The organism is Microbacterium sp. T2.11-28 (assembly GCF_950097975.1).
In the GTDB taxonomy this organism is placed as follows: domain Bacteria; phylum Actinomycetota; class Actinomycetes; order Actinomycetales; family Microbacteriaceae; genus Microbacterium.
Map to the genome: position 1 here is coordinate 1 of NZ_CATNHF010000001.1, position 449943 is coordinate 449943.

At 70.8% G+C, this 449943-nt stretch carries 433 protein-coding genes, 16 tRNA genes, 2 other RNA genes and 1 pseudogene; 148 read left to right on the top strand and 304 right to left on the bottom strand.

Annotation, left to right across the window (positions count from 1 at the left end; all coding sequences use genetic code 11):
* From QQZ13_RS00005 to lnt, 7 genes are all read left to right on the top strand, one after another.
* A partial coding sequence (locus QQZ13_RS00005; protein ID WP_284527045.1) for an FKBP-type peptidyl-prolyl cis-trans isomerase occupies positions 1-866 on the top strand: 866 nt, incomplete at its 5' end.
* A 41-nt stretch (positions 867-907) separates the two neighbouring features.
* Positions 908-1906: a YafY family protein gene (locus QQZ13_RS00010; RefSeq protein ID WP_284527046.1), complete on the top strand. Its 999-nt coding sequence runs from the start codon at positions 908-910 to the stop codon at positions 1904-1906.
* The gene (locus tag QQZ13_RS00015) at positions 1903-2862 is read left to right on the top strand and encodes a YafY family protein (RefSeq protein WP_284527048.1); all 960 of its coding nucleotides are present in this window, start codon (positions 1903-1905) and stop codon (positions 2860-2862) included. Before QQZ13_RS00010 ends, QQZ13_RS00015 begins: the two co-directional genes overlap by 4 nt.
* Before the next feature lie 57 nt (positions 2863-2919).
* Positions 2920-3180 (top strand): twin-arginine translocase TatA/TatE family subunit, encoded by a 261-nt coding sequence (locus QQZ13_RS00020; protein ID WP_284527050.1) that lies wholly within the window; start codon positions 2920-2922, stop codon positions 3178-3180.
* Positions 3181-3243: 63 nt separating this feature from the next.
* Positions 3244-3993, top strand: coding sequence for a twin-arginine translocase subunit TatC (gene tatC / locus QQZ13_RS00025; RefSeq protein ID WP_284527995.1), 750 nt, complete (start codon positions 3244-3246; stop codon positions 3991-3993).
* Entirely contained in the window at positions 3990-6428 is a 2439-nt protein-coding gene (locus QQZ13_RS00030; RefSeq protein ID WP_284527052.1) for an RNA helicase, read from the top strand. Before tatC ends, QQZ13_RS00030 begins: the two co-directional genes overlap by 4 nt.
* Before the next feature lie 50 nt (positions 6429-6478).
* Positions 6479-8071, top strand: a complete 1593-nt coding sequence (gene lnt, locus QQZ13_RS00035) for an apolipoprotein N-acyltransferase (RefSeq protein WP_284527054.1) — start codon at positions 6479-6481, stop codon at positions 8069-8071.
* Positions 8072-8080: 9 nt separating this feature from the next.
* Here the strand turns inward: lnt and QQZ13_RS00040 are convergent, their stop codons facing one another.
* From QQZ13_RS00040 to QQZ13_RS00055, 4 genes are all read right to left on the bottom strand, one after another.
* A complete protein-coding gene (locus tag QQZ13_RS00040) occupies positions 8081-8458 on the bottom strand; it encodes an RNA polymerase-binding protein RbpA (RefSeq protein ID WP_284527056.1) in 378 nt (125 codons plus the stop codon).
* Between the two features lie 127 nt (positions 8459-8585).
* Complete coding sequence (locus tag QQZ13_RS00045; protein ID WP_284527057.1) at positions 8586-9320, bottom strand: glycerophosphodiester phosphodiesterase family protein; 735 nt, start codon at positions 9318-9320, stop codon at positions 8586-8588.
* Positions 9321-9367: 47 nt separating this feature from the next.
* Positions 9368-10432, bottom strand: a complete 1065-nt coding sequence (locus QQZ13_RS00050; RefSeq protein ID WP_284527059.1) for an SPFH domain-containing protein — start codon at positions 10430-10432, stop codon at positions 9368-9370.
* Between the two features lie 37 nt (positions 10433-10469).
* Entirely contained in the window at positions 10470-10946 is a 477-nt protein-coding gene (locus QQZ13_RS00055; protein ID WP_284527061.1) for an NfeD family protein, read from the bottom strand.
* A 79-nt stretch (positions 10947-11025) separates the two neighbouring features.
* Between QQZ13_RS00055 and QQZ13_RS00060 the strand changes: the two genes are divergently transcribed.
* Positions 11026-11790, top strand: a complete 765-nt coding sequence (locus QQZ13_RS00060) for an SDR family oxidoreductase (RefSeq protein WP_284527062.1) — start codon at positions 11026-11028, stop codon at positions 11788-11790.
* Position 11791: 1 nt separating this feature from the next.
* Positions 11792-13789: a S9 family peptidase gene (locus QQZ13_RS00065; RefSeq protein WP_284527063.1), complete on the top strand. Its 1998-nt coding sequence runs from the start codon at positions 11792-11794 to the stop codon at positions 13787-13789.
* Positions 13790-13868: 79 nt separating this feature from the next.
* Here the strand turns inward: QQZ13_RS00065 and QQZ13_RS00070 are convergent, their stop codons facing one another.
* The 5 genes from QQZ13_RS00070 to QQZ13_RS00090 form a co-directional block, all read right to left on the bottom strand.
* Positions 13869-14423 (bottom strand): HdeD family acid-resistance protein, encoded by a 555-nt coding sequence (locus tag QQZ13_RS00070; RefSeq protein WP_284527064.1) that lies wholly within the window; start codon positions 14421-14423, stop codon positions 13869-13871.
* A gap of 103 nt (positions 14424-14526) precedes the next feature.
* Entirely contained in the window at positions 14527-15453 is a 927-nt protein-coding gene (locus tag QQZ13_RS00075) for an AEC family transporter (protein WP_284527066.1), read from the bottom strand.
* Between the two features lie 136 nt (positions 15454-15589).
* Positions 15590-17425, bottom strand: a complete 1836-nt coding sequence (locus QQZ13_RS00080) for a hypothetical protein (RefSeq protein ID WP_284527067.1) — start codon at positions 17423-17425, stop codon at positions 15590-15592.
* 706 nt (positions 17426-18131) lie between these two features.
* On the bottom strand, positions 18132-18971 hold the full coding sequence (locus QQZ13_RS00085; RefSeq protein WP_284527069.1) for a DUF5677 domain-containing protein: 840 nt from the start codon (positions 18969-18971) through the stop codon (positions 18132-18134).
* Complete coding sequence (locus QQZ13_RS00090; protein WP_284527070.1) at positions 18968-19561, bottom strand: hypothetical protein; 594 nt, start codon at positions 19559-19561, stop codon at positions 18968-18970. The genes QQZ13_RS00085 and QQZ13_RS00090 overlap by 4 nt, the downstream gene beginning before the upstream one ends.
* A 542-nt stretch (positions 19562-20103) precedes the next feature.
* Here QQZ13_RS00090 and QQZ13_RS00095 point away from each other — a divergent pair.
* Positions 20104-20304 (top strand): hypothetical protein, encoded by a 201-nt coding sequence (locus tag QQZ13_RS00095; protein ID WP_284527071.1) that lies wholly within the window; start codon positions 20104-20106, stop codon positions 20302-20304.
* 392 nt (positions 20305-20696) lie between these two features.
* A complete protein-coding gene (locus QQZ13_RS00100; protein WP_284527072.1) occupies positions 20697-21503 on the top strand; it encodes a hypothetical protein in 807 nt (268 codons plus the stop codon).
* A gap of 158 nt (positions 21504-21661) precedes the next feature.
* Here QQZ13_RS00100 and QQZ13_RS00105 read toward each other — a convergent pair whose 3' ends face one another.
* From QQZ13_RS00105 to QQZ13_RS00125, 4 genes are all read right to left on the bottom strand, one after another.
* Positions 21662-22786, bottom strand: a complete 1125-nt coding sequence (locus tag QQZ13_RS00105) for a ScyD/ScyE family protein (protein WP_284527073.1) — start codon at positions 22784-22786, stop codon at positions 21662-21664.
* A 212-nt stretch (positions 22787-22998) separates the two neighbouring features.
* Positions 22999-24018 carry a CueP family metal-binding protein gene (locus QQZ13_RS16295; RefSeq protein WP_342395254.1) on the bottom strand — a complete coding sequence of 340 codons (1020 nt, stop codon included), beginning with the start codon at positions 24016-24018 and terminating at the stop codon, positions 22999-23001.
* Positions 24019-24087: 69 nt separating this feature from the next.
* Entirely contained in the window at positions 24088-24471 is a 384-nt protein-coding gene (locus QQZ13_RS00120) for a hypothetical protein (RefSeq protein ID WP_284527074.1), read from the bottom strand.
* 10 nt (positions 24472-24481) lie between these two features.
* Positions 24482-26593, bottom strand: a complete 2112-nt coding sequence (locus tag QQZ13_RS00125) for a heavy metal translocating P-type ATPase (RefSeq protein WP_284527076.1) — start codon at positions 26591-26593, stop codon at positions 24482-24484.
* A gap of 130 nt (positions 26594-26723) precedes the next feature.
* On the opposite strand from QQZ13_RS00125, the gene QQZ13_RS00130 reads away from it, so the two are divergent.
* Positions 26724-27551 carry a TrmH family RNA methyltransferase gene (locus QQZ13_RS00130; RefSeq protein WP_284527078.1) on the top strand — a complete coding sequence of 276 codons (828 nt, stop codon included), beginning with the start codon at positions 26724-26726 and terminating at the stop codon, positions 27549-27551.
* A 5-nt stretch (positions 27552-27556) separates the two neighbouring features.
* Here the strand turns inward: QQZ13_RS00130 and QQZ13_RS00135 are convergent, their stop codons facing one another.
* From QQZ13_RS00135 to QQZ13_RS00145, 3 genes are read right to left on the bottom strand one after another with little or no spacing between them, the layout of a single operon-like run.
* A complete protein-coding gene (locus tag QQZ13_RS00135) occupies positions 27557-28252 on the bottom strand; it encodes a hypothetical protein (protein ID WP_284527079.1) in 696 nt (231 codons plus the stop codon).
* Positions 28249-29151, bottom strand: a complete 903-nt coding sequence (locus tag QQZ13_RS00140) for an SRPBCC family protein (RefSeq protein WP_284527080.1) — start codon at positions 29149-29151, stop codon at positions 28249-28251. Before QQZ13_RS00140 ends, QQZ13_RS00135 begins: the two co-directional genes overlap by 4 nt.
* Positions 29148-29543 carry a helix-turn-helix transcriptional regulator gene (locus QQZ13_RS00145; protein ID WP_284527081.1) on the bottom strand — a complete coding sequence of 132 codons (396 nt, stop codon included), beginning with the start codon at positions 29541-29543 and terminating at the stop codon, positions 29148-29150. The genes QQZ13_RS00140 and QQZ13_RS00145 overlap by 4 nt, the downstream gene beginning before the upstream one ends.
* Before the next feature lie 61 nt (positions 29544-29604).
* Between QQZ13_RS00145 and QQZ13_RS00150 the strand changes: the two genes are divergently transcribed.
* Positions 29605-30261, top strand: coding sequence for a DUF2087 domain-containing protein (locus QQZ13_RS00150; protein WP_284527083.1), 657 nt, complete (start codon positions 29605-29607; stop codon positions 30259-30261).
* A 4-nt stretch (positions 30262-30265) separates the two neighbouring features.
* Here QQZ13_RS00150 and QQZ13_RS00155 read toward each other — a convergent pair whose 3' ends face one another.
* The 3 genes from QQZ13_RS00155 to QQZ13_RS00165 form a co-directional block, all read right to left on the bottom strand.
* Positions 30266-31504: an RNA polymerase sigma factor gene (locus tag QQZ13_RS00155; protein WP_284527084.1), complete on the bottom strand. Its 1239-nt coding sequence runs from the start codon at positions 31502-31504 to the stop codon at positions 30266-30268.
* Entirely contained in the window at positions 31504-31926 is a 423-nt protein-coding gene (locus QQZ13_RS00160; RefSeq protein WP_284527085.1) for a YciI family protein, read from the bottom strand. Before QQZ13_RS00160 ends, QQZ13_RS00155 begins: the two co-directional genes overlap by 1 nt.
* 100 nt (positions 31927-32026) lie before the next feature.
* Positions 32027-32770: an SUMF1/EgtB/PvdO family nonheme iron enzyme gene (locus tag QQZ13_RS00165; protein ID WP_284527086.1), complete on the bottom strand. Its 744-nt coding sequence runs from the start codon at positions 32768-32770 to the stop codon at positions 32027-32029.
* A gap of 33 nt (positions 32771-32803) precedes the next feature.
* Between QQZ13_RS00165 and QQZ13_RS00170 the strand changes: the two genes are divergently transcribed.
* Positions 32804-34138: a nitrate/nitrite transporter gene (locus QQZ13_RS00170; protein WP_284527087.1), complete on the top strand. Its 1335-nt coding sequence runs from the start codon at positions 32804-32806 to the stop codon at positions 34136-34138.
* An 8-nt stretch (positions 34139-34146) separates the two neighbouring features.
* Here QQZ13_RS00170 and QQZ13_RS00175 read toward each other — a convergent pair whose 3' ends face one another.
* From QQZ13_RS00175 to polA, 6 genes are all read right to left on the bottom strand, one after another.
* Positions 34147-34404 carry a DUF6458 family protein gene (locus tag QQZ13_RS00175; protein ID WP_284527088.1) on the bottom strand — a complete coding sequence of 86 codons (258 nt, stop codon included), beginning with the start codon at positions 34402-34404 and terminating at the stop codon, positions 34147-34149.
* 88 nt (positions 34405-34492) lie between these two features.
* Positions 34493-35251, bottom strand: coding sequence for an SGNH/GDSL hydrolase family protein (locus QQZ13_RS00180; RefSeq protein ID WP_284527090.1), 759 nt, complete (start codon positions 35249-35251; stop codon positions 34493-34495).
* 35 nt (positions 35252-35286) lie between these two features.
* Positions 35287-36684 carry an MFS transporter gene (locus QQZ13_RS00185; protein WP_284527092.1) on the bottom strand — a complete coding sequence of 466 codons (1398 nt, stop codon included), beginning with the start codon at positions 36682-36684 and terminating at the stop codon, positions 35287-35289.
* Positions 36685-36718: 34 nt separating this feature from the next.
* Positions 36719-37750: an LLM class flavin-dependent oxidoreductase gene (locus QQZ13_RS00190; protein WP_284527094.1), complete on the bottom strand. Its 1032-nt coding sequence runs from the start codon at positions 37748-37750 to the stop codon at positions 36719-36721.
* 137 nt (positions 37751-37887) lie between these two features.
* A complete protein-coding gene (locus QQZ13_RS00195) occupies positions 37888-39579 on the bottom strand; it encodes a DUF885 domain-containing protein (protein ID WP_284527096.1) in 1692 nt (563 codons plus the stop codon).
* Positions 39580-39610: 31 nt separating this feature from the next.
* A complete protein-coding gene (gene polA / locus QQZ13_RS00200) occupies positions 39611-42250 on the bottom strand; it encodes a DNA polymerase I (RefSeq protein WP_284527098.1) in 2640 nt (879 codons plus the stop codon).
* A 57-nt stretch (positions 42251-42307) separates the two neighbouring features.
* Here polA and QQZ13_RS00205 point away from each other — a divergent pair, with 57 nt between their 5' ends.
* Entirely contained in the window at positions 42308-42745 is a 438-nt protein-coding gene (locus QQZ13_RS00205) for a hotdog fold thioesterase (RefSeq protein ID WP_284527100.1), read from the top strand.
* 26 nt (positions 42746-42771) lie between these two features.
* Here the strand turns inward: QQZ13_RS00205 and QQZ13_RS00210 are convergent, their stop codons facing one another.
* On the bottom strand, positions 42772-43392 hold the full coding sequence (locus tag QQZ13_RS00210) for an ANTAR domain-containing response regulator (RefSeq protein ID WP_284527101.1): 621 nt from the start codon (positions 43390-43392) through the stop codon (positions 42772-42774).
* 58 nt (positions 43393-43450) lie between these two features.
* Between QQZ13_RS00210 and QQZ13_RS00215 the strand changes: the two genes are divergently transcribed.
* Together QQZ13_RS00215 and QQZ13_RS00220 are read left to right on the top strand one after the other, a co-directional pair.
* Positions 43451-43533 (top strand) — tRNA-Leu (locus tag QQZ13_RS00215).
* Between the two features lie 114 nt (positions 43534-43647).
* The gene (locus QQZ13_RS00220; RefSeq protein ID WP_284527102.1) at positions 43648-43971 is read left to right on the top strand and encodes a hypothetical protein; all 324 of its coding nucleotides are present in this window, start codon (positions 43648-43650) and stop codon (positions 43969-43971) included.
* 59 nt (positions 43972-44030) lie between these two features.
* Here the strand turns inward: QQZ13_RS00220 and pyk are convergent, their stop codons facing one another.
* From pyk to QQZ13_RS00385, 33 genes are all read right to left on the bottom strand, one after another.
* Positions 44031-45479 carry a pyruvate kinase gene (gene pyk / locus QQZ13_RS00225; protein ID WP_284527103.1) on the bottom strand — a complete coding sequence of 483 codons (1449 nt, stop codon included), beginning with the start codon at positions 45477-45479 and terminating at the stop codon, positions 44031-44033.
* Between the two features lie 46 nt (positions 45480-45525).
* The gene (locus QQZ13_RS00230) at positions 45526-46995 is read right to left on the bottom strand and encodes a glutamate synthase subunit beta (RefSeq protein ID WP_284527104.1); all 1470 of its coding nucleotides are present in this window, start codon (positions 46993-46995) and stop codon (positions 45526-45528) included.
* Positions 46988-51577, bottom strand: a complete 4590-nt coding sequence (gltB, locus tag QQZ13_RS00235; RefSeq protein ID WP_284527105.1) for a glutamate synthase large subunit — start codon at positions 51575-51577, stop codon at positions 46988-46990. The genes QQZ13_RS00230 and gltB overlap by 8 nt, the downstream gene beginning before the upstream one ends.
* Positions 51578-51661: 84 nt before the next feature.
* Entirely contained in the window at positions 51662-52630 is a 969-nt protein-coding gene (gene lgt / locus QQZ13_RS00240) for a prolipoprotein diacylglyceryl transferase (RefSeq protein ID WP_284527106.1), read from the bottom strand.
* 39 nt (positions 52631-52669) lie between these two features.
* Positions 52670-53452: a tryptophan synthase subunit alpha gene (gene trpA / locus QQZ13_RS00245; RefSeq protein ID WP_284527107.1), complete on the bottom strand. Its 783-nt coding sequence runs from the start codon at positions 53450-53452 to the stop codon at positions 52670-52672.
* Positions 53449-54708 carry a tryptophan synthase subunit beta gene (gene trpB, locus QQZ13_RS00250; protein ID WP_284527109.1) on the bottom strand — a complete coding sequence of 420 codons (1260 nt, stop codon included), beginning with the start codon at positions 54706-54708 and terminating at the stop codon, positions 53449-53451. Before trpB ends, trpA begins: the two co-directional genes overlap by 4 nt.
* Positions 54705-55514, bottom strand: coding sequence for an indole-3-glycerol phosphate synthase TrpC (trpC, locus tag QQZ13_RS00255; RefSeq protein WP_284527110.1), 810 nt, complete (start codon positions 55512-55514; stop codon positions 54705-54707). Before trpC ends, trpB begins: the two co-directional genes overlap by 4 nt.
* A gap of 1 nt (position 55515) precedes the next feature.
* Entirely contained in the window at positions 55516-55746 is a 231-nt protein-coding gene (locus tag QQZ13_RS00260; protein ID WP_284527112.1) for a DUF6704 family protein, read from the bottom strand.
* An 89-nt stretch (positions 55747-55835) separates the two neighbouring features.
* Positions 55836-56471 carry a Trp biosynthesis-associated membrane protein gene (locus tag QQZ13_RS00265; protein ID WP_284527114.1) on the bottom strand — a complete coding sequence of 212 codons (636 nt, stop codon included), beginning with the start codon at positions 56469-56471 and terminating at the stop codon, positions 55836-55838.
* Positions 56468-56833, bottom strand: a complete 366-nt coding sequence (gene hisI, locus QQZ13_RS00270; RefSeq protein WP_284527115.1) for a phosphoribosyl-AMP cyclohydrolase — start codon at positions 56831-56833, stop codon at positions 56468-56470. Before hisI ends, QQZ13_RS00265 begins: the two co-directional genes overlap by 4 nt.
* Entirely contained in the window at positions 56830-57594 is a 765-nt protein-coding gene (hisF, locus tag QQZ13_RS00275; protein WP_284527116.1) for an imidazole glycerol phosphate synthase subunit HisF, read from the bottom strand. Before hisF ends, hisI begins: the two co-directional genes overlap by 4 nt.
* Positions 57594-58436, bottom strand: a complete 843-nt coding sequence (gene hisG, locus QQZ13_RS00280) for an ATP phosphoribosyltransferase (protein WP_284527117.1) — start codon at positions 58434-58436, stop codon at positions 57594-57596. The genes hisF and hisG overlap by 1 nt, the downstream gene beginning before the upstream one ends.
* Positions 58437-58524: 88 nt before the next feature.
* Positions 58525-58788: a phosphoribosyl-ATP diphosphatase gene (locus tag QQZ13_RS00285; protein WP_284527119.1), complete on the bottom strand. Its 264-nt coding sequence runs from the start codon at positions 58786-58788 to the stop codon at positions 58525-58527.
* A 55-nt stretch (positions 58789-58843) separates the two neighbouring features.
* Entirely contained in the window at positions 58844-59515 is a 672-nt protein-coding gene (gene rpe, locus QQZ13_RS00290; protein ID WP_284527121.1) for a ribulose-phosphate 3-epimerase, read from the bottom strand.
* A 46-nt stretch (positions 59516-59561) separates the two neighbouring features.
* Positions 59562-60917, bottom strand: coding sequence for an RsmB/NOP family class I SAM-dependent RNA methyltransferase (locus QQZ13_RS00295; protein ID WP_284527122.1), 1356 nt, complete (start codon positions 60915-60917; stop codon positions 59562-59564).
* Positions 60914-61882 (bottom strand): methionyl-tRNA formyltransferase, encoded by a 969-nt coding sequence (fmt, locus tag QQZ13_RS00300; protein WP_284527124.1) that lies wholly within the window; start codon positions 61880-61882, stop codon positions 60914-60916. Before fmt ends, QQZ13_RS00295 begins: the two co-directional genes overlap by 4 nt.
* 26 nt (positions 61883-61908) lie before the next feature.
* Positions 61909-63891 (bottom strand): primosomal protein N', encoded by a 1983-nt coding sequence (locus tag QQZ13_RS00305; RefSeq protein WP_284527126.1) that lies wholly within the window; start codon positions 63889-63891, stop codon positions 61909-61911.
* 6 nt (positions 63892-63897) lie between these two features.
* Entirely contained in the window at positions 63898-65091 is a 1194-nt protein-coding gene (gene metK / locus QQZ13_RS00310; RefSeq protein ID WP_284527128.1) for a methionine adenosyltransferase, read from the bottom strand.
* A gap of 105 nt (positions 65092-65196) precedes the next feature.
* Positions 65197-65451, bottom strand: a complete 255-nt coding sequence (rpoZ, locus tag QQZ13_RS00315) for a DNA-directed RNA polymerase subunit omega (RefSeq protein ID WP_144807791.1) — start codon at positions 65449-65451, stop codon at positions 65197-65199.
* A gap of 113 nt (positions 65452-65564) precedes the next feature.
* Entirely contained in the window at positions 65565-66461 is an 897-nt protein-coding gene (gene gmk, locus QQZ13_RS00320) for a guanylate kinase (RefSeq protein ID WP_284527130.1), read from the bottom strand.
* Positions 66454-67323, bottom strand: coding sequence for an orotidine-5'-phosphate decarboxylase (gene pyrF, locus QQZ13_RS00325; protein WP_284527132.1), 870 nt, complete (start codon positions 67321-67323; stop codon positions 66454-66456). Before pyrF ends, gmk begins: the two co-directional genes overlap by 8 nt.
* Positions 67320-70607 (bottom strand): carbamoyl-phosphate synthase large subunit, encoded by a 3288-nt coding sequence (gene carB, locus QQZ13_RS00330; RefSeq protein ID WP_284527133.1) that lies wholly within the window; start codon positions 70605-70607, stop codon positions 67320-67322. Before carB ends, pyrF begins: the two co-directional genes overlap by 4 nt.
* On the bottom strand, positions 70607-71770 hold the full coding sequence (gene carA, locus QQZ13_RS00335; protein WP_284527134.1) for a glutamine-hydrolyzing carbamoyl-phosphate synthase small subunit: 1164 nt from the start codon (positions 71768-71770) through the stop codon (positions 70607-70609). The genes carB and carA overlap by 1 nt, the downstream gene beginning before the upstream one ends.
* Complete coding sequence (locus QQZ13_RS00340) at positions 71767-72297, bottom strand: hypothetical protein (RefSeq protein ID WP_284527135.1); 531 nt, start codon at positions 72295-72297, stop codon at positions 71767-71769. Before QQZ13_RS00340 ends, carA begins: the two co-directional genes overlap by 4 nt.
* Complete coding sequence (locus tag QQZ13_RS00345) at positions 72294-73625, bottom strand: dihydroorotase (RefSeq protein ID WP_284527137.1); 1332 nt, start codon at positions 73623-73625, stop codon at positions 72294-72296. Before QQZ13_RS00345 ends, QQZ13_RS00340 begins: the two co-directional genes overlap by 4 nt.
* Positions 73622-74593 carry an aspartate carbamoyltransferase catalytic subunit gene (locus QQZ13_RS00350; RefSeq protein ID WP_284527138.1) on the bottom strand — a complete coding sequence of 324 codons (972 nt, stop codon included), beginning with the start codon at positions 74591-74593 and terminating at the stop codon, positions 73622-73624. Before QQZ13_RS00350 ends, QQZ13_RS00345 begins: the two co-directional genes overlap by 4 nt.
* On the bottom strand, positions 74590-75120 hold the full coding sequence (pyrR, locus tag QQZ13_RS00355; RefSeq protein WP_284527140.1) for a bifunctional pyr operon transcriptional regulator/uracil phosphoribosyltransferase PyrR: 531 nt from the start codon (positions 75118-75120) through the stop codon (positions 74590-74592). The genes QQZ13_RS00350 and pyrR overlap by 4 nt, the downstream gene beginning before the upstream one ends.
* A 60-nt stretch (positions 75121-75180) precedes the next feature.
* Entirely contained in the window at positions 75181-75594 is a 414-nt protein-coding gene (locus QQZ13_RS00360; RefSeq protein WP_284527142.1) for a hypothetical protein, read from the bottom strand.
* 26 nt (positions 75595-75620) lie between these two features.
* Positions 75621-77198, bottom strand: a complete 1578-nt coding sequence (locus QQZ13_RS00365) for a Rieske 2Fe-2S domain-containing protein (RefSeq protein ID WP_284527143.1) — start codon at positions 77196-77198, stop codon at positions 75621-75623.
* Positions 77199-77278: 80 nt separating this feature from the next.
* Positions 77279-80209 (bottom strand): DEAD/DEAH box helicase, encoded by a 2931-nt coding sequence (locus QQZ13_RS00370; protein WP_284527145.1) that lies wholly within the window; start codon positions 80207-80209, stop codon positions 77279-77281.
* A gap of 37 nt (positions 80210-80246) precedes the next feature.
* Positions 80247-80657: a transcription antitermination factor NusB gene (gene nusB, locus QQZ13_RS00375; protein WP_284527147.1), complete on the bottom strand. Its 411-nt coding sequence runs from the start codon at positions 80655-80657 to the stop codon at positions 80247-80249.
* A gap of 1 nt (position 80658) precedes the next feature.
* The gene (gene efp / locus QQZ13_RS00380; RefSeq protein WP_284527148.1) at positions 80659-81219 is read right to left on the bottom strand and encodes an elongation factor P; all 561 of its coding nucleotides are present in this window, start codon (positions 81217-81219) and stop codon (positions 80659-80661) included.
* Between the two features lie 102 nt (positions 81220-81321).
* Entirely contained in the window at positions 81322-81780 is a 459-nt protein-coding gene (locus tag QQZ13_RS00385; RefSeq protein ID WP_284527149.1) for a type II 3-dehydroquinate dehydratase, read from the bottom strand.
* A 62-nt stretch (positions 81781-81842) separates the two neighbouring features.
* On the opposite strand from QQZ13_RS00385, the gene QQZ13_RS00390 reads away from it, so the two are divergent.
* The gene (locus QQZ13_RS00390) at positions 81843-82229 is read left to right on the top strand and encodes a VOC family protein (protein ID WP_284527151.1); all 387 of its coding nucleotides are present in this window, start codon (positions 81843-81845) and stop codon (positions 82227-82229) included.
* 3 nt (positions 82230-82232) lie between these two features.
* Here QQZ13_RS00390 and QQZ13_RS00395 read toward each other — a convergent pair whose 3' ends face one another.
* From QQZ13_RS00395 to QQZ13_RS00455, 13 genes are all read right to left on the bottom strand, one after another.
* Positions 82233-82793: a GNAT family N-acetyltransferase gene (locus QQZ13_RS00395; RefSeq protein ID WP_284527153.1), complete on the bottom strand. Its 561-nt coding sequence runs from the start codon at positions 82791-82793 to the stop codon at positions 82233-82235.
* Between the two features lie 13 nt (positions 82794-82806).
* Entirely contained in the window at positions 82807-83895 is a 1089-nt protein-coding gene (gene aroB, locus QQZ13_RS00400; RefSeq protein ID WP_284527155.1) for a 3-dehydroquinate synthase, read from the bottom strand.
* Positions 83892-84455: a shikimate kinase gene (locus QQZ13_RS00405; protein ID WP_284527156.1), complete on the bottom strand. Its 564-nt coding sequence runs from the start codon at positions 84453-84455 to the stop codon at positions 83892-83894. Before QQZ13_RS00405 ends, aroB begins: the two co-directional genes overlap by 4 nt.
* Entirely contained in the window at positions 84452-85663 is a 1212-nt protein-coding gene (aroC, locus tag QQZ13_RS00410; protein ID WP_284527159.1) for a chorismate synthase, read from the bottom strand. Before aroC ends, QQZ13_RS00405 begins: the two co-directional genes overlap by 4 nt.
* A 4-nt stretch (positions 85664-85667) precedes the next feature.
* Positions 85668-86498 carry a shikimate dehydrogenase gene (locus QQZ13_RS00415; protein WP_284527162.1) on the bottom strand — a complete coding sequence of 277 codons (831 nt, stop codon included), beginning with the start codon at positions 86496-86498 and terminating at the stop codon, positions 85668-85670.
* Positions 86499-86501: 3 nt separating this feature from the next.
* Complete coding sequence (mltG, locus tag QQZ13_RS00420; RefSeq protein WP_284527163.1) at positions 86502-88028, bottom strand: endolytic transglycosylase MltG; 1527 nt, start codon at positions 88026-88028, stop codon at positions 86502-86504.
* Complete coding sequence (gene ruvX / locus QQZ13_RS00425; protein WP_284527164.1) at positions 88028-88498, bottom strand: Holliday junction resolvase RuvX; 471 nt, start codon at positions 88496-88498, stop codon at positions 88028-88030. The genes mltG and ruvX overlap by 1 nt, the downstream gene beginning before the upstream one ends.
* The gene (gene alaS / locus QQZ13_RS00430) at positions 88495-91161 is read right to left on the bottom strand and encodes an alanine--tRNA ligase (RefSeq protein ID WP_284527165.1); all 2667 of its coding nucleotides are present in this window, start codon (positions 91159-91161) and stop codon (positions 88495-88497) included. Before alaS ends, ruvX begins: the two co-directional genes overlap by 4 nt.
* 61 nt (positions 91162-91222) lie before the next feature.
* Positions 91223-91519: an ATPase gene (locus QQZ13_RS00435; protein WP_284527166.1), complete on the bottom strand. Its 297-nt coding sequence runs from the start codon at positions 91517-91519 to the stop codon at positions 91223-91225.
* A 132-nt stretch (positions 91520-91651) separates the two neighbouring features.
* Positions 91652-92281: a 30S ribosomal protein S4 gene (gene rpsD, locus QQZ13_RS00440; RefSeq protein ID WP_144807814.1), complete on the bottom strand. Its 630-nt coding sequence runs from the start codon at positions 92279-92281 to the stop codon at positions 91652-91654.
* Positions 92282-92435: 154 nt separating this feature from the next.
* On the bottom strand, positions 92436-93278 hold the full coding sequence (locus QQZ13_RS00445; RefSeq protein ID WP_284527167.1) for a tetratricopeptide repeat protein: 843 nt from the start codon (positions 93276-93278) through the stop codon (positions 92436-92438).
* On the bottom strand, positions 93275-93880 hold the full coding sequence (locus tag QQZ13_RS00450; protein ID WP_284527168.1) for an NUDIX hydrolase: 606 nt from the start codon (positions 93878-93880) through the stop codon (positions 93275-93277). The genes QQZ13_RS00445 and QQZ13_RS00450 overlap by 4 nt, the downstream gene beginning before the upstream one ends.
* A complete protein-coding gene (locus QQZ13_RS00455; protein ID WP_284527169.1) occupies positions 93877-95214 on the bottom strand; it encodes a replication-associated recombination protein A in 1338 nt (445 codons plus the stop codon). The genes QQZ13_RS00450 and QQZ13_RS00455 overlap by 4 nt, the downstream gene beginning before the upstream one ends.
* A 107-nt stretch (positions 95215-95321) precedes the next feature.
* Between QQZ13_RS00455 and QQZ13_RS00460 the strand changes: the two genes are divergently transcribed.
* The 3 genes from QQZ13_RS00460 (at position 95322) to QQZ13_RS00470 (ending at position 97999) form a co-directional block, all read left to right on the top strand.
* Positions 95322-95651: a dioxygenase gene (locus QQZ13_RS00460; RefSeq protein WP_284527170.1), complete on the top strand. Its 330-nt coding sequence runs from the start codon at positions 95322-95324 to the stop codon at positions 95649-95651.
* 495 nt (positions 95652-96146) lie between these two features.
* Entirely contained in the window at positions 96147-97328 is a 1182-nt protein-coding gene (locus QQZ13_RS00465) for a DUF349 domain-containing protein (RefSeq protein ID WP_284527998.1), read from the top strand.
* 98 nt (positions 97329-97426) lie between these two features.
* Positions 97427-97999, top strand: a complete 573-nt coding sequence (locus tag QQZ13_RS00470; protein ID WP_284527171.1) for an SAM-dependent methyltransferase — start codon at positions 97427-97429, stop codon at positions 97997-97999.
* Here the strand turns inward: QQZ13_RS00470 and QQZ13_RS00475 are convergent.
* The 8 genes from QQZ13_RS00475 to QQZ13_RS00510 form a co-directional block, all read right to left on the bottom strand.
* Positions 97986-100262, bottom strand: a complete 2277-nt coding sequence (locus QQZ13_RS00475) for a bifunctional (p)ppGpp synthetase/guanosine-3',5'-bis(diphosphate) 3'-pyrophosphohydrolase (RefSeq protein ID WP_284527172.1) — start codon at positions 100260-100262, stop codon at positions 97986-97988. The genes QQZ13_RS00470 and QQZ13_RS00475 overlap by 14 nt on opposite strands.
* A 55-nt stretch (positions 100263-100317) precedes the next feature.
* On the bottom strand, positions 100318-101307 hold the full coding sequence (gene secF, locus QQZ13_RS00480; protein WP_284527173.1) for a protein translocase subunit SecF: 990 nt from the start codon (positions 101305-101307) through the stop codon (positions 100318-100320).
* On the bottom strand, positions 101307-103037 hold the full coding sequence (gene secD, locus QQZ13_RS00485; protein WP_284527174.1) for a protein translocase subunit SecD: 1731 nt from the start codon (positions 103035-103037) through the stop codon (positions 101307-101309). Before secD ends, secF begins: the two co-directional genes overlap by 1 nt.
* 33 nt (positions 103038-103070) lie before the next feature.
* Positions 103071-103526: a preprotein translocase subunit YajC gene (yajC, locus tag QQZ13_RS00490; protein ID WP_284527175.1), complete on the bottom strand. Its 456-nt coding sequence runs from the start codon at positions 103524-103526 to the stop codon at positions 103071-103073.
* Positions 103527-103601: 75 nt separating this feature from the next.
* Complete coding sequence (ruvB, locus tag QQZ13_RS00495) at positions 103602-104651, bottom strand: Holliday junction branch migration DNA helicase RuvB (RefSeq protein ID WP_284527176.1); 1050 nt, start codon at positions 104649-104651, stop codon at positions 103602-103604.
* Positions 104644-105261: a Holliday junction branch migration protein RuvA gene (gene ruvA / locus QQZ13_RS00500; protein WP_284527177.1), complete on the bottom strand. Its 618-nt coding sequence runs from the start codon at positions 105259-105261 to the stop codon at positions 104644-104646. The genes ruvB and ruvA overlap by 8 nt, the downstream gene beginning before the upstream one ends.
* Positions 105262-105309: 48 nt before the next feature.
* Positions 105310-105870 carry a crossover junction endodeoxyribonuclease RuvC gene (ruvC, locus tag QQZ13_RS00505; protein ID WP_284527178.1) on the bottom strand — a complete coding sequence of 187 codons (561 nt, stop codon included), beginning with the start codon at positions 105868-105870 and terminating at the stop codon, positions 105310-105312.
* Positions 105871-105938: 68 nt separating this feature from the next.
* Positions 105939-106697, bottom strand: a complete 759-nt coding sequence (locus QQZ13_RS00510) for a YebC/PmpR family DNA-binding transcriptional regulator (protein WP_284527179.1) — start codon at positions 106695-106697, stop codon at positions 105939-105941.
* A 99-nt stretch (positions 106698-106796) separates the two neighbouring features.
* Between QQZ13_RS00510 and QQZ13_RS00515 the strand changes: the two genes are divergently transcribed.
* Positions 106797-108173 carry an aminotransferase class V-fold PLP-dependent enzyme gene (locus QQZ13_RS00515; RefSeq protein WP_284527180.1) on the top strand — a complete coding sequence of 459 codons (1377 nt, stop codon included), beginning with the start codon at positions 106797-106799 and terminating at the stop codon, positions 108171-108173.
* Positions 108174-108189: 16 nt separating this feature from the next.
* Here the strand turns inward: QQZ13_RS00515 and pdxT are convergent, their stop codons facing one another.
* Positions 108190-108825 (bottom strand): pyridoxal 5'-phosphate synthase glutaminase subunit PdxT, encoded by a 636-nt coding sequence (pdxT, locus tag QQZ13_RS00520; RefSeq protein WP_284527181.1) that lies wholly within the window; start codon positions 108823-108825, stop codon positions 108190-108192.
* Positions 108815-109699, bottom strand: coding sequence for a pyridoxal 5'-phosphate synthase lyase subunit PdxS (pdxS, locus tag QQZ13_RS00525; protein ID WP_284527182.1), 885 nt, complete (start codon positions 109697-109699; stop codon positions 108815-108817). The genes pdxT and pdxS overlap by 11 nt, the downstream gene beginning before the upstream one ends.
* Before the next feature lie 79 nt (positions 109700-109778).
* Here pdxS and QQZ13_RS00530 point away from each other — a divergent pair, with 79 nt between their 5' ends.
* Together QQZ13_RS00530 and pdxY are read left to right on the top strand one after the other, a co-directional pair.
* On the top strand, positions 109779-111113 hold the full coding sequence (locus tag QQZ13_RS00530) for an aminotransferase class I/II-fold pyridoxal phosphate-dependent enzyme (protein WP_284527999.1): 1335 nt from the start codon (positions 109779-109781) through the stop codon (positions 111111-111113).
* 6 nt (positions 111114-111119) lie between these two features.
* Entirely contained in the window at positions 111120-111986 is an 867-nt protein-coding gene (gene pdxY / locus QQZ13_RS00535; protein WP_284527183.1) for a pyridoxal kinase PdxY, read from the top strand.
* Positions 111987-112026: 40 nt separating this feature from the next.
* Here pdxY and QQZ13_RS00540 read toward each other — a convergent pair whose 3' ends face one another.
* Positions 112027-112566 carry an HIT domain-containing protein gene (locus QQZ13_RS00540; RefSeq protein ID WP_284527184.1) on the bottom strand — a complete coding sequence of 180 codons (540 nt, stop codon included), beginning with the start codon at positions 112564-112566 and terminating at the stop codon, positions 112027-112029.
* Positions 112563-114572: a threonine--tRNA ligase gene (gene thrS, locus QQZ13_RS00545; protein WP_284527185.1), complete on the bottom strand. Its 2010-nt coding sequence runs from the start codon at positions 114570-114572 to the stop codon at positions 112563-112565. The genes QQZ13_RS00540 and thrS overlap by 4 nt, the downstream gene beginning before the upstream one ends.
* Positions 114573-114809: 237 nt before the next feature.
* Between thrS and QQZ13_RS00550 the strand changes: the two genes are divergently transcribed.
* Entirely contained in the window at positions 114810-115973 is a 1164-nt protein-coding gene (locus tag QQZ13_RS00550) for an SLC13 family permease (protein ID WP_284528000.1), read from the top strand.
* Positions 115974-115981: 8 nt separating this feature from the next.
* Here QQZ13_RS00550 and QQZ13_RS00555 read toward each other — a convergent pair whose 3' ends face one another.
* From QQZ13_RS00555 to QQZ13_RS00575, 5 genes are all read right to left on the bottom strand, one after another.
* Positions 115982-116641, bottom strand: coding sequence for a DNA alkylation repair protein (locus QQZ13_RS00555; protein WP_284527186.1), 660 nt, complete (start codon positions 116639-116641; stop codon positions 115982-115984).
* Between the two features lie 4 nt (positions 116642-116645).
* On the bottom strand, positions 116646-117152 hold the full coding sequence (locus tag QQZ13_RS00560; RefSeq protein WP_284527187.1) for a glycine cleavage system protein R: 507 nt from the start codon (positions 117150-117152) through the stop codon (positions 116646-116648).
* Positions 117153-117235: 83 nt separating this feature from the next.
* A tRNA-Val gene (locus QQZ13_RS00565) sits at positions 117236-117310 on the bottom strand.
* A gap of 26 nt (positions 117311-117336) precedes the next feature.
* Positions 117337-117407 (bottom strand) — tRNA-Cys (locus QQZ13_RS00570).
* Between the two features lie 55 nt (positions 117408-117462).
* Positions 117463-117535: transfer RNA gene (locus QQZ13_RS00575), tRNA-Gly, on the bottom strand.
* 148 nt (positions 117536-117683) lie between these two features.
* Here QQZ13_RS00575 and QQZ13_RS00580 point away from each other — a divergent pair.
* Positions 117684-117756: transfer RNA gene (locus QQZ13_RS00580), tRNA-Val, on the top strand.
* Between the two features lie 51 nt (positions 117757-117807).
* On the opposite strand, the gene QQZ13_RS00585 is transcribed toward QQZ13_RS00580, so the two are convergent.
* From QQZ13_RS00585 to QQZ13_RS00605, 5 genes are all read right to left on the bottom strand, one after another.
* On the bottom strand, positions 117808-118320 hold the full coding sequence (locus tag QQZ13_RS00585; protein ID WP_284527188.1) for a type II toxin-antitoxin system PemK/MazF family toxin: 513 nt from the start codon (positions 118318-118320) through the stop codon (positions 117808-117810).
* Positions 118320-118877, bottom strand: coding sequence for a type II toxin-antitoxin system PemK/MazF family toxin (locus tag QQZ13_RS00590; RefSeq protein ID WP_284527189.1), 558 nt, complete (start codon positions 118875-118877; stop codon positions 118320-118322). Before QQZ13_RS00590 ends, QQZ13_RS00585 begins: the two co-directional genes overlap by 1 nt.
* A 73-nt stretch (positions 118878-118950) precedes the next feature.
* Positions 118951-120219 carry an ammonium transporter gene (locus QQZ13_RS00595; protein ID WP_284527190.1) on the bottom strand — a complete coding sequence of 423 codons (1269 nt, stop codon included), beginning with the start codon at positions 120217-120219 and terminating at the stop codon, positions 118951-118953.
* Between the two features lie 165 nt (positions 120220-120384).
* Positions 120385-121410 carry a cell division protein ZapE gene (zapE, locus tag QQZ13_RS00600; protein ID WP_284527191.1) on the bottom strand — a complete coding sequence of 342 codons (1026 nt, stop codon included), beginning with the start codon at positions 121408-121410 and terminating at the stop codon, positions 120385-120387.
* Between the two features lie 40 nt (positions 121411-121450).
* Positions 121451-122650: a S9 family peptidase gene (locus QQZ13_RS00605; RefSeq protein WP_284527192.1), complete on the bottom strand. Its 1200-nt coding sequence runs from the start codon at positions 122648-122650 to the stop codon at positions 121451-121453.
* Between the two features lie 25 nt (positions 122651-122675).
* Here QQZ13_RS00605 and QQZ13_RS00610 point away from each other — a divergent pair, with 25 nt between their 5' ends.
* The 4 genes from QQZ13_RS00610 to QQZ13_RS00625 all read left to right on the top strand — a co-directional run bounded on the left by QQZ13_RS00610 (position 122676) and on the right by QQZ13_RS00625 (position 127877).
* Positions 122676-123263 (top strand): DUF3000 domain-containing protein, encoded by a 588-nt coding sequence (locus QQZ13_RS00610; protein ID WP_284527193.1) that lies wholly within the window; start codon positions 122676-122678, stop codon positions 123261-123263.
* Entirely contained in the window at positions 123250-124452 is a 1203-nt protein-coding gene (locus QQZ13_RS00615) for an HRDC domain-containing protein (protein ID WP_284527194.1), read from the top strand. The genes QQZ13_RS00610 and QQZ13_RS00615 overlap by 14 nt, the downstream gene beginning before the upstream one ends.
* Positions 124453-124525: 73 nt before the next feature.
* A complete protein-coding gene (locus QQZ13_RS00620) occupies positions 124526-125728 on the top strand; it encodes a thiolase family protein (protein ID WP_284527195.1) in 1203 nt (400 codons plus the stop codon).
* Between the two features lie 4 nt (positions 125729-125732).
* Positions 125733-127877: a 3-hydroxyacyl-CoA dehydrogenase NAD-binding domain-containing protein gene (locus QQZ13_RS00625; protein ID WP_284527196.1), complete on the top strand. Its 2145-nt coding sequence runs from the start codon at positions 125733-125735 to the stop codon at positions 127875-127877.
* Between the two features lie 6 nt (positions 127878-127883).
* On the opposite strand, the gene pepN (QQZ13_RS00630) is transcribed toward QQZ13_RS00625, so the two are convergent.
* From pepN (QQZ13_RS00630) to dut, 6 genes are all read right to left on the bottom strand, one after another.
* On the bottom strand, positions 127884-130415 hold the full coding sequence (pepN, locus tag QQZ13_RS00630; RefSeq protein ID WP_284527197.1) for an aminopeptidase N: 2532 nt from the start codon (positions 130413-130415) through the stop codon (positions 127884-127886).
* A gap of 22 nt (positions 130416-130437) precedes the next feature.
* Positions 130438-132396 carry a 1-deoxy-D-xylulose-5-phosphate synthase gene (dxs, locus tag QQZ13_RS00635; RefSeq protein WP_284527198.1) on the bottom strand — a complete coding sequence of 653 codons (1959 nt, stop codon included), beginning with the start codon at positions 132394-132396 and terminating at the stop codon, positions 130438-130440.
* Positions 132397-132479: 83 nt separating this feature from the next.
* On the bottom strand, positions 132480-135314 hold the full coding sequence (locus QQZ13_RS00640; protein WP_284527199.1) for an aconitate hydratase: 2835 nt from the start codon (positions 135312-135314) through the stop codon (positions 132480-132482).
* Positions 135315-135469: 155 nt separating this feature from the next.
* Positions 135470-136261 (bottom strand): DUF3159 domain-containing protein, encoded by a 792-nt coding sequence (locus tag QQZ13_RS00645; protein WP_284527200.1) that lies wholly within the window; start codon positions 136259-136261, stop codon positions 135470-135472.
* Positions 136258-136842, bottom strand: coding sequence for a DUF3710 domain-containing protein (locus tag QQZ13_RS00650; protein ID WP_284527201.1), 585 nt, complete (start codon positions 136840-136842; stop codon positions 136258-136260). The genes QQZ13_RS00645 and QQZ13_RS00650 overlap by 4 nt, the downstream gene beginning before the upstream one ends.
* Positions 136839-137288: a dUTP diphosphatase gene (gene dut / locus QQZ13_RS00655; protein WP_284527202.1), complete on the bottom strand. Its 450-nt coding sequence runs from the start codon at positions 137286-137288 to the stop codon at positions 136839-136841. Before dut ends, QQZ13_RS00650 begins: the two co-directional genes overlap by 4 nt.
* Before the next feature lie 3 nt (positions 137289-137291).
* On the opposite strand from dut, the gene QQZ13_RS00660 reads away from it, so the two are divergent.
* Positions 137292-137777, top strand: a complete 486-nt coding sequence (locus tag QQZ13_RS00660) for a DUF3093 domain-containing protein (RefSeq protein WP_284527203.1) — start codon at positions 137292-137294, stop codon at positions 137775-137777.
* A gap of 52 nt (positions 137778-137829) precedes the next feature.
* On the opposite strand, the gene QQZ13_RS00665 is transcribed toward QQZ13_RS00660, so the two are convergent.
* Positions 137830-138123: a DUF4193 domain-containing protein gene (locus QQZ13_RS00665; protein ID WP_284527204.1), complete on the bottom strand. Its 294-nt coding sequence runs from the start codon at positions 138121-138123 to the stop codon at positions 137830-137832.
* A 217-nt stretch (positions 138124-138340) separates the two neighbouring features.
* On the opposite strand from QQZ13_RS00665, the gene sepH reads away from it, so the two are divergent.
* Positions 138341-139384 (top strand): septation protein SepH, encoded by a 1044-nt coding sequence (gene sepH / locus QQZ13_RS00670; RefSeq protein WP_284527205.1) that lies wholly within the window; start codon positions 138341-138343, stop codon positions 139382-139384.
* Between the two features lie 11 nt (positions 139385-139395).
* Here sepH and QQZ13_RS00675 read toward each other — a convergent pair whose 3' ends face one another.
* Complete coding sequence (locus QQZ13_RS00675) at positions 139396-140529, bottom strand: alkaline phosphatase family protein (protein ID WP_284527206.1); 1134 nt, start codon at positions 140527-140529, stop codon at positions 139396-139398.
* Positions 140530-140606: 77 nt separating this feature from the next.
* Between QQZ13_RS00675 and QQZ13_RS00680 the strand changes: the two genes are divergently transcribed.
* Positions 140607-143069: a DNA topoisomerase (ATP-hydrolyzing) subunit A gene (locus tag QQZ13_RS00680; RefSeq protein WP_284527207.1), complete on the top strand. Its 2463-nt coding sequence runs from the start codon at positions 140607-140609 to the stop codon at positions 143067-143069.
* A 5-nt stretch (positions 143070-143074) separates the two neighbouring features.
* On the opposite strand, the gene QQZ13_RS00685 is transcribed toward QQZ13_RS00680, so the two are convergent.
* Positions 143075-145168, bottom strand: coding sequence for a type IIA DNA topoisomerase subunit B (locus tag QQZ13_RS00685; RefSeq protein WP_284528001.1), 2094 nt, complete (start codon positions 145166-145168; stop codon positions 143075-143077).
* A gap of 190 nt (positions 145169-145358) precedes the next feature.
* Here QQZ13_RS00685 and QQZ13_RS00690 point away from each other — a divergent pair, with 190 nt between their 5' ends.
* Entirely contained in the window at positions 145359-145571 is a 213-nt protein-coding gene (locus QQZ13_RS00690) for a hypothetical protein (RefSeq protein ID WP_284527208.1), read from the top strand.
* 44 nt (positions 145572-145615) lie between these two features.
* Here QQZ13_RS00690 and QQZ13_RS00695 read toward each other — a convergent pair whose 3' ends face one another.
* The 5 genes from QQZ13_RS00695 to QQZ13_RS00715 all read right to left on the bottom strand — a co-directional run bounded on the left by QQZ13_RS00695 (position 145616) and on the right by QQZ13_RS00715 (position 150866).
* Positions 145616-146638 carry a sugar-transfer associated ATP-grasp domain-containing protein gene (locus tag QQZ13_RS00695; RefSeq protein WP_284527209.1) on the bottom strand — a complete coding sequence of 341 codons (1023 nt, stop codon included), beginning with the start codon at positions 146636-146638 and terminating at the stop codon, positions 145616-145618.
* Between the two features lie 23 nt (positions 146639-146661).
* Entirely contained in the window at positions 146662-147684 is a 1023-nt protein-coding gene (locus tag QQZ13_RS00700) for a sugar-transfer associated ATP-grasp domain-containing protein (protein WP_284527210.1), read from the bottom strand.
* A gap of 1 nt (position 147685) precedes the next feature.
* Entirely contained in the window at positions 147686-148393 is a 708-nt protein-coding gene (locus tag QQZ13_RS00705; RefSeq protein WP_284527211.1) for a coenzyme F420-0:L-glutamate ligase, read from the bottom strand.
* On the bottom strand, positions 148390-149727 hold the full coding sequence (locus QQZ13_RS00710) for an RNA polymerase sigma factor (RefSeq protein WP_284527212.1): 1338 nt from the start codon (positions 149725-149727) through the stop codon (positions 148390-148392). Before QQZ13_RS00710 ends, QQZ13_RS00705 begins: the two co-directional genes overlap by 4 nt.
* 212 nt (positions 149728-149939) lie before the next feature.
* Positions 149940-150866 (bottom strand): proteasome assembly chaperone family protein, encoded by a 927-nt coding sequence (locus QQZ13_RS00715; RefSeq protein ID WP_284527213.1) that lies wholly within the window; start codon positions 150864-150866, stop codon positions 149940-149942.
* 127 nt (positions 150867-150993) lie between these two features.
* Between QQZ13_RS00715 and QQZ13_RS00720 the strand changes: the two genes are divergently transcribed.
* The 3 genes from QQZ13_RS00720 (at position 150994) to sucB (ending at position 155685) form a co-directional block, all read left to right on the top strand.
* Positions 150994-152460: a leucyl aminopeptidase gene (locus tag QQZ13_RS00720; protein ID WP_284527214.1), complete on the top strand. Its 1467-nt coding sequence runs from the start codon at positions 150994-150996 to the stop codon at positions 152458-152460.
* Positions 152457-153827, top strand: coding sequence for a dihydrolipoyl dehydrogenase (gene lpdA, locus QQZ13_RS00725; protein WP_284527215.1), 1371 nt, complete (start codon positions 152457-152459; stop codon positions 153825-153827). Before QQZ13_RS00720 ends, lpdA begins: the two co-directional genes overlap by 4 nt.
* A 61-nt stretch (positions 153828-153888) precedes the next feature.
* Positions 153889-155685, top strand: coding sequence for a 2-oxoglutarate dehydrogenase, E2 component, dihydrolipoamide succinyltransferase (sucB, locus tag QQZ13_RS00730; RefSeq protein WP_284527216.1), 1797 nt, complete (start codon positions 153889-153891; stop codon positions 155683-155685).
* 10 nt (positions 155686-155695) lie between these two features.
* On the opposite strand, the gene QQZ13_RS00735 is transcribed toward sucB, so the two are convergent.
* A complete protein-coding gene (locus QQZ13_RS00735; protein ID WP_284527217.1) occupies positions 155696-157111 on the bottom strand; it encodes a hypothetical protein in 1416 nt (471 codons plus the stop codon).
* 116 nt (positions 157112-157227) lie between these two features.
* On the opposite strand from QQZ13_RS00735, the gene QQZ13_RS00740 reads away from it, so the two are divergent.
* On the top strand, positions 157228-157938 hold the full coding sequence (locus QQZ13_RS00740; protein ID WP_284527218.1) for a DUF4191 family protein: 711 nt from the start codon (positions 157228-157230) through the stop codon (positions 157936-157938).
* A 19-nt stretch (positions 157939-157957) separates the two neighbouring features.
* Here the strand turns inward: QQZ13_RS00740 and QQZ13_RS00745 are convergent, their stop codons facing one another.
* The gene (locus QQZ13_RS00745) at positions 157958-158344 is read right to left on the bottom strand and encodes an RDD family protein (protein WP_284528002.1); all 387 of its coding nucleotides are present in this window, start codon (positions 158342-158344) and stop codon (positions 157958-157960) included.
* Positions 158345-158518: 174 nt separating this feature from the next.
* Between QQZ13_RS00745 and glnA (QQZ13_RS00750) the strand changes: the two genes are divergently transcribed.
* Entirely contained in the window at positions 158519-159943 is a 1425-nt protein-coding gene (gene glnA, locus QQZ13_RS00750) for a type I glutamate--ammonia ligase (protein ID WP_284527219.1), read from the top strand.
* A gap of 358 nt (positions 159944-160301) precedes the next feature.
* On the opposite strand, the gene QQZ13_RS00755 is transcribed toward glnA (QQZ13_RS00750), so the two are convergent.
* On the bottom strand, positions 160302-161342 hold the full coding sequence (locus QQZ13_RS00755; RefSeq protein WP_284527220.1) for a site-specific integrase: 1041 nt from the start codon (positions 161340-161342) through the stop codon (positions 160302-160304).
* Positions 161317-161958: a helix-turn-helix transcriptional regulator gene (locus QQZ13_RS00760; protein ID WP_284527221.1), complete on the bottom strand. Its 642-nt coding sequence runs from the start codon at positions 161956-161958 to the stop codon at positions 161317-161319. Before QQZ13_RS00760 ends, QQZ13_RS00755 begins: the two co-directional genes overlap by 26 nt.
* A gap of 97 nt (positions 161959-162055) precedes the next feature.
* On the opposite strand from QQZ13_RS00760, the gene QQZ13_RS00765 reads away from it, so the two are divergent.
* From QQZ13_RS00765 to QQZ13_RS00870, 22 genes are all read left to right on the top strand, one after another.
* Entirely contained in the window at positions 162056-162238 is a 183-nt protein-coding gene (locus tag QQZ13_RS00765; protein WP_284527222.1) for a helix-turn-helix domain-containing protein, read from the top strand.
* Positions 162238-162477, top strand: coding sequence for a hypothetical protein (locus QQZ13_RS00770; protein WP_284527223.1), 240 nt, complete (start codon positions 162238-162240; stop codon positions 162475-162477). The genes QQZ13_RS00765 and QQZ13_RS00770 overlap by 1 nt, the downstream gene beginning before the upstream one ends.
* A gap of 304 nt (positions 162478-162781) precedes the next feature.
* Positions 162782-163114, top strand: a complete 333-nt coding sequence (locus QQZ13_RS00775) for a hypothetical protein (RefSeq protein ID WP_284527224.1) — start codon at positions 162782-162784, stop codon at positions 163112-163114.
* A gap of 49 nt (positions 163115-163163) precedes the next feature.
* Positions 163164-163430: a hypothetical protein gene (locus QQZ13_RS00780; RefSeq protein WP_284527225.1), complete on the top strand. Its 267-nt coding sequence runs from the start codon at positions 163164-163166 to the stop codon at positions 163428-163430.
* A 44-nt stretch (positions 163431-163474) separates the two neighbouring features.
* The gene (locus tag QQZ13_RS00785) at positions 163475-164014 is read left to right on the top strand and encodes a hypothetical protein (RefSeq protein ID WP_284527226.1); all 540 of its coding nucleotides are present in this window, start codon (positions 163475-163477) and stop codon (positions 164012-164014) included.
* Positions 164011-164310: a hypothetical protein gene (locus QQZ13_RS00790; protein WP_284527227.1), complete on the top strand. Its 300-nt coding sequence runs from the start codon at positions 164011-164013 to the stop codon at positions 164308-164310. The genes QQZ13_RS00785 and QQZ13_RS00790 overlap by 4 nt, the downstream gene beginning before the upstream one ends.
* A complete protein-coding gene (locus tag QQZ13_RS00795) occupies positions 164307-164606 on the top strand; it encodes a hypothetical protein (RefSeq protein ID WP_284527228.1) in 300 nt (99 codons plus the stop codon). The genes QQZ13_RS00790 and QQZ13_RS00795 overlap by 4 nt, the downstream gene beginning before the upstream one ends.
* Positions 164597-164776 (top strand): hypothetical protein, encoded by a 180-nt coding sequence (locus tag QQZ13_RS00800; protein ID WP_284527229.1) that lies wholly within the window; start codon positions 164597-164599, stop codon positions 164774-164776. Before QQZ13_RS00795 ends, QQZ13_RS00800 begins: the two co-directional genes overlap by 10 nt.
* The gene (locus QQZ13_RS00805) at positions 164773-166326 is read left to right on the top strand and encodes a hypothetical protein (RefSeq protein ID WP_284527230.1); all 1554 of its coding nucleotides are present in this window, start codon (positions 164773-164775) and stop codon (positions 166324-166326) included. Before QQZ13_RS00800 ends, QQZ13_RS00805 begins: the two co-directional genes overlap by 4 nt.
* Positions 166327-166379: 53 nt before the next feature.
* Positions 166380-167423, top strand: coding sequence for a hypothetical protein (locus QQZ13_RS00810; RefSeq protein WP_284527231.1), 1044 nt, complete (start codon positions 166380-166382; stop codon positions 167421-167423).
* A gap of 3 nt (positions 167424-167426) precedes the next feature.
* Positions 167427-169184 carry a hypothetical protein gene (locus QQZ13_RS00815; protein ID WP_284527232.1) on the top strand — a complete coding sequence of 586 codons (1758 nt, stop codon included), beginning with the start codon at positions 167427-167429 and terminating at the stop codon, positions 169182-169184.
* Between the two features lie 2 nt (positions 169185-169186).
* Complete coding sequence (locus tag QQZ13_RS00820; RefSeq protein ID WP_284527233.1) at positions 169187-169624, top strand: hypothetical protein; 438 nt, start codon at positions 169187-169189, stop codon at positions 169622-169624.
* Complete coding sequence (locus tag QQZ13_RS00825) at positions 169614-170030, top strand: hypothetical protein (protein WP_284527234.1); 417 nt, start codon at positions 169614-169616, stop codon at positions 170028-170030. The genes QQZ13_RS00820 and QQZ13_RS00825 overlap by 11 nt, the downstream gene beginning before the upstream one ends.
* Complete coding sequence (locus QQZ13_RS00830) at positions 170023-170421, top strand: hypothetical protein (RefSeq protein WP_284527235.1); 399 nt, start codon at positions 170023-170025, stop codon at positions 170419-170421. Before QQZ13_RS00825 ends, QQZ13_RS00830 begins: the two co-directional genes overlap by 8 nt.
* Positions 170422-170424: 3 nt before the next feature.
* A complete protein-coding gene (locus QQZ13_RS00835) occupies positions 170425-170946 on the top strand; it encodes a hypothetical protein (RefSeq protein WP_284527236.1) in 522 nt (173 codons plus the stop codon).
* Complete coding sequence (locus tag QQZ13_RS00840; RefSeq protein ID WP_284527237.1) at positions 170947-172296, top strand: hypothetical protein; 1350 nt, start codon at positions 170947-170949, stop codon at positions 172294-172296.
* Complete coding sequence (locus tag QQZ13_RS00845; protein ID WP_284527238.1) at positions 172293-172649, top strand: hypothetical protein; 357 nt, start codon at positions 172293-172295, stop codon at positions 172647-172649. Before QQZ13_RS00840 ends, QQZ13_RS00845 begins: the two co-directional genes overlap by 4 nt.
* The gene (locus QQZ13_RS00850; RefSeq protein ID WP_284527239.1) at positions 172646-174898 is read left to right on the top strand and encodes a hypothetical protein; all 2253 of its coding nucleotides are present in this window, start codon (positions 172646-172648) and stop codon (positions 174896-174898) included. Before QQZ13_RS00845 ends, QQZ13_RS00850 begins: the two co-directional genes overlap by 4 nt.
* Position 174899: 1 nt before the next feature.
* The gene (locus QQZ13_RS00855; protein WP_284527240.1) at positions 174900-175745 is read left to right on the top strand and encodes a tail fiber domain-containing protein; all 846 of its coding nucleotides are present in this window, start codon (positions 174900-174902) and stop codon (positions 175743-175745) included.
* Between the two features lie 2 nt (positions 175746-175747).
* Entirely contained in the window at positions 175748-176191 is a 444-nt protein-coding gene (locus QQZ13_RS00860) for a hypothetical protein (protein ID WP_284527241.1), read from the top strand.
* Positions 176191-176484, top strand: coding sequence for a hypothetical protein (locus tag QQZ13_RS00865; protein WP_284527242.1), 294 nt, complete (start codon positions 176191-176193; stop codon positions 176482-176484). Before QQZ13_RS00860 ends, QQZ13_RS00865 begins: the two co-directional genes overlap by 1 nt.
* A 12-nt stretch (positions 176485-176496) precedes the next feature.
* Positions 176497-176685, top strand: coding sequence for a hypothetical protein (locus QQZ13_RS00870; protein WP_284527243.1), 189 nt, complete (start codon positions 176497-176499; stop codon positions 176683-176685).
* Between the two features lie 7 nt (positions 176686-176692).
* Here QQZ13_RS00870 and QQZ13_RS00875 read toward each other — a convergent pair whose 3' ends face one another.
* From QQZ13_RS00875 to QQZ13_RS00900, 6 genes are all read right to left on the bottom strand, one after another.
* Entirely contained in the window at positions 176693-176905 is a 213-nt protein-coding gene (locus QQZ13_RS00875; RefSeq protein WP_284527244.1) for a hypothetical protein, read from the bottom strand.
* Between the two features lie 2 nt (positions 176906-176907).
* A complete protein-coding gene (locus QQZ13_RS00880; protein ID WP_284527245.1) occupies positions 176908-177138 on the bottom strand; it encodes a hypothetical protein in 231 nt (76 codons plus the stop codon).
* A gap of 43 nt (positions 177139-177181) precedes the next feature.
* Positions 177182-177712, bottom strand: a complete 531-nt coding sequence (locus tag QQZ13_RS00885) for a hypothetical protein (RefSeq protein WP_284527246.1) — start codon at positions 177710-177712, stop codon at positions 177182-177184.
* A 234-nt stretch (positions 177713-177946) separates the two neighbouring features.
* Positions 177947-180946 carry a bifunctional [glutamine synthetase] adenylyltransferase/[glutamine synthetase]-adenylyl-L-tyrosine phosphorylase gene (locus QQZ13_RS00890; RefSeq protein WP_284527247.1) on the bottom strand — a complete coding sequence of 1000 codons (3000 nt, stop codon included), beginning with the start codon at positions 180944-180946 and terminating at the stop codon, positions 177947-177949.
* Positions 180947-180952: 6 nt separating this feature from the next.
* Positions 180953-182290 (bottom strand): type I glutamate--ammonia ligase, encoded by a 1338-nt coding sequence (gene glnA / locus QQZ13_RS00895; RefSeq protein ID WP_284527248.1) that lies wholly within the window; start codon positions 182288-182290, stop codon positions 180953-180955.
* 30 nt (positions 182291-182320) lie between these two features.
* Positions 182321-182563 (bottom strand): SPOR domain-containing protein, encoded by a 243-nt coding sequence (locus QQZ13_RS00900; protein ID WP_284527249.1) that lies wholly within the window; start codon positions 182561-182563, stop codon positions 182321-182323.
* A 74-nt stretch (positions 182564-182637) separates the two neighbouring features.
* Here QQZ13_RS00900 and ppgK point away from each other — a divergent pair, with 74 nt between their 5' ends.
* Positions 182638-183399 carry a polyphosphate--glucose phosphotransferase gene (gene ppgK, locus QQZ13_RS00905; protein WP_284527250.1) on the top strand — a complete coding sequence of 254 codons (762 nt, stop codon included), beginning with the start codon at positions 182638-182640 and terminating at the stop codon, positions 183397-183399.
* 23 nt (positions 183400-183422) lie between these two features.
* On the opposite strand, the gene rnpB is transcribed toward ppgK, so the two are convergent.
* Positions 183423-183783, bottom strand: an RNA gene (gene rnpB, locus QQZ13_RS00910) — RNase P RNA component class A.
* A gap of 102 nt (positions 183784-183885) precedes the next feature.
* On the opposite strand from rnpB, the gene QQZ13_RS00915 reads away from it, so the two are divergent.
* Positions 183886-184554 (top strand): LPXTG cell wall anchor domain-containing protein, encoded by a 669-nt coding sequence (locus tag QQZ13_RS00915; RefSeq protein WP_284527251.1) that lies wholly within the window; start codon positions 183886-183888, stop codon positions 184552-184554.
* Positions 184555-184557: 3 nt separating this feature from the next.
* Positions 184558-186345 carry a DUF4012 domain-containing protein gene (locus QQZ13_RS00920; protein ID WP_284527252.1) on the top strand — a complete coding sequence of 596 codons (1788 nt, stop codon included), beginning with the start codon at positions 184558-184560 and terminating at the stop codon, positions 186343-186345.
* 12 nt (positions 186346-186357) lie between these two features.
* Here QQZ13_RS00920 and QQZ13_RS00925 read toward each other — a convergent pair whose 3' ends face one another.
* Both QQZ13_RS00925 and QQZ13_RS00930 read right to left on the bottom strand, forming a co-directional pair.
* On the bottom strand, positions 186358-188082 hold the full coding sequence (locus QQZ13_RS00925; RefSeq protein WP_284527253.1) for a bifunctional 3'-5' exonuclease/DNA polymerase: 1725 nt from the start codon (positions 188080-188082) through the stop codon (positions 186358-186360).
* Positions 188083-188104: 22 nt separating this feature from the next.
* Positions 188105-188836: a zinc ribbon domain-containing protein gene (locus QQZ13_RS00930; RefSeq protein WP_284527254.1), complete on the bottom strand. Its 732-nt coding sequence runs from the start codon at positions 188834-188836 to the stop codon at positions 188105-188107.
* A 126-nt stretch (positions 188837-188962) separates the two neighbouring features.
* On the opposite strand from QQZ13_RS00930, the gene QQZ13_RS00935 reads away from it, so the two are divergent.
* Complete coding sequence (locus QQZ13_RS00935) at positions 188963-190465, top strand: amino acid permease (RefSeq protein WP_284527255.1); 1503 nt, start codon at positions 188963-188965, stop codon at positions 190463-190465.
* 95 nt (positions 190466-190560) lie between these two features.
* Here QQZ13_RS00935 and QQZ13_RS00940 read toward each other — a convergent pair.
* Positions 190561-190633 (bottom strand) — tRNA-Val (locus tag QQZ13_RS00940).
* 138 nt (positions 190634-190771) lie between these two features.
* Between QQZ13_RS00940 and aceE the strand changes: the two genes are divergently transcribed.
* From aceE to QQZ13_RS00970, 6 genes are all read left to right on the top strand, one after another.
* Entirely contained in the window at positions 190772-193501 is a 2730-nt protein-coding gene (gene aceE, locus QQZ13_RS00945; protein ID WP_284527256.1) for a pyruvate dehydrogenase (acetyl-transferring), homodimeric type, read from the top strand.
* An 8-nt stretch (positions 193502-193509) separates the two neighbouring features.
* Positions 193510-194724 carry a CdaR family transcriptional regulator gene (locus tag QQZ13_RS00950; RefSeq protein WP_284527257.1) on the top strand — a complete coding sequence of 405 codons (1215 nt, stop codon included), beginning with the start codon at positions 193510-193512 and terminating at the stop codon, positions 194722-194724.
* Positions 194725-194815: 91 nt separating this feature from the next.
* Positions 194816-195736 (top strand): ACP S-malonyltransferase, encoded by a 921-nt coding sequence (locus QQZ13_RS00955; protein ID WP_284527258.1) that lies wholly within the window; start codon positions 194816-194818, stop codon positions 195734-195736.
* Entirely contained in the window at positions 195733-196734 is a 1002-nt protein-coding gene (locus tag QQZ13_RS00960) for a beta-ketoacyl-ACP synthase III (RefSeq protein ID WP_284527259.1), read from the top strand. Before QQZ13_RS00955 ends, QQZ13_RS00960 begins: the two co-directional genes overlap by 4 nt.
* A 73-nt stretch (positions 196735-196807) precedes the next feature.
* Complete coding sequence (locus tag QQZ13_RS00965) at positions 196808-197056, top strand: acyl carrier protein (protein WP_121058750.1); 249 nt, start codon at positions 196808-196810, stop codon at positions 197054-197056.
* A 69-nt stretch (positions 197057-197125) separates the two neighbouring features.
* Positions 197126-198364 carry a beta-ketoacyl synthase gene (locus tag QQZ13_RS00970; RefSeq protein ID WP_284527260.1) on the top strand — a complete coding sequence of 413 codons (1239 nt, stop codon included), beginning with the start codon at positions 197126-197128 and terminating at the stop codon, positions 198362-198364.
* A gap of 187 nt (positions 198365-198551) precedes the next feature.
* Here the strand turns inward: QQZ13_RS00970 and QQZ13_RS00975 are convergent, their stop codons facing one another.
* Positions 198552-199055 (bottom strand): DUF3145 domain-containing protein, encoded by a 504-nt coding sequence (locus QQZ13_RS00975; RefSeq protein ID WP_284527261.1) that lies wholly within the window; start codon positions 199053-199055, stop codon positions 198552-198554.
* A 527-nt stretch (positions 199056-199582) separates the two neighbouring features.
* Between QQZ13_RS00975 and QQZ13_RS00980 the strand changes: the two genes are divergently transcribed.
* Together QQZ13_RS00980 and QQZ13_RS00985 are read left to right on the top strand one after the other, a co-directional pair.
* A complete protein-coding gene (locus QQZ13_RS00980) occupies positions 199583-200011 on the top strand; it encodes a hypothetical protein (RefSeq protein WP_284527262.1) in 429 nt (142 codons plus the stop codon).
* A 287-nt stretch (positions 200012-200298) separates the two neighbouring features.
* Positions 200299-200916 carry a hypothetical protein gene (locus tag QQZ13_RS00985; protein WP_284527263.1) on the top strand — a complete coding sequence of 206 codons (618 nt, stop codon included), beginning with the start codon at positions 200299-200301 and terminating at the stop codon, positions 200914-200916.
* Positions 200917-200933: 17 nt separating this feature from the next.
* Here the strand turns inward: QQZ13_RS00985 and QQZ13_RS00990 are convergent.
* Together QQZ13_RS00990 and QQZ13_RS00995 are read right to left on the bottom strand one after the other, a co-directional pair.
* Positions 200934-201010 (bottom strand) — tRNA-Ile (locus QQZ13_RS00990).
* 31 nt (positions 201011-201041) lie between these two features.
* On the bottom strand, positions 201042-202133 hold the full coding sequence (locus QQZ13_RS00995; RefSeq protein WP_284527264.1) for a DMT family transporter: 1092 nt from the start codon (positions 202131-202133) through the stop codon (positions 201042-201044).
* Positions 202134-202175: 42 nt separating this feature from the next.
* On the opposite strand from QQZ13_RS00995, the gene def reads away from it, so the two are divergent.
* Positions 202176-202742: a peptide deformylase gene (def, locus tag QQZ13_RS01000; RefSeq protein WP_284527265.1), complete on the top strand. Its 567-nt coding sequence runs from the start codon at positions 202176-202178 to the stop codon at positions 202740-202742.
* A 54-nt stretch (positions 202743-202796) separates the two neighbouring features.
* On the opposite strand, the gene QQZ13_RS01005 is transcribed toward def, so the two are convergent.
* The 5 genes from QQZ13_RS01005 to dusB all read right to left on the bottom strand — a co-directional run bounded on the left by QQZ13_RS01005 (position 202797) and on the right by dusB (position 208156).
* Positions 202797-202869: transfer RNA gene (locus QQZ13_RS01005), tRNA-Asn, on the bottom strand.
* A 62-nt stretch (positions 202870-202931) separates the two neighbouring features.
* On the bottom strand, positions 202932-203702 hold the full coding sequence (locus tag QQZ13_RS01010) for an ATP-binding cassette domain-containing protein (RefSeq protein ID WP_284527266.1): 771 nt from the start codon (positions 203700-203702) through the stop codon (positions 202932-202934).
* A 56-nt stretch (positions 203703-203758) separates the two neighbouring features.
* Complete coding sequence (gene dnaG, locus QQZ13_RS01015) at positions 203759-205615, bottom strand: DNA primase (protein WP_284527267.1); 1857 nt, start codon at positions 205613-205615, stop codon at positions 203759-203761.
* Entirely contained in the window at positions 205615-207000 is a 1386-nt protein-coding gene (locus tag QQZ13_RS01020; RefSeq protein WP_284527268.1) for a deoxyguanosinetriphosphate triphosphohydrolase, read from the bottom strand. Before QQZ13_RS01020 ends, dnaG begins: the two co-directional genes overlap by 1 nt.
* Positions 206990-208156 carry a tRNA dihydrouridine synthase DusB gene (gene dusB, locus QQZ13_RS01025; RefSeq protein ID WP_284527269.1) on the bottom strand — a complete coding sequence of 389 codons (1167 nt, stop codon included), beginning with the start codon at positions 208154-208156 and terminating at the stop codon, positions 206990-206992. The genes QQZ13_RS01020 and dusB overlap by 11 nt, the downstream gene beginning before the upstream one ends.
* A gap of 63 nt (positions 208157-208219) precedes the next feature.
* Between dusB and QQZ13_RS01030 the strand changes: the two genes are divergently transcribed.
* A complete protein-coding gene (locus QQZ13_RS01030) occupies positions 208220-208723 on the top strand; it encodes a glutathione peroxidase (RefSeq protein WP_284527270.1) in 504 nt (167 codons plus the stop codon).
* A 9-nt stretch (positions 208724-208732) separates the two neighbouring features.
* Here QQZ13_RS01030 and QQZ13_RS01035 read toward each other — a convergent pair whose 3' ends face one another.
* The 3 genes from QQZ13_RS01035 to recO are packed head-to-tail and all read right to left on the bottom strand — an operon-like array spanning position 208733 to position 210983.
* Positions 208733-209401, bottom strand: a complete 669-nt coding sequence (locus tag QQZ13_RS01035; protein ID WP_284527271.1) for a DsbA family protein — start codon at positions 209399-209401, stop codon at positions 208733-208735.
* A gap of 29 nt (positions 209402-209430) precedes the next feature.
* A complete protein-coding gene (locus tag QQZ13_RS01040; RefSeq protein ID WP_284527272.1) occupies positions 209431-210258 on the bottom strand; it encodes an isoprenyl transferase in 828 nt (275 codons plus the stop codon).
* The gene (gene recO / locus QQZ13_RS01045; protein WP_284528004.1) at positions 210255-210983 is read right to left on the bottom strand and encodes a DNA repair protein RecO; all 729 of its coding nucleotides are present in this window, start codon (positions 210981-210983) and stop codon (positions 210255-210257) included. Before recO ends, QQZ13_RS01040 begins: the two co-directional genes overlap by 4 nt.
* 70 nt (positions 210984-211053) lie before the next feature.
* Between recO and QQZ13_RS01050 the strand changes: the two genes are divergently transcribed.
* On the top strand, positions 211054-211740 hold the full coding sequence (locus QQZ13_RS01050; RefSeq protein WP_284527273.1) for a trimeric intracellular cation channel family protein: 687 nt from the start codon (positions 211054-211056) through the stop codon (positions 211738-211740).
* Positions 211741-212013: 273 nt separating this feature from the next.
* Here QQZ13_RS01050 and leuA read toward each other — a convergent pair whose 3' ends face one another.
* Positions 212014-213780: a 2-isopropylmalate synthase gene (leuA, locus tag QQZ13_RS01055; RefSeq protein WP_284527274.1), complete on the bottom strand. Its 1767-nt coding sequence runs from the start codon at positions 213778-213780 to the stop codon at positions 212014-212016.
* A gap of 191 nt (positions 213781-213971) precedes the next feature.
* Between leuA and QQZ13_RS01060 the strand changes: the two genes are divergently transcribed.
* Positions 213972-214607, top strand: a complete 636-nt coding sequence (locus tag QQZ13_RS01060; protein WP_284527275.1) for a hypothetical protein — start codon at positions 213972-213974, stop codon at positions 214605-214607.
* Positions 214608-214691: 84 nt separating this feature from the next.
* Here the strand turns inward: QQZ13_RS01060 and QQZ13_RS01065 are convergent, their stop codons facing one another.
* The 12 genes from QQZ13_RS01065 to lepA form a co-directional block, all read right to left on the bottom strand.
* Positions 214692-215630 (bottom strand): NADP-dependent oxidoreductase, encoded by a 939-nt coding sequence (locus tag QQZ13_RS01065; protein WP_284527276.1) that lies wholly within the window; start codon positions 215628-215630, stop codon positions 214692-214694.
* The gene (gene era, locus QQZ13_RS01070) at positions 215630-216565 is read right to left on the bottom strand and encodes a GTPase Era (protein ID WP_284527277.1); all 936 of its coding nucleotides are present in this window, start codon (positions 216563-216565) and stop codon (positions 215630-215632) included. The genes QQZ13_RS01065 and era overlap by 1 nt, the downstream gene beginning before the upstream one ends.
* Positions 216562-217878 (bottom strand): hemolysin family protein, encoded by a 1317-nt coding sequence (locus tag QQZ13_RS01075; protein WP_284527278.1) that lies wholly within the window; start codon positions 217876-217878, stop codon positions 216562-216564. Before QQZ13_RS01075 ends, era begins: the two co-directional genes overlap by 4 nt.
* The gene (ybeY, locus tag QQZ13_RS01080) at positions 217875-218342 is read right to left on the bottom strand and encodes an rRNA maturation RNase YbeY (protein WP_284527279.1); all 468 of its coding nucleotides are present in this window, start codon (positions 218340-218342) and stop codon (positions 217875-217877) included. Before ybeY ends, QQZ13_RS01075 begins: the two co-directional genes overlap by 4 nt.
* Positions 218339-219382 (bottom strand): PhoH family protein, encoded by a 1044-nt coding sequence (locus QQZ13_RS01085; protein ID WP_284528005.1) that lies wholly within the window; start codon positions 219380-219382, stop codon positions 218339-218341. The genes ybeY and QQZ13_RS01085 overlap by 4 nt, the downstream gene beginning before the upstream one ends.
* 46 nt (positions 219383-219428) lie before the next feature.
* Positions 219429-219776 (bottom strand): HIT domain-containing protein, encoded by a 348-nt coding sequence (locus QQZ13_RS01090; protein WP_284527280.1) that lies wholly within the window; start codon positions 219774-219776, stop codon positions 219429-219431.
* A 42-nt stretch (positions 219777-219818) separates the two neighbouring features.
* Entirely contained in the window at positions 219819-220547 is a 729-nt protein-coding gene (locus tag QQZ13_RS01095; RefSeq protein ID WP_284527281.1) for a 16S rRNA (uracil(1498)-N(3))-methyltransferase, read from the bottom strand.
* A gap of 4 nt (positions 220548-220551) precedes the next feature.
* Positions 220552-221664, bottom strand: coding sequence for a molecular chaperone DnaJ (gene dnaJ / locus QQZ13_RS01100; protein ID WP_284527282.1), 1113 nt, complete (start codon positions 221662-221664; stop codon positions 220552-220554).
* A gap of 41 nt (positions 221665-221705) precedes the next feature.
* On the bottom strand, positions 221706-222743 hold the full coding sequence (hrcA, locus tag QQZ13_RS01105) for a heat-inducible transcriptional repressor HrcA (protein WP_284527284.1): 1038 nt from the start codon (positions 222741-222743) through the stop codon (positions 221706-221708).
* A gap of 62 nt (positions 222744-222805) precedes the next feature.
* Positions 222806-224023, bottom strand: coding sequence for a radical SAM family heme chaperone HemW (gene hemW, locus QQZ13_RS01110; RefSeq protein ID WP_284527286.1), 1218 nt, complete (start codon positions 224021-224023; stop codon positions 222806-222808).
* The gene (locus tag QQZ13_RS01115) at positions 224023-224673 is read right to left on the bottom strand and encodes a DUF1990 family protein (protein WP_284527287.1); all 651 of its coding nucleotides are present in this window, start codon (positions 224671-224673) and stop codon (positions 224023-224025) included. The genes hemW and QQZ13_RS01115 overlap by 1 nt, the downstream gene beginning before the upstream one ends.
* Before the next feature lie 10 nt (positions 224674-224683).
* Positions 224684-226534, bottom strand: coding sequence for a translation elongation factor 4 (gene lepA / locus QQZ13_RS01120; protein WP_284527288.1), 1851 nt, complete (start codon positions 226532-226534; stop codon positions 224684-224686).
* 320 nt (positions 226535-226854) lie between these two features.
* Between lepA and QQZ13_RS01125 the strand changes: the two genes are divergently transcribed.
* Together QQZ13_RS01125 and QQZ13_RS01130 are read left to right on the top strand one after the other, a co-directional pair.
* The gene (locus tag QQZ13_RS01125; protein ID WP_284527290.1) at positions 226855-231567 is read left to right on the top strand and encodes an ExeM/NucH family extracellular endonuclease; all 4713 of its coding nucleotides are present in this window, start codon (positions 226855-226857) and stop codon (positions 231565-231567) included.
* Positions 231568-231638: 71 nt separating this feature from the next.
* Positions 231639-232364: an alpha/beta fold hydrolase gene (locus QQZ13_RS01130; RefSeq protein WP_284527292.1), complete on the top strand. Its 726-nt coding sequence runs from the start codon at positions 231639-231641 to the stop codon at positions 232362-232364.
* On the opposite strand, the gene QQZ13_RS01135 is transcribed toward QQZ13_RS01130, so the two are convergent.
* Both QQZ13_RS01135 and QQZ13_RS01140 read right to left on the bottom strand, forming a co-directional pair.
* On the bottom strand, positions 232353-233594 hold the full coding sequence (locus tag QQZ13_RS01135; RefSeq protein WP_284527293.1) for an MFS transporter: 1242 nt from the start codon (positions 233592-233594) through the stop codon (positions 232353-232355). The two genes, QQZ13_RS01130 and QQZ13_RS01135, sit on opposite strands and share 12 nt — an antisense overlap.
* Entirely contained in the window at positions 233591-234958 is a 1368-nt protein-coding gene (locus tag QQZ13_RS01140; protein ID WP_284527294.1) for a GH1 family beta-glucosidase, read from the bottom strand. The genes QQZ13_RS01135 and QQZ13_RS01140 overlap by 4 nt, the downstream gene beginning before the upstream one ends.
* A gap of 270 nt (positions 234959-235228) precedes the next feature.
* Here QQZ13_RS01140 and rpsT point away from each other — a divergent pair, with 270 nt between their 5' ends.
* The gene (rpsT, locus tag QQZ13_RS01145; protein ID WP_144807907.1) at positions 235229-235489 is read left to right on the top strand and encodes a 30S ribosomal protein S20; all 261 of its coding nucleotides are present in this window, start codon (positions 235229-235231) and stop codon (positions 235487-235489) included.
* Positions 235490-235567: 78 nt separating this feature from the next.
* On the opposite strand, the gene holA is transcribed toward rpsT, so the two are convergent.
* The 6 genes from holA to pabB all read right to left on the bottom strand — a co-directional run bounded on the left by holA (position 235568) and on the right by pabB (position 243897).
* Positions 235568-236596, bottom strand: a complete 1029-nt coding sequence (holA, locus tag QQZ13_RS01150) for a DNA polymerase III subunit delta (protein WP_284527295.1) — start codon at positions 236594-236596, stop codon at positions 235568-235570.
* A gap of 9 nt (positions 236597-236605) precedes the next feature.
* Complete coding sequence (locus QQZ13_RS01155) at positions 236606-238924, bottom strand: ComEC/Rec2 family competence protein (RefSeq protein WP_284527296.1); 2319 nt, start codon at positions 238922-238924, stop codon at positions 236606-236608.
* Positions 238921-239520 (bottom strand): helix-hairpin-helix domain-containing protein, encoded by a 600-nt coding sequence (locus QQZ13_RS01160; protein WP_284527297.1) that lies wholly within the window; start codon positions 239518-239520, stop codon positions 238921-238923. Before QQZ13_RS01160 ends, QQZ13_RS01155 begins: the two co-directional genes overlap by 4 nt.
* Positions 239521-239619: 99 nt before the next feature.
* The gene (locus QQZ13_RS01165; protein ID WP_284527298.1) at positions 239620-239868 is read right to left on the bottom strand and encodes a hypothetical protein; all 249 of its coding nucleotides are present in this window, start codon (positions 239866-239868) and stop codon (positions 239620-239622) included.
* Positions 239869-239940: 72 nt separating this feature from the next.
* A complete protein-coding gene (gene leuS, locus QQZ13_RS01170) occupies positions 239941-242526 on the bottom strand; it encodes a leucine--tRNA ligase (protein ID WP_284527299.1) in 2586 nt (861 codons plus the stop codon).
* Positions 242527-242592: 66 nt separating this feature from the next.
* Complete coding sequence (pabB, locus tag QQZ13_RS01175) at positions 242593-243897, bottom strand: aminodeoxychorismate synthase component I (RefSeq protein ID WP_284527300.1); 1305 nt, start codon at positions 243895-243897, stop codon at positions 242593-242595.
* Between the two features lie 40 nt (positions 243898-243937).
* On the opposite strand from pabB, the gene QQZ13_RS01180 reads away from it, so the two are divergent.
* Genes QQZ13_RS01180 through QQZ13_RS01190 form a run of 3 tightly spaced genes read left to right on the top strand, consistent with a single transcriptional unit; the run spans position 243938 to position 246430 of the window.
* A complete protein-coding gene (locus tag QQZ13_RS01180) occupies positions 243938-244621 on the top strand; it encodes a DedA family protein (RefSeq protein ID WP_284527301.1) in 684 nt (227 codons plus the stop codon).
* A gap of 4 nt (positions 244622-244625) precedes the next feature.
* The gene (locus tag QQZ13_RS01185) at positions 244626-245660 is read left to right on the top strand and encodes an App1 family protein (protein WP_284527302.1); all 1035 of its coding nucleotides are present in this window, start codon (positions 244626-244628) and stop codon (positions 245658-245660) included.
* Positions 245661-245710: 50 nt separating this feature from the next.
* Entirely contained in the window at positions 245711-246430 is a 720-nt protein-coding gene (locus tag QQZ13_RS01190; protein ID WP_284527303.1) for an SOS response-associated peptidase, read from the top strand.
* 55 nt (positions 246431-246485) lie between these two features.
* Here QQZ13_RS01190 and nagE read toward each other — a convergent pair whose 3' ends face one another.
* The 11 genes from nagE to rplU form a co-directional block, all read right to left on the bottom strand.
* Positions 246486-248411, bottom strand: coding sequence for an N-acetylglucosamine-specific PTS transporter subunit IIBC (gene nagE, locus QQZ13_RS01195; protein ID WP_284527304.1), 1926 nt, complete (start codon positions 248409-248411; stop codon positions 246486-246488).
* Between the two features lie 182 nt (positions 248412-248593).
* Positions 248594-248666 (bottom strand) — tRNA-Ala (locus QQZ13_RS01200).
* A gap of 63 nt (positions 248667-248729) precedes the next feature.
* Positions 248730-249107: a ribosome silencing factor gene (gene rsfS / locus QQZ13_RS01205; RefSeq protein ID WP_284527305.1), complete on the bottom strand. Its 378-nt coding sequence runs from the start codon at positions 249105-249107 to the stop codon at positions 248730-248732.
* On the bottom strand, positions 249107-250207 hold the full coding sequence (locus tag QQZ13_RS01210) for a hypothetical protein (protein WP_284527306.1): 1101 nt from the start codon (positions 250205-250207) through the stop codon (positions 249107-249109). The genes rsfS and QQZ13_RS01210 overlap by 1 nt, the downstream gene beginning before the upstream one ends.
* Entirely contained in the window at positions 250204-250803 is a 600-nt protein-coding gene (nadD, locus tag QQZ13_RS01215; protein ID WP_284527307.1) for a nicotinate-nucleotide adenylyltransferase, read from the bottom strand. The genes QQZ13_RS01210 and nadD overlap by 4 nt, the downstream gene beginning before the upstream one ends.
* Positions 250804-250809: 6 nt before the next feature.
* Positions 250810-251037 (bottom strand): hypothetical protein, encoded by a 228-nt coding sequence (locus QQZ13_RS01220; RefSeq protein WP_284527308.1) that lies wholly within the window; start codon positions 251035-251037, stop codon positions 250810-250812.
* A 43-nt stretch (positions 251038-251080) separates the two neighbouring features.
* The gene (locus QQZ13_RS01225) at positions 251081-252340 is read right to left on the bottom strand and encodes a glutamate-5-semialdehyde dehydrogenase (RefSeq protein ID WP_284527309.1); all 1260 of its coding nucleotides are present in this window, start codon (positions 252338-252340) and stop codon (positions 251081-251083) included.
* Between the two features lie 59 nt (positions 252341-252399).
* A complete protein-coding gene (gene proB, locus QQZ13_RS01230; protein WP_284527310.1) occupies positions 252400-253227 on the bottom strand; it encodes a glutamate 5-kinase in 828 nt (275 codons plus the stop codon).
* Complete coding sequence (obgE, locus tag QQZ13_RS01235; RefSeq protein ID WP_284527311.1) at positions 253221-254723, bottom strand: GTPase ObgE; 1503 nt, start codon at positions 254721-254723, stop codon at positions 253221-253223. The genes proB and obgE overlap by 7 nt, the downstream gene beginning before the upstream one ends.
* 102 nt (positions 254724-254825) lie before the next feature.
* On the bottom strand, positions 254826-255083 hold the full coding sequence (gene rpmA, locus QQZ13_RS01240) for a 50S ribosomal protein L27 (protein ID WP_284527312.1): 258 nt from the start codon (positions 255081-255083) through the stop codon (positions 254826-254828).
* A gap of 18 nt (positions 255084-255101) precedes the next feature.
* Positions 255102-255410 (bottom strand): 50S ribosomal protein L21, encoded by a 309-nt coding sequence (rplU, locus tag QQZ13_RS01245; RefSeq protein WP_174236301.1) that lies wholly within the window; start codon positions 255408-255410, stop codon positions 255102-255104.
* Positions 255411-255618: 208 nt separating this feature from the next.
* On the opposite strand from rplU, the gene QQZ13_RS01250 reads away from it, so the two are divergent.
* On the top strand, positions 255619-255894 hold the full coding sequence (locus QQZ13_RS01250) for a DUF4031 domain-containing protein (RefSeq protein WP_284527313.1): 276 nt from the start codon (positions 255619-255621) through the stop codon (positions 255892-255894).
* 18 nt (positions 255895-255912) lie between these two features.
* On the opposite strand, the gene QQZ13_RS01255 is transcribed toward QQZ13_RS01250, so the two are convergent.
* Positions 255913-258315 (bottom strand): Rne/Rng family ribonuclease, encoded by a 2403-nt coding sequence (locus QQZ13_RS01255; protein ID WP_284527314.1) that lies wholly within the window; start codon positions 258313-258315, stop codon positions 255913-255915.
* 291 nt (positions 258316-258606) lie between these two features.
* Between QQZ13_RS01255 and QQZ13_RS01260 the strand changes: the two genes are divergently transcribed.
* Positions 258607-259206 carry a vitamin K epoxide reductase family protein gene (locus QQZ13_RS01260; protein ID WP_284527315.1) on the top strand — a complete coding sequence of 200 codons (600 nt, stop codon included), beginning with the start codon at positions 258607-258609 and terminating at the stop codon, positions 259204-259206.
* Positions 259207-259219: 13 nt separating this feature from the next.
* Here QQZ13_RS01260 and ndk read toward each other — a convergent pair whose 3' ends face one another.
* From ndk to ileS, 4 genes are read right to left on the bottom strand one after another with little or no spacing between them, the layout of a single operon-like run.
* Positions 259220-259633: a nucleoside-diphosphate kinase gene (ndk, locus tag QQZ13_RS01265; RefSeq protein WP_284527316.1), complete on the bottom strand. Its 414-nt coding sequence runs from the start codon at positions 259631-259633 to the stop codon at positions 259220-259222.
* 1 nt (position 259634) lies between these two features.
* On the bottom strand, positions 259635-260021 hold the full coding sequence (locus QQZ13_RS01270; protein ID WP_284527317.1) for a DUF4233 domain-containing protein: 387 nt from the start codon (positions 260019-260021) through the stop codon (positions 259635-259637).
* Positions 260018-261370 (bottom strand): folylpolyglutamate synthase/dihydrofolate synthase family protein, encoded by a 1353-nt coding sequence (locus QQZ13_RS01275; RefSeq protein ID WP_284527318.1) that lies wholly within the window; start codon positions 261368-261370, stop codon positions 260018-260020. The genes QQZ13_RS01270 and QQZ13_RS01275 overlap by 4 nt, the downstream gene beginning before the upstream one ends.
* Positions 261367-264783 carry an isoleucine--tRNA ligase gene (gene ileS, locus QQZ13_RS01280; protein ID WP_284527319.1) on the bottom strand — a complete coding sequence of 1139 codons (3417 nt, stop codon included), beginning with the start codon at positions 264781-264783 and terminating at the stop codon, positions 261367-261369. Before ileS ends, QQZ13_RS01275 begins: the two co-directional genes overlap by 4 nt.
* 240 nt (positions 264784-265023) lie before the next feature.
* Here ileS and QQZ13_RS01285 point away from each other — a divergent pair, with 240 nt between their 5' ends.
* From QQZ13_RS01285 to QQZ13_RS01295, 3 genes are all read left to right on the top strand, one after another.
* Positions 265024-265680 carry a pentapeptide repeat-containing protein gene (locus QQZ13_RS01285; RefSeq protein WP_284527320.1) on the top strand — a complete coding sequence of 219 codons (657 nt, stop codon included), beginning with the start codon at positions 265024-265026 and terminating at the stop codon, positions 265678-265680.
* A 123-nt stretch (positions 265681-265803) separates the two neighbouring features.
* Entirely contained in the window at positions 265804-268377 is a 2574-nt protein-coding gene (gene valS, locus QQZ13_RS01290) for a valine--tRNA ligase (RefSeq protein ID WP_284527321.1), read from the top strand.
* Positions 268377-268625, top strand: a complete 249-nt coding sequence (locus tag QQZ13_RS01295; protein ID WP_284528006.1) for a hypothetical protein — start codon at positions 268377-268379, stop codon at positions 268623-268625. Before valS ends, QQZ13_RS01295 begins: the two co-directional genes overlap by 1 nt.
* 11 nt (positions 268626-268636) lie before the next feature.
* Here the strand turns inward: QQZ13_RS01295 and QQZ13_RS01300 are convergent, their stop codons facing one another.
* The 3 genes from QQZ13_RS01300 to QQZ13_RS01310 are packed head-to-tail and all read right to left on the bottom strand — an operon-like array spanning position 268637 to position 270817.
* Positions 268637-269974, bottom strand: coding sequence for an MFS transporter (locus QQZ13_RS01300; RefSeq protein ID WP_284527322.1), 1338 nt, complete (start codon positions 269972-269974; stop codon positions 268637-268639).
* The gene (locus tag QQZ13_RS01305; protein ID WP_284527323.1) at positions 269971-270201 is read right to left on the bottom strand and encodes a hypothetical protein; all 231 of its coding nucleotides are present in this window, start codon (positions 270199-270201) and stop codon (positions 269971-269973) included. The genes QQZ13_RS01300 and QQZ13_RS01305 overlap by 4 nt, the downstream gene beginning before the upstream one ends.
* A 1-nt stretch (position 270202) precedes the next feature.
* Positions 270203-270817, bottom strand: coding sequence for a helix-turn-helix domain-containing protein (locus QQZ13_RS01310; RefSeq protein ID WP_284527324.1), 615 nt, complete (start codon positions 270815-270817; stop codon positions 270203-270205).
* Positions 270818-270908: 91 nt separating this feature from the next.
* Between QQZ13_RS01310 and QQZ13_RS01315 the strand changes: the two genes are divergently transcribed.
* Positions 270909-272963, top strand: a complete 2055-nt coding sequence (locus tag QQZ13_RS01315; protein WP_284527325.1) for a M3 family metallopeptidase — start codon at positions 270909-270911, stop codon at positions 272961-272963.
* Here the strand turns inward: QQZ13_RS01315 and QQZ13_RS01320 are convergent.
* The 7 genes from QQZ13_RS01320 to QQZ13_RS01350 form a co-directional block, all read right to left on the bottom strand.
* Entirely contained in the window at positions 272960-273511 is a 552-nt protein-coding gene (locus tag QQZ13_RS01320) for a dihydrofolate reductase family protein (RefSeq protein WP_284527326.1), read from the bottom strand. The two genes, QQZ13_RS01315 and QQZ13_RS01320, sit on opposite strands and share 4 nt — an antisense overlap.
* 58 nt (positions 273512-273569) lie before the next feature.
* Positions 273570-274418: a hypothetical protein gene (locus QQZ13_RS01325; RefSeq protein WP_284527327.1), complete on the bottom strand. Its 849-nt coding sequence runs from the start codon at positions 274416-274418 to the stop codon at positions 273570-273572.
* Between the two features lie 4 nt (positions 274419-274422).
* Complete coding sequence (gene clpX / locus QQZ13_RS01330) at positions 274423-275691, bottom strand: ATP-dependent Clp protease ATP-binding subunit ClpX (RefSeq protein WP_284527328.1); 1269 nt, start codon at positions 275689-275691, stop codon at positions 274423-274425.
* A 240-nt stretch (positions 275692-275931) separates the two neighbouring features.
* A complete protein-coding gene (locus QQZ13_RS01335) occupies positions 275932-276609 on the bottom strand; it encodes an ATP-dependent Clp protease proteolytic subunit (protein WP_284527329.1) in 678 nt (225 codons plus the stop codon).
* Positions 276610-276627: 18 nt separating this feature from the next.
* On the bottom strand, positions 276628-277212 hold the full coding sequence (locus tag QQZ13_RS01340; RefSeq protein ID WP_284527330.1) for an ATP-dependent Clp protease proteolytic subunit: 585 nt from the start codon (positions 277210-277212) through the stop codon (positions 276628-276630).
* Positions 277213-277378: 166 nt separating this feature from the next.
* On the bottom strand, positions 277379-278854 hold the full coding sequence (tig, locus tag QQZ13_RS01345; RefSeq protein WP_284527331.1) for a trigger factor: 1476 nt from the start codon (positions 278852-278854) through the stop codon (positions 277379-277381).
* A gap of 69 nt (positions 278855-278923) precedes the next feature.
* Positions 278924-279000 (bottom strand) — tRNA-Pro (locus QQZ13_RS01350).
* Between the two features lie 93 nt (positions 279001-279093).
* On the opposite strand from QQZ13_RS01350, the gene QQZ13_RS01355 reads away from it, so the two are divergent.
* A tRNA-Gly gene (locus tag QQZ13_RS01355) sits at positions 279094-279167 on the top strand.
* A 14-nt stretch (positions 279168-279181) separates the two neighbouring features.
* On the opposite strand, the gene QQZ13_RS01360 is transcribed toward QQZ13_RS01355, so the two are convergent.
* Positions 279182-279718 carry a gamma carbonic anhydrase family protein gene (locus tag QQZ13_RS01360; RefSeq protein ID WP_284527332.1) on the bottom strand — a complete coding sequence of 179 codons (537 nt, stop codon included), beginning with the start codon at positions 279716-279718 and terminating at the stop codon, positions 279182-279184.
* A 148-nt stretch (positions 279719-279866) separates the two neighbouring features.
* Here QQZ13_RS01360 and QQZ13_RS01365 point away from each other — a divergent pair, with 148 nt between their 5' ends.
* Positions 279867-280349, top strand: coding sequence for a Dps family protein (locus QQZ13_RS01365; protein ID WP_284527333.1), 483 nt, complete (start codon positions 279867-279869; stop codon positions 280347-280349).
* 68 nt (positions 280350-280417) lie between these two features.
* Here the strand turns inward: QQZ13_RS01365 and QQZ13_RS01370 are convergent, their stop codons facing one another.
* From QQZ13_RS01370 to QQZ13_RS01385, 4 genes are read right to left on the bottom strand one after another with little or no spacing between them, the layout of a single operon-like run.
* Positions 280418-281914, bottom strand: a complete 1497-nt coding sequence (locus QQZ13_RS01370) for an amidohydrolase (RefSeq protein ID WP_284527334.1) — start codon at positions 281912-281914, stop codon at positions 280418-280420.
* A complete protein-coding gene (locus tag QQZ13_RS01375; protein ID WP_284527335.1) occupies positions 281911-282561 on the bottom strand; it encodes an FMN-binding negative transcriptional regulator in 651 nt (216 codons plus the stop codon). The genes QQZ13_RS01370 and QQZ13_RS01375 overlap by 4 nt, the downstream gene beginning before the upstream one ends.
* A 15-nt stretch (positions 282562-282576) precedes the next feature.
* Positions 282577-283572 carry an Fpg/Nei family DNA glycosylase gene (locus QQZ13_RS01380; protein ID WP_284527336.1) on the bottom strand — a complete coding sequence of 332 codons (996 nt, stop codon included), beginning with the start codon at positions 283570-283572 and terminating at the stop codon, positions 282577-282579.
* Positions 283572-284060 carry a ribose-5-phosphate isomerase gene (locus QQZ13_RS01385; protein ID WP_284527337.1) on the bottom strand — a complete coding sequence of 163 codons (489 nt, stop codon included), beginning with the start codon at positions 284058-284060 and terminating at the stop codon, positions 283572-283574. The genes QQZ13_RS01380 and QQZ13_RS01385 overlap by 1 nt, the downstream gene beginning before the upstream one ends.
* A gap of 55 nt (positions 284061-284115) precedes the next feature.
* On the opposite strand from QQZ13_RS01385, the gene QQZ13_RS01390 reads away from it, so the two are divergent.
* The 10 genes and pseudogenes from QQZ13_RS01390 to QQZ13_RS01435 all read left to right on the top strand — a co-directional run bounded on the left by QQZ13_RS01390 (position 284116) and on the right by QQZ13_RS01435 (position 295956).
* A complete protein-coding gene (locus QQZ13_RS01390; RefSeq protein ID WP_284527338.1) occupies positions 284116-284487 on the top strand; it encodes a helix-turn-helix transcriptional regulator in 372 nt (123 codons plus the stop codon).
* Positions 284484-286171 (top strand): annotated as a pseudogene (locus QQZ13_RS01395) (SulP family inorganic anion transporter). Before QQZ13_RS01390 ends, QQZ13_RS01395 begins: the two are co-directional and overlap by 4 nt.
* Before the next feature lie 71 nt (positions 286172-286242).
* On the top strand, positions 286243-288783 hold the full coding sequence (pepN, locus tag QQZ13_RS01400) for an aminopeptidase N (protein WP_284527339.1): 2541 nt from the start codon (positions 286243-286245) through the stop codon (positions 288781-288783).
* 108 nt (positions 288784-288891) lie between these two features.
* Positions 288892-289824 carry an ABC transporter ATP-binding protein gene (locus tag QQZ13_RS01405; protein ID WP_284527340.1) on the top strand — a complete coding sequence of 311 codons (933 nt, stop codon included), beginning with the start codon at positions 288892-288894 and terminating at the stop codon, positions 289822-289824.
* Entirely contained in the window at positions 289821-290642 is an 822-nt protein-coding gene (locus tag QQZ13_RS01410; protein WP_284527341.1) for an ABC transporter permease, read from the top strand. Before QQZ13_RS01405 ends, QQZ13_RS01410 begins: the two co-directional genes overlap by 4 nt.
* Positions 290643-290652: 10 nt before the next feature.
* Positions 290653-292005, top strand: coding sequence for a sensor histidine kinase (locus QQZ13_RS01415; protein ID WP_284527342.1), 1353 nt, complete (start codon positions 290653-290655; stop codon positions 292003-292005).
* Positions 292002-292673 (top strand): response regulator transcription factor, encoded by a 672-nt coding sequence (locus QQZ13_RS01420; protein WP_284527343.1) that lies wholly within the window; start codon positions 292002-292004, stop codon positions 292671-292673. Before QQZ13_RS01415 ends, QQZ13_RS01420 begins: the two co-directional genes overlap by 4 nt.
* A 42-nt stretch (positions 292674-292715) precedes the next feature.
* A complete protein-coding gene (locus tag QQZ13_RS01425) occupies positions 292716-293807 on the top strand; it encodes a mechanosensitive ion channel family protein (protein ID WP_284527344.1) in 1092 nt (363 codons plus the stop codon).
* Complete coding sequence (locus QQZ13_RS01430; protein WP_284527345.1) at positions 293804-294274, top strand: globin; 471 nt, start codon at positions 293804-293806, stop codon at positions 294272-294274. Before QQZ13_RS01425 ends, QQZ13_RS01430 begins: the two co-directional genes overlap by 4 nt.
* On the top strand, positions 294271-295956 hold the full coding sequence (locus QQZ13_RS01435; RefSeq protein ID WP_284527346.1) for an FAD-binding dehydrogenase: 1686 nt from the start codon (positions 294271-294273) through the stop codon (positions 295954-295956). The genes QQZ13_RS01430 and QQZ13_RS01435 overlap by 4 nt, the downstream gene beginning before the upstream one ends.
* Positions 295957-296057: 101 nt before the next feature.
* Here QQZ13_RS01435 and QQZ13_RS01440 read toward each other — a convergent pair whose 3' ends face one another.
* Positions 296058-296729 (bottom strand): hypothetical protein, encoded by a 672-nt coding sequence (locus QQZ13_RS01440; protein WP_284527347.1) that lies wholly within the window; start codon positions 296727-296729, stop codon positions 296058-296060.
* 82 nt (positions 296730-296811) lie between these two features.
* On the opposite strand from QQZ13_RS01440, the gene QQZ13_RS01445 reads away from it, so the two are divergent.
* Entirely contained in the window at positions 296812-297657 is an 846-nt protein-coding gene (locus QQZ13_RS01445; protein WP_284528007.1) for an acyl-CoA thioesterase II, read from the top strand.
* Between the two features lie 15 nt (positions 297658-297672).
* Here the strand turns inward: QQZ13_RS01445 and QQZ13_RS01450 are convergent, their stop codons facing one another.
* Genes QQZ13_RS01450 through QQZ13_RS01465 form a run of 4 tightly spaced genes read right to left on the bottom strand, consistent with a single transcriptional unit; the run spans position 297673 to position 300907 of the window.
* Positions 297673-298152, bottom strand: coding sequence for a thioesterase family protein (locus QQZ13_RS01450; RefSeq protein ID WP_284527348.1), 480 nt, complete (start codon positions 298150-298152; stop codon positions 297673-297675).
* Positions 298145-299824, bottom strand: a complete 1680-nt coding sequence (ettA, locus tag QQZ13_RS01455) for an energy-dependent translational throttle protein EttA (protein WP_284527349.1) — start codon at positions 299822-299824, stop codon at positions 298145-298147. Before ettA ends, QQZ13_RS01450 begins: the two co-directional genes overlap by 8 nt.
* Positions 299825-299848: 24 nt before the next feature.
* The gene (locus QQZ13_RS01460; RefSeq protein WP_284527350.1) at positions 299849-300364 is read right to left on the bottom strand and encodes a hypothetical protein; all 516 of its coding nucleotides are present in this window, start codon (positions 300362-300364) and stop codon (positions 299849-299851) included.
* A 39-nt stretch (positions 300365-300403) separates the two neighbouring features.
* Positions 300404-300907 (bottom strand): single-stranded DNA-binding protein, encoded by a 504-nt coding sequence (locus tag QQZ13_RS01465; RefSeq protein WP_284527351.1) that lies wholly within the window; start codon positions 300905-300907, stop codon positions 300404-300406.
* A 173-nt stretch (positions 300908-301080) separates the two neighbouring features.
* Here QQZ13_RS01465 and QQZ13_RS01470 point away from each other — a divergent pair, with 173 nt between their 5' ends.
* Positions 301081-301350 carry a hypothetical protein gene (locus QQZ13_RS01470; protein WP_284527352.1) on the top strand — a complete coding sequence of 90 codons (270 nt, stop codon included), beginning with the start codon at positions 301081-301083 and terminating at the stop codon, positions 301348-301350.
* On the opposite strand, the gene QQZ13_RS01475 is transcribed toward QQZ13_RS01470, so the two are convergent.
* Positions 301351-302772 carry a PLP-dependent aminotransferase family protein gene (locus QQZ13_RS01475; RefSeq protein ID WP_284527353.1) on the bottom strand — a complete coding sequence of 474 codons (1422 nt, stop codon included), beginning with the start codon at positions 302770-302772 and terminating at the stop codon, positions 301351-301353. It lies immediately after the preceding gene.
* A gap of 62 nt (positions 302773-302834) precedes the next feature.
* Between QQZ13_RS01475 and QQZ13_RS01480 the strand changes: the two genes are divergently transcribed.
* On the top strand, positions 302835-303449 hold the full coding sequence (locus tag QQZ13_RS01480) for a YitT family protein (RefSeq protein WP_284527354.1): 615 nt from the start codon (positions 302835-302837) through the stop codon (positions 303447-303449).
* A 15-nt stretch (positions 303450-303464) separates the two neighbouring features.
* Here the strand turns inward: QQZ13_RS01480 and QQZ13_RS01485 are convergent, their stop codons facing one another.
* Positions 303465-303677: a methyltransferase gene (locus tag QQZ13_RS01485; RefSeq protein WP_284527355.1), complete on the bottom strand. Its 213-nt coding sequence runs from the start codon at positions 303675-303677 to the stop codon at positions 303465-303467.
* 130 nt (positions 303678-303807) lie between these two features.
* Between QQZ13_RS01485 and QQZ13_RS01490 the strand changes: the two genes are divergently transcribed.
* From QQZ13_RS01490 to QQZ13_RS01515, 6 genes are all read left to right on the top strand, one after another.
* Positions 303808-303880, top strand: a tRNA-Arg gene (locus QQZ13_RS01490).
* A gap of 56 nt (positions 303881-303936) precedes the next feature.
* Positions 303937-304560, top strand: coding sequence for an oligoribonuclease (gene orn, locus QQZ13_RS01495; protein WP_284527356.1), 624 nt, complete (start codon positions 303937-303939; stop codon positions 304558-304560).
* 34 nt (positions 304561-304594) lie between these two features.
* Positions 304595-304670, top strand: a tRNA-His gene (locus QQZ13_RS01500).
* A gap of 25 nt (positions 304671-304695) precedes the next feature.
* On the top strand, positions 304696-305046 hold the full coding sequence (locus QQZ13_RS01505; RefSeq protein ID WP_284527357.1) for a metallopeptidase family protein: 351 nt from the start codon (positions 304696-304698) through the stop codon (positions 305044-305046).
* Positions 305043-305327, top strand: coding sequence for an ATP-dependent Clp protease adapter ClpS (clpS, locus tag QQZ13_RS01510; RefSeq protein WP_284527358.1), 285 nt, complete (start codon positions 305043-305045; stop codon positions 305325-305327). Before QQZ13_RS01505 ends, clpS begins: the two co-directional genes overlap by 4 nt.
* Positions 305324-305812: a DUF2017 family protein gene (locus QQZ13_RS01515; RefSeq protein WP_284527359.1), complete on the top strand. Its 489-nt coding sequence runs from the start codon at positions 305324-305326 to the stop codon at positions 305810-305812. The genes clpS and QQZ13_RS01515 overlap by 4 nt, the downstream gene beginning before the upstream one ends.
* A gap of 24 nt (positions 305813-305836) precedes the next feature.
* Here QQZ13_RS01515 and QQZ13_RS01520 read toward each other — a convergent pair whose 3' ends face one another.
* From QQZ13_RS01520 to gatC, 6 genes are read right to left on the bottom strand one after another with little or no spacing between them, the layout of a single operon-like run.
* Entirely contained in the window at positions 305837-306394 is a 558-nt protein-coding gene (locus QQZ13_RS01520) for a hypothetical protein (protein ID WP_284527360.1), read from the bottom strand.
* The gene (locus QQZ13_RS01525; protein ID WP_284527361.1) at positions 306378-306698 is read right to left on the bottom strand and encodes a hypothetical protein; all 321 of its coding nucleotides are present in this window, start codon (positions 306696-306698) and stop codon (positions 306378-306380) included. Before QQZ13_RS01525 ends, QQZ13_RS01520 begins: the two co-directional genes overlap by 17 nt.
* A 56-nt stretch (positions 306699-306754) precedes the next feature.
* Positions 306755-308014: a DNA polymerase IV gene (locus QQZ13_RS01530; RefSeq protein ID WP_284527362.1), complete on the bottom strand. Its 1260-nt coding sequence runs from the start codon at positions 308012-308014 to the stop codon at positions 306755-306757.
* 34 nt (positions 308015-308048) lie between these two features.
* A complete protein-coding gene (gene gatB / locus QQZ13_RS01535; RefSeq protein ID WP_284527363.1) occupies positions 308049-309578 on the bottom strand; it encodes an Asp-tRNA(Asn)/Glu-tRNA(Gln) amidotransferase subunit GatB in 1530 nt (509 codons plus the stop codon).
* Positions 309578-311101: an Asp-tRNA(Asn)/Glu-tRNA(Gln) amidotransferase subunit GatA gene (gene gatA, locus QQZ13_RS01540; RefSeq protein WP_284527364.1), complete on the bottom strand. Its 1524-nt coding sequence runs from the start codon at positions 311099-311101 to the stop codon at positions 309578-309580. The genes gatB and gatA overlap by 1 nt, the downstream gene beginning before the upstream one ends.
* Positions 311098-311397 (bottom strand): Asp-tRNA(Asn)/Glu-tRNA(Gln) amidotransferase subunit GatC, encoded by a 300-nt coding sequence (gatC, locus tag QQZ13_RS01545; RefSeq protein ID WP_284527365.1) that lies wholly within the window; start codon positions 311395-311397, stop codon positions 311098-311100. Before gatC ends, gatA begins: the two co-directional genes overlap by 4 nt.
* Before the next feature lie 95 nt (positions 311398-311492).
* Here gatC and QQZ13_RS01550 point away from each other — a divergent pair, with 95 nt between their 5' ends.
* A complete protein-coding gene (locus QQZ13_RS01550; protein ID WP_284527366.1) occupies positions 311493-313205 on the top strand; it encodes a long-chain-fatty-acid--CoA ligase in 1713 nt (570 codons plus the stop codon).
* A 16-nt stretch (positions 313206-313221) separates the two neighbouring features.
* Here QQZ13_RS01550 and ligA read toward each other — a convergent pair whose 3' ends face one another.
* From ligA to QQZ13_RS01565, 3 genes are read right to left on the bottom strand one after another with little or no spacing between them, the layout of a single operon-like run.
* Positions 313222-315540: an NAD-dependent DNA ligase LigA gene (gene ligA / locus QQZ13_RS01555; protein WP_284527367.1), complete on the bottom strand. Its 2319-nt coding sequence runs from the start codon at positions 315538-315540 to the stop codon at positions 313222-313224.
* Positions 315541-315589: 49 nt separating this feature from the next.
* Complete coding sequence (gene mnmA / locus QQZ13_RS01560) at positions 315590-316687, bottom strand: tRNA 2-thiouridine(34) synthase MnmA (RefSeq protein WP_284527368.1); 1098 nt, start codon at positions 316685-316687, stop codon at positions 315590-315592.
* 42 nt (positions 316688-316729) lie between these two features.
* A complete protein-coding gene (locus QQZ13_RS01565; protein ID WP_284527369.1) occupies positions 316730-317899 on the bottom strand; it encodes a cysteine desulfurase family protein in 1170 nt (389 codons plus the stop codon).
* Positions 317900-317965: 66 nt separating this feature from the next.
* Here QQZ13_RS01565 and glgX point away from each other — a divergent pair, with 66 nt between their 5' ends.
* The 3 genes from glgX (at position 317966) to glgB (ending at position 324324) form a co-directional block, all read left to right on the top strand.
* A complete protein-coding gene (gene glgX, locus QQZ13_RS01570) occupies positions 317966-320056 on the top strand; it encodes a glycogen debranching protein GlgX (protein ID WP_284527370.1) in 2091 nt (696 codons plus the stop codon).
* A gap of 168 nt (positions 320057-320224) precedes the next feature.
* Entirely contained in the window at positions 320225-322192 is a 1968-nt protein-coding gene (locus tag QQZ13_RS01575) for a maltotransferase domain-containing protein (RefSeq protein WP_284528008.1), read from the top strand.
* Positions 322189-324324, top strand: a complete 2136-nt coding sequence (gene glgB, locus QQZ13_RS01580) for a 1,4-alpha-glucan branching protein GlgB (protein ID WP_284527371.1) — start codon at positions 322189-322191, stop codon at positions 324322-324324. Before QQZ13_RS01575 ends, glgB begins: the two co-directional genes overlap by 4 nt.
* 27 nt (positions 324325-324351) lie before the next feature.
* Here glgB and QQZ13_RS01585 read toward each other — a convergent pair whose 3' ends face one another.
* Positions 324352-325293 (bottom strand): tetratricopeptide repeat protein, encoded by a 942-nt coding sequence (locus QQZ13_RS01585; protein ID WP_284527372.1) that lies wholly within the window; start codon positions 325291-325293, stop codon positions 324352-324354.
* Positions 325290-327077 (bottom strand): glycosyl transferase, encoded by a 1788-nt coding sequence (locus QQZ13_RS01590; RefSeq protein WP_284527373.1) that lies wholly within the window; start codon positions 327075-327077, stop codon positions 325290-325292. Before QQZ13_RS01590 ends, QQZ13_RS01585 begins: the two co-directional genes overlap by 4 nt.
* Before the next feature lie 172 nt (positions 327078-327249).
* Here QQZ13_RS01590 and QQZ13_RS01595 point away from each other — a divergent pair, with 172 nt between their 5' ends.
* Positions 327250-328329, top strand: coding sequence for an AI-2E family transporter (locus QQZ13_RS01595; protein WP_284527374.1), 1080 nt, complete (start codon positions 327250-327252; stop codon positions 328327-328329).
* An 18-nt stretch (positions 328330-328347) separates the two neighbouring features.
* Here QQZ13_RS01595 and QQZ13_RS01600 read toward each other — a convergent pair whose 3' ends face one another.
* The 9 genes from QQZ13_RS01600 to rpsB form a co-directional block, all read right to left on the bottom strand.
* Positions 328348-329061, bottom strand: coding sequence for an alpha/beta hydrolase (locus QQZ13_RS01600; protein ID WP_284527375.1), 714 nt, complete (start codon positions 329059-329061; stop codon positions 328348-328350).
* 1 nt (position 329062) lies between these two features.
* Positions 329063-329353: a hypothetical protein gene (locus tag QQZ13_RS01605; protein WP_284527376.1), complete on the bottom strand. Its 291-nt coding sequence runs from the start codon at positions 329351-329353 to the stop codon at positions 329063-329065.
* A 4-nt stretch (positions 329354-329357) separates the two neighbouring features.
* Positions 329358-330095, bottom strand: coding sequence for a lytic transglycosylase domain-containing protein (locus tag QQZ13_RS01610; protein ID WP_284527377.1), 738 nt, complete (start codon positions 330093-330095; stop codon positions 329358-329360).
* Positions 330096-330155: 60 nt separating this feature from the next.
* Entirely contained in the window at positions 330156-330716 is a 561-nt protein-coding gene (locus tag QQZ13_RS01615; RefSeq protein WP_284527378.1) for a DivIVA domain-containing protein, read from the bottom strand.
* Positions 330713-331738, bottom strand: a complete 1026-nt coding sequence (locus QQZ13_RS01620) for a phosphatidate cytidylyltransferase (protein ID WP_284527379.1) — start codon at positions 331736-331738, stop codon at positions 330713-330715. The genes QQZ13_RS01615 and QQZ13_RS01620 overlap by 4 nt, the downstream gene beginning before the upstream one ends.
* 7 nt (positions 331739-331745) lie before the next feature.
* Complete coding sequence (gene frr / locus QQZ13_RS01625) at positions 331746-332300, bottom strand: ribosome recycling factor (RefSeq protein ID WP_284527380.1); 555 nt, start codon at positions 332298-332300, stop codon at positions 331746-331748.
* A gap of 55 nt (positions 332301-332355) precedes the next feature.
* Complete coding sequence (gene pyrH / locus QQZ13_RS01630; protein ID WP_284527381.1) at positions 332356-333075, bottom strand: UMP kinase; 720 nt, start codon at positions 333073-333075, stop codon at positions 332356-332358.
* An 86-nt stretch (positions 333076-333161) separates the two neighbouring features.
* Positions 333162-333989: a translation elongation factor Ts gene (tsf, locus tag QQZ13_RS01635; protein ID WP_284527382.1), complete on the bottom strand. Its 828-nt coding sequence runs from the start codon at positions 333987-333989 to the stop codon at positions 333162-333164.
* Positions 333990-334086: 97 nt separating this feature from the next.
* The gene (gene rpsB / locus QQZ13_RS01640; RefSeq protein WP_284527383.1) at positions 334087-334995 is read right to left on the bottom strand and encodes a 30S ribosomal protein S2; all 909 of its coding nucleotides are present in this window, start codon (positions 334993-334995) and stop codon (positions 334087-334089) included.
* 266 nt (positions 334996-335261) lie between these two features.
* Between rpsB and QQZ13_RS01645 the strand changes: the two genes are divergently transcribed.
* Positions 335262-335816 carry a murein hydrolase activator EnvC gene (locus tag QQZ13_RS01645; protein ID WP_284527384.1) on the top strand — a complete coding sequence of 185 codons (555 nt, stop codon included), beginning with the start codon at positions 335262-335264 and terminating at the stop codon, positions 335814-335816.
* Positions 335817-335845: 29 nt separating this feature from the next.
* Here the strand turns inward: QQZ13_RS01645 and QQZ13_RS01650 are convergent, their stop codons facing one another.
* The 10 genes from QQZ13_RS01650 to QQZ13_RS01695 form a co-directional block, all read right to left on the bottom strand.
* The gene (locus QQZ13_RS01650; protein ID WP_284527385.1) at positions 335846-336427 is read right to left on the bottom strand and encodes a hypothetical protein; all 582 of its coding nucleotides are present in this window, start codon (positions 336425-336427) and stop codon (positions 335846-335848) included.
* 31 nt (positions 336428-336458) lie between these two features.
* The gene (locus QQZ13_RS01655; RefSeq protein ID WP_284527386.1) at positions 336459-337373 is read right to left on the bottom strand and encodes a tyrosine recombinase XerC; all 915 of its coding nucleotides are present in this window, start codon (positions 337371-337373) and stop codon (positions 336459-336461) included.
* Between the two features lie 41 nt (positions 337374-337414).
* Entirely contained in the window at positions 337415-338596 is a 1182-nt protein-coding gene (dprA, locus tag QQZ13_RS01660) for a DNA-processing protein DprA (protein ID WP_284527387.1), read from the bottom strand.
* Positions 338593-340137 carry a YifB family Mg chelatase-like AAA ATPase gene (locus QQZ13_RS01665; protein WP_284527388.1) on the bottom strand — a complete coding sequence of 515 codons (1545 nt, stop codon included), beginning with the start codon at positions 340135-340137 and terminating at the stop codon, positions 338593-338595. The genes dprA and QQZ13_RS01665 overlap by 4 nt, the downstream gene beginning before the upstream one ends.
* Positions 340134-340496, bottom strand: coding sequence for a YraN family protein (locus QQZ13_RS01670; protein WP_284527389.1), 363 nt, complete (start codon positions 340494-340496; stop codon positions 340134-340136). The genes QQZ13_RS01665 and QQZ13_RS01670 overlap by 4 nt, the downstream gene beginning before the upstream one ends.
* Positions 340497-340602: 106 nt before the next feature.
* Positions 340603-340926, bottom strand: a complete 324-nt coding sequence (locus QQZ13_RS01675; protein WP_144807996.1) for a DUF2469 family protein — start codon at positions 340924-340926, stop codon at positions 340603-340605.
* 38 nt (positions 340927-340964) lie between these two features.
* The gene (locus tag QQZ13_RS01680; protein ID WP_284527390.1) at positions 340965-341624 is read right to left on the bottom strand and encodes a ribonuclease HII; all 660 of its coding nucleotides are present in this window, start codon (positions 341622-341624) and stop codon (positions 340965-340967) included.
* Entirely contained in the window at positions 341621-342373 is a 753-nt protein-coding gene (lepB, locus tag QQZ13_RS01685; protein WP_284527391.1) for a signal peptidase I, read from the bottom strand. Before lepB ends, QQZ13_RS01680 begins: the two co-directional genes overlap by 4 nt.
* Before the next feature lie 167 nt (positions 342374-342540).
* Positions 342541-342888 carry a 50S ribosomal protein L19 gene (gene rplS / locus QQZ13_RS01690; protein WP_284527392.1) on the bottom strand — a complete coding sequence of 116 codons (348 nt, stop codon included), beginning with the start codon at positions 342886-342888 and terminating at the stop codon, positions 342541-342543.
* Between the two features lie 162 nt (positions 342889-343050).
* A complete protein-coding gene (locus QQZ13_RS01695) occupies positions 343051-343542 on the bottom strand; it encodes an MFS transporter permease (protein WP_284527393.1) in 492 nt (163 codons plus the stop codon).
* 53 nt (positions 343543-343595) lie between these two features.
* On the opposite strand from QQZ13_RS01695, the gene map reads away from it, so the two are divergent.
* Positions 343596-344378: a type I methionyl aminopeptidase gene (map, locus tag QQZ13_RS01700; RefSeq protein ID WP_284527394.1), complete on the top strand. Its 783-nt coding sequence runs from the start codon at positions 343596-343598 to the stop codon at positions 344376-344378.
* Between the two features lie 10 nt (positions 344379-344388).
* Positions 344389-345480 (top strand): alpha/beta hydrolase, encoded by a 1092-nt coding sequence (locus QQZ13_RS01705; RefSeq protein ID WP_284527395.1) that lies wholly within the window; start codon positions 344389-344391, stop codon positions 345478-345480.
* Between the two features lie 18 nt (positions 345481-345498).
* On the opposite strand, the gene trmD is transcribed toward QQZ13_RS01705, so the two are convergent.
* Genes trmD through rpsP form a run of 4 tightly spaced genes read right to left on the bottom strand, consistent with a single transcriptional unit; the run spans position 345499 to position 347481 of the window.
* On the bottom strand, positions 345499-346194 hold the full coding sequence (trmD, locus tag QQZ13_RS01710; RefSeq protein ID WP_284527396.1) for a tRNA (guanosine(37)-N1)-methyltransferase TrmD: 696 nt from the start codon (positions 346192-346194) through the stop codon (positions 345499-345501).
* Position 346195: 1 nt separating this feature from the next.
* The gene (gene rimM, locus QQZ13_RS01715; protein WP_284527397.1) at positions 346196-346813 is read right to left on the bottom strand and encodes a ribosome maturation factor RimM; all 618 of its coding nucleotides are present in this window, start codon (positions 346811-346813) and stop codon (positions 346196-346198) included.
* Position 346814: 1 nt separating this feature from the next.
* Entirely contained in the window at positions 346815-347045 is a 231-nt protein-coding gene (locus QQZ13_RS01720) for an RNA-binding protein (RefSeq protein ID WP_284527398.1), read from the bottom strand.
* A gap of 4 nt (positions 347046-347049) precedes the next feature.
* A complete protein-coding gene (gene rpsP, locus QQZ13_RS01725; protein ID WP_284527399.1) occupies positions 347050-347481 on the bottom strand; it encodes a 30S ribosomal protein S16 in 432 nt (143 codons plus the stop codon).
* A gap of 183 nt (positions 347482-347664) precedes the next feature.
* Here rpsP and QQZ13_RS01730 point away from each other — a divergent pair, with 183 nt between their 5' ends.
* A complete protein-coding gene (locus tag QQZ13_RS01730; RefSeq protein ID WP_284527400.1) occupies positions 347665-348828 on the top strand; it encodes a glutamate--cysteine ligase in 1164 nt (387 codons plus the stop codon).
* Here QQZ13_RS01730 and QQZ13_RS01735 read toward each other — a convergent pair.
* The 4 genes from QQZ13_RS01735 to QQZ13_RS01750 form a co-directional block, all read right to left on the bottom strand.
* Positions 348822-350525, bottom strand: coding sequence for a glycosyltransferase (locus QQZ13_RS01735; protein WP_284527401.1), 1704 nt, complete (start codon positions 350523-350525; stop codon positions 348822-348824). The genes QQZ13_RS01730 and QQZ13_RS01735 overlap by 7 nt on opposite strands.
* Positions 350525-351700 (bottom strand): hypothetical protein, encoded by a 1176-nt coding sequence (locus QQZ13_RS01740; RefSeq protein WP_284527402.1) that lies wholly within the window; start codon positions 351698-351700, stop codon positions 350525-350527. Before QQZ13_RS01740 ends, QQZ13_RS01735 begins: the two co-directional genes overlap by 1 nt.
* Before the next feature lie 99 nt (positions 351701-351799).
* A complete protein-coding gene (gene ffh / locus QQZ13_RS01745) occupies positions 351800-353350 on the bottom strand; it encodes a signal recognition particle protein (protein WP_284527403.1) in 1551 nt (516 codons plus the stop codon).
* A gap of 87 nt (positions 353351-353437) precedes the next feature.
* On the bottom strand, positions 353438-354388 hold the full coding sequence (locus tag QQZ13_RS01750) for a TetR family transcriptional regulator (protein ID WP_284527404.1): 951 nt from the start codon (positions 354386-354388) through the stop codon (positions 353438-353440).
* On the opposite strand from QQZ13_RS01750, the gene lipB reads away from it, so the two are divergent.
* A complete protein-coding gene (gene lipB, locus QQZ13_RS01755; RefSeq protein ID WP_284527405.1) occupies positions 354285-355088 on the top strand; it encodes a lipoyl(octanoyl) transferase LipB in 804 nt (267 codons plus the stop codon). The two genes, QQZ13_RS01750 and lipB, sit on opposite strands and share 104 nt — an antisense overlap.
* Positions 355085-356104, top strand: a complete 1020-nt coding sequence (gene lipA, locus QQZ13_RS01760; protein ID WP_284527406.1) for a lipoyl synthase — start codon at positions 355085-355087, stop codon at positions 356102-356104. Before lipB ends, lipA begins: the two co-directional genes overlap by 4 nt.
* Here lipA and QQZ13_RS01765 read toward each other — a convergent pair.
* The 4 genes from QQZ13_RS01765 to smc all read right to left on the bottom strand — a co-directional run bounded on the left by QQZ13_RS01765 (position 356101) and on the right by smc (position 361516).
* Positions 356101-356487, bottom strand: coding sequence for an MmcQ/YjbR family DNA-binding protein (locus tag QQZ13_RS01765; protein WP_284527407.1), 387 nt, complete (start codon positions 356485-356487; stop codon positions 356101-356103). The genes lipA and QQZ13_RS01765 overlap by 4 nt on opposite strands.
* Before the next feature lie 6 nt (positions 356488-356493).
* Positions 356494-356994 (bottom strand): DUF2004 domain-containing protein, encoded by a 501-nt coding sequence (locus QQZ13_RS01770; RefSeq protein WP_284527408.1) that lies wholly within the window; start codon positions 356992-356994, stop codon positions 356494-356496.
* Between the two features lie 59 nt (positions 356995-357053).
* Entirely contained in the window at positions 357054-357926 is an 873-nt protein-coding gene (gene ftsY / locus QQZ13_RS01775; RefSeq protein ID WP_284527409.1) for a signal recognition particle-docking protein FtsY, read from the bottom strand.
* Between the two features lie 89 nt (positions 357927-358015).
* Positions 358016-361516, bottom strand: a complete 3501-nt coding sequence (gene smc, locus QQZ13_RS01780; protein ID WP_284527410.1) for a chromosome segregation protein SMC — start codon at positions 361514-361516, stop codon at positions 358016-358018.
* Between the two features lie 376 nt (positions 361517-361892).
* On the opposite strand from smc, the gene QQZ13_RS01785 reads away from it, so the two are divergent.
* The 3 genes from QQZ13_RS01785 to QQZ13_RS01795 all read left to right on the top strand — a co-directional run bounded on the left by QQZ13_RS01785 (position 361893) and on the right by QQZ13_RS01795 (position 364409).
* Complete coding sequence (locus QQZ13_RS01785; protein ID WP_284527411.1) at positions 361893-362153, top strand: hypothetical protein; 261 nt, start codon at positions 361893-361895, stop codon at positions 362151-362153.
* 91 nt (positions 362154-362244) lie between these two features.
* A complete protein-coding gene (locus QQZ13_RS01790) occupies positions 362245-363330 on the top strand; it encodes a GNAT family N-acetyltransferase (protein ID WP_284527412.1) in 1086 nt (361 codons plus the stop codon).
* Positions 363327-364409 (top strand): GNAT family N-acetyltransferase, encoded by a 1083-nt coding sequence (locus QQZ13_RS01795; protein WP_284527413.1) that lies wholly within the window; start codon positions 363327-363329, stop codon positions 364407-364409. Before QQZ13_RS01790 ends, QQZ13_RS01795 begins: the two co-directional genes overlap by 4 nt.
* 9 nt (positions 364410-364418) lie before the next feature.
* Here QQZ13_RS01795 and mutM read toward each other — a convergent pair whose 3' ends face one another.
* The 6 genes from mutM to QQZ13_RS01825 are packed head-to-tail and all read right to left on the bottom strand — an operon-like array spanning position 364419 to position 369494.
* Positions 364419-365333: a bifunctional DNA-formamidopyrimidine glycosylase/DNA-(apurinic or apyrimidinic site) lyase gene (gene mutM, locus QQZ13_RS01800; protein ID WP_284527414.1), complete on the bottom strand. Its 915-nt coding sequence runs from the start codon at positions 365331-365333 to the stop codon at positions 364419-364421.
* Positions 365326-366018, bottom strand: coding sequence for a ribonuclease III (gene rnc / locus QQZ13_RS01805; protein ID WP_284527415.1), 693 nt, complete (start codon positions 366016-366018; stop codon positions 365326-365328). Before rnc ends, mutM begins: the two co-directional genes overlap by 8 nt.
* 14 nt (positions 366019-366032) lie before the next feature.
* The gene (gene rpmF / locus QQZ13_RS01810) at positions 366033-366242 is read right to left on the bottom strand and encodes a 50S ribosomal protein L32 (protein WP_050721097.1); all 210 of its coding nucleotides are present in this window, start codon (positions 366240-366242) and stop codon (positions 366033-366035) included.
* A 2-nt stretch (positions 366243-366244) separates the two neighbouring features.
* Positions 366245-366808: a DUF177 domain-containing protein gene (locus QQZ13_RS01815; RefSeq protein WP_284527416.1), complete on the bottom strand. Its 564-nt coding sequence runs from the start codon at positions 366806-366808 to the stop codon at positions 366245-366247.
* Between the two features lie 9 nt (positions 366809-366817).
* The gene (coaD, locus tag QQZ13_RS01820; protein ID WP_284527417.1) at positions 366818-367315 is read right to left on the bottom strand and encodes a pantetheine-phosphate adenylyltransferase; all 498 of its coding nucleotides are present in this window, start codon (positions 367313-367315) and stop codon (positions 366818-366820) included.
* Between the two features lie 19 nt (positions 367316-367334).
* Complete coding sequence (locus QQZ13_RS01825; protein WP_284527418.1) at positions 367335-369494, bottom strand: ATP-dependent DNA helicase RecG; 2160 nt, start codon at positions 369492-369494, stop codon at positions 367335-367337.
* Between the two features lie 61 nt (positions 369495-369555).
* Here QQZ13_RS01825 and QQZ13_RS01830 point away from each other — a divergent pair, with 61 nt between their 5' ends.
* Together QQZ13_RS01830 and rsmD are read left to right on the top strand one after the other, a co-directional pair.
* A complete protein-coding gene (locus QQZ13_RS01830; protein WP_284527419.1) occupies positions 369556-370140 on the top strand; it encodes a 1-acyl-sn-glycerol-3-phosphate acyltransferase in 585 nt (194 codons plus the stop codon).
* Positions 370137-370718 carry a 16S rRNA (guanine(966)-N(2))-methyltransferase RsmD gene (gene rsmD, locus QQZ13_RS01835; protein ID WP_284527420.1) on the top strand — a complete coding sequence of 194 codons (582 nt, stop codon included), beginning with the start codon at positions 370137-370139 and terminating at the stop codon, positions 370716-370718. Before QQZ13_RS01830 ends, rsmD begins: the two co-directional genes overlap by 4 nt.
* Before the next feature lie 24 nt (positions 370719-370742).
* On the opposite strand, the gene thiL is transcribed toward rsmD, so the two are convergent.
* Positions 370743-371726 carry a thiamine-phosphate kinase gene (gene thiL / locus QQZ13_RS01840; RefSeq protein WP_284527421.1) on the bottom strand — a complete coding sequence of 328 codons (984 nt, stop codon included), beginning with the start codon at positions 371724-371726 and terminating at the stop codon, positions 370743-370745.
* Positions 371727-371748: 22 nt separating this feature from the next.
* Here thiL and QQZ13_RS01845 point away from each other — a divergent pair, with 22 nt between their 5' ends.
* Positions 371749-372228: a DUF3515 family protein gene (locus tag QQZ13_RS01845; protein WP_284527422.1), complete on the top strand. Its 480-nt coding sequence runs from the start codon at positions 371749-371751 to the stop codon at positions 372226-372228.
* A gap of 3 nt (positions 372229-372231) precedes the next feature.
* Here the strand turns inward: QQZ13_RS01845 and QQZ13_RS01850 are convergent, their stop codons facing one another.
* From QQZ13_RS01850 to QQZ13_RS01880, 7 genes are all read right to left on the bottom strand, one after another.
* Positions 372232-373317 carry a D-alanine--D-alanine ligase family protein gene (locus tag QQZ13_RS01850; RefSeq protein WP_284527423.1) on the bottom strand — a complete coding sequence of 362 codons (1086 nt, stop codon included), beginning with the start codon at positions 373315-373317 and terminating at the stop codon, positions 372232-372234.
* Positions 373217-374353, bottom strand: a complete 1137-nt coding sequence (locus QQZ13_RS01855; RefSeq protein ID WP_284527424.1) for an NAD(P)H-dependent glycerol-3-phosphate dehydrogenase — start codon at positions 374351-374353, stop codon at positions 373217-373219. The genes QQZ13_RS01850 and QQZ13_RS01855 overlap by 101 nt, the downstream gene beginning before the upstream one ends.
* Positions 374343-375101 (bottom strand): 1-acyl-sn-glycerol-3-phosphate acyltransferase, encoded by a 759-nt coding sequence (locus QQZ13_RS01860; protein ID WP_284527425.1) that lies wholly within the window; start codon positions 375099-375101, stop codon positions 374343-374345. Before QQZ13_RS01860 ends, QQZ13_RS01855 begins: the two co-directional genes overlap by 11 nt.
* A 6-nt stretch (positions 375102-375107) precedes the next feature.
* Complete coding sequence (murA, locus tag QQZ13_RS01865; protein WP_284527426.1) at positions 375108-376481, bottom strand: UDP-N-acetylglucosamine 1-carboxyvinyltransferase; 1374 nt, start codon at positions 376479-376481, stop codon at positions 375108-375110.
* Between the two features lie 66 nt (positions 376482-376547).
* Positions 376548-377144 (bottom strand): 3-isopropylmalate dehydratase small subunit, encoded by a 597-nt coding sequence (gene leuD / locus QQZ13_RS01870; RefSeq protein ID WP_284527427.1) that lies wholly within the window; start codon positions 377142-377144, stop codon positions 376548-376550.
* Complete coding sequence (gene leuC / locus QQZ13_RS01875; protein WP_284527428.1) at positions 377144-378604, bottom strand: 3-isopropylmalate dehydratase large subunit; 1461 nt, start codon at positions 378602-378604, stop codon at positions 377144-377146. Before leuC ends, leuD begins: the two co-directional genes overlap by 1 nt.
* Positions 378605-378730: 126 nt before the next feature.
* Positions 378731-379852, bottom strand: coding sequence for a TerC family protein (locus tag QQZ13_RS01880; RefSeq protein ID WP_284527429.1), 1122 nt, complete (start codon positions 379850-379852; stop codon positions 378731-378733).
* Between the two features lie 218 nt (positions 379853-380070).
* Here QQZ13_RS01880 and QQZ13_RS01885 point away from each other — a divergent pair, with 218 nt between their 5' ends.
* Both QQZ13_RS01885 and QQZ13_RS01890 read left to right on the top strand, forming a co-directional pair.
* Positions 380071-380631: an RNA polymerase sigma factor gene (locus tag QQZ13_RS01885; protein ID WP_284527430.1), complete on the top strand. Its 561-nt coding sequence runs from the start codon at positions 380071-380073 to the stop codon at positions 380629-380631.
* Positions 380628-381791 carry a DUF4349 domain-containing protein gene (locus tag QQZ13_RS01890; RefSeq protein ID WP_284527431.1) on the top strand — a complete coding sequence of 388 codons (1164 nt, stop codon included), beginning with the start codon at positions 380628-380630 and terminating at the stop codon, positions 381789-381791. Before QQZ13_RS01885 ends, QQZ13_RS01890 begins: the two co-directional genes overlap by 4 nt.
* Positions 381792-381843: 52 nt before the next feature.
* Here the strand turns inward: QQZ13_RS01890 and QQZ13_RS01895 are convergent.
* Positions 381844-381919: transfer RNA gene (locus QQZ13_RS01895), tRNA-Glu, on the bottom strand.
* Between the two features lie 144 nt (positions 381920-382063).
* On the opposite strand from QQZ13_RS01895, the gene QQZ13_RS01900 reads away from it, so the two are divergent.
* Positions 382064-382702, top strand: a complete 639-nt coding sequence (locus tag QQZ13_RS01900; RefSeq protein ID WP_284527432.1) for an MBL fold metallo-hydrolase — start codon at positions 382064-382066, stop codon at positions 382700-382702.
* 67 nt (positions 382703-382769) lie between these two features.
* On the opposite strand, the gene QQZ13_RS01905 is transcribed toward QQZ13_RS01900, so the two are convergent.
* Genes QQZ13_RS01905 through QQZ13_RS01920 form a run of 4 tightly spaced genes read right to left on the bottom strand, consistent with a single transcriptional unit; the run spans position 382770 to position 386853 of the window.
* A complete protein-coding gene (locus QQZ13_RS01905; RefSeq protein WP_284527433.1) occupies positions 382770-383039 on the bottom strand; it encodes an HPr family phosphocarrier protein in 270 nt (89 codons plus the stop codon).
* A 31-nt stretch (positions 383040-383070) separates the two neighbouring features.
* Positions 383071-385098 carry a fructose-specific PTS transporter subunit EIIC gene (locus QQZ13_RS01910; protein WP_284527434.1) on the bottom strand — a complete coding sequence of 676 codons (2028 nt, stop codon included), beginning with the start codon at positions 385096-385098 and terminating at the stop codon, positions 383071-383073.
* Positions 385099-385123: 25 nt separating this feature from the next.
* Entirely contained in the window at positions 385124-386074 is a 951-nt protein-coding gene (locus QQZ13_RS01915; RefSeq protein WP_284527435.1) for a 1-phosphofructokinase family hexose kinase, read from the bottom strand.
* Positions 386071-386853 carry a DeoR/GlpR family DNA-binding transcription regulator gene (locus QQZ13_RS01920; protein ID WP_284527436.1) on the bottom strand — a complete coding sequence of 261 codons (783 nt, stop codon included), beginning with the start codon at positions 386851-386853 and terminating at the stop codon, positions 386071-386073. Before QQZ13_RS01920 ends, QQZ13_RS01915 begins: the two co-directional genes overlap by 4 nt.
* Positions 386854-387200: 347 nt before the next feature.
* On the opposite strand from QQZ13_RS01920, the gene QQZ13_RS01925 reads away from it, so the two are divergent.
* Positions 387201-389042: a hypothetical protein gene (locus QQZ13_RS01925; protein ID WP_284527437.1), complete on the top strand. Its 1842-nt coding sequence runs from the start codon at positions 387201-387203 to the stop codon at positions 389040-389042.
* Between the two features lie 76 nt (positions 389043-389118).
* On the opposite strand, the gene QQZ13_RS01930 is transcribed toward QQZ13_RS01925, so the two are convergent.
* Positions 389119-389892, bottom strand: coding sequence for a hypothetical protein (locus tag QQZ13_RS01930; RefSeq protein WP_284527438.1), 774 nt, complete (start codon positions 389890-389892; stop codon positions 389119-389121).
* A gap of 123 nt (positions 389893-390015) precedes the next feature.
* Here QQZ13_RS01930 and QQZ13_RS01935 point away from each other — a divergent pair, with 123 nt between their 5' ends.
* On the top strand, positions 390016-392028 hold the full coding sequence (locus QQZ13_RS01935) for a DUF262 domain-containing protein (RefSeq protein WP_284527439.1): 2013 nt from the start codon (positions 390016-390018) through the stop codon (positions 392026-392028).
* A gap of 80 nt (positions 392029-392108) precedes the next feature.
* Here QQZ13_RS01935 and QQZ13_RS01940 read toward each other — a convergent pair.
* From QQZ13_RS01940 to QQZ13_RS01950, 3 genes are all read right to left on the bottom strand, one after another.
* Positions 392109-392180 (bottom strand) — tRNA-Gln (locus QQZ13_RS01940).
* A 106-nt stretch (positions 392181-392286) separates the two neighbouring features.
* Positions 392287-393801 carry a glutamate--tRNA ligase gene (gltX, locus tag QQZ13_RS01945; RefSeq protein ID WP_284527440.1) on the bottom strand — a complete coding sequence of 505 codons (1515 nt, stop codon included), beginning with the start codon at positions 393799-393801 and terminating at the stop codon, positions 392287-392289.
* A gap of 10 nt (positions 393802-393811) precedes the next feature.
* Positions 393812-394819 (bottom strand): LysR family transcriptional regulator, encoded by a 1008-nt coding sequence (locus tag QQZ13_RS01950; RefSeq protein WP_284527441.1) that lies wholly within the window; start codon positions 394817-394819, stop codon positions 393812-393814.
* A gap of 81 nt (positions 394820-394900) precedes the next feature.
* Here QQZ13_RS01950 and QQZ13_RS01955 point away from each other — a divergent pair, with 81 nt between their 5' ends.
* Positions 394901-395971, top strand: coding sequence for an aminotransferase class V-fold PLP-dependent enzyme (locus tag QQZ13_RS01955; protein WP_284527442.1), 1071 nt, complete (start codon positions 394901-394903; stop codon positions 395969-395971).
* A gap of 7 nt (positions 395972-395978) precedes the next feature.
* Here QQZ13_RS01955 and QQZ13_RS01960 read toward each other — a convergent pair whose 3' ends face one another.
* From QQZ13_RS01960 to QQZ13_RS01980, 5 genes are read right to left on the bottom strand one after another with little or no spacing between them, the layout of a single operon-like run.
* Entirely contained in the window at positions 395979-397223 is a 1245-nt protein-coding gene (locus QQZ13_RS01960) for an MFS transporter (RefSeq protein WP_284527443.1), read from the bottom strand.
* Entirely contained in the window at positions 397216-397983 is a 768-nt protein-coding gene (locus tag QQZ13_RS01965; protein ID WP_284527444.1) for a fumarylacetoacetate hydrolase family protein, read from the bottom strand. The genes QQZ13_RS01960 and QQZ13_RS01965 overlap by 8 nt, the downstream gene beginning before the upstream one ends.
* On the bottom strand, positions 397980-399095 hold the full coding sequence (locus QQZ13_RS01970) for a branched-chain amino acid aminotransferase (RefSeq protein ID WP_284527445.1): 1116 nt from the start codon (positions 399093-399095) through the stop codon (positions 397980-397982). Before QQZ13_RS01970 ends, QQZ13_RS01965 begins: the two co-directional genes overlap by 4 nt.
* 52 nt (positions 399096-399147) lie before the next feature.
* Positions 399148-400215, bottom strand: coding sequence for a 3-isopropylmalate dehydrogenase (locus tag QQZ13_RS01975; RefSeq protein ID WP_284527446.1), 1068 nt, complete (start codon positions 400213-400215; stop codon positions 399148-399150).
* Between the two features lie 37 nt (positions 400216-400252).
* Positions 400253-401800 (bottom strand): MFS transporter, encoded by a 1548-nt coding sequence (locus QQZ13_RS01980; protein WP_284527447.1) that lies wholly within the window; start codon positions 401798-401800, stop codon positions 400253-400255.
* A gap of 64 nt (positions 401801-401864) precedes the next feature.
* Here QQZ13_RS01980 and QQZ13_RS01985 point away from each other — a divergent pair, with 64 nt between their 5' ends.
* Positions 401865-402410 carry a TetR/AcrR family transcriptional regulator gene (locus QQZ13_RS01985; protein WP_284527448.1) on the top strand — a complete coding sequence of 182 codons (546 nt, stop codon included), beginning with the start codon at positions 401865-401867 and terminating at the stop codon, positions 402408-402410.
* 39 nt (positions 402411-402449) lie between these two features.
* Here QQZ13_RS01985 and serA read toward each other — a convergent pair whose 3' ends face one another.
* From serA to QQZ13_RS02035, 10 genes are all read right to left on the bottom strand, one after another.
* On the bottom strand, positions 402450-404054 hold the full coding sequence (gene serA / locus QQZ13_RS01990) for a phosphoglycerate dehydrogenase (RefSeq protein ID WP_284527449.1): 1605 nt from the start codon (positions 404052-404054) through the stop codon (positions 402450-402452).
* Between the two features lie 123 nt (positions 404055-404177).
* Positions 404178-404492, bottom strand: a complete 315-nt coding sequence (locus QQZ13_RS01995) for a bacitracin resistance protein (RefSeq protein ID WP_284527450.1) — start codon at positions 404490-404492, stop codon at positions 404178-404180.
* A gap of 29 nt (positions 404493-404521) precedes the next feature.
* Positions 404522-405028, bottom strand: a complete 507-nt coding sequence (locus QQZ13_RS02000) for a DNA polymerase III subunit gamma/tau (protein ID WP_284527451.1) — start codon at positions 405026-405028, stop codon at positions 404522-404524.
* Positions 405025-405783 carry a copper homeostasis protein CutC gene (locus tag QQZ13_RS02005; protein ID WP_284527452.1) on the bottom strand — a complete coding sequence of 253 codons (759 nt, stop codon included), beginning with the start codon at positions 405781-405783 and terminating at the stop codon, positions 405025-405027. Before QQZ13_RS02005 ends, QQZ13_RS02000 begins: the two co-directional genes overlap by 4 nt.
* A 127-nt stretch (positions 405784-405910) precedes the next feature.
* Entirely contained in the window at positions 405911-406936 is a 1026-nt protein-coding gene (ilvC, locus tag QQZ13_RS02010; protein ID WP_284527453.1) for a ketol-acid reductoisomerase, read from the bottom strand.
* 84 nt (positions 406937-407020) lie between these two features.
* Positions 407021-407530 carry an acetolactate synthase small subunit gene (gene ilvN, locus QQZ13_RS02015; protein WP_284527454.1) on the bottom strand — a complete coding sequence of 170 codons (510 nt, stop codon included), beginning with the start codon at positions 407528-407530 and terminating at the stop codon, positions 407021-407023.
* A 1-nt stretch (position 407531) separates the two neighbouring features.
* Positions 407532-409334 (bottom strand): acetolactate synthase large subunit, encoded by a 1803-nt coding sequence (locus QQZ13_RS02020; protein ID WP_284527455.1) that lies wholly within the window; start codon positions 409332-409334, stop codon positions 407532-407534.
* A gap of 42 nt (positions 409335-409376) precedes the next feature.
* The gene (gene ilvD, locus QQZ13_RS02025; RefSeq protein WP_284527456.1) at positions 409377-411083 is read right to left on the bottom strand and encodes a dihydroxy-acid dehydratase; all 1707 of its coding nucleotides are present in this window, start codon (positions 411081-411083) and stop codon (positions 409377-409379) included.
* Between the two features lie 9 nt (positions 411084-411092).
* Complete coding sequence (gene otsB / locus QQZ13_RS02030; RefSeq protein ID WP_284527457.1) at positions 411093-411863, bottom strand: trehalose-phosphatase; 771 nt, start codon at positions 411861-411863, stop codon at positions 411093-411095.
* The gene (locus QQZ13_RS02035) at positions 411860-413269 is read right to left on the bottom strand and encodes a trehalose-6-phosphate synthase (protein ID WP_284527458.1); all 1410 of its coding nucleotides are present in this window, start codon (positions 413267-413269) and stop codon (positions 411860-411862) included. Before QQZ13_RS02035 ends, otsB begins: the two co-directional genes overlap by 4 nt.
* Positions 413270-413356: 87 nt before the next feature.
* Here QQZ13_RS02035 and QQZ13_RS02040 point away from each other — a divergent pair, with 87 nt between their 5' ends.
* Positions 413357-413614 (top strand): hypothetical protein, encoded by a 258-nt coding sequence (locus QQZ13_RS02040; RefSeq protein WP_284527459.1) that lies wholly within the window; start codon positions 413357-413359, stop codon positions 413612-413614.
* Positions 413615-413843: 229 nt separating this feature from the next.
* On the opposite strand, the gene QQZ13_RS02045 is transcribed toward QQZ13_RS02040, so the two are convergent.
* Genes QQZ13_RS02045 through QQZ13_RS02055 form a run of 3 tightly spaced genes read right to left on the bottom strand, consistent with a single transcriptional unit; the run spans position 413844 to position 416465 of the window.
* Complete coding sequence (locus tag QQZ13_RS02045; protein ID WP_284527460.1) at positions 413844-415028, bottom strand: acetyl-CoA C-acetyltransferase; 1185 nt, start codon at positions 415026-415028, stop codon at positions 413844-413846.
* On the bottom strand, positions 415025-415678 hold the full coding sequence (locus tag QQZ13_RS02050) for a CoA transferase subunit B (protein ID WP_284527461.1): 654 nt from the start codon (positions 415676-415678) through the stop codon (positions 415025-415027). The genes QQZ13_RS02045 and QQZ13_RS02050 overlap by 4 nt, the downstream gene beginning before the upstream one ends.
* Position 415679: 1 nt before the next feature.
* Positions 415680-416465 (bottom strand): CoA transferase subunit A, encoded by a 786-nt coding sequence (locus tag QQZ13_RS02055; protein WP_284527462.1) that lies wholly within the window; start codon positions 416463-416465, stop codon positions 415680-415682.
* Positions 416466-416566: 101 nt separating this feature from the next.
* On the opposite strand from QQZ13_RS02055, the gene QQZ13_RS02060 reads away from it, so the two are divergent.
* Complete coding sequence (locus tag QQZ13_RS02060) at positions 416567-417385, top strand: IclR family transcriptional regulator (protein WP_284527463.1); 819 nt, start codon at positions 416567-416569, stop codon at positions 417383-417385.
* 12 nt (positions 417386-417397) lie between these two features.
* On the opposite strand, the gene QQZ13_RS02065 is transcribed toward QQZ13_RS02060, so the two are convergent.
* Positions 417398-418150 carry a 3-hydroxybutyrate dehydrogenase gene (locus QQZ13_RS02065; protein WP_284527464.1) on the bottom strand — a complete coding sequence of 251 codons (753 nt, stop codon included), beginning with the start codon at positions 418148-418150 and terminating at the stop codon, positions 417398-417400.
* A gap of 100 nt (positions 418151-418250) precedes the next feature.
* On the opposite strand from QQZ13_RS02065, the gene QQZ13_RS02070 reads away from it, so the two are divergent.
* Together QQZ13_RS02070 and QQZ13_RS02075 are read left to right on the top strand one after the other, a co-directional pair.
* Positions 418251-418682 (top strand): MarR family winged helix-turn-helix transcriptional regulator, encoded by a 432-nt coding sequence (locus QQZ13_RS02070; protein WP_284527465.1) that lies wholly within the window; start codon positions 418251-418253, stop codon positions 418680-418682.
* Positions 418679-419908 (top strand): MFS transporter, encoded by a 1230-nt coding sequence (locus QQZ13_RS02075; RefSeq protein WP_284527466.1) that lies wholly within the window; start codon positions 418679-418681, stop codon positions 419906-419908. Before QQZ13_RS02070 ends, QQZ13_RS02075 begins: the two co-directional genes overlap by 4 nt.
* 71 nt (positions 419909-419979) lie before the next feature.
* Here QQZ13_RS02075 and QQZ13_RS02080 read toward each other — a convergent pair.
* Positions 419980-420055 (bottom strand) — tRNA-Lys (locus QQZ13_RS02080).
* 95 nt (positions 420056-420150) lie between these two features.
* Between QQZ13_RS02080 and QQZ13_RS02085 the strand changes: the two genes are divergently transcribed.
* From QQZ13_RS02085 to QQZ13_RS02095, 3 genes are all read left to right on the top strand, one after another.
* The gene (locus QQZ13_RS02085; RefSeq protein ID WP_284527467.1) at positions 420151-420981 is read left to right on the top strand and encodes an inositol monophosphatase family protein; all 831 of its coding nucleotides are present in this window, start codon (positions 420151-420153) and stop codon (positions 420979-420981) included.
* Between the two features lie 17 nt (positions 420982-420998).
* Positions 420999-421601, top strand: a complete 603-nt coding sequence (locus QQZ13_RS02090) for a hypothetical protein (RefSeq protein WP_284527468.1) — start codon at positions 420999-421001, stop codon at positions 421599-421601.
* Between the two features lie 146 nt (positions 421602-421747).
* Positions 421748-423076, top strand: a complete 1329-nt coding sequence (locus QQZ13_RS02095) for an NAD(P)/FAD-dependent oxidoreductase (RefSeq protein ID WP_284527469.1) — start codon at positions 421748-421750, stop codon at positions 423074-423076.
* Positions 423077-423101: 25 nt separating this feature from the next.
* Here QQZ13_RS02095 and QQZ13_RS02100 read toward each other — a convergent pair whose 3' ends face one another.
* Both QQZ13_RS02100 and ssrA read right to left on the bottom strand, forming a co-directional pair.
* On the bottom strand, positions 423102-424124 hold the full coding sequence (locus QQZ13_RS02100; protein WP_284527470.1) for a hypothetical protein: 1023 nt from the start codon (positions 424122-424124) through the stop codon (positions 423102-423104).
* A gap of 109 nt (positions 424125-424233) precedes the next feature.
* Positions 424234-424607: a transfer-messenger RNA gene (ssrA, locus tag QQZ13_RS02105) on the bottom strand.
* Between the two features lie 140 nt (positions 424608-424747).
* Between ssrA and QQZ13_RS02110 the strand changes: the two genes are divergently transcribed.
* The gene (locus QQZ13_RS02110; RefSeq protein WP_284527471.1) at positions 424748-425407 is read left to right on the top strand and encodes an SIMPL domain-containing protein; all 660 of its coding nucleotides are present in this window, start codon (positions 424748-424750) and stop codon (positions 425405-425407) included.
* 18 nt (positions 425408-425425) lie between these two features.
* On the opposite strand, the gene smpB is transcribed toward QQZ13_RS02110, so the two are convergent.
* From smpB to prfB, 8 genes are all read right to left on the bottom strand, one after another.
* Positions 425426-425902, bottom strand: coding sequence for an SsrA-binding protein SmpB (gene smpB / locus QQZ13_RS02115; protein WP_284527472.1), 477 nt, complete (start codon positions 425900-425902; stop codon positions 425426-425428).
* 61 nt (positions 425903-425963) lie between these two features.
* Positions 425964-426878 carry a permease-like cell division protein FtsX gene (gene ftsX / locus QQZ13_RS02120; RefSeq protein WP_284527473.1) on the bottom strand — a complete coding sequence of 305 codons (915 nt, stop codon included), beginning with the start codon at positions 426876-426878 and terminating at the stop codon, positions 425964-425966.
* Positions 426875-427924 (bottom strand): cell division ATP-binding protein FtsE, encoded by a 1050-nt coding sequence (gene ftsE, locus QQZ13_RS02125; RefSeq protein WP_284527474.1) that lies wholly within the window; start codon positions 427922-427924, stop codon positions 426875-426877. The genes ftsX and ftsE overlap by 4 nt, the downstream gene beginning before the upstream one ends.
* Before the next feature lie 57 nt (positions 427925-427981).
* Positions 427982-428767 (bottom strand): anti-sigma factor, encoded by a 786-nt coding sequence (locus tag QQZ13_RS02130; protein WP_284527475.1) that lies wholly within the window; start codon positions 428765-428767, stop codon positions 427982-427984.
* Complete coding sequence (locus QQZ13_RS02135; RefSeq protein ID WP_284527476.1) at positions 428754-429338, bottom strand: RNA polymerase sigma factor; 585 nt, start codon at positions 429336-429338, stop codon at positions 428754-428756. The genes QQZ13_RS02130 and QQZ13_RS02135 overlap by 14 nt, the downstream gene beginning before the upstream one ends.
* Positions 429339-429343: 5 nt before the next feature.
* A complete protein-coding gene (locus QQZ13_RS02140; protein ID WP_284527477.1) occupies positions 429344-429976 on the bottom strand; it encodes a class F sortase in 633 nt (210 codons plus the stop codon).
* A 20-nt stretch (positions 429977-429996) separates the two neighbouring features.
* Positions 429997-430821, bottom strand: coding sequence for a DUF4397 domain-containing protein (locus QQZ13_RS02145; RefSeq protein ID WP_284527478.1), 825 nt, complete (start codon positions 430819-430821; stop codon positions 429997-429999).
* Positions 430822-430937: 116 nt separating this feature from the next.
* The gene (gene prfB, locus QQZ13_RS02150; RefSeq protein WP_284527479.1) at positions 430938-432047 is read right to left on the bottom strand and encodes a peptide chain release factor 2; all 1110 of its coding nucleotides are present in this window, start codon (positions 432045-432047) and stop codon (positions 430938-430940) included.
* A gap of 94 nt (positions 432048-432141) precedes the next feature.
* On the opposite strand from prfB, the gene QQZ13_RS02155 reads away from it, so the two are divergent.
* Positions 432142-433389: an MFS transporter gene (locus QQZ13_RS02155; RefSeq protein WP_284528009.1), complete on the top strand. Its 1248-nt coding sequence runs from the start codon at positions 432142-432144 to the stop codon at positions 433387-433389.
* Positions 433390-433399: 10 nt separating this feature from the next.
* Here the strand turns inward: QQZ13_RS02155 and QQZ13_RS02160 are convergent, their stop codons facing one another.
* From QQZ13_RS02160 to QQZ13_RS02175, 4 genes are read right to left on the bottom strand one after another with little or no spacing between them, the layout of a single operon-like run.
* Positions 433400-433852, bottom strand: coding sequence for a pilus assembly protein TadG-related protein (locus tag QQZ13_RS02160; RefSeq protein WP_342395255.1), 453 nt, complete (start codon positions 433850-433852; stop codon positions 433400-433402).
* Positions 433849-434298 (bottom strand): TadE family protein, encoded by a 450-nt coding sequence (locus QQZ13_RS02165; protein ID WP_284527480.1) that lies wholly within the window; start codon positions 434296-434298, stop codon positions 433849-433851. The genes QQZ13_RS02160 and QQZ13_RS02165 overlap by 4 nt, the downstream gene beginning before the upstream one ends.
* Positions 434273-434662 carry a TadE/TadG family type IV pilus assembly protein gene (locus QQZ13_RS02170; RefSeq protein ID WP_284527481.1) on the bottom strand — a complete coding sequence of 130 codons (390 nt, stop codon included), beginning with the start codon at positions 434660-434662 and terminating at the stop codon, positions 434273-434275. Before QQZ13_RS02170 ends, QQZ13_RS02165 begins: the two co-directional genes overlap by 26 nt.
* A gap of 7 nt (positions 434663-434669) precedes the next feature.
* Positions 434670-434792, bottom strand: a complete 123-nt coding sequence (locus tag QQZ13_RS02175; protein WP_284528039.1) for a hypothetical protein — start codon at positions 434790-434792, stop codon at positions 434670-434672.
* Between the two features lie 12 nt (positions 434793-434804).
* On the opposite strand from QQZ13_RS02175, the gene QQZ13_RS02180 reads away from it, so the two are divergent.
* The 5 genes from QQZ13_RS02180 (at position 434805) to QQZ13_RS02200 (ending at position 439765) form a co-directional block, all read left to right on the top strand.
* Positions 434805-436331: a recombinase family protein gene (locus QQZ13_RS02180; RefSeq protein ID WP_284527482.1), complete on the top strand. Its 1527-nt coding sequence runs from the start codon at positions 434805-434807 to the stop codon at positions 436329-436331.
* A 51-nt stretch (positions 436332-436382) separates the two neighbouring features.
* Entirely contained in the window at positions 436383-436775 is a 393-nt protein-coding gene (locus QQZ13_RS02185; RefSeq protein ID WP_284527483.1) for a hypothetical protein, read from the top strand.
* Positions 436776-436880: 105 nt separating this feature from the next.
* Complete coding sequence (locus QQZ13_RS02190) at positions 436881-437189, top strand: hypothetical protein (RefSeq protein WP_284527484.1); 309 nt, start codon at positions 436881-436883, stop codon at positions 437187-437189.
* Between the two features lie 62 nt (positions 437190-437251).
* A complete protein-coding gene (locus tag QQZ13_RS02195; protein WP_284527485.1) occupies positions 437252-438850 on the top strand; it encodes an N-6 DNA methylase in 1599 nt (532 codons plus the stop codon).
* Between the two features lie 3 nt (positions 438851-438853).
* Complete coding sequence (locus QQZ13_RS02200) at positions 438854-439765, top strand: XamI family restriction endonuclease (RefSeq protein WP_284527486.1); 912 nt, start codon at positions 438854-438856, stop codon at positions 439763-439765.
* A gap of 158 nt (positions 439766-439923) precedes the next feature.
* Here QQZ13_RS02200 and QQZ13_RS02205 read toward each other — a convergent pair whose 3' ends face one another.
* From QQZ13_RS02205 to QQZ13_RS02265, 13 genes are all read right to left on the bottom strand, one after another.
* Entirely contained in the window at positions 439924-440523 is a 600-nt protein-coding gene (locus QQZ13_RS02205) for a recombinase family protein (protein WP_284527487.1), read from the bottom strand.
* Between the two features lie 419 nt (positions 440524-440942).
* Complete coding sequence (locus QQZ13_RS02210; RefSeq protein ID WP_284527488.1) at positions 440943-441329, bottom strand: hypothetical protein; 387 nt, start codon at positions 441327-441329, stop codon at positions 440943-440945.
* Positions 441326-441721: a hypothetical protein gene (locus QQZ13_RS02215; protein ID WP_284527489.1), complete on the bottom strand. Its 396-nt coding sequence runs from the start codon at positions 441719-441721 to the stop codon at positions 441326-441328. Before QQZ13_RS02215 ends, QQZ13_RS02210 begins: the two co-directional genes overlap by 4 nt.
* Before the next feature lie 4 nt (positions 441722-441725).
* The gene (locus tag QQZ13_RS02220; RefSeq protein WP_284527490.1) at positions 441726-442325 is read right to left on the bottom strand and encodes a hypothetical protein; all 600 of its coding nucleotides are present in this window, start codon (positions 442323-442325) and stop codon (positions 441726-441728) included.
* Positions 442309-442917, bottom strand: a complete 609-nt coding sequence (locus QQZ13_RS02225; RefSeq protein WP_284527491.1) for a hypothetical protein — start codon at positions 442915-442917, stop codon at positions 442309-442311. The genes QQZ13_RS02220 and QQZ13_RS02225 overlap by 17 nt, the downstream gene beginning before the upstream one ends.
* Before the next feature lie 94 nt (positions 442918-443011).
* Entirely contained in the window at positions 443012-443668 is a 657-nt protein-coding gene (locus tag QQZ13_RS02230) for a hypothetical protein (RefSeq protein ID WP_284527492.1), read from the bottom strand.
* Positions 443669-444354: 686 nt separating this feature from the next.
* On the bottom strand, positions 444355-445266 hold the full coding sequence (locus tag QQZ13_RS02235) for a type II secretion system F family protein (protein ID WP_284527493.1): 912 nt from the start codon (positions 445264-445266) through the stop codon (positions 444355-444357).
* Positions 445263-446120, bottom strand: a complete 858-nt coding sequence (locus QQZ13_RS02240; protein ID WP_284527494.1) for a type II secretion system F family protein — start codon at positions 446118-446120, stop codon at positions 445263-445265. The genes QQZ13_RS02235 and QQZ13_RS02240 overlap by 4 nt, the downstream gene beginning before the upstream one ends.
* Positions 446117-447277 (bottom strand): CpaF family protein, encoded by a 1161-nt coding sequence (locus QQZ13_RS02245; protein ID WP_284527495.1) that lies wholly within the window; start codon positions 447275-447277, stop codon positions 446117-446119. Before QQZ13_RS02245 ends, QQZ13_RS02240 begins: the two co-directional genes overlap by 4 nt.
* A 133-nt stretch (positions 447278-447410) precedes the next feature.
* Positions 447411-447746 (bottom strand): hypothetical protein, encoded by a 336-nt coding sequence (locus QQZ13_RS02250; protein ID WP_284527496.1) that lies wholly within the window; start codon positions 447744-447746, stop codon positions 447411-447413.
* Positions 447747-448001: 255 nt separating this feature from the next.
* On the bottom strand, positions 448002-448568 hold the full coding sequence (locus tag QQZ13_RS02255; RefSeq protein ID WP_284527497.1) for a hypothetical protein: 567 nt from the start codon (positions 448566-448568) through the stop codon (positions 448002-448004).
* 332 nt (positions 448569-448900) lie between these two features.
* On the bottom strand, positions 448901-449584 hold the full coding sequence (locus QQZ13_RS02260; RefSeq protein WP_284527498.1) for a hypothetical protein: 684 nt from the start codon (positions 449582-449584) through the stop codon (positions 448901-448903).
* Between the two features lie 10 nt (positions 449585-449594).
* Positions 449595-449849 (bottom strand): hypothetical protein, encoded by a 255-nt coding sequence (locus QQZ13_RS02265; RefSeq protein ID WP_284527499.1) that lies wholly within the window; start codon positions 449847-449849, stop codon positions 449595-449597.
* Positions 449850-449943 lie beyond the last annotated feature (94 nt).

The following is a 449943-nucleotide window of genomic DNA, read 5'->3' on the forward strand; positions in this document are numbered from 1 at the left end:
CCTGCGAGCGTCCCGATGCGTCGTCCCCGGCGCTCGACCTCATCGGCGTCTCGGGCGCCTCGGGCTCCCCCGCCCTCACCCTGAAGGATCCCGTCTTCGTCGAGGAGACCTCGTTCGAGGACGTCACCGTGGGCGAGGGCCCCGCCGTCACCTCCGACGCCCAGGACGTCGTGTTCTCGGTGGCGATCGCCAACGGCGCATCGGGGGAGACCCTGATCTCGTCCGGCACCGACGTCCGCCCGCTGTCCGGCTGGGTCGAGCACTACGCGGGCCTCGCGGACATGATGCGCTGCGCCACCGAGGGCTCCCGCGTCGTCGGCGCGATCCCGTTCGACCAGGTCTCGGAGGAGGCGGCGAGCAGCATGGGCCTCACCGAGGGCCAGTCGCTGGCGGTCGTGCTCGACCTCCAGAAGGTCTACCTCCCCGCGGCCGACGGCGTCCCGCAGTACAACGACCGCCCCGGCATGCCGTCGGTCGTCCTCGCGCCCTCGGGCGCGCCCGGCATCATCGTGCCCGACGCGGCACCGCCGACCGAGCTGGCCGTCGAGGTGCTCAAGCGCGGCGAGGGTCCCGCGGTGACCGCCGACGACAGCATCCGCATCCACTACACGGGCGTGACCTGGGCAGATCGCGAGGTGTTCGACTCGACCTGGGAGAACGGCGCCTCGGCGGCCGTCACGCTCGACGGCGTGGTCCCGGGCTTCGCGCAGGCTCTCGAGGGCGCCACCGTCGGGTCGCAGCTGCTCGTGGTGATCCCGCCGGACCTCGGCTACGGCAGCGAGGGCACCGGCTCGATCCCCGGCGACTCCACGCTGGTGTTCGTGATCGACGTCCTCGGCATCGACGCGCCCGCCCCGACGGAGTAGGCGACGCCGGCCAGGGCCGCGGCCGTCCTAGGATGAGTCGCGTGGCCACCGAATCGACGCGCATCGCTCCCGAGGAGCGGCTCGTCAACCTCGTCGTGGCGCTCCTGGCGACAGACCAGGGGCTGACGAAGGACACGATCCTCACCTCGGTGTCGGGCTATCGCGAGCAGAGCGAGGCCGGAGCGGGCAAGGACGCGCTCGAGAAGATGTTCGAGCGCGACAAGGAGAACCTGCGCGGTCTCGGCGTCCCGATCGAGACCATCGGCGACTTCGCCGATCCCGACGACCTGCGCGAGGCGCGCTACCGCATCCCCACGAGCGAGTACGAGCTTCCCGTCGACATCGACTTCACCCCGGCGGAGCTGGCCGTGCTCAATCTCGCCGGCGGGGTGTGGAGCGAGAGCTCCATGTCCGCGCAGGCGCGCAGCGGACTGCGCAAGATCCGCGCCCTCGGCAACGAGGTCGACGCGCCCATCATCGGCTACTCGCCGCGGATCAATCTCCGCGAGCCCGCCTTCGCGCCGCTCCAGCGCGCGATCGAGCAGGCGCGCGAAGTGGAGTTCGACTATCTGAAGGCCGGCGACGACACCCCCGGGCGTCGACGCGTCCGACCGCTGGCGCTGCTCGAGTACGAGGGACGCTGGCACGTCTACGGCTTCGACCGCGATCAGAACGCCGAGCGCACCTTCCTGCTCTCGCGCGTGGCCTCGCCCGTCCAGGTGACCAAGCGTGCGTTCGACCCGTCGCTGCGCGACGGTGCGGGGGAGAAGGCGCTGAGCGGCCTGCACGCCGTCGCGGCGCGGCAGCAGGCGCTGCTCGAGGTGGCGCCGGGCACCGAGGCGGCCCTGCGGCTGAGCCGACGCGCCAGCGTCGCCGAGCAGGGCATCCGGGTGCCCTACGTCGACGTCCACGTCTTCGCCGACGAGCTGGCCTCGTACGGTCCCGAGGTGCGCGTCGTCGAGCCCGGCGACCTGCGCGACGAGGTCATCCGACGCCTCGAGCGCACGCTGGCCACCCACACGGACGGGGGCCTGCGATGAGCGACAAGCCACTGCTCGCCACCGATCGCGCCGCGCTGATCCTGCAGCTCGTGCCCTATCTGATCGGCAAGGGCGAAGTGTCGCTGGCCGAGGCCGCGGACGAGTTCGACGTGTCCGAGGCGCAGATGCGCGGGATGGTCGAGAAGCTCACCGTCATCGGCCTGCCCGGCGACGGCGGGTTCTGGCAGATGGCGAACGACCTCTTCGACATCGACTGGGACCTCCTCGACGAGCACGGGGTGATCTCGATCACGAACACGGTCGGCCTCGAGCGGACGCCGCGGCTGACCGCCCGCGAGGCGGCGGCGCTGCTGGCGGGCCTCCAGCTGGCGGCGACCCTCCCGGGTGTCGGCGACAGCGGGCTCGTGCAGGGTCTCCTCGCCAAGCTCGCCCGCGGCGCGTCGGGCGTGCCCGCCGAGGTGATCGTGGCTCCCGAAGCGGTCGACGACGTGCGGGTCGCCGTCGCCGCCGCCCTGCGCGACGGCGTCGCCGTCTCGTTCACCTACAAGGCGCCCGACGCCCCCGTGACCACCCGCACCGTCGACCCCGTCAAGGTGCACATCGCGTCGGGCCAGTGGTACCTGCAGGGCTGGTGCCATCTCCGGCAGGCGATGCGCACCTTCCACCTCGACCGCGTGTCCGACGTGCGTCCCACCGACATCCCGATCACCCACGGCGGCGAGCACGTCCCGGACCTGTTCGAGCCGAGCGAGACGGATGCCGTCGCCGATCTCCGCATCCGCGCCGCCGTGATCCCGCTGCTGGCCGATTACCTGGACCGATCCACCGTCGCGGGCACGGGAGACGTGCGGACCGCGCAGATCCGGGTCGCCGACGAACGCAGCCTCAAGCGCGTCGCGGCCCGTCACGCCGGCGACGTCGAGGTCGAGGGTCCCGAGGGTGCCCGGCGCGCGGTCGCCGCCTGGGCGGAGGCGGGACTCGACCAGTACCGGTGAGCGTCCCCGCAGGCGCGGCGGGTTAGACTTTCCCACAAGCTCTGACGAGGGGATGCCATGTCCAACCTGTTCGCTGGTCCGCACCTGTGGATCCTGCTCATCGTCATCCTGCTGCTGTTCGGCGCCGCCAAGCTTCCCGCGCTGGCCAAGAGCATGGGTCAGTCCGCTCGGATCTTCCGCGGCGAGATGAAGGCCATGAAGGCCGACGACGCGACCACCACGTCCACTGCCGCCGACCTCCCCGCCGGGGAGGCGACCACGCCGGCCCCGGCCGACCCGGCCGCAGGCACGGGCAGCGCGGACGCACCCAAGCCGTAACCGCACGTGGCCACGGTCCAGCGCGCCGCCGCCGCCGAAGATGCGCCGCGCCGTGACCGGCGCATGTCTCTCGCCGCGCATCTCACCGAGCTCCGCCGACGCTTCATCATCGCCCTCGTCGCCCTCGTGGTGGCGGGGATCGTGGCGTTCTTCCTGACCGACTTCATCATCTGGGCGATGACCGAGCCGATCCGCATGGTCGCCGAGCAGCGCGGGATGGAGGACAAGGTCGGTCTGATGTACCAGACCGTCACGGGCCCCTTCGACATGCGCCTGCGCATCGCGTTCGCGGTGGGCTTCCTCCTGTCTGCGCCGGTGTGGATCTGGCAGGTGTGGGCGTTCCTGATGCCGGGTCTCACGCGCAAGGAGATCCGCTACACGGTCGGGTTCGTGTCGGCCGCCATCCCGCTCTTCTTCGCGGGCGTGTACGTGGGCTGGTGGGTGATGCCCCACATCGTGGAGATCATGGCCACCTTCACCCCCGAGGGCGCTGCGAACTGGTTCGACAGCAAGTACTACTACGACTTCGTCTTCAAGCTCCTGCTGGTCGTGGGAGTCTCCTTCGTCGTTCCGGTCTTCCTTGTCGCACTGAACCTCGCGGGCGTCATGACGGGACGCGCGATCATCAAGGGCTGGCGCGTCGCGGTGATCGTCGCCGTCGTCTTCGCCGGTCTCGCCACGCCCGCCGCAGACGTCGTCAGCATGCTCCTGCTGGCCGGCATCCTCATCGTGCTGTTCTTCGCCGCGGCCGGGCTCTCGATGCTCTTCGACAGGCGACGCGCCAAGCGCGCGGTGCTGGACGGGCTGCAGTGACCGATCCCGCCGGGCGATTCGCCCGCGCCGAGGCGGCGCGCTCCCATCCGCTGACGACCGCGTTCGCCGATGCGCAGCGGTTCGACCTCGATCCGTTCCAGATCGCCGGCTGTCACGCGCTCGAAGCGGGACGCAGCGTGCTGGTCGCCGCCCCCACCGGGGCCGGCAAGACGATCGTCGGCGAGTTCGCGGTGCACCTGGCCATGCAGGAGCCGGGGGAGAAGGCGTTCTACACGACGCCCATGAAGGCACTGTCCAACCAGAAGTTCCGCGAGCTGCAGGACGTGTACGGCGAGAGCGAGGTGGGACTGCTCACCGGCGACACGAACATCAACGGGTCGGCGCGCATCGTCGTGATGACCACCGAGGTGCTGCGCAACATGCTCTACGCCGACTCGCCGGCGCTGCGGGGTCTGCGCTACGTCGTGATGGATGAGGTCCACTACCTCGCCGACCGCTTCCGCGGCGCGGTGTGGGAGGAGGTCATCATCCACCTGCCGCCGCAGGTGCGGCTGGTGTCGCTGTCGGCGACCGTGTCCAACGCGGAGGAGTTCGGCGACTGGCTCGACACGGTGCGCGGCGACACGGAGGTGATCGTGTCCGAGACGCGGCCGGTGCCGCTCGAGCAGCACGTCCTCGTCCGCGGCGACCTGCTGCCGCTGTTCGACGACCGCGCCGGAATCGCGACCGCGCAGGTCAACCAGGAGCTCATGCGGATCCGCTCCGTCAAGGGGTCGAACTTCGACAACAACCGCCGCGTGCAGGAGTTCCGCTCCTCCGGCGGCTACGAGGCCGGGCACCGCCGACCGCACAAGGGGGGACGCCGGCCCGTCCGCTCCGCCAACGTCCAGCGCATCGAGCGCATCGACCGGCCCGACGTCGTCGAGCTGCTCGGCCGGGCGAATCTCCTGCCGGCGATCTTCTTCATCTTCAGCCGGGCGGGGTGCGACGGCGCGGTCCAGCAGGTGCGTCGCTCCGGCGTGCGGCTGACCAGCCGCGAGGAGCGCGACGAGATCCGCCAGATCGTGGACGAGCGCACGCGGACGATGCAGGACGAGGACCTGGCCGTCCTGGGATTCTGGGAGTGGCGGGAGAACCTCGAGCGCGGGGTCGCCGCGCATCACGCGGGACTGCTCCCGGCGTTCAAGGAGATCGTCGAGGAGCTCTTCCAGCGCAAGCTCGTCAAGGCCGTCTTCGCCACCGAGACGCTGGCGCTCGGGATCAACATGCCGGCCCGCACCGTCGTGCTCGAGAAGCTCGAGAAGTTCAACGGCGAGGCGCGCGTCGCGATCACCGCCGGCGAGTACACGCAGCTCACCGGCCGTGCGGGACGCCGCGGCATCGACGTCGAGGGGCACGCCGTCATCCAGTGGACCGAGGGCCTGGATCCGCAGGCGGTCGCCGCCCTCGCGTCGCGGCGCACCTATCCGCTGAACTCCAGCTTCCGGCCCACGTACAACATGGCCGTCAACCTCATCGACCAGTTCGGCCGGCCGCGGGCGCGGGAGATCCTCGAGTCCTCGTTCGCGCAGTTCCAGGCGGACAGATCCGTCGTCGGGCTGGCACGTCAGGTCAAGGACGCCGAGGAGTCGCTCGCCGGCTACACGAAGGCGATGGCGTGCGATCGGGGCGACTTCCCGGAGTACGCGCAGATGCGGCGTGAGCTCAGCGATCTCGAGAAGCTCAACCGCGCCGACCGCACCGCTCCGGCCAAGACGCGGCAGCAGCGGCAGAACCAGATCCAGTCGCTGCGCCGCCGACTGCAGCGGCATCCGTGCCACTCGTGCCCCGACCGGGAGAAGCACGCCCGCTGGGGCGAGCGGTACGCGAAGCTCAGCCGGCAGATCGACAAGCTCCGTCATCAGATCGAGACCCGCACCGGCACGGTGGCGCGCATCTTCGACCGCGTCGTCGATGTGCTCGCCGCCCTCGACTACGTCGTGGTGGATGCCGACGGCACCAGCCGGCTCACCGACGCGGGCGCGACGATGCGGCGGATCTACGGCGAGCGCGATCTGCTGGTCGCCGAGTCGCTCCGGCGCGGCCTGTGGACCGGGCTGGACGCGCCCGGGCTCGCGGCCCTCGCCTGCTGCCTCGTGTACGAGCCCCGCCGTGACGACGCCGGCGACCGCGCGCTGCCCCGTGGGGCCTTCCGCGCCGCACTGAGCGACACACAGGAGCTCTGGGCGGTGCTGGACGACCTGGAGCGCGACCACCGGCTGCCCGGCTCGGAGCCGCCCTCTGCGGGGCTCGCACAGGCGATGCACTCGTGGGCGCGCGGGGTCGCCCTCGATCGCGTGCTCGTCGAGGCGGACCTCGCCGCGGGCGACTTCGTGCGCTGGACCAAGCAGACGATCGACCTGCTCGACCAGCTCTCGATGGTCGCCGACCCGCCGGTGGCGACCACGGCGCGGAAGGCGCTGGACGCTGAGTGACGCGGCTTCGTCGCGTACTCGACGGTCTGAGCCTCGCTTAGGCTCGTTCCGTGGCTTCTCCCGTGCCCGACTCCGCCCGTCCCCTCCTGCCGCTGTGGAGCGCGATCCTCGTCGCGATCGGCGGCGGCGTGGTGCTGGATCTCGCCTTCCCGGACATCGGCTGGTGGCCGCTGGCTTTCGTGGGCGTCGCGGCATCCCTCGTCTCGCTGATCGGGCGCTCGGCCTGGGGAGCGGTCGCGGTGGGGGCGGCGTTCGCAGCGAGCTTCTACCTCGTGCACATCGTCTGGATCAGCCGGTACCTCGGCCCGGTGCCCTGGTTCGCCCTGGCGGGCGTGGAGACCGTGCTCAGCGCTGTGGGCGCCGTGGCACTCGCCTGGGCCTACCGGTGGCTGCCCCGGCTCGCCCCGGGGCGTCCTCTCGTGCGGCTCCTGGCGCTCCCGGCTCTGGTCGCGGGACTGTGGTCGGCCCGTGAACTGTGGCTCGGGAGCTGGCCGTACACGGGCTTCCCCTGGGGCCGCCTCGGCATGAGCCAGGCCGAGAGCCCGCTCGCGCACGTCGCGTCGTGGACGGGGGTCACGGGGCTCGGCTTCCTCATGGTCTTCCTCACCGCAGCCGTGATCGAGCTCGTCCGAAGCGGCGCGTGGCGCCGGCCGCTGCGCGTCGTCCCGGCCGTCGTCGTCGCCGTCGTGCTCCTCGCGACCCCGCTGTTCCCCACGAGCGACGCCGGCACGATGCGAGTCGGCGCGGTGCAGGGCAACGGTCCCGCCGGATACTTCGACGAGCGCGAGCCCTACGCGGTGCTGCAGGCGCAGCTCGATGCGACGGCGGCGCTGGCCGGTGAGGACCTGGACGTGCTGCTGTGGCCGGAGGGCGGGATCGACGCCGATCCGACGGCCAACGACTCGGTGGCGCGCGTGCTCGACGGTCTGTCGGCGTCCTTCGACGCACCGCTCATCGTCAACGCCGCGACCCAGCGTGGCGAGGACACGTTCAACACCTCGATGCTGTGGGAGGCGGGTGCGGACAACCCGGTCGCCTTCCACGACAAGAGCAACCCCGTGCCGATGGGGGAGTACGTGCCCGACCGGTGGTTCTACGAGATGCTCGCCCCCGACCTGGTCGGACTCATCCAGCGCGAGTACACGCCCGGCACCAACGCCCCGTTCTTCGACGTCGGCGGCATCGGCGTGGGATTGGCCATCTGCTTCGACGTCATCTACGACGACGTCATCTGGGAGGGAGCGCGCGACGGAGCGCAGGTCTACATGTTCCAGACGAACAACGCCGACTTCCGCGACACCGACGAGAACCTCCAGCAGCTGTCGTTCGCCCGCATGCGCGCGATCGAGACCGGCCGCTCGGTGGTCAATCTGTCGACGGTGGGCACCAGTCAGGTGATCGCACCCGATGGCACGACGATCGACGCCCTGCCGGCGGGGACGGCGGGCGCGCTGCTGACCGATGTGCCGCTGCGGAGCGGTCTGACGCCCGCGGTCGTCCTCGGCGGGGCCGTGCAGACGCTCCTGGGGTGGGGGAGCCTGGCCGCCCTACTGGTCGCCGGCCTCCTGGTGCGGCTGCGGCGGCGCACGACGACGACGCCGGCCCCCGAAGGAGCCGGCGTCGTCGAGGGTCAGCGGGGCTGACTCAGAGCGTCACGCGGTGAGGCGCGTGGTCTCGTCCGTGCCGCCGCGGCGCGCGCGCACCAGAGCGAGGCGCTCTTCGAGCAGCTCCTCGAGCTCGGGGATGGTGCGGCGCTCCATGAGCATGTCCCAGTGGGTGCGTGCGACCTTGTCGCCGGAGTGGTCGATCTCGACGACCGTGTCGCCGACACGGAGTACGGCCTCGCCGCCGCACGTGCGGCACTCCCAGGCCTCGGGGGCCTCCGCGTCGGCCGCGAAGGTCATGACGGTCTCTCGTGAGCACTGCGTGCACACGTAGGTGAAGTTCGCGCGCTCGTGGAAAACGACGCCATCCTCGCTCTGTAGGCTGGATGCGCCGATCCGCATGCCGCGCAGGCTGCGATCTGCCATTGTGTGGTCCTCTCGTCTTCGTCAGGTATAACGTCCTCACCTGTGCGCATCATCCGAACGGGAGGGTGCGAGGGGGCTTTCACAGGCGATGCCCAGGCTGCTCGGGGCCGCCGGTCGTGTCGTCGGGTTATGCGCGCGCGGACACGACCCGCAGCGCGACGTCCGCCCGGTCGGTGACCAGTCCGTCCACGCCCAGATCGAGCAGGCGCGTCATGTCCTCGGCGGCGTTCACGGTCCACACGTGCACCTCCGCGCCCGCGCGGTGGACGGCGTCCACGAAGCGGCGGCTGACGATGCGCACGCGCCCCTGCCGCTCGGGCACCTGCAGCGCATCGATCCCCGCCAGTGCCCGCCGCACGAGCAGGGGAGAGCGCGAGGCCACCGCCGCCAGGACCCGCGCGATGGTCGCGCTCCCCGCCGACGTGGCGGGATCGCCGCCCGCCGCGCGTGCAGCGGCGAGGGCCTCGGTGCGCCGGCGATCGGAGAAGCTCGTCACCAGCACCCGGTCGGCCTCGCGCGCGATCGCGCGCCCCATCGGCGCTGCGGCCGCCGGTGCCTTGACGTCCAGATTGAAGCGCAGCGTGGGGAACGCATCCAGGGCTCCGCGAAGGCTCAGCAGTCCGCCCCTGGTCTCCATGACCTGCTCCAGCTCGGCGAGCGTCACCGCGGCGACCGGCCGGGCGTCGCCGGCCACCCGGGAGAGGTCGTCGTCGTGGAACAGGACGACGTGGCCGTCGGCGGTGAGATGGCAGTCGGACTCCACGTAGACGGTGCCCAGCGCGTGCGCCGCCGCGAAGGCCGCCGCGGTGTTCTCGGCGACCCCCTCGGCCGCCGTCGGGACGAAGCCGCGGTGCGCGAGCACCCGGGGTGCACCGGATGCCGTGAACCACGGGTGCGTCTGCGCGCTGATCAGGACTCCGCGGCCGGGAGGCCGCCCGTCGGCGTCGAGTTGCGCGCCTCGGTGGCGATGTCGTCCGCGGCGGAGGCGGCCTCGCGTGCGGCGGCCGCGGCCTCGTCGGCGGCGGCTCCGGCAGGACCGGCCGAACGGGGAGCCTCGGTGCGCGGCGACGGAGCCGTCGCGCGTCCCCCGAACGCGTCGCCGATGCCCTTGAGAGCCTCCGTCAGCTCGCTCGGAATCACCCACAGCTTGCTCGACGGGCTCTCGGCGATCTTCGGCAGCGTCTGCAGGTACTGGTAGGCGAGGAGCTTCTCGTCCGGCTGGCCGACGTGGATGGCGTGGAACACCATCTGGATGGCCTCGGCCTCACCCTGGGCGCGCAGCACGGCGGCCTGCTTCTCGCCCTCTGCCCGGAGGATATCGGCCTGACGCCGCCCCTCGGCCTCGAGGATCTGCGACTGCTTGGATCCCTCGGCCGTGAGGATCGTCGCGCGTCGCTCGCGCTCGGCGCGCATCTGCTTCTCCATCGAGTCCTGGATGGAGTGGGGCGGGTCGATGGCCTTGAGCTCGACGCGCGAGACGCGCAGACCCCACTTGCCCGTCGCCTCGTCCAGCACGACGCGCAGCTGGCCGTTGATCTCGTCGCGACTGGTGAGCGCCTCTTCGAGGTTCAGTCCGCCGACGACGTTGCGCAGCGTCGTCGTGGTCAGCTGCTCGACGGCGCCGAGGTAGTTGGCGATCTCGTAGGTGGCGGCGCGCGCATCTGTCACCTGGAAGTACACGACCGTGTCGATGGAGACGACGAGGTTGTCCTCGGTGATCACCGGCTGCGGCGGGAAGGAGACGACCTGCTCGCGCATGTCGACCAGCGGTCGCAGGCGGTCGATGAAGGGCACGAGGAGGTTCAGGCCGGGGGACAGGGTGCGCTGATAGCGCCCGAGTCGCTCGACGATGCCCGCGTAGGCCTGCGGGATGATGCGGATGGACCGGAAGAGCACCACGATCACGAAGATCGCGACGACCACCAGCAGGACGATGATGAAGATCTGTCCGATGAATGCGCCGATGTCGGGCATCGAGGGCTCCTTTGCTCGGTGTCGTTTCGTGTCGGGTTCAGTCGGTCGTCGCAGGCTGCGGCGGAGGCGCGACCTCGACGGTCGCGCCTCGCACGGCGGTCACCACCACGCGCGAGCCGGCGTCGAGGCCGGGATCGGGCCCGACCAGGCGCGCCGTCCAGGTCTCGCCGTTGTCGAGCTTGACCGACCCGGCGCCCTCGACGAACGGCGCCATCACGCGTCCTCCCAGGCCGTAGAGCGCGTCGACGTTGGTCGGATGCAGAACGCTGCTGCGATGGAGGGCCTTCAGCAGCAGGGGGCGGATGGTGAACAGGAGGAGTGCGGCGATGGCCGCAGCGGCCAGCACCTGCGCCCACCAGGGACCGCCGATGAGGTTCACCCCGAGTCCGCCGATGAGGGTGCCCGCGCCGAGCATCAGGAACGTGAACTCCAGCGTGAGCAGCTCGATGATGACGAAGATCAGAGCCAGGACGAGCCAGACGATCCAGAGATACTGCGTGAGATCGGGCAGCACGGCCGGGCTCCTTCCGTGGGGCGCTTCCTCGAACCCTAACACCCCGCTGCGGAGGGGGTCGATTGATAGGCTCGGCGTCATGTCTCACCCCATCCCCGCCGGCACCCTGGCCGGCCGCACCGCCCTCGTGACCGGCTCCTCGCGGGGCATCGGCGCCGACACCGTGCGCTACTTCGCGCAGGCCGGTGCGAACGTGGTCATCAACTTCCGCAACAAGGCGCCCCGCGCCGAGAAGCTCGCATCCGAGCTGCGCGAGCTCGGCGTCGAGGTCCTCGTCGTGGGCGCCGACCTCACCGACGCCGACTCGGTGCGGGAGATGTTCGCGGCGGTGCAGGAGCGCTTCGGCTCGCTCGACCTCCTCGTGCTCAATGCCTCCGGAGGGATGGAGGGCGGCATGGCCGAGGACTACGCGATGACGCTCAACAGGGACGCCCAGGTCGGCGTCCTCGACGCGGCGCTGCCGCTGCTGGGCGACGGCTCGCGCGTGGTGTTCGTCACGAGCCACCAGGCGCACTTCATCCGCACCACGCCGACGATGCCGGAGTACGAGGTCGTGGCGCTGTCCAAGCGCGCCGGAGAGGATGCTCTGCGCGAGCGCATCCCGGAACTCGCCGAGCAGGGCATCGGGTTCGTCGTCGTGTCGGGCGACATGATCGAGGGCACCATCACCGCCACGCTCCTCGAGCGCGCGAACCCCGGCGCCATCGAGTCGCGCCGCGAGTCGGCCGGCAAGCTCTACAACGTGTCCGAGTTCGCCGCCGAGGTGGCCCTCGCCGCGGTCGAGCCGATCCCCGCGGACAACACGCGGCTCATCGGCGACGTGAGCTCCTTCGGCGGCGAGTGACGTGCGCGCACACGACATCGACACCCTGGTCTCCGTCGGACGACCCGCCCTGGCCCCCGACGGCTCGTTCGCGGTGTTCGCGACGTCCCGGCCGGACCTCGTGGCCAACCGCAACGTCGGCCAGCTCTGGCGCGTGGAGCTTCCCGGCGGCTCGCCGAGGCGGCTGACCCGGGGCGTCGCCGACGCGGGCCCGCAGCTGTCGCCGGACGGGAAGGTCGTCGCCTTCCTCCGCGCCGACGCGAAGGGCAAGACCCAGATCCACGTGCTGCCTGCGGGCGGGGGAGAGCCGGTGCAGGCCACGGATGCCCCTGCCGGAGTGTCGTCCTACGCGTGGTCGCCCGATGGCGCCCGCTTCGCCTACACCGCCCGGGTGCCCGAGGCGGGCCGCTACGGCAGCGTCGAGGGCCTCGAGGCTTCGGCAGAATCGCCCCGTCGCATCACGGGGGTGCGCTGGCACGCGAACGGCCTGGGCTACCTCGCCGACCGCCCGTCGCACCTCTTCGTCATCGACGCGCCGGCGGTCGACGCCGAGCCGTTCTACGAGCCCGCTCCCGCCGTGCGGGGCGCCGAGGAGGAGGCGCCCGCCAAGAAGCTGGTCGCGGCGTCGGCGACTCAGCTCACGACCGGCGAGGACTCCTACCAGGGCGCCGTGTTCACGGGCGACGGCAGCGAGATCCTGACGGTGCCCGACCGGATCGAGAGCGAGCGCCGCGATCTGCGCGGCCCTCTCGTCGCCGTCCGGGTCGACGGCGCGGGGGAGCGGGAAGTGCTCGGCATCGAGCACAACCTGGCCTTCGACGACATCCTCGTCGCGCCCGACGGCACGATCGCCGTGATCGCGGCCGACATGGGCGAGAGCGGGATCGACTTCATCGCCCCGGGCGACGCCCTCTGGCTGGTCGACGATGGTGCGCCGCGGCGTCTCACCGACCCCGACTCGATCGACCTCGGCGAGGTCGGGTCGCACATCACGGCGCTGGGCGACGACTTCCTCGTGCAGAACCGCACCCGCGGCCGCGTGGAGCTGCTGCGGGTGACGCGCGCCGGCGAGGTCACGACGGTCCTCGACGGCGATGTGGAGGTCGCCGGGCATGCCGCCGCACGCATCGACGACGGCGTCGGAGAGCGGATCGTGGCCGCCGTCGCCGCGCCGGACTCGTTCGGCGAGCTCGTGGTCGTCGGAGACGGACCGGTCACCGATTTCGGGGCGACGTTGCGCACCGTCGGCGTGACGCGTCCGGTGGAGCGCGAATTCCCCGGTCGGGACGGCTATCCGGTGCACGGGTGGATCGCCGTTCCCGACGGCGAAGGCCCGTTCCCGGTCATCCTCCAGATCCACGGCGGACCCTATGCCTCGTATGGCATACACGCGTTCGACGAAACGCAGGTTCTCGTCGACGCAGGGTACGCCGTCGTCTACTCCAACCCGCGGGGGAGTGCCGGATACGGCCGCGCCCACGGTCGCAGCATCCGCGGGCGGATGGGCACGGTCGACTTCGACGACGTCATCGATTTCCTCGACTCCGCCGTCGCCGAGGACGCACGTCTCGACAGCGCCCGGGTGGGCATCATGGGCGGCTCCTACGGCGGCTACCTCACCGCCTGGGTGATCGCCCACGATCACCGGTTCGCCGGCGCCATCGTCGAGCGCGGGTTCCTCGACCCCGCGACGTTCCAGGGCACGAGCGACATCGGCTCGTTCTTCGGCGACGAGTACGTGGGCACGGGGGCTGACGCGATCGCGGCACAGAGTCCCATGGCCGTCGTCTCCCGCGTGTCCACGCCCACCCTGGTGATGCACTCGGAGCTGGACTTCCGCTGCCCGTTGGAGCAGGCGACCCGCTACTACACGGCGCTCAAGCGCCAGGGCACCGAGGCGGAGATGCTCGTCTTCCCCGGGGAGGATCACGAGCTGACCCGCTCGGGCCAGCCCCGCCACCGCATCGAGCGCTTCTCCGCCGTTCTCGACTGGTGGCAGCGCCACCTGCCGGCCTCCTGAGTCTGCGCACCACGCAGGCGCAGGCTGACGACGAAGGCCCCGGGGGAGCGTCCCCGGGGCCTTCGTCGTTCGCAGCGGACTACTGCTTCCCGAACGTGAACGCGCGGACGATCTGGATGATGCCCAGGACCACGGCCGAGATGCCCAGGATGAGCCACAGCACCAGCGCACCCCACAGCGGGGAGAAGAGCAGGGTGATGCCCGCGAGGATGCTGACGGCGGCGAAGAAGATCGTCCAGCCCTTGGATGCGGCATCACCGAGGGTCGACAGCGAGACGATGCCCTCCATGATCCAGGTGACGCCGACGAGGATGCCGACGAAGGTCGCGAACCAGACGGCCGTGACAGCGAGGTTCGAGAAGGCGACGATGCCGGCGATCACGAACAGGACGCCGAGGACGATGTGGCCGATGCGCGACCACCCGCCCTTGGTCTTGGAGAAGATGCCGAGGCCTGCGTAGACGAGGCCGACGGCGATCGCGTAGATGGCGAAGATGGCGGTGACGACCACCGCGGTCTTCCCCGGCCACACGAGCACGAGGATGCCGAGGATGAGCAGCAGGACGCCGCTCAGGCCGAGAGCGGTCCGGACGCCGTTGACTGCGGCCTTCTCGACGGGGATGTCGGTGGACATGGTGGAGTGCCCCTTTCTGGGAGTTCCCTGAGTGGAACAGCGCCAGGATAGTCCCGTTGGGGGTGCTCTGTGTGGATGCGCGCGGAACCGGTTTCACAAGTCGTCACGTGGGGGAGAGGACGAGCGTGATGGTCAGCAGCACCGGGACGCAGCCGACAGTGGTGAGGAACACCGTGTCGCGGGCGATGGTCTCGCCGATGTCGAACCGCTGGGCGTAGTTGAACACGTTCTGCGCAGTCGGGAGCGCTGCCAGCACGGTGACGACCAGCACGTCGGCCGGCGCGAGTCCGAACGCGAACGTCGCCACGGACCAGGCGATGGCCGGCATGACGAGAAGCTTCAACGCCGTGGCGAGCAAGACGTCGCGACGGCGGCCTCGCGCACCGAGGACGCGCTGACCGTGGAGGGAGATCCCGTACGAGATGAGCATGACCGGCACGCAGGCGTTGGCGAGGAGGACCGCGGGCTCGAGGACGACGGGCGGGAGCTCGATCCCGGAGACGGAGACGAGCACGCCGAGCACCGAGCCGACGACGACCGGATTGGTGACCGTGCGCCGGAGGATCGGGAACACGCGTCGCTGACCGGTGGAGATCGCCTCGAAGATCGCCATCGTGATCGGCGTGAAGACGATGAGCTGGAGGAGGATGACCGGTGCGGGGTATGCCGCGCTTCCGAGCAGATACAGCGACAGCGGGATGCCGATGTTGTTCGAGTTGACCTGCCCGGCCGACAGCGTTCCGATGAGCGTCTCACCGACGCTCCGGCGCCACCAGAAACGCGCGATGAGACCGTAGACGGCGAAGATCACCACCGCCGCGATCGCCGACACCGGGAGCAGCGCCGAGAACAGGGTGTGCACGTCGGACTGGGCGAGCACGACGAACAGCAGGAACGGCGACAGCACGAAGAAGACGAGCCGTCCCAGCACGTGGCGGGCGTGCGGACCCAGCAGGTCGATGCGGCCCAGGATCCACCCCACGAGGATCGCGACACCGACGACGACGAATCCGGTGAGCACATCCAGCATTCCTCGAGCCTAGGGCGCCGGACAGGCAACGCGAGGCGGCAGACTCGCCGATAATGCACATTATGTCAGTTTGGATGACGGGCGGCTATCGCTCGGGCCGCCGAGGATGCAGCCTTGACTGCGGGAACCAATCTGCCTATCTCGGTTCGATGGTCGGACTCTGATTGCTCCTGAGGTTCCAGATCGGGCGTGATTGCAGGTCAGCAAGTTCGTGCTGCTCGAGGCGTTCCAGCGCGACGGCGAGTTCGTCCGGGTCCTCAAGCAGAATGGCGAGACAGGCGAGGATCATTCGGCCGTTGGGCGGCTTGGTGGCTATGACTTCCTGACGGAGGGTGATGGCCGCACGGCGCTCGTCGGGCGTGAACGCTCGTCGACGGCGAATGATCTGTAGTCGATTCACATCATGCACCGTGGATGGGTTGATTTGCCAGACCCAGTCGTTGAGCTCTTGAGCGGCCTGCAGGAGTAGACCGCGACGACGTTCGTCCGCCGTGTCAGCAGCCGCGAGCATCTTGAGGACGTTTCGGTGCCCAAGTTCACCCAGCACGGGTGTGTCACCCTCTCGCTTGTACGCTTCGACAATCCCTTCGAGACGAAGGTTCATCGCGCTAGCGAAATCCTCCGCTCCGAGGCCGTCGTATGCGGTCGCGGAGATCTCCTCGATTCCATGCTCGTTCACCCACACGACGGCGAACAGAGACCGATTTGCCGGGTCGAAGGGGTTGAAGAAGCGTTTGTGCTCGTCGTCGCTGCCGGGTGCCACGATCAGGATGATCCTTGAACCGTTGAGCGTCAGATCTAGTCTTCCCACGCCTTCGATCGCAACGTTGACCTCGCGTCCACCCACGAGCGCGTCGTGTAGCTGAACGAGGTCGTCGCCGCCCTTCCCAATCACGTCCTCGTAGACAACGTTGCCGGGGTCGATCGCCAGGGCGATTAGCGACTCCATCACGAGCGAAAGGTTGCGATGAAGTTCCCGGGCTCGCGCCCACTCCCCCTTAAGCTTCGGGGTCGGATCAGGTGGTAGATGGGTGGCGAAGCGTCCATTTATGAGCACGGGCGCACCACTCACCGCAGCGAGGAAGAAGGACAGTGCCTTGTGTGCGTCAACGACGCTCCCCTGGGTATCCAGGACGAGGGTCTGATCGCCCCCGCCGGCCATGCTCCATCGCTGCTTCACGGTGAGAGCCGGCGACAACCAAAGTTCACCCGACTCTTCGCCCGTCTGCCTCACAACGGCGCTCTCGTACAACACGTCGCTGCATGAGACTTGCATGGCGACATTCCGGGGCAGATAGCTCCCGGGGTAGATCGTGAGATCTATGTCAACCGGCACCCAGTATCCCTGCGCTTGCTCCACCTCGACGTAAAAGTGGTCCTCCAGTTGCCGCAGCTGAACAGGCTTCGTGAGGTCGAGCGGGTTCAGGGGCGTCACACGAACCTTGCCCATGTCTTGGGTGGTGAGATCAATACGCGGTGCGTACGCTTGAGCTCTTTCTCTGACTGCGAACCCCACGACGTCCTCGAGCCGCTTGGGTGAGTCCAGCCGCTCCATTCGGACGGATATTGTCTTCTGAGCCGAGCTCATTTTGGCTAGTAGCTGCTGGGCCTTGTGGGGGCCGATGATGACGAAGTACATCGTCACGGGCTGCCTAGCCTTGGGCATTGAACCCACGAAATAGAGTCCGCCACCTTCCCGCTGGAAGAATGCGATGACGTCGCGGTGGACGCCGTACTTGAAGGTGCCTGACTTCTTCGCTTTTGCTTGGGCGGTCGATCCCTTGATTTGCACGGGGACTCGATGCTGAGGGCCGCCCTTTCGGCGATGGTCGAGGTACAGATCAATGGCGCCATCGGTGAGCGGCATCTTGTCTCCTGTGCTGAAGCGATCTTCAAGACGCTCACATCGGTCGACGATGCCGCCTAGCTCTCTGACTGCAGCCTTCTCGATCTTCTCCTGAGACGCTTCCACGGGCGGAGCATATACCTCAGTTGACGCCCCTTCGGCTCCTTCCGAACTCTCTCGGTGAGCATTGGGAACTGGCCCGTTGTCGACGATCCACTCGCCCGCGGCCTAACTAGCGGGCTCGTCGGGTCTGGGCCGGCCGGCGAAGTCTCACCTAAAGGCGCGGATCAGTTCCACGAACTCCGTTGGCGGTGCCCAGCTCGTGAGAAGTGATACGACCATCACCAGAGCGAAGAATCCGACGACTACAGCTATGCAGATTCCCGAAACCACAGCCACGACGGCTGCCGCGGGGCCGCTGAACTTGGTTTTCCCCACCGCGATGTTCACACGCGATGGGCTCTCTAGTCGGCTTCGTTTGATATTCTTGTTCTTGCTCAATTCGGTACTTCCTTGTCTTGGGAGCCGTCGATCAATCCCCTGGATTCAGCCTCCGGGGGATTTTTCGTTGGTCGCACGTTGCGCTCAACGGCCCGAGTCGCGTCGACTTAAGTGCGTACTTGCTGTGAATTCTGGTAGAAGGTTGCAAGGTGCGCTCAAATCGACTATGATTCTCTACTTCCATTCTACCAGATGGGGAGAACGCCCATCGGAGACAGCGAACAGGCACGTGCGTACGCGCAGGTCAAGCACTTGGCTCCTGTCACCAAACGCAGTGGTGGGCAGGCCGAGACCCGTCACACCGCATGGCTCGGCTGACTGTCGCTGCCGTTCAGTTGATCCCTTGCGCTCGCTCCTGGCGGCGTCGTTGAGCGTGTCGCCGGCGGTAGTGGTCGCTCAGTTTCAGGTCGGACTGGATCTTTAGCTCTCTCGCGATCCGACGGAGCTCGTCCCGATGGCCCTGGTCCCTCGTGACATAGGAGAAAGTCCTGGCGCTCCAGACCATTGCGCATGCCGTAAAGAAGAGCAGCGGACCTGCACCGCCGAACGCTATGTCGGGCTCCTCGCGCCACGCTGGCATCGTGTCGTCGCTGGGGGCCCGGGCAAAGTAGAGGTCGGCTATCCCCACGGAGGCGTGTGAGTGCGCTGACAGTATCCGGTAGTAGATGTACGCGTCTTCACCACCGGGGGCGAGGTCTAGGCAGATGTCGTGAAACTGCCGGGCGCTGTCCAGGGAGCCTGTGAGGCCGGTGCTATCGGCATCGGCGATCTGTGATGCGCCCTCCCGGAAGGTCGCGGATGCGGCTTTCAGAGAGTTCGTCTTGAGAGCGGCCCGTTGACGAGAGTGCTCCAGAAGGAAAGCGCGGATCCCGTGGTCCTCCTCACTCTGCGCGAGCCACGCCGCTGTGAGCGCATTCTCGTAAGCCATGCGAACGAGAGGGATCGCTGTGTTGATCTGACCCGCGTCGATAAGGAGAGCAATCGCCGACGCGGTCTCGTGGACGTGCCGCGTGAGACCGACAATCGCGGTCAAGCGGGCGACGTCGTGACCTTCGAAGCGCTTACCGCGTCGGGCTGCCGGCTGATGCAGCGGCTGGGCTACCCCGTGTGCCTGCCAGAGATCGAGAAGCTGGTCGGTCAGGTCACGTAGCTCGTCGGCATCTACGGTCATCGACTCAGGTCCACAGCGGGGACATCCCGTTGCCAGTCAATCTCCGCCCGGATCTTCTCCCCCAGCAACTCCATGACCGGCCCCGCGACCGCGGCGAACTCGGTTAGGACGGCCAGAGCAGCTTGCTCAAGCGCGTCACCTTCGAGCCCCTTGAGTCGTTGGGGCAGCAATGAAGTCTGAAGGTCCGCGTGCCGCGAGAGCTCCAGTACGGACGAGCGAAGATCCCCGTCGAGCACACGGCTGACCAGTCTATGGATGTCCATTGAGTTTCTGACCAGGTCCGCGTCGAGGGAATCCTCCAGTTGGGTGTAGTTCTGCTCGCGAGCCTGCATGTGATCAAAGTGGATCGACTTTCCCGTCAGCCGCAGCATCAGCTGAACGGCGTCTTGCAGTTCGAGCAGCGTGCTGAGCTGGAGCGTGTGCCTATCCTCGAGGGCTCGCTCTCGACGTTCCTCTGCTCGAGTCAGCTCAGCCACAGCAGCGACGCGAAGATCGCGGCGTGCATCATTGAGACCCGCGAGTGTGTAGCCGAGGAGAGACGCGACGAGCGTCGTAATCGCGATGATGATCTGCGGCCAGAGCTGATCCATGCCTTCATCGTGCATCCGAGAAGGAGATCGCGGAGCATGGCACGCCCGTGCGCGGTCACGGGCGTCGTCGCTGGACCGCGCTGGCCCAAGCCCAGTTGCGGAGAGTTCGGCCGTCTCGCAGCTGGAATTCGACGCAGACGGCGCGGTCGTTCCCGGCGACAGCGACGCCTCTGACTCGTATCGCTGACTCAGGGAATCGGACCCACGCGGTGACAGGCACCGGCCGGGGGGCGTCGGGTGAGGTGGCGGGGTCGGTGCCGATCTCGTCGGCGGTGAGGGAGACGGGGAGGGGTCGCACCAGGACCTCGTTCCCGGCTTCCGGTGTGAGGTCGGTCGTGTCGCCAGGTGACCTATGCGTGGAGCGATTGCCTCAGCGGTACACCGAGCACCGCTCCCCCGAGAGCCCAGTCAGCTCAGCTACGAGCTATGGGCCAAGCGATCAGAGCAGTCCCGAGTCGCGAGCATCCCTGACGACAACTCGACCAGCAGAGAGAATCAGTTCCCCCGCCGAGGCAGCACGAGCGAAGCTCAAGGACCGCATCGTGCAGCTCGAGGAAGAGCAGCGGCAGCTCACGGCTCAGTACAAGCGTGACGTGCGGGTGGTGGACGCGGCCTCGGCCGAGCAGCGCGCCTGTGATGCGCAACCGGCCGCAGTGCGCGTCGCTGACGATCAGGCCCGTGCGCAGCACGCGCGCGGGACCGTGGGTATATCGCCGGCGCTCCGCTCGACGCTCGATCGGTAGCTGGTTGGCGCTAGTGCGGACCGACTTCCGGGCGCATGACGCGCGTTCATCGACGTGGTGCCGTAGCGCTCAGTCACCAACCTCCCGACCGACACCTCCCCCATCGCCGCACGTCGACCGTTGCGTTCCACGCTGTCAGTCGGACCGTTACCGTTTTGGTTCTTCCTCTTGCAGACGCCGGGGCCTACTTTCTGGCTATGGAGGAGCGGTAAATGCCCAACCTCACACGAAGCCGCGTCCTCACGACTCTCACCGTGCTTGCACTGACCGCACTTATGGCGGGCTGCTCGAGCCCTGGTGCTCTGCCGAACAACGCGGGCGCGAAGGAGCTAGGGCGGGCGTTCAGCGTGTGCCCCGGGGGTGCCGGGGAGGGTGCGTTCGCGCTGGAGACGGTGGCCGCGACAACGGAGTGGGTTGCCGTGGCGGCGCTCGACACTGACCAGCGCCCGGCGGAGGGAGAAGACAAGACGACCGACGTGAAGGTGCGCACCGTCGACGGCGGGGAGGAGAAGGTCCGGCTCCACTCCTCGTTCTGGCCCGGGATCGAGTGGGCCTTCGCCCACAACGCGACCGTCTGGCTGGCGATGGCCGACCCCGAGCTGTGGATCCCGAACACTGTCGACTACGTCATGATCGTGACCGAGGCCCGGCAGGTCTTCTTCCCGGGCGACTGCCTCGACGAAGTGCTCCGCGTGCCGCTCCGGGAGGCGCTCGGAACCGAGGCCAACGCGGTGCTGGCGGGTCTGCCGGAGGTCGCTCCCGGCGAGGCACGAGCGTATCTGGGGATCGAGAAGCCCGCGGAACCGGAACCCGACCCCGATAGGACCATCCTCAACCCCGACGACGTCGACGCATCGGTCTTGGACCCGCTCACCCCGATCGGCGTGAACATCACCACCGCGGGGGCCATCGGAGATGGCATCACGTTCACCATCTGCACCCGCATCCCCGCCGGGTGGAACGACTGCATCATGGCGGACGAACGCGCGACCGAAGGGTGGAACATCAGCGCGTACGTCGACGACACGGGTGAGCTCGAGTTCTGGCTGCTCGACGCGGACGCGAACGTATCCAAGCCCATCGGAAAGCTCGGCCAGGTCTCCACCGGCGGCAAGGGCATAAAGGTCCTCGTCGACACGTCAGGCGTCACCGCCGACGGCACGATCCGAAGCCAGGACCTCGTCCAGCTCGTCGAGTAGTCGCCCGCGCGCCGAGGACGGGGCACCCGTCTGGTGCCCGCTGGGACGACAGCGACTGACGCCTCCGCCGGCGTCTCGCCCGCGCTCCCCTGCGGACTCCGAGGTGAGGGGCGCTGCACGGCGCGCAGACACGCCGTGCAGCGCCTCTAATGACGCGGTCAGTGGCGGAACGACCACTTGTGCCATGCGCCCTTGACGATCTCCACGATCGTGCCCGGCACCTGCGGTGCGGACGGATCGAGCGCGATCGTCGTCCCCGCCCACAGCGATCCGTCGCGACCGGACTCGACCGCGACGACGTTGGCCAGATCGAGGTAGTGCGACTTCTTGCCGTGCGTCACCTTCGTGATCTTCCCGGCGAAGTACTCGGCGACATAGATCTCCCCGCGCTTTCCGAGCGCGAGGTTGGTCGCTCCCGCGAAGCCGTCGGCGAGCCTGGTGATCTTGCCGGTCCACGGGTTGAGCTTCCACAGCGCGCCGCGCGCGCCGAATGCCGGGGTCTCCGGTCCCCCGGGCAGCGTCGTGATGTACAGCATCCCGCCCGGTCCCACCTCGACATCCGTGGGCACGGCCTCGAACCGGTACGTGACGCCGATGACGCAGTCGGGCAGCCCGACGGCCGCCGCCATCTCTGCCGTGATCGTCGCCGGCTGTGCGGGAAGGACGGCGAGCGTGCGGATACCGCCGCGCTTGTCGACGGACAGCAGGGCGTTCGCCCCGGCGTCGGCGACGACCCACCGCTTGCCCCACTGCGCGACAGAGTACGCGTGAGAGTCGACGACGCCCGTGTAGCTGACGGGGAACCCCGCCGCCGTGAGCGCGTCGGCGACGCACGGACTCGGATCGGCCACTCCGTAGGCGGTGTCGCCGTCGGGGTTCTGAGCCGTCTCGTACGCGAGCGTGTCGGCGTACACCTTGGAGCCGCGCGGCCCCCACAGGTTGAGCCCGCTCTCGGTGATCGCGCCCTGCCCGCCTTCGGTGGTCGTGAACGCGAGGGTCTTCCCGTCGCGTGAGAGCTCGACGCCGGCGGCGCCGGGTGCGCTGCTCGCGACCGGCTTCAGCGCACCGTCCCTCGACAGTGTGCCGACGACGTTCGCGAACCCGTCCGCCACGTAGACCCGCTTCCCGGCGAGGTCGATGTTGAACGGGGCGACGACCTCCGTGGACCGGACCTCCGGGTCCGGAGCCGGCCGATGCTTCTGGCCGGCTGACGCCATGGCTGGCGTGGCGAGGACGAGCCCGAGCGCGGCAATGCCGGCCACGAGCATGCGAGTACTTCTCATGACACCTCCGAATCCGGCCCGGCGGCGTCGCCGGGCTATGGGCTCCGGGCGGAAGCGGCTCCCCTCAGCTGCCGTCCGGCGTCGAACACGAGCCGTGCCACGACGACGTGTCGGCGACGCGGGGCGACCCGGCGCTCATGATGGTCCTCCCCCCGCGGCGCGTCAAGAGGGGTGGTCGCGGGGCGAACGCGTCCGTCCGCCCCGCGCACCGTCTACGACAGCCGGAGGTCGGTGAGGCAGGTCGGGTCGTCCGCTCCTGTGGACACGTCCGCCACCACGGACATGCCGTCGTACTCGACGGTCAGCGTCCCCTCGGTGCCCCGCGGCAGCCACAGGCCGATGAACCCGTTGTCGTTGCTCGTGAGCACCTCGTCCACGATCACGGCGCCGCCCGCATCCGTGAGGGTGACGGCCATCTCCGTGTTCCGCAGCTCCCCCACGCACGTCGTGAGACTGTGGAAGTAGCACTCATGGGTCTGGTCGACGTACGGCGCGAACGAGAGGTAGAAGTCCTCCCCCAGCGGAACGGACCGCTCCTGCCCGTCGGCGCTGGTGAAGAGGACCTCACCCGGGCGGACGGAGGCGATCAGATCCGCGGATCGTCCGTCGAGCGGGGTCTTCTCCAGCCGATCGATCGCCTCCTCGACTGTCAGTCCCCCGAGTCCGTAGCTCGCCAGCGGATCGAGGAGCTCGCGCATGGTCGCGATCTCCTCGGTCTGTGCGTCGACGATCGCCTCGGCCATCTCGAGGGCGGCGGGGAACCGCCCCTCCTCCAGCTCGGTCTGCGCCATGTCGATCGCGCCTTCGTGGTGGACGATCATCTGCTCGAGATACAGCCGGGAGATCTCGTCCTGGCCGGCCGCCTCCAGCTCGTCCATGTCCGACTCCGACATCATGCCGTCGCCGTGGTCCATGTCGTGCATGAGGTCGGACGAGGGATCGGCTCCCCAGTCCTCCAGCCAGCCGCGGAGCGTCTCGATCTCGGGGCCCTGCGCGTCCTTGATCTGCTGGGCGAGCATCGCTACCTCGGGGTCGACCTCGCCCGCGGCGAGGACGAGGTCGCTCATCTCGATGGCCTGTTCGTGGTGCGGGATCATCATGGTGGCGAACATCACGTCCGCGTCGTTGTGTGCGGCGTCGGCCGCAGGGGTGTCGGCGCCCGCGCACCCGGCGAGGAGCAGAAGTGCGGTGAGGGCGGATGAGGTGGTCAGAAGCGCGCGCGTCGTGCGCATGAGGTGTCTCCAAAAGTCGATCGGTCGATGGGTGTGAGTGGGCCGGGGCGGCAGAGCGCCCGCGGAGACTCACGTCCGACTGATGGAGAGCTCGACGAGGTCGGGCGCCGCGGGGCTCGCGACCGCACGTGGGGGGATCGCCCGGAGAAGCAGCACGTCGGCTGTCGGCAGGGCCCAGGCGCACGCCACGGGCGGGAGAGGCGATCCGAGGGCGGGAAGCACGGTCATCCCGCAGCCGGCGCCCATCCCGGCGTGCGGGACGGGCGCTTCGTCGGCGCACCCCGGGCAGTCGTGGATCGTCACGACCGGCGCGTCGTGGTGCGCGTGATCGGCTGCCGCCACCGGCGTGGCGTGCATCGCCGCGAAGCCTGTGACGATGAGCAGCATGAGCACCCAGCGCCACACACCCGCCCCGGTGGTCGGGGCGGGTGAGGCGGTGGGTGCCGTGATCATGTGATGGCGCTCAGGAGTCGAGCACGGCGCGCGTGCCGGCTTCGGGGCTGAGATCGATGCGCCGGAGCAGCTGAGCGTTCAGCGCGACCACGACGGTGGACAGCGACATCAGGATCGCCCCCACGGACATGGGGAGGACGAAGCCGAACGGCGCGAGGACGCCCGCGGCGAGCGGGACGGAGATGAGGTTGTAGCCCGCGGCCCACCACAGGTTCTGCGTCATCTTGCGGTAGGCGGCGCGCGAGAGCTGGATGACCGAGAGCACCGACCGAGGGTCGGAACTGGCGAGGATGACACCGGCGGAGGCGATCGCGACGTCGGTGCCCGCGCCGATCGCGATCCCGACGTCCGCCTGCGCGAGCGCCGGCGCATCGTTCACCCCGTCGCCGACCATCGCCACCTTGCGACCCTCCCGCTGGAGCTCGGCGATCGCGCCGGACTTCTCCTCCGGCCGGACCTCCGCGAAGACGCGGTCGATGCCGAGCTCCTGACCGACGGCGTGGGCCACCGAGTGCGCGTCGCCGGTGATCATCACCACCTGCACACCGAGCCGGTGGAGGGCCGCCACGGCGTCCCGGGACTCCGGGCGCACTTCGTCGGCGAGCTTGAGGCCGCCGACGACCTTCCCCTCGCGGGTGACGTGGAGGATGATGGCGCCGTCCGCGCGCCACGCGTCGGCCTGGTCGACCTCTCGGCCGCCGACCTCGTCGAGCAGCCGGGGGCCGCCCACGCGGATCTCCGCGCCGTTCACGGAGGCGGTGACGCCGATCGACGGCGACGAGGAGAAGCCGCTCGCGGGGGGCACGTCGAGTCCCTTCCGCTGAGCCGCGCGCACGATCGCCTTCGCGAGGGGATGCTCGCTGTCCCTCTCGGCGGCGGCCGCCAGCGCGAGCACGGTGTCCGCATCGAGCTCGCCGGACGTTCGCACCGCGACCACGGTTGGCTCCCCCGTGGTCAGCGTGCCGGTCTTGTCGAAGAGCACGGTGTCGACGGTGCGCATGCTCTCGAGCGCCAGCCTGTCCTTCACCAGCACGCCGCCCCGGGCCGCGCGCTCGGTCGCGATCGACACGACGAGGGGGATGGCGAGGCCGAGCGCGTGCGGGCACGCGATGACCAGCACGGTGATCGTGCGGACGACCGCCTCATCGGGCAATCCGAGCACGCTCCAGGCGATGGCGGTGAGCGCGGCCGCGATCAGCGCGAACCAGAACAGGAGCGCGGCGGCGCGATCGGCGATGCGCTGCGCGCGGCTGGAGGAGTTCTGCGCATCGGCGACCAGTCGCTGGATGCCGGCGAGCGTCGTCTGGTCCCCCGTGGCGGTGACCTCGACCCGCAGTCCCGAGTCGGTCGCCACGGTGCCCGCGGTCACCCGGTCGCCGGCGCCTCGGGCGACCGGCCGCGACTCGCCGGTGATCATCGACTCGTCCAGGTGCGCGCGTCCGTCGACGATGCGACCGTCCGCGGGGATGCTCCCTCCGGGACGGACGACGACCACATCGCCCACGCGCAGATCGCCGGGGGCCACGGGGACGAGTGCGTCGCCCTCGACCCGCTCGGCCTCGTCGGGCAGTAGCGCCGCAAGCGTATCGAGGGCGGAGCGGGTCTGGGCCAGCGATCGCATCTCGATCCAGTGCCCGAGGAGCATGATCACGATCAGCAGCGCCAGCTCCCACCAGAACTCGAGCTCGTGATGGAGGACGCCCAGCGATGCCCCCCACGACGCGACGAAGGCCACGGTGATCGCCAGCCCGATGAGCAGCATCATGCCGGGCCGGCGCGACCGCGCCTCGCTGACCGCGCCGGTGAGGAACGGCGACCCGCCCCACACGTACATGACCGTCCCGAGCACTGGCGCGACCCAGCGGGCCCACCCGGGCACCTCGTACCCGAAGATCATCGCGAACATCGGCGACAGCAGAACGACGGGCACGGCGAGGATGAGGTTGATCCAGAACAGCCGGCGGAACCTGCCGACGTGGTCGCCGTGTCCGGCGTGGTCGCCGTGTCCGGCGTGGTCGCCGTGTCCCGCGTGGTCTGCGTGTGCGGCGTGGTCGCCGTGGTCGCCGTGGTCTGAGTGTCCCGCGTGATCCGGCTCGGCGTGGTGGTCGTGTGTCGTCGACATCATGATTCCCTTCGGGAGCGTCTGCTTCCCCGAGCAGAACCATAATACCCCCCGGGGGTATTCCCCACCAGGGGTCGCCGGGAGATCTCCCCCGGCGTCTCCGCTGGCGTCGCGGGATTAGAGTGGCGGGATGTCGCCTCAGCGGATCACCACGCGCAACTCCCGGTTCCAGGTGTGGCAGGCGCTGCTCGGCAACCGCTCCAAGAGGCACAAGCTGGGCGCCTTCGTCGTTCAGGGAGTGCGCCCGCTGAGCCTGGCCGTGTCGCGCGGGTGGACCATCGAGGCGCTGCTGTACGACCCGGATCGGCGCGCCTCGGCGTGGGCTGCCGACGTGCTCGCGACGGCACCGGGCGAGCGCTTCGCCCTCTCCCCCGAGCTCCTCGGCGAGCTCGGCGAGAAGGACGACGACGTCCCCGAACTCGTCGCGATCGTGGCGATCCCCGATGACGATCTCGCACGGGTGCCGGTGGCCGACGACTTCCTGGGTGTGCTGTTCGACCGCCCCAGCAGCCCCGGGAACCTCGGCTCGATCATCCGGTCCGCCGATGCGTTCGGCGCGGCGGGCGTGGTGGTGACAGGCCACGCCGCCGACCCGTACGACCCGGCGGCGGTCCGGGCGAGCACGGGCTCGCTCTTCGGGATCCCGACGGTGCGGGTACCCTCACCCCGCGAGGTGCTCGCGTGGGTCGAGGCGCCGCGAGCAGCCGGCATCCCGCTGCAGCTGGTCGCCACCGACGAGGATGGCGACGCCGATGTGTTCGACATCGACCTGACGGCGCCCACGCTCCTGCTGATCGGGAACGAGACCGCCGGCCTGAGCGCGGCGTGGCGCGAGGCGGCCGACCGCACGGTGCGCATCCCGATCACGGGGTCGGCGAGCTCGCTCAACGCCGCGAACGCCGCGAGCATCGTCCTGTACGAAGCGGCTCGCCAGCGCCTGGCCCGCGCCGCCGGCTGAGCGGCTCATCCGAGCCGGAACATGCGGATGTGCCGGTGTCCGTGGCGGAACGACCGCGTCGCGGCGGGGAGCGGGCGCAGGTCGTCGCGGGCGGTGGTGCTGAACACCACTACCGCGCCGCGCGGAAGGACGCCGCCGAGCGTCTCGAGCGCGCGGCGCGCCGGGGCCTCCGACGCCGACGCCCAGCCGGTCTGCTGTCCGTACGGCAGATCGGTGAGGACGACGTCGATGCCGTCGAGGTCGAGGGCGGCCAGCGACGCGGCGTCCGTGACGTCCGCGGGGGCGACCTCGACGCGGAGGCCGTTCGAGCGACCGGGAATCGCCAGGAGCCGGTCCGCGGACGCCAGGCGGCGAGGATCGGCTTCCCGCTCGGCGAGTTCCCGGCGGCGCGCGACGAGCCCCGTCGCCGAGGCGAGTGCGAGGTTCCTCTCGGCGAGCTGCAGGGCATCGTGGTCGACATCGGTCGCCAGCACGCGGGTCAGAGACGAGGGGCGCAGCAGCGCCACCGTGGCGACCATGCCCCCCGCGCCGCACAGCGGATCCCACAGTCCCACGCGGTCCTTGCCCGTCATGGCCTGCGCCCGGGCGAACAGCTCCAGCGCGAGGCGCGACGGGAACCCCGGATGGCCCGGGGCCGAGTGGAGCACCACGCCGCCGCCGACATCCTCGTAGGACGCGTCGGGGGCGTGCTCGAACTTCACGCTGCTCCCCCGTCGTCGACCGCACGGCGCAGCGCGCCGAAGACGAACTCCCATCCCTGCCGGTAGCTCTCCGCGGGGGCGTCGTCGCTCCACGGTCCGGTGTGGCGCAGCCTGACCCGGCAGCCGCCTCCGACGCGGAGCAGCTCCAGGTCGCACGCCTCGTCGACGCTCTGGCCGTCGGCGTCGGACCAGCGCCAGGTGAAGGCGAGGTGCGAGGGGGCCTCCACGGCGAGGTACCGGCCTTCGACGACGATGCCGGCGCCGGGCGCGGCGAAGCGGTAGGAGCCCCCGGGCCGCACGTCGGCAGCGATCTCGACGTCGTCCCAGTGGTTCCACCACCAGCGGCGGAGTCCCGAGGCGGACGCGAAAGCAGGCCACACCTCTTCGGGGGTGCGCGGAAGGTCGATCTCGATCTCCAGCGGCCGCGCGGTCATGCCGGCCCAGGCGCTCGTCGCGGGCGCTGGCTGCTCGCCGCCGAACAGCGCGACCAGGGCCCCGAGATGCTGTTCCCAGCCTCCCCCGTAGTCCGCGGCGTGGTCGGGTTCGCCCAGTCGGTGCTCGAGGGTGAGGAACGTCCCCCCGCCGTCGGCGCGGAGTGTCACCGCGACGACACTCGGCTCCTCGGTGTCCCACTCCCAGTCGAGGAGGAGAGTCTCGGGCGGGACGCAGCTCCTCACCCGCGCCTCGGCAGGACTGTCGGGGGCGTCCGCGACACGGACGGTGACACGATCGGGGTCGAGGGCGTCCCGCTCGACCGCTCCCAGCCAGCGGGTCAGCCGGACGGGATCGGTGAGGGCGTCCCACACGTCGCGAGGCGGCGCGGCGTAGCGGCGGGCCAGGGTGACGACGGGGCGCTCCCGGCTCCCCGTCAGGCTGCGGGAGAACGGCTCCAGGGTCATCGCGGGCCTCCAGGTGCGTGTTCCGGACGGGCGAGAGGGGCACCGGGGTCGCCACCGTGGTCGCCGGGGGCGGCCTCGTGGCGCCCGCGGTGCAGTTCGGTCTCGAGGGCGTCGAGTCGCTGCGTCCAGCGCGCACGCTGGCGCTCCACCCACGCGGCGGCGTCGTCGAGGGCCTCGGCGCGCAGTGCGTACAGGCGCCGGGCGCCGTCCGGGCGCACCGTGGCGAAGCCGCCCTCCCGCAGTACCCGCAGCTGATTGGAGACCGCCGGCTGGGAGATGCCGAATTCACCGCGGATCACCTCGGTGATCTCCCCCGACGCGCACTCCCCCTCGGCGAGGAGCTCGACGATCCGCCGGCGGACCGGGTCGCCCAGCAGGTCGAAAGCGTTCATCACTCACTTATATCAGCACATAGTGATGCATGCAAGCAGCGAGAGGCGGAACAATGGGCGGATGGGTCGCTCGCGCATCCGGATCGAACTCGTCCCCGACGGCGAGGACTCCGCCGACGCGCGGGCCTGGCGCCTCGAGACGGACGGGCGCGACGTCGGCCGCCTGCGGGCGGCCCGGGCAGACGGCGACGTGAGCATCCACGTCGAGGTCGCTCCGGACGCGCGGCGGCGCGGGGTGGCCCGCGTCGCGGTCGGCCGGGTGCTCGGGATGGCGCCGTGGGGTGCGGAGGTCCGCTACGTCGCCGTCCTCGCTCCGGACGACCTCGCCGGCGCCGCGCTCGCTCGAGCCCTCGGCTTCCGCGAGACCGATGTCCCGCAGGGCGCCGCCGCAGACGACGCGGACGACCGAGCCGGGCGCCGGCTCTGGGTGCGGTCGGCGCCGCGGCCGCGCGCCGCCGCCGATGACATCGCACGGTTCCTCGACGCGTCGGGAAGGATCGACCGTTACCCCCTGCGCGCGGCCGACCGAGGGGAGCTCCTGCAGTGGGTGGCCGCGCGGGCGCTCCCGGCCGGTGTCGTGCTCGCCGAGAGGCGCGTCAACGAGCTGCTGGCCCCGTACGCCCCCGGTGAGGATGTCGCGGCCCTGCGCCGGCATCTCGTCGACCACGGCCTCGTGGACCGGACGGCATCCGGATCGGAGTACGTCCGCACGGTGTGAGCGGTCAGCCGAGTGCGGCGGCCTTCGATTCCAGCACCCGCCGCTGCGCCTCGTTGGAGGTCGCCTCGGCCGCACGGACGAACTCGGCACGCGCCTCCTCTCGCCGTCCCAGTCGCGCCAGCAGCTCGCCCCGCACGCCCGGAAGAAGCGGCGACCCGTTCAGCCTTCCGCCCGACGCGATCTCATCGACGATCCGCAGGGCGGTCGCCGGACCGGTCGCCATCGACACCGCGACCGCGCGATTGAGCTCGACGACCGGGCTCGGGGCGATCCGCCCGAGCGCCTCGTAGAGCACGACGATCCCGTCCCAGTCGGTGTCGTCGATGTGCGCGGCGACGCTGTGGCACTCGGCGATGGCCGCCTGCAGCGCATACGACCCTCGCGCGCGCCCGGATGCCGCCGCGTCGGCGCGACGGAGTGCCGCGCGCCCCCGGGCGATCTGAGCCCGGTCCCACCGTGACCGGTCCTGGTCGGCGAGCAGCACCGGTTCGCCCGCCGCGTCCTCGCGAGACGCGAAGCGCGAGCGCTGGAACTCCATCAGCGCCACGAGGGCGTGCGGCTCGGGCTCGCGGGGAAGCAGTCCGCTGAGCACGCGGCCCAGCCGCAGGGCCTCGTCGGCGAGGTCGGGCCGCATCCACCTCGCGCCGGTGGTCGCCGCGTAGCCCTCCGTGAAGATGAGGTAGACGACGCCCAGGACCCCCGACAGCCGATCGCGCCACTCGGACGGATCGGGCGTCTCGAACGGGACCCGTGCCGCGGCGAGGGTCTTCTTCGCCCGCGTGATGCGCGCCTGCACGGTGGCGACGGGCACGAGGAGCATCCGCGCCACCTCGGTCGTCGTCAGCCCGCCGACGATCCGCAGGGTGAGGGCCACCTGCGATTCCCGCGACAGGGACGGATGGCACGCGGTGAAGACGAGCCGGAGGAGGTCGTCGTCGATCGGCTCCCACGCGTCCTCCCCCGCTTCGCTCAGGTCGTGCGCGAGGAGGCGGTGGCGTTCGTCGAGTCGTTCGCGACGCCGCCACGCGTCGATCGCCCGTCGCTTCGCGGTCGCCGTGAGCCAGGCCCCGGTGTTCGCGGGGATCCCGTGCGCCGGCCACGACACGAGGGCCTCTGCCAGCGCCTCCTGCGCGACGTCCTCCGCCTGGCCGAGATCCCCCGTCATCTTCGCGAGTGACGCGACGATGCGGGGGCCCTCGATCCGCCAGACGGCCTCGATCGCGCGGTGGGCGTCGAGCGACATCAGACCGTGCCGAGCTGTTCGCGCCAGCCGGCCTCCTTCTGGACGTACTCGTTGTCGGCGAAGTCCGCGAAGTCGGACTCATCCGTGATGCGGCGCACCTCGAGGGTGTTCCCCGGGCCGAGCGGGCAGCGCTTGGCCCACTCGACGGCCTCCTCCGCGGTCGCCGTCTCGAGGATCCAGAAGCCGTTGAACAGCTCGTGCACCTCGCCGTAGGGGCCGTCGGTGACCAGCGGCGGCTCGTCGGCGGAGAACGTCACGAGATAGCCGGCCTCCGGCGCGAGACCGTCGCCCCCCGCCAGCACACCGGCCTTGATGAGCGACTCGTTGTAGGCGCCCATCGCGTTGATCACCGCCTCGAAGTCCATCTCCTTCGACGCCTCGAGGGCCTCGGCGGTGGTCCGCATGATCAGCATGTGCTTCATCTGTTCGTCTCCTTCGTCGGGGGCGCTGTCTGCACCCTCCCACTATGACGTCGAACGGCGAACGGCGAAATCGACATCGCCGATGACGACGTCCCCGACCTCACCGCAGCGGCGTCCACCCCGACGGAAGGGGACCCGCGGGATCGCCGCGCTCGCGGTCGGCTTCCGCAGACCACCCCTGCGCCGCGCCGGGGCGGCCGACAGGCCCGCGGGCGAGCCGGACACCCACATCGTCGTGCTGCATGCGCGGCGCTCCGCCGCGCCTGGTCCCCGCGCGCACACTCCATGCGTCATCGGCGAACCCGCCGCCCCGGAACACGCGGTACTCGCCGTAGCGCGCGGGATCGAGGAGATCCCAGCACCACTCCCACACGTTCCCGAGCGTGTCGAACAGGCCGTGGAGGTTGGGAAGCTTCCCGCCCACCTCCTGCGGGGAGCTCACCCCGTCGGCGCTCGTCCAGGCGATCTCGGCGAGCGGCCCGTAGTGCGGCCCGGTGGATCCGGCGCGGCACGCGAACTCCCACTCCGCCTCGGTCGGCAGCCGGAAGCCGTCGGCGTCGACATGCCAGGCGACCTCCTCGCCGTCGAACGTGTAGGCGGGGTCCAGGCCCTCCCATTCGGACGCCGCGTTGCACAGCCTCACGGCGCGCAGCCACGAGACATCGGTCGCGGGGCGGCGCGGGTGGACCGCCGTCTCCCCCAGGAGCTCCGCGAGCTGCTCCTGCGTGACGGCGAACACCCCGATCTCGAACGGCTCGAGCTCCACCGTACGCCGCAGCCGACGACGGGCGTCGTGGAGCTCGACGCGACCCGCCGGGAGCGGGGCCATCTCGATGTCGGTCACCGGGGAACTCTAGCGCTCGCTAACGTGGATCACGTGACCGCCGCCTCCCCCTCCGCAGCCGGCTCGGGGGCCCGGGCGGGGGCGCGGGCCTGGATCATCTGGACGGTCGGCGTCGCCGCGTACGTCCTCGCCATCACCAACCGCACGTCGCTGGCGGCGGTCGGCGTCGACGCGGCCGAGCGGTTCCAGGCCGACGCCGCCACGCTCTCCCTGTTCGCCGTGGTCCAGCTGGCGATGTACGGCGGCATGCAGATCCCCGTCGGAGTGCTCCTGGACAAGTACGGCGCCCGGCCGGTGATGACGATCGGCATGGTGCTGATGGCCGTCGGGCAGCTCACCATGGCGCTTTCGCCGAGCGTCGGCGTCGCCATCCTCGCGCGCGTGCTGCTGGGCGCCGGCGATGCGGCCGTCTTCCCGGGCGTTCTGCGGCTCATCGCGCTGTGGTTCCCCGCGCAGCGCGCGCCGGTCATGGTGCAGCTGACCGGCATCGTCGGTCAGGGCGGCCAGCTCGTCGCTCTGATCCCGCTCGCCGCCCTCCTCCACGCCACGTCGTGGACGATCGCCTTCGGGAGCATCGCGGGGCTGGGCGTGCTGTTCGCCGTGCTGGTGGCCCTCCTCATCCGCAACCGACCGCCCGACCTGGGCGCCGACGTGTCCGTCGACACCGACACGGGCGCGATCCGCGTCGTGACCTCGTCGGTCGACACCGGTGTGGGGATCCGGGCGGCGTGGGCGCACCCCGGGACCCGCCTCGCGTTCTGGTCCCACTTCACGTCGCCCTTCGCGGGAACGGCGTTCATCCTGCTGTGGGGCATGCCGTTCCTCACGGCGGGCGAGGGCCTCAGCAAGCCGGCCGCATCGGCGATCGTGTCGACCTATGTGGTCGTCGGGATGGTCGTGGGGCCTGTGATGGGCGACCTGTCACGGCGCATCCCGCATCTGCGCTCGCGAGTGCTCGTGCTGCCCTCGATCGGCGTGCAGCTCGTGGCCTGGGTCGCGGTGATCGCGTGGCCGGGCCCGGCACCGCTGTGGCTGCTCTACGCGCTCGCCGTGGCGCTGGCCATGGGCGGTCCCGCGTCGATGATCGCGTTCGACCATGCGCGCACGCACAACCCGGCGCACCGGCTGAGCACGGCGACGGGGGTCACCAACGCCGGGGGGTTCCTGGCGGCGCTGCTGGCGATCCTGATGATCGGGCTCGCCCTCGACCTGCAGGGCGCGGGAACGCCGGCGACCTACACGCTCGACGCGTTCCGGCTGGCCTTCCTGACCCAGGTGCCGCTCTGGGTGATCGGATCGGCGTTCATCGTCGTCGAGCGGCGGCGCACCCGGATCCATATCGGTATGGACCCGCCGCGCCGCCGCTGACGATCGATTCAGACGACGGGGTCTCCCGACGTGCTCGACTCGGTGCGGGTGACGCGCTCGCCGGCGACGGGGTCGACGGTGCGGGTCACGGACTCGGTGGAACGGCGGCGGACCATGAGGACGATTCCGATGAGGAAGACGAGGAAACCCGCTCCCATCAGTATGTAGCCGATCATGTCGAGGTTGACGAATTCGACGTCCACGTTCACGGCGAAGACGAGAATCGCGCCGATGACGAAGAGGGCGATGCCTGCTCCGATACTCATGTGACACTCCATTCGGGTCGGTGTGAGCCCATCATGGCGGCGCGCCCGCCCGTCGCGGCAGGGGCTTGCACGTGCGCCCGGAGAGGCGCTATGCGGGGACGACCTCCGACCAGGCGGCGAATTTGGGGTCGCGGCCGTCGCCCGACGACGTCCCGGTCAGGCGGCGCCGCACCCACGGCCCCAGGTGATCGCGCATGTACTCCCCCCGCGCGAGGCGCACGGCCTCCGGGAGCAGCGGCTGCGACCACCATCCCTCGGGCACCTGCTCGCCGAGGGCGTCCAGCACGCGGGCGGCCACGCGGTGGTGGCCACGGCTGTTCATGTGCAGTCGATCCTCCGACCAGTACGAGGGGTCCGACAGCTCGGCATCCGGCCAGTTGAGGGCGCGGACGACATCGTCGCGCTCCCTCAGCCGCTGCACGACGGCCGCCGACATCAGATCGCCACGTCGCTGGATCACGCGGCTGAGGGGAAGCTGGCCCGACGGGTTCGCGCCGGACAGGAGGATGAGCGTCACGCCCTCCTCGTCGCAGCGTCGCAGCACGTGACTGAAGGCGTCGGCGATGTGGGAGATCGAGGTGCGCGGTCGCAGCATGTCGTTGCCGCCGCCGTTGAACGAGAGGTGGGTGGGTCCGAGCGCAAGAGCGCGCTCCAGCTGCTCGCGGACGATCGGCCACACGAGCTTCCCGCGGATCGCCAGGTTGGCATAGGAGATCGGCTCGCCGCGCGATGCCGCCCAGCCCTGGGCGACGAGGTCTGCCCAGCCGCGCACGGTGCCGTCGGGAAGCTCGTCGCCGACGCCTTCGGTGAACGAGTCGCCGATCGCGACGAAGCGCACGGATGCCATGCTCTCCAGCATACGGACCCGTCGAGGGCGGTCGGTCAGCGGTCGTCGAGCGCCACTCCGCGCGCTTCGCGCAGACCCCAGACCGCAGCCGCGGCGACGGCGAAGAAGACGGCGAACACCACGAACAGCAGCGGCGCCCCGCCGAGCGCGAGCAGCGGAGGCACGCTCAAGGGGGCCACGATCGAGGCGATCCGACCCACGCCCGCCGCCCAGCCTGCGCCCGTGGCCCGCAGCGACGTGGGATACACCTCGGGGGTCACGGCATACAGCGCGCCCCACGCGCCGAGCGTGAAGAACGAGAGCGCCATGCCCGCACCGATGACCGCCGCCTCCCCCGTCGCCGTGCCGAAGAGGACGGCGGCTGCGACCGACCCCGCGAGGAACACCGAGAGCGTGACGCGGCGCCCCCACACCTCGATGAGCCACGCCGCCACCGCGTATCCGGGCAGCTGGGCGAGCGTGATGATCAGCGTGAACCCGAAGGACTTCACGAGGTCGTAGCCCTGGGCGAACAGGATCGTCGGGATCCAGATGAACGCCCCGTAGTAGGCGAAGTTGAGGCAGAACCAGACGACCCACAGGCACGCGGTCCGCAGGCGGAACTCCGCTGCCCACAGCGCGGCGAGGCGCTCGCGGGTGGTCGCCGCTGTCGGCGCGACCCCCGATGCCGCCCCCGATGCCGCCGCCGGTGCCGACGCGGTGGTCGTGCGCGTCGGTGCGGCGCCGGTCCCCTCGAACCGCGACACGACGGCATCCGCCTCCACGTGACGCCCCTGGCGGGCGAGCCAGCGTGCCGACTCCGGCAGGCCCCACCGCACGACCAGGGCGTACACGGCCGGGATCGCCCCGATGGCGAAGGCCCACCGCCAGCCGTCGTCGCCCAGCGGGATGACGAAATAGCCGATGAGGGCGGCAGCCGTCCAGCCCACCGCCCAGAACGCCTCGAGCAGGACGATCAACCGGCCGCGCATGCGGGTCGGCGCGAACTCGCTGACGTAGGTGCTCGCGACGGGCAGTTCCGCTCCGAGGCCGAGACCCACGAGGAATCGCAGGACGAGCAGCACCGCGAGCCCGCCGACGAGGGCGCTCGCCCCCGTGGCGACGCCGTAGACCAAGAGGGTGATCGCGAACACCGACCGCCGGCCGAGCCGGTCGGCCAGCAGCCCTCCGACGCTGGCGCCGACCGCCATGCCGGCGAAGCCCGCCGAGGCGATCCACGAGGCCTCCGTGCCGGTGAGATCCCACTGCACGACGAGGGCCGTGATGACGAAGGAGACGAGCCCCACGTCCATCGCGTCCAGCGCCCAGCCGAGCCCGGACCCCGTCAGCACGCGCAGATGCGCGCGTCGGAAGGACAGTCCGTCCAGCCGGGTGGCGACGTCGGCCGGGGTGCCGCGGGTGACGAGAGTGCCGGGTTCGGCGGAATCGGTCATACCGAGAATGCTACGGATGCCGGAGCGGCCGTGGTCACTCCGCGAGCAGTTCGGCCACGCGCGGCGCCACCTGCGTGCCGTAGAGCTCGATCGAGTGCATCATGCGCGCGTGCGAGAGCGTGCCGTTGGAGTACTTGAGATCGAACCGGTCGGCGCCGAGCGTGCGCACGGTGTCGGCGATCTTCTGCGCCACCCGCTCCGGCGAGCCGGCGTACACCGAGCCCTCCGGACCCACGTCGTGCTGGAACTGCAGACGGCTGTAGGGCGGCCAGCCCCGCTCCGCGCCGATGGCGTTGCGGTTGGCCTCCATCGCGGGGTAGAGCTCCTCCCAGGCCTGTTCGTCGGTGTCGGCGATGTGCCCCGGCGAGTGGATCCCGATGGGGAGGCGGTCTCGCCCGAAGGAGTCCAGCGAGCGGTGGAAGAGGTCGACGTAAGGACGGAACCGGCCGGGGGCGCCGCCGATGATCGCGAGCATGAGGCCGTACCCGTACCGTGCCGTGCGCACCACCGACTCGGGCGAGCCTCCGACGCCGACCCAGGCGGTGAGGCCGCCCTCGGTCTTGGGGAAGACGTCCGCCTCGTGCAGCGGGGCGCGGGTGGTGCCCTGCCAGGTGACCGGCTTCTCTGCCATGAGCTCGGCGAACAGCTCCAGCTTCTCCTCGAACAGGACCTCGTAGTCCTTCAGGTCGTAGCCGAACAGCGGGAACGACTCGATGAAGGAGCCCCGTCCCAGGATCACCTCGGCGCGGCCGCGGGAGACGGCGTCAAGGGTCGCGAACCGCTCGTAGACGCGCACGGGGTCGTCGCTGGACAGGACGGTCACCGCCGTGCCCAGACGGATGTCGCTCGTGCGGGCCGCAGCGGCGGCGAGGACGATCTCCGGGCTGGACACCGCGAACTCGTGCCGGTGGTGCTCCCCCACGCCGAAGAAGTGCAGTCCCACCTGATCCGCGAGGACCGCCTGGTCGACGGTGTCGCGGATCGCCTGCGCGTCGGACACGCGCTCGCCGTCCTCACCGTGTGTGACGTCGCCGAATGTGTCGAGTCCGAGATGCACCGTGCTCATCGCTGTCGTCCTTCTGCCGTGATCTGTATGCCGGTGAATGGAACGACGCCGGATCCGCGAGCATTCCCGCGGATCCGGCGCCGTTGCGGTCTGACACGGTGAGCCCGAGGGCCCTTCGGCTCGTCAGCCCTGTGTTCTCACGCCTGGGCGAGCGCCATCCGGAGCGTGTCCAGGCCCACACCGCCCAGGCGCAGCGCCCGCATGTGGAAGCGCTTGATGTCGAACGCGTCGCCCTCGCGCTCGGCGACGTCGTCGCGGATCTGCTCCCAGATGCGCTGCCCGACCTTGTACGACGGCGCCTGTCCCGGCCAGCCCAGGTAGCGATTGACCTCGAACTGGATGAACTCGTCCGACATGTTGACGTTGCGGCGCATGAACTCCAGCGCGAAGTCCGCGTCCCAGTTCCCCGCCCCGTCCGGACGGGGCTTCTCGAGGTGCACGCCGATGTCGAGCACGACACGCGCCGCGCGCATGCGCTGACCGTCGAGCATGCCGAGCCGGTCGGCGGGGTCGTCCAGGTAGCCCAGCTGCTCCATGAGGCGCTCGGCGTAGAGGGCCCAGCCCTCGGCGTGGCCGCTGGAACCGGCGAGCAGGCGGCGCCACGAGTTGAGCTCCGAGCGGTTGTAGACCGCCTGGGCGATCTGCAGGTGGTGCCCCGGAACGCCCTCGTGGTACACCGTGGTCAGCTCGCGCCAGGTGTCGAACGAGGTCACACCCTCGGGCACGGACCACCACATGCGTCCCGGGCGCGAGAAGTCGTCGGTGGGCCCGGTGTAGTAGATGCCGCCCTCGTTGGTGGGGGCGATCATGCACTGCAGGTGGGTGATGGGCTCGGGGATGTCGAAGTGCGTCTTGCCGAGCTCCGCCACGGCGCGGTCGCTCGTCTCCTGCATCCACTTCTGCAGCGCGTCGGTGCCGTGGAGCTTGCGCGACTCGTCGCCCTCGAGGAAGGCGACGGCCTCCTCGACACTGGCGCCGGCCTTGATCTCCCGTGCGATCGACTCCTGCTCGGCGACCATGCGCGCGAGCTCCTCCAGGCCCCATTCGTAGGTCTCGTCGAGGTCGATGACGGCGCCGAGGAAGCGGCGGGAGTGGAGGGCGTACAGCTCGCGGCCGACCGCGTCCTTCTCGGACGCCTCGGGGGCGAGCTCGGTCGCGAGGAACGACGCGAGCTCGTCGTACGAGACGCGCGCCGCGTTGGCGTTGTCGGTGAGGTCGCGCGCCAGCGACGCCGGGAGGTTGCCCTCGGCGGGCGCGGCTTCGCCGGCGAAGGTCGCGAAGAAGCCGTTGTCGGCGGTGTAGCGGGCGATCTGCGTGACGACCTCGGTCACCTGGCGACGCGCGGGGACGACGCCCTCGGCGATCCCGGCGCGAAGGGTCTCGATGTAGCCGTGGATCGCGGCGGGCACGGCGCCCAGTCGGGCCGAGACGACCGACCAGTCCTCGACGGTGTCGGTGGGCATGAGGTCGAACGTGCTCCGGATCTCCTGCGCCGGCGAGGCGATCACGTTCACGTCGCGCAGATGCGCCTTCGCCTCGTGGAGGTCGATCATGAGCTGCAGGTCGCCGGCCAGGTCGGCCTTGGTGACGACGTCGACCTGGTCCACCGGCTCGGCGGACTGCAGAGCGGCCAGCGTCGCCCGCGCGGCCTCGTAGCCGCGCTCCGCTCCGGCGGGAGACAGGTCGTCCAGCCGGTCGTTGTACTCGAACCGGCCGATGTAGGTCGCGAGGCCGGGCGAGAGCTCGGCGGCGGTGTCGACCCAGGCGTCGGCGATCGCGTCGATCGGGGTGGGGGTGCGCTCTTCTGAAGCGCGCTGTGCGTCAGTCATCCTCCGAGCCTAGCCCGGTGACGACAGGAACTCAGTGGCCCGCCGTGTCCCAATCGCCGCCGCGTCCGATCTGCACGTCCAGCGGTACCGAGAGGTCTGCGGCGTCGCCCATGCGCGTGCGGACGATCTCCTCCACCGCATCCCACTCCCCTGCGGCGACCTCCACGACGAGCTCGTCGTGGATCTGAAGGAGCACCCGCGACGCGAGGCCTTCGGTCACGAACTGATCGTGGATCCGGAAGAGCGCGATCTTCATGATGTCCGCCGCGCTGCCCTGGATCGGCGCGTTCAGCGCGGCGCGCTCGGCGTTCTCGCGCAGCACGCGGTTGGGACTGTAGAGGTCGGGGAAGGGCCGGCGGCGGCCGAAGATCGTCTCGGTGTACCCGTCGATGCGTGCCTGGGCGACCGAGGACCGCAGGTAGTCGCGCACGGCCCCGAACCGCGCGAAGTACTCGGTCATCAGCTGCTTCGCCTCGGACTGATCGATGCGCAGCTGCTTGGACAGGCCGAACGCGCTCAGGCCGTACACGAGCCCGTACGACATCGCCTTGACCTTGGTGCGCATCGCCGGCGTGACCTCGGACGGGTCGACGCCGAAGACGCGGGCGCCCACGAAGCGGTGCAGATCCTCGCCGGAGTTGAAGGCCTCGATCAGACCCGGATCTCCCGAGAGGTGCGCCATGATGCGCATCTCGATCTGCGAGTAGTCCGCCGTGAGCAGCGTGTCGTAGTCGGCGCCCACCTGGAACGCCGCGCGGATGCGGCGGGACTCCTCGGTGCGGATGGGGATGTTCTGCAGGTTCGGGTCGGTCGAGGAGAGCCGGCCGGTCTGGCTCCCGGTCTGCACGTAGGTGGTGTGGATGCGTCCGTCCGCGCCGATCGCGGCGTCGAGGGACTCGATGATCTGCCGGAGCTTGGTCGCCTCGCGGTGCTGCAGGAGGAGGTCGAGGAACGGGTGCGGGTGGGACTCCTGCAGGTCGGCGAGGACGGCGGCGTCGGTCGAGTAGCCCGTCTTCGTCTTCCGCGTCTTCGGGAGCTGCAGCTGCTCGAACAGCACCTCCTGCAGCTGCTTGGGGGAACCGAGGTTCACCTCGCGGTCGATCTCCGCGTACGCCAGCTGCGCGACGCTGTCGGCCCGGGCGCCGAGGTCGGCGGAGAATCCTGCCAGCTGTTCGTGCGAGACGGCCACGCCCGCCAGCTCCATGTCGGCCAGGGCGTCGAGGGTCGGAAGCTCGATCTCGGCGAGCACCTTCTGCACGCTGTCCGGCATCTCCGCCATCACGGCCTCGGCGACCCGCAGCACGTACCACGAGAGCTGCCCGGGCGTCGCGCCCTCGGTCTCGGGGACGAGCTGCGTCGGATCGGCCTCGGGGAGCTTCTCGTCGAGATAGCGCCCGACGAGGTCGGCCAGGTTCTTGTCGGGGAAGCTCGGGCGCAGGAGCCAGCCGGCCAGCACCGGATCGACGGCGAGGCCGCCCAGACGCACGCCGACGCGGCGCAGCGCCTTCACCTGCGCCTTGGCGTCGGAGACGACCTTCGGTGCGTCGCTCTCGAGCCAGGGGCGCAGTGCATCGGCGACGCCGTCGCTCCAGTCGGCCTCGACCGCTCCGTCGAGGGTCGCGAGACCGATCCGCTGCGGGAGGCCGCCCGAGAGCGCGACCGTGAGCCCGATCGTCCGGTCCGCTGCCTGCTCGCCGAGCCACGCGGTCAGGCCCGCGGCGTCGGTGTCGGGCGGCACGGGAGCCGCCACGGCGGGCGCCTCGTGCGTCGGCTCGGACGCGTCGCCCATCGCCTCGAAGACGCGCGGCAGGAGCGTGCGGAACTCCAGGCGCGCGAAGATGTCGCGCACCTGCTCCGCGTCGATCGGCCGGACCGCGAGATCGGCCGGTCCGACGCCCAGGTCGACGTCGCGCAGGAGGGTGTTGAGCGAGCGGTTGCGGCGCACGTCGTCGAGGTGGTCGCGCAGGTTGCCGCCGACCACTCCCTTGATCTCGTCCGCCCGCTCCAGCAGCGCGTCGAGCGAGCCGAACTGGGACAGCCACTTCACGGCGGTCTTCTCCCCCACCTTCGGCACGCCGGGCAGGTTGTCGCTGGTCTCGCCCACCAGGGCGGCGATGTCGGGGTAGTTCGCGGGCGGCAGGCCGTACTTCTCGACCACGGCCTCGGGCGTGTACCGCTTGAGCTGCGAGACGCCCTGGACGCTCGGATACAGCAGTGTGACGTCGTCGGTGACCAGCTGGATCGTGTCGCGATCGCCGGAGCAGACGAGCACGTCGTAGCCCTGCGCGGCTCCCTCCGTGGCGAGGGTCGCGAGGATGTCGTCGGCCTCGATGCCCTCGTGGGTGAGCACCGTGACGTTCATCGCGGCCAGGCACTCCTGCAGCAGAGGGATCTGTCCCTTGAACTCCGCCGGGGACTCGGAGCGGTTCGCCTTGTACTCGGTGTACTGCTCGGTGCGGAACGAGTGCCGCGACGTGTCGAACGCGACGGCGAGATGGGTGGGCTTCTCCGCCTTGACGAGGTTGACGAACATCGACAGGAAGCCGTAGATCCCGTTGGTGTGCTGGCCGTCCTTGGTCGAGAAGTTGTCGACCGGCAGCGCGAAGAACGCTCGGTAGGCCAGCGAGTGGCCGTCGACGACGAGGAGGGTAGGCTTTCCGGAGTCCGTCACCCTGCAAGCCTAGACGCGGGTGGGGACACCCCGAACGGTCCCCTGCGAAGGTGAGAGATGACCACCGACTCCTCCCCCGCCGTCTCCGACGGACTCGACTGGGCCACCCGCCGCGGCATGGGCGCCCTCGCCGAGAAGATGGGCATGCAGTTCGTCGAGTTCTCGATCGACCGCTGCGTCGCGACCATGCCGGTCGAGGGCAACACGCAGCCGGTCGGACTCATGCACGGCGGCGCATACGTCGTGCTCGGCGAGTCGCTCGGGTCGATGGCCGCCAACCTCCACGCGGGCCCGGGCAGGCTCGCCGTCGGCGTGGACATCAACGCCACCCACACGCGTTCGGCGACGTCGGGCGTGGTGACCGGGGTGTGCACGCCCGTGCATCTCGGCCGGAGCATCACCGTGCACGAGATCGTCGTCTCGGACAATCAGGGTCGGCGCTGCTCGACCATCCGCATCACGAACATGATCCGCGACCTCGACGCATCGCGCTGAACGGACGGTGCGGACCGCGGCGGGGGTCAGCCCTTCTTCGGCGAGAGCTGCTCGATGATCGCCTTGGCGACGTCCTGCATCGTCAGGCGGCGATCCATGGACGCCTTCTGGATCCAGCGGAAGGCCTCGGGCTCGCTCAGGCCCATCTTCTCGTTGAGGAGGCCCTTCGCGCGATCGACGAGCTTGCGGGTCTCGAAGCGCTCGACCATGTCGGCGACCTCGGCCTCGAGGGTGATGATCTGCTCGTAGCGGGCCAGGGCGATCTCGATCGCCGGCAGCAGGTCGTTCGGCGTGAAGGGCTTCACCACGTACGCCAGGGCGCCGGCCTCGCTCGCGCGCTCGACCAGCTCCTTCTGGCTGAACGCCGTCAGCAGGACGACCGGGGCGATGTGGGCCTTGCCGAGCTTCTCGGCCGCGCTGATGCCGTCGAGGACGGGCATCTTCACGTCCATGATGACCAGGTCGGGGCGCAGCTCGGTGGCCAGCTGGACCGCCGTCTCGCCGTCGCCGGCTTCGCCGACCACGTCGAACCCGTTGTCGCGGAGGATCTCGACGATGTCGAGGCGGATCAGCGACTCGTCCTCGGCGACGACGACGCGTCGGGGGGCGGGTGCCGTGGCGGCTGCGCTCAGTTCCTGCTCTGTCACCTGTCCATCCTAGAGCCAGGAGCGGCGATGCTTCTGCGGTATCGTCGTTTCGACGTGCGCCGGTGTGGCGGAATGGCAGACGCGACCGACTCAAACTCGGTTGCCCGCAAGGGCGTGTGGGTTCGACTCCCACCACCGGCACTGGATGCGCACCACCGCGTCATACGAGGCCGGTTGCGACGTCTCCTCAGGGGAACCAGGAGGCGCAGTGCACGAGACGACGGATCCGATCGACGCGGGATCGGCGGAGAGCCGATGATCCCCGGGCGGGAGGTGGTGCGGTTCTTCACGCATCTCACGGAGTCGGTCATGGTCGTCGGCGTCGTCGTCGGCCTGGTGAGCGCGGTGCTCGCGTGCGCGGCGATGGCGCTCGGGCGACCCGCCTTCGCACCGTTCGCGACCTGGTCGGTGGCCCTCCTGGCCGCCGGCACCGGTCTGGCGATCGGCGCCTGGGCTCCGGTGCTCGGCGTCGGCGCCGCGGGGTTCGCCGCGCTGGTGGCGGGGATGCGCCTGCAGCGGTGGCTGCTCCCCTCGGTCGAGTCCGTCCAGGTCGCGGTCCCGCGCGTGAGCGCCGACTGACGAGACGCGAAACGACGGGGAGCGGATGCCGTGGCATCCGCTCCCCGTCGTTGGTCGACCTACTTCTCGGACTGGTAGATCGGCGCCTTGCCGTGGACGGCGTCGCCGATCCGGTGCACCCGGATGTCGTTGGTCGAGCCGATGATCCCGGGAGGCGAGCCGGAGATCACGACGACCTTGTCGCCCTCGGCGGCGAGCTTGTTCTCGAGGAAGAACTCGTCGACCTGGAGGAACATGAGGTCGGTGTGGGCGACGTGCTCGACCAGGGTCGAGCGCACGCCCCACGTGAGGGCCATGCGACGGCGGATCGCGGGGTCGACGGCGAACGCCATCATCGGGATCGCGGGACGCAGGCGCGACATGCGGCGCGCGGTGTCGCCGGACTCGGTGAAGATGCAGATGTACTTCGCCTCGACGAACTCCGCGACCTCGTTGGCGGCCAGCGTGATGATGCCGCCCTGGGTGCGCGGCTTGGCCGTGAACGGCCGGATCCGCTCCAGGCCGTGCTCCTCGGTGGACTCCACGATGCGCGCCATGGTCTCCACGACGACGACCGGGTACTTGCCGACGCTCGTCTCGCCCGAGAGCATGACGGCGTCCGCGCCGTCGAGGACGGCGTTGGCGACGTCGCTCGTCTCCGCGCGCGTGGGCACGGGGTTCTCGACCATGGACTCCAGCATCTGCGTCGCCACGATGACCGGCTTCGCCATGCGGCGGCAGAGCTCGACCGCGCGCTTCTGCACGATCGGGACGGCCTCCAGGGGCAGCTCCACGCCGAGGTCGCCGCGGGCGACCATGATGCCGTCGAAGGCGTCGATGATCTCCTCGAGGTTGTCGACGGCCTGCGGCTTCTCGATCTTGGCGATGACGGGGACCTTGCGGCCCTCCTCCGCCATGATCTCGTGCACGCGCGTGACGTCGGCGGCGTTGCGCACGAACGACAGCGCGATGATGTCGGCACCGGCCTGGAGGCCCCAGCGCAGATCGGACTCGTCCTTCTCCGACAGCGCGGGCACGCTCACGGCGACGCCGGGGAGGTTGATGCCCTTGTTGTTGGAGACGGGACCGGCCACGATCACCTTCGTGGTGACGACGGGGCCGTCGACGCTCTCGACCTGGACGCGCACCTTGCCGTCGTCGATCAGGAGGAAGTCGCCGGGCTTCACGTCGCCGGGGAGGCCCTTGAAGGTCGTCGAGACGAGCTCCTTGGTGCCGGGCACGTCCTCGGCCGTGATCTTGAAGGTGTCGCCGACGGCGAGGTCGTGCGGGCCGTCGGTGAACTTGCCGAGGCGGATCTTGGGTCCCTGCAGGTCGACGAGGATGGCGACGGGGCGACCCGAGTCGTCAGCGGCCTTGCGGACGTTGGCGAAACGGACCTCGTGCTCCGCGTACGATCCGTGGCTGAGGTTCATGCGGGTCACATCGACACCGGCGTCGATGATCGCGCGGATCATCTCGTACGACTCGGTGGCGGGACCCAGGGTTGCGACGATCTTCGCGCGTCTCACTGACTGATTCTCCGGTCTGTGTTCGGTTTTCGGGGATGATTCCAGCCTACGCGGGCTGAAGGCCGATGGCGACGTCGGTGGGTCGCACCGGCGACGGCAGGGTCGTCCGGCCCATGAGGTACTCGTCCACCGCCGCGGCGGCGGCGCGGCCCTCGGCGATCGCCCACACGATGAGCGACTGCCCGCGGCCCGCGTCACCCGCGACGAAGACGCCCGGGGTGGTCGACTGGTAGTCGTCGCCGCGCTCGACGTTGCCGCGGCCCGTGAACACGGTACCCAGCTGGTCCTCGATGGCGCTGCGCTCCGGGCCGGTGAAACCCATGGCGATGAGCACGAGGTCCGCGGGGATCTCGCGCTCGGTGCCGCTCTTGGGCACGCGGCGTCCGTCGGCGGTGTACTCCGTCTCGGCCAGGCGCAGCGCGCGCACCTCGCCGGCCTCGTTCGCGAGGAACTCGACGGTCGACGCGAGGTAGGCCCGCTCACCGCCCTCCTCGTGCGCCGAGGAGACCTCGAACACCGTCGGCATCATGGGCCACGGCTGGTGGTCGGGGCGGGCGGCGGGCGGCTGCTTGCCGATCGCCAGGTTGGTGACGCTGAGCGCCCCCTGCCGATGAGCGGTGCCGATGCAGTCGGCGCCGGTGTCGCCGCCGCCGATCACGATCACGTGCTTGCCCTCGGCGTGGATCTGGTGGGGCACCTGGTCGCCGGCCACCGCCTTGTTGGACTCCACGAGGTACTCCATGGCGAAGTGCACCCCGGCGAGGTCGCGGCCGGGGATCGACAGGTCGCGCGGAAGCGTCGATCCCGTCGCGATGACCACCGCGTCGTAGCGCGCCCGGAGGTCGGCCCACGAGATGTCGCGCCCGATCTCCACGCCCGCCCGGAAGCGCGTGCCCTCGTCCTGCATCTGGCGCAGGCGCGACTCGAGGTGGCGCTTCTCCATCTTGAAGTCCGGGATGCCGTAGCGCAGCAGCCCGCCGATGCGGTCGTCGCGCTCGTAGACGGCGACGGTGTGTCCGGCGCGGGTGAGCTGCTGGGCGGCGGCGAGCCCCGCAGGACCGGAGCCGACAACGGCGACGGTCTTGCCGGTCAGCCGGCCCGGAGGCTCCGCCTCCACCCATCCGTTGGCGAACGCCTCGTCGATCGTGCTGACCTCGATCTGCTTGATCGTGACGGCGGGCTGGTTGATGCCGAGCACGCACGAGCTCTCACACGGCGCCGGGCACAGCCGCCCGGTGAACTCCGGGAAGTTGTTGGTCGCGTGGAGCCGTTCGATGGCCGCGCGGCCCTCGCCGCGCCACATGAGGTCGTTCCACTCCGGGATGAGGTTGCCCAGCGGGCAGCCCTGGTGGCAGAACGGCACGCCGCAGTCCATGCACCGGCCGGCCTGACGGCGCAGGACGGCGGAGTCGCCCGGCTCGTAGACCTCCTTCCAGTCCATGATGCGGACGGGAACGGGCCGGCGCGGCGGGAGCTCGCGCTCGGTGTTCTTCAGGAATCCCTTGGGGTCAGCCACCGGTCACCTCCAGGATGCGGGTCCAGACGACGTCGCCGTCGGGGTCCAGCCCCTCGGCGGCCGCCTCCTGGCGGGTCTGCAGCACCGCGGCGTAGTCGCGCGGCAGGACGCGGACGAAGTTCGCGGCCTCGGCCTCGAAGTCGTCCAGGAGGGCCGACGCCAGGGTCGAGCCCGTCTCGGCGACGTGCTGCTCGAGCAGGTCGCGGAGCATCTCGGCGTCGCCGGCGCCGAGCTCCAGAAGCTCCAGCTCGCCGCTGGCGAGGGCTTCGCGGTTCACGAGCGACCGGTCGAGCCGGTAGACGTAGGCGGTGCCGCCCGACATCCCCGCGCCGAGGTTGCGCCCGGTCGCGCCGAGGATGACGGCGAGGCCGCCGGTCATGTACTCGAGGGCGTGGTCGCCGACACCCTCGACGACGGCGGTCGCGCCGGAGTTGCGCACCAGGAACCGCTCCCCCACGACGCCGCGGAGGAACATGGTGCCCTGCGTGGCGCCATAGCCGATGACGTTGCCGGCGATGACGTTCTGCGACGCGTCGAACACGGCGTTGCGGGGCGGCCGCACGACGACCTGGCCGCCCGAGAGGCCCTTGCCGACGTAGTCGTTCGAGTCTCCCTCGAGGCGCAGCGTGATGCCCGCGGGGAGGAAGGCGCCGAAGGACTGACCCGCCGAACCCGTGAGGTTGACCTCGATGGAGCCCGACGGCAGGCCGTTCGCGCCGTGGGCGAGCGTCACGCGGTTGCCGAGCATGGTGCCGACGGCGCGTTCCGTGTTGCGGATCGGGAGATCGATCGAGACGTGCCCGCCGTGGGCGATCACGTCCTGGGCGCGCTCGATGAGCGCGACGTCGAAGTGCTTGTCGAGCTCGTGGTCCTGCGTGCGCATGGCGCGGCGCGGGGTGCTCTCCGAGAAGGCGGGTCCGTGCAGGATCGGCGTCAGGTCCAGGCCGTTGGCCTTCCAGTGGTCCACCGCGCCGTTGACGTCGAGCAGGTCGTTGCGGCCGATGGCCTCGTCGAGGCTCCGGAAGCCCAGCTCCGCGAGGTACTCGCGCACCTCCTCGGCGATGAACTCCATGAAGTTCACGACGAATTCGGGCTTGCCCGAGAAGCGGCTGCGCAGCACCGGGTTCTGCGTCGCCACGCCGACGGGACAGGTGTCGAGGTGGCAGACGCGCATCATGATGCAGCCCTCCACCACGAGCGCCGTCGTCGCGAAGCCGAACTCCTCGGCGCCCAGCAGGGCGGCGATGATGACGTCGCGACCGGTCTTGAGCTGCCCGTCGGCCTGCACGACCACGCGGTCGCGCATGTCATTGAGCATGAGCGTCTGCTGCGTCTCGGCCAGGCCGAGCTCCCACGGCGTGCCCGCGTGCTTGAGGGAGTTCAGCGGGCTCGCACCGGTGCCGCCGTCGTGTCCGGACACGAGGATGACGTCGGCCAGGGCCTTGGCCGTCCCCGCCGCGACCGCGCCGATGCCCGACTGGCTCACCAGCTTGACGTGCACGCGGGCCGCCGGGTTGGCGCGCTTGAGGTCGAAGATCAGCTGCTTGAGGTCCTCGATCGAGTAGATGTCGTGGTGCGGCGGCGGCGAGATGAGGCCGACGCCGGGGGTCCCGCCGCGGGTGCGCGCGATCCACGGATACACCTTGCCCGGGGGCAGCTGACCGCCCTCGCCGGGCTTGGCGCCCTGGGCGAGCTTGATCTGGATGTCCTCGGCGTGGGTCAGGTACATGCTCGTGACGCCGAAGCGCCCCGATGCCACCTGCTTGATCGCGCTGCGACGCTCGGGGTCGAGCAGCCGGTCGATGTCCTCGCCGCCCTCGCCGGTGTTCGACTTCGCCCCGATGCTGTTCATCGCGATGGCGAGCGTCTCGTGGGCCTCCTTCGAGATGGAGCCGTAGCTCATCGCGCCCGTCGAGAACCGCTTGACGATAGACGAGACCGGCTCGACCTCGTCGATCGGCACGGCGGGACGCTGACCGGACTTGAGGCGGAACAGACCGCGCAGGGTCTTCAGCTCGGCAGCCTGGTCGTCGACCAGCTTGGTGTACTGGCGGAAGACGTCGTAGCGACGCGTGCGCGTGGAGTGCTGGAGGCGGAAGACGGTGTCGGGGTTGAACAGGTGCGGCGCACCGTCGCGACGCCACTGGTACTCGCCGCCGGTCCACAGGCGCTCGTGAGCGCGCGCGGCACCGTCCTCGGGGTAGGCGTAGTCATGACGCGCCTGGTTCTCGGCCGCGATCTCCGCGATCCCGATGCCGCCGAGCTTGGTCTCGGTGCCGGTGAAGTAGCGGTCGACGAACTCCTGCGACAGGCCGACGGCCTCGAACACCTGGGCGCCGGCGTACGAGGACACCGTGGAGATGCCCATCTTCGACATGATCTTCAGCACGCCCTTGCCGAGCGCGTAGATCAGGTTCTTGACGGCCTTCTCGGGGGTGACGCCGGAGATGTAGCCCGCGCGCACGAGGTACTCGACGGTCTCCATCGCCAGGTACGGGTTGACGGCGGAGGCTCCGTAGCCGATGAGGGTCGCGACGTGGTGCACCTCGCGCACGTCGCCGGCCTCCACGACCAGACCGACCTTCATGCGGTTCTCGCGGCGGATGAGGTGGTGATGCACCGCCGACAGCGCCAGCAGCGACGGGATCGGCACGAGGTCCTTGTTGGAGTCGCGGTCGCTGAGGATGATGAACTCGGCACCGCCGGCGATCGCCGCGTCGACCTCGTCGCACATCGCCGCCAGGCGCGCCTCGAGGGCGTCGGGACCGTGCTCGAGGTGATACAGCCCGCGGATCGTCGCCGAGCGGCGTCCGGGCAGCGCCTTGTCGATGTTCTGCAGCTTCGCCAGCTCGTCGTTGTCGATGACGGGGAAGTCGAGGGTGACGGTGCGCGTGTGCTCCGGACCCCAGTCCAGCAGGTTCCGCTCGGGACCGAGACCCAGCGAGAGCGAGGTCACGACCTCTTCGCGGATGGAGTCCAGCGGCGGGTTGGTGACCTGCGCGAACTGCTGCGTGAAGTAGTCGAACAGCAGGCGCGGGCGCTTGCTGAGCACCGCGATCGGCGCGTCGGAGCCCATTGCGCCGAGGGGCTCGGCACCGGTCTGTCCCATGGGCGTGAGAAGGATCCGCACCTCCTCCTCGGTGTACCCGAAGGTCCGCTGGCGGCGGGTGATCGAGGCGATCGGGTGGACGATGTGCTCGCGCTCGGGCAGGTCCTTGAGGCGCACGCGACCGGCGTCGAGCCATTCCTGCCACGGCTCGAGGTGGGCCAGCTGCTGCTTGACCTCCTCGTCCTCGATGATCCGCCGCTCCGCGGTGTCGACGACGAACATGCGGCCAGGACGCAGGCGGCCGCGGCGCTTGATCCGCTCGGGCTCGAAGTCGAGCACGCCGGTCTCGCTGCCGATGACGACCAGGCCGTCGGTGGTCTCGGTCCAGCGTCCGGGGCGCAGGCCGTTGCGGTCGAGGGTCGCGCCGACCAGCGTGCCGTCGGTGAAGATCAGCGCGGCCGGGCCGTCCCAGGGCTCCATCTGCATCGAGTGGTACTCGTAGAAGGCGCGCAGCGTCGGGTCGATGTCGGCCTGCTTCTCGTAGGCCTCGGGAACCATCATCATGATGGCGTGCGGCAGGCTGCGGCCGGTGAGGGTCAGCAGCTCGAGGACCTCGTCGAACGAGGCCGAGTCGCTGGCGCCGTCGGTGCAGATCGGCAGGAGCGGGCGGATGTCGCCGAGCAGCTGGGACTCCAGCTGGGACTGGCGCGCACGCATCCAGTTGCGGTTCGCCCCGACCGTGTTGATCTCGCCGTTGTGGGCGAGCATCCGCAGCGGCTGGGCCAGCGGCCACGACGGGAAGGTGTTCGTCGAGTAGCGCGAGTGCACGACGGCCAGCTCGCTCCGGAAGCGCTCGTCCTGGAGGTCGGGGTAGAACGGCTCGAGCTGGAGGGTCGTGACCATGCCCTTGTAGCCGAGCGTGCGGCTGGACAGCGAGACGAAGTAGGCGCCCAGCTCGTGCTGCGCACGCTTGCGCAGCCGGTAGGCGCGACGGTCGAGCGCGATGCCCGACAGTGCCGCCGCGTCGCCCACGGCGGGCCGCGAGACGAAGAGCTGCTCGAACGCGGGTCGGGCGTCGAAGGCGAGCTTTCCCAGGTTGTCGTCGGCCGTGGGCACCTCGCGCCAGCCGAGGACGACGAGGCCCTCGCTCGCCGCGAGCTCGTCGATCCGCGACTTGAGCGCCGTGCGCTCCTCCTCCTCGCGAGGGAGGAAGGCCATCCCGGCCGCGTACTCTCCGACGGGCGGGAGGTCGAACCCGACCACGGCGCGGAGGAAGTCGTCGGGCATCTGCGTGAGGATGCCCGCGCCGTCGCCGGTGCCCGCGTCGGAGCCGATCGCGCCCCGGTGCTCGAGGTTGCGCAGCGCCGTGAGGGCGAGCTCGACGATGTCGTGGCCGGCCTCGCCGCGCAGGGTCGCCACCATGGCCAGGCCGCAGGCGTCCTTCTCGAAGGCAGGGTTGTACATGCCCTGCTTCGCCGGGAATCCGCTCATGGCGCGGGTCGTGGTGTCTTCATGACGCGGGCTCGATGGCATCCCTGACCGTCCTCACTTGATGCTCAACTGGGACGACGTCGGCCCTGTGCTGCTGATGGCGCATCGTCGATGCGCTCGGGAGTGCTATTTCGGGGTGACGGAGCTTGTGGCTGTGCCCTCGAGAGCTTCGGACGCGGGGGGTGCGCTCACGTCCACGAAGTCATCGGTGTCCTGCGATTGTACAGCCCCATCGGCCGACCATTCGCGGCCCGCCACGTAGGGCGACGGCTCGAAGCCCGGATGACGTCGTGTCTGCACGGCGAAGATCACGAGCCCGACGACCACGCCGAGGATCGCGGCCCACACGTTGGTGCGCAGCCCCAGGAAGACCTCGCTCGGATCGATGCGGATCGACTCCCACACGATGCGGCCGGCCGAGTACCAGATCAGGTAGAGCGCGAACAGGCGTCCCCACTGCAGGCGGAAGCGCTTGCCGGCCCACAGCAGGACGAGCACGCCGAGCAGGTTCCAGATCACCTCGTAGAGGAAGGTGGGGTGGAACAGGGTGCCCTCGGGCAGACCCGCCGGCCACGCCGGATTCGGGTAGTCGATCTCCAGGCCCCACGGGAGGTCGGTGGGAAGTCCGAACAGCTCCTGGTTGAACCAGTTGCCGAAGCGGCCGAGCGCCTGGGCGAGCAGGAGCCCGGGCGCCAGGGCGTCGGCGAAGCTCCAGAAGCGGATGCCGGTCCAGCGGCACCCGAGCCAGGCGCCGACCGCACCGCCGATGAGGGCGCCGTAGATGGCGATGCCGCCCTCCCAGATGCGGAAGATGGCCCAGAGGTCCTTGCCGTCGCCGAAGTAGAAGCCCGGGTGGGTGACCACGTGGAAGATGCGCGCCGCGATGATCGCCAGCGGCACCGCGAGCAGGGCGATGTCGACCACCACCCACGGCTCGGCGCCGCGCTTGGTCAGGCGGTGGTTGGTCATGAGCGTGGCCACGACGATGCCCGCGAGGATGCACAGGGCGTAGAAGTGGATCGTCAGAGGACCGACCGCGAACGAGCTGATTCCCGGGCTCGGGATGCTGGCGAGGACGGAGGCGGGTGAAAGCACGAAGGGCAGTCTACTTCGCCCGCGTCCTTCCTTTTCCCGTTACCGTGCCGTGCCGGCGGTGAGCGCCCGGGCTTCGGCGGCCAGGCCCGCCACGCCGCCGTCGCGCAGGGCGCGCACCAGCGCGGTGCCGACGATCGCGCCGTCCGCGTACTCCAGCACGCCGCGGACCTGATCGGCCGTGGAGATCCCGATGCCCACGCACGCGTGCGCGGCCCCGTGCGATCGCAGCCGCGACACCAGGGTGCGCGCCGCGGCATCCAGCTCCGCCCGCTCCCCCGTGATGCCCATCGTGGAGACGGTGTAGACGAAGCCGGTGGAATGGCGCACGATGAGCGCGAGCCGCTCGTCGGTGGAGGTGGGGGCGGCGAGGAACACGCGATCCAGGCCGGTGCGCTCGGACGCGGCGATCCACTCGGCGGCCGCGTCGGGGGTGATGTCGGGCGTGATGAGTCCCGCTCCCCCCGCGGCCAGGAGGTCGTCGGCGTAGCGGTCGACGCCGTACTGCATCACGGGGTTCCAGTAGGTCATCACGAGCACCGGGATGTCGACGCGCGCAGTGATCTCGCGGACCGCGGTGAAGGTGTCCCGCAGGCGGAACCCGGCGGCCAGCGCCGTCTGGGTCGCCTCCTGGATCACGGTCCCGTCCATCACGGGGTCGGAGTACGGCGGGCCCAGCTCGAGCACGTCGGCCCCGCTCTCGGCGAGGGTGACGGCGGCGTCGATGCTGGTCTGCAGGTCGGGGAAGCCGAGGGGCAGGTAGCCGACGAAGGCACCGCGCCCGGCATCGTGGGCGGCGTCGAGGGCGGCGGCGACGCGGCTCACAGCTCGATCCCCTCGCCCTTGGCGCTCTCCGGAGCGGGCCCAGCCTCCACCGGGTCGGCGCCCTCGTCGTAGAGCCCGAACCACTTCGCCGCGGTGTCCATGTCCTTGTCGCCGCGCCCCGACAGGCTGACGGCGATGACGGCGTCCGGACCGAGCTCGCGTCCGAGCCGCAGTGCGCCTGCCAGAGCGTGGGCGGACTCGATCGCGGGGATGATGCCCTCGGTGCGCGACAGCAGACGCAGCGCGTCCATCGCCTCGGTGTCGGTCGCGGGGATGTACTCCGCGCGTCCGATGTCCGCCAGCCAGGCGTGCTCGGGGCCGACACCGGGATAGTCCAGTCCCGCCGAGATCGAGTGGGACTCGATGGTCTGGCCGTCCTCGTCCTGCAGCACGTAGGTCCGCGCACCGTGCAGGACGCCCGGGCGGCCGCGCTCGATGGACGCGGCGTGACGGGCGGTGTCCACGCCGTCGCCCGCCGCCTCGACGCCGTACAGCTTCACGCCCTCGTCGTCGAGGAACGCGTCGAACATCCCGATGGCGTTGGAGCCGCCGCCCACGCACGCGATCACGACGTCGGGGAGCGCTCCGGTCTCGTCGAGCAGCTGCTGGCGCGCCTCCTCGCTGATGATCTTCTGGAAGTCGCGCACCATCGCCGGGAACGGGTGCGGTCCGGCGGCCGTGCCGAAGATGTAGTTCGTGTGCTCGACCGAGGCCACCCAGTCGCGGTACGCGTCGTTGATCGCGTCCTTGAGGGTGCGCGAGCCCGTGGTCACGGGGATCACCTCGGCGCCGAGCAGACGCATGCGCGCCACGTTGAGGGCCTGACGCTGCGTGTCGACCTCGCCCATGTAGATCGTGCAGTCGAAGCCGAAAAGCGCCGCCGCCGTCGCGGTCGCCACGCCGTGCTGGCCGGCGCCCGTCTCGGCGATCACGCGGGTCTTGCCCAGGCGCCGGGTGAGCAGCGCCTGCCCGAGGACGTTGTTGATCTTGTGCGAGCCGGTGTGATTGAGATCCTCGCGCTTGAGGAAGATGCGCGCACCGCCGGCGTGCTCCGCGAAGCGCGGCACCTCCGTCAGCGGCGACGGGCGACCCGCGTAGGAGCGCAGCAGCCGGCGGAACTCGGCGTCGAACTCCGGATCCGCCTTGGCCGCGTCGTACTCCGCGGTCAGCTCGTCGATCGCCGCGATCAGGGACTCGGGCATGAAGCGTCCGCCGAAGTCGCCGAAGAACGGTCCGTGCGTGTCACGCAGGCTCATGTCGAGGTGCTCCGCTCGCTCGATGCATCGTTCGCGCCCGCTTCCAGGAACGCGTGCAGGGTGGTGACGGGGTCGCTGGTGACCAGCGCCTCGCCGATGAGGACCACGTCGGCGCCCGCGGCACGGTAATGGGCGACGTCGTCGGGGGTGAGGACCGCCGACTCGGCGATCTTGATCGCATCCCGCGGCAGGTCGTCGTGGAGTCGTCCGAACAGGTCGCGGTCGAGCTCGAAGGTGGAGAGGTCGCGGGCGTTCACGCCGATGAGCGCGGCGCCGAGGTCGGCCGCGCGGAGCACCTCGTCCCGCGAGTGCGTCTCGACCAGCGGGGTCATCCCGAGCTCGAGGACGAGAGCGTGCAGCTCCTGCAGCAGAGGCTGCTCGAGCGCGGCGACGATGAGGAGCACGAGGTCGGCGCCGGACGCGCGGGCCTCGAGCACCTGATACGGGGTCGCGATGAAGTCCTTGCGCAGCACGGGCAGCTCCACCCGGGCGCGGACGGCCTCGAGGTCGGCGAGGCTCCCATTGAACCGGCGGCCCTCGGTGAGCACGGAGATGGCGGATGCCCCGCCCTGCTCGTAGCGCGCGGCCTGCAGTGCCGGATTGGGGATCTCGGCGAGATGGCCGCGCGAGGGGCTGGCGCGCTTGACCTCCGCGATGATCTTGACGCGGTCGGCAGGCGCCAGCGCGCTCAGCGCATCGCGCGCGGGCTCCTGGGCGAGGGCGGCGCGCTCGACGTCGGCCAGCGGCCGTCCCGCGGCGCGTGCCTCGGCATCCTCCACCGCGCCGGCCGTGAGGTCGGCGAGCACGTCAGTGCTGCTTCGACGTGTACTTGGACCCGTTCACGCCGTAGCCGGCCCTCGCGAGAGCCCAGCCCGTGAGGGCGCCCACGATCGTGAGGCCGACGCAGATCCACACGAGGACCGGCATCTCGAGGAAGAAGAACAGGGTGCCCAGCGCGATCGCGACGAGCATGATCACGACCGCCGTCCAGGCGGCCGGGGAGTGTCCGTGGCCGGGGTCGTCGACGGAATTGCTCATGGTTCTCCTTCGCGTGCGGGTCGCTGCGACCAGTCTAGCGGGCGGTCCCCAGGGGTCCGGTACGGCGCGGGAGCCGGTGGGGCGCGGTGTCAGGCGGTCGGATCGTCGCCGCGGGACAGGTCGTCCCACGAGTCGATGGCATCGTGCGGGCGCGACGCGGCAGGGCGGTCGGAGCTCCCCGCTCGGCCGGCGCGCGCACCCGCACGGGCCGGTGCCTCGGCACCGTCGGTCCGGTAGCGACGGCCCGCCCCCGGCCAGCGGTGGGCCGTCAGGACGGTCGTCGCTCCCCCGGCCGCGATCGCGAGCGAGGCGACCACGGTGACGACGGGCCACGGCGTGATCGCGATGTGGTCGATGAGCGCGCGCACCGTGGTCTCCCCCGCCAGACCGGTGGCCTCGGTGACCGACGCGGCGACGGCGTCGACGGGGCGCTCCAGGGCCACGCGCAGTGCGCCGAAGCCGAGGACTCCCCCGATCGCGACGGCGAGCACCCCGAAGACGTGGCGCAGGACGGGGCCGATGATCGACAGCGCCAGCCCCAGGGCGAGTGCTGCGAGGCTGAGCGGCGCCAGCAGCGCCAGCGCCGAGGCGCCGGGCACCGGGAGCGGCGCCGTCGTCGCCCCCCGGAGGGACACGTCGAGCCAGGTCTGCGTGGACGCGATCAGCGCGAGCGCGCCGCCGCCGAGCACGGTCAGGACGCTGAGTGAGCGGAGGCGACGGGTCATGCGTCGCCGATCGCGGGGTGCAGGTCGTCGGCGTCGAAGCACGTCCGGTCGCCGGTGTGGCACGCCGCGCCGACCTGGTCGACCGCGATGAGGAGGGTGTCCCCGTCGCAGTCGAGCCGCGCGCCCTTGACGAGCTGGATGTGGCCCGAGGTGTCGCCCTTGCGCCAGTACTCCTGGCGTGAGCGCGACCAGAAGGTCACCCGGCCGGTGGTCAGCGTGCGCCGCAGCGCCTCGTCGTCCATCCAGCCGAGCATGAGGACCTCGCGGGTGTCGTACTGCTGGATGATGGCCGGCACGAGGCCGTCGGCCGTGAAGGCGACGCGGTCCAGCACTGTCGCGATGTCGAGCGGAGCATCGGTCATGCGCGCACCTCGATCCCCTCGGCGCGCAGCGCGCCCTTGACGTCGCCGATCGTGAGCTGACCGGAGTGGAACACCGACGCCGCGAGGACGGCATCGGCGCCGGCCTCGATCGCCGGGGCGAAATGCTCGGCCGCCCCCGCACCGCCGGAGGCGATGACCGGGACGGAGGACAGCTCCCGCATGAGTGCGACGAGCTCGAGGTCGAAGCCGTCCTTCGTGCCGTCGGCGTCGATCGAGTTGACGAGCAGCTCGCCGGCGCCCCGGTCGATCGCCTCCCGCGCCCAGGCCAGGGCATCCAGCGTCGTGAGGGTGCGGCCGCCGTGGGTGGTCACGACGAACCCGGATTCGGTGCCGGGAGCGCGCTTGACGTCGAGGGACAGCACGAGCACCTGCGCGCCGAAGCGGTCGGCGATCTCGTCGACCAGCTGCGGGCGGGCGATGGCCGCCGAGTTCACGCCCACCTTGTCGGCGCCGACGCCGAGCAGGCGCGCGACGTCGTCAGCGGATCTGACCCCGCCGCCGACGGTGAGGGGGATGAAGACCTCCTCCGCCGTCCGGCGGACCACGTCGTAGGTCGTGGACCGGTCGTCCACCGTGGCGGTGACGTCGAGGAAGGTGAGCTCGTCGGCGCCCTGGTCGAAGTACCGGCGCGCGAGTTCGACCGGGTCGCCCATCTCGCGGAGGTTCTCGAAGTTGACGCCCTTGACGACTCTGCCGTCCTTGACGTCCAGGCAGGGGATGACGCGGCGGGCCAGCGACATCAGAGCCTCGCGTTGTGGATGGCGGTCACGAGGATCGCGCGCGCGCCGATCGCGTACAGCGCGTCCATGACCTGGTTGACGGTCTTGCGCGGGCTCATCACCCGCACCGCCACCCAGGCGGGGTCGCGCAGCGGGGAGATGGTCGGCGACTCGATGCCGGGGGCGATGGCGACGGCCGCGTCGACGAGGTCGGCGGGCAGGTCGTAGTCGATCAGCACATACTGGCGGGCCACCATCACGCCGCGCAGCCGCCGCAGCAGGATGTCGGTGCCCTCCGCCTCGACCGGCGCGCCGATCAGCACCGCCTCGGACTCCAGGAGCACCGGGCCGAAGATCTCCAGGCCGGCCTGCTTGAGCGTCGTCCCCGTGGACACGACGTCCGCCACCGCGTCGGCGACGCCCAGCTCGACGGCCGACTCGACGGCCCCGTCGAGCGGGACCAGGTCGACGGCCACGCCGTGCTCGTCGAGGTACGCGTCCACGAGCCCCGGATACGCCGTCGCCACCCGCACCCCGTCGAGGTCGCTCAGCTCGTGGAAGCGACCGGGAGGGCCGGCGAAGCGGAAGGTGGAGCCGCCGAAGCCGAGCTTCTCGATCTCGCGTGCCCCCGGCATGCGCGCGTCGAGCAGGAGGTCGCGGCCGGTGATGCCCACGTGGAGTGCGCCGGAGCCCACGTAGGTGGCGATGTCCTTCGGGCGCAGGTAGAAGAACTCGACCTCGTTGACGGGGTCGATGACGTGGAGGTCCTTGGGATCGCGTCGGCCGGTGTACCCGGCTTCGGTGAGCATGTCGGTCGCGGTCTCGGCCAGCGATCCCTTGTTCGGCACGGCGATTCGCAGCATGGTGCAGGACTTTCGGTGTCTCGTAGCTCTCGGTCTCTCGGAGCTCTCAGTGTCTCGGAACGTGTCGTCGTTCAGGGCGGAGGCGAGCTCAGAGATGTCGGTAGACGTCCTCGGGGGCGAGGCCCTTCGCGAGCATGAGCACCTGCAGGTGGTAGAGCAGCTGCGAAATCTCCTCGGCCGTCTCGACGTCGGACTGGTACTCGGCGGCCATCCACACCTCGGCGGCCTCCTCGACGATCTTCTTCCCGATCGCGTGCACGCCGGCGTCGAGCTGCGCGACGGTGCCCGAGCCCTCGGGACGCGTCGCGGCGATCTCGGTGAGCTCGGCGAACAGGGCGTCGAAGGTCTTCACCCCTCCAGGCTACCGGTCCCGGCCGGGCGCCGGTGCGTGGCGGGATCCGGCGGCGTCAGTGCCGGTGCGCCGCCGCGACCCCGCGGAGCGCGGCGATCGCCTGACCCGGGTCGTCGGCGCCGAACACCGCCGACCCCGCCACGAAGGTGTCGGCTCCCGCCTCGGCCGCCTGCGCGATCGTCGACTCCGCGATCCCGCCGTCGACCTGGAGCCAGACCTGGGAGCCGCGGCGTCGTGCCTCGTCGCTCAGCCGGGCCAGCTTGGGCATCTGGTCCGCCATGAAGGACTGGCCGCCGAAACCCGGCTCGACCGTCATGACGAGGATCTGATCGAACTCGTCGAGCACGTCGAACAGCCCGTCGACCGGCGTCGCCGGCTTCACGGCGACGCCGGCGCGCGCGCCGATCTGCCGCAGCCGCCGCGCCAGCGCGACCGGGTCGGATGCCGCCTCCAGGTGGAAGGTGACCGACGCCGCGCCGATCTCGGCGTACCCGGGCGCCCACCGGTCGGGGTCGGTGATCATGAGGTGCACGTCCAGCGGGACCGGGCTGGTCGCCTGGATGCGCTCCACCATCTGCGGTCCGAAGGTGAGGTTGGGCACGAAGTGGTTGTCCATGACGTCGACGTGCACGAAGTCGGCCGTCGCGATGCGGGCGAGCTCGGCCTGCATGTTCACGAAATCGGCGGCGAGGATGCTGGGGTTGATGCGGAGGTCGTCGCCGGTCACGGGACCACCCTAATCCGGTCTCGGACCCCGCGTCGTCGCGACGGGCTCAGCGGCGCCGCAGCAGCGAGATCGACATCGCATCCGTGCCGTGGCGGTGGGGCCACAGCTGCGCGCGCCCCGAACCGTCCGCCGGCGCGGCCAGGTCGATCGGTCCGCGGGACACGGACGCCACGACCGACCGCGCGTCGAGCTCCTCGAGGGAATCGCCCGCCGATCGCCGCACGTCGGCGACGATCGCCGCGGTCTCGGCCAGGTGCGGTGAGCAGGTGACGTACGCGACGACGCCGCCGGGCGCCAGGGCATCGACGGCGGCGCGCAGCAGGTCGCCCTGCAGCGCGGCGAGGTCGGGGACGTCGGCCGCCGTCTTGCGCCACCGCGCCTCGGGCCGGCGGCGGAGTGCGCCGAGGCCGGTGCACGGCGCGTCCACGAGGATGCGGTCGTACCGGCCGCGCCCGGCCCGCGTGCGGCCGTCCTCTTCGGACACGGGGACCGGGAGCGGCACGCCCGCGACGGAGTCGCGCACCAGCCCCGCGCGCGCCGGCGAGACCTCGTTGGCCTCGAGCAGCGCGCCTCGCGCGAGAGCCTCCGCGGCGAGCACGGCGGTCTTCCCCCCGGGCCCCGCGCACAGATCCAGCCAGCGCTCTCCGGGGCGCGGCGGGGCGGCGCGGGTCAGGGCGAGCGCCGCCAGCTGCGAGCCCTCGTCCTGCACGCGGATGCGTCCGCCCGCCTGCTCGACGACCGGCGCGGGGTCTCCCCCGCCCAGCCGGAAGCCGATCGGCGAGTAGACGGTCGGGGTGCGCCCGTCCGGGATCTCGGCGAGCCCGGGAAGGGCGGCCATCGTGACGCCCGGGGCGACGTTGTCGGCCTCGAGCAGCGCGGTCAGCTCGTCGGCGCGCCCCTCCGCTGCCAGCGCTCGCCGGAAGGCGCGGATGACCCACACCGGGTGGGCGTGGCGCAGCGCGAGGCGCTCGTCATCCGAGCGGGCCGTCTCGTCGAGCCGGGCGTACCACTGCTCCCCCGAGCGCTCCGACACACGCCGCAGCACGGCGTTCGCGAACTTGGAGGGCCCCGGGCCGGCCGCCGCGCGGACCTGCCGCACGGTCTCGTTGACGGCGGCGTGCGACGGGATCCGCATCGACACGAGCTGGTGGACGCCCAGGCGCAGCGCGTCGAGCACAGCCGGGTCGATGCGATCCACCTCGCGCTTCGCGGCCTCCGCGATGATGGCGTCGTAGGTGCCCTCCCGCCGTAGTGTGCCGTAGGCGAGCTCGGTCGCGAGTGCCGCATCGGCCCCGCTCAGGCCGGCGCGTGCGATCTCGCGCGGGAGCAGCAGGTTGGCGTAGGCGTCCGATTCGTGGACGGCGCGGAGGGTGTCGTAGGCGACCCAGCGGGAGGAGCTCACGGGGCATGCTCCGTCCGGCCGGCGCCGGCCGCGGGCGCCTCCGGCCCCGTCCCGTCGGCCTGCAGCGCATCGACCCGGAGGCCGCGCCACCAGTCGGCTGCCGCCATGCGGCCCTTGCCGGCGGGCTGGACCTCGTCGAGCGCGACGGTGCCCGCGGAGGTGCCGACGACCACCGTGCGGTCGATCAGCTCCAGCCGCCCCGGCGCGAGCGTGGCGTCGGGCCCGGGGCGGGCGGCGAGCACCTTCAGCCGCTGACCGCCGATGAGGGTATGGGCGCCCGGCTCCGGCGTGGTGCCGCGGAAGCGGTCCAGGACCTCGCGCGCGGGCGCGGTGAAGTCCAGGAGCCCGTCGGAAAGCGACAGCTTGGGCGCCAGGGTCGGCTCCCCCGTCTGCGGGACGGCCCGCGCCGTGCCGGCCGCGATGGCGTCGACGACGTCGCGCAGGAGGAGCGCCCCCTGCTCGGCGAGATCCGACAGGACCTGTCCCGCCGTGGCGGACTCCGGGACCTCGTAGCGGATCTCGCCGAAGACGTCGCCGGCGTCGAGAGCGGGGACGAGCTGGAACACGGCGGCGCCCGTGGTCCGGTCGCCCGCGATGAGGGCATGCTGCACCGGCGCCGCTCCGCGCCAGCGAGGGAGCAGGGAGAAGTGGAGGTTGATCCAGCCGTGGCGGGGCAGGGACAGCAGCGGCTCCCGGACCAGGCCGCCGTACGCCACGATCACGCCGAGGTCGGGACGGAGGGCGTCGACGGCCGACGTCGCGTCGGCGCCCAGCCGGTCCGCCTTGACGACCGGGAGGCCGCGCGCAGCCGCCGCCTCGGCCACCGGCGAAGGCGTGAGGACGCGCTTGCGGCCCTGCGGCGCATCGGTGCGGGTGACGACGCCGACCACGTCGTGCGAGGACTCGTCCAGTGCCCGCAGCGATGGCACCGCCGGAGCCGGGGTTCCGGCGAACACGATGCGCATGGGGGTCCTGAAGGGAAAGGGGATGGTCACAGATCGAGCTCGGGCACGTCGAGCCGCACCCTGAGTGTAGTCGCGGCCGGCCCGCGCGCCGTGCCCGCGGCACGCGCCCGGGCAGCGGTGCGGCGCCCCCGCAGCGCGTCGGCGACGACCGCTGCACGCAGCGTCTCGGCGACCGCGCGCCCGTGGGCGTACTCGAAGCGGAGGAGCGCCCGCACCGTGCCCTCGCCCGCCGGCACCGGCCCGAGGACCGCGGCGGGGGCCAGCGACGGGACCTCGGCCCGCACGTGCGCGATCGCCTCGTCGACCGCGGCCGCCGTTCCCTCCACCGTCGCCACCCGGACCACCGGGGGCATGTGCAGCGGTGCCCGCTCCGCCAGCTCGGTGCGCGCGTAGGCCGCCTGGGTCCAGGTCGCCAGCGCCCGGGAGACCGGACCGGTCACCCCGACGAGGTGCACCGGTGCGCCCGGCGCGGCGAGGGCGGCCGCGTTCGACCACCAGCGCAGGCACGCCTCGCCGATCCGCAGCTGCTCGGCCAGCAGCATCTTGTCGCCGTCGAGCAGGATGACGGCCCGATAGCCGCCCGGGGCGATCGGCTCCGCCCCGCGCGTCGCGATCACCAGCGCCGGCCGCGCCTCGACCTCCGTGACCGGGTGGGCGCCGTCGGAGACGATCACGCGGGTGTTCGGGAACGCGCGGCCGAGCTCGTCGGCGGTGCGCTCCGACCCCGACGACGCCATCCGCAGACGCTGCGAGGAGCAGTTCGCGCAGGACCAGTTCGGCAGGGTGCGCCCGCACCAGCCGCAGTCGGGGGCGCTGCCGGGACGGCGGGCATGCAGCGGACCGGCGCAGTGCGGGCAGCGGGCCGGTGTGCGGCAGTCGGCGCAGACCAGGACGGGGGCGTATCCGGGCCGGGAGACCTGCACGAGCACGGGGCCGTCCCGCAGAGCCTCGCGCGCCGCGGCGAAGGCCGCCGACGGCACGCGCTGTCCGCGCACCTCCCCCTCGTGCGTCCCCGACAGGATCACGCGCGGGCTCTCCCGCCGCGCGGCGGGGACCTCCCGCACCCAGCCGAGCTGGACCAGCCGCTCGACGTCGGTCGAGCGGGTGTGCCCCGCGAACACGAGCGCGGAGTCCTCGAGCTCCTGGCGGATGAGCGCGGCGTCGCGGGCGTGGACCCCGGGGCTCAGCGGCTCGGCCAGGAGGGGGTCGCCGTCGTCCCAGACGGCGACCAGGCCGACGTCGTGGGCCGGGGCGTAGACCGTCGACCGGTTCCCGACCACGATGCACGGCGCGGGATGGAGCAGCCGCAGATACGCGGCGTAGCGCTCGGGTCCGGAGCGGCGGGCGTCGTCGCGGACGATCGCGTCGTCGGGCGCGCGGCCTGTCAGCGCGGCCAGCACCTGCGTCTGGTCGCGGTGGTCCGGCAGCACGAGCACGGCGCTGCGCCCCGCCGCGAGACGTTCCACGGCCATCGCGGCCATCAGCTCCGCCCACGCGCCCCACGCGCTCCCGGCGACGGGACGCGGGGGCGGGTCGATCGCGAGGCGCTCCCCCGCGGCCAGCGCGTCGCCCAGGCCGGGATGGGACGCCAGCACGCCCCGTGCCCAGGCGAGCCCCTCGGGCGACACGGCCGGCGCCTGCGGCGGCTCGGCCGCGCGCCAGGCCTTCTCCGCTCGCACCATGCGCTTGGGGATCACGAGCCGGAGGATGTCGACCGCCGAGCCCGCCGCGCGATCGGCCGCTCGTCGGGCCAGAGCGTAGAGCGACTCGGGGAGCACGGCCACCGGCGAGACGACGCTGTCCACCTCGGACAGCGGACGGTCCGGGGCGACGGCATCCGTCACGTCCAGGACATAGGCCTCCACGACGCGTCCGGCGGTGCGCAGAGGCACCTTGACGCGCACTCCCGCGACCACCTCGCCGACCAGCTCCGAGGGCACGGCGTAGTCGAACGGCCGGTCGAGCTGAGGCAGCGGAGAGTCGACCAGGACGCGGGCGACGGTGACCACGGCGGGTCAGAGGCCGGCGGCGGCGCGGAGTTCCTCGACGCGGTCGGTGCGCTCCCAGGTGAAGTCGGGCAGCTCGCGTCCGAAGTGACCGTACGCCGCGGTCTGGGCGTAGATCGGGCGCAGCAGGTCGAGCCGGTCGATGATGGCCTGCGGCCGCAGATCGAACACGTCCGTGATCGCGGCGGTGATCGCCTCGTCCGAGACGTGCCCGGTGCCGAAGGTCTCGACGTACAGCCCGACGGGCGCCGCCCGGCCGATGGCGTACGCGACCTGCACCTCGAGGCGGTCGGCCAGACCGGCGGCGACGGCGTTCTTGGCGACCCACCGCATGGCGTAGGCGGCCGAGCGGTCGACCTTCGAGGGGTCCTTGCCGCTGAACGCGCCGCCGCCGTGCCGTGCGGCGCCGCCGTAGGTGTCGATGATGATCTTCCGACCGGTGAGGCCGGCGTCGCCCTTCGGGCCGCCGATCACGAAGGGACCGGCGGGGTTGATGACGTACTCCACATCGCCGATGTCCAGGCCGGTCTGCGCGATGACCGGGTCGATGACCTCGGCGCGCACGGCCGCCCGCAGCGCGGCGAGGGAGATGTCGGGGTTGTGCTGGGTCGAGACCACCACCGTCTCGACCGTTCGCGGCACGTGGCCGTCGTAGCCGAGCGTCACCTGCGTCTTGCCGTCGGGACGCAGGAACGGCAGCGCGCCGGAGCGCCGAGCGTCGGTGAGCCGTTCGGCGATGCGGTGCGCCGTCCAGATCGCCATCGGCATGAGCTGCGGCGTCTCGGTGGTCGCGTAGCCGAACATGATCCCCTGGTCGCCCGCGCCCAGCGCGTCGACGGGGTCGCTCGATCCCTCTTCCCGGTGCTCGATCGCGTTGTCGACTCCTGCCGCGATGTCCCCGGACTGCTCGCCGATGGAGACCGTGACACCGCACGAGTCGCCGTCGAAGCCGGTCTCGCTGGAGGTGTAGCCGATGCGGTTGACGACCCCGCGCACGATCCCGGGGATGTCGACGTAGCCGTCGGTGCGCACCTCGCCGGCGACGTGGACGAGCCCCGTCGTCACCAGCGTCTCCACGGCGACCCGGCTCCCGGGGTCCACGGCCAGCAGCGCGTCGAGCACGCTGTCGGAGATCTGATCGCAGATCTTGTCGGGGTGCCCTTCGGTCACGGACTCGGACGTGAACAGGCGCAGCTGAGTCATCGGTGCTCCAGACGGCGGACAGGATCGGGGGTGTTAACCATCATGCCCGCGTCCCCCGACATGGCGGGTGACGCGGGCACGGCGACGCCATACGGCGTCATGGGATCAGTCGAGCGAGCGCAGGCGCAGCTTGTCCTCGTGGATCTCGTGCAGTGCGATCGTCAGGGGCTTGTCCTCGACGGTCGAGTCCACGAGGGGCCCGACGTTGTCGAAGAGGTTTCCCTCGTGGAGGTCGGAGTAGTAGTCGTTGATCTGGCGGGCACGCTTGGACGCGTAGATCACGAGCTGGTACTTCGAGTCGACCTTCTCGAGCAGTGCGTCGATGGGCGGGTCGATGATGCCCTGGTCACGAGTGGCCATAGTGGACCTCCTGGATCGGATGGCGGAAGAAAATCGGGGCGAAGCGCGGGGCGCGCAGCTCCTCACGGACGAGGACGCCGCGGCATCCGACCATTCTACAGTCCCGCCGCCGTTCAGTGCGCGAGGGCGGCCACCTCGGCCGCCGCCCGCGCCACGTCGTCGTTGACGACGTGATGGTCGAACTCGCCCTGCGACGCGAGCTCGACGCGCGCGGTCTTCAGCCGGCGGGCGCGCTCCTCGGCGTCTTCGGTGCCGCGGCCGACGAGGCGCTGCACCAGCTCGTCCCAGCTGGGCGGGAGCAGGAAGACGAGGTTGGCATCCGGGGCGGCGGCGCGGACCTGGCGGGCCCCCTGCAGATCGATCTCGAGGAGCACCGTGCGCCCCTCCCGCAGGGCGGCGTCGATGGGCGCCTTCGGCGTGCCGTAGCGGAAGGCGTTGTGGACGGTCGCGTGCTCCAGCAGCGCCCCGGTGGCGATCAGCCGGTCGAACTCGGCGTCGTCGACGAAGTAGTAGTGCTCGCCGTCGACCTCGCCGGGGCGCGGTGCGCGCGTGGTCGCGGAGACCGACAGGAGGATCTCGGGGTGATGCGCCTTGATGTGCGCTGCCACGGTCCCCTTGCCGACCGCGGTGGGCCCGGCCAGCACGACCAGGCGGCTACGGCCCTCGCGCGGGCGGGGCTCGGGCCAGCGCCCGTCGAGGAAGGCCTCCAGCTCGGCCCGCTGCCGGCTGCCCAGGCCGCCGAGGCGCTTGACGGGCGAGATCTCGAGGTCGGCGAGGATGCGATCGCGTTTGCCCTCGCCGATCGCCGGCAGCGCCGTCAGGAATTCGGTGACGCGCATCGCACCGGCGGGCGAGTGCGGATCGGCCAGCGCGCGGCGCAGCAGCTCCTGCGGGCTGATCACCCGGGTCGCCACGTCGCGCTTGAGGGAGGCGCGCTCGCGTCGGGCGGCGACGGCGCGGCGTGACGCGGCGGCGCGGTCGACCTCGGGCGGGCGGCGGGCGTCAGTCATGGCGTGCTTCCTGGAGTTCGCGGTTGTGGGCGTCGATCGCGTCGGCGAGACCGGCGGGTCCGTCGGAGAGGATACTGCGACTGGCGCTGGCGAGCACAGTCGACGCGTTGGCGCCGAACAGGGCGCTCAGCGCGGACAGCCGCGCCCCCTGGGCGCCGAACCCGGGCGCGAGGATCGGTGCCGCCGGCTGGATCGGCACCGGGATCCCGTAGGACGCGGCGTCGACGGTCGCGCCGATCACGAACCCGATGTCGCCCAGCACGCCGTCTCCGGCCCGGTTGAAGGAAGAGACCTCGTCGACGACGTCTGCGGCGATCGTCGGGTTCGTGCGCACGGCTCCGTCTTCGTGCACGGCCGACTGCGGCGCGGCGCCCTGGATGAACGCGGCCTCCGGGTTGCTCGTGGCGGCGAGGACGAAGACGCCCTTGCCGCCCTCGCGTGCGAGCTCGAAGGTGGAGCGCAGCGCGCCGACGCCCAGGTACGGGCTGACCGTGACGGCATCCGCCTCCAGCGGGGCGCCGGGCGTCAGCCAGGCCGCGGCGTAGGCGTCCATGGTGGTGCCGATGTCGCCGCGCTTGGCGTCGGCGAGCACGATCAGCCCGGCCGCGCGCGCCGTGGACATGACCTCCTCGAGTGCCGCGTACCCGGCCGAGCCGAAGCGCTCGAAGAAGGCCACCTGGGGCTTCACGACGGCGACCCGGGGCGCGGCGGCCTCGACGACGCGCAGCCCGAACTCCCGCGCACCGGCCGCGTCCACCGGGAGCCCCCACGCGCGGAGCAGGGATTCGTGCGGGTCGATGCCGACGCACAGCCTTCCCCGGGCGCCCAGCGCGGCGTGGAGGCGCTCCCCGAATCCGGTCACACCGCCGCCTTCCGGTCGGCGGCGTACTCCTGCAGGCTCTTCACCGAGAAGCCCTCCCGCAGCACCGGCAGCGCGCTGACGGCGGCGCCGAGCACGGCCATCGTCGTGAACAGGGCCTTGTCGGCAGCCACCGCGGCGGCGCGGATCTCGTAGCCGTCGGCGCGCGCGATGCCACCCGAGGGCGTGTTCACCACGATGTCGATCTCCCCGGCGTTGATGAGGTCGACGACGTTGCGCTCCCCCGTCTGCTGCGTGGCCGAGTACTTGTTCACGACCTCGACCCGGATGCCGTTGCGGGCGAGGATCTCGGCCGTCCCCTCGGTGGCGGTGAGCCGGAACCCGAGCTCCTGCAGCCGGTGCGCGGGGAGGATGACGGCACGCTTGTCGTCGTCGGCCACCGACAGGAAGACCGTGCCCTCGGTCGGCATCCCGCCGTAGGCGGCTGCCTGGCTCTTGGCGAAGGCGGTCGGGAAGTCGCGGTCGATCCCCATCACCTCGCCCGTGGAGCGCATCTCGGGGCCGAGCACGGAGTCCACGGTGTGACCGTCGGCGGTCCGGAAGCGCTTGAACGGCAGCACGGCCTCCTTGACGGCGACCGGCGCATCCAGCGGCACCCGCGAGCCGTCCTCGACCGGCAGCAGGCCCTCGGCCTTGAGCTCGGCGATGGTGGCGCCGGCCATGATGCGGCTGGCGGCCTTGGCGAGCGGGATCCCGAGCGCCTTGGAGACGAACGGCACGGTGCGCGAGGCGCGCGGATTGGCCTCGATGACGTAGAGGACGCCCGCCGAGACCGCGAACTGCACGTTCAGCAGGCCGCGCACCCCGACGCCCTCGGCGATCGCGAGCGTGGCGGTGCGCACCCGGTCGATCTCGGTGCGGCCGAGCGAGACCGGCGGCAGCGTGCACGACGAGTCGCCGGAGTGGATGCCGGCCTCCTCGAGGTGCTCCATGACGCCGCCGATGTACAGCTCGTGGCCGTCGTAGAGCGCATCGACGTCGAGCTCGATCGCGTCGTCGAGGAATCGGTCCACCAGGAGGGGCTTGCCCTCCTCGATGACGACCTCGCCGGCGGTGCGCACGAAGTAGTCGCGCAGGCTGTCGGTGTCGTAGACGATCTCCATGCCGCGGCCGCCCAGCACGAAGCTCGGGCGCACGAGCACGGGGTAGCCGATCTCCTCGGCGATCGCGACGGCACCGGCCTCGTCGACGGCCGTGTCGTGACGCGGCGCGATCAGGCCCGCCCGATCGAGCAGCTGCGAGAACAGCTCGCGCTCCTCGGCGATGTCGATGGCCGCCGGGCTCGTGCCCAGGATCGTGTATCCGGCCTCCTCGATGCCCTTCGCCAGGCCCAGCGGGGTCTGGCCGCCGAGCTGGCAGACGACGCCGTGGATCGTCCCCGACTGCGCCTCGGCGTGCAGGACCTCGAGGACGTCCTCGAGCGTCAGCGGCTCGAAGTACAGGCGGTCGCTCGTGTCGTAGTCGGTGGACACCGTCTCGGGGTTGCAGTTGACCATGATCGTCTCGAAGCCGGCCGCCGACAGGGCGAACGACGCGTGGACGCAGGAGTAGTCGAACTCGACGCCCTGGCCGATGCGGTTGGGGCCGGAGCCGATGATCACGACCTTCCTGCGGTCGGACGGCATCACCTCGGTCTCCGTGTCGTACGAGGAGTAGTGGTACGGCGTCAGGGCGGGGAACTCCCCCGCGCACGTGTCGACGGTCTTGTAGACCGGGCGCACGTCCAGTCCCCAGCGCACGCCGCGCACCTCCTCCTCGGCGAGGCCGCGGAGCTGGCCGATCTGCGCGTCGCTGAAGCCGTGCTCCTTGGCGACGCGCAGCGTCGCGGCGTCGAGCTCCGGCGCCTGCCGGATGTACTCGGCCACCTCGTTGATGAGCACCATCTGGTCGAGGAACCAGGGGTCGATCTTGGTGGCCTCGAAGGCCTGCTCGATGGTCGCGCCCTTGCGCAGCGCCTGCTGCAGGACCACGATCCGGCCGTCGGTGGGGCGCGTGGCGATCTCCAGGAGCTCCTCGACCGAGCGGTCCTCGGGGCCCCAGTGGAAGCTGGAGCCGCGCTTCTCGAGCGAGCGGAGCGCCTTCTGCAGCGCCGTGGCGTAGTTGCGGCCGATCGCCATCGCCTCGCCGACCGACTTCATGGTGGTCGTGAGGGTCGTGTCGGCGTTGGGGAACTTCTCGAAGTTGAACCGCGGCACCTTCACGACGACGTAGTCCAGGGTCGGCTCGAAGCTCGCGGGCGTGGCCTGGGTGATGTCGTTGGGCACCTCGTCGAGGCGATAGCCGATGGCGAGCTTGGCCGCCAGCTTGGCGATCGGGAAGCCGGTCGCCTTGGAGGCCAGCGCCGAGGAGCGGGACACCCGGGGGTTCATCTCGATGACGATGATGCGGCCCGAGGCGGGGTCGACGGCGAACTGGATGTTGCAGCCGCCGGTGTCCACGCCCACGGCGCGGATGATGTCGATCCCGATGTCGCGGAGCTTCTGGTACTCGCGGTCGGTGAGGGTCAGCGCCGGGGCGACGGTGATCGAATCGCCGGTGTGCACGCCGACGGGGTCCACGTTCTCGATCGAGCAGACGACCACCGTGTTGTCGGAGGTGTCGCGCATGAGCTCGAGCTCGTACTCCTTCCAGCCGAGGATGGACTCCTCCAGCAGCACCTCCGTGGTCGGCGAGTCGCGCAGGCCGGCACCGCCGATGCGGCGGAGGTCGGCCTCGTCGTAGGCGAAGCCGGAGCCGAGCCCGCCCATGGTGAACGAGGGGCGCACGACCAGCGGGTAGCCGAGCTCGGCGGCCCCGGCGAGGAGGTCGTCCATGGTGTGGGCGATGACGCTGCGCGCCACGTCGGCGCCGGCGTCGAGCACGAGCTGCTTGAAGATCTGCCGGTCCTCGCCCTTGCGGATGGCGTCGACCTTCGCGCCGATCAGCTCGACGTCGTACTTCTCCAGGATGCCGCGGTCGTGCAGGGCCATCGCGGCGTTGAGCGCGGTCTGGCCGCCGAGGGTGGGCAGGATGGCATCCGGCTTCTCCTTGGCGATGATCGTCTCGATCACCTCGGGGGTGATGGGCTCGATGTAGGTCGCGTCGGCGAAGTCGGGGTCGGTCATGATGGTGGCCGGGTTGGAGTTGACCAGGATGACGCGGACGCCCTCCTCGCGGAGCACGCGGCAGGCCTGCGTTCCCGAGTAGTCGAACTCGCACGCCTGGCCGATGACGATCGGCCCGGAGCCGATGACGAGGACGCTGGTGATGTCGTCGCGCTTGGGCATCAGTGGTTGTCCTTCTGGGTCGACACGACCAGCTCGGCGAAGCGGTCGAAGAGGTAGTTGGCGTCGTGGGGCCCGGCGGCGGCCTCGGGGTGGTACTGCACCGAGAACGCGGGGAGGTCGAGGGCGCGCAGGCCCTCTACGACGTTGTCGTTGAGGCCCACGTGGCTCACCTCGACCCGGCCGTAGCCGTTCGGGCTGTCCACCGTGCCCTCGATGGGCGCGTCGACCGCGAAGCCGTGGTTGTGCGCCGTGATCTCCACCCGCCCGGTCTGCTTGTCCAGCACCGGCTGGTTGATGCCCCGGTGGCCGAACGGCAGCTTGTAGGTGCCGAAGCCCAGGGCCCGCCCGAGCAGCTGGTTGCCGAAGCAGATCCCGAAGAAGGGCAGGCACTCGTCGAGGACCGCGCGCAGGAGCGACACATGGTCGTCGGAGGCGGCGGGGTCGCCCGGGCCGTTGGAGTAGAACACCGCGACCGGATCGATCGCCCGGATGTCGTCGATCGTCGCGCTCTGCGGCATCACGTGCACGTCGAAGCCGCGCGCGGCGAGGTTCACGACGGTCGCCTGCTTGACGCCGAGGTCGAGCACGGCGAGGTTTCCGAGGTGGGGCACGCCCTCCGCGGCGGGCGTGATCTCGGCAGCGGTCACCGACACCTCCGCCGACAGGTTCCGCCCGGACATCTCCGGCGCCTCGCGGACGATCCGCAGCTGCTCGTCGGCGTCGATCGCCGCGGCGTCGCCGGAGAAGATCGCGCCGCGCATGCTGCCGGCCGAGCGCAGGACGCGCGTGACGGCGCGGGTGTCGATGCCGCTGATGCCCACGATCCCGTCGCGTTCGAGGGCCTCGTCGAGCGACTCCTCCGAGCGCCAGTTCGACACGACGCGGGAGGGGTCGCGCACGATGTAGCCGGAGACCCAGATGCGGCGCGACTCGACGTCCTCGGCGTTCATGCCGGTGTTGCCGATGTGCGGGGCGGTCTGCAGGACGATCTGCCCGGCGTAGGAGGGGTCGGTGAGGGTCTCCTGGTAGCCGGTCATGCCGGTGGCGAACACCACCTCGCCCAGGGTCGTTCCGCGCGCCCCGTAGGCGCGGCCCGGGTGACGGGAGCCGTCCTCGAGGACGAGCACGGCGGGGTCGAGGGTCGGTGAGAAGGAGCTGGTCATGCGTCGGTTCCCGTCGGGGTGGTCGGAGTCGGTGCGGGGAGGATGCCGGCCACGGCATCGGCCAGGGCGCCGGCGGAGGCGTCCTGCGGGCGGAAGTAGGAGTCCACGGGCGTCGTGGTCTGCCCGGAGTCGGCGTGCCAGGTGAGACGGACCAGTCCGTCCCGCTCCACGACGCGGTCGATGGCGACCGAGGCGCGGTCGACGCCGACGAGGCGAGCGGTGGGGAGGAACAGCCTCGGCTGCCCCGGCAGGTCGAGGGCGACACCCGCGGTCGTCACCGTGAGGTCGACGCGCGAGCGGAAGCCCAGGCGGCGGATGGCGAGTCGCTCGAGCGGCTCGTCGTGCCGCGTGGTGGCGACGTAGAAGCCCGAGAAGACGGTGAGGCTCTTCGCGTCCGCCGGGATCTCGCCGATCGGCGCCGAGAGGGCGCTGTCGCGCCGCACCCGGCGGCGCCACGCCCAGACGCCCGAGCCGACGAGCAGCACGGCGACGGCGACGATGACGAGCAGCGCGAGCTCCCGGGTCATGCGGGGACCTCCGCGAGGTCGACGACCGCGCCCTCGGCGACGGTCACCGCGCCCCGGAAGAAGGTCCAGCGGACCGAGCCGGGAAGCTCCCGGCCCACGTAGGGCGAGTTCGTGCTGCGACCGCGCAGGTCCTCCCGCGTGAAGACGGCCGACGGCGCCGGGTCGTAGAGGGTCAGCGACGCCGGCGCACCGACAACGAGGTCGGTGCCGGCCTCGGCGAGGCGTCCGATGCGCGCGGGGGCGGCCGACATGACGCGCGCCACGTCCTCCCACGTGAGCATCCCCGTGTCGACGACGGCCTGCTGCACTACCCGGAGCGCGGACTCCAGCCCGACCATGCCGTTGGCCGCGGCCTGCCACTCGCAGGACTTCGCCTCGGCCGGGTGGGGGGCGTGGTCGGTCGCGACGATGTCGATCGTGCCGTCGGCCAGTCCTTCGCGGACCGCCCGGACGTCCTCGTCGCGCCGCAGCGGCGGATTGACCTTGAAGCGCGGGTCGTAGCCCCGCACCAGCTCCTCGGTGAGCAGCAGGTGGTGCGGGGTCACCTCGGCGGTCACGTCGACGCCGCGCCGCTTGGCCCACCGGATGATGTCCACCGAGCCGGCCGTGGACAGGTGGCACACGTGCAGGCGGGAGCCGACGTGCTCGGCGAGCAGGACGTCGCGCGCGATGATCGACTCCTCGGCCACCGCCGGCCATCCGGCGAGGCCGAGCTCCGCCGACACCGTGCCCTCGTTCATCTGCGCGCCCTCGGTGAGCCGCGGGTCCTGCGCGTGCTGGGCGACGACGCCGTCGAACGCCTTCACGTACTCCAGCGCCCGGCGCATGATGAGCGGATCGAAGACGCAGAAGCCGTCGTCGCTGAAGACGCGCACGCGCGCCCGGGACGACGCCATGGCGCCGAGCTCCGCGAGCCGCTCGCCCTTCTGGCCCACGGTCACGGCGCCGATGGGCTGCACGTGCACGTAGCCGGCGGCTTCGCCGAGCGCCAGCTCCTGCTCGACCACGCCCGCGGTGTCGGCGACCGGCGAGGTGTTGGGCATGGCGAAGACCGTGGTGTAGCCGCCGGCGGCCGCGGCGCGCGATCCGGTGAGGATGGTCTCCGAGGCCTCGTACCCCGGCTCGCGCAGGTGCGTGTGCAGGTCGACGAGCCCCGGCAGGGCCACGAGCCCGTCGGCGTCGACCACCGTCGCGCCGCTGCGGCTCAGCCCCGAGCCGACCTCGTCGATGCGGCCGTCGGCGAGGATCAGGTCGGTCGTCTCTCCGCCCGGCAGGCGGGCGCCGCGCACGAGGACCGGCGAGGCCCCCGAATCGTCTCGACGGGTCATCGGGCGTCCTCCTCGGCGGTCGTGTCGGTCCGCTCCCCCGCCAGCAGCAGGTAGAGCGCCGCCATGCGCACCGAGACGCCGTTGGCGACCTGCTCGAGCACGGTCGACCTGGGTGAATCGGCGGCGTCGGCGGAGATCTCCAGCCCGCGGTTCATCGGACCGGGGTGCATCACAATGCTACCTGCCGGCAGGGCCGCCAGACGCTCGGCGTCCAGACCCCACCGCCGCGAATACTCCCGTTCAGTCGGGAAATACGCGGCGGTCATCCGCTCCAGCTGGATGCGGAGCATCATGACCGCGTCGGGGCCGCTCGCCAGAGCCTCGTCGAGGTCGTAGGCGATGCGCACCGGCCAGGCGGACACGTCCTGCGGCACGAGGGTCGGCGGGGCGACGAGGGTGACGCGGGCGCCCAGCGACGTCAGGAGCCAGACATTGGAGCGGGCCACGCGCGAGTGGAGCACGTCGCCGACGATGGTGACGCTCAGTCCCTCGAGGTCGCGTCCCCGGCTGTCGTCGCCGAACGTGCGCTTCCGGATCGTGAAGGCGTCCAGGAGCGCCTGGGTGGGGTGCTCGTGGGTGCCGTCGCCGGCGTTCACGACGCCGGCCGAGATCCAGCCGCTGGTGGCGAGGGTGTGGGGCGCGCCGGAGGCGCCGTGGCGGATGACGACGGCGTCGGCTCCCATCGCCTGGAGGGTCTGCGCCGTGTCCTGCAGCGATTCGCCCTTGGAGACCGAGGAGCCCTTCGCCGAGAAGTTGATGACGTCGGCGGAGAGGCGCTTGGCGGCGGCCTCGAAGGAGATCCGGGTGCGGGTGGAGTCCTCGAAGAACAGGTTGACGACCGTCTTGCCGCGCAGCGTCGGGAGCTTGCGGATCTCGCGGGACTGCGTATCGCGCATGTCCTCGGCGACGTCGAGGATGCGCAGCGCCTCCTCGCGGGACAGGGTCTTCGTGTCGAGCAGATGCCTCATGACTCGATCGTCACCCCCTCGATGCCGTCGACGTCGGCGAGGCGCACGTTGACGCGCTCGTCGCGGGCGCTCGGGAGGTTCTTGCCGACGAAGTCGGGACGGATCGGAAGCTCGCGGTGGCCCCGATCGACGAGGATCGCCAGCCGCACGGCGGCCGGCCGTCCGATGTCGCCCAGCGCGTCCAGCGCCGCGCGGATCGAGCGGCCGGAGAACAGCACGTCGTCGACCAGCACGACCGTGCGTCCGTCCACACCGCCGGGCGGGATCTGCGTCGGGCGCGGGGTGCGGGTGGGGTTGCGGTGCAGGTCGTCGCGGTACATCGTGACGTCCAGCGCGCCGACCGGCACGGCGGCGCCGCTGAACTCGGACACCAGGGCGCCGATGCGCTCGGCGAGCGAGACCCCGCGGGTGGGGATGCCGAGGAGGACCAGACCTTCGGGCCCCTTGTTGGACTCCAGGATCTCGTGGGAGATCCGAGTCAGGGCCCGGGCGATGTCGGCGCCGTGCAGCACGGTTCGCGTGCTCATCCGCCGCTCCCTTCTCCGCCTCACGGGACGGTGTTAAAGGTTGCTGTGGTTCGCTCCACTCTACCCGTCGGCGGGGGTCCGCGGCGCCAGGACGCGTCGCACGCCGGCGCGCGCCAGCATCAGCACGACGATCAGGCCGGTGACGGCGAAGAAGCCGCCGAGACGCACGGCATCGCCGAAGACCACGTCGACGAGCCACAGGACCAGCAGCTTGCTTCCCGGGAGGATGAGGACGAGCGTCGCGATCGCCGCGACGCGCCGCAGGGGCGCGTCGGCGGAGCGGATGCTGCGGATGACGCGCGTCTTCAGCGCCAGCACCACCTCGAGGACGGCCTTGAGCAGTACGGCGGTCAGGAGCGTGAGCACGAAGCTCTCGCTCAGCACACCCGGGAGGAACTGCACCGTCAGGCCCAGGATGACGACGTAGACGAACACGTCGACGAGGTCGAGGGCGGTGGGTCGGCGACGGGACACGGCGGTCACTCGGGGTCGGGCGTCCGTCACGCGGCGGGCTGCGTCGCCGCCTCGGTGAGGCCGCCGTCGACGGAGCGCGACGCGCGGATCGGGTGCCCGGGTGTCGTGAGGCACTTGCCCGAGGCGAGGTCCCACTTCCAGTCGTGGAGCGCGCAGGTGAGCACGCCGTCCTCGATCTTGCCGGTCTTCGTGAGGTCGGCGCGCAGGTGCGGGCAGCGTCGCTGCACGGTCCAGTCGCCGATCTCGGCGTCCTCGGTCTGGTCGGACTGCTCCGCGTACCAGTTCTCGACGTACTCGATCCGGTCGCGGGAGAGGCACTTGAGGAACGTCGTGAGGAACTCGTTGAACTTCCCGCTGCGCCCCACCTCGAACTGCATCGACAGGAAGATCGAGTTCGACCAGTCGATCTCGCCGTCGGCGATGTTGGTCGAGACGAGGTCGGCCGGGATCGTGTACCAGTAGATGCACTCCTCGCCCGCGTACTCGCGCACCTTGGCGCGGGGGAAGTCCACCACCATGTCGAGGTCGCCGATGCGGAAGCGCACGTTGCCGCCGACGCCGTTGCGGATGGTCCGGGCGCGCCGCAGCAGGGGCTCCCACCACTCCTTGATGGCCTGCAGCATCTCCTCCGGGGGCAGCACCTCGGAGCGACCGGCCTCCTCGGCGCGGATCTCGTCCTGTCGCGCGTCGCGCTGCTCGGCGAGGTAGGCCCACTTGTCGTCGAAGACGCGGTCGATCTCGTCCTGCGTGTACAGGGTCTGCGTCACGGTGATCTCGCCGTTCACGAGGTCGACCTGCGTGCCGGGGAGGAACTCGTACCCCTTCTGCTCCGGCCGCAGCTGACGCATGTGGGCGAGGAACTGACGCTGGTCGGTGAAGATCGAGTCGTCCTCGGCGCCCCAGCCGTTGAAGCGGAAGAGCTCTTCGCGCAGGAACATGGGAGGCCCCGCCATCGGGAAGACGTGCTCGGCGTCCACCTTCTCGATGTAGTACATCGCGCGCTTGTTCTGCGCGTCGCGCTTGAGCTGGGCGAAGTTCTGCTTGGCGTCCTGCGGCAGGTCGTAGACCATCGGCCACCAGATCGCGCCGGAGACCTGGGTGAAGTACGCCTCGGGCTTGCTGAAGCCCAGCAGGCGTTCGAGGTCGAGCGGGTGGGAGTCGTTCTGGTTCAGGATGCTCGCCGTCCCGTCGTCGACACTCAGCGACGAGTCGCCGATCGGGCCGTCGCTCGGGGCGCGCAGCGGGGTGACCATGAGCTTCAGCGCCCCGAAGTGCAGGGGGACGCCCGCCTGGGTGTATTCGATGTTCTCGAAGCCGAGCGCCCGGATGTCCTTCTCGAGGTCGTCGGTCGGGTACTCGGGCAGCAGCACGCGGATGTCGCGGCGCACGTGCCGTCGCAGCAGCGCCGGGTCGAGGTGGTCGCGGTGGCGGTGCGAGATGTAGAGGAAGTCGGCGGCGCCGAACCTCTCCCAGTCCAGGCCGCGGTTGTCGGGGAACGGGAACCACGAGCCGAAGAAGCTCGGCCCGATGACCGGGTCGCAGAGGATGCTGCCGCCCTCGGTCTCGATGAACATGCCCGCGTGGCCCAGGCCAGTGATCCGCATGACTACCTTTCTGTCGAGCCCGTCGAGTCTACGCGAGCGGTCCCGGATCCTCCCGGCGGCGGGCCGTGACCGCCGCCGGTTCAGGACAGCAGAGCGCGGATGTCGTCGGCCGACAGCGCCGCAGAGAAGGCGTCGCCGTCGTCCAGGACGGCGCGGAAGAGCCGCGCCTTCCGCTGCTGGAGCTCCACGACCTTCTCCTCGATCGTGCCGGCCGCGATGAGGCGGTACACGGTGACGGGTCGCGTCTGCCCGATGCGATGGGTGCGGTCGATCGCCTGCTGCTCGGCGGCGGGGTTCCACCACGGATCGAGGAGGAACACGCAGTCCGCCTCGGTGAGGGTCAGTCCCACGCCTCCGGCCTTGAGGCTGATGAGGAAGACGGGATCGTCGCCCCGGCGGAACGCGTCGATCACCTCGGCCCGGCGCGGGGTGGAGCCGTCGAGCCGGGAGGTGCCGATGCCGTGCGCGCGCAGATCGCGCTCGACGATGTCGAGGTAGGAGGTGAACTGGCTGAAGACCAGCGCGCGGCGACCTTCGGCGGCGAGTTCCGCGAGGCGGTCGCGGAGGGCGTCGAGCTTGCTCGACCCGAGCCCGCCGCCGCCCAGGTCGACCAGCGACGGGGCGAGCGCCAGCATCCGCAGGAGGGTGAGGGACCGGAAGACGATGAAACGGTGGCTGTCGAGGTCGTCGAGCAGCCCCAGGACCTTCCGCCGCTCGCGCTGCAGGACGCGCTCGTAGACCGCGCGGTGTCCGCTGGTCAGCTCCACCCGGACGTCCTGCTCCTGCCGCGGCGGCAGATCGGGAGCGACGAGCGCCTTCGTGCGCCGCAGGAGGTAGGGGCGGATGCGCCGGCGCAGTCGTGCGAGACGACGCTCGCGCGACGCCCCGCCCTCGAGGTTCTCCTCCGCCTTGCCGTCCTCGATGGGCGTCAGGTACTCCTGGCGGAACCGCCGCGCCGAGGGGAAGAGCCCGGGCGAGGTCAGCGCGAGGATCGCCCACAGGTCGGCGAGGCTGTTCTCCAGCGGCGTGCCCGTCACGGCCACGCGGGCGCGCGCTCGCAGCTCGAGGGCGGCCCGGTGCACCCGCGTGCGGGGGTTCTTGACGGCCTGCGCCTCGTCGAGCACCACGAGCGACCAGTCCCGCGCCGCGTAGGCGGCGGCGTCGAGTCGCAGGAGCGCGTAGGAGGTCACGATCACGTCGGCGTCGACGGCGTCCAGGCGCACCCCGGTCCCCTCCACCGTCTGGACGCGGAGGCCGGGGGCGTGGCGGGCGGCTTCGTCGCGCCACGCCGGGACGACCGACGTCGGCGCGACGACGAGTGCCGGCCGATCGTCGGACCGCGTTCGGGCGTGCAGGATCAGGGCCAGCACCTGGAGCGTCTTGCCGAGCCCCATGTCGTCGGCGAGGACTCCGCCCAGGCCCGCCTCCCACAGCGCCGCGAGCCAGCGGAAGCCGTCGAGCTGGTACGGCCGCAGCGCGGTCGCGAGCCCGCCGGGTGGAGGCGGGGCGGAGGTCGCCGGCGGCTGATCGCGCAGCCGGGCGATCGCCGCGCGCCAGGCGACCGCGGGCTCCGCGACATCGGCGAGGTCTTCGAACTCCTCCCAGAGGTCCACGTGGTAGCGGCTGACGCGCGGACCGGCCTCCCACTCGACGAGATCGCGGGACTCGTCGATCAGCTCCCGCAGGCGGTCCAGCGCCGGGTGCGCGAGCGAGAAGTAGGCGCCGTCCGAGAGCAGCATCCGCTTCCGCCGCTGGGCGAGCGCGGTGAACAGCGGGGCGAAGGGGATGCGGCGTCCGTCGATGTCGACGAGGATGCCGAGCTCGAACCAGTCGGCGTCGGTCGTCTCGACGGTCGACACGGTGATGCGCGGGTCGCCGGTGAGCTCGCGGTACTGCCGGGCGATCCCGCGCGCCTCCACGCGCACGTCGTCGAGGGCCTGCACGGCCGGCAGCACACGCGTGGCGAACTCGGCGGCGTCGATCCCGCGTAGCTGCCCCGCGGGCGAGAAGGGCAGGTCGGCGGCGGACTCCCACGCCCGCACCAGGGCGCCCCGGCGGTCGGCGCGCGCCGCAGCCGCCTCCCCCGTCGGGCCGGGGGCCGTCAGCGGCTCACGTCCGCCGCCCGGCAGCTGCCAGTCGAAGGCGTAGTCGAGCACATCGCGGGGTCGCTGGTCGATCGTCAGCACCAGCACCGTGGGCTGCGGCGGAGGCAGTCGCACGCCTCGGCCGGCGGTCACCCGTGTCTCGCGGGACAGCAGCGGGAACCCGTGGCGCAGGAACTCGTCGACGTCCTCGCCCGGCACCGCCGTGGGCCCACCCGCCGCCAGGAGGGCGCGCGTGCCCGCGCCGAGAGCGGCCGGAGCCGCCCGGATGTGGAGGGTGTCGCCCTCCCGTTCCACCGTGTAGACGCCGACGGTCCCGATCGGACGCGCCAGCGGCGCGGCGCGGCCGTCGATGCGCGCCTCGGCGTGCACGCGCAGCCCGGCCCCGTCGGCGTCGATGCGCACCGTCACGTCGGACTGGCCGCCCACGCTCAGACGCTGATCGGCCCGCGTGGCCACGAGGGGGATGCCGAGGTCGGCGGCGGCGCGCAGGTGCGGCCAGAGGAGGTCGGAATCCACGCCGTCGAGGGTGAGCCAGTCCGAGTCGCCGTAGCCTCCGAACACCCGCACGTCGTGGGCGATGCCGTAGAGCGTCGTGAACCACCGGCGTCGCGCGGGATCGGTGCGCCACGCACCCCGCCGCAGCGTCTCCCACGTGAGGTCGCCGCGAACCCACTCCGCCCGCGCTCCGCCGCGGACCAGCGGCCTCACCGCCAGCCGCAGCTCACCGCCCGGCGACTCCACGCTGCGCGGCGTCGCCGGCTCCACGCGCCGCGGGCCCCAGTGGGCCTCGTCGCCCTCGCGCCGACGCAGCTGCACCCCGAGGGCGACCTCGTCCCACTGCTCGGGGGGCACGTCCATCCCGCCGGGCAGGACGGCGCGCCACGAGCGGGCGCGCGAGGTCGTCATGGACTCGATCCTCGCAGCGGGCTGCGACGTCGCCCGGTCAGCTCGCCCGGGCGATGCGCGCCAGCACGCCGTGCACGAACGCGCCCGAGTCGTCGGTCGAGAGCTCCTTGGCGAGCTCCACCGCCTCGTCGATGGCGACGGCGGTGGGCACCTCGGCGTTGAAGAGGATCTCCCACACGCCGATGCGCAGCACGGCGCGATCGACCGCGGGCATGCGCTCGAGCTTCCAGTCCCGCGCGTGGGTGATGATCTGCTCGTCGATCTCGTCGCGGTTGTCGATCACGCCGTCGACGATCTCGCGCGCGTACAGCCATGAGGCCTCGCGCGCCGGCTCGCTCGCCGCGCGCTTGGCCTCGGCGGCGAGGGTCGTGGCGAGGTCGTCGCCGCGCACATCGCTCTGGTAGAGGATGTCGAGGGCGCGCTTGCGCGCCTTGCTCCGGGCGCTCACCTCAGCTGACGCGGCCGAGGTAGTCACCCGTGCGGGTGTCGACCTTGACCTTCGTGCCGGTCTCGACGAACAGCGGGACCTGGATCTCGTACCCGGTCTCGACCGTGGCGGCCTTCGTGCCGGCCGAGGAGCGGTCGCCCTGGAGGCCGGGCTCGGTGTAGGTGATCTCGAGCACGACCGAGGCGGGAAGCTCCACGTAGAGCGGGTTGCCGTTGTTGAGGGCGATTTGGACCTGCTGGTTCTCGAGCAGGAAGTTCGCGGCGTCGCCGACCGTGGCGGCGCCGACCGTGATCTGGTCGTAGTCGGCGACGTCCATGAAGACGAACCCCTCGCCGTCGTTGTAGAGGTACGTGAAGTCGCGGCGGTCGACGTTCTCGATGTCGATCTTGGCGCCGGCGTTGTAGGTGCGGTCGACGACCTTGCCCGAGACCACGTTCTTCAGCTTCGTACGCACGAACGCGCCGCCCTTGCCCGGCTTGACGTGCTGGAACTCGATGACGTTCCAGAGCTGGCCGTCGATGCTGAGGACGACGCCGTTCTTGATGTCTGCGGTCGATGCCATGAGGAAGAGGATCCGTTCGTGTGGGAGTTCGGGGCCGCGGCGCGAAGAGGACCCCAGAGGGATCCGGCGCGGGCCGACAGTCGATTCTACGGGATCGCGTCGTCAGCCGTCGGCGAGGCCGGTCACGACGTCCAGGAGCAGCCGCACGGCGCGCGCGTATCCGGCCACGCCCTCGCCGATCACGTGGACGACGGCGACGTCGCGCACGAAGGAGTGGTGTCGGAACTCCTCCCGGGCGTAGACGTCGGAGATGTGCACCTCGGCGACCGGGAGCGCGACGCCTGCCAGCGCGTCGCGCAGCACCACCGAGGTGTGCGTGAGACCGCCCGGATTGATCACGATGGCCGCGCAGTCCGTGCGTGCGGCGTGGATCGTGTCGATGAGGACGCCCTCGTGGTTGCTCTGCACCGCGCGCACCTCGTAGCCGCGCTCCTGAGCAGTCCGCGCGACGAGCGCCTCGACGTCGGCCAGCGACTCGCGGCCGTAGATCTCGGGCTCGCGCGTGCCGAGGAGGTTCAGGTTCGGGCCGTTGACCAGCAGCAGGCGACGAGGTGTGGACACGTCAGCACCCTACCGGTCGTCCGCGTGCCGAGGACGGCGCAGGCGGTGGCAGACTGGCAGCCGTGCCGGGACTTCACCACGTCGAGATCTGGATCGGGGATGCCGATGCCGCCCGCCGCGACTGGGGGTGGCTGCTGGGGCGGCTCGGATTCGCCGAGACGGCGCGTTGGTCCGAGGGGTCGTCCTGGCAGGCCGACGGGGCGTACCTGACGTTCACGACGTCGCCGAACCTGTCGGCCGCGGCCCACGACCGGCGTCGACCGGGAGTGAACCACCTCGCCTTCCGCGGCGGTTCCCGCGAGGACGTCGACGCCCTCCTGGCCGACGCGCCCGCGCACGGCTGGTCGCCGCTCTACCACGACCGCTATCCGCACGCCGGCGGCCCGGATCACTACGCGGGCTGGATCGAGAACGCCGCGGGTTTCAAGGCCGAGATCGTCGCCGACTGACCGTCAGCGACCGTCCGGCGCCCCGGCCGGCGGGATGGGCCGGCTCATCTCGATCTCCGGACCGATGCTGCTCGTGAACGCGACGCCGGTGGGTGCGAATCCCGCTTTCCGGTAGGCGCCCTGCGCACGGGCGTTGTCGGCGTGCACGTCGAGGGTGAGGGCGTCCGCGCCCCGCGCCGCGGCCCAGGCGGCGGCAGCGTCCAGCAGCGCGCCGAGCACGCCCGTCCCCCGGTGCGACGGCGACACGTACACTCCGACCACATCGGCGCGGGGAGCGAGCACGACGCGGTCCAGGTGATCCCGGGCGCCTGTCTCCCGCATCAGCACGGTCGCCGTCCCGACCCAGCGGGCGCCGGTGTCGGCGACGAACTGCGCGGCGTCCTCCCCCAGGGCCGCACCGGCGGTGCGCTGGCGCCAGAACGACTCGTCGCGGGCGAGCTCCTCCGCCGATGTGGTGAGGAACGCGATTCCCGCCGCGGGGTCGGCCACCGCCTCCAGGCGCAGGTCGCGCACGGCAGCCCATTCGTGGAGCCGCACCCGGCGCGCCGTGGGCGGCGGGGTCACCGCCGCGGCCCCGTCACTGGCCGACCTCCTGGTAGGCGGCGAACAGCAGCGACTCGTCGGGGGCCTGCAGGACCGTCGGCTTGCCGATGTCGTCGAGCACGATGAAGCGCAGCATCGAGCCGCGCGTCTTCTTGTCGCGCTGCATCGTGGCCAGGAGCTGGTTCCACGCGCCGACACGGTAGCTCGTCGGAAGGCCCAGCAGCTCGAGGATGTCGCGGTGTCGCTGCGCCGCCGCATCGGAGAGCCGGCCCGCCAGGCGCGAGAGCTCGGCGGCGAACAGCATGCCCACCGAGATCGCGGCGCCGTGGCGCCAGCGGTAGCGTTCGGCGTGCTCGATGGCGTGGCCCAGGGTGTGGCCGTAGTTGAGCACCTCCCGCAGCCCCGCCTCGCGCAGGTCCTCCCCCACCACGCGGGCCTTCATGTCGATGGCCAGCTCGATGCAGCGGCGGAACGCGTCGCTGTGCGGATCGACGACGGCCACGGGGTCGGCTTCGATGAGGTCGAGGATCTCGGGGTACCAGATGAAGCCGGCCTTGACGACCTCGGCGAACCCGGCCACCCTCTCGTTCTCGGAGAGCGAGTCGAGGAGGTCCAGGTCGCAGATCACGGCCCGCGGCGGCCAGAACGCTCCCACCAGGTTCTTGCCCTCGGCGGTGTTGATACCGGTCTTCCCGCCGACTGCGGCATCCACCATGCCCAGCACCGTCGTCGGCACCTGGACGAGCGCGACGCCGCGCAGCCAGGTCGCGGCGACGAACCCCGCGAGGTCGGTCACCGCTCCCCCGCCGAAGCCCACGACGGCGTCGGTGCGGGTGAAGTCCGCCTGACCCATCACCTGCCAGCAGAACGCGGCCACCTCGACGCGCTTGCCCTGCTCGGCGTCGGGGATCTCGGCGAGGAGCACCTGACGGGCGGCGCCGTGCGAGCGGCTCAGCGTCTCGCGCAGGTCGGCGGCCTGGGCGGCCAGCGTCGGCGGGTGCACGATGAGCACCTTGCGGGCCGACTCGGGCAGGGCGTCGCCGATGAGGGGCAGGATGCCGCGCCCGACGATGACGTCGTACGGCTGCTCGCCCGCGACGGTGATGACGGTGTTCTCGGTCACGACTGCTCTCCTGTGTCGGGCTGCGGGGGTCTGTCCGCCCCTGCGGATCTGTCGGGCGCCGTGGAGCGCGCCCAGTGCACGATGGCGTCGACGACCTCCTGCAGCGGACCGGCCGACGTGTCGAAGACGACGTCCGCGAGACGCTCGTACACCGCGCGTCGCGATTCGAAGACCGCGGTCCAGCGGGCGACCGCGTCGGCGCCCTGCAGGAGCGGACGCCGGGTCCCGCGGATGCGCGACTCGATGGTCTGCGGCCCGACCGTGAGCAGCACGACGCGGTGTCCCGCGAGATCCCGCTGGGTGTCGGCGTCGAGGATCGCCCCGCCGCCGAGGGCCACGACTCCGCCGCGGTCCAGCGAGGCGCGGACGGCCTCGCGCTCGAGGGCGCGGAAGTGGGCCTCGCCGTGATCGCGGAAGAGGTCCTCGATGGGACCGTGCGCGCGCACGACGGCGGCGTCGCTGTCGGAGAAGGGCTGGCCGAGGGCGCGCGCGACGCGCTTGCCGATGCTCGTCTTCCCGGCCCCCATGGGACCGATAAGGACGATCGCGGGGCTCGTCATCCGTGTGCGGCGTCGCTGATCGGCGACGTCGCGAGGTTCGCCGGGATCGCGGCGAGGTACCCCTCGAGGTTGCGGCGGGTCTCCGCGACGCTGTCGCCGCCGAACTTCTCGAGCACGACCTCGGCGAGCGTCAGGGCGACCATCGCCTCGGCGACGACGCCGGCAGCCGGGACGGCGCAGACGTCGGAGCGCTGATGGTGCGCGGTGGCGGCCTCGCCGGTGGACACGTCGATCGTGCGCAGCGCATGAGGGACCGTCGCGATCGGCTTCATGCCGGCACGCACCCGCAGGACCGTCCCCGTCGACATCCCGCCCTCGGTGCCGCCGGCCTTGTCGGTGGCGCGGGCGATGCCGCTGTCGCTGGCGAACAGCTCGTCGTGCGCGGCGGAGCCGCGGCGGCGCGTGGTCTCGAAGCCGTCTCCGACCTCCACGCCCTTGATGGCCTGGATGCTCATGAGCGCCTGCGCCAGTTTGGCGTCCAGTCGGCGGTCCCACTGCACGTGGGAGCCTAGCCCCGGCGGCAGGCCGTAGGCGAGCACCTCCACGATCCCCCCGAGCGTGTCGCCGTCCTTGCGGGCGGCGTCGACTTCGGCGACCATCGCGGCGCTCGTGTCGGCGTCGAAGCACCGGAGCGGGTCGGCGTCCAGCGCATCGACATCGTCGGGCGTCGGGAGCGCCGCCGCGTCGGGAACGCGCACCGGGCCGATCGAGAGGGTGTGGCTGACGAGGCGGATGCCGAGCTCGCTCAGGAAGGCGCGGGCGACCGCTCCGAGCGCCACGCGGGCGGCGGTCTCACGGGCGCTCGCCCGCTCGAGGATCGGGCGGGCTTCGTCGAAGCCGTACTTCTGCATCCCGACGAGGTCGGCGTGCCCCGGGCGGGGACGGGTGAGGGCGGCCGAGCGGCCGCGGGACTTCTCGGTGAGCTCGACCGGCTCGGGGCTCATGACCTCGATCCACTTCGGCCACTCGGTGTTGCCGATGCGCAGGGCGATGGGGCTCCCGAGGCTCAGGCCGTGTCGCACGCCGGCCGAGATCGTGAGCTCGTCCTCCTCGAACTTCATCCGCGAACCGCGGCCGTAGCCGAGCTTCCGGCGCGCGAGATCTGCCTGGATGGCGGCGCGCGAGACGGGGACGCCGGCGGGCAGTCCCTCCATGAGGGCGACGAGTTCGGGGCCGTGCGATTCGCCGGCCGTGAGCACGCGGAGCATTCGACTATCCTCCCACGAGCGCGCGCCGCATGACGGCCACGACGGCCTGCTCGTCCGGCAGCGGCTCGGTCACGTCCGCGGTCGCGAAGATGCGGATCTGCAGCACCGCCTGATGCAGCAGCATGCCCTCGCCGCTCACCGCGCGCAGCCCCGCGTCCTGCCAGGCCGACGCCAGCACCGTGGGCCAGTGCCCGTAGACCACGTCGAAGAGGACGCCCCCGGCTGCCGCGAGGCTCTCGGCGACGTCCGACCCGACCGGTGCGTCGCCGGGAAGGGTCGCGAGGGTGAGCGGATGCGGCCGATGGAAGCGGGCGGTGAGCGGAGCCGCGTCCACCGCCACCCCGAGCCGGTCGCCGAGCGCCCGCAGCCCTGCGATCGCGTTGGGCCGGCGGGCGACGACGTCGACGAGGCCGACGCCCCACTCCGCGAGCGCGACCAGGGCCGACGTCGCCGTCGCGCCGGCGCCGACGATGCGGGCCGACGCGGGTCGCTCGATCCCGGCCTCCTCCAGTGCACGGATGATGCCGCCGACGTCGGTGTTGAACGCGCGACGCCGACCCTCGGTCAGCAGCAGGGTGTTGCCCGCGCCGGTCAGCTCGGTGCGGGTGTCGCGCTCGTCGGCGACCGCATGCACGGCGGTCTTGAGCGGCATCGTGCACGACAGGCCCCGGACGTCCGGCCCGAGGCTCGACAGCTCACGCGCGAAGTCGGCCTCCGCGACGCGTCTGCGGCCGTAGGTCCAGTCCTCCCAGCCGAGTTCGGCGTAGGCGGCGGTGTGCAGCGCCGGCGAGAGGCTGTGGTCGATGGGGTCGCCCCACACCTCGAGTGCGGGCATGCCTCAGCAGCCGCTGTCGGGGTTGTCGGCGCACCACGCCTGCCACTGCTCCACGGCCTGGAGGTGCTCGCTGTAGGTGTGGGTGAACACCGTCTCGCCGGTGTCGAGGTTGACCGTCACGAAGTAGAGCCACGGACCGTCGGCCGGCTCCATGGCCGCCTTGATCGCGGTGTCACCCGGGTTGGCGATGGGGCCGATCGGCAGGCCCTCGTGGACGTAGGTGTTCCACGGGTTGTCGTCCTCGAGCGCCTCGGCGGAGGAGCTGACGGTGCCGTCGTGCATCTCGCCGTAGCCATACTGCGCGGTCGAGTCCATCTGGAGCTTGCCGAAGGTCTCGTCGTTGGACGGGTCGAGCCGGTTCTGGATGACCCGCGACACCTTGTAGAAGTCGTCCTCGAAGCGGGCCTCCCGCTCGATGATCGATGCGATGGTGAGGATCTCGCCGCGCCGGTCCTCGGGGACCCCGGCCGCGTCGAGCGACGTGACGGTCCGGTCCACGAGCGTGCGGATCACGTCGGCCGCGGTGACGTCGGGGTTGAACGTGTAGGTCGCGGGGAAGAGCCATCCCTCGAGGCTGTCGGCATCCACCCCGTAGTCCGAGGGGTCCGCGACAGCGGCCTCGAAGTCCTCCAGCGGAATGCCCGTGCCGTCCGACAGCAGCGGCAGCGACTGCGCGACGGTCAGCCCTTCGCGCAGCTGCGCGGTGTTCTCCAGCTTGCTGGCCGGGTCCTCCAGGGCCTCCAGCGCCGCCTCGGACGTCATCTGCAGCTGCAGCTGGTACGCGCCCGGGTGGAAGGTCGTCGTGACGGCGTTGGCGATGAGGTAGTCGTAGAACGCCTCGGGCGTCTTGGTCACACCGGCTTCGAACAGGGTGGTCGAGATCGAGGATCCGGTGTCGCCGTCGACGATGGTGACGACCGCCTCGCCGTTGGCGAGCCCCGCCTCGTAGTCCTTCGGCTCCTCCCAGCCCATGAAGGCCCGGATCTTGTCCTCGTAGGTGACCCACACGTAGCTGCCGCCGGCGACGATGCCGCCGATGATGGCGAGCACGACGCCGAGCACGACCCAGCCGGCAATCCGGCTCTTGCGGCGATCCCGCGCGTGCTGCGTGTCGGGAGCGTGGGGGTCGACGACGACGGCCTCCTCGCCGAACAGCGCATCGATCGTCGCCGGGGTCCGGCGCGGGCCGGGGGCCGGCTCGGTGGCGACCGAGGAGCCCCGGCGTGCCCCCGGAGCGGCGCCCGCAGGCACGAGCGCGGCGTCGTCGGCGGGGGCGGTGTCCGTCTCGGGGATGCCGCGATCCGCCGCGGCCGATCGCGGTGCGGGGGTGCCGCTGGCGTCCCGCGCGTCACCCGCGGGCGCCGCCGCAGGTCCCGACGAGGCCGCCGCGGCCTCGCGTGCGGCGCGACGGCTCAGCGGGGCGGGGTCCTCGGGTGCGGCATCGGACGACGACGTCCGTCGCTGCGGAGGCGAGGGGAGTTTGCCGAACAGGTCTGCGAACTGATCGTCGGAGGACGGGTTCTCGGGCATCAGACGGGCTCCGGGGGGTTATGGAGGGCGCCGGCCGGGATGCCGGTGCTCTTCTCGACGTCGATCGCCTGCTGGAGGAGGACGACCGCGGCGACCTGGTCGACAAGCTTACGAGACGAACGCTGAGATCTCCCGGAGTCACGCAGGGCCGCGTGCGCGGACACGGTGCTCAGGCGCTCGTCCACGAGGCGGATCGGGAGTCCCGAGGCGGCGGCGATCTCGCCGGCGACCGCACGGGCATCGGCCGTCGAGGCGGTCTCACCGCCGTTCAGGCTGATCGGCAGGCCGACGAGGATCTCGAACGCCTCGTACTCCGCGGCGAGCTCGGCGATGCGTCGCACCGTGCCCGCGCCACGGGGAACCGTCTCGACCGGCACCGCCAGCATGCCGTCCCGGTCGCACCGCGCGACGCCGACGCGTGCCTTCCCGACGTCCACGCCGAGACGCACACCGCGTCGGAAACCGCTCACGCGCCCGCGTTCTCCAGCTGCGCGACGATGCTCGCCAGCGCCGCCGGAAGCGCGGCCGGGTCGGTCCCGCCACCCTGGGCGACGTCGTCGCGGCCGCCGCCTCCGCCGCCGAGCACGCTCGCCGCAGCCTTCGCGAGCACGCCCGCCTTCGCGCCCGCCCGGCGCGCGGCGTCGTTGGTGGCGACGATGACGACAGGCCGCTCCCCCACCTGGGCTCCGAGCGCCACGACGGCCGCCTCGGCGCCGAGCCGGTCCCGCAGCTGCAGGGCGAGGGAGCGCACGTCGTCGGCGGAGCCCACCACGCCGATGCTCTGGGCCACCACCCGCTGGTCTCCCGCGCGCTGCGCGGTCTCCACCAGGGCGGGCAGGCGATCGCCAAGGGCCTTCGCCTCGAACTGGGCGATCTTCTTCTCGGCGGCCTTGAGGTTCGCCTGCAGCTCCGCGATCCGGGCGGGCAGCTGCTCGCGCGGAGCCTTCAGGTGCGAGGTCAGCTGCGAGACGATCGCCCGCTCCGCAGCGAGCTCGCGGAACGCGTCGAGGCCGACGAGCGCCTCGACGCGGCGGTTGGACGCGCCGACCGACGACTCGCCGATGAGGCTGATCAGGCCGACCTCGGCGCTGCGGCCCACGTGGGTGCCCGCGCAGAGCTCCCGCGACCAGGGCCCGCCGATGTCGACCATGCGGACGGTCTCGCCGTACTTCTCGCCGAACAGCGCCATGGCGCCGAGGGCCTTCGCCTCGTCCAGCGGCATGACCCTCGTGGTCACCTCGAGGTTGTCCCGCACCGCGTTGTTGGCGATCTCCTCGATCTCGCTCTTGGTGGCGTCGGACAGCGCCTGGCCCCACGCGAAGTCGAAGCGCATGTAGCCGGCGCGGTTGAGCGATCCGGCCTGCGTCGCGCTCTTGCCGAGCGTGTCGCGCAGCGCGGCGTGGACGAGATGGGTCGCCGAGTGCGCCTGCTGCGCGGCGCGGCGGTTCACCGCGTCGACGACGGTGGTGGCCGGCTGGCCCACCCCGACCTCGCCGCTGGTGACCTCCACGGTGTGGCTGACGAGACCCGCGACGGGCTTCTGGACGTCGAGGACCTCCAGCTCGAAGCCGGGCCCCACGATCACGCCCTTGTCGGCGACCTGTCCGCCGGACTCCGCGTACAGGGCGGTCTCGGCGACGATGACCTCCGCGATCTGTCCCTGCACGGCGCGCTGCACCGGGAGGCCGTCGACGAGCAGGCCCAGGACGGTCGACTCGGTCTCGAGGTCCGTGTAGCCGGTGAAGACGGTCTCCCCCTGCGCGCGCAGGTCGCGATACACGCTCGTGTCGGCGAGGGCGCGCTTGCGCGAACGGGCATCCGCCTTGGCCCGCGCCCGCTGCTCCTGCATGAGGCTGTCGAACGCGGTGCGGTCGACCGTCAGGCCCGCCTCCTCGACGATCTCCATGGTGAGGTCGATCGGGAAGCCGTAGGTGTCGTGCAGCAGGAACGCCTCGCTGCCGGTGAGCTGCGAGCCGCCGTCGCGGCGCGTCCGCGCCACCGATTCGTCGAGAAGCTCGGAACCGGCGGCCAGCGTCCGCAGGAACGTCGCCTCCTCGGCCAGCGCGTACTGCGACAGGCGCTCGTAGTCGGCCTCCACGACGGGGTAGGCCTCCTTCATGGCGTCGCGCGACGCCGCGAACAGCTCGGCGAACGTCGGTCCCTCGACGCCGAGGAGACGCATCGCGCGGATCGCGCGACGCATGAGCCGCCGCAGGATGTAGCCGCGGCCCTCGTTGGAGGGCGTCACGCCGTCCGAGAGCAGCATGAGCGAGGACCGCACGTGATCGGCGATCACGCGGAAGCGGACGTCGTCCTCGTGGTTCGCTCCGTAGGTCTTGCCCGACAGGGCCACCGCGCGGTCGAGGACCGGACGCACCTGGTCGGTCTCGTACATGTTGTCGACGCCCTGCTTGATGAAGGCGATCCGCTCGAGGCCCATGCCGGTGTCGACGTTCTTCGCCGGCAGCTCGCCGACGATGGTGAAGTCGTACTTGGAGCGCACGTCGGCGATCTCGTACTGCATGAACACGAGGTTCCAGATCTCCACGTAGCGGTCGTCGTCGGTCGCCGGTCCGCCGTCGATGCCGTACTCCGGGCCGCGGTCGAAGAAGATCTCGGAGCAGGGACCCGCGGGGCCGGGAAGCCCCGTCGTCCAGTAGTTGGTGTCCTTGCCGAGCCGCTGGATGCGCTCCTCGGGGAGGTCCGTGAGGCTGAGCCACAGGTCGTGGGCCTCATCGTCCTCCTCGTACACGGTGACCCAGAGGTCCTTCGGGTCGAACCCGAGGCCGCCGTCCGCCTCGGACGAGGTCAGCAGCTCCCACGCGTACCGGATGGCGCCTTCCTTGAAGTAGTCGCCGAACGACCAGTTGCCGAGCATCTGGAAGAACGTGCCGTGGCGCGGCGTCTTCCCGACCTCCTCGATGTCGTTCGTCCGGATGCACTTCTGGTTGTCGGCTGCGCGCGGGAACGGGGCGGGCACGTCGCCGCTCAGGTACGGGATGAAGGGCACCATGCCGGCGATCGTGAACAGGAGTGCGGGGTCGTCGGTGACGAGCGAGGCCGAGGGCACGATCGTGTGACCGTTCTTCTCGAAGTAATCGAGGTAGCGCTGCGCGATCTCGGCGGTCTTCATGGGATGTCCTCGGAGTGCAGGGGTGTGCGCCCGGCCGGGGCCGGGAGCGACGATCGGGGTGTCAGTCGGAGAGGCGGGCGGCGCCGTCTTCGGCGGAGTCGGCCACCGCGTGCGCGGCGTCGGCGACGGCGTCGCGGGCCGTGTCGAGCGCGTCTCCCGCGGCGGACTTCGCATCCGCGACGAGTCCCTCGATCTTGGCCTCCTGCGCGCGGTACGCGTCGCCGATGCGGTCGGTGAACTCGGAGATGCGCGCGTCGACCTCGGCGAGGACCTCGTGCCCGCGCGGGTCCTTGTTGACCAGGTGGGCGGCGATGAAACCGCCGGCGATGCCCAGCACGAACCACAGCGCGTTCTTCATGCGTTCCATGTTAGGTGCAAATGACGGAGGGCGCCGGGGTGGTATCCCCGGCGCCCTCCGTGCGAGACGAAACGCGCTCAGCGCGCGGCGCAGCTGTGCTCTCTGCCGCTGCGCGGCGGAACTACGCCCCGCTCAGCGCGCGGCGTAGTACTCGACGACGAGCTGCACGTCACCGGTCACGGGGACCTCGGCGCGCTTCGGGCGGCGCACCAGACGGGCCTGCAGCTTGTCGAGCTCGACCTCGAGGTAGGCCGGGACCGGCGGCAGGACCTCGGCGTGACCGCCGGCGGCTGCGACCTGGAAGGGCTCGAGGCCCTCGCTCTTGGCCTTGACGTGGATGAGCTGGCCCGGCTTCACGCGGAACGACGGGCGGTCGACGAGCTGGCCGTCGACGAGGATGTGGCGGTGCACGACGAGCTGACGGGCCTGCGCCGTGGTGCGGGCGAAGCCCGAGCGCACGACGAGGGCGTCCAGACGCATCTCGAGCAGCTCGACGAGGTTCTCACCGGTCAGGCCGTCCTGGCGGCGGGCCTCGTTGAAGGTGTTGCGCATCTGCTTCTCGCGGATGCCGTACTGCTCGCGCAGACGCTGCTTCTCGCGCAGACGGACGGCGTAGTCGCTGTCGGCCTTGCGCTTGGTGCGGCCGTGCTCGCCCGGAGCGTAGGGACGCTTCTCGAGGTAGCGGGCGGCCTTCGGGGTCAGCGCGACGCCGAGCGCGCGCGAGAGACGGACCTTGCGGCGGTCCTGGGACTTCGTAGCCACGAAGTGTTCCTTCCTGACGTGGCCGTGCACTTCACGACTCACGGACGTATCCCCCGCTCTTCGCCCGTCCTGGACTGCACGCCGGGGCACGCCAGAAGGTCTCGATCAGAAGAGGGAGATGCCCGAAAACACGGTTTCGAGCCGGTCAAGTCTATCAGAGCGGGGTCGCGGCTCCGCCAGGGCGCTGCAGCAGGTCCAGACCAGAACGCTGCAGCAGGTCGAGCGCACCGGGCGGATGGAACGTCCGCACGCCCCGATCGAGGTCGTCGAGGCGGTACCACCCGGCGGAGGTGTCGCTGTCCCGGACGGGCAGGCGGTCTCCGCGCGGCAGCGCCGACAGGTCCCGGGAGCGCACCGAGAACACGTGCACGATCTCGTGACCGCGCTTGCCGTGCGCAGCGAAGATGTTCTCCGTCACGCCGAGCAGCTGAGCAGCATCGACCGTGGCGTCGAGCTCCTCGGCGAACTCGCGCCGCAGGGCTGTCGCCGCCGACTCGCCGAACTCGATGCCGCCGCCGGGCGCGCGGAGGAACCCCTCATGACGGCCGTTCGGTGCGTACTCCTCGGCGAGGATCCAGCCGTCCTCGACCACGAGTCCCACGGCGATCGCCCGCACCCGGGCCGGTGCGGCGAGCTCGGCGGCGTAGGCGTCGAGCGACCGCCGGTAGGCGGGCAGGGTGGGGGTCAGCGCCTCGAGCGCGGTGCGCAGCGCCGCTGCGGGCTTCTCGTCGTCGAAGAGGGCGAGAGCCAGGAACGCGCGGGCCGCCGCCGCGAGAGGGTCGTCGTCGGGGACCGTGCGCAGGATCGCGATCGCCCCCGAGGCGTCGCCGAGCACTCGGAGCGAACTCGCCAGCTGGATCACCGCCTGCACGCGCGACTCCCCCGCCAGGCCCGCGGCCAGGGCGTCGCGGTAGAGAGGCACCGCCGCCCGCTCGTCGCCCGCCGCGTCGAGGTCGCTGGCGCGCGCGAAGAGCGCCTCGGCGTCGTGCTCGGTCACGGCGCCAGCAGTCCCGCCACGCGGCGCTGCAGGCCTCCGAGCGGCTCCGGCAGCTCGCCCGCCCGCACGAACGCGTGCAGCCCCCGCAGCGCGGCGCCGGCGTCGCTGAGCTCCCCGGAGAGCAGGTGCGCCAGGAGCGCGTCGGCGGGGATCGTGTGCACCCGGCCGCTCTCGCCCTCGCCCCACATCGGATCCGCGACGCGCACGCACTGCGCCGCGACGAGGATGTTCTTGCGGCGGCGGGAGTTCGCGGCCGCCCACTCGGCGCCGGCGTGATGCACCGTGCCGGCGCGGTATCCGGTCTCCTCCTGCAGCTCTCGGATGCCCGCGGTGACCGGGTCCTCACCCGGGTCGATGAGTCCGCCCGGAAGCTCTCCCAGGACCCGCTCGGGACCGACCCGGTACTGGTCGAAGAGCACGACGCGATCGTCGTCGGTGAAGGCGATCACCGACACCGTGTCGCCGATCTCCAGCACGTCCCAGCCGCTCTCGCTGCCGTCCGGCAGGCGGTAGTGATCGCGCCGCACGCCCACGTACCCCCGGTACATGGAGGCGGTGCCGAGCTTCACCCAGGTGAGCATCGCGTTCTCGTCGTCGGTCATCGCCCGCCCGTCCCGCCGTCGCCGAGGATCTTCCGGATCTTCTCGAGGCGCGCGGCGATGTCCCGCTCCACGCCGCGCCCGGTGGGCGAGTAGTAGGTGCGGCCGCGCAGCTCGTCCGGCAGGTACTGCTGGCTGGCGACGCCCACGTCGAGATCGTGGGGATACACATAGCCCTTGCCGTGGCCGAGACGCTTGGCGCCCGGGTAGTGCGCGTCGCGCAGGTGCGGGGGCACCCTGCCGAAACCGCCGCGGCGGACGTCGGCGATGGCCGCGTCGATAGCCGTGTAGGCGGCATTGGACTTGGCGGTCGTGGCGAGGTACGCGGTGGCCTCGGCCAGCGGGATGCGTCCCTCGGGCATGCCGATGAACGCGACGGCGTCGGCGGCGGCGACGGCGATCTGGAGCGCCTGGGGATCGGCCAGCCCGATGTCCTCGGCCGCGGAGATCACGAGCCGTCGCGCGATGAACCGCGCGTCCTCGCCCGCCTCGATCATGCGGGCGAGGTAGTGCATGGCGGCGTCGACGTCGGAGCCTCGGATCGACTTGATGAACGCGCTGATGACGTCGTAGTGCTCGTCGCCCTGCTTGTCATAGCGCAGCAGGGCGCGATCGACTGCCTGCGCGACCTGCTCGGCGGTGATCGCGGGGACCTCGTCGTCCGACTCGCCGACCATCGACGCCGCCGCCTCGAGAGAGGTCAGGGCGCGTCGCGCGTCGCCCGACGCCAGCTGCACGAGTGCGGCGCGGGCTTCGGGGGTGAGGGCGACGGCGCCGTCCAGCCCGCGCGGGTCGGCGACGGCGCGGTCGATGAGGGATCCCAGGTCGTCGTCCGTGAGCGGCTGCAGGGTGAGCAGCAGCGAACGCGACAGCAGGGGCGAGATGACCGAGAACGAAGGATTCTCGGTGGTGGCCGCGATCAGGATGACCCAGCCGTTCTCGACGCCCGGGAGCAGTGCGTCCTGCTGCGCCTTGGTGAAGCGGTGGATCTCATCGAGGAAGAGGATCGTCGAGGCGCCGTAGAGGTCGCGCTGGGTCATCGCCTCCTGCATGACCTCGCGGACGTCGCGCACGCCGGCGGTCACCGCCGACAGCTCGACGAACCGCCTTCCCGAGGTGCGGGCGATCGCCTGGGCCAAGGTGGTCTTGCCCGTGCCCGGAGGTCCCCACAGGATGACCGAGACCGTCCGCGTGCTCGCATCGGGGTCGGCCAGCGCGACCAGGGGCGAGCCGGGACGCAGCAGGTGCCCCTGACCCGCCACCTCGTCGAGCGAGACGGGCCGCATGCGCACGGCGAGAGGGGTCTGCCCCTGGAAGAGGGCGGCGGGGCTGGTCACCCGACCAGGCTAGCCGCGGCCACCGACGCCCGGGCGCGTTTGTGGCCCGTGCGCGCGGGCACGTAGGCTTTCCAGCGCCCGGATGTCCGGGAATCGAGGGAGGTCCCGTGGCAACCGGTGCGAGCAGGTCCGGCGCAGGCAAGAAGAGCGCGCGCGAGGCGCGGGAGGCGCGCGAGCGCGCCCGGCTCTACCGGGCACGCCAGGAGTTCCAGGACGGCGTGGCGCGTCGTCGTCGTCGCGACAACGTCGTGGCCGGTGTGGCCGGCGGTGCGCTGATCCTCGCCGTCGTCGGCGGCCAGATCGCGTACTACACGCTCGGTCCCGGCCAGCCCGCTCCGGCGCCCAGCCCCACCGCCAGCACGACTCCCACACCCACGGCGACCCCGACGCCGACCCCGAGCCCGACGGCGACGCCGTCATCCACTCCCACGCCGTGACCGCCGCCGTATAGGCTGGCAGCCGACCGAACCCCCAGGCGGCCTGTCTCCGCAGACAGGCCTGGCCGCGACGAGGTGCTACCCGTGACTTCCGTTCCCGAAGAATCCGCAACGACCGAGCCCGCTCCCGAGGAGTCGAGCCCAGCTGCCGACGACGCGGTCGCCGCTGAGACGTCGGATCAGCCCGCTGCCGACGAGGCCGCGCCCGCGGCCGACGCCGCTCCCGACCAGGAGCCCGCCGTCGAGGAGCCTGCTGCCGCCGAGGAGCCTGCTGCTGCGGAGGAGCCCGCTGCCGCGGAGGAGCCTGCTGCCGCCGAGGAGCCTGCTGCCGACGAGGCGAAGCCGGCCCCCGCGCCGGTTCCCCGCCCGCTTCCGCGTCCGGTCGCGCCCCTGCCGCGTGCCCCTCGTCCGAGCGCTCCCGCGGCCGTCGCCGCGCCGACGGAGTCGGTCTCCAGCGGCGAGTGGGGTCGGGTCGATGAGGACGGCACCGTCTCGGTGCGCGAGGGCGACCAGTGGCGGGTCGTCGGTCAGTATCCGGACGGCACCCCGGCCGAGGCGCTGGCGTACTTCGAGCGCAAGTTCGCCGATCTCGCCAGCGAGGTGGCTCTCATCGAGGCGCGGCACCGCGGCGGCGGCGCGTCGGCCGCAGACCTGCGCAGCACGGTGAAGACCGTCCGCGAGCGCGTCACCGGAGCCGCGGCCGTCGGCGACATCGCGTCGCTGGAGGCCCGCCTGGATGCTCTCGACGAGGCGCTCAGCGAGGCCTCCGCCGAGGAGGCGGCCGCGCACCGCCAGGCCGTCGACGCGGCGATCGCCGAGCGCACGACTCTCGTGGTGCAGATCGAGGAGATCGCCGCACGCGACCCCAAGTCCATCCAGTGGAAGCAGACCTCCGCCGAGGTCACCGCGCTGTTCGAGCGCTGGCAGGCGCACCAGGCCACCGGCCCCCGCCTGCCCAAGAACATCGGCCAGCAGCTCTGGAAGCGCTTCCGCGACGCACGCGCGGTGTTCGACAAGCACCGCCGCGAGTTCTACGCCGGCCTCGACGAGTCGCACAAGTCCGCCCGCGACGCGAAGGCGGCGCTCGTCGAGCGCGCCGAGGCGCTGGCCAGCAAGGGCGAGGACGGCATCGCCGCTTATCGCGCTCTGCTCGACCAGTGGAAGTCGGCCGGTCGTGCCGGCAAGAAGGCCGACGACGCCCTGTGGGCGCGCTTCAAGGCGGCCGGAGACGCTCTGTACGGCGCGCGTGCCGATCGCGAGCAGGCCGACGCCGAGGCCTCCAAGGAGAAGATCGCCGCCAAGAAGGCGCTTCTGCAGGAGGCGGCGGCGGTGCCCAAGGAGAAGGACACCGCTAAGGCGCGGTCGCTCCTCACCGGCATCCAGCGACGCTGGGACGACATCGGCCGCGTCTTCCCGCGCGAGGCGGAGCGGGCGCTCGACGACGACCTGCGCAAGATCGAGCAGGCCGTGAAGGCCCGCGAGGACTCGGACTGGAAGAGCAACAACCCCGAGACCAAGGCGCGCCAGAACGACATGACGCAGCAGCTGCGCGACGCGATCGCCAAGCTCGAGGACGAGGTGGCCGCCGCGGTCGCCACGAAGGACAAGGCCAAGATCGCCAAGGCCGAGGAGGCGCTGGCCGCCCGCAAGGCGTGGCTCACCGCTCTCGGCGGCTGACCGGCCCCCTCCTCCCCCACGCTCCTCGACCGGGCGTTGTCCACAGGGCGACGCCCGGTCGTGCGTGAGGTGTGTCGTCGTGCGGCAGAGTGCGTGGGATGACCTGGCCGTTCCTGTACTACCCGGGCGACGCGCTGTCCGATGCGGAGCTGCGCTCGGCGCGCCTGGACGGAGACCTGGTCGAGATCGGCGAGGCGTTCATGCCGGCCGACGCCGTGGAGACCCGGGAGCTGCGCGCCGGGTCGCTCCGTGCGCTGGTGGGCGCGCGGCTGGCGCTCACCCACGAGTCGGCCGCCTGGGTGCACGGCGCCATCCCCGAGCCTCCCCGCCGGCACTGCGTGCAGCGCTGCGTGGCCGCGCGGCCGCACCACGTCACCGATCGCCGGCTGCGCTACCGCGATGTGAGGCTGCCGGTCGCCGACGGGGTGCTGATCGCGGGCGTCGTGGTGAGCACGCCGGTGCGCACGTTCGCCGACCTCCTGCGCGACCGGGTGCTGCGGGAGGACGGCGACGACGGGATCGTGCGCGCGCTGCTCGCATGGCGCCCGCAGCTGCTGGTCGAGACCCGGGCGTGGCTGTCGGCGGCCGGCCCCGTGCAGTTCAAGCGTCCGGCGCGTGCGTACCTCGATCGGCTCGAGCGCGAGCGCACGCCTCCGGTCAGGACGACGTGACCCGGTAGACGTCGTACACGGCGTCGATGCGGCGCACCGCGTTGAGCACCCGGTCGAGGTGGACGATGTCGCCCATCTCGAACACGTAGCGGCTGAGCGCCAGCCGGTCGTTGTTGGTCTGGACCGAGGCCGAGAGGATGTTCACGTGGTGTTCGCTGAGCACACGGGTGATGTCGCTGAGCAGCCCCGACCGGTCGAGCGCCTCGACCTGGATGTGCACCAGGAAGACGCTCTTCGTGGTCGGCGCCCACGAGACCTCGATCATGCGGTCCGGATCGTCCTTGAGCGACTTCACGTTCGTGCAGTCGCTGCGGTGCACCGAGACCCCGCTGCCGCGGGTGACGAAGCCCACGATGTCGTCGCCGGGCACGGGCGTGCAGCACTTGGCGAGCTTCACCAGGATGTCCGGCGCGCCGCGCACGAGCACGCCAGAGTCGCCGCCGCGCGGTGCGCGCGATCGCCCGACCGCCGGCAGGTCGATCGGACCCGTCGAGGTGTCCTCCTGCGTGCTGACGAGGGCGGTGACCTTCTCGATGACGGACTGTGTGGAGACGTGCCCCTCGCCGACCGCTGCATACAGCGCGGTGACGTCCTCGTAGCGCAGCTGGTGGGCGACCTCGGTGAACGAGTCCTGACTCATCAGGCGCTGCAGCGGCAGGTTCTGCCGGCGCATCGCACGCGCGATCGCATCCTTCCCCTGGTCGACCGCCTCTTCGCGACGCTCCTTGGTGAACCAGCCGCGGATCTTGCTGCGCGCGCGTGTGGACTTCACGAATCCGAGCCAGTCCTGGCTCGGCCCGGCATCAGGGTTCTTCGAGGTGAAGACCTCGACGACGTCGCCCGAGTTCAGCTCCGATTCGAGGGGCACCAGGCGACCGTTGACCTTCGCGCCCATCGTGCGATGACCGACCTCGGTGTGGACCGCGTAGGCGAAGTCGACCGGGGTGCCGCCGGCGGGGAGGCCGATCACGCGCCCCTTCGGCGTGAAGACGTACACCTCCTTCGCGCCGATCTCGAAGCGCAGCGAATCGAGGAACTCACCCGGGTCGGCCGTCTCGGCCTGCCAGTCGGAGATGTGTGCCAGCCACGCCATGTCCGTGTCGACCGACTTCTCGTCGGTCTTCCCGCCGCTCATCCGCTCCTTGTACTTCCAGTGCGCGGCGACGCCGTACTCCGCCTGCTGGTGCATCTCGTTGGTACGGATCTGGATCTCGACCGTGCGACCCCCCGGGCCGATCACGGTCGTGTGCAGCGACTGGTACAGGTTGAACTTGGGCGTGGCGATGTAGTCCTTGAAGCGGCCGGGCAGCGGCGTCCACCGCGCATGGATCGCCCCGAGGACCGCGTAGCAGTCGCGGACGGTGTTGACGAGCACGCGGATGCCGATGAGGTCGTAGATGTCGTCGAACTCGCGGCCGCGCACCACCATCTTCTGGTAGACGGAGTAGAGCTGCTTGGGGCGCCCCATGATGCGGCCGCGGATGCGGAGGTCGCGCAGATCCGACTCGACCGCGTCGATGACGGTCTGCACGTACTGCTCGCGCTGCGGTGTGCGCTGCTTGACCAGGCTGTCGATCTCGACGTAGAGCTTGGGGTGCAGGACGGCGAACGAGAGATCCTCGAGCTCGCTCTTGATCGCCTGGATGCCGAGGCGATGCGCGAGCGGCGCGTAGATCTCGAGGGTCTCCGTCGCCTTCTTGGCCGCCTTCTCCGGCGGTACGAAGCCCCAGGTGCGCGCGTTGTGGAGCCGGTCCGCCAGCTTGATCAGCAGCACCCGGATGTCCTTGGACATCGCGACGATCATCTTGCGGACCGTCTCGGACTGCGCGGCGTCGCCGTACTTGACCTTGTCGAGCTTGGTGACGCCGTCCACCAGCATCGCGACCTCGTCGCCGAACTCCGTGCGCAGCTGATCCAGGCTGTAGTCGGTGTCCTCCACCGTGTCGTGGAGCAGCGCGGCGGCGATGGCCCGAGGTCCCAGCCCGAGTTCGGCGAGGATCTGCGCGACCGCGAGCGGGTGCGTGATGTAGGGCTCGCCGCTCTGCCGCTTCTGCGCCGCGTGGGCCCGCTCGGCCACCTGATAGGCGCGCTCGATGATCGCGATGTCGCCCTTGGGATGGTGCGTGCGGACCGTCCGGATGAGCTGCTCGACGCCGTTGCGGGAAGGCGCCCGGGAGAACAGGCGCGGCACCAGGCGCCGCAGCGAACTGGGCGGCGGCCCGGCGGGAGGGTTCTGGGCCGACGAGGGCACGGTGTCGGTCATCAGGTCACCTCCGCCGTGTCAGAATCTGTCAATCCTACGCCCGTCGGAGGCCCGGTCAGGCCGCCGTCACGGCCTTCTCGCGCGCCGCCAGCACGCGCTCGTCACGTGCCTTGATCTCGGGCTCGTTCTCCCGCAGCAGCGAGAAGAGCGGCGCGGCGACGAACAGCGTGGAGTACGCGGCGACGATCGTTCCCACGAAGATCGACAGCGAGATGTCGGTCAGCGTCTGGGCTCCGAGCCACAGGGCGCCGATGAACAGGATCGCGCCGGTGGGCAGGGCCGCGACGACAGTCGTGTTGATCGATCGGATGAGCGTCTGGTTCACCGCGAGGTTCACCGACTCGCCGAAGGTGCGGCCGGACTTCTCGCCGTCTTCGTGGGTGTTCTCCCGGATCTTGTCGAAGACGACCGTGGTGTCGTACAGCGAGTACGACAGGATCGTCAGGAAGCCGATGACGGCGGCGGGAGAGATCTCGAACCCGAACACCGCGTAGACGCCCACGGTGATGACGAGCACGTCGACGAGGCCGATGATCGCGGCGACGGACATCTTCCAGGTGCGGAAGTAGATCGCGAGGATCAGGAAGGTCAGCGCGAGGAAGATCGCGAGACCCCACAGCGACTGGCGCGTCACGTCCTGGCCCCAGCTCGGGCCGATGAACGACGAGCTGACGCTGTCCTCGGCGACGTCGTAGATCTCGGCCAGCGCGGTGGTGACCGCACGGGTCTCGGGGTCGGTCATCTGGTCGGTCTGGACGCGCACGGCATCGTCGCCGATGGTGGTGACCTTGGTGGTCGCTCCGGGAACGACCGACTGCACCGCCTCGGTGGCGAGCGTCTGGTCGGGGGCGGACACCCCGTTCACGGTGAACTGCGATCCTCCGGTGAACTCGATGGAGAACTGCACCGGGCGGAACACGGGCACGAGGGCCGCGCCGATCACCAGCACCGCGGCGATGATGAACCACAGGCGGCGACGGCCGACGAACGGGAAGGAGACCTTCCCGGTGTAGAGGTCGTTGCCGAGCTGACTCATGGAGCGCATCAGTCGTCTCCCTCCGTCGTCGAGCGCGTATCGGCGCCCTGGGCGAGCTTGCGCTCCGCGATGGTCTGACGGCGCTCCGCCTCGCCGCGCGACTTCGCTGCGCGGCGCTGCGCGGCACTGCGGCCGCCCGTCTCGACGGGGGCGCGGAACTGCGCGCGACCGCGGTAGACGGCACCGAGCGCCTCGGGGTCCAGGCCCGACAGCGGGTGGCCCCCGCCGAAGAACCGCGTGCGCGCCAGGAGCTGGAGCACCGGGTGGGTGAAGAGGATGAAGATGCCGATGTCGATCAGGGTGGTGAGGCCCAGGGTGAACGCGAAGCCCTTCACGGTCGCGTCGGCCAGGATGTAGAGGACCACGGCGGCCAGGATGTTGATCGACTTCGAGATGTAGATCGTGCGCTTGGCGCGGCCCCAGCCGTCTTCGACGGCGCTCGTGATCGACTTGCCGTCGCGCAGCTCGTCTCGGATGCGCTCGAAGTAGACGATGAACGAGTCGGCGGTGAAGCCGATCGTCACGATCAGGCCGGCCACACCGGCCAGCGACAGGCGGAAGCCCATGCGCCAGGCGAGGATGCAGAGCGTGATGTAGGTCAGCACGCCCATCACGACGAGCGACGCGATGATGACGAAGCCGAGCGCGCGGTAGACCACGAGCGAGTAGATCGCGACGAGGATCAGGCCGATGAGGCCCGCGATGAGGCCGATCTGCAGCTGCTGCGAGCCGAGCGTCGCCGAGATGGAGTTGGAGCTCTGCACCTCGAAGCTCAGCGGCAGGGCGCCGTACTTGAGCTGGTCGGCGAGGACCTTCGAGGTCTCCTGCGTGAAGTTGCCCGTGATCTGCGGCTTGCCGTCGAGGATCACCGCGTTCATGGAGGGCGCCGAGAGCACGGAGCCGTCGAGGACGAACGCGAACTGGTTCAGCGGGGCCGTCGCACCGTAGAGGCGCTGGCTGATCTTGCCGAAGGTCTCGGTGCCCTCGCCGTCGAAGACGATGTTCACCGCCCACTGGTTGTTCTGGGTGTTCAGTCCGTTCGAGGCGTCGGAGATCGACGAGCCGTCGAGCTCGACCGGGCCGAGGATGTACTTCGCCGACCCGTCTGCTTCACAGGTGATGAGCGGCTGGTCGGCCGGCTCCGTCGCGGGGGTGTTCGCCGGGTCGGAGCAGTCGTAGGCGAGGAACTTCGCGTAGAGCGCGTCGGTGACCCAGTTCGGGTCGCTGCCGTTGGTCGGAGCGGCGGTGGGCGTGGCGTTGAGCGTCGGGTCCGGCGACGGGTACGGCGTCTCATTGCCGTCCTCACCCACGAAGGAGGTCGCCGGAGATCCCGTGTAGAGGACCGCGCGCAGCTGCAGCTGGGCGGATGCCTCGATGCGGTTGCGGGTCTCCTCGTCGGCCTGACCGGGCACCTGGACGACGATCTGGTTGCCGGCCTGCGTGGTGATGTCCGCCTCGCCGACGCCGGAGGCGTCGACGCGCTGACGGATGATCGAGGCGGCCTGGTCCATCTGCTCGGACGTCGGCTGGCTGCCGTCGGGGGTGTTGGCCTCGAGGATGATCTGCGTACCGCCCTGCAGGTCGAGGGCGAGCTCGGGAGCCCACGAGCTCGCAGGATTGCCTTCGGCGTCGGTGAAGACGAAGACGCCGAGGGCGTTGATGCCGAAGAGGAGCGCCGTGAGGGTCAGCAGCCCGATGAGGGCGCGCCAGGCATGGCGAACGGGAGTGGGAGCGGCCACAGAGGAGTCCTTCTCGTGAACGACGCGGGCGGGTCAGGCTCGGGGCTTGTCGTCCGCGTCGGGGGCGGTGTCGGCCTCGGCGGGGCTGACGGCGCTCTGGCCGGCGTCGGCGGAGTACGCGGCGTCCGCCTCGGTCTCGGCGACGTCGTCCTCGGCCGGCTCCTCGGGGTCCACCGTGCGGATGATCGCCTGGCTGTGCACCTCGATCTCCACGCCGGGGGCGAGCGCGATGATCGCCGGGCGCGACAGGTCCTCGGCGTCGAACTCGACGAGCGTGCCGTAGAGGCCGCCCTGCAGGAGCACCTTGACGCCGGGCACCATGGCCCGCTGCTTGTTCTCCTGCTCGGCCTTCATGCGCGCGGCGCGGCGACGCGAGCTCCAGAACATGAACACGATGAGCGCCAGCAGGAGCAGCAGCATCCCGTACTGGGCGAAGAACGAGCTGACCGGGTCGAGCTGCGGGGCGTCCTGCGACGTTGCGAAGATCATGGAGAGAGGGCGCCTTTCACGACGGGCAAGCCGCGACGTGCGGCCGATAAGGGATCTGGCGAGAGCCTTCAGTGATTATAGGTCATCGAATCTCAGCGCCTCGTCGCTGCGCGGCACCCGCAGATGGGCGTACGCCTCGGGCGTCGCGACCCTCCCCCGCGGCGTCCGTCCGAGGAAGCCGATGCGCACGAGATAGGGCTCGACGACCGACTCGATCGTCTCCGCCTCCTCGCCGACGGTCACCGCGAGGGTGTTGAGGCCCACCGGGCCGCCCCGGAATCGGCGGATGACCGCGTCGAGCACGGCCCGGTCCAGGCGGTCCAGCCCGATCGCGTCGACGTCGTAGAGCTCCAGTGCGGCGGCGACGTCACGCTCCGAGGCGGCTCCCCCGCCGTGCTCGCCGCGCTCGTCGCCGCCGTGGACGATGACGTAGTCGCGCACCCGGCGCAGCAGGCGGTTGGCGATGCGGGGTGTCCCCCGTGAGCGGCGGGCGATCTCGGCGCGCGCCACCGGCGGCACCTCGACGGTGAGCATGCGCGCCGAGCGGGCGATCACCTGCTCGAGCTCCTCGGCCTCGTAGTACTCGAGGTGGGCGGTGAACCCGAACCGGTCGCGCAGCGGATTGGGCAGCAGGCCCGAGCGCGTCGTCGCGCCGACGAGCGTGAACGGCGCGAGATCGAGCGGGATGCTGGTGGCGCCGGCGCCCTTGCCGACCATGATGTCGATGCGGAAGTCCTCCATCGCCAGGTACAGCATCTCCTCGGCGGAGCGCGCCATGCGATGGATCTCGTCGATGAACAGCACCTCGCCGGGGACGAGACTCGACAGCAGTGCCGCCAGGTCGCCCGCGTGCTGGATCGCCGGACCGCTGGACATGCGCAGCGGCCGCTCGCTCTCGTGAGCGACGATCATCGCGAGCGTCGTCTTGCCGAGCCCGGGCGGCCCGGAGAGCAGGATGTGGTCGGGCGGACGCTGCTGGATGCGCGCGGCGTCGAGCAGCAGCTGGAGCTGACCGCGCACCTTCTGCTGCCCGACGAACTCGGACAGCGAGGTGGGGCGCAGCGCGCCTTCGACGGCGAGCTCGGATTCGTCCTCGGCGACTCCCGGATCGCGAGCGTCAGCCACGTGTCTGCTCCGCCCGTGCCGGGCCGAGGTGCGCGAGTGCGAGCTTCAGCAGCGCCGGGACCGAGGCGGCGTCCTGGGCGGAGGCGTCGGCGGCGACGGCGGACACCGCCTCGGTCGACACCCGCTCGTTCCAGCCCAGAGCGATGAGCGCCGCGACCACCTGGCCGCCGACCGCCGGCACGGCGGCCAAAGCGGAGCCGGTGGCCGGGACGTGGGCGAGCTTGCCCGCGAGCTGGACGACGATGAGCTTGGCGGTCTTGGGGCCGATGCCGGAGACGCGGCGGAACGGCGCGTCGTCCTCCTCCGCGACCGCGGTGGCGATCTGGCCGACGGTGAGCGACGCCAGCACCCCGAGCGCGGACTTCGGGCCGACGCCGGACACGCCCAGGAGCTGTCCGAAGACCACGAGCTCCTCGCGCTCCCGGAAGCCGTAGAGCGACAGGGCGTCCTCGCGCACGATCAGCGTCGTGTGCAGGACGATCTCGTCGCCGACGTGGAAGTCCCGCGCGAGCTGGGGCGTCACGGCCACCGAGAACCCCACACCCCCGACGTCGATCACGACGCTCTCGGCATCAAGGTGCAGCACACGGCCGCGCAGCGAGGAGATCATGCCACGAGCCTACGCCCGCGTTCGTACATGTGTTCGAGCGACACGCTGTCAGCGGCGCGCGAGCCGCTCCGCGTCGGCCCAGGCGCGCTGCGCGGGGGTGAGCGCTCCGGATGCCGCGGTCTGCGGGCCTCGTCGCCACGCATGGCAGAGGGCGATGGCGAGGGCGTCGGCGGCGTCGGCGGGCTGCGGCAGGGCGTCGAGGCGCAGGACGCGCGCGACCATCGTCTGCACCTGCCGCTTGTCGGCGGAGCCGTAGCCGGTGATGGCGGCCTTGACCTCGGACGGCGTGTGGGTCGCCGCGGGAAGGCCGCGCTCCCCGGCGATGAGGAGGGCGATGCCGCTGGCCTGGGCGGTGCCCATCACGGTCTGCCGGTTCTGCTGGGCGAACACCCGCTCCACCGCGACGACGTGCGGGTCGTGCGCGTCGACGACGCCGCGGAGGCCGGCCGCGATGACCGCGAGGCGCTCGTGTATCGGCGCGTCCGGCTCGCTGCGCACCACGCCGACGTGCACGAGCGTGGCGGAGCGGTCGGGGCGCACGTCGACGATGCCCACGCCGCAGCGGGTGAGCCCGGGGTCGATGCCGAGGACGCGGAGGACGGATGCCACGGGGTCACGCTACGCGGGCGACGGGCCCGGCGCCGGCAGGCGCGCGGTGCCGACCGCGCGCCCGCGCGTCAGTCGTCGCTCTCGAGCTCGGCCTGGACCTCGGCGGGGAGGTCGAAGTTGCTGAAGACGTTCTGGACGTCGTCGCTGTCCTCGAGCGCGTCGATGAGGCGGAAGATCTTGCGCGCGGTGTCGGCGTCGATCTCGACCTTGAGCGAGGGCACGAACTCCACGTCGGCGGACTCGTAGTCCAGTCCCGCCTCCTGGATCGCCGTGCGCACGCTGACCAGGTCGGACGGGTCGGTGATGACCTCGAAGCCCTGGGCGTGCGGCTCGATCTCCTCGGCGCCGGCCTCCAGTGCCGCCAGCATGACGTCGTCCTCGGAGACGCCCTCCCCCGAGACGACCAGCACGCCCTTGCGGTGGAAGTTGTAGGCGACCGATCCGGGGTCGGCGAGGGTCCCGCCGTTGCGCGAGAGCGCGGTGCGCACCTCGGCGGCGGCGCGGTTCTTGTTGTCGGTGAGGCACTCCACCATGAGCGCGACCCCGTTCGGACCGTACGCCTCGTAGATGATCGTCGTGTACTCGACCGACTCGCCGCCGATGCCGGCGCCGCGCTTGATGGCGCGGTCGATGTTGTCGTTGGGCACCGAGGTCTTCTTGGCCTTCTGGACGGCGTCGTAGAGCGTCGGGTTGCCCGCGAGGTCGGCGCCGCCGAGCTTGGCGGCGACTTCGATGTTCTTGATGAGCTTGGCGAACGACTTGGCACGTCGGGCGTCGATGACCGCCTTCTTGTGCTTGGTCGTCGCCCACTTGGAGTGGCCGGACATGCCCACAAGTCTACGGGGACGCCGCGACGCCCCGTGCGGTCCGCGGCCGGCCGGCCGCTCCCGTTGTATCAGCGAGCCGCGGCGAGGACACTTCCAGGCATGGACGAACGAGAACGCGCACTGCGCACCGCCCATCGGGCGGCGTCGAGGTTCCTGGCGACGCTGGACGATCGTCCGGTGTGGCCGCGGGCGACGCTCGAGCAGATGGAGGAGGTGTTCGGCGGTCCGCTGCAGCCGGACGGCATCGACGCCGATCAGGTGGTCGCGGAGTTGGCGGAGCGGGCGGATCCGGGTCTCGTCGCGATCCCGGGCGGCAGGTTCTTCGGCTTCGTCATCGGCGGGACGCTGCCGGCGGCCCTCGCTGCCGACTGGCTGGTGTCGACCTGGGACCAGAACTCCGGATCGAGCACCATGACCACGGCCACGGTGGCGCTCGAGCGCGTCGCGGGCGGGTGGATCTGCGATCTGCTCGGCCTTCCCCCGGAGTCCGCCGTCGGATTCGTGACCGGCGCCCAGGTGTCGAACGTCGTCTGTCTCGCCACCGCGCAGCACGCCGTCCTCCGGCGGGTCGGCTGGGACGCGACGGTGCGGGGGCTGCGCGGCGCGCCCGAGATCCGGCTCATCGTCGGCGCCGACCGCCACGGCTCGATCGACCGAGCGGCGCGGATGTGCGGGATCGGGTCCGAGGAGCTCGTGGTCGTGCCCGCCGACGAACAGGGACGGATGCGGCCGGACGGTCTCGCGGCTGCTCTCGCGGAAGGGGACGGGGCGCCGACCGTCGTGTGCCTGCAGGCGGGAGAGGTCCACACCGGGGCGTTCGATCCGTTCGCCGAGCTGATCCCCGCCGCCCGGCGCGCCGGGGCGTGGGTCCACGTCGACGGCGCGTTCGGGCTGTGGGCGGCCGCCTCGCCGCGACTGGAGCATCTGACGGCGGGCGTGGGCGCGGCGGATTCGTGGACGACCGACGCGCACAAGACGCTCAACGTGCCCTACGACTGCGGCATGGCCATCGTGCGCGACCCGGCGGATGCGATCGCGATGTTCCGCACCGGCGGCGACTATCTGATGTACGCCAGCCTGGACCCGTGGGACGTCGGTCCGGAGCTGTCGCGGCGCGGGCGCGGGGTCCCGGCGTGGGCGGCGCTGCGCAGCCTCGGACGGCGCGGGGTGGCCGGTCTCGTCGAGCGGCTGCACGACAACGCCCGGCGGTTCGCCGCCGCGCTCCGGGGGATCCCGGGTGCGGAGGTGATCGGCGACGTCGACTACACGCAGGTGATGTTCCGCCTGGCCGACGACGAGGCCACCCGCCGGCTCGGCGCGGCGATCCTCGCCGACGGCACGGCCGCGCTGACCGGTGCGCAGTGGCGCGGGCGCGCGGTGATCCGCTGCTCCATGTCGTCCTGGGCGACGACGGAGGCCGACATCGACCTCACCGTCGCGGCGATCGAGCGGCTGGCAGCCGCCGTCTCCGGCTGACCGGCGTGCCGGCCGGTCAGGCCGCGGCGCGCACCGTGTCGAGGAAGAGCGCGTGGAAGCGCGTCTCCCCGGTGACCTCGGGATGGAAGGACGTCCCGAGGAGCGGTCCCTGACGCACCGCCACGATCCGTCCGTCGGCCAGCGTGGCGAGCCGTTCGACGGCGGGTCCCGCGTCGAGCACGAGGGGTGCGCGGATGAACACCGCGTGCACCTCGGTGCCCTCGCCGCCCTCGCCACCCGAGGCGTCGTCCCCCGCCGAGCGCAGGGCCGGCACCGCCAGATCGACCTCGAAGGAGTCGACCTGGCTGCCGAAGGCGTTGCGCTGCACCGTGACGTCGAGCCCGCCGAACGTCTCCTGCCCGACGATGCCGTCGGTGATGCGGTCGGCGAGCAGGATGAGTCCCGCACAGGTGCCGTACACCGGCATCCCGCCGGCGATCGCCTCGCGGATGGGCGCCTGCATGCCGAAGGCGCGGGACAGCTTGTCGATGACGCTGGACTCGCCACCGGGCAGCACGAGGCCGTCGACCGAAGCCAGTTCTTCGGGGCGCCGCACGGGCACCGTCTGCGCCCCCAGCGCCGTGAGGACCCTCACGTGCTCGCGGACATCGCCCTGGAGGGCGAGGACCCCGACGCGCGGGCTACCAGCCACGCTCGGCGAGCCGGTGCGGAGCGGGAAGATCGGCGACGTTGATGCCGACCATCGCCTCCCCCAGACCCCGCGAGACCTCGGCGATGACCTTGGGGTCGTCGAAGAAGGTGGTCGCCTTGACGATCGCGGCGGCGCGCTGGGCGGGGTTGCCGCTCTTGAAGATGCCCGACCCGACGAAGACGCCGTCCGCGCCCATCTGCATCATCATGGCGGCATCGGCCGGCGTGGCGACCCCTCCGGCGACGAACAGCACCACCGGCAGCGCGCCCGTCTCGGCGACCTCGGCCACCAGCTCGTAGGGCGCCTGCAGCTCCTTCGCGGCCACGAACAGCTCGTCCTTGGTCATCGAGCGCAGGACGTTGATCTCGCTGCGGATCTTGCGGATGTGCTTGGTCGCCTCCGACACGTCGCCGGTGCCCGCCTCGCCCTTGGAGCGGATCATCGCCGCACCCTCGTTGATGCGGCGCAGGGCCTCGCCGAGGTTCGTCGCTCCGCAGACGAACGGAACGGTGAAGCCCCACTTGTCGATGTGGTTCACGTAGTCGGCGGGCGACAGCACCTCGGACTCGTCGATGTAGTCGACGCCGAGCTCCTGCAGCACCTGCGCCTCGACGAAGTGGCCGATGCGGGCCTTGGCCATCACCGGGATCGAGACGGCCTCGATGATGCCGTCGATCATGTCGGGGTCGCTCATGCGCGACACGCCGCCCTGGGCGCGGATGTCCGCGGGCACGCGCTCGAGGGCCATCACGGCCACGGCTCCGGCGTCCTCGGCGATCTTCGCCTGGTCGGGTGTGACGACGTCCATGATGACGCCGCCCTTGAGCATCTCGGCGAGTCCGCGCTTGACGCGGGAGGATCCGGTGGTCGACACGATGGTGTCCTTTCGAGCTTCGCTGTTTGGCCTAGGCCAAAAGGTAGCATGACTGGGCACATAGACTTCGAGGATGACGATGACGGAGCAGATCACGGGCGGCTCGGCGGCCGACATCGCCGACAGCGTCCGCGCGCTCCAGGAGCGAGGGGTGCTCCGTCCCGGCGACGCGCTGCCGCCCGTCCGGGCTCTCGCCGACCAGCTCGGAGTGAACCGGAACACCGTCGTGGCCGCGTATCGTCACCTGACGCAGGCCGGCATCGTCGTCACGCGCGGGCGCGGCGGGACGATCGTGGCGGGCCGGTCCCCCGTGGCCCAGGAGGGCTTCGCGGCCGACTCCGTGCTCCGCGACGTGGGTACGGGCAATCCCGACCCCGATCTCATCCCCGATCTCTCGCGGGCGCTCGCCCATGTCGCCGGGCGCCCCGTCCTGTACGGCGAGCCGGTCATCGACCGGGATCTCGACGCCTGGGCGACCGCGTGGATGCGCGACGCCGTCGACCCTCGGCTGCCCATGGAGCTGACGATCACCAGCGGGGCCTCCGATGCGATCGAGCGACTGCTCGCGCAGGCGCTCACGCGCGACGATGCGGTGGCCCTCGAGGACCCCTGCTTCCTCTCGAGCCTCAACACCGTGCGGCTCGGCGGCTACCGACCGGTGCCGGTGCCGGTGGACGCCGAGGGCATGACCGTCGACGGGCTCCGCGCCGCCCTCGATGCCGGTGCGCGTGCGGTCGTCTGCACGCCCCGCGCCCAGAATCCCACCGGGGCGAGCCTCAGCGCCGCCCGCGCGGGGCAGCTCCGGGAGGTGCTCGCGGATCACCCCTACGTCCTGGTCATCGAGGACGACCACTTCTCGCTCCTGTCCACGGCCCCCCACCATTCGCTGATCGGACCCCAGCACCGCCGGTGGGCACTCATCAGATCGGTCTCCAAGTTCCTCGGCCCCGACATGTGCCTGGCCGTCACGGCGTCCGATCCCGACACGGCCGAGCGGCTCGCGATGCGGCTGAGCCCGGGAACGACGTGGGTCAGCCACCTGCTCCAGCGGCTCGTGCTGGCCCTGCTCACCGACGACGAGGTGCGCGACGGCATCCGCGCCGCGGCCGCGCACTACGCCGCTCGCAACGCGGCGTTCGCCGAGAAGCTGACCTCGCGCGGCCTTCCCGTCGCCGTCGGCGACGGCCTCAACCTCTGGGTCGAGCTGCCGGTGCCGGCGCGCGCAGCGGGCGAGCAGCTCATGCGCCGCGGCTGGCTCGCGCGCACCGGCGACGAGTTCGTCCTCGCCGACGACGCCGCCTCGCGCCGGATGCGGCTCACCGTGCACGACCTCGCCGACGCCGATGCCGAGCGCCTGGCGAACGATCTCGCCGCCGCGGTCGCGGCGGTGTCCGAATCCCGAAGGGTGGGGTGATCTCCCGTGAAGATCCTGTCGATCCAGTCCGCCGTCGCCTACGGTCACGTGGGCAACTCGGCGGCGGTGTTCCCGCTGCAGCGCATCGGCGTCGAGGTGCTCCCGGTCTATACGGTGAACTTCTCCAACCACACCGGCTACGGCTCCTGGCGCGGGCCGATGATCAGCCCCGACGACGTGCGCGATGTGATCACCGGCATCGAGGAGCGCGGTGTGCTCCCCGAGATCGACGTCGTCCTGTCGGGGTACCAGGGCGGTGAAGGCATCGCCGACGTCATCCTCGATGCCGTCGCGCGCGTGAAGGCCGCCAACCCCGCCGCGGTCTACGCCTGCGACCCCGTCATGGGCAACGCCAAGAGCGGCTGCTTCGTCGCGCCGGCCATCCCGGTGCTCCTGCGCGAGCGCGTGGTGCCCGCCGCCGACATCATCACCCCGAACCAGTTCGAGCTGGGCTTCCTGACCGGCACCGAGCCGAGCGACCTCGCCTCCACGCTCGCGTCGGTGGACGCCGCACGAGCCATGGGACCTTCGACAGTGCTGGTGACGAGCGTCGAGCGCCCCGACCGCCCGGTGCTCGACGGCGGCGAGGAGACCATCGAGATGCTCGCGGTCACCGACGAGGGCGCCTGGATCGTGCAGACGCCGCGCATCCCCATGAAGGCCAACGGCTCGGGGGATGTGACCGCGGCGCTGTTCACCGCGCACTACCGCGAGACCGGCGACGCGGCGACCGCGCTGGCGCGGACGACCTCCAGCGTGTGGGATCTGCTGCGCACGACCTTCGACGCGGGTCAGCGCGAGCTGCAGCTTGTCGAGGCGCAGGAGTTCTACGCCCAGCCGCGCCTGCAGTTCGAGGTCACGCAGGTCCGCTGAGGTCCGCTGAGCACGGCCCTGGTGGCCCCGGTCGCGCGGATCAGCCGGTCGGCCACGCCGAGGCCACGGACTCCCGCACCTCGCCGAGCAGCTGCGGGAGCGCCTTGGTCTTCGCGATGATCGGGAAGAAGTTGGCGTCGGTCGCCCACCGCGGCACGACGTGCTGGTGCAGATGTCCGTCGACCCCCGCGCCGGCGACCCGCCCCTGGTTCATGCCGATGTTGAAGCCGTCGCAGCGGGCGACCTGGCGCAGCACGCGCATGGCCGTCTGCGTGAGCGCTCCGATCTCGGCGACCTCCTCGGCCGTCGCCTCGTCGTAGGTCGCGATGTGACGGTACGGGCAGACGAGGAGATGTCCGGAGTTGTACGGGAACAGGTTCAGCAGCACGTACGCGGCCGTGCCGCGGGCGACGATGAGACCGTCCGCGTCGGACTTGGCGGGCGCCGCGCAGAACGGGCACTCCTCGCGGAGGGGCTCCGGGCCGGCCTGGATGTACGCCATGCGGTGCGGCGTCCACAGCCGCTGGAACTCGTCCGGGACCCCGGCGAGGTGCGCGGCGTCCTCCAGGCCGTCCGTCATGCGAGGTCGCCCGCCGTGTTGACGAGCGTGTGATCGGCGATCGCGCGCACGATGCGGTCGACGGCCTCGTCGACGGGGATGCCGTTGGTCTGCGAGCCGTCGCGGAAGCGGAACGAGACGGTTCCGCCCGAGCGGTCCTGCTCCCCCGCGATCAGCTGCACCGGCACCTTCTGCGTCGTGTGGGTGCGGATCTTCTTCTGCATCCGGTCGTCGGAGTGATCGACCTCCGCGCGCACACCCGCCGCGCGCAGGCGCCCGATGATGTCGTCGAGATAGGGGGCGAAGTCCTCCGCCACCGGGATGCCGACCACCTGGACGGGAGCCAGCCACACCGGGAAGGCTCCGGCGTAGTGCTCGAGGAGGATGGCGAAGAAGCGCTCGATCGATCCGAAGAGCGCGCGGTGGATCATGATCGGGCGGTGCTTCTCACCGTCGGGTCCGGTGTACTCCAGCCCGAATCGCTCCGGCAGGTTGGGGTCGACCTGGACGGTGGACAGCTGCCAGGTGCGGCCGATCGCGTCCTTCGTCTTCAGGTCGATCTTCGGGCCGTAGAACGCCGCCTCGCCGGGCACCTCGGTGAGCTTGAGGCCGCTCGCGACGGCGACGTTGCGGAGCGCGTTCGTGGAGTACTCCCAGAACTCGTCGCTGCCGATCCACTTCTCCTTCTCGTCGTCTCGCATCGACAGCTCCAGCTCGAAGTCGTCGAGCCCGAAGTCGCGCAGCATCGAGATGACGAATTCGAGCACGCGGGTCGCCTCCGCCTCCAGCTGCTCGGGAGTCACGAAGAGGTGTGAGTCGTCCTGGGTGAAGCCGCGCACGCGGGTGAGTCCGTGCAGCGCCCCGGAGAGTTCGTTGCGGTAGACCGTCCCGTTCTCGGCGAGGCGCAGCGGCAGATCGCGGTAGCTGCGTGCCCGCTCCTTGTAGATCAGGATGTGCATCGGGCAGTTCATCGGCTTCAGGTAGTAGTCCTGGCCGTGCTTGGTGACGGTGCCGTCCGCGTCGCGCTCCTCGTCCATCCGGATCGGCGGGAACATGCCGTCCTTGTAGGTGACGAGGTGGTTCGACGTGATGAACAGGTCCTCTTTGGAGATGTGCGGAGTGTAGACGTAGGTGTAGCCGCCCTCGATGTGGCGGCGGCGCGCGTGCTGCTCCATCTCGCCGCGGACGATGCCGCCGCGGGGGTGCCACACGCTCAGGCCCGAGCCGATCTCGTCCGGGAACGAGAACAGGTCCAGTTCCTTGCCCAGCTTGCGGTGGTCGCGCTTGGCGGCCTCCTCGAGGCGCTGCTGGTAGGCGCGGAGCTCGTCCTTGGTGGGCCAGGCGGTGCCGTAGATGCGCTGGAGCTGCGGATTCTTCTCACTGCCGCGCCAATACGCGCCGGCGATGCGGGTCAGGTCCCAGCCGTTGCCCACGATCCGGGTGGAGGGGACGTGGGGACCGCGGCAGAGGTCCTTCCACGCGGTCTCGCCGTCGCGGGTGACGTTGTCGTAGATCGTCAGCTCGCCGGCGCCGACCTCGACCGACGCGCCTTCGGCGGCCTCCTTGGAGCCCCCCTTCAGGCCGATCAGCTCGAGCTTGAACGGCTCGTCGGCCAGCTCCTCGCGCGCCTCGTCGTCGGTGACCACTCGGCGGACGAAGCGCTGACCCTCGCGGACGATCCGCTCCATCTCCTTCTTGATCGCCTTGAGGTCTTCGGGGGTGAACGGCTCGTCCACGCCGAAGTCGTAGTAGAAGCCGTCGACGATCGGCGGGCCGATGCCGAGGTTCGCCTGCGGGCGCACGCGCTGCACCGCCTGGGCGAGCACGTGGGCGGTGGAGTGGCGCAGGATGGACAGTCCGTCCGCGCTGTCGACGGTGACCGGCTCGACGGCGTCGGATTCGGTCACGACGGTGGCGAGGTCCTTCAGCTCGCCGTTCACGCGCAGCGCGACGACGGAACGATCGGGGAAGAGGGCGAAGCCGTCGGCGGGGTAGGACACGTCCGACGGGGTGGTGGCGTCAGTCAAGGGAACTTCTCCAGAGGTGGCCGCGGTGCGGCTGGATGGAAGGGATGTGCTCAGCTTCGGACGTTCCGCGTCCTGCCCGCTCAGGCGTGAGGCGTTCGCGCACCGGTGCGCGCGACGAGAGTCGTGACGACGGCCCGGCGGTGTTCCATGGGTCGAGTCTATCGCCGCTGCCCGGTGTGGCCGGTGTGCCCGGGTGGGGCCGTGGCGTGCGCGTCGTCGCGCGGTGCGCCCGTCATGATGGATGCCGTGAAGCTCGCCCTGGTCGGAGTCGCGCTGCTCTTGCTGGGGGCGGCGGCCGTCGGCGTGGGCGTCCTCCCCTTGCAGGACGCCGTGGCGATCGGCGAGCGGGTCTGGCCGGTGCTGCTGTTCGTGGTGTCCGTCACGATCGTCGCCGAGCTGGCGGCCGCGGCGGGCGTGTTCGACGTCGTGGCGGCGCGACTGGCACGGCTGGCGCGCGGGCGCACCTGGGCGCTGTGGCTCGCGGTGGTTCTGCTCGCCGCGGTCGCGACCGCCTTCCTGTCCTTGGACACCACGGCCGTCCTCCTCACGCCCGTGGTCATCGCCGTCGCCCGCGCGCACGGGCTGAGTCCGCTGCCGTTCGCCTTCACCACGGTCTGGCTGGCCAACACGGCCTCTCTCGTCCTCCCGGTGTCCAACCTCACCAACCTGCTCGCCCTGCACCGGCTGGAGGGCGCCCACGCCGGGACGTTCCTCGCCCTCCTCGGGCCGTCTGCGGCGGTCGCGATCGGTGTGAGCGTGCTGCTGCTCTTCCTGCTGCACCGGAGCGAGCTGACGGGTCGGTTCGCCGTGTCGGCGCCGCCCGTCGTCGCCGACCGGCTGCAGCTGCGCGTGGCCGCGGTGGTCGTGCTGGTCATGATGCCGCTGCTCGTCAGCGGCATCGAGCCATGGATCCCGGCCACGGCCGCGGCGATCGTCCTCGGGGTCTTCTTCGCCTGGCGCTCCCCCGACGCCCTCCACCTCTCGCTGGTCCCCTGGCAGCTCGTGGTCTTCGCGGCGGGCCTGTTCCTGGCCGTCGGGGCGCTCGAGGCCCTCGGCTCGCGTGCGCTCATCGTCGCGCTGACCGGCGAGGGCGACGGACTGGTCGACCTGTGGCGACTGTCCGGCGTCGGGCTGCTCGCGGCGAACGCCGTCAACAACCTGCCCGCCTACCTGGCCCTCGAATCGGCGGCCGCGTCTCCCGAGCGGCTCGCGGCGCTCCTGATCGGTGTCAACGCCGGCCCCCTCATCACCCCGTGGGCATCCCTGGCCACCCTGCTCTGGCATCAGCGACTCCACGCCGTCGGCGTCGAAGTACCCTGGGGCCGCTACGTCCTCCTGGGCCTGCTGGCGGCGCCGCTCACGGTGCTGGCGGCCGTCGCGCCGCTCGCACTCCGCGGCTGACGGAGCACTCAGCCGAGGTGCTTCAGCGCCTCTCGGCGGCTCAGCGGGCTGAGCTCGTGCGACGCCGCGTAGCGCTCGACCCAGTCCGGCGCGACGCGGGCGTGGTCGCGCAGCGCCCAGCCGATCGCCTTGCGCAGGAAGAACTCGCGGCGGGCGAGGCTCGGCTCGATGACGTCGGCCAGCAGCACGGTGTCGAGGCGATCGCGGCGTCCGAGCTGCGAGAGGATCGCGATGCGCCGGATCCAGATGTCGTCGTCGATGCTCCACGCTCGCACGAGCGCCGCCGTCTCGTCCGGGTGTGCGTCGTGGAGGTCGGCCATGCGACCCGACAGCTCGTCGGTGATGTCCCACCACTGGCCGGTGCGCACCATGTGCTCGACGAGCGGGACCACCGCGAGATCCCCGCGCACGGGTCGCAGCGTCAGCAGCGCCTCGGCGGCGTAGCGCTCCTCCCGGTGCGTCGCGTCGTCCCACAGTCTGCGCGCCACCGCCAGGAGCCTCAGCCCGTCGGCTTCGCCGGCCGCTGCCGAGCGCGCGAGACGGCGCACCTCGGGCACCCGCACACCCAGGAACGGCATCGCGGACTTCATGTACGCCTGCTGGCCCGCGGCACGGCCGGGGTCGGCGACCGCGCGCAGGTCGGCGCGGATCCGTGCGGCCAGGTCCACGGCCTCAGCCGAGGCTCAGATCGACCTGGATCTCGTCCGCCAGACGCTCGAGCGCGGTGACGATCGGGGCGGCGTCCTGATCGCCGGGCACCCGCACCGAGACGGTGGCCTCGAACAGGGTGCCGCCGGCCATCGGCGCATCGAGCGTGCGGCTCGTGAAGCCGTCGATGCTCAGGGCGTGCGCACTCACCGCCGAGGTGACGTCGCGCACGATCCCGGGGCGGTCGTTGCCCAGCACGGTGAAGGTGAGCGATCGGCCGGCCGGGCTCGCCGCCGGGGCTCCGGAGTGGGTCGTCACGCGCAGAAGGCCGTCGAGCTCCTGCAGGGCGTCGGTCAGCTCGTCCGCGCGGCCGTCGGGCACGGTCACGAGCACGATCCCCGCGAAGGCGCCGGCGAGCTCCGCCAGTTCGCTGCGCTCCCAGTTGCCGCCGTGGGCGGCGACCGTGTCGGCGAGGGCGCTGACCAGACCGGTGCGGTCGTCACCGACCACAGAGAGCACGAGATGGGCCATGGGCCGAGCCTAGCCGGGTCATCCGCCGGGCGGGAGGCACGGGGCCGGGAACGAAGAAACCCCCGGGATTCCGGGGGTTTCGGTGGTGCGCGATACTGGGATCGAACCAGTGACCTCTTCCGTGTCAGGGAAGCGCGCTACCGCTGCGCCAATCGCGCCTGTGAAGGCTTTTCAGTTGTGAGCGAGGTGGCGACGGGATTCGAACCCGTGTAAACGGCTTTGCAGGCCGGTGCCTAGCCGCTCGGCCACGCCACCGTGTGTGGTTCGACCCACGTGTCGTGACCCCTTCGAAAAGGGGCCCCCGCACTCGAGCGGATGACGAGACTCGAACTCGCGACCCTCACCTTGGCAAGGTGATGCGCTACCAACTGCGCTACATCCGCGTGCTCCCTGGTTTCCCCGGGCGCTTGAACGACTTTAGCCCACGAAATTCGAACTGCAAAACCGAGCGCGCCCCGCGCGTGTCCCGTCCCCCGATTCGGTCTCCGTGCCCGCATCCGGTAGCATCGGTTCTCGGCTCCTCGGAGTCTTGGGCGATTGGCGCAGTTGGTAGCGCGCTTCCTTCACACGGAAGAGGTCATCAGTTCGAGTCTGGTATCGCCCACCGTCAGAACCCCCGCCTCGGCGGGGGTTTTCGCGTTCGGTCGGCGGACCCTCAGCCGTCGAACAGCCAGCCGTGCCGCTGCGCCAGCACGCGGGCCACCCGCGCGAATGCGCGCCGGTCCAGCGGAGCCGCTTCGCGCCGGATGCCGCGGTGATGCACGCTGTAGAGCTGGTCGAGGTCGACCCACGATTCGCGTCCCTGCCGGTCCCAGGGCCCGGTGCCGATGGCGACGTGGTCGTTCCTGCGAGCAGCATTTCCCCCGGGTGCCCTGCTTGTGAGCTTCAGGGCGTAGCAGCGCTGCACGTCGTGGCGGGCGATGACGAGCATCGGACGGTCCTTGCCCTGCGTCGGGTCCTCCTGGAACGGAACCCAGGCCCACACGATCTCGCCCGCATCGGGCACGCCGTCGCGGCGCGGGGCGTACACGATGTGCACCGCGCGCCGACCGGGGTCGGTGACCTCCCACGTCGAGGTCGCATCGAACGGGGCGGCGGGTGCGCCGCTACCGCGGGCGGCCCGCTGCGGCCGGCCGAAGAGCCTCCGCAGCCAGTTCCCGAGCGCCATCAGCCCTCGAACCGCCAGCCGTGCCGCTGCTGGAGGGCGCGGGCCACGAGCGCGAAGCGATCCTGGTCGAGTTCGGCGCCCTCTCGCCGCATGGCCGCGTGCGGCACGCTGTAGAGCCGGTCGACGTCGACCCAGGAGGGACGTCCCGCGGGGTCCCACTCCCCCGGGCCGATCTCGAGGAAGTCGCGCTCGTCCTCGTGCGACCGGCTCGTGAGGCGCACCGCGTACACACGCAGCGGGTCGCGGCGACCGATCACGAGGACGGGGCGGTCCTTGCCGCGCCCGTCGTTCTCGGCGTAGGGCACCCACGTCCAGACGACTTCGCCGGCGTCGGGCTCGCCGTCGGGATCCGGTGCGTAGGAGATCCGCAGCTCCGGCACTCCCGCGGGATCGAGCTCCACGGTGCCGGAGCCCTCCGCCGAGTCCGATCCGCGGGAGCGGTCGGATTCGGCCGCGCGCTGCAGCTGCTCGTCCAGCACGGGCGCACCGCCTCCCAGCACGTTCACGATGCCCTTGATGATTCCGCGGACGAAGCCGTCCTGCCCGGGTGCGGTCATGGCGGCAAGGCTAGCAACGCGAAGGGGCGCCGGGCCGAAGCCCAGCGCCCCTCGGGTGCGATGTGGTGGACGATCAGGCCTTGGTGTCGGCCAGGACGTAGCCCTCCTCGCCGTGCACGACGGTGTCGATGCCGGCGATCTCGTCCTCGTTCTTCACGCGGAAGCCCATCGTCTTCTCGATCGCGAAGCCGATGACGTAGGCGATCACGAAGGAGTAGATGAGGACCGAGAATGCCGCGATCGTCTGAACGAGCAGCTGGCTGGCGTCGCCGCCCATGAACAGGCCCGTGCCGTTGGCGAAGAAGCCGAGGTACAGCGTTCCGATGAGGCCGCCCACGAGGTGGATGCCCACCACGTCGAGCGAGTCGTCGAAGCCCCACTTGAACTTCAGTTCGATCGCGAGGGCGCAGACGGCACCGGCGATGAGGCCGAGCACGATCGCCCAGATCGGGTCGAGCGAACCGCACGCCGGGGTGATGGCGACGAGACCGGCGACGGCGCCCGAGGCGGCACCGACGGACGTGGGCTTGCCGTCCTTGATCTTCTCGACGAGCAGCCAGGCCAGCAGCGCGGCGGCAGGCGCGGCGATCGTGTTGACGAAGGCGAGGGCGGCGACGCCGTCGGCGGCGAGCTCCGAGCCGGCGTTGAAGCCGAACCAGCCGAACCACAGCAGGCCGGCGCCCAGCAGGACGAACGGCGGGTTGTGGGGGACGTGGACGCCCTTCTGGAAGCCGACGCGCTTGCCGAGGACCAGCGCGAGAGCGAGAGCCGCGGCACCCGCGTTGATGTGGACGGCAGTACCACCGGCGAAGTCGATCGCGCCGACGCCGAAGACGTCCTGCAGACCGTGGGTGATCCAGCCGCCGTAGGCGAAGCTGCCGTCGTCGGCCAGGCCGAAGTTGAAGACCCAGCTCGCGACCGGGAAGTAGACGATGGTCGCCCACAGGCCGGCGAAGACCATCCACGCGCCGAACTTGGCGCGGTCGGCGATGGCGCCGGACACCAGTGCGACGGTGATGATCGCGAACGTGGCCTGGAAGGCGACGAAGGCGAGCGGCGGGAAGGCCGCGTCCTCCGGGGTCTCCAGCAGGTTCGCCAGGCCGATGGCCCCGGTGTCGATCGACCACGGGAAGATCGTGCCCTCAGCACCCGGGAACGCGATCGCGTAGCCGTAGATGACCCAGAGGACGCCGATGAGGCCGAGCGCTCCGAAGCTCATCATCATCATGCTGATGACGCTCTTCGCCTTGACGAGGCCGCCGTAGAAGAACGCCAGACCGGGCGTCATCAACAGGACCAGCGCCGCGGCGATGAGGATGAATGCGGTGTTGCCTTGATCCATCTCGAAAGAAACCTCTCTGCAGGGACGCAGGTGTAGCGTCGGGTGCCCCCAGTGTCGCGACGCGGGGTTACCGACGTGGGATACCTCGTGTTTCCGGGCAGTTACACCCGGCGGCCCAACGTAAACATCAGGTTTCGACCAGCCGACGGCTCGCCGTCAGAATCCTCAGGCGTGGGTGAGAGCGACCAGCCGCGAGATGGCGCGCAGGTACTTCTTGCGATAGCCGCCGGCGAGCATGTCGTCGGAGAAGACACGATCGAGCGTGACGCCGGTGGCGCGGATCGGGATCTGCGCGTCGTAGGCGCGGTCGACGAAGGCGACGAAGCGGAGGGCGGCGGACTGGTCGTCGAGCGTGACGACGTCGCGGAGCCCGATCGTGGCGATCCCCTCGATCAGCCGGATGTAGCGCGACGGGTGCACGGTGGCGAGGTGGCGGACGAGGTCGCCGAAGGCGTCGTCGGAGGCGGGTGCCCCCGACGCGGCCAGCGCTTCCGCATACTCCGACGGGGGAAGGGCCCGGGCGTGGCCGTCGATCGCACGCTGCCGGTAGTCGGTGCCGTCGATGCGCAGCGTCTGGAAGCTCGCCGCCATGGCGTGGATCTCCCGCAGGAAGTCCTGCGCGGCGAAACGGCCCTCGCCGAGCGCATTGGGCGGTGTGTTCGAGGTCGCCGCCAGGCGCGTGCCCGTGGGCACCAGCTCGCCCAGCAGCCGCGTCATGACCATGGTGTCGCCCGGATCGTCGAGCTCGAACTCGTCGATGCAGAGCAGATCGGCGCCCCGGAACAGCTCGACCGTCTGCTGGTAGCCGAGCGCGCCGACCAGGGCGGTGTACTCGATGAAGGAGCCGAAGTACTTCCGGCGGGCCGGCATCGCGTGGTAGATCGCCGCGAGCAGGTGGGTCTTGCCGACGCCGAAGCCGCCGTCGAGGTAGACGCCGGGCTTGGTCTCGGGGACCTTCTCCCGGCGGCGGAAGAGCCCTCCGCCGCGGGCTGCCGTGCGCGCGGCACCGCTGAAGGCCATGAGCAGATCCTTCGCCTCCTGCTGCGACGGGAAGGCGGGGTCCGCGCGATAGGTGTCGAAGGTCGCGTGGTCGAACTGCGGCGGGGGGACCAGAGAGGCCACCATCTCGGCGCCGGTCACCTGCGGGGCGCGGTCGATGAGGTGCACGAAGCCGGCCGGGACGCTGTTCACCCCTCAACCCTAAAGGGATGCGCAGGCTCGCCCGGCACGCTCAGGCGCGCTGCGGTGTCAGCTCGTGCCTGCGGAGCCAGTCCCCGATCGTCGAGCTCCAGCGGTCCTGGTCGTAGTTCCAGAGCTTGGTGTGGCGCGCGGTGTCGAAGACCTGCATCTCGACCAGGTCGGGGCGCGCCACGACGAGGTCGTGGGAGGCGTCCGAGGGGACGAACCCGTCGTCGTCGCTGTGGAGGATGAGGATCGGGTGCCGCAGCTCCCCCGCGCGGGCGACGACGTCGAGGCGCTCGAACGGTATCCGCGCGTCGGCGCCGGTGAGAGGCGTCGCCCACTCTGCGCCGAGCGCGCCGATGGCGAGCCCGGCCACCGAGGTCGGCAGGCCGAGCTGCTGCGCCTGGTACGAGAGCACGCGGCGCCAGTCGATCACCGGGGACTCCAGGACGACGCCGACGATGAGATCGCGGTGCGCGGAGCTCAGCGCCACCTGGAGGGCGATCGCTCCGCCCATCGACCAGCCCATCAGGATGATGCGCCGCGCGCCGCGGCGGCGGGCGACGCCGATCGCCGCGTCGACGTCACGCCACTCGGTCGCGCCGAGGGCGTAGGTGCCGGCCCTGCTGCGCGGTGCGGACCCGTCGTTGCGGTACGAGACGAGCATCGACGTGATGCCGAGGGAGTGGAAGAGTGGCACGGCGCGCAGGCACTCCGCGCGGTTCGTCCCGCGCCCGTGGATCTGGATGACCCAGGTCTCGGAGGTCTCGGCGGCGGGGAACACCCAGGCCGGACAGGGGCCGACGGCGGCGCCGACGAGTTCCGATTCGAAGGGCAGGTGGAGCTGCTCGGGGCGATCGAAGTACCAGCCGCTGAAAGCGGCCTCGGCGGCCAGATGCGCATCCGGTCCGATGTGGGTCAGCAGCTTGCGGGTCACCGTCGACTCGTCGCCGGAGAGCACCGAGCCGAGCTTGAGGTAGCTCGCCGTGCCGGCGGTGAACAGGCCGTAGCGTCCCGGCAGCTGGGTGTCCGGCGTGCGGCCGAGCGTGATGGTCTGCGCCGCCACGTCGACGTCGACGATGCGGGTGTCGGTGCGCCGACCCGCGGGGGTGACCACGCGCCGCGCCATCCGGGCGGCGATGAGGGCCAGCAGGCTCGTCACGGTGCCGAGTGCCGCCGCGAGCAGGAGCACGGCCGCGCGCAGAGCGGCGGACGGAGTTACGCCGACGGCGCGCCTGGATGCCTTCATCGTGGCCTCACTTTAGTCTGTCGATGTGGATGACTCCCGTCCCTTCCCCGGCTCCGACTTCGCCGTCGTCGCCGATGGGTTGCGTGCGATGACGTTCCGCGATGACTTCTCGGTCCGTGAGATCACCGCGCCCACCTCCCTCGCCCCCGAGGCCATCGCGTTCGCCGGCGACGTGCGCCCGCCCGCAGGCGGCGCGGACTCCGAGTACGGCACCGGGCGCTTCGTCCTCCTCCACGACGCGGAGGAGCCGGAGCAGTGGAGCGGGGCATGGCGGATCGTGTGCTTCGCCCAGGCCCCCCTCGAGCCCGAGATCGGGACCGATCCGCTCCTGGCCGACGTCGCGTGGTCGTGGCTGGTCGACGCGCTCGCCTCCCGCGGGGCGACGCTCCACTCCGCATCGGGCACGGCGACCAAGACGCTCTCGAAGGGCTTCGGAACGCTCGCCGCCGAGGGCGACGGCGCCCAGATCGAGCTGCGTGCGTCCTGGACCCCGTCGGGCGACCTCACCGCGCACCTGGACGCGTGGGCCGAGCTCGTCTGTATGCTGGCGGGGCTCCCCCCGGGGTCGGAAGGCATCGCTGTGTTCGGTGCGCAGAGGAATGCACGTGACTGAATACACCGTCATCGCTGATCGCGAGGGCTTCTTCGCGGCGTGCGCGGCGCTCGCCGCCGGCACCGGCCCCGCGGCCGTCGACGTGGAGCGGGCGTCGGGGTTCCGCTACTCCCAGCGCGCGTACCTGATCCAGGTCTTCCGCCGCGGCGCCGGCGTCTTCCTCTTCGATCCTCCGGCCATCGGCGACATGTCCGCGCTTCAGGACGCCATCGGGGGCGTCGAATGGGTGCTCCACGCCGCGAGCCAGGACCTGCCGTCGCTGCGCGAGGACGGTCTGGTGCCGCCGTCCATCTTCGACACCGAGCTGGGCGCCCGCCTGCTGGGTCACGAGAAGGTGGGACTCGGCGCCGTCGTCGAGGACACCCTCGGCATCACGCTCGCGAAGGCGCACTCGGCGGCCGACTGGTCGACCCGCCCGCTCCCCCAGTCCTGGCTGGAGTACGCCGCCCTCGACGTGCTGCACCTGGTCGACGTGCGCGACGTGCTCTGGGACGAGCTGGTCGAGCAGGACAAGACCGAGGTGGCTGCGCAGGAGTTCGACGCCGTGCTGAACCGGCCGCCGCGGCCGCCGCGCGAGGAGCCCTGGCGCCGCCTCAGCGGCCTGCACACGGTGCGCGGCCGACGCGCACTCGCGGTGGCCCGGGCGCTGTGGACCGCGCGCGAGGCGTTCGCGCAGGAGCAGGACGTCTCGCCCGGACGGCTGGTGCCCGACCGGTCGCTCGTGGCGGCCGTGCTCGCCGACCCGGCCACCAAGCAGGACCTCGCGCGGGTCAAGGAGTTCACCGGTCGTGCCAGCCGTTCCCAGCTCGACCGCTGGTGGGCGGCGATCGAGGAAGGGCGCGCCGATCAGACGCTGCCGCTCGAGCGTGCGCCTGGCGACGGCCTGCCGCCGCCGCGGGCCTGGTCCGACCGCAACCCCGCTGCCGATGCCCGGCTGAAGGCCGCGCGTCCCCGGATCGAGCAGCTCGCCGTCGACCTGCGGATGCCGACCGAGAACCTGCTGACGCCCGACACGCTGCGCCGCATCGCGTGGGCACCGCCGGAGCCGATCGACGACGAGACGGTCGCGGACGCCCTCGCGGCGCTCGGCGCCCGGCCGTGGCAGGTCGAGCGCACCGCGCCCGTCATCGCGCAGGCCTTTGTGGATTCCGTGCAGGACACTGCGGAGCCGTCCGAATCGGCTTCGTAGATACGACCCAACCGATTTCGCGAGACTCGGTTCCACATTAGGCTGGACTGGATCCCAAACTCTTGGAGGCAGTGTGGCCGAGCTCTCGGACGTCTACTTCATCGACGGCATGCGGACCCCCTTCGGGCGCGCCGGCGAGAAGGGCATGTACTGGAACACCCGCGCCGATGACCTCGCGGTCAAGGCCACGATCGGGCTGATGGAGCGCAACGCCGCGGTCCCCGCCGAGCGCATCGACGACGTCGCCATCGCCGCGACCAGTCAGACCGGCGACCAGGGGCTGACCCTGGGCCGCTCGGTGGCGATCCTCGCCGGGCTGCCTCAGTCGGTGCCGGGCCTGGCGATCGAGCGCATGTGCGCCGGCGCCATGACCAGCGTGACCACCATGGGCGCGTCGATCGGAGTGGGCATGTACGACCTCGCCCTCGCCGGCGGCGTCGAGCACATGGGCCACCACCCCATCGGCGCGAACGCGGACCCGAACCCGCGCTTCGTCGCGGAGCGCATGGTGGACCCGGGTGCGCTGAACATGGGCGTGACCGCCGAGCGCATCTTCGACCGCTTCCCGCACCTCACCAAGGAGCGCTCGGACCGGTTCGGGATGCTCAGCCAGCACAAGGTGCAGGCCGCGTACGACGCCGGCAAGATCCAGCCGGACCTGGTGCCCGTGGCGATCAAGGACGCCGACGGCGCCTGGGGGCTCGCCACCGAGGACGAGGGCCGCAGGCCGCAGACCACGATGGAGGACCTCGCCGCGCTGAAGACGCCCTTCCGCCCGCACGGACGCGTGACCGCCGGCACCTCCTCGCCCCTCACCGACGGTGCGACGATGTCGCTGCTGGCCGGCGGGCACGCGGTGAAGGAGCTGGGCCTGCGCCCTAAGATGCGCATGGTCTCGTTCGCCTTCGCCGGAGTGCAGCCGGAGATCATGGGCATCGGGCCGATCCCGTCCACCGAGAAGGCGCTCCGCAAGGCGGGGCTCACCATCGGCGACATCGGGCTCTTCGAGCTCAACGAGGCCTTCGCGATCCAGGTCATCTCCCTGCTGGACCACTTCGGCATCGCCGACGACGACCCGCGGGTGAACGCCTGGGGCGGCGCGATCGCCCTCGGGCACCCGCTGGCGGCTTCGGGCGTGCGTCTCATGATCCAGCTCGCCGCGCAGTTCGCGGAGCGCCCGGACGTGCGCTACGGCCTCACGGCCATGTGCGTCGGCCTGGGGCAGGGCGGATCGGTCATCTGGGAGAACCCGCACTACGACGGAAAGAAGCGCTGAACCGATGACGAACTACGCAGACATCGACTTCTCGCCCCTGCTGACCCTCAGCGACGACGAGGTCGTCACCCATTCGCCGTCGCGCGACGTGCGCCTCCCCTCGGGCAAGGTCATCGCGCTCGTCACCCTGGACAACGGGCGCGACCACAACCGGCCGAACACCCTGGGTCCGCGCACGCTCACCGAGCTCGGGTCCCGGCTCGACGAGCTGAAGGCCCGCGCGGCCGCCGGCGAGATCCACGCCGTGGCGATCACCGGCAAGCAGTACATCCTCGCCGCCGGGGCCGATCTGTCCGACATCTCCCTCGTCGGGTCCACGGACAACGCCCGCAAGATCGCCCAGCTGGGCCACCATGTGCTCGGGAAGCTCGGCGACCTCGGCGTGCCCTCGTTCGCCTTCGTCAACGGCCTCGCGCTGGGAGGCGGACTCGAGATCGCCCTCAACTCCACCTACCGGACCGTCGACGCGTCCGCGGCCGCGATCGCTCTCCCCGAGGTCTTCCTCGGCATCATCCCGGGCTGGGGCGGGGCGTACCTGCTGCCGAACCTGATCGGCATCGAGAACGCCCTCGAGGTCGTGATCAGCAACCCGCTCAAGCAGAACCGGATGCTCAAGCCGCAGCAGGCGCTGGATTACGGCATCGTCGACGCGCAGTTCCCCGCGGCGAACTATCTCGAGGACTCCCTGCGCTGGGCGGACGGCGTGCTGAGCGGGCGCATCAAGGTCGAGCGCAAGAACGAGCCGGGCAAGATCGAACGCCTGACCAAGTGGCCGATCGCGATCAAGATGGCGCGCGGCATGCTGGAGTCCAAGATCGGCACCGTGCCCCGCTCCCCCTACGTGGCGCTGGATCTGCTCGACAAGGCGAAGAGCGGCACCAAGGCCGAGGGCTTCGCGCGTGAGGACGAGGCACTGGCAGACCTCGTGAGCGGCGACCAGTTCGCGGCGTCGATGTACGCCTTCGACCTGGTCCAGAAGCGTGCCAAGCGCCCCGTCGGGGCCCCCGACAAGGCGCTGGCCCGCAAGGTCACCAAGGTCGGCATCATCGGCGCCGGGCTCATGGCGAGCCAGTTCGCGCTGCTGTTCGTGCGCAAGCTCCAGGTGCCCGTGCTCATCACCGACCTCGACCAGGCACGCGTGGACAAGGGCGTGGCGTACATCCACGACGAGATCGGCAAGCTGGAGGCGAAGGGCCGGCTCGACGCCGACTCCGCCAACAAGCTGCGCTCGCTCGTCACGGGCACGACCGACAAGTCGCTCTACGCCGACTGCGACTTCGTCATCGAGGCGGTCTTCGAGGAGGTCGGCGTGAAGCAGGCCGTGTTCGCGGAGATCGAGGCGATCATCGCCGACGACGCCGTCCTCGCGACGAACACGTCGTCGCTGTCCGTGGCGGAGATCGGCGCGAGACTCGCCCACCCCGAGCGGCTCGTCGGATTCCACTTCTTCAATCCCGTGGCCGTGATGCCGCTGATCGAGATCGTCAAGACGTCGCAGACGTCGGATGCGGCGCTGTCGACGGCGTTCGTGGTCGCGCGCGGTCTCGGGAAGAACGCCGTGCTCACCGCCGATGCTCCGGGCTTCGTGGTCAACCGCCTGCTGGCCAAGGTCATGGGCGAGGCTGCGCGGGCCGTGTACGAGGGCACCCCGGTGGCCGATGTCGAGAAGGCGTTCGGACCGCTGGGACTGCCCATGGGGCCGTTCCAGCTCATCGACCTGGTCGGGTGGAAGGTCGCGGCCCACGTGCAGGACACGATGGTGCGAGCGTTCCCGGACCGGTTCTACGCCAACGAGAACTTCCACGCTCTCGCCGAGCTGACGGAGGTCGTCGAGAAGGACAAGGGCGGACGGGTCACCGGCTTCACCAAGGCGGCGGAGAAGGCCCTCAAGGGCCACGTGGGCGCACATCCCGCGTCGGCGGAGACGATCCTGCGCCGCGTCCAGGACGGACTGGCGCAGGAGATCCGCATCATGCTCGACGAGGGTGTCGTCCCGGAGGTCGAGGACATCGACCTGTGCCTGATCCTGGGGGCGGGCTGGCCGTTCATCGACGGCGGCGCCTCCCCGTACCTGGATCGCGAGGGCGCGTCGGAGCGCACCTTCGGCGACACCTTCCATCACCCGCCGATCCGCGGCATCGGCGGCTGACGACGCTCAGCCCGAGACGGCCTCCCCCGCGCGCACACGCAGCGACCGGGAGAGGCCGTCTCGCTGCTCGATGACGATGCGGCGCAGCGCCGCGGGGGCGTCGTCGTTGTCACGGAGCCAGCGATCGACGAGATCCAGGTCGTCGGACTGCGGGAACAGCCCCCGCACCAGCCGGCGGGCGATCTCGATGCTGCGCGTCTCCCACGCGCCGCGGATGCGCGCGAAGTAGTCGTCGTCGAAGCGCGCGATGAGGTCTCGCCTGCCTCCGGCCCGCACACCGGCGATCGTGGCATCGAGGTGGTCGTTGGTCAGCGTGAGGTCGTTCCACGCCGCCTCCCACGCCGCCTCGCGCACCGCCGGATCCGGCCGGGCCGCGAGCACCGTCCGGTGCGCGCGGCGCCCGGTGGCGGTGGGGTCGGCGGCGAGCTGAGCCTCGACGTCGGCCGGAGTCGCGTGGCCCGTGGTCGAGACCGCGACGAGCCACGACCAGCGGAGGTCGGGGTCGAGCGCGAGGCCCGCCGGCGCCGCCATCTCGCCGCGGAGGATCGCGGCGAGGTGGTCGGCGCGACCGGCGTGCATCGACGCGGCGCCGGCGAGACCGCGCGCCCACGCCAGCTGTGCATCGCTGTTTCCGGGGGCGGCGTCAAGCGCCTCCCAGACGGCGGTGAGCCACGCCGAGGCGAGGGACTCCCGCTCCGATTCGTTCGCATAGTGGCCGAGCGCGTAGGTCGTATGGGCGATCGCGTCGGTCAGCAGGGAGACGTGGGTCTCCGCGGGCGCGTGGCGGCTGACGATCTCGAGGTAGCGCGCCACCGGCAGCAGTCCGTCGCGCACGGCGTTCCAGAGCGCCGCCCACACCACCGACCGCGCGAGCGGATCGTCGATGGTGTGGAGCCCGCGCGCCACGGCGTCGATCGAGCGCGCGTCGAGCCGCACCTTGGCGTACGTCCGATCGTCGTCGTTCGGGATGATGAGCTCGACGTCCGGGAGCACGGGCGCACGCAGGGGCGTCGCCGCCTCCGTGATGTCGAGGTCGACGCCAGCGCGGCGCACGAGCTTTCCGGAGGCCTCCTCGGCATACAGGCCGACCGTGAGCCGGTGCGGTCGCGGCGTGGTCTGGTTGACGGAGAGGGAGCTTGCGCGGTCGACGTGGATCTCGGACATCCCCGTGGTCTGCAGCCACGCGGCGCTCCAGGCGCTCAGATCGCGGCCGGAGGCCGCTTCGAGGGCGGCGAGCAGGTCGGTGAGCGTGGTGTTCCCGAACGCGTGGGCGGCGAAGTACCGCTGGGCGCCGCGGAAGAAGGCATCCTCGCCCACGAAGGCGACGAGCTGCTTGAGCACCGACGCACCCTTCGCATAGGTGATGCCGTCGAAGTTCAGCTTCGCTGCCTCGAGGTCGGTGATGTCGGCGACGATGGGGTGCGTCGTCGGCAGCTGATCCTGCTCGTACGCCCATCCCTTCCGGCGGCTCGCGAAGCTCACCCAGGCATCGGGGTGGCCGCCGGCGACCACGTTGACGTGGGAGCCCATGAAGTCCGCGAACGACTCCTTGAGCCACAGGTCGTCCCACCACCGCATCGTCGCGAGGTCCCCGAACCACATGTGGGCCATCTCGTGGAGGATCGTGTTCGCGCGCGCCTCGTGCTGCGCCGCCGTCGACGCCCCGCGGAAGAGGTACGCCTCGGTGAACGTGACCAGTCCCGGGTTCTCCATCGCGCCGAGGTTGTACTCGGGCACGAAGATCTGGTCGTAGGTGCCCCACGGGTAGGGGTACGCGAAGGCCGCCCCGTAGAAGCTCAGGCCCCGCCGGGTGATGTCGAGGATCTCGTCGGCGTCCAGGTGCGGGGCCATCGACGCGCGGCACAGAACACCGAGATCGACCTGCTGCTCTCCCTCGCGCCAGACGCCGTCGACCCGGTGATACGGCCCGGCGGCGACGGCGGTGATGTAGCTCGACAGCGGCAGCGTCTCGCTGAAGGCGTGCCGCACTCCCCCGTCGATCGCGGTCTGCTGCGTCGGCGCGCCGTTGGACAGGACCCGCCAGTGCGCCGGTGCCGACACCCGGAAGCGCCAGCGCGCCTTCAGGTCGGGCTGTTCGAAGCAGGGATACACGCGGCGGCAATCGGCGGGCTCGTACTGGGTGTACAGGTACACCTCGTCGTCGACCGGGTCGGCGAAGCGATGCAGGCCCTCACCCGATCGGCTGAACAGCCCGCGCGCACGGATCGTGACGACGTTGTGCGGGGAGAGCCCCGCGATGCGGATCCGCGCACCATCCCACTCGATGTCACGGGCCTCGCCGTTGACGACCACCTCGTCGACGGACGCTCCGATGAAGTCGATCCAGGTCTCGGCGCCGGTCGCGGCGAATGTCAGCGTCGCCGTCGTCGGGAAGGACGCATCATCGAGCTCGCGCGCGTGTCGCAGATCGAGATCGACGTCGATCGTCTCGACGCTGACCTCGGCGGCGCGACGTGCGGTCTCGTCTCGACGCAGGTTGGCCGAGGTGTGCGGGACGGGGCGGGAGTCGGTCGGCATCCCTCCATGCTGGCACGGGGTGTCAGCGCGAGCGTGATCCGTGCTCGGGGAGGTCCTGCGCCCACAGTGCGCCGGTGTCGGCCGTCGGCCGGGCGACGGGGATGCGGGTGCCGAGCACCTGCGACACGATGTCCTGCGCGATCTTGGCGGCGGAGAGCCCGGCGTCCTCGAGGATCTGCTCGCGGGACGCGTGGTCGATGAAGGCGTCGGGGAGACCGAGCTCGTCCACGGCGGTGTCGACGCCGGCCTCGCGGAGCACCTGGCGCACCCGCGTGCCGATGCCGCCGACGCGGATGCCGTCCTCGATGGTGATGACCAGGCGATGACGCGCTGCCAGCTCGACGACCGACGGCGCGACGGGAACGACCCAGCGCGGGTCGACCACGGTCGCACCGATGCCCTGGGCGCGCAACCGCTCCGCGACCTCGACGGCGAGGTGCGCCATGGGCCCGATGCCGACGATGAGCACGTCGTCGCCCTCCGCGCGGAAGAGCACATCGACGCCGTCGGGACGACGCTCGATCGCCGGCAGATCCTCGGCGACGCTCCCCTTGGGGAAGCGCACGACCGTCGGCGCATCGTCCACCGCCAGCGCCTCGTCGAACTCCTCGCGCAGCCGTGCGGCGTCGCGCGGGGCGGCGATCCGGATGCCGGGCACGAGCTGCAGCATCGCGAGGTCCCAGATGCCGTGGTGGCTGGGGCCGTCGGGGCCTGTCACCCCCGAGCGGTCGAGGACGAACGTGACGCCCGCGCGGTGCAGCGCGACGTCCATCATCACCTGGTCGAACGCGCGGTTCATGAAGGTGGCGTAGATCGCGACGACCGGGTGCAGGCCGCCGTAGGCCAGTCCCGCGGCCGAGGCGACAGCGTGCTGCTCGGCGATGCCGACGTCGTAGGTGCGGTCCGGGAACCTCTGGGCGAAGGGCTGCAGGCCGGTCGGGCGCAGCATGGCGGCGGTGATCGCGATCACGTCGTCCCGCCGCTCCCCCGCCTCCACCAGCGACTGCGCGAACACATCGGTCCAGGCCACCGCGTCCGAGGTGCCCACCGGCGCCCCCGTGACCGGGTCGATCTTGCCCACGGCGTGGAACTGGTCGGCTTCGTCGTTGCGCGCCGGCTCGTATCCGCGCCCCTTGTCGGTGATCGCGTGGACGATCACCGGAGCGCGATACTCCTTCGCCAGCTGGAGAGTCTCCAGGAGCGCGTCGAGGTCGTGACCGTCGATCGGGCCGAGGTACTTGATGTCGAGGTTGGAGTAGAGCGCCGCGTTGTTGGTGAACCGGGAGAGGAACCCGTGGGTTCCGCCGCGGACGCCGCGGTACAGCGCGCGGCCCGCCGGCCCGAGCTTGCGGAAGAACGAGTCGGAGGTGCTCCGCAGATGCTGATATCCGTCGGTCGTGCGCACGCGGTTCAGGTAGCGCGCCATGCCGCCGATCGTCGGGGCGTAGGAGCGCCCGTTGTCGTTGACGACGATGACCAGGTTGCGGTCGTTGTCGTCGGAGATGTTGTTGAGCGCCTCCCAGGTCATGCCCCCGGTCAGCGATCCGTCGCCCACGACGGCCACGACGTGGCGGTCGGAGCGGCCCGTGCGCGTCAGGGCGCGCGAGATGCCGTCCGCCCAGCTCAGCGAGCTCGAGGCGTGCGAGGACTCGACGACGTCGTGCGGGCTCTCGGCCCGCTGCGGATACCCGGCCAGCCCGCCGCGGGCCCGGAGCCCCGCGAAGTCCTGCCGGCCCGTCAGCAGCTTGTGCACGTAGGACTGGTGGCCGGTGTCGAAGACGATCGGATCGTCGGGCGAGTCGAAGACCCGGTGGATCGCGAGGGTCAGCTCGACGACGCCGAGGTTCGGCCCCAGGTGGCCGCCCGTGCGTGACACGTTCTGCACGAGGAAATCACGGATCTCCTGCGCCAGCTCGCGGAGCTGGTCCGCGCTGAGCGCGTCGAGGTCCCGCGGACCGGTGATCGACGCAAGCAGACTCATTCCTCGATTCTATGCGTGCCGATACGGGAAAGCCCCGGATCGCGCGTGCGGTGCGCGCGGATCCGGGGCCTTCCTGGTGCGTGTCAGACGAGCGAGCGCAGCACGTACTGGAGGATGCCGCCGTTGCGGTAGTAGTCGGCCTCTCCGGGGGTGTCGATGCGCACCTTGGCCTCGAAGACGACCGGCTGCTTGCCCTCCGGCGAGAACTCGCTCGGCGCAGCGGTGACGGTCACCGTCTTGGGCGTCACGCCCTCGTTGAGCTTCTCGAGGCCCTCGATCGAGACGATCTCGGTGCCGTCGAGACCGAGCGACTTCCAGCTCTGGCCGTCGGGGAACTGGAGCGGGACGACACCCATGCCGATGAGGTTGGAGCGGTGGATCCGCTCGAAGCTCTCGGTGATGACCGCCTTCACGCCGAGGAGGCTCGTGCCCTTGGCCGCCCAGTCGCGCGACGAGCCGGAGCCGTACTCCTTGCCGCCGAAGACCACGAGCGGAGTGCCCTGCGCCTGGTAGTTCTCGCACGCGTCGTAGATGAACGACTGCGGGCCGCCCTCCTGCGTGAAGTCGCGGGTGTAGCCGCCTTCGACGACCTGTCCGCCGTTCACGGCGGCGACCAGCTCGTTCTTCAGCCGGATGTTGGCGAAGGTGCCGCGGATCATGACCTCGTGGTTGCCGCGGCGCGAGCCGTAGGAGTTGAAGTCCTTCTGGGCGACGCCGTGCTCGGTGAGGTACTGCGCGGCCGGGGTGCCCGCCTTGATGTTGCCGGCGGGTGAGATGTGGTCGGTCGTGACCGAGTCGCCGAGGGTCGCCATGACGCGGGCGCCGTGGATGTCGCTCACCGGGGTGAGCTCCATCGTCATCCCCTCGAAGTAGGGCGCCTTGCGCACGTACGTCGAGTCCGCGTCCCACTCGAACACGGGACCGGTCGGGGTGGGCAGGTTCTTCCAGCGCTCGTCGCCGTCGAAGACGGTCTCGTACTGCTTGATGAACTGCTCGCGCGAGATCGACGAGTCGATGATCTGCTGCACCTCGTCGGGAGCCGGCCAGATGTCCTTGAGGAACACGTCGTTGCCGTCGAGGTCCTTGCCGAGCGGGTCGGTCTCGAAGTCGAAGTTCATCGAGCCGGCCAGCGCGTACGCGACCACCAGCGGCGGCGAGGCCAGGTAGTTCATCTTCACGTCGGGGCTGATGCGGCCCTCGAAGTTGCGGTTGCCCGACAGCACGGCGGTGACGGCGAGGTCGTGCTCGTTGATCGCCGCCGAGACCTCCTCGATGAGGGGGCCGGAGTTGCCGATGCAGATCGTGCAGCCGTAGCCCACGGTGTAGAAGCCGACGCCCTCGAGCGCCTTGTCGAGTCCGGACTTCTCGTAGTAGTCCGTGACGACCTTCGAGCCGGGGCCGAGCGTCGTCTTGACCCACGGCTTGCGCGTGAGGCCCTTCTCCAGCGCCTTCTGAGCGAGCAGGCCCGCGGCGATCATCACCGAGGGGTTGGACGTGTTCGTGCAGGAGGTGATGGCCGCCAGGGTGACCGCGCCGTTGTCGAGGATGTACGGCGAGCCCTCGGGAGGCGTCACCGTCACCGGGGTCGACGCGTTGATCGGGGCGCCGCTGTTGATGTGCACCTCACGGGTCACCGGCTCCTCGTCGCCGGGCGTGCTGCCGGGGTCGGAGGCCGGGAACGAGTGCTTCGACTCGAGGTCGACGATGTCGTTCGAGGTCGACGCCGCGGCGTATCCCAGGATGTCCTTCTCGAACTGCGCCTTCGACTCCGAGAGCAGGATGCGGTCCTGCGGGCGCTTGGGGCCGGCGATCGACGGGACGACCGTCGACAGGTCGAGCTCCATGTACTCGCTGAAGGACGGCTCCACGGCGGCGTCGTGCCAGAGCTTCTGCTCCTTCGCGTACGCCTCCACCAGCGCCACGGCCTGCTCGTCGCGACCGGTCAGACGCAGGTAGTCGAGCGTGACGTCGTCGATCGGGAACATGGCGGCGGTCGAGCCGAACTCGGGGCTCATGTTGCCGATGGTGGCGCGGTTGGCCAGGGGCACGGAGGCCACGCCCGCGCCGTAGAACTCGACGAACTTGCCGACCACGCCGTGCTTGCGCAGCATGTCGGTGATCGTGAGCACGACGTCTGTGGCGGTGACGCCTGCGGGGATCTCCCCCGTGAGCTTGAAGCCGACGACGCGCGGGATGAGCATCGAGACGGGCTGTCCGAGCATCGCGGCCTCGGCCTCGATGCCGCCGACGCCCCAGCCCAGCACGCCCAGGCCGTTGACCATGGTCGTGTGCGAGTCGGTGCCGACGCAGGTGTCCGGGTAGGCGCGCAGGACGCCGTCGACGCTGCGGTCGTAGATGACCTTGGCGAGGTGCTCGATGTTCACCTGGTGGACGATGCCGGTCCCCGGGGGAACCACCTTGAAGTCGTCGAACGCCGTCTGGCCCCAGCGCAGGAACTGGTACCGCTCGCCGTTGCGCTCGTACTCGATCTCGACGTTGCGCTCGAGGGCGTTGGGCGTGCCGAAGAGGTCGGCGATGACCGAGTGGTCGATCACCATCTCCGCGGGCGACAGCGGGTTGATGCGGCTCGGGTCGCCGCCGAGCGCGGTGACGGCCTCGCGCATCGTGGCGAGATCGACGATGCACGGAACGCCGGTGAAGTCCTGCATGACCACGCGCGCGGGGGTGAACTGGATCTCGGTGTCGGGCTCGGCGTCGGGGTCCCAGGAGCCGAGCGCCTGGATCTGGGCCTTGGTCACGTTGGCACCGTCTTCGGTGCGCAGCAGGTTCTCCAGCAGCACCTTGAGGCTGAACGGGAGCTTCTCGTGGCCGGCGACCGTGTCGATCCGGAAGATCTCGTAGTCGGTGCCGCCGACTGTCAGGGTGCTCCTGGCTCCGAAGCTGTCAACTGTGGACACGTCTGGTCTCCTTTTCTGGGGCCGCGGGCGCCTTCGTCGGCGGGGACGGGCGCGGGCGCCCGACGCTTCCATCTTCGCGCGGCTCCGTGGCACAGGCTAGTGAGGTTGCCCTAACCGCCGAGTGCGGAATTTATCTTGATATCGAGATAAATCTATCACGCTGCCGCGCGGTCGACCGCGTCGTCCTGGTGTTTCGGGTAGAGCGCCCGGACGGCCAGCCACGTCACGGCGACCAGGGGCGCGAACAGCGGAAGACCCATGATCAGCTTGAGCGTTCCGAGCGTCGTGACATCGCCCGCGAAGTACAGCGGGAGCTGCACGCCCAGGCGCGCGAAGAACAGCGCCGACCAGGCGATGGCGAGCCAGAAGAAGACCCGTCGCTTGCGCCGATCGCGTCGCCAGTCGGTCCCCTCGTTCATGAGGAACCCGGCGGCGAGCCCGATGAGCGACCACCCGACGAGGGCCGACACGAGGAAGGCGGTGCCGTACACCGCGTTGGTGATGAGCCCCGGCACGAAGTTGTCCTCGCCGCGCCCGGTCCACAGCGCGAGGCCCGCGGCCGCCGCGGTGGCGACCAGCCCGCCCAGCGCGGCGCTCAGCGTCGTGCGCTGGACGAGCCGCACCACGGTGAACAGCGCCGCGATGCCGACGGAGACGAGCAGCGACAGCACGAGATCGCTGGTGACGGTGAACAGGACGACGAACGCGAGCCCGGGCAGCACGGCTTCGAGCAGGCCCCGCCAGCCGCCCATCGCCTGCCACACGACGTGCCCGGTCGACGCATCGGCCGCCGGATCGATCCCGGCACGCCGCGCCGCGCCGCCGAGGGCCTGTCCGATGAGGTCGGACGCGCGGGGGTCGGCCGACGCGGGCTCGGGAGGCGTGAGGTCCGGGCGCCGCTCCGTGTGCTCCCGGGCGGCGTCCGGCTCGCCGGCGGAGGCGCTCACGCGGTACCGGGAGCGGCGGGCATCTTGAGCGGGATGAGGTCCCGGGGAGGCATCGGCGTGCCGCCGCGGACCACCACGATCGAACGGAACAGATCCTCGACCTTGGCGGCGGCCTCGACGTCGGCCGCTGCGGCGCCGCCGATCACGCCGCGCAGGAACCAGCGGGGGCCGTCCACGCCCACGAATCGCGCGATCCGCTTGCCGCCGCCCCCCTCGGGGCCGGCGACGGGGACCTCCGCGAGCAGCTCGTGTCCGAGCGGTCCCTCGCGCTCCTCCACGCGGCCGCCCTGCTGGCGGATCTGCTGGCGGATCTGCTCACGGGTCTCGTCCCAGAGGCCGGTCGACCGCGGCGCGGCGAAGGGCTGCACCTGCAGTGTGGACTCCGCGTAGTCGAGCCCCACGGCGACGATCCGCTTGGTCTGCTCCTCCACCTCGAGGCGGAGGTTCAGCCCCTCGCGCGGCAGGATCTTGATGCCGCCCAGGTCGATGTACGGGCGCACCGGATTGGCCTCGGACTCGTCGAACGGGCCGCTCGCGGCGCGGTCAGTCGGTGCGGCCTTGCGCAGCTCGCCGTCGGTCATGCGGGTGTTCCTGTCTGATAGCCGGTGGATCCGAATCCCCCTTCGCCGCGGGTGCTCTCGGGAAGCTCGTCGACGGGGAGGAAGGTGACGCGCGGTACGGGCATGATCACGATCTGCGCGATGCGGTCGCCGGGGGCGATGTCGTAGGCCGCGGTGGCGTCGGTGTTGAGCAGCGACACCTTGATCTCGCCGCGGTAGCCCGCATCGACCGTCCCGGGGGCGTTGACGATCGTGATGCCGTGCTTGGCCGCCAGGCCGCTGCGCGGGACCACGAAGGCGACGTAGCCGTCGGGGAGGGCGATCCGCACGCCGGTGCCGACGAGGGCGCGCTGTCCCGGCTCGAGGCGGACGGCCTCGGTGGAGACGAGGTCGGCGCCCGCGTCGCCCGGGTGGGCGTAGGCGGGTACGTGCGATGCGATGATGGGAATGTCCACACTTTGGATCACTCCATGAGGGTAATGCACAAGATGACGAGCGGCCTGAGACCGTCGACGACCACCTACCGCGAACGGCTGAGCCCCTCGCTGTGGGTCCTCGCCGCCGCCGCCGTGAGTGCGCCCATGGTGGCGCTCGTCTTCGTGCCCCTCGACGCGACCGTCGCCCTGGTCGCCGGCGTGCTCGTGGCCGCGGCCCTCATCGGCGGTCTCGTGCTGTCCTCGCCCGAGATCCGGGTCGAGGCGGGCGAGCTGCGGGTGGGTCGCGCGCACGTGCCCGTCGTTCTCCTCGGCGAGCCGGAGACCGCGGACGCCGAGCGGGCGCGGCTCCTGCGCGGGCCGGGGCTCTCCCGGTCGGCCTGGCACCTGTTCCGGCCGGGCATCGACGGCGTGGTGCGCGTCCCCCTCGAAGATGCCGGCGATCCCGTCACGGAGTGGGTCTTCTCGACGCGCACCCCGGACCGCGTCGCCGCGGCGATCCGTCGCGCTCAGCGCTCCTGAACGCGACCGCGCGGCCCGGCCGAGGACCGGACCGCGCGTGCGGCGGAGGCCGTCAGGCCGCGCACTCCCGGCACACGGCGCCGATGGCGGACTCGTGGTCGATCTGGGTGCGGTGCTTCACGAGGAAGCACTCGATGCAGGTGAACTCGTCCTCCTGCGGCGGCAGCACGACGACGTCGAGCTCGAGGTCCGACAGGTCGGCGCCGGGCAGCTCGAAGCCGGAGGGGTTGTCCGCATCCTCGGAGTCGACAGATCCCGACAGCTTGTCGGGGACGCGCTCCTTGAGGGCCTCGATCGACTCGCTGTCGTCGTCGGTCTTGCGGGGGGCGTCGTAATCCGTAGCCATTGCTCGAGCGTCTCTACTTCCAGGGTTTCGTGATTGCATGCCCGTACGGGCGGCCATAGTTTGCACGACGGGACTGCATTTCGCAAATGCCGTCGTGGCCGGGCCGTGACCGGGCGGGTTCGTCGCGTCAAACTCGCGGCACGCGCGGGATATTCCCTTCATCCGAGAGGCCGCGTGACACCATGGGCGGACACGCAGGATCTGGAGGGTGTTTCGCATGGAGCAGCTCAAAGTCATCGGCATCGAAGACGGCGTGCTCGTGCTCGCCACCGAGTCGGGCGATCGCTTCGCCCTTCCCGTCGACGAGACGCTTCGCGCGCAGCTGCGGCGGACGACGCGCGACCCGGAGTCGCGCGCCGCGCGGCCGAGTCCGCGCGACATCCAGTCGCACATCCGTGCCGGACTCTCGGCGGAGGAGGTCGCCGGCCTGCTCGGCATCCGCGTCGAGGACGTCGCCCGCTTCGAAGGTCCTGTGCTCGCCGAGCGCGAGCACATCGTCGGCCAGGCTCTCGCCGTCCCGGTGCTGATCAGCGGCGAGCTCGACCCCGACGCCCAGCCCACCTTCGGCACGGCCGTGCGCGCCAAGCTCGCCGAGGCCGGTGCCGTGGGCGAGCGCTGGACGAGCTGGCGGGAGTCGACGGGCTGGATCGTGAAGCTCGAGTTCACGGCGGGCGACGTCGACCACGACGCGCGGTGGACCTTCGACCCCCGTCGCGCCACCCTCGCACCGCAGAACGCCGACGCGACCCAGCTGTCCCGGCAGGGCTCGCTGCCCGAGGGACTGATCCCGCGCCTGCGGGCGCTGGACTCCTCCGGAGTGAAGGACGCCTCGCGCTTCGACAGCGGCGCGTTCGGTCCGCGACGACTGCCCGACGCCGACCTGGAGGCGCCCGAGGTCCGCGAGCCGGCCTCTCCGGCGGTGCAGCAGGCCGCCATCAAGCGGGCCCCCGACCAGGCGATCACCTCCACCGACACGGCGGATCTCCTTGAGGCGCTGCGGCGCCGGCGCGGACAGCGCGAGGCGATGCCGGGCGAGTCCGATGGGGCGTCCGCCACCCACTCCGCGCCGCGGGCCTCGTCGACCCCGGTGGCGCTCTTCGACGCGCTCGAGCCGGGATACGACGACGAGCCGGCACCGGCCGAGCCTGCGGCATCGGCCGATGAGGATCCCGCCCCGGCCGACACGTCCCGCCGGAAGGGCCGGACCTCGATGCCGTCCTGGGACGAGATCGTCTTCGGCGCGCGCACCGAAGACGGCTGACGCCTGCGGGGTCAGCGCGCGAATGCGCCCAGGCGGATGAGCGGCACGACGCGCTCATCGTCGGTCAGCGATCCGTGCTGCCCGATCATGCGCTGCGGGCGCTTGTCCGCCTCGCGGTCGTCGTAGTAGACGATCCCGCTCCGCGCGGCGACGAGCACATCGCCGATGCGCGGCAGCACCTCGGGGTCGACGACCGGCCCGAACAGCCCGGCGGAGACCGCCTCGTCGCGGGACATGACCCAGGAACGATGTCCCTCGGCTTCACTCCAGCGATCCCTCACTGCGGGGGCCGCGCCGTCCTCGGCGTAGAGGTGGAGCATCCTCGGCTCCCCTCCCACGAGGCGAACGCCCTCCCACAGGGCGTCGCCCTCCCCCACGAGCACCTGTCGGTGGGCGGGGACGTCGATCATGCCGTGATCGGCGGTCACCACCGCGCCGACATCCTGCCCGAGCGCGCTGTCGAGCGCCGTGACCGCGGCGTCGAGCTGCTCCAATCCAGCCGTCCAGCGATCGCTCTCCCAGCCGTGGGCGTGGCCCAGCGAATCCAGCTCCGGCACGTACACGTAGGCGAGGGCGCCCTCCGCCGCGGTGGTGAGCTCGGCGGCCCGCAGGAGCCGATCCTCGAGGTCGTCGACGCCGACGAAGTCCGCGCCGCGCTGGATGGCCCGCGTGAAGCCGGTGCCCCCGTACATGGCCTTCGTCACGACGAAGCAGGGGCGCCCGGCCGCCGACTCCGACGCCAGCAGGGGGGTCGCGCGCTGCCAGGTGAGCGGATCGAGACCGTCGGTCTCCCAGCCCCGGAGCTGATTGGAGACCGTGTCGGTGCCCGGCACCCTCGCCCGGTAGCCGACGATCCCGTGCACGCCGGCAGGCGTCCCCGTGAGCAGGCCGGTGAGGGCTGTCGCCGTCGTCGACGGGAAGACCGTGCGCGCGGCGTCCTTCTTGCCCATCCGCGACGAGAGGAATCGCGCGTGCCCGGAGCGCGCGGCGAGGTTTCTCCGCCCGAGTCCGTCGACCACCAGGACGAGCGCCGACCTCGCCGGCGGGAACCAGTCCGACCCCCCGCTCAGCGCGGCGATCGACTGCGGCACGACACCGGTGAGGCTCCGGGCCGACGGCGGGTCCACGGGTAGGCTGAGAGGCATCGGGGTCAGTCTCGCACACCACCCGGCGGCGCCCCTCCCGTCACTTCGTCCCTGTCTTCGGAGGACCGCTCAGACCCATGGCCGTTTCGCGCACTGACACCGACTCCGCCGGCGGCGGCGAACGCATCGAGGACGTCGACGTCTCGGCCGAGATGCAGGGGTCCTTCCTCGAGTACGCGTACTCCGTGATCTACTCCCGTGCGCTGCCCGACGCGCGCGACGGGCTGAAGCCGGTGCAGCGGCGCATCCTCTTCCAGATGGCGGACATGGGCCTGCGACCCGATCGCGGGCACGTCAAGAGCGCCCGCGTCGTCGGCGAGGTGATGGGAAAGCTCCACCCCCACGGCGATTCGGCGATCTACGACGCCCTCGTGCGCCTCGCCCAGGACTTCGCACTGCGGGTGCCTCTCGTCGACGGGCACGGCAACTTCGGATCGCTCGACGACGGCCCCGCCGCTGCGCGGTACACCGAGGCGCGGCTCGCGCCGTCGGCCCTGGCGCTGACGGAGAACCTCGACGAGGACGTCGTCGACTTCATCCCCAACTACGACGGGCAGTTCCAGCAGCCCGACGTGCTCCCTGCTGCCTTCCCCAACCTGCTCGTCAACGGCACCACCGGCATCGCGGTCGGCATGGCCACGAACATGGCGCCGCACAACCTCATCGAGGTCGTCGCCGCGGCGATCCATCTGCTCGAGAACCCGGACGCCTCCCTCGAAGACCTCATGGAGTTCGTTCCGGGCCCCGATCTGCCCGGTGGCGGCGTGATCGTGGGCCTCGACGGGGTGAAGGACGCCTACGCGAGCGGACGCGGCACGTTCCGCACCCGCGCCAAGGTGTCGGTCGAATCGCTCGGCCCCCGCCGCACCGGACTCGTGATCACCGAGCTCCCCTACCTCGTGGGCCCCGAGCGCGTCATCGAGAAGATCAAGGACGCCGTCACCGCGAAGAAGCTGACCGGCATCGCCGATGTCACCGACCTGACCGACCGCAACCACGGTCTCCGTCTCGTGATCGGCATCAAGACCGGCTTCGATCCGAACGCCGTGCTCGAGCAGCTCTACCGGCTGACGCCGCTCGAGGACTCCTTCGGCATCAACAACGTCGCGCTCGTCGACGGCCAGCCCCAGACACTCGGGCTGCGCGATCTGCTCCGGGTCTACCTGGACCACCGGATCCAGGTCGTCACGCGGCGCAGCCGGCACCGCCTGGGCCGCCGCCAGGAGCGCCTGCACCTGGTCGAGGGCCTCCTCATCGCCATCCTCGACATCGACGAGGTCATCCAGGTGATCCGCACCTCGGACGACGGCGAGCAGGCCCGGACCCGCCTCATGGACGTGTTCGACCTCTCCCAGCCGCAGGCGGAGTACATCCTGGAGCTGCGGCTGCGCCGCCTGACGAAGTTCTCCCGCGTCGAGCTGGAGACCGAGCGCGACGCGCTGAAGGCGGAGATCGCGCAGCTCGAAGAGCTCCTGGCCAGCGAGGTGCTGCTGCGCCAGCAGGTCGCCCGCGAGCTCGATGCGGCCGCCGAGGCGTACGGCACGCCGCGGCGCACACTGCTGCTCAACGGCGGGCCCGTGGCGTCGCGCTCTCGCGCGAGCGCGGCGGCCGCCGACCTGCAGATCGCCGACGCCCCCTGCCGGGTCTTCCTCTCCGCCACCGGCCGCATGGTCCGTGCCGAGACGGCCGAGGCAGCGATCGTGCCCCCCGCGCGGCGCTCGAAGCACGACGCCATCCGCTCGGCGGTCGACGCCACGACGCGGGGCGATCTCGGTGCGGTGACCAGCCGCGGGCGTCTCGTGCGCTTCTCCCCCGTCGACCTGCCGTCGGTGCCGGCCAACTCGGTGCAGCTGGCGGCGGGCACGCGGGCGGACCAGTACCTCGGCCTGCCGAGCGGGGAGCATGTGGTGGCGATCGTCCCGCTCTCGGACGACTCCGCCGCCGCGCCCACGATCGCCCTCGGCACGCTTCAGGGCGTCGTCAAGCGCGTCGCCGTGAGCGAGCTGGCCAACAACAAGAGCGATGCCGAGATCATCGCGCTCAAGCCCGGCGACAGCGTGGTGGGAGCGGCGCTCGCGCCGGACGACGTCGAGCTCGTGTTCGTGACCTCCGACGCGCAGCTGCTGCGCTTCGGCGCCGACGCCGTCCGTCCCCAGGGGCGCGCTGCGGGCGGCATGGCGGGCATCCGGGTGACGCCGGGCGAGCGGGTGATCGCGTTCACGGCGCTGACGGCCTCCGACGACACCGTCGTGGCGACGATCGCCGGATCGTCGCAGTCCCTGCCCGGAACCGACGCCGGCTCGGGCAAGGTGTCGGTGTTCGCGGAGTTCCCGCCGAAGGGCCGCGGCACCGGTGGAGTGCGCGCCCAGCGGTTCCTGAAGGGCGAGGACAGCCTCGCGCTCGCCTGGATCGGCGACGACCCGCGGGCCGTCGGCGCAGATGGATCGGTCCGTCAGCTCCCGCCTGCCGGGGCCAAGCGCGACGCCTCGGGCCAGATGCTCGACGCCGTCATCGGCGCGATCGGGTCCGCGGTCGGCTGACGCGATCAGGCGTCGATGGCCTCGCGGTCCAGGCGGTCGGCCGAGGACACGATGAAGTCGCGGCGCGGCGCCACCTCGGAGCCCATGAGGAGCTCGAACACGGTGGCGGCCATCTCGGCATCCTCGACCCGCACCCGGCGCAGGGTGCGGCCGCCCCGGTCCATCGTGGTCGTGGCGAGCTGATCCGCGTCCATCTCGCCGAGTCCCTTGTAGCGCTGCACGGGCTCCTGCCAGCGCTTGCCGGCGCGCTGGAGCTTCGACAGCAGGGCGTGGAGCTCCTTCTCGGAGTAGGTGTAGACGGTCTCGTTGGGCTTGGACCCCGGGTTCACGACGATGACCCGGTGCAGCGGCGGGACAGCGGCGTACACGCGACCCTCCTCGATGAGGGGACGCATGTAGCGGAAGAAGAGCGTCAGCAGCAGGGTGCGGATGTGCGCGCCGTCGACGTCGGCGTCGCTCATCAGGATGATCTTCCCGTAGCGCGCCGTCTCGATGTCGAACGAGCGGCCCGACCCGGCGCCGATCGTCTGGATGATGGCGGCGCACTCCGCGTTGGACAGCATGTCGCTGATCGACGCCTTCTGCACGTTGAGGATCTTGCCGCGAATGGGCAGGAGCGCCTGGTACTCGCTGTTGCGGGCGTGCTTGGCGGTGCCGAGCGCCGAATCGCCCTCCACGATGAACAGCTCGGATTCGGCGACGTCGTTGGTGCGGCAGTCGGCGAGCTTGGCCGGGAGCGACGAGGACTCCAGTGCGTTCTTGCGGCGCTGGGTCTCCTTGTGCGTGCGCGCGGAGACGCGCGCCTTCATCTCGGACACGACCTTCTCGAGCAGGAGCGACGTCTGCGCCTTGTCCTCGCGCTTGCTGGAGGAGAACCGGGCCCCGAGCTGGGCGGCGACGACGCCGGCCACGATCGCACGGATGGCGGGGGTGCCGAGGACCTCCTTGGTCTGTCCCTCGAACTGCGGCTCGGGGAAGCTCACCGTCAGCACGGCCGTGAGCCCCGCGAGGATGTCGTCCTTCTCGATCTTGTCGTTCGCGCTCACCTTGAGCTTGCGGGCGTTCTGCTGCACCTGATCGCGGATCAGCTTCATCAGGCCCTGCTCGAAGCCCGACAGGTGGGTGCCGCCCTTGGGCGTGGAGATGATGTTGACGAAGGAGCGCGTGACGGTGTCGTAGCCGGTGCCCCAGCGCAGCGCGATGTCGACGTGGCAGGTGCGCTCGACCTCGGTGGGCACCATCGCGCCGGTCGGCTGGAGCACGGGAACGGTCTCGGTGAAGGTGCCGTCGCCCGTGAGGCGCCAGGTGTCGGTGACGGCGGCGTCGGGGGCGAGGTACTCGGCGAACTCCGAGATGCCGCCGTCGTAGCGGAAGCTGGTCTCGCGCGGGGCGGACGACTCGGCGCCGGGCACCGGTCGCTCGTCGACGAGCACGATCTCCAGCCCGGGCACCAGGAAGGCGGTCTGGCGCGCACGCTGCTCCAGCTCCGCCAGGCCGAACTCGGCGTCCTTGGTGAAGATCTGCCGGTCGGCCCAGTAGCGGATGCGCGTGCCGGTCGCGCCGCGCGGCGCCTTCCCGATCACGCGCAGCTCGGAAGCCGCCTCGAACGGCGTGAAGGCGGCATCGAGCCCCGGTCCCGAGAAGATCCCCGGCTCGCCGCGGTGGAAGGACATGGCGTAGGTCTTGCCGGCGCGGTCGACCTCGACGTCGAGTCGCTCGGAGAGAGCGTTGACCACCGAAGCGCCCACGCCGTGGAGACCGCCGGACGCGGCGTACGAGCCCCCGCCGAACTTGCCGCCGGCGTGGAGCTTGGTGAAGACGACCTCGACGCCGGTCAGGCCGGTGCGCGGCTCGACGTCGACGGGGATGCCTCGCGCGCGGTCGCGCACCTCGACGCTGCCGTCGGCGTGGAGCACGATGTCGATGCGCGAGCCGTGTCCCGCGAGGGCCTCGTCGACGGAGTTGTCGATGATCTCCCACGCGCAGTGCATGAGACCCCGGGAGTCGGTCGAGCCGATGTACATCCCGGGGCGCTTGCGGACGGCCTCGAGTCCTTCGAGCACCTGGAGGTGGTGGGCGGAATACTCGGCTGTCACAATCTCCAAGCGTATCCGCGCAACGACGCGGCGCGGCGCCGACACACTCAGCGGGCGCCCCTGGCCGGGCCGGCACCCGGACACGCCGTACGCGTACAGCGAAATGTGACCTACTCAGGGCATGGTCCTCACTATCGCGTGGTTGTATTTACAGAACCCGCACTGGAGTAGACACACCGAGGAGGCACCCAGAATGAGCATCTCGACCACAGCAGAGCCCGGCGTCCTCGAGCACCGCCTCACGGCGGCGGATCGCTGCGACTCGTGCGGAGCACAGGCCTACATCGCCGCCGAGGTCAACGGCAGCGAGCTCCTGTTCTGCGCGCACCACGGCCGCAAGTACGAGGAGAAGCTGCGCGCCATCGCCACGTCGTGGCACGACGAGACCGCTCGTCTCCTCGGCTGAGCGTCGCGCGTCCCGATGAGGGCGCGACGTCGGAGCCGGGCGGCTCAGAATCCCACGGCCGCCTGGTACACGGGCAGCAGCCCCGTGCGCACTCCCGAGGCCGACGGCTTCGGCTGGAACACGCTTGAGTTGTGGTTCCCCTCGATGACCACCGGCCCGTCCGGGGTCATCGCGAGGTCCCAGCCCACGTAGGGCGCCTCGGGCGTGCGACGGGCGAGCTTGTCCGTGAGCTCCCGCACCCGGTCGTACATGGGAACCTGGAAGCCGACGATCGGCGTGCCCGTCACGGGATGCTCGCGATAGACGTTGCTCTGCTTGTCGACGCCCGGGTACAGCGCCACGCCGTTCTCGTCGAGCATGGTGAACATGCCGCCCGAGGCGAAGTTGTCGATCACGTCGCCGTTGCCGATGCGCAGGACGGCCGCGAGAAGGTGCACGGTGCCGCCCGGCTCCGTGCCGTTCTTGTCGAGGAAGGTGATCATCCGCACCGTGTTGACGCTGTCCGGGTACAGGCTGCTCATGTCGGGGTGCTGCACGATGAACTCGTCGACGATGGACTGACCGGCGGCGGTGACCTCCGCGCGGAACGCCGCGGGATCGGTCACGTTCTCGTGGAGCGTGATGCCGCCGCCCCCCTGACCCTCCAGGGGCTTGGCGAGCACCTTCGGATGGCGGGCGAGGAACGCGCCGAGCTCGGTGTCGTCGACGTCCCGGAGATCGATGGTCTCGCGGCCCAGGAGGTCGGCGTACTCGCGGGCGAAGCGGCGCTTGTCCTCGAGCTTCGCCCGTCCCTCGGGCGTGTTGTGCATGCGGGTGATGCGGAAGGACTTGGGATGGGTCATCCAGGTCGCCCGTTCCTTGGCGGTCAGCAGCCGGATGTCCCAGACGGCGTAGTCGCGGAAGCCCATGTCGTACTTGAGGGAGCACCAGAGCATGTCGGCCACGAGCACCGGCAGCGGTGCTCGGGAGACCTTCTGCGCCTGACGGGCGAACTCGATGAGGTTCCCCGGACGGAGCTTGCGGGCTCGTCGCGCGAGATAGCGGAGGCGCACGGTCGCTCGACCCATGGGTGGATTCCTTCCCTCGGAGCTCAGAAGCGCATGGCGGCGCGGTAACGCGGGAGCAGGCCGCGGCGGATGCCGGAGACCGACGGCTTGGACTGGAACACGCCCGTGTTGTGGTTGCCCTCGATGACCACGGGACGCTCAGGGGTGATCGCGATGTCCCAGCCGATGTAGGGCAGGGCGGGGACGCGGCGCGCCAGTCGGTCGACGAGCGCGAGGACCTCGCCGTACAGCGGCACCTGGTAGCCGGTGATGGTGACGCCCGTGAGGGGATGCACCTCGAACGGGTGCCCTTCCTCGTCGCTGGCGGCATGGAGGGCACGGCCCTCCTCGTCGAGCATGGTGTACATGCCGCCGTTGCTGAAGTTGTCGATGACGCCGCCGTTGCCGACCTTCAGCACCGCCGCGAGCACGTGCACCTCGCCGTCGGGATCGAGATAGGTGACCACGCGCAGCGAGTTCACACTGCCCGGGTACAGGCGCGCCATATCGGGGTGCTGCGCGAGCACCTCCTCCACGAGGACCTGCCCCGAGGACAGCAGCTCGGCGCGCAGAGCGGCCGCGTCGACGATGCCGGCCGTCTCGCGCATCGTGATGCCGTTGCCGCCGACACCGCCGGGGTTCTTGGTGATCACGCGGTCGTAGCGGCCGACGAACTCCTCGAGCGCCGCGGCGTCGGAGGTCGACACGTCGAGCCAGGCACGGCCGAGCTCGTCGCCGAAGTGCTCGGCGAAGCGCAGCTTGTCGTCGAAGATCGCGCGCTGGGCGTTGTCGTTGAGCTTGCGCGACAGGTGGAACGACTTCGGGTCGGTCATGTAGGTCTTGCGCTCGCGAGGCCTCAGGATCCGGAAGTCCCACTCGGAGTAGTTCTCGAACGTGGTCTCGTACCGCACGGCGCACCAGGCCATGTCGAGCACGACCCACCACAGCGGCGCACGCGAGAGCGTCGCCGACTGCCGGGCGAACTGCAGGACCCGCTCGCGATCGAACGAGACGACGCGCTTGACGAAGAAGCGCGCGCGCCGGTAGAGCCGGTTGAGGGCGCGCACGTCAGGCCCCGGTGATGCGCCGGATGATTCCGAGCGGCGTGGACTGGTGCCCCTGGCCGAGCGGGTTGTCGCCCAGGATCTGCACGAGCGTGCGCTCCCCCGCCTTGTCGAGGGTGGAGCCGAGGATGTTGCCGCCGATGTCGTTGATGTCGACGACGGCCACCTCGTTCGCGCCGCCCAGCAGCGCCTTCGCGCGTGCGGCCACCTTCTCGGGATCGAGCGGGCCCAGCACGACCGCCTTGTTGTACGGCGGGATCGTATGGCGCGTCGGTCCGTCGATCGACCGCGCCTTGTCGCCGGCGATGCGGTAGAAGTCCCCACGCCGTCCGAACAGCTTGCCCACGGCGCTCACCGCGGCGGCGAAGAGGATGCGCGGCGTGCCGACCTCCCGCAGGGCCATCTCCATCGTCTCGGGCATGCCGAGCCCGATGCCGTACGAGGTCTTGACGACGTACCGCGACAGGAAGCGGGCGAGCGGGCGCGGCGCGATGTCCTCCACCAGATACGAGCGGCCCTGGGTGATCGCGACGATCTTCTCGGTCACGAACAGCGTGTCGCCGGGCTCCAGCACGCCGGAGGCGTACTCGGTGAGGAACGCGTCGAGGTCATCGCCGGGCATCACGACGCGCGTGCGGATCGGGATGCGGGCGTACGTCGCACCGTCGACGGCGATCTCGAGAGATTTGCCGTCGTTCGCCTGTGCGCTCATTCGAGGTAGTCCCGCAGCGACTGCGACCGCGACGGGTGGCGGAGCTTCGCCATGGTCTTGGACTCGATCTGGCGGATCCGCTCGCGGGTGACCCCGAACGTGTCGCCGATCTGGTCGAGCGTCTTCGGCTGGCCGTCGCCGAGGCCGAACCGCATGCGGATCACACCGGCCTCCCGCTCGGACAGCGAGTCGAGGAGGGACTCGAGCTGACGCTGCAGCATGGTGAACCCGACCGCATCGGCCGGGACGACCGCCTCGGTGTCCTCGATGAGGTCGCCGAACTCGCTGTCGCCGTCCTCGCCCAGGGGCGTGTGCAGCGAGATCGGCTCGCGGCCGTACTTCTGGACCTCGATGACCTTCTCGGGGGTCATGTCGAGCTCGCGGCTGAGCTCCTCGGGCGTGGGCTCGCGACCCAGGTCCTGCAGCATCTGCCGCTGCACGCGGGCGAGCTTGTTGATGACCTCGACCATGTGCACCGGGATGCGGATGGTGCGGGCCTGGTCGGCCATGGCGCGCGTGATGGCCTGACGGATCCACCACGTCGCGTAGGTCGAGAACTTGAAGCCCTTGGTGTAGTCGAACTTCTCGACGGCGCGGATGAGACCGAGGTTGCCCTCCTGGATCAGATCCAGGAACTGCATGCCGCGGCCGGTGTAGCGCTTGGCGAGGGAGACGACGAGGCGGAGGTTGGCACCGAGGAGGTGGCTCTTCGCGCGCTGTCCGTCACGAGCGACCCACTGCAGGTCCAGGCCCAGCTGCGAGGACTTCTCGCTCGCGGACATGTGCGACAGCTTCTCCTCGGCGAACAGACCCGCCTCGATGCGCATCGCCAGCTCGACCTCTTCGGCCGCGTTCAGCAGCGGCACCTTGCCGATCTGCTTGAGGTAGTCCTTGACCGGGTCGGCGGTGGCGCCGGTGATCTGCGTCGAGTAGACCGGGACGTCGTCCTCGTCGCTGGAGGAGATGACGATGGCGCCGGTGGGAAGCGGCTCGGTGAAGGCAGGCTTGGCCTCCTCCTCGTCGTCCTCGTCCTCGGCGTCGCCCTTCTTCGTCTTCTTGTCGGCGGGGGCGTCGTCGGCGTCGTCGGTGTCGTCGACGTCGTCGTCCGTCACGTCCGCGTCTTCGAGGTCGACCTCGTCGTCGAGTTCGGCGTCCTCGTCCTCGTCCTTGGCCTTCGCCTTGGTGGCGCGGCTCTTGGCAGGAGCGGCCTTCGCCTTGGTGGCCGGTGCGGCCTTCGCCTTGGCGGTGCTCGTGCGCGCCGGCTTCTCGACCGTGGTCGCCTCTTCGGTGTCCTCAGCCTTGCGGGTGCGGGTGCTCTTCGTGCCTGACGTCACGTCTCGCCTTTCACCGACGGATGCCGTCGGGGTTTCGGACACTAGTAAGACCCTTGTCAAGTCCTGGGACGTGCGCGGCAGCGTACGACCAACGGGTGACAACGGGTCAGATCATCCATTCTCTCACAGTTCTGAGGCGGAGAACGTCCGGCTGCACTGCGGGACGGAGGATCCATCGGTGACAACGCTCTAGGGCGCGTCGGCATTCCCCGTCAGAGGCGGCCGCGCTTGTCCTCGTCCCCCGGAGGACGCGTCGCCAGGTAGCGCTCGAGCTCGGCGGCGAGCTCGTCGGCGCTCGGCAGGTCGCCGGTGTGGATGATCGGCTGCGCCCGGGTCGAGCCCGCCATGTACGAGTCGTAGCGCTCCTCGAGGTTGTGGAGCATGGCGGTCAGCTCATCGCTTCCGGTTACCTGCTCGGTCACCTTCTCGAGGTACTCGCGGTTCTCCTCGCGCAGATCGTCGAGGTCGAAGACCAGTCCGGTGGCGACCGACACGCTGTCCAGGCCGGCGATGGCGGCTGCCGGGTAGTCGGTGTCGCCGAGGTAGTGCGGGATCAGCAGGACGAAGCCCGCAACGTCGGCCGCGGACTGCGCGAAACGGTACTCCAGCAGGTGCCCCACCGTCGCGGGCACCTGGGTGTGCGGCTGCCAGACGGAGTGCGCCGCGGTGAGTTCGCTCCGCGTCCCGCTCACCGTGGTGCCGATCGGCCGGGTGTGCGGCACCGGCATCGGGATCGCGTGGACCCACGTGACCGTGGAGACCTGGAGCCCCTCGGCCAGTCCCACCATGGTCTCGGTGAACGCGTCCCAGGAGAAGTCGGGCTCGTATCCCGCGAGCAACAGGAACGGCTGGCCGAGCGAATCGTGGGCCAGCGACAGCTCGAGACGCGGCGGGCGGTAGGCGGTCAGATGATCCGCCTCGAAGGTGATGAGGGGGCGACGCGCACGGTAGTCGAGCAGGACGTCGGCGGAGAAGGTGAGCACCGGTGTGGGGTCGAGGTCGTCGCGGAAGTAGTCGACCATGCGCGATGCGGCGTTGCCGGCGTCCGTGAACCCGGTGAGCACGATCACGAGCGGCAGTCCGCTCGGGATGGGAGGGGCTGTCGCGACGCGCTCGTAGAGGGGACCGGACACTGGCATGCCTCCACTGTACGAGTCCTCGTGCGGACCGGCTCCGCGGTCATCGCGCTGACAGCGAACATGCGCGGGCGGGGAGCCGCGCGCGGCGGCGGACCGATGCCGTCCGGGCAAAACTAGGATGGAGCGCATGCCGTATCCGGAGCTGTCGTACACCACTTCCGCCCTGGCCGACATCGAGGCGGATGCTTTGGTGCTGGCGCTTCCGCCGCTCGCAGACGCCGGCGACGCGCTCGACGCGTGGCCGGGACTGGCCGAGGCGCTGGAGGGCGTCGGCTTCACCGGCGCCGCCGGCGCGACGGTGCGCGCCTTCGCCCCGGAGGCCAGGCGCACGCCTCTCGTCGTCGTGGGCACGGGATCCGCGCCCGACGCCGCGGCCCTGCGCGACGCCGTCGGCGCGGCGGTGCGGACGACATCCGGATTCGACACCCTCGCCGTCGCCGCCGTCGCCGCGCCGCATCTCACCCGCGCTGTTGCGGAGGGGGCGGTGATCGGCGGATACCGCTTCGAGGGGTACAAGCGCGACGCCGGCAAGACCCGGGCGGGCCGCGTGATCGTCAGCAGCCCCGAGGAGCTGACCACGGCCGACAAGGCCTCCGTCGCCGCCGTCGGCTCGGCCGTCGCACTGGTCAAGGACCTGGTGCACATCCCGGCCGAGTGGCTGGGGCCGCAGGACTTCGCCGATCAGGCGGTCGCGGCCGTCGACGGCCTCCCCGTCGACATCGAGGTGCTCGACGAGGAGCAGCTCGCGGAGCAGGGCTTCGGCGGCATCCTCGGCGTCGGGCGCGGATCCGACCGGCCGCCCCGGTTCATCCGCCTGGACTACGCGCCCGCCGGCGCCGCCCGTCACGTCGCAGTGGTCGGCAAGGGCATCACCTTCGACACCGGCGGTCTGTCCCTGAAGCCGCCCGCCGGGATGGTCGGCATGAAGTACGACATGTGCGGCGCGGCGATCGCGCTGGCCGTCGTCGCGGCCGCCGCGCGGCTGGCGCTCCCGGTCCGCGTGAGCGGATGGCTCTGCGTCGCCGACAACATGCCGTCCGGCCGCGCGACGCGTCCGGGCGACGTGGTGAGGATCCTCGACGGGACCACGGTGGAGGTCCTCAACACCGATGCCGAGGGACGCGTGGTGCTGGCGGACGGCCTGGTGGCGGCCAGCCGCACCCGGCCCGACGTCATCGTCGACGTCGCGACGCTCACCGGTGCCATCTCGGTGGCCCTCGGCACCCGGCACACCGGCGTGATGGGCGACGATCTCGCCGTCGGCGAGTACCTGGCCGCCGCCGAGCGCGCGGGCGAGCAGGCCTGGCCGCTCCCCCTCCCCGACCACATGGAGGACGAGCTGGACTCCCCCATCGCCGACCTGCAGAACGCGAAGATCGGCGACCCGGCGGGCGGCTCGCTGTTCGCGGGCCTCTTCCTGCGACGCTTCGTGGGGCGCGTCTCCGACGCCGCCGACGCACCGCGCATCCCCTGGGTGCACCTCGACATCGCCGGATCGGGGACGACGAAGGCCGCCTACGGCGCCACCGACAAGGGCCCGACGGCGGCGACCGTCCGCTCGCTCATCGAATTCCTCACGGGAGATGCCTCATGACCGACACCCACGCAGACGTCGTCGTCCTCGGGGGCGGCAGCGGCGGCTACGCGGCCGCCCTCCGCGCGGCGGAGCTCGGCAAGTCCGTCGTGCTCATCGAGAAGGACAAGCTCGGCGGCACGTGCCTGCACCGCGGCTGCATCCCGACCAAGGCCCTGCTGCACTCGGCCGAGGTGGCCGAGCACGTCAAGGACGCGGCCTCGGTCGGCGTGATCGCCGCGTTCTCCGGCATCGATCCCGCCGGCGTCACCGCCTACCGCGAGGGCATCGTCGCCAAGAAGTTCAAGGGCCTCGAGGGCCTCGTGAAGGCGCGCGGGATCACCGTGGTCTCCGGCGAGGGACGGCTGCTCGCCGACCGGGGCGTCGCCGTCGGCGACGACGTCTACCGCGGCGACGACGTCGTCCTCGCGACGGGTTCGTACACGCGGCTCCTCCCCGGTCTCGACGCCGGCGGGCGGATCCTGACCAGCGAGGAGGCCCTCGCCCTCGACGAGGTGCCCGAGCGCGTCGCCATCCTGGGCGGCGGGGTGATCGGCGTCGAGTTCGCCAGCGTGTGGCGCTCGTTCGGTGCCGAGGTGACCATCATCGAGGCGCTGGACCATCTCGTGCCCAACGAGGACATCGCCCTCAGCAAGGGGCTCGAGCGCGCCTTCCGCAAGCGCGGCATCGTGTCTCGCCTCGGCGTGCGCTTCGCCTCCGCCGAGCAGTCCGACCGCGAGGTGACGGTGCGGCTGGAGGACGGCTCCGAGGTCGTCGCCGACTACCTGCTCGTGGCGGTCGGGCGCGGCCCCGCGACAGCGGGGCTCGGCTTCGAGGAGGCGGGCGTGGCGATCGACCGCGGCTTCGTCACCGTCGATGCGCGGCTGCAGACCAGCGTGCCGCACGTGTGGGCGGTCGGCGACATCGTCCCGGGTCTCCAGCTCGCCCACCGCGGTTTCCAGCAGGGGATCTTCGTGGCAGAGGAGATCGCCGGCCTGCGCCCGGTCGCCGTGCCGGAGACGACCATCCCCCGCGTCACCTACAGCAGTCCGGAGGTCGCCTCCGTCGGCGTCACCGAGGCCCAGGCCCGCGCCGAGCACGGCGACCGCGTCGTCGCCTACGAGTACAACCTCGCGGGCAACGGCAAGAGCGAGATCATCGGCACGGGCGGACTGGTCAAGGTCGTGCGCCTGGCCGACGGACCCGTCGTGGGAGTGCACCTCGTCGGCGACCGCGTGGGCGAGCTCATCACCGAGGGGCAGCTCGCCGTCGGCTGGGAGGCGCACCCCGAGGACCTCGCGCCTCTGATCCATGCCCACCCGACCCAGAGCGAGGCACTGGGCGAGGCGTTCCTCGCCCTGGCGGGCAAGCCCCTGCACGCACTCTGACGACCCGGTCCCCCGGGTCAGTAAGCTAAATGACATCGACACGTCTGAAGGAGACACACCCATGAGCACATCCGTGGTCCTCCCCGCGCTCGGAGAGAGCGTCACCGAGGGTACGGTGACCCGCTGGCTCAAGCAGGTAGGTGACACCGTTCAGGCCGACGAGGGCCTGCTGGAGATCTCGACCGACAAGGTCGACACCGAGATCCCGTCGCCCGTGAGCGGCGTGATCGAGGAGATCCTGGTCCAGGAGGACGAGACCGTCGAGGTCGGCGCCGTGCTGGCCAAGATCGGTGACGGGTCGAGCGCCCCGGCGCCCGCCGACGCCCCCGCCGCCGAGACTCCGGCCCCGGCTGAGGCGCCCGCTGCCGAAGAGGCGCCCGCTGCCGAGGCTCCGGCCGCTGAGGCTCCCGCCGCTGAGGCTCCGGCCGCTGAGGCTCCGGCCGCCGAGGCTCCCGCAGCTCCTGCCGGAGACGCGAAGGACGTCGTGCTCCCCGAGCTGGGCGAGAGCGTCACGGAGGGCACGGTCACCCGCTGGTTGAAGCAGGTCGGTGACGAGGTCGCCGCCGACGAGCCGCTTCTGGAGATCTCGACCGACAAGGTCGACACCGAGATCCCCGCGCCGTTCGCGGGCACTCTGCAGGAGATCGTCGTGGGCGAGGACGAGACCGTCGCCGTCGGCGCCGTGCTCGCCCGGATCGGCTCGGGCGCGGCTCCCGCCGCAGCCCCGGCTCCCGAGGCTCCCGCAGCCGCCCCCGCTCCCGAGGCTCCCGCCCCCGCCCCCGCTCCGGCTCCTGCAGCTCCGGCTCCTGCAGCTCCGGCCGCCGAGGCTCCGGCACCCGCGCCCGCTGCTGCCCCCGCCGCTCCCGCTCCGGCGGCACCCGCTCCCGCAGCACCTGCGGCTCCGGTTCCCGCTGCCGCCGCCCCGGCGGCATCGAGCCTCAGCCTGGACGACGACGGCCCGACCTACGTCACGCCGCTCGTGCGCCGTCTCGCGCAGCAGCAGGGTGTCGACCTCGCGTCGGTGACCGGCACCGGCGTGGGAGGACGCATCCGCAAGGAGGACGTGCTCAAGGCGGCCGAGGCTGCCAGCGCTGCTCCCGCCGCCGCACCGGCCGCGGCGGCCCCGGTCGTCGAGGTGTCGCCGCTGCGCGGCACCACGCAGCCGATGTCGCGTCTGCGCAAGGTGCTGGCCGAGCGTGCCGTGGCGTCGATGCAGCAGACGGCGCAGCTGACCACGGTGATCGAGGTCGACGTCACCAAGCTGTCCAACTTCCGCGACAAGGTGAAGGCGACCTTCCAGGAGAAGACGGGCGACAAGCTCTCGTTCCTCCCCTTCTTCGCGCTCGCTGCGGCCGAGGGCCTGCAGGCGTACCCGATCATCAACTCGACGGTGGACGGAACCGACATCGTCTACCCGCCGACGGAGAACCTGTCGATCGCGGTCGACACGGAGCGCGGTCTGCTGACCCCGGTCCTGCGTGATGCCGGCTCGAAGAACCTGGCGCAGATCGCCCACGAGATCGCCGATCTCGCGGCGCGTACCCGCGACAACAAGCTCAAGCCCGACGAGCTGGCCGGCGGCACGTTCACCCTGACCAACACCGGATCGCGCGGTGCGCTGTTCGACACCCCCGTGGTGTTCCTGCCGCAGTCGGCGATCCTCGGCACCGGCGTCGTCGTGAAGCGGCCCGGCATCGTCACGGTGGACGGCAAGGAGGCGATCGCGGTGCGCTCGTACGTGTACCTCGCGCTGTCCTACGACCACCGCACGATCGACGGCGCCGACGCGGCCCGCTTCCTCGGCGCAGTGAAGGCACGCCTCGAGGCCGCGGACTTCGAGTCGCAGCTCGGGATCTGACGAGACGCCCTCATGGCTGGTCCGCGACGTCGTACACGTCGCGGACCAGCCATTCGTCTTCGTCCCGGACGATGACGACGATCTGAGACGGATGACGGTCGTCCTCATCCGCCGTGACGCGCAGTGAGGCTGCACCACCGTATTCGTCGAGCAGCGTGACCGTGCGATCCACCGACGGCGCGGTCGCCGCTCCGCTCGGGAAGTCCCGGCCGGGGGTCACGACCACGCTCGCGGGGCACCCCGCGGCCGCACAGGCGGCGAACCGGCGCAGCAGCTCCTCTCCCACCGCCGTCAGATCCTCCTCCGCGCGCGGCGCTTCCTCCGCGCCACGCCGGGGTGCCGGAGGCTCGGCGGTCGGCGACGGCGCGGATGAGGGCGTCTCGGACGACCTCGGCGCCGCGCCGTCCGCGCTCGGCTGCGGGGCGGGCAGCCAGATCCCCACGGCGAGGACGGCGGCGCCCGCGCCCGCGGCGAGCCCGAGCGCGCGGCGGCGATGCCCGTCGCGGGGCGGAGAGTGCGGCCGGCGCCGGACCAGCCGCGACCAGGCGTCCGCCAGCCGGTCGCCCCACTCGGCATCCAGATGGCGGCGGAGCGCGCTGCGCAGCGCCACAGCGCCCGCCGAGTCGCGAGGCGCCGCGGACGGAACATCGACGGAGCGCGCCGCACCGCGCGCCGCACCGCGCACCGCACCGCGCACCTCGGAGCCGTGCGCGGCGGAGCCGGCCCGAGTCGAGCCGGGCGGGAGGACGGTGAGAGGTTGCGGTCGCACATCAGGCGGGACGGCTGCGATCTCGAGCGGACCGGGGTCGGCCGCCGCGAAGAGCGACGCCTCGGCGGCCTCCGCCTCTCGGCGCAGTCGGCGGGGGTCGGTCAGCACGGAGCGTGCTGTGCGGAGCGCGGCCGACAGTGCTGGCGGGGCGTCCTCGGTCAGGCGCTCGAGGAGGGCATCGGACTCCGTGCGCCAGAGGGCCGCACCTCCGAGCGCCAGCACCGGCTTTCCCGCGGACGTCACCCACCACGTGCCGTGGAGCGCCGCCAGGGCGTCGGCCTCGGCGCCGCCGCGCAGGATGCTGACCGCCGTCGTCACCGCTTCTCCCGCTTCGACGCCCGCACGCCGGTCGAGCCAGGCTCGCAGACGCAGCGGGCAATGCGGCACCAGGAGGCCCGCGCCATCGGGACCCATCGCGGCGTCGATGGGCGCGAGCACGTGCCCACCGGGGTCGGCGCGCCACGCGGGGTTGTCGTCCCAGAGGGACGCCTCCGTCCAGACCACGGGCTCGGCGACGCCCGGGAGAGCGTCCTGGCGGGACGGGTTCCCCGCCTCGCCGCCGGGCGGACTCGTCGCCGCGGGCAGCAGGTCGCCCGGCAGCGGAGCGTCGGCGGCGGAGAGGCGGCGAAGGGCGGGGGTGTGCGGTGCGGACGGCATCCGGCGAGTGTGTCCGATCCGGCCGACCGCAGGGCATCGCGCGCAGCGGCATGTGGAGAGCTGCGGGGAGGCCGCGACTGTGAACAAGACGCGGTCTCGAAGGTAGGCTTGTCCCCATGTCATCCCGCAGTTCCGCGCCCGAGAAGCGGCCCGGCTTCTTCCGACAGATCCGCTCGCTCGTCTCCTTCACGCGCGACGTGTACGCCTGGGCTCCGTGGGTGCTCCTGGCCATCGTCGTCGTCGCGACCGGCCTGGGTGTTCTGGTCGGATTCTTCGTGCCGCCGGCGGCCGTGTGGAGCATCATCCTCTGGGGCGTCACGGGAGTCATGTTCGGTCTTCTCGCCGCGATGATGACGCTCACGCGTCTGTCGACGAAGGCGATGTACAAGAAGATCGACGGCATGCCCGGTGCCGCCGGTCACGTGCTGTCGACCTCGCTCGGGCGACGCTGGGTCGCCTCCGACACGCCCGTCGGCGTGAACCCGCGCACCCAGGACGCGGTCTACCGCGTGGTCGGACGCGGTGGCGTCGTCATCGTCGGCGAAGGCGCCGCCGGCCGCCTTACGCGCCTGATCAACGACGAGCGCGTGAAGGTGCAGCGCGTGGCCTCCGGCGTCCCGGTGCACGTGCTGCACGTCGGCCACGGCGACGGCGACGTCCCCATCTCCAAGCTCTCGGCGACCATCAAGGCGCTTCCCAAGAAGGTCGACCGCGCCACCATGGCAGCCGTCGTCAAGCGCATCGACTCCGTCTCGCAGTCCGTGACCTCGCTGCCGATCCCCAAGGGCATCGATCCCACCAAGGCGCGCGCGCCCCGCCCGCGCTGACGCGCGAGCCGGACTCCGCTCAGGCCCTGACCAGGACGGTGCCGGCGGCTTTGTCGTGCAGCCCGCGCTGGTCCGCGTCCCAGATCACCGCGGGGATCACCACGATGAGCAGCAGCGTCCGGATGATCGGGCGCCACAGCCCGACCCACCCGCCGCGCAGCAGCTGGATGCGCAGACCCATGATGCGGTGCCCGGGGCTCCCGCCGATCGTCGGGAGGAAGATCACGTTCAGCACCGCGAAGACGGTCATCGGCGCGAACAGCGTCAACCCCGCCTGAGACGGCAGCGCGAACTGGTCGTAGCCCAGGAACGCCGTCGCGATGAGCGTCGCGGCGAAGTAGTCGATGGCCAGCGCGGCGATGCGGCGTCCTGGGCGGGCGATGCTCCCGCTTCCGCTCTCGGGCATTCCGAGGCGTTCACCGGGGAAGCTGTTCTCTCGCGGGGCTGTCACCCACCCAGCGTATCGGCGCCCCTGTAACATGCCGGAAACACGAGAGACACTGCCGGGCAACCGCGCCTCGGTAGGTTCGAGACCAGCCTGCCGGTATCAGGCGGTTCCTCACCCGATCTTGGAGACTTCATGTTCAAAGATTCATCCGAGGTGCTCGCGTACATCAAGGACGAGGACGTCAAGTTCCTCGACATCCGTTTCACGGATCTCCCGGGTGTGCAGCAGCACTTCAACATCCCCGCTTCGACCGTCGACGAGGACTTCTTCACCGTCGGTCAGCTCTTCGACGGCTCCTCGATCCGCGGCTTCGCGAACATCCACGAGTCCGACATGCAGCTCATCCCGGACGTCTCCACCGCCTACATCGACCCGTTCCGCGAGGCGAAGACCCTGATCATGGTCTTCGACATCTACAACCCGCGCAACGGCGAGATCTACGCGAAGGACCCGCGCCAGGTCGCGAAGAAGGCGGAGAAGTACCTCGCCTCGACCGGCATCGCCGACACCGCGTTCTTCGCGCCGGAGGCCGAGTTCTACATCTTCGACGACGTGCGCTACTCGGTGACGCAGAACGCGAGCTTCTACAGCGTCGACTCCGAGGAGGGCGCGTGGAACACCGGTCGTGAGGAAGAGGGCGGCAACCTCGCCAACAAGACCCCCTACAAGGGCGGCTACTTCCCCGTCTCCCCCGTCGACAAGACGGCGGACCTGCGCGACGACATCTCGCTGAAGCTCATCGAGTCGGGCCTCGTCCTCGAGCGCGCGCACCACGAGGTCGGCACGGGCGGACAGCAGGAGATCAACTACCGCTTCGACACGATGGTGCACTCGGCGGACGACATCCTGAAGTTCAAGTACATCGTCAAGAACACGGCCGAGCAGTGGGGCAAGGTCGCGACCTTCATGCCCAAGCCGCTCTTCGGCGACAACGGCTCCGGCATGCACACCCACCAGTCGCTGTGGCTGAACGGCGAGCCGCTCTTCTACGACGAGAAGGGCTACGGCGGGCTGTCCGACACGGCGCGCTGGTACATCGGCGGCCTCCTGGCGCACGCGCCCGCGGTCCTGGCGTTCACCAACCCGACGCTCAACTCCTACAAGCGCCTGGTCAAGGGCTACGAGGCGCCGGTCAACCTGGTGTACTCGGCGGGCAACCGCTCCGCGGCCATCCGCATCCCGATCACGGGCTCCAACCCGAAGGCCAAGCGCATCGAGTTCCGCGCTCCCGACGCCTCCGGCAACCCGTACCTCGCGTTCGCGGCGCAGATGATGGCCGGTCTGGACGGCATCAAGAACCGCATCGAGCCGCACGAGCCGGTCGACAAGGACCTCTACGAGCTGCCGCCCGAGGAGGCCAAGAACATCCCGCAGGTGCCGAACTCGCTGCTGGACTCGCTGGAGGCCCTCCGCGCGGACCACGAGTTCCTGCTGGCCGGCGGCGTGTTCACGCCCGAGCTGATCGAGACCTGGATCGAGTACAAGATCGAGAACGAGATCAAGCCGCTCGCGGCGCGTCCGCACCCGTTCGAGTACGAGCTGTACTTCGGCGTCTGACCGCCAGGCGCGGGATTTCGCGGGATGCGTAGCCTCTAGTCCGCGCTTAGTCCGCAGAATCCTTCACAGAGCCCTCAGAGTCCGCACTCTGAGGGCTCTGTCGCGTCACGACGCTGACGAAATCGGGGTGGGTGGAAGCCAGGTCTCCGCGGGTGACGAGAGCGCGCGCGGCGCGGTGGGCCGCGCTGTACTCGGCGGCGGTAGGGCGACGCCCGAGGTGAGTCTGCAGCCAGGACCGGACGTGAAGCGGCTCGTCTTCGACGGCAGCGAGAAGCTCTCGTTGCCAGCGGCCTGGACCTCGACTCATCGTCACTCCTAAGTGTTCACAGGTAGGCCCATTGTAGGCACCTGTGAACGCTTAGATTTGGGGGCGCGCGGCAAGAATGGCCGCGGTCGCGGCCCGGGACGACTCGTCTTTGTCGGGCCAGAGGTGCCCATACGTGTTGAGCGTGACGGTCGCGGAGGCATGGCGCATGCGCGCCTGGACCGTCTTAATGTCGAGCCCAGCCGCGATGAGGAGGCTCGCGAAGTAGTGGCGGAGATCGTGCGTGCGGAACCCACCGGGTAGGCCGGGAACCTTCGACCGCGCGTCGATCCACTCTCGGTTCAGTTGGTAGGAGGACACTCCCCTGCCGAAAACCCCCGGCACCACGTACACGGGGCCGGAGCCCTCGTCGAGCATCCGCAAGAGCTCGAGCGGGATGGGGATCGTGTCGCCCGACCTCTCCGACTTCAGACTGGCGCTGCCGTCCTGCGCGGAGACGGTGATGGCCCCGTTATCCCAGTCGATGTCGTCGCGCGTCAACGCAGCCATCTCCGCGACCCTCAAGCCGGCGAACGCGCCGAGGAGGAGCATGTTCCGGTAGGCGGGCTTCAGGGCGTCATAGAGCGCCCACACCTGGTCCGTCGTCGCGACGTAGGCCCGCTGTGAGGGCGTGGGTGGGCTCGTGCGCCGACTGACGGGGTTCCGGACGATAATGCCGTCATGGACCGCGTCTGACAGCACCTGGTGGAGCCGGCGGTGGACGGCATACGTGTACGAGGTCGAGTACTTCTCGCTGAGTTCTGCCATCCACACGCGCACGTCGGACGCCTGGATCGATCGCAGCTGCCGGGCTCCGAACTTGCCCCGGATGAGGGCGACGTGAGTCTGGGCTGACTTGACGGTATTCGGCTTCTTCGAGGCATATCCGGCGAGCCACTTATCGAGCCACTCCCCCGTCGACATCTTTGACGTCGCGGGGTCAACCCATGTGCCGGTCTTCATCGCGGCCGTGGCGGCGTCGAGCCACTCCTGCGCTTCCTTCTTCAGTCGCGCGTGCTTCGCGTACTCTCGTCCGTCCGGGCCGCGGTAGCGGGCGCGCCAGGTTCCATCAGGCCTCTGCTTGATGCTCGCCATCGTCGCCCATCCAAGCCTCGATACCGTCGCGCAGGAACTCAGTCCTCCCCTTATGCTCGGCGTCGTTGCGGCGGCGGTAGGACGCGGTGCGGTGGCTCAGATGACCCATCGCCACCTCGCCTAGCACGTTGGCCGGATCGGTGCTGACGAGCCGGCTCTCGAGTCCTTCGTATAGCTGCGGGTTGGCTCCGCTACGGAGCACAAGGTCGTCATCCGCCACCCCGTCAGGGCCATAGGGGTAGGTGTTGTCGAGCTCCTGTGCCACGATCAGCCGCGCATGCATCAGAGACTCAGCGGCAATCCGGAAGGCTTCAACATTCTCCCGAAGCCAGTTCAGGTTCGCTCGCAACCTGACATTCGCGCGGGACTCCGCCAGCGCTTCAAGGGAGGTGTCGAGAACGCGGCATACAGCGAGGATCTCCGCCGCGCGTAGAGCCCGCTGCCCTCCCTCGACACGGGCGATCGTGGTTTGGTGCACCCCCGGCACACCCAGCGCGGTCACACGCTTAGCGAGATCGCCTTGCGAGATCCCGCGCTTCTCGCGGAACAGCTTGAGATTCGCGCCGATCGTCGCGTCAAGCTCGGCGATGAAGTCGGGGTCGTCATTCGTCGGCACGAAATGATTGTGGCAGATCCGGCATTGCAATCCAACACAAGGCGTGAGTAGCCTGTAGTGTGGTCACAGCCGATCACACCTTGATGGAGGTAACGAAATGCCGGACAAGCTTCTCTTCCACCACGAAGTCGCGGAGCGCCTCAGGCGGTCTCCCGCGCAGCTTCACTGGATGAACAGCCGAGGGGATGGGCCGCCCCATGCAAAAATCGCCGGCCGCCTGGTCTATCGCGAGGCCGACGTGGAGAAGTTCATCTCTGATGCTTTCGAGGTGGCGTCCTGATGGCCATGTTCGTGACCATCACGGAGGCCGTGGAGGTCAAGAATTCCTTCGGCTCCGCCTCCACGTTTGTGGATGGCGTTGAGGTCGACGCTCAGCCTCTGATCCGGATTCTGTCCGACGACGGGCTGTACACGCTCGAGAAGGCACGCGAGTTGATCGACGCCCTGTTCGGCATGATCGACGACGTCGAAGACGCCATGGACGCGGAATCGCTGCTGGAAGATGGGATGCCTCACTAATGGCCGACCAGATGACCCTTCTCCACGATCTTCGCCGCCGCGTCGAGAACCTCGAGCGAAGAGGTGTTCCCGGAAGCGAAGGCGTGTTCCAGGGCAGACCCCTTCGCGACTCTCGCCCCCGTCGGATGCCGCAACGACCTGACCGGGACAGCATCAGCATCCTGCACTACCTGCAGTCCAACCAGACTCAGCCCGTCGAGAACCGCGACAACGAAGCGATTCTCAACTGGCTGTTCACCCCCAACAAGAGAACGGACCCGGGGGCAACCGGGTCCGTTCGAGCAACCTCGAAAGGTCACTAACCATGTCCGAGAGTACAGCACAGACCACCGGCATTCATCCTGAGATCCCGCTGGCCCCGTGGGTGACGACGCGGTACGAAGACGACGATGGGCGCCTCGTCGTCGACGAGAACAAGTACCACTACACGGACGTCGACGTCTGGGTCGACCGCGGCGTGACACACGCCCTCAACGAGGATGGCTCGTTCCACTCCTCCACGGAAAGCGCACTGATCTCCTACGACTTGGTCTGGCCCGAGGGTGGGCGGGACGCGGAGCAGTTCACCGTCCTCGCCAGCAGCATCCCAATCCTCATCGCCGCCCTGCTGCGCCTTGAGAAGGAGATGGCGGAGTGAGCGCCCCGTCGAGGTACGAGGGCTACGCCGCGTCTATGGAAGGAGCCGCATGATGGAAATCGGAACCGTCCGGGCCGTGGAGCGTCCGACGCGGTACGAGCGCGCCGCGTCGCTCGTGAAAGCGTACAGCGCGCAGTGGGGCGACATCCCGGAAGCGGAGAACGACCTCATCGCGATCTTGAACATCTGTCACAACGCGTCGATGTGGATGGGCGAGCAGGGGCAGCAACTCGCGCAGGACATCGCCGCGTACGTGGAATCCGTGTTCGTACCCGACGAGGTCCGATTCGATGACGACCCACCGGCCGCAGACTAATGGGAGCTCGACTCGTAGGACAGGCATTCGCATACCGCGCCGCGGTGCCTGTCCTACACCCCACCGAGTTCGAGCTCCTCGTGTTCATGTGCCTCACCGCCCTCGACGCCGACAACCCGCCCAGATACTTCGACAGCCGCGAAGCTCAGGCGCTCGCCCTCGGACGGATCGTGCCCGACCCGGTCGACCCTGACGACGAGACGTACGACGACGTCGAGCGCCAGCGCACGGCGGCCTTCCAACGCGTGAAGGTCGCCGTGCGCGGGCTCGTCGCGCTCCGCGCCATCCACCGCGACCGAGCGGGCGGAAACGGACGCCGGGCGACGTACTCCATCACCCTCAACGCGCTCGCAACGCAGAGCACACCCGAGTACCGGAAGCGGGTGCGCAGGGGTACGTCCGGCGACTCTCCCAGGGGTACGTCGAACGACCTGGTTGGGGTACGTCGAACGTACGAGTTGGGGGACGCCGAACGTACCCCCTATGAGAAAGGAGGAGTCATAGGAGCCACAGCAGGAACTAACGCGCTCAACGGGACCACCTCACTAGGGCCTGTGGATAACTCCGAACGGGCTGCATCATGATCTACGTCGAGAACCCTGGGGACGGCGGCTCGGCGATCTGGGCATGCTCCACATGTGACCGTGGCGCGTGGTGCTCCGACCACAGCGCCGCGCTGCTCGAAGCCCGCCTCCATGGGGTCGGGTGTACAGACACCATCCATGTGCTCTACACGCCCGGCCCCAAACCCAACGACAAGCGCGACCGCCGCATCCGCCGCCTCCGCGCCCAGGGGCTCACCGTCCGCGCGATCGCCGCGACCGTGAACCTCTCCACCGCCGGCGTCATCAAGTCGCTCAAGAGGACGGAGAACGCATGACCACCAAGCACTCATCCCCCGAATGGCGACGCACCACACGCCACGTCCGCGCCCAAGTCCGCAAGGCATGGGAGCGAGGAGACGACGTCACCTGCTGGCGACACGGCCACCTCATCCCCGAGGGCGCACCCTACGACGTCGGCCACATCACCCGCCACGGCGGCGAAGGACTCGACAACGCCGCACCCGAATGCCGACGAGGGAACCGCAGCCACGGCGGACGCATCGGAGCCACCATCACCAACCAGCGCCGAGGCGCACGCACGACAGGACTGATCAAACCGACATGGGCATGAAGACGCAGCACGGTGTAACCTACACGCCGCTGAAGGCTCGGACGCCGAAGAAGGACTCGGGCGCTGTCCGCAAGAGCGAGCGCGTTTTTCTAGGAGACGGCCGAGCAACCCCCGCCTTCGGCTCCAGCTCCGATCTCTCTCCCCGCATCGCGAAGGACGACGCGTCGTGACGCTGCCCGAGGCCGTCCAGGCCCACCACCTCCTCGACGAGGACGCGTGGATCGCGTTCCGTGACGCGGGGATCGCGCCGCTCCACGAGTCTGAGTTGGTGACGTCCGAGGAAGCGCGCGCGGAGTTCCTGGTCGGTGCGTGGCTCCTCGGACTCCTCAGCACGATCCAGCCGCAGATGCTCCGCGTCGTCGACATGCTGACCGCCGGCAAGATGATGAACGCCGTCATCATGCCCCGGCGGTCCTCGAAGACGACGACCCTGTTCTGCATCCTCCTGGGGCGGTGCTACCTGCGGCCGGTGCACCTCGCCGGGTTCACGCTCCTCACGACGCAGAAGAAGACCGCGGAGCGCTACAGGCTCGACGTGTACGGGCCGATCTACCGGGCGTGGCCGGCGGCCGCGGAGAGGGAGGCGTTCACGAAGGGAGCGCCCGTCAAGCTCGTGAAGAGCAACGGTGGCGAGCGAGTCGAGTTCAAGAACGGGTCCGTCCTCGCCGCCCTGTCCCCCGATGGCGACGCGATCCGGTCCGGCGCGTACGACACCCTGCTCCTCGACGAGTCCGGCGAGGCGACCCCTGAACGCTGGGAGGACGTGATCGGCGCAGTGATCCCCTCGTTCGACACACGCCCCGAGGGGCAGCTGATCCTCGCCGGCACGGCAGGTGACTACCGCGGCGGGTCCGAGTTCTGGGACACCCTGAACGACCCCGACGCGGGCGTGATCCGGTACACCATCCCCGACGACACGGACCCCGAGGAGCTCGAGGCGTGGGAGCCGGACGAGGAGCACCCGATCGCGCGGGTGCGGGAGCTCGTCGAGGCGATGCACCCGGGCCTGTTCGGGCTGACCACCTCCGACAGGATCGCGAACTCGTTCAAGCGCCTCGGCGTGAAGAAGTTCATCCGCGAGTACCTTGGCCTGTTCGGGGAGGAGGGCGGTGGCACCACCCTGATCTCGCAGCCGAAGTGGACCGGCACGCGGCTCGACGAGACCGCAGCGAGCGTCGCCCTTCCCGCGGTGCTGGCCCTTGCGATCGCGATCGACCCGGACGGCCGGTGGTGCTCGCTCGCCGCCGCGTGGAAGGGCACCGGCGACAAGCGGCACGTCGCCCTTCTCGAGCATCAGTCCGGCGTCCACGGCTTCGGGGCCAAGGTGGCACGCATCTCCCGCAAGCTGAACCGCCGCGTCATCTACGACCCGGGCCGCGCCACGGAGAACGTAGAGATCACCGCCCTCCGTGCCGCGCGCCCGCCGATCCGTGTGCGCCCCCTCCTCCGCAACGACATCCCCCGCGCCGCGGTCCTCTTCATGAAGACCCTCAGCGCCGAGAACCTCGTCCACTACACCGGACAGGATCAGCTCGACGGGGCCGCGGAGATCGCAGTGCGGCGTGCGTTCGGCGTCTCGGGGGCGTGGGCGTTCGGACGGCCCGACGAGAAGAACCGTCCGGAGGACGACATCACCCCGCTAGAGGCGGCGTCCCGCGCATTGTTCGCGCTCGACGACGAACGGCCCGCCACGACCGGCCTCGGCATCACCGGTGTGTAGCACAATGCTCAGCGGTAACCGTTACCACTGAGCACACTGAGAAGCTTCCCTCGATGGGACTCTTCTCCAGGCAGATCAAGACGACGTACGCGCAGCGGCCGTCGCTCCCGACCATGCCCGCCACGCCCTTCGATCCGCAGGACAGCCTCCTGCCCGCGATCGTCGGGGAGATCTTCGGCGTCGACACGGAAGCCGTCACGCGAGAAATCGCGATGCGCGTACCCGGCCTGAAGCGCGCGGTCCAGGTCCACGCCTCCATCGTCTCCGCGATGCCGCTCGTCGCCTACCGGAAGGGCGTCCCCCTCGACCCGCAGCCGGAGTGGCTGCAGAACACCCAGAGCGGCATCGCCCCGTCCATCCGCACAAAGGGTCTGGTAACAGACCTCGTCCTCGAAGGGTGGGCGCTCCTCGGCTGTCAACTCGACGACAACGAGCGCATCATCGACGCGATCCACATCCCCCGCAACATGTGGAAATTCGACTCCGACGGCTACGTGTCCATCGAACGATTCGTCGACCCGCGCTACCTCAAGCGACTCATCCCCATTCCCCTCGGCACCAACGGAGTTCTCGTCGACGGCGTCGACACCATCCGCCAGGCACGAGCCCTCGACCTCGCCCGCACCAACCGACTGCAGGCACCCCCCGCCGGCACCGAGCTCCACATCACCGACGAGAGCTACAACGGCGACGAGGACGAGAAGAAGAAGCTCGCCCAGGGCTACGCGGAGACGCGGCGCAAGTTCAGCGTCAGCGTCACCCCCTCCAACGTGGAGGTCAAGGAGCACGGCGACAAGGCGGTCGACCTCTTCGACTCCGCCACCAACAGCATCCGCCTCGACATCGCCAACCATGCCGGTGTGCCCGCGGCGATCATCGAGGGCGCCCGCTCCGGCTCCGGTGGCGACATGACGTACACGGGCAAGGGCGACGCCCGCAGCGAGCTCTACGACCTCGGCTCCCGCGACTACGCGGACGCGATCGCCGCTCGACTCTCCCTCGACGACGTCTCTGAGCCCGGCGTGTACATCGCGTTCGACCGGTCCGACGCGTTCTCCGTACCCACACCCGTCACCCCGCCCGTCCTGGAGGACTGACCCATGGACCACGTCATCATCGACGCCGGAACCCTCGAGTTCAACGAGGAGGACCTCACCGCCACGGGCCTCCTCATCCCCTACGGTGTCGCCGCCCGCTCCAACCTCGGCACGTTCACGTTCGCCGCCGGCGACATCACCATCCCGACCGACCTGACGGGCATGTCCCTGAACCTCGACCACAAGCGCGAGGACGTCGTAGGCGGCTTCACGAAGGCGTGGGAGCAGCCCGAGCAGGGCGTCATGGCCACGTTCAAGTACCGCGACACCCCCGAGGGCCGCGCCGCGTTCACGGAGGGCAAGGAAGGCAAGCGCCGCCACCTCTCCGCGGAGGTCGCGAAGGTCCGCATCCAGGCCGGCAAGGCACTCCCGGGAGCGATCCTGTTCGCCGCGTCCCAGGTCGAGAAGCCTGCGTTCGAGGGGGCGACCCTCCTGGCCGCCGAGGACACCGCCGTCCCCATGTCGGCGGACGGAATCGCCGAAGCGCTCGACCACCATCCGGTGGATGGCCACCTGAACCTCGCGGTCTCGGAGATCCCCAACCACATCACGGTGACGACGCCGACCGGCGACGCCGCGACCTACACCCCCGACGCCGCCCCGGCCGAGGACAACCCAGAAGGAGGGTCCACTGTGACCGCTACCGCAACCGAGCCGGGGCAGACTCCGGCACCCGCCGCCGCCCCCGGCACCCTGCTCGCCACGAACGGCACCCCCGTCGAGGCGATCGAGAAGGCGTACGAGCTCGGCTCGATCTTCGCCGCGATGCACACGCTCCGCACTCCCGGCGATCTGTCCGGCAAGCGGGCGGAGGCGGAGACACTGCTCGCAGCCCTCTCCGACATCAAGCTCAACACGACCGGTGGTCTCACGACCGCGACCGGTGGCGTCATCCCGCCCGCGTGGGTCGGAAAGGTCTGGCAGGGCAAGAAGTACCAGCGCAAGTTCCTGGACCTCGCGACGCACCTGTTCGGCGGGATCAACGCCACCGGGCGCAAGGGCTTCAAGATCGACCAGGGCACCGCCCTCGTCAAGCACTGGAGCGGCAACAAGACCGAGCTGCCGACCGGATCGGCGAGCACCTCGGTCATCGCCGCGACCCGTCGCCAGTACGGCTACGCCGCCGACATCGCCCGCGAGTTCTTCGACCTCGAGGGCGGGGAGGAGATCGTCGAAGCCTTCATCCAGGGCGTGGTCGACTCCTACGCGGAGATCACCGACATCGACGCGCTGACGGACATCATCGGCCTCGCGTCCGGCTCGATCAACCTGACCACCGGTGTGATCACCGCCGACGGCTCGCGCATCCTGCCGCCCGAGACCGACTACCCGGCTGAGTACCCGGCCGCGATGGCGCTCGTGATCGAAGCGATCGACGCTGTCACCGACGCGAACGACGACCCAGGTTTCGTCCTCGTCAACCGCGCCGCGTGGCGTCAGCTGCGATTCACGCCGAAGGATCTCGTCCCCGAGTACGTGACCTTCGCGGTGAAGGGCACGGGCGACGCGAACGCCGACAACGTCATCGTCAAGCGGGCACCCGACGCACAGTTCGCCGACGCCGGTTTCGACAACGCCAACCCTGCCGTGGTCGCCGGCGCGAAGAGCGCGATCGAGTTCCGCGAACTCGGCGAGACCCCGATCCAGCTCGACGCTCTCGACATCGCCCGCGGTGGCGTCGACAAGGCGGTCGTCGGATACATGGAGACCTTCCCGATCCGCCCGGAGGCGATGGTCGCCTACGGCACCGAAGCAGCCTGACGATGAGCACGAGCCCCTGGTACACCGCGGCCCCCGGCCCCGGCCAAACCCGCCTCCTGGCGGCGTGGCCGGGGGCCGACTCGCTCGTGAACCCCGAGCTCGTCGGGATGCTCCTCGACGTCGCGAAGGAACAGGTGCTCGCGTTCGCCCCCGCCCTGGAGCCCGCCGCCCAGGTCCGGACACTGCTGGAAGACCTCGGGGTCGAGGAGGCGTCCATCACTGCGGTGATCACCCTCCTCGACTTCGAGGACAACCCCAGCGACCCACCCACCCGCTACGCGTACGCGCAGCTGCGGCAGGCGCAGACCCTGTGGGCGGCAGGCGAAGCAGACGAGAACGGGAACATCGGAACCGAGGGGTTCAGCTACGTTCCCCGTCCGCTCGACAAGACCATCCGCGGGATCATCCGCCCGAAGTCAGGAACCGTGGATGTCTTCTGACTCGTACGCCCTCGCCACCGTCGGGCAACAGCTGGGTGAGAACCTGCGAGTCGCTATCCCTGACCTCGCGATCCCCATCCGTGACATCGACTCCGGGCCCGTGATGAACAAGCTCGTCGTCGAGATCACCTACCAGCAGGGGGACGTATCCGCCTTCTTCGACGGCCAGCGCCTGGCCCCCGGGTGGGTCGCGGTCGACTTCGAGCTTGGTCTCACGGCCCCCGAGCAGGACCTGACGAAGGCGAACGAGACGCTCCTGCAACACCTCCCCGCCCTCATCTCCGCACTCGACGCAGTCGACAACATCCAGTGGGACCGCGCCGCACGAGGCGTCGACGGCGGCGGTGCGTTCTACAAGCTCCCGATCACCATCTTCGCCACCACCAAGGAGACAGACAATGGCTGAGATCCCCGCCGCCCTGCGGCTCACCAAGGCGACCTTCGCGCTCGGCAGCGACGCGTACACGCAGCACGTCGCGTCGTACGAGTTCACCCCGAACACCCCGACCACGACCTTCACCGACATCAGCGGCACCGTCCACAAGTTCGCCGCGGACGAGTCCGACTGGACGCTGAACCTCAGCCTCGGCCAGGACTTCAGCTCCACCGGTCTCGCGAAGTACATGCTCGACCACGCCGGCGACGACGTCGACGTGACGATCGTGGACGGCCCCGCGACGTGGACGGCGACGGTCACGTGCCTCCCGCCGAACATCGGCGGCGCGGGCGCGTCGGTCAACCAGTCCCGGATCGCGCTTCCCTCGACGAAGCCCGAGTGGGCTGCGACCACGCCGTAATCCATGGCTCGAGGCGGAGGGTCGATCAGTCTGCTCGTGGAGAGCCCCCTGCAGGACGTTGCGCGCGCCCTGCGGGTCCTCCCGAGGGACGTTCGCGCGCAGATCAATCAGCACACGAAGGACGCCGCTAACCCGATCTGGTTCGAGGAGACACGCCACCGCGCGGCCACCAGGATCAAGCAGCGCGTTCTCGTGAACACCGCCCGGGTCAGCGTCACGTCCCGGAACGTCATCCTCAAGGCCGGTACACCGGCCCCCGTCCTGCATGGGAAGAAGGCGCGCGGCCGCAACGCCGACGCGATCACGCAGGCGGCCGAGTTCGGTGGCGGCGCGAACAAGGTCATCGTCTCCCGAACCGCCGGCGGCACCGCCTACCGTCGGCGGTTCGGGGCCCCGTTCGGACCGCCCTACCGCGGCGGGTCCGTGGTCTACCCGGCCGCACGAGACACCGTCCCCCGGTTCGCGTCCCTGTGGCTCCAGACCACACGACGCACGATCCACGAGGCCCTGGAGGGGGTGAGCTAGGTGGCACGTAGAGGCGAGATCGAGATCCCCATCGCAGTCGATACCGGCGGGTTCGAGAAGGGCATCCGCAACGGTCTCATCGACCCGATCGAGGACGCGGAACGTGCCCTCGAAGAGCTCGGCAAGTCAGACCCGGGAAGCGAGCTCGAGCGCGACCTGAAGAAGGCGGAAGACGCCCTCGACGACATCGCCGACACCGACGTCGGGCGCGACCTCGACCGGGAGATGAAGCGCGCCCAGGACGCCACCGAGGACCTCGATGACGAGCTCGACCGTGCACGGAAGGGACTCGACAAGCTCGGGTACGCGGCCCGCGATGCCGGAGACGACGGCGCGAAGGGCATGGGCAAGATCAAGGCCGGTGCCGACGAAGTCACCAACGAGGGCTTCGCGAACGCCGCGGAGGCGGTCTCCTCGTTCCGCGGCGACATCACCGACCTCGGCCAGATCGGGCAGGACACCCTCGGCGGGCTCGCCGGCACCCTCGCAGGCGCGGGGCCCGCCGGGATCGTCGGGGCCATCGGGCTCGCCGCAGCGGCCGCCGGGTGGGGCCTCATCACCCAGAACCTCGAGGACCAGCAGGAGGACGCCGACAAGCTGCGGGAGCGTCTGGCCGGCGCGTACCAGGAGGCCGCCGAGGCAGGACGCGACTACCTCACCGTGTCCCAGTTCATCGCCGAATCGAACGACCTCATGTTCAACCCTGATCGCGCCGAGGAGTGGAAGCAGCTGCGGTCGGATGCTGTGGTCCTCCAACTCGACGAGGGCACCATCATCAAGGCGAACCTCGGCGACCTCACCGCTCAGGAGGTCGTGCGTTCCCAGATCGCGAAGAAGGTCCAGGAAGCGCGCGACGCGGACGTTGAGCTCGGCGACAAGCTCGAGTCGGGGGCACGGAAGTCCGCGCTCGCTGACATCGCCGACCGGTGGTCGCTGATCACCGACGAGACGGAGAAGAGCGCGGACGCCGCTCGCAACGCCGCGAAGGTCACGTCGGACTTCCTCCTCGACGCAGCACGCGAAGCGGGGACGGCGACGAGCGAGGTCGACAAGTTCGGGAACGAGCTCGTCCGCCTGCCGGACGGCACCGAGTTCGTCATCGACGCGAAGACCCAGCAAGCCCACCAGGACATGGACCGGTTCTACGGCGACGTGGACGGGAAGATCGACCGCCTCAACAAGAAGGACATCGATCTGCGCGTCGGCGCGAAGGACCAGACCGGCGCGGTTCTCGGCGCGATCGTCGGGAAGATCAACGGCACTAAGGCGTACATCACCATCGGCGCGAGGGCGGGCGCTGGCATCGGCGGTGCCATCGGCACCACGATCGGCAGGAGCCAGCGCGGATGACGACGATCACCGCCGTCACCAGCGGCAACACCACCACCCCCCTCGCGGTCGACGGGTACGAGGCAGAGCGCGAGTCGCGGAACATCATCCACGATCTGCTCAGCGGCAACGTGGCCGTCACCCTCATCAGCCCGCGACCGCGCGCCGGCACGCTGCAGCTGATGTACACCGCGCACAGCGACGCGTTCGCGGCTTTCAACCTGCACGCCGAGGAGACCGTCTTCACCATCACCAACCCCGACGTCACCAACGTGGGGATGTCGTACGTGGTCCGCGATGGGATCGGCATCCGCCAGGACGACACCCGCGCCGGGTGGATCGTGTCGGTCGACTTCCAGGAGGTGACCGCATGACGAGCCCCATCAGCCGCCCGTGGGCTACCGCCACCGTCAATGGTGTCTGGGCGGGCGACAAGATCACCGGCGGCTCTGTCCTCCTCGACGCGATGCAGGTCCCGTACGGACAGGCGCGCATTGTCCTCCCCATCACGAACACCATCGACATCGAGGAGAAGCTCGACCCTCGAGACACGATACGAGCGCAGATCAACGTCGGCGACGACTACGACGGTGACGGTAGCGACGAGATGGGCGAGGCCCGGTGGTTCGACCTCGGCGTCCGAAGCCGGATCGTCGACCACAAGGAGAAGACGGTCGAGGTTGTCCTCGCGACCGACGAGGCGCTCCTCCTCGACTATTCCCCGCTCGCGGACACGACCGAAGCGCGCAGCTATGAGACGAGCCTCCGCGCTCTGTGCAACTACGTCCTCCGTACCGCCATCGCCCCCCTCCGACAGAACCTCGCCCAGAACCCTCACCCCATCTCCAGCGGCACCGCACCGGACTGGGTTCCTCGGTACAGCTGGACGCGGTCGTTCGACGGGACCGACGCGATCTTCACAGCCCCCTCCGCGCAGGACTCCCTCGGCCGAGGGTTCGACATCAGAGGCAACGTCGAGGCAGCGACCCCGGGCACCGCAAGCCCGTGGAGCACCCTGCCCGTCAAGGCGGGCGTCCCGGTCACCCTCGCCGTCACGGTGAGAGCCAGCAAGACGCTCTCGGCGACGCTCAGCGCACGTCTCCACAACGGGGCGGGCGGATGGCTGTCCCCGATCCAGGTGGGCAGCGCACACACCGTCGCCGCGGGTGGCACTCGCCTCTTCGTCACGTTCACGCCCGCCGTCGATGGATACCTCGTCGCCTCGGTGCGCGCTGCCACCGGCGTCGCCCTGGCCGCAGGCGACACCGTCCGCGGGCGACTGCTCATCATCGAACCCGGCGCGAACGACGAGCCCCCCTACTTCGACGGCGACACCGGCCCGGAGACCTCCTGGACCGGCACGGCGGGACTGTCCACGAGCCGCCTCAACGCCGCTCTTGCCACAGACCCCACCATCGACAAGGACGTCACCGCGTACTGGGAGGTGACCAACGAGTTCACCAACCCGGCCCCATCCTCCGCTATCGGATACACCGCCGCGACCGGGACCTCCGCCGTCGCTACCGCGACCTTCGCCTCACGCAACTCCATTCGCTGGACCACGTCCGGCACGACCGGCTCATACGTCGCGGTCGCGAGCGGGTTCACCGTCACACCCGGCCGCCAGTACAAGCTCATCGGCGAGCTCGGCTCGTCCGTCTCACGCGCAGTCGGCTTCATGGTCCGGTGGATCGACGGGAACGGAGCGACCGTCCGCGACACGACGACCACGACCGTCAACACCACCACCTCCACGTGGACCCGACACTCCGTCACCGTCACCGCACCCCGCACCGCCGTGAAGGCGAACATCTACCTCGTGTCCGCGGTGAACACCTCCGGACAGTTCCACTACGCCTCCCGGCTGATGTGGTACGAGGGCACCGAGACGATCGCCTACTTCGACGGGTCGACCAGCACGCCCACGACCTACACCTACGCGTGGGGCGACGTGGCGAACGCGTCAGCATCGACCCGCACCCCCGTCGCGGAGCGCGACCCCGACCTGTTCCGGTGGCCGGCCGGGACCAGCGCGTGGGACTTCCTCGACCCGTTCACCGCGTCCACCGGGATGCGTCTCTTCTGCGACGAGACCCGCACCTGGCGACTCATCGACCCGTCGCTCTACTCCGTCCCGGACGTGCTCACCCTGTCCCCCGACTCCTCCACCAGTGGAGTCGACACCATCGGCCTCGGAGACCCGGAAGTCTTCTGCACCGCCGTCTCCGTCGTCTACACGTGGACCGACTACTGGGGCATCAGCCGCACACGAACCGACTCCGCAGGCACAGGCGGACTGACCCTCCGCGTCGAGATCAACCGGCCCTACCCCGGCCCCGGTGTCGCGGCATGGATGCTCGCCCGCCGGCAGGGCCAAGGCCGCCAGCAGGAAGTGACCGCCCTCGCCAAGTACCTGGCCACCAAGCCCGCGATGCAGGTCTCGATCAGCCTCCCCGGCACCGTCGACCAACTCGGGCAGCTGGAGGCCGTCGAGTGGGGCCTCACGGACGGCCTCATGAACGTCAAGACCCGAGCCCTCACCGACGTGATCCCCGGGTCCTGGATGGCACAGACCGCCGCCTGGAACACGATCACCCCAACCCTCGAATGGGAGGACGCCTGACATGGCTACTGGAGACGCTGCAGCCGCCGCAGGGATGGACCTGGTCCCGCAGACCGGGCTCGTCAAAGACGGCGCGACCGAGATCAACAAGACCCGCGACTACATCGCGAGCAATACCGCTGACATCGCCGCAGCGACCGGCAACGGGTCAGGGGCGGGAACCAACAAGCTCGCCCGGTTCGGAGCCAGCGGGAACCTCGCCGGCGCGGACCCGACGGCTGGAGCACACTTCACCACCAAGCAGTGGGTCGAAGCGCTCGGCGACGCCGCCGCCACCCCCAATGCATTCATGAAGCGGAACGCATCCGGGCAGGTCGCCGTGGCAACCCCCACCCTGGGAGGCCACGCCGCAACGAAGGCCTACCACGACGCGGGAGTCTTCCCCAACGACGTGTGGGCGGACGGCGAGATTGCCTGCGACGGCGGCTACTTCACGAACGGCCCCCTCCGGGCCGTCGCCGGTGTGCGATTCGACGGCGTCTACGGCAACGCGATCGGCGGCTCATACCGCAACCTGTACGTCTCCTCCACCGGCGAGCTCGGCTGGGTGTCCTCCTCGCGCCGCTACAAGAAGAACATCAAGGACTGGACCCCCGACCGCCAGGCGCTCCTCGCCATGCGCCTCGTCGAGTTCCAGTACAAGGTGGCCGTCGACACCCAGCGAACCGGCGCGATCGAGCACGGCCTCATCGCCGAAGAACTCGACGAGCTCGGACTCGACTGGCTCGTCGACTACGCCGCCGATGGCACCCCCGAAGGTGTCCGCTACGACCGCCTCAGCCTCGCGCTCCTGTCCGTCGTGCAGGACCACGAGACCCGTATCCACCGCCTCGAAGAAGGAGCATGACCATGGCCAAGCCCAAGTACTTCTGGGAGTATCCGATCAGCGGCGACACGGCCGCTCACGCCCGCCGCGGCGTCGGCCCCGCCACCGACTTCGCCTGCCCCACCGGAACCACGATCCACGCCCCGTTCACGGGCAGGGTGCGGCCCTTCCGCAACGAGGACGGCGGCCTCGGCGTCCGCCTCGTCGGCTCCCGATTCACGCTCGTCGTGCAGCACCTCTCCAACAACAGCCTGTACCGGCTCAACACCCGCCGCCTCTGGCGCACCCGCATCGCGATCTCGGGACGCTCGGGCACCAACCCCGCCACGGGACGCGGGTACGACCCCCACGCGCACGCCTACATCGAGGACCACAAGACCGGCCGCCGGATGTCGTTCCTCGAGTGGCAGCGGATGCGCGGGCACAGGCTCGGCGCGAACGCACGCCGCTTCCTCGGGCTCAAGTAGTGGCGGGCGACCCCGCCGACGCGACCGCGCTCGCGGTCATCGCGTCGCGCCTGGACGACGTACGAGACGACATCTCCGGGCTGCGTTCCGACGTCACACGGTTCAGCACCCTTCACGTCACCCGGGGCGAATGGGAGCAACGCAACAACTACTCCGACACCCGGTTCGCCGGCCTCGGGCGAGAGATCGGAGACCTCCGCAGCGAACTCGGCTCGCGCCGCGCGCCGTGGTGGTCCGTTGCCGCCATCGTCATCGCCGGCGCATCAGCGCTCTTCACCATCCTCCAACCGTGAGAGAAGGAAACCATGCTCAGCAAGCACCCCCGCATCCGTCTCGGCCTCTACCTCGCGGCCGTCGCATGCAACTTCATCGCCCCGTTCGTCGCAGTGTCGAGCCCCGACTACGGGGCCGCCTTCATCACCGGCGCGGGGATCCTCAACGTCGCCGCTCTTGGCACGGCCGCCAGCAACATCCGGCAGCCGCACGAAGAGTAGCCGGACGTCACCGAGACCAATCGTTCCTACCGAGCTCTTCCGCGAGTGCGGCCTTCGAGTCCGCCTTCCGCTGCACCGCCGCCTGTGCCCCACCAGCTGCAACCCACACGGAGTGCGCACGCAACGCGTGGAGCACGGCGAAGCGGATCACGACGTACGAGAGCAGCAGCCCGAAGACCAGGGCGACGACGTTGACAAGGAGAACGGTGGCGGCGTCCATCGCTAGAGGACGCTGTCCATCGGGTCATAGTCATCGTCCGCGGTGTTGTCGGCTCCGCGGAGCTCCATCCAGGCGACCGATGTCCACGGCAGGTAGTACACGCGGTCGCTCGACTTGATCACCACGCCGTGCTCATCGTAGGAAAGAGCAAGGGCGGCGAATTCTTTGCCGACAACGGTCGAGATCAAGACCTCCGAGTTGCTTGAGAGGCGCGAGTCCAGGGCATTCTTCATGGGGCTGAGACTAGCCTCCCGCGTCCACCGCCGCCATGTTCTTTCATCGCGACCGACGCACCGGCGAGTCGGGGAGTGAATCGACCCACCGCAGAAGCTCCGCCGACGTGAAGAGCGGCCTGTTCCCGTAGTACCGGGGAACGAGCTCATTGCGGCGTACGGCGTTCTGGATCGACGACGGGCTAAGGCCCACGGCGATTGCGGCCTCTTGCACGTTGAAGGCGACTTTCTCGACGCCGAACGCGTTCCGCACCTCTTCGTGGATGATCGCCCGCAACTCGTTGGTGGTGTGGACGATGTGGACAGGCTCCACCGGCGTTGCGACTTCGTCGCCGCGCGGAACCTCCGGATGCGCTTCCAAGTACGCTTCGCGATCCTCCCACTTGCACGGGAGCTTGCTGCGACGCGTGTAGAACTCGTGCAGGGCTGGGGAGTCCGGGAACCGGATCCGGATCTCGGCGTCGTAGTGGCGGCCCGGGTCAATTATGAGCACGCGCTGGAGCGGATGGCTCTGGTTCCGCCGATACGCCCAGTACTCCTGCGCCTGGATACCCAGTCCGTGTCCTGCCGGCATGCGGACGAGCCTAGCGCTCGGTCCGCACCTAGTCCGCAGAAATGCCATGAAAGTACCGGGTCAGCCAGCCTACTGGCGACGAGAAACGGCCGGTCAACAGGACATACCGGTAACCGGCGTGACTAGCCATGAAGGGCCGGGGGCTACGAGCTGTACTTCGGCGTCTGACGCACCTCACGACGAAGCCCCTCGGCCTGCGCCGGGGGGCTTCGTCGTCTGCGGCACGGCGGCGACTCAGCCGTAGAAGAGCTTCTCGAAGTCCCGGCGCGCGCGCCGTGCGGTGCGCAGCCACTCCTCCTCGACGAGCGTCGCGGACCGAGGCGGGTACTCCAGCACGCGTCCGATGCCGTCGAGCTTCCCGCGGTCGGTCGGAAGCAGATCGCTCGTCTGACCCGACAGCAGGGTGTTGGCCGAGCGCAGCCGACTCGCGAGACGCCAGCTGGCGGCGAGGCGCTCCGCGGCCGCATCGGGCACCAGTCCCGCCGCCCGCGCAGCCTCCAGTGCGCCGAGGGTCGAGGTGGTCCGAAGTCCTTCGAGACGGTGCCCGTGCTCGAGCTGGAGCAGCTGCACGAGCCACTCCACATCGCTCAGGCCACCCGGCCCGAGCTTCAGGTGACGCGAGCGGTCCACGCCCTGCGGAAGCCGCTCGTTCTCCACGCGTGCCTTGATGCGCTTGATCTCACGGAGGCCCTGCTGCTCGACCTGCGCGGGGAACCGCACCTCGTCGGCCAGAGTCATGAAGCGCCGGATCAGCTTCGTGCTGCCCGCGACGCCTCGCGCCCGCAGCAGAGCCTGGGCCTCCCACGACAACGACCAGCGCCGATAGTAGGCCTCGTACGCGTCGAAGGAGCGGGCAAGCGGACCGTTGCGGCCCTCGGGGCGCAGGTCCGCGTCGAGCTCGAAGGGCAGACGGTGATCCTCGGAGTAGGTGCGCAGGCCCGTCGCCAGCGCCACGGCGAGGCTGTGCGCCCGCTGCGGGTCGACGCCGTTCGCGTCGTACACGTACATGACATCGGCGTCCGACCCGAAGCCGAGCTCCGCCCCGCCGAAGCGTCCCATCGCGATGACCGCGAAGTCCAGGGCCTCGTCCGCAGCGGGAACGACCTCGCGGCGCACGGCGCGGAGCGTCGCCTGGATGGTGACCTCGCTGACGGTCGTGAGGCCCTGGGCGAGATCCTCGATGGTGACCGTGCCGACCACCGCCGCCAGGGCGAGGCGCAGCAGCTCGCGGCGACGCAGGGCGCGGACGGCGCTCATCGCATCGTCGATGGCGGTGTGCCGGGTCTGGATCGCGCGCGCCTCCTCCTGGAGGGCCACGCCCCGTCGGGGCTTCAGCTGCTCCTCCGAATCGAGCCAGGCGACCGACTCGGGGATCCACTCCATGAGCTCGCCGATGTAGCGGGAGCCGGAGAGGGCGCGGGTGAGCCGCTCCGCCGCTCCGGACGAGTCGCGGAGCATCCGCAGGAACCAGGGGGTGTCCCCCAGCCGCTCGCTGATGCGGCGGAAGGCGAGCAGACCGTAGTCCGGATCGACGCCGTCGGCGAACCAGCGGAGCATCACCGGCATGAGGTGGCGCGCGATGGTGGCCTTGCGGCTGAGACCGCTCGTCAGGGCGCCGATGTGGCGCAGTGCGCCCGACGGATCGCGGAATCCGATGGCAGCGAGCCGGTCGTGGGCCTGCTGCGGCGACAGCGCCTGCTCATCGGCCGGCAGCGCCGCCACGGCGGACAGCAGCGGCCGGTAGAACAGCCGGACGTGGATGTCGCGCACTTCGCGCTTGACGGACTCCCACAGTGCCCACACGGCGCTGCCCGAGTCGGCGAGACCCGACGACCGGGCGAGGATGCGGAGGCCCTCCGGCGTCGAGGGCATGAGGTGCGTGCGGCGGAGACCGGCCAGCTGGAGGCGGTGCTCGAGCACGCGCAGCGTCCGGTAGTGGTGGGAGAACGTCGCCGCTTCGCTCCGGCCGATGTAGCCCTGGGCGACGAGGGCGTCGATCGCCGGCAGCGTGCCCGTCTGGCGGATGCCGTCGTCCTGGAGCCCATGGACGAGCTGGAGCAGCTGCACCGTGAACTCGATGTCGCGGATGCCTCCCGGTCCCAGCTTCAACTGATACGGCACCTCGTCGGGCGGGATGTGCTCGGTGACCCGCTCGCGCATGCGCTGCACGCTGTCGACGAAGTTCTCCCGGGCGGCGGAGGTCCACACCTTCGGCTGGACCGCGGCGACATAGGTGGCGCCGAGCTCCGCGTCGCCGGCGATCGGGCGCGCCTTGAGCAGAGCCTGGAACTCCCAGCTCTTGGCCCATCGGTCGTAGTAGGACAGGTGCGAGTCCAGACTGCGCACGAGGGCACCCTGTTTCCCCTCGGGGCGGAGATTCGCATCCACCTCCCACAGCGGCGGCTCGATCTCCACGCCCGAGATGCCGCGCATCGTCTGCACCGCGAGGCGGGTCGCGATGTCGATCAACCGGCTTTCGCCGTACTGCGCGACCGCTTCGTCGTCGCCGCCCCCGACGAAGATGACGTCGACGTCGCTCACATAGTTGAGCTCGCGCGCGCCGGTCTTCCCCATCCCGATGATGGCCAGCCGTGCGGCGGCGACCTGGTCGCGCGGGAACAGCCCCGCGCCGGCTCCGCCTGTGGACACGCGCGTGCGGGCGACGCTGAGCGACGCCTCCAGCGCGGCGCCCGCCGCGTCGGCCAGTGCCGCCGCGACCGGTGCCAGCACGGCCGTGGCGTCCGGTGCGGACAGGTCGACGGCGGCGATGCGGGCGACCAGGCGGCGATACCTCACCCGCAGGGCGACCCACGCGGACTCGTCGCCGCTCGCGGCGAATCCGTCGGCGTCGGCCCCGACCGCGTCGAGCAGCTCGGCACGCAGCTCGTCCGCCGTCGGCAGGGCGCTGCCCGGCTCGACGAGGAAGGAGAGCTCCTCGGGGTGCCGCAGGTAGAAGTCGGCGAACCCCGCGGAGGCTCCGAGCAGGGCCCACAGCGTCGCCGGATGGTGCCGCATGGCAGCGGCGACGTCGTCGGAGCGGCGTCGCGCGATGCGCACCAGCGCGGCCAGGGCGCCATCGGGATCGGCAGCGCGCTCGGCGTGCGCGGTCAGCGTGGCGCGGTCGACCCCGATCAGTCCCGAGAGCTCGTCGAGCAGCTCGTTCGTCTCGTGCAGATCACCGAACCCCGCGCGGGCGAGACCGGTGAGCGTGCCGGACCGCGGGCTCGCCGACATGACGGGTTACAGCATCTCCAGGTTGCTCTTCAGCTCGAAGGGCGTGACCTGGGCGCGGTACTCCTGCCACTCGCGGCGCTTGTTGAGGAGGACGTAGTTGAAGACCTGCTCCCCCAGGGTCTCGGCGACCAGCTCGGACTCCTCCATGTACTCGAGGGCGTGGTCCAGGCTCGCCGGCAGGGCCTCGTAGCCGAGCGCCCGACGCTCGGCGTCGGTCAGCGACCACACGTTGTCCTCGGCCTCGGGCGGGAGCTCGTACTCCTCTTCGATCCCCTTCAGGCCCGCGGCGAGCATGAGCGCGTAGGCGAGATAGGGGTTCGCGGCCGAATCGAGTGCGCGATACTCCACGCGCGTCGACTGGCCCTTCTTGGGCTTGTACATCGGCACCCGGACCAGCGCGGAGCGGTTGTTGTGCCCCCAGCAGATGAAGCTCGGCGCCTCGTCACCGCCCCACAGGCGCTTGTAGGAGTTGACGAACTGATTCGTCACCGCCGCGATCTCGTTGGCGTGACGGAGCAGTCCCGCGATGAATCGACGGCCGGTGAGCGACAGCTGATACTGCGCGCCCTCCTCGTAGAACGCGTTGACGTCGCCCTCGAACAGGGACATGTGGGTGTGCATGCCGCTGCCGGGGTGGCCGCTGAGGGGCTTGGGCATGAACGTGGCGTACACGCCCTGCTCGATGGCCACCTCCTTGACCACCGTGCGGAAGGTCATGATGTTGTCCGCGGTCGCGAGCGCGTCGGCGTACCGGAGGTCGATCTCGTTCTGACCGGGGCCGCCCTCGTGGTGGCTGTACTCGACCGAGATGCCCAGGTCTTCCAGCATGCGCACCGAGCGACGGCGGAAGTCGTGGGCGGTGCCGCCGGGCACGTTGTCGAAGTAGCCCGCGGAATCGACCGGCTCGGGCCCGTCCGCGCCGAAGGTCGACGACTTGAGCAGGTAGAACTCGATCTCGGGGTGCGTGTAGAAGGTGAACCCCGCATCGGCTGCCTTGGCCAGGGAGCGCTTGAGCACATGGCGCGGATCGGCGACGGCGGGCTGTCCGTCGGGGGTCGTGATGTCGCAGAACATCCGGGCCGTCGGGTCGATCTCGCCCCGCCACGGCAGGGTCTGGAACGTCGTCGGATCGGGGTGTGCGAGCAGGTCGGACTCGTAGGAGCGGGTGAGTCCCTCGATGGCCGAGCCGTCGAAGCCCAGTCCCTCGGTGAACGCGCCCTCCACCTCGGCCGGCGCGATCGCGACCGACTTGAGCGTGCCGATCACATCCGTGAACCAGAGGCGCACGAACTTGACGCCGCGCTCCTCGATCGTGCGCAGTACGAAGTCCCGCTGCTTGTCCATCGCGTCCTCTCCGATGCCGGTCTGCCCAGACTATCGGCCCGGGTCGGGCTCGCCGTCCGGCGACACGTCGGCGCCGCGCCCGGAGCCCCAGGCGTCCTCGCGAGCCTCCTCCTCGGACCAGGCGCGCGACCGCTCGGCCATCACCTGCGGTGCGCGGGCGGCCTCCTCGGGCGTGTCGAACGGGCCGGCACGGTCGACCGACGGCGATTCGAAGCCGCGCTCCACCTCGCCGGTCTTGAGGTTGTACCAGTACTTCTCGTCGTTGCCGGTCATTGTCGTTCCTCTCGACGGCGGTCGGACTGCCTCGATCCTACGAGCCGTCGGCCCGGCCTCGGTAGGCTGGCGGGATGGCGATCAAGACGACCCGCGCCGTCGGGGTGGACATCGGCGGAACCGGCATCAAGGGCGCGGTGGTGGACCTCGAGGCGGGTGCGCTCCTGACCGACCGCATCAAGGTCGCCACTCCGCAGGGCGCCGAGCCCGAAGACGTGCTCGCCGCCGTCAAGGTCGTGCTGGAGCGGCTCGAGGTCCATGACGCCGACGTCCCTCTCGGCGTGGCCTTCCCGGCGATCGTGACCCGGGGACGGACGATGTCCGCGGCGAACGTCTCGGACGCGTGGATCGGGTTCGAGGCCGAGCGCTTCTTCGAGGACGGACTCGGCCGCGAGATCCACTTCGCGAACGACGCCGACGTCGCGGGCGTCGCGGAGCTGCGCTACGGCGCTGCTCGCGGCGAGGAGGGCCTCGTGCTGCTGACGACCCTGGGCACCGGGATCGGCACGGCGCTGATCCACCGCGGCGCCCTCATCCCCAACTCGGAGCTCGGGCATCTGCAGCGGGCCGGCCACAAGAAGGATGCCGAGGCCTGGGCGGCCTACTCCGCCATGGAGCGCGACGAGCTCACCTGGGCGCAGTGGGCCAAGCGCCTGCAGTGGTACTACAGCCACCTGGAGTTCCTGCTCAGCCCCGACCTCTTCATCGTCGGCGGCGGGGTCTCCAAGCACGCCGACGAGTTCCTGCCGCTCCTGGATCTGCACACGCCCATCGTGCCGGCCGTGCACCGCAACAACGCCGGGATCATCGGGGCGGCCGCACTCGCGGTGTCCTGAGGGCCGCCGGCTCGGCGAGAGGGCGAATGGGCCGGCCTGTACGCCGGGTTCTGTCCGGGGGCGTGAGCCCCGTGGACGGTCATCTCTCTCGGCGACGCGTTGCCGCGCCGCTCCAGCGGCCTACCCGGGGACTCGGCGGGCCGCGTCGTCATCCCCTGTCTGGCCTTGCTCCGGGCGAGGTTTGCCGTGCGGACCGCGTCACCGCGGTCCCGGTGGTCTCTTACACCACCCTTTCACCCTTACCCGCCGCTGACGGCGGGCGGTCTGCTCTCTGTGGCACTGTCTCGCGGATCGCTCCGGGTGGGTGTTACCCACCGCCCTGCCCTGTGGAGCCCGGACGTTCCTCGGTGCGGTCTCCCGCCACGCGACCGTCCAGCCGACCCATTCGCTCGGCGAGTTTACCGCGCGGAGTCCGATCGTGGTGTAGCATCCGATGTGTGGGCCCGATTGGGGAGGGTCCCGTATGAGCAGGCTGGGGGGCTTGTCATGAAGAAGTCTGTGTTCGCACGCGCACTCGTTGCGGGGATCTTGCTGCTGTCGCTGCCGACGGCGGCGCACGCAGCCACGGAGGACGACGGCTACACGCCGGGCGTCGACGGGAGCTTCACGCTCGCCGGTTCCGAGGCTGCGGGCGTCTGCGAGGACGACGTGCCGTGGATCGAGTACTCCGTGGTACTCACCGACACCAACAACCAGTCGACCAGCCGAACGGCACGCCTCGTGCTGTCCAACGGCTCGCAGTCGACGACGATCCAGCTGGGGGCGCTCGACGCCGACGGCACGCTGTCGGGCCGCATCCTGTGGCCCGGTGCGTCGATCGCCGCAGACGGCTCGCCGACCGGCTGGCCGGGCTGGGCGTTCGTCGACGGATCGTGGGTCGAGACGTCGGACAACTTCGCGTGGACGCGCGGAGACATCTCGGCGAAGATCGTCGTCAACCCGGAGGTCGCGGTCGCGCTGAGCTACCCGCCGAGCAGCCCGTTCTGCTCCGCACAGCCCAGCGTCACCGGTGAGCCCGCCGGCGTCGGCGACGAGGTGACCCTCGCGGTGACCGGTGGCGACGTCGACGTCCTGCCGTTCGTGGTGGGTGGCGGTGCGGTGCTCCTCGCGGGTGCCGGTCTGTTCGCCTTCAGCCGCCGCCGTCGCACCAACTGATCGATGGGTCAGGCGACGCCTGACCCGACTCGCCGTCGCCGACGCAGGATCGTCGGGTGGACCCTTGCGGGGCTGCTCGTCGTCCTCGTCGGCGCCGGCGTGTGGGTGGCGACCCGAGCACTCGTCGTGAGCGACGAGCTGTCGGCCGTGGCCGAGCTCCCGCGGAACGCGGAGGCAGCCCTTGCCGACGGCGACGTCGACGCGCTGGGAGACGTGGCCGTCCGGTTCGACGAGCACGTCTCGTCCGCAGCCGCCGCGGCCGCCGACCCGCTGTGGCGCGCGGCCGAGATCGTGCCGGGCCTCGGGCAGAACCTGCGTGCGACCCGACTGATCACCGAGCAGCTCGACCGGGTGTCGAGCGAGGTCGCCACGCCCGTCGCCGCCCTCACGTCGCGGTTGACCGGCGGTGAGCTCCTCGTCGACGGGTCGCTGAACGTCGCCCTCCTCTCGGAGGCGGCCGAGCCGCTGGCCGAAGCGCGCGACGTGCTCGACCAGACGCGAGCCGCCGTCGCCGCGGTGTCCCGCGACGGACTCGTCGACCAGGTCTCGCGGGGCGTCGACCAGGTCGGGACGATGCTCGACCAGCTCGGGTCCGCGGTGGGCGGCATGGCCGATCTCAGCGCGGTGCTGCCGGGGATGCTCGGCAGCGACGGCCCGCGCACCATCCTCGTGATGCTGCAGAACAATGCGGAGCTCCGTTCCGGGGGAGGCATCACCGGCTCGTTCGCCGAGATCGTCGCCGACGGCGGCGCGATCACGATGACGCGCCAGGCGGACTCGAGCGAGTTCCGCCGCACCGTCGCCGAGATCCTGCCCGTGCCCGAGTCGACGACCGCCCTCTACGGCGACATCGTCGGGCGCTACGTCCAGAACACGACGACGACGCCCGACTTCGACCTCTCCGCGCGGCTCGCCTCGACCTGGTGGGAGGGCCTCACGGGCCATCGCCCCGACATCGTCCTGGCGATCGATCCGCTCGTGCTGCGGGCCCTGCTCCCGGTGACGGGCCCTGTCACGCTCGCCGGCGGCAAGGAGCTGGTGCGGGACGGGTTCATCTCGAGCGTGCTCGTGGCGCCGTACCTGCACCGCGAGCCCAAAGAGCAGACGGTCTTCTTCCAGGACCTCACGGAGCGCTTCTTCGAGGCGGTGATGACCAGCTCCGCAGCACCGTCGGCCTGGATCTCCGCCCTGCGCACTCCGATCGAACAGGGCCGGGTGTCGGTCTGGAGCGCAGACTCCGCCGAGGCCGAGGTGCTCGCGCACTCCCCCTTCGCCGGGGCGCTGGCCCGTCATCGCGATGCCGGGGAGAACGCGTTCGCGGTCTACTTCAACGACGGCACGGGCTCCAAGATGGACAGCAGCCTGGCCGTCGAGCTGGGCTCGGTGACCGGCTCCTGCCGGGCGGACGGCCGGCCCGAGGTGTCGGTCCAGGTGCGTCTGACCAATGAGGCTCCGGCCGATGCGGGCGAGAAGTGGCCGTTCAGCATGACGGGGAGCGGCCGCTGGGGGGTCACCGCGGGAAACATCGCCACCGCCGTCGCCGTGGCCGCACCGGAGGGGTGGTTTTTCGGGGGTACGACCGTCGACGGAGAGCGCCGCGCGTCGGTGGACGTCGAAGACGGCGGATTCCCGACGAGTGCGACGGAGGTCGAACTGGCCCCGGGCGAGTCGGCGCTGATCGACGTCCGGTTCGTCTCGCCCGACACCGTCGAGCGAGAGCCGGCGCTTCTGCACACTCCGCTGCTGTATCCCGCGGAGGAGATCCGCCTGTCCTCGCTGTCCTGCGACTGAGCGGCGGCGCCCTCACTCCTTGGCGGCGTCCTCGGCGATGCGCAGATCGAGGGGGAAGTCGAGCGGGAACCCGCCGAACAGCAGCATCGCCGCGCGCTCCGCACTCGCCTGGACCGCGTGAGCGACCGCCTCGGCCTGGGCGGCGGGCGCGTGCACGATGATCTCGTCGTGCAGGAAGAACGCGAGATGCGCACGGCGCGAGAACAGCGGTCCCGATGCGGTCGCCGCCTGCTCCCCCTCCTCGATGGCGGGAAGGGCGGCGAGCCGGGTTCTGAGGTCGGCGAGCCATGCCAGCGCCCACTCGGCGGCAGTCCCCTGCACGACGAAGTTCCGCGTGAACCGCCCCCTGTCACGTGCTGCCCGTCGAGCGGCGGTGTCGTCGCCGGAAACCGCCTCGGCGTCGCTGGCCCGTGCTTGCAGGGCCTGCCAGCCCGCCGACGGCGGCGGGCTCGAGCGGCCGAGCCAGGTGGAGACGATGCCGCCGTCCTCACCCACCCGCGCCGCATCGTCGACGAGCGCCATCGCCCGCGGGTAGGCACGCCGGAGCGCGGGCACCAGTCTGCCGCTGTCCCCCGTCGTCGCGCCGTACATCGCGCCGAGCACCGCGATCTTCGCCTCCTGCCGCGTGGGGACCACGCCCCCGGCGACGATCCCCTCGTACAGGTCCACGCCGCGGGCGGCACCGGCCAGCGCGAGATCCCGCGACATCGCCGCGAGCACCCGCGGCTCGAGCTGCGCGACGTCGGCCACCACGAGCACCCACCCGGGGTCGGCGCGCACCGCCGGGCGCAACTGGCGCGGGAGCTGCAGGGCGCCACCTCCGGACGACGCCCACCGTCCGGTGACGACTCCGCCGGGGACGTACACCGGTCGGAATCGGCCGTCGGGGGCCCATTCGGACAGCCACGCCCAGCCGTTGGCGCTCAGCAGGCGCGTCAGCTTCTTGTAAGCGAGGAGCGGAGCGATCACCGGATGATCGAATTCCGCCAGCTCCCAGCGGCTCGTCGAGCGTGCCGGGACGCCCGCGCGGTGCAGCGACCGCAGCAGCTTGGGCTGGGAGTCCAGGCTGGCGTGAGGATCGCCGAGGGCACGGCGCACCTCATCGGCGCGTGCCTGGACGAGCGAGGGTAGCCCGCCCGCGCTCGGACGGGTCCCGAGCACGTCGGTGAGCAGGCGATCGTGGACTGCGGCGTCCCAGGGGAGGCCGGCCGCGTGCAGCTCTGCGGCGATGAGCGCGCCGGCGGATTCGGCCGCGAGGAGCAGGCGGAGGCGGTCGGGGTCCGAGGAGGCATGGACGGCGGCCTGCTGGCGCGCGAACTCGGCGATCACCTCTGCCGGATCGTCGGGCACGCCGGCGCGGTCGTCGAGCGTGAACAGCGCCTCCTCGGCGTGGTCGTCTCCCGCTGCCGCCGTCCAGGCGTTCGCGGCGCGTAGCTCGGTGGCATCGGCCACCAGCGCGCTGGATCGGAGGATGGCGTGGCACAGTCGCAGATCGTGACAGCGGGCGACGTCGACCCCTGCGCTCAGAAGCGCCGGATACCAGCGCGCTGTGTCGTTCCACACCCAGCGGTGTGCCGCGTCGGCGCCGGCCTCGATGACGCGGACGACGTCGGCCAGCTCATCGCGCCGCGTGACGCGTCTGCTGAGCTCGGTCCCGTCAGAGGCCGTGCCGATGAGGACGATGCGGTCGTGATCGTGTCCCGCGATGATCGTCCACGCGGGCGAGGAGGTGCTCATGACGGGCGCGGGCCCGTCGCGCTCACAGCCCCGACTCGTCGGTGCGCACCAGGATGCAGCCGCACTCCGGGCACATGACGACGTCGTCGTCGGCTGCCTGGCGCAGCGCCTGCACGTCGGTTCCGGCGAGCACCATACGACAGGCCTCGCAGGTGCGCTGCCGCAGCAGGCCCGCGCCGTTGCCGCGCGCCGCCAGCCGCTCGTAGAGCGCGACGAGCTCGGCGGGAAGCGTCGCGGCGATCGCCTGACGGTCGCGCGTCGCGGCGTCGAAGCGCGAGTTCGCCTCGGCGACGGCGGCTTTGCCGGCGGCGCTCAGCCGCGCCCCTTCGTCGTTGGTCGCCGCGATGAGCGCCTCCTGGGTCGCGATGTCGGCCTCGGCCGCTTCGAGGCGCTCCATGAGCTCGAGCTCGGCGTCCTCGAGATCGCTCTTGCGCTTGGCCAGCGAGGCGATCTCGTGCTCGAGTCCTTGCGCGTCCTTCGCGTTCACAGACGAGGCGAGACGCTCGGCGTCACGTGCGGTGCGCGCATCGACCACGGCCACGTCGGACTCGATCCGCGCCAGCTCGGCGGTGACGTCGTCGCGGACGCCGAGGAGGCGAGTCAGCTCCGCGGACAGCGTCTGACGCTGCGAGAGCAGCTCCTGCACGCGTCCGGCCTGCTCGGGGTTGCGGCGGGCGTGCTCGGCGGCGCGGATCGCCGTGTCGAGCGCGGCGAGATCGACGAGACGGAGCTGGTCTTCGGGGCGGGCTTTCACGTGTTCCAACCTACCGTCCCGCGCCGACGCGGAACCGGGTGGCCCGTTTTGCTCGCCGGTGCTCCTCCCCCGGCCGGGCGTCCGGAAGCTAGCATGTGGTGCCGGGTGAGCAGAGGGAGCCTTCCGATGAGCGTGATGCGCACGAAGTCCGTCGAGCGGTCGATCGCCGACACCGAGGAGCCGGAGTTCCGCCTGCGGAAGTCGCTGTCCGCCTTCGACCTGACCGTGTTCGGCGTCGGCGTCGTCATCGGCGCCGGCATCTTCACCCTGACCGGGCGCGTCGCCCACGAGGTGGCGGGACCCGCCATCGTCGTGAGCTTCATCGTGGCGGCGATCGCGTGCGGGCTCGCCGCCATGTGCTACGCCGAGTTCGCCTCCACCGTGCCGGTCTCCGGGTCCGCCTACACGTTCTCATACGCCTCGCTCGGCGAACTTCTGGCCTGGATCATCGGCTGGGACCTGATCCTCGAGATGTTCCTGGGCGCCGGCGTCGTCGCCCAGGGGTGGAGCGCCTATCTCGGCGTGCTCCTGGAGCAGCTCGGCATGCCGATCCCCGATGCCATCGGCTACGGCGGCACGGTCGACGTGATGGCGATCCTCCTGGTGCTCGTCCTCGGCGCCCTGATGACCTACGGCATCCGCGAGTCGATGCGGGTGAACCTGGTCCTCGTGGCGGTGAAGCTGTTCATCGTCCTGTTCGTGATCGTCGCCGGCATCCTTTTCGTCAACCCCGCGAACTACTCCCCCTTCGTTCCCGATGCCGCACCGCGCGAAGCGGCGACCGGACTGACACAGCCGCTCCTGCAGTTCCTGTCGGGGATCGAGCCGATGGCCTTCGGGCTCGGCGGTATCTTCGCCGGTGCGGCCCTCGTCTTCTTCGCCTACATCGGCTTCGACGTCGTGGCGACGACGGCCGAGGAGACCAAGAACCCGCAGCGCGATCTGCCGATCGGGATCATCGCCTCCCTCGTCATCTGCACGGCGCTCTACTGCGTCGTCGCCCTCGTGGTCACGGGCATGGTCCCCTACCAGGACCTCGACCCCGCGGCAGCGCTTGCCAACGCGTTCGTCCACCACGGCCAGGCGTGGATGGCGACCGTCATCTCCGCCGGCGCCGTCGCCGGCCTCACCACGGTCGTCCTCACCCTGCTCATCGGCGCCACGCGCATCATCTTCGCGATGTCGCGCGACGGGCTGCTGCCCGTGCGCCTCGCGAAGGTGCACCCCACCCGCCGCACGCCGTGGGTCATCTCGATCATGGTGACCCTCGTGGTGGCCGTGGTCGCCGGCCTCACCCCGGTGGGCGTCCTGGAGGAGATGGTCAACATCGGCACGCTGTCGGCGTTCGTGCTCGTCTCGGTCGGCGTCATCGTGCTCCGCCGCACCCGGCCCGACCTGCCTCGGGGCTTCCGTGTGCCGTGGAGCCCGGTCCTCCCCGCGCTGTCGGCGGCGGTGTGCACCTACCTCATGCTGAACCTCACCGTCGAGACCTGGCTCCGCTTCCTCGTGTGGCTCGCCATCGGTTTCGTCATCTACTTCGCCTACTCCCGCTCCCACTCGCGGCTGGGGAAGGACGCCGGCACCTACGACAACCCGGCGGTGCCGAAGGTCGTCGGCCGCGAAGACTGAGGTTCGGCGCCGCGCCCGCCGATCGTGGCGACGACGGCGTCGGCGGGGTGTGCCGCGCGGACGCGGGCGGACGGCCCCGACGACAGCGCCTGAGGTGGGCCCTGCCGGGATCGAACCGACGACATCCACGGTGTAAACGTGGCGCTCTACCAGCTGAGCTAAAGGCCCTCGCGGTTCAGTCTAGAAGGGATCGGACCCTCCGGAAGTGACTAGGCTGATGGGCGGTGCGTTGTCAGTGCTGAACAAAAGCCACCCGCATCCGAAGCCCCGTCCTGGCATGATCTGCCAGATGAAGAAAGGTCTCCCGTGACTGTCAACGATCAGGATCCGTACTCGCAGGGCCCGCAGGACAGCGATCCCGAAGAGACCCACGAGTGGCAGGAATCCCTCCAGCAGCTCGTCGACGCCAAGGGTGCGGGACGCGGTCGCGAGATCATGCTGAGCCTGCTGCAGACCTCCCACGAACTGCAGCTGAACGTGCCGCAGGTTCCGACCACGGACTACATCAACACGATCGCGCCCGAGAACGAGCCCGAGTTCCCCGGTGACGAGGAGCTCGAGCGGCGATACCGTCGCTGGATCCGGTGGAACGCGGCGCTCACCGTGCACCGCGCGCAGCGCCCCGGCATCGGCGTCGGCGGGCACATCTCCACGTACGCGTCCTCGGCGTCGCTCTACGAAGTCGGCTTCAACCACTTCTTCCGCGGCCTGGACGACCCCAGCGGCGGCGACCAGATCTTCGTCCAGGGCCACGCCTCCCCGGGCATCTACGCCCGCTCCTTCCTCGAGGGCCGTCTGTCGGCGGACCAGCTCGACGGCTTCCGCCAGGAGAAGTCGAAGGCGCCCGTCGGCATCCCCTCCTACCCGCACCCCCGTCTCATGCCGGACTACTGGCAGTTCCCGACGGTGTCGATGGGGCTCGGGCCGATCAACGCCATCTATCAGGCGATGACGAACAAGTACCTGACGAACCGCGGCATCAAGGACCTCTCCAACTCCCGCGTCTGGGCCTTCCTCGGCGACGGCGAGATGGACGAGGTCGAGAGCCGCGGCCAGCTCCAGGTGGCGGCGAACGAGGGCCTCGACAACCTCACCTTCGTCGTCAACTGCAACCTCCAGCGCCTCGACGGACCGGTCCGCGGCAACGGCAAGATCATCCAGGAGCTCGAGAGCTTCTTCCGCGGCGCGGGCTGGAACGTCATCAAGGTCGTCTGGGGCCGCGGCTGGGACGAGCTGCTCGAGCGCGACCGCGACGGCGCGCTCGTCCACCTCATGAACACCACGCCCGACGGCGACTTCCAGACCTACCGCGCCGAGGACGGCAAGTTCATCCGCGACCACTTCTTCGCCCGCGACGAGCGCACGCTGGACATGGTCAAGGACTGGTCGGACGACGACATCTGGGGCAAGCTCCGCCGCGGCGGCCTGGACTACCAGAAGGTCTACGCCGCATACAAGACGGCGACCGAGCACAAGGGCCAGCCGACCGTCATCCTCGCCAAGACGATCAAGGGCTACGGCCTGGGTCACCACTTCGAGGGCCGCAACGCGACCCACCAGATGAAGAAGATGACCCTCGAGGACCTGAAGCACTTCCGCGACTCGATGCGCATCCCGATCAGCGACGCGCAGCTCGAGGAGAACCCCTACGCCCCGCCGTACTTCCACCCGGGCATGGAGGACGAGACGATCCAGTACATGGTGGAGAAGCGTCGTGCGCTGGGCGGCTTCCTTCCCGAGCGTCGCAGCCACCACGTCCCGATCGCCCTCCCGGACGACGCCGCCTACGCGCTTCCCAAGAAGGGATCGGGCACGCAGGAGGTCGCGACGACCATGGCGTTCGTGCGCCTCCTGAAGGATCTGCTCCGGGTGAAGGACTTCGGGCACCGCATCGTCCCGATCATCCCCGACGAGGCCCGCACCTTCGGTCTCGACGCGTTCTTCCCGACGGCGAAGATCTACAACCCGAACGGTCAGAACTACACCTCGGTGGACCGCGAGCTGCTCCTGGCCTACAAGGAGAGCCCGCAGGGGCAGATCATGCACGTCGGCATCAACGAGGCCGGTGCGGTGGCGGCGTTCACCAACGTCGGGACCTCGTACTCCACGCACGGCGAGCCGCTCATCCCCGTCTACATCTTCTACTCGATGTTCGGATTCCAGCGCACGGGCGACGCGCAGTGGGCAGCCGGCGACCAGATGGCGCGCGGCTTCATCATGGGCGCGACCGCCGGCCGGACGACGCTCACCGGCGAGGGCCTGCAGCACGCCGACGGGCACTCCCACCTGCTCGCGTCGACCAACCCCGCCACGGTCTCCTACGACCCGGCGTACGGGTACGAGATCGCCCACATCGTGCGGGCCGGCATCGACCGGATGTACGGCGGGAACCACCCCGACCCCAACGTCATGTACTACATCACGCTCTACAACGAGCCGCTCGTCCAGCCGGCCGAGCCGGAGGGCGTGGACGTCGAGGGCATCGTGCGCGGCATGCACCGCGTGTCCACCGGCGAGGGCGACGGACACCGCGCTCAGCTGCTCGCCTCGGGCGTCGGCGTGCCGTGGGCCCTGGAAGCCCAGCAGCTGCTGAAGGACGACTGGGGTGTCGTGGCCGATGTATGGTCGGTCACCAGCTGGACGGAGCTGCGCCGCGACGGCCTCGACGCCGACGAGCACAACTTCCTGAACCCGCTCGACGAGCCGCGCACCGCCTACGTCACGCAGAAGCTGCGCGACACCGACGGTCCCGTGATCGCGGTGAGCGATTACATGCACGCCGTGCAGGACCAGATCCGTCCGTGGGTCCCGCGCTCGTTCGCGACGCTCGGAGCCGACGGCTTCGGGTTCTCGGACACGCGTGCCGCCGCGCGCCGGTTCTTCAAGATCGACGGACCGTCGATCGTGGTGCGGACGCTGCAGTCGCTGGCAGACGAGGGCAAGGTGGACCGCGCCCTCTCCGCTCAGGCGATCGAGAAGTACCGTCTCCACGACGTGACCGCCGGTACCAGCGGGAACGCCGGCGGCGAGAGCTGACCCGCTCTATGCCGATCAGACCCACCCCGCAGGAGAAGTCGGAGACGCTCGCCTGGCTGCGGCGCATCTCCGGCGACCTCGCGACGGCGACCATCAAGCGCCTCGAGGACTCGCTCCCGTGGTACGCCGAGATGCCGCCCGCGCGGCGCTCGGCGGTGGGTCTGGTCGCGCAGGCGGGCATCTCGGCGTTCATCCAGTGGTACGACGACCCCGGCGCCCAGCCGTGGATCGCGGCCGACATCTTCGCCGCCGCGCCACGGGAGCTGCTGCGCAGCGTGAGCCTCACCCAGACGCTGCAGCTGATCCGCGTGACCGTCGAGGTGACCGAGGAGCGGGTCGCGGGCCGTGGCGACGACCTGCGCGAGAGCATGCTCCTCTATTCGCGCGAAGTCGCCTTCGCGGCGGCCGATGTCTATGCCCGTGCCGCGGAGGCGCGCGGGCTCTGGGACGCCCGGCTCGAGGCGCTCGTCGTGGACTCGATCCTGACGGGTGAGGCGGACGAGGAGCTCCCGAGCCGGATCGCGGCGCTCGGGTGGCACGGGCACGGCGAGGTCGCGGTGCTCGTGGGCACGACGCCCGCGCAGTTCGACGTCGATCAGCTGCGCCGGCTCGCGCGCAAGCTGGGGGTCGACGTGCTGATCGGAGTGCAGGGGTCGCGGCTGGTGCTGGTCATCGGTCGCGCCGAGGCGCCGGGCGCCGAGGAGTCCGACGAGCAGCAGCTGCCGTTCCCCGAGATCGCGAAGCGCCTCGAACCCGGGTTCGGGACCGGTCACCTCGTGCTGGGTCCGCCGGTGCCGGCCCTGGTGGACGCCGGTCAGAGCGCCCGCGCGGCCCTGGCGGGGTTCGCCGTCGCGAAAGCGTGGCGCCACGCTCCCCGCCCGGTCGAGGCGGACGACCTCCTGCCCGAGCGTGCCCTGGCGGGAGATCCCCTCGCGAAGGCGACCCTCGTCGAGCGGATCTACCGCCCGCTGCAGGCGCACTCCGCCGACCTCGTGGCCACGCTGTGGAGCTACCTCGACAACGGCAGGTCGCTGGAGGCGACCGCGCGTGAGCTGTTCGTGCACCCCAACACCGTCCGCTACCGCCTGAAGCGCGTGTCGGACGTGATCGGCTGGGACGCCACGGGTCCGCGCGAAGCGCTGATCCTCCAGACCGCACTCATCATCGGCTCCATCGGCACGGACGTCACGCGCCGCAGGGCTGCGCCGTTGCGCCGTCCGTGACAGGATCGCTGTGCGGCGCGCACAAAGCATCTCGGGTTTCTTGTGACCTCATCGCCAGTCCCGACCGTCATCTTCTTGGGAGGATAGTCACGTGATCATCGCCGTGTTCCCCGGCCAGGGCTCGCAGACCCCCGGTTTCCTCGCCCCTTGGCTCGAGCTCGACGGCGCGCAGGAGCGTCTCGCGCAGTATTCGGACCTGGCGCAGGTGGACCTTGTCGCCGCCGGCACCGAGTGGGATGCCGACCGCATCCGCGACACCCAGGTGGCACAGCCGCTCATCGTCGCAGCCAGCCTGCTCTCCTGGCACGCGCTGCGCGACGTCACGCCCGCGGCACCGGCCGGAACCGCCGGTCACTCGGTGGGCGAGATCGCCGCGCTCGTGGCGTCCGGCGTCATCGGCGACGAGGACGGGATGCGTCTGGTCGGCCTCCGGGGCCGGGCGATGGCCGCGGCGGCCGCGCTCGAGGACACCGGGATGAGCGCCGTCCTCGGCGGCGACCAGGACGCCGTGGTCGCACGCCTCACCGAGCTCGACCTCACCCCCGCCAACTACAACGGCGGCGGACAGCTCGTCGCGGCTGGTGCGCTGCCGGCGCTCGCGGAGCTGTCGGCGACCCCGCCCGCCGGAACGCGGGTGATCCCGCTGCAGGTCGCGGGCGCGTTCCACACCCGCTTCATGGCGCCCGCCGTCGAGGCGCTCCGCTCCGCGGCGGGAGACGTCGCGGCGTCCGATCCGTCGCTCACGCTGTGGACCAACCGTGACGGATCCGTCGTCGCCGACGGTCGCACGGCCCTCGATCTGCTCGTCGACCAGGTCGCCTCCCCGGTGCGCTGGGATCTGTGCATGAGCTCGTTCGCCGAACGCGGCGTCACCGGCATCATCGAGTTCTCGCCGGCCGGCACCCTCGTCGGGCTGGCCAAGCGCGCCCTCCGCGGCACGCCCACCGTCGCGGTCAAGACGCCCGACGACCTCGCGGCCGCAGCCGCACTGCTGACAGGAGATGACGCGTGACCGCCACGCTCAGACAGCCCACGGGTCCCGCGCACACGCGCATCTACGCGTACGGCGCCGCTCGGGGCGAGAACCTCGTTCCCAACGACGACCTCGTCGGTCCGATCGACTCCAGCGACGAGTGGATCCGCCAGCGCACCGGCATCGTCACGCGCGCGCGGGCAGACCGCGACACGACGGCGATCGATCTGGCCACCGACGCCGTCGCCGAGGCCATTCAGCGCGCGGGGATCGATCCGCAGCAGGTCGACGCGGTGATCGTCTCCACGATCTCCAACCCGAAGCAGACGCCCTCGGTGTCGGCGATCGTCGCCGACCGCGTCGGGGCCAATCCCGCAGCGGCCTACGACGTCAACGCCGCCTGCGCCGGGTTCGCCTACGGGGTGACGCAGGCCGACGCCCTCATCCGCGCCGGTGCCGCCACCTACGTCGCCGTCGTGGGCACCGAGAAGCTCAGCGACATCGTCGACCCCACCGACCGGTCCATCTCGTTCCTCCTGGGCGACGGCGCGGGCGCCGTCATCGTCGGCCCGAGCGACTTCCCGGGCATCGGCCCCACGGTGTGGGGTTCCGACGGATCCAAGCACGAGGCCGTCGGAATGAACCACACCCTCACGGACTTCCGTGACGGCGCCGCGCCGTGGCCGACGCTCCGTCAGGAGGGGCCCACGGTGTTCCGCTGGGCGGTGTGGGAGATGGTCAAGGTCGCTCGCCGCGCGATCGAGGAGGCGGGCATCACCCCGGCCGACCTCGCCGCCTTCGTGCCGCACCAGGCCAACATGCGCATCATCGACGAGTTCGCCAAGCAGCTCGGCCTTCCCGACACGGTGGCCATCGGCCGCGACATCGAGACGACCGGCAACACGTCGGCCGCGTCCATCCCGCTGGCCACCCACCGGCTGCTCGAAGAGCACCCCGAGCTGTCGGGCGGACTCGCCCTCCAGATCGGCTTCGGCGCGGGGCTCGTGTTCGGCGCACAGGTCGTCGTGCTCCCGTGACGGCGACCCCCTCGCACCTAGACTGACTAGCGGCCCGTCGGGCCCGACCCACCGGATAACAAGGAGAAAACCCATGGCATTCAGCAACGACGAGGTCCTCGCCGGGCTCGCCGAGCTCATCACCGACGAGACCGGAATCTCGGCCGATGAGGTCGCCCTCGAGAAGTCCTTCACCGACGACCTCGACATCGACTCCATCTCGATGATGACGATCGTCGTCAACGCCGAGGAGAAGTTCGGCGTCACCATTCCCGACGAAGAGGTCAAGAACCTCAAGACCGTCGGCGACGCCGTGACCTTCATCACGTCGAACCAGGCCTGACCTGCACCGCCCGCGGTGGGGGCGCGAGCGACCCGCTCTGAGCCCCCACCGCAGCATCACGAGGAACACATGAGCAATCAGCGCATCGTCGTCACCGGTATCGGCGCGTCCAGCCCGATCGGTGCCACCGCCCCCGAGAGCTGGGAGGCCCTGCTGTCCGGGGCATCCGGCACCCGTACCCTCGAGTACGACTGGGTCGAGAAGTACCAGCTGCCGGTGACCTTCGCGGCGCAGGCCAAGGTGCGGCCCGACACCGTCCTCGAGCGCCCCGTGGCCAAGCGCCTCGACCCGTCCTCGCAGTTCGCGCTGGTCGCGGCGCTGGAGGCCTGGGCCGACGCCGGCGAGCCCGAGGTGGAGCCCGAGCGGCTCGGCGTGGACTTCGCGACCGGGATCGGCGGCCTCTGGACGCTCCTGGACGCCTGGGACACGCTGCGCGAGAAGGGGCCGCGTCGCGTGCTCCCCATGACGGTGCCGATGCTCATGCCGAACGCGGCAGCGGGAAACCTCTCGCTGCACTTCGGAGCCCGCGCCTATGCGCGCACGGTCGCCAGCGCGTGCGCGTCGAGCACGGAGTCGCTCGTCAACGCCGTGGAGCACCTGCGCGCCGGACTCGCCGACGTCGTGATCGCCGGCGGCACCGAGTCGGTCATCCATCCCATCACCATCTCGTCGTTCGCATCGATGCAGGCGCTGTCGCGCCGCAACGACTCCCCCGAGACGGCGTCGCGCCCCGGCAGCATCGACCGTGACGGCTTCGTCATGGGTGAGGGTGCGGGTGTCCTGATCCTCGAGACCGAGGAGCACGCCAAGGCCCGCGGCGCGAAGATCTACGCCGCGATCGTCGGCGGTGGCGTGACCGCCGATTCGTACCACATCACCGCGAACGACCCGGAGGGCGCCGGCGCCTCCCGTGCGGTCCACCTCGCGCTGGAGGCTGCGGGGCGGTCCGTCGACGAGGTCACGCACATCAACGCCCACGCGACCTCGACCCCGGTGGGCGACCCGAACGAGTACGTCGCGCTGAAGAGCGTGTTCGGCGACCGCATCGACGACATCCCGGTCTCCGCGACGAAGGCCTCCACGGGTCACCTCCTCGGCGGGACCGGAGCACTGGAGGCGATCTTCACGGTCCTCGCCCTGCGGGACCGCGTCGCGCCGCCGACGATCAACATCACCGAGCAGGACCCGGCCGTGCCGTTCCGGCTGTCCGGCGAGCCGACCCCGCTCGGCGCGGGCGATCAGCTCGCCATCAGCAACTCCTTCGGCTTCGGCGGTCACAACGCCGTCGTGGCCATCGAGTCGGTGTAACAGTCCGCACCACGAAAGGGCGCCCTCCGCGAAGCCAAGCGGAGGGCGTCCTTCTTTTCGGGTGGGCGGCCGGCACGCGTTCCCGTTCCCCGGGAAGCCATCCGAGGTCGGTACTGACGCGCCCGCGCCGCCGGGCTGTGGAGTTGTGGAGGTTCGAACTGACAGTGTCGGGTCGCGCAGGACCGTCTCAGCCGACCTTGTGGAGCCAGACGACCGGTGCGTCGTCGCTCGCGTGACGGAAGGGCTCGAGCTCCTCGTCCCACGCAGCGCCCAGGGCGACGTCGAGCTCGCGCTGGAGCTCGAAGGCATCGCCGGCGGCGATCTCCATCGCGTAGCGGATGCGGTCCTCGCCGATCACGACGTTGCCGGCGGTGTCGGTCTGTGCGAAGTGGATGCCGAGTCCAGGGGTGTGCAGCCACCGGCCGCCGTCGCTGCGCGGCGTCGGGTCCTCGGTGACCTCGAATCGCAGGTGCTCCCACCCGCGGATCGCGGTCGCGAGGGCGGCGCCCGTGCCGGCAGCGCCCTCCCAGTAGAACTCGGCGCGGCGACTGCCGGACAGCACCGGCTGGTCGGCCCAGTCGAAGTTGACAGCGTGCCCGAGGGCTCGCCCGACCGCCCACTCGAGGTGGGGGCACAACGCGCGTGGCGCGGAGTGAATGAAGATCACTCCACGCGCTTGAGGTGTCGCCATCGTTCTCTCCGTTTCGTCAGGTACGTCTTCCCCTACGACCTGAACGGTGTGAGCCGATGTGCGGCGGTTATGCGGTTGTGGCCCCATTATGACGGAAATGACCGGCGAATCACAACCGTGTCATTCCCGGGGCTCGGCGCCCCGACGTCGTGTGGAGACAGGAAGTTCGTCCGGCAATCGCTCCCATGGCATTTCACGTCGGTCGGGGGCTCGGTCCTTGATTCCGGTGCGCATGCCTGAAGGAACGGCGCGGTTAGTCGCCAGTGCCGCATTGCCATGTAGATCATTCGGCTCTACGGTCCAGCAAACGCTCCAGCCGATCGAGAGGACTAAGGCGTCTCTGAAGCAGCAGTACAACTGTCACGTGGCCGCGAGTATCTACGGTCTGCCATTCACGGGCGCGTACAACTTGGAACGATCGCGTCCTAATAGGACCAATGGCGACTGGCTGACGGGAGTCGCCGTTCACCGGTGCAACTGGGCGAACGCAACGGGAACGGCCACCAACTGAGTCATCCGGAGGAGAAATGTCTGACGACGCGGTCCCCCATTTGTTGGGGCGGAGGCGCACGACGCGAGCCCTCTTCTTGGGCGGGGGGGTCGGAATCCTTACGGTACTTGCTGCTGTCGTCTGGATGCTCTTCGACGGGTTCAGGTTCCACCATCCAACGTTGGGCGAGACCCTCAGCGGACTGGACAGCATCATCAGGGTCGAGGAGCGTACCGACCAACTCTGCGCCGAGGTGGATTGCGTGGAGGGATGGCGCACCGACGTGGGGGCGCTGCTTCGATTTGCCAGCGATGACATGGCCGAGTACTGGAGCATCGTCATAGGCGGCGACGTCTTCAGGCATGGCGACGTGCTTCTCAACATGAATGGGCTCGATCTCACCGTGCGTGAGCGCCGGCTCGCCGTCGACCTCCTCTTCCCAGGGCGGGATTGGGAAACGGGCTGAACCCTGCGGCGCGGAGGCCAAGATGACGCTCCGTTCGAGCCGTGTGTTGGGCGGGTGGGGCTTGGCATGAGGACCCCCTGCAATGAGGAGGACCGATCTCTCGGTCCGAACAACGTTGCGCAGCTAAAGGACACCTACTGACATGAACGGTCGTGCAGGAATCGACCTGGCGGCCACGGCTGCCGTCGTGCTCGTCGCTCTGACCGGCTGTGCGACGAGCGCGTCTGTGTCAGGGATCTCTGAGTCCGCCCCGCCCGCCGCCCTCCCTCACGGGCTACGAGACAGTGTTGTCGGAAGGGCTGGATGCCCTTCCCTCCGAGACGCTCACCGACTGGGTCAGCTATGCCGACGTTGTGGCTGTGGTGCGCGTCGGCAAGGAGTCGCGTGGAGAGCTGACGAGTGATGAGGAGCAGGCCGGCGAAGGGCTGGAACTGCGGTGCGTCGACCTCACGATCGTCGACACCCTCTGGACCGGGCCGCGAGGTGTGGCGCCCGATCATGAGATCACGGTTTCGCCGAACGCATGGGTCGTCAGCGCCGGCGAGAAGGATCGGCTGCTCGTCTTCGCTGAGGCGTCGCATATGGAGATCGGACACGACTATCTCGTCCCGCTCGTTCGCGACGACGCATTCGATCCGGCCTGGCAAGCGCTCTCGATCACGTCCGTTTTGCCATTCGACGGCGCGGTGGTCGGGCAAGGGGAAGTCCTCCTCGACGAGGCGGGTGCCAAGGCACCGCTGGAGGAACTGTCGCACGCGACGCAGAGCCTGTGGGGTGCGGGGCGAGAAGAGGTGATCCGACTGCTCGATTCGACTCCTCCGGACGCGATCGCGGAAGAGCTGTCGTCTCTTCCGCCGACTGCACGCTTCCGCGAGGTGCGGAGAGCCACCACAGACACCGAGTAAACGTCTGGGGGTTCGGATGGTAGGGCGGGTGGGACTTGAACCCACGATCGTCGGGTTATGAGCCCGCTGCCTTGACCAGCTTGGCCACCGCCCCGCGTCCGGGTGTGCACCGGACTCCTCCGAGCCTAGTGGCGCTTGCCGAGATCCTTCTCGTCGTCGACCGGAGGGTCGGGCCACACCTTCGACACCGTCTCGGTCAGTCGGACGGAGCGCGTCTTCGGTGCGCCGGCGTCGTCGACGGGCTCTCCGGTGCTGCCACGCGGGATGGGGATCTCCTGACTGTGGCTCACGACCTCGGGGTGATGCCGCGCCAGCTGGAAGACCCCGACCATCGCGAGACCGCCGGCTGCGGCGAAGCCGATGTAGGCCCCCACCGGGGCGTTGGCCGCCTCCCCCAGCACGGCGAGGCCGATCACGATCGCGACCATGGGATCGATGACGGTGAGCCCGGCGATGACGAGGTCGGGCGGGCCCGAGGCGTACGCGGTCTGCACGAAGTAGGCGCCGATGCCGGTGCCGGCCAGCAGCGCGACGATGCACACGACCGTGAGCCATTCGAAGTCGCCGTTCTGGATCCGGCTGATGACGACCTTGGCGAGGGTGGCGACGAAGCCGTAGACGATTCCCGCGGCCACGATGTAGAACAGCGCGCGCATGCGCGAGCGGAGCCAGATCCAGAGGCCGGCCAGCACGATCATGACCCCGGCGAGGATCAGCAGGATGGTGATGAGCTGCTGGTCGGACACGGGGGTCTCGGTCGCGTAGAGCGCCGCGATCGTCACGAAGATGAAGATGCCGCCGACACACATCGTGATGGCGGAGATGGAGCGGCCGGTGGGCTTGTGTCCGGAGATCCGCGCGTTCAGCAGCGTCGTGATGACCAGAGAGATCGCACCGACCGGCTGGACCAGGATGAGCGGCGCGAACGACAGCGCCGACAACTGGAACACGATCGCGAGTCCCAGCATGAGCGTGCCGACGACCCACGAGGGCCGGCGCAGCAGGTTCAGCAGCTGCCCACCGGTCAGGCCGGAGCCGCCCGAGGTCTGCGTGAGCCGCTCGACCTTCTGCACCCCGCGGTGCTGGTACTGCGCACCGAAGGACATGAACACGGCGCCGAGGAGCGCGAGCGGGATGCCGATGAGGATGGCCGGGTCGCGGAAGACGCCGACGAGTTCGTCGGTCAGCTCATCGAGCGCGAGTTCCGCAATCCACACCCCTCGACACTAACGGCAGGTGTCGATCGATAGGCTCAGGACGTGGCTGTTCTTCCGATCCGCATCATGGGTGACCCCGTCCTGCACGCTCCTGCTGCTCCCGTCTCGGAGGTCACCGACGAGATCCGGCAGCTCGTCGAGGACATGTTCGAGACGATGGACGCGGCGCCCGGCGTCGGCCTCGCGGCGCCGCAGGTGGGTGTGGGCCTGCGGATCTACACGTACTCGTACCAGGACGACGACGGCGCCCCGTGGCGCGGCGTCATCGTCAACCCAGAACTGTGGATGCGTCCTCTGGAGCCCGGTGCGCCGGACCCCGACGACGAGTCCGAGGGGTGCCTGTCGTTCCCGGGCGAGCGCTTCGCCCTCCGCCGGTCCGACGAGGTGCTCGTCACCGGCACGGACCTCGACGGCGAGCCCGTGCGGATCGAGGTCGACGGCTGGCGTGCGCGGATCATGCAGCACGAGTTCGACCACCTGGACGGTGTCCTCTACATCGATCGGCTCGACGACTCCGACTGGAAGACCGTGCAGAAGATCGCCCGCAAGCGCGGGTGGGGGCGTCCGGGCGCGTCCTGGACGCCGGGCATCGACGACCTCGACGCCTGAGCGCCGGCCCGGGGAAAGAAGAACGGCTCCGGGGTGGAGCCCGGAGCCGTTGCGCTCCCCGGCTTGGACTCGAACCAAGAACCTATCGGTTAACAGCCGATTGCTCTGCCAATTGAGCTACCGAGGATCAGCCCGCCTCGCGGTGGGCAACCCGACTATCGTAGCAAAGCCGGAGGGGTGCTCGTGAACTCAGGACGCGATCGGCGTGCCGCCGTCGGGCGTCCAGAGCAGGTCCGCCGTCCCGTGCCCGTAGGCGACCGTGTGACCTCCCCGGAGGACGAGCACGTCGGCGTCGAGCTCGGCGATCGCCTCGGGGTCGTTGGTGACCAGGAGGAGCGCCATCCCGTCCTCCTCGCGCCGCCGCTGCAGGGCGTCTCGCGCCGCACGCCGCACCTCCGGATCGAGGTTCGCGTACGGAGCATCGCCGACGAAGACCTGTGGGTCCAGCACGAGAGCCTGGGCGAGCGCGACGCGCTGGCGCATGCCCGCGCTCAGTTCGTACGGGTACTTCGCGGCCGCGCCGAGCGGCAGCTGGAGTTCATCGAGCAGGCTCGCGACGCGCACCGCGAGGGCGCGCTGGTTCACCCGTCGATCCCGTGAGGTGATCGGGGCTCCGATCACCTCCGCGACAGTCAGCCGCGCCGGCAGCTCGGCGCCGGCGCCCTGGGGCAGGTAGCCCGTGACGTAGCGCCGCATGCGCAGCGTCCGGCCCCCCTTGCGGACGGGAAGGCCGTCGACCTCCGCGGTGCCGCCGACGATGCTGAGCGACGCGTCGTCGCTGCCGGCGATGACCGCCGCCAGGCTGGACTTCCCCGCACCGGTCGGACCCATGACCGCCAGCGCCGCCCCGCGTGCGACCTCGAAGCTCACGCCGTCCACGACCCTGCCGGCGTCGCCGCCGCGCGCGATGGAGAGATCGCTCGCACGGATCGCAGCGTCGGTACTGGTGCGGCGTGGCATGGCTTCATCCTGCCCGACGCGGCCGTCGAGCGACAGCGGAGCGCCCTCGGTGGGGCTCAGGACAACTCGGAGAGTTCGCGTCGGCGGACATCCAGTTCGCGCAGTGACACCCGGACCGCGCGCCCCTCTGCCGAGTCGGGCGCCACGCGCTGGATCGCGCCGAGCAGCTCGCGCTTCTGGGCATCGATCGCGCGCACGCGCAGACGTCGGCACAGCGCGAGCGCCGATGCGGACGCCTCGGCCTCGGTGAGCGCCGGGAAGGCGGCGGTCAGCAGCTCGACCGCGAGCGAGCGGAAGGGCTCGCGCACCGCCTCGGCCGCGGTCGACGCCCACCCGACCCGGGTGCGATCGGGTTGCGCGGCGATCGTCTGTCGCACTGCGTCGAGCGCCGGATGGTGCATCGGCAGCGCGAGGGCGGCGTCGACCTCGGCGGCGTCGAGGACGTGTCCGTACTGGAGGATCCCCATCAGTGCGTCGCGTTCGATCGCGGTGTCGGCGGTGCGCGGCAGCGAGGCGATGGTGACGCGGGCGACGGGAGCGGCTTCGGGGGCGGGATCGGCGGCCGCCTGAGGCGTCGTGGCAGCCGCATCGCGTTCGCGCTCACGCGCCGCCGCGCGCTGCACCGCCCGGTGCACCTCCCCCAGCTCCTCGCCGAGGCGCTTCGAGAGAAGGTGCTCGTACCGGCTGCGGATGCCCGCGTCGCGGATGTCCGCGACGATCGGCGCGGCCGATCGCAACGCGGCGACGCGTCCCTCGACGGAGCCGAGGTCATGATCGGCGATGCGGCGATCGATGACGAACTCGAACAGCGGCGACTTCAGCTCGACCATGGAGCGGACGGCCCCGTCGCCGCGCTGCAGGCGCAGGTCGCACGGGTCCAGGCCCTCCGGTCCGACGGCCACGTAGCTGCGGAGAGCCGATCCGCGTGCCTCGGCGAACGCGCGGACCGCGGCCTTCTGCCCCGCTGCGTCGGGGTCGAAGGTGAAGATGATCTCGCCCGCGGAATCGTTCCCGACGACGCGTCCCACCACGCCCATGTGATCGGAGCCGAACGCCGTGCCGCAGGTGGCGATCGCGCTCGTGACGCCGGCGAGGTGGCACGCCATCACATCGGTGTAGCCCTCGACCACGACCACCCGGTGGTCGCGCGCGATCGACTTCTTCGCGAGATCCATCCCGTAGAGGACCTGCGCCTTCTTGTAGATCAGGGTCTCGGGGGTGTTCAGGTACTTCGGCCCCTGGTCGTCGTCGTACAGGCGGCGGGCGCCGAAGCCGATCGTCTGTCCCGTGATGTCGCGGATCGGCCAGACCACCCGGCCGCGGAACCGGTCGTACACGCCGCGCTGGCCCTGCGAGACCAGTCCCGCCGCCGAGAGCTCCTCGTCGGAGAAGCCCTGCGACCGCAGCGCGTCGCGCAGCGAATTCCAGCCCTTCGGGGCGTAGCCGATGCCGAAGTGGGCGGCGGCGCCCGCGTCGAAACCGCGCTCCCCGAGGAAGCGGCGCCCGGCGTCGGCTTCGGGGCTCGCAAGCTGTCCGCGGAACCACTCGGCAGCCGCCGTGTTGGCCGCGTAGAGCCGCGTACGTCCGCTCGTTTCGGGAGCCGCGCCGCCGTCTTCGTAGTGGAGCGAGAAGCCGATGCGAGCCGCGAGCTTCTCGACCGCCTCCGTGAACGTCAGGTGGTCCATCGCGCGCAGGAACGAGTACACGTCGCCGGACTCCCCGCAGCCGAAGCAGTGGTAGTAGCCGACCTGCGGGCGGACGTTGAAGCTCGGGCTCTTCTCGTCGTGGAACGGGCACAGCCCCTTCAGCGACCCCACGCCGGCCGACTTCAGCGCCACCCGCTCGCCGATGATGTCGGCGATGTTCGTGCGTGCCTTGACCTCGTCGACGTCGGCCTGCCGGATGCGCGCCATCAGAGACCCTCGATCGGCTCGGGCAGGGCGAAGCCGTGCGCCGCGGTGGCGCGGCCGTCCGAAGACCACAGGCCGAGCTCCCGCAGATCGACGGGCCCGATCAGCCGCGAATGCCACTCGATCGCGAAGCGGTCGGTGAGCGTGGCCACCTGGTCGACGACGACGCGACGTCGCTCATCGTCCGACGGCGCATGAGCGAACTCCTCGGCGTGCAGGCGGTCGAGATGCTCGGGCCGCTCCCACAGCGCCGTGGCGAGGCGCTTGAGGACGCGGCGCTGCTCCTTGTAGAGGCCCTTGCGCCCATCGATCGAGACGACGAAGGCGCCGAGGACGCCCTTGAGCACGGCCATCTCGACCTCGATCACCCGAGGGACGATGACCCGCCCCCGGTAGCGGGTGAGGACGGGCGCTTCGAAGTGCTCGCGCGTGGCGGCGGTGGCCGCGCGCGCGAAGCGGCCGATGAGGTCGGAGGTGAGGTTCTTCAGTCCGGCGAGGGCGGCGCGCGACCCGTCGTACTCGGTGAGCCATTCGGGGAGCTGGGTCAGGCGGTAGAGGCCGTCGGCGAGCTCGTCGCGCGTGAACCCGTAGCCCACCCAGGACTGGATGGAGGTGAGCAGCGCTTCGCGCTCGCGGCTGTCCGCCAGCCTGCGCGGATCGAGGTAGCCGTTGAGGATCGCGTCCTCGAGGTCGTGCACCGAGTACGCGATGTCGTCGGAGAGGTCCATGACCTCGGCTTCGATGCAGCGGGCACGGCCGGGGGCCTCCTCGCGCATCCAGTGGAAGACGGCCTCGTCCTCGGGATAGACGCCGAACTTCTGACGCCCGCCCGGGTCGGGAACCGCGTGCGCCGCCGTCCACGGGTACTTGCAGGCCGCGTCGAGGCTCGCGCGCGTGAGGTTCAGCCCGAAGCTCGTGCCGTCGTCGCCGAGCACCTTGGGCTCCAGCCGGCTGAGGATGCGCAGCGTCTGCGCGTTCCCCTCGAACCCTCCGATATCGGCGGCCCACTCGTTCAGCGCCCGCTCGCCGTTGTGCCCGAACGGGGGGTGACCGATGTCGTGGCTCAGGCAGGCGGTGTCGACGACGTCGGGCGACAGCTCGAGGGCGATCGCGAGCTCCCGGCCCACCTGGGCGACCTCGAGCGAGTGCGTGAGGCGGTTCCGGGCGAAATCGGCGGGACTCGCAGGGCTCAGCACCTGCGTCTTGGACGCCAGGCGCCGCAGCGCTGCGGAGTGGAGCACGCGCGCGCGGTCCCGTGCGAAGCTGTCGCGCCGCGAGCGATGCGTCTCGGGATGGAAGCGCTCGGCGTCGTGATCGGTGTAGCCGGACGGGCGACCGGGCGCGACGCCGACGCTGGTCCCGAGGCCGGCACCGGCGTCAGCCGCCACTGTGGTCGAGCTCCGCATCGGCGATGGCAGTCGTCTCGGCGGCGTCGAGGTCGCGCGACTCGAGCCACCGGTCCGGCAGGGCCGGACGCTTGGGCGTGCCGGCGCGGCCGCGCTGGCCCTCCGCGGCCTGACCGGGGTAAGGCGCACTCGGGTCGAGGGTGGCCAGGATCTCGTCGATCTCCGCAAGGCTGGACGCGGTCGCTAGCATCGCCCGCGTCTCACCGCCCACCGGATAGCCCTTGAAGTACCAGGCGACGTGCTTGCGGATGTCGCGGCATCCGCGCCCCTCGTCGTCGAAGAATTCGACGAGCAGCTCGGCATGGCGCCGGAAGGCGCGGGCGACGAAGCCGAGCGTCGCGTCGACGGGGTCTCCCGCGGCGGCCGACGGGCCGCCCAGGGCACGAGCGAGGTCGCCGAACAGCCACGGCCGGCCGAGGCAGCCGCGCCCGACGACGACGCCGTCGCAGCCGGTCTCGGCCATCATCCGCACGGCGTCGTCGGCGGACCAGATGTCGCCGTTGCCGAGCACGGGCACGGAGGTGACCGCCTGCTTGAGGCGCGCGATCGCCTCCCAGTCCGCGGTGCCCGAGTAGAACTCGGCGGCGGTGCGCGCATGCAGCGCGACGGCGGCCACGCCCGCGTCCTCCGCGATGCGGCCGGCGTCGAGGTAGGTGAGGTGGTCGCCGTCGATGCCCTTGCGCATCTTCACCGTGAGGGGCACGTCGCCGGCGGCACGCGCCGCACGGGTCACGATGTCGCGGAACAGGCCGAGCTTCCACGGCAGAGCCGCTCCCCCGCCCTTGCGGGTGACCTTCGGCACGGGGCAGCCGAAGTTGAGATCGATGTGGTCGGCGCGGTCCTCCTCCACGAGCAGGCGGACAGCGGCCTCGGTGGTGGCCGGATCGACGCCGTAGAGCTGGATCGACCGCGGCTTCTCGGACTCGTGGTGCGTGATGAGGCGCATCGTGGTGGCGTTCCGCTCGACCAGTGCGCGCGTCGTGATCATCTCGCTCACGTAGAGGCCGGCTCCGTACTCGCGGCAGAGGCGGCGGAACGCGGTGTTCGTGATGCCCGCCATGGGTGCGAGCACGACCGGCGCGTCGAGCGCGATCGGGCCGATGCGCAGAGCCGGGGCGGGAGCGAGAGTGGAAGACATCCTGTCCATTCTCCCAGACACGTGCGACCCTTCGGCGGCAGGCGCGGGCTTATCGTGGAGAGCATGACCGAGACGTCGACTGTGGACATCCGCACGATCGCCTTCCGCGCCGCCGACGGGTCCGAGAAGACCCTGGCCGAGTACGGTGACGGACCGGTGCTGATCGTGAACGTCGCCTCGAAGTGCGGCCTCACACCGCAGTACGAGCAGCTCGAGGAGCTCCAGCGGACCTACGGCGACCGGGGCCTCCAGGTCGTGGGCTTCCCGTGCAACCAGTTCATGGGGCAGGAGCCGGGCTCGATGGACGAGATCCTCGACTACTGCGCGGTCACGTGGGGCGTGAGCTTCCCGATCATGGACAAGATCCGCGTGAACGGCTCTCATGCCGCGCCGCTGTACAAGGCGCTCAAGAAGGCGCGCAACGCCGAGGGCGCGAAGGGTCCCGTGATGTGGAACTTCGAGAAGTTCCTGGTCACGCCGGAGGGTGAGGTTCACCGCTTCCGCCCGCAGACCAAGCCCGACGCTCCAGAGATCGTCTCGACGATCGAGGCGAATCTCCCCCGCTGACGCCGATCGTCAGGCTGCGGGAGCGCGCTCGGACCAGACCTGCCGGAGGATCTGCGAGAACGCCTCGGCCGGCTGGGCGCCGGAGACGCCGTACTTGCCGTCGATGACGAAGAACGGCACCCCCTGGATGCCGTACGCGACGGCCTGTGCCTGGTCGGCACGGACGTCGTCGAGGAACTCCGCCGACTCCAGCGCCGCGCGCGCCGCGTCGCCGTCGAGCCCTGCCTCGACCGCGATCGTCACGAGGTCGTCGATCCGGCCGACGTGGCGACCCTCGGTGAAGTAGGCGGACATCAGCCGCTCCGCCACGTCGTGCTGGCGGCCGTGCGCCTTCGCGAAGTGGAGCAGCTCGTGCGCCTTGACGGTGTTGGTGTGCTGCAGCAGGTCGAAACGGTACTCGAGGCCGGCGTCGGCAGCGATGCCGGTGACGTGCTCGTGCATCTGCGACGCCTGCTCGCGGGAGATCCCCTTGTGCTGCGCGAGGAAGTCGGCGATGTCGCCCTCGAAGTCCACCGGGGTGTCGGGCGACAGCTCGAAGGAGTGGTAGACGACCTCCACGCGGGGGGCGTCTGCGTCGGAGCTCGTCGCGGCGAGACCCGACTCCAGGTTGCGCTTGCCGATGTAGCACCACGGGCAGGCGATGTCGCTCCACACGTCGATCTTGATGGTTTCCGTCACACCAGACGCAACACCGGAACGATCCGGGTCTATTCCCCTTCGGGGATATCTCGCCCTGCGCTCGGAGCGTCGACCGCGCCGCCGAAGCGGCGATCGCGCGACAGGTAGAGAGCGATGGCGTCCCACAGGTCCGTGCGCGAGAAGTCGGGCCACAGGCGATCGAGGAAGACCATCTCGGCGTACGCGGATTCCCACAGCAGGAAGTTCGACGTGCGCTGCTCCCCCGAGGAGCGGATGAACAGGTCGACGTCGGGCATGTCGGGCACGTACAGGTGGCGCCGGATCGTCTTCTCGGTGATCGCGCCCGGACGCAGCCGCCCGGCGGCGATGTCGTCGCCGATCGCGCGCATGGCGTCGACGAGCTCGACCCGGCCCCCGTAGTTGATGCACATCGTGAGGGTGAGCACGTCGTTGGAAGCGGTCAGCTGCTCCGCGAACTGCAGCTCCTTGATGACCGAGCCCCACAGCCGCGGCTTGCGACCGGCCCACCGGACGCGGACGCCCCACTCGTTAAGCTGGTCGCGACGGCGATGGAGGACGTCGCGGTTGTACCCCATGAGGAAGCGCACCTCTTCGGGAGAGCGGCTCCAGTTCTCGGTGGAGAACGCGTAGACGCTCAGGTGCTTCACGCCTGCCTGGACGGCGCCGGCCACGACGTCGAGCAGCACCTCCTCACCCGCACGGTGGCCCTCGATGCGGGTCAGTCCCCGGCGGTTGGCCCAGCGGCCGTTGCCGTCCATGACGATCGCGACGTGCTGCGGGACGCCGCCCTTCGGGAACGACGGGGGCGTCAGGCCGGTCCAGTCCAGGGGACGGTAGGGGACGGCATCGCGATGCGTGTAGGGCTTGGGGGTCATCGGGGCGCCTCCAGATGCGAGAGCGAGCGGATCCCCCGCTCGAGGTGCCACTGCGCATAGGCGGCGACCAGTCCCGAGGCCGCCGCGGTGGCACCGTCGGTCGCCCCGTCGACGACATCCCACTCGCCCGACATCAGTGCGCGCAGCAGCTGCCCGGTCTCGGGGTGGAGCCGCGCCGAGCCGGCCGGGGCGCAGTCGCCGCACACCGTGCCGCCCAGCTGCGCCACGAACCATTCCTGCGGACCCACGGTGCCGCAGCGGGCGCACTCTCCCAGCGAGGGGGCCCACCCCGACAGCGCCATCGCGCGCAGGAGGTAGGAGTCCAGGACCGAGCGCGGAGCGTGCGCGCCCTGAGCCAGCGCCCGCAGGCCGCCGACCAGCAGCAGGTACTGCTGCGCGGTCGCCTCGGCCTCGTTGAGCCGATCCGCCGTCTCGACCATCGCGTGGGCCGCCGTGTAGCGGTCGTAATGCGCGGCGATCTCCGCGCCGTAGGCGCCGATGGACGATGCCTGCTGGACGATGTCGAGCGTGCGGCCCTGGTAGAGCTGGACGTCGGCCACCATGAAGGGTTCGAGCCGCGCACCGAAGCGCGAGGATGTGCGCCGCACGCCCTTGGCGACGGCCCGCACCTTCCCGTGCCGGCGGCTGAGGAGGGTCAGGATCCGGTCCGCCTCGCCCAGCTTGTGGGTGCGCAGGACGACGACCTCATCGCGGTAGGTGGGCATGCCCGTCCCCCCGTCGCCGTCGTGCATCCGTCACTTCTCGATTATCCCCGCCACCGGGGACAATGGACGTGTGACAGAGCCGCTGTTCGTGATCCCCCTGTGGGCAGACCTCGTCGCCGTCGGTCTGGGCGGCGTGCAGGGCGCCCTCTTCGCCTCCGGGTTCCTGGGCCAGCGGCGGCTCGACCTCCTGGGCGTGACCATCATCGGCATCGTGATGGGCATGGGCGGCGGTCTCATCCGCGACCTGCTCCTGAACGTCGAGCTCGCGACGATGCAGAGCAACTGGTATCTGATCACCGCGACGGCGGCGTCGCTCATGGGCATGCTCCTGGCCAACGTGTTCCAGCGGCTCAACGCCGTGATCGTCGCGCTCGACGCTCTCGTGATCGGGCTGTTCGGCGCGTTCGGCACGGCCAAGGCGCTGGCCATCGGGCTTCCGCCGGTGCCGGCGGTCTTCGTCGGCGTGTGCGCGGCGGTCGGCGGCGGCATCCTCCGCGACGTCTTCATGGGGCTGCCCGTCGCGATCATGCACGTCGGGTCGCTGTACGCGGTCGCCGCCGGCGCCGGCTGCGTCGTCCTGGCGGTGGTGCACGCTCTGGGCGCACCGCTCGTGGTGGCGGCCGTGGCCTGCGTGACCGTGACCACGGTGATCCGGCTGCTCGCGGTCATCTTCGACATCTCGCTGCCCGAGCAGCGGGCGCTGCACCGCCGCAAGGTCGCCCTCGAGACGAGCGCCATCCCGATCATCAAGCCCTGACACGTCGGCGCCGCGCCCGCGCTGACGTGCTCGCGAGGCGCGACGGCGGCACGGAGTCCGAGTCGTTGACACTCGTGGTCGCGTCGGCGCCCGCGAGGCGACGACTACTGCCCGCCGTTCGGGGCCGCGACGCGATCGTTGACAGTTCTCGTCGCCTCGGCGAGCCGGAAGCGACGACTACTGTCCAGGATCCGGCGGGGTGCCGCGAGGACCTCGTCGGGACCGCGCCCGCGCGGCTGACGCGCTCTCGCACGCCGTCCGCGCGGGGCGGCCTCAGGCCGAGACGCCGGCCAGCGCGCCGGAGCGCTCCCGGGTGCGGATGGCACGGTTGACGCCCGACACGATGGCCTTGAGGCTCGCGGTGGAGATGTCGCCGTCGATGCCGACGCCCCACAGCCGCTCACCGTCGACCTGCAGCTCCACGTACGACGCGGCCTGCGCGTCGCCGCCGGCGCTGAGGGTGTGCTCCACATAGTCGTAGAGCGTGATGTCGAAGCCCTGGGCGCGGACGACCTCGAGGAAGGCCGAGACCGGCCCGTTGCCGACGCCCGTGGTAGCGATGTGCTCGTCGCCGTCGCGCAGCGTGACGTCGAGGCTGACCTCGCCGGACATGTCGCTCTGGGTGCGGGTGGAGAGCAGCTCGAAGCGGCCCCACTTGTCGTCGGTGACGACGGCCGGCAGGTACTCGTCGGTGAAGATCGCCCAGATCTGGTCGCTGGAGACCTCGCCGCCCTCGGCGTCGGTCTTCGCCTGGACGACCCCGGAGAACTCGATCTGGAGCTTGCGGGGCAGATCGAGCGCGTGGTCGGTCTTCAGCAGATAGGCGACGCCTCCCTTGCCCGACTGCGAGTTGACACGGATGACGGCCTCGTACGACCGACCCAGGTCCTTCGGGTCGATCGGCAGGTAGGGCACCGCCCACTCGATCTCGTCGACCGAGACGCCCGACGCCGCCGCACGAGCGGCCATGGCCTCGAAGCCCTTCTTGATCGCGTCCTGGTGCGACCCGCTGAACGCGGTGAAGACGAGGTCGCCCGCCCAGGGGCTCCGCTCGTGCACCGGCAGCTGGTTGCAGTACTCCGCGGTGCGCTTGACGTGGTCGATGTCGCTGAAGTCGATCTCGGGGTCGATCCCCTGGGTCAGCATGTTGATGCCGAGGGCCACGAGGTCGACGTTGCCGGTGCGCTCTCCGTTGCCGAACAGACACCCCTCGATGCGGTCCGCACCGGCGAGGTAGCCGAGCTCGGCGGCGGCGATGGCCGTGCCGCGGTCGTTGTGGGGGTGCAGCGAGAGGATCACGTTCTCGCGGTGGTTGAGGTGACGGCTCATCCACTCGATCGAGTCGGCGTAGACGTTGGGCGTGGCCATCTCGACGGTCGCCGGGAGGTTGATGATGACCTTGCGCTCCGGCGTCGGCTCGAACACGTCGAGCACCTGGTTGCAGACGTCGACGGCGAACTCCAGTTCGGTCCCCGTGTACGACTCGGGCGAGTACTCGTAGTAGACGGCGGTCCCGGGCACGCGCTTCTCGTACTCGCGGCACAGCCGCGCACCCTCCAGCGCGATGTCGATGATGCCCTGGCGGTCGGTGCGGAAGACGACCTCGCGCTGGAGCACGCTCGTGGAGTTGTAGAGGTGCACGATCGCCTGCTTGGCGCCTGCGATCGCCTCGTACGTGCGCTCGATGAGGTGCGCGCGCGCCTGCGTGAGCACCTGGATCGTCACGTCATCGGGGATGACGTCCTCCTCGATGAGGTGACGGACGAAGTCGAAGTCCGTCTGGCTCGCGCTCGGGAAGCCGACCTCGATCTCCTTGTAGCCCATCTGCACGAGCAGGTCGAACATGATCCGCTTGCGTTCGGGGCTCATCGGATCGATGAGGGCCTGGTTCCCGTCGCGCAGGTCGACGGCGCACCAGCGCGGCGCCTTCTCGATGCGGCGCGACGGCCAGGTACGGTCGGGCAGCTCGACACGGATCTGCTCGTGGAACGGGCGGTACTTCGCGGTCGGCATGCCGGAGGGCTTCTGATGGTTCTGCATGATGCTTCTTCTCTTCGCGGTGGGAAAACGGGCCGACGACGATCTCCGCGACGAGTGAGGCCCTGCTACGAGGTCTCGTCGCGGCGGCTAAGAAGAAGGAGCCCACCGAAGCGCATGCTGCCACGATACACCCGTCTTTCGGAGGAGGGAGAACTTCGAGACGGTCGGGAGCGGCGCGACACTATCGGGGTATGAACCGTCGCCGCCTCGCCGCCACCGCCGTCGCCGCCTTCGCGGTGACCTGTCTCGCCCTGTCCGGCTGTGCCTCCGCCGCGCCGCCGGCGTCGTCCGCCGACGCCGCTCCGCGCCTGGGCGAGGTCTCCCCCGGCCTCCCCGACGGCGAGGTCGTCGGGCAGGGCATGGTCCTCGGAGACGGTGAGGACGGCGCGCAGCTGTGCCTCGGGCCCGTCGCGGAGTCCGCCCCGCCGCAGTGCGCGGGGATCCCCCTCGTGGGCTGGAGCTGGGAAGGGCTCGACGGCTTCGAGACCACCGGCGGCGTGAAGTGGGGCAGCTACGCCGTGCAGGGCACCTACGACGGCACGTCCTTCACGGTCACCCAGCCTCCGATCATGCTCGCGCTCTACGACCCGATGGCTCCCGCCGACCCCACGGGCGGCGAGCCCGGAGCGGGTGCGGAGGACGAGCTGCTCGCCATCCAGGAGGAGCTCCCGGACCGCCTGCGCGACGCCTACTTCGCGTCGTATCCGCAGGACGGCTGGCTGTTCGTCGACGTGCTGTGGGATGACGGCACCTGGCAGGACGCCGCCGACGGCGAGTTCGGTGCGGACACCGTCATCATCCGCTCCGCGCTGCGGGAGATCGGCTAGGGCACCCCTGGGACGCCCCTAGGGCATCGCGGGAACATCCCTGGCGCACCGCGGGAACATCCCTAGGGCACCGCGGGAGCATCGCTAGGGCACCAGGGCGAGCTTGCCGCCGGGATGACCGGCGGCGAGCACGCGCAGCGCCTCGCGCATGTCTCGGAGCGGATACGTCGCCGCGACGGGCACGATCAGGGCTCCCTCGCCGGCCAGGGCGATGAGCTCGGCGCGGACGGCGTCACGGTACGCCGCGCTGGCGGGCAGGGAGCCGGCGATCCAGCGGATACCGCGCTCGTCCGCGCGATCCGCGGCGGCGATCGTGACGATCCGGTCGCGGTCTCCGACGAGCTCCTGCGACACCTCGAGCGCCTCGTCGGTGCCGACCGCGTCGAGCGCGGCGTCGACGGGGGCACCGCCGGCTGCGTCCTCGACGCGTGCGCGGAGTCCGGGGCCGTACGCGACGGGCACGCCGCCGTAGGCGCGCACCCGGTCGAACGACGCCGGAGACGCGGTCGCGATGACGCGTGCTCCCCGCCGTGCGGCCAGCTGCAGCACCGCCACCCCGACCGCACCGGATCCGCCGTGCAGCAGGACGGTCTCGCCCCGCCCGACGCCGGTGACCTCGAGCATCTCCGCGGCGGTCGTGCCGGCCAGGAGCAGGTTCGCAGCCTCGGGATGGCTCAGGTCGGCCGGCTTCGCGAACACCTTCTCGGCGGGCACGGTCAGCTCCGTGGCGTAGCCGCCCTGGACGCGGAACGCCAGCACCTCATCGCCGACCGACGCCGGGCCCGAGCCGATGACGGTGTCCGGCCCGATCGCGGTCAGCTCCCCCGACACCTCGTACCCGATCGCGACCGGCAGGACCACGCCGGGACGCTCGGACGCGACGTGCTTGTAGTCCGCAGGGTTCATCCCGGCGGCGCGCACGCGGATGGTGACCTCGCCGGAGGCGGGCGGCGGGACCTCGACCTCGGCGAGCTCCCAGGACTCGGGTCCGCCCCAGGTCGTCGCACGCCACTGCAGCGCCATCAGAACCCCAGCCGACCGAGCTGCTTCGGGTCGCGCTGCCACTCCTTGGCGACGCGCACGTGCAGCTTCAGGAACACCCTCGTGCCGACCAGCGGCTCGATCTGGGCACGCGCCCGGGCGCCCACGTCGCGCAGGCGCGACCCCTTGTGGCCGATGATGATGGCCTTCTGGCTGTCGCGCTCCACGACCACGTTCGCGTAGACGTCGGTGATGTCGGAGTCCTCGCGCGGCGAGATCTCCTCGATGGTGACGGCGATCGAGTGCGGGAGCTCGTCGCGCACGCCCTCCAGCGCCGCCTCGCGGATGATCTCCGCGATGCGGTCCTCGACGGACTCGTCGGTGACGACGTCGTCGGGGTACAGGGGCGGGCCGGCGGGCAGCAGGGCGAGGACCTCGTCGGCCAGCACGTCGAGCTGGTCGGCGGTCACCGACGACAGCGGGATCACGGCGGACCAGTCCTCGCGCAGCCCGTCGACCTCCAGGAGCCGCTCGGTGATCTGGTCGCGGCCGGCGATGTCGGTCTTCGTCACGATCGCGATCTTCTTGGCACGCGGATAGCCGTCAAGCGAGGCGGCGATGCGGCGGTCGCCGGGCCCGACCTTCTCGGTCGCGGGGACCAGGAACCCGATCACGTCGACGTCGCCGAGCACCTGCTCGACGAGGTCGTTGAGGCGCTGGCCGAGCAGGGTGCGCGGCTTGTGGATGCCCGGGGTGTCGACGATGACGATCTGCCCGCCCGGGCGGTTGAGGATGCCGCGGATCGCGCGACGGGTGGTCTGCGGCTTGTCCGAGGTGATCGCCACCTTCTCGCCCACGAGCGCGTTGGTCAGCGTCGACTTGCCGACGTTCGGGCGGCCGACGAAGGTGACGAAGCCCGAGCGGAGGCCCGCGTCGGGGCCCGACCCATCCGGGGCGGAGGGCGTGGGCTGGTTCATGAATCCCCCTTGATGACGTCGATCGCACCGGTGCGGAGCGTTCCGAGCGAGACGTCGGGCGTCTCGATGCGCTCGACGAAGACCGTCGCCAGTCCGCGACCGCGGCCGCGGGAGGTTCCCCCGGTGATCAGGAGTCCGCCGTGCTGGGCGGTGGCGCCGGGCAGCGGGACGCGGCCGAGCAGCTTGCCCAGCAGGCCGCCGATCGAATCGACGTCCTCGTCCTCGAGCTCGACCCCGAACAGCTCCCCCACCTCGTCGAGGCCGAGCCGCGCGCTGACCCGGTAGCGACCGTCGCCGAGGTCGACGACCTCGCTCGAGCGCGGGTCGTACTCATCGGCGATCTCGCCGACGAGCTCCTCGATGAGGTCCTCGAGCGTGACCAGGCCCGCCACTCCGCCGTACTCGTCGACGACGAGGCAGACGTGGACCGCGTCCTTCTTCATCTGCTGCAGGAGGGTCTCGGCCTTCATCGACTCCGGCACGAAGACCGCGGGACGCGCGATGCGGCTCACGGGCGCGTCGCGCCAGGCGCGCTCGTCGCGGTAGGCGAACTGCACGAGGTCCTTCAGGTAGACCACGCCGGTGATGTCGTCGGCGTCGTCGTCGGCGATGGGGATGCGGGAGACGCCCTTGTCCAGGAAGAGGCGCATCGCCTCGTCGGTGGTCACCGTGCCGCTCATGGTCACCATGTCGGTGCGCGGCACCATGACGGCGCGGACGAACGTGTCCGTGAAGTCGAAGACCGAGTGGATGAGCTCGCGGTCGTCCTCTTCGATGAGATCCTGCGAGGCGGCCTCGTCGACCATGCTCAGCAGCTGCTCCTCGGACGCGAACGACGTGCCGCGGGAGACGCCGGGGGTCACGCGGTTGCCGAGGATCACCAGCAGATGGGCCAGCGGGCCGAGCAGGATGCGGGCGCCGCGGATGATCGGCGCGCCGCCCCGGAGGAGACCCTTCGCGTGCTGACGGCCATAGCTGCGCGGGCTCGCGCCGACGAGGACGAACGACACGGCGGTCATCAGCAGCGCCGCGGCGAGCATCGCCCACCAGATGCTGTCGAAGAGGAGGGTGAAGGCCCCCATGACGAGGACGGCGGCGGTCGTTTCGGCGAGGATCCGGATGAACACGACCGCGTTGCCGTGGGCCTCCGGGTCGGCGGCGATCCTGCTCAGCGAGGTGCGGTTGCGCCCCGACAGCGACAGCTCGGCGACATCCGCGCGCGACGTGACGCCCAGCGCGGCGTCGAGGGCCGCCATGAGGCCGCCCAGCGCCACCAGCAGCACGGCGGCGATCAGCAGCAGCGCCTCGGTCATGCGCGTCGTCGGCGCTCGGTCGCCTGGAAGGCGGCGATGAGCTCGCGCTGCAGCCCGAACATCTCGCGCTCCTCCTCGGGCTCCGCGTGGTCGAAGCCGAGCAGGTGCAGCAGGCCGTGGGTGGTCAGCAGGATGAGCTCGTCCACGGTCGAGTGGCCGGCCGCCTGCGCCTGCGTCTCGGCCACCTGCGGGCAAAGGACGATGTCGCCGAGAAGGCCGGCGGGCGTGGGCTGCTCCTCGGTGCCGGGGCGCAGCTCGTCCATCGGGAAGCTGAGCACGTCGGTGGGCCCGGGCTCGTCCATCCACTGCACGTGGAGCGACTCCATGGCGCCCTCGTCGACGAGCAGGATCGCCACGTCCGCATCGGGGCTCACGCGGAGCTCGGCGAGATTCTGCTCGGTGAGCCGCAGGAGCACCGTCTCGTCGACGTCGACGCCCGACTCGTTGGTGATCTCGATGGTCATGATCGTCCTCGCTTGGGGAGATGGTCGTGCGGCCCCTTGGCGCGGGCGCTGCGGGGATCCTGGGCGCGTCGCCGTTCGGCGCGGTTGGCGAACTCGCTCGCCTCGTCGCGCTCGCGACGCGCCGACAGCCGCTGCTCGTCGTACTCGGTGTAGGCGTCGACGATGCGGCCGACGAGCGTGTGGCGCACGACGTCGTCACTGGTCAGGTACGAGAAGTGGATGTCGTCGATGTCCTTCAGCACGCGGGTCACCAGCCGCAGGCCGGACGCGCCCTGCGGGAGGTCGATCTGCGTGATGTCGCCGGTGACCACCATCCGGGTGCCGAACCCGAGGCGGGTGAGGAACATCTTCATCTGCTCCGGCGTCGTGTTCTGCGCCTCGTCGAGCACCACGAACGAGTCGTTGAGGGTGCGTCCGCGCATGTACGCGAGGGGCGCCACCTCGATGGTCCCCGACGCCATCAGCTTCGGGACGAGCTCGGGATCGAGCATCTCGTTCAGCGCGTCGTACAGCGGTCGCAGGTAGGGGTCGATCTTGTCGGTGAGGCTGCCCGGGAGGAAGCCCAGCCGCTCGCCCGCCTCGATCGCCGGACGGCTGAGGATGATGCGGCTGACCTCCTTGCGCTGGAGCGCCTGCACGGCCTTGGCCATGGCGAGGTAGGTCTTGCCGGTGCCGGCGGGACCGATGCCGAAGACGATCGTGTTCTCCTCGATCGCGTCGACGTAGGCCTTCTGACCGAGGGTCTTCGGGCGGATCACCCGCCCGCGCGAGGTCAGGATCGCCTCGCCGAGCACCTCCGAGGGCCGCATGCCGGGGTCGGCCCGGATGATGCGGCTCGAGGCCGTGACGTCGGCGGGATCGAGTCCCTGCCCGGCCCGTGCCATCTCGATCAGCTCGTCCACGAGCGTCCGCGCCCCCGAGACCGAGGAGGCGTCGCCGCTGAGGGTGATCTCGTTGCCGCGGACGTGGACTTCGACGTCCGGGTGCTCGCGTTCCACGACACGGAGCAGGCGATCCTGCGGTCCCAGGAGCTGCACCATGGCGATGCCGTCGGCATGGATGTGCGCGACGGTGGGTTCGGGGGCGTCAGCCACCGAGCCTCCCTTCCTCGAGACCGCCGGCCAGCACGTGCGCGTGCACGTGGAAGACGGTCTGACCGGCGGCGGGGCCGGTGTTGAAGATCAGACGGAAGTCGCCGTCGGCGTGCTCGGCGGCCAGCGTGTTCGCCAGACCGATCAGCTCCGACAGCAGATCCGGGTCGCCGGCGGCCAGCTCGACGACGTTCCGGTAGTCCTGCGACTTGGGGATCACGAGCAGGTGCACCGGCGCCTGCGGTGCGATGTCGCGGATCGCGAAGGCGTTCTCGGTCTCCGCGATGATCTCGGAAGGGATCTCGCCCTGCAGGATGCGCGTGAAGATCGAGGGTTCGCTCATGTCCCCGAGTCTATCCGCGGGGGCATGCGGTGAGGGGGCGCGTCACCAGCGGCCGACGCGGGCGCTGAGGACGGCGAGGGCGGCAGGCCCGGCCGTCGAGGTCCGCAGCACGGTCTCGCCCAGCCGCACCGGCACGGCGCCGGCCGCGCCCAGAGCAGCGAGCTCCTCGGGCGCGATGCCGCCCTCCGGGCCCACCACGAGCAGGATGCGCCGGGCATCGCCGACATCGACCCGCGACAGGGGCTCGGCCGCGGCGGGATCGAGCACCAGCACCAGTCCGCGCTCCCCCGCCACCTCCGCGGTCGAGACGGGCGTGCCGACCTCGGGCACCCACGCGCGGTGCGCCTGCTTCGATGCCTCGCGCACGATGGACTGCCACCGGGCGACGCCCTTGGCCGACTTGGCCGCGTCCCAGCGGGACACGCTCCGCGAGGCCTGCCACGGCAGGATCGCGTCGACCCCGAGCTCGGTCGCCGCCTGGACGGCGAGCTCGTCGCGATCGCCCTTCGCCAGTGCCTGGACCAGCACGAGCTCCCGCTCCGGCGCCGGGACGTCGCGGCGCTCGTCGACGCGGACAGCGACGAGCTTGGGCGCCACCGATTCCACGGTGCCGCGCAGCCATGTTCCCTTGCCGTCGCCGAGGGTGACCGCCTCGCCCGCGCGCACCCGCCGCACCGCCGCGGCGTGATGCGCCTCCGCCCCGCCGAGCTCGACGAGGTCGCCCGCCTCGGCCGCGAGCGGCCCGTCGTCGAGCAGGAAGTGGAGCGCCACCGGATCAGCCGTTCCGGAAGCGGTCGCGCAGCTTCGAGAACAGTCCCTGATGGAACTCGGCGAGCCGCGGGGCGGGAGCCTTGGTCTTCTTGGCGAAGTCCTCGATGAGCGCACGCTGCTTCGCATCCAGGCGCGTCGGGGTCACCACGTGGACTCCCACCCGCAGGTCGCCGCGCTGCCCGCCGCGCAGCGGCGTGATCCCGCGGCCCTTGATGGTCAGCACGTCCCCCGCCTGCACGCCCGGGCGGATCTCGAGGTCGACCGGTCCGTCCAGCGCCTCGATGGTCGTCTCGGTGCCGAGGATGGCGTCGGGCATCGAGACCTCGAGAGTTGCGAGCACGTCGTCGCCGTCGCGGCTGAACACCTCGTGCGGCGTCACGGTGACCTCGAGATACAGGTCGCCGTTGGGGCCGCCGGCGGGGCCGACCTCCCCCGACCCGGGGAGCTGGAGCCGCAGCCCCGTCTCCACGCCGGCGGGGATGTCGACCGAGACCGTCCGACGAGCGCGGACGCGTCCCTGACCCGCGCACGTGCCGCACGGGTACGGGATGGTCGTGCCGTAACCCTGGCAGGTCGTGCAGGGCTGGGAGGTCACGACGTTGCCGAGGAGGCTGCGCACGGTGCGCTGGACGTTGCCCGATCCGTGGCAGATGTCGCAGGTGACCGGCTGGGTGCCCGGCTGGCAGCAGGAGCCCTGGCAGGTCTCGCACAGTACGGCGGTGTCCACCTCGACGTCGCGGTGGGCGCCGAACACGACGTCGCCGAGGTCGAGGGTCACCCGCACCAGCGCGTCCTGTCCGCGTTCGCGGCGCGACCGCGGCCGGCCGCCGCGGCTGCCGCCCCCTCCGAAGAAGGCCTCGAAGACATCGCCGAACCCGCCGAACCCGCCGGCGCCCCCGCCGAACGGGCTGCCGTCGCCGCCCAGGTCGTAGCGCTGGCGCTGCTCCGGATCGCTCAGCACGTCGTAGGCGTGCGTGACGAGCTTGAAGCGCTCCGACGCGTCCTCGCCGGGGTTCACGTCGGGGTGGAGTTCGCGCGCCAGCCGGCGGTACGCCTTCTTGATCTCGTCGGGCGTCGCCTCTCGCGACACTCCGAGCACCTCGTAGTGGTCAGCCACTTTCGCCTTCCTGCCCGTGCGGGCGCGGTCGTCCGGATCCGTCAGCGGGACGTGTCGTCCTCGTCCAGCAGCCGGCTCAGATAATGCGCGACGGCGCGGACCGCCGCGAGATTGGTGGGATAGTCCATGCGGGTCGGGCCGAGGACGCCGACGCGGGCCCGGGTGCCCGTGGCGTCGTAGTCGCCGGCGATCACCGATGCCTCGGGAAGACCGAAGGGCTCGTTCTCGCGGCCGATGCTCGCGGCGAGGCCGTGCTCGTCGGCGACCATCTCCCCCATGAGCCGCAGCAGCGTCACCTGCTCCTCGATGGCCTCGAGCAGCGGGTAGATGCTGCCGCGGAAATCCGACTCCCTGCGGGCGAGGGTCGCGCTGCCGGCCATCACGAGCTTGTCCTGGCGGAACTCCTCGAGCTCCTCCGCCACGATCAGCGCGACGGTCCGCAGCGCCTGGTCGAGACGATCGCCCGCCGCGGGGCCGGCGAGGAACTCCGCCACCGCCTGCGCCCCGTCGCGCACGCTCTTGCCGGTCACGAATGCGGCGATGTCGGACTTCACCCGCGTCACGTCGGACTCGGACAGCTCGTCGCGCAGGAAGGCGAGGCGCTGCGACACGCGGCCGGTGTCGGTGACGACGATCACGACCACGCGCGAGGCGCCGAGGTGGACGAACTCGACGTGGGACACGTTCGCTCGCGCGAACGAGGGGTACTGGACGATGGCGACTTGACCGGTCAGCTGCGTGAGCGAGCGGACGGTGCGCACCAGCAGGTCGTCGAGATCGACCGGACCGTCGAGGAACGACGCGATGGCGGAGCGCTGCGCGCCGGTGAGGGGGCGGAGCTCCGCGAGATGGTCGACGAAGACGCGGTAGCCCTTGTCGGTCGGCACGCGCCCCGACGACGTGTGGGGCGCGGTGATGAGCTCCTCGTCCTCGAGCAGCGCCATGTCGTTGCGGATCGTGGCCGCCGAGACGCCGAACTGGTGCCGATCGACGATGGACTTGCTGCCGACGGGCTCGTTCGTGTCGACGTAGTCCTGCACGATCGCACGGAGGACTTGAAGTCCGCGTTCCGAAACCATCGTCACTCCTCTCGCCCGTCCGGCTGCTGGCACTCGCCTTCGCTGAGTGCCAATTCTACCGCTCAGACGGTCAGGGCGCGCACGACGGCGTCGGCGAGGAGTCGTCCGCGCAACGTCAGCACGATGCGGCCGTGCACCGCCGCGGTGCCGTCGATCAGCCCGTCGGCGATGAGCGAGGCCACCGCGCGGCGCCCCTGTCCGCTCACCTCCGACACCGCCAGTCCCTCGGAGATCCGCGACCGCAGCAGCACGCTCTCGAGACGCCGCGCCGCCTCGTCGGGGCGCTCCCGGCCCGCCGCGGGCGAGGTGTGCGACGCGAGCCGCTGGGCGTAGGCCGCCGGATGCTTGACGTTCCACCAGCGCAGCCCGCCGACGTGGCTGTGGGCCCCCGGACCGTAGCCCCACCAGTCCGCGCCCTGCCAGTACGCGAGGTTGTGGCGCGAGCGCTGCGACGGGTCGCGCGCCCAGTTCGACACCTCGTACCAGGCGTAGCCGGCCTCGCCGAGGAGAGTGTCGGCGAGCTCGTACATGTCGGCCTGCAGGTCGTCGTCGGGCGCGGTCACCTCGCCGCGGCGGATCTGGCGCTCGAGCTTGGTGCCCTCCTCGATGATCAGCGCGTAGGCGGACACGTGGTCGGGCGAGAGCGCGATCGCCGACGTCAGCGACCGACGCCAGTCGTCGAGGCTCTCCCCGGGGGCTCCGTAGATGAGGTCGAGGCTGACGTCGAGCCCGGCACCGCGGGCCGCCTCCACGGCGGTGCGGACGTTGACCGGGTCGTGCGTGCGATCGAGCGCGGCCAGAACGTGGGGCACGGACGACTGCATGCCGATCGACAGACGCGTCACGCCCGCGTCGCGCAGCTGCACCGCCAGCTCCGGCGTCACGGTGTCGGGGTTCGCCTCGACGGTCACCTCGGCGCCGGGGGCGAGCCCGAAGCGGGTGCGCACGCCGTCGAGCATCCGCGCGAGGTCGCCGCCGGGGAGGAGGGTCGGGGTGCCGCCGCCGAAGAAGACCGTGGTGGCCGGCCGGAGCGGTCCGCGCGCCGCGAGCACCGCGGCCGACAGATCGATCTCACGGAGCACCTCGTCGGCGTAGGCGTCTTGGCGCGCGCCCCGCAGCTCGGTCGCCGTGTAAGTGTTGAAGTCGCAGTACCCGCAGCGCACGCGGCAGAAGGGAACGTGGAGGTAGACGCCGAAGGCGGTGTCCGGCGAGACGGTGATGTCGGCGGGAAGCGCACCGTCGAGGGGTGCGGGCTCTCCGAGCGGAAGGGCGGAGCCCATCAGGCGGGCGTGGTGAACAGCGGAGACAACGCGCGGAGGTAGCCCTGGAACAGCTCACGACGCCGACGCTTCACCAGCGCGGGCACCAGACGGTAGAGCGCCGCGACCGGCCGATCGAACGCCCGCACCGTGAACCACACCTCGTCGCTGTCGGTCCACTCGAGCAGGAACGACTCCTCCCCGCTGACGACGGAGCCGTCGACGGTCCCCAGGCCGAACCCCACGCGACGCGGCTCCTCGATCACGTAGATCACCCGCAGCTGCGCGTCGGCTCGGAGGCCCTTCACGCGCCCGTGAACGCGGATCGTCGTCCCGGCGCCGACGTAGGGCGTGCCGTCCGCGTCGAAGCGCTGGTCCGCCTCGAGGCGGCTCGGAGCCAGCGGCGTGCCCTCGGCATCGAAGCTGACCCCCGAGTACATGGGCCCCGATGCGGGCCGCACGTCGGTGATGTCGAGCCCCGCGCCGCGCAGCGCGGCCCACGACAGCAGGGAGTCGGCGGACGACGTGAAGCGAGCTTCGCCGCTGCCGATCCGCCAGCTCGATTCGGCCGGGACGCTCTTCTCGGGCGGATAGCCCATGAGGTCGGCGGCCTGCGTGGCACCGACGGCCGCGTAGTCGACGGTCCCGTCTTGGAAGCTCCCGCGGCGCATGGCGACCAGCCTACTTCTTGTCCTTGCCCTCGACGTCTCCGGACAGGGCGGCGATGAACGCCTCCTGCGGGACCTCGACGCGACCGACCATCTTCATGCGCTTCTTGCCCTCCTTCTGCTTCTCGAGCAGCTTACGCTTGCGCGTGATGTCACCGCCGTAGCACTTGGCGAGGACGTCCTTGCGGATGGCGCGGATGTTCTCGCGGGCGATGATCCGCGCGCCGATGGCGGCCTGGATGGGCACCTCGAACTGCTGGCGCGGGATGAGCTTGCGCAGTCTCTCGGTCATCATCGTCCCGTAGGCGTAGGCCTTCTCGCGGTGGACGATGGAGCTGAACGCGTCGACCTTCTCGCCCTGCAGCAGGATGTCGACCTTCACGAGGTCGGCGGTCTGCGAGCCCGCCGGCTCGTAGTCCAGGCTCGCGTATCCCTGGGTGCGCGACTTCAGGTGGTCGAAGAAGTCGAAGACGATCTCGCCGAGCGGCATGTTGTAGCGCAGCTCGACGCGGTCCTCGCTCAGGTAGTCCATGCCGAGCAGCGTGCCTCGTCGCGACTGGCACAGCTCCATGACGGTGCCGACGTAGTCCTTGGGCGCGAGGATCCCGACCTTGACGACGGGCTCGGAGACCTCTGCCACCCGACCGTCGGGGTACTCGCTCGGGTTCGTCACCGTGACGGTCTCGCCGGTGTCGGTCATCACCTCGTAGGTCACCGACGGAGCCGTCGTGATGAGGTCGAGGTCGAACTCGCGGGAGAGCCGCTCGGTGATGATCTCGAGGTGCAGGAGGCCCAGGAACCCGCAGCGGAAGCCGAAGCCCAGCGCCACGGAGGTCTCGGGCTCGTACTGGAGCGAGGCGTCGGACAGCTTGAGCTTGTCGAGGGCCTCGCGCAGGTCGGCGTAGTCGCTGCCGTCGATCGGATAGATGCCGCTGAAGACCATGGGCTTCGGGTCCGTGTAGCCCGGCAGGGCCTCGGTGGCCGGCTTGCGGTGGTGGGTGATGGTGTCGCCCACCTTCGACTGGCGGACGTCCTTCACCCCGGTGATGAGGTAGCCGACCTCGCCGACGCCGAGTCCCTTGGTCGGCACGGGCTCGGGGCTGGACACCCCGATCTCGAGGAGGTCGTGCGTGGCGCGCGTGGACATCATCTGGATGCGCTCGCGCGGCTCGAGCTTGCCGTCGACCATGCGGACGTAGGTGACCACGCCGCGGTAGGAGTCGTAGACCGAGTCGAAGATCATCGCGCGGGCGGGCGCGGAGGCGTCGCCGGTGGGTGCGGGGATGCCTTCGACGATCCGGTCGAGGAGCTCCTCGACGCCGAGACCGGTCTTGCCGCTGACCCGCAGGACGTCCTCGGGGCGGCCGCCGATGAGGTTCGCGAGCTCGGCCGCGTACTTCTCGGGATCGGCCGCGGGGAGGTCGATCTTGTTGAGGACGGGGATGATCTGCAGATCGTTCTCGAGGGCGAGGTAGAGGTTGGCGAGGGTCTGGGCCTCGATCCCCTGCGCGGCGTCGACCAGCAGGATCGCCCCCTCGCAGGCGGCGAGCGAGCGCGAGACCTCGTAGGTGAAGTCGACGTGCCCGGGCGTGTCGATCATGTTGAGCGCGAAGGTCTCTCCCCCGCTGGACCACGGCATGCGCACGGCCTGCGACTTGATCGTGATGCCGCGCTCGCGCTCGATGTCCATGCGGTCGAGGTACTGCGCCCGCATGTCGCGGTCGGCGACCACGCCGGTGATCTGCAGCATGCGATCGGCCAGCGTGGACTTGCCGTGGTCGATGTGGGCGATGATGCAGAAGTTGCGGATGAGCTCGGGCGGCGTGGCAGCTGGCTCGAGGGGCTTGAGGGCGCGCGGTGACATGTCCCGTGAAGTCTACCGGCGACGTGGCCGCGCTCCGCCCCGATGCCTGCCGCGCATGCGGCCCCGGCGAACGGTACCCGACGCATCGCGGGACACGCCAGGGCTGTTTCGCATGAGAAAGAGTTAACCGATCTGACACTTGTCGCGGCGGGTGTGGTCACAGGATGCTCAATGCGGCGGCCGAAGCCTGCGCGATCCTCCCTGCCGCGCGCGGACCGCCTCGGAGACGACACGACATGCACGCAGCAGAGTTCCGTTCGCCCTTGACCCCGCACCCCCGCACCGGAGGCCCTCTGCCGCACCGCCGCAGAGTGTCGGCCGTGGCCGCGACGACAGCGGCCGCACTCGTGGCCGCCGGCCTCACGGTCGCCCCGCTGGCCGCTTCGGCGGCAGTGAGCCCCGAGGCGCCGGTGGTCATCTCGGAGGTCTACGGCGGCGGGGGCAACTCCGGCGGCGCCTACAACCGCGACTTCATCGAGCTGGCCAACGTCTCCGGCGAAGCCGTCGATCTCAGCGGCTGGACCGTGCAGTACGCCTCGGCGACGGGCGCGACCTGGCAGGTCACCGCTCTCGGCGACGTGTCGCTGCCCGCGGGAGAGCGGCTGCTGGTCGGCCAGGCCTTCGGCGCCGACCGCACCCTCCCCGCGGTCGACGCCGATGTGGAGGGCTCGCTCGCGCTCAGCGGCTCGCAGGGCAAGGTGGCGCTCGTCGACCAGGCCGCCGCGCTGAGCGGTGCGACCGGCATCTCCGGACTGGACCAGGTGATCGACCTGGTCGGCTGGGGCGGCGCCACGCACTTCGCCGGATCCGCCGCGGCGCCGGCGACGACCAACGCCACGAGCGTGTCCCGTGACGCCGACGCGACGAACACCGCGGACAACGCCGCCGACTTCACTGCCGGGGCCCCCACGCCGACCGGCCTGTCCGACGACGGGCCGACCCCGACCCCGACCCCGACACCCACCCCCACTCCGACTCCGACTCCGACGCCCACGCCGACGGCCGATCCGGAGGTCGTCGCCATCGCGGACATCCAGGGAACCGGCGAGGCCTCGCCGCTGGCCGGCGCGACCGTGACGACGACGGGCGTCGTGACCGCGCACTACCCCACCGGCGGGTTCGAGGGCTACGTGATCCAGACGGCGGGCTCCGGCGGCGCGATCGATCTCGACAGCCACACCGCCTCCGACGCGGTCTTCGTCTACGCGCCCGGCGCGGTGGGCGAGGTCGCTCTCGGCGACACCGTCGAGGTGACGGGCGTCGTCTCGGAGTGGAACGGCCTGACCGAGCTCACCGTGCGCGCGGGAGCGGCGACCGTCGTCGCCGACGCCGAGGCGCCCGCGCCCGCCACGGTGACGTGGCCGCGCACCGCGGCGCAGCGCGAGGCGCTCGAGTCGATGCTGGTGGACCCGCAGGGCGCGTTCACCGTGACCAACACCTACGCGACGAACCAGTACGGCGAGGTCGGTCTCGCTGCGGGCGAGACCCCGCTGCGCCAGCCCACCGACGTCGCGCGCCCGGAGAGCGACGAGGCCGCCGACGTGGCCGCGGACAACGCCGCACGCGCGGTCGCGCTCGACGACGGCGCCAGCACGAACTTCCTCTCCGCCGCCAACAGCGCGCTGACTCCCGCGTACGTCTCTCTCGCAGAGCCGATCGTCGTCGGCGCGTCGGTGACCTTCACCGCGCCGCTGATCGTCGACTACCGCAACAACACGTGGAAGCTGAACCCCACCGAGCCCCTGGTCGCCGACGGCTCCGGTGCGGACGGTGTGTCGTTCGAGGACCCCCGCACCGCAGCCCCCGAGGCGGTGGGCGGCGACCTGTCCATCGCGTCCTTCAACGTGCTGAACTACTTCACCACGCTGGGCACCGATTCCGCCTCGTGCGTCGCCTACACCGACCGGTTCGGCGACGGGGTGACCGTCCGCGACGGATGCGACCAGCGCGGTGCGTGGGATGCCGCCGACCTCGCCCGCCAGCAGGCGAAGCTCGTGGCCGCGATCAACACGCTCGACGCCGACGTGGTGGGTCTCATGGAGATCGAGAACTCCGCCGCACTGGGCGAAGCGACCGACGAGGCGACGTCGACCCTCGTCGACGCGCTGAACGACGCGGCGGGCGAGGAGCGCTGGGCCTTCGTCGGCTCGTCCGACGAGCTCCCGCCCGCCTCTGAGCAGGACGTCATCACCAACGCGATCATCTACCAGCCGGCAGCCGTCACCCCCTCGGGCGCGGCACGGGCGCTGGGCGACCAGAGCGCGGACGGCGAGGCCTTCGGCAACGCACGTGAGCCGATCGGCCAGGTGTTCGCTCCCGTCGACGGCGGCGCCGAGTTCCTGTTCGTGGTGAACCACTTCAAGTCGAAGGGCTCCGCCGGTCCCTGGCCCGGTGACGTCGACGCGGGTGACGGACAGGGCTCCTCGAACGAGTCCCGCGTCCGCCAGGCGACCGCTCTGCGGGACTGGATCGAGGAGATCCAGGGAGATGTGGAGGCCGTCGCGCTCGCGGGCGACTTCAACTCGTACGGGCAGGAGGACCCGCTGCAGGTGCTCTACGACGCCGGCTACACCGATGCCGAGCAGCACTTCGACGTCGCGACGTCGTCGTACAGCTTCTCAGGCCTGTCCGGCTCGCTGGACCACGTCCTCCTGAACGAGGCGGCACTCGGACGTGCCTCCGGTGCCGACATCTGGAACATCAACTCGGGAGAGTCGGTCGCGCTGGAGTACAGCCGCTTCCGCTCCCACGGCACCGAGTTCTACGCCGATGACGTGTTCCGCTCGAGCGACCACGACCCGGTGCTCGTGGGGCTGGACGCCGAGGCGGCCCCCGTCGAGCTCACCCTCCTGGGGATCAACGACTTCCACGGCCGGATCGACGCCAACACCGTCGCCTTCGCCGGCACCGTGGAGCAGCTGCGCGACGCGGCCTCCGGCCCGACCGTGTTCCTGTCGGCGGGCGACAACATCGGCGCCTCGCTGTTCGCCTCGTCGGTCGCGCAGGACCAGCCCACGATCGACGTCCTGAACGCTCTGGACCTGCAGGCCACCGCGGTCGGCAACCACGAGTTCGATCGCGGCTGGGCCGACCTCTCGGGTCGGGTGACCGATGCGTCCGACTATCCCCAGCTCGGTGCGAACGTCTACCTCGCCGGCACCACCACGCCGGCGCTGCCGGAGTACGCGCTGCTCGAGGCCGATGGCCTCACGGTCGGCGTCATCGGCGCGGTGACGGAGGAGACGCCCTCGCTGGTGTCGCCGGCGGGCATCGCCGATCTGGAGTTCGGCGACCCGGTCGAAGCGGTCAACCGCGTCGCCGCGCAGCTGAGCGACGGCGACGCGGCCAACGGCGAGGCCGACGTGCTCGTCGCGCTCTACCACGAGGGTGCCGGGGCGGGGACGCCCGACGGCGCCACGCTCGAGGAGGAGCTCGCCGCCGGCGGTCCCTTCGCGGCGCTCGTGAACGACACCGCGGCGGAGGTCGACGCGATCTTCACGGGTCACACCCACAAGGAGTACTCGTGGTCCGCGCCGATCCCCGGCACCGACCGCACGCGACCGGTGGTGCAGACCGGCTCCTACGGCGGGAACATCGGGGAGATCGTGCTGTCGATCGACGCCGACGGCGCCGTCACGGCCCACACCGAGCGTCTCGTGCCGCGCACGTCGACGCCGGCCGCCGAGCTCATCGCGACGTACCCGCGGGTGGCCGAGGTCGACGCGATCGTGAAGGCGGCCCTCGCCGCCGCCGCCGAGATCGGGAACACCGCGATCGGCGAGGTCTCGGCCGACATCACCACCGCCTTCGCGGGCGGGTCCTTCGTCGACGGAGTGTGGACGGGCGGAACGCGCGACGACCGGGCCTCGGAATCGGCGCTGGGCAACACCGTCGCCACGATGCTCCGAGACACGCTGTCCGCTCTCCCCCAGGGTGCTCAGATCGGTGTCACCAACCCCGGCGGCCTGCGGGCGGAGCTGTGGGACACGCAGGCGGAGTTCGGAGCAACAGCGGTCGCGGGACTGCCCGACGGGACGATCTCGTTCTCGCAGGCGAACGCGGTCCTGCCGTTCAACAACACGCTGGCCCTCGTGACGCTGACCGGTGAGCAGTTCACGACGATGCTCGAGCAGCAGTGGCAGACGAACCCCGACGGCACCGTGCCGCAGCGGCCGTACCTGCAGCTCGGACTGTCGGACAACGTCTCGTACACGTACGACGCCTCGGCGCCGGCGGGTTCGCGGATCACGTCGGTCACCGTCGACGGGCAGCCCCTCGACCCGGCGGCCGAGTACCGGGTCGGCACGTTCTCCTTCCTCGCCACCGGAGGCGACAACTTCCGCGTGTTCACCGAGGGTGAGGACTACGTCGACACCGGCCTGCTCGACTACGAGGCCTGGATGGACTACATCGCCGACGGCTCGCCGCTGTCGCCGAGCTTCGCCAAGCAGGCGGTGCAGGTGACGGGCGTGCCCGAGACCGCAACCGCCGGCGAGAGCGTGTCCTTCCAGGTGAGCGGGCTGAACATGACCAGCCGCGGCGCCCCCGAGAACACGTCGCTGGAGATCGCGCTGGGAGACGCCTCGCTGGGTGAGGCGGTCGTGACCGGCGGCGCGGCCACGGTGTCGGCCGAGCTTCCGGCCGATCTGCCCTCGGGCCCGGCGGTGCTCACGCTGACGGCGCCGGCGTCCGGCACCGTCGTCCAGGTCACCATCGAGGTGGAGGCGGCCAGCCAGCCGCAGGCCACGACCACGCGGCTGGTGGCGCTGCTGCCGGTGCACCTCAACCGGCTGCTCCCCTCCACGCTGATCGCCGCCGTCGACCAGGCCGAGGGCACGCCCGAGGGCGTCGTGGAGTTCCGCGAGGGCTCGACTGTGGTCGCGACGGTCCCGGTGCGACGGGGTCTCGCCGCCTTCACCCTGGGCAAGCTCTCGCGCGGCACGCACCACTACACCGCGGTGTTCGTGCCGAAGGACCCGACCGTCTCGAGCGGATCGACCAGCAACGCCGTGCGCGTGCGCGTCGTGTTCTGAGGCTGCTCCGAGTGTCCTGAACGAGGGGCCCGCGACCAGGAGTCGCGGGCCCCTTCTCATAGGCTGATCACATGGCGACCCAGGTGGTGATGGTCCACGGCATCCGCACGTCGGCGACCATGTGGCGTTCGCAGGTCGCCCATCTCGAGGCGCGCGGCGTGGAGGCGCACGCTGTCGACCTCCCGGGCCACGGCACGCGCATGTCCGAGGTGTTCTCCCTCGACGGGGCCTTCGCGACGATCGACCGCGCCGTGCACGCAGCCGCTGAGCGCGGTCCCGTGGTGCTGGTGGGTCACTCCATGGGGGGTCTCCTGTCGATCGCCTACGCGGGGGCTCAGGCGCGCCCGCCGATCGACGCGTTCATCGCCGCCTCCTGCACCGCCGTGCCGCGCGGGGTGGGCCTTGCGACCTACCGCGCACTGGCCCGGGGCTTCGACCGGCTGCCGCGCCGCGGCCAGGGCATCGCGGACTGGGTGCTCGACCGCACGCTCCCCCTCGAGACCCGGCAGGACTTCGGAGCGGGCGGGTACGCCTACGACGCGCAGGATGTCGCGCTGCGCAGCCTGTCGGTGCTCGATCTGCTCGCCGCGCTCCGGCGGATCGATGTGCCCACGTGGTTCATCAACGGGCAGTACGACCAGCTGCGCGCCAACGAGCGCCTCTTCTCGTCGCAGGTGCCGGGCGCGGAGCTGATCGTCGTCCCGCGGACGAGTCACCTCGTGACGGCGATGCGACCGGCGGTGTTCAACGCGCTGCTCGACCTCGCCGTGGCCACCGTCGAGCAGTCAGCTCGCTGACGGCGTCCGCCTGCGGATCGCGAGGGTGGCCAGTCCTCCGGCCGCGGAGAACACGGCGCCCGCAGCGAAGAGGAGCCAGAAGTCGCCGGCGGCGGCGACGAGACCCGCTCCGACCAGCGGCCCGAGCAGCTGTCCGAGGCTCGCGGAGACGTTCACGAACCCGAGATCGCGGGCATGGTCCTCCGGGAACGGCAGCAGATCGGTCGCCAGCGCCAGTCCGACCGACATGTAGGCGCCGTACCCGATGCCCAACAGGGCCGCCGACACCAGCGCGGTCTCCAGCGAGGGCAGCAGGGCAAGGAGCAGGGACGCGGCCGCCTGCACGGACGCAGCGGCCACGATGAGCCCGACGCGGCGTCCGCTGCGGTCCGACAGCCGACCGGCCAGCACCGACGCCGCCACGACGAAGACGGTGTAGACGACGATGAGCAGGAGGAGCTCGTCCTCGGCGGTCGTGGCGTCGCGACCCAGCCCGTACAGCAGGAAGAACAGGAGCAGGCCGGTGCCGAGGGCGTTGCCGATGTTGACGACCAGGCGGCCCACCAGCAGCCAGGCGAAGTCGTGGTCGCGCAGCGCCGCAGTGCGATCGGCGAGACTGCGCGCGGCGCGGGCTGCGCGCGACGCCGCCGGAGAGGGTGGGTCGGGGAGCATCAGTGCGGCGGCGACGCCGGCGACGAGCAGGAAGCCCGCGAGGGCGAGATAGCCGCCGACGGTGCCGAGGCCCAGCAGGACCACGGCGCCCACGCCGAGCACGATGCCCACCGCCTGCGAGGAGGCGACGGCCGCTGAGGCGGCGCCGCGCTGGGTCGTCAGCTGATCCGCGATCAGCGCCGTGAACGCCGACGCCGCCACCGCCGTGCCCACCGACACGCCGACCCACGCGACGCCGACCGCCCACGGACCCTCCGCCACGGACAGCGCCGCGAGCGAGACGGCGGCCACCACGATGCCGGCCAGTGCCCAGGGGCGACGGCGGCCCCGCGAGCCGCGGGTGCGGTCGGACAGGCCTCCGGCCACGGGACCGGCGATGACGCCGGCGACTCCGCCCACCGCGAGCACGAGTCCCGACCACACGACGCCCGAGATCCAGCCGTCGGCGTCATCGGGGGTGTCGAGCTGTAGCGGGATCAGCAGCTGCAGCGGGGTGAGCTGCACCGTCCACAGCGCCAGCCAGGCGAGTGTGAACAGGAGGAACCAGCTGACGCCCACGCGGCGCTGCGGCGCCGTCATGCGCGGGCCTGCGCGATCAGATCGCGGTACCAGCCGAACGAGACCTTCGGCGTCCGCGTCGACGTGCGATGGTCCACGTGGACGAGTCCGAACCGCTGGGTGAAGCCGTGCGCCCATTCGAAGTTGTCCAGGAGCGACCAGACCGTGTACTCCCGCACGTCCGCACCGGCGCGCACTGCCGCTGCGACGGCGGAGATGTGCTGGGACAGATAGTCGATCCTCGGGCCGTCGTCGATCGGCCCGGTGACGGTGTCCGGCTCGGGGAAGGAGGCGCCGTTCTCGCCGATGACGAGCGGAGGAAGGGCCGTCCCGTAACGCTCGGAGAGAGCGAGGAGGAGCGTCGTGAGCGCCGCGGGCACGATCGGCCACCCGAAGCCGGTGACCGGGGCGTCGTCCGCCGGGAGGAGCTCGAACGGGACGGCCGCGCCGGCGGCGGCCGCGCCGACCCGCGTCGGGTTGTAGTAGTTGACGCCGTAGAAGTCGCTCGGAGCGCTGATCAGGGCCAGATCGCCGTCCGCCACCGGCTGGTCGGGAAGCCCGAAGGACGCGCCGTCGGGGTAGGCCCCCGTCAGCAGCGGGTCGGCGAAGAGCCGATTGTGCAGCAGATCGTACGCGGCGGCGGCCGCTCGGTCCGCGGGGCGATCGGAGGCGGGAACGACCGTCGTGTGGTTGTTGACGATTCCGACTTCGCCCGCGCCGGACTCCCGGATCACCGCCTGCGCCAGGCCGTGGGCGAGGAGCTGGTGGTGCCCCGTCGGCGGCGCGTCGAAGAGGAGGCGCCGACCCGGGGCGAGCTCGCCGATCGCATAGCCCTGCAGTGTCGTGGAGACGGGCTCGTTGATCGTGTACCAGCTGCGGACGCGGTCGCCGAGAGCGTCGACGACGAGCCGGACGTAGTCGGCGAACCGGAAGGCCGTGTCGCGGGCCAGCCATCCCCCGCCGCGCTCCAGCTGCGACGGGAGCTCCCAGTGGTACAGCGTGACGAAGGGCACGACGCCTGCGGCGCAGAGGTCGTCGACGATGCGCCGGTACCGGTCGAGGGCCTTGGCGTCGCCGGGTCCGAGGCCCTCGGGCTGGACCCGCGCCCACGATACGGAGAAGCGGTAGCGGTCGACGCCGAGCTCGGCGAGCAGGGAGACGTCCTCGCGCCACCGGTGCCAGCTGTCGGGACCCGGCTCGGCGGTGCTGCCGTCGATGATCGCACCGGGCGTCTCCACGTAGTCGTCCCAGATGCTGCGTCCGGCGTGTCCCGCTGCCCGCGCCCCCTCGATCTGGAACGCCGCGGTCGCGACCGACCACCGGAAGGACCGGCCGAGCTCCGAGAGGCCCTGCGGGGACGGCGTGACCCGCGGGGGGACGGTCATGCGAGGATCGGAGGGCACGGCATCTCCTTCGGGCATGGCATCTCCTTCGGCGGGTCTGCGGCCGGCGTGGTGCGGTAGCACGATCATGCCGCACCGGCGGGAACAAGCACCGTCACGACGCGTGGCCCCGACATGGGCGCGGGACGGAAACCTGGTAGACTCGGCTTTTGGCTTGCGTGTGGGCTTCTCCCTCACACGACCGCCGTGCGACAGCCCTCTCTTGTCACCCGGCAGATCCAACGAAAACTCCGAAACGAAAGAGCCTCGAACGTGGCGAACATCAAGTCGCAGATCAAGCGCAACAAGACCAACGAGAAGGCGCGCGAGCGCAACAAGGCCGTCAAGAGCCAGCTCAAGACCGAGGTGCGTCGCACCCGCGAGGCCATCGCCGCCGGCGACAAGGCCGCTGCCGAGAAGGCGCTCGCGACGGCGACCAAGAAGCTCGACAAGGCCGTGAGCAAGGGCGTCATCCACGAGAACCAGGCCGCGAACCGCAAGTCGGCCATCGCGAAGCAGGTCGCCGCTCTCTGAGCGCACCGCGTCTGATGAAGGCCCGTCCCCGTGTGGGGCGGGCCTTCGTCGTTGCGCCGCCGCGTCCGGGCGCGGCGGTCAGCCGCCGTAGGGAGCGCGCGTGGCGATGACGGTCACGAGCCGCTCGACAGCGAACACCGGGTCGCGGGAGGCGCCTTTGACCTCCGCGTCGGCGCGTGCGGCGGCCTGGATGGCCGTGCCCAGCGACGCCTCGTTCCAGCCGGTCAGGTCGCGCCGGGCGCGGTCGACCTGCCAGTCCTTCATGCCGAGCCGGGAGGCGAGTGCGCCCGCGGGCTCGCGGGATCCCGCGACGCGCGCCATGGTGCGCAGCTTCGAGGCGATCGCGGCCACGAGCGGCACGGGATCGGCGCCGCTGGCCAGCGCGTGGCGCAGCGCGACGAGCGCGTCGCCGTAACGACCGGCGATCGCCGTGTCGGCCACAGCGAATGCGGACGTCTCCACGCGGCCGCCGTAGTAGCGCTCCACTGTCTCCACGCCGACGTCACCCGGGACGTCGGCGATGAGCTGCTGGCAGGCGGCAGCGAGTTCGGTGAGGTCGTCGGCGAAGGCGCTGACGAGTGCGCGCAGCGCGGCCGGTGCGATGCGCTTGCGCGCGGCCTGGAACTCTCCCGCTGCGAAGTCGAACCTGTCGGAGTCGCGCTTGACCGCGGCGCAGGCGATCTCGACCCCGCCGCCGGTTCCGGCCCGCACGGCGTCGAGAAGCTTCTTGCCGCGGACGCTGGCGCCGGTGTGGCGGAGGATGACGGTCGCGCCCTCCTGCGGCGCGTCGAGGTAGGCGAGCGCCTCGCTGAGGAAGGTGTCGGAGCACTTCTCGACCCCGGCGACCCGCACCAGGCGCGGCTCGCCGAACAGGGATGGCGAGGTGAGGCCCAGCAGGCTGCCCGACACGTAGTCGTCGGCGCGGAGGTCGGAGACCTCGAGACTGGGGTCCTCGGCGCGGAGGAAGTCGCGGACGCCGGCGATCGCGCGTTCGGCGCAGACCTCTTCGGGGCCCGACACGAGGACGATCGGCGCCGGCTGCGGGGCACGCCACGACAGCTGCGGAATGGCCGACGCGGCACGGGTGGGTTTGCGCGTGGTCGCCATTTCCCCAGCCTACCGAGCGGCACCGACGTCGCGCTCCCGCCAGACGTGGAGTCCGGCGGCATCGCTCCAGACCGCGATCGCCCCGGATCGATCGGTCCTCGCGACGACGGCTCCGGTACCGGTGAGGAGCCGGATCGTCTCGGCGCGCGGGTGCCCGTACGAGTTCTCGCCCACGGTGAGAAGAGCCAGCGCGGGGCGGAGGCGCTCGTAGAGGTCCGGGTGCTGGTCGGCGCTGCCGTGGTGGGCCACCTTCACGACCTCGTACGGGCCGCGGACCCGTGCGGTCACGGCGACCTGCGGCGCCGCGGAAAGGTCGCCGAGGAGGATCGTCCGCGGCACCTCTCCCCCGTCCACCTCCACGACCACGCTCGCATCGTTGCCCTCGGCGGCATGGACGTGCGCCGGGGTCGGCCACAGCACGCGCCACGTCGCCGCGCCGAGCCGTCCGCCCATCCCGGCGGCGGCGGGCTCGGCGCGCGCTCCCCCGGCGACCAGCCGGTCCACGGTGCTGCGGCTCTCCTCGTCGCCGGTCGGGCCGTGCAGGACGGTGCCGACTCTTCCGACCGCGGCCGCGACGCCGCCGCGGTGGTCGAGGTCGAAATGCGTGAGCACCAGCAGATCGATGTGGGCGACGCCGAACCGATCGAGACAGCGGGTGAGCGCGGCCGGATCGGGACCGGTGTCGATGAGCGCTGTGCGCCCCGCGGAGCGCACGAGCACCGCGTCGCCCTGCCCGACGTCGCAGGCGGCGACCGACCACTCCGCCGGGGTCTGCACGCGTGTCAGCCAGGCCGACAGGGGGCCGGCGGCGAGTACGGCCGCGCCGGCGATCGCGAGCGCGATCGCCGCGCCGCGCCGCGCTGCGGGGATCACGCCGTCGGGAGGAAGGACGAGGATCGCGACGGCGGCGCCGACGATGGCCAGAGCGAGGACGCCCGGCAGACCTTCGAGCCAGGCCAGCCCGCCCGCGGGGAGTGCTGCGACGGTGCCGGCGGTGCCTGCGATCCAGGCGGCCGGCACCCAGGCCAGGACCGCCAGCCCGTGGGCGAGCACCGGAAGGCCGCCGAGCAGGCACGCGAGGAGTCCGACGAGGGTGGCGGGCGCCGCCGCGGGCGCCGCAACGAGGTTGGCGAGCACCCCGTACACCGGCACCGTCGGCTCGATGACGACGAGGAGGGGACCGCACACGAGCTGGGCGGAGAGGGGCACGGCGACCATGAGCGCCATCGGCTCGGGCAGCCATCGGGCCATCCCCTCGGCAAGCGGACCCGCGAGCAGGAGCAGCGCCGCCGTCGCGGCGGCCGAGAGCGCGAACGCCAGCGAGAGCGACAGCCACGGGTCGACGACGACCAGCACGATCACCGAGACGCAGAGCACCGAGAGTCCCGCGCCGACGCGTCCGAGGAGGAGCGCTGTCATGGCGACGATCGCCATCGCGCCTGCCCGTACGACGCTCGGCTCCGGAGAGACCAGGATGACGAAGCCGACGAGCGCGGCGGCACCCGCGCACACGCGGGCAGCGCGAGGTGCTCCGAGGAGCGCGGCGAGTCCGAAGGCGGCGCCCACCACGAGAGCGCAGTTGGCACCGGACACCGCCGTCAGGTGCGACAGCGACGACGCCTTCATCGCCTGGTCGAGCGCGGGTTCCACGGCCGAGGTGTCGCCGACGGACAGTCCGGCGATCAGTCCGGCCCCCGGTGACGGCAATCCCTCGACCGTCCGCTGCAGACCTCGGCGCAGGTCGGAGGCGGTCGCGAGCACCCCGGTGGCCGGAGCCCGCACGACGATGTCGCGGGCGTCGACGACGATCACCTCGCGCGCTCCCGCATCCGCGGCGAACGCCGTGCCGCGCACCGTCACCAGCGCGCCGAGGTCGAGTGCCGCCACCGCGGCGGCTTCGGGGATGCGGATGCTCACCGGCGCCGATGCGGAGTGCTCGGCAGGCCCCACGCGCACGCGCTCGGCGACGGCGTCGAAGCTCCAGCCGGACATGCCGCGCTCGACCTTCCCGACGACGACCGCGTCGAGCGCGAACGATCTGCCCCCGTCGAGAGGCAGGCCGAGCACGGCACTGCGGGCAGGCTCGGCGAGGGCGACGTGCGCTGCGGCGGTCCCGCCGAACGCCGCTCCGACAGCCAGGACGCCGATGATCGCCGGGCTCCACGGACACGCGGCCACCGTGAGCAGGCACAGTGCTCCGGCGATCAGGCCGACCGCCGCCCCCCAGGCCCCGTGCGGGTGCATGACCGTGACGGCGGCCGCCAGCCACACGCAGGCGGCCACGGGCACGAGCCGGAGATCGCGGCGGCGCGCGCGTCTGGTGCTCACACCGTCACCAGGTCCCGCAAGGCGGCGAGCATCTTGTCGCCGATGCCGGGTACGGCCAGCAGGTCTTCGACAGAGGTGAAGGAGCCGTTCTGCTCCCGCCACTGGATGATGCGCGCGGCGAGGGCCGGTCCGATGCGCGGGAGGGTGTCGAGAGCGTCCTGATCGGCCGTGTTGAGGTTCACCGCTCCCCCGGCCGCTCCGGTTCCGCCCGCCGTGCTCGCCGCGACCGGCTCCTCGCCGAGCCGAGTGACCTGGAGCTGCTCCCCGTCGGCGACAGGTCGGGCCAGGTTGACGCCGGCGGGGTCGGCCTCGTCGGCGAAGCCGCCGGCCGCGGCGATGACGTCGACCACCCGGGCCCCAGCGTCCAGCCGGTAGAGACCGGGGTTGGCCACGGCGCCGAACACGTGGACGTACACCTCCGCCGGAGCAGTCGCGGCCGGCGTCACGCTCACGTCGGCGGGGCGCTGCACCTGCTCGACCGACGAGGCGGCAGACCGCACCATGCCGATCACGACGGTGAGCGCGACCGCGCAGACGACCAGGACGATCGCCGCGGCGGGCGCCAGTCGAGGGCGGCGGGCGGGCGCTGAAGTCACACCTTCAGCGTGGGAGCCGGTGCCTCCCGTGTGGGCGGCGCCGCCGGGATCGGTGGAGACGGGGCGACGCCTCGCCGGCGGGGAGGAAGCGGCGGACGCTCAGCGCCGTCGGCCGAGCGCCGCGTCGTGCACGGCGATCACGATGCCATGGCCGAGCAGAGCGGGCACGTAGGCGCCGATCGCCGCACCGACCAGCGGAGCCAGCGTGGTCAGCGGGAATGCGGCACTCGCCAGCGCCACGAGCACGCCCGCTCCCACCGCGAGCACCGATACGAGGATCGCGATCACGTAGAGCCAGACGATCGGCTGCGGCAGAGGCGGACGGCGTTCGGCTGCGGACGTGGACACGGGTTGCCTCCCTGCGGTGACGGGCTCACCCACACCGTATCGTCCGCGTCGGGCGGCCGCGCGCGGCCTCGCCTACGCCGTGGTGAAGCTCACGACCTTCGGGGCCCGCACCACGGCACGCACGACCTCGCGACCCGCCAGCGACCGCTGCACCTTCTCGTCCGCGCGGGCGAGCGCCTCCAGTTCGTCGGCGGAGATCCGAGCGGGCACCGTCAGCGTGCCCCGGACCTTGCCGTCGATCTGGACGACCGCCGTGACCGAGTCCTCCACGAGGAGCGTCGGGTCGGCCTGGCGCCACGGCACGAGCCCGACGAAGGGCTCGTAGCCGAGGATCTCCCACATCTCCTCCGCGGTGTGCGGGGCGAAGAGGTCCAGGATCATCGCCGTGGCCTCGGCCGCCTCGCGGACGGCAGGGTCGCCGGCACCGGCTCCGGTGTCGATGGTCTTCCGGGTGGCGTTGACGAGCTCCATGAGCCGCGCGACGACGACGTTGAACTTCGTCTGCTCGACCAGTCCGGGTGCATCGGCCAGCAGGCGGTGAGTGACGCGCCGCAGCGCGACGTCGCCCTCGGCCCACACGACGTCGGGGCTGCTCGTGACGTCCTTCGCCACGCGCCAGGCGCGAGCGAGGAACTTCTGGGCGCCGGTGGTCGACACGTCCTCCCAGTTGATGTCGTCCTCCACGGGACCCGCGAACGCGATCGCGACGCGGACGGCGTCGGCACCGGGGTCCACCATGCTGGAGGCGAACTCCACGAGATTGCCCTTGCTCTTGGACATCTTCGAACCGTCCAGCAGCACCATGCCCTGGTTGATGAGCGACGTGAACGGCTCGGTGAACTCGATCAGCCCCATGTCGAAGAGCACCTTCGTGATGAAGCGCGCGTACAGCAGGTGGAGGATCGCGTGCTCGACGCCGCCGATGTACGAGTCGACCGGCGCCCACTTGTTCGCCTCGCGCGAGGAGAACGCCTGGGTGGCATCTCCCGGCGCCAGGAAGCGGAGGAAGTACCACGAGCTGTCGACGAAGGTGTCCATCGTGTCGGCGTCTCGCAGCGCGGGCTCGCCGGTGGCGGGGTCGACCGTCTCGATCCAGTCGGTCGCACCGCCGAGGGGCGAGGTGCCCTTGGGCGCCAGGTCGAGTCCGTGGGCGTCGGGCAGCGTCAGCGGCAGCTGATCCGCGGGAACCGGGACGATGCGACCGTCGGCCGTGTGGATCATCGGGATCGGCGTGCCCCAGAACCGCTGGCGCGAGATCAGCCAGTCGCGCAGGCGGTACGACTTCGACGCGCGGCCGGCACCGAGCGCCTCGAGCTCCTCGATCATCCGGGCGATCGCGTTGCGCTTGCTCAGCCCGTTGAGCGAGCCGGAGTTGATCATCCGGCCGTCGCCGGTGAGCGCGGTGCCGGTGACGGCGGGGTCCAGCTCGGACAGCGCGTCGCCCTCGGGATCGATCGGCACCCCGTCCTCGTCGACCTCGATCACCGTGATCGCGCCGGTGACCGGTGCGGTGGTGTCGACGACGACCTTGACGGGCAGGTCGAACGCGCGGGCGAAGTCCAGGTCGCGCTGGTCGTGAGCGGGCACGGCCATGACCGCGCCGTGACCGTAGTCGGCCAGCACGTAGTCGGCGGCCCAGATGGGCAGCCGCTCGCCGTTGATCGGGTTGATCGCGAAGCGGTCGAGGAACACGCCCGTCTTGGGACGGTCCGTCGACTGCCGCTCGATCTCGCTCGACTTGCCGACCTGCTCCAGGTAGTCCTGGAAGCGCATGCGCACCTCGGCGGAGGCGCCGGCGGCGAGCTCGGCCGCCAGATCGCTCTCGGGCGCGACGACGAAGAACGTGGCCCCGTGGAGCGTGTCGGGTCGCGTCGAGAAGACGGTCACCTTCTCGGCGCGCCCCTCGATCTCGAACTCGATGTCCGCACCCACGGAGCGGCCGATCCAGTTGCGCTGCATGCGGATGACCTTGGAGGGCCAGAACCCCTCGAGCTGGTTCAGGTCGTCGAGCAGGCGGTCGGCGTAGTCGGTGATCTTGAAGTACCACTGCGTGAGCTTCTTCTTGACGACCTCGTGGCCGCACCGCTCGCAGCGCCCGTCGACGACCTGCTCGTTGGCGAGCACGGTCTGATCGTTCGGGCACCAGTTGACCGGGCTCTCCTTGCGGTAGGCCAGGCCCCGCTCGAACATCTGCTGGAACAGCCACTGGTTCCAGCCGTAGTACTCCGGGTCGCTCGTGTGCAGGACGCGGCTCCAGTCGTAGGAGGTCCCGAACTGCTGCAGGCTCGCCTTCTGCTGCGCGATGTTGGAGTACGTCCACTCGCGCGGATCCGCGCCGCGCTGGATGGCGGCGTTCTCGGCGGGGAGGCCGAACGAGTCCCACCCGATCGGGTTGAGCACGTTGTAGCCGCGGTGGCGCCAGAAGCGCGCGACCGAGTCGACGTAGGCGTAGTTCTCCGCGTGCCCCATGTGCATGTCGCCGGACGGGTACGGGAACATGCCGAGCACGTACTTGCGCGGCCGGGTGTCCTCGTCGCCGCCGGCGCGGAACGGATCGGCTTCCTTCCAGCGACGCTGCCACTTCGTCTGGATCTCGTACGGGTCGAAGCCGCTTCCCTCCGTAGGGGCGTGGGCGGCAGAGGAGGACGTCGAGGACACGGAGCACCAATCGTGGAAATTCGGGAACGCGCGAAGGCGTCCCTCCAGATTAGCGGACGGGCCCGGTCACCAGCCGGGCGGGAGCGCTCCCCCGAGTGCCGACAGCGGCCCCCGCGCCTTCACCCCGACCTCCGCCACCTCCGCGGCGGCGTCGGACCGCCAGGTGATGCCGCCGCCGGCACCGACGTAGGCGCCGTCGGGATGGAAGACGACGGAGCGGATCACCATGGCGAGGTCGGCGCGGCCGTCGGCGCCGATCCAGCCGAAGCATCCCGCGAACGCTCCGCGCGGCCCGCCCTCGAGGCGACGCAGGATCGTCATCGCCGACAGCTTCGGCGCGCCGGTCATGCTCCCGGCGGGAAAGGCGGCCTCGAGCACGTCTCCGACGCGCGTACCCGGGCGAAGCCGGCCGGCGACGGTGCTGACGAGCTGGTGCACCGCGGCGTAGGACTCCACCTCCAGCAGCCGCTCGACGGCCACCGAGCCGGGGAGGCACACCCGCTGGAGGTCGTTGCGCATGAGGTCGACGATCATGACGTTCTCGGCCCGCTCCTTGACGCTGTCCGCGAGCTCCCGGGCGAGGGCCTCGTCGGAGGACGCGTCGGCGCCGCGGGGGCGGGTGCCCTTGATGGGGCGCGTGCGGACGACGCCGTCCGCGACCTCGAGGAACCGCTCCGGACTCGCGCTGGCCAGCGCGTGGTCGCCTACGCGGATGAGCGCCCCGTGGTGCGCGGGCGTCGCGCGCCGCAAGCGCAGGAAGGCGGCGACGGGATCGACGGAGGCCGTCGTCTCGAACCGCGTCGTGAGGCACAGCTGGTAGGCGTCGCCCTCGCGGATCGCCTCGCGGCAGCGCTCGATGAGGGCGGCGTACGCGTCGGGGGTGTGCCGTGCCGCGATGTCGACGGGCGTGGCCGCCGCCGGTTCGTCGCGTGCTCCGCGCCAGGTCGCGACCTCGGCGGCGAACGCGTCGAGATCGTCCGCAGGGGCCCACGCCCAGGCGCGGCGCGCGCGGTGGTCGAGCGCGACGAACCGGTCGGCCCACAGGCCCCGGTCGGCGCGGACCCGGCCGGTGCGGGCAGCTCCGGGAAGGGCCGCGCTGAGTGCGGAGTGGGAGGCGGCGTCGTAGTCCATCCAGCCCACCCATCCGCCGGAGAAGGGTCCTGCGGCGTCGTCGCGCGGCGATGCGGCGCACTCCTGCTCGCGGGGCGCCTCCTCCGCCGGACGCCCGGCGCCGACCCAGCTCCAGCCGTCCGTCGCGTCGGGGCCCGCGTCGAGCCAGAAGCTGTACTCGGCGGCAGCCGGACCGGACAGGTAGAGCTCTGCCGGATCGACCCATCCGGGGAGCTCGCGGGCGCGGAGATCGGTCGGCACGTTCTCAGGCTAGACGCCGCGCGCGCCGTAGGCTGGGACGGTGAACGAGTTCCTCACATGGCTGCTCGACGCCGTGCAGAGCGTCGACCCCGTCGTGAGGACGATCCTGGCCGGCGTGGCGATCATGCTGGAGACCAGCGTGCTGATCGGCCTCGTCGTGCCCGGGGACACCGTCGTCATCGTCGCGGGAACGGCTGTGGCGTCGCCGTGGGAAGCGGCCGCCCTCATCGTGGTCGTGATCCTGGGTGCCCTCGTGGGCGAGAGCATCGGGTTCTGGCTCGGCCGCTGGCTGGGGCCGCGCATCCGCTTCTCCCGGCTGGGCATGCGCCTCGGCGAGGACAACTGGACGCGCGCCGAGCTCTACCTCCGCCGCCGCGGCGGACCCGCGATCTTCATCTCCCGCTTCCTGCCCGTCCTCCACTCCCTCGTGCCCCTCACAGTGGGGATGAGCGGCTTCGCCTACCGCAGGTTCCTGGCGTGGACCGCGCCGGCGTGCGCGGTGTGGTCGATCCTCTACGTCTCGGTCGCCGCGGCGGCCGCGGGCACCTACCGGGAGCTCGCCGACCGGCTGCACTACGCGGGGTATCTGTTCGTCGGCGCCATCGTGCTCTTCGTCGGCCTGGTGTACCTCGCCAAGCGGGTCATCGTCGCGCGTGAGGCGCGTCACCTGCGCCTGGACGACGAGCAGGCTTCCGACTCCCCGGCGGACGGCGTGACAGACTGAAGTGATGGCTGCCGCTCCCTCCCCTCGGCCGAAAGTCCTCTGGCTGGCCCGGCTCGAGTACCGATTCCACTCGTGGCGCGAGCGACGCGCGCGCGCACGGGGTCAGAAGCCCACCGTGGCCGCCTACCCGGGGTACGGCGGAGCGGACTGGGTCCGCGTGCTCGGACGGGTCCTCATCGTCCCCCCGCTCAAGCCCCGGCGCGGCGGCGAGTACGCCAGCGTGCGCGGGTGGCGGAGCTTCGCCTCGGTCCCGGTCGGCTACGCGCAGGTCACCGTGACCATCGACGGCGTCTCCCACGAGGTCGTCGCCGACCGGGGCGGCGTCGTGGACACCGTCCTGCCGGCGAGGCTGGCGTCGGGGTGGCAGACGTTCACCATGTCGGTCGAAGGCGGCGAGCCGATCGAGACCCGTGCGTTCATCGTCGGCGCCGATGTCGATTTCGGCATCGTGTGCGACGTGGACGACACGGTGATGGTGACGGCGCTCCCGCGTCCCTTCGTCGCGGCGTGGAACTCGTTCGTCCTCGACGAGCACGCGCGTCAGCCGGTCCCGGGCATGGCGGTGCTGCTCGAGCGCCTCGTGCGCGACAACGCCGGAGCACCGGTGATCTACCTCTCCACCGGCGCGTGGAACGTCGCGCCGACCCTGGTGCGCTTCATGCGTCGGCACCTGTTCCCGCCCGGTGCCCTCCTGCTGACGGACTGGGGGCCCACCCACGATCGCTGGTTCCGCAGCGGTCAGGCGCACAAGAGCGAGAACCTGCGGCGGCTGGCGGGCGAGTTCCCGCATGTGCGCTGGATGCTGATCGGCGACGACGGGCAGCACGACGACGCGCTGTACACCGCCTTCGCGAGCGATTTCCCCGACCGGGTGCGCGCGGTCGCGATCCGGCAGCTGTCGACGGCCGAGGCGGTGCTCGCCGGCGGGCGGACGGCCGTGGACGACCACTCCGCGGCCACCGTGCCGTGGGTGACGGGCCCGGACGGCGCCGAGCTGCTCGAGTGCCTCGCGGCCGTGGGGATCGTCGACGACGCCTGAGCGATCGCGTCGACCGCGCCGCTGTCGCAGGGTCGGCCTAGGCTGGGCGCATGTGCGGTCGGTTCGTGGTGGCTAACGTCGGTTCCGAGCTCGTCGGCGTCTTGCGCGTCGACGTGGTGGGAGACGATCTCCCCGAGCCGTCCTTCAACGTCGCGCCCACCGACCGGGCGGCGATCGTGCTGGACTCCGCGAAGACCGAGCCGCCCACGCGGCGCCTCGAAGGCGCTCGATGGGGATTGGTCCCCGCCTGGGCGAAGGACCCGTCCATCGGTCCGCGGGCGTTCAACGCGCGGGCCGAGGAGGTCGAGGACAAGCCGATGTTCCGCCAGGCGCTGATCAAGCGCAGGGCGGTCGTCCCGGCGACGGGCTACTACGAGTGGCATACGGTCGACGGCGTGAAGACCCCGCACTTCATCCGGCCCGGCGATGACGAGCCGATGCTCTTCGCGGGGCTGTACGAGTGGTGGAAGGACCCGTCGAAGGCCGACGACGACCCCGCCCGATGGCTGCTGAGCTTCACCATCATGACGAGGGACGCCGTCGGCGAGCTGGGCTCCATCCACGATCGGATGCCCCTGTTCCTCGACGCCGATCACGCCGACGCCTGGCTCGACCCGACGACGGAGAACGTCGGGGACGTCCTCGACGCCGCCATCGATGCGGCGCCGCTGCTGGCAGAGACGATGGTGCACTACCCGGTCGGCGCCGCTGTGGGCAACGTGCGCAACAACGACCCGTCGCTCATCGAGCCGCTCACCCACGCCGACTGAGAATCGGGGCGGGAGCGCCGCAGCACCCCCGCCCCGATTCGTCGGCCGCGTCAGGTCAGGTCAGCTCGATCGATGCGCTCTCGTTGTTGAGCACGATGATCGGCGTGACCGCCGAGAGGCCCGCTGCCCGGATCCCGGCGGCGTCGAAGCGCAGCAGCGGCGTGCCCGTGGTCACCCGGTCGCCGGCGGCGACGAGCGTGGTGAACCCCTCGCCCTTGAGCGAGACCGTGTCGATGCCGACGTGGATCAGCAGCTCGGTGCCGTCGTCGAGCGCCAGACCGATCGCGTGCCCGGTCGGGAAGACCGAGGCGACGGTTCCGTCGGCCGGAGCGACGATCGTGTCCCCCGTGGGATCCACGGCGACGCCCGGGCCCATCGTCCCCTGCGCGAACATGGCGTCCGGCACCTCCGACAGCGGCAGGACCGCCCCGGCGACCGGCTGGCGGAGTCGCAGCGTCGTGGTGGCGGGTGCGGCGGTCGTCGTGGTTCCGCTGCCCGCGGCGTCGGCGGCCGGGGCATCCACGAGGGCGATGTGCCGGTCGTTGATGATGTCCTCCATCGCGTCCTTCACGAACTGGACGTTCAGGCCGTACACGACCTGCACGGAATGACCGCCCGCTTTCATCGTGCCGGCGGCACCGGCACGCTTGAGGGCGTGCTCGTCGACCTTCGACACGTCCGCGATCTCCATCCGGAGGCGGGTGGCGCAGTTGTCGAGCTCGACGATGTTGTCCTTGCCGCCGAGGCCGGCGATGAACTTCTCGGCGGTGCCGTGGTAGCCCGTGAGGCTGGTGCCCACGTTGTCCGCGTCCTGCGCGTCCACGTCGTCCTCGCGGCCCGGCGTCTTCAGGTTGAAGCGCTTGATCACGAAGTAGAACGTGAAGAAGTAGATGAAGAACCATCCGATCCCCATGACGACGAGGATCCAGGGGTTCTGGGCGAGGGGGTTCGTCCACTGGAGCACCATGTCGATGAAGCCGCCCGAGAAGCCGAAGCCCAGGCGCGTCGGCAGCAGCGCCGCGAGCCCGACCGATATGCCGGTGAACACCGCGTGGATCAGGTACAGCCACGGGGCCACGAACATGAAGGCGAACTCCAGCGGCTCGGTGACGCCGACGAAGAACGACGCGATCGCGGCGGAGAGCATGATGCCGTAGGTCACCTTGCGGCGGGTCGTCTTGGCCGTGAGGTACATCGCCAGCGCGGCTCCGGGGAGGCCGAACATCATGATCGGGAAGAAGCCCGCCATGTACTGTCCGGTCACGCCGTACTCCGCCTCGGGAGTGTTCTGCAGGAAATTGACCAGGTCGTTGATGCCGGCCACGTCGAACCAGAAGACCGAGTTCAGGGCGTGATGCAGCCCGGTGGGGATGAGCAGGCGGTTCATGAAGCCGTAGATGCCGGCGCCCAGCGGTCCGAGCGTCGCGATCCACTCGCCGAAGGCGACCAGGCCGCCGTAGACGACCGGCCAGATGAACAGCAGCAGGAGCGCGACCACCAGCGAGACGCCGGCCGTGACGATCGCGACCGAGCGGCGTCCGGAGAAGAACGAGAGGGCGTCGGGGAGCTTGGTGTCCTTGAAGCGGTTGTAGCACCACGCTCCGATGAGGCCCGCGATGATGCCGACGAAGACGTTCTGCACGCGGCCGAAGGCGGGGTCGACATCGGCCTCGTCGGCGATGCTCAGGAGGCCGGCGACCTTCGCGGGGCTGAGGAGGGTGACGATGGTGAGCCAGGACACGAGGCCGGCGAGGGCCGACGTGCCGTCGGTCTTGTTCGCCATGCCGATCGAGATGCCGACCGCGAACAGCAGCGGCATGTTGTCCAGCAGCGCGCCGCCGGCAGCGCCGAGGAACGTCGAGACGACGTTGGCGCCGGCGGCCGAGGTGATCCAGTACGAGATGCCGGACAGGATCGCGGCGACCGGAAGGACGGCGACGGGCAGCATGATCGATCTGCCGAGCCGTTGGAAGAACTTCATCCGAGAGACTCCAACCGTGAGGGAGGGCGCCCGCCGCGTCACGCGCGGGCCTGTCCGTCCGACGCTACTCCCGATCCCGCGCGACGCACAGCAACCACTCAGGAAAGCCGGTTCTTCGACCTCGGACTGCCGGTCCGTTCGCGCGCAGAAACACAAAATCCCCGGATCACCGGGGATTGTTGTGGACCTGAGGGGACTCGAACCCCTGACCCCCTGCATGCCATGCAGGTGCGCTACCAGCTGCGCCACAGGCCCTTGGTCACCGCTCGCGGCAACTCGACCAGTTTACTACATCCGGAGAGGTGCCACGAACGCCGGTCACTCCGTGGCGGCTGCGGTGGGGAGCTGGATCGACACGATCGGGCAGTCCTTCCAGAGCCGCTCCAGTCCGTAGAACGTCCGCTCCTCCTCGTGGAAGACGTGCACGACCAGGTCTCCGAAGTCGAGCAGGATCCACCGCGCCTCGCTGCGCCCCTCGCGGCGCAGCCGCTTCACCCCTGCCTCCAGGAGTCGCTCCTCCACCTCGTCGGCGATCGCGGCGACGTTGCGCTCGCTGGATCCCGTCACGAGGAGGAAGGCGTCGACCAGCGGAAGCGGCTCGGACACGTCGAACGCGACGAGATCCTCCCCGCCCTTGGCGTCGGCCGCCGCGGCGGCCAGCTGTACGAGCTCCACGGAGCTGTCGGCGAGCGTCATCAGAAGACCCCTGTCGTGATGGCGAGGATGAGGACGCCGGCCAGGGCCACCGCGAGGACGCCCGCGGTGATCGCGAGCACCACCATCAGGCGGCTCCCCTTCTCGGGCGCTGGCGGCTTGATGATCTCATCCGCGCTCTTGATGGTGCTGATGGCCGCACTGGCGGCGATCGGCGTCGGTGAGGAGGCGGCGGGCAGCTCGCCGTCGATGAGGACGGCGTCCACATCGGTGCCGTCGGAGCGGCCGGGGACGGCCCCCGTCGAGCCGTAGCGGTCGGGAAGGGCGAACGTGCCCGTAATCAGCACCTCGCCGGTCGCCGTGACGGGCGAGGTGAAGCCGCCGCCGTCGGGCGTCTGGGAGAGGATCAGCGCGTTCGGCATCGACAGCGCCCCTGTCGCGGTGCTTCCACGCGTGAGCAGCTGATCGAAGGAGGCGGGAACCTCGACCTCGGCGGGCTGGCCGCGCAGCAGCTCGGAGCCGAAGTCGGGCGCGATGACGCGGCGCTCCGGCTCTTCCTCCACCTCGGGCGCGCTCTGCGATGCCGAGGCGTCGGCCGGCTCAGGCTCGTCCTCCGATGGCGCGGCGTCCACCGGCTCGGCCTCGGTCGCGGCGTCGGGCGATGACGGCTCGGGCGCGGCGGCATCGGGCGCGGCGGCATCGAGCTCGGCGGCCTCGGGCTCAGCGGTATCGGGCTCGGCGGCCTCCGGTTCGACCGTTTCGGGCTCGGTGGGGACCTCGACCAGCTCGGCGTCGACGATCATCTCGTCGTCGATGCGGTCCTGCTCCTCGGCGGCGCGCGCCTCGGCCTCGGCGGCGGTCGCCGCGAGCACCTCCGCGGTGATGACGGGCACGGACGCCGTGCGCAGACGCTCCCGCTGCCGCACTTCGCGGCGCGTCAGCGTGGGCGCGCCGCCTGCGGACGTGCGCGGCTCCGCGCGGGGAGGCTCCGCGAGGACGACGGGTTCCGCCGCGCGCGGGAGCGGGGTCGCCGGCGGCTCGCTCGGCGTCGGTGTGTCGGTGACGATCGGGGTCGAGGCGGTGTTGCGCAGCTCGCGCAGTTGCCTGCGCGTCAGCTGAGGCGGCTCTTCGGGTGTGCTCATGGCTTGCTCCGGTAGAGGTGGTGCTTCGCAATGTATTGGACGACGCCATCCGGGACGAGGTACCAGACCGGGTGCCCTCGGCGTACCCGGTCCCGGCAATCCGTGGACGAGATGGCCAGAGCCGGGATCTGCAGCTGGCTCACATCGTCGCTGGGAAGACCGTCGGTGCGCAGATCGTGTCCCGGCCGCGAGACCGCGACGAAGTGGGCGAGGTCCCACAGTTCGGCGTGGTCGCGCCATCCGAGGATCTGCGCGATGGCATCTGCTCCGGTGATGAAGAACAGCTCGGCGTCGGGTCGCTGCTGTTTCAGGTCACGGAGTGTGTCGATCGTATACGTCGGACCTGCACGATCGATGTCAACGCGGCTGACGGTGAAGCTCGGGTTGGAGGCGGTCGCGATGACCGTCATCAGATAGCGGTGCTCGCTCTCGGTGACGTCGTCCTTCTGCCACGGCTGGCCGGTGGGCACGAAGACCACCTCGTCGAGGTCGAACGACTGCGCCACCTCGCTGGCCGCGACCAGGTGACCGTGGTGGATGGGATCGAACGTCCCACCCATCACCCCGATCCGCGGGGAGCGCGCCGTTGCCATCACGGCGGCCTAGTGGTGGCCGTGACCCGCCTGGGCGAGGTCGGTGCCGTGGGTCTGGGCGTAGGCCTCGGCCTTGTGCGCGTGGCGGTTGGCGACGTTGCGGTACGACAGCGTGACCAGTCCGAGCGCGAGGAACACGACGAAAGCGATCACGCCGAAGATGAACGTCTCCGCCTGGACGTTGCCGTGGTGCTCGGCCTCCCCTGCGGCGAGGACGGCGATCGTGGCGAGGGTCATTCATGCTCCGTTCGGTTCGGGTGCGCACCTACAGCTTAGGCGGTCACCGGCGGATCTGCCCGGCGCCACGGGCGAGCCACTTGGTACTGGTCAGCTCCGGCAGCCCCATGGGGCCGCGGGCGTGCAGTTTCTGGGTCGAGATGCCGACCTCCGCGCCGAAGCCGAACTCGCCGCCGTCGGTGAACCGCGTGGAGGCGTTCGCCATGACGACCGCCGAATCGACCTCCGCGAGGAAGCGCTCGGCGTGTGCGTCGTCCGCCGTGATGATCGACTCGGTGTGATGGGTCGAGTAGGTGCGGATGTGGGCGAGGGCGGCGTCGAGGTCCTCGACCACGCGGATCGAGACGTCGAGGCTCATGTGCTCGGTGGCCCAGTCGGCCTCGGTCGCCGGCACCGCCTCCGGCACGAGGCGCCGCACGGCCTCGTCGCCGTGGATCGTGACGCCGTGCGCGCTGAGCGCGTCGGCCACCGGAGGGATGAGCCGGGCCGCTCCCTCCTCGACGACCAGCACCGTCTCGACCGCGTTGCAGACGCTCGGGCGCTGGACCTTGGCGTTGACGACGATGTCGCGCGCCCACTCGAGCGGCGCACTGGCGTCGAGGACGATGTGGACGACCCCGGCGCCGGTCTCGATGACCGGGACCGTGGACTGGGTGACGACGGTCTCGATGAGCTCGGCACTCCCCCGCGGCACCAGGACGTCGACGAGCCCCCGCGCCTGCATCAGGGTGCGGGCGCCGTCACGTCCGAAGTCGTCGACCGTCTGGATGGCCTCGGGGTCGACGCCCGCGTCGGCCAGGGCACCGCGCATGGCGCGCACCAGCGCCGCGTTGGAGGACAGGGCCGCCGTCCCGCCGCGCAGCACCACGGCGTTGCCCGAGCGCAGCGCCAGCGCGGCGATGTCGACGGTGACGTTCGGACGCGCCTCGTAGATCGAGCCGACGACGCCGAACGGCACGGACACCTTCTGGAGGGTCACCCCCGACGGCAGCGTGCGCTCGTCGAGGATCCGCCCGACCGGGTCGGGAAGGGCCGCGACGTCGCGCACCGCGTCGGCGAGGGCGGTGACGCGCGCGGCGTCGAGGCGCAGCCGGTCCAGGAGTCCCGCCCCCAGTCCGTTCGCCTCACCGCGAGCCAGGTCCTCGGCGTTGGCGGCGACGATCTCTTCGCTGTGGGCCTCGAGTGCGGCGGCGATCGCCCGAAGGAGCGTCGCCTTCTCCGCGTCCTCGAGCAGTCCGACCCGGCGGGCGGCGTCCTTGGCCAGCAGGAGGCGTTCCGTGGCGGTGTCGGCGATCGTCGTCATCGCGCCATTCTAGCGAGCCCACCCGCGGCGGGATCGGGTGCGGGGGCGTCAGCCGTCGGTCAGGAGGTGCGCGCCGGCGTCGTGCCGAGCGAAGGCGGTGCGTCGGGGTCGGGGGCGAACCAGGTGCCCACGGCCGCGCCCTCCAGCGCCTCCGCGACGAGGTCGGCGCTCGTCACCAGCACGCCGATGCCGGCGGCCGAGGCCAGGCGCGCCGCGGAGGCCTTGGTCGCCGCCCCGCCCGTGCCGACGCTGTTCACGACGACGGATCCGAACTCGTAGTCCGACAGGTCGTCATCCGGGGCCACGCGATCGATCGGCCGCGCGCCGGGCTCGCTCGGCGGTCGCGTGTACAGGCTCGCGATGTCGCTGAGGAGCACCAGGGCATCGGCGCCGATCAGCTGGGCGACGAGGGCGGCGAGCCGGTCGTTGTCGCCGAAGCGGATCTCGTGCGTCGCGACGGTGTCGTTCTCGTTGACGATCGGGAGGATGCGCAGCCCCAGCAGCCGCTCCATCGCGCGCCGCGCGTTCGAGCGGTGGGTGGGGTTCTCCAGATCGCCGGCCGTGAGCAGCACCTGTCCCGCCACGATGGCGAACGGGCGCAGTGCCGCCTGGTAGCGGTAGATCAGCACGTTCTGGCCGACCGCGGCCGCCGCCTGCTGCGTGGCGAGATCGCTCGGCCGTTCATCGAGGTCCAGGTAGGGCATCCCCGTCGCGATCGCACCCGACGAGACGAGGACGACCTCTGTCCCGCGCGCGTGCGCCGCCGCCAGCGCCTCGACGATCGGCTCGATCTTGTGCGCGTTCTCGCCGCTGATCGACGACGAGCCCACCTTCACGACCACGCGACGCGCGCCGAGGAGATCGGCGCGCTCTCGGACGCTCACCATTCGGTGTCGTCCTCGTCACCGCCGAGCCGCTCGGACTCCAGCTCGGCACGCGCCTCCGCCTTGGCGTCCATCCGCTCGTGATACCGCTCCCGGCGCTGCGACGTGGTGCGGCGCGGGTTGAGGTCCAGGCGCGGGTCGGTGCCGCGCGGCGCCGTCATGAGCTCTGCGGCGGACGACAGCGAGGGGTGCCAGTCGAACACGATGCCGTCGCCCTCGCCGATGACCACGGTCGAGCCGGCGACCGCGCCCGCGCGGTAGAGGCCGTCCTCGACGCCGAGCTTCTCGAGCCGGTCCGCGAGGAAGCCCACGGCCTCCTCGTTCTGGAAGTCGGTCTGCTGCACCCAACGCACGGGCTTGGCGCCCAGCACGCGGTAGATGTTCCCGTAGGTCCCGCCCTCGACCCGCACGGTGAACTCCTTCTCGGAGCCCTGCGGACGGATGATGACGCGCTCGGGCGGTGCGGCGGCCGACTGCGCGGCACGGTGCTCGCCGACGATCTCGCCGAGCGCGAACGTCAGGGCGCGCAGCCCGTCGTGGCTCACCGTGGAGATCTCGAACACGCGGTAGCCGCGCGCCTCGAGGTCGGGCCGGACGAGCTCGGCGAGATCGCGGGCCTCGGGCACATCGACCTTGTTGAGCGCGATGAGCTGGGGGCGCTCCAGGAGCGGCACCTGCCCCTCGGGCACGGGGTAGTTGCCGAGCTCCTCGAGGATCACGTCCAGATCGCTCAGCGGATCGCGTCCCGGCTCGAGGGTCGCGCAGTCGAGCACGTGCACGAGCGCCGTGCACCGCTCGACGTGGCGGAGGAACTCGAGGCCGAGGCCCTTGCCCTCGCTGGCGCCTTCGATGAGCCCCGGCACGTCGGCCACGGTGTAGCGCACGTCGCCGGCCTGAACGACGCCCAGGTTCGGGTGCAGCGTGGTGAAGGGGTAGTCGGCGATCTTGGGACGAGCGGCCGAGATCGCCGCGATGAGGCTCGACTTGCCGGCCGACGGGTAGCCCACCAGCGCGACGTCGGCCACCGTCTTCAGCTCGAGGCGGATGTCGCCTTCCCAGCCGGGGGTGCCGAGCAGCGCGAATCCGGGCGCCTTGCGCTTGGGTGAGGCGAGTGCCGCGTTGCCGAGCCCGCCCTGTCCACCGGGCGCGACCACGTACCGCGTGCCGGGAACGACCAGGTCGACGAGCGTCTCGCCGTCGGCGTCCTTGACGACGGTGCCGACGGGGACGGGCAGCTCGACGTGCTCGCCGGCGGCGCCGGAGCGGTTGTCGCCCATTCCGAAGCCGCCGTTGCCGGCGGAGCGATGCGGCGAGTGGTGGTAGGACAGCAGGGTCGTGACCTGCGGGTCGGCGACGAGGATGACGTCGCCGCCGTGACCGCCGTTGCCGCCGTCGGGGCCGGCCAGCGGCTTGAACTTCTCGCGGCGGACCGACACGCAGCCGTTACCGCCTTTGCCGGCGCGCAGATGCAGCGTCACCCGGTCGACGAACGTGACCATGTCGGAACTCCTGAGAAAAAAGACGAGGGGCGAGCCGAAGCCCGCCCCTTGCCATGGGATTGAGGAACAGCGCGAGGCTGTCGACGCCCGTGTCGGTCGGGATTACTCCGCGACCGGGACGATGTTGACGACCTTGCGGCCGCCCTTCTTGCCGAACTCGACCGAGCCCGCCGCCAGGGCGAACAGGGTGTCGTCGCCGCCACGGCCGACGAGCGCGCCGGGGTGGAAGTGCGTGCCGCGCTGACGGACGAGGATCTCGCCGGCGTTGACGGTCTGGCCGCCGAAACGCTTCACGCCCAGTCGCTGAGCGTTGGAGTCACGACCGTTACGAGTGGAGCTTGCGCCCTTTTTGTGTGCCATCTGAAGCGTCTCCCTGGCTTACTTGATGCCGGTGATCTTGACGCGCGTGAGGTCCTGACGGTGGCCCTGGCGCTTCTTGTAGCCGGTCTTGTTCTTGAACTTCTGGATGATGATCTTGGGGCCGCGCTCCTCGCCGAGGACCTCGGCGGTCACGGTGACCTTGGCGAGCTTGTCGGCGTCGGTCGTCACGGCGTCGCCGTCGACGAGCAGCACCGCGGGCAGCTCGAGCTTGTCGCCGACCTTGGCCTGCTGGCGGTCGAGGACGACGATCGTGCCGACCTCGACCTTTTCCTGACGGCCACCGGCGCGCACAACTGCGTAAACCACTTCACACCTGTTTCTTGTGTTGGAGCGCACGGCTCCGATTGTCTTTGCGAGACTGGGAAGTCTTGGTGCGGGGCCTCGGCAGGGGCCTGCTGAGTCTCTCGAGCATCGCCATAGGCCTGCGACGCGGACGCACCGAAGATCTACTTTACCGGATGCCGGGACGATGGGCAAAAGCACGCGGGAGCGTGTCGCCGTAGGATGCCACTCGATGACTGTTCTCGTCGACGATCCGCGCTGGCCGGCGCACGGCCGGCTGTGGGCCCACCTCGTGAGCGACTCCGATCTGGACGAACTCCACCGCTTCGCCGCCGCCCACGGCATCCCCCCGCGCGCCTTCGACCTCGACCACTACGACGTTCCCGAAGACGCGGTCCCCCGGCTCATCGCGGGCGGTGCCGAGCACGTCGACGGACATGAGCTCGTGCGGCGCCTGATCGCCTCGGGGCTGCGCGTCACCGCGCGCGAGCGGCGCGGACGCGCCTGAGACGCGTCCGCGCCGACCTCAGTCCTCGGGCGTCGCCGAGACCGGGGTGCCGCTCAGCGCGGCCGTCGTCACACGACGCCGCGAGCGACCCTGACCGGGCGCCTTGGGCTCGGGAAGCGCGTTGAGCACCGAGTCCAGCAGCATGTCGGCCTCGGTCTTCGGCGCCTCGGCGCGCTTCTTGCGGGGCTTCTTCGCGCGCTCGGGAGCGGTGCGCTCCGGGGCGGGGCGCTCGGGCTCCGCGTCCGCGACGGCGGGCGTCTCCCCGACGGGATGGATCGTGGAGGCCGCGATCTGCGCGAGCGCCGACTTGGCGCCCTCCGTGATCACGTGCGTGCCGCCGCCCTGGGCGGCAGCGCCGTTCGAGCCCCCGTTCGAGCCGCCGCGCGAGCGCCGCGGGGAGCCGTTCTGCTGCTGCGGGGCGCGGTGCTTGACGACGGGGTCGTGGTGCACGATGACACCGCGGCCGGCGCACACCTCGCACGGCTCGCTGAAGGTCTCGAGCAGGCCGAGGCCGAGCTTCTTGCGCGTCATCTGCACGAGGCCGAGCGAGGTCACCTCGGCGACCTGGTGCTTGGTGCGGTCGCGGCTCAGGCACTCGACCAGTCGCCGGAGCACGAGGTCGCGGTTGGACTCGAGCACCATGTCGATGAAGTCGACGACGATGATGCCGCCGATGTCGCGCAGGCGCAGCTGGCGAACGATCTCCTCGGCGGCCTCGAGGTTGTTCTTCGTGACCGTCTCCTCGAGGTTGCCGCCGGAGCCGACGAACTTGCCCGTGTTGACGTCGACGACGGTCATGGCCTCGGTGCGGTCGATGACCAGCGACCCGCCGGAGGGCAGCCACACCTTGCGGTCGAGCGCCTTCTCGATCTGCTCGGTCACGCGGAACGCGTCGAAGGGGTCCTGCTCGTCCTCGTACTTCTCGATGCGCTCGAGGAGGTCGGGGGCGACACCGGTCAGGTAGGACGAGATGGTGTGGTGCGCGTCCTCGCCCTGGATGAGCATCTTCGAGAAGTCCTCGTTGAAGACGTCGCGGACGATCTTGACGAGCAGGTCCGGCTCGGAGTGGAGCAGCGAGGGGGCGGAGCCGCTCTCGGACTGCGTGCTGATGTGCTCCCACTGGGCGGTCAGCCGCTGGACGTCGCGCGTCAGCTGCTCCTCGGTGGCGCCCTCGGCGGCGGTGCGGACGATGACGCCGCTGGACTCCGGGAGGACCTCCTTGAGGATCTTCTTGAGGCGCGACCGCTCGGTGTCGGGGAGCTTGCGGGAGATGCCGTTCATGGCGCCGCCGGGCACGTACACCAGGTAGCGCCCGGGCAGCGAGATCTGGCTCGTCAGGCGTGCACCCTTGTGCCCGACCGGGTCCTTGGTCACCTGCACGAGCACCTTGTCGCCCGACTTGAGGGCGAGTTCGATGCGCCGCGGCTGGTTGCCGGTCTCCACCGCGTCCCAGTCGACCTCGCCGGAGTACAGCACGGCGTTGCGACCGCGGCCGATGTCGACGAAGGCGGCCTCCATGCTGGGCAGGACGTTCTGCACGCGGCCGAGGTAGACGTTGCCGATGAGGGACGCGTCCTGGTTGCGGGCGACGTAGTGCTCGACGAGGACGTTGTCCTCGAGCACCGCGATCTGCACCCGGCCGTTCTTGGAGCGCACGATCATGACGCGGTCGACGGACTCGCGACGCGCGAGGAACTCGGCCTCGGTCACGACGGCGCGGCGGCGACCCGCCTCGCGACCGTCGCGGCGGCGCTGCTTCTTGGCCTCGAGCCGGGTCGAGCCCTTGATGCGCTGGGGCTCGGTGATGAGCTCGACGGCGCGGCGGCGCGGCGCGGCAGGCGCCTCGTCGGCGTCCGCTCCCCCGCTGCCGCCACGGCGGCGGTTGCGGCGGCGCGAGCTCGAGGACCCCTCGCCCCCGCCGTCGGCGTCGCGGTCCTCGCGATCGCCGCCGGCCTGCCCGGGCAGGGCCGGCAGCGGCGTGATCTCGGGAGCGTAGAAGTGCAGCGCCGTCGAGACGGTCGAGACGAACACCTCGGGAAGCAGCCCGAGCGCGACGGCCGTCAGCGGCTCCGCCGCAGCGTCGGGCTCCGTCGCCGCGTCGGGATCCTCCGCGCCGGCCGGTGCGTCGGCCTCCGCCGGGGCGTCCGAGTCTGCCGGGGCGTCCGACTTCGCCGGGGCGTCGGAGTCTGCCGGGGCGTCCGCCTCCGCCGGGGCGTCGGCTGCAGCCTCGGCCGCTGCCGGGACGTCCGAGTCTGCCGGGGCGTCGGCTGCAGCCTCGTCCGGTGCCGGGGCGTCCGGCTGCGTCTGCGCGGCGTCCTCCGCTGCGGGCACCGGCGCCTCCGCGGAGCGGCTCTCGTCGCTCAGCGGGGCGTCTGCCGCCGCGGGTTCGGGAGTGTCTGTGTCGTTGTGCTCATCGGCCATCACTGGCTTGCTCCTAGCCGCCGGCTCCGCGTGCCGTCGGGCGAAAATCTGGCGGCGCCGCTCCGTGGAGGCCGGGCCGCGAACTCACTCGGTCTGCAGCGGGCGCGAGGCTCGCGCTGCGAAGGGCGTTCATCGCCCGAAGTCTCTGTGATGCCGTCGCGGCGCGGCCGCGCATGCATCGACAGCCATTATCGCACCATCCGAGGCGAATCCGCGATCCCACCCCGACGCCTCGCGTGTCGATCGCACACGCTCAGGTCGTGCCGATCGCGTCGATGGGATAATCGCGGGATGCCGACGCGCCTGACCCACACCCGTCCCACCGCCCTCGCGGTGTGGCTCATGATCGCCGGCGCGATCGGCTGGGTCGCGGCCTTCGCGCTCACGCTGGAGAAGTTCCACCTCCTGCAGAATCCCGGGTCGTCGGCGTCCTGCGACTTCAGCGTCGTGGTGCAGTGCGGGGCGAACCTCACCTCCGACCAGGGATCGGTGTTCGGCTTCCCCAACCCGCTCCTGGGGTTGACGGGATGGGTGGCGCCGATGGTGGTCGGCGCGGCCGTGCTCGCCGGCGCGCGCTTCTCCCGATGGTTCTGGCTGCTGTTCTGGGCCGGGATCGCGTTCGCCTTCGGCTTCGTGCTCTGGCTGATCAGTCAGAGCATCTTCGTCCTCGGCACCCTGTGCCCGTGGTGCATGGTCACCTGGGTCGTGACGATCCCGACGTTCTACGCCGTGTCGCTCCATCTGCTCCGGTCCGGGATCGTGCCCGTCCCGCAGCCGCTGCGCGATGTCGCGGGGACGCTCATGGGATGGCTTCCCGTGCTGGCGGTCGTGAGCTACGCGATCGTCGCCCTCGTCGCCCAGCTGCGCCTCGACTGGATCGGCACGCTCTAGAACCGCCTCGGCCTCAGAACCAGATCGCGAGCTCGCGGGTCGCCGATTCGACGCTGTCGCTGCCGTGCACGAGGTTCTGCTGGACCTTGGCGCCCCAGTCCCGGCCGAAATCGCCGCGGATCGTGCCGGGCGCGGCCGTCGTCGGATCGGTCGTGCCGGCGAGCGACCGGAAGCCCTCGATGACGCGATTGCCCGCGAGCCGGATGGCCACCGACGGACCCGACAGCATGAACTCGAGGAGCGGCTCGTAGAAGGGCTTGCCCGCATGCTCGGCGTAGTGCTGCTCGAGCGTGTCGCGGTCGGGCTCGACGAGCTTGATGTCGACGAGGGCGTAGCCCTTCTGCTCGATACGGGCGAGGATCGCGCCGGTGAGGCCGCGGGCCACTCCGTCGGGCTTGATCAGGACGAGCGTCTCTTCGGTGGGCATGTCATTCTCCGTTCGTGGCGTCGGCGGCTCGGGCGGCGTTGCGCCGGTCGAGTTCACCGCCCTTGATGGTGGCATAGGCGTACATCGCACCGAAAACCAGGGCGACGACACCGAGGGCGGGCACGAGGAACGCGCCGAGGGCCACGATCAGCTGGAGCGCCCAGCCGAGGCCGATCCCCCAGGGTCGTCGCAGCACGCCGACGGTCAGGAGCATGGCCAGCGCCAGGATGGCGCCCCCGACGATGCCCCACCAGTCCGCGACGCCGTCCGGAAGCGCATCGAGCCCGAACACCACGAGGCCGCCGAGGAAGACGATGATCGACTCGAAGCCGAGGACCACCGCCGCCAGCGACTCGCGGGCACCGCGGACGCGTCGTTCCCGCGTCATCGCTGCCAGCCGTCCTTCCAGTCCTCTGCGGCGGCGAGCTGCACCGCCTCGCCGGCGAGCACCACACTGCCCGCGATCACGACGGCGCGCCGATCGGACGCCGACGCCCACTCGCGGGCGGCCTCGGCCGCGTCGGCGAGATCGTGGTGCACCGTGACGGGCACCTCCGCCTCCTCCACGAGGTCCGCGATGCGCTCCGGGTCGGCTGCGCGCTCGGAGTCGGGCGCCGTGGCGAACACGTGTGCGGCGGCGGGCACGAGTGCCTGCGCGATGCCTGCGGCGTCCTTGTCTCCGAAGACGCCGAGCACCAGCCCCCACTCGTCGAAGTCGAACGAGTCGCGGAGGGCGGCGACGAGCGAACGCGCGCCATGCGGGTTATGGGCAGCGTCCACCAGCACCGTCGGCGCCACGCCGATCAGCTGGAGGCGCCCGGGCGAGGTGACCTGCGCGAGGCCGTCGGTGAGCACGTCGATCGCGATCGGCTGCGAGCCGGCCCCGATCAGCGCCTCGACCGCGGCGATCGCGAGGGCCGCGTTGTGCCCCTGGTGCGCGCCGTACAGCGGCAGGTAGAGATCGTCGTACGCGGCGGCCAGTCCGCGTACCGACAGCTGCTGGCCGCCGACCGCGAGACGCTGGTCGGTGAGGCCGAACTCGGCGCCCTCGAAGGCGATCGTCGCCTCATGGCTCCGGGCTGCGGCTCGGAGGGGCTCCTGTGCGTCGGCGACCTGCACGGCGGAGACCGCGATCGCGCCCTGCTTGATGATCCCGGCCTTCACCGAGGCGATCTCGGCGATCGTGTCGCCGAGACGATCCGCGTGATCGATGTCGATCGGGGCGAACACGGCGACGTCGCCGTCGGCGGTGTTCGTGGAGTCCCAGCTCCCGCCCATGCCCACCTCGACCACCGCGACGTCGACGGGAGCGTCGGCGAACGCGACGAAGGCCAGCACGGTGAGCAGTTCGAAGAACGTGAGCGCCGCCTCTCCGGATGCCGCCAGCTCCGCGTCGACGAGATCGACGAACGGCGCGATCTCCTCCCACGCCTCCGCCACCGCGGCATCGTCGATCGGCTCGCCGTCGATCATGATCCGCTCGGTGAACCGCTCCAGGTGGGGGCTCGTGAACAGGCCCGTGCGCAGCCCGTGCGCGCGCACGATGCTCTCGATGATGCGGCTGGTGGAGGTCTTGCCGTTGGTGCCCGTGACGTGGATCACGCGGTAGGTGCGCTGCGGGTCGTCGAGCAGCTCCAGCACGCGCCGGGTGCGCTCCACCCGCGGCTGCACCCACCTCTCGCCCTGTCGCGTGAGCAGCTGGGCGTACACGGCATCGGCCCGGTTGCGATCGCTCATGCGTCCTCCCCCATCCGGGTCACGGCGACGGTGATGTCGCCCTGGTTGGCGTAGGTGCCCGCGGCGACGGTCGCGGTGTGCTCGGCGTCGAGGGTGTGCCCCGACGCGAGCAGCGAGCCCTCGCCGACGCGCACTCGTCCGTCCGGTCCCACGACCGCGTAGTCCAGAGCCAGCGTCTCGGAGCTCACGCCCGCCACCTCGAAGGCCGACGCCACCGCGCGGGCATCCGCGTCGTCCGCGAACAGCAGCTGCAGGCGGATGCGATCGCTGACGTCGAATCCGGCGGCCTTGCGGGTGTCCTGCACGGCGCGGATGACGTCGCGGGCGAGCCCCTCCGCCTCGAGCTCGGGCGTCGTGGTCGTGTCGAGCAGCACGAGGCCGCCGCCCGGCAGCAGCGCGATCGCCGTGCCCTCCGCGACACCGCCGGCCTCCAGGGTGAGGTCGTACTCGCCCTGCTCGAGCGCGATGCCGTCCACCACCACGACGCCTTCCTCGACGGTCCAGACCCCCGCCTTCGCTCCGGCGATGACGTGCTGCACCTGCTTGCCGAGCCGGGGACCCGCGGCACGCGCGTTGACCGCCAGCCGTTGGCTGATGCCGTAGCGCTCGGCGAGGTGCTCGTCGAGCTCGATCAGCTCGACGGACTTGACGTTGAGCTCGTCGCGGATGATCGCCTCGAACTGTGCGAGCGACGACGCATCGGTCACGGCGACGGTGAGACCCGCGAGCGGCAGCCGCACGCGCTTGCCCTCCTTCTTGCGGAGCGCGTTCGCCACCGACGAGACCTCGCGCACGGCGTCCATCGCAGCGCGGATGTCGGAGGCGGGCGCGAACGCCGCCGCGTCGGGCCAGTCCTGCAGATGCACGCTCCGCCCGCCCGTGAGGCCCTGCCAGACGCGTTCGGCCACGAGCGGGATCAGCGGCGCGGCGACGCGCGTGAGGGTCTCGAGCACCGTGTGAAGCGTGTCGAAGGCCTCGGTGCTCGTCTCGTCGCCGTCGGTCACCCCGGTCCAGAACCGGTCGCGCGACCGGCGGATGTACCAGTTGGTGAGTACCTCGGCGAAGTCGCGCAGCTTGGCCGCGGCCATCGTGGAGTCGAGGGCGTCGAGATCGGCGGCGACGTCGCGGACCAGGTCGCCGGTCAGCGCGAGGATGTGCCGGTCGAGGACGTTCGTGGAGTCCGTGCGCCAGCGCGCCCGGTAGCCCTCGCCCGCGCCGTCCGCGCCCGAGGTGGCCGCGTTGGCGTACGTCGCGAAGAAGTACCACGCGTTCCACAGGGGCAGGAGGAACTCGCGCACGCCGGCACGGATGCCCTCCTCGGTGACGACCAGGTTGCCGCCGCGCAGCACGGAGGAGCTCATGAGGAACCAGCGCATCGCGTCGGAGCCGTCCCTGTCGAACACCTCGCTGACGTCGGGATAGTTCCGCAGCGACTTCGACATCTTCTGCCCGTCGCTGCCGAGGACGATGCCGTGGCACGCGACGCCGGAGAACGCCGGCCGGTCGAAGAGCGCGCCCGACAGGACGTGCATGACGTAGAACCAGCCGCGCGTCTGCCCGATGTACTCGACGATGAAGTCCGCCGGCGCGTGGGTGTCGAACCACTCCCGGTTCTCGAACGGGTAGTGCACCTGGGCGTAGGGCATCGACCCCGAGTCGAACCACACGTCGAAGACGTCCTCGATGCGTCGCATCGTGCTGCGCCCCGTCGGATCGTCGGGGTTCGGCCGGGTGAGCTCGTCGATGTACGGCCGGTGAAGATCGACCTCGCCGTCCTCGTTCACCGGGAGCCGCCCGAAGTCCCGCTCGATGTCGGCCAGCGAGCCGTAGACGTCGACCCGCGGGTGCTCGGGGTCATCGCTCTTCCACACCGGGATCGGCGAGCCCCAGAAGCGGTTGCGGCTGATGGACCAGTCGCGCGCTCCCTCGAGCCACTTGCCGAACTGGCCGTGCTTGACGTTCTCGGGCGCCCAGGTGATCTCCTCGTTCAGCTCCAGGAGACGGTCCTTGATCGCCGTCACGCGGACGAACCAGCTCGACACCGCCTTGTAGATGAGGGGGTTCCGGCAGCGCCAGCAGTGCGGGTAGGAGTGCTCGTAGCTCGCCTCGCGGAGCAGCCGCCCCTGTGCCTTCAGCAGCCGGATGAGCGGTCGGTTGGCGTCCATCCACAGCTCGCCGGCGACGTCGGCGACCTGCGGCAGGAAGCGGCCGCCGTCGTCGAGGCTCATGATGAGCGGGATGCCGGCGGCCTCGGTGATCCGCTGGTCGTCCTCGCCGTACGCCGGCGCCTGGTGGACGATGCCGGTGCCGTCGCTCGTGGTCACATAGCCGTCGACGAGGATCCGCCAGGCGCTGCCGGTGCCCCACGTCTCGGCGTCGGCGTAGTAGTCGAAGAGGCGGTCGTACTGCACGTCGGCGAGTTCGGATCCCTGGAGCGTCCGCTCCACGGCGGCCCGCGCGTCCTCGGGTGAGGAGTACCCCAGATCCTTCGCGTATCCGGCCAGCAGCTCGGACGCCAGCAGGTAGCGGTGCGCCGTGGCCTCCACCGGCTCGTCGCCGGGGTGGATGTCGGCCGCGCCCGCGGGCCCGCCGGGCACGACGACGTACGCGATGTCCGGCCCCACCGCCAGGGCCAGGTTGGTCGGCAGCGTCCACGGGGTGGTCGTCCACGCCAGCGCGCGCACACCGGTGAGGCCGAGCGTCTCGGCCTTCGCGCCGACCAGCGGGAAGGTGACCGTGACCGAGGGGTCCTGACGCATCTTGTAGACGTCGTCGTCCATGCGCAGCTCGTGATTGGACAGCGGCGTCTCGTCGCGCCAGCAGTACGGCAGGACGCGGTGGCCCTCGTAGGCCAGCCCCTTGTCCCACAGCTCCCTGAACGCCCACAGCACCGACTCCATGAAGCCCGTGTCGAGCGTCTTGTAGCCGCGCGCGAAGTCCACCCATCGCGCCTGCCGGGTGACGTACTCCTCCCATTCGCGCGTGTACTCGAGGACGGACGACTTCGCCTTCGCGTTGAAGGCGGCGATCCCCATCTCCTCGATCTGGCTCTTCTCGGTGATCCCGAGCTGCTTCATCGCCTCGAGCTCGGCCGGGAGCCCATGGGTGTCCCATCCGAACACGCGCTCGACCTTGTGGCCGCGCATGGTCTGGAAGCGCGGGAAGAGGTCCTTGGCGTACCCCGTGAGCAGATGCCCGTAGTGCGGCAGGCCGTTGGCGAAGGGCGGGCCGTCGTAGAACACCCACTCGGGCGCCCCCTCGCGCTGGGCGATCGATGCGTGGAACGTGTCGTCCTGCTCCCAGAAGCGCAGGACGTCGGCCTCGATCTGCGGGAACCGCGGGCTGGGGACGACGGGCTCCGGCGCGCGGGAGCCGTCCGTGCCGTGATCGTCGGGTCCGAGAGGGTAGGTCATGTCACTCCAGCAGGTTGCGTCGCTTCCTGCGAGGACGACCCTCCCGTCGGAAGGACCGCGGTACCACCCCGCGTTGCCCCGTGGCCGGGACCTCTCTCACTGCGGCTGTGACGGGCCTGCCCCGCTCGGTTCTACTTGCCCGTCGCCGCGGACGGCGATCAGGTGTTCTTCCGAGAGCTCCCCGGTGATGTCCGGATCGATGCTGATCGGTCCATCATACGCGCCCGGTAGAGTCTCGGCATGGCTCGCCGCGAGGATCCCGCGCCGCCGCGCGACAGCACTCCCGACCTCCCCCCGGTCCTTGCGGTCGCGACCGCTCTCGGGCGCGGGGCCGACGTCGCCGGAGTCCGACTGGAGGGCCTGGCCGGTGAGGTCGACGCCTCGCACGGCTCACTGGTGGAGACGCTCTGGGAGGCTCCGTCGCTGGAGCGGCTCGACCTCACGGGCACCACTCTCGCCGACGCGCGATGGACGGAACCGCGGATCGGTGCCCTCGTGGCCCGCGACGCGCGCTGGCGGAACGTGGAGATCACGGGCGGGCGCATCGGCACGGCCGACTTCCTGCGCGCCGAGCTCGACGGCGTGGTGCTCCGCGATCTCCGGATCGATTACCTCGGCCTCCCGGCCGCGCGGGTCGGCCACGTCCGTTTCGTGGGCTGCCGCTTCGGCACGCTCGATCTCCCCGAGGCGCACCTCGATCGCGTCGCGTTCGAGGAGTGCCGGGCCGACGAGGTCGACACCCGCGGGCTGCGGGCCGCGCATCTGGACCTCCGGGGGCTCGAGGCCCTGTCGTTCACCGACCCTGCTGCTCTCCGATCGGCCACGGTGACCGCACGCCAGGCGGAGAGTCACGGGCCGGCCCTCGCCGCGGCGCTCGGCATCCGCGTGCTCGGCTGACCTCCCAGCGCGCGATGCCGGGCCTCTCCCCCGGGCGCCGCGCGGCGCGGCCCGGTAGACTGTGCCCATCCCACACTCAGGCACGCTCACACAGTGCCGCACATAACGCTCGAGGAGATCTCCATGGCGCACATTCCCGACAAGCCGGCTCTGGAAGGCCTCGAGCAGAAGTGGGATGCCGCGTGGTCCGCGCAGGGCACGTACCTGTTCGATCGGGACGCGGCGGCGCGCACCGGTCGCGCAGGGGTGTACTCGGTCGACACCCCGCCGCCGACGGCGTCCGGCAGCCTGCACATCGGCCACGTGTTCAGCTACACGCACACCGACATCAAGGTGCGCTTCGAGCGCATGCGCGGCAAGACGGTCTTCTATCCGATGGGCTGGGACGACAACGGCCTGCCGACCGAGCGCCGCGTGCAGAACTACTACGGTGTGCGCTGCGACCCCTCGCTCCCCTACGACCCCGACTTCACCCCGCCCTTCCAGGGCGGCGACAACAAGTCCAGCCGCGCCGCGGACCAGGTTCCCATCAGCCGGCGGAACTTCATCGAGCTCTGCGAGAGCCTGACCGAAGAGGACGAGAAGCACTTCGAGGCGCTATTCCGTCAGCTGGGGCTCAGCGTGGACTGGACCCAGACCTACCGCACGATCTCCGACGACACGATCCGCACGAGCCAGCTCGCGTTCCTGCGCAACGTCGAGCGCGGCGAGGCCTACCAGGCCCTCGCGCCCACCCTCTGGGACATCGACTTCCGCTCGGCCATCGCCCAGGCGGAGCTCGAGGACCGCGAGCAGCCGGCCGCCTACCACCGCGTGGCGTTCCACAAGACCGACGGCACGGGCGACGTCCACATCGAGACGACCCGTCCCGAGCTGCTCGCCGCCTGCGTGGCCCTCGTGGCGCACCCCGACGACGAGCGCTACCAGCCCCACTTCGGCTCCACGGTGCGCACGCCGCTGTTCGACGTGGAGGTCCCGATCCTCGCGCACCCGCTCGCTCAGAAGGACAAGGGGTCGGGCATCGCCATGATCTGCACCTTCGGCGACGTGACCGACATCATCTGGTGGCGCGAGCTCGACCTGCCCAACCGCACGATCCTGGGGCAGGACGGCCGCATCCTCGCCGACGCCCCCGACGTGCTGGTGACCGAGGCTGCGCGCGCGGCCTACGCGGAGCTCGCCGGCAAGACGGTGTTCAGCGCGAAGAAGCGCATCGTCGAGCTCCTGCAGGAGTCGGGCGAGCTGATCGGCGACCCGAAGCCGTTCACGCACCCGGTGAAGTTCTACGAGAAGGGCGACCGCCCCCTCGAGATCGTGTCCACGCGCCAGTGGTACATCCGCAACGGCGCCCGCGACGGCGCGCTGCGCGACAAGCTGATCGCGCTGGGCCGCGGGATGTCGTGGCACCCGGAGTTCATGCGCGTGCGCTTCGAGAACTGGACCAACGGGCTCACCGGCGACTGGCTCGTGTCGCGCCAGCGCTTCTTCGGGGTGCCGATCCCCGTCTGGTACGGACTCGACGAGAACGGGGAGCGCGACTACGACCGCGTCATCACGCCGGATCTCGGACAGCTGCCCGTCGACCCGACCACGGACGCGCCGGCCGGATACGACGAGTCGCAGCGCGGGGTGCCGGGCGGATTCGAGGGCGAGCGCGACATCTTCGACACCTGGGCGACATCCTCCCTCACCCCGCAGCTGGCCGGCGGCTGGGAGCGCGACGAGGAGCTGTGGAGCCTCGTGGCGCCCTTCGACGTGCGGCCGCAGGGCCAGGACATCATCCGCACCTGGCTGTTCTCGACGATGCTCCGAAGCGCCCTCGAGGACGACCGGGCCCCGTGGACCGATGCCTCCATCTCGGGCTTCATCGTCGACCCCGACCGCAAGAAGATGTCGAAGTCCAAGGGCAACGTCGTCACCCCCGCCGACATCCTGTCGGGGCACGGGACCGACGCCGTGCGGTACTGGTCCGCCTCGAGCCGCCTGGGCGCCGACGCGGCGTTCGACCCGCAGAACCCGACCCAGGTGAAGATCGGCCGCCGCCTCGCGATCAAGGTCCTCAACGCCGCGAAGTTCGTGCTGTCCTTCCCGGTGCCCGAGGGCGCCCGCATCACGCACGACCTCGACGCGTCGATGCTCGCGACCCTCGATCAGGTGGTCCGCGACGCGAGCACCGCGTTCGAGGCCTACGACCACGCCCGCGCGCTCGAGATCACCGAGGCGTTCTTCTGGACGTTCTGCGACGACTACCTCGAGCTGGTGAAGGAGCGCGCGTACAACCAGGCCGACAGCGGGCAGCCGTCGGCGGCGCTGGCGCTGCGCCTCGCGCTGTCGACGCTGCTGCGCCTGCTGGCTCCCGTCCTCGCGTTCGCGACGGAGGAGGCGTGGTCCTGGTTCGAGGAGGGGTCCGTGCACACCGCGGCCTGGCCGGAGCCGCTCGGCACCGAGGGCGACCCGGCCATCCTCCGCCTCGTGGGAGAGGCGCTCATCGCCGTCCGCCGCGCCAAGACCGAGGCGAAGGCGTCGCAGAAGACGCCGGTCGACACGCTGACGATCGCCGGTCCCCGCAAGGTCCTCGATGCGGTCGGCGCCGCAGAGGGCGACCTGAAGGCCGTCGGCCGCATCGCCGAGATCGCGTACGCGGAGTCGGACGCCCTGGCCGTCACCGACATCGTGCTCGCGCCGCAGGAGGCATGATGCGACTCGGGACGCGCTGGACGAGCGGTGACGCCATCCCCGCGGCGGTGCCGGCCGAGCTGCACGAGCAGATCCGGCTGGTCGATCGCGCCATCCCCGGCGACGGACTCGGGCAGCCGCGCCCGCGCTGGACGCTCACGTTCCTCGAGGGCCGGCCGATCGCCGAGCTCGACACCGGCGTGATGGTGGAACTGGACGCGAGCGGCAGGGTGGTCGTGCGCCACGACGACGAGGACGAGTTCGCCTGAATCCGGGGTGATCAGCCGGGCGTCTCCGCGCCCGCGCGACGCGTCCCACCGATCAGGAGCGGGATCGCGACGAACGCGACGACGACGATCAGCCCGCCGCCGATCCAGAACGGCAGCCGAAGATCGATGCGCCCGACCCAGCCGCCCAGGAGGGTGGCCACAGGGAACAGGCCCCAGGTGAGGGTGCGGATCACACCGAGGACACGGCCGAAGATCTCCCCCGGGACGATCTGCTGGCGCAGGCTCCCCCACGGCACGTTCCACACCGACACCGATCCCGCCGACAGCGCGAACGCTCCGACGGCGGTCCACGCCTCCGGCGCGAGCCCCGTGAGCACGAGGGTGGCGCCGCCGGAGAGGATCGCACCGAACATCACGCGACCGCGCCCGAATCGCGCGACCAGGCGGGGTGCGACGAGCGACCCTGCCAGCGCGCCGATCCCGATCCCCGCGGTGACGAAGCCGATCGCGGCGACGGTCACGCCCATGGTGTCGAGGAAGAAGAGGATGATGACTGCCTGGGCGAACGACAGCGCGGAGCCGATGACCGAGGTGAACACGACCATCGTCCGCAGGTAGCGATGACGCCACAGGTAGAGGAGCGCCTCGCGGGTGCTGATCGGAGCGGCTGCGGGCACGTCGGTGATCGGATCGGCCACGACGCCTGCGGCCACGTCGCCCGAGCCTCCGGCGTCGGCCCCTGCAGCTTCCGGGCGCGGGGACGATCCCCGCAGCGGACGGGCCGCCGAGATCGGCAGCAGGATCGCCAGCACGATGGGGATGAGGTACGCGGCGCTGCCGGCCCACAGCGGCAGCGCGAGGGAGATGGCGAACAGGACGCCGGCGATCGGGGTCGCGATGAAGCTGTCGATGGTGATCTGCGCCGCCTGCATCCAGCCGTTCGCGCGGTCGAGCTGGTCGCGACGGACGACACCGGGGATGACGGCGTTGGTCGCGTTGTCGAACAGGGTCTCGCCGAGGCCGAAGACGAGGGTGGCGACGAAGAGCGACCAGAGCGAGAGCGTCCCGGTGACGGCGAGGGTCGCGAGCCAGACGGCGACCGCTCCGCGGATGGCGTTGGCCACCGCCATGATGATGCGCCGGTCGAACCGGTCGACGATCATCCCGGCGGGCAGTCCGAACACCAGCCACGGCACGAAGGCGAGCGCGCCGATGACCGAGATCATCAGCGGATCGCGGGTGAGCGTGGTGGCGGCCAGCGGGACGGCGGTGCGTCCGAGCCCGTCGGCGAGATTGCTGAAGGCGGCGGCTGTCCAGAGCTTTCCGAAGTCGGCGCCGAGACGGTCGCGCGCCGGCTTCGCGGTGGCCGCGGGCGCCTGCGAGGTCACCGGGGAAGGATTCCGACGGCGCCGAGGGCCTGAGCCGTACGGCGGTCCTCGACGGCGTCCGTGCCGGGCGCGACGGGCGCGCAGGCCCTGCGCTGCAGGCGGCGGATCATCGCGGCCTCCACGGCATGGGTGAGCGAGAGCAGCAGGCGCTCGGCGCGAGTCGGCAGGGCGCGCGGGGCGAGGTGGGCGCCCGGGTGCGAGGCGAGCGCGGCGGAGATGGCGGTCATGTCAGTGGCCTTCTTCAGGAAGCGGGAAGATGTCGGTGCGGATGCTGATCGGTCGGACGCCCTCGCCGGTCTGGTCGCGGTACTTGTCGACCGCGGCGTCGATGAGCTTCTGGATGCCCGAGATCAGTTCGACTGTCTGCTCGACGGTCATTCGAGCCGTCGCGGTGGAGATCGCCGCCTCGTCCTCGTGACCCTCGGGATCGAGGATCGTCTCGGAGAGGTAGCGCATGAGCTGCTGGTGACGACGGTTGAGGAACTCGGTCATGACCGCCTGCGTGGCGGCCTTCCCCGACGGCGTCTTCATCGCCTCGGGGTTGGTGAACGAGATCCCCCCGCGGGGACGCTCCCACCACCGCTCGCGGGCGGTGCCCCGGTCGTCCACCTCACGGATGAGGTCGTGCTTGGCGAGCGCCCGGAGGTGGTAGCTGGTGGCCCCGGAGGACTCCCCCGTCATCTCGGCCAGGGAGCTGGCCGTCTGCGGTCCGAACTGGGACAGGATGTCGTAGATCCGCACCCGCAGCGGGTGCGCCAGTGCCTTCAGAGCACTGGTGTCGAGCATCCGCACATCCTGGCGGGCCTCGTGGGTCGCGTCGGGTGCGTTCACTTCGTCGGTCATGATGCAAAGATACCTTTGCAGAGAGAATCTTGCAAGTAATATTTTGCAAGCAGTTCTTTGCATGACCGGAGCCACCCCGTACGCTGGGGACATGACGGACGACGTGAACCCGCTGCTGACCGATTCGACGCTCCCCTACGGCCTGCCCGACTACCGCGAGATCCGCCCCGAGCACTACCTGCCCGCCTTCGCCCGCGCCTTCGCCGAGCATCGCGACGAGGTCGCCGCGATCACCCGCGTGCGCTCGATGCCGACCTTCGAGAACACGATGGTGCCGCTGGAGCGCGCGGGCGATCTGCTCGGACGGGTGGCCCGCACCTTCTACACGGTGTCCTCCGCCGACGCCACGGCCGACATCCAGGCGATCGAAGAGGAACTCGCTCCGCTGATGTCCGCGCACCAGGACGCCATCCAGCTCGACGGTCAGCTCTACTGGCGGATCAAGACGCTCCACGATCAGCTCGATTCCCTCGACCTCGGCTCGGAGGAGCGGTATCTCGTCGAGCGCCACTTCCGCGAGATGACGCACGCGGGCGCCGGACTCGACGACGACCAGAAGGCGGCGCTCACCGAGCTGAACCAGCGGCTGTCCGTGCTCACGACCACATTCGAGAAGAACCTGCTGGCAGACACCAACGATCTCGCGGTCGTGTTCGAGTCCGCGGACGAGCTCGACGGGCTCACCGAGGGCGAGCTGTCGGCGGCTGCGCGCAACGCGGCCGACCGCGGCCTCGACGGCCGCTACGTCGTGACGCTCACCCTCTTCACCGGCCACCCCTACCTCGCCACCCTCACCGACCGCTCCAGCCGTCGGCGCCTGCTGGAGGCCTCCCGGTCGCGGGGCTCGCGCGGTAACGCCCACGACAACCGCGACGTGCTCCGCGAGATCGTCCGCCTCCGGGCGGAGCGCGCCGCGCTGCTGGGCTACGACACGCACGCCGTCTACGTCACGAGCGACGAGACAGCCGGCTCGCCGGAGGCCGTCCACGCCCTCCTCCGTCGCCTGGCCGCTCCGGCGGCCGCGAACGCGCGCCGGGAGCAGCAGGCACTGCAGGCGATCGTGGACGCGGACGGCGACTCCTTCGCGCTGGAGGCGCATGACTGGGCGTTCTACACCGAGCGCGTGCGGCAGGCCGAGTACGACCTCGACCGCACCGCGCTGCGTCCGTGGTTCGAAGCCGAGCGCGTTCTCCAGGACGGCGTGTTCCGCGCGGCGAGCGAGCTCTACGGGATCGCATTCACCGAACGACCCGACCTGCCCGCCTACCACCCCGATGCGCGCGTCTTCGAGATCCACAATGAGGACGGCAGCGCGCTGGGACTTTTCGTCCTGGACCTCTACACCCGCGACACCAAGCGCGGTGGAGCGTGGATGAACTCGATCGTGTCGCAGTCGCGGCTCCGCGGCACGCAGCCCATCGTCGTGAACAACCTCAACGTCCCCAAGCCCGCGCCGGGGCAGCCGACGCTCCTCACCCTCGACGAGGTGACGACGCTCTTCCACGAGTTCGGCCACGCCCTGCACGGGCTCTTCGCCACCGTCACTTACCCGCACTTCGCGGGCACGAACGTGTTCCGCGACTTCGTCGAGTTCCCGAGCCAGGTCAACGAGATGTGGATCTACTGGCCGGAGATCCTGGCGTCGTACGCGCGTCACGTCGAGACCGGCGAGCCCCTCCCGAGCGAGGTCGTCGCCAAGCTCCTCGCCTCGGAGACGTTCAACCAGGGATTCGCGACCAGCGAGTATCTCGCCGCCGCCTGGCTCGACCAGGCCTGGCACTCGCTCGATGCCGAGGCGGCCGCCGGCGACATCGACGTCGCCGCCTTCGAGGCGGCGGCGCTGGCCGACGTCGGGCTCGACAACCCCGTCGTCCCCACCCGGTACTCGTCCACCTACTTCGCCCACGTCTTCTCCGGCGGCTACAGCGCCGGGTACTACTCGTACATCTGGAGCGAGGTCCTCGATGCGGACACCGTCGAGTGGTTCCGCGAGAACGGCGGCCTGACGCGCGCCAACGGCGATCGCTTCCGAAATCTGCTGCTCGGCGTCGGCGGTTCGAAGGACCCGCTGGAGGCGTACCGCGACTTCCGGGGTGCGGACGCCGCGATCGAGCCCCTGCTGGCCCGACGCGGGCTCACGGGCTAGCCGACCGCGTAGACCAACCGTGCGAACTGACCGACCGCCCTGGCCGACACCAGGCGCATGCGGTCGGCTTCGGCGCGCCGGGGAAGCAGCGGCGCTCCCCCGGTGAGCAGCACCGGAGCGACCGACACGGCGATCTCGTCGAGCGCGCCGGCATCGAGGAACTGGCCCGCGAGATCGCCGCCGCCGACGACCCAGATGTCCGTCCCGCCCGCGGCGGCGCGGATCTCGGGCAGGACGGCGGCGACGGGACCCGAGACGAAGCGGACGTCGGCCCCCTCGGGAACGGGGAGATCCCGCGTGGTGAAGACGAACGTCGGCCGGTCGCCGTGGAACTCCCGCCACTTCTCGGGGTGCGCCAGGATGTCGGACTCCGCGAGGACCCACTCATAGGTCGTCGAGCCCTCGACCAGCACGCCGGCGTTGGTCGGCAGCACCTCGGGGTCGGGGCTCGTGCCGCCCTCGACCGCGAAGAGCCACGCCAGCGAGTCGTCCTCGTCGGCGATCCAGCCGTTCAGCGAGGTGGCGGTGTCGAAGATGATGCGGGACATGCGAAAGAACCTAGGGCCGGGCGCCGACATGGACCCGTGCGTCCGCTGCGCGAGGCGGTCACAGCGGCGGGTCGGTGTACAGGCTCGTCGCGCACCCCGTCTCGCCCGGAAGGATCCAGACCGGATCGAACCCCGGCTCGTCGAGGGTGCCGTCGTCGCGCTCGACGATGAGGATGCAGTCGTTGCTCGCCGGTGCGCCGACGGCCACGACCCGCTCCCCGGCTCCTGTGGTCACCACCTCCACGGTGAAGACGGACGCGGGGAAGGCGGAGCGCAGGGACTGCTCGGCCGTCTCCGCCGATGGGTCGGCGAGGATGTCGGCGATGACCTCCCGGGCGTCGTCGGGGAGGCGAGGCGGCACCGTGGGCGTGGGGGTGGGCAGCGTCGCCGCGGCGAGGCCGGGAGGACAGTCGATGGGATCCGCTCCGACGAAGTCCGTGCTCGGGAACGTGAACCGGTAGCAGGCGGCTGCCGACCCGGCCGTCGTGCCGCGTTCGCCGAAGGTGGCCGGCGCGCGAGCGTCCACGCGCGAGCGCACGAGCACGTCGACGGTCGCGGCCTGTCCGAGCGCCACGCGCCCCGACCAGGCGATCGGCGTGAACTCGGCCGCGCCGAACGTGCCGGAGAGTCTCTCTGCGGCGACGGACTCGGCATCCGTCTGCTCATGCCAGTAGCCGAGCCGGTCGACTCGTGCCGCCACCGACCGCTCGACGATGTCGAGCGCGATGCGGTTCCCGTCGCCCGGTCCCAGAACCGCCCCGAACACGGAGAACAGAGCGACGGGCGCGGCGAGCACGCCGACCAGGATGACGACCAGCACCACGCCGACAAGTGTCACCGCGGCGACGACCAGGCTTCCGACCGCACGCCGCATATCGGCGCGCGCGGGCGGGCCCGGCTCGCTCACCCGATCAGGCGCTCTTGCGCTTCTGTCGCAGGACCAGCGTCGGAGGGGCGCCCTCGGTGACGGCGGCGCGGGTGACGATGACCTTGTCGACGTCCTCGGCCGAGGGGATCTCGAACATGATCGGTCCCAGCACGTCTTCGAGGATCGCCCGCAGGCCACGCGCGCCGGTCTTGCGGGCGACTGCGAGGTCGGCGATGGCACGCAGGGCCTCGTCCTCGAACTCCAGTTCCACCCCGTCGAGCTGGAACATCCGCTGATACTGCTTCACGAAGGCGTTCTTCGGACCGGTGAGGATCTCGATCAAGGCGGTCTGGTCGAGCGGCGAGACGTTCGTGACGACCGGGAGGCGTCCGATGAACTCGGGGATCAGGCCGAACTTGTGGAGATCCTCGGGCTGCACCTCGCTGAACAGATCGAGGTCCTTGCCCTTCTCGTGCAGCGGGGCGCCGAATCCGACGCCATGCTTTCCGACGCGCGAGGAGATGATGTCCTCGAGCCCGGCGAAGGCGCCTGCGACGATGAACAGGACGTTCGTCGTGTCGATCTGGATGAACTCCTGGTGCGGGTGCTTGCGCCCGCCCTGCGGCGGCACGGAGGCGACCGTTCCCTCGAGGATCTTCAGGAGCGCCTGTTGCACGCCCTCGCCCGACACGTCGCGGGTGATCGAGGGGTTCTCGGCCTTGCGGGCGATCTTGTCGACCTCGTCGATGTAGATGATGCCGGTCTCGGCCCGCTTGACGTCGAAGTCGGCCGCCTGCAGGAGCTTGAGGAGGATGTTCTCCACGTCCTCGCCGACGTACCCCGCCTCGGTGAGGGCGGTGGCATCGGCAACGGCGAACGGCACGTTCAGTCGCTTGGCGAGCGTCTGGGCGAGATAGGTCTTGCCGCATCCTGTGGGCCCGAGGAGCAGGATGTTGCTCTTGGCGATCTCCACCTCGTCGGCGCGCTGCTCGGCCGGCTGCAGCGTCGAGTGCGCGCGGACGCGCTTGTAGTGGTTGTAGACGGCGACGGCGAGGGCGCGCTTGGCGGGATCCTGGCCCACGACGTACTCGGCGAGGAACGAGAAGATCTCGCGGGGCTTCGGCAGATCGAAGTCGGCGACGACGCCGTCACCGGACTCCGCCATGCGCTCTTCGATGATCTCGTTGCACAGCTCGACGCACTCGTCGCAGATGTACACGCCGGGACCGGCGATCAGCTGCTGCACCTGCTTCTGGCTCTTGCCGCAGAAGGAGCACTTGAACAGGTCGGCGCTCTCACCGATGCGGGCCATGGCGCTCCTCCTCAGGGATCTCACAGAACCGCTTCGAGCCTAACCTCTGCCACAGACAACCCGGCGGATTTCGGGCCCCCTGTGTCGATCCGTGATCTCCGGCGTAGAATTCGCCGCCTGTGCGCCCTCCGGAGACCGCCCGGACGATCTCTCGCAGACGCAGCGAAGGGCCCCGGCCGGGAAAGCCGGGGCCCTTCGTGTCGAGCGGTGTGTCGAGCGATGCGTCGAGCGATCGCGAGGTCAGGCGGTGATCGCCGCCGGCGTCCGCTTGCGCGATGTGAGCACCTGGTCGACGATGCCGTACTCGAGGGCCTCCGCCGCCGAGAGGATCTTGTCGCGATCGATGTCCTTGTTCACCTCGGCCTGCGTCTTGTTCGTGTGCCGGGCCATCGTCTCCTCGAGCCAGGTGCGCATGCGGAGGATCTCCGCCGCCTGGATCTCGATGTCCGACGCCTGCCCGTGACCGGCCTCGCCGACGGCGGGCTGGTGCATCAGGATGCGCGCGTTGGGCAGCGCCAGACGCTTGCCCGGGGCACCTGCGGCCAGCAGCACGGAGGCAGCCGAGGCCGCCTGGCCGAGCACGACCGTCTGGATCTCGGGCGACACATACTGCATGGTGTCGTAGATCGCCGTCATGGCCGTGAACGATCCACCGGGCGAGTTGATGTACATGATGATGTCGCGGTCGGGGTCCTGCGACTCGAGGACGAGCAGCTGGGCCATCACGTCATCGGCGGACGCGTCGTCCACCTGGACGCCGAGGAAGATGACGCGGTCCTCGAACAGCTTGTTGTACGGGTCCTGGCGCTTGTAGCCGTAGGCCGTGCGCTCCTCGAACTGGGGCAGGATGTAGCGGCTCTGCGGCAGCTGCACGCCCTGGGTCGAGTGCGCCGGGAGGCCGAAGGTCGGGGTGTTCATTCTGGGTGTCCTCCGGTCTCAGTTCTCGGTGCCGCCGCCGCCGATGACATCGGCAGCGGACTCTCGGATGTGGTCGACGAAGCCGTACTCCAGGGCCTCCTCGGCCGTGAACCAGCGGTCGCGGTCGCCGTCGGCGTTGACCTGCTCGACCGACTTCCCGGTCTGCGCGGCGGTGATCTCGGCGAGTCGCTTCTTCATGTCCAGGATCAGCTGGGCCTGCGTCTGGATGTCGCTCGACGTGCCGCCGAACCCGCCGTGGGGCTGGTGGAGCAGCACGCGGGCGTTCGGCGTGATGTACCGCTTGCCCTTGGTGCCCGCCGTCAGCAGCAGCTGCCCCATGGAGGCGGCCATGCCGATGCCGACGGTGACGATGTCGTTCGGCACGAACTGCATCGTGTCGTAGATCGCCATGCCCGCGGTGATCGAGCCGCCGGGCGAGTTGATGTAGAGGTAGATGTCCTTCTCGCTGTCTTCAGCGGCGAGGAGGAGGATCTTCGCGCAGATCTCGTTGGCGTTCTCATCGCGCACCTCCGACCCGAGCCAGATGATGCGGTCTTTCAACAGCCTGTCGAAGACGCTCGTCGCGACAAGTGGTTCAGCCATGGATGCTCCTGATTCCGGGTTGTCCGTTCGCCATCGAATCTACCGACGCGCCGGGACCGACCCGCCCGTGTTCGCCGTCGGCATAGTGCGGCCGGCGACGGACGCCTGCGGGAACGACGAGGGGGCCGCATGCCGTGGCACGCGACCCCCTCGTGGAGCGGCAGAGTTACTCCGCGTCGGCCTTCTTCGCCGCCGGCTTCTTGGCGGGGGCCTTCTTCGCCGGCGCCTTCGTGGCCGGAGCCTCGTCCTCGGCGCTCTCGGCGTCGGCGGGCTCGGCAGCCTTCTTCGCGGCAGCCTTCTTGGCCGGAGCCTTCTTGGCGGGCTTGTCCTCGGCCGGCGCCTCGGCGGCCTCGGTCTCGTCCTCGTCCGTGGCGACGAAACCGGTCAGGTCCACGGCCTTGCCGTTCGTGTCGACGACCTTGACCTTGCCGAGGGCGATCGCGAGGGCCTTGTTGCGGGCCACCTCGCCGACCATCAGCGGCAGCTGGCCGCCCTGCTGCAGTGCGTCGACGAACTCCTGCGGAGCCATGCCGTACTGCGCGGCGGACTGGATGAGGTACTGCGTGAGCTCCTCCTGCGAGACCTGGACGTTGCTGCTCTCGGCGAGCTTGTCGAGGATCATCTGGGTGCGGAACTGCTTCTGGCTCGCCTCGGTCACCTCGGCGCGGTGCACGTCGTCCTCGAGGCGGCCTTCGCCCTCGAGGTGCTGGTGCACCTCGTCCTCGACGAGCTGAGCCGGGACGGGGATGTCGACCTTCTCGATCAGCGCGTCGACGAGCTTGTCGCGGGCGGCCGCGCCCTGCACGTACACCGACTGCTCCGAGAGGCGAGCGGCGATGCTCTCGCGCAGCTCGGCGATGGTGTCGAACTCGCTGGCGATCTGGGCGAAGTCGTCGTCGGCCTCAGCCAGCTCGCGCTCCTTGACGGACTTCACCGTCACGGCGACCTCGGCCTCCTCGCCGGCGTGGTCGCCGCCGACGAGCTTCGAGCGGAACGTGGTCTCCTCGCCCGCGGTGAGCGAGTCGACGGCCTCGTCGATGCCCTCGAGCAGCTCGCCCGAGCCCACCTCGTACGAGACGCCCTCGGCACGGTCGATCTGGTTGCCGTCGATCGTGGCGATGAGGTCGAGCTCGACGAAGTCGCCGGTGGCGGCGGGGCGGTCGACCGTCACGAGGGTGCCGAAGCGGCCGCGCAGGCGGTCGAGCTCGGCCTCCACGGCGGCGTCGTCGGTCTCGACGGCGTCGACCTCGAGCGTGATGCCGTCCAGGTCGGGCAGGTCGAACTCGGGGCGCACGTCGACCTCGACCTCGACCTTGAGGTCGCCGGAGAAGTCCTTGTCGCTCGGCCAGTCGATGACCTCGGCGGCCGGGCGGCCGACGGTGCGGACGTCGTTGGCGGCGACGGCTTCGCGGTAGAAGCCGTCGAGGCCCTCGCTGACCGCGTGCTCGATGACGGCGCCGCGGCCGACGCGCTGGTCGATGATCGGCGCGGGCACCTTGCCCTTGCGGAAGCCGGGGATCTGCACGTCCTGAGCGATGTGCTCGTAGGCGTGCGCGATGCTGGGCTTCAGCTCGTCGGGGGTGACCGTGATGTGCAGCTTCACCCGCGTCGGGCTGAGCTTCTCTACGGTGCTCGTGACCATGCCTGTTCGTTCTCCTCATGTCCGGCCGCACGCGTGCGCGTCCGTTGGTGATCTGGGTTCTGGGGGCCGTGGTCGGGGCGACAGGATTTGAACCTGCGGCCTCCCGCTCCCAAAGCGGGCGCTCTACCAAGCTGAGCTACGCCCCGGGGCGCGCATATCCACATGCGCCGAAAACGGCCGTGGCAAGTCTAGCCGACATCGCCCTGTACACTCTTTCGAGGCGCCGTCATGGCGACCTCGGGGATGTAGCTCAATGGTAGAGCCTCAGTCTTCCAAACTGATGGTGCGGGTTCGATTCCCGTCATCCCCTCCACACCGTTCCCGTCCTCAGGCGGGCTCGGCCGCCGAGTGGTTCACCGCATGCTGCCGGTACAGCTGCGCATTGCGGAGGATGCCCTCGCGCTCCTCGGGCGTGAGGGAGCGCCGCACCTTCGCCGGCACACCCGCGACGAGCGAGCCGTCGGGGATCTCCATGCCCTCCAGCACCACCGCTCCCCCGGCCACGAGGCAGCCGGCGCCGACGCGGGCGCCCGAGAGGATGACGCTTCCCATGCCGATGAGGGTCCCGTCGCCGATCGTGCAGCCGTGGACGACGGCGTTGTGCCCGACAGAGACGTCGGCGCCGATGACGACGCCGTGCCCGGCATCGACGTGGACCGTCACGTTGTCCTGCAGATTGCTGCCCTCGCCGAGGACGATCGCGGCGCTGTCGCCTCGGAGCACCGCGTTGTACCAGACGCTCGAGCCCGGGGCGAGGGTGACGTCGCCGACGATGCGTGCTCCGGCGGCGACGAAGGCGCTTGCATCGAGCGTCGGCGCACGCCCGGACACGGAGAGGACGCGAGCATCGGCGGAGACGGTCATGCCTGCGACCCTACACACCGGCATGCGCCCGCCACACCCGCGGAAACACGCGGTAAGACGAGCCTTCTCTTGCTTGCGGAATGCCTGACGCCGAGTAGCGTTTGGTTCAGAGCAGGCGAGACCTGCGCATACGGAGGCGAAGACTGACATGACCAAGACGAACACCATTCCCGCGACCATCGCCGGCACCGAGGCTGCCACCAGCACCGCTCAGCTCCTGAGCCCTGTCGTGCTCGGGCTCCAGGCCCTCGCCGTCAACGGCAAGCAGGCGCACTGGAACGTGCGCGGCAGCAACTTCATCGCCATCCACGAGCTGCTCGACACGCTCGTCGCCAACGCGCAGGCGTCGGCCGACCTGGCCGCCGAGCGGATCGTCGCCCTCGGGCTGCCGATCGACGCCCGCGTGTCGACGGTCGCCGAGAAGACCTCGACGTCGGTGCCCGCCGGGTTCGCCCCGTGGCAGGACGAGATCAAGGCCGTCATCACCGACATCGACAGCGTGCTCGTCGACGTGCAGGCGGCCATCGACGGGCTCGACGAGACCGATCTCACCAGCCAGGACGTCGCGATCGCGATCAAGGCCGGCCTCGACAAGGACCGCTGGTTCCTCTTCGCGCACATCGCGGAGTGATCTGAACGACCGCGAAGGCCCCGGGATGCGAACTCCCGGGGCCTTCGTCATATCTGCGTGCGAGTGCGTCAGCCCAGGTGGGTCAGGCGGCCTGCGAGCAGCGTGGCCGCGACGCGGGTGCCGCGCATCTCCGGCTCGCCGGCGGTGAGCGGGTCGCGGTCGATGACGGCGAGGTCGGCCACCATGCCCGGCTGGAGCGCGCTCCCCGTCGCGGACCCGCCCTCGGTGGACGCTGCCAGGGCCGTCGCCGCGTCGAGTCCCTGCTCGGGGCGCCAGGCCGGCCTCCCATCGCGCGTGCGGTGCACGGCGGCCGCCATCGCCGCCCACGGATCCAGCGGTGAGACGGGGGCGTCGGACCCGAACAGAAGGTTCGCCCCGGCGTCGGCGAGGGCGCGCAGCGGGTACGGCAGGGCGGTCTGCTCGGCCCAGATCGAGTCCGTCATGTCCCGGTCGTCGATCGCATGCTCGGGCTGGACGCTCGCTCCGACCCCGAGGCGCGCGAACCGTGCGAGGTCGGCGTGGGCGACCAGCTGGGCATGCTCGATCGTGCCGTGGGCGCCCGTGGCCGCGAACGCATCGAGGGCATGGGTGTTCGCGAGGTCGCCGATGGCGTGCACCGCGCAGGCGAAACCCGCTCCCGTGGCGCGGGTCATGAGCTCCTGGAGCTCGTGCGGCGGCACCGTGAGGACACCGTGGTTGTGGGGATCGCCCGGGTAGGCGTGCGAGCACGCCGCGGTGCGCGTGCCCAGCGAGCCGTCCGTGATGACCTTGAACGGCCCCATGCGCACGAGCCCTGCGGGATCGAGCGCGTCGCCGGTCTCCAGCCCCTCGCCGATCGCGCGTTCCAGCAGTGCCGGATAGACGCCGAACGAGACGCGTGTCGCGTCGAAACCCGCGGAGAGGCGTCGCGCCCACGCCTCGGCGTTCCAGGCCATGTCGAGATCGACCACGCCGACGATGCCGCGGGACGCGGCCTCGCCGAGCGCCCGCGCGACGAGCGCGTCGCCGACGGCGGGGTCTGCCGCGTTCAGCCGCCGCGAGATCTCGAAGGCCGGCTCCTCGCGCAGCACCCCGTCCGGCGCGGAGAAGCCCTCTCGACGGAGCGCCGCCGAGTTCAGCCAGACGCTGTGGACATCGGCGTTGATGAGATACGTCGGCACCTCGCCGGTGACGGCGTCGAGGACCTCCAGCGTCATCGCGTCCGGCCAGAGCGCATCGCGGAAGCCGGTGCCCACCTTCCGTCCGTCGCCCAGTACGTCTGCCGACGCCATGAGAGCCGCAGCCTCGGCGGCGGTGCGCGCCGCACCGAGGTCCTGGCGCTGCGCCACGAGCGCCCACTGGACCGTGTGGACGTGGTGGTCCCACAGGCCCGGGATGAGCCACATTCCAGAGGCGTCCAGCACGCGGCCCGCGCGCGGGAGAGCGCCTGCCGGCGCGATGTCCACGATCCCGCCGTCGCGCAGGTGCACGTCGACGGGGTCGTCGCCGAAGGGGTCCAGACGATCGGCGCCGGTCAGGCGCACCCCGGCGATGACTGCGGGCTCGTCGCCCCGCGCGAGGCTCATCGCGCGCTCCGCGCCTCGCGCAGCGCGTCGTGCGCGCGGCGCATCTCGCCGGCCAGCCGCGGGTCGGCATAGGGGCTCGCGCCCGCCTCCAGCTCTTGCACGATCGTGTCCACGACCTCGTCGGGGCGGTTCTGGCTGAGCTTGCGCTTGGCCACCACCCTGGTCGGGGTCAGGCGGAAGCCCACGGTCCCGCGCTCGAGGCGTCGGACGTACTCCGGGTCGTTGGGCGGCTCCCACAGCAGCCGCGGACCCGGCATCGACCTCTCGAAGTGGGCGACGAGTCGATCCAGCACGACGAGGTTCTCCTCCGGCGTCAGGATCTCCGGCACCCCGGCCAGGTGCACCGAGACGAAGTTCCACGTCGGAACCTCGGGACCGGGCGGGTACCAGCCCGGGGAGATGTAGCCGTGGGGCCCCTGCACGACCACCAGGAGCTCACGCTCCCCCAGGCCGTGGATCAGATCGTCGGGCTTGCCGACGTGCCCCACGATCGTGAGGTCGTCGCGGTCCTCGTCGAGGAGCACGGCGTAGTGCGAGGCGACGAGCCCATCGGCCGTGTCGCTCACCAGCGTCACCCAGGGATGATCGGCGATCACACGGCGGAGCTCGGCCACGTCGGTCATCGCGAAGCTGGGGTTCTGTCTCATGTCATCCTCACGGGGTCATCGCTGGCAGGACGGGCACCAGTACAGCTTGCGCGCACCCATCTCCTCGAGCACGATCGCGGTGCCGCACACCCGGCAGGGCAGCCCGGCGCGGTGATAGACCCAATGGCGATCGTCGCGGCTCGCCATGGCGCGCCGGTAGGCCTCGGGGTCGAGGTCGTCCATGGTCATCATCTGCCCGGTCTCGACGCCGATGGCGAGCAGGCGCACCCAGTCCCGCCACAGCTGGCGCACCGTCTCCTCGGGAACGTCGCGTCCGGGCGTGTGGGGGTCGAGCCGGGCACGGAACAGCAGCTCCGCACGATAGACGTTGCCGATCCCGCTCACGACGTTCTGGTCCATGAGGAGGAGCCCGATGGGCGTCGGCTTCCGCCGGACGACGGCGACGAAGCGCTCCTCGCCCTCGGCGACGTCGTCGACCAACGGATCCGGGCCCAGCTTGGCGATCGTGGCCTGCACCTCGTCGGGGGTCTGCAGTTCGCACGCCGTGGGGCCCCGGAGGTCGGCGCACGTCACCTCGGTCAGCAGGCGCAGGCGGACCTGGCCGACCACGGGCGGCGGCCACGTTCCGGCCTCGTCGGCGAGCCCTGTCGTCTGCTCGCTCATCCGCACATGGACGCGCGCACGCCGCGGGGCGCCGATGGAGCTCAGCGAGTTCTCGCCGGCCGCGTCGAAGACGGGGTCGAGGTCGGTCCCGCGCTGGTTCGTCTGTCCCATGCGTCCGTTGGCCGACGCGATGGTCGGATCCACGAGGATCTCCCCGGCGAAGTCCCACGCGCCGTACATCCCCAGGTGCACGCGCAGCCACAGGTCGTCGTCGAACTCGAGGAACATCTGCTTGCCGACCGCGCGCACCCGGGTGGCGGTCCGGCCGTCGATGATCGCGGCACCCTCCGAGAAGCGGCCCTGCGGACTGGACGCGCCGACGCGCTGACCGACGATGTTCCGATCGAACTGACGCGCGATGCGGTGGACCGAATGCCCCTCGGGCATCAGACCGCGCGGGGGTCGGGAGCGAGGGTCCCGTCGGTCTCGTACGCCGCGAGCTGCGCGATGCGGCGCGCGTGGCGCTCCTCGCCGGGGAACGGCGTCGCGATGAAGCGGTCGATGAACGAAACGGCCTCGTCGAACGTGTGCTGACGCGCACCGATGGCGATGACGTTCGCATCGTTGTGCTCACGAGCGAGCTCCGCCGTCGCGAGGTTCCACACCAGGGCGGCGCGCACGCCGCGGACCTTGTTGGCGGCGATCTGCTCGCCGTTGCCCGAGCCGCCGAACACCACTCCCAGGGTCTCGACGCCCGCCGTCTGATCGCGCACGACCGCCTCGGCGGCCCGGATGCAGAACGCGGGATAGTCATCGAGCGGATCGAACTCGATCGGCCCGTGGTCGACGACGTCGTGCCCCTGCGCGGCCAGGTGGTGCTGCAGCTGCGTCGAGAACTCGAGCCCCGCGTGATCGGTGGCGATGTGGATGCGCATGGCTCCATCCTAGGAGCGCGGAGAGGGCCTCAGTCGCCGATATGATGATTCCATCATGTCACTAACTCCGCGGCAGCGTCCGCTCTACGAGGTGAAGGCGAACCTCTTCAAAGGCCTCGCGCACCCGTTCCGCATCCGGCTGCTGGAGCTGCTCGCCGCGGCACCGGAGGTCACCGTCGCCTCGCTGCAGGAGGAGACCGGTCTGGAGCCTTCGCACCTGTCGCAGCACCTCGCGGTGCTACGGCGCCATCGGCTCGTGCTCAGCGAGCGCCGGGCGCGGCACGTGTACTACCGGCTCGCCGACCCCGCGGTCGCACGATTGCTGGCGACGGCGCGCGAGCTGCTGATCGGCGTCCTCGTCGAGGAGCGGACGCTGCTCGACGACGCGCGCACGCTCCCGACCATCGGCGACGGACCCGTCGGATGACGGATGCGCCGATCCCTGCGGGCTCCTCGTGGGTCCGGGCGGCGGCGCGTGGGCGCGCCCTGCTGCCGTCGCGGGGCGATTACGCCGGGCTTCGGCGCACCTGGCGTGGCGACCTCCTTGCGGGCCTCACCGTCGGCATCGTCGCGCTTCCGCTGGCACTCGGGTTCGGCGCGAGCTCCGGACTGAGTCCCGAGGCAGGGCTGGTCACCGCGATCGTCGCGGGGATCGTGGCGGCCGTGTTCGGCGGGTCGCACGTGCAGGTATCCGGACCGACGGGGGCGATGGTGGTCGTCCTCGTGCCGATCGTCGCGGCGCACGGACCGGGCTCCGTGGTCGTGGTGACCCTTCTCGCCGGCGCGATGGTGGCTGCCGCGGGCGTGCTGCGGCTCGGCCGGGCGGTCTCGGTCATCCCATGGCCGGTGATCGAGGGCTTCACGCTCGGCATCGCGGTCATCATCTTCTTCCAGCAGGTGCCGAGCCTCGCCTCGGCGCATCCTTCGCCGGCCGGCGCGCACAGCGCCAACGCGATCGTCGCCGCATTCCAGGCGCTCGGCGACCTGGATGCCGGCTACGTGCCGTGGGCGGTCGCCGCCGCAGCGATCGTCGCGGCGATCATGTGGATCTCCCCCCGGATCCACCCGGCCGTCCCGGGGTCGCTCATCGCCATCGTGGTCGTCACGATCCTCGTCTCCGTGGCACCCACGCCGCTCGCCGTGATCGGCGCCCTGCCTGGAGCGCTGCCGGCGCCGTCGGTGCCCGCCGTCGATCCGGCCCTCCTCCCGCAGCTGCTCGTCCCGGCGGCGACCGTGGCGGCCCTCGCGGCCATCGAGTCCCTGCTCTCGGCCCGCGTCGCGGCGTCGATGGCCGACACCGGGCCGTACGACCCCGACCGCGAGCTGGTCGGTCAGGGACTCGCCTCCGTCGGCGCGGCGCTGTTCGGCGGGATGCCGGCGACGGGCGCGATCGCGCGCACGGCGGTGAACGTGAGGTCGGGCGCGCGCAGCCGGGTGGCCGCCGCCTTCCACGCCGTCGTGCTGCTGCTGATCGTGCTGCTCGTCTCGGGGCCCGTGGGCCAGATCCCCCTGGCTGCGCTGGCGGGGGTGCTGATGGTCACGGCGGTGCGCATGGTGCACGGCGGCACGGTGCGCGCGATCGTCTCGTCCACACGCGCGGATGCCGTCGCCTTCGTCGTCACGGCGACCATCACCGTCGCCTTCGATCTCATCGTCGCGGTCGCCATCGGCATGTGCTGGCCGGCGTCGTGGCGCTTCGCAGCATGTCGCGCGCCTCCGGCGTCCACCGGGAGGAGCTCGCGGGCGACGCGCTGCCCGGCGACGAGAGGATCGCGGTGATGCGGTTCGACGGTCCCCTGCTGTTCGCGGCCGCCGACCGCGTGTTCGAGCAGATGCGGGCGGTGCGCGGGGTCTCGGTGGTGATCCTGCGGATGAGCCAGCTCGAGGTCGTCGACGCGACCGGCGCACGGATCCTCGGCGACATCGTGCAGCTGCTGGAGCGCCGCGGCGTCACGGTGCTCATCAAGGGAGTGCAGCCGCGCCACGAGGGTCTCTTCCGCACCGTGGGGGTGCTCGCCTCGCTGCGCCACCACCGTCATCTCTTCACCTCCCTCCCCGACGCGATCGCGCATGCCCGCAGCCATGTGCGGCGGGAGGCGGCGTCCGCGTAGGCTTATCAGGTTGCCGCCGGCGCCAGCAGCGCCTGCCCTGGCATCCACCCTCACCCTTGGGAGACACACACGTGCCTGGAGAGAACCTCACTCGCAGCGAGGCGCAGGAGCGCCGCACCCTCGTCGACACGGCGTCGTACGAGGTCGCCCTCGACCTGACGACCGGACCGGAGGTGTTCCGCTCGCGGGCGGTGATCCGCTTCGCCGCCACCGAGGGCGCCTCGACGTTCGTGGACCTCATCGCGCGCACCGTCCACGAGATCACGCTCAACGGACGCACGATCGACCCCTCGGCGTTCGCCGATTCCCGCATCGCGCTCGACGGTCTCGCCGCCGACAACGAGCTGATCGTCGATGCCGACTGCCTCTACACGAACACCGGAGAAGGCCTCCACCGCTTCGTCGACCCCGTCGACGGCGAGGTGTACCTGTACTCGCAGTTCGAGGTGCCCGACTCCCGCCGTGTGTTCGCGGTGTTCGAGCAGCCCGACCTCAAGGCGACGTTCCAGTTCACGGTCACCGCGCCCTCTGCGTGGAAGGTCGTCTCCAACTCCCCCACCCCGGAGCCCGTCCCGGCGGGCGAGGGCACGTCGACGTGGACGTTCGAGCCGACGCCGCGCATCTCGTCGTACATCACCGCCCTCGTCGCGGGTCCGTACGAGGCGACGTTCTCGGAGCTGACGAGCGCGTCCGGCCGCGTGATCCCCCTCGGCGTGTACGGCCGCAAGAGCCTGTGGCAGCACCTCGACGCCGACTACATCTTCGACAAGACCCGTCAGGGCTTCGCCTACTTCGAGGAGAAGTTCCAGGTTCCGTACCCGTTCGCGAAGTACGACCAGCTCTTCGTCCCCGAGTTCAACGCGGGGGCCATGGAGAACGCGGGTGCGGTGACCTTCACCGAGACCTACGTGTTCCGCAGCAAGGTCACCGACGCGGTCAAGGAGCGCCGCGTGGTCACGATCCTCCACGAGCTCGCCCACATGTGGTTCGGCGACCTCGTCACGATGAAGTGGTGGAACGATCTGTGGCTCAACGAGTCCTTCGCCGAGTGGGCGTCGACGATCGCCACGGCCGAGGCCACCGAGTGGACCGAGGCGTGGACGACCTTCAACGCGATGGAGAAGACCTGGGCCTACCGTCAGGACCAGCTCCCCTCCACCCATCCCGTCGTCGCCGAGATCAACGACCTCGAAGACGTGCAGGTGAACTTCGACGGCATCACCTACGCCAAGGGCGGCTCGGTCCTCAAGCAGCTCGCGGCGTGGGTCGGCATCGAGGAGTTCTTCGCCGGAGTGGCCGCGTACTTCCAGAAGCACGCCTGGGGCAACACGGAGCTGTCCGACCTGCTCGTCGAGCTCGAGGCCACGAGCGGCCGCGAGCTGACCACGTGGTCGCGCAAGTGGCTCGAGACCGCCGGCGTCAACACGCTCTCGCCCGAGATCAAGGTGGACGGCACCGGGACGATCACGCGGTTCGCCATCGTCCAGACGGCGCCGGCGGACTACCCGACGATCCGCCCGCACCGCCTCGGGGTCGGCTTCTACACGCTCCAGGGCGACCTCGTGCGCACGCACCACGTGGAGATCGACGTGGACGGCGACCTCACCGAGGTCCCCGAGCTCACGGGCATCCGCCGCCCCGACCTCGTGCTTCTCAACGACGGCGACCTCGCCTACGCCAAGATCCGCCTCGACGACACCTCGCTGCAGACGGCCATCGCGCACCTCGGCAAGATCAGCGACCCGCTTGCGCGCTCGCTCGTGTGGGGCGCCGCCTGGGATCAGACCCGCGACGCCGAGGCGTCCGCGTCCGACTACGTCGATCTGGTCCTGCGCAACATCGGCGCCGAGACCGAGTCGACCACCGTCCGCACCACGCTCGCGCAGCTGCAGCTCGCCGCGAACGCGTATGTCGCGCCCGACAAGCGCGAGGCGACCCGCGCGAAGGTCGCCGACGCGCTGTGGCGACTGGCGCAGGACGCCGAGGAGGGCAGCGACAGCCAGCTGCAGTTCGTGACGGCGTTCGCCTCGGCCGCGGCCACCCCCGCCCACGCGGAGCAGGTGCGCGCCCTGCGCGACGGCGAGACGGTGCTCGACGGTCTCACCATCGACGCCGACCTGTCCTGGGCCCTGCTGGTGTCCCTCGCGGCGGCGGGCGCGGTCGACGCGTCGGACATCGACGCGGCCCTCGCGGCCGACAACACGGCCAAGGGCGGCGAGTTCGCCGCTCAGGCGCGGGCCGCGCTGCCGACGGTGGAGGCGAAGCGCGTCGCGTGGTCGTCCCTGGTCGATTCGCCCGACCTTCCGAACACCGTCGTGCGCTCGGCCGCGCTCGGATTCGTCCACCCCGCCGGCGTCGAGTCGCTCACGGCGTTCGTCGACGCGTACTTCGAGATGCTGATCCCGATCTGGGAGTCGCGCACGTACCAGATCGCGAACTACCTCATCACCGGCCTCTACGCCGCCCCCCTCGCGAACACCGCCCTGCGCGACGCGACCCGGCGGTGGCTCGAGGCGAATCGGGACGCGGCGCCCGCCCTGCGGCGCCTCGTCAACGAGAACCTCGCCGGCGTCGAGCGCGCGCTGGCCGTTCAGGAGCGCGACGCGCAGTAGTCCCGCGCCACGACGACGAGGGCGTCCCCCTGCGGGGGGAGGCCCTCGTCGGCTTTCCGGTACCTCCGGCGGATGCGCCGTGCCCGCGGTGCGCCGTAGCGTCGAAGCATGATCGTCGCAGAAGGCCTCACCAAGAGATTCGGGGACACGGCAGCCGTGTCCGATGTCTCGTTCACCGTCCAGCCCGGGAAGGTCACCGGGTTCCTCGGACCCAACGGCGCGGGCAAGTCCACCACGATGCGCATGATCGTGGGCCTGGATCGTCCGACCGCCGGTCACGTGACCGTCAACGGGGCGCCGTATCGCACCTCCCGCGCACCGCTCACGGAGGTGGGTGTGCTGCTGGACGCGAAGGCCGTGCACACGGGACGCAGTGCCCGCTCGCACCTGCGCGCGATCGCAGCGACCCACGGGCTCCCGAAGTCGCGCGTCGACGAGGTCATCGACCTCACCGGGATCGGCTCGGTGGCGCGGCGTCGCGCCGGCAAGTTCTCGCTCGGCATGGGACAGCGGCTGGGAATCGCCGCCGCCCTCCTCGGCGATCCGCAGACGCTGATCCTCGACGAGCCGGTCAACGGACTCGACCCCGAGGGCGTGCGCTGGGTGCGCCAGTTCGTCCGCTACCAGGCCGCCCAGGGACGCACGGTGCTGCTGTCCAGCCACCTCATGAGCGAGATGTCCCTCACCGCCGATCACGTCATCGTGCTCGGTCGCGGCCGCGTGCTCGCCGACGCGCCCCTCGACGAACTGGTGGCCGCATGGACGGCGACCACCGTCCTCGTTCGCACGCCGCGCCCCTCCGAGCTCGTCGAGGCGCTGTCGACCGCCGGCGTCACCGTCACCACCCCGGAGACCGGCGTACTCCACGTCGAAGGCGTAACTGCGGCGGCGATCGGCGACACCGCCGCGGCCGCCGGCATCCCTCTCCATGAACTCACCCCCACGGCCGGCTCCCTGGAGGACGCGTATCTCGCGCTCACCGGCGATGCCGTCGAGTACCGCACCGCCGACGTCACCGACCCTCACCAGGAGCAGTCATGACCGCCACCACCGTCACCTCAGAGACCCGCTCCCCCGTCGCCGCGCCGGCTCCCGCGGGCGCCCGTGCCCGCCTCACCTTCGCCCGGGTGGTGCGCAGCGAGGCGATCAAGCTGTTCTCGCTGCGCTCGACCTGGTGGTCGATCGGCGTCGCCGCCGTGCTGTCGGTGGGGATCTCGCTGCTCATGGCCGCGGCCTCGGCCGATTTCGGCCCCGGGTTCCCCCCGGTCCTGGCGATCGTGGCGCCGATGCAGTTCACGATGCTCGTCGCCGGCATCCTGGGGGCGATCGCCGTGACCGGCGAGTACTCGACCGGGATGATCCGCTCCACCCTGACGGCTGTGCCGCAGCGCGGGGTCGTCCTGGCGGCCAAGGCGCTCGTCATGGGCGTCTTCCTCGCCGTGGCCTCTGCGGCCATCTTCGGCCTCGCGGTCGTGGCGACGTCGGGCCTGCTGAGCACCCAGATCGACTGGAGCGACCCCGCGTCGTCGACGGTGCCGATCGGGTACGGCGTGCTCTCGATGACGGCGTTCGCCCTGCTGGGCGTGAGCTTCGGCTTCATCATCCGCAACGGCGCGGGCGCCATCGCGGCGACCGTCGGCCTGCTGTTCGTCGCCCCGATCGTCGTGAGCCTGTTCTCGATGTTCGGGACGGCATGGGAATGGGTCACCGACCTCGGCCAGTACCTTCCGATGAACGCCTCGCAGACGCTCACGAGCGTGGGCGCGGAGGACACCGTGCCGGCGCTGATCGCGATCATCGCCTGGGTCGTCGCCGGGCTGCTCGGCGCCTGGGCGGTCCTGCGCACGCGTGACGCGTAGAGTCGAGGCCGTGTCGACGCGCAGCCGCAGTGCGCCTCCGCTGGAGGACGACCTGCGGCTGCCGCGTCCGCCCGGGGCGATCCGCCGCTTCTGGTCCCGTCACCCCGTGCTCGCCGACGTCCTGCTGGCCCTGCTCGCGCTGCTGCTGACGCTCACCCCCGCCTCCACGTTCCGCGAGTCCGGCGGGTCGCCGCACCCCGCGGGCCTGCCGCTGGTCGTGCTGACGGTCGTCGCCTGCGGTCTGCTGCTGCGCCGCCGGCAGTGGCCGCTCACCGTGTTCATCGCCTCCTACGTACTCGCCGGCGCCTTCCTGTTCGCACCGACGCCGATCGGCTCCGTGCTGCTGCTGTTCACGAGCTATGCGCTGGCGGTCTACCGGTCGTCGCGCGACGCCTGGCTCGGCTTCGGGATCGGCATCGGCTCCCTCGCAGCCCTGGCGGGCGGGCTCACCCTCACCGGCGTGATCGATCTCTCGGTCGCCCTCAACAGCGTCGTCAGCGAGCTCATGCTGTCGCTGGTGGGCACCCTGATCGGCGTGAACGTCGGCGGCCGGAAGCGCTATGTCGAAGCGATCATCGACCGCTCCCGCCAGCTCCTGCGGGAGCGCGATCAGCAGGGACGGATCGCCGCGGCCGCCGAGCGCGCCCGCATCGCGCGGGAGATGCACGACATCGTGTCCCACTCCCTCACCGTCATCGTCGCCCTCACCGAGGGCGCCTCGGCGACGCCCGATGTCGACCGGGCCCGTGCCGCCACGGCGCAGGCCGCCCAGACCGCGCGCAGCGCCCTTCGTGAGATGCGCTCCATGCTCGGGGTGCTGCGCGATGATTCCGGAGGGGACGCGCCGCTGCTGCCGGCCGACGAGGACCTCGTCGCGAGTGCGGTCGAGTCGGCGCGCGGCGCGGGGTTCCCCGTCACCCTCCGCACGGCCACGACTCGCACCGCTTCCCGCGCGCTCCCCCGGCAGGTGCGCTTCGCCGTCGGGCGGGTGGTGCAGGAGGGGCTCACCAACGCGATGCGGCACGCTCCGGCCGCCACGTCGATCGATGTGAGCGTCACCGTCCGAGACCGTGACGTCCGGGCGGAGGTGCGCAACGACGGCGTCGTCGAAGCGCCCACCGCCGGCGGCTACGGCCTGCGCGGCCTGCGCGAGCGGATCGCCCTGGTCGGCGGCACGCTCACCGCGGGCCGCGTCGGCGCGGGCACCTGGCAGCTGATCGCGGAGATCCCCTGCGCCGACGACGAGCCGGACGACGTCCTCACCCTCGACGACGGCCCTGCCGATCCCGCGGCATCCCCCGGGCCCCTCCCTCCCGGCGGGCCTTCGTCGCCCGATTCCCCCTCACCCGCGGAGAGACCATGACAGACACGGTTCGCATCCTGCTCGTCGACGACCAGGAGCTCATCCGCGTCGGCTTCCGGCTCGTCCTGGAGGCGGAGCCCGACCTCGTCGTCGTCGGAGAAGCCGGTGATGGAGAGGAGGCCCTGCGCGAGGCCGTGCGCCTGCATCCCGACGTCGTGCTGATGGACGTGCGCATGCCGCGCACCGACGGCATCGAGGCGACCGCACGACTGCGGGATGCCGTGCCCGACAGCCGGGTGATCGTCCTCACCACCTTCGATCTCGACGAATACGCGTTCGGGGCGCTGGATGCGGGCGCGAGCGGTTTCCTGCTGAAGGACGCCCAGCGTGCCGAGCTCATCGGAGCGGTGCGCGCCGTGCATCGCGGCGATGCGGTGCTGTCGCCACGGGTGACCAGGCGCGTCATCGACAGGCTCGGACACATCGACACGGCGCCGATCGGTCCCGATCCGGCCGCCTCGCTGACCGAGCGCGAGCGCGACGTGTTCGTCGCGATGGGCCGGGGACTGACGAACGCCGAGATCGCCGCCGAGCTCTACCTCGGGGAATCGACAGTGAAGACCCATGTCGGTCGCGTGCTGGCGAAGCTCGGCGCCCGGGACCGCATCCAGGCGGTCATCCTCGCTCACCGGTGGGGGCACGCGGGCGTGCGGCGCGACGCGGACTGACCCCGCAGCGTCGGGCCGGTGGCGCTGGCTAGGATCGGAGCGATGAGACTCGACGCAGCAGACCCGGGCATCTGGACCGAGCTCGGCAGGATCGCGACCCAGGTCGGCCTCCGCGCCGCGGGGATCGCCGCGATCGTCGTCGGCGCGGTGCTGCTCTCCTGGCTGCTGCGCATCGTGATCCGCCGTGTCGTGCGACGGATCGTCGCCGGCGCCAAGTCCAAGGCCAACGTCGACGACACCCGCGCGATCGAGGCTTCGCCCCTCGCCCAGGTGCGTCTCGTCCAGCGCACCCGCACGCTGGGGACGATCCTCCAGAACATCGTCAACGTGACGATCGTCATCATCGCCGTGATCCTGTGCGTCCAGGTCATCAATCCGGATGTGCTCGGCTCGTTCGCCCTCCTCTCCGCGGCCATCGGTGCGGGGCTCGGATTCGGCGCGCAGAACATCGTCAAGGATGTGCTCAACGGCATCTTCATCGTCGCCGAGGATCAGATCGGGATCGGCGATGTGGTCGATCTCGGCCTCGCCACCGGCATCGTCGAATACGTCAGTGTGCGCATCACCCACGTCCGCGACGTCAACGGGACGCTCTGGTACGTCCGCAACGGCGAGGTCACCCGGATCGGCAACATGTCGCAGGGCTGGTCGCGGGTCATCATCGACCTCGCGGTACCCGTCGACGCGGTGATCGAGGACGTCGAGAAGGCGATGCTCGACTCGGCGAAGAGCCTCGCGAAGGACCCGAAGTGGCGCACCCGCATCATCGAGCAGCCCGAGCTGTGGGGGCTGGAGTCGGTCTCCGGCGATGCGCTCGTCATCCGTCTCGTAATGAAGACGCGGGCCAATGCCAAGGACGACGTCGCACGTGAGCTCCGCATGCGCCTCAAGCGCGCGATCGACGCGATGGGGATCACGCTGCCGCAGTTGAACTCGATCACCCTCAGCGGCCTCGAGGGCGCCCAGCGGGTCCGCGGCGCGAATCCGCCGAAGACCAAGCCCACCCCCGTCGCCGGCGCCGAGGCGCGCACGCCCGACGCGAAGCCGGTGTGGCGCCCCAAGCGCAAGGGCTCCGCGGCACCCGCCGCGAAGGACGACGGCGCGACCGCGCCCACCGAGAGCGACACACCGTGAGCGACGACGCGCGTCTGAGCTTCTACGACGAGGTCGGGGGCCACGAGACCTTCGTGCGCCTCGTCGACGCCTTCTACCGCGGCGTCGCCGACGACGAGGTGCTCCGGCCGATGTATCCGGAGGAGGACCTCGGTCCTGCCGCCGAGCGCCTGACGCTCTTCCTCGAGCAGTACTGGGGCGGTCCGTCCACCTACAGCGAGCGGCGCGGTCATCCCCGACTGCGCATGCGTCATCTGCCGTTCCACGTGAACCCGGACGCGCGCGACCGCTGGCTGGCGCACATGCGCACAGCCGTGGAGGAGCTCGCCCTCCCGCCGCTGCACGAGGAGACGCTGTGGGATTACCTGCAGCGCGCCGCGTTCGCCATGGTGAACACCTTCGAGCCGACCGGGATCGGACCCGCGCAGGGAGCGCGGGGCGCCGGCACCCTTCCCCTCCATCCCGACACGACGAAGGAGTCGTCATGACAGCACGCGCGGGCACAGGCGCCGATGGGCGGTACTCGGCCGATGTCCTGGTGATCGGCTGGGGGCTGGCCGGTCTCGTGGCCGCGGGAGAGGCCGTGGCCGCCGGCAAGCAGGTGGTGATCGTCGATCAGGAGCCGCGCACGAACCTGGGCGGTCAGGCGTTCTGGTCCTTCGGCGGGCTGTTCTTCGTCGACTCGCCCGAGCAGCGCCGGATGGGCATCACCGACTCCCTGGAACTCGCCCGGCAGGACTGGTTCGGCACCGCGGGCTTCGACCGCGACGAGGATCTGTGGCCGCGCCGGTGGGCCGACGCCTACCTGGAGTTCGCGAACGGGGAGAAGCGCGCCTGGCTTCGGGAGAAGGGTGTCGGGTTCTTCCCCGTCGTCGGATGGGCCGAGCGTGGCGGGTACACGGCGACCGGGCCGGGCAACTCCGTGCCGCGGTTCCACATCACCTGGGGCACGGGGCCGGGGCTGGTGGCGCCGTTCCAGGCGGCCGTCGAGCAGGCCGAGGCCGCCGGGCGCCTCACGGTGCTCCCCCGCCACAAGGTCACGCAGCTCACGGTCGACGGCGGCGCGGTCACCGGCGCCCGGGGCGACGTGCTCGCTCCGTCGGGCGCGCGGCGCGGAGAGGCGACCTCTCGCGAGATCGTCGGGTCCTTCGAGATCTCCGCTGCGGCCACCGTGGTGAGCTCCGGCGGCATCGGGGGAAACCACGATCTCGTCCGCGCGCAGTGGCCGGCGCGTCTGGGCACACCTCCCGGCACCATGCTGTCCGGTGTGCCCGCCTACGTCGACGGCTCCATGCAGCCGATCTCCGCCGCGGCCGGCGCACGTCTGATCAACGGCGACCGCATGTGGCACTACGTCGAGGGCATCCAGAACTGGGATCCGATCTGGCCCACCCATGGCATCCGCATCCTCCCCGGCCCGTCCTCGATCTGGCTCGACGCGACAGGCGCACGGCTCCCCGTGCCGCTGTTCCCCGGGTTCGACACGCTCGGCACCCTCGCGCACCTGCGGGCGACCGGCCATGACCACTCGTGGTTCGTGCTGTCGCAGTCCATCGTCGAGAAGGAGTTCACCCTCTCGGGGAGCGAGCAGAATCCCGATCTCACCGAGAAGGACGTGCGCCTGCTGCTCTCGTCGAGGCTGGGGAAGGGCGCGTCAGGACCGGTCCAGTCCTTCCTCGACCACGGGGCGGACTTCGTCGTCCGGCGCACCCTCGACGAGCTCATCGCGGGCATGCGCGCACTCCCCGGCGGCGAGGCTCTGGACGCCGAGCGCGTCCGCCGGGAAGTCGTCGCGCGTGATCGCGAGATCGACAACGACTTCACGAAGGACGCGCAGATCGCGATGCTGCGCTCGGCGCGCGCCTACCGGGGCGATCGACTGGTGCGCACCGCCAGGCCACACCGCATCCTCGATCCTGCGGCGGGGCCGCTGATCGCCGTCAAGCTGCACGTGCTCACCCGCAAGTCGCTCGGCGGCATCGAGACGGATCTGTCCGGGCGGGCGCTCGGAGCGGAGGGCGAGCCCATCCCCGGGCTCTACGCGGCCGGAGAGGCATCGGGCTTCGGCGGCGGCGGGGTCCACGGCTACCGGGCCCTGGAGGGGACCTTCGTCGGCGGCTGCCTCTTCTCCGGCCGGGTCGCGGGACGGGCAGCGGCCGCGGCCGTCTAGGCGGCCGGCGCCTCGCGCGACGCCCACCCGGTGGCGGTTCCCGGGCTGCACACGGGTTCGAGCGACGGATCGTCGGGCGACCGGGTGGTCACAGTGCCGCGTCAGCGGCTCCCGGTCGCACGGACGGCGGTCAGTCCGGAACGGACGGTGCTCCGCGCGAGCACGTGGCCGCGAGTGAGGCTCACCCGGGTCCAGGGCCCGCTGCGGCGGATCGCCGCCGTCTCCTCCCCCGCGATGAAGCCCAGCGCGAACGCGGCGAACGCCACGCCCTGCGGAAGGCCCGCGATCTCGTCGTCTTCCGGCCCCCACACCGCGGCGCGCACCGTGCGCACGACGTCTTCGCCGGCGTCGGTGGGGACGGCCCGCGCGACCGCGGCGATCCCGCCTTGCGCGCGCACGGCGAGCGTCGCCGCATCGATCTCACCGGCGGCCGTCCACCCGGTGCGGGGCGGCGAGATCCCCGCCCACGGCGCGGACCGGCCGGTGTCGGGCAGCAGAACGGCTGTCGCCGCTTCCGCGTCGGCTTCCAGGGCGCTCGCCTCCACGACGAGGTCGCAGACGAGCTCCGGGTCGACGGCGAGGAACCGCATGCCGAGCACCGTGGGCGTCTCGTCCAGCAGCGAGGCGGGTGCCAGCGGAGCCGAGGTCAGCGCCAGCACCCCGCCTTCGGCGCGCAGCCGTACGAGACCGTCGCCGAGGAGCGCGGCGCGCCGCGCGAACGTCACCGCGTCGGCGGCGGCGAGCGGATCGGCGAAGAGGAGGCGTGAGGGCACCCGCCCTAAACTACCAAGGGCGCCCGCGACTGCGGCGCCGGGAGGAGGACCCGTGCCGCACGAGCTCGATCCGGTGGACGCCATGCTGGCGGTGCTCGATCTGTCATCCGGCGATGCGCGGACCACCGAGGACATCTTCACCGGGATCTCGCACCCGATGCCGAGCGGGCGCATCTTCGGCGGGCAGGTGCTGGCGCAGGCGATCCTCGCTGCCGACCGCACCACAGGCGACGACCGGGTGCCTCACTCGATGCACGGCTACTTCCTCCGGCCGGGAGACGCCGGGCAGGGCCTCACCTTCTCTGTCGACCGCATCCACGACGGTCGGTCGTTCTCGACGCGGCGGACGCAGGCCTTCCAGTCGGGCGTCCCGATCTTCTCGATGATCGCCTCGTTCGAGCGCGAGGACCCGGGACTGGATCACCAGGCGGCGCTGCCCGAAGGCATCCCGTCGCCCGATGAGCTGATCGCCCACAGGGGCGAGACGCTGCGTCACCCGCACTCGCAGCGTCTGCTGGACCAGAGCCCGATCGAGGTGCTCCACGTCTCGGGCGATCTGTACGGGGACGCGCCCGCGTCCCACGAGCCGCATCAGGCGGTGTGGATGCGCACGCGACGTCCGATCGGCGACGAGCCGGCCCTGCACCGCGCCGTCCTCGCGTATCTCAGCGACCTCACGATCCAGGAGCCGGTGCTGCGGGCGCACGGGGTGTCCTGGCTGCGGCCCGGACTCAAGGTCGCGAGCCTGGATCACGCCATGTGGTGGCACCGGCCCGCGCGCGTCGACGAGTGGCTGCTCTACCTGCAGGAGTCGCCCAGCGCCCGCGGCGGACGCGGGCTCTCCACCGGGCGCCTCTTCGACCGGGACGGGTCGCTGGTCGCCTCAGTGGCTCAGGAGATCATGATCCGCGTGCCGGCGGACTCATGACCCGCTCAGCCGGCGTCAGCGGCGGTGACCGTAGACGATCGGTTCGCCGAGGTACGGCGTCCACGCATCGCGCATGCGGTCGCTGAGACGCATCGGCCGACCGGTCTGCGCGTCCACCATCACCACGACGGACGTGGCGCGCGCGTAGAGGCGCTGCGGGTCGTCGCCGAGGGGGCTGAAGACCTCGTAGCAGACCTCGATGCTCGACCCGCCGATCTTGCCGAACCACATCTGGATGTCGAGCGGCTCGCGGCGGTAGGGCACCGGGGCGAGGTACTCGATCTCCTGACGCGCGATGAGGGTGAGCACGCCGGAGGCGATGCCGCTCTCGATCACGGCCGTGTCCGGTGCCGTGTCGCCCGCCTCGGGCGTCCAGAACACGCGGACGCGCGCCTCCTCCAGCAGCTTCAGCATCGACGTGTTGTTCACGTGGTTGAACGCGTCGAGGTCGCCCCATCGCAGGTGGATGGGGACGTGCAGGCGCGTCTCAGTCACGGGTGAGCTTGCGGTGCGTCGAGCGGTGGGGTGCGGCCGCGTCGGCGCCCAGACGCTCGACCTTGTTGGCCTCGTACGCCTCGAAGTTGCCCTCGAACCAGTACCACTGATCCGGCTTCTCGTCGGTGCCCTCGTAGGCGAGGATGTGGGTCGCGATCCGGTCGAGGAACCATCGGTCGTGGGTGATGACCACGGCGCACCCGGGGAACTCCAGCAGCGCGTTCTCGAGGGATCCGAGGGTCTCGACGTCGAGGTCGTTGGTCGGCTCGTCGAGGAGCAGCAGGTTGCCGCCCTCCTTGAGCGTGAGTGCCAGGTTGAGCCGGTTCCGCTCGCCGCCGGACAGGACGCCCGCCTTCTTCTGCTGGTCGGGGCCCTTGAACCCGAACTTGGAGACGTACGCCCGCGAGGGGATTTCGGTCTTGCCGACCGTGATGATGTCGAGGCCGTCCGAGACGACCTCCCACAGCGTCTTGTTCGGGTCGATGTTGGCCCGGCTCTGGTCGACGTAGCTGATCTTGACCGTCTCGCCGATCTTGAGGTCGCCGCCGTCGAGCGGCTCGAGGCCCACGATCGTCTTGAACAGCGTGGTCTTTCCGACGCCGTTGGGACCGATCACCCCGACGATGCCGTTGGGCGGAAGGCTGAAGCTCAGCCCGTCGATGAGGCTCCGGTCGCCGAAGGACTTCGACAGCTTCTTCGCCTCGATCACGACACTGCCGAGACGGGGACCGGCGGGGATCTGGATCTCCTCGAAGTCGAGCTTGCGCGTGCGCTCCGCCTCCGCCGCCATCTCCTCGTAGCGCGCGAGGCGTGCCTTCGACTTGGTCTGGCGGCCCTTGGCGCTCGAGCGCACCCACTCCAGCTCGTCCTTGAGACGCTTGGCGAGCTTGGCGTCCTTCTTGCCCTGGATGTCGAGGCGCTCGGCCTTCTTCTCCAGATACGTCGAGTAGTTGCCCTCGTAGCCGATCAGCCGCCCGCGGTCGACCTCGGCGATCCATTCCGCGACGTTGTCGAGGAAGTACCGGTCGTGGGTGATCGCGATCACCGCACCCTTGTACGAGGTGAGGTGCTGCTCCAGCCACAGCACGCTCTCGGCGTCGAGGTGGTTGGTCGGCTCGTCGAGGAGCAGCAGGTCGGGCTTCTGCAGGAGGAGCTTGGCCAGGGCGACGCGGCGCTTCTCACCGCCCGAGAGGGGGGCGATCGCGGCGTCGCCCGGCGGAGTGCGCAGGGCGTCCATCGCCTGCTCGAGCTGGGAGTCGAGGTCCCAGGCGTCGGCAGCGTCGATCTCCTCCTGGAGGCTGCCCATCTCGGCGAGAAGGGTGTCGAAGTCGGCATCGGGGTCGCTCATGAGGCCGGAGATCTCGTTGAAGCGGTCGACCTTGGCCTTGATGGCGATGCCGTCCTGGATGTTCTCGAGAACGGTCTTGGACTCGTCGAGCTCCGGTTCCTGCATGAGGATGCCGACGGTGAAGCCCGGAGACAGCTTCGCCTCGCCGTTGGAGGGCTGGTCCAGCCCCGCCATGATCTTCAGGATGGTGGACTTTCCCGCGCCGTTCGGACCGACCATGCCGATCTTCGCGCCGGGGAGGAAAGCCATCGTGACGTCGTCGAGAATGAGCTTCTCGCCGACAGCCTTGCGGGCACGGACCATGGAGTAGATGTACTCAGCCATAACGGACCAAGTCTACGGTGCCGTTCACCAGTCGATGGGCCGCGTCTCCCCCACCAGGCAGCCGCCGGTCGGCAGGTGCGGCAGGACGACGGCGGCGGGCTTCTTCGTCGAAGGACCCACCTGGCCGACCAGACACGCGTCCGTCCACCGCACCGAGAACTGGATGCTGTCGGCGGGGATCCCCACGGATGAACGGTCCTTCGTCACTTCCATCGACGCCTTGTCGAACCCGGCGCGCACGAGCGCGTCGATGTACGCGCGGCCCTTCACCCTGTCGTCGGTCTTCCACACCTTCTCCATGACCTCGGTGAACAGCGGCAGGTTGTCCTCGGCGCTGCCGTCGGGGTCGAGCGCAGGCTCTGTCCGCGAAGGGGCGGGGGTCGGTGACGACGGCGTCGCCGCGTCGGTGGGCGAGGCGACCGTCTCCGAGGCCGCAGGACCCGGGCCGGGCTGCGCGTCGGGAGCGCATCCGGTGAGCGCCCCGATCGCTGCGAGCACCGCCACAGCGACGACGCAGGGGCGGGGGTCGAGTCGGCGCACGCACCGAGTCTACGGCGCGCCGGTGTCGGTCCCGGCGGCTCAGAACGGGGTGGGGTCGCTGCCGAGCGCGGGGGCCCATGCGCCGCTCTCCTCCCCGCTGGCGCCCGGCTCCTCGTCTCGGGACCCGGCGTCCCCCTCACCCGGCGAGCGTCCGCCGTCGGACGCCGTCGTGCTCTCTGCCCGCACAGGCGCGGTGCGCCGGTAGACGGTCGTCCCCCACAACAGGTCGTGCCCCAGGGCAGCCGCGTCGATCTCGGCCGCGACGCCCTGTCGGCCGTTGGCCTCCCACTCGCGCAGCTTGAACGATCCCGACACGATGACGCGGTGCCCCTTGCGGATCGACTCGGCGGCGTGCTCGGCGAGTCCGCGGTAGGCGGACACCGCGTACCAGTTCGTCTGACCGTCCACCCAGGTGCCGGTCGCCTCGTCGCGGCGGCGGACGTTCGTGGCGAGGCGGAAGTGGAAGACGGGGATGCCCGTCGAGGTCTGCCGCCGCTCCGGGTCGGTCGCCACGGTTCCCACCACGGTGATCTGATCGCTCATCTCCTGCACTCCTTCCGCGGAGTCCGTCCCCGCCTCGCCACAGGCTGTCGGGCGCCCGGAACCCGCGTTCCCTGATCCGCACGAGCAGTGGACAACGGCACCCAGTACGCGGATGGGGAGGAGACGGGGCGATGTCGGTGGTCGAAGCTATGTTCGAACCACAGGAGGACGACATGACCCCGACACCCACCATCGAACCGGCGCAGATCGACGCCGGAGCGCCTCAGAGCGCCGGAGCGCTGCGACTGCTGCCCGTCGCCGACAGGCTCTGGCGCGTCGTCGAATCGCACGGCCGGGTGATCGGCCACCTCCAGGTCCGCGGCGATCGCGCACAGCGGCGCTTCGTCGCGCTGCGCTTCCACGCGGGCGACCGTCGCTTCCGTGAGGTCGGTGCCTTCTGGACGCGGGCCGAGGCGCTGGAGTGCCTGCGACTCTCGCGCTGATCAGACGACGGCTGCTCCCCAGGGCGTCGAGGCCGCGGCCGGGGTGGCGGCGCGCACCGCCGGCCAGATGTCGCCGAGGATCGCCACAGCACGGCGAAGGTCCTCCGGCGGTGCGGTGAAGGGAATCCTCAGATGCCGCTCGTGCCCGCCGTCAGGCGAGAACCGCGGACCGGCGGACAGGTGGAGTCCCCGCGCGCGTGCCGCCATGACGAGACCCGAGCTGAGCGGCGCGTCGAGCTCGACCCACACGCAGACGCCGCCTGCGACCTCGGGCACCCGCCACTCCGGGACGGCTGTCCTCAGGGCATCCACCAGCGCGTCGCGGCCCTCGCGCAGCAGGAGGGCACGCTGCGCGAGCACTTCCGGCATGCGCCGCAGGAGTCGCACCGACACGGCCTGCTCGAACTCCGGTGTGCCGAGCTCACGCGACGGGCGGGCGGCCACGAGCCGTCGGATGAGCGTCGGCTCGGCACGGATCCACCCCACCCTCAATCCGCCCCAGACCGTCTTGCCGAGGGAGCCGATGCGCACGGCCGGGACGTCCGCGAACGCCACCGCGCTCACGGCGCGTGCATCGATCGCCAGCTCGCCGGTGGTCTCGTCGAGCAGCAGCACGGTGCCGGCGTCGGCCGCGGCGCGCGCGATGACGTCCTGCTCCCGGATGCTCATCGATCGACCCGTCGGGTTCTGGAAGTCGGGCATCAGGTACGCGATCGCCGGGCGGGTGCGGGCGATGGCCTGCGCGGCGCGGTCGATGTCCCATCCGGCGTCGACGGAGACCGGGATGCTCACCAGCCGCGCTCCCGCCATCCGAAGGGCCTCCGCGGCGTGCGGGTAGGTCGGGGTCTCGATGGCGGCCCGCTCACCCCGGCGCAGGAGCGTCTGGGCGAGGAGATGGATCGCGCTCTGCGCCCCGGTGGTCACCATCACCTCGTCGGGTGCGGTGGGGAGCCCTCTGGCGGTGTAGCGGTCGGCGATCGCGGTTCGCAGTTCGGCGGAGCCGACGATGTCGTAGCCCGACCGCGCCACGAGCGCCGCGGTGTCCAGGGCGGTCTCGCTCATGATGCCGGCGAGCCCCGGCCACGCGGCCGGGCTCGCCTGTGAGAGGTCGAGGTCGTCCACCCCGACGGCGTCGCGCGGCGGCACCCTGCGCCCGAGTGGCAGGGTGACGCTTCCCGAGCCTCGCAGGCTCTCGATGTGGCCCGTCTCCCGCAGGCTGCGATACGCGGCGGCGACGGTGGTGCGACTGATGGCCAGCGCGTGGGCGAGCTCCCGCTCGGCGGGCAGCGCGGTCCGCGGCGCCAGGCGGTTGTCGAGGCACAGCAGCCGGATGCCGTCGGCCAGCGCCTCGTAGGCGGGCTCGCGCGTGCGCCACCCGCCGAGGGCGAGAGAGAGCATCCGAGCGGTGATCCGGGAGTCCATGCGGCCACGCTAGTGGAATTGGACTGGTCATTGGCGTCCAATTCTGCGATTGGATGGGACCCATGATCCTCCGCTCGATCCAGCTGCTCGTCGGTCTCGTCCTCTTCGGCGTCGGCTGCGCGGTCATGGTCCAGGCGGGGATCGGGCTCGATCCGTGGACCGTCTTCGCTCAGGGCGTCTCGCGCCAGACCGGCATCGGGATCGGCTGGGTCACGAACATCGTCGGCTTCCTGGTGCTGCTGGCGTGGATCCCGCTGCGTCAGAAGCCCGGGATCGGCACCATCGCCAACATCCTCCTCGTGGGAACGAGCATGCAGCTCGCGCTGGGCGTCGTGCCCGTCGCGCGCGGCTTCGTCGTCCAGGTGCTGGTGTTCCTGGCGGGGACCGCGCTCGTCGCACTGGCGTCGGGGCTCTACATCGGGGCCAACTTCGGCCCGGGCCCGCGAGACGGTCTGATGACCGGCCTGAACTCCCGGTTCGGCTGGCCCATCTGGGTGTCCCGGTTCGGGGTCGAGGCGTCCGTGCTCGTGGCCGGCTGGCTGCTCGGGGGCACGGTCGGACTCGGCACGGTGCTGTTCGCGGTGCTCATCGGGCCCGCCGTGCACCTCGCACTGCCGTGGTTCGACCGGCGGCCCCGGCACACTGCGATCGTGGCGGTCGCGCAGCCGGCGGTCTGAGCGCGCGTCGCGAGGTCAGTGCTCCCGGAACTGCGGCCAGTCGGCGCCGGGGGTCATGTGCCCGTGCAGCGCGTTCTTCGCGATGTCCATGGTGGGGTAGCTGCCGAGCGTCGAGGATGCCCCCGCCATCGTGACGATGTACTCACCGTCCGTGCGGCGGATGCTCCCGACGACCTGGCCCTCCGCTCCATAGGCGAGCCAGAGGGCGGATGTGGTGGTGGCGGTCATGATGCGCTCCTTCCGTCCCGTCGAACGCTACGCCTGCCGGTTCCCGAACGCCATGGGGTGGGACGTCGCCGGTCCGGGCCGGCTCCACCCCATCGGCACCGGGGCGGTACGGTAGAGGACGGTTCCCTTCCCCTCCATAGCTCAGTGGACAGAGCGAGCGGTTTCTACCCGCCAGGTCGGGGGTTCGAATCCTCCTGGAGGGACCCGTCGCAGGGCCCGTGACGCCCGCCGCGTCGGACCCGCTCGTTAGGATGGCCCCATGGTGGCTGCAGCGGAGAACGACCGGCTCGTCTGGATCGACTGCGAGATGACCGGGCTCGATCTCGCGGTCGACCAGCTGGTCGAGATCGCGATCATCGTCACCGACTACGAGCTGAAGATCCTCGACCCCGGCTTCCAGGTCGTCATCAAGCCCGACCCGTCGGCGCTCGAGCACATGAACGACTTCGTCACGCAGATGCACCGCTCGTCCGGACTGCTCGATGAGATCCCCCATGGAGTCAGCGTGGCCGAGGCCGAGTTCCAGTCGCTGGAGTACATCCAGCGCTTCGTCCCGGAGGGGAAGGCTCCTCTCGCGGGCAACACCATCGGCACCGACCGGATGTTCCTCGCGCGGTACATGCCCCGTGTCGACCGGTGGCTGCACTACCGGAACGTCGACGTGTCCAGCATCAAGGAGCTCTCCCGGCGCTGGTACCCGCGGGCGTACTTCCAGGCTCCCGCGAAGGACGGCGGCCACCGCGCGCTGGCCGACATCCGCGAGTCGATCCGCGAGCTCGCCTACTATCGCGAAGCCGTGTTCGTGCCCGAGCCGGGACCGACCAGCGAGGCGGCGCGCGACGTCGCCGCTGCGACCGTGTCGTCGTTCGGTCCCGTGCTGTAATACAATCGTGTGGTTGCCCGCATGCGGGCGCATGGTGGGTATAGCTCAGTTGGTAGAGCACCTGGTTGTGGTCCAGGGGGTCGCGGGTTCAAGTCCCGTTACTCACCCCATGTACATCCCCGGTGAGGCGTGGCGATGATCGATATGGATGCCGATGCATTCGAGGCGCTCGTCGCCGCCGAACTCGATCGTCTGCCGGGCGAGATGGTCGACGGCCTCGACAACGTCGTCTTCGTCGTCGAGGACCGCCCCGAGGACGGATCCCTCGATCTCTTCGGCCTGTACGACGGCCTGGCTCTCACGGAGCGCGACCGCTACGGCTCGGGTGAGCTCCCCGACCGCATCATCGTCTACCGGCAGCCGCACCTGGACGCGTGCGACGACGTCGTCGGTCTGCGCGACGAAGTGCACACGACGCTCGTGCACGAGATCGCCCATTTCTACGGGATCGACGACGAGCGACTGCACGAGCTGGGGTGGGCATGACTCTTCCGCTCGAAGACACCCGACTCGACGTCGACGCACGGGAGGACCCGCCGTGGGAGACCGTCGTCTGGAACGACCCGGTGAACCTCATGTCGTATGTGACCCACGTGTTCCGGGAGTACTTCGGGTTCAGCGCCGAGCGGGCGCACGAACGGATGCTCGCCGTCCACCACCTCGGCCACGCCGTGGTGGCCGAGGGCGCCCGGGAGCAGATGGAGCTCCATGTCCAGGCCATGCACGACTACGGCCTGTGGGCCACCGTGCGGAAGGGAAGCCGGTGACCGAACGGATCGTCGTGCTGGAGCTCGCACGACTGGAAGCAGCCCACCTCACCGACCTCATCGAGCAGTTCGCCGCGTTGCTCGACGGCGGGACCGGCGACGATCCGGCGGTGGCGCGCCTGGTGCCCGATGCGTACCGCGACGACCCCGACTCCAGTGCGGAGTTCCGACGGCTGACGGAGGACGATCTCCTGCAGCGACGGCGAGACGACGTCCGCGATGTCCTGGCCACCCTCCTGGTCGACGGCGCGCCCCTCACGATCCACACGGTCGACGACGAGACCGCGACCACGTCGATGACCGTTCCGCTCGATGAGAGCCAGTCGGCGGCGTGGCTGCGCACACTCGCGGCGCTCCGTCTCGTGCTGGCCTCCCGGCTCGAGATCACGGACGAGGGCGACCACGACGAGACCGATCCCCGCTTCGGCGTATACGACTGGATCGGCTACCGGCTGGAAGGCCTTCTGCAGGCTCTCGACGACTGACCGCGCCCGATCGGCGGCGGCCGGTCACGGCACGGCGACGACGATCCCCGCGAGCGACGCCGGGTCGTGCTGACGGACGTGCGCCTCCTCCTGGGCGGCCCAGCGGTCCCAGTGCGGACGATAGGTCTCGCCGTCGCGATCGAGCGCACGCCGCCGGCGCGAGGCCTCCGGCGACTCCAGCCACACCTGGACGTCGCTGAGAGCGCGGCTGGCCGGCGTCAGGACACCGGAGCCCTCGATGACCAGGGCGCCCTCGGCCGGGACCGTGTGCGATTCCGCGGGCCTTTCCGCCGCCCAGTCCCAGCGATGCCACCGACCGGCGCGCCCCTCCGCGCGCGGAAGGAGCACCCCCGCGCGCACCTGCTCGGCCCCCGCGGCGAGCCCATCCCAGCCCGGATACAGCGAATCCAGTGCCAGCAGCGTCGCATCCAAGCGGGTGGCCACGAGACGGGCGAGCGTGGTCTTGCCCGCACCGGACCGGCCGTCGATCAGCACGACGGGACGCGCGAGGCCGGCGACGGCACGCTCGATGTCAGCGGCCGCCGCCGCGATCGAGGCGGCGACGTCAGCGCTTGAGGGCACGGATGACGCGGCTGAGCGCGCGTCCGGCCACCCACACGAACGGGATGCCGATCGCGAGCAGGGAGACGAGGTTCGGCTCGAAGCGGAGGTCGTCGCCCTTGCGCACGTAGGCGCCGAGCGGAACGGCGAACCCGCCGCCTCCGCCGCCGCCGTTGCCGTCGGTGTCCTCGCCGGCGCCGAAGCCCGACCACGACAGGGCGACGGGCACGAGGCGGATGCCGTCGACGTCCTGCTGTTCGCCGTACACGCTGTTGACGCCGAGTGAGGTGGCCTGCTTGCCGAGTTCGAGTGCGAGATTGGGCATGGTCATACCGTAGCCGCACGGCGCGGTACGCGCGCGGGGGTTGCCGACGGCCCGGATCAGTGCTCCGGAGGAAGACGCGGGTTGGTGGGGAGCGCGTTCACGTCGCGCCGGGCGCCGAGGATGCTGGCGCGGGTGACAGCCGCCTTGCCGAAGCGGGCCCGGGCTCCGTCGAGTGCCTCGTCCACTGCGCGCCACTCCGCGTCGTCGTCCCACAGCGCCAGCATGCCGCCCGACGTGCTCCGCAGCCGTTCGCCGCGGACGCCGACGAGGCGCACCGGCTGGTCGAGAGGGAGCTGCGCGAGCAGCTCGATCGCCACGTCGCCGATCCGCTGTCCGACGTTGGTGGCCTCGGGCAGGGTCACCGACCGGGACACGGTGGTGAAATCCGCGTACCGGAGCTTCAGCGCTATGGTCTGAGCCTCCCACTGTCCGTCGCGAAGCCGCGCGGCCACCCGGTCGGAGAGGCGACGAAGCTCGCTGCGCAGCACGATGGCGTCGGACACGTCCTCGAGGAACGTCTCCTCGTGACCGACGCTCTTCTCGACGTGGACGGTGTCGACCTCGCGCGGATCGATGCCGTGCGCGAGCTGCCACACCCGCTCCCCCGTCGCGGCGCCGAGCGCGCGTTCGAGCACGTGCCGAGGGCTGGCGAGCACATCGGCGACGAGCCGGATGCCACGGCCCTCGAGCGCCTCCGCGGCCTTCGGCCCCACGCCCCAGAGCGCGCGCACCGGCCGCGCCGCGAGGAAGGCCTGGGTGTCGGCATGCGAGACGATCAGCAGGCCGTCGGGCTTGGACAGCGTGGACGCGATCTTCGCCACGTGCTTGGTGGAGGCGACGCCGACGCTGCAGGTGAGCCCGGTCTGCTCCCTCACCCGGCGCCGGAGCATCACCGCGATCGTGCCCGGGCTTCCCCACAGACGGCGGGCGCCGCTCACGTCCAGGAACGCCTCGTCGATGGACAGCGGCTCCACCAGCGGGGTGATCTCGTGGAAGATGTCCATGACCTGGCGCGACAACGCGGCGTAGCGCTCGAAGTGCGGGACCACGACGATGACCGACGGACACAGCCGCAGCGCCTGGCCGACGGACATGGCAGCCCGCACCCCGAAGCGGCGCGCCTCGTACGAGGCGCTCGCCACCACTCCTCGCCCCTCGACGCCGCCGACGATGAGCGGCTTCCCGCGCAGCGACGGGTCGTCGAGCACCTCCACCGACGCGTAGAACGCGTCCATGTCCACGTGCAGGATCCGGGTGCCCGAGTCGTCGGCGTCGTCCGGCGAGACGACGCGCCCCGATCCGTCACCGCGTCCCATGGATCCATTGTCCGGCACGCCCCCGACACGGGGGCTACTGCGCGGCGCGCTCCAGGACGAGTTCGCGCACGCGTGCCGCGTCGGCCTGTCCGCGCATCGCCTTCATCACCGCGCCGATCACCGCGCCGGCGGCCTGCACCTTGCCGTCGCGGATCTTCTCGAGCACGTCCGGCTGAGCCGCGAGGGCGTCATCGATCGCCGCGATCAGGGCGCCGTCGTCCGACACCACGGCAAGGCCGCGGGCGTCGACCACCTCCTGGGGCGAGCCCTCGCCGGCGATGACGCCTTCGAGCACCTGGCGGGCCAGCTTGTCGGTGAGCGTCCCGGCGTCCACGAGCAGCTGCAGCGCAGCGACGTCCGCCGGCGAGACGAGCGAGGTCGCCTCGACGCCGCGGGTGTTCGCGATCCGGGAGATCTCACCCGTCCACCACTTCCGCGCGGCCGCAGGGCTCGCTCCGGCGGCGACCGTCGCCTCGACCTCGGCCAGCAGTCCGCCGTTCGCGACGTCCTGGAACTCGAGGTCCGTGTATCCCCACTCGGCCTTCAGCCGGCGCCGTCGCACGGCGGGCGCCTCGGGCAGGGCGGCACGCAGCTGCGCGATGAGCTCCTCGGACGGAGCGACCGGCAGCAGGTCGGGCTCCGGGAAGTAGCGGTAGTCGTCGGCGTCGGACTTCGGACGGCCGGGCGACGTCGTGCCGGTGTCCTCGTGCCAGTGGCGGGTCTCCTGCGTGATCGAGCCGCCGCCGGCGAGGATCGCCGCCTGACGCTGGATCTCGTAGCGCACCGCCCGCTCGACCGAGCGCATGGAGTTCACGTTCTTGGTCTCGGTGCGGGTGCCGAGCGGCGGAAGCGGCTCCCCCTCGGCGACGCGCGGGCGCAGGGACACGTTGGCGTCGCAGCGGAGGTTCCCCCGCTCCATCCGGGCTTCCGAGATCCCCAGCGACAGCACGATGTCGCGGATCGCCGCCACGTACGCCTTCGCCACCTCGGGAGCGCGGTGCTCGGTGCCGTAGATCGGCTTCGTGACGATCTCCACGAGCGGAACGCCCGCGCGGTTGTAGTCCACGAGCGAGTACTCAGCGCCCTGGATGCGGCCGGTGGCACCGCCGACGTGGGTCAGCTTGCCCGCGTCCTCCTCCATGTGCGCGCGCTCGATCGGCACCTCGACGCGGGTGCCGTCGGCCAGTTCGATCTCGACCTGCCCCTCGAAGGCGATGGGCTCGTCGTACTGCGAGATCTGGTAGTTCTTCCCGAGGTCCGGGTAGAAGTAGTTCTTGCGCGCGAACCTGCTCGACGGCGCGATCTGGCAGCCGAGGGCGAGGCCGAGGCTGATCGAGTAGCGCACGGCCGTCTCGTTGACGACCGGCAGGGAGCCCGGAAGCCCCATGTCGACCGGTGCGACGAGGGTGTTGGGCGCCGCGTCGTGGTTGTCCGCGTGCGCCGGGTTGCCTGCCGACGAGAACATCTTCGTCGCCGTGTTCAGCTCGACGTGCACCTCGAAGCCGAGCACCGGCTCGAAGCGCGCGATCGCCTCGTCGTAGTCCATCAGGGCGGTCTTGGCCATCAGAGGGCCCGTCCTTCCGTGCCGAGAGCGGGCGCCTTGTCCAGGAGCGGCCCGCCCCACTGATCCACCAGCAGCGCCTCGAGTCCCGCGCCGACGCGGTAGAGCCGCGCGTCCTCGCGAGCGGGCGCGAGGAACTGGATGCCGACCGGCATCCCGTCCTCCTCGGCGAGCCCGGACGGGATCGAGATCCCCGGCACGCCGGCCAGGTTGGCGGGGATGGTCGTCACGTCGTTGAGGTACATCTGCAGCGGGTCGTCGATCTTCTCGCCGAGGCGGAACGCGGTGGTCGGCGCCGACGGCGTCGCGATCACGTCCACCTTCTCGAAGGCGGCGTCGAAGTCCCGCTGGATGAGCGTGCGGACCTTCTGGGCGCTGCCGTAGTACGCGTCGTAGTAGCCCGCGGACAGCGCGTAGGTGCCCAGGATGATCCGCCGCTTCACCTCCTCGCCGAACCCCGCGTCGCGGGTGACGGCCATGACGTCCTCGACGGTGCCGCCCGGTACGTCGACCCGCAGACCGAACCGCACCGAGTCGAACTTGGCGAGGTTGCTCGAGGCCTCGGCGGGGAGGATGAGGTAGTAGGCCGCGACGCCGTACTCGAAGTGCGGTGCGCTGATGTCGACGATCTCGGCGCCGTGCGCCTCCAGCAGGGCGAGCGCGGCGCGGAAGGACGCGGAGACACCGGCCTGGAAGCCGGAGTCGGGCAGTTCGGAGATGACCCCGACCCGCAGGCCCCGCAGCGCCGCGCCGGTGGCTCCCTCGCGCGCCGCGGCGGCGAAGGACGGCCAGGTGTCGCTCAGCGACGTCGAGTCGTGGGGGTCGTGACCGCCGATGACGTCGTGCAGGAGCGCCGAGTCGAGGACGGTGCGCGAGACCGGTCCGACCTGGTCGAGGCTGGACGCGAGAGCGATGGCGCCGAACCGGCTCACGCCGCCGTACGTCGGCTTCATGCCGACCGTGCCGGTGACATGCGCGGGTTGTCGGATCGACCCGCCGGTGTCGGAGCCGAGGGCCAGCGGCGCCTCGAAGGCGGCGACGGCGGCAGCGGACCCACCGCCCGAGCCGCCGGGGATCCGGTCCAGATCCCAGGGGTTGTGGGTCGGGCCGAACGCCGAGTGCTCGGTGGAGGAGCCCATCGCGAACTCGTCCATGTTCGTCTTGCCGAGCGGGATGAGGCCGGCGGCGCGGGAGCGCGAGACCACCGTCGCGTCATACGGCGACAGGTAGCCCTCGAGGATCCGGGAACCGCTGGTGGACGGCATGTCCGTGGTCACCAGGACGTCCTTGATCGCCAGCGGCACACCGGCGAGCTCACCGAGCTGCTCGCCTGCCGCGCGGCGGCGATCGACGTCGGCCGCGGCGTCGAGGGCGCCCGCGTTGACGTGGAGGAAGGCGTGCACGTCCGCGTCGACGGCGGCGATGCGATCCAGGTGGGCCTGCGTCGCCTCGACGCTCAACACCTCGCCGGAGGAGAGGCGCGCCGCGAGATCGGCGGCGGTCAGCCGTGTCAGGTCCGCGCTCACTGCTCCTCCCCCAGGATGGCGGTGACGCGGAAGCGCCCGTCGGCGGAGTCGGGAGCGTTCTGGAGGACCTGCTCCACGGTCAGCATCTCGCCGACGGCGTCCGGACGATAGACGTTCTCCAGCGGGATCGGGTGACTGGTCGCGGGGACGTCGGCCGAGGCCACCTCCGAGACCTTCGCGATGTTGTCGACGATCACGGCGAGCTGACCGGTGAGGCGCTCGACCTCCTCGTCACTCAGCTGGATACGGGCGAGCACGCCGAGATGGCGCACGAGATCTGGGCTGATTTCCGACACCACGACAGTCTAGTTGCGGCGCGCCCCCGGTCCTGTCCGGGCCTCCCCGGCGCGCGCCCCTGCCGCCGGCATTCGCACCGTCGTAGGCTGGCCCCGTGACGACCGCCTACGAGCCGCCTCGCCCCTGGATCGCCAGCTATGCCACGGGGGTACCCGCCGACATGGAGCCGGTGACCGGCTCGCTGCTGGACATCGTCGCCGCCTCCGCACGCGACTACCCCGATGCCGTCGCCCTGCAGTTCTTCGGCCGCGAGACGACCTACCGCGACCTCGAAGCGGCGATCTCCCGCACCGCCGCCGGGCTGAAGGCGCTCGGCGTCGGCCCGGGCGACCCGGTCGCCATCGTGCTGCCGAACTGCCCCCAGCACATCGTCGCGTTCTACGCCGTGCTCCGGCTGGGCGCGGTGGTGGTCGAGCACAATCCCCTCTACACGCCGCGTGAGCTGCGCAAGCAGTTCGAGGACCACGGCGCCAAGACGGCGATCGTGTGGAGCAAGGTCGTCGAGACCGTGCAGCAGTTCCCCGCTGACATCGCGGTGACCCACGTCGTGAGCGTGGACATCACGACGGCGATGCCCCTGTCGCTCCGGCTGGCACTGCGGCTGCCGATCGCCAAGGCCCGCGAGTCCCGCGCCGCCCTCACCACCCGGGTGAGCGGCGCGATCCCGTGGGACCGCATCGCGCAGAGCGCTCCGCTGCCCGCGGGGCACCCCTACCCGCAGACCGACGACCTCGCGATCATCCAGTACACGAGCGGCACGACGGGGACACCTAAGGGCGCCATGCTCACGCACCGCAACCTGCTCTCCAACGCCCGGCAGTCGCAGCTGTGGGTCCCGTCCATCCAGCGGGGAAAGGGCTGCGTCGTCTACGCCGTGCTGCCCATGTTCCACGCGTACGGACTCACCCTGTGCCTCACCTTCGCGATGTCGATGGGCGCCCGCCTCGTGCTGTTCCCGCGGTTCGAGCCCGACATGGTGCTCGAGGTCACCAAGAAGCACCCTGCGACCTTCCTCCCCCTTGTGCCTCCGATCGCCGACCGCCTCCTGTCCGCTGCGCGCGGTGCCGGCGTGTCGCTCGCCGGCACCGAAGTGGCCATCTCTGGCGCGATGGCGCTTCCCCACGAGCTGGTCGTGCCCTTCGAGGAGGCCACGGGCGGGTATCTCGTCGAGGGATACGGACTGTCGGAGTGCTCGCCCGTCCTCATGGCCAACCCCGTCGCGGACAACCGGGTACCGGGGACGGTCGGGCTGCCGCTGCCGGGCACCGAGTGCCGGGTGGTCGACCCCGACGAGCCCACGCGCGACGTCGCACAGGGCGAGCGCGGTGAGCTGCTGGTGCGCGGACCGCAGGTCTTCTCCGGCTATTACGGACGGCCGGAGGAGACCGAGAGCGTGTTCGTCGACGGCTGGTTCCGCACCGGCGACATCGTCACCATCGGCGACGGCGGGTTCGTCCGCATCGTCGACCGGATCAAGGAGCTGATCATCACGGGCGGCTTCAACGTCGCGCCGACAGAGGTCGAGAACGCCCTTCGTCAGCACCCCGAGGTGGAGGACGCCGCCGTCGTGGGCCTGCCGAGCGATCGCTCGGGAGAAGAGGTCGTCGCGGCGGTCGTGCTGTCTCCGGGCGTCGACCACCCCGACATCGAAGGGATCCGCGCGTACGTGCGGAGCGTCCTGACGCCGTACAAGGTCCCGCGGCGGGTGTTCGTTGTCGACGAGCTCCCGAAGTCGCTCATCGGCAAGGTGCTCCGACGCCAGGTGCGGGATTCGCTGCTCGCGCTCGCGCAGCCGTCCGACGGCTGATCCGAGGGCTCCGGAATCAGGCGCCGCCGGCCTCGTCGAGCCCGGCGGGGCCCTGCTCGACCAGGATCTTGAACTGGGCCGCGTCGATGATGCGGATGCCGAGCTCCTCGGCTTTCGACAGCTTCGAGCCTGCGCCCGGGCCGGCCGCGACGAAGTCCGTCTTCTTCGAGACGCTCGAAGCCGCCTTGCCGCCCGCGGCCATGATCGCCTCCTGCGCTCCCTCGCGCGAGTAACCCTCGAGGGAGCCGGTGGCGACGACGGTGATTCCGTCCAGCACACCGCCCGCCGCGGCCGCCGCGCCCGGCCCGGGGTGGCCCGGGATCCACAGGCGGGCACCAGCCGCCGTCCACCGTTCGACGATCTCGCGGTGCCAGTCGACCTCGAACCACTCGATCAGCGCGTCGGCGATGATGCCGCCGACGCCGTCGACGGCGGCGAGCTCGTCGCGGCCGGCGGCGCGGATCGCGTCGAGGGAGCCGAACCACTGGGCGAGGGCCCGCGCGGCCACAGGCCCGACGTGACGGATGTTCAGCGAGACGAGGAACCGCCACAGATCCTTCGTCTTCGCCTTCTCGAGTTCGTCGAGCAGCTTCAACGCGGCTGCGGAGGGCTGGGGGCCGGTGAGACCCTCCTTCTTCTCGGCCGTGGTCGCATTGCGCTGGAAGGGACGACGCGTCTTGACCGTGCCGTCGGCATCCTCCTTGGCGAGACCCGTCTCGGCGTCGCGCACGATCACCTCGATGGGCACCAGCTGCTCGAGGGTCAGCTCGAACAGCCCGGCCTCCGTCTGCAGCGGCGGGACGGCCGGGACCTCGGGCTGCGTCAGCGCCGCCGCCGTCACCTCGCCCAGCACCTCGATGTCGAGGGCGCCGCGGGAGCCGATGTGCTCGACGCGGCCGCGCACCTGCGCCGGGCACGTGCGCGTGTTGGGGCAGCGCAGGTCGATGTCGCCCTCCTTGGCGGGGGCCAGGGTCGCACCGCACTCCGGGCAGTGGGTGGGCATCACGAACGCCCGCTCCGTGCCGTCGCGGAGCTCGGCGACCGGCCCGAGCACCTCGGGGATGACATCGCCGGCCTTGCGCAGCACGACGGTGTCTCCGATCAGCACGCCCTTCTGCTTGACCACCTCCTGGTTGTGCAGCGTGGCCTGCCGGACGACGCTGCCGGCGACCCGGGCGGGGGCCATCACCGCGAAGGGCGTGGCACGGCCCGTCCGGCCCACCGAGACGACGATGTCGAGCAGCTTGGTGTTGACCTGCTCCGGCGGATACTTGTAGGCGATCGCCCACCGGGGTGCCCGACTGGTCGCGCCGAGCTCGTCGTGCAGCGCGAGCTCGTCGACCTTCACGACGACGCCGTCGATCTCGTGCTCGACGTCGTGCCGGTGCTCCCCGTAGTGGGCGACGTACTCGCTCACGCCCTCGACGTCCTCCCACGTGCGGAAGTACGGGCTCGTGGGCAGGCCCCACCCGGCGAGGAGCTCGTACACCTCGCTCTGGGAGGCCACCGGCGGCCTCTCCCAGGCGCCGATGCCGTGGACGAACAGCCGCAGCGAGTCGAGCCGGGCCTGCCCCGCCTCGCGCTCGAGACCCGACTTCTTCTCCAGCTGCTGACGCAGACCGCCGCTGGCGGCGTTGCGCGGGTTGGCGAAGGCCGGGAAGCGGCGCAGCGCCGCCCGGTCGGCCTTCTCCTGGTCGAGGCCGCGTGCGGTCGCGTCGGCGATGACGCGTTCGCGCATGCGCGCCTGGAGGGCGTTCAGCTCTTCGAAGGCGGCGACCGGGATGAAGACTTCGCCGCGCACCTCGACCAGCTCCGGGTGCCCGGAGCCGGTGAGCCGCTGCGGCACGCCCGAGACGCGCACGGCGTTCACGGTGACGTCCTCGCCCACGCGGCCGTCGCCGCGCGTGGCCGCCGAGACGAGGACGCCTCGCTCGTAACGCAGGCTGATCGCGAGTCCGTCGATCTTGAGCTCGGTGAGCCAGCGCACCTCGCGACCGGCGGCGTTGCGCGTCTTGACGCACCATTCCGCGAGCTCCTCGGGACTGAAGACGTTGTCGAGGCTGAGCATGCGCTCGGCGTGCTCGACGGGAGCGAACATCGAGTTCTCCGCCGCGCCGACGCTGAGCGTCGGGGAGTCCTGGCCCTGGAGCTCGGGGTGCAGGCGCTCGATCTGCTCGAGGCTGCGCATCCATCCGTCGTAGGTGGCGTCGTCGACCAGCTCCGCGTCGCGGCCGTAGTACGCCTCGCGCGCATCGAGGATGAGGCCGGTCAGCCGCGCCGCCTCGGCACGCGCGTCGTCGAGCGGAAGGGAGTCGAGGTCAGCGGCATCCGTCACCCCGTCAGTCTAGGAGCGACCTCCGACACCGCGACCGCCACGAGCGACCTCAGCCGCCGACGGGCACCGCCGACACCGTCCGGGCGATCGTGAACTGGCCGAGCACGCGCGTGCCGACGTAGAGCACCGCCGTCTGACCCGGCGCCACGCCGTCGAACGGCGACGCGGGGCGCACCACGATCTCGTCGCCGACGATCTCGGCCAGCGCCGCCACCGGCTCCGCATGGGCCCGGATCTGGACCTCGCACGCGAACGACGAGGCCGACGGCGGTCGCCCGGTCCAGCTCCGGCGCGTGCCGGCGATCTCGGCCGTCGCCAGCGCCTCCCTGGGCCCCACCACGACGGTGTTGGTCACCGGGCGCACCTCGAGCACGAACCGCGGCTTGCCGTCCGGGGCGGGAACGCCCAGCGAGAGCCCGCGCCGCTGGCCGACGGTGAACGCGTGCGCGCCCTCGTGCGCGCCGACGACGGCGCCGCTGCGGTCGACGATGTCGCCCTCCGCCGTGCCGACCCGCTCGGCGAGCCACCCGCGGGTGTCGCCGTCGGGGATGAAGCAGATGTCGTGGCTGTCCGGCTTCTGGGCGACCGTCAGTCCCCGCTCGGCGGCTTCGGCGCGCACGAGGGCCTTGGTCGGGGTCGTCCCGAGAGGGAAGTACGTATGCGCCAGCTGCTCGGCGGTCAGCACGCCGAGCACGTACGACTGGTCCTTCGCCGCGTCCGAGGCGCGGTGGAGCTCGCGTCCCTCCGGGCCGTCGACGAGGAGCGCGTAGTGGCCGGTGCACACCGCGTCGAAGCCGAGCTCGACGGCGCGCTCGAGCAGCGCCGCGAACTTGATCTTCTCGTTGCACCGCATGCAGGGGTTCGGCGTCCTGCCGGCCCGGTACTCCGCGACGAAGTCGTCGATCACGTCATCGCGGAACCGCTCGGAGAAGTCCCAGACGTAGAACGGGATCCCCAGCCGGTCGGCCGCGCGCCGCGCGTCCATCGCGTCTTCGATCGTGCAGCAGCCGCGGCTGCCGGTGCGCAGCGTCCCGCCGGCCCGGGAAAGGGCGAGGTGGACGCCCACGACCTCGTGCCCGGCGTCGACGGCACGCGCCGCGGCGACTGCCGAGTCGACGCCGCCGCTCATCGCCGCGAGGATCTTCATGCGTCCAGTCTACGAAGCGCCCGGCAGCCGGGGCCGCGGCACTCAGCGCGATCCCGCGGCGACGGCGCGTGCGTAGGCGGCAGGGAGCGCCGCGAGGAGGCTGTCGACCTCGTCGGCCGTGGACGTGCGTCCCATCGTGAAGCGCAGCACCGAGCGTGCGGCCCGCTCGTCGCGACCGAGCGCGCGCACGACGTGCGACGGCTCCGCGACTCCCGCCTGGCACGCCGATCCGGTGGAGACGGCCACCTCCGCCTGGTCGAGCAGGAAGAGGAGCGTCTCCCCCGCCGCGCCGGGGAAGAGCACGTGGACGTTGCCCGGCAGCCGGAGGTGCGGATCGCCCAGCAGCTCCGCCTCCGGGATCGCGGCGCGAATGCCGTCGACGAGCCGTTCACGCAGCCCGACCAGGCGCGCGGCCTCCGCCTCGCGCCCGCGTTCGGCGGCGGTCAGGGCCGCGGCGAAGGCGGCGGCGCCGGCGACGTCCTGCGTCCCCGAGCGCAGTCCCCGCTGCTGCCCGCCGCCGTGCAGCAGGGGCGACAGGCGCGCCTGGCGCGACACGACGAGCGCACCGGTGCCCACCGGCGCGCCGATCTTGTGGCCGGAGACGCTCAACGCGACCAGGCCCGTGGAGGCGCGTCCCTCTCCTCGCCAGGCGGCGAAGCGGACGTCGACAGCGCCGGCGGCCCCGACGGCGTCGAGGTGGAGGGGGACGGCTCGCGCAGCCGCGGCCGCTGCGAGCGCCGGCGCGTCCGAGACCGTGCCGACCTCGTTGTTGGCGATCAGCGCCGTGGCGAGGGCGGCGCCGGGAAGCGCCGACGCGAACGCGTCCACGGGGACGGCGCCCGTCGCCTCGAGGGGCACGGCGACGACCCGTGCGGCCTCGGCCGCGTGCAGCCACTCGACGGCGTCCATCGTGGCGTGGTGCTCACCGTCGGGCAGCACGATCGCGTCGGAGCCCGCGCGGCGTGCCCACCACAGGCCCTTGATCGCCAGGTTGACGGATTCGGTGCCCCCGGAGGTGAACACCACCTCGATGGGATCGCAGTCCAGCGCGGCGGCGACGTCTTCGCGCGCCTGCTCGAGGATGCGCCGGGCGCGCTGCCCCGGGCCGTGGACGGACGAGGCGTTGCCGACCACGTCGACCGCGTCGAGCCACGCGGCGCGCGCCTCCGGACGCAGCGGGGTGGTCGCGGCGTGATCGAAGTAGGCCGTCACCCGCTCACCTCCTCCGCCCTGCGGATCCGCGCGTGGTCGGCGCGCGGCGTTACTACTGTAGATCGCATGCTTCCCGTGCCGGACGTCGCCGACGCCTCCTTCCTGTCGCCCGCGCTCGATAGCCTCGGGGTCACCCAGGGTCCCGACGGCGGCACCCTCCGGGTGTGGTCCGGCGCCGCGACCGCCGTCGAGCTGGTCCTGTTCGACGAGGTGGACCTCGACTGGATCATCGACACGCTGCCGCTGACGCGCCGACCCGGCGACGACGGCGCCGGCGAGGTCTGGGAGGTGACCACCCGCGCCCTCACGCCGGGCGCGCGCTACGCGGTCCGCGTGGACGGGCCGCACGGCCCGGGAGACACCTTCAATCCGCAGACGCTGCTCATCGAGCCCTATACGAAGGGCCTCGTGTCGGGGGGCCTCGGAGATTGGCGCTCGGTCGTCGTCGACGAGTCGTTCGACTGGGGCGGCGTGTCCAAGCCCGCGGTCCCCTGGGATCGCACGGTGATCTACGAGGCGCACGTGAAGGGGCTGACCAAGAGGCATCCGGCGATCCCGCCCGCCCTGCACGGCACGTACGCGGGTCTCGCCCACCCGGCCACGATCAGCCACCTCCAGGCGATCGGGGTGACGTCCGTGGAGCTGCTGCCCGTCCACGCGTTCGAGAGCGAGCCCCGGCTCCTCCAGCACGGGATGACGAACTACTGGGGCTACAACACCCTCAACTTCTTCACCCCGCACGCCGACTACGCCACGGCCGCCAGTCGCGCGGCGGGCCCCGACGCGGTGCTCCGCGAGTTCAAGACGATGGTGCGGGATCTCCACGCCGTGGGAATCGAGGTCATCCTCGACGTCGTCTACAACCACACCTCCGAGGGCGAGCTCGGCGGACCGCGCTCGAGCCTGCGCGGCATCGACGGGCGCGCGTACTACCGTCAGCACGACGACGGCGCCTACATCGATGTGACGGGCTGCGGGAACTCCCTCGACACGTCGACCGATGCCGCGGCGCGCCTGATCGTGGACTCGCTGCGGTACTGGGCGGGCGAGCTCCAGGTCGACGGATTCCGGTTCGATCTCGCCGCCACCCTGGGGCGCGGCGCCGACCACTCCTTCTCCCCCGACCACCCGCTCATCCGTGCCATCGTGGAGGACCCTGCCCTGGCGGGCGTGAAGATGATCGCCGAGCCGTGGGACGTCGGAATGGGCGGATGGCAGACCGGCAACTTCGGTCCCGGGTGGGCGGAGTGGAACGACCGCTACCGCGATCGCGTGCGCAACTTCTGGCTCAGCGACGTGGACTACGCGCGTCGCGCGGGGACGGCTCCCGTCGGCATCGGTGGCTTCGCCACCCGCCTCGCCGGCTCGTCAAACACGTTCTCGCAGGCGCGCGGTCCTCTGGCCGGCGTCAACTTCGTGACGGCGCACGACGGCTTCACCCTCCGCGATCTGGTGTCCTACGACGTCAAGCACAACCTCGGCAACGGCGAGCACAACCGCGACGGCGCGGACATGAACCGCTCCTTCAACCACGGCGCCGAGGGCTCCACGGAGGACGAGGCCATCCTCGCCCGGCGCCGGAAGGCCATGCGGAACCTCCTCGGCACGCTCCTGCTGTCGGCGGGGGTTCCCATGCTCACGGCCGGCGACGAGTTCGGGCGCACTCAGCGCGGGAACAACAACGCCTACTGCCACGACTCCCCCCTCACGTGGGTGTCGTGGGACCACGCGCCCTGGCAGCAGGACCTCGCCGCTCACGTCGGCCGCCTGCTGCAGCTGCGCCGCGACAACCCCGCCCTCCGGCCGTCGCGGTTCGCCCACGAGGCGCAGACCGTGCCGAGCGCCTCGGTCATCGACTGGTACGACGAGCACGGTGAGACCATGTCCGGCGACCGATGGACCGATCCGGCGCACCGGACCCTCCAGTACGTCGCGCAGTCGACGCCCGAGAACGAGCAGCCCAACCGCATCCTGCTCATCGTGCACGGGAACGAGCGTCCGGTCGACGTCACCCTCCCCCGCATCGACGGCGTCCGGCGCTACGTCGCCCTCTGGTCGAGTCTCGATGAGCGCCCGACGGCGGAGGAGCCGGTCTTCGAGCCGGGCGACGTCGTCTCCCTCCCCGACACCGCGATGCACCTGTTCCGCGTCGAGTAGCGGCCGCCACGGCGTGCGGCGGTGTACCGCCGCTCGCAACGGAGGTAGGTTCGAGACGTGGCCACGACGACGAACACCACCGGAATGGTGCGCAGCACCGCACAGATCCCCCTCCGCCCGGCGGTCGCGTGGCAGGCCGAGGCGGGCACCCGCAACGGGCGCATCCCGCTGGTGCTGCCGCGGCCGACGACACCGGATCCGCGCTTCCCCGCCAGCGCCTTCGTCGGCGAGGCGGTGCCGTTCCAGGTGACGGCGTTCCGCGAGGGCCACGACGCGATCGGGGTGCACGTCCGGCTCATCTCCCCGAGCGGCGCGGAGTCGCTCCACCGCCTCACCGCCCTGGGCGACGGGTTCGATCGGTGGCGGGTCGGCGTCGCGCCCCTCGAGCAGGGTCTGTGGAGCTTCCGGTTCGAGGCGTTCGGGGACGACTTCGCGACCTGGCAGCACGCGGCGGACGTCAAGATCGCCGCCGGCGTCGACACGTCCCTCATGCGCGAGTCGGGCGCCCTCCTGTTCCTGCGCGCCGCGGCCGAGAAGTCGCGGCCCGCCGCCGAGCGCCGCGCGCTCACCGACGCAGCGGCGAGCCTTCGCGACGCGGAGCGCGACGACACGGCAGCGCTGGCGATCGTGCGCGATGCGTACTTCGCGAGCGTGTTCGCCGCCCGTCCGCTCCAGTCCCTGCTGACGGTCGGACCCGAGCTCTCCCTGCTCGTCGAGCGCGAGCGGGCGGGCGTGGGCGCCTGGTACGAGTTCTTCCCGCGCTCCGAGGGCGCTCGACGCCTGAAGGACGGCACCGTCAAGAGCGGGAACTTCCGCACCGCCAAGAACCGGCTGCCGGCGGTGTCCGCCATGGGCTTCGACGTGCTGTACCTGCCGCCCATCCACCCGATCGGCACGCTCAACCGCAAGGGTCCCAACAACACCCTCACCGCCGGTCCCGGCGACCCCGGGTCGCCGTGGGCCATCGGCTCGGCCGCGGGCGGCCACGACGCCGTGCATCCGGAGCTCGGCACGCTCGCCGACTTCCGCGCCTTCGTGCGGGCCGCGGCCGCCGAAGGGCTCGAAGTCGCCCTCGATCTGGCGCTGCAGGCCGCTCCCGACCACCCGTGGGTGACAGCCCATCCGGAGTGGTTCACGACGCTTCCCGACGGCTCCATCGCCTACGCGGAGAATCCCCCCAAGAAGTACCAGGACATCTATCCGATCAACTTCGACAACGACCCCGAGGGCATCCGGGCGGAGGTGCTGCGGATCGTCCGCCACTGGATCGCCCAGGGCGTGAAGATCTTCCGCGTCGACAACCCGCACACCAAGCCGCTGCAGTTCTGGGAATGGCTCATCGGAGCGGTCACGGCCGAGCACCCCGACGTCGTGTTCCTCGCCGAGGCGTTCACGCGCCCCGCACCGCTGCAGGCCCTGGCGTACAGCGGCTTCCAGCAGAGCTACTCCTACTTCACGTGGCGGAACACCAAGACGGAGCTGGAGGAGTTCTTCCGGTGGATCTCCGACGAGACGGCCGACTTCATGCGGCCCAATCTCTTCGTCAACACGCCGGACATCCTCACCGAGTACCTCCAGTACGGCGGGCGCCCCGCGTACAAGATCCGCGCCGCCCTCGCCGCGACGGCGGGAGCCAGCTACGGCGTCTACGCCGGGTACGAGCTGTTCGAGAACGTCGCCCGGCCGGGATCCGAGGAGAACATCGACAACGAGAAGTACGAGTACAAGCTCCGAGATTGGGCCGGCGCCGAGGCCGCCGGCGACTCGCTCGCCCCGTACCTGACGCGGTTGAACGAGATCCGGCGCGCCCACCCCGCTCTCCGCCAGCTGCGGGGACTGACCGTGCACTGGAGCGACGACGAAGCGATCCTCGTCTACTCCAAGCACCTGCCGGCCGAGCTATCGCCGGACGGGGTCGCCGACACGATCATCGTGGTGGCCAACGTCGACCCCCACTCGACCCGCCAGACCATGGTGCACATCGACAGCACGGCGTTCGGCGTGCCGCGAGGGCACGACTACGACGTCGAGGATCTCGTGACCGGCGCCCGATGGACCTGGAACCAGGACGCCTTCGTCCGCCTCGACGCGTTCGCCGAGCCCGTCCACATCCTGCACGTGAAGGGGTCCCGATGACCACGCCCTCAGATTCGCTCCTCGACGCGGTCGCCACCGGATCCCACCACGCCCCCCACGACGTCCTCGGCGTCCACCGCGACGGCGAGGGCTGGGTCATCCGGGCCCGCCGGCCGATGGCGGCGACGGTGACCGCGGTCACCGCGGCGGGCGTGCGCATCCCCCTGGAGCACGTGCGGTCGGGCGTCTGGGCGGGGTCCACCGACGCCGATCCCGGCGCCTACGACCTCCTGGCGACCTACGACGGCGGTCCCGAGCATCGCGTCGACGATCCGTACCGCCACCTGCCGACGCTCGGGGAGATGGATCTGCACCTGATCCGTGAGGGACGGCACGAGGAGCTGTGGCGGGTTCTCGGCGCGCACGTCCGCCACTTCACCGGGGCGGCGGGCGTCTCGTTCGCCGTCTGGGCGCCGAACGCACGGGCGGTGCGGGTCGTCGGCGGCTTCAACGGCTGGGACGGCCAGTCCCACGCGATGCGCTCCCTCGGATCGAGCGGGGTGTGGGAGCTGTTCATCCCCGGCCTCGGTGCGGGGGCCACGTACAAGTACGAGCTCCTCACCGCCGACGGCCACTGGATCCTCAAGGCCGATCCCATGGCCCAGGCGGCCGAGCTGCCTCCGGCCACCGCGTCGGTGGTGACCGAGAGCGCCTACGCGTGGGGCGACGACGACTGGCTGACCACGCGCTCGTCGCGCTCGCCCGTCGACCAGCCCATGTCGACCTACGAGCTGCACCTCGGCTCGTGGCGTCCCGGCCTCGGCTACCGCGACGCCGCCGATCCCCTCATCGAGTACGTCACCGCCGCCGGCTTCACCCACGTGGAGTTCCTCCCCCTGGCCGAGCACCCGTTCGGCGGCTCGTGGGGCTACCAGGTGAGCGGCTACTACGCGCCGACGAGCAGGTTCGGCAGCCCCGACGACCTGCGCTATCTCATCGACCGCCTGCACCAGGCCGGAATCGGCGTGATCATGGACTGGGTGCCGGGTCACTTCCCGAAGGACGAGTTCGCCCTTGCGCGCTTCGACGGTCGCGCGCTGTACGAGCACCCCGATCCCCGTCGCGGCGAACACAAGGACTGGGGCACGCTGATCTTCGACTACGGCCGGAACGAGGTGCGCAACTTCCTCGTCGCCAACGCCCTGTACTGGTTCGAGGAGTTCCACGTCGACGGCCTGCGGGTCGACGCGGTGGCTTCCATGCTCTACCTCGACTACTCGCGCGAGGCCGGCGAGTGGGAGCCGAACATCCACGGCGGGCGCGAGAACCTCGAGGCCATCCGGTTCCTCCAGGAGGTCAACGCGACGTCCTACAAGCGCTACCCCGGCATCGCCATGATCGCCGAGGAGTCGACGAGCTTTCCCGGGGTCACGGCCCCCACCGACCAGGGCGGTCTCGGCTTCGGCTTCAAGTGGAACATGGGCTGGATGAACGACTCGCTGGAGTACATCAAGCGCGATCCGATGTACCGCTCGCACCACGAGGGCGAGATGTCGTTCTCGTTCGTCTACGCGTTCACCGAGAACTTCGTGCTGCCCATCAGCCATGACGAGGTCGTCCACGGAAAGGGCACGCTGTTCACCCGCATGCCGGGCGATCACTGGCAGAAGCTGGCCAACATGCGCGCCTATCTCGCGTACATGTGGGGCCACCCCGGCAAGCAGCTGCTGTTCATGGGACAGGAGTTCGGCCAGATGTCCGAGTGGTCCGAAGGCCGTGGGCTCGACTGGTGGATGCTCGATCAGCCCGCGCACCAGCAGCTGCTCTCCTTCGTGGGCGCCCTCAACCACCAGTACGCCGAGCACGCCCCCCTGTGGTCGCGCGACAGCGACGGGTCCGCCTTCTCCCGCCTGGGCGCGCCGTCGTGGAACCCGAACGTCATCGCCTTCGCGCGCCGCGACAACCACGGCAACACCGTGGCGGTCGTCAGCAACTTCTCCGGCGCCCCGGTGTACGACTACACGCTGGACCTGCCTGAGCGCGGCGAGTGGCGCGAGGTGCTCAACTCCGACGCGGCCGCATTCGGCGGATCGGGAGTCGGCAACCTCGGTGCGGTGCACACCGACCACCGCGGGCAGGCCACGATGACCCTGCCGCCGCTGGGCGTGCTCTGGCTGGCGCACCGCGCCTGACGCGCAGGCCGGTGCGCGGGCCGACGCTCAGAAGAGCAGGCTCGCCAGCCGGCCGCGCGCTCGCACGACGCGCGCGTCCGCGTCGCCGATGAGCCCGAACAGTTCGAGCAGACGCTCACGCACCGGCGCGCGCTCGTCGGTCGGCAGCTCGGAGAAGAGCGTCAGCAGGCGGTCGAACGCGTCGTCGACGTGTCCGCCGGCGACGTCGAGATCCGCGACCGCCAGCTGGGCAGCGACATCGTGCGGGGCTGCGGCCGCCGCGGCGCGCGTCTCCTGCAGGTCCAGTGCCTGCACCCGGGAGAGCAGACGCACCTGGCCGAGGCCGGCGCGAGCGTCCTCGTCACGCGGGTTCTCCGCGAGCGCGGCCTCGTACGAGGCGATGGCGGTGGCGTAGTCGCCGGCTTCGATCGCGTCGAACGCGGCCTGATGCAGGGGCGGCAGGGCCGCGGGCTCCTCATCGGCGTCGGCCACGGCGTCGGAGCCGCTCACGGGCACCGTGCCGGTCACACCGTGCTGCGCGGCCAGCTGGAGCAGCTGCCCGAACACCTCGCGAACCTGAGCCTCCGGGACGGCGCCGGTGAACAGCGGCACCGGCTGCCCCGCGACGAGAGCCACGACCATCGGGATGGACTGGGCCCGGAAGCCCTGAGCGAGCTGCGGGTTGGCGTCGACGTCGACCTTGGCGAGCACCAGACGACCCGCCAGCTCCTGGACGACCTTCTCCAGGATGGGGCTCAGCTGCTTGCAGGGACCGCACCACTCGGCCCACAGGTCCACGACCACGGGCACCGTGCGCGACAGCTCGAGCACCTGCGCGAAGGTGTCGTCTGTCGCGTCGAAGACGAGCGAAGGTCCACCGGCGGGCGCGCCGTCCGCCCCCGCCGGCGCGGGCTGCGCGGCGGGACGGGAACGGAGGGAGGACAGGTCGACGGCCCCGCGCAGAACGGCGCCGGGGGTGGGATCGGTCACTTCTTCTTCACCACCTTGGCTGAGAGGATGTCGGACGAATAGCCGAGGAACCGGATGCGCTCCGTCGAGCTCTGCGACGGGACGAAGAAGAACAGCTGGTCGGCGTAGCTGCTCCGGAAGCCCGTCGAGGACTGGGTGACGCCGCTCAGCGTCTTGACCACTTCGTTGTCGTCGACCTTGATCACGGCGTCCTCGTTGGTCGGGGTCACGGTGTCGTTCTCGTTCACGGTGACCGCAACGATGGCACCGCTGTCGAGGGTCGCCATGGCGACGGGGTTCGTCGACCCGGCCGACGCCGAGAACGAGATCTTGCCGGTCTTGGACCCGGTCTTGTTGAAGTCCTCGACGCGCGCGGCGCGGTTGTCGGCCACGAGCGTGCGGAACGTGTCGGTCTCCGCATCGAACATGGGGGCGAACTCGCTGTCATCGCCCTTGTCCAGCACGTCCGCGTAGGCGGCTGCGAGGTCCTGCGGGGCGATGAGGAGGAAGGCCGAGTCGGGCTGGACCTTCGGTGCGCCGATGTAGGGCGGGGCGACATTGAGGCTCGCGTCGGCGACCATGTTCGCGACGTACGAGAGCTTGTAGTTCGACCATGCGTCGCGCTGCGTGACGGTCATGATCGTCGCGACGCCCGAGTCGGCGTCCTCCACGACGGCGAAGAAGGTCCGCGGCCAGCCCTCGAAGGCCTCCGGAAGCAGGATCTTCAGCGCGGTCGTGGGGATGGCCGGAAGCGGCTCGTGATCGTCGAGCTCCTTGCGCAGCGTGTAGTTGGTCTTGCGCGCCGCCAGAGCGGGACCCTCGAGGCGGACCGCCGCCTGCGCGGCGCTGTTCTTCTCGTCGGCCGCGGCCACCTGGGCGGAGATGCGGGTCAGGATGCGCTCCGCCTGGGCCTCGGTCACTGCCGGCGGGTCGTCCTGTCCCTCGGGCACGACGACCGTCGCCGAGGGCGTCGGCGTCTCCGACGGACCGAACTGGGGCCACGAGTCCGCCGAGCACCCCGACACGAGGAGGGCGGACACGACGACGACCGGAAGCGCCACGAAGCCGCGGCGGCCCCCGGAGAGCTGTCGGCGGGACGGCGAAGAGCTGATCACGCCCTTGTCGGCGGAGGCCTCACTGAGATCGATCGGCTCGGTCCGCGCGATCGGCAGGCCCTTGCGGCGAGGGCCGCGCGAGCGACGCACGTGCCGCACGCCCAGGATGTACAGCACGATGCCGATCGCCAGCATGATCCCGCCGCCCACGATGAGCGGGCCCGCCCAGGGCGTGGTCACGCCTGTCGGCCAGGTGACGGAGAGCTGCGCCGGTGCCGGTTCCACCCCGTCGGCGGCAACGAGCACGCTCATGTCGGCGGGCAGCTGGAGCGGCGCGATCAGCACGTCCTCCTGCTGGAACTCGTCGACCCAGAGGTCGGAGCCGAGGGGCGACAGCGGCTCGGAGGGCTCCGCGTCGGCCTCCTCCTGCGGGGCGGCGACGCTCTCGGTGACGATCTCCTCACCCTCGCGGGTGACGTGGACGTAGTCGCTGCGTGCCAGCCAGGCCATCATGTCGTCGGTGCGCCCGTAGGCGGCGAAGATCTCGCCGTCCCCCTGGGCGCGCAGGGTCTGCGACCCGGTGTGTCCGCTCAGGACGCCTCCGTCGACCAGCACGTACGGGGTCGACTCGGCGATCTCGATGGACTGGGTCTCGGTCTTCGGTCCCTGCAGCACGGTGCGCTGGGCGATGCCCGCACCGATCATCACCGTGGCGAGCACGAACGCCGCCACCGCCCAGACAAAACGCACGAAAGGTCACCTTCCTGCACCACGCGGCGACGTCAGAGGCCGCCCTAGTGTGCACAATCGACGTTCCAGACTAGCGAAGTGACCTGAATGTCGCCCGGGAGGGGGTGGCGCTCACCCCGGGATGGGGCGGCCCGCGTAGTGTGGGGCCACCACGACAGGCAAAGGGCTCCCGTTGAAGATCCAGCATCCGTTCCGCACCGCGCTGATCGCCACCCTCGGCGTCGGCGTCGGCATCCTGCTCATCACCAGCGTGCAGACGCTCTCCACGGTCCTCCTCTACGTGGGCACCGCCCTGTTCCTGGCCCTCGGACTGGACCCCCTCGTGTCGTGGCTGGAGCGACGCGGCCTCCCGCGATGGGGCGCACTGCTCATCACCTTCGCGGCGGTCCTCGCCGCTTTCGCGGGAATCATCCTGATGGTGGTGCCGATCATCGTCGGGCAGATCAGCCAGCTCGTCACCGAGATCCAGAAGCTCGTCACCAGCGCCGTCGACCAGGAGTGGGATCCGATCACCGCGTCCAAGGACTGGCTGCACGACATCTTCCCGGCGCTCAACGTCGACCAGGTCTTCGAGTACCTCTCGGACTGGTACGCCTCGATCGACATCGGGAACGTCGGCACCATGGTGGGCGAGAGCCTCGTCACGATCGGCGCCGCGATCATCGCCGGGTTCACCGGCGCGATCATCGTCCTCATCCTGACGATCTACTTCACGGCCTCCACCCCGTCGCTGAAGGCCGCGGTGTACCAGCTGGTGCCCGCCTCCAAGCGCGCGCGGTTCATCGACCTCTCGGAGCAGATCACCGCATCGGTCGGCTACTACGTCATGGGGCAGGTCTCGCTCGGCGTGATCAACGGCGTTCTCAGCGCCATCTTCCTCTCGATCATCGGGGCCCCGTTCCCGGCCGTGCTCGCCGTGATCGCGTTCTTCTTCTCGCTGATCCCGCTCGTGGGCACCCTGACCGGCTCGGTGATCATCGTGCTCACGTGCCTCATCCCGGGGCTCGGATCGCCGCTGACGGCGCTCGTGGCCCTCATCTGGTACGTCGTGTACATGCAGGTGGAGGCGTACCTGATCTCGCCGCGGATCATGAACCGCGCCGTCTCGGTGCCCGGAGCCGTGGTCGTGATCGCCGCGCTGGCAGGTGCCTCGCTCGGCCAGCTGCTCGGAGCGCTGGTGGCGATCCCCGTCGCCGCCAGCATCCTGATCATCTACCGCCAGGTCGTCATCCCGCGTCAGAACGAGCTCTGACGCCCGGCCCGGGCGCGTTCAGGCGTCCGGCCACTCCGTCGCGAGGGGCAGGGCGTCGGGGTTGACCGCGGCCACGATCTCGGTGAGCACGCGGCGGGTCTGGTTCTCCCCCACCCACAGGTGCTTGCCGCCTTCGACCGCGATCACGGTCGCGTGAGGAATCGAGGCGAAGCGCTCTCGCGCCGCGTCGGGACGCAGATAGTCGTCGAGCTCCGGTACGACAACCACCACGGGGCGGTCGACCTGTGCCCAGGCGGCGACTTCCTCCGCGCTGGCGCGATGAAGCGGCGGAGACAGCAGGATGATCCCCTCGATGTCGTGATCGCGTCCGTACTTGAGGGCGAGCTCGGTGCCGAACGACCACCCCACGAGCCAGGGCCGGGGCAGTCCTCGCTCCTGCACGAACGAGACAGCCGCCGCGACGTCGAACGACTCGGCACCGCCCCCGTCGAAGTGCCCGCCGCTGGTCCCGCGCGGCGACGTCGTTCCGCGGGTGTTGAAGCGCAGCACGGCGAGGTCCGCCTGCGCCGGCAGGCGGCCCGCCGCCTTGCGCAGGATGTGCGAGTCCATGAACCCGCCCGCCGTCGGCAGCGGGTGCAGGGTGACGAGCGTCGCCACCGGCGGACGGCTCTCGGGAAGAGCCAGCTCGCCGACCAGCGTCACCCCGTCGAGCGTGTGCAGCTCGACGTCCTCGCGCCGCGCCGGCAGCAGGACCGGTCCCCTGATCTCCATGTCAGCCGATCCTCCAGCAAGCGGTGTGCCAATGACGGCGCGCGGCGAGGTCCGCCGCGTCGCCCAGGACTCCGTCGGCGCGCCACACGACGACGTGCGCGGTCCCGACGCCGACCTCGCGTCCGCATCCCGGGCAGGTGTACGGCTTCTGCGCCTGAGCGGCGCTCACCGGCTGGACGGTCCACTCGACGCCGCGACGGGTCTCCGTGCGCTTCCACCCGCTCAGCAGACGGGCGAACGCGTCGTCGGACGAACCGGCATCGTCACGCCGCCGGCGATGGGACCTCGGCATGCGTTCAGTACCAGCCCTTGCGCTGGGAATGATCCCAGGCACCGCACGGCGTGCCGTAGCGCCCCTTGATGTAGCCGAGACCCCAGGCGATCTGCGTTGCGGCGTTGGTCTCCCAGTCGGAGCCGGCGCTGGCCATCTTGCTCCCTGGAAGGGCCTGCGGGATGCCGTACGCACCGCTGCTCTTGTTGTAGGCGTTGACCCGCCAGCCGGATTCCTTCTTCCACAGCGCGACCAGGCAGGCGAACTCGTCGTCGCCCCACCCGCGAGCGGTCACCATCTCGTACGCCGTGGCCTGGGCGCTGCCGGGATCCGGGGAGACGAACGGAGGTGCCCAGCCGCTCGATCGGGACGACGAGCTCGACCCCGTCGACGTCGCCGTCGGGGTCGGCGTGGGCTTCGGCTTCGGCTTGACGTAGACGCTGTAGGTCATGTCGGCCCTGCCGAGGTCGTCGTCGGTGACGGTCGACGCGGCGATGTAGGCCTGAGCATCGGCGATCGAGCTGGCGTAGAGCGACACCGGATCGAGCTCTGCAGCCTCGGCACGCGGGCTCCCTGCTGTGAGCGGCAGCACGTAGCCGCCGGCGAAGGCAGCGGCGGCGAACACCGCGAACACCGAGAGCGCCCGGCGGCGGCGCGACCAGCGCGGCGGCTCGGACGAGCTGCGGTTCGATCTCGCGACGGCCCTCGACCGGTTCGCGAGAGACCGCCGTGTCACGGGGATCAGCTCGCCATCAGAAGTCACAGTGACAGCGATTCTACCCGGCGCTCCGGACCGTCGCCACGCCTCGCACGCCGCGCGCCCTCAACCGACCGCGAGCATGACCTCGATGACCGCATCGAGGACGGCGTCGACCTGCACCTCGTCGTAGCCGCCGCGCTGCATGCGGAAGGCGACCGTGCGCACCTGCTCGACGGTGAGGGACTCGCCCGACTCGAGATAGCGAGCGATGCGGTCGGCGACGATGTCGACCTCATCGATGCGGTAGCCCCAGCGCAGCCGGCTGACACGGCGGAATCTCTCCCGCTCGGGACGGCTCAGCCGGTCCAGCACCTCCTGCGCCAGCCGCCGGGACGACCCGACCCACTCCCGCGCGCCGGCCTCGGACAGCGCCTGCTCGCGCTCGCGCGCCGCGAACGCGTCCTCGATCCGCCCCATGGCCGCGTCCACGGCGTCGATCCGATAGCCGTGCTTGACGAGGCGGAAGGCGGTGCGCCGGACATCGGCCGCTGTGAGCGGCTCCGCGGTGCCGTCCTCGAAGGATCGGCGGGCGGCGGCGAGGAAGTCGTCCACCTGCGCGGGGTCGTAGCCCTGGACGCGCCCGGTCGTCAGCGGGAAGGGGAGGACCGTGCTGTCCTGACTCATGCGGCCGCCAGCGGAGAGAGAAGGAAGTACATCGCCAGCGCGGTCGCCGCCGACGGGAGGATGGAGTCGAGGCGGTCGAGGACGCCGCCGTGTCCGGGAAGCCATGAGCTCATGTCCTTGATCCCCAGGTCCCGCTTGATCATCGACTCCCCCAGGTCGCCGACCGTCGCCGAGGCGAGCACCGCCACGCCGAAGATCACGCCGGCCCACCACGGGATCTGCAGCAGCAGCATGCCGATGGCCACGGCGGCGGCGATGGCCGCGGTGGCCGCTCCGGCGAAGCCCTCCCAGGTCTTCTTGGGGCTGATGCGCGGCGCCATCGGATGCTTGCCGAACGCGAGCCCCGAGGCGTACGCGCCGGTGTCCGCCACGACGACGACCACGATCATGGCCAGCAGCCAGAACTCACCGCCGTCCTGACGCAGCAGCACGAGGGTGAGGCTGGCGAGGAACGGGACGTAGAGCGGAACGAAGCCGGCCACCAGCACATCGGAGAGCACGTCGCCGTACCGGCGGCCGTCGTGGGCCGACATCTGCGCGACCATCCGCCACACCACGAGGAAGGCGACCGCCGCGAACGTGGTCACCCAGTGCGTCCAGTGGCCCTCGACGAAGCCCGCGACCATGATGATCGCGCCCATCGCCACCTGGGGCCACACATCCACTCGACGGCCCGCGCTCTGGAGGGCGCGCGAGAACTCGAAGACACCCAGGAGGCAGACCGGGATGGCGAAGATCAGGAACAGCCACTTCACCCACAGGAGCGATCCGAGCACCGCGGCGCCGATCGCCATGCCGCTGAGCGTGGCCAGCAGAAGATTGCGTCCCGTACGCGCGTTGATGCGCTCGTTCACGTGCTCGAAGTCGGCCCGCGCCTTCACGATCTGATGCTCGAACTCGGAGCGAGCCGCGCGCACGTGCGAGTGCAGCGCCGTGACCTCGACCTCGGCGGCACGGCGCGCCTCGGCGCGCGTGCGCGGGGCGTCGCCCGCCCCGTGGTCGTCCGAGGGATCGTCGGTCATGGGTGCCTCACACCTCGAGGAGTTCAGCCTCTTTGCGCTTGAGCGCCTCGTCGATCTCGTCGACGTGCGCGCGCGTGATGGCGTCGAGCTCCTTCTCGGCCCGCGCGAGGTCGTCTTCGCCGACCTCGCTCTTGAGCGCGTCGAGCTCGTCCTTGGACTTGCGCCGGATGCCGCGCAGGTGCACCTTGGCGTCCTCGCCCTTGGAGCGCACCAGCTTGACATACTCCTTGCGGCGCTCTGCGGTCAGCTCGGGCATCGTGACGCGCACGAGATTGCCGTCGTTGGTCGGGTTCGCGCCCAGGTTCGGGGTGTCCCGGATGGCCTGCTCGATCGCCTTGAGCGCCGACTTGTCGTAGGGGGTGATCACGAGCGTGCGCGCCTCGGGGTTGTTCAGCGAGGCGAGCTGCGCGAGCGGCGTCGGCGACCCGTAGTAGTCGACGAGGATCTTCTGGAAGAGCTGGGGGTTGGCACGGCCGGTGCGGACGGTCGCGAAGTCGTCCTTCGCGGCCTCGACGGCGCGGTCCATGCGTGCGGTCGTGTCGGCCAGGGTCTCGGCGATCACGGTCACTCCATTCGTTGTTGCGTCGGTCAAGTCTAGTGCGGTGCAGGGCGCCGACTCAGACGGTGACGAGCGTGCCGATCGACTCGCCCAGCAGCGCGCGCGTCACGTTGCCGGCGGGCTCCATGCCGAACACGCGCATGTCGATGCCGTTGTCCATGCACAGGCTGAAAGCGGTCGAGTCGACGACCTTGAGACCCCGCTGCAGGGCGTCCCCATAGGTGAGGCGATCGAGCCGGACGGCGTCGGAGTGCGTCTTGGGGTCCGCGGTGTAGACGCCGTCGACGCCGTTCTTGGCGACGAGGACCTCGTCCGCGCCGATCTCGAGAGCACGCTGAGCGGCGACCGTGTCGGTCGAGAAGTACGGCAGGCCGGCGCCGGCGCCGAAGATGACCACCCGCCCTTTCTCCATGTGGCGCGCCGCACGACGGGGGATGTACGGCTCGGCGACCTGCGTCATCGAGATCGCGGACTGCACGCGTGTGGCGGCGCCCGCCTGCTCGAGGAAGTCCTGGAGCGCGAGGGCGTTCATCACCGTGCCCAGCATGCCCATGTAGTCGGCACGGCCGCGATCCATGCCGCGCTGGCTCAGCTCTGCGCCGCGGAAGAAGTTGCCCCCGCCGACGACGATCGAGATCTCGACCCGGTCCACCGCCGCGGCGATCTCGCGAGCGATCTGGCTGACGATGTCGGGGTTCACGCCCAGCTGACCTCCCCCGAAAGCCTCGCCGGACAGTTTCAGGAGGACGCGTCGGCGTCCGGTGGTCTCATCTGTCACGGGGTTCCTCTCGTCGGTTGCAGGATATCGTCCGGTGGGCATCGAAAAGGGGCCCGCATCTTCGCGATGCAGGCCCCTGTTCGGACTTACGCGCCGACCTTGAAGCGGGCGAAGTCGGTGATGGTGATGCCGGCCGCCTTCGCGACCTGGGCGACGGACTGCTTGTTGTCCTTCGCGTAGTCCTGGTCGAGCAGGGCGACCTGCTTGAAGAACGCGCCGACGCGGCCCTCGACGATCTTCGGCAGGGCGGCCTCGGGCTTGCCCTCGTTGCGGGAGATCTCGGTGACGATCTGACGCTCCTTCTCGACCTCGTCCTCGGGGACGTCCTCGCGGGAGAGGTAGGTCGGGTTGGCGAAGGAGATGTGCTGCGCGATGCTGCGCGCCGTCTCGGCGTCGGAGCCGGTGTAGGCCACGACCACGCCGATCTGCGGAGGCAGGTCCTTGCTGGTCTTGTGCAGGTAGATCTCGAAGGCGTCGCCCGAGAGGGTGCGGACGCGGCGGAGCTCGACCTTCTCGCCGATGATCGCGGCCTCGTCGGAGATGAGATCGGCGACCGTCTGCCCGTTCGCGTCGGCGGCGAGGGCGGCCTCGGCGGACTCGGCGCCCACTGCGGCGGCGGCGGCGAGCACCTTGTCGGCCAGCGCGATGAAGCGGTCGTTCTTCGCGACGAAGTCCGTCTCGGTGTTCAGCTCGATGATGGTGACCTTGCCGTCGACCTCGGCCGCGGCCACGAGGCCCTCGCTGGTCGAGCGGTCGGCGCGCTTGGCGTTGCCCTTCGCGCCCTTCAGGCGCAGGATCTCGACGGCCTTCTCGAGGTCGCCGTCGGCCTCCTCGAGTGCCTTCTTGGTGTCGACCATGCCCGTTCCGAGCTGCTCGCGGAGCGCCTTGATGTCGGCGATGGTGAAGTTGGCCATGGGTGGTGGCTCCTAGTCGTGGTGTCGTGCGAAAGCGGTGGTGATCCCGCTCGGCACCCGGCGTCGCGCGCGGGTGCCGAGCGTTCTCGGTGTCTGATTACTCGGCGGCCTTGTCGGCGGCCTCGTCGGCGGCGGGCTCCTCCGCAGCGGGCGCGGCAGCCTCGTCGGCGGCGGGCTCCTCGGCGACGGCCTCGGCCGGCTCCTCCGTGGCGGCAGGCTCGTCGGCGGCAGCGGCCTCGGTCGCGGAGCCCTGCTCGAGCAGCTCGCGCTCCCAGTCGGCCAGGGGCTCGGCGTCAGCGGACTCCTCGGTCGGCTGGTGACGCTGGATGAGGCCCTCGGCGGCGGCGTCGGCGATGATGCGCGTGAGCAGGCCCACCGAGCGGATCGCGTCGTCGTTGCCCGGGATCGGGAACTGGAACTCGTCGGGGTCGGCGTTCGTGTCGAGGATGCCGATCACGGGGATGCCCAGCTTTTTCGCCTCGTCGATGGCGAGGTGCTCGCGCTTGGCGTCGACGACCCAGATGGCCGACGGCGTCTTCTGCAGGTTGCGGATGCCGCCGAGCGACTTGTGCAGCTTGTCGAGCTCGCGCTTCTTCAGCAGGAGCTCCTTCTTGGTGAAGCCGCTCTCGGCCGGGTTGTCGAAGTCGAGCTCCTCGAGCTCCTTCATGCGGGCGAGGCGCTTGCTCACGGTCGAGAAGTTGGTGAGCAGACCGCCGAGCCAGCGCTGGTTGACGTAGGGCTGACCGACGCGGGTCGCCTGCTCGGCGATGACTTCCTGGGCCTGCTTCTTGGTGCCGACGAAGAGGATCGTGCCGCCATGGGCGACCGTCTCCTTGGCGAACTCGTACGCCTTGTCGATGTACGACAGCGACTGCTGCAGGTCGATGATGTGGATGCCGGAGCGCTCGGTGAGGATGAAGCGCTTGACCTTCGGGTTCCAGCGCCGAGTCTGGTGTCCGAAGTGGACGCCGCTGTCGAGCAGCTGGCGAATGGTGACGACGGCCATGGCCGTTCTCCTGTTCTTTCGGTTGTTCCCGCGAACCGGATGGTTGCGGAGCCTGGTGCCCCGGCGCACACCCACTCCACCGCGGAGCGATGGAGACCTGGGGTGTGGATGCCGATGTGCGGGCACGCGTAGTCACCCCGACATGCGGAGTGCGCCTCCAGTGTAACAGTCACGAGGCCTCCTCCCCCGCGTGCGACGTCCGTCCCGCGTACACCGATCCGGGCCGCGCGGCGGCAGGGGCGACGCCTCTCCCACACGCTGTCCCCATGCGAACCTCTCTGCGCCCTCGACGGCTGGCCGGTGCCGTTCTCCTCGTCCTGCTCGGGGCGTCTCCGCCGTCCGCCGCGGGCGCGGTCCCGGACGGGATCGACCGCCACGCACGCGCCGCCGTGGTGAGCGGAGAGGAGGAGGCCCGCGCGCCGTGGCAGTGGCCCACCGCGCCCGTCCGCGTCGTGGCCGCGTACGACGCGCCCGCGCACGAGTTCGCCGCCGGCCACCGCGGCGTGGACGTCCTGGCTGCGGCGGGCACGCCGCTGCGTGCGCCGGCCGACGGCGTCGTCGTCTTCGCCGGCACCGTGGTGGACCGTGACGTGGTGACGATCGACCACGGCGACGGCCACGTGTCGACGCTGGAACCGGTGCACGCGGTCGTCCGCCGAGGCGCACAGGTGCGCGCGGGTGACGTGGTCGCCCGGGCCGCCGCCGGCGGGCACGCCGCGCCCGGCTCCGTCCATCTCGGCGTCCGCCGGCACGGCCGGTACATCGACCCCCTCGAGCTGCTCGGCCCGCTTCCCCGGGCCGTGCTGCTGCCGTGCTGCTGAGGTGGCGGGGCGGGGAGGCGACAACCGTCTCAGCCGGGCAGAACCTCGTTGCGATCGCCGGTCACATCCGCGGAGCCGATGTCGGCGGCTTCCACCTCGTTGTCGTTGCCGACGATCACGAGGTCGCCGATATCACCGGCGACATCCCACGAGTTCCGGTCTCCCCGCACGGCCGCGCGGCCGACCGACCGGAGGTCGAGCTCATTGTCCTGGCCCTCGAGCGTCACGGCCTGCAGCGTCCGCGCCTCGATCTCGTTCCCGTCACCGCGGATCCTGACGGTGGACACCTCGACGCCGGTCAGGTCGATGTCGAGTCCCGTGCCGGCGACGTCGACCCGCCGGCACGAGCCCGTCACGATGAACTCCTCGTCGACCCCCGCAAGGGTGAGCACACCGTCGTCGCACCGGGGCGGCGCCGTGGACGGCGAGGGCGAGACGGAGCCGCCGCCGCCCGGCGGAGCGACAGTGGCGGACAACGGCGGCAGCGCACTCAGCGCCGGTGCCGGCTCAGCGGTGCATCCGCTGACGAGGAACGCGACAGCCCCCAGAAGCGCGACCGATCGCCGTACCGGCGCGCGTTCGCCGGGACGGACGAAGGGGTGCGAGCGCATGCCGCCAGCGTAGATGCCCGCGGCGACGGCGTCAGGCACGCGGGTGCGCGAGCCGATACGTCGCGGTGAGCTTCTCAGCCGAGACGTGGGTGTAGATCTGCGTGGTACCGAGGCTTGCGTGGCCCAGCATCTCCTGCACGGTCCTCAGGTCGGCTCCCCCGTCGAGCAGGTGCGTCGCGGCGGAGTGCCGGAGGGCGTGGGGTCCGAGCGCGACCGCTCCGAGGTCGGGACCGACCAGCCGGTTGACCACGTCGTAGACGGCGCGCGGACCGACGCGGCCACCGCGTGCTCCCAGGAACAGTGCGCGGGCATCGCCCGCCGTCGTGTCGGCGCGCCGGGCGCGCAGAGCGGGACGGCCCCGTACGAGGTATGCGTCCAGTGCCCGCTGAGCAGGCACGCCGTAGGGGGCGATCCGCTCCTTGTCGCCCTTGCCCGTCACCCGGACGGTCGCGCGCTGCGGGTCGAGGTCATCGATGTCGATGCCGCACAGCTCCGACACACGCAGCGCCGAGGCGTAGAGGAGCTCGAGCATCGCCGAGTCCCGCAGGTGTACCGGATCGCCGTCGGCGGCGACCGCCCGCGCACGATCGAGCACGCCCGCCATGGTGTCCGCCGTGGCGACCTTGGGCAGGGATCGTCCGCGCTTGGGCGCCTGCAGGCGGATGCTCGGGTCATCAACCCGCAGGCCGGTCTCGACCGCCCAGGTGAAGAAGGCGCGCGCCGCCGCGGTCCGCCGGGCGATGGTCGCCCGCGCGTCGCCTCTCTTGGTCGCCACCCACAGCCATTCCCTGAGGTGCTCGAGGTCGACATCCTGCAGCAGGGCGACGCCGGTGACGGCAGCAAGGTCACGCAGGTCGGAGCGGTAGGCGCGCACTGTGGCGGGCGACAGACGCCGCACGGTGGCGAGGTGCCGCGCGAACTCGTCGGCGGCGGTGATCAGCTCCATGCTGTCCAGAATGCCGCGCCGCACCGGGGATGCCGTCAGGCTCACCGTGCAGGTGCGCACCATCCATCGCCCACCCGCCGCGCCGCCCCATCCAACACCAGCAGACCGAGTGCGCTCTCGACGGCATCGATGTCCAGCCCGCTGCGGCGCGCCAGCTCCTCGGGGGTGCGGGCTGCGCGACCACTCAGAGATTCCTGCACCCGGCTGAGGGTGTCGGCGCTGCTCCCGGGGTCTGCGGGGGTGCTCCTCCAGCCGATCAGTTCCCGCACATCGTCGGCCGAGGTGATGCACTGCGCGGCGTACTCGCGGAGCAGGCGGTGGCATCCCGCCGACGTCGCACTCGTGATCGGACCGGGCACCGCGCCGAGCGGGCGCCCCAGCGCTGCCGCGTGGCCCGCGGTGTTCAACGACCCACTGCGCCACCCCGCCTCGACGACCACTGTCGCATCGGAGCCGGCGGCGATCAGCCGGTTCCTCGCGAGGAACCTCCACTTCGTCGGTGCCGCACCGCAGGGCGCCTCGCCGACGAGAGCTCCGCCCGAGGCGACCACCTGGTCGAGGAGGGCTCGGTGACCGGCCGGGTAGGCGCGGTCCACGCCGCCTGCCAGCCACGCGACCGTCACAGCTCCCGCCGCCAGTGCCGCCCGGTGCGCCATCCCGTCGATGCCGTACGCCCCGCCGGAGACGATCGAGGCCCCGCCGCGGCCGAGCTCCGCCGCCAGTTCCGCGACGACGTGCTCGCCGTAGGACGTCGCCGCGCGCGCACCGACGAGGGCGACCGTCGCCGCCGGGGCGACTACAGCGCTCACCTCGCCGCGCACCCACAGGCACAGCGGGGCGTGCGGACCGAGGTCGTCCAGCCGTGCGGGCCATGGGCCGGCCTCGGGAGTGAGCACCCGCACTCCGGCCCGCTGCGCAGCCGACACCGCATGCGGCGCGTCGCCCGCCCGTGCACGCCATCGCCGGACGGCGGCGTGCGCGGCCGCGGCATCGAGGCCGCAGCGCTCCATCAGCCGCTCGGAGCCACGCCGGTGGAGGACGAGCTCGAGCGCTTCTCTCGCACCGAGTGCACCCACCAGTGCCCCTGCCACTCCGTCGCCGGGCTCGGTGAGCGCCGCCCACAGCATGCGCGCGTCCAGTGCCTGCAGCCGGCCGAGGTCGTCGTCGGGTCGGGCCACTCCCTGTGTCCGCCGGCGCACCGCCGCCTCACTCACGTCGATCACGTCGCCGTCGATCCCTTCTTGAGGAAGAGCGCACGCCCGATGTCATCAGCGCGGAGGTGCGCGCGGTCGTCGAGATCGGCGATGGTCCAGGCCAGCCGCAGGACGCGGTCATAGCCGCGCAGGCTCAGCGATCCGCGGCTGAGCGCGGCATCGAGCGGTCGGCGCACGTCCGCGGCCGGCGTGTCGGGGCCCGACCGCAGCCACGCGCCGCTGACCTCCGCGTTCGTGCGCCAGGGCGTCGCTCGCAGCCGGTGGGCCGCGCGTGCCCGCGCCTCGCCGACGCGGCTCCGGGCAGCGGCAGTGGTGACGACATCGCCCGCCGCCACCACGTGCGCGAGCGACACCCGGCGCAGCGACAGTTCGATGTCGACGCGGTCCAGAAGCGGACCGCTGAGCCGGCCGAGATATCTCCGGATCGCCAGAGACGGGCAGGTGCAGACGCCTCCCGGCACGCCGTACTGCCCGCACGGACAGGGGTTCGTGGCGAGCACCAGCTGGAACCGTGCCGGGAAGCGAGCTCGAAAGCCCGCGCGATGGATCTCGATCTCGCCCGACTCGAGCGGCTGCCGCAGGGCGTCGAGTGCGTGTGCGCCGTATTCGCCCGCCTCGTCGAGGAAGAGCACCCCGCCGCTCGCGCGCGCGATCGCCCCGGGTCGCACGGTGCGGCTGCCCCCGCCCACGAGCGCCGCGACACTCGCCGAATGGTGAGGCGCCTCGAAGGGCGGAGTGCGGGAGAGGACGGTGACCGGCAGGCCCGCGAGCGAGCGCAGCGACGCCGCCTGCAGGGCGGCCGTGTCGTCGAGGTCGGGAAGGATCCCGGGGAGCCGGCGGGCCAGCATCGTCTTGCCCGCGCCGGGCGGACCGGACATCAGGAGATGGTGCCCTCCCGCGGCCGCCACGACCAGCGCGTGGACGGCGTCGCGCTGGCCGATCACCTCGGCGAGGTCGGGAGCCGCACCCCCGGCCGACGGCGCGCCGTCTCGCGACGGCACCGGCACCGGCACCGGTTCCTGATCGACCTCCGCGACCTCGAGCCCGTGCAGGCGCGCGACATCCCGGAGATTGACCGCGCCGAAGACCTCCACGCCGTCGACCAACTCGGCCTCGGCGCGGCACGCGGCGGGAACCACGACGCGGGCGAAGCCCGCTCGCGCCGCCGCCGCGACGGCAGGGAGGATCCCCGGCAGCGGCCTGAGCCGGCCGTCGAGTCCGAGCTCGCCGAGGTGCACGGTGCGGGCCAGCGAACCGGCGTCCAAGGGCAGCTCCGTGGCGAGCGCGGCGATCGCGACCGCCACGTCGAGCCCCGTGCCGTGCTTGGGGAGGCCGGCGGGTGAGAGGTTCACGACGACCCGGCGCCGCGGGAGGGAGAGGTCGCTGTTGCCGCACGCATTGTGGACGCGCTGCTCCGCCTCGCCGATCGACTTGTCCGGGAGTCCGATGATGGTGAACCCCGGCGTCTGGGTCGACAGGTCGGCCTCGACCTCCACGATGTCGCCCAGCAGACCCGTGAGCACCACGCTCCACGTCCGGCCGAGGCTCACCGCAGGTCCTCGAGGTGCTCCAGCACCGCGGTCCGCGGATCCTCGCCCGTGATGCCGATGACGTCGAGACGGAGCCGTCGCCCCCGCGACGACTCCGGGTGCGCGCGCATCCACGCGTGCGAGAGCCGCCACAGGCGCTCGCGTTTGCGCGCGTCGACGGCGTCGAAAGGGTGCCCGAAGGCCTCGCTGCGACGGGTCTTCACTTCGACGACCACGAGATCGGAGCCGTGGAACGCCACGATGTCGAGCTCGCCCTGGGCACAGCGCCAGTTGCGTGCGCGCACCTCGTACCCGTGTTCACTCAGATACCGCGCGGCGCGGTCCTCGCCCGCGCGACCGCGCACGTCCTTCTCAGCCATGCGCTCGATGGTGGCCCGCAGCGCCGGTGGCCGGCGCCCGCGGTGCGGCATCGGTGGAGACGCGTGGATCAGCCCCCGCTGTGGAGAGCCCGACGCGCCCGCGTCGTCAGGAGTCGAGCGAGAGCTCGTCGGGGATCTGGAAGTCCCGTCGCTGCAGTTCCTCGACGTTGACGTCCTTGAAGGTCAGCACACGCACCGACTTGACGAAGCGGTCCGCCCGATAGATGTCCCACACCCAGACGTCGGTCATCGAGATCTCGAAGTAGAAGTCGTGCTCGGTGTCGCGGCGGACGACGTTCACGTCGTTGGCGAGATAGAACCGTCGCTCCGTCTCGATCACGTACTGGAACTGCGAGACGACGTCGCGATACTCCTTGTACAGCGCCAGCTCGAGCTCGCGGTCGTAATCCTCGAAGACTTCGTCATCCATGGTGCGTCAATCCTATTGCCCGCGGCGTGCCGCCAGGATCAGAAGAGGGTGGGCGCATCGGCGATCGCCCAGGAGGCACGGTGGTGCGCGCTGAGTCCGTGGGAGCGGATGGCCGCGCGATGCTCGGGACTGGCGTAGCCCTTGTTCCGCGACCACTGGTACACCGGGAGGTCCGCGTGAAGACCCGTCATGAGGTCGTCTCGGGCGACCTTGGCGATCACGGAGGCCGCCGAGGCCGACGCGCAGTCCCGGTCGGCTTTGATGATGGGCTGGACCCGCAGGCCGCTGCCGCCCGCGGGGGTGATGTAGTCGTAGTTGCCGTCGAGGATGATCACGGCGTCCTCGGGAACGATGCCCGCGACACGCAGATCGGCGATCGCACGGAGCGCCGCCAGCCCCAGCGCGCGCATGATCCCGACGCGGTCGATCTCTGCGGCGTCGGCCCAGCCCACGGCGGACGCCGAAACCCACTGGCGCGCGCGACCGGCCACGTCGTGGCGATGGTGCTCCGCGACCAGCTTCGAGTCCCGCAGGCCGACCGGAACACGCCGACGCGCCCCGGCGGCATCCATCACCGCCGCTCCGACGGCGACGGGGCCGGCGAGGGCGCCGCGGCCGACCTCGTCGCACGCGATCACCAGCGGATGCTCCTTGAGCAGCCTCCGCTCGACGGTGAGGCGTGGGACGGCGACGGTCATGGCGCGGAGTCGGGCACGCCCGCGAAGACGTCGTGGTGGAAGTCGATGAGGCCGAAGCGGTCCAGCGGCCAGGTGACGAGGAACGCGCGTCCCACGACATTGTCGAGGGGCACGAAGCCCTGCCCGGGCTGGTCGGTGTTGTAGCGGGAGTCGCGGGAGGCGTCGCGGTTGTCGCCGAGCACCCACAGCGAACCGTCGGGCACCGTGACGTCGTAGGGCACCACCTCGGGCGCGCTCTGCCCCGGAGCCAGGTTGAGGTAGGAGGTCTCGTCGATGGGGATGTCGTTGACCGTCACCTGCCCGAGCGCGTTGCAGCACACGACGTGGTCGCCGGGGACGCCGATGATCCGCTTGATCAGGTGCTCCTTGCTGTCGGGAGCCGAGATGCCCACCAGCGCCAGCACCCAGTCGACGGCTTCGACCAGCACCGAGCGCTCGACCTTGGGCTCCGTGGGGAGCCAGCCGCCGGGATCGCGGAAGACGACGACATCGCCCCGGTCGTATCCGCCGAAGCGCGGGGTCAGCTCGTCGACGAGGATGCGATCGTCGACGCGCAGCGTCTGCTCCATCGAGCTGGACGGGATGTAGAACGAGCGCACCAGGAAGGTCTTGACAAGGAACGAGACCAGGACCGCGATGACGATGATCACCAGCACGTCGCGCAGCAGCGGCCAGACACCGCGGCGCGCGGGACGACGGGGGCGCACCGGATCGGTCGCCGCTCCGGCGGCGATGTTCTCGGGGGTCATTCAGATCCTTCGTCTCTGCAGGAGAAAGGGGCCGCTCTCCTGCGCACCTGTCAAGGGTCGCACATCCCGGCGGACGCGTGTCCACGGCCCACCGGCCGGACGCGTCCGCGCGCGGGAACGACGATGCCCCGGGGGCCGGGCCCCGGGGCATCGTCGATGAGAGCGCGTCAGCGGTCGCGCTTCTCCTTGATCTTCGCCTTCTTGCCGCGCAGGTTGCGCAGGTAGTAGAGCTTGGCGCGGCGCACGTCACCGCGGGTGACGACCTCGATGTGGTCGATCGACGGGCTGTGCACCGGGAAGGTGCGCTCGACGCCCACCTGGAAGCTGATCTTGCGGACGGTGAAGGTCTCGCGCACGCCGTCACCGGAGCGGCCGATGACGACGCCCTGGAACACCTGGACGCGGGAGCGGTTGCCCTCGGTGATGTTCACGTGCACCTTGACGTTGTCGCCGGGCGCGAAGGGAGGGATGTCGGAGCGCAGCGAGGCCGCGTCGACGGAGTCGAGGATCTGCATGATCGTCACTTCCTGCGACCGCCACAGGTCGATCGCGAGAGTCAGGATTGGAGGATGTGTCGTGCCCGAGGCGACCGTGTCGGCGCCGTGCTCCCCTGAGGCAGAGCCTGTTCAGGGCACAAACAACCATTCTGCCACGGACCCGCGCCGCGACCAAAACGACTACGGAGCCGGCGGCGTGCGGCCCTCGGTGATCACGATGACCTCGGGATCGGACGTGTCCGCGTGCGGCGCCGCAGGAGGGATGTAGCCGATCCCCTCGGAGGTGCGCAGGACGGTCAGTCCCCCGCGTGCCTCGCGCCAGAGCTGCGACAGCGAGCTCCACAGCGCGGCCACGCCCACTCCGACGGTGAGGGCCAGCAGCGGCCACCACCACCGGCTGTCGAAGACGCCGAGCGCGACGATGAGGACGTGCCACGCGCCCAGCAGTCCGAGGTCGAGCCAGGAGACCGCCCGGTCGGCCCGGACCGTTCCGCGCGCGCGGACCAGCAGCGTCAGGATCAGCTGGCCGATGAGCACCACGGGTGCCGAGACGATGACCCACAGCAGCGCCCACGGGTTCGCGCCGAAGACGATCCAGCCCACGAACAGCCAGAGGGGCAGCACGAATGCCGCTGGAATCAGCCACCGGAAGAACGCCTGACGCACCCACATGACCTCGATGCTACGCCGGTCAGCCAGAATGGAACCTGAGTGAAAGGAACCCGATGATCGAACTGCGCACGCCCGCCGAGATCGAGCAGATGCGCCCGGCCGGCCGCTTCGTGGCGGAGGTCCTCGCGACTCTTCGGGACGAGACGACCGTGGGCACGAACCTCCTGGCGATCGATCGGCGCGCCCACGACATGATCCGCCGGGCCGGGGCCGAATCCTGCTACATCGACTACCACCCCTCGTTCGGGGCGAGCCCGTTCGGCAAGGTCATCTGCACCTCCGTCAACGACGCGGTCCTGCACGGGCTCCCCCACGACTACGCGCTCCGCGACGGCGACCTGGTCACCCTCGACTTCGCCGCCTCGGTCGACGGATGGGTGGCCGACTCCGCGGTGTCCTTCGTGGTGGGCACGCCGCGCGACGAGGATCTCGCCCTCATCGACACCAGCGAGCGTGCCCTCGCAGCGGCCATCGACGCCGCGGTGGTGGGGAACCGCATCGGCGACATCTCCCACGCGATCTCCCAGATCGCGCGGGCCGACGGATACTCCATCAACACGGACTTCGGCGGCCACGGCGTGGGGCGCACGATGCACGGCGACCCGCACGTCGCCAACGACGGGAAGCCCGGTCGCGGCTACCCGCTGCGCGACGGACTCGTGCTGGCACTGGAACCCTGGTTCCTGCGCACGACAGACGAGCTCGTGACCGATCCCGACGGATGGACCCTTCGCAGCGTGGACGGCTCGCGGGGCTCTCATTCCGAGCACACCGTCGCCATCACGACCGACGGACCCATCGTGCTCACGGATCGCAGCTTCCTCGGCGTCCACTGACCCGGCCATCATGAGGCTCGACCCCTACTTCGCCGACCGGCTCCGCAGACATCGTCGCTACCTGCTGCGTCAGGCCCTGCAGCGGCTGCGCACCGCGGGCCCGTGGACTCTGCTCTCGCGGGCGACCGCCTCGGTGACGGGGGCGCCGAGCGCCACCCCGGCCCCTGCTGCCGGGGCGGCGGCGCCGACGCGCGCGGAGCGGTCCGCCCGCGCTCGCGCCCGCCACCGCCGTGCCGCCCTCGCCTGGGACCGCGACGAGCTGGCCGGCGCGGGAACACCCGGCCCGCCGACGATCACGTCCGACCACGTCGTCCCGGTCGCGGGGTTCCCGGACGTCACGGTGCGGGTCTACCGGCCCACCGCCGACGACCGGGTCCGCCCCGCAGCGCTCCACTTCTTCGGCGGCGCCTTCCGCATCGGCGGCATCGACTACCCGACCACGGATGCCGCCTGCCGCCGTCGCGCCGCGGAGGCCGACGTCGTCGTGGTCGCCGTCGCCTACGACCTGGCGCCCGAGCACCGGTTCCCGACGCAGGTGGAGCAGGGCCATGCCGCCCTCGAGTGGCTCGTCCGCGAGAGTGCTGCGCTCGGCGTCGACCCGGCCCGGCTGGCCGTGACGGGCACCTCCGCCGGCGGAGCGATCGCCGCCGCCGTCACCCTCATGAACCGGGACCGCCGCCGCCACCGCCTGCGCCTGCAGGTGCTGGAGGTCCCGGTGACCGACCTCACCGGCAGGCACATCGACGTGCGCCCCACCTGGCGCATGGGCGTGCCGGCGCTGATCGTGCTGCGCGAGCTCCGCTCGATCGCCCGCACCTACCTCGCCTCTCCGGCACAGGCCCGCCACCCCTACGCCTCACCCCTGCGCGCGGCGGACCACACCGGCCTTCCACCCGCTCTGATCCTCACCGCCGAGTACGACACGCTGCGTGGCGACGGAGCCGCCTACGGCGCGGCGCTGCGTCGGAGCGGCGTGGATGCCACGGTGGTGCGGTATCTCGGCGTCACGCACGACACGCCGATCTACACCGGCGCACTGCCCGCGTCGCGCGCGTGGCACGAGCAGGTCATCGGAGCGCTGCGCGGCCTGCACGCGGACTGAGCTCGGCGCGCTCGCGCGTCACTCCGGCAGGAGGTCGGGCCGGCGCTCGCGCGTGCGCTCGAGCTGCTGCGCCCGACGCCAGTCGACGACGCGCCCGTGGTGACCGCTGAGCAGCACGTCGGGGACCTCGTAGCCGCGCCAGGCGGCCGGCTTCGTGTACGACGGATACTCCAGCAGGCCGTCCTCGTGGGACTCCTCGACGAGGCTCTCGGGATTGCCGACGACGCCCGGGATCAGGCGGCCGACGGCCTCGATGATCGCCATCGCCGCCACCTCGCCGCCGTTGAGCACGTAGTCCCCGAGGCTCACCAGTCGCACGTCCCCGCGGGTCGCCGCATAGGCGAAGACGCGCTCGTCGATTCCTTCGTAGCGGCCGCAGCCGAAGACGAGGTGCGGCAGCTCGGCGAACTCACGAGCCGTGGCCTGGGTGAACCGCTCGCCCGCCGGCGACGGGAAGACGAACGTCGGTCGTGCATCCGGCCCGGCGGAGGCGACGATCTCGTCGATCGCCTCACCCCACGGCTCCGGCTTCATCACCATGCCGGCGCCGCCGCCGTACGGCGTGTCGTCGACCGTGCGGTGGCGGTCGTGGGTGAAGTCCCTGAGGTCGTGCACACGCACGTCGATCAGACCCGACGCACGGGCCTTGCCGAGCAGCGACACCTCGAGGACGTCGAAGAAGGAGGGGAAGATCGAGACGACGTCGATGCGCACGTCAGTCCTCGGTCGCCGCGTCCTCGGCGGGACCCTCCGCGGGACGCGGCTCGTCGGCGTCGTCGCCCGGCAGCTCCTCGAAGAGCCCGGCGGGCGGGGTGACCACCACGCGCCCGGCCGCGACGTCGACCTCGGGGACGATCGCGGCGACGAACGGCACCAGCACCTCGCGGTCGGGGTCGCCACTGAGCTTCACGATCAGGAGGTCCTGGGCAGGAAGGTGGTCGACGCGCACCACGCGGCCGATGACGTCACCGTCCCGGACGACCTCGAGCCCGACCAGCTGGTGGTCGTACCAGGCGTCGTCCTCGGCGCCCGCGGTCTCGTCCTCGTCGATCCAGAGGATGGCCCGGACGATCGACTCGGCCGCATCGCGGTCCTCGACGCCGTCGAGGAAGACGACCGGGTGGGAGTTCATCCAGCGGAATTCGCGCACCGTGACGGTCTTGCCGTGCCACGGCGAGGACTCCGGAACCTGGAGGGTGAAGACGGCGCCGGGCACGAAGCGCCCGTCGGGGTCGTCGGTGTACAGCTCGAGCTTGAGGGCGCCCTTGAGCCCGTGCGCCTTGACGAGACGGCCGACGCGCAACTGCGTGCGCGCGGCTCCGGAGGCCGCCATCTCAGTCGTCCGCGACGTCGACGCGCACGCGTGCGCCATCGGCCAGCGCGGTGATGAGCGTGCGCAGCGCCTTGGCGGTGCGTCCGCCGCGCCCGATCACCCGTCCGCGGTCGTCGGGGTGCACGCGCACCTCGAGCACGTCGCCTCGCGGCGACGTCGAAGAACGGACGGTGACGTCGTCGGGGTGATCCACGATCCCCTTGACGACGTGTTCGAGCGCGGCGGCCAGCACGGTCTTACTCGGCCTCGGTGGTCTCTGCCTCGGCGTCGGCCGGGGCGTCGGTCTCGGCGGCGGGAGCGGGCTCCTCGGCCTTCTTCTCGACCTTGGGCTTGATGACCGACTTCTTGGAGTCGTCCACGACGAACTCGGACTTGGCCTCGGCGGTCTTCACGGTCGAGACGGCGTCCTTGTCGCCCTTGAACTTGCCCCAGTCGCCGGTGAGCTTGAGCAGCGCGGCGACCTGCTCGGTCGGCTGGGCGCCGACGGACAGCCAGTACTGCGCGCGCTCGGAGTCGACCTCGATGAACGAGGGCTCCTCGGTCGGGTGGTACTTGCCGATCTCCTCGATGACACGACCGTCGCGCTTGGTGCGCGAGTCGGCCACGACGATGCGGTAGTACGGCGCACGGATCTTGCCGAGGCGCTTCAGACGGATCTTGACAGCCACAATTCTCCTGAATGGTGTTGGGAAGTAATGAACGTCGCCTGGAGAGTGGGGTGCACACCCGGCGGGAGCTCTGAGGGCGGACCGCTGCCGGATAGAGGGTCGAGCAACAGGTCCAGCGATCCATTTTGCCAGATCATGACGCATGCTGCGAACCACCCGCCTCTCCCATGCCAGACTGTCCGCATGACGGTGCCGTTCGCGACATCCGCCCGCTCCTCCGTGGGGCTGGAGTGGGAGATCATGCTTGCCGACCCGGAGACCGGCGATCTGGTCCCCCGCGCCCCGGAACTCCTCCCCGAGCTCGAGGAGCGCACGCAGCTGGAGCGGTACACCGTCACCGGCGAGCTGCTCACCAACACCGTGGAGGTCACCAGCGGCGTGGGCGACACCGTCGCCGCCGCCGTCGACGACATCGCCGACGCGATCGCGCACGTCCGGACCCTCACGACGCCCCGCGAGATCGAGCTGCTGTGCGCCGGGAGCCACCCGTTCGCGCAGTGGTACGACCAGCAGGTGACCGACAAGACGCGGTACCACAACCTCATCGAGCGCACGCAGTGGTGGGGGCGCAACATGATGATCTGGGGCATCCACATCCATGTCGGCGTCGACGACGTGAACAAGGTGTTCCCGATCATCAACGCGCTGGCCGTCTATCTCCCGCATCTCCAGGCGCTCTCGGCGTCGAGCCCGTTCTGGGCCGGTGAGCGCACGGGCTACGCGTCCAACCGGGCACTGGTCTTCCAGCAGCTGCCCACCGCCGGCCTGCCCTGGCCGCTCACCTCCTGGGCGCAGTTCGAGTCCTACCTCGACGACATGGTCCGCACGGGAGTCATGGCCGACGCCACGGAGGTGCGGTGGGACATCCGTCCCGCGCCGCGCTGGGGCACGATCGAGGTGCGCGCGTGCGACGGCATGTCGACGCTCCCCGAGCTGGCCGCCGTGGCCGCGCTCGTCCAGGTGCTCGTCGAGCACTTCTCCCGGGAGCTGGACGAGGGCCGCGAGCTCCCGACCATCCCGCCGTGGTTCGTGCGCGAGAACAAGTGGCGCGCGGCGCGCTACGGACTCGCCGCGCAGATCATCGTCGATCGCGACGGCACCCAGCGTCCCGTCGTCGACCACCTGCGCGAGACCGTGGCCGAGCTGGCGCCCATCGCCGACCACCTCCACTGCGCGCGCGAGCTCGCAGGCATCGAGACGATCCTCACGCAAGGGGCGAGCCACGCACGGCAGATCCTCGTCGCCGAGGCCGCCGACGGCGACCTCCGGGAAGTGGTCCAGCACCTCATCCGCGAGTTCCGCGCGGGGCCCACCCTGCGCGACCACCTCGCGGCACTCGGTCACTGAGACCGCGCGGGCTCCGTCACCCCGATCTCTTCGGCGGCCTCCCTCGTGAGGTCCTCGGCCGGTGCGTCGTGCAGCTCGAACGTCGACATGCCGTGCTCTGTCTTCTGCCAGTAATGCGGCTTCGTGATGAGCTGCCACAGCGCCTTGTACGACGCCGCGGAGTGCAGGAGCCAGTAGACGGGGTTCAGCAGAGCCCAGCCGACCAGCCAGAACGAGCCGCGCTTGTACGGGCCCATCATGTTCAGGTACACCATCAGCCCGTTCCCGATGAGGAAGTTCAGCAGGCACAACCAGAGGACGAGCGGCGGGAACGCGTCGGAGATGTCCAGCCACGGCACCGCGAACGAGGCGATGAGCAGCGCGGTGAACGGGATCACGCCGAGGAACGTCAGCGGCGTGCCGGCGATGAGGAGCGCGAACGAGAAGAACCGGCGGAGTCCGACCTGCGCGATCAGCCGCCCCGGGCGCCGTGCGTGCACGAGCGCGGTCTGCATGTAGCCCTTGATCCAGCGACTGCGCTGACCGATGAAGATCCCCATGCGGCTCGTGGCCTCCTCCATCGTGGTGGAGTCCACCACCCCCACGCGGTAGCCGAGAGCGCTCGCGCGGATGCCGAGGTCGGCGTCCTCCGTCACGTTGTAGGGATCCCACCCACCGAGCTCGCGGAGGGCGGAGGTGCGGAAGTGGTTCGAGGTCCCCCCGAGCGGAATCGGAAGGTCGCGCACGTCCAGGCCCGCGAGCATGTAGTCGAACCAGTAGCTGTACTCGAGCGCGAACATGCGGGTCAGCACGTTCTCCCGCGCGTTGAAGTAGTTGAGCGAGGCCTGCATCACGACGGTGGAGGCGTCGGCGCGCGAGAAGGCGACGACCGTCTTCTTGAGCTGGTCGGGCTCGGGCGCGTCCTCGGCGTCGTAGATCACGAGGAACTCGCCGCGGGCCACCTCCAGACCCACGTTGCACGCACGGGGCTTCGTCTGCGGCGAGCCCTTCGGCACCGTGACCACGAGGAAGTTGTCGGGGGGCGAGGACACCGCGAGCGCATCGCGGGTCTCGTCGTCCTCCTCCTCCACGAGGATGATCACCTCGAGCTTCTCGGCCGGATAGTCGAGCCGTCCGAGGTTCTCGACGAGGCGCCCCACGATGCGCGCCTCGCGGAAGACCGGCACCAGCACGGTGTAGATCGGCAGATCGGCGTCGTCGAGTGCGGCGATCGACTCCGCGTCCACGTGCTGCACGAGGTCGTAGCGGGACCCGTGCAGCGCGACCGAGAACTTGAACAGCGTGCTCGCGAGGAAGACGATGCTGGCGACGGCGATCCCGACGATGATCGTCGGCAGCGGCCACAGGACGAGCGCCGCGACCACGAGCACGAGGAGCACGACGAGGCCGACCTGCTGCGAACGCGAGAGCACGCGTCGCGCCGACAGCCCGGGATCCGTCAGGTAGAGACCGTTGGCGGCCTGATCGGCGAAGTCGTCGCGGAACTCGGTGACGACCCGGTCGACGATCGCCCGCTGCGACAGCGGCTGCACCGAGATCGGCGCACCCACGCTCGCGCTGATCGCGGTGCGCGCGGCGCGGCCGAGCTCGTGCGAGGCTCCGATGACGACCCTGTCGCCCTCGCGGCCGATCGGCAGCCAGCCCTCCTGCACATAACGCGTGCGGAGCTCGGGCGAGAGCAGCGTGCCGTCGGACATCATGACAATCCTCCCAGCGCCCGCACCCAGTCGGCGAGGGTCGCCCATTGCAGTGTCGTCAGCCATCCGATCACCCACAGCACGACCGACACGGCGGACGTGAGCAGGGTATGGGCCAGTGTGGTCAGGGTGGGGACGATGGCGATCGCCAGGAGCAGCATCAGCGTGTAGTTGATGCCCGCGGTGCCGGGCGGCGTGAGCCCCAGGATGAAGGCGAGCAGCGTGCTGGCGGTCAGCAGCACCGCGATCAGCGCCGTGCCCGGGAACCGGAGCGCGAAGCTCGTCACCACGAGCAGCAGCACCGGGGCGAAGTAGACGACGCCGGCCGGGGTGGCGAAGAAGGCCAGCATCGCCTCGAACCGATCCGGACTCCAGCTCAGGTCGCCGCGCATCATCGCGAGCGGGCCGGCACCGAACGCGATGCCGAGCAGCGCCAGCGAGACGAACAGGGTGATCGTCGGGAACGCCACCACGTACGCGTTCGCGAACCGCGCGCCGGGCCGCGACTGGATGATGAGCGTGCCGGCGACGGCCGCCACGAGGGCGGAGAAGGTGACGGTGGAGTCGGAGAACGCCGCGCAGGCGAAGAGGATGCCCGCGCGGAACCCTGCCTGCGTGTTCGCCCAGGTCACGAAGCGGACGAGGTCGATCATCCCCAGGCCGAAGAACATCAGGCCGACGATCGCCTCGAAGTTCGTCGTGGCGATGTACGCGAACACGGGCGTGGCGCCGAGGGTCAGGATGAAGACGAGCCGGACGAACACGGGGAACTGCCGCCGGCGCATCGACTGCACGACCAGCTGCAGCATCAGCCCCGCCGCGAGACTTCCGGCGATCGCCAGGCCGAGAGGCCCTCCGGGAACGAGCATGGCGATGAGGCTCGTGAGCGGCGGGTACAGGGCGCCGATCACGGCGACGCCGTCGCTGCCGTCCGCCCCGCTGAGCAGCCGTCCCACGCGCTCGGCCAGGGCGGCGTTGGCCGTCCCCTGCCAGTCGCCCGCGGTGGCCACATGGAACCAGACGGCGACCGCGGCATAGAACGCCGCGATCAGAAGACGCAGGCCCCATCGCGCCCAGGCGTTGCGCGGGAACTTGTCGAGCCGTCCGCTGACGCTCTCACGGAAGAGCGGCGTGTCGCGCTCGAAGACCCTGCTCGTCGAGACCCTGCTAGTCACACTTCCTCTGCCGCATCTCCCCAGACGTCCCCAGTCGACCCACGGGTGTCAGCCTAGCGGCGGACGGCGCGGCGACGCGGGCGCCGGGTCGCGTGTGTCTCAGCCCTTGCCGAAGAGCTTCTGGATCTCGGCGAGGTCGGCTTCGGACGGCTGCGGCGCGCCGCCGAGACCGAAGCCGGATCCGCTCGGGGCGGAGGCCGTGGCGGCGAGGCCCGCGTTCTCGGCGGCCCGCTTCGCCGGGTTGCCCGAGCGGGAGCCGCCGCCCTTCTTCTGCTTCGCGCCCCGCTTGCTGGACGCTCCGGGCTTGCCGCCCATCGGGCCCATCCCGGGGATCTGGGGCACCCCGCCGCGCGCGACGGTCTTCATCATCTTCGCGGCCTGGTCGAACCGCTGGACGAGCTGATTGACGTCGGTGACGGTCATCCCCGAACCGCGCGCGATGCGCAGGCGCCGCGAGCCGTTGAGCAGCTTCGGGTTGCGGCGCTCCATGGGCGTCATCGAGCGGATGATCGCCTCGGTGCGGTCGATCTCGCGCTCGTCGAAGTTCTCCAGCTGCTGCTTCATGTTCCCGGCGCCCGGGAGCATCCCGAGCATCTTCTTCATGGAGCCCATCTTCTTGAGCTGCTGCATCTGGTCGAGGAAGTCCTCGAGCGTGAACTGCTCGGTCGCGAGCTTCTCGGCGACCTTCTTGGCCTCCTCCTCGTCGAACGCGGCCTGGGCCTGCTCGATGAGGGTCAGGATGTCGCCGAGGTCGAGGATGCGGCTCGCCATGCGGTCGGGGTGGAAGGCCTCCAGGTCTTCCAGGCCCTCGCCGGTCGACGCGTAGATGATCGGGCGACCCGTGACGGAGGCGACCGACAGGGCCGCGCCGCCGCGGGCGTCGCCGTCGAGCTTGGAGAGCACCACGCCCGTGAAGTCGACGCCGTCCTGGAACGCCTTGGCGGTGTTGACGGCGTCCTGACCGATCATCGCGTCGATGACGAACAGGACCTCGTCCGGGTCGACGGCCCGGCGGATGTCGGCGGCCTGCTTCATGAGCTCCGCGTCGACGCCGAGGCGGCCGGCGGTGTCGATGATGACGACGTCGTGCTGCTGGCGGCGCGCGTGCTCGACACCGTCGCGCGCGACGCGTACCGGATCCCCGACGCCGTTGCCGGGCTCGGGGGCGAAGACGGCCGCTCCGGCGCGCTGGGCCACGACCTGGAGCTGATTGACGGCGTTGGGCCGCTGCAGGTCGGCCGCCACGAGGAGAGGCGTGTGGCCGTCCTTCTCGAGAAGGCGCGCCAGCTTCCCGGCGAAGGTCGTCTTGCCCGAGCCCTGCAGGCCCGCGAGCATGATGACGGTCGGCGGGTTCTTGGCGAACTGCAGCCGGCGCTGCTGTCCGCCGAGGATCGCGACGAGCTCCTCGTTGACGATCTGGACCACCTGCTGGGCGGGGTTCAGCGCGCGGCTGACCTCGTCGCCGAGCGCGCGCTCGCGCACCTTCGCGGTGAAGTCCTTGACGACGCCGAGCGCGACGTCGGCGTCAAGGAGCGCGCGACGGATCTCGCGGACGGTGCCGTCGACGTCGGCGGGCGTGAGCTTGCCCTTGGTCCGCAGATTGCGGAAGGTCTCTGTGAGCCGGTCGGAGAGTGTGCCGAAAGTCGCCATGATGCCCCGATTCTACGGGAGCGGCGCGGAGCGGAGCGGCCGACCGCACCGGGGCGGCCGGTCCGCCCGTCGGGCGTCGCGCGGCGGTCAGGGCGCGTCGAGTTCCTGGAACAGCGTGAGCTGCAGACCCGCGGCCCCGCGGACCCGCGCGTTGCGCGACCGCCACGGCGTCTCACGCGGGCCGGCCTCCAGCAGCGCGCCCGCCTCGAGGACCGACGCGGTGGACTCGATCGTGTCGGCGACCTCCAGACCCACGCGGATCGGATCGCTCGGCGCGTCGCCGTCGGTCTCGACCGCGTCGATGAGGTCGATCTGGGCCGCGTTCGCCAGCTCGAGGGTGGCGCGCCCCGCGTCGAGGATCACGACCCGGGCTCCCCCGTCGCCCTGGAACGCGTCGAGCTCGGTCATCCCGAGCACGTCCCGGTAGAACCGCACCGCCCCCTCGAAGTGGTCGGCGCGGGCGACGACGCGCAACTGGCGCACGGCGCGCGGCAGGGTGGCTGCGGCCGCATCGAGTGCGCCGCGCAGCACGTCGGGGAGGGACGTGCTGCCCGCACCGCGGCGGGCCCATTCGCCGATGGCCGCGAGCACCGCGCCGCCGTGGGCGGCACCGGCCACCTCGGCGACGACCGCCCCGGCTCCCCCGAGTCGCAGCCGGCGCGACACCGCATCGGCGATGCGACCGCGGCGGCCGGCGGATTCCCGAACCAGTTCGGACTCGATCCCCATCGCGGGCGCATTCACCAGAGCGAGCGCCAGCGCGTCGGGCGCGAAGCCGCTCGCGATCCCGAGAAGCGTCTCGCGCACGTCTGCACCGTCGGCCAGCGAGATCTCGGCCGCGTCGATGCGCGCATCGAGCCCCGCCCAGAGCACGTCGGACTTCGAGGAGAAGTAGTTGAAGAAGCTCGATCGACTCACGCCGGCGCGCAGCGCGATGTCGCCCACCGTGGTGCCCTCGTATCCCTTTTCGAGGAACAGCTCGCACGCCGCCTCGGCGAGGACCTCGCGGGACGACGACTTGGGACGACCGGTGCTCATCTCCCCACCATATCCAGGCTATTGTTGGACGCAGTCCAGTAATCGCGAAGGAGACGGCGTGCTCGACATCCAGACGATCGGCCTCGCACCGACGTACGTTCCCTACGGCGACGGCTGGGAGCTCCAGCGCCGCCTGCACGGCGAGATCGTCGCCGGAGCACGACCCGACACGCTCCTGCTGCTGGAGCATGAGCCGGTGTTCACCGCCGGCGCCCGGACCGCGCGTCACGAGCGCCCGACCGACGGCACGCCCGTGATCGATGTCGACCGCGGCGGGAAGATCACCTGGCACGGGCCCGGCCAGCTGGTCGGGTACCCGCTCGTGCGCCTCGCCGAGCCCGTCGACGTCGTCGCACACGTGCGCCGGCTGGAGGCGGTGCTGATCGAGGTCCTCGCCGCCTTCGACGTCGAGGGCTACCGGGTGGAAGGGCGCAGCGGCGTCTGGGTGCGCCGTCCCCTGTCGGAGGACAAGATCGCGGCCATCGGCGTGCGGGTGCAGCGCGGCGTGACCATGCACGGCTTCGCACTCAACTGCGACAACAGTCTGCTCCCGTTCTCCCAGATCGTGCCCTGCGGGATCTCCGACGCCGGGGTCACGACCCTCAGCGAGATCGCCGGCACCGACATCTCCCCCGCCGATGTCGTCGACACGGTCGCCTCGGCCTTCCAGGCCGCCTTCGATTCGGCGGTCGCCGCGTGAGCTGCGGCACCGCCCCGGGCGGGCAGAACGCCGGGCAGGCAGCGCCCGAGGGGCGCAGACTCCTCCGGCTCGAGGTGCGCAACGCGCAGACGCCGATCGAGCGCAAGCCCGACTGGATCAAGACCAAGGCCCGGATGGGCCCCGAGTACCAGGCCCTCCACGCCCTCGTGAAGGACGAGCAGCTGCACACCGTGTGCCAGGAGGCCGGCTGCCCGAACATCTACGAGTGCTGGGAGGATCGCGAGGCGACGTTCCTCATCGGCGGCTCGCAGTGCACCCGGCGCTGCGACTTCTGCCAGATCGACACCGGCAAGCCCGCCGACTACGACATCGACGAGCCCCGGCGCGTCGCCGAGAGCGTCGAGCGGATGCGGCTGCGGTACGCCACCGTCACGTGCGTGGCGCGCGACGACCTCCCCGACGGCGGCGCCTGGCTGAACGCGGAGACCGTCCGTCAGATCCACGCGCGCAACCCCGGCACCGGCGTCGAGCTGCTCGCCACCGACTTCAACGGCGACCCGGCGCTGCTGTCCGAGGTCTTCGACGCCCGGCCGGAGGTCTTCGCCCACAACGTGGAGACGGTGCCCCGCATCTTCAAGCGCATCCGTCCCGCCTTCCGCTACGAGCGCTCGCTCGACGTGCTGACCCAGGCGCGCGCCGCCGGACTCATCACCAAGTCCAACCTCATCCTCGGCATGGGCGAGGAGCCGGAAGAGGTCGTGCAGGCGCTGCAGGACCTGCGTGACGCGGGCACCGACATCATCACGATCACGCAGTACCTGCGCCCCACCCCCCGCCACCTCCCGGTGGCGCGGTGGGTGAAGCCCGAGGAGTTCGTGGCGTTCAAGGAGGAGGCCGAGCGCATCGGATTCCTCGGCGTGCTCGCCGGTCCGCTCGTGCGCTCCTCCTACCGCGCCGGACGGCTCTGGGCGCAGTCGATGGCGTCTCACGGCCGTGAGATCCCCGCCCACCTGGCGCACCTGACGGCCGACGGCGGGTTCGCGCAGGCGGTCTAGCCGGCGGATTCCCATCCGCGGACGAGGTACTTCGGCGCCTGCGTGCGCCAGGCCTCGACGAGAAGCTCGGTCAGGTGTCCCGGGTCGATCGCACCCAGCCGGAACGCGATCTTGGGCTCGCCCCACCGCGTCGTCTGCGGCAGGAAGACGGCCGGATCCATCTCCCGCAGCGCCCGGGCGTCGTCGGGATCGCCGACCTTGGCTCCGACGACAGCCTCGGCGAGGATCACCGCGCGCACCGGCTCGGGGATGCTCGGCCACGGGTGGCACTCCCAGGCGAACAGTCTGCCCCGCACGAACCAGGCCGCACCGCCGGTGGTCTGCCTCTCCTCGGCGCCCGGCAGCCCCAGGACCACCCGCCGGACGTCGTCGACCTCGGGCATCCGCGTTCAGTCGGCGCTGGTGACAGACTGCACGGCGCCGTCGCTGGTGAGGTTCACCAGGAGCACCTCGTCGGTGGCGTCCCGATCGAGCGCGTACTCGAGCACGGCGAACGGGTCGGCGCCGCCGTGCTCGTCGGCGAGGATCGTCATGCTCACCAGCTGCAGGGAGCGGATCACGTCGATGTGGACGTCGCCGGAGATGTCCACGAGGAAGTCCTCGATCTCCTCGCCCATCTGCTCCTGCTGCTGCAGGATGTACTCGGTGACCTCGCTGGTGCGATCGTCGAGCTCGGAGACCATGGCGTTGCGCGCCTGCAGATCGATCGCCTCGAGGGAGGAGATCATGGCCGCCGCGACATCCAACGCCGCAGGCGAGACGTCGTCCTGATCGGGCGCGGTCAGATCGACGGTGACCCTCTGGTCGCCGAAGTCGATCGCCTCGCTCCAGAAGATCGATCCGTCCGGCCCCGACTCCAGCAGGCCGAAGTAGTCGTGCTCGATCGCCATGGCCCTATGCAACCACCCTCGCGGCCATCATGCGAGCCCGGTGACGCATGTCGCGGCGCTCAATCGACCAGCGCCGACACGAAGACGTGCGGGGTGAAGCCGGTGAGGTCGCCGATCCCCTCGCCCTGCCCGAGCAGCTTCACCGGGATGCCGGTGCGCTCCTGGACCGCGAGGACGAAACCGCCCTTGGCCGAGCCGTCGAGCTTGGTCAGCACGAGTCCCGTGACGCCCGCGTGCTCGAGGAACGCCTGCGCCTGCATGACGCCGTTCTGCCCCGTGGTGGCGTCCAGCACGAGCAGGACCTCGCTGATCGGGGCGAGCTTCTCCACCACCCGCCGGATCTTGCTCAGCTCGTCCATGAGGCCGCCCTTGGTGTGCAGGCGGCCGGCGGTGTCGACGAGCACGATCTCGGTGCCGGTCTGCACCGCGTGGTCGATGGTCTGGTACGCGACCGATGCCGGGTCCTGCCCCTCGTGCTGCGGCCGGACGATCGTCGCCCCACCGCGTTCGGCCCAGGTCGCGAGCTGGTCGACGGCAGCGGCACGGAAGGTGTCCGCGGCGCCCACGACGACCGACCGCTCGAACCGGCGGAGGTAGGCGGCGAGCTTTCCGATGGTGGTCGTCTTGCCCACCCCGTTCACGCCGACCACCAGCACCACCGCGGGACGCTCCGTCAGCCGCAGGGTCGAGTCGAATGCCGCGAAGTGCTCCTCGAGGGTCTCCTTCAGCATGCGCTGCAGATCGCGCGGGTCCGTGGTCCGGAACCGGTCCACCTTCTCATGGAGCTCGTCCAGGAGCCGCTCGGTGATGTCGGGGCCGAAGTCCGCCGTCAGGAGGGCGGTCTCCAGGTCCTCCCAGGTGATGTCGTCGATCGTGGGCTTGACGAACATGCCGCGCAGCGCGCGACCGAGCGACCAGGAGTTCTCCGCCATGCGTCCAGCCTAGGAGTTCGCCCGCACCCGGGCGCGCACCTCGCCGCCTGCCTCGCCGATCGACGCGCACCGAGGCACCGCAGCGGCGGTCAGGACGGCACGTGCTCCCGGACGCGCTGCCCCACGACCGCCGAGACGCCGTCCTGCCGCATCGAGACGCCGTACAGGGCGTCGGCGATCTCCATCGTCCGCTTCTGGTGGGTGATGACGATCAGCTGACTGGAGGCGCGCAGCTGCTCGAAGACGCCGAGAAGCCGACCCAGATTCGCATCGTCGAGGGCGGCCTCGACCTCGTCGAGGATGTAGAAGGGACTCGGCCGCGCCTTGAAGATCGCCGTCAGGAGCGCCACGGCGGCCAGCGATCGCTCGCCACCGGACAGGAGCGACAGCCGCTCGATCTTCTTGCCCACCGGTCGCACGGACACCTCGATGCCGGTGGTGAGCGGATTGTCCGGGTCGGTGAGCGAGATGCTTCCCGAGCCTCCGGGGAACAGGATCGGGAACACCTCGCCGAACGCGACCTTCGTGTCCTCGAACGCCGCGAGGAAGATCGTCTGCATCCGCTCGTCGAGCTCTTCGATGATCGTGAGCAGATCGGCCCGGGTCTGGGTGAGGTCGGCCAGCTGCTCGGTGAGGAAGGCGTGGCGCTGCTCGAGCGCGGCGAACTCCTCCAGAGCCAGCGGATTCACCCGCCCGAGCTGAGCCAGCTTGCGCTCGGCGTCCTGCAGTCGACGCCGCTGCGCGGCGCGGTCGTAGGCCTCGCCGTCCTCCTCGCCCTCGGTGGGGATGAGCTGATCCGGACCATATTCCGAAATGAGAATGTCCTCGCTGAGACTGAGCTCGCTGCCCACCCTCTCGAGCAGGGAGGTGACGTGGAGGCGCTTCTCGTGCATCTGCAGCTCGAGCCCGTGGACGCTCTCCGTGAGGCCGCTCAGGCGTTCTCTGACCGACGCGTCCTGGGCGCGCAGGTCGACCAGTTCGGCGGTGACGGCGCTGCGCGCCTGCTCGGCCAGCTGCAGCTCGACACGGGCCTGGGACACCGACCGATCCACGGAGTCGAGCAGTGGCGGCAGCTGCCCGGCGACCTCGGCGGCGATCTCCCGCTGCGCCCGGCGGAGGACCGCCCGCCGGGCCGCCTCCTCCGCGGCGGACCGCTCGCGCTCCCGCTGGCGCTCCAGCTGCACGACCCGGGCCTCCCCGGCGCGCACCCGCTCCTTCAGGGTCTCGACGTCGAGTCGCGCACGCATCTCGCCGTCGCGCGCCTGCTCCAGCTCGGCGAGCAGACCGTCGCGGGCGGAGGCGTCGAGGATGGGGCGGGGTGCGTCCTGGGCCCGCGCGAGTGCCTCCTCGGCCGTCCGCGCAGCCGCCTCGGCGTCGGCGACGGCGGACTGGGCCTGCCGCACCCCGGCCTCCAGTCGCTCGCATTCGGCGATCGCGGCCTCGTGGCGCACCGTCGCCCGGTTCACCTGCTCGCTGTGCGCGGCCAGCGCGGCGTCGTGCTCGCGCAGCGTCTGCAGCGACTCCCGCGTGCGCCGTCGCGCGTCGTCCCAGCCTGCCTGGGCGTCCGCGAGTGCCTCGCGGAGGGAGTCGGCGACGACCACGATCTCGCTCAGCCGGTCGGTCGCGGCATCGCGCTCCGCCGCGAGCTCCAGGCGGGAGCGTCCCGAGCCGGAGCCGGCGCGCACGGTGTACGCGGTGACGATCTCTCCGGCGCGGGTGACGAGGGTGACGGGCGACTCGTCGGCCGGGAGCTCGGCCGTCAGCGCGTGCGCCGCGGCCAGGTCGTCGACGATGTGCACCGACGCGAGCACGCCGCGCACACCGTCCGGAGCCGTCACGACCTCGAGCGCGGGGGTGGCGCCGGCGAGCACCCGCGGTGCAGGAACGGGCCCGCCGTCCGCGAGGGCGATGTCCACGGTGCCGAGATCTGCGTCCTGCGCGGTGCGCGCGACCTCGAGTGCGGACGCCAGATCGACGACGAGCACCCCCTCGGCGAGTGAGCCGAGCGCCGCGGCGATCGCCGCCTCGTAGCCCGCGGTCACCTTGACGGCATCGCCGACGAGACCTCGGATACCGTCCCCGCCGCGCTCGATCAGCGCCGCGGCGGCGTTGCGCACATCGAGCGCCCGCCCGAGCGCCGCAGCCTGAGCCGTGAGCGACTCCACCTCGCGCTCCGCGGCGTGCAGACGCTCGCGCAGCGCCGTGACCTGCGCCTCCGCCTCGCCCGCGTCGCGCTGCGCGCGCTCGTAGGCGGCGGCGAACTCGGCCGACGACCCCTCCGGCACGAGCTCGGGCTCCACCCCGGCGAGAGCCTCCTCGGCGTCCACCCGTCGCTGCAGCGCCGCGTCGAGTGCGCGCTGCTGACGCTCGACGGCGCCGCGCACCGCCTCGAGGCGCGACGCGGCGGCCTCCGCCGAACCGCGCAGCGCGGTGAGTCGCATGTCGTGCTCGGAGACGAGGGCGCTCTGCGCCGCGATGTCCGCATCGAGCGCGTCGAGCTCGGCGCGGGCCCGGATGACGTCACGCGACGCTGCAGCGGCCGCGTCCTGAGCCGCGCCGAGCCCCGATGCGATCTCGTCGACGTCCACCCGCGCCTCGTCGATGCTCGCCTGGCTCACCGTCGCGACGTCGAGCGCGAGCTGTCCGTCGTCTTCGAGCAGCGCGAGCCGCTGACCCGCCAGCGAGTACAGGCCGCGCAGCCGCTCCTGGACCTGCTCGAGCCCGAACGCGGCCGCACGTGCGCGATCGACCCCCTCGGAGCGCTGCTGTGCCTCCAGCGTGTCGATGCGCAGCTTGAGCTGCTCGGCCTGATCCTGCAGCACGATGCGCTCCGCATGCCGCTCGTGCTCGGTGCGCGCGTGGTCGGCGAGCTGCGTGCGCAGGGACACGAGCTCATCGGCATACAGACGCGCCTTCGCATCGCGCACGACCGCCGCGATCGTGGCCGCCTCTCGCGCGATCTCGGCCTGCTTGCCCAGCGGCTTGAGCTGACGACGCAGCTCGCCGGCGAGGTCGCTCAGCCGCATCAGGTTGGCTTCCATCGCGTCGAGCTTGCGGAGGGTCTTCTCCTTGCGGCGTCGATGCTTCAGGATCCCCGCGGCTTCCTCGATGAAGCCGCGGCGGTCCTCAGGACTGGCCTGGAGCACGCTGTCGAGCCGGCCCTGACCGACGATCACGTGCATCTCCCGACCGAGGCCGGAGTCGCTGAGCAGCTCCTGCACGTCGAGCAGCCGGCAGGTCTCCCCGTTGATCGCGTACTCGCTGCTGCCGTTGCGGAAGAGGGTGCGGCTGATCGTGACCTCGCTGTAGGCGATCGGGAGCGCACCGTCGCTGTTGTCGATCGTCAGCTGCACCTCGGCGCGACCGAGCGGTCCGCGCGTTGCCGTGCCGGCGAAGATGACGTCCTCCATCTTCCCGCCACGGAGGGTCTTCACCCCCTGCTCCCCCATCACCCAGGCCAGGGCGTCGACGACGTTCGACTTGCCCGACCCGTTGGGTCCGACGATGCACGTGACGCCGGGCTCGAGGGCGAAAGTGGTCGGCTGCGCGAACGACTTGAAGCCTTTGAGCGTCACGCTCTTCAGGTGCATGGGCGGTCGTCCTCCGTCAGGTGTCGCGCAGCTGTCGCGACCACGCTACCGGCACCGCGCTTGACGGCGGCGCCAGCCACGCGCTATCGTCACTCTCCGCGTCAGAAGTTGAGAAAGGAGGTCCCGAAATGATGCACATGAACACCACCGGAGGAATGACTCCGCGTCTCGCGTGCGCCGGGACCATCTCCTTCGGCGCCTTCCAGAACACGCGTACGCACGCGTTCATCTGATCCCCGCAGGGGACGAGTCTGCCCGTTACCGGGCTCGATGACCGTTTCCTGCCCGGGCTGATCCGTCGCCCGTCCCCTCGTGCTGCGGCACGATCTCCGCCGCTCTCTCGGCATCCACCCCTTTTCAGCGAAAGCACACTCTCATGAACACTCTCACCGCGCCGCAGCGCTCGGACCGTCGGCGATCCGACGACACCGTCCCGCTGTCGCATCTCCCGCTGCAGGACCGCACCCCGCGGACTGCTCTGCCCGATCGCGTCGCCCTGCGCGTGGCCCTGGCGCTCCTGCTGTGGAGCACCCGGCCGCAGCTGCAGACCACCGCGACCGCGCGTCGCGCCCAGCGCGACCGCGCAACCCGGGAGCTGGACTGGCAGCTGCGCTGCCACCGACTCCCCCACCTGTGATGCGGGTGCCGGTGCTCCGAAGGCCACACGACCACGGACGCACCGGCATCCGCCCTCTCACCTCTTCACTTCTGACGAACGGATCACCATCATGACCACCATCAACGGACTCGACGTCGAGTTCCGCCCGCTCACGATCCCCGCGCACATCGGCGACGACGACGCCACCGACTTCATCGAGATGACTCGTGTGCGAAACGCCGTGTACGCCGAGATCGGCGGCAACGACGACGACGCCCTCACTCCCACCGAACTCCTGCCTCACTATCAGCCCGACCCCGACGAGACGCGTCTCAGCTGGATGGTCGTCGCCGACGGCGCGGTCGTGGGCCGGGTGGGTGTCGACATCCCGCACGAGGAGGGGTCCCGCTCGGCCTACTGGCTGATCGAACTGCTCCGCTCGCATCAGGGCCGAGGCATCGGCACCGCGGCGTACCCGCTCGTCGAGCGGGCGGCCCGGGAGCACGGCCGGACGGTGCTGCAGTCCTGGGCGCAGCACGCCGAAGCAGACGGCCCGCGGCTGAGCGCGCCGACCGGCTTCGGCACGATCCCGCGCGATCGCGCCGCGCGGTTCTATCTCTCGCAGGGCTACGTGCTCGAGCAGATCGAGCGTCGCAGCGACCTCGATCTCGTGGCGAGCGCACCGACCGTCGAGCGCCTGCTCGCGGATGCGGAGCGCGCCGCCGCGGGATACCGGATCGTGCAGTGGTCGCCGCCGACCCCCGCCGAGCACGTCGCCGGATTCGCCTGGATGAAGTCCCGCATGTCGACGGATGCACCGGCGGCCGGGATGGAGTTCGACGAGCAGGCGTGGGATGCCGACCGGGTGGCACGCCACGATCGCCGCTGGCTCGACGGCGGCATGACGGTGCTCGTGACCGCCGCCCAGCACATCGCGACCGGCGACCTGGTCGCCTTCAACGAGCTCAGCATCGGCGCGGACGGCACACGGCCGACCAACCAGGAGGACACCCTCGTCCTCAAGGAGCACCGGGGCCATCGGCTGGGACAGCTCGTCAAGTGCGCAGCTCTCAAGACCTGGCGGGACATCGCCCCCCGCTCACCGAAGGTCATCACCTACAACGCGGAGGAGAACCGTCCCATGCTGGACATCAACGAGGCGATCGGCTTCCGCCCGGTCGCGTACGAGGGCGCGTGGAAGAAGGTGCTCTCATGACCGTCGAGACGCTGAGCGTCGAGCGGGTGGCGGTGCCGCACGCGATCACGGACGCCGAGGCACGCGACTTCGTCGACATGATCGAGGTCTTCAACCGCGGCGTGGAGTACGACATCGGCCTCGACCACCTGCGGTGGGAGCCGACGGAGATGCTGCCGTCGTGGCTCGACCAGCGCTACATCGCCCGCGGGGGCCACCTCGTGCGGCGCAACGGCGAACCGGTCGGCGCCCTGCAGTGGAGCATGTCTCGGGAGGACGGCGCCCGCAACCTCGAGTTCGATCTCCTGACCGCGCCCGAGGGCCGCGGGCACGGCGTCGAGGAGCTGCTGATGCGGCGGCTGATCGACGATGCGCGGGAAGCGGGACGGACATCGTTGCAGACCTTCTCCCTCCACCGGGTCGACGCTCCCGGCGAGCGGCTCGACGCGCCGACGGGCTTCGGCAGCGTGCCGCGGGACGAATGGTCGCGGTTCTTCCTGGACCACGGCTTCGTGCTGCAGCAGGTCGAGCGCAACAGTGCGTTCGACCTGCGCGGATCGTTGGCGGACGTCCGCCGGATGCTCGATGAGGCGCTCGCCCACGCCGGCGCCGACTACCGCGTGGTGACCTGGACGGGCGCCACCCCCGAGGAGCACCGCGAGGCCTACGCGTACATCCTGTCGCGCATGTCGACCGACGTGCCGATGGGCGACCTCGATCTGCCGGAGGAGACGTGGGACGTCGAGCGGGTCGTGCATCGGGATCGGCGACTGGCCGCGGGCGGGCTCCTCATCGCAGTGGCAGCCGTCGAGCACATCCCGACCGGACGCCTCGTCGCGTACAACGAGCTGGGCATCGGGGAGGACCGCACGCGCCCGACGAATCAGTGGGGAACCCTCGTCGTCACCGAGCACCGGGGACGGCGGCTCGGGACCATTGTGAAGTGCGCCAATCTGCTGCGGTGGGCGGAGCTCGTCCCGACCTCCCCCTTCGTCTCGACGTTCAACGCCGAGGAGAACCGTCCCATGCTCGATGTGAATGAGGCGATCGGCTTCGCGCCGCTGACCGTGGCGGGAGCGTGGCAGCGCGTGCTCGAGTGAGGACGGGGATCAGCGTCGGCGCTGACAGTGGGGGCAGTAGTGGCTCGACCGGTTCGTGAAGGACACGCGGACGATCGGCCGGCCGCAGCGCGGGCACGGCTCGCCGGTCCGGCCGTAGGCCCGCAGCGAGTGGGCGAAGTACCCCGCCTGCCCGTTGACGTTGACGTACTGGGCGTCGAAGCTCGTGCCGCCCTCGGCCAGGGCGCGTTCGAGGACGATCCTCACCTCCTCCAGCAGCCGGTTCACGGTGCGCGCCGGCAGGGCCGAGGCGGCCGTCTCCGGGTGGATCCGTGCGGCCCACAGCGACTCGTCGGCATAGATGTTGCCGATGCCGCTCACGACGGTCTGGTCGAGGAGCACGCGCTTGATGGCGGAGGCGGTGCGCGCCAAGCGGGTGCGGAAGAGGCCGTCGTCGAAGGCGGGGTCGAGCGGATCGCGGGCGATGTGGGCCACCTGCGACGGTGTCGCCGCAGCGTCCGTTCCCCAGCCTCCGGGCGCACCGTCGGAGGTCGGGGTCAGACGGTCCACCGCCAGCGAGCCGAAGGTACGCTGATCGGCGAAGACGACATCGAGCTCGCCGTGCGCGGAGTGGACGACGTGCAGCCGGATGCGCTCGTGCCGCTCGGCGGCGGACCCGGGCGAACGCAGCAGCAGCTGGCCGCTCATGCCCAGGTGCGCCACGATCGCCTCGCCTTCGCCCTCGCGATCGCGGTCGTCGTCGGCCAGCGGCAGCCACAGGAACTTGCCGCGCCGGGCTGCGGCGACGACACGTCGACCGGAGACCGCAGCCTCGAACGACGCCGGGTCGCCGACGTGACGCGTCAGCGCGCGCGGATCGAACACGTCGGCGCCGAGGATGGTGGCGCCCGTGACGGCGGGTGCGAGGCCGGCGCGGACGACCTCGACCTCGGGGAGCTCAGGCACGCGCGGAGAGCTCGCGCCAGACGGCGAGGGCTCCCGCCATCTCCGCCTGCTTCTTGCTCGAGCCCGATCCGGTGCAGGACACCTCGCCCACCGACACGGTCGCCGTGAAGCGGCGGTGATGATCCGGTCCCTCCGCGGTGACCGTGTACACGGGCGGCGCGAGGCTCAGCCGTGCGGCGAGCTCCTGCAGGCTGGTCTTCGGGTCCATCGCCGCGCCGTAGCGCTCCGGGTCGGTCATGAGCGGCTCGAGGAGCCGCAGGACCAGTGCGGTCGCCGCCTCGGGGCCCGCGGAGAGGAACGTCGCGCCGAACACCGCCTCCATCGTGTCGGCCAGGATGGAGTCCTTGTCCCGTCCGCCGGTCTGGTCCTCACCGCGTCCGAGACGCAGGTGCGAGCCGAGCTCGATGCTCCGGGCGACCTCGGCCAGGGCGACGGTCGAGACGACGCTGGCCCGGCGCTTCGCCAGCGAGCCCTCGTCCAGCTGCGGGTGCCGCGTGAAGAGGTGGACGGTGACGGCCTGCCCCAGGATCGAGTCGCCGAGGAACTCGAGGCGCTCGTTGTGCGGGATGCCGCCGTTCTCGTACGCGAAGGACCGATGCGTCAGCGCGAGCGACAGAAGCTCGGGGTCGATATCGACCCCGAGCTTGTCGGCGAGCACCGAGTGCTCGATGAAGACGTCCGTCACGACGTGACCGTCGTTCAGACGTCGGCGACCTTGCGGCCCTTGTACTCGAGGAACAGCTCGGTACCCTGCGAGTCGGTGACGACCTTCGCCTGGTGCGGACGGCTGTAGACGACCTTGCCGTTCTCGACGGTCTTGACGAGCGCGGGGGCCTCGGCCTTCCACTGCGCACGGCGCGAACGCGTGTTGGAGCGGGAGACCTTCCGCTTCGGGGGGTTACCTGCCATGGCTAGCTCTTCTCTGTGTCGTCGGCGGCGGGGCGCACTGCCTCGCCGTCGTGGTCTGGGGTGAGGGCCTTCAGCGCGGCCCAGCGCGGATCGACCGGGGCTTCCGGCACGGCGTCGGACGTCAGCCTCTCGCCCGTGTTCGGATCGAGTCCGGGGCAATCCGGCTGACACACCGGCTGGAAGGGAAGCGACAGGACGATCGAATCCCTGACCAGAGTTTCAAGATCCACGTGGTCGTCTTGAACCTCGAAGTCATTCGCTTCTTCACCAGGATACCCGAAGAGCTCCTGAAACTCGACTTCGAGGGGCTGGGCGATGTCGGTGAGGCACCGTCCGCACACCCCCGTGTACTCCGTGTCGATCTGCGCGGACACGAGGATGCCCTCGTGGACCGACTCGAGCCGGACGTCGAGGTCGATGATCTCGCCCTCCGCGACGGAGACCAGTCCCTCTCCCCACTTCGAGGGCGACGCGACCTCCACACGGTGCTCGCGCATCTCGCCCGGGTGGCGGACGATGTCGCGGACGGGGAAGACGAACGGACCGTTCAGGTGCTTGCGTGACATCGGTGCTCCTCAGTTCTCTCGCGCGCCCGTGTCGAGGAAGCGCGCGACGGGTGCGGGGACGAACGGCGACACGTCGCCGCCCAGCGCCGCCACCTGACGTACCAGCGAGCTCGACACCATCGCGTGCGCAGGATCGGGCAGCAGGAAGACGGTCTCCACGTGGGCGAGGTGGCGGTTGACGATCGCCATCGGCGTCTCGTAGGCCACGTCGACCTGCGAGCGGATGCCCTTCACGAGCACGCCCGCGTCGACGTCGACGGCGTAGTCGACCAGCAGCCCCATGCTCCACGAGGCGACGACGATGTCGCCTTCGATGCCGGCGTCGGCGACCGACTGCTCCAGCAGGGTCAGGCGCTGAGCCAGCGGGAGCATCGCCTCCTTGCCGGGGTTGTGGACCACCAGGACGTGGAGCTGGTCGTACAGCGAGGCCGCCCGTCGGATGACATCGAGGTGGCCGAGCGTCGGCGGGTCGAACGATCCCGGGACGACCGCGATGCGGTTGTTCATGTCGTCCAGCCTACCGGGGTCAGTTCTTCGCGAGCGCGGCGCGCTCCTGCTGGCCGACCCGTCGATCGATGGCGTCCGCGAGACCGGGATGGGACGCCAGGGTCGGGTCCTCGGCCAGCACGCGCTCCGCGGCCGCGCGGGCGCGGGCGATGAGGTCGGCGTCGGCGACCACCCGCAGCAGGCGCAGCGACGAACGCGCGCCGGACTGCGCGTCGCCCAGCACATCGCCCTCGCCCCGCAGCTCGAGGTCGACCTCCGCCAGCTCGAATCCGTCGCTCGTGCGCGCCACCGCCTGCACCCGGGAGCGCGCCATCGTGCCGACAGCGGCCTCGGTCACCAGCAGGCACAGCCCCGGCAGCCCGCCGCGGCCGACCCGCCCGCGCAGCTGGTGGAGCTGGGAGACTCCGAAGCGGTCGGCCTCGAGGATCACCATCGTGGACGCATTCGGCACGTCGACGCCCACCTCCACGACCGTCGTCGCGACGAGCACGTCGATCTCGCCGCGCGCGAACGCCTGCATCACGGCGTCCTTCTGGTCGGCGGGCATCTTGCCGTGGAGGACCTCGACCCGCACGTCGCGGTACGACTCGTCGCGAGCGAGCATCTCGGCCACCTGCACCACGCCCCACCGGGTGCGCTCCGTCTCCCCCTCGACCGCCGGCGCGGACGGCGCGTCCGGATCCGGCTCCTTGGCCGCGGCGTCGATCGCCGCGCAGACGACGAACGCCTGCCGCCCCAGCGCGACCTCCTCGGTGATCCGCTCCCAGACGCGGGCGAACCACCCCGGCTTCTCGGCCAGGGGTGCCACGAACGTCTCGATGCCCGCACGGCCGGCCGGCAGCGTGCGGATGGTGGACACGTCGAGGTCGCCGAACACGGTCATCGCCACCGTACGCGGGATGGGCGTCGCGGTGAGCACGAGCACGTGCGGCGCGTTGCCCTTGGCGCGCAGCGTCTCGCGCTGCTCGACGCCGAAGCGGTGCTGCTCGTCGACGACGACGAGTCCGAGGTCGGCGAAGGTGGTCGTCGAGCTGAGGAGCGCGTGCGTGCCGACGACGATGCGCGCCTGGCCCGACGCCACCCGCAGCGCCGCCTTGCGCCGCTCGGCGGCGGGGAGCTGCCCCGTGAGGAGCGTGGGCATGAGCTCGGGCGCCAGCCGCGGACCCAGCATGCGCGCGATCGAGCGGAGATGCTGCGCGGCCAGCACCTCGGTGGGGGCGATGAGCGCAGACTGCCCGCCCGACTGCGCGACCTGGAGCATGGCGCGCAGTGCGACGAGGGTCTTGCCCGATCCCACTTCTCCCTGCACGAGCCGGTTCATCGGCCAGTCCGCCTGCAGGTCGGCCTCGATGCGGTCGCCGACGGTCACCTGATCGGGGGTGCGCGCGAACGGCAGCGAGGCGTCGAAGCGCTCGAGCAGCTCCCCCGCCGGCCGTGCGGTCGCCGCCAGCGCCCGCACCTCTTGCCGCTGCTGCAGGAGGGCGGCCTGGAGGACGAAGGCCTCGTGCATGCGGAGCGTGTGACGCGCCGGGTCGATCTGCTCGATGTCGTCGGGGGTGTGGAGGTGCCGCACGGCGGTGAGGGCGGGCAGGAGGCCCACGGCGCGTCGCAGCGCCTCGGGCAGCGGATCGGGGATCTCGGTGACGCGGCTCAGCACGGCGACGATCGTCTTGTGGAGCTGCCAGCTCGACACGGTGCTGGTGGCGGGGTAGATCGGGATCGGCTGGCGCTGACGCGCCTCCGCGCTCTGGCGCGCCTCGCCCTCGTCGTCGAAGAGCTCGTAGTCCGGATGGGCGAACTGCTTCTGCTGCTTGAACTCCCCCACCTTGCCCGAGAAGATGCCCTGCCGCCCCACGCGGAGGTCGGCCTGCCGCCACTGCTGGTTGAAGAAGGTGAGGTTGACCGTGCCCGCGCCGTCGCTGATGACGACCTCGAGGAGCGTGCCGGGGCGCCCGCGCATCGGGCGCACCGACACCGAGCGCACCTCGGCCACGATCGTCACCTGCTCGCCGACGGGAAGGGACGCGATGGGGGTGAGCTCGCCACGGCGCGCATAGCGACGGGGATAGTGCGCCAGGAGCTCGCCCACCGTGGTCATCCCGAACGCCCGTCGCAGCGTCGCCGCCGTCTTCGCGCCGACGACCTCCTCGAGGGTCGAGGACAGCGTGACAGGCGGCATGAGTCGAGTCTAGGGAGCGGCGCCGACGCGGGCGCGACCCGCGCCCGCGTACAGTGGACGGATGATCCGACGCGCCGTCGCCCGTGTCTTCTGGACGTTCAGCCGCTGGACCCTGCGCACCGAGCCCGCGCCCGTCGCCCCGACGGTCCTGGTCGGCGCGCCGCACACCTCGAACTGGGACTTCGTCCTCATGCTCGCCATCGCGTGGCGGCTGGAGATCCCGATCCGCTGGCTCGGGAAGGACTCGCTCTTCCGCGGGTGGCGCGGACCCCTCATGCGTCGCCTCGGCGGCATCCCGGTCGACCGGCGCGACGCCGGACGCGTGGTGTCCGAGGTCGTCGCGCGCGCGCACGCCGGCGAGGTCTTCGGCCTGGTCGTGACCCCCGACGGCACGCGCGGGCCGCACACCCACTGGAAGAGCGGCTTCTACCGGATCGCCCGCGAGGCGGGGATGACGCTGACCCTCGGCTACGTCGACCGGACCACCATGACCACCGGCCTGGGCCCCACGCTCGCGCTGACCGGCGACGTCGCCGCGGACATGGACCGCATCCGGGCGTTCTACGCCGACAAGGCCGGTCTCCGCCCCGAGCTGCGCGTCGAACCGCGGCTGCCGTCCGAGGCGCCGCACGGCGTGGGGACGTGACACGGATCATCGCCGGCGCCGCCGGCTCGCTCACCCTGGCCGTCCCCGATGCCGGCACGCGCCCCACCAGCGACCGCGTCCGGGAGTCCCTCTTCGGTGCGCTGGAATCCGCCGGCGTCCTCGCCGGCGCCGCCGTCGCCGACCTGTACGCGGGGTCGGGCGCGCTGGCCCTGGAAGCCGTCAGCAGGGGCGCCGCCTCGGCCGATCTCGTCGAGCGTGCGCCGCGCGCGGCCGCCGTCGCCGAGCGCAACGCCCGCACCGTGCAGCGCGCCGTCCCGGGCGCCGTGATCCGGGTCCACCGCGCCACGGCCGATGCCTTCCTGCGCTCCGCGGCCACGCCCTTCGACGTCGTCTTCATCGATCCGCCGTACGACCTCGGCGAGACCGAGCTCGCCGCGACGCTCGCGCTCGTCGCCTCCCGCCTCGCCCCCGGGGGCCTCGTCATCATCGAACGCGCGGCGCGATCGCCCGAGCCGACCCTCCCGCGCGGGATGACCAGCGACAGGCACAAGCGCTATGGGGACACCGCGATCTGGTGGGTCACGGACGACACGAGCGAGCTCGACCCCGAAGAGTAGTCCGCGCGGCCGATGCCGGCGGCGTCAGCCTCGGACGGCATCCCAGTCGCGCAGCGGATCCCAGCCGCCGGGGCCGGCCGGCGGCACCCCGTCCACGGTGACAGGGGCCGTCCCCCGGGCCCGGACGCGGCCGATGGCCCGGAAGCCCTCGGGCAGCGCCGCGTCCTCGGGGAAGGCCGCCAGGAGCGCGTGATCCTCTCCGCCGCGCAGCTGCGGACCGTCGGCGATGCCGCGGAGGTCGACGGTGACCCCTGACGCGTCTGCCAGGCGGGTCGCATCCAGCAGCAGCCCGTCCGAGACGTCCATCATGGCGGTGGCCCCGGCGACGGCGGCGACCGGCCCGAGACCGACCGGCGGCTCCGGCCGGAGCTGCGCGACGAGGTCGGCGCGGGACGCGTCGTCGAGGAGGCCGAGGTCGACCGGCACGGGGAATCCGTCCGGGTCGCGGAATCGATCGAAGAGCACGGCGAGGCCGCGCGCGGCGGCGCCGAGACTGCCGGCGACGGCCACGACGTCGCCGGGGCGGGCGCCGCTGCGCAGGACCGGCGCACGGCCCTCGAGCACGCCGACGGCCGTGACGGCGATCGTGAGCGTGTCCGACGCCGTCAGGTCGCCGCCCTCCACCGCGCATCCCGGGGCGAGCAGATCGCAGGCGGCGCGCAGGCCGCGCGCCAGTTCCGTCACGAAGGCGACGGTCGTGTCGGCGGGCATCGCCAGGGCGACGAACAGGGCCGTCGGCCGCGCCCCCATCGCGGCGACATCGGCGAGGTTCACCGCCGCCGACTTGAAGCCGAGGTCGTGGCCGCTGGACCAGGCGAGCCGGAAGTCCGGACCGTGCACGAGCGTGTCCGTGGTGACGACCACGCGCTCGCCCGGGGCAGCCAGCACGGCCGCGTCGTCGCCCGGGCCGACGACGGCGGCGGAGGCGCCCGACAGCTCCGCCAGGATGTGCGCGAGGAGCTCCCCCTCGGACACGTCGCCGACGGTCGGGCCGTGAGGTGCGCTCATGAGTCCACGGTAGCCTGAGGGGGTGACCCGAACCCGCCGCATGCTCCGGCCCGCGGCCGTCGTCGGCGCCGTGGCCGCCGTCGTGCTCCTCACGGGATGCGCCACCACCGTCTCGATGCAGCCCGCACCGGAAGCCGACTCCCCGGACTGCGCCGCGGTGACCGTACGGCTGCCCGCCGAGGTCGACGGCCAGCCGCGCGTCTGGACCGACGCCCAGGCGACCGGTGCGTGGGGGGCACCCACGACCGTGCTGCTCACCTGCGGGCTCGAGCCCTCCGGGCCGTCGACGCTGCCGTGCGAGACCGTGGACGGCATCGACTGGCTCATCGACGACGCCGAGGCGCCGCGCTACCGGTTCACGACCTTCGGCCGCACCCCGTCGGTCGAGGTCTACCTCGACTACGACGTGGTCAGCGCACGCTCGGTGCTCGGCTCGCTGTCGTCGGCGGTGCGGATGCTGCCGGCGACCGAGTCGGAATGCACCGACCGGCCGTCCGCCTGAGCCTCAGCGCACCCGCGCCAGGTCGATGAGCTCGGTGAGCAGCTCGTCGTAGGGCAGCCCCGAGGCGATCCAGCACTTGGGGAACATCGAGATCGGCGTGAACCCGGGCATGGTGTTCACCTCGTTGACGAAGAACTCCGTGCCGGTGAAGAAGAAGTCCACCCGCGCGAGCCCCTCGCCGCCGACGGCCTCGAACGCGCGCGCGGCGACGCGCTGCATCTCCGCCAGCTCGCCGGGACGGAGGTCGGCCGGGCACACCAGGTCGATGCCGGGCGCGTCGAGATACTTCGCCTCGAAGTCGTAGAACTCGCGGCCGGTGATCACGATCTCCCCGGCGACGCTCACGCGCGGCGGGGCGCCATCACGTCCCTCGAGCACTCCGCACTCGACCTCGCGGCCGGTCACCGACTGCTCGACGAGCACGGTGGCATCCTCTGCGAACGCGACATCGAGCGCCGCGTCGAGCTCGTCCCACGCCGAGACCTTCGAGACGCCGACGCTCGATCCGGCCCGGGCCGGCTTGACGAACACCGGCAGGCCGAGCGCGCGCACGCGCCGCTCCCACAGCTCGCGCTCCCGGGAGAGATCGCTCCGCGTGAAGGCGACCCAGGGCACCACCGGCACGCCGGCGGACTTCAGGATGCTCTTCGTGGTGTGCTTGTCCATGCCGATCGCCGACATCAGGAGCCCGGCGCCCACGTAGGGCAGACCGAGCAGCTCCAGGAACCCCTGCACGGTGCCGTCCTCGCCGAAGCGGCCGTGGAGGATCGGGAAGACGACGTCGACGTCGCCGAGGGACTCCTCCGACCCGTCGGCGCGGACGAGCGTCAGCTCGCGCGACCGGGTCGAGTCCGGCCAGCGCACGCGCGTGCCGTTGTCGACGACCTCCGGGAGGCTCCCCGCTGTCAGCGCGAACTTGTCGGGGTCGTCGTCCTCGAGCACGAAGGCGCCGTCGCGGGTGATGCCGATGGGGATCACCCGGAAGCGATCACGATCGATCGCGCGCAGGACCCCTCCGGCCGTGGCGGAGCTGATCGAGTGCTCGCTCGAACGTCCTCCGAAGAGCACCGCCACTGCCGCCTTGTCCATCCTGCGTCCTCTCGCCCTTCGGCTTGTCGTCGTCGGTCGTCAGATGAGGCGCGATGTCGCGCGGATCCATCGTTCCGTCCAGAACCATCTTGACCTGCTCCACGATCGGCATCTGCACGCCCGCCTCGCGGGCCAGCTGCAGCACCGGCGCCACCGAGGCCAGACCCTCCGCCGTCTGGTTCATCTGCTTGACCACGTCCTGGAAGCTGTACCCCTGCCCCAGCAGCCGGCCGGCCGTGTTGTTCCGGCTGAGCGGCGACTGGCAGGTGGCGATCAGGTCGCCGAGGCCCGCCAGTCCCTGCAGGGTCTCGGGCTCGGCGCCCTGGGCGACCGCGAAGTCGGTCATCTCCACCAGCCCGCGGGTGATGATCGAGGCCTTCGTGTTCTCGCCGTAGCCGACGCCGTCGACGATGCCGATCGCCACGGCGATGAGGTTCTTGAGCACCCCGCCGAACTCCGTTCCCACCACATCGGTGTTCACGAAGGTGCGGAAGTAGCCGTTGCGCGCGCGCAGCGCGACCGCCTCCGCCGTCTCGCGGCTGGAGGAGGAGATGACGGCCGCCGTGGGCTGCTCGCGTGCGATCTCGAGCGCGAGGTTCGGGCCCGAGGCCACGGCGATCCGCGCCGGATCGCAGTGCAGCTCCTGCTCGATGACCTGGCTCATCCGCAGCCCCGACCGCTTCTCGACCCCCTTCATGAGGGACACGATCGGCGCGCCCGTCTGGGCGACGAGCGGCCGCACGGCCTTCAGGTTCTGGCGCAGGGCCTGGCTGGAGATCGCCAGATACACCTGGGTGGAGCCTTCGAGCGCCTCCGACAGGTGGGTCGTGGCGGTCATGCTCCGCGGGAGGTTCACGCCGGGGAGGTACTCGCTGTTGCGGTGCCCCTCGTGGATCTCCTGCGCGAGCTCTGCGCGCCGCGCCCACATGACGACGTCGGCGCCGCCGTCGGCGAGCACCTTGCCGAAGGTGGTCCCCCAGCTGCCGGCGCCGATGACGGCCACCCGCGGCCGCACGCCCTCCTGCCTACGACTCAAGGCGGCCCGTCTCCTTCTGGCCGTGCACGCTCGGGTCCCAGCGCTCGGCGGGAGGGTTCTGCCCGCGGAGGATGCCGAGCAGGCGCGAGATGTCGGCCATGACCACGTCGGTGGCGGCCACCAGGTTCGTCGCCGTCCTCGTGGCGCGGTACTCCTCGAGGTCGAGCGCCGGGCCGAACAGCACGCGGACGCGGCGGCGCGGCGGGAACAGCCGCAGCTTGCCGTAGCGCGGCATGATCTCCTGCACACCCCAGGTCGCGACGGGGATCACGGGCAGGCCTCCGGCGAGGGCGAGGCGGACCGCTCCCGTCTTGCCGCGCATGGGCCACATGTCGGGGTCGCGGGTGAGCGAGCCCTCGGGATAGACGATGACGCCCCGGCCCGACTCGACCAGCTCCTTCGCCTGGGTGATCGTCTGCTTGGCGGCGGCCGCCGTCGATGCGCGTGCGACCGGGATCATGCCGGTGGCGCGCAGCAGCGCACCCAGCACGGGCACGCGGAACAGGCTCTCCTTGGCCATGAACCGCGGGGCGCGGCCCAGCCGCCAGGTGGCCACGGCCGTGATCAGCGGGTCGAACTCGCTGTAGTGGTTCGGCGCGAGGACGTACGCCCCCGACTCGGGCAGGTGCTCGCCGCCCTCGATCTCGATCTTCGCGAACCACCCCACGGCCGGGATGACCACCGCGGCGGCCGGCCAGAACGCACTCGGCCGGGACTTCTCCGCCGACGCGCGGCGACGCGTTCCCATCGCGGCCTAGCCCGCGACCGAGAAGTCGGCGCCGAGGGCGGCCAGCTTGTCGAAGAGCTTCTCGTATCCGCGGCGGATGATGTCCACGTTGCGGATGATCGACTCGCCCTCCGCGGCGAGAGCGGCGATGACGTAGCTGTAGCCGCCGCGCAGGTCGGGCACCACGACGTCGGCGCCGTGCAGCGGCGTGGGCCCGGTGATGACCGCCGCCTGCTCGAGCGCGCGGCGCGGGACCCGGCGGTCGGGAGAGGCGATCCCCTCGGGATGCACGACGATGTCGGCGCCCATCTTGTTGAGCGCCTGCGTGAAGCCGAGGCGGTTCTCGTACACCGTCTCGTGCACGGTCGAGACGCCCTCGGCCTGGGTGAGCGCGACGATGAGTGGCTGCTGCCAGTCCGTCATGAAGCCGGGGTGCACGTCGGTCTCGACGACCACCGGCTTGAGCGCGCCGCCGCGGCGGAAGCGTATGCCGTCCTCGGCGATGTCGAAGTCGCCGCCGGCCTTGCGGAAGACGTTCAGGAAGGTGAGCATCTCCTGCTGCTTGGCGCCGGCGACGAAGATGTCCCCGTCGGTGGCGAGGGCGGCGCACGCCCACGACGCGGCCTCGTTGCGGTCGAAGATGCAGCGGTGGTCGTAGCCGCGCAGCGACTCGACGCCCTCGATGAAGATGACGCGGTTGGGCTCGTACGAGATGATCGCGCCCATCTTCTGCAGGACCGCGATCAGGTCCATGATCTCCGGCTCGATCGCGGCGTTGCGCAACTCGGTCGTGCCCTTCGCGCGCACCGCGGTGAGCAGCACCTGCTCGGTGGCGCCGACGCTCGGGTAGGGCAGTTCGATGTTCGCGCCGTGCAGCCCGTCGGGCGCCGACAGGCGGATCCCGCTCGGGAGCTTGTCGACGATGGCGCCGAAGGCCCGCAGGGCGTCGAGGTGGAAGTCGATCGGGCGGTCGCCGATGCGGCAGCCGCCGAGGTCGGGGATGAAGGCCTGGCCGAGCAGGTGCAGCAGGGGGCCGCAGAACAGGATCGGGATGCGCGACGCCCCGGCGTGCGCGTCGATCTCCTCCATGTGAGCCGAGACCGCCCCGCTGGGGTCCAGCCGCAGCACGCCTTCGCCGTCGTCCTCCACGGTGACGCCGTGGACCTCGAGCAGCGAGCGCACCACCTGCACGTCGCTGATCTCGGGGACATCGCGCAGCACGCTCGCCGACTCGCCGAGCAGCGCCGCCACCATCGCCTTGGTGGCGAGGTTCTTGGCGCCCTTGACGTCCACGCGGCCGCGCAGCGGCCGTCCTCCCCGGATCGTCAGCACCGTCACCTCGTCTGGTTCGCCGCTGCCTTCCGACGGCGACGGGGCGGACTCGCTCAGGAGGGTGTTCATCCGGTGGACCTCACTTGTATCTCGAGGAAACGACTGCGTGCCCCGTCGTGAGGGGCGTGCTTCGGGCTACGGGACAGGAAGCGTCCGTGGCCGCCACGCCTCACGGCGCGCCTCGAACTGCGCGATCTTGTCCTCATTGCGCAGCGTGAGCCCGATGTCGTCGAGCCCTTCGAGGAGCCGCCACCTAGTGTAATCGTCGATCTCGAAAGCGGTCTCGAACTCACCGACACGGGCGGAGCGCGAAACGAGGTCGACCGTCATCTCGACGCCGGGATCGGCCTCCAGCGCAGCCCAGATGCGTTCGATCTCGGGCTCGCCCACCACGCCCGTCACGAGTCCCTGCTTGCCCGCGTTCCCGCGGAAGATGTCGGCGAACTTGGGGCTCAGCACCACGGAGAACCCGTAGTCGCGCAGTGCCCACACCGCGTGCTCGCGGCTCGAGCCGGTGCCGAAGTCGGGGCCGGCGACGAGGATGCTCGCCCCCGCGTAGGCGGGCTGGTTGAGCACGAATGCGGGATCCTGCCGCCAGTTGGCGAAGAGCGCGTCGTCGAAGCCCGTCTTGGTGACGCGCTTGAGGTAGACGGCCGGGATGATCTGGTCGGTGTCGACGGCGGACCGCTTCAGCGGGACGGCGACACCGGTGTGGGACGTGAACGCGTCCATCAGCGGACCTCCGCCTTCGTCGGTTCGTGGCTGAGAGCGGGCAGATCGCTGGGGCTCGCGAGGCGGCCGAGCACGGCGGTCGAGGCGGCGACGAGCGGCGACACGAGGTGGGTGCGCCCGCCCTTGCCCTGCCGGCCCTCGAAGTTGCGGTTGCTGGTCGACGCGCAGCGCTCGCCCGGCGCGAGCTGGTCGGGGTTCATGCCGAGGCACATCGAGCAGCCGGCGAACCGCCACTCCGCGCCGAACTCGGTGATGATCTTGTCCAGGCCCTCGGCCTCGGCCTCGAGCCGCACGCGTGCCGAGCCGGGCACGACCATCACGCGGACGCCCTCGGCCTTGGTCCGACCCTGGATGATCGACGCGAACTGCCGCAGGTCCTCGATCCGGCTGTTGGTGCACGAGCCCATGAACACGGCGTCGACCGCGACGTCCTTCAGCGGCGTCCCCGCGGCGAGGTCCATGTACTCGAGCGCCCGCTCGGCGGCGGCGCGCTCGTTGGGGTCGTCGAACGAGGCGGGGTCGGGCACGACGCCGCTCAGCGACACGCCCTGCCCCGGGTTGGTCCCCCACGTGACGAACGGCTCCAGCTCGTTCGCGTCGAGGAACACCTCGGCGTCGTAGACGGCGCCCTCGTCCGACGGGAGCGTGCGCCAGTAGGCGACGGCGTCCTCCCAGTCCTGTCCGGTCGGGGCATGGGGCCGGCCCTTCACGTACGCGAAGGTCGTCTCGTCGGGGGCGACCATGCCCGCCCGCGCGCCGGCTTCGATCGACATGTTGCAGATCGTCATCCGGCCTTCCATCGACAGCGCGCGGATCGCGCTGCCCCGGAACTCGAGCACGTATCCCTGCCCGCCGTTGGCGCCGATCTTCGCGATGATGGCGAGGACGATGTCCTTGGCGCTCACGCCGGGCTTCAGCTCTCCCTCGACCGTGATCGCCATCGTCTTGAACGGCTTCAGCGGCAGGGTCTGCGTCGCGAGGACGTGCTCGACCTCGCTCGTGCCGATGCCGAAGGCCATCGCGCCGAACGCGCCGTGCGTGCTCGTGTGGGAGTCGCCGCAGACGACCGTGATCCCCGGCATCGTCAGTCCCAGCTGCGGACCCACGACATGGACGATGCCCTGGTCCTTGTCGCCGAGCGAGTGCAGCCGGACGCCGAACTCGGCGGCGTTGCGCCGCAGCGTCTCGATCTGCGTACGGCTGGTGAGGTCGGCGATCGGCTTGTCGATGTCGAGGGTCGGGGTGTTGTGGTCCTCGGTCGCGATCGTGAGATCGAGGCGCCGCACCGGCCTGCCCTCGGCCCGCAGCCCGTCGAAGGCCTGCGGGCTCGTCACCTCGTGCACGAGGTGGAGGTCGATGTAGAGGAGGTCGGGCTCGCCGTCCTCTCCCTTGACGACCAGGTGGTCGTCCCAGACCTTCTCGGCCAGGGTGCGCGGGCGATCGGGAATCGAAGTGCTCATGTGTCTCGTACTCCAGGATGGGGGTGTGCCCGCGACGGACTCCGCGACGAGAGAGGGCTCAGAACGAGATCTCGTCGCGGCCGCTAAGGAGAAGACGAGCCAACCGCATCGGCTCAGATTACCACTTCACGACCGACGGTCGTCCGGCTCGGGCGCGTGCGGGTCGGCCACCGTCGGCGGCGTGCCCTTCTCCTCGGCGACGACCTCCGCGGCGGCCACCGGGGTCGACTCCGCCGGTTCGCCGGCCGCGGCGCCGACCGGCACCGCCGCACGCTCGCGCGCCGAGGCCACCAGGCTGGCGACGGTCGCGACCGCCATCGAGACGACGATCACGCCCAGCGACATCCACGTGGAGATCTCGGGCGCCCACTCGATGTGCTCGCCGCCGTTGATGAAGGGCAGCTCGTTCACGTGCATGGCGTGCAGCACCAGCTTGACGCCGATGAAGGCCAGGATGAAGGCGATGCCGTAATGCAGGTAGCGCAGCCGGTCCAGGAGGTCGCCGAGCAGGAAGTAGAGCTGGCGCAGTCCCATCAGGGCGAAGATGTTCGCCGTGAAGACGATGAACGGGCTCTGCGTGATGCCGAAGATCGCCGGGATCGAGTCGATGGCGAACAGCAGATCGGTGACGCCGATCGCCGCGAACACGATGATCATCGGCGTGAAGATCTTCTTGCCGTCGACGACGGTCCTCACCTTCGCGCCGTCGTACTCGTCGGAGATGTCGATCGTGCGGCGCAGCAGCCGCACGATGAAGTTCTCGCGCTGCGCGTCGTGGTCGTGGGTGCCGCCCGGGAAGGCCTGCCGCCACGCCGTCCACACCAGGAACGCGCCGAAGATGTAGAACACCCAGCTGAACTGCTCGATGATCGCGGCGCCCGCCAGGATGAAGAGGCCGCGCAGGACGAGCGCGATGATGATGCCGACCATCAGGACTTCCTGCTGGTAGCGGCGGGGCACCGAGAACTGGCTCATGATGAGCACGAACACGAACAGGTTGTCGATCGACAGGCTGTACTCCGTCAGCCATCCCGCGACGAACTGGCCGGCGAACTCTCCCCCCGCGAAGATCCACATCAGCAGCGCGAACACCAGCGCCAGCGTGACGTAGAAGACCACCCACAGCGTCGACTCCCGCGTGGACGGGATGTGCGGACGCTTCAGGATGATGAGCAGATCGGCGGCGAGGATCAAGGTCAGCACGACGAGCGAGCCGATCTCGAACCAGATGGGGAGGTCGAGGTCCATACGGGCCTTTCAGAGGGTGACGGAACGCCGAAAGTCTCTCCCCCGCCGAAGCGGCGCGCGCCCGGGCCCCCGACGGTGGGGTCCGTGATGACGGACGCGCGAGGCCGGGATACTCCCTCTCGCCCTGACAGAGTACCGCCCCGCGGCCGGGGCGGAGGACACGCTGAGACCATCGGCTCATTGCCGACACTCCTGTGCTGAGAGACGATATGAACACCATGACCGAGCCGTCGGAGCGCAGCGACGCCGAACTCGTCGCTGCGGCGGCGAGCGGCAGCGAGCACGCCTTCCGCACGATCTACCGCACCTACGTGCGGCCGGTCTACTGGATCGCGCACGGCCTGGTGGGAAACCCCGCCGACGCCGAGGAGGTGACCCAGGAGACGTTCCTGGCCGCGTGGCGGAAGCTGCCCGGCATGGAACTGGCGGGCGACTCGCTGCTGCCCTGGCTGGTCACCATCTGCCGCTTCCAGTCCGCCAACCGCATCCGCCGCCAGCAGCGCGACCGCACCCACACCGCCGCCGCCGTCGAGGAGACGCTCCCGTCGACCGTCGACGTCGAGCAGCAGGTGGTCACGTCGCAGCTGGTGGACCGCATCCTGCGCGAGGTCGCCACGCTCAGTCCCCTGGATCAGCAGATCTTCCGGCTGTGCGCCGCGGAGGGATACGCGTATCAGGCCGCCGCCGAGCAGCTCGGCGTGACCCATGGTGTCGTCCGCAATCGCCTCTCCCGGATCCGCACCCAGTTGCGGACCGCCGTCGAACCGGAGGGGACGTGAACGAAGACATGGACACCGAGGACGTGACGCTGCCCGAACTCAGCGACGCGCGCATCGACGAGATCGAGGGCGTGCTCTTCCGGGCGATCGGACGGGAGCGACAGCGCGACGTCGCGGCACAGGAGCGCGCGCGACGTGCGCGGCGCGGCCGGCTGTGGCTCGGAACCGGGGGCGCCGCCGCCGTCATCGTCATCGCCGCCGTGCTCGCGCCGTCGATGCCGGCGATCATCGGCGGGATGGGAGGCGGAAGCGACGCCTCGACCGCAGAGGGCGCCCCCGACATCGCCCCTGCCGACGGCGGGGATCTCGGCGGCGCGGTCGATCAGGGCGGAAACGGCACGATGTCCGGCGAGGGCGCTTCCGAGGAGTCGGGCACCGCGCGGGAGATCATCGCGACCGCGTCGGCCACCGTCCGCGTGGCGGACGCCGAGGCGGCTGCGACCCGGATCGGCGAACTCGCGACGGGCGCGGGCGGCTACGTCGAGGCGATGAGCGTGGGCGGTGAGCGAGCGGTCCCCTACGACGACATGGTCGACGGAGGGATGGTCGACGATGGGATGGGCGGCGATGCCGTGACGACGCCGTCGCCGTCGAGCGCGTGGATCACCGTCCGCGTGCCGGCCGCCGAGCTCGCCGACGTGACCGCCGCGCTGTCGGACGTCGGAGAGGTCACCGCCTCGCAGATCGACCGCCGCGACGTGACGTCGGAGGCGATCGACCTGCGCGCCCGTGTCGAGGCGCTGGAGGCCTCGGTGGCCCGCCTGACGGATCTCGTCGGCGAGGCGGAGTCCACCGCCGATCTCATCGCCGCCGAAGACGCGCTCGCGACGCGCCAGTCCGACCTCGAGGCCTACCAGCAGCAGCTGAAGTACCTCGACGAGCAGGTCGGGATGTCGACGCTCACGGTCTCGCTGTTCGAGCCGAGCCCCGTCGTGACGGCCGACCCCGCCGGGTTCGGCGACGGTATCGCGGCGGGCTGGGGCGGGCTCGTGGCGACGCTCAACGGTCTCGTCATCGCGCTGGGGTTCCTTCTCCCCTGGCTCGCCGTCATCGCCGTCGCCGCGACGATCGTGTGGGGCGTCCGCCGAGTGATCCGACGGCGGCGAACCGCGGCCGCCGCTGCCGGCACGCCCGATTCGGACGCTCCCCCGGCCGGCTGAACGCCGCCGGAGACCACGAAACGCCCGTCCAGTGGACGGGCGTTTCGTGTGTTGGTGACCCCAGCGGGATTCGAACCCGCGTTACCGCCGTGAGAGGGCGGCGTACTAGGCCGCTATACGATGGGGCCGATCAGGCAACCGTTCGATTATGCCATGGTCTCCGCGCCTCGTCCAAATCGAGGCCGCACCCGCGACGGGAGGCCGCGGCACGCCGACTCCGACGCACCGTGCGCGTCGTTGACTCCGACCCTCGGGGCGCGTTGACTGAGGGGATGCGCGTCACGAAGCACGAACATGCCTGCCTCCGCATCGAATCCGAGGGTCGTACGCTCCTCGTCGATCCCGGCGGGTTCACCCTCCCCCTCCACGATCTGCGCCGTGTCGTCGGTGTGGTGCTCACGCACGAGCACCCCGACCACTGGACGCCCGAGCATCTGCAGCGGATCGTCGACGCCTTCCCCGACGTGCCCATCTACGCTCCCGCCGGCGTGGCGGCGGCGGCCGCCGGCTTCCGGATCTCCGTGGTCTCCCCCGGCGACCGCGTCGACGTCGAGCCCTTCACGCTCGAGTTCTTCGGCGGCACCCACAACGTGATCCACTCCTCGATGCCGACCGTCGACAACGTGGGCGTCCTCGTCGACGGCACGTTCTACTACCCGGGCGACTCGTACGCGGTGCCCGCGGGCGTCGAGGTCGGACTGCTGGCCGCTCCCATCGGCGCCCCCTGGCTGAAGATCGGCGAGGCGATGGACTTCGTGCTGGAGGTGGCGCCGCGGCGCGCCTTCGGCACGCACGAGATGACGCTCTCGCGCATCGGCCTGGACATGCACCGTCAACGCCTGACCTGGGCGACCGAGCAGGGCGGCGGCGAGTTCGTCGCGCTCGAGCCCGGCGAGAGCATCGACCTCTAGCCGCCGTACGGGAAAAGACGGATGCCGCGGGCTCTCGCTCCGCGGCATCCGTCTTTCGCTCTGAGGATCACTCGGCGTCGTGGTCCGTCTCCAGGAACGCGACCAGGGAGTCCAGCGCCTCTTCGGCGCCCTCCCCCTCCGCCTTGAGGGTGACGACCGTGCCCTGCGTCGCCCCGAGGCCCATCAGCGTCAGGATGCTGCCGGCGTTCAGGTCGGGACCGCCCTCCACGGCGATCGTCACGGGCACACCGGTCGCCTGGACCGCCTGGACGAAGAGCTTGGCGGGGCGGGCGTGCAGCCCGGAGCTGCTCGCGACGGTGGCGGTGCGTTCTGCCATGGTGTTCCTCCTTGGATCGGTGACTACGAGCCTATGCCGTGACGGCCGTGGCCGGCACCTCGGCATTCCCGTCGATAACCTCCGCGGCAGGGCGGCGGTGCGCGAAGCGCTTGAGCAGCACGACGAGCACGGCGCTGACGACGGTGCCGATCGCGATCGAGAGCACCCACAGCCAGAAGTTGTCGATCGCGAAGAACACGAACACACCGCCGTGCGGGGCCTTGGAGGTCACGGCGAACGCCATCGACAGCGCTCCGGTGACCGCGCCGCCCACCATCGCCGCGGGGATCACGCGCAGGACGTCGGCGGCGGCGAACGGGATCGCGCCCTCCGAGATGAAGGCGGCCCCCAGCAGCCAGGCCGCCTTGCCGTTCTCGCGCTCCGGCTCGGTGAACAGCTTCCGGTCGAGCACCGTGGAGGCCAGCGCCATCGCGAGAGGAGGAACCATGCCCGCAGCCATGACCGCCGCCATGATCTGCAGGTAGCGCTCGTCGCCGGCGATCCCGGCGGCGAGGTTCGCCGTCGCGAAGCCGTACGCGACCTTGTTGACGGGCCCGCCGAGGTCGAAGCACATCATGAGGCCGAGGATCACGCCGAGGATCACGACGCCCGCGCCGGTGAGGCTGCCGAGCCAGTCGTTGAGAACCGTCATGAGCCACGCGATCGGGCCGCCGAGGACCATCAGCAGCAGGCCCGAGGCGAAGATCGAGGCCAGGAGCGGGATGATGACGACCGGCATCAGGCCTCGCAGCCAGCGCGGGACCTCGAGACGGTTGAGCCACCAGGCGGCCAGACCGGCGAGCAGACCGCCGACGATGCCGCCGAGGAAGCCGGCGCCCATGAAGGCGGCCACCGCACCGGCGACGAAGCCGGGCGCGATGCCCGGGCGGTCGGCCATGCCATAGGCGATGTAGCCCGCCAGCGCCGGCACGAGGAAGCCGAAGGACAGGCCACCGATCTTGAACGCCACGGCGCCCAGGTAGACGGCCAGCGAGTTGTCGCCGAGCGCCCAGAGGGTCGAGGACGCCAGGACATCGTCGGCGTTGAAGGCGATCTCGTAGCCGCCCAGGAGGAAGCCGAGGGCGATGAGGAGGCCGCCGCCGGCGACGAACGGGATCATGTAGCTGACACCGGTGAGGAGGGCCCGCTTGACGCTCCCGCCGAGGGAGGTCGGCGCCGCCGTGGCGGTCGCACCGGTCGCCGCGGCCGCGCTCACGCGGGCCGCCCCGGGGTTCTTCGCCGCCGCCACCGCCTCGGCGATGAGCTGCGCGGGCTGCTCGATCCCTCGCTTCACCCCCGAGCGGACGACGGGCTTGCCCGCGAAGCGCTGCTGCTCGCGCACGTCGACGTCCACGGCGAAGATCACCGCGTCGGCCTGATCGATGATGGCGGGATCGATCGCCTTGTACCCGCTGGAGCCCTGGGGCTCGACGACCAGGTCGACGCCCTCCTTGGCGCCCGCGGCCGACAGCGCGTCGGCCGCCATGAAGGTGTGGGCGATCCCTGTGGCGCACGCCGTGACCGCGACGATGCGGGCCGGACGGCCGTCGATCTGGTGCGCCGCATCGGCAGCGGCCGCGGAGGGAGCCGCGGCCGCGGCCGGGGGTGCATCAGAGACGGCGGCGCGCACGAGGGCAACGATCTCCTCGGCGGTGCTCGCCGAGCGGAGCCCCGCGGTGAAGTCGTCGCGCATGAAGCTGCGCGCGAGCTTCGACAGCACGGCGAGGTGCTCCTCCGCGGCGGTGTCCGGGGCCGCGATCAGGAACACGAGGTCAGCCGGACCGTCGGGGGCGCCGAAGTCGACGCCCGGCTTCAGACGCGCGAAGGCGAGGGTCGCCTCGGTGACGGCCGCGCTCTTCGCGTGGGGGATGGCGATGCCGCCGGGGAGTCCGGTCTCGTCCTTCTCCTCTCGCGCCCAGGCGTCTCGCGCCAGCGCGCCGGCGTCGGTGGCGCGCCCCTGCGCGGCGACGCGCGCCGCGAGGGCGTCGATGACGGCGCGCTTGTCGGCGCCGAGCGGCTCGTCGAGACTGACGAGAGCCGCGGTGATGATCTCTGACACGGTGACCTCCAGTGGTCGATTTGTCTTAGGTGAGGAGCGGACGGACCGGCACGTCGCCGGGGGGTAGGTCTGCGGGGGTGGGCGGCTGGGTGCCCGGCAGCGAGGCGGCAGCGGACCCGTAGCGGATGCCGCCGCGCACGCGGTCGGCGGGCTCCGCGCCCGCGGCGACGGCGAGCAGGAAGCCGGCCAGCGAGCTGTCCCCCGCTCCCACGGTGCTGCGCACCTGAATCGGGGGCGGCGTGCCGTGCCACGCGCCGTCCGCGGTGACGAGGACCGCGCCCTCACCGCCGAGCGTGACGAAGGCGGCACGGACCTGCCCGGGGACGAGGCGACGCGCCACGGCCAGGACGGCGTCGGCCAGGGGCGCGCCGGGGTCGAGGGCGACGCCGGCGAGCTCGGCGAGCTCGTCCTCGTTGGGCTTGATGAGGTCGGCGCCGCCGTCGGACACGACGGCGTGCAGGGCCGGCCCCGAGGTGTCGACCGCGATCGCCGGCGCGTGGGCGCCCCAGCGGTCGCGGACGGCATGGATGACGCGCACGTAGTAGTCGGCGGGCAGTCCCGGCGCCAGCGACCCCGCCAGCACGAGCCAGTCGGCCCCGCCCGAGGTCTCGACCACCGCGTCGGTGAGAGCCTGGGCATCGGCCTCGGTGAGCGCGATACCCGGAAGGTTGAGCTTGGTCGTGACGCCCTCGGGATCGGCGATCGTGATGTTGGCGCGCGCGGGCCCGTGGACGCGGACCGTCCGGACAGGAAGCCGCGCGCCGCGCAGCGCCGCGGCGAACGGGTCGCTCTCGTCGAGCGGGAGCACGGCCACCGTGGGGTGGCCGGCGGCGGCGATCACACGGGCGACGTTGATGCCCTTGCCCCCGGCGTCCTCCCGGGCGCCGATGGCCGCCTGCACCTCGCCCACGCGCAACGGCTCGCCGAGGCTGATCGTGCGATCGAGCGACGGGTTGGTGGTGACGGTGACGATCATGCGACGAGGACCTCCACATCGGCCTCGTCCAGCGCGCGGGCGAGTTCGCCGTCCGGCGCGGCGTCGGTGATGAGCACGTCGACGGCGGCCAGCGGTGCGAAGGACACGAGCAGCTCGGCGTCGAACTTCTCCGCGTCCGCGACGACGACGATCCGGCGGGCTGCGGCGACGATGGCGCGCTTGACGGCGGCCTCGTCGGGGTCGGGAGTGCTGAGACCGAATGCGCCGGAGATGCCGTTCACGCCGACGAAGGCCGTGTCCGGCCGCAGGCGCGAGACGGCCTCGACCGTCTGCGCTCCGACCGCAGCGGCCGTGAGTCCGCGGACGCGCCCGCCGATGGCGGTGAGCCCCAGGTGCGGCACCCCGGCGAGGGTGTGGGCGACGGTCATCGAGTGGGTCACCACTTCGAGAGCTCCGGCGACCCGGCTCTCGCGGGCGAGAATCTGCGCGATCGCCGCGGTTGTCGTGCCGGCGTCGAGGTACACGGCGCCGTCGAGGCCGGAGCCGAGTAGCTCCACGGCGGCCTGCGCGATCGCCTGCTTGGCGCCGCTGCGCACGCCGGCGCGCTCGGCGAACGAGGACTCGACGGTGCTGACGCGGGAGCGGCTGACGGCGCCGCCGTGCACACGGCGCACGAGTCCGGTGCGCTCGAGGTGCGCGAGGTCACGGCGCACGGTCTCGGTGGTGACCCCGAAGCGATCGGCGAGGTCGACCACGGCGACACGACCGTCGGCGGCGATGAGCTGCTCGATCTGCTGCTGGCGCTCCGTTGCGTACATGTGGTCCTCCTCGAACAAGCCACACATTACAACACAGTCCCACATATCACAACAGTCAGCACGTCGCCGCCGGGTGGGCCCGCTTCGCGTGCGCCCCGGGCTCGTTTTGTGAATGGTCTACAAGACACTCAGCGCCACCTTGCGTGAGACTTGGTGCCACCGCGCAGAACATCGCCGGCGTCCCCGGCATCGCCCCGACGGGCTGTTAGCGTCGTCACGCTTCACGACACATCCACGGTGCGCAGCGACGCTCACCGGGAGTCCGGTCCCCCGAAGACCGGCGTCGACGGGTCCCCCTGGAGCGTCCTCGCGCCTGCCCTCGGCAGGCCCTCACGATGGAGTCCTCAATGACGAGAACCCCTGCACACGTCCACGGTCTGGGCATGCGCATCACCGTGATCGTGCTCGGCGTGCTGCTGGCCGCCATGACGATCCTGTACTTCACCACCATCGGGAAGATCGCCGACGGCGCGGTGCGCCTGGACGCCGGCGCCAGCCAGGCCGACGACGGCTCCCGTCAGGTCGCCGACGGCGCAGCGCGCCTGGCGGGCGGAGCGGGCGACCTGGCCGCGGGAGCGGAAGAGCTCGGCGCGGGCGCCGTCGCGGCGGCGGACGGCGCCTCCGATCTCAGCGCGGGCGCCGGGCGCGCGTCCACGGGGGCCCGAACCCTCGCTGACGGCGCCGCCACGCTCACCGAGGGCGCCGCATCGGCCGCCGCAGGTGCCGGCCGGCTGAGCGCCGGCGCAGGATCGGCGGCCGCCGGGGCCGACCGCCTCGCCGCGGGCGCCGCCTCCGCGGCATCCGGCGCGGTGCGGGTGCGCAGCGGCGCGGCCGACATCGCCGCGGGCGCGGGCAAGGTGTCCGACGGCGCCTCGGCCGCGGCCGCGGGCGCCGCCCGCGTCAGCGGTGGCGCGACCCAGCTCGCGGCGGGAGCGGGCACGCTCTCCGCCGGCGCGGTGCGCGCCGCCGCCGGGGCCGAGAGCCTCGCCGCCGGCGCCGCCGCTGCGGTCGCGGGAGCGGAGACGCTCGCGCAGAAGACCGCAGCGCTCGCCACCGGGGTGGTCGGAGCCGACACCTACGCCCGCGGTGTCTACAGCGGCGCGAGCGACTTCGCCGCCCTGCTGTCGAGCACGGTGACCGCCGACGTGCAGACCCTCGCGGGCTCCCAGACCGCGATCTCCGGCCTCGCCGACGGTGCGGCCGGCAACGCGCAGACCCTTGCGGACGCGCTGGCGGGACTCGCGCAGTCCGACCCCTCGCTCGAGCCGCTCGCACAGCTCGCCGCCGGCCTCGACCAGCAGGTCGATGCGCTGGGCGCACCCGCGAAGAGCGCTCCCGCGCTCGCTCACGGACTCATGCAGGCCTCCGGCGGTGCCGCACAGGTCAAGGCGGGCGTGAGCGCGCTCATCAACGGCGACTCCTCCCGCGGATGGCCCGGGACCGTCGCTCTGGCCGACGCGGACCGCGGCGCTCCCGCACTCGCACAGGGAGCCGCAAACCTGGCCGAGGGCGTGTCCGCGCTGAGCACCGGCGCACGCGCGCTCTCCGACGGCACGAAGGAGCTCTCGGGCGGAGCGGCGGCGCTCGCCACCGGGACGACCACCCTCGCCGACGGCGCCGGCGACCTCGCAAGCGGGACCCGCAGCCTCGCGGGCGGCGCGGGCGCGCTCGCGGACGGCAGCGATACGCTCGCCGGCGGCGCCGCCTCGCTGGCGGACGGCACCCGCACCCTCTCCGCGGGCGCCGGCAGCCTGGCCTCGGGCACGCGCACGCTGGCCGAAGGCGCGACCTCGCTGAGTGCGGGAACCTCCGCCCTGAGCGCGGGGGCGACGCGTCTCTCGACGGGCGCAATGGAACTGGCAGACGGCACGGTCGCCCTGTCGGAGGGTGCGTCGTCCCTCGCCGACGGCGTCTCCCGCCTCTCCTCCGGCGCGGCCGCCGTGGCCGACGGATCGACCCAGCTGGCAGACGGCTCGGGTGAGCTCGCGACAGGCAGCGCCTCCCTCGCCGACGGCAACGGGCAGATCGCCGCGGGCACCGGGGAGCTCGCCTCGGCGACCACCGGCGCTGCACCGACGCTGATGCCCTGGCTCCTCGGCGTCCTCCTGGCGGCGCTCATCGCCGCCGGTTTCTGGATCGGTCACCGGATCGCGCACCGCGGTCGGGTCGCCGCGCTCGCGACGGCCTGATCCCCCCAGAGGCAGACCCCCGCAACAGCGAAGGCCCCGACCGTGAGGTCGGGGCCTTCGTCCGGTGGATCGAGGCTCAGGCCTCGCTCATCACCGTCACTTCCTTCTGACCGCGGGCGGCGAGGGCCGCCGCGCGGGCTGCAAGACGGCGCGCCTGCTCGGCCTGACCGGCGTCCAGCGTCTCCTGGTCGACCGGGAAGCTCTCGACGCGGTTCACGCCGTTGTACTTCTCGATGTACGCGTCGAGCTCCGGACCGCTCGTCCACGACGTGATGAGGCAGTAGCGCGGCGAGTCGCCGTAGTGCGTGGCGGCGTGCCACAGGCGCTGCGTATCGATGATGAGCTGCGCGCCGGCCGGGAGGGCGATGCGCGTCTCCTCGCTCGGATCGGTGCGGTTCTCACGCAGGACGAAGAAGCTGTCCTTGTCGTCGGTGAGGTTGAAGAAGCTGCGGACCACCCAGCCCGTGCCGTCGGGGTTGAGGCGGTTGTTGTCGTCCTGGTGCAGGTTGTACAGGCAGTCGGCGTACGTGTTCGGCTGGAGCTCGATGATGCGGCAGCGGCCGACGTTCGCGCCGGGCTCGAGGGCGCGCTCGGTGAGCGTCGGCGCGATCGCGGTCTGCGAGTCGATCCACACGCCGTCCTTGTCGGTGCGCGGCGGCTTGTGGTTCCAGAAGCCGTTGCACTCGATCTCGCCCTTGGCCGAGGCCAGCGGCGCGAAGCGCGTGTCACCCGAGGACTTCCAGTCGACGTACTCGACGTCGAGCCACTCCTTGGGGTCGATCTGCTTGTTGTAGCGGTCGAGGACGACGTATCCCGTCTCCTCCAGAGCAGCGCTCTTGATGTAACCCATGACGAATCATGCCCTTTCCGCGGACCAGCGAAGTTTTTACAGGTCCGACTTAGGCAAGCCTACAGAGGCGATCTGAGCGGCCGATTAGACTCGTCGGGGGTTCCGAGGAGCGATACGGAGAACATGAGCACTGCCACGAATGTCGATGCGACCGCCGTCAACACGATCGGCTGGCTCTCGGCATCCGACACCACCATCGTCGTGCCCGTGTACCAGCGCCAGTACCGGTGGGACATCGGCGGGTGCGAGCAGCTGCTGGGCGACATCCGCGCCGTCGCCGACACCGACGACGCGCACACCCACTTCATCGGCTCCATCCTGTCGACGGCCTCGACCGCCGATGCCGACGACGCCCATCTCGTGCTCATCGACGGTCAGCAGCGCATCACGACCCTGATGCTGCTGGTCGCCGCCCTGCACCACACCCTGGCCGCCTCCGACCCGGAGCTCGCGGCGGAGCTCGCCCGCGTGCTCGTGCGCGCCGACGACCCGGCACGCACGAAGCTCCGGCCGCACCGCGCCTGGGCGGACGTGTTCGAGAGCGTGGTGCTCGACCGGCGGTCGGCGGGTGACGAGAACCGCGAGTCGCGGTTCGACGACAACTACGCGTTCTTCCGCAGTCAGATCCGCCCCGACGAGGCCGCGCACATCTGGCGGGGTCTGCAGAAGCTCGAGCACGTCTCGATCACCCTCGGCGGCGAGGCGAACGCACAGCAGATCTTCGAGAGCCTGAACTCCACGGGAGAGCCGCTGCGCGACCACGAGCTCATCCACAACTACGTGCTCATGGGCCTCTCGCACGCCGAGCAGACCGAGATCGAGAACGAGTACTGGCTGCCGATCGAGCAGAACACCGGCGAGCAGATCGGCTCGTTCTGGCGGCACTACCTCGTGATGCTGACCGGTCGGGAGGTGACCGTCGTCGGGGAGCGGGGCGTCTACGACGCCTTCCGGCACGAGTTCCCCCGGCTCGGGATCGAGACGCTGCGCGCGCACGCCGCGCAGTGGCGCGAGCTGTCGGAGATCTACCGCACGCTACTGGACCCGGCGCGCACGCCCGACCCCGAGATCGGCCGGCAGATCGCCTACCTCAACACCTTCGGCCGCGGCATGTATCCCCTCGTCATGCGCCTGTACCGCGATCACCTGCACGGGGCGCTGGGCGTCGACGAGCTCATCGCCTCCCTCGAGCACCTGCAGTCCCTCCTCCTGCGCCGCAAGGTGGTGGGCCTGCCCAACGACCGCCTCGTCGCACGCCTGTGCCGCGCTGCCGACGAGGGGCGTGACGCGCTCGTCCTGGCCATCGCCCGCATCACCCCGTCGGACGAGCGCGCGCGAGTGGGCCTGAAGTACGGCGACCTCCCCCACGCGTCCTACGTGCTCGGGCGCCTCGCGGGGGTGGATGCGCACGACGGCCTCGATCTCGAGCACGTCGTGCCGCTCGCTCCCGGCGACGACTGGAGCGGCGACGGAGTCCGCCGCTGGGCGGAGTACTCCGACGACGAGCAGAACGCCCACCGCGCGCTCGCACAGACGCTCGGCAACCTCACGCTGCTGGAGGCCGAACTGGCGGACCGCGCCTTCGACGCCCCGTTCCCCGCGAAGCGGCCGATCTACGCCGAGAGCGCCATCGTCCCCACCCGGGAGCTGGCCGACGCCCAGGCCTGGGGAACGGCGGACATCGCCGCACGCACCGAGCGGCTCACGGCACGGTTCGTCGAGGTGTGGGAGCGCCCCGCCGTCGTGGGCATCGACGACGACAACCTCACCCCCATCCTGGACGCCAAGAAGCGGCGCGGCTGGCCGAGAGGATGGCAGCGCGAGTTCGACTACGTCGAGTTCCGGGGCGAGCACTGGGAGGTCAAGGACGTCCGCTACCTCTTCAACCGCGTGTTCAAGCGCCTGTGGGCCGACTCGCGCCAGAGCGTGATCGACTTCAGCGCACGCCGCGGCGGGCCGCTGTATCCCGCGATGGCGTGGAACGGGCAGTGGGACGAGATCGCCGAGGGCCAGTACCTCTACATGGGCTGGGACTCGAAGTACATGATGACCGCCGTGCAGGGCGTGCTCGACGAAGCCGGCTGGGCATCCGAGGTGTTCCTCAAGTACTCCTACATCGGCGACGCGATGTCCTGACGCTCGCGCCGCGAAACGCCGGGTCCCCGAGGGGCACCGACCGCAATGCAAAACCCCCGCCTGAGCGGGGGTTTTCCTTGCTGGGGTACCTGGACTCGAACCAAGAACAACTGAACCAGAATCAGCCGTGTTGCCAATTACACCATACCCCAAGGGCTTTACGACCGGAGTCGCACCGAGGATCGAGTCTACCTGACGCGGAGGGCCTCTCCAAACCAGCCGGGCTCCGGGCGTGGCGCGCCTGCCCGCGCCGCGGACTCAGGCGAGTCGCTCGCGCGGGGCGTCCAGGCGGCGGAGGGATTCGGCACGACCGAGGAGCTCCATCGACTCGAACAGCGGCGGCGACACCCGCCGGCCGCTGACCGCGACACGGAGCGGACCGTAGGCGACGCGCGGCTTCAATCCCAGGCCGTCGATCAGGGCGGCCGACAGCGCGTCCTGCACGGAGGCCGCCGTGAACGACTCCTCCGGCAGCGCCTCGAGTGCGGCGACCGAGGCCGTGAGCACCTCGCCGGCGTTCGCGGGGAGGCTCTTGAGCGCATCCTCGTCGTACACGACCTCATCGCGGAAGAGGAAGCCGAGGAGTCCCGGGGCCTCCCCCAGCAGCTGCATGCGCTCCTGCACGAGCGGCGCGGCGGCATCCAGGATCTGCTGCTGCTGCGCCGTCGGCGGCTCGGAAACCAGCCCGGCGGCGGCGAGGTACGGCACCAGACGGGCGGCGAAGTCGCCGGGCTCGAGCATCCGGATGTGGTCGCCGTTGATCGACTCGGCCTTCTTCTGGTCGAAGCGGGCCGGGTTCGGGTTGACGTCGGCGATGTCGAAGGCGGCGATGAACTCGTCGAGCGAGAACACGTCGCGGTCGGCCGCGATCGACCAGCCGAGAAGGGCGAGGTAGTTCAGCAGTCCCTCGTGGATGAAGCCCTTCTCGCGCTGCAGGAAGAGATCGGCCTGCGGGTCGCGCTTGGAGAGCTTCTTGTTGCCGGTCTCGCCGAGCACGAGCGGCATGTGACCGAAGCGCGGCACGAAGGGCGTGACACCGGCGTCGATGAGCGCCGCGTAGAGGGCGAGCTGGCGCGCGGTGGACGGCATCAGGTCCTCGCCGCGGATGACGTGCGTGATGCCCATGAGGGCGTCGTCGACCGGGTTGGTGAAGGTGTACAGCGCCTGACCGCCCGCGCGCACGACCACGAAGTCGGGGAACGAGCCGGCGGGGAAGGTCACTTCGCCGCGGATCAGGTCGACATAGGTGAGGTCGTGGTCCGGAACGCGCAGACGCCAGGCAGGCTCGCGTCCCTCCGCGCGGAACGCCGCCTTCTCCTCGTCGGTCAGGTGCCGGTCGTGGTTGTCGTAGCCGAGCTGCGTGGCGCGACCGTTCGCCGTGTTGCGGGCGTCGATCTCCTCGGCGGTCGAGTAGGACTCGTAGACCGCTCCGCTGTCGATCAGGCGCTGCAGCACGTCCGCGTAGATGTCCGAGCGCTGCGACTGCCGGTACGGCCCGTGCGGTCCGCCCTTCTCCACACCCTCGTCCCAGTCGATCTTCAGCCAGGTGAGCGCATCGACCAGCTGGCGATAGCTCTCCTCGCTGTCCCGCGCGGCGTCGGTGTCCTCCACGCGGAAGATCAGCTTGCCGCCCGTGTGGCGGGCGTACGCCCAATTGTAGAGCGCCGTGCGGACCATGCCGACGTGCGGCAGACCCGTCGGCGACGGGCAGAACCGGACGCGGACGTCGGTTCCGGAGGCGGTGGTGGTGCGGGGATCGATCGCGGCAGACATCCTGCCCAGTCTAGTTCGCGGCGGCCGTCTCCTTCGTGGCGGCGGCCGTCGACTTCGTGGCGGCGGCCGTCTCCTTCGTGGCGGCGGCCGTCGACTCGGCGACGGCGCGCTCGAGCATCGCGAGCACAGCGGCCACGGCAGGGATCCGCTCGGCGCCGCGCGCGGTCACCAGGTGGATGGCCCGCTCCTCCCCGCGCGGCAGGCGGCGGGTGACCACCCCCGGCAGCACGGGGAACGATGCGACGCCCAGCGACGGGAGCATCGCCACCCCGATCCCCTGGGCGACCAGGCCCTCCACCGCCACGACGTTGTCGGTCTCGAAACCGATGCGCGGGGTGAACCCGGCGCGCTCGCAGAGCTCCAGGAGGTGGCCGCGGCACCGCGGACATCCCGCGATCCAGTTCTCGTCGGCCAGAGCGGCCGCATCGACGACCGCTCCCCCGGCGGCGGGGTGACCGGCGGGGAGCACGACGAGCAGATCGTCCCGTCCCACCCGGCGGACGGCGAGACCGCGGGCGCTCTCGCGATGGGGGTCGGCGCGGTCGCCGGGGTAGGCGAAGGTGAGCGCGATGTCCGCGCGGTCCTCGCGGACGGCGGCGACCGCCTCGGGCGGCTCGGCCTCGACATAGGTGACCGTGATCCCGGGCTCGGCCTCCGCGATCCGCGCGAGCACCCGGGGCAGGATCGTCGGCGTGGCGGACGGGAACCCGACCAGCCGCACAGTCGCGGCGCGCAGCCCGCGCAGCGCGGCGAGCTCCCCCGCGGCCGCATCGAGCGCGGTCGTCACCGCCGGCGCGTGGCGGGCGAGGACGCGGCCCGCCTGCGTCAGGCGCACGCGCCTGCCGACCCGCTCGACGATCGGGAGCCCGAGGCGGGCCTCGAGGCGGCGCACCTGCTGGCTGATGGCGGGCTGGCTATATCCGAGGAGCTTCGCTGCGCCTGTCAGCGACCCCGCGTCGGCCACCGCCTTGGCGATGCGCACTGCGTGGATGTCGAAGTCGGCTGCATCGTCGGTCACCCAGATACATAACCATTCATCATGTGAATGATGCAACACCTGCCGTAGACGAATGAGTGCTCGCCCGCGAAAGTGGATGCCATGCCCGCCACCCTGCTCGGCACCACCCCTTCCGCCTCGGCCGCCCTTCGCGCCGAGTTCACCGACGGCGCGGGCTATCTGGCTGCGTGCACCGCGGGACTGCCCATGGTCTCGACCCGGGCGGCGATCGCCGCCGACCTCGTCCGGTGGCCCGACCTCGGGAGGTACACGCGCGCCGCCGAGGCGAGCCGGTCCTACGCGGCGCGGCTGCTCGGAGTGGCGGCGGAACGCGTCGCGATCGGATCGCAGACCTCGGTCATGGCCGGCCTGCTCGCCGCGTCGCTCCCCGACGGGGCCGAGGTGCTCTGCGCGGCCGACGAGTTCTCCTCGATCGTGCTGCCGTTCGTGCACGCCGGCCGAGGGATCACCGTGCGCACCGCCCCGCTGTCCGACCTGGCGGACGCCGTCGGGCCGAAGACGGATCTGGTCGTCTTCTCGCTCGTGCAGTCCGCCTGCGGGACCGTCGCCGACGGAGCGGCGATCGCCGCCGCGGCCCGGGCGCACGGTGCGCGCACGCTCTGCGACGTCACGCAGGCCGCGGGATGGATGCCGGTGGCCGGCGAGCTCTTCGACGCCGTCGTCTGCCACGCCTACAAGTGGCTCTGCGCCCCGCGCGGCGTGGCGTTCCTCGCGATCTCGGCGGAGTACGCACAGACCGTCCGGCCGATCCACGCGGGCTGGTATGCAGGCCATGACCCGTGGGCATCGTGCTACGGCGGAAACGCTGTGCTCGCGGAGGACGCGCGGCGCTTCGACGTGTCCCCCGCGTGGCAGGCGTTCCTCGGTGCGGAGCCCGCACTCCGGGCCTTCGCCGACGCGCACATGCCGGCGATCGCGTCGCACACGACGGCCCTCGCCGCCGCCTTCCGTGAGCGCTGCGACCGTCCCGCCGCGCCGTCGGCCCGCCCGAGCGCGATCGTGAGCTGGCCGGACGCCGACGGAGACGATCTCGCGCGACTGACGGCCGCCGGGATCGCGGCCTCGGGCCGAAACGGCCGTGCCCGCCTCGCCTTCCACATCTTCAACGACGAGGACGACGTCGATCGCGCGGCCCGCGCTCTCGGCCGCTGACGGCCGGTCAGCGCCGGGCGAACGGCGACAGCACCGTCACCGCGACGACGATCGCGAGCGCCGTCAGCGCCAGGCCGCCGTAGCCGATCCAGCTCAGCACCACGCCGGCGAGCACCGCGCCCGCAGCGGCGCTGAGCGTCATGATCGTGTCGCTGAGCCCCTGGCGGCGAGGTCGGCGCGCCGTCTCGGTGCTCTCGGTGAGCAGGGCCGCGCCGGCGACCGTCGCCGCGCTCCAGCCGAGGCCGAGGAGGAGCAGCGCCACGAGCACGGCCCACTGATCCTCCGGCGACACGGCCGCGACGACGAGCGCGGCGGCGAGGAGCGCCTGACCGAGCAGGATCACCCGGATGCGCCCGGTCCGGTCGGCGAGGAAGCCGAACACCGGAGAGAGGCCGTACATGCCGAAGACGTGGAGCGCGATGGTGACCCCGACGACGAGCGTCACCTCTCCGGGGGCGAGATGGGCGAGGTGCACCGGGGTCATGGCCATGACGGAGGCCATCACCACGTGCGAGCCCGTCACCGCGAAAACGGCGTACCGGGCGACGCGCGGGCGGTCGACGTCGATCAGGGTCCCCGCCGCCGCTCCGCCGCCCCGCGCCACCCGCTGCGCCGTGAGGAGCGGGTCGGGCCGGAGCGCGACGACGTAGAGCACGAACGCGCACAGCTGCGCCACGATCGAGAACGCGTACGCACCCGTCAGCGGAGGCATCCCGATCGCCTGCCCGACCGCCTCTCCGGGGGTCAGGAGCAACGGGCCGACCACGCCTCCGACCGTGGTCGCCCACACGACCGTGCCGAGGTCGCGCGCCCGCCGCGTGGTCGGGGCGAGGTCGGTCGCGGCGAAGCGCGACTGCAGGTTGCCCGCGTTGCCGGCGCCGATGAGGATCACGCCGAGCAGCAGCAGCGGGAACACGCGCGCCGCGGCGGCGGCGATGACCACCGCGATTCCGACGAGCGCGAACAGGTTCCCGAGGGTGAGGGCGCGACGGCGGCCGGTGCGTGCCGCCAGACGCGCGAGCGGGATCGCGCACAGCGCGGCGCCGAGCGTCACCGAGGCGGTCGCGAGTCCCGACAGCGAGGCCTGCCCCGAGATGTCCGCGGCCAGGAGCGCACCGAGGGACACCGTGGCGCCGAAGGCGATGCCGCCGAGCACCTGTCCGGCCGCGAGCACGCGGACCGTCCGGCGCTGGATGGCGGCGACGTCGTCGGGCGAGAGCGCGACGAGCTCGTCGGTCCGCGCCTCAGGCATCGCGCGCAGTGTTGCGCAGCACGCCGATGCCCGTGATCTCGACCTCGACGGTGTCGCCGGCGACGAACGGCCCGATGCCGGCGGGTGTGCCGGTGAGGATCACGTCGCCCGGAAGGAGCGTGAAGGCCGCCGACGCGTAGGCGACGATGTCGGCGACGGAGTGGACCATGTCGCTGATCGGGCCGTCCTGACGCACCTCGCCGTTGACGCGCGAGACGATCCTCGCCCCGCCGTCGAGGTCGAACTCGGTCTCGATGACCGGGCCGAGCGGGCAGAACGTGTCGAAGCCCTTCGCCCGCGACCACTGCCCGTCGGAGCGCTGCAGGTCGCGCGCGGTGACGTCGTTGGCCACCGTGTAGCCGAAGACGTACTCGTCGGCCTTCTCCGCGGAAACGTCCTTCGCGACCCGGCCGATGACGACGGCGAGCTCTCCCTCGAAGTCGGTGCGCTCGGACTGGCGGGGACGCACGATGACATCGCCCGGCCCGATCACGGACGTGTTGGGCTTGAGGAACAGCAGCGGCTCGGCCGGTGCCTCGCCCCCCATCTCCGCGGCGTGGTCGCGATAGTTCTTGCCTACGCAGACGACCTTGGAGCGAGGGATCACGGGGGCAAGCAGCACGGCGTCGGCGAGCGGCACCCGCTCTCCCGTCGTGTCGAACCCGGCGAACAGCGGATCACCGGCGAGCACCACGAGGTCCGCGCCGTCGACGATCCCGAAGCGGATGACCTCGTCGTGACGGAAGCGCGCGACCTTCATCGGGCGGACTCGGCGTCGTCGAGGCGGAGGAGCCAGCCGTGCGTGTCCTCTGCCCGGCCGTACTGGATGTCGGTGAGGTGCTGACGCAGCTCCAGCGCGAGCGAGCCCACGGGCTGCGTGTCCTCGAAGCCCTGGGCCTTCAGCGTCCCGATCGGGGCGACGACGGCGGCGGTGCCGCACGCGAAGACCTCGACGATGTCGCCGGAGGCGACGCCGTCGCGCCACTCCTGCAGCGACACGCTCCGCTGCTCCACGGTGTGCCCGCGGTCACGCGCCAGCTGCAGGAGCGAGTCGCGGGTGATCCCCTCGAGGATCGAGTCCGACTGCGGGGTGACGATGGTGCCGTCCTTGTAGACGAACACGATGTTCATGCCGCCGAGCTCCTCGACGTTGCCGTCCTGATCGAGGAAGACCACCTGGTCGCAGCCCTGCTCGTACGCCTGGGCCTGCGGCAGGAGGCTGGCCGCGTAGTTGCCGCCGGTCTTGGCGGCTCCCGTACCGCCCTTGCCGGCGCGCGAGTAGTCCTCGCTCAGCCAGATCGACACCGGCTTGGCGCCGCCCTTGAAGTACGCGGCGACGGGGCTGGCGATGAGGTAGTAGGCGACCTTGGCGGCCGGTCGCACGCCGAGGAAGGCCTCCTTGGCGAACATGAACGGACGCAGGTAGAGGCTCTGGTCCGCGCCGGAGGGCACCCAGTCGCCGTCGACGGCGATGAGCTCGCGGATCGACTGGATGAAGTACTCGACCGGAAGCTCCGGAAGGGCCAGCCGGCGCGCGCTGCGCTGGAGTCGGGCGCCGTTCTGGTCGGGCCGGAAGGTGTGGATCGAGCCGTCGGCGTGACGATAGGCCTTGATGCCCTCGAAGATCTCCTGGCCGTAGTGGAGCACGGCGGCAGCCGGGTCGAGCGAGATCGGGCCGTACGGCTGCACGCGCGGCCGGTGCCAGCCGCCTCGCGCCGACCAGCAGATGTCGACCATGTGGTCGGTGAAGGTCGTGCCGAAGACCGGATCGCGCAGGAGCTCCTCGCGCTCGGCGGCCGACTTGGCGGCGAGGTTGCGGGTGACGGCGAACGCCAGCGGGGCGGTCGTGGTCTCGGGGTCGATGAGGGTCATGATCTGTCCTGTTCCATGCGCGGCGTCGACGGATGCGGAGCGCGACTCCAGGTTACGCCTGGAGTCGTGCGACGATCGCGTCGCCGATCTGCGCGGTCGTGCGGGCGGTGGCGCCCCGCGCGGCGATGTCCTCCTCGACCGCGCGGGTGACGCGCCGGGCCTGGTCGCCGAGCCCGAGGTGATCGAGCAGCAGCGCCGTGGAGAGGATGGCCGCCGTGGGGTCGGCCTTCTGCTGGCCTGCGATGTCCGGCGCCGAGCCGTGCACGGGCTCGAACATCGAGGGGAACGCGCCGTCGGGGTTGATGTTCCCCGATGCGGCGAGACCGATGCCTCCGGTGACGGCGCCGGCCAAGTCGGTGAGGATGTCGCCGAAGAGGTTGTCGGTGACGATCACGTCGAAGCGGCCCGGGTTCGTGACCAGGAAGATCGTCGCCGCGTCGACGTGCAGATAGTCTACGGCGACGTCGGGGTGCTCCGATGCCACGGCATCGACGATCCGCTTCCACATCCCGCCCGCATGGACGAGGACGTTGGTCTTGTGCACGAGGGTGAGCCTGCCGCGGCGGCGCTGCGCCTGGGAGAAGGCGAACCGGACGACGCGCTCGATGCCGTAGGCGGTGTTGACGCTCGTCTCGTTGGCGACCTCGTGAGGGGTGCCGGTGCGGATCGAGCCGCCGTTGCCGACGTACGGGCCCTCGGTGCCCTCTCGCACCACCACGAAGTCGATGTCGCCCGGGGCGCTCAGCGGCCCGGGGACACCCGGGTACAGCTTCGACGGCCGCAGGTTGACGTAGTGGTCCAGCGCGAAGCGGAGCTTCAGCAGGAGACCGCGCTCGATGTTCGCGTGCGCGAGACGCGGGTCGCCCGGCACCCCGCCGACCGCGCCGAGCAGGATCGCATCGTGACCCGCGATGGCCGCCAGGTCTTCGTCGGTCAGCGTGTCGCCGGTCTCGAGGTAGCGAGCGGCGCCGAGCGAGAACCGCGTCTTCTCGAAGGCGATCCCCGCCGTGGCCGTGACGGCATCGAGCACCTTCTCCGCCTCGGCGATGACCTCGGGGCCGATCCCGTCGCCCGGGATCACGGCCAGGCGGTAGGTCCGATCGGTGGTCGCGCGCGACATTGCTCTCCTCGTGCTGGGCGATCCCGCCGGGAGGCGCTCAGTGCAGGGCCGGCGCGGTGCGGGTGCCTCCCAGCGTAGTGGCCGCGATCACCGCCGCCACGCCGACGAGCACGGCCCCGATCACGGCGGTGATGCCGACGCCCGCGTCGAAGGCGTGCGCCGCGGCGAGACGCAGCGCCTCGCCGGTGGCCGGATCGAGCGTCGCCGAGGCGGCCACGGCGCCCGCGAGGGTCTCGCGGGCCGCGTCGGCCGCCGCCGCGTCCACGCCGGCGGGGATCACGATGCCCGCACGGTAGGCGGCCGTCAGGATCCCGCCGAGGACAGCGGTGCCGAGCACGGCGCCGAGCTCATAGGCCGTCTCGGACACCGCGCTGGCGGCGCCCGCCTTGGCGGGCGGTGCGCTCGCGAGGATGAGGTCGTTGGAGACGGTCTCCGCCGCACCGATGCCGACGCCGAGGAGGGTGAAGGCGCCGACGAGCATCCCCAGCGCGCCGTCGCCCACGGCGATCGGCACCAGCAGGTAGGCGGTGACGGAGAATCCCAGCGCCACCGGCACCACGATCCGCGGCGCGGCACGGCGGGCGACCGGCACGACGAGCAGCCCGGCCACGATCATCGCCAGCATCCCGGGCACGAGCGCGAAGCCCGCCTGCATCGGCGTGAGTCCCACGATCAGCTGCAGGTGCTGGGCGACGAAGTAGAGGAAGCCCACGAGTGCGATCACGCTGAGGAGGTTCACCAGCAGCGCACCGCTGAAGGCCCCCCGCGCGAAGAGGCGCATGTCGAGCATCGGCGCCGGTGCGGCGAGCTGACGCCGGACGAACAGCACGCCGAACGCCGCTCCGAGCGCGGTGAGCCCCACCGGCAGCCAGCCCGGCCCGTGCACCGCGAGCTCCTTGATCGCGTAGACGACCGGGACCATCGTCAGCATCGAGTAGGCGATGCTCAGCGGATCGATGCGGCCCGGGTCGGGGTCGCGGCTCTCGGGGACGAGGATCGGCGCGAGGATCAGCAGCGGCACGAGCACGGGCACCGACATCAGGAAGACCGAGCCCCAGGCGAAGTGCTCGAGCAGGATCCCGCCGACGATCGGCCCGAGGGCGGCGCCGGCGGAGAACATCGACGCCCAGACGGCGATCGCGAGGCGCCGCTGGTCGCGGTGGGTGAAGATGCTGCGCAGCAGCGAGAGCGTCGACGGCATGAGCATCGCGCCGAACACGCCCATCCCCGCCCGGGCGGCGATCAGCAGCGCGGCCGACGGCGCGAACGCGGCGAGGACCGAGACCGCCGCGAAGCCGACCGCCCCGATGAGAAGCATCCGTCGCCGGCCGAACCGGTCGCCGAGCGTGCCCATGGTGACCAGCAGCCCGGCGAGCACGAGGGGGTACGCGTCGATGATCCACAGCTGCTGGGTGCTCGTGGGGGCCAGGTCGAGGGCGATGTCGGGCAGGGCGAAGCTCAGCACGGTGTTGTCGACCGAGACGAGCAGCACGGGGAGCATGAGGACGACCAGGGCCGCCCAGCCGCGCCAGCCGACCCGTCGTCCCGCCGCGTCGGCCAGGGTGATCTCTTCTGTCAGCGTCATTTTCTATACCGTCCAGCCGGTATAGTATCAGGTCACGTCCTGTCGCGTCGATACGATCGGAACCATGAGCCGCCCGCCCCGCGCCCGAGAGAGCGTCCTCGACGCCTTCGAGGCGCTCCTCATCGCCGAGGGCGAGCGCGCGGCCACGATGGATGCCACCGCGCGCGCCGCCGGAGTTTCCAAGGGCGGTCTCCTCTATCACTACGCCTCGAAGGAGGCACTGGAGTCCGCGCTGCTGGAGCGCATGGAGGCGCTCGTCCGCGACGACGTCGAGGAGATGCGGGCCGATCCCGCGGGCCTCGTCGCGGCGTTCGTGCGGACGTCGGTGATGAACGACTCCCCCGTCGACCGCGCGCTCATCGCCGGGTCGAAGCTGGCGCAGGGCGGCAGCGTCGACGCCGCCCACGCGCTCCGGCGCGTCCGCCAGCAGTGGGAGGACGCGCTGCGGCCGCACACCCGCGACGAGACCGCGCTCCAGCTTGTGCTGCTCGTCAGCGACGGCCTCTACTTCAACAACAGCCTCGACCAGGGCGCGGTCCCCGGCCCGGTTCCCCAGGGCGCCGACATGGACGCCCTCATCGCACTCGTCGAACGCGCGACACGCGCCTGAAGGGCGCGCCGGCGGGGCTCCGGCGGTGACGAGCGCGGGTCAGGACTCGGTGATCTCGATCTGCCGGAAGAGGTCGGCGTGGATCGCCGAGCGCACCTCGTCGAGGAGCTCGTCGGCCACGGGCGAGTCGACCGTGAGCACCGAGAGCGCCTGGCCGCCCGCCTGCGTGCGCGCGATCTGCATCCCCGCGATGTTGATGCCCGCCTCGCCGAACTTCTGGCCGTACACGGCCACGATGCCCGGGCGATCGGTGTAGAGCATCACGATGTGATGCTTCTCGATCGGCAGCTCGAGCGCGTAGCCGTTGATGCCGACGAGCTTCTCGGTCTGCTTCGTGCCCGTCAGCGTGCCCGAAACCGACAGCTGCGACCCGTCGGAGAGCGCACCGCGCAGCGTGATGACGTTGCGGTACTCCTCGGACTGGTCGTCGACGAGCAGGCGCGCCTCGATGCCGCGCTGCTCGGCGAGCAGCGGCGCGTTGACGTACGAGACCGTCTCGCTGACGACGTTCGTGAAGACGCCCTTGAGCGCGGCGAGCTTGAGCACCTTCACGTCGTACTGGCTGAGTTCGCCGTGCACCTCGACGTCGAGGCTGGTGAGGGGCGAGTGCGCGAGCGCGGAGAAGATCTGGCCGAGCTTCTCGACGAGCGGGATGCCCGGGCGCACGTAGGGGTCGATGATGCCGCCGGCGACGTTCACCGCGTCGGGCACGAGCTCTCCGCCCAGGGCGAGTCGCACCGACTTGGCGACCGAGACGCCGGCCTTCTCCTGCGCCTCATCGGTCGAGGCGCCCAGGTGCGGGGTGACGAGCACGTTCGGGAGTTCCAGCAGCGGGAAGGCCGGCCCGTCTTGCGCCGGCGGCTCCGAGCTGAAGACGTCGAGGCCGGCGCCGGCGATCTCACCGGTCGTCAGGGCGGCGTGCAGCGCGACCTCGTCGATGAGGCCGCCGCGGGCGACGTTGACCACGTACGCCGACGGCTTCATGCGACGGAACTGGTCGGTGGAGATCATCCCGGTGGTCTCGGGTGTCTTGGGCATGTGGATCGTGACGAAGTCGCTCTGCTCGAGGAGCTCGTCGAGGGTGAGCAGCTGCACGCCGAGCTGCTGGGCGCGTGCGCTTGTGACATAGGGGTCGTACGCGACGACGTTCATGCCGAAGGCCTGGAGGCGGGCGGCGATCAGCGCGCCGATCCGGCCGAGGCCGATGATGCCGAGCGTCTTCTCGAACAGCTCGACGCCGGTGTAGGCGCTGCGCTTCCACTGTCCGGCCGACAGCGACGCGTGCGCCGCGGGGATGCGGCGGGCAAGGCCGAGGATGTGCGCGACGGTGAGCTCGGCCGCCGAGATGATGTTCGACGTCGGGGCGTTCACCACCATGACACCGGCGGTGGTCGCGGCCTTGATGTCGACGTTGTCGAGGCCGACGCCCGCGCGGGCGATGACCTTCAGCACCGGAGCGGCCGCGATGGCTTCGGCGTCCATCTTCGTCGCCGAGCGGATGAGCACCGCGTGCGCGTCGGCCAGCGCCGGAAGGAGCGCTGCGCGGTCTGCACCGTCGACGTGGCGGATCTCGAAGTCCGGGCCGAGGGCGTCGATCGTGGCGGGTGAGAGTTCTTCGGCGATGAGCACGACGGGCTTGGACACGCTGGGCAACCTTCAGGGGCGTCGCGGGAGCGAGGAGCGGTGATGGAATGCCTCGCCGCACACCGTCGGGGCGTGGCCTGACCAGCCTAGCGCTCGCGGCGGGGGGCCACCGACCGCATGACGTCAGCTTCCGAGGAGCGTTCCCCCGCTGGACAGCGCATAGGCCACCACGTTGAGCCAGAAGACGGCCACGAGCGCGATCCCGGCGAGCAGCAGCAGGGCGAACTCCCCCACTCGGCGCCGCATCCCCAGCGCCAGCGCACCGGCGAAGACGAGGATCGGGAACACGGCGGCGAACAACAGGAGCCCCCACCCCAGCCCGTTGAGGCCGAGCGGTCCCGACGCCTGCTGGACCAGGAAGGAGACCGCGTTCCACACCGCGTAGGCGTAGAACAGGCCGAAGGCCCCCGCGACGGTGGCGACGAGCCACGTCGGCATCGCTCGGGAGGCAGAAGCGGAGGAGGCGCTCATTGTCCGACCACTCCGATCATGATGAACGGCCAGGGCACGAGGAGCACCGCGCCGGCGGCGAGCCACGCGAACCGGTGCCACGTCGGACGACCCCGCGTGAGCAGGAGGGTCGTCGAGAACCAGAGGAACGGAGCGAGCACGGCGAGCCAGAAGGCGGGCACGTAGGCGACGGGGCTCACCAGCAGGGCCGGGGCGATGACCTGGAGGCGCAGGCCGCCGATGATCCAGCCGATCGTGTAGAGCAGGTACACCCCGCCCAGGATGCCGAGGGCGACCAGCGCGACGTTCCCGATCTGCGCCGCGTCGACCTGGGCGTCGTCGGCGGCGGCCTCTTCGGGTCGGACGACCTCGCCGCTCCCCCGGCCCACGGCGGTGTAGCCGTCGGGGAGCACCGGGGCGGCGGGGTCGGGTGCGACGCGCTCCGGCGCGCGCCGGGCGGTTCCCACGTCGAGCGTCGGGTCCTCGTCGCCCTCCCAGGAGAGGGCATCGTCGTCGCGGCTCACGCCTTCAGCGTACCGGGCGTGTCCGCGGCCGCGACGGCTGCCGCAGCGGCACGCACCGCGGCGCCGACCACCGCGAGATCGGTGATGTCGTGACCGTCGGCTCCGCCTCCGGGCCCGGACGGCGCACCTGCCCCGCCCACCGCGCGCGCCGACAGGTGCACCGCGTCGACGCCGCACGCGACGAGAGCGCCGATGTCGGCGGGGCGCACGCCGCCACCGGCCATGATCTCGATCCCGTCCGACGCGGCGACCAGTGAGGCGAGCGCCGCCACGCCGTCGACCGAGCGCGCGGCACCGCCGGAGGTGAGCACGCGGTCCACGCCGGCCCCGCGGAGGTCGCTCAGCACGGCCAGCGGATCATCTGCCGCATCGATCGCCCGATGGAAGACGAGCGCGGCCTCGCCGGCCGCCTCGCGCCAGCGTGCCAGCGCGGACACATCGGCGCGCCCTCCCGGCGTGAGCGCCCCGACGACCACGCCGCCCGCCCCGCGGGAGACGCACGCGCGGATGTCGGCGGCGACCAGCCCGATCTCCTCGTCCGAGTACACGAAGCCGCCGCCGCGCGGTCGCACGAGGACGTTCACCGCCGCGGGGTCCACCGCCTCCAGCACCGCCTCGAGGAGTCCGAGCGACGGGGTGAGACCCCCGACGGCCAGCGCCTGGCAGAGCTCGAGCCGGGTGGCACCGGACGCCAGGGCGCCGCGCGCCCCGGCCACGTCCTGAACGGCGATCTCGACGGCGACGGAGCGGCTCATGCTCCCACGATAGTGAAGGCGAAGAGCCCGACCCCTCGTAGGGGCCGGGCTCTCCTGGCTTGCGTGAAGCCGGCTCAGCGGGTGCGCCGAGTGCCTGATGCGCGCCGTCGTCGCGACGCGCCGTCCGTCAGCGGGCGGCCGAGCCCTCGACGTAGTCGGCGTCCTGCTGCTTCCACGCGAACAGCGCGCGCAGCTCCTTGCCGACCGCCTCGATCGGGTGCGCGGCGCCCTTGGCGCGGAGCTCCTGGAACTCGGGCGCCCCGGCGTCCTGGTCGGAGATGAAGCGCTCCGCGAAGGCCCCCGACTGGATGTCGGCCAGCACGCCCTGCATGTTCTCCTTGACGTGGGGATCGATCACGCGGGGACCCGACACGTAGTCGCCGTACTCGGCGGTGTCGGACACCGACCAGCGCTGCTTGGCGATGCCGCCCTCCCACATGAGGTCGACGATGAGCTTGAGCTCGTGCAGCACCTCGAAGTAGGCGATCTGCGGCTGGTAGCCCGCCTCGGTGAGGGTCTCGAAGCCGTACTGGACCAGCTGCGAGACGCCGCCGCACAGCACCGCCTGCTCGCCGAACAGATCGGTCTCGGTCTCCTCCGTGAAGGTGGTCTTGATGACGCCCGCGCGGGTGCCGCCGATCGCCTTCGCGTACGAGAGGGCCGTCTGCCAGGCCGTGCCCGACGCGTCCTTCTCGACGGCGATGATGTCGGGGATGCCGCGGCCGGCGACGAACTCGCGGCGCACGGTGTGGCCGGGAGCCTTGGGCGCGACGAGGATCACGTCGACGCCGTCGGGGGTCTCGATGTAGCCGAAGCGGACGTTGAAGCCGTGCGCGAAGGCGAGGGTCTTGCCGGCGGTGAGGTTCGGCGCGATGCTCTCGCTGAAGATCCCCCGCTGGTGCTGATCGGGCGCGAGGATCATGATGAGGTCGGCCCACTGGGTCGCGTCGGCGACGGACTTGACCTCGAAGCCCTCCTCCTGCGCCTTCGGCGCGGACTTCGAGCCCTCCTTCAGGGCGATGGCGACCTCGACACCGGAGTCGCGGAGGTTCAGCGCGTGCGCGTGGCCCTGCGACCCGTAGCCGACGATGGCCACCTTCTTGCCCTGGATGATCGAGAGGTCGGCGTCCGAGTCGTAGAAGATCTCAGCCATGGATTCTTTCTCCTTGATAGGTCGGTCGTTGCGTTTCGTCTCGCTTCGCCCGCTCAACGACCGGTGAGCGCGAAGCGAAAGGGTCTAGCCGCGTAGGACGCGCTCGGTGATTGACTTGCCGCCGCGGCCGATGGCGAGGAGACCGGACTGGGCCAGCTCCTTGATGCCGAACGGCTCGAGCGCGCGCAGGATCGCCTCGATCTTGCCGCGATCGCCGGTGACCTCGACCACCAGGGCATCGGTCGCGTAGTCGACGATCGACGCGCGGAAGAGGTTCACCACCTCGATCACGTTCGACCGGGTCTGATTGTCGGCGCGCACCTTGATGAGCATGTGCTCGCGCTGCACCGACGCGCTCGGGTCGAGCTCGACGATCTTGATGACGTTGATGAGCTTGTTCAGCTGCTTGGTCACCTGCTCCAGCGGCAGCTCCTCGACGTCGACGACCACCGTGATGCGGGACAGGCCCGGCACTTCGGTGACGCCCACCGCGAGCGACTCGATGTTGAAGCCGCGGCGCGCGAACAGGCCGGCGACGCGCGTGAGCAGACCCGGCTTGTTCTCCACGAGGAGACTCAGGACATGACGACTCATCTCAGGCCTCCTCGTCGAACTTCGGCGCGTGGTCGCGGGCGTACTGGATGTAGCTGTTGCTCACGCCCTGCGGGACCATCGGCCACACCATGGCGTCGGCGCTGACGACGAAGTCGATGACCACGGGGCGGTCGTTCGTCTCCAGCGCCGTGCGGATCGCGGCGTCCACGTCCTCTTCCTTCTCCACGCGCAGCGCCATGCAGCCGTAGGCCTCGGCGAGCTTGACGAAGTCGGGGATGCGGATGGTGTCGTGCCCCGTGTTGAGGTCGGTGTTGGAGTAGCGCCCGTTGTAGAACAGGGTCTGCCACTGCCGCACCATGCCCAGCGACGAGTTGTTGATGATCGCGACCTTGATCGGGATGTTGTTGATGACGCAGGTGGCGAGCTCCTGATTGGTCATCTGGAAGCAGCCGTCGCCGTCGATCGCCCACACCACCCGGTCGGGTTCGGCGACCTTCGCGCCCATCGCGGCGGGGACCGAGTAGCCCATCGTGCCGGCGCCGCCCGAGTTCAGCCAGGCGTTGGGCCGCTCGTACTTGATGAACTGCGCCGCCCACATCTGGTGCTGTCCGACCCCGGCGGCGTAGACGCCCTCCGGGCCGGTGAGCTCGCCGATGCGGGAGATCACGTACTGGGGCGACAGCAGTCCGTCGGTGGGCTGGGCGTAGCCGAGCGGGAACTCGTCGCGGAGTCCGTCGAGGAACGCCCACCAGTCCGTGATGTCGGGCCGCGCGCCGCCGGTGACCGCCTGGAACGCGGCGCCGAGGTCGACGAGCACGTCGCGCAGGTCGCCCACGATCGGGACGTCGGCGCTGCGGATCTTGGAGATCTCCGCGGGGTCGATGTCGACGTGCACCACCTTGGCGTTCGGCGCGAACAGCGCCGCCTTGCCGGTCACCCGGTCGTCGAACCGCGCGCCGAGTGACACCAGGAGGTCGGCCTCCTGCAGGGCCAGCACCGCGGGCACGGTGCCGTGCATGCCCGGCATGCCCAGGTGCTGGGCGTGGGAGTCGGGGAAGGCGCCGCGTGCCATGAGCGTCGTCACGACGGGCGCCCCGGTCGCCTCGGCCAGCGCCAGCAGCTCGGCCGACGCCTGGGAGCGGATGACGCCGCCGCCGACGTACAGCACGGGCTTGCTCGCGCCCGCCAGCAGCTGGGCTGCGGCCTGGATCTGCTTGCCGTGGGCCTTGGTCACGGGCCGGTAGCCGGGGAGGTCGATCTTCGGCGGCCAGACGAAGGGCGCTTCGGCCTGCTGCGCGTCCTTCGTGATGTCCACGAGGACCGGGCCCGGGCGCCCCGTGCCGGCGATCTCGTAGGCCGCCGCGATGGCGCCCGGGATGTCGGCGGCGTCCTTGACCAGGAACGAGTGCTTCGTGATCGGCATCGTGATGCCCACGATGTCCGCCTCCTGGAACGCGTCCGTTCCCATGAGGTTCGAGAAGACCTGTCCGGTGATGCAGACGATCGGCACGGAGTCCATGTACGCGTCGGCGATCGCCGTCACCAAGTTGGTGGCACCGGGGCCGCTCGTGGCGATCGCGACGCCCACCTTGTTCGATGCGGCGGCATAGCCCTCGGCCGCATGACCGGCGCCCTGCTCGTGGCGCACCAGCACGTGACGCAGCGCCGAGGAGTCCATGAGCGGGTCGTAGACGGGGAGGATCGCGCCGCCGGGAAGACCGAAGACGTCGGTCACCCCCAGCAGCTCGAGCGAACGGACGACGGCCTCTGCTCCCGTCAGCACGGGGGCGGAGGATCCGCGGGCGGGCGGCCGGGGAACGGCCGCAGATGTGTCGGATGACATGAGTGGACCTCGAATGGTGGAGATGACGCAGTCGGGAAGGCCTCAGCCTGTCGTCGCGCCCTCCGCAGCGGAGCGCACGAGCTTCGAGTACTTGGCCAGGACGCCACGGGTATAGCGCGGAGGAAGGGGCTCCCAGCCGTCCCGGCGGGAGCTCAGCTCAGCCTCGTCGACGAGTAGGTCGAGAGTGCGAGCCGCGATATCGACCCGTATCAGATCACCATCGCGCACGAAGGCGATGGGACCAGCGTCCACCGCTTCGGGTGCTATGTGGCCGATGCACAGGCCGGTTGTGCCGCCTGAGAATCTGCCGTCCGTCAAGAGTAGTACATCTTTTCCGAGCCCCGCGCCCTTGATGGCGGCGGTGATGGCGAGCATCTCGCGCATGCCGGGTCCGCCCTTGGGGCCCTCGTAGCGGATGACCACGACGTCGCCCGCGACGATCTCTCCGGCTTCGAGGGCGTCCATCGCGGCGCGCTCGCGCTCGAACACGCGGGCCGGGCCCTCGAACACCGCGGCGTCGAAGCCGGCCGTCTTCACGACCGCGCCCTCGGGCGCCATGGTGCCGTGGAGGATCGTGATGCCGCCCGTTGCGTGGATCGGATCGTCGAACGTGTGGATGACGGTGCCGTCGATCGGGTCGGGATCGAGTTCGGCGAGGTTCTCGGCGAGCGTCTTGCCGGTCACGGTGAGCGCGTCGCCGTGGAGCAGGCCCTCGTCGAGCATCGCCTTCATGATGACCGGGATCCCGCCGTGACGGTCGACGTCGTTCATGACGTACTTGCCGAACGGCTTCATGTCGGCCACGTGCGGCACCTTGTCGCCGATGCGGTTGAAGTCGTGGAGGCTGAGCTCGACCTCGGCCTCGCGTGCGATCGCGAGGAGGTGGAGCACGACGTTGGTGGAGCCGCCGAGGGCCATCGCCAGCGCGATCGCGTTCTCGAAGGCCTCCTTCGTGAGGATGTCGCGGGTCGTGATGCCCTGGCGGAGCAGGTTCACGACCGCCTCGCCGGAGCGGTGGGCGTAGTAGTCGCGGCGGCGGTCGGCCGACGGCGGCGCCGCCGATCCGGGCAGGCTGAGCCCGAGGGCCTCGGCGACGGAGGCCATCGTGTTCGCGGTGTACATGCCGCCGCAGGCACCCTCGCCGGGCGCGATGGCGCACTCGATCCGCTTGAGGTCGGCCTCGCTCATCTTGCCGGCCAGGCATGCCCCGACCGCCTCGAAGGAGTCGATGATGGTGACGTCCTTCTCGGTGCCGTCGGACAGCTTGACCCAGCCGGGAGCGATCGATCCGGCGTAGAGGAAGACGCTCGACAGGTCCAGCCGCGCCGAGGCCATGAGCATGCCGGGGATCGACTTGTCGCAGCCGGCCAGGAGCACCGATCCGTCGAGGCGCGAGGCCATGATCACCGTCTCGACGGAGTCGGCGATCACTTCGCGCGAGACGAGCGAGAAGTGCATGCCCTCGTGCCCCATCGAGATGCCGTCGGAGACCGAGATCGTGCCGAACTGGAGCGGGTACCCGCCGCCGGCGTGGACGCCTTCCTTGGCGCCCTGCGCGAGCCGGTCGAGGCTCAGGTTGCACGGGGTGATCTCGTTCCAGCTCGAGGCGATGCCGATCTGGGGCTTGTCCCAGTCCTCGTCGCCCATGCCGACGGCGCGCAGCATGCCGCGGGAGGTCGTCGCCTCGATGCCGTCGGTGACGACGCGGCTCCGGGGTTTGATGTCGATGGTGTTGTCGGGCGAAGGCATTCTCGAAGTCTATTCCCGCGCGGCCGCGCGTCGGCGCGCCAGTCCGAGCAGCACGGCGGCCAGTTCGGCCTCGTCGGCCACCCGCATCGTCGCAGCCGTCTCGCCCGCGCCGACGCGGATCCCGACGTCGCCCGGGCCGAGGCTGCGCAGGGCGTCCTCGTCGGTCACGTCGTCGCCCGCGAACAGGACGCCGGTCGCCTCGGTGAGCGCGCGCAGGCGCGCGACGGCGGAGTCCTTCCCCTCGTCGCGGAAGGCGTACTCGGTGATCGAATGACCGACGCGGCGACGCCAGCGCGGCGCACGGGCGGCGACCAGCGCGTCCACGCGCTCGTGCACCTCCCCGGCGCGGCCGGGATCTGCGAGGCGCGTGTGCACCCCGAACCCGAACTCCTTGCGCTCGATCCATGCGCCCTCGACCTCGCCGGCGACGTCCTCGGCGGCCGCACGGAGCTCGTCGCGCAGCGCGATGTCGGCGGCGTCGGAGTCGCGGCGGTCGGCGGCGACCGCACCGGACGGATCCCACCACTGCGCCCCGTGGGACGCCGCCAGCAGGATCGGCGACCGGTCGTCGTGCTCGGCGATCACGCGGAGGTCGTCGAGCGTGCGGCCCGAGACGAAGGCGACCGTCGTCCGCGGCGCCGCGACGAGCGCGGCGACCGCTTCGGCGGCTGCGGGGACCATGCGGGCGGTCATGGGCTCATCGACCAGCGGAGCGAGCGTCCCGTCGAAGTCGAGCGCCACCAGCAGCCGCGGCGTGAGCGCCAGCTCGTCGATGCTCACGCGCGACCCTCCCGCACGGCGCGCAGGTCGCCGAGGAACCGGGCCGACCACGCCGCCACGTCATTGTCGCGGACGCGACGTCGCAGCGCGCGCATGCGGCGACGACGCTCCTCGGCGGGCATCTCGATGGCGGTCATGACGGCGTCCTTGAGCCCTTCGATGTCGTGGGGGTTCACGCGGACCGCCTGCGTCAGCTCGTCCGCGGCGCCCGCGAACTCGCTCAGCACGAGCACGCCGCCGCCGTCGACGCGACTGGCCACGTACTCCTTCGCGACGAGGTTCATGCCGTCGCGAAGCGCCGTGACCAGCATGACGTCGGCCGCGAGGTAGAGCGCCACCATCTCCTCGCGAGGGTAGGAGTGATGGAGGTAGCGCACCGCGGTGAACCCCATGGTGTCGTGGTCGCCGTTGATGCGCCCCACCGCGAGCTCGATCTCGTCGCGCAGCTGCATGTAGGCCGCGACCCGCTCGCGGCTGGGGCTCGCCACCTGCACGAGCGTCGCGTCGCCGGCGCCGAGGCGCTCCTCGTCGAACAGCTCGCCGACCGCCTTCAGCCGGTGACGGATCCCCTTGGTGTAGTCGAGGCGGTCCACGCCGAGCAGCACGGCGCCGGGGTTGCCGAGCTCCTCTCGGATCTCCGCCGCACGCGCCTGGATCTCGGGCCTGCGGGCGAGCTCCTCGTAGGAAGCGGTGTCGATCGAGATCGGATACGCCTTGGCGACCGCGGTGCGATGTCCCCCGTCGGTGGGCACGCGGATCGATCCCGCCCGGGTCTCGTAGCCGAAACGGCGACGCACGGCGCGCGCGAAGTTCCCGGCGTCGGCGACGCGCTGGAAGCCGATGACGTCCGCGCCGAGAAGGCCGTCGAGCACCTGGGTGCGCCACGGCAGCTGCGAGAAGATCCCGTATGCGGGGAACGGAATGTGGTGGAAGTAGCCGATGACGAGGTCCGGCCGCAGCTCACGGAGCATCCGGGGCACGAGCTGCAGCTGGTAGTCGTGCACCCACACCGTCGCCCCGTCCCCCGCGGCCGCCGCGGCCGCCTCGGCGAATCGGCGATTGACCCGCACGTACGCCTCCCACCAGGCCCGGTGGTACGTGGGCGCCGCGATGACGTCGTGATAGAGCGGCCAGATGGTGTCGTTCGAGAACCCCTCGTAGTACTGGGCGATGTCCTCGGCCGACAGCGCGACCGGCACCAGGTGCACGCCGTCGAACTCGAACGGCTCGATCTCGAGACCCGGCTGCCCGGCCCAGCCCACCCACGCACCGCCGGTGCTGCGCACCACGGGCTCGAGCGCGGTCACAAGCCCGCCCGGAGACCGGCGCCACGGGTCCGCGTCGTCGTCTCCGCGATCGACGGGGAGACGGTTGGCGACGACCACGAAATCGGCAGCTGCGGACACAGGGTTCCTTTCGGGGGGCGTATAGCCAGGCTAACAACCGCCTGGCAACCCCCTGCCGGTCCTTGTCACGCCCGGTAGCGTGGTGCTATGCGCAAGTACCTGTTCGGAACCGGCATCATCTCCGCCGTCACCGGTGGCCTCACCCTGCTGCGTTCTGCGCGCGACGACGCGCCCTTCAACTGGCGCACCGCGCTGGCGTGGCTCAGCTGGGCGATCACCTTCGCCCTCGCCATCGGGACGATCGTCGACACGTACCGCGCGTCGCGCGGCGGACTCATCGCCCCGGACTCGCCGGTGGCCGGCGACGAGAAGGACCTCCTGCGGCGACGCGTGCGCGGCCGCTGAGCATCACCGCGGGAGGGCGTCGCCCGTCAGCGCGCGCAGGTGCAGCGGTCGGCGGCGGCGACGCCCGCGAGAGCCTCGTCGACGTGCAGTCCGCAGCCCTGCCACGTCGTCTTACCGCAGTTCTGGCACCGTACCGGTGAGCACACGATCTGGATTCCTCTCGTCCACGAAGGCGCGACTGCGCGTGGGACCAGGGTAACGCGACCGCGCGCCGCGAGGGCGCGCCGCGTCAGCGGACGAGGATGAGCGCCTCGCCCTGACCGCCGCCGCCGCACAGACCGACCGCCGCCGTGCCCGACCCGCGCCGGACGAGCTCGTGCACCGCGTGCACGACCAGCCGGCACCCGCTCGCGCCGATCGGGTGCCCCAGGGCGATACCGCCGCCGTCGGGATTGACCACGTCGTCCGACAGGCCCAGCTCGGCCTGGGAGCGGGCGACGACGGCGCCGAAGGCCTCGTTGATCTCGACGAGGTCGAGGTCCGCCACTCCGATGCCCTGCTTGTGCAGGGCCCGCTCGATCGCACGCGCCGGCTGCGCGTGCAGCGAGTTGTCCGGTCCCGCCACCTGTCCCGACGCCCCGATCACGGCCAGCACCGGCCAGCCGTTCTCATCGGCGTGAGCGCGATGCGTGATGACGACGGCGGCTGCGCCGTCGGAGATCTGCGACGAGTTGCCCGCGGTGATGGTCCCGTCGGCGCTGAACGCCGGTCGGAGCGCGGCCAGCGCGGCCATCGTCGTCCCCGGCCGGACTCCCTCGTCGGCGGACACGGTGAGCGGGTCGCCCCGTCGCTGCGGGACGACCACCGGCACGAGTTCGGCACGGAACCGTCCCTCGGCCTGCGCCGCCGCCGCGCGCTGGTGCGATCGCACGGCCACGGCGTCCTGCGCCTCGCGCGTCACCTCGAAGCGCGGATTGAGCCGCTCGGTCGACGCGCCCATGCTCTCGTGGTCGTAGGCGTCGGTCAGACCGTCGAACGCCATGTGGTCGAGCACCTCGACCGAGCCGTACGTCCAGCCGTCGCGCGATCCCATGAGCAGGTGCGGCGCCCGGGTCATCGACTCCATGCCGCCGGCGACCACCACCGCGGCGTCGCCCAGCGCGACCATCCTGGCCGCGTCGATGATCGCCGTCAGCCCGGACAGGCACACCTTGTTCACGGCGGAGGCGGGAACGTCCCACCCGATGCCCGCCGCGAGGGCGGCCTGACGCGCGGGGTTCTGTCCCGACCCCGCCGGCAGCACCTGGCCGAGCACGACCGCGTCCACTGCGCCGGCCGGGATGCTCCCGCGGTCGAGGGCGCCCGCGATCGCGAACCCGCCGAGCTGGGGCGCGGTGAACGAGGCGAGCTGCCCCTTGAGTCGGCCCTGCGGCGTGCGCGCGGCGGCGACGATGACGACATCGTCTCTGCTCATGAGTCGTTCTCCTCCTCGATGCGGACGATGAGCGGTGGGTCGGTGGCGGAGACGACGTCGGCGACGCTCACGCCGGGCGCTGTCTCGACGAGCACGAGTCCGTCGTCGGTGACGTCGATGACGGCGAGGTCTGTGATGATGCGGTCGACCACACCCCGCCCGGTCAGCGGCAGCGTGCAGGCCTCGACGATCTTGGGCGATCCGTCACGGGCGACGTGCTCCATCAGCACGATCACCCGTGCGGCGCCGTGGACGAGGTCCATCGCCCCGCCCGGGCCCTTCACCATCTTGCCCGGGATCATCCAGTTGGCGAGGTCTCCCCCGGCCGACACCTGCATCGCCCCGAGGATCGCGGCATCGATCTTGCCGCCCCGGATCATCCCGAAGCTGAGCGCCGAGTCGAAGAAGGACGCGCCCGGGCGCACCGTCACCGTCTCCTTCCCCGCGTTGATGAGATCGGGATCGACCTCGGACTCGGCCGGATAGGGACCCACTCCCAGGATGCCGTTCTCGGACTGGAGGACGACCGTCACCCCCTCGGGCACGTGGTTCGGCACGAGCGTGGGCAGACCGATCCCGAGGTTCACCGAAGATCCGTCGGCGAGCTCGCGAGCGGCACGGGCCGCCATCTCCTCCCGGGTGCGCGCCATGTCAGGCCCCCTCTCCCGGCCGCGGCTCGCGGACGGTGCGACGTTCGATGCGCTTCTCGATCCCCGTGCCCACGGCGACGATGCGGTGCACGTAGACCCCGGGCAGGTGCACGCGATCCGGGTCGATCGCCCCCGCGGGCAGGAGCTCCTCGACCTGCGCGACGCAGATGCGTCCGGCCATGGCGGCGAGCGGATTGAAGTTGCGCGCGGCGCGGCGGAAGACGAGATTGCCGTGCGTGTCGCCGGCGGCGGCGTGGACGAGCGCGAAGTCCGTGACGATCGCCTCCTCGAGGACGTAGTCGCGCACCTCGCCGTCCTGCTCGAAGGCGCGCACGTCCTTCGGCGGGGACGCCACCGCGACACCGCCGGCGCCGTCGTACCGGCGGGGCAGGCCGCCCTCGGCCACCTGCGTGCCGATGCCCGTCTGCGTGTAGAACCCGGCGATCCCCGAGCCCCCGGCGCGCAGCTTCTCCGCCAGGGTGCCCTGCGGGGTGAGCTCCAGCTCGAGCTCGCCGGAGAGGAACTGCCGTTCGAACTCGCGGTTCTCCCCGACGTACGACGACGTCATCCGCGCGATGCGCCGGTCGGCCAGCAGGATGCCGAGCCCCCAGTCGTCCACGCCGCAGTTGTTGCTGACGATGCGCAGGTCGCGGGTGCCCTGCCGGTGCAGCGCCTCGATCAGCACCATGGGGTTGCCGGACAGCCCGAAGCCGCCGACCGCGATCGACGCGCCGTCGGGGATGTCGGCGACCGCCTCCGCCGCCGTGGGCCAGGTCTTGTCGATCACGTGCACTCCTTCGTCCGCGCTCCCTCCATCGTCGGTCCCCGGGCGCGTCCGCGCACCCTGTTGTTTGCCATGTGGATGCGCGTCGACGTATTGTCCACATCATGGACGGCATCGACACGGAGACCTCCGGTTCGCGCGCCGCCGGCCCGACCGTGCCGGGCACGCAGTCGGTCGCCCGGGCCGCCGTCCTGCTGCGTCTGGTGACACAGGCGGGCGACGACGGCGCCACCGTCGCCGATCTGGCCCGGCGCGCGGAGCTCACCCGCCCGACGGCGCACCGGCTGCTGGCCGCGCTCGGACGCGAGGGCCTCCTCGACCAGGACGAGGTCACCGGGCGCTGGCTGCCGGGACCCGAGCTCTACCTCATGGGGACCGTCGCGGCGACGCGGTACGACATCACCGCGATCGCGCGCGACATCGTGCGCTCGCTCGCCGTCCGCACCGAGGAGAGCGCGTTCCTCTCGGTGCGCCGGGGAGACGAGACCGTCTGCCTCATCCGCGAGGAGGGCAGCTTCCCGATCCGCTCGTTCGTGCTGTCCGAGGGCGTGCGCTTCCCCCTGGGCGTCGCGAGCGCCGGGCTGGCGATCCTCGCGTTCCTGCCCTCCCACGATGTGGACGCCTACTTCGAGCGGCATCCCGATCTCGCGTCCCGCTGGGGCGCCGCCCACGGGGAGCAGCGGCTGCGCGCGCGGCTGCGCGAGACGCACAGCACGGGCTATGCGGTCAATCCGGGCCTCATCGTGGAGGGAAGCTACGGGCTGGGTGCCGCCGTGTTCACGCGGGCGGGTCACCCGCAGTGGGCGCTGAGCCTCACCGGTGTCGAGTTCCGGTTCGGACCCGAGCGGCAAGCGGAGCTCGGGCGGACGCTGCTGGCCCATGCGCACCAGCTGACCACGCGCATCGCTGCCAGCGCGCGCTGAGTCCGCGCGCCCCTAGCGCGCGGTCCACCCGCCGTCCATCGTGTAGCTCGCCCCCGTCACCATGCCGGCGCCGTCCGACGCCAGCCACGCGGCGAGCGAGGCCACCTCGCCCGGTTCGATGAGACGCTTGATCGACGATTCGGTCAGCATGATCCGCTCCACGACCTCGCCCGGCGCGATCCCGTGCACGGCCGCCTGATCCGCGATCTGCTTCTCGACCAGCGGCGTGCGCACGTAGGCAGGGTTGATGCAGTTGCTGGTCACCCCGTGGGGGCCGCCCTCGAGCGCGGTCGTCTTCGACAGGCCCTCCAGCGCGTGCTTGGCCGCCACGTAGGCCGACTTGAAGGGGCTCGCGCGCAGCCCGTGGGCGCTGGAGATGTTGATGATGCGCCCACGCCCCCGCGCGTACATCCCGGGGAGGGCGGCCCGGATGAGGAGGAACGGGGCCTCGACCATGAGCCGGTGCATGAACCGCCACCGCTCGGGATCGAACTCGTGGATGGGGGCGACGGTCTGCACCCCGGCGTTGTTCACGAGGATGTCGACGTCGAGGGAGAGGTCGTCGAGGCGGCTGGTCGCCGAGAGGTCGACGATCCATGCCTCACCGCCGATCTCGTCCGCCGCCGCGCGGGTCGTCGGCTCGTGGACGTCGGCGATCGTCACCCGTGCGCCGCGTGCGGCGAACTCCCGCGCGCAGGCCAGGCCGATGCCACTGGCACCCCCCGTGACCAGCGCATGCTGTCCCGCGAACTCCGCCTCTGCCATCCAGGCCCTCCCTCTCTCCACCCCCACGGTCGATGCCCATCGTCCGCGGTCCGGCGCACCGCGTCAATCCCATTGCATACGCACGGTATATACTTTTGGTATGCATTACTCCGATGACCTGATCCGGCTGCTCATGGGCGCCCACGCCCTCACGCGCATCGCTTCGCTGGAGACACGGAGCGAGGCGCCGTCGGCGCAGTGGCGCACGCTCGCCCTCCTGCGCGATCACGGCCCGCAGCGGCTGGGCGATCTCGCGACCCTCAGTCGCGTCACGCAGCCGGGCATGACGCGCCTCACCGCCCAGATGGTCGATGCCGGGCTGATCTCCCGATCCGCGGATCCCACCGACTCGCGCGCGAGCATCCTGTCGCTGACCGCCGCGGGGGCCGTCGCGCTCGAGGAGTGGCTGACCCTGCTCGCCGACACGCTCGCCCCGCGCTTCGCCCATCTGGACGACGACGACCTCGCCGCGCTCCGGCGCGCGGCCGACATCCTGGCCGCGGTCGCCGCGCCGGTGGAGCCGGCACGATGACGGGGGCGCGTGCCACGAGCAGCGTCTGGCGCCAGCCCGCCCAGGTGTGGGCGGTCGCGTTCGCCAGCGTGGTGGCGTTCATGGGCATCGGGCTGGTCGATCCGATCCTCCCCGCCATCGCCGAGTCGCTGGCGGCGAGTCCGGTCGAGACCGAGCTCCTCTTCACGAGCTATCTGGTCGTCACGGGCCTCGCCATGCTCGTGACGAGCTGGGTCTCGAGCCGCATCGGCGCAAAGGCGACCATGCTGGCCGGTCTCGGCCTCATCGTCGTGTTCGCGCTCCTGTGCGCCCTCTCGGGCTCGGTCGACGCCGTCATCGGCTTCCGCGCGGGATGGGGCCTCGGCAACGCGCTGTTCATCTCGACCGCGCTGGCCACGATCGTCGGCGCGGCCTCGGGCGGGAGCGCGGCGGCGATCGTGCTGTACGAGGCGGCCCTCGGGCTCGGCATCGCGATCGGGCCGCTGCTCGGCGGCTTCCTCGGCGAGATCAGCTGGCGCGGGCCCTTCTTCGGCGTCGTGGCCCTCATGGCGATCGCCTTCGTCGCGGTGCTGGTGCTCCTGCGCAGCCCGGACCGGACTCGCACGCCGATCCCCCTCGCGGCGCCGCTGCGCGCCCTGCGCGTGCCCTCGCTGGCCGTGCTGGCCGCTGCCGCCCTCTTCTACAACATCGGCTTCTTCGTGCTGCTGGCGTTCTCGCCGTTCCCGCTCGGCTTCGGTGCGATGGGCATCGGGCTGACCTTCTTCGGGTGGGGCGTCGCGCTCGCGATCACCAGCGTGTGGATCGCCCCGCTCCTGCTGCGCCGGCTCGCACGGACGACCGCCATGCTCATCGTCCTGCCCCTGCTCGCCGCCGATCTCCTGGCCGCCGCGCTGATGGTCGAGGAGCCCGCCGGCCTGGTCGTCTGCATCGTCGTGGGCGGGCTGCTGCTCGGCCTCATGAACACGATCCTCACGGAGTCGGTGATGGAGGCGACAGACCTGCCGCGCTCCGTCGCGAGCTCCGCGTACTCGGCCGTGCGCTTCCTCGGCGGCGCGGCAGCACCGCCCGTCGCGGCGCTGCTGTGGCACGCGTTCGGCGCCGCCGTGCCGTTCGTCTTCGCCGCGGCCTCGGTGCTGGTGTCGGCCGCCGTCCTCGCCCTCGGCCGGAGGGCGCTCTCCCGCATCGACGCGCGTGAGGCGGATGCCGGCGATGAGGCCGCGGCGGTCCTCGTCGGGGATGCGAGCTGACGACGTGCGCGCGGTGTGAGCGCCACGAGCAGAAGGCCCCGGTCACTGGCGAGAGTGACCGGGGCCTTCTGTGGTGCACCCCCTGGGACTCGAACCCAGAACCCACTGATTAAGAGTCAGTTGCTCTGCCGATTGAGCTAGAGGTGCAGGCTGTTCGCTGCGAGGCGAACCGAGGGTCAACGTTATCATCCCGATGCCGTCTCCCGCCAATCGAGGCGACCACCCCGCGTATCCTGGAGCACGTGACCACCCCCGCCGCCACGCCCTCCTGGAACGCGCCGTTCGACGGGGATCTCTCGGGCGATCTCGCGCTGGCGCTGCGGCTGGCCGACGCGGCGGACGCGGTGGCCATGGCGCGGTTCGACGCATCCGACCTCGAGGTCCGCACGAAGGCCGACGCGACCCACGTGACGGAGGCGGACCTCGCCACCGAGAGAGCGATCCGCACGATCCTCGCCGAAGAGCGCCCCGAGGACAGCATCCTGGGCGAGGAGTTCGGCACCGGAGGAGCCAGCGACCGCCGGTGGGTGATCGACCCGATCGACGGCACCGCCAACTACCTCAAGGGCATCCCCCTGTGGACGACGCTGATCGCCCTCGCGATCGACGGTGTGCCGCGGGTGGGCGTCGCCAGCCAGCCCGCGATCGGACGGCGCTGGTGGGCGGCAGCCGGCATGGGCGCGTGGACGAACAGCGCGTCCGGTGCGCCTCGCCGCCTGCGCGTGTCGACGGTCTCCGACGTGGGCGCCGCGAGCATCAGCTTCCAGAGCATCGGCCAGTGGGAGGGCGCGGGGCGCATAGACGCACTCCTGCGGGTGAGTCGTGCGGTCTGGCGCGACCGCGGGTACGGAGACGCCTGGCCGTACATGCTGCTCGCGGAGGGACGGCTGGAGTTCGTCGCGGAGTTCGACGTCAAGGAGTACGACATCGCCGCGCTCGTTCCCATCGTGACCGAGGCCGGCGGCCGGTTCACCGACATCGACGGCGTCGACACCATCTCGACGCGGTCGTCACTGGCCACGAACGGCGTCCTGCACGACGAGTTCCTCTCCCTCATCCACGCTGCTCGCTGAACCGGAGCCCCCGCCGCATGATCGCTCGCGTCCCCTCTCGCCTCGCCCTGACCGTGCTCCTGGCCGCGGGCATCGCGGTCGCGGCCTCCGCGTGCGCGCCGTCCCCGGCGCCCGCGCCGACGATGCCGGGCGACGGAGGCACGACGGAGACCGTCGCACCCGTCGACCCGAGCGCCTCCCCCGGCCCGGAGGAGACGGGGAACGCGGTCGACCCCGCGACCGTGACGTGCGAGAACCTCATCGGCCCCGATCTGGTCACCGAGCTCACCGACCAGGGGTGGACCGCGAGGAAGGACCCGTTCGTCATCGGCGACACCGAGCTCGCCGACGGGACGGCGTGCACGTGGGGCGACTTCGACAACACGACCGGCGACGACCTGCTGCTGTTCGGCTGGTCCCCCATCACCGCGGAGGAGGCCGCCACCGTGCAGACCTCGCTGGAGGCGGAGGGGTGGATCGCCGAGGACGGATCCGAGGGGCTGTACGTCACCGAGGACCCGGCACAGGCGATCGCCGTCGACGAGGACGGCTACGGCATGACGTACCTGTTCGGGGACGGCTGGGTCATGGTGTCCGACACCAAGCAGGGACTCATCCTGATCGAGCGCCCCGGCGCATAGCCGGCTCGTCTCCCGCGGTCCTCTGCCCGGCCGGGCAGCGATGCCGGGCGGTGATGGTCGCGCGGCGGCCTCCGAAGTAGAGTCGGGGCGGAAGCGTCGGGGCGGAAGCGTCGGAGGACGCGAGGAGCCGAGCGCGGAGGGCACCGATGGCACACGTCGACACGATCGTGGTCGGAGCGGGCGTCGCCGGACTCACCGCCGCCGGACTCCTCACCGACGCGGGGCGCCGCGTCGTGGTCCTGGAGGCACGCGATCGCGTCGGAGGACGCGTCTGGAGCGATGACGACGGCGGCGTCGTCACCGACCGCGGCGCGTCCTGGATCCACGGCATCACCGACAGCCCCGTCGCCGCCGCCGCTTCGGCCTTCGGCATGCGGATGGTCGAGTTCACCGTCGGCGGCTACCAGCCCGACAGCCGGCCGATCGCCTACTACGGGCCCGACGGGCGCCGGCTGTCGGATGCCGACGCGCAGCAGCACATCGACGACATCCACGCGGTCGACGCCGCGCTGGTCGAGATCATCGCGGCGTCGGCTGCCGACGCCTCGTACCGCGACGTCACGGAGCGCGCCCTCGCGGCGCAGGAGTGGGAACCCGACCGCGCCCAGCGCGTGCGGGAGTACCTCGAGCACCGCAGCGAGGAGCAGTACGGCGCCTGGATCGAGGACCTGGCCGCCCACGGCCTCGACGACGACGCGATCGACGGGGACGAGGTCGTCTTCCCGGAGGGGTACGCCCGACTCCCGGAGGGACTCGCCCGGGGTCTCGACGTACGGCTCGGGCACCTCGTCACGCGGGTGGCCTGGTCGGCCGACGGCGTGACCGTGCACGTGGGCGACGAGGCGTTCACCGCCGACACGGCGGTCGTCACCGTCCCCGTGGGCGTGCTGCAGTCCGGCGCCTTCGAGATCGAGCCTCCGCTTCCTCCCGAGGTGGCCGCGCCGCTGTCGCGTCTGCGGATGAACGCCTTCGAGAAGGTCTTCCTGCGCTTCCCCACCCGGTTCTGGGACGAGGGCGTCTACGCGATCCGGCAGCAGGGACCGGAGAGCCGGTGGTGGCACTCCTGGTACGACCTGACCCCGCTGCACGGCGTCCCCACACTCCTCACCTTCGCCGCCGGTCCCGCCGCCGTGCAGACCCGCGACTGGACCGACCGGGAGATCGTCGACGCGGTCCTGGCCCAGCTGCACCGCCTGTACGGCGAGCGGGTCGAGCAGCCGACGCACGTGACCGTGACCGACTGGCAGGACGACCCGTTCAGCCACGGCTCCTACGCCTACATGACGGTCGGTTCCACGACGGACGACCACGATGCGCTCGCCATGCCCGTCGGCGGCGTCCTCCATCTCGCCGGCGAGGCGACCTGGACCGAGGACCCCGCCACGGTCACCGCGGCGATGATGTCGGGTCACCGCGCCGCCTCGCGGATCCTGCAGCGCGACATCGCCATCGAGCGGGCCTGGCTGAGGGACTGACCCCGCGCGGCGCCCGCCGGGCGGACTACATCTCGGGTTTGCGCCGTCTCGCCGCCCGCTCCCTCTCCCGGTCTCGCAGGCACGCCACCACTTGGGTGCCGATCCGCCGGCCCCATCGCGCGTAGGTCCGGGCGGTGAGATCGTTCGCCGCGTCGAGGGCGATCATCGGCGTGCCCGAGGCGGCGCAGATCCGCCGCGTCTCGGCGTCCAGCAGCCGGGCATGGCGCCCGGTCAGGCGACGCGCGAACGGCGAGAGGGTGCGGGTCAGCTGCATGCTGGCGGTGCTCGTGACGACGATCGATGCGGAACTGCCGACCGTCAGGGTGAGCAGCGTCGAGGTGTTGTACAGGCGCGATCTCTCGCGAGCGGCGGCGGACCCGTCCTCGGGGCGGTCCCACAGCTCGCCGTCGATGATGATCCACGCGATGACGATGGCGATCGAGGCGATCGAGGCGGCGCCCAGACGCCAGCCCGACAGGGATGCCGCCAGCAGCCACACCGTCGGCTCGATGGTCGCGACCGCGCCGGTGGCCAGCGCGGCGACGAGGGCCGACTTGAGCCCCGCGGCGAGGAGCCACGGCCGGTTCGCGAGCACCATGCCCAGGAGAACCCGACCCCGCCCGCTCAGACCCGGGAGCGTCACCCGCTCCTCGTGCGGCGGCGAGGACCCCGCCATGTCGGTGACGAGTCCGCGCACCGTGCGACGTGCGCGGGAGCGGACGCGGAGGCCTCCCAGAGCGGGCAGCGACAGCACGGCGGCTTTGCGTCGCGTGTCGAGCGCCGCGACGAGGTAGCGCCCGTCGTCGTCGCGGAGCGGGAGCTCCGTCACACCGATCACGAGGTCCCACTGATGGGCCAGGGCCCGCGCCCGCAGCCGCGCCAAGGCGATGTCGACATCCTCGGAGCCCAGCGTGAAGGGCTCGCTCACGAACTCGACCTCCCACACCTCGGCGGTCGCCTCCGCGGACGGGGTGAGGTCCGTCATGCGGCGCGCCACGTCGGTGGGCGATGCGGGATCGGCCACCAGTCCTACCCGGATCGGCTCCATGCCCGCACCGTACACCCCGCCTTCGGGCCGGACGACGGCCGTCACGACGAAGGGCCCGGGATCCGCGTGGCGACGCGGCTCTCGGGCCCTTCTTCGTGTGACAGCGGCATCGTGGAGATGGGGGGAATCGAACCCCCGTCCATCGCTGAAAAGCGGCGTCTTCTCCGGGCGCAGTCTGTGTAAGTCGTTCTGCTCGGCCCCAACCCTTGGTCACAGACACCCGAGTTGACGAGCCCAGTCCGGGAGAAGTCCCACGCGACGTCCGGACGCCGTCGCGCAGCAAGATCCCTTAGATGACGCCAGGGAACGTGACGGGATCAGTCACGCACTGACGGACTCGGGCTCGCTGCTCAGGCAGCGAGGGCGAAGTCGGACTGCTTCTTTTCGGCAGTTATTGTTTCGCAGAGATCGTTAACGAGATAACCCTGCATCCTCGGCCCGCTTCCCGCAGCAACGCAGGCGATGTCGAAACCGATCATCCCCGAGGCGCCGTTGAGGCAGAGGCCACTGTCACACTGTGGAGTTGTCATCCCTCACGGGAATCGAGTTCCCGGATGCGTGCACCCGAGCATTACAGCTTACAACACATGCCCACCTCCCACCATTCCACGTAGAGTCGCGGCATGAGCGAAGTCATCATCACCGTCCGCGGCGAGAACGAGGCGCGCGTCGCCCCCGAGCGCGCGGTCGCGCACGTCTCCGTCACCGCCGACGGTCCCGAGCGGGGTGCCGTGGTGGAGCGGATCGCCGCGCTGGCGACTCCCGTCCGCGACGACCTCGCGGCCCGCAAAGCCGCCGGGGCGCTGACGGACTGGTCCAGCCAGCGCGTCTCGGTCTGGTCGGAACGGCCCTGGAACAACGAAGGCCGCCAGCTCGCCCTCGTCCACCACGCCTCGGTCGAGCTGACCGCCACCTTCACCGACTTCATGGTGCTCTCGGACTGGCTGAACGGGCTCGCCGAGCGCGACGGCCTGCAGGTCGGCGCCGTCGAGTGGCTGCTCTCCCCCGAGACCCGGTCCCGCGTGGAGCGCGACGTGGCCACGGCGGCGGTCGCGGTGGCCGTCGACCGCGCCACGGCCTACGCGGGCGCCCTCGGGCTGACGGCGGTGACGCCGCTGGAGATCGCCGACCTGGGGCTGCTCACCGGCGGGCAGGAGGGCGCGCCGTCGCCGAGGATGTTCGCGAAGGCGGCGATGGACTCCGCGGGAGCTCCGGCGGTGGACTTCCAGCCCGACGACATCGTGGTCTCCGCCGCGGTCGAGGCGCGCTTCCGCGCGGCCTGACCGTCGTGGCCGCAGGCGTCAGTCGCCGAGTCGGTTGCGCGTGCGCATCGCCCGCTCGGCTTCGCGCTTGTCCTCGCGCTCGCGGATCGTCTGGCGCTTCTCGTACTCGCGCTTTCCCTTCGCGACCGCGATCTCGACCTTGGCACGACCGTCGCTGAAGTAGAGCTTGAGCGGCACCAGCGTGTAGCCGCCGGCACTGACCGCGTGCGAGAGCTTGATGATCTCGTCCTTGTGGAGGAGCAGCTTCCGGGTGCGCTTGGCCGAATGGTTCGTCCAGTGTCCCTGCGAGTACTCGGGGATGTTCACGGCGTCGAGGTAGGCCTGACCGCCGTCGATGTACGCGTAGCCGTCGCTGAGGTTCGCCCGTCCCTGACGCAGCGACTTCACCTCGGTGCCCGTCAGCACCAGGCCCGCCTCGTACGTCTTCTCGATGGCGTACTCGTGGTGCGCGCGACGGTTGGTCGCGATGACCTTCTCCCCGCGTTCCCTGGGCATGATGACTCCTCGTGGTTCGCCGTCCGGACAGGTCGTGGGGACGGCAGCCGTCCAGCCTACCTCAGGCGCGGAGCCACCGTCGGATCGCGAACCCGGCCGACGCCGCCGCCAGGACCAGCCCGATGACGATGAGCGCCGGGATCACGACCGCGGCGTCCCGCATGCCCACCCAGGAGGTGATGAAGTCCACACGGTCCCGCAGGTAGCCGTTCACGCCGAACTGGATGCCGGCGACGATGGCGATGCTCGCCAGTACCGATCCGATGAGCGCCGCGAACATGCCCTCGAGGATGAAGGGGGTCTGGATGAACCGGTTCGATGCGCCCACGAGTCGCATGATCCCGAGCTCCCGTCGCCGCGCGAAGGCCGAGAGGCGGATCGTGGTGGCGATGAGGAGCACGGCGGCGATGAGCATCAGCACGGCGATGCCGACCGCGATGTAGGTGGCGACGGTGAGCGCGGAGAACAGCGGATCCAGGTACTGCATCTGGTTCTGCACGCCGTCGACGCCCGCCATGCTGCGGAACGCCTCTTCGATCACGTCCGCGCGCGTCGGGTCGACGAGGTTGATCCGGAAGGCCTCGTTCATCTGATCCTCGGTCACGAACTCGGCGTAGTCCTCGCCGTAGAGGTCGAGCACCGCCTGGTACGCCTCTTCCCGCGACTCGAAGTCGTAGTCGCTGACCACCGACTGCAGCGCGGGACTGTCGAGCTTCTCCTGCACGGCGAGGATCTGATCGTCGCTGGCCACCCCGTCGGTGCAGTTCGGTCCCGACGAGATGGAGCTGCACAGGAACACCGCCACCTGCGCGCGATCGACCCAGAAGTCGTGCATCTTGGCGATCTGCATCTGCATGAGCATCGCGGCGCCGACGAAGGTGAGCGAGACGAAGGTGACGAGGATGACCGAGATCACCATCGACGCGTTGCGACGGAGCCCCAGGAGCGCCTCGCCCAGGATCAGGCCGATTCTCACGAGGTCGGCCCCACTTCGTCGTCGTCCTCGTCGGCCAGGCCCAGGCGGTCGGCGGCGCCGAGCCCACCCAGTCCGAGCTCCTGCAGGTCGACCGCGGGCGCGGCGATCTGGATGGGCCGGGTCGAGGGCTCCGGCTCCGCCGGGGCGGGTGGTGTCGTCACCTCGGGCGTCACCGGCGCCTGATCGGCGGCAGGAGACGCCGCCACCGCCGCGGCCGCCGCGGAGGCCGCCGCCGCAGCAGCCGCTGCCGCCGCCGATGCGGGCTGGGCGGCGATCTCCCGCTGCAGCTGGAGCACCGCCGTGAGCGCCGCCGTGGCCGCCGCGCCTCTCTCCTCCTGCGGCGCGAGACTCGGGATCGCGGAGGTGTCGCCGTAACCGCCGTGGTGGTCGTCGCGCACCAGCACGCCGCCGCGCAGCTCGATCACGCGCCGCTGCATCTCGTTCACGAATCCGGCCTCGTGGGTGGCCATCACCACCGTCGTACCGCCGGCATTGATGCGGCTGAGCAGCTGCATGATGTCGACCGAGGTCGCGGGGTCGAGGTTTCCGGTCGGCTCGTCGGCTAGGAGGATCTGCGGGCGGTTGACGAGCGCGCGGGCGATGGCCACGCGCTGCTGCTCACCGCCGGAGAGCTCATGCGGCAGCCGCTTGTCCTTGCCCTCGAGGCCGACGAGCGCCAGCACCTCGGGGACCGCCTGCTGGATGAACGCGCGCGACGAGCCGATGACCTGCAGTGTGAAGGCGACGTTCTGGAACACGGTCTTCCCCGGCAGCAGCCGGAAGTCCTGGAAGACCGACCCGATGTGGCGCCGGAAGTACGGCACCTTGCGCGTGGACAGGGTCCGCAGGTCGCGGCCGAGCACGACCACGCGGCCGTCGCTCGGGCTGTCCTCCCGCAGGATCAGGCGCAGGCACGACGACTTGCCGGAGCCGGAGGCGCCGACGAGGAACACGAATTCTCCGCGCTGCACCTCGAAGCCGACGTCGTGCAGCGCCGGCTTGCTCGTCCCGCGGTAGCGCTTGGTGACGTTCTCGAACCGGATCATGACCCGTCGAGCCTAAGCGCGGCCGTTGCGGATGCCGGACGCGACACCCGCAACGCGTCAGGAAGGCTCGAGCACGCCGCGCACGATCGAGTCGCCGGAGTGCGCCTCGTCGCCGTCGTCGGGCTCCTGGGAGATGTCGACGACGCGGAACACCGCGGTGTCCACGTCGGCGGGGATCTCGAACGTGCCGCTCCGGCCGTCGAGCACGCCGAGGCTCACGAGGTCGCTGCCGTCCTCGGTCAGCAGCCACACCTCACGGTGGCCGTCGGCGGGGACGTCGGCGTCGAGCTCGACCACGACCCGCTCGGCTCCGGTCGGCTCGCGCTCGAGCGCCGCCGATCCCGAGGCTCCTGGGTGCGCGGGGAACGCGTCGAGCACGGCGGTGGCCACATCGACGGGCCGCGGCACGACGAGGAGGGCGACGATCAGCACGACGGCGGCGGCGCCCACCAGCCCCGAGACGAGCAGGGCGGGGCGCAGGCGCCCCCGGCGCCGGCCGCGCGCGACGCGGTGGGCGCGACGCGGCGAGGAGCCCCCGATCGACGGGTTCTGCGCGGCAGGGGAAGCCGGCACCGAATCGGGCGACGGAGCGGAGTCCGGCGCGGGGGCCGAGTCCGGCGCGGCGTCGTCGCGGATCTCCGCCGCGATGGCGTTCCACACCCGCGGGGCGGGAGACACCAGCTCCGAGACGGGAGCGCGCCGCGCCGTCTGCACCGTGCGCTCCAGCGCGGCGAGCTCGTCGCGGCACACGCTGCAGTCACGCAGGTGCTCGGCCTGCGCGGCGTCGAGCGCGAGCTCGCCGAGGGCGACCATGGCCAGGTCGTCGGGGTCAGTGTGCGACATGGCTGCCCTCCAATCTCGTTCTCATGCGCTGCAGACTTCGTCTCAGGTGACTCTTCACGGTACCCAGTGGCATCCCGAGTCTCTCGGCGATTTGGGTGTGGGTCAGGTCGTCGTAGAAGGCGAGCCGGATGACGACCTGGGCGTCCGGCTCCAGTCTGTCGATCTCGTGGGCGACCATCACCGCCTCGGTGGGATCGGCGGCCTCCTGCACCGCAGGCTCGACGCTGCCCTTCAGCGCGTCGATGACCCGGTGCTCCTTGGCACGGGCCCGGTGCGCGTCGGCGATGCGGCGACGGGCGATCGCGACCAGCCACGTGGCCAGCGACGCCTTGGACGGATCGAAGCCGGCCCGGGATCGCCACGCCGACACGAAGGTCCACTGCGTGACGTCCTCCGCCTCGCTCACATCGCCCAACGACCGCAGCGCGATCGTGTACACCAGTCGCGACCAACGGTCGTAGACCGCCTTGAGCACCGCCTCGTCCGCCTGCGCGAACGCCAGATCGAGGTGCCTCTCCTCCGCGTCGTCGATGACGCACTCCTCTCCGAGCTGCGGGATCGCGATGGTCATCGGACTCACCCCGCCGGGTGGGCGACCGCGACCACATTGTCACTGTACGACCTCGTGGCCTCGTCGAACGACCCGCCGCACGTGATGATGACGAGCGCCGGCTCGCCGGTCCGCGCGAAGAACTCGTCGACGGGGAGCTTCGCCCGCGGGATGTAGTCCACGGTGGCCACCACGAACCGCGAGGTCTCGCCCTCGGCGTCGCGCACCGTGATCTCGTCGCCCGCTTCGAGCTCGCGCAACCGCGCGAGCGGACCGATACCCCGCACGCGCGAGTCCACGTGCGCCGCGACCACCGCCGACCCCTCCGGCGCTCCGGGAACCGGGCCGTAGCGGTACCAGCCCGCCACCGCCGGGTTCTCCGGGATCTCCATCGAGCCGTCGCGCTGCACCCCCACGGGGTCCACCGGGAGAGTCGCGTCGATCGCGGGGATAGCGATCCGCACGGGCTCCGGATCGGGAGCCGCCACCGGGGGCGGCGTCGCCTTCGTCACCGGCACGTCGACCACGGCCGTCGGGGCCGGCGCCGCGGTGGCGGGGGGCGTGGCGCGCTCCCCCTCGGCCATCCCGTCTCCGGGAGCCGAGGGGGAGCACGCGGTCAGCAGCGACGCGGTCACGACGGCCCAGACGGCGGCCGCCACGGATGTGCCGCGCCGCATCATCAGCTGCGCTGCGCGGCGACGCGACGGACGACGAGGACCGAGGCGAGACCGAGGAGCAGGAGGCCGCCGGCCACCACGCCGATCGGCGCCCACGATCCGCGGTCCTCCGCAGCGAGACCGGCCGAGCCGGTGTTCACGCCGTCAGGGTCGGAGTGCAGGCCCTCGACGGTCTGCACGGCGAGGGCGAGGTTCTCGTCCTCGGCGCTGCCCCACGCGTACACGATGGTGAGCGTGCCGTCGGCGATCTCCACGTCTGTCGGTCCGAGCACCGGGTCGGTCGTTCCCGCCAGCGCGACCGCGGCCGACACGGTGCCGGCGGCGAGGTCGAGCGTCGCCTCGTCGGGGTTCTCCAGCCCCTCGACGACGGCGTCGCCACCCGCCAGGATGTCGACGGCGGGGGCGGCCGCCACGTGACGGACGGTCAGTCGTCCCTCGCCGGCGGCGGTCTCGGAGGTGTCGTTCGTGAAGAGCGTCGCCGTGGGCTCGCCCGCGTCGGTGAGGTGCGCGGCCGCCGTGTACGACATACCGCCCTCGAGCGTGAGGCTGACCGGTCCCAGCACCGGGTCGGAGTCGTCGGCGGCGTCCGTGGCCGTCAGGGCGACGTCGTAGTCGCCGGCCGGGAGCTCGAGCGGTCCGGCGAGGTCCCCGGGCTGGAAGTCGTCGAGAGTGAGATCCCCGTTGACATAGACGTCGACGGGGGTGTCGGGGATGCCGTGCAGCACCGACAGGGTGGCGTCTTCAGAGGTCGCGGCGTTCGCCGGTCCCGCGACGGTGACCGCCGCGAGCCCCGCGATGGCGAGGCCGACCAAGATCCTGGATCGCATGTCGTTCTCCTTCCGTGCGGCGCGCGTATCGCGCCGTCATGGAGGTATTCGCACGAATGCGCGCAGGCGGATGCAGCGGTGGGGAGAACTTTTCCGGGGTGGTCCGGCAGCGCGACTCAGTCGTCGTCTTTGCGCTTGCGCCAGCGGATGCCGGCCGCGATGAGGCCGTCGAGGTCGCCGTCGAAGACCGAGGCGGGGTTGCCGACCTCGTAGCCGGTGCGGAGGTCCTTGACGAGCTGCTGGCCGTAGAGGAAGTACGAGCGCATCTGGTCGCCCCAGCTGGCGGTGATCACACCGGCCAGCTCCTTCTTCTTGGCGGCCTCCTCTTCCTTCTGCAGAAGCATGAGGCGCGTCTGGAGCACCCGCATCGCGGCGGCGCGGTTCTGGATCTGGCTCTTCTCGTTCTGCATCGAGACGACGATCCCCGTCGGGATGTGCGTGATGCGGACCGCCGAGTCGGTGGTGTTGACCGACTGGCCGCCGGGCCCCGAGGAGCGGAAGACGTCGACGCGGATGTCGCCTTCGGGGACCTCCACCTCCTGGGCCTCCTCCATGACGGGGATGACCTCGACGGCGGCGAAGCTCGTCTGCCGCTTGTCGGCCGAGCCGAACGGGCTGATGCGGGCGAGACGGTGCGTGCCGGCCTCGACCGACAGCGTGCCGTAGGCGTAGGGGGCGTCGACCTCGAAGGTGGCCGACTTGATGCCGGCGCCCTCCGCGTAGGACGTGTCCATGACCTTCACGGGGTACTTGTGGCGCTCGGCCCAGCGCAGGTACATGCGCAGGAGCATGTCGGCGAAGTCGGTGGCGTCGTCGCCGCCGGCGCCGGAGCGGATCGTGACGACGGCGGAGCGCGCGTCGTACTCGCCGTCGAGGAGGGTCTGCACCTCGAGCTGCCCGATGGCATCCTGGAGGTTGGCGAGCTCGGTGCGCGCCTCGGCGGCGGAGTCCTCGTCCTCCATCTCGTTGGCGAGCTCGATGAGCACCTCGAGGTCGTCGAGCCGCTGCCCGATGTCGTTCACGCGCTTGAGCTCCGACTGACGGTGGCTGAGCGCGCTCGTCACCTTCTGCGCCTTCTCGGGGTCGTCCCACAGGTCGGGGGCGCCGGCCTCGTCGGAGAGTCGCTCGATCTCCGTGCGGAGGCCGTCGACGTCGACCACCGCCTGGATGTCGGCGAAGGTGGAGCGGAGGGCCTGGATGTCGGCGGACAGATCGAGTTCGAGCATGGCACCCCCAGACTAACGTGGAAGGGTGACCCCGGATGCCTCCTCCGCGCCCGCCGAGGAGCCGATCGGGCGGATCCTGTGGCGGCTCGCCCCCATGATCTACGGACCGACGGTCCTCTTCGCCCTCGGCGAGGGCGCCGTCATCCCGCTCCTGCCCGTGCTGGCCTCCGCCCTCGGCGCCGACGTCCCGACCGCCGCGCTCGTGGCGGCCGCGCTCGTCGTCGGGCAGCTCTGCGGCAACCTGCCCGCCGGCTGGGCGGTCGCCCGGATCGGCGAGCGCGTCACCATGGCGATCGGCGGCGGGGTCGCCCTCGCCGGCACCGCCGGACTCGTCTGGGCGCCGAGCCTCGGCGTGCTCGCGGCCTCCGTCTTCGTCATCGGGCTGAGCGCCGCGGCCTTCGGGCTGGCGCGGCACTCGTTCATGACGACGCGAGTGCCTCTCGCCTTCCGCGCGCGGTCGCTGTCACTGCTGGGCGGCACGTTCCGACTCGGCATGTTCGTCGGTCCGTTCGTCGCCGCCGCGCTCATCGGACTGTTCGGGGATCCGCACGCCACGATCTGGTTCTTCGGGTTGTGTCTCGTCGCCGCCGTGCTGCTCGTGCTCCTGGGTCCCGATCCCGAGGTCGAGGCGGCGGTCGCCACGACGCGCGCCGCCGGCCGCCGCGGCCGCAATGGCTCCGGCGACGACGTGGAGGACACCGGCGAGGCCGTCACCGGCGCCGTTCCCACGCGTCGCGATCCCGGCACCGGCGTCATCCGCACGATGTGGCGCCACCGCGGGGTGCTGGCGCGCCTCGGCGTCGCCGCCGCGTCGCTGTCGGCCGTGCGCTCGGCCCGACAGGTCGTGCTGCCGCTGTGGGGTGTGTCGATCGGGCTCGACGCACAGACCATCGCCCTCGTCGTCGGCGTGTCGGGGGCCATTGATTTCGCCCTGTTCTATGCGAGCGGGCAGGTGATGGACCGGTTCGGGCGCCTGTGGGCGGCTCTTCCCGCCATGCTCCTCATGGGGCTCGGATTCGTCGCGCTGTCGTTCACGCACGACGGCGATCAGGCGGCCATGTGGTTCGCCCTCTTCGCCGCGGTGCTCGGTGTCGGCAACGGCCTGTCGAGCGGCATCCTGCTGACGCTCGGCGCCGACGCCGCCCCCCAGTCCGACCCGGCCGCCTTCCTCGGCTCGTGGCGAACGCTGACGGATGCCGGTGGGGCCATCGCCCCGCTGATGGTGTCGGCCGTCGCCGCCGCCTTCTCGCTGTCGATCGCGACGGGGCTGATGGGCGCGGTCGGACTGCTGGGCGCCGCCGCGTTCGCACGGTGGGTGCCGCGGTTCGTGCCACGTCGGTGAGCAGCGGCGGTCAGCCGAGCGCGGTGCGCGTCGTGGCGGTCGCATCGATGGTGACGCCGTCGGGCACGAAGAGGCTCAACACCGGCGGGCGCCATCGCAGCCTCACCGTCACGCGCGCGGAGGTGCCGTCCGGCGCGGACGCCGAGACGAGCTCCACTCCCCCGAACTCGTTGAGCAGTGCGGCGGCCTGACGTCGCACCTCCGCGTCGGTCAGCCGAGCGGCGGCGGTGCCGTCTACCACTTCGACCTCGAATCCGTCCGCTCCCGCCAGCGCCGCCGCATCGGCCGCGGCGTCTGCGCGCTTGTGCGCGAGATAGAGGCTTGTGGCGTCGGCGCAGACGAGGATGAGCGCCAGCGCGAGGACCGCGAAGCCGATGGTGAGAAGCATCGCCGTGCCGCTGTCGTCGGTGGCCCCCGCCGACCTCGGCTCCGCCGGTCTCGACTGCGCGGACGGGACGTTCACTGCCCGCCCCATCCGCGTGACACCCGCTGCACTCCGGTGGCCTCCACGGTCACCCTCGCGCGATCCTCGAGGTCGAGGACGGCGGGCACGAGCGGGAGCGGGACGTCGACCGTCACCGTCACGCGGATGAGAGCGCCCGCCGCAGGACACGGCGTCACGGGTTCACAGCGCACATCCATGTCGACCGACTCCGCCTCCCAGCCGTTCTGGGTGATGAGGCTCCCGAGGATGTCGTCGATGCGTCCCTCTGCCTCCGCATCGTCGTTCGCCGTCGCGATGGCGCGCGCCAAATGCCGTGACGCGCTGTCAGCCGCCATCGCCCCGCTCTGGATCTGTCCGAGGGCAATCACCAGGTAGACGAGCGGGACCAGGAGCACCAGCCCGACGAGGAGGAACTCGATGGCTGCGGATCCGTCTTCGTCACTCCAGACTCTCGAGCGGTGCACGTGCCGTCACCTCCCATCCCTCGGGTATCCCGAAGAGTCCGATGATCGGAAGGCGGGTGGTGACGCGGACCTCCACGACAGCGGTGCCCCCTCGGCCCACCAGGCGTGCCGTCGCAGAGTCGACGAATCCGTCGCCGACGGCACGCTCGAGGATCGCGCGTGCACGTGCGGCTCCTTCGGCGGTCTGGACGTCGGCCAGCGCGGCGAAGTACGCGCCCTCGACCGCGGCATCCTGCGTGAGGTTTCGCAGATAGACCGCCACCGCGAGCTGAAGCACACCCAGCGTCAGCGCTGTGAGCACGATGCTCACGAGCAGGAACTCGACAGCGCTCGAACCGCGGTCGTCTCTCAGCAGACCGCGCACCGGTGGTTCAGAACCCCGACACGCGACTGATCGCCTGCTCGAACAGCTGCGCGAGCGCCGGTCCCGCCAGAGCCCAGATCGCGACGACCAGCCCCGCCGTCATGAGCGTCACGAGCACCCAGCTCCGCATAGACTGACACCTATGACACGGAAGCTCGTAGATCTCTACCTCAGGCTCAGCGTTGACCGTGAGGGGAAAGACTCTCTGGAGCGACAGGAAGCCGACCTTCGAGCATGGGCGAAGCGCGAGAAGCTCACCGTGCGGAAGGTCTGGAAGGACGCGGGCAAGTCGGGCTTCAAGGCCGACGTCCACCGACAGAACTTCGAGTCAGCCGTTCACGCCGTCAGTACCGGCGAGGTCGGCACGCTGGCCGTCTGGAAGCTCGACCGGCTCTCCCGTCGCGGCGCTGGCCAGGTGGGTCTACTGCTCGATCAGGTGGAAGCCGCCGGATCGCGCATCGTCTTCCTGAAGGACAATCTCGATAGCCGCGAGTCCTCAAACCGAATGCTCATCATCATGGTCTCGGAGCAAGCCCGCGCCGAGTCCGCGAACACCAAGCTGAGGGTGCGCGAGAAGATCGCCGCCGACGCGATCAGGGGCGTCCCCAAGGGTGGAACACGCCCCTTCGGATGGGAGCCGGGCGGCATCACGCTTCGACCCTCTGAGGCCGATCTAGTGCGCGTGGCCGTGGCCGACTATCTCGGCGGTCGGCGCTCCCTGCTGAGGATCGCGAAGGACTGGAACGCGGCGGGCGTGCAGACAGACGGGATGAAGCGCGAGCGCGTCGGGCGTGACGGCGTGAAGCGCCCCGCCCGTGGCATCTGGACGGCGACGACGGTTCGTCAGCTACTGCTTCGTGAGCGCAACGCGGGGCTACTAGTGCACGACGGCGCGGTGATGCCCAAGAGCAAGATCAAGCCCATCATCACGACGGAAGAGCATGAGGCGCTGAAGGGTCGCGTCAAGGCCGGAACGCCCCTCTCTGAGCGCGCTGTGACCTTGCTTGGCGGCATCATTCGGTGCGAGTGCGGAGCACCGATGCACGGCACGATGAGCTACAGCCAGCGGGCCAAGGAGCGGGGCAACGTCCCGGCGGGCAAGCGCTACACATACACGCATTACAAGTGCTCTCAGGCGCTCTATGACAAGTCGCGTCGGCACGCATCCATCGTGCAGAAGATCGTGGATGACCTCATCATCGCGATGCTGTGGGCGGACCTGTACAGCGGCAAGCTCGACACGCCCGGCGACGACGTGACGGCGGCGCTCGCGGACGTCAGCGCGCGGCTGAGGGAGAACTCCGAGGGCATCGACCACATCGCGGGAGTGCTGAACGACTTCAAGCTGAAGTCCATACACGGGCGCTCGCGCGGCGACCTGGCCAAGCTCGAAGTCGAGCGCGCCGCCCTGGAACGAGAGCGCGACGGACTGCTTGCACGAGCGGCTGAGGGTGGCGCGCTCGCCGCCTTCCTGGAGGAATGGCGACGGTCCCCCGAGGGGTTCACCGGTACCGAAGACCGCGAGGCGTGGGAAGCCCAGTTCTGGGCCGTGTGGAACAGCGTCCCCATCGAGCGGAAGCACGCGCTGATTCGGGCGCGTTATCGTCCCGTGGTGAAGGTCGGCGGGCGTGGCATCGAGCGGGTGCGCATGGCTCCCCTGAGCGCCTGAGCGCCCCCGGATGCCGTCTCCATCTCTCAGAGCCGCCGTAGAGTGCCGATCATGGATGACGACGAACGCGAGGAAGCCGAAGAGCTGAAGCGGGCAATCGCCGGATGGATCGACCGCGAGCTTGCGAAGCGCGCTCAGGCGCTAGACGACGACGCGAGCCCTGAGCCCGACCCTGAGCGCGAAGAAGCCGAAGGGCGAGCGGTCTTCGGCCTCGTGGCGGCGCACGCCTTCGCGCTGGACGGAATCAACCTCCGAGCCCCGGCAGAGATCGCGGCGGCGCGTGCCGACCTTGAAGAGCTAACGGGCGAGAGCGACCCCACGGGAGTCTGGGAGCGGGCTACCGACAGGCTCGCGATGCTGGCAGGAAGGTTGCTTCGTGAGCTGGCCAACGCGCACGGGGTAACCGTTGCCGAAGAGCTTCGTCGGCGGCGCTGGGGCGAGTAGGCGCGGGCAATCCGACTTTCGGAGCCGCATTCTGAGGCGCGAAAAGTCGCGGCGGAAGTCTCCGAATCCGGGGGCGGGGTATCTGCCACGAGTAAAGTCGACCCCATGGGCCGACCACGAATCGACGAGAGCCTCGCAGACCGCTACGGCACGTTGCACTCGATCACGGTTCATCCGACCGACAAAGACACCTATCGAGCACGGGCTCGTGTCTGCTACCTGAGCCCCGAGGGCGAGTGGAAGTGGGTTGCTCGGTGCCTTGACGGGCCGACGCCCGAAGCGGCGCGCGCCGATCTCATCGAGCGCGTAACCGGCGTGATCGGGTGTCGGACCCAGGACGAGATGAACCACATCACGGGCGGTCTGCATCGCGGACACCAGCACGTGCCCGCTGGAGCGCTCCCCCAGGGGTGAGTGGCTCAGCTCTCCCGAGTCGTTAGCGCGTAACGTCTGACGCCTCGGGCAGAATGGGCGGTATGGGTCAGCTTCAAACGCTCGGTGATGTCGTGCGCGCAACGGTCGTTCTCGGAGTCGAGGCGGAAGCGCTGACGGACGCCGAGCGGGCGCTCATCGAGGAGCACCGAGACGGCGGAGTAGCTCCCGACGCCGACAAGCTCGGCGCGGAGATCTTCGCGGGTGGCGACCCACTCGGAGACGCATACGCCGAGATCGTGTCAGCCGCCGACCGTCGCCCCCTCGGGCAGACCTACACGCCCGCTCCGATCATCGAGTCGATGCTCGCGTGGGCGTCGCGCCGACCGAAGCCGGGGCGCATCGTCGATCCCGGCGCGGGGTCTGGACGCTACCTGCTGGCGGCGGCTCGCGCATTCCCTGAGGCGGATCTCGTGGCGCTGGAGATCGACCCCCTTTCGGGTCTCATGCTCCGCGCGAACGTGCGCGCGGCTGGGCTGTCCGACCGTGCCGAGGTCATCCTCGGCGACTACCGCTCGGCGAACCTGGCGCGCATCGAGGCCCCGACGCTTTACATCGGCAATCCGCCGTATGTCCGGCACCACCAGATCGACCCCGACTGGAAAGAGTGGCTCGTCACCACGGCGCTGAGTCAGGGCTACAAGGCGAGCAAGCTCGCGGGGCTTCACATTCACTTCTTCCTCGCGACCGCCGAGCACGCGCGCGAAGGTGATTACGGCGCGTTCATCACCAGCTCGGAATGGATGGATGTCAACTACGGCAGTGTCCTGCGCGAGTTGCTCCTCGGCTCGCTCGGCGGAACCGAGATCCACGTCATCGACCCCACGGCTGAGACGTTCGCAGACGCGACCACCACGGGCGCGATTACGTGCTTCGAGATCGGCGGCGCTGAGCCGTCGATGCGTCTTCGACGTGTCGAGTCCGTCGAGGCGCTGGGCGCTCTCGGGCTCGGAGCCGAGGTCTCGCGGGCACGCCTCGCAGAGTCGAGCCGTTGGTCGGTGCTCATGCGAACCGCTGTACAGGTTCCCGAGGGTCACATCGAACTCGGCGAGCTGTGCCGCGTGCACCGTGGCACCGTGACCGGCGCGAACGCCGTTTGGGTCGCGCGTCCCGGCGCGGTCAAGTTGCCCGAGTCTGTGCTCTTCCCCTCGGTGACCAAGGCTCGCGAACTCTTCAAGGCGGGCGTGCGTCTGACGGATGAGGAAGATCTCCGGCGCGTGATCGACCTGCCCGTCGATCTCGACACCCTCTCAACCGAGGATCGGAAGCTCGTAAATCGGTTCCTGCGGACGGCGAAGCTCTCCAACGTGCAAGCGGGCTACGTCGCCGCCAATAGGCGCGCATGGTGGAGCGTGGGACTGCGCAAGGCCGCTCCCATCCTGGCCACGTACATGGCGCGACGCCCGCCCGCGTTCGTACTGAACGATGTCGAGGCGCGCCATATCAACATCGCGCACGGTCTCTATCCCCGCGAGGAGCTGTCGCCCGTGGTGCTGGATGCTCTCGCGCTTCATCTGCGCTCCGCCGTCGAACTGTCCCAGGGACGCACGTACGCGGGCGGACTCACCAAGTTTGAGCCGCGCGAGATGGAACGCCTGACGATCCCCGATCTCGCGCAACTGCGCGCCGAGGTTGGGGTCTAGACGATGCCGAGCCGCCCGACCTGGACCGAGGACCAACTCCGAGCAAGCTCTCGACAGGCAATCGAGATCTTCCGCGAGGAGAGGCTCATCGAGCCGCTGGAGAAGTACCTAGAGATCTTCGACGACTACCGCGCCGCCGTCGAGGATCTCATCGAGGGGACGGTCGATCTCTCCCAGCTTTCGGCACAAGCCGTCGAGTATGTCGCCGACGAGAAGTCGCTCGTAGCAATCCGATATCTCGCCTCGCCTTTCATCTCAGAGGATGACCTCAAAGTATTGGCCGATGCGTCACTCGCGCCGAGCGTGCTCCGCAAAGATCCCGTCATGGCTGGCCGCATCGTCGAGGCCGTCATGACGGCTCTGGATCGGCGGCGGTTCCCATGGGTCGGCGAGGACCGCGAACCGACCGAGGGTGAGCGCGAGAGTGCGATCCTCTCGACGACTTCCATCATCGCGACCTCGCGCGCACAGACCGCGAGGCGGAGCACGTCCAAGGATGAGCAAGAGGAAGCCGTCAAGGCGCGGCTACGCGCTGAGGGATTCACCGAAGTACCGACGCGCCCGATCCCGAACTCGGCGAGTGCTCCCGAGCCGGGCGAGTTCTGCGCCGAAACGATGTTCGGCACGCGCAAGGCCGATGTCGTCATCCGGCTCTGGGACGGTAGGACGATGCCGCTGGAGTGCAAGGTGAGCAACTCCTCTACCAACAGCGTCAAGCGCCTGAACAACGATGCCGCCGTCAAGGCGAAGATCTGGATTCACGAGTTCGGTGTGAACAACGTCGTGCCCGCCGCGATGCTGTCGGGCGTCTTCAAGGTGCACAACCTTGTGTCTGCCCAGGCGGACGGCCTCACGTTGTTCTGGGCGCATGATCTCGACGCCTTCGTCGAGTTCATCGACTCGACGATGAGCTAGGGCTCAGATAGCCTCTGAGCGCCGCTGACGGTCTGCCGCTTTCCGCATGGCGCGGAGGTGCCGCTCCTCCCACAAGTCTTTCTCAGACGATCCCAGCTCGTCCCAGTTGATCGGGCGGCGGCGCAACAGTTCCGCCGACTCCTCGGGAGTCTTGGCGATCATGACGTGGCCTTTCCCGAGGTCGTGAGCCGGTAGACGGTCGCGATGCTGACGCCCAGCGTCTTGGCGATCTCGGGCACCCTCTCGCCCGCGTTCCGGAGCGTCTGAGCCTTGCGAGCTGTCGCCGAGTCGGCGACGCGCGGTCGCCCGCCCGTGCGCCCCTGAGCCTTGGCGGCGGCGAGTCCCGCCGTCGTGCGCTCGCGGATGAAAGAGCGCTCCAGCTCGGCGAAGATCGCGAGCATCTGGAGCATGGCCTTGCCCGTGCTCGTGGTCGAGTCGAGGCCGTCGCCGATGCTGTGCACGTGGATGCCCCGCGCCGTCAGGTCTTCGATGAGCTGGGCGACATGCGCCGTCGAGCGCCCGAGCCGGTCGAGCTTGTAGACCGTGATGACGTCCCCCGGCTGAGCGTCGGAGAGCATCGCGTCGAGGGCGGGGCGGGTCGTCTTCGATCCGCTCACACCGTGGTCCGCGTAGCGGTTCCGCTTCAGCACGCCCGCGCCGTCGAGGGCATCGTGCTGGAGCGTCTCATCTTGCTTGCCCGTGCTCACGCGCACGTAGCCAAGCCGGGTGCCGGTCGGGGTCTTGCTCGTCGTCGTCATGCGTCTAGTGTCTCATCTACTCATACGTTTATGCAACGCTCAAACGTACGAGTTATGAGAGAGCATTTAGTCGTCAGCTCGCGCCCATTTCGACCCCTCGCGGCGTTCTCATCTGAGCATCGTTTTTGAGAGATGCGCGCTACATCGTTTCGAGAATCGACCCGAAGGCGCCTCGGTTCCACGAGGTCAGCGCGGCATGGCCTTGAAGGCGACCGCCCCCGGCATCCGTACCCAGGAGGTGAAGACGGATGCCGGGGGCGTCTGGCCGAACCTGCTCGATGAGGCCACTCACTCGGAGCCGGTCAGCCGGTCGGTGCGAAGATGCACGGCGGGTCAGGCCGTGCCACCGACATTTGGAGCCGCACGAGGGCTTGGGATGCGAAAGGCCCGAGATGAACACCGCGCCCCCGTGCGGCGGCTCAGGTGGGCGGTCGGGCGTCGATGCCGAACCAGATGTCCGAGAGCCCGGCGACGGCGCGCGCTGTGAGGTTGGTCACTTCGCCCAGCGCAGTCAGCATGTGAAGCCGGGGCGCGCCGTCGCTGGCGGGCACGAGCACGAGCACGACGCCCCCGGCCTCATCGTCTGGGAAGGCGACTTGCGAGCCCAGCGGAAGGCCGTAGCGCTTCGCACCGATGAGCACGAACGCGGCTTCGCCCGTGAACGTCGGCGCGCCGTACTGTGGATCGAACCTCAGCGCGTGGGGCTTCGACGCCTTGGCGGGCGGCGGCGGGGTGCTGGCGGGCGCTGTGCGCCCCGTGGGAGCGCCGATGACGCTCGGACGGTCTGGGGTGTAGGTCGGCGTCATGGTCGCGGCTCCAGAGTGCTCAGGATGTGGGCCAGGGTGCGTAGGTCGGTCATCGCGTAGGCGTCGGCTATGCCCGCGCCGCTCTTGCGGGCGATGACGAAGCCGAACGCCCGTCCGTCGTGGTCGGCGGCTTCGACGGCGGCGCGCACTGACCCCGAGACGTCCAGGGCGTAGTCCGCGCGGGTGAGGATCGACGCGCGGGCGTATCCGTTGACGTCGGAGCGAGGCTCCAGCTCTTCGGTGATCGAGCGAGGCACCCCACGGATGACGGGGCGATAGGTCACGGGGCGGTCGGTCTCGTGGGCGAGGAAGTAGGCCGTCAACTCGCGGAACTCGTGAGCGCGGCGACGGTTGCTCACCGTGCGGTCGCGGTCGGTCTTCGCGGTGGTCATGGCCTCATCGCTCCCCACGAGCACGAGCACGAGCGAACCGCTCTTCCTGAGCTTCAGCGGCGCGTTCGGTGGGGTGCTCGCCCCGCTTGTAGATCGCCGTTGTCTGGCTCGTCAGCGCGGCGGGACCATAGACGCGCTCCAGCTCTGCCAGCTTCGCGGACCGCTCGTCAGGGTCGGTCTCCGCCCACGCGGCGGCGCGAGCCCGCGCTCTGGCGTCTTGCCATTCAGCGTCGCCGTAGGTCCATCGCTGAAGGCCTTCGGGTGCCGGTCCCGGCGCGAGCAGGGCCCGACCGAACCGCCGTACCTGCTCCGCTTCGTCGTGAAGCCACGTCGGCCAGCCGGTCAGGTTCCCGAACCGATCTCGCGCGCCTTCGAGAAGGTCGGCGGTCACGGTGACTACCTGCCCGCGCGTCAAAACGTGACTGGATGCTCCGAACGACTTCGAGCCCGAGCCAATCATGGTGCCGGTCACGAGGCAGTGGAACCGATCACCGGGCACGGGAAGGCGCGGCGCGGTCGGCGTCGAGCTGGCGTCGTCGGCGGCAAGGATCGCGTCCAGCTCGTCGGGCTCGGGATCTGCGAAGCGGTCACTCAGTTTTCCCATGGGAGGGCTCCAATCCAGCAGGGTGGGACGTTTCCGGAATCGTGAGCACGCGGGCCTTGCTGGCCTGTGCTCGGATCTCATCGGCGAGGTCGGGTCGGTCATCGCTCCCGAAGGCATCCGCGATGACGTCGGCAAGCTGAGGATGAGAGCGCACGAGCTGGCCCATCACCCTGGCGATGCTGGCGGCATCCCGTAGGTCGTTGGCGGCGTCGTCGTGGGAGATTCCCAACCTGTCACTGAGGACGCCAAGCGCCTTCAGCTCGGAATCTCCGAGGCGCGCCGCCAACCAACTGTTGCCGGTCTGGTAGGCGGCGCGGCGGGCACGCTGTGCGTCATTGGCGACGGCAAGCACTCGCTCCACGAAGCTGGCCGGTCTCATCTCAGGTGCGGCCTTGATCGCGGCGGCGAGCGCGGGCTTCAGGTGGAAGTTCAGATGACGGCGGATCGAATCGCCAGACACCCCGAAGCGGCGCGATACGTCGTTTATCGACGCTCCCTGAGCTAGGAGAAGATCCAGCTCATCGGCGTGGTCGTGAGCACAGCACAGGCAGGAACGCCCGTAGGTGTTTCTCGTGCTCAGCGGCGTGGTCATACAGGGATTGAAGCACGACTCGATGCACTTGTCGAATAGAAAAACCCTGGTCGTAGCGCATAACGTAAGCCTCGGAGGTCCGGGTCGGACTACGTTACGCGGCACGCGACGTAGCTCGTAGCGGTGTGTCCTCACCCCGGAGGAAGGCGTCAGGGTCGAGCCCGTCGAGCGGGTCTATCGCCGTGGCCCGGCGCTCTTCGATGCGCGCCAGCGCGGCGGGCACCTGGCGCATGAGCTTGTAGAACATGCTCTCGCTCATCCCGGTCTCAGCCATGACGCGAGCCTTGCGCTCGGTGGGCGGAAGTCCGTAGTGGGGCAAGATGTCCCGGACTCCGAACTTCGGCGGCGGACCCTTCCGAACGCCGTTCGCTCGCCCGTGGCGACCCCCAGCGGAGCGCCGCTCCACCTTGGTCTTGTCCCAGTGGCGGAGCACCCAGACAGCCCGCTCGCGCATCCTGGCCGACAGCTTGTCGGAGTCCAGCACCAAGCCCTTGCGCATCCCGTGGGGGTGCGCGGGGTCGGCGTACTCGTGGCCGAACTCGACATCCGCCACGAGCTGGAGCCAACGCTCCAGCGCCGCGACGTCGAGCGCGTTTCGAGTGTCGAGCGGGCGCACGTGGCCCCGCCTGAGCTGGGCGAGGTGACGTCGGTTGAGAGCGTGCAACCCTCGCGACGAGAGGTAGCACTCCACCACGTATTGGTAGGTGTCCCCTGTGGGGATGTCGGCGCGGTCGGGTCGGTGAAGAGTCATCGGGGCTCCAGCGGTTGAGAATCGCCTTCGCATCATCCAACGGGTCGGCGGAACCGTGGATGCCCGCCCGTAGCCTCCTACGGGCGTCCCTGTCGCTGGATTGCGACGAGACCGCGCATCGGGTCCAGTATCCCACCGAAGGCGCGTCAGCGTCGGTTTCGCCTTTGGGCCGTAGCGCGTGACGTGTGCTCGCAGTAGCGCGTGACGTGTGCTCCAAGAGCCCCAGCGGGTGCAGTGCACCCCCTCCGGGGGTATGGCTAAGTTACTGTGCACTCTCCCGAGCAACTGCTAGTTACTGTGCACTCCCCCGAGCAAGGGAATGCCCCGCCCGATGATGAGTCGGACGGGGCGAGGTCTCAACCAAGAGCCGCCACGATTCTACCGCGAGCTTGACCAGACGAACCGGGACTTCCTGCCCCGCTTCGTTTCCGGAATCAGGCCGAAGGACTCCACGCAGTGATGCGCTCGCCGTCGAGCTGGAGCACGTCACGAGCGACGACGCGGGCCACTTTTGTCATATGTGCTTGGCAATGACAGCCCAGCCCGGCACGTCGCCGCGCTCGTCGTCCCTCAGCCTCCCCCATGCGTTCCGACACTTCTGACTGACATCGAGCTGTTTCACGCCATCTCCTTCTTCCTGTGAACGTCTTCTGGCCGGTTGTCGCCGGTGGTCCGGTACGGCGCCATCACTGCACTCCCAGCCGCAGCATGACGACCCCGGGGAACACGGCGAAGAGGACCGACAGCGGCAGCAGGAGGAATACGAGCGGCAGGAGCATCGCGATCTCCTTGCGCCCCGCGAGTTCGATCAATGCGCGCTTCGCGTCGTCGCGAGCGTCGATCGCCTGATCCTGGAGCACCTGCGCGAGAGGCGCGCCGCGGTCGATCGCCGCGACCAGGTGGTCGACGGCGCGACTGAGGGACGCGACATCCAGACGCTGGGCGACCGCGCGCAGCGCGTCGGCGAGGCTCGAGCCGGTCCCGGTGTCGAGAACGGCACGGCGCAGCTCGCGGGTGAGTTCTCCGGTACCCACCTCGCCCACCCGGTGGAGGGCGTCGCGAAGCCCTTCACCCGCGGACAGACAGAGGGAGAGGAACTCCAGCACCGTCGGCAGCTCCTCTTCGATCCGCGCCTTGCGCCGTGCCGCCGCGCGCCCGAGTCGCGAGTCATAGCCGACGGCCGCGCCGACTCCGAGCAACGGAGCGAGAAGCGCAGCCCCGGCACCGCCGCCATTCGCCACCGCGGCGACGACCGCGACCACCGCGCCGCCCACCACCCCGGCGATCGTCCACCCCAACTGGCGCGCCCGGAACGACACCGCACTCAGCGGCGAGCCGGCCTGCGCGAGACGTCGCGCCAGCCCATCCGTGCCCCGCGCGAGCAACGCGGCCATGCGTGCCCGCAGACCGGCACCGGGCGGCATCGCCGCCACCGGCGTGAGTCCGCGCGGGTCGCCGATGTCCCGCAGGTAAGGTGCGATCCGTTGCACGAGCGACGACGCACCCCATCGCGGCACGCGGGAGACCGTCAGGAGCAGGCCCGCGGCGAGTGCGCCGCCCAGCACGATGGCCGTGGCCAGCTCGCTGAACCCGGTCATCCGAACCACCGCTGAGGCTCCGGCAGCCGCCCGAGCCTCATCATCAGCCGATAGGCGACGACCGACACACCCGCACCCGCGAGGATGAGGATCACGCCTTCGACCGAGGCGTAGGCGCGCGCGCCCTCGGGCCGCGTCGCGAGGAGCGCCAGCACGACCCACGGTGCCACGACGCCGAGGACGGCGGCTCCGCGAATCCACGACTGACGGGCTTCGACCTCACCGCGAAGCGCCGCATCGGCCCGCACCGATGCCGCCAGGGAGCGCAGGACTGTCGTGAGCTCGGTCCCGCCGACCTGCCGCGCCATGCGCAGCGTCTCGATGATCCTGTCTCCGACGGGGTCGCCGATGGCGGCCTTGGCTCGCAGTGCGGCCGAATCGAAGTGTCCCGAGGCGGACAGATCGGCGGCGAACTGGACGAATGCGGGCCGCAGCGCGGGCGGTCCCGACGACGCGAGGGCGGCGACGGAGTCCGGCAGCGGCATCCCCGCACGTACGGACGCGACGAGCAGTTCGCACACGTCCGGCCACAGGACCCGGCGCGACCGTCGCAGCCGCCGGGCGCGGGCACGCAACCACGCGAACGGCGTCATCACCCCGGCCGTTCCCGCGAGGACGGCCAGCACGACCACCCCGGTGCCCAGCCATCCGATCGCGGCAGCGGTCGCGCCGGTCGCCGTGGCCACGACCGGCAGCCGAGCGGACGGGGCATGGGCGAATCCTGCGGCGTCAAGAAGCCGTCGGAGGCGGCCGTCGGAGGACTCCGCCGGCCGACCTTCTTCGACCGGCCACAGCCACGGGGCCAGCGAAAGGAGGATGCCGGCTGCGAGGAGCCCTCCGAGGACGACGATCACTGCAGCCCGCCTCGGTACAGCGTGCGCGTCGCGACGCTGCCGGCGGCGAGCTCCCCGGTGACCTCGACCACCTCGGCCACGACGCGCCGGCCGTCGTGCCGTCGTCCGCAGTGCACGACCAGATCCACCGCAGCGGCGATGGCGGGAAGAACGAAGTCCGACGTGATGTTGCGGCCGGCCAGGAGCGGCAGCGCGGCGAGCTTCCGCAGCGCTTCGGACGCGGAGCTGGCATGGATCGTGGCCGCACCCGGCACGCCGGTGTTGAGCGCCAGGAGCAGGTCCAGGGCTTCCGCGTCGCGCACCTCGCCGATCACCAGCCGATCGGGTCGCATGCGGAGCGCCTCCTTCACGAGACGGCGGAGTGTGACCTCTCCCGTCCCCTCCAGACTCGGCTGACGCCCCTGCAGCGCCACGACATCCGCAGCCCGCACCGCGAGTTCGAACGTCTCCTCGACGGTGACGATGCGCTGATGCGCGGGGCATGTCCCGATGAGCGCCGCCAGCAACGTCGTCTTGCCGGCGTGGGTGGCGCCCGACACGAGCACGCTGCGACCGTCACCCATCGCCGTCGTCAGCAAGTCCGCAACGGTCGCGGGGAGCGCCCCGCCGTCGACCAGATCATCCAGCGTTCGACGATGCGGCACGAACTTGCGGATGTTGACGGCCCAGTGGCGACGCGTGATGTCAGGGATGACGACGTGGAGCCGCGAGCCGTCCGGCAGCGACGCGTCGACGAACGGCTGCGAGAGGTCGACGCGGCGTCCGGTGGCGTGGAGCATCCGCTCGACGAGGTCGCGGACGGCGATGTCGGTCAGCGCGACGGCGACATGCTGGGTGCGGCCGTCGCGGGCGCAGAACACCCGGTCGGGCGCATTGATCCAGATCTCCTCGACGGTGGGGTCGTCGAGAAGCGCCTGCAGCGGCCCGTACCCTGACACGCTCGCCAGCACATCGCGCACGAGCGCACCCTCGTCTTCCACCAGCGACGCGCCGCGCGCGAGGGCGTAGTCGTTGTGGGTGCGCACCTCCATGGCGGCGATCTGCGCCGCCCGTTCGGGATGCCGCGAAGGGTCGGTCTGCTCGGCGCGCAGACGGTCCCGCACCCGCTCGGCCACCGTTCGCGTGACGGCATCGACGGCATCAATCGACAGGGGCATGTCTGGCATCCTGCCGGTCCCCGCCCAGGACCCGCCGGAGTTTTCCACAGCCCGAGTGCGCATCTGGTCGCCGGTCAGGTTCCGCGTGGACAGATGGGGAGCATCGCCCCACTGTTGGGCGCGATGCTCCCCTTCATTCGTGGGTCGCCTGTGTTTGGTGCCGAAGACCGGTGGCACTCACGACGATGCCCGTCATATCGGAGTCAGAGGCAACAAGCTCTTCTATGTGAACGGCAAGCAGACCCATACCTGCAGACTCACCACTATCGTCTCCGGCAATGGCGCCCAATGCAGCCAATCCATCCGATGCAAGTGCCAATACGCAGGCTCTGACATCTTCTTCCTGCGCCGTGAGACTTACCGATCTTCGCGAACCGTCAATTTCTCGCAGGGTGAATGGGCCGGGAGGAGTGCCCTCAACGATGAAGGCCTCTCTCATCGCCGCAAGCAGCCAACTTTGGTAGCTCACCAGGGACTCCTTCCCCCGCTACTCGGTCCCGGTGCAGTATCCGGCTGACGGGAAAGTGGCCACCACGCCAAAAGCACGTCGTGTCGTTGCTGCTACGCAGCTTGGTCACCGTCGAATCATTGATGGACGCATTCATCCCGATGGCCGCGACGGCCCGCCGGCTCTGGTCCGATGCCACTGATCGTCCGCGAGCACCCGGGTTCGCGAACCCGTCGACCTCGCTCGACAAGCACCTCGCGAGCCTCACGGGGCTGCTTACTCGGTCTCACCCGTCGCCTTCTGCACCTCGCGGAAGCGATCAGTCGGCGGGAGTGAGAACAGTTCCTTCGCGGCCGCGTCCGGCGAGGTGGAAGACAGCGACCGGGCTACTTCGTCGCGACCCAGGCCCCATAGGGTTTGGACCGCTTGCGAAAGTTCTTCTTGCGCTGCTTCGGTGCCGGTCTCGTCAAAGAGAACTTCGCCCTGGCCAACGACGGCGTCATCGAAGGGCAAGACGGCCGTGATCGATAGTGCTTGCCAGGCCGGGTCGAAAGCGTCGTCGTGAACGAGCGGAACCAGATAGGCCCGCCCGACCTCCATGCGAGCTGCCTCGGCGAAGACGAGCAAGCGATCTTCCCCTGCGCTGACGACCCACGCGTTTGGAGAGAGCGTGATCTCACCCGGGGGTGCCAGGCCACGCGGTCCGACCCAGACCGTGTCGACAACCTCGAGGGTTACGTAGCGAAGTTTCAACCCCTCGCCAGCTTGCTCCTCGTCGCGCGTCAACTCCCCGCGCGACTCACCGGTGACGCGCACGACGACCACAGTGTCGGCGTAGCTCACCCAGTCGGTGAGTGTCTCAGACGGAAGAGCATCCAAGCCTTCCGACATCACTGTCTCGTATCCCGCCAAGGACGAGACCGCCGGGGTTGCGCTTGCAGTACTCAGCCCGGCCGGAACAACCGCACACCCGGTCAGCGCAAGAGCGATCACGGTGGTGGTGACTATGGAGGTGATCCTTGAGTGAGCGTTCAATTCAGTAGGTGTCCTTCAGCTGCGTGACGATGTTCAGGCCGAGGGAACGATTCTCTTCGTCGAAGGGAGTCCTCAAGCACCCGATCTTGCCCGCGCCGCGCGCGAGCTCATGCTCACGCCTGTTCAGAAGGTGTGGCGAGTCACGGTTCGCGGATCAGACTCTCGATCTCACTGATGGTGAGGGTTCGCTTCGTGATGGAGTTGAAGAAGCCTTCCGAAGTCTTCTCGAAGACGCCGTAACCGTCGGCCGCGACCACGAAGTAGTTCGGCTCTGCGGGATGGCGGAGCATGAAGAGGTACTCCTCGCCGGTCACGAGTCGGACCGGTTCCTCGGAGACGTACTGGACGGTGGTCGCACGGCGTTCCATTTCCGACTTCGCGGCGATGCCGTTCTTCTCGGTGCTGTCCGCGAAGTCGGACTCGAACACTTGCTGCAGCGTCACTGTGCCGCCAGGAACGAAGAGTCGGTCGCCAGTCGGGGCCTCGCCTTTCAGGACGCTGCTGGTTTCGACCGTCACGCCTGTTTTGGGTGTGCCACCCTTGGCGAAATCGAATGTGGCCATCGCATCGATGGCGGTGACGCGCGCGACAAGCACGACGTCCGCGTCCCTGACGACCTCGCCCGCGTCGGACACATCGAACGACCACGATCCTTGAACGGTCGCCATCTCCGCATCGGGAGCGAACGTTTCCTGTGTGGTCGGCGATTCGGCCGCTGGCCCGATCGAGGAAGTGGGTTCGGAGGTCGCCTGAACGGTCGCGGCACATCCCGCGAGCACGATGCTCGCGCCCAGTACGGCGAGGAAAGTGAATGAAGCTCGCATCGGATACTCCCTAGTACTTTGCAACCAGGACCGCGTTCTCCGCAGCCGTAAGTCCTGTCGCAGTCCAGCCCGACCTGAACTGGTACATGACCCGAGGCTTGTTGGCGGGGGTGACGAGATCACGTAGCCCGTAGCCGTGCAGCATCTCGTGCAGGACCACGAGCTTGCGCTTAGAGGTGCTCATCGGGTCAAGCATCGCGTCGTTCATCCGCACCTCGGCGTAGCGCCAGTTGTACCAATCCATCGGGATCGGCGCCAGCTTCATGTCGTCCTCGCCGTTTCGGTTCGAATCCTTCAACCACACATTGGGAGAACTTGCCTGGCATCCTGCCGGTCCCCGGCCACGACCCGCCGGAGTT

Bases quoted from the DNA above. Each gene is read 5' to 3' on its own strand.
- QQZ13_RS00015 (WP_284527048.1), top strand. From the start codon at position 1,903: ATGAGCGACAAGCCACTGCTCGCCACCGATCGCGCCGCGCTGATCCTG.
- QQZ13_RS00020 (WP_284527050.1), top strand. From the start codon at position 2,920: ATGTCCAACCTGTTCGCTGGTCCGCACCTGTGGATCCTGCTCATCGTC.
- tatC (WP_284527995.1), top strand. From the start codon at position 3,244: ATGTCTCTCGCCGCGCATCTCACCGAGCTCCGCCGACGCTTCATCATC.
- QQZ13_RS00040 (WP_284527056.1), bottom strand. From the start codon at position 8,458: ATGGCAGATCGCAGCCTGCGCGGCATGCGGATCGGCGCATCCAGCCTA.
- QQZ13_RS00050 (WP_284527059.1), bottom strand. From the start codon at position 10,432: ATGCCCGACATCGGCGCATTCATCGGACAGATCTTCATCATCGTCCTG.
- QQZ13_RS00060 (WP_284527062.1), top strand. From the start codon at position 11,026: ATGTCTCACCCCATCCCCGCCGGCACCCTGGCCGGCCGCACCGCCCTC.
- QQZ13_RS00070 (WP_284527064.1), bottom strand. From the start codon at position 14,423: ATGTCCACCGACATCCCCGTCGAGAAGGCCGCAGTCAACGGCGTCCGG.
- QQZ13_RS00075 (WP_284527066.1), bottom strand. From the start codon at position 15,453: ATGCTGGATGTGCTCACCGGATTCGTCGTCGTCGGTGTCGCGATCCTC.
- QQZ13_RS00085 (WP_284527069.1), bottom strand. From the start codon at position 18,971: ATGACCGTAGATGCCGACGAGCTACGTGACCTGACCGACCAGCTTCTC.
- QQZ13_RS00090 (WP_284527070.1), bottom strand. From the start codon at position 19,561: ATGGATCAGCTCTGGCCGCAGATCATCATCGCGATTACGACGCTCGTC.
- QQZ13_RS00105 (WP_284527073.1), bottom strand. From the start codon at position 22,786: ATGAGAAGTACTCGCATGCTCGTGGCCGGCATTGCCGCGCTCGGGCTC.
- QQZ13_RS16295 (WP_342395254.1), bottom strand. From the start codon at position 24,018: ATGCGCACGACGCGCGCGCTTCTGACCACCTCATCCGCCCTCACCGCA.
- QQZ13_RS00120 (WP_284527074.1), bottom strand. From the start codon at position 24,471: ATGATCACGGCACCCACCGCCTCACCCGCCCCGACCACCGGGGCGGGT.
- QQZ13_RS00125 (WP_284527076.1), bottom strand. From the start codon at position 26,593: ATGTCGACGACACACGACCACCACGCCGAGCCGGATCACGCGGGACAC.
- QQZ13_RS00130 (WP_284527078.1), top strand. From the start codon at position 26,724: ATGTCGCCTCAGCGGATCACCACGCGCAACTCCCGGTTCCAGGTGTGG.
- QQZ13_RS00140 (WP_284527080.1), bottom strand. From the start codon at position 29,151: ATGACCCTGGAGCCGTTCTCCCGCAGCCTGACGGGGAGCCGGGAGCGC.
- QQZ13_RS00145 (WP_284527081.1), bottom strand. From the start codon at position 29,543: ATGAACGCTTTCGACCTGCTGGGCGACCCGGTCCGCCGGCGGATCGTC.
- QQZ13_RS00150 (WP_284527083.1), top strand. From the start codon at position 29,605: ATGGGTCGCTCGCGCATCCGGATCGAACTCGTCCCCGACGGCGAGGAC.
- QQZ13_RS00155 (WP_284527084.1), bottom strand. From the start codon at position 31,504: ATGTCGCTCGACGCCCACCGCGCGATCGAGGCCGTCTGGCGGATCGAG.
- QQZ13_RS00160 (WP_284527085.1), bottom strand. From the start codon at position 31,926: ATGAAGCACATGCTGATCATGCGGACCACCGCCGAGGCCCTCGAGGCG.
- QQZ13_RS00175 (WP_284527088.1), bottom strand. From the start codon at position 34,404: ATGAGTATCGGAGCAGGCATCGCCCTCTTCGTCATCGGCGCGATTCTC.
- QQZ13_RS00180 (WP_284527090.1), bottom strand. From the start codon at position 35,251: ATGGCATCCGTGCGCTTCGTCGCGATCGGCGACTCGTTCACCGAAGGC.
- QQZ13_RS00185 (WP_284527092.1), bottom strand. From the start codon at position 36,684: ATGACCGATTCCGCCGAACCCGGCACTCTCGTCACCCGCGGCACCCCG.
- QQZ13_RS00190 (WP_284527094.1), bottom strand. From the start codon at position 37,750: ATGAGCACGGTGCATCTCGGACTCGACACATTCGGCGACGTCACACAC.
- QQZ13_RS00195 (WP_284527096.1), bottom strand. From the start codon at position 39,579: ATGACTGACGCACAGCGCGCTTCAGAAGAGCGCACCCCCACCCCGATC.
- QQZ13_RS00205 (WP_284527100.1), top strand. From the start codon at position 42,308: ATGACCACCGACTCCTCCCCCGCCGTCTCCGACGGACTCGACTGGGCC.
- QQZ13_RS00220 (WP_284527102.1), top strand. From the start codon at position 43,648: ATGATCCCCGGGCGGGAGGTGGTGCGGTTCTTCACGCATCTCACGGAG.
- gltB (WP_284527105.1), bottom strand. From the start codon at position 51,577: ATGCCATCGAGCCCGCGTCATGAAGACACCACGACCCGCGCCATGAGC.
- trpB (WP_284527109.1), bottom strand. From the start codon at position 54,708: ATGAGCCTGCGTGACACGCACGGACCGTTCTTCGGCGACTTCGGCGGA.
- QQZ13_RS00260 (WP_284527112.1), bottom strand. From the start codon at position 55,746: ATGAGCAATTCCGTCGACGACCCCGGCCACGGACACTCCCCGGCCGCC.
- QQZ13_RS00265 (WP_284527114.1), bottom strand. From the start codon at position 56,471: ATGACCCGTCGCCTCCGCTCACTCAGCGTCCTGACCGTGCTCGGCGGC.
- hisI (WP_284527115.1), bottom strand. From the start codon at position 56,833: ATGACCGATGCTCCGCTCGACATCGCGACAGTGCTGGACCGCGTCGCC.
- hisF (WP_284527116.1), bottom strand. From the start codon at position 57,594: ATGTCGCTGGCCCGCCGCGTCATCCCCTGCCTGGACGTCAAGGACGGC.
- hisG (WP_284527117.1), bottom strand. From the start codon at position 58,436: ATGCTGCGAATCGCCGTGCCGAACAAGGGATCGCTGGCCGAGACCGCG.
- fmt (WP_284527124.1), bottom strand. From the start codon at position 61,882: ATGCGCATCGTGTTCGCCGGAACCCCGGCTCCGGCGGTGCCATCGCTG.
- metK (WP_284527128.1), bottom strand. From the start codon at position 65,091: ATGACTCAGCTGCGCCTGTTCACGTCCGAGTCCGTGACCGAAGGGCAC.
- rpoZ (WP_144807791.1), bottom strand. From the start codon at position 65,451: ATGGCCACTCGTGACCAGGGCATCATCGACCCGCCCATCGACGCACTG.
- gmk (WP_284527130.1), bottom strand. From the start codon at position 66,461: ATGACTGACGCCCGCCGCCCGCCCGAGGTCGACCGCGCCGCCGCGTCA.
- carB (WP_284527133.1), bottom strand. From the start codon at position 70,607: ATGCCCAAGCGCGACGACATCACCAGCGTCCTCGTCATCGGCTCCGGG.
- carA (WP_284527134.1), bottom strand. From the start codon at position 71,770: ATGACCAGCTCCTTCTCACCGACCCTCGACCCCGCCGTGCTCGTCCTC.
- QQZ13_RS00340 (WP_284527135.1), bottom strand. From the start codon at position 72,297: ATGACCCGGGAGCTCGCGCTGCTCGTCATCGTCGCCGTCGCCGTGCTG.
- QQZ13_RS00345 (WP_284527137.1), bottom strand. From the start codon at position 73,625: ATGACCCGTCGAGACGATTCGGGGGCCTCGCCGGTCCTCGTGCGCGGC.
- QQZ13_RS00350 (WP_284527138.1), bottom strand. From the start codon at position 74,593: ATGAGGCATCTGCTCGACACGAAGACCCTGTCCCGCGAGGAGGCGCTG.
- pyrR (WP_284527140.1), bottom strand. From the start codon at position 75,120: ATGAGCACGCGAACCGTGCTGCACGGCGCCGACATCGCCCGGGCCCTG.
- QQZ13_RS00365 (WP_284527143.1), bottom strand. From the start codon at position 77,198: ATGCGGATCACTGGCCTGGGCCACGCGGGCATGTTCATCGAGACCGAG.
- QQZ13_RS00370 (WP_284527145.1), bottom strand. From the start codon at position 80,209: ATGACGACCTCGCGCGCCCGCTCGTGGCGCGCCGTCCTGCCCGGCGGG.
- efp (WP_284527148.1), bottom strand. From the start codon at position 81,219: ATGGCATCGACCGCAGACATCAAGAACGGCGTCGTCCTCAGCATCGAC.
- QQZ13_RS00405 (WP_284527156.1), bottom strand. From the start codon at position 84,455: ATGACGAGCCCCGCGATCGTCCTTATCGGTCCCATGGGGGCCGGGAAG.
- aroC (WP_284527159.1), bottom strand. From the start codon at position 85,663: ATGCTCCGCGTGCTCACGGCCGGCGAATCGCACGGCCCCGAACTCGTC.
- QQZ13_RS00415 (WP_284527162.1), bottom strand. From the start codon at position 86,498: ATGCCCGCACTCGAGGTGTGGGGCGACCCCATCGACCACAGCCTCTCG.
- mltG (WP_284527163.1), bottom strand. From the start codon at position 88,028: ATGCCCGAGAACCCGTCCTCCGACGATCAGTTCGCAGACCTGTTCGGC.
- alaS (WP_284527165.1), bottom strand. From the start codon at position 91,161: ATGAAGACCGCCGAGATCGCGCAGCGCTACCTCGATTACTTCGAGAAG.
- QQZ13_RS00435 (WP_284527166.1), bottom strand. From the start codon at position 91,519: ATGAAGAACGCGCTGTGGTTCGTGCTGGGCATCGCCGGCGGTTTCATC.
- QQZ13_RS00450 (WP_284527168.1), bottom strand. From the start codon at position 93,880: ATGACCGACGACGAGAACGCGATGCTCACCTGGGTGAAGCTCGGCACC.
- QQZ13_RS00470 (WP_284527171.1), top strand. From the start codon at position 97,427: ATGACCTGGCCGTTCCTGTACTACCCGGGCGACGCGCTGTCCGATGCG.
- QQZ13_RS00475 (WP_284527172.1), bottom strand. From the start codon at position 100,262: ATGACCGACACCGTGCCCTCGTCGGCCCAGAACCCTCCCGCCGGGCCG.
- secF (WP_284527173.1), bottom strand. From the start codon at position 101,307: ATGCGCTCCATGAGTCAGCTCGGCAACGACCTCTACACCGGGAAGGTC.
- yajC (WP_284527175.1), bottom strand. From the start codon at position 103,526: ATGATCTTCGCAACGTCGCAGGACGCCCCGCAGCTCGACCCGGTCAGC.
- ruvA (WP_284527177.1), bottom strand. From the start codon at position 105,261: ATGATCTCCTCGCTGCGCGGCCGTGTGCTGCACCTTGATGCCGAGAGC.
- QQZ13_RS00510 (WP_284527179.1), bottom strand. From the start codon at position 106,697: ATGTCCGGCCACTCCAAGTGGGCGACGACCAAGCACAAGAAGGCGGTC.
- QQZ13_RS00515 (WP_284527180.1), top strand. From the start codon at position 106,797: ATGGACGAACGAGAACGCGCACTGCGCACCGCCCATCGGGCGGCGTCG.
- QQZ13_RS00530 (WP_284527999.1), top strand. From the start codon at position 109,779: ATGACGGAGCAGATCACGGGCGGCTCGGCGGCCGACATCGCCGACAGC.
- QQZ13_RS00540 (WP_284527184.1), bottom strand. From the start codon at position 112,566: ATGACGGACGGCCTGGAGGACGCCGCGCACCTCGCCGGGGTCCCGGAC.
- QQZ13_RS00550 (WP_284528000.1), top strand. From the start codon at position 114,810: ATGGATGCCGTGAAGCTCGCCCTGGTCGGAGTCGCGCTGCTCTTGCTG.
- QQZ13_RS00560 (WP_284527187.1), bottom strand. From the start codon at position 117,152: ATGGCCCATCTCGTGCTCTCTGTGGTCGGTGACGACCGCACCGGTCTG.
- QQZ13_RS00585 (WP_284527188.1), bottom strand. From the start codon at position 118,320: ATGGCGCTCGGGAACTGGCTGCGGAGGCTCTTCGGCCGGCCGCAGCGG.
- QQZ13_RS00590 (WP_284527189.1), bottom strand. From the start codon at position 118,877: ATGACCGCACCCGGGCAGGACGGCTTCGTCCGCGGAATCATCAAGGGC.
- QQZ13_RS00595 (WP_284527190.1), bottom strand. From the start codon at position 120,219: ATGGATCAAGGCAACACCGCATTCATCCTCATCGCCGCGGCGCTGGTC.
- QQZ13_RS00605 (WP_284527192.1), bottom strand. From the start codon at position 122,650: ATGAAGGCATCCAGGCGCGCCGTCGGCGTAACTCCGTCCGCCGCTCTG.
- QQZ13_RS00615 (WP_284527194.1), top strand. From the start codon at position 123,250: ATGCACGTGACTGAATACACCGTCATCGCTGATCGCGAGGGCTTCTTC.
- QQZ13_RS00625 (WP_284527196.1), top strand. From the start codon at position 125,733: ATGACGAACTACGCAGACATCGACTTCTCGCCCCTGCTGACCCTCAGC.
- pepN (WP_284527197.1), bottom strand. From the start codon at position 130,415: ATGCCGACCGACTCCCGCCCCGTCCCGCACACCTCGGCCAACCTGCGT.
- dxs (WP_284527198.1), bottom strand. From the start codon at position 132,396: ATGAGTCTGCTTGCGTCGATCACCGGTCCGCGGGACCTCGACGCGCTC.
- QQZ13_RS00650 (WP_284527201.1), bottom strand. From the start codon at position 136,842: ATGACCGACGGCGAGCTGCGCAAGGCCGCACCGACTGACCGCGCCGCG.
- QQZ13_RS00660 (WP_284527203.1), top strand. From the start codon at position 137,292: ATGAGGGTAATGCACAAGATGACGAGCGGCCTGAGACCGTCGACGACC.
- QQZ13_RS00665 (WP_284527204.1), bottom strand. From the start codon at position 138,123: ATGGCTACGGATTACGACGCCCCCCGCAAGACCGACGACGACAGCGAG.
- sepH (WP_284527205.1), top strand. From the start codon at position 138,341: ATGGAGCAGCTCAAAGTCATCGGCATCGAAGACGGCGTGCTCGTGCTC.
- QQZ13_RS00675 (WP_284527206.1), bottom strand. From the start codon at position 140,529: ATGCCTCTCAGCCTACCCGTGGACCCGCCGTCGGCCCGGAGCCTCACC.
- QQZ13_RS00680 (WP_284527207.1), top strand. From the start codon at position 140,607: ATGGCCGTTTCGCGCACTGACACCGACTCCGCCGGCGGCGGCGAACGC.
- QQZ13_RS00690 (WP_284527208.1), top strand. From the start codon at position 145,359: ATGAGCATCTCGACCACAGCAGAGCCCGGCGTCCTCGAGCACCGCCTC.
- QQZ13_RS00695 (WP_284527209.1), bottom strand. From the start codon at position 146,638: ATGGGTCGAGCGACCGTGCGCCTCCGCTATCTCGCGCGACGAGCCCGC.
- QQZ13_RS00705 (WP_284527211.1), bottom strand. From the start codon at position 148,393: ATGAGCGCACAGGCGAACGACGGCAAATCTCTCGAGATCGCCGTCGAC.
- QQZ13_RS00715 (WP_284527213.1), bottom strand. From the start codon at position 150,866: ATGCCAGTGTCCGGTCCCCTCTACGAGCGCGTCGCGACAGCCCCTCCC.
- QQZ13_RS00720 (WP_284527214.1), top strand. From the start codon at position 150,994: ATGCCGTATCCGGAGCTGTCGTACACCACTTCCGCCCTGGCCGACATC.
- lpdA (WP_284527215.1), top strand. From the start codon at position 152,457: ATGACCGACACCCACGCAGACGTCGTCGTCCTCGGGGGCGGCAGCGGC.
- sucB (WP_284527216.1), top strand. From the start codon at position 153,889: ATGAGCACATCCGTGGTCCTCCCCGCGCTCGGAGAGAGCGTCACCGAG.
- QQZ13_RS00735 (WP_284527217.1), bottom strand. From the start codon at position 157,111: ATGCCGTCCGCACCGCACACCCCCGCCCTTCGCCGCCTCTCCGCCGCC.
- QQZ13_RS00740 (WP_284527218.1), top strand. From the start codon at position 157,228: ATGTCATCCCGCAGTTCCGCGCCCGAGAAGCGGCCCGGCTTCTTCCGA.
- QQZ13_RS00745 (WP_284528002.1), bottom strand. From the start codon at position 158,344: ATGCCCGAGAGCGGAAGCGGGAGCATCGCCCGCCCAGGACGCCGCATC.
- glnA (WP_284527219.1), top strand. From the start codon at position 158,519: ATGTTCAAAGATTCATCCGAGGTGCTCGCGTACATCAAGGACGAGGAC.
- QQZ13_RS00755 (WP_284527220.1), bottom strand. From the start codon at position 161,342: ATGGCGAGCATCAAGCAGAGGCCTGATGGAACCTGGCGCGCCCGCTAC.
- QQZ13_RS00765 (WP_284527222.1), top strand. From the start codon at position 162,056: ATGCCGGACAAGCTTCTCTTCCACCACGAAGTCGCGGAGCGCCTCAGG.
- QQZ13_RS00770 (WP_284527223.1), top strand. From the start codon at position 162,238: ATGGCCATGTTCGTGACCATCACGGAGGCCGTGGAGGTCAAGAATTCC.
- QQZ13_RS00775 (WP_284527224.1), top strand. From the start codon at position 162,782: ATGTCCGAGAGTACAGCACAGACCACCGGCATTCATCCTGAGATCCCG.
- QQZ13_RS00780 (WP_284527225.1), top strand. From the start codon at position 163,164: ATGATGGAAATCGGAACCGTCCGGGCCGTGGAGCGTCCGACGCGGTAC.
- QQZ13_RS00790 (WP_284527227.1), top strand. From the start codon at position 164,011: ATGATCTACGTCGAGAACCCTGGGGACGGCGGCTCGGCGATCTGGGCA.
- QQZ13_RS00795 (WP_284527228.1), top strand. From the start codon at position 164,307: ATGACCACCAAGCACTCATCCCCCGAATGGCGACGCACCACACGCCAC.
- QQZ13_RS00800 (WP_284527229.1), top strand. From the start codon at position 164,597: ATGGGCATGAAGACGCAGCACGGTGTAACCTACACGCCGCTGAAGGCT.
- QQZ13_RS00810 (WP_284527231.1), top strand. From the start codon at position 166,380: ATGGGACTCTTCTCCAGGCAGATCAAGACGACGTACGCGCAGCGGCCG.
- QQZ13_RS00815 (WP_284527232.1), top strand. From the start codon at position 167,427: ATGGACCACGTCATCATCGACGCCGGAACCCTCGAGTTCAACGAGGAG.
- QQZ13_RS00820 (WP_284527233.1), top strand. From the start codon at position 169,187: ATGAGCACGAGCCCCTGGTACACCGCGGCCCCCGGCCCCGGCCAAACC.
- QQZ13_RS00825 (WP_284527234.1), top strand. From the start codon at position 169,614: ATGTCTTCTGACTCGTACGCCCTCGCCACCGTCGGGCAACAGCTGGGT.
- QQZ13_RS00830 (WP_284527235.1), top strand. From the start codon at position 170,023: ATGGCTGAGATCCCCGCCGCCCTGCGGCTCACCAAGGCGACCTTCGCG.
- QQZ13_RS00835 (WP_284527236.1), top strand. From the start codon at position 170,425: ATGGCTCGAGGCGGAGGGTCGATCAGTCTGCTCGTGGAGAGCCCCCTG.
- QQZ13_RS00845 (WP_284527238.1), top strand. From the start codon at position 172,293: ATGACGACGATCACCGCCGTCACCAGCGGCAACACCACCACCCCCCTC.
- QQZ13_RS00850 (WP_284527239.1), top strand. From the start codon at position 172,646: ATGACGAGCCCCATCAGCCGCCCGTGGGCTACCGCCACCGTCAATGGT.
- QQZ13_RS00855 (WP_284527240.1), top strand. From the start codon at position 174,900: ATGGCTACTGGAGACGCTGCAGCCGCCGCAGGGATGGACCTGGTCCCG.
- QQZ13_RS00860 (WP_284527241.1), top strand. From the start codon at position 175,748: ATGGCCAAGCCCAAGTACTTCTGGGAGTATCCGATCAGCGGCGACACG.
- QQZ13_RS00870 (WP_284527243.1), top strand. From the start codon at position 176,497: ATGCTCAGCAAGCACCCCCGCATCCGTCTCGGCCTCTACCTCGCGGCC.
- QQZ13_RS00875 (WP_284527244.1), bottom strand. From the start codon at position 176,905: ATGGACGCCGCCACCGTTCTCCTTGTCAACGTCGTCGCCCTGGTCTTC.
- QQZ13_RS00880 (WP_284527245.1), bottom strand. From the start codon at position 177,138: ATGAAGAATGCCCTGGACTCGCGCCTCTCAAGCAACTCGGAGGTCTTG.
- QQZ13_RS00885 (WP_284527246.1), bottom strand. From the start codon at position 177,712: ATGCCGGCAGGACACGGACTGGGTATCCAGGCGCAGGAGTACTGGGCG.
- QQZ13_RS00890 (WP_284527247.1), bottom strand. From the start codon at position 180,946: ATGTCGGCGAGCCCGCGGTCCGGCACGCTCACCGGTCTCGCCCGCGCG.
- glnA (WP_284527248.1), bottom strand. From the start codon at position 182,290: ATGGACAAGCAGCGGGACTTCGTACTGCGCACGATCGAGGAGCGCGGC.
- QQZ13_RS00900 (WP_284527249.1), bottom strand. From the start codon at position 182,563: ATGACCGGCAACGACGAGAAGTACTGGTACAACCTCAAGACCGGCGAG.
- ppgK (WP_284527250.1), top strand. From the start codon at position 182,638: ATGGCGATCAAGACGACCCGCGCCGTCGGGGTGGACATCGGCGGAACC.
- QQZ13_RS00915 (WP_284527251.1), top strand. From the start codon at position 183,886: ATGAAGAAGTCTGTGTTCGCACGCGCACTCGTTGCGGGGATCTTGCTG.
- QQZ13_RS00920 (WP_284527252.1), top strand. From the start codon at position 184,558: ATGGGTCAGGCGACGCCTGACCCGACTCGCCGTCGCCGACGCAGGATC.
- QQZ13_RS00925 (WP_284527253.1), bottom strand. From the start codon at position 188,082: ATGAGCACCTCCTCGCCCGCGTGGACGATCATCGCGGGACACGATCAC.
- QQZ13_RS00935 (WP_284527255.1), top strand. From the start codon at position 188,963: ATGAGCGTGATGCGCACGAAGTCCGTCGAGCGGTCGATCGCCGACACC.
- QQZ13_RS00950 (WP_284527257.1), top strand. From the start codon at position 193,510: ATGCCGATCAGACCCACCCCGCAGGAGAAGTCGGAGACGCTCGCCTGG.
- QQZ13_RS00965 (WP_121058750.1), top strand. From the start codon at position 196,808: ATGGCATTCAGCAACGACGAGGTCCTCGCCGGGCTCGCCGAGCTCATC.
- QQZ13_RS00970 (WP_284527260.1), top strand. From the start codon at position 197,126: ATGAGCAATCAGCGCATCGTCGTCACCGGTATCGGCGCGTCCAGCCCG.
- QQZ13_RS00975 (WP_284527261.1), bottom strand. From the start codon at position 199,055: ATGGCGACACCTCAAGCGCGTGGAGTGATCTTCATTCACTCCGCGCCA.
- QQZ13_RS00980 (WP_284527262.1), top strand. From the start codon at position 199,583: ATGTCTGACGACGCGGTCCCCCATTTGTTGGGGCGGAGGCGCACGACG.
- QQZ13_RS01010 (WP_284527266.1), bottom strand. From the start codon at position 203,702: ATGCCACGCCGCACCAGTACCGACGCTGCGATCCGTGCGAGCGATCTC.
- dnaG (WP_284527267.1), bottom strand. From the start codon at position 205,615: ATGGCGCGCATCCGGCAGGCCGACGTCGACGAGGTCAAGGCACGCACG.
- dusB (WP_284527269.1), bottom strand. From the start codon at position 208,156: ATGTCTTCCACTCTCGCTCCCGCCCCGGCTCTGCGCATCGGCCCGATC.
- QQZ13_RS01030 (WP_284527270.1), top strand. From the start codon at position 208,220: ATGACCGAGACGTCGACTGTGGACATCCGCACGATCGCCTTCCGCGCC.
- QQZ13_RS01040 (WP_284527272.1), bottom strand. From the start codon at position 210,258: ATGACCCCCAAGCCCTACACGCATCGCGATGCCGTCCCCTACCGTCCC.
- recO (WP_284528004.1), bottom strand. From the start codon at position 210,983: ATGCCCACCTACCGCGATGAGGTCGTCGTCCTGCGCACCCACAAGCTG.
- leuA (WP_284527274.1), bottom strand. From the start codon at position 213,780: ATGCAGAACCATCAGAAGCCCTCCGGCATGCCGACCGCGAAGTACCGC.
- QQZ13_RS01060 (WP_284527275.1), top strand. From the start codon at position 213,972: ATGAACCGTCGCCGCCTCGCCGCCACCGCCGTCGCCGCCTTCGCGGTG.
- QQZ13_RS01065 (WP_284527276.1), bottom strand. From the start codon at position 215,630: ATGGCGCTGCAGTGGCGTGCGACGACCTGGGGCGGACCCGAGTCCTGG.
- era (WP_284527277.1), bottom strand. From the start codon at position 216,565: ATGAACCAGCCCACGCCCTCCGCCCCGGATGGGTCGGGCCCCGACGCG.
- QQZ13_RS01075 (WP_284527278.1), bottom strand. From the start codon at position 217,878: ATGACCGAGGCGCTGCTGCTGATCGCCGCCGTGCTGCTGGTGGCGCTG.
- ybeY (WP_284527279.1), bottom strand. From the start codon at position 218,342: ATGACCATCGAGATCACCAACGAGTCGGGCGTCGACGTCGACGAGACG.
- QQZ13_RS01085 (WP_284528005.1), bottom strand. From the start codon at position 219,382: ATGGTGCAGCTCCTGGGACCGCAGGATCGCCTGCTCCGTGTCGTGGAA.
- QQZ13_RS01090 (WP_284527280.1), bottom strand. From the start codon at position 219,776: ATGAGCGAACCCTCGATCTTCACGCGCATCCTGCAGGGCGAGATCCCT.
- hrcA (WP_284527284.1), bottom strand. From the start codon at position 222,743: ATGGTTTCGGAACGCGGACTTCAAGTCCTCCGTGCGATCGTGCAGGAC.
- hemW (WP_284527286.1), bottom strand. From the start codon at position 224,023: ATGGGCTCCGCCCTTCCGCTCGGAGAGCCCGCACCCCTCGACGGTGCG.
- QQZ13_RS01115 (WP_284527287.1), bottom strand. From the start codon at position 224,673: ATGCGCCGCGGGAGCTTCCAAGACGGGACCGTCGACTACGCGGCCGTC.
- lepA (WP_284527288.1), bottom strand. From the start codon at position 226,534: ATGTCACCGCGCGCCCTCAAGCCCCTCGAGCCAGCTGCCACGCCGCCC.
- QQZ13_RS01130 (WP_284527292.1), top strand. From the start codon at position 231,639: ATGGCGACCCAGGTGGTGATGGTCCACGGCATCCGCACGTCGGCGACC.
- QQZ13_RS01135 (WP_284527293.1), bottom strand. From the start codon at position 233,594: ATGACGGCGCCGCAGCGCCGCGTGGGCGTCAGCTGGTTCCTCCTGTTC.
- QQZ13_RS01140 (WP_284527294.1), bottom strand. From the start codon at position 234,958: ATGACCGTCCCCCCGCGGGTCACGCCGTCCCCGCAGGGCCTCTCGGAG.
- holA (WP_284527295.1), bottom strand. From the start codon at position 236,596: ATGGCGACCACGCGCAAACCCACCCGTGCCGCGTCGGCCATTCCGCAG.
- QQZ13_RS01185 (WP_284527302.1), top strand. From the start codon at position 244,626: ATGGCTGCCGCTCCCTCCCCTCGGCCGAAAGTCCTCTGGCTGGCCCGG.
- QQZ13_RS01190 (WP_284527303.1), top strand. From the start codon at position 245,711: ATGTGCGGTCGGTTCGTGGTGGCTAACGTCGGTTCCGAGCTCGTCGGC.
- nagE (WP_284527304.1), bottom strand. From the start codon at position 248,411: ATGAAGTTCTTCCAACGGCTCGGCAGATCGATCATGCTGCCCGTCGCC.
- rsfS (WP_284527305.1), bottom strand. From the start codon at position 249,107: ATGACGCTCGCCGACAGCTCCGTGGAGCTCGTACAGCTGGCCGCCGCG.
- QQZ13_RS01210 (WP_284527306.1), bottom strand. From the start codon at position 250,207: ATGAGCACACCCGAAGAGCCGCCTCAGCTGACGCGCAGGCAACTGCGC.
- QQZ13_RS01220 (WP_284527308.1), bottom strand. From the start codon at position 251,037: ATGACCCTCGCCACGATCGCCGTCCTCGCCGCAGGGGAGGCCGAGCAC.
- QQZ13_RS01225 (WP_284527309.1), bottom strand. From the start codon at position 252,340: ATGACGACGATCGCCGACACCGCCACGGAACGCCTCCTGCTGGCCAAG.
- proB (WP_284527310.1), bottom strand. From the start codon at position 253,227: ATGGTGAGCGTCCGAGAGCGCGCCGATCTCCTCGGCGCGCGTCGCGTG.
- obgE (WP_284527311.1), bottom strand. From the start codon at position 254,723: ATGGTCACGTTCGTCGACCGGGTGACGCTGCATCTGCGCGCCGGCAAA.
- rpmA (WP_284527312.1), bottom strand. From the start codon at position 255,083: ATGGCACACAAAAAGGGCGCAAGCTCCACTCGTAACGGTCGTGACTCC.
- QQZ13_RS01250 (WP_284527313.1), top strand. From the start codon at position 255,619: ATGACTGTTCTCGTCGACGATCCGCGCTGGCCGGCGCACGGCCGGCTG.
- QQZ13_RS01255 (WP_284527314.1), bottom strand. From the start codon at position 258,315: ATGGCCGATGAGCACAACGACACAGACACTCCCGAACCCGCGGCGGCA.
- QQZ13_RS01260 (WP_284527315.1), top strand. From the start codon at position 258,607: ATGCCGACGCGCCTGACCCACACCCGTCCCACCGCCCTCGCGGTGTGG.
- ndk (WP_284527316.1), bottom strand. From the start codon at position 259,633: ATGCCCACCGAAGAGACGCTCGTCCTGATCAAGCCCGACGGAGTGGCC.
- QQZ13_RS01270 (WP_284527317.1), bottom strand. From the start codon at position 260,021: ATGACGCGGGAACGACGCGTCCGCGGTGCCCGCGAGTCGCTGGCGGCG.
- QQZ13_RS01275 (WP_284527318.1), bottom strand. From the start codon at position 261,370: ATGAGCGATCGCAACCGGGCCGATGCCGTGTACGCCCAGCTGCTCACG.
- ileS (WP_284527319.1), bottom strand. From the start codon at position 264,783: ATGACCTACCCTCTCGGACCCGACGATCACGGCACGGACGGCTCCCGC.
- QQZ13_RS01285 (WP_284527320.1), top strand. From the start codon at position 265,024: ATGGCTCGCCGCGAGGATCCCGCGCCGCCGCGCGACAGCACTCCCGAC.
- valS (WP_284527321.1), top strand. From the start codon at position 265,804: ATGGCGCACATTCCCGACAAGCCGGCTCTGGAAGGCCTCGAGCAGAAG.
- QQZ13_RS01295 (WP_284528006.1), top strand. From the start codon at position 268,377: ATGCGACTCGGGACGCGCTGGACGAGCGGTGACGCCATCCCCGCGGCG.
- QQZ13_RS01305 (WP_284527323.1), bottom strand. From the start codon at position 270,201: ATGACCGCCATCTCCGCCGCGCTCGCCTCGCACCCGGGCGCCCACCTC.
- QQZ13_RS01310 (WP_284527324.1), bottom strand. From the start codon at position 270,817: ATGACCGACGAAGTGAACGCACCCGACGCGACCCACGAGGCCCGCCAG.
- QQZ13_RS01315 (WP_284527325.1), top strand. From the start codon at position 270,909: ATGACGGACGACGTGAACCCGCTGCTGACCGATTCGACGCTCCCCTAC.
- QQZ13_RS01320 (WP_284527326.1), bottom strand. From the start codon at position 273,511: ATGTCCCGCATCATCTTCGACACCGCCACCTCGCTGAACGGCTGGATC.
- clpX (WP_284527328.1), bottom strand. From the start codon at position 275,691: ATGGCCCGCATCGGTGAGAGCGCCGACCTGTTCAAGTGCTCCTTCTGC.
- QQZ13_RS01335 (WP_284527329.1), bottom strand. From the start codon at position 276,609: ATGAACACCCCGACCTTCGGCCTCCCGGCGCACTCGACCCAGGGCGTG.
- QQZ13_RS01340 (WP_284527330.1), bottom strand. From the start codon at position 277,212: ATGGCTGAACCACTTGTCGCGACGAGCGTCTTCGACAGGCTGTTGAAA.
- tig (WP_284527331.1), bottom strand. From the start codon at position 278,854: ATGGTCACGAGCACCGTAGAGAAGCTCAGCCCGACGCGGGTGAAGCTG.
- QQZ13_RS01360 (WP_284527332.1), bottom strand. From the start codon at position 279,718: ATGACCGTCTCCGCCGATGCTCGCGTCCTCTCCGTGTCCGGGCGTGCG.
- QQZ13_RS01365 (WP_284527333.1), top strand. From the start codon at position 279,867: ATGACCAAGACGAACACCATTCCCGCGACCATCGCCGGCACCGAGGCT.
- QQZ13_RS01370 (WP_284527334.1), bottom strand. From the start codon at position 281,914: ATGAGCCTCGCGCGGGGCGACGAGCCCGCAGTCATCGCCGGGGTGCGC.
- QQZ13_RS01375 (WP_284527335.1), bottom strand. From the start codon at position 282,561: ATGAGACAGAACCCCAGCTTCGCGATGACCGACGTGGCCGAGCTCCGC.
- QQZ13_RS01380 (WP_284527336.1), bottom strand. From the start codon at position 283,572: ATGCCCGAGGGGCATTCGGTCCACCGCATCGCGCGTCAGTTCGATCGG.
- QQZ13_RS01385 (WP_284527337.1), bottom strand. From the start codon at position 284,060: ATGCGCATCCACATCGCCACCGATCACGCGGGGCTCGAGTTCTCGACG.
- QQZ13_RS01390 (WP_284527338.1), top strand. From the start codon at position 284,116: ATGTCACTAACTCCGCGGCAGCGTCCGCTCTACGAGGTGAAGGCGAAC.
- QQZ13_RS01405 (WP_284527340.1), top strand. From the start codon at position 288,892: ATGATCGTCGCAGAAGGCCTCACCAAGAGATTCGGGGACACGGCAGCC.
- QQZ13_RS01410 (WP_284527341.1), top strand. From the start codon at position 289,821: ATGACCGCCACCACCGTCACCTCAGAGACCCGCTCCCCCGTCGCCGCG.
- QQZ13_RS01420 (WP_284527343.1), top strand. From the start codon at position 292,002: ATGACAGACACGGTTCGCATCCTGCTCGTCGACGACCAGGAGCTCATC.
- QQZ13_RS01425 (WP_284527344.1), top strand. From the start codon at position 292,716: ATGAGACTCGACGCAGCAGACCCGGGCATCTGGACCGAGCTCGGCAGG.
- QQZ13_RS01435 (WP_284527346.1), top strand. From the start codon at position 294,271: ATGACAGCACGCGCGGGCACAGGCGCCGATGGGCGGTACTCGGCCGAT.
- QQZ13_RS01445 (WP_284528007.1), top strand. From the start codon at position 296,812: ATGCTGGCGGTGCTCGATCTGTCATCCGGCGATGCGCGGACCACCGAG.
- ettA (WP_284527349.1), bottom strand. From the start codon at position 299,824: ATGGCTGAGTACATCTACTCCATGGTCCGTGCCCGCAAGGCTGTCGGC.
- QQZ13_RS01465 (WP_284527351.1), bottom strand. From the start codon at position 300,907: ATGAGCGATCAGATCACCGTGGTGGGAACCGTGGCGACCGACCCGGAG.
- QQZ13_RS01470 (WP_284527352.1), top strand. From the start codon at position 301,081: ATGACCCCGACACCCACCATCGAACCGGCGCAGATCGACGCCGGAGCG.
- QQZ13_RS01475 (WP_284527353.1), bottom strand. From the start codon at position 302,772: ATGGACTCCCGGATCACCGCTCGGATGCTCTCTCTCGCCCTCGGCGGG.
- QQZ13_RS01480 (WP_284527354.1), top strand. From the start codon at position 302,835: ATGATCCTCCGCTCGATCCAGCTGCTCGTCGGTCTCGTCCTCTTCGGC.
- QQZ13_RS01485 (WP_284527355.1), bottom strand. From the start codon at position 303,677: ATGACCGCCACCACCACATCCGCCCTCTGGCTCGCCTATGGAGCGGAG.
- orn (WP_284527356.1), top strand. From the start codon at position 303,937: ATGGTGGCTGCAGCGGAGAACGACCGGCTCGTCTGGATCGACTGCGAG.
- QQZ13_RS01505 (WP_284527357.1), top strand. From the start codon at position 304,696: ATGATCGATATGGATGCCGATGCATTCGAGGCGCTCGTCGCCGCCGAA.
- clpS (WP_284527358.1), top strand. From the start codon at position 305,043: ATGACTCTTCCGCTCGAAGACACCCGACTCGACGTCGACGCACGGGAG.
- QQZ13_RS01525 (WP_284527361.1), bottom strand. From the start codon at position 306,698: ATGCCCAATCTCGCACTCGAACTCGGCAAGCAGGCCACCTCACTCGGC.
- QQZ13_RS01530 (WP_284527362.1), bottom strand. From the start codon at position 308,014: ATGGGACGCGGTGACGGATCGGGGCGCGTCGTCTCGCCGGACGACGCC.
- gatB (WP_284527363.1), bottom strand. From the start codon at position 309,578: ATGGCCAAGACCGCCCTGATGGACTACGACGAGGCGATCGCGCGCTTC.
- mnmA (WP_284527368.1), bottom strand. From the start codon at position 316,687: ATGAAGATCCTCGCGGCGATGAGCGGCGGCGTCGACTCGGCAGTCGCC.
- glgX (WP_284527370.1), top strand. From the start codon at position 317,966: ATGCTTCCCGTGCCGGACGTCGCCGACGCCTCCTTCCTGTCGCCCGCG.
- glgB (WP_284527371.1), top strand. From the start codon at position 322,189: ATGACCACGCCCTCAGATTCGCTCCTCGACGCGGTCGCCACCGGATCC.
- QQZ13_RS01600 (WP_284527375.1), bottom strand. From the start codon at position 329,061: ATGGAGATCAGGGGACCGGTCCTGCTGCCGGCGCGGCGCGAGGACGTC.
- QQZ13_RS01605 (WP_284527376.1), bottom strand. From the start codon at position 329,353: ATGCCGAGGTCCCATCGCCGGCGGCGTGACGATGCCGGTTCGTCCGAC.
- QQZ13_RS01615 (WP_284527378.1), bottom strand. From the start codon at position 330,716: ATGAGTCAGGACAGCACGGTCCTCCCCTTCCCGCTGACGACCGGGCGC.
- QQZ13_RS01620 (WP_284527379.1), bottom strand. From the start codon at position 331,738: ATGACCGACGATCCCTCGGACGACCACGGGGCGGGCGACGCCCCGCGC.
- tsf (WP_284527382.1), bottom strand. From the start codon at position 333,989: ATGGCCAACTTCACCATCGCCGACATCAAGGCGCTCCGCGAGCAGCTC.
- rpsB (WP_284527383.1), bottom strand. From the start codon at position 334,995: ATGGCCGTCGTCACCATTCGCCAGCTGCTCGACAGCGGCGTCCACTTC.
- QQZ13_RS01645 (WP_284527384.1), top strand. From the start codon at position 335,262: ATGCGAACCTCTCTGCGCCCTCGACGGCTGGCCGGTGCCGTTCTCCTC.
- QQZ13_RS01650 (WP_284527385.1), bottom strand. From the start codon at position 336,427: ATGCGCTCGCACCCCTTCGTCCGTCCCGGCGAACGCGCGCCGGTACGG.
- QQZ13_RS01655 (WP_284527386.1), bottom strand. From the start codon at position 337,373: ATGGAGCTGATCACCGCCGCCGACGAGTTCGCGCGGCACCTCGCCACC.
- QQZ13_RS01670 (WP_284527389.1), bottom strand. From the start codon at position 340,496: ATGGCTGAGAAGGACGTGCGCGGTCGCGCGGGCGAGGACCGCGCCGCG.
- QQZ13_RS01675 (WP_144807996.1), bottom strand. From the start codon at position 340,926: ATGGATGACGAAGTCTTCGAGGATTACGACCGCGAGCTCGAGCTGGCG.
- QQZ13_RS01680 (WP_284527390.1), bottom strand. From the start codon at position 341,624: ATGACCGTCGCCGTCCCACGCCTCACCGTCGAGCGGAGGCTGCTCAAG.
- lepB (WP_284527391.1), bottom strand. From the start codon at position 342,373: ATGACCCCCGAGAACATCGCCGCCGGAGCGGCGACCGATCCGGTGCGC.
- rplS (WP_284527392.1), bottom strand. From the start codon at position 342,888: ATGCAGATCCTCGACTCCGTCGACGCGGCCTCGCTGCGCTCCGACATC.
- QQZ13_RS01695 (WP_284527393.1), bottom strand. From the start codon at position 343,542: ATGTGGGTGCGTCAGGCGTTCTTCCGGTGGCTGATTCCAGCGGCATTC.
- map (WP_284527394.1), top strand. From the start codon at position 343,596: ATGATCGAACTGCGCACGCCCGCCGAGATCGAGCAGATGCGCCCGGCC.
- QQZ13_RS01705 (WP_284527395.1), top strand. From the start codon at position 344,389: ATGAGGCTCGACCCCTACTTCGCCGACCGGCTCCGCAGACATCGTCGC.
- rimM (WP_284527397.1), bottom strand. From the start codon at position 346,813: ATGGCGGCCTCCGGAGCCGCGCGCACGCAGTTGCGCGTCGGCCGTCTC.
- QQZ13_RS01730 (WP_284527400.1), top strand. From the start codon at position 347,665: ATGACGGTGCCGTTCGCGACATCCGCCCGCTCCTCCGTGGGGCTGGAG.
- QQZ13_RS01735 (WP_284527401.1), bottom strand. From the start codon at position 350,525: ATGTCCGACGGCACGCTGCTCTCGCCCGAGCTCCGCACGCGTTATGTG.
- ffh (WP_284527403.1), bottom strand. From the start codon at position 353,350: ATGGCGACTTTCGGCACACTCTCCGACCGGCTCACAGAGACCTTCCGC.
- lipB (WP_284527405.1), top strand. From the start codon at position 354,285: ATGTCGCCCACCGTGGTGCCCTCGTATCCCTTTTCGAGGAACAGCTCG.
- QQZ13_RS01750 (WP_284527404.1), bottom strand. From the start codon at position 354,388: ATGAGCACCGGTCGTCCCAAGTCGTCGTCCCGCGAGGTCCTCGCCGAG.
- QQZ13_RS01765 (WP_284527407.1), bottom strand. From the start codon at position 356,487: ATGCCCGAGGTCGACGACGTCCGGCGGGTGGTCCTGGGGCTGCCGGGC.
- QQZ13_RS01770 (WP_284527408.1), bottom strand. From the start codon at position 356,994: ATGGCGATCGAGCACGACTACTTCGGCCTGCTGGAGTCGGGGCCGGAC.
- ftsY (WP_284527409.1), bottom strand. From the start codon at position 357,926: ATGGCGGAGAACTCCTGGTCGCTCGGTCGCGCGCTGCGCGGCATGTTC.
- smc (WP_284527410.1), bottom strand. From the start codon at position 361,516: ATGCACCTGAAGAGCGTGACGCTCAAAGGCTTCAAGTCGTTCGCGCAG.
- QQZ13_RS01785 (WP_284527411.1), top strand. From the start codon at position 361,893: ATGAACACTCTCACCGCGCCGCAGCGCTCGGACCGTCGGCGATCCGAC.
- QQZ13_RS01790 (WP_284527412.1), top strand. From the start codon at position 362,245: ATGACCACCATCAACGGACTCGACGTCGAGTTCCGCCCGCTCACGATC.
- QQZ13_RS01795 (WP_284527413.1), top strand. From the start codon at position 363,327: ATGACCGTCGAGACGCTGAGCGTCGAGCGGGTGGCGGTGCCGCACGCG.
- rpmF (WP_050721097.1), bottom strand. From the start codon at position 366,242: ATGGCAGGTAACCCCCCGAAGCGGAAGGTCTCCCGCTCCAACACGCGT.
- QQZ13_RS01815 (WP_284527416.1), bottom strand. From the start codon at position 366,808: ATGTCACGCAAGCACCTGAACGGTCCGTTCGTCTTCCCCGTCCGCGAC.
- coaD (WP_284527417.1), bottom strand. From the start codon at position 367,315: ATGAACAACCGCATCGCGGTCGTCCCGGGATCGTTCGACCCGCCGACG.
- QQZ13_RS01825 (WP_284527418.1), bottom strand. From the start codon at position 369,494: ATGCCGCCTGTCACGCTGTCCTCGACCCTCGAGGAGGTCGTCGGCGCG.
- QQZ13_RS01830 (WP_284527419.1), top strand. From the start codon at position 369,556: ATGATCCGACGCGCCGTCGCCCGTGTCTTCTGGACGTTCAGCCGCTGG.
- thiL (WP_284527421.1), bottom strand. From the start codon at position 371,726: ATGAGCGCACCTCACGGCCCGACCGTCGGCGACGTGTCCGAGGGGGAG.
- QQZ13_RS01850 (WP_284527423.1), bottom strand. From the start codon at position 373,317: ATGGACAAGGCGGCAGTGGCGGTGCTCTTCGGAGGACGTTCGAGCGAG.
- QQZ13_RS01860 (WP_284527425.1), bottom strand. From the start codon at position 375,101: ATGGGAACGCGTCGCCGCGCGTCGGCGGAGAAGTCCCGGCCGAGTGCG.
- murA (WP_284527426.1), bottom strand. From the start codon at position 376,481: ATGAACACCCTCCTGAGCGAGTCCGCCCCGTCGCCGTCGGAAGGCAGC.
- leuD (WP_284527427.1), bottom strand. From the start codon at position 377,144: ATGGACGCGTTCACGTCCCACACCGGTGTCGCCGTCCCGCTGAAGCGG.
- leuC (WP_284527428.1), bottom strand. From the start codon at position 378,604: ATGAGCACTTCGATTCCCGATCGCCCGCGCACCCTGGCCGAGAAGGTC.
- QQZ13_RS01880 (WP_284527429.1), bottom strand. From the start codon at position 379,852: ATGGACCTCGACCTCCCCATCTGGTTCGAGATCGGCTCGCTCGTCGTG.
- QQZ13_RS01885 (WP_284527430.1), top strand. From the start codon at position 380,071: ATGACCGAGCCGTCGGAGCGCAGCGACGCCGAACTCGTCGCTGCGGCG.
- QQZ13_RS01900 (WP_284527432.1), top strand. From the start codon at position 382,064: ATGCGCGTCACGAAGCACGAACATGCCTGCCTCCGCATCGAATCCGAG.
- QQZ13_RS01905 (WP_284527433.1), bottom strand. From the start codon at position 383,039: ATGGCAGAACGCACCGCCACCGTCGCGAGCAGCTCCGGGCTGCACGCC.
- QQZ13_RS01915 (WP_284527435.1), bottom strand. From the start codon at position 386,074: ATGATCGTCACCGTCACCACCAACCCGTCGCTCGATCGCACGATCAGC.
- QQZ13_RS01920 (WP_284527436.1), bottom strand. From the start codon at position 386,853: ATGTACGCAACGGAGCGCCAGCAGCAGATCGAGCAGCTCATCGCCGCC.
- QQZ13_RS01925 (WP_284527437.1), top strand. From the start codon at position 387,201: ATGACGAGAACCCCTGCACACGTCCACGGTCTGGGCATGCGCATCACC.
- QQZ13_RS01930 (WP_284527438.1), bottom strand. From the start codon at position 389,892: ATGGGTTACATCAAGAGCGCTGCTCTGGAGGAGACGGGATACGTCGTC.
- QQZ13_RS01935 (WP_284527439.1), top strand. From the start codon at position 390,016: ATGAGCACTGCCACGAATGTCGATGCGACCGCCGTCAACACGATCGGC.
- gltX (WP_284527440.1), bottom strand. From the start codon at position 393,801: ATGTCTGCCGCGATCGATCCCCGCACCACCACCGCCTCCGGAACCGAC.
- QQZ13_RS01955 (WP_284527442.1), top strand. From the start codon at position 394,901: ATGCCCGCCACCCTGCTCGGCACCACCCCTTCCGCCTCGGCCGCCCTT.
- QQZ13_RS01960 (WP_284527443.1), bottom strand. From the start codon at position 397,223: ATGCCTGAGGCGCGGACCGACGAGCTCGTCGCGCTCTCGCCCGACGAC.
- QQZ13_RS01965 (WP_284527444.1), bottom strand. From the start codon at position 397,983: ATGAAGGTCGCGCGCTTCCGTCACGACGAGGTCATCCGCTTCGGGATC.
- QQZ13_RS01970 (WP_284527445.1), bottom strand. From the start codon at position 399,095: ATGACCCTCATCGACCCCGAGACCACGACCGCCCCGCTGGCGTTCGCC.
- QQZ13_RS01975 (WP_284527446.1), bottom strand. From the start codon at position 400,215: ATGTCGCGCGCGACCACCGATCGGACCTACCGCCTGGCCGTGATCCCG.
- QQZ13_RS01980 (WP_284527447.1), bottom strand. From the start codon at position 401,800: ATGACGCTGACAGAAGAGATCACCCTGGCCGACGCGGCGGGACGACGG.
- QQZ13_RS01985 (WP_284527448.1), top strand. From the start codon at position 401,865: ATGAGCCGCCCGCCCCGCGCCCGAGAGAGCGTCCTCGACGCCTTCGAG.
- QQZ13_RS01995 (WP_284527450.1), bottom strand. From the start codon at position 404,492: ATGCCGACGTGGCTCGTCGCCACCGTCGCGGGGGCCTTCGGCCTGTTC.
- QQZ13_RS02005 (WP_284527452.1), bottom strand. From the start codon at position 405,783: ATGAGCCGCTCCGTCGCCGTCGAGATCGCCGTTCAGGACGTGGCCGGG.
- ilvC (WP_284527453.1), bottom strand. From the start codon at position 406,936: ATGGCTGAGATCTTCTACGACTCGGACGCCGACCTCTCGATCATCCAG.
- ilvN (WP_284527454.1), bottom strand. From the start codon at position 407,530: ATGAGTCGTCATGTCCTGAGTCTCCTCGTGGAGAACAAGCCGGGTCTG.
- QQZ13_RS02020 (WP_284527455.1), bottom strand. From the start codon at position 409,334: ATGTCATCCGACACATCTGCGGCCGTTCCCCGGCCGCCCGCCCGCGGA.
- ilvD (WP_284527456.1), bottom strand. From the start codon at position 411,083: ATGCCTTCGCCCGACAACACCATCGACATCAAACCCCGGAGCCGCGTC.
- QQZ13_RS02040 (WP_284527459.1), top strand. From the start codon at position 413,357: ATGCGCAAGTACCTGTTCGGAACCGGCATCATCTCCGCCGTCACCGGT.
- QQZ13_RS02045 (WP_284527460.1), bottom strand. From the start codon at position 415,028: ATGAGCAGAGACGATGTCGTCATCGTCGCCGCCGCGCGCACGCCGCAG.
- QQZ13_RS02050 (WP_284527461.1), bottom strand. From the start codon at position 415,678: ATGGCGCGCACCCGGGAGGAGATGGCGGCCCGTGCCGCTCGCGAGCTC.
- QQZ13_RS02060 (WP_284527463.1), top strand. From the start codon at position 416,567: ATGGACGGCATCGACACGGAGACCTCCGGTTCGCGCGCCGCCGGCCCG.
- QQZ13_RS02065 (WP_284527464.1), bottom strand. From the start codon at position 418,150: ATGGCAGAGGCGGAGTTCGCGGGACAGCATGCGCTGGTCACGGGGGGT.
- QQZ13_RS02070 (WP_284527465.1), top strand. From the start codon at position 418,251: ATGCATTACTCCGATGACCTGATCCGGCTGCTCATGGGCGCCCACGCC.
- QQZ13_RS02075 (WP_284527466.1), top strand. From the start codon at position 418,679: ATGACGGGGGCGCGTGCCACGAGCAGCGTCTGGCGCCAGCCCGCCCAG.
- QQZ13_RS02090 (WP_284527468.1), top strand. From the start codon at position 420,999: ATGATCGCTCGCGTCCCCTCTCGCCTCGCCCTGACCGTGCTCCTGGCC.
- QQZ13_RS02095 (WP_284527469.1), top strand. From the start codon at position 421,748: ATGGCACACGTCGACACGATCGTGGTCGGAGCGGGCGTCGCCGGACTC.
- QQZ13_RS02100 (WP_284527470.1), bottom strand. From the start codon at position 424,124: ATGGAGCCGATCCGGGTAGGACTGGTGGCCGATCCCGCATCGCCCACC.
- QQZ13_RS02110 (WP_284527471.1), top strand. From the start codon at position 424,748: ATGAGCGAAGTCATCATCACCGTCCGCGGCGAGAACGAGGCGCGCGTC.
- smpB (WP_284527472.1), bottom strand. From the start codon at position 425,902: ATGCCCAGGGAACGCGGGGAGAAGGTCATCGCGACCAACCGTCGCGCG.
- ftsE (WP_284527474.1), bottom strand. From the start codon at position 427,924: ATGATCCGGTTCGAGAACGTCACCAAGCGCTACCGCGGGACGAGCAAG.
- QQZ13_RS02130 (WP_284527475.1), bottom strand. From the start codon at position 428,767: ATGTCGCACACTGACCCCGACGACCTGGCCATGGTCGCCCTCGGCGAG.
- QQZ13_RS02135 (WP_284527476.1), bottom strand. From the start codon at position 429,338: ATGACCATCGCGATCCCGCAGCTCGGAGAGGAGTGCGTCATCGACGAC.
- QQZ13_RS02145 (WP_284527478.1), bottom strand. From the start codon at position 430,821: ATGCGATCCAGGATCTTGGTCGGCCTCGCCATCGCGGGGCTCGCGGCG.
- prfB (WP_284527479.1), bottom strand. From the start codon at position 432,047: ATGCTCGAACTCGATCTGTCCGCCGACATCCAGGCCCTCCGCTCCACC.
- QQZ13_RS02155 (WP_284528009.1), top strand. From the start codon at position 432,142: ATGATCTACGGACCGACGGTCCTCTTCGCCCTCGGCGAGGGCGCCGTC.
- QQZ13_RS02175 (WP_284528039.1), bottom strand. From the start codon at position 434,792: ATGCGGAGCTGGGTGCTCGTGACGCTCATGACGGCGGGGCTGGTCGTC.
- QQZ13_RS02180 (WP_284527482.1), top strand. From the start codon at position 434,805: ATGACACGGAAGCTCGTAGATCTCTACCTCAGGCTCAGCGTTGACCGT.
- QQZ13_RS02185 (WP_284527483.1), top strand. From the start codon at position 436,383: ATGGATGACGACGAACGCGAGGAAGCCGAAGAGCTGAAGCGGGCAATC.
- QQZ13_RS02190 (WP_284527484.1), top strand. From the start codon at position 436,881: ATGGGCCGACCACGAATCGACGAGAGCCTCGCAGACCGCTACGGCACG.
- QQZ13_RS02195 (WP_284527485.1), top strand. From the start codon at position 437,252: ATGGGTCAGCTTCAAACGCTCGGTGATGTCGTGCGCGCAACGGTCGTT.
- QQZ13_RS02200 (WP_284527486.1), top strand. From the start codon at position 438,854: ATGCCGAGCCGCCCGACCTGGACCGAGGACCAACTCCGAGCAAGCTCT.
- QQZ13_RS02205 (WP_284527487.1), bottom strand. From the start codon at position 440,523: ATGACGACGACGAGCAAGACCCCGACCGGCACCCGGCTTGGCTACGTG.
- QQZ13_RS02210 (WP_284527488.1), bottom strand. From the start codon at position 441,329: ATGACGCCGACCTACACCCCAGACCGTCCGAGCGTCATCGGCGCTCCC.
- QQZ13_RS02215 (WP_284527489.1), bottom strand. From the start codon at position 441,721: ATGACCACCGCGAAGACCGACCGCGACCGCACGGTGAGCAACCGTCGC.
- QQZ13_RS02220 (WP_284527490.1), bottom strand. From the start codon at position 442,325: ATGGGAAAACTGAGTGACCGCTTCGCAGATCCCGAGCCCGACGAGCTG.
- QQZ13_RS02225 (WP_284527491.1), bottom strand. From the start codon at position 442,917: ATGACCACGCCGCTGAGCACGAGAAACACCTACGGGCGTTCCTGCCTG.
- QQZ13_RS02230 (WP_284527492.1), bottom strand. From the start codon at position 443,668: ATGACTCTTCACCGACCCGACCGCGCCGACATCCCCACAGGGGACACC.
- QQZ13_RS02235 (WP_284527493.1), bottom strand. From the start codon at position 445,266: ATGACCGGGTTCAGCGAGCTGGCCACGGCCATCGTGCTGGGCGGCGCA.
- QQZ13_RS02245 (WP_284527495.1), bottom strand. From the start codon at position 447,277: ATGCCCCTGTCGATTGATGCCGTCGATGCCGTCACGCGAACGGTGGCC.
- QQZ13_RS02260 (WP_284527498.1), bottom strand. From the start codon at position 449,584: ATGCGAGCTTCATTCACTTTCCTCGCCGTACTGGGCGCGAGCATCGTG.
- QQZ13_RS02265 (WP_284527499.1), bottom strand. From the start codon at position 449,849: ATGAAGCTGGCGCCGATCCCGATGGATTGGTACAACTGGCGCTACGCC.